Genomic DNA, 455544 nt, shown 5'->3' on the forward strand with positions numbered 1-455544 from the left:
CGCAGGAGGCGCCCGGTGTGGTGGAGCCGGAGGCCGTGCGGGACGAGGCGCGTGCGCCGGAGCAGTCGGGTGCGCGTGACGAAGGCTCCGAGCAGGCGCAGCATGCGGCGCCAGGCGCCCTGGTCGGGCCGCCGGGGCAGCATGCCGTTCCCGGGCAGGTGCCGTATGCCGCGCAGAGTGACGAGGTCTCCCCGCAGGGGGACGCGGGTGAGTGGGAGGAGTTGCAGGCCCAGCATCGGGGGTTGCAGCGTGAAGGGGCGCGTCCGGCGTTCCAGCCCGCCAACGAGGTCGAGCGGGAGTTGCTGCGGGCCGCCGCGAACAACGACCATGACCTGTTCCTCCAGACGATGGCCGGGGCGGAGGTGCTGCTGCCCACGCCCGAGGACATGGACTACACGCTGCGGCCCGGACGCGCCGGGTTCCCGTGGCAGACGCGGGAGGTGGACGGGGCGACCGTGGTCCCGGTGTTCACCTCGCCCGAGCGGCTGATCGAGGCGGCGCGGGCGGCCGGGACGGGGAACGAGTACATCAAGGTGCCGTTCACGGTCGTGCTGCGCTACTGGCCCGACCAGGGGTGGCCGCTGGCGATCAACTCCGGGTCCCCGGCGGGCGGAACGATCCTGGCGCAGCAGTTGCCGGGGCTCGCGCGGTGGGCCGACCAGCGGGCCGTCCAGCGGATGGCGGACGGGTTCGAGCCGCAGAACGACGTCGAGCAGCGGCTGTTCGAGGCGGCGGCGCGGCGGGACACCGACGCGTTCTTCAAGGTGCTGCTGGGCGCGCAGGTGCTGGTCCCGGCGGAGCCGGAGACGCCGTGGGGCATCGCGCCGGACGACCCGGACTTCCCGTGGCGGCCGGTGCCCGTGCACGGCGAGGTGTGCGTCCAGCTGTTCACGTCGCTGAAGTGGATGAACGAGGCGATCGGGTCGTCGCGGTTCGTCATGCCGACGCTGCTGGAGATGGTGTCGGCGTGGCCGGACGTGGCGTGGACGCTGGTCCTCAACCCGGGCACGCCGATCGACGCGACCATGCCGGGCGAGCAGGTGCGGGCGCTGAGCGGGCAGCCCAGGGAGGACGTCCCCGCGCCCGAGGCCGTGACGCCGGAGGTCGCCGAGGCGCCCCCGGAGCCGCGGCCGGCCGAGCCCGAGTTCGAGCCGGGCAACCGCATCGACCAGGAGTTGTACGAGGCGACGCTCGGCGGCGACTCCGACGCGTTCCTGCGGGTGCTGCTCAACGCTAACGTGCTGGTGCCCATCCCGGCGGACGCGCCGCTGGAGGTCACTCCGGTGCAGAACGAGTTCCGGTGGGACGCGGCGCTCCAGGACGCGACGTCCGTGCAGGTGTTCACCTCGCTGGTGCGGCTGCGCGAGGTCCTGCCGGAGGCGCGGTTCGTGTACGCGGACTTCCGGGAGCTGATCGCGGCGTGGCCCCGCGAGGACTGGGCGATGCTGCTCAACCCGGGCACGCGGATCGGCGCGTCGCTGCGCGGCGACCAGGTGCGGGCGCTGAGCGAGTGGGCGGTGCGGGTCGGGCTGGTCCCGGCGCGGCCCGAGGCGCCGCTGCCGCCGCCCGAGCCGTCTCCGCTGGTCACAGCGCACGACGTGGTGCGCGAGTTGCCACCGCCGGTCGCCGTCGAGGACGTCCCGCAGGAGGTGGCGCGGCAGCCGGAGCCCTACTTCGAGGGCGACCGGGTCATGCAGCCGACCATCATGCAGAAGGTCGTCCCGCACGGTCACGTCGGCTGGTACCTGGACCAGGGGTACGACCGCGTCGGCGGGTTCGTCCACCCGACCGGGGACGTGACGGAGCTACAGACACCCGTCCAGCTGTACGAGGCGCTGGGCCTGCTGTACGAGGACACGTCGTTCTCCCCCACCGACGAGGGCGTGTACGTCATCCGGTGGCCCGCGTACTGCCCGGACCTGTACCGGACCCCGTTCGGAGGTCAGGACGAGGCGGAACTCGCGGCGTGGGGCGAGGCCGGATGGGTGATCGAGCGGGCACCGTTCCTCGGCACCGGGTTCGCGCCGGGCAGCGCGGGGTCGATCCGCGAGTACAAGGTCGACAGCGTCCGGCTGCCCTACGGCGCGGAGATGTACTATCTCGGCCACGACCGGTCCGAGCGCTTCGTCGCCATGTACGACCCCGACAGGCTCGCCTGGCTGCGGCCGGACGCGGCGACCGGCCCCGACGGCTGGGACGGGCGATCGGAGGCGGCGCAGTGATCCGGGACGGGTACGTCGCGCGCTGGCTCGGCCGCGACTTCGAGGCCGCGCCGGGTGCGGACGGCGAGGTCCGCCTGTACGCGCCCGAGCCCACCGACGGGTTCGAGGAGCTGCGTCCGGGACGGTTCCGGCGGATCGTCCCGGCGTCGGAGATCGAGGACCTGCGCTATGTCCGGACGACGTGCGCGTGGCGCGGTGAACGCTTCGTGATCGTCGGGGAGCATGAAACCTGGCTGCGGGTCGAGTACGCCGGTGGCCGCGCCACGACGGCCGAGAGGCTCGGGCTCGACCGCGTCGACCAGGGCATCTGGCAGGCTTGGGCGCCGAGTTCGGAGATCGAGGACGTGCGCGAGGAGTTCATCTGATCGACGGCAACGCTCAACCGGGGTTGATTTGAACGGTAGTTCCGTGTTCGCATGATTCCGGTGTGGACTCCCCGGGTAGAGTTCCGGGGCTCAGGCGCTCAATGGCGACGCGGCGGAGGTGCGGCGGCGGTGGTCTCCCGATCGGCGGTAAAACCGATCTTCGTAGGGCTCGGGACGGCGGCGGTGCTCGCCGCGGGCTCCGGCTCCGCGGTCGCTTTCGCGTACGAGGATCCCTCTCCGCCCCCCTCGTCGACGCCGGGTGGAACCCCGGGCGAGACACCGGCCAAGCCCGGGACGCTCACGGTGAACGTCAGCCCGATCAAAGATGAGCTGAAAGCCGGCGTGAAGGGGTACCTGAACGTCTACTTCCTGGCGGAAGGCGGATCCGTCGAGAACGTGAAGGTCACCAAGATCGAGGTGACCTCGAAGCTCGGGGCGAAGCTGAAGACGAAGGTGGGGGGCGACTGCCCGAGCCCGTTCACATCGGCGGGATGCAAGGTGGGGACGGTCGACAACCATCGCCTACCCATGAGCTCCTGGGTGAGCCTGGCCTCCGAGATCAAGAAGGACGTCAAGGTGACGCTCACCGTGACGGCAAGCGGCAAGGACATCAAGGACGTCAAGTCCGAACCGGCCACGGTGACGTTCAAGGCGCCCAAGCCGAAGCCGCCGGCTAAGGGCGGCAAGGACAAGGACGACAAGGGCAAGGGCGGTAAGGGGTCGTCCGGCAAGGACCACGGCACGGGCAGCGGCAGCAGCGGCGGCTCCGGGACGGGCGGCACGGGCAGCGGCAGCACCGGGACCGGCACAGGCACGGGCACGGGCACGGGCACGGGCACGGGCACCGGGTCGAGTTCCGGGAACGGGACCTACGTCCCGCCCACGCCGAACTTCGACTCCAAGAGCCCGCAGGTGGCGCTGCCGCCGATCGCGGCGCCGAGCCCGCAGATCGCGCCGAACCCCGCCGACGCGACGCCGGTCAGCCGGTTGCGCAACAACAAGACGCCGGTCGCGCAGGACCTCACGTTCGAGCGGATGGCCAGCACGCAGATCGCGTGGCTGGCGGCGCTGCTGGTGGTGTTCTCGCTGCTGCTGACGCAGCTCCGCCTCGGGCGCAAGAGCACGCCGAGCGCGGCGGCCGCCGAGGCGGCGCGGCGCGCGCGGGGCCTGCACCGCCGCACCCGGCGCGGCACCTTCGCCAAGTAGGGAGCGCTACGGGGCGTCCGCCGCGCCGACGAGGGTGTGGCAGGCGATGGCCGCCGCGGCGACGACGTTGAGCGAGTCGACCCCGGCGGACATGGCGTCCGGGCTCATCGGGATGCGGACGGCCTCGTCCGCCTCGTGGATCCAGTGCGAGGACAGCCCGTCGCCCTCGGAACCGAGCATCAGCGCGACGCGTCCGGTCATCGGCGCCTTGCCGAGCGGGACGGCCGCGGCGTCGGGCGTGAGGGCGAGCAGCGTGAAGCCCGCGCCGCGAAGCCGGGCGAGGCCGTCGTGCCGGCCGGTCATGCGCGCGTAGGGGATCGCGAACACCGCGCCCATGGACACCTTCACGGAGCGGCGGTAGAGCGGGTCGGCGCAGCGCGGCGACAGGACGACGGCGTCCACGCCGAGCGCGGCGGCGCAGCGGAAGATGGCGCCGACGTTGCCGTGGTCGACCAGGTCCTCCAGGACGAGGACGCGGCGCGCGTCGCCCAGCACGGCCTCGACCGGGGGCAGCGGCAGCCGCTCCAGCGACGCGAGCGCGCCCCGGTGGACCTGGAAGCCCACGAGCCCCTCCATCGTGGCGTCGTCGGCGATGTAGACGGGGGCGTCCAGGCCGTCCAGGACGTCGGAGAGGGGCTCGGCCCAGCGGCGCGCCATGAGCAGCGAGCGGACGGGGTGCCCGGCGCCGACCGCGCGGCGGATCACCTTCTCCCCCTCGGCGACGAACAGCCCGTGCTCGGCCTCCAGGCTCTTGCGCAGGTTCACGTCCCGCAGCCGGACGTAGTCGGCGAGGCGCGGGTCGGCGGGGTCGGAGACGGGTACCAGGCTGGCCATCCCCCAATTGTGCCGGGGGCCTCGGCGTGCCCCGTACGCGCGGGAAACGGCAATGCCCGGCGCCTCGGAAACCCGGCTTAATTTGATCTTGATTGGCGGGAGTGATCGTATTCCGCGCCGTGGAGTGCCGTTCCGATCGCGGGCGGTCACGAGGCCGCGAAGGCGCCGAGGTGACCGGGCCGCACGCTCATGACCTGCGTCATCATCGGTTTTGAGTTCTTTGTAACCTTCAGTTCGTACTACTACAGTGCCGCATGACATCGGCGGGTATCTGGCGAATCGAGGGCAGCCATGAGCGGACGTCATCGCGATGACTTCCCCGAAGGGAACGGCGAGGACGGGAACGACCCCGGCTCCCCCGTTTTCGGTCCCGCCAACGACGGGTCATCGGACTGGTTCGGAACCCGGGACAGCCGGCGGACGCCGCTCCCGCCGGAGCCTCAGAGCCCGCCGGAGCCTCACGGCCCGCTCCCCCCGCAAGGCTCGCAATCCCCGCAAGGCCCTCAGATGCCCCAGGGGCCTCCCCCCGGGTCCGGGGAGACCCCGTCGTGGTTCACGCCGCGGCGATCGTCCGAGGAACCCGTCTACGGCCCGGGAGGGTACGGCGTCTACGGCGCCGGGCCCGGCGGCGCGCCCGCCGCCGAGGAGCCGAGGGACCCCGCGGCGGGACGCCCGGGGCCGTATCCGCCCGAACCCGCGGCGTCGCCGCGCGGCGGCCCCGGCAGCGCCCCGCCGCCCGGCGGGTACGACGTGCTCCGCAGCTCCGCCGAGAGGCCGACCGGCTTCTTCGGCGGCGGCGGCAGCGGACCCGGCGGACCCGGCGGACCCGGCGGACCTGGTCGCCCGGACGGCCCGCGCGGATCCGGCGGCTACGGCAGCGGCGAGTACGGGCGGCGCGGACACAAGCGGAGCATCGCGGCGCTGATCGGCCCGATGGCCGGAGCGATCGGGCTCGCGCTGCTGCTCGGCGTCGGCGTGTACGCGTTCGCCGAGAGCGGCACGGACTGCGGCGGTGACGCGCTGAGCCTGTCGGTCGCGGCGGCGCCCGACATCGCGCCGGTGGTGACCAAGGCGGCGGAGCGCTTCAACGACGGCAAGGAGAAGGTCGGCGACCGGTGCGTCCGCGCGAACGTGCGGAGCGCCGAGCCCGCCTCGGTGGCGACGCTGCTGTCCGGGCAGGGCGTCGCGAGCGGCTCCAACCAGCGTCCGGACGTGTGGATCCCCGACTCCTCCCTGTGGCCCTCCCTCGCCCAGGGGCAGGGCGGCGCGGCCGGGCAGAAGGGCGCGGTCACGCTGACGAGGACGTCGGTGGCGACCAGCCCGATCGTGGTCGGGCTGCCGCGGACGCTCGCGGCGCAGCTGAAGCGGTCGGGTGTGACGGCCGCCCCGTCCTGGGACAACCTGCTGAAGGCCGCGGGCGGTGTCGCTGGCGGCGCGGTGACGAAGAACCAGATGATCCCGGCCGGGTCGGTGCGGCTGCTCGTCCCCGACCCGACGCGCAACGCGGCCGGGATGGGCTCCCTGATGATCACCAGCGCGCTGCTGGCGAACGACCCGAACAAGGAGTCGATCTTCACCGGGATCGTCCGGACCGTGCGGGAGAGCATCGTCCCGGACGTCGAGGAGCAGTTCACGCACTTCCGCAAGGACCGGACGGGCAAGCAGCCCATCTCGCTGTCGTCGGAGCAGGCGCTGTGGAAGTACGACAGGGGCGGTCCGGCCGAGCCCGCCGTCGCGCTGTACCCGCTTGAGGGCACGCTGTCGATGGACTACCCGTTCACGATCACCACCGGCGACGGCGACCGGGCGAAGGCGGCCCGCGCGCTGGAGGAGGCGATGAGCACCGAGGCGACCAAGAGCGACGTCCGCGACGCCGGGTTCCGCTCGCCGGACGGGAAGGCGCCGGCGACGTTCGGTGAGAGGACCGGCGTCAGCCCGGCCCGCCCGCGGCAGCTGCCGATGCCGCAGGCCGCCGAGGTCACGCAGGTGATGCAGGCGTGGTCGAAGCTGTCGCTGGGGCTGCGCATCCTCACGCTGGTCGACGTGTCGGGGTCGATGGCCGAGGAGGTCGCCCCGCACACGAACCGGCTCCAGGCGATCGCGCAGGTGTCGCAGGGCGGGCTCAGCATGATGTCGAACGACACCGAGCTCGGGCAGTGGCTGTTCTCGACGAACATGCGGGGCGGCCTGCCCTACCGGGAGACGGTGCCGGTCGGGCCGCTCGGCGAGCGCGTCGGGTCCAACACGCGGCGCGGCCTCGTCCTGTCGTGGCTGAACCAGATGAAGCCGAAGCCGGACGGCGACACCGGCCTCTACCGCACGATGCTCGCCGCCTACAAGGCGATGAACAGGTCCTACAAGCCGGAGTTCGGGAACTCGATCCTGCTGATGACCGACGGCAGGAACGACGACCCGGGCGGTCCGTCGCTGAAGGAGGCGCTGGCCGAGCTGCGCGGCATGCAGGACCCGAACAAGCCGATCCAGGTCAACATGATCGGCTTCGGGAAGGGCGTGGACCGCGCCGAGCTGGAGCAGATCGCGGCGGCCACGGGCGGTAACGTCCAGATCGCGATGACGCCGCAGGAGATCTCCAAGATCTTCCTCAAGATGCTGTCCCGGCGCATCACTTCGTGATCTTCCGGACACGGTTCGAAGTTCTCGATTTTTCCCCACGATCGGTGTCAACCGGACGCCGGAACAACCCGTCATTCTAGGTGGAGGCCCGACGGGGAGCGGGGCCGTCGGGCCTCCGACCTCTTCCCTCCCTGCCGGTGACGGGGAGTGGTTCCGGCCCACCGGTCCCGACCGGTCGGCTCCGGCCCGGGGCGGTGCCCCGGCCCTGGAAAAGGATCCCCTTCACAGGGAAGCGGATCCTCTTTCCGCAGGCCCCCCGCTCTCGCGGAAGGCCCCCTTTCGCAGGACGTCCCGCCGTCGCGGGACGCCCCGCCCGCCACGGGTGTGCAGGCCGACCCCGGCCCCGGGCGAGTATCCCCCATCGAACGGCTGGAATCCCCGGTGGACCGTCCGCCGGGGATCGCTTCACCCAAGCTCGGGAGGCCCTCGTGTCCGGTTGGCCCAGCCTCGACCGCGCCGACGACGAAAGGCTCGCGCGGGCGCTCGCCGCCGGCGATCCCGGCGCGCTCATCCAGGTGATGGACCGCTACGCGGCGCGGCTCTACGACTACTGCCACGCGCTGCTGCGCGACCAGGAGCTCGCCGCCGGGGCCCTGCACGACGCGCTCATCGCCGCGTACGCGCACGTGCCCGCCCTGCGCGAGCCGGAGTGGTTCCGCGCCTGGCTGTATACGCTCGTCCGAGGCGAGTGCCTGCGCCGGCTGCGGGATCCAGACCGGCCGGCCGGGCGGCATGAGGCCCCGGAGGTCGAGGACGGCTTCGTGGACGAGGCGGAGCGCGCCCGGCGGCAGGAGGCGCGGCAGCTCGTCCACGGCGCGCTGGCGGGCCTGCGCGGGCGCGAGCGCGAGTCCCTCGACCTCGTGCTGCGGCACGGCCTCGACCCGCTGGAGGTCTCCGGCGTCCTCGGCATGGACGGCCAGGAGGCGACGGCGCTGGTGGCCGAGGCCCGCGCCCGCCTCGACGACGCGCTCGCCGTCGCGTTCGTCGCCCGCACCGGGCGCGGCGACTGCCCGGACCTCGCCGCGCTCGTCGGCGACGCCCCGTGGCCGCTGCCGCCGCCGCTCGCGGCACGGGTCGCCGAGCACATAGGCCGCTGCCCTGTCTGCCACGTCCGGCGCGAGCGGCTGTCGGCGCCGCGGCTGCTCCAGGTGCTGCCGGTCGCGATGATGCCGACGGACCTGCGCGGCCTCGTCCTCGCGACCGCCACCGACCCGGCGCTGGCCGCCGACCTCGGCGCGATCGCGCACCGCGCCGGGCCGTTCGACGACCGGGGCTGGCCGATGGCGGCGGGCGAGACGGCGCCGCCGGAGGAGCCGTCCCGGCGGACGCCGCGTGCGCTCTGGCCGGCCCTCGCGGCCGCCGCGGCGGTCGTCCTCATCGTCGCCGGGGCGTTCTTCCTGATGCCCGACTCGTCCAAGAAGCCGACGAGCGCGACCGGCCCCGGCGGGAGCCTGTCGGCATCGGTGGACGACCCGTCGGAGTCGCCCAGCGAGAGCGAGGAGCCCTCGGACTCGCCCACGCCGACGAAGAGCGGCACGCCGACGCCCACGCCGACGACACCGTCGCCGACCACCCCGACGCCCACCCGGACGCCGACGCGGCACCCCTCGTCCCGTCCGCCGCGGTCGACCCCCACCCAGTCGCGGCCGGGGATGCTCTCGGCGAGCGGGTGCACCATCGCCGGGCCCGGTGGCAGTTGCACGGTGACGTTGACGGCGTCCGGCGGGCCTGTGAACTGGCATGTCGCGAGCCACTCGCCCTTCCTCAGCGTCAGCCCGGGCGGCGGACGGGTCCCCGCCGGAGGCTCGCGGCCCGTCACCGTGACGCTCAACGGCGGGTGCCCGCCGGGCGGCGGAACGGGATCGGTGAGCTTCTCGCCCGGCGGCGCCGCGTCGATCACTCTGACGTGCCCCGAACAAGGCTGACGGCACCCCGAAAGTCAAGAGTGATCCACATCACATTCAGGGGCGAAACCCCGGCTCTACAAGGCCAGACGGCCACGGGGCGTACCGTGCTGGTCACATAAATCCGCACATAGGGGAGAAAATCCAGGAACTTGGTGGCAAGATCGGGCAACCAGTGCGGGCGGTCAGGCGTCGGCGCTCGCTCGGGGACCCCCTCCCCGGGCGCACGATCAACGACACCGACTCATCTGGAGGGATCCCGTGGCCGGTGAGCCAGGGCCCGGTCAGTCCGACGACATCAGGCTCGCGGAGGCACTCCGCGACGGCGACGTCATCGCGCTGACCGAGGTCTACGACACCTACGCGCCGTTCCTCTACGACTACTGCCACGGCCTGCTGCGCGACCGCGTCGAGGCCGCCGGGGCGCTGCGCAACTGCGTCATCGCGGCCCGCGAGCACGTCGGACGGCTCAACGAGCCCGACCGGCTGCGCGGCTGGCTGTACGCGATCGCGCGCAAGGAGTGCATGCGGCGGCGCGACAGCCCGAACCGGCACACCGGCCAGGAGGCGCCGGAGGCCGACGACGACCTCACCGACGACCAGCTCGCCCGCCGCGAGGAGCGGCGCCTGCTCGCCCACAGCGCGCTCGCCGCGCTGTCCGGGCGCCAGCGCGAGGCCATCGACCTGTCGGTGCGGCACGAGCTGGACGAGGTCGACCTGTCCGGCGTGTTCGGGATGCCGCTGGAGGAGACCCTGGAGCTGGTGGAGAAGTCCCGCGAGGACCTCGCCGCCGCCCTGCACGCGGCCCTCATCGCGCAGAACCACTGGAAGGACTGCCCCAGCGTCTCGGCGCTGACCGAGTCGTGGCCGCTGTCGCCGCAGACCTCGGCGTCCCTCGTCCGGCACGTCGCGAGCTGCCCGGTGTGCGGGGCGCGCGACACCCCGCCGCTGCCGCCCGACCGGCTCCTGTCGGTGCTGCCGATCGCGGCGATCCCCGCCGACCTGCGGCTGGACGTGCTGACCGCCGCGACCGCCGCCGACCGCGCCGACAACCGGCGCGCCATCGCCGCCTGGACCGAGCCGTTCGACGAGTACGGCTGGCCGCTCCCCTACGAGCCCGCCCCCTCGCGCGCCCGCGACCGCGAGTCGCGCCGCCGCCGCGGCCCGCTGATCGGCGTCGCCGCCGCCGCGGTCGCCGCGGTCGTGGTGCTGGTCGGCGCGATGTCGGCGTTCGGCGGCGAGGAGGACGGCGGCGGCTCCACCCCCCAGGCCGGCGCGTCCGGCCCGGCGCCGGGCGACAGCGGCAGCGGCTCCCCGACCGGGACGAGCGCGGACCCCTCGCCGACCAGCCCGTCCCCCTCGCGGTCGTCGGCGTCGCCGTCGAAGTCCCCGTCCGCGTCGCCGTCGAAGTCGCCGTCCAAGACGCCGTCCAAGACCCCCTCGAAGACGCCGCCGCCGAAGGACCACGACGACCCGCCTCCGCCCTCGCAGCCCGGCACGCTGTCGGCGCAGGGGTGCAGCATGGGCTACGACGACTCGTGCACCGTCCGGATCACCGCCGTCGGAGGCCCCGTGTCCTGGCGCGTCACCGGCACCGACGGCCCCGTGGAGGCGGGCGGCTCCGGGCAGCTGTCGGCGGGCCAGTCGACGAGCGTGCGGGTGTGGCGCGAGGGCGGCCTCTGCCTCGGCAACCGCAGCGGATCGGTGTCGTTCTCCCCCGGCGGCTCCGCGGGCGTCTCCTACCACTGCTGAGGATCGTCGCGGACAGGACGCGCGCTCGTGGCGGGCCACGGGCGCGCGTCCCCGTCTGCCGCGCCGCCCGTGAACGGCGTCGCTTTTCTCCGTGCGAACCCCGTGTGATCTGCGGCGATGACCGCTGGACGCGCGGCGCGACCGGTACGGATACCGCGGCGGCAGGCCACTTCCGGCCGCCATGCAGGCAACCTTCAGCATCCCCCCGGTTTTAGGGCTGACCTGGGGCTACGTACCCTGTACCCCACCGCAGGACATGAAACTTCCCCAGGAATCCCCGACCACAAGGTGGATTCGGAGGACGGCCGGGGTACGCATCTGCGACGACACCCGAGCAGAGTGGACCTCTTCCGGCATGGAGGTCGTAAGCCGCCATATCCGGCCCATGGCGGCAAGCTGGACTTTTGTGTCCCGCTGGGCTACTACAGGGACTAGACCACTCGGGGCTAGACCGCCCGATTGGGGGGACACACCGTGGCAGACGCATGGCTGCCGGGAGCCGGCCGTATGCCGGCGCGACAGGACGGGGGAAGACTGGGAGGAGGCGCTCCCCGGGTCGTCTGGTTCGCCAGCGAGTCCGACCCCCGTACCGTCTCGGCACGCTCGGTCGCCGCCGACATGGTCAAGGAGGACCGGCCCGCGCACCTGGTGTGGCACCCCGGCACCGGCGAGATCATCCAGACGCTGCCCGCCACCCGCGCCGCCCGGCTGCTCGGCGACCCCGTCAGCCGCGAGGGCCGCGCCTGCCTCCAGGTCGTCGTGATCGGCCAGGCCCGCGTCCCCTTCACCGCCGCCCTCATGATCGGCGTCGAGGCGATCGTCGGCTGGCTGGACACCTGGGGCGTCGAGCGCCGCTGGCCCGCGGGCCCGCCGCTGCCCTCCCCGCAGTCCTACCACTCCCTGCGCGCCCGCAAGGACTGGGCACGCGGCGGCCACTTCGGCGCCTCGCAGGTCCCGGTCGCCGACCGTCCCGACCCGGGCGGCATCGACATCCGCCGCATCACCGGCCCGAACACCCCGGTCGCGCCGCTGCCCACGACGCGCGCGCCGATCCCCGAACCGGCCGGTGCCCGGCTGGTGCCGCGCCCGTCCCGCCTCGGCGACGCCCCCCGGCAGGGCCCCGACCACACGCCGCCGGGGCCCTCCCCCGTCCCGGCCCGTCCGAGCCCCCTCCCGGTCGCCGCGCCGCCCGACCACCTGGCCGCCCCCGGCGCGCGCCCCCGCGCGATGTCGAACTAACCGCTCTCCAAGACGAGGTCGCGGACGACTCCGCACCCCCACCGCAGCTCGGCGAGCCCCGGGGCGGACCCGTAACCGATCACCAGACCGGTGAACGGGTCGCCCGGGCCGCGGTGGCAGCGGCCGAGCGTCTCCACCAGGATGCGGTGACCGGCCGCCTCCTCGACGACCCGGTCCGCGACCGGGCCCGGCACGTCCACGACCAGGTGCAGGCCCGCGGTGTCGCCGCGCAGGCGCAGCCCGTCCAGCGCCCCGACGACCGCCTCCCGCCGCCGCGCGTACTCCGCCCGCATCCGCCGGACGTAGCGGTCCAGGTCGCCGCGTTCGAGGAGCAGCGTCAGCGCGTGCTGCGGCACCACCGCCGTCCGGTCGTTCAGCTCCTCCCGCCGGCCGGCGATCGCCGCGACCAGCTCCGGGCGCCCCACCAGCCAGCCGACCCCCATGTCCGCGGTGAGGATCTTCGCGGTGGTGCCCAGGTAGACGACGACGTCCGGGTCCAGGCCGTACAGCGCGGGCAGCGGCGCGACGTCGTAGCGGAACTCGCCGTCGTAGTCGTCCTCCACCACCAGCGCCCCGGTGCGCCGCGCCCACGCCAGCAGCGCCTGCCTCCGCCGGACGGGCAGCACCCCGCCCAGCGGGAACTGGTGCGAGGGCGTCGTGTAGATCAGCCGCAGGTCGTCCGGGAGCCCGTCGACGACCAGCCCGTGCTCGTCCACCGGGCACGGCACCGGCACGGCGCCGCGTCCCGCCAGCACCGTCCACGCCCGCGGCCACCCCGGCTCCTCGATCCCGACCCGGTCGCCCGGCCGCAGCACGGTCGCCGCCAGCAGATCGAGCCCGCTGGTCGCCCCCCGCGTGACCAGCAGCCCCTCGGCCGGGCAGCTCACCCCCCGGCTGCGCCGCGTGTAGTCGGCCAGCGCCACCCGCAACTCCGCCATCCCGTGCGGCTCCTGCCGCTCCTGCGGCGGCATCCCCGCCGCGATCCGCCACGCCCGCCGCCACGCGGGCGTGTCCAGCGCCCCGACCCACGCGACCCCCGCGCGCAGGTCGAGCATCCCCGGCACCGACGTCCGGTAGACGGCCTGGTCCACGATCGGCTTGGGCAGCGGCACGGGGGCGACGCCGTCGGTCACATACGTCCCGGAGCCGTGCCGCCCCTCCAGCCAGCCCTCCGCGTGCAGTTGCTCGTACGCCTCCGTCACCACCGTCCGGCTCACGCCGAGCAGCCCCGCCAGCGCGCGGCTGCCGGGCAACCGCTCCCCCGCGGCGAGCCGTCCGTCCCGCATCGCCGCCCGCAACTGCGCCACGAGCTGGGCGTTCATCGGCTCCTCGGCGTGCCGGTCGACGACGAGCGGCAGGTCTATCGACAAACTGGTCTCCCGCTATCGGCCCCAAGTGGCCCTACCGACCAGGCCACTCTCCTCCTAGCGTAAACGGACATGACCCCACTGTCCGCAACCGACCGCACCCGCCTCGGCCGCCTCCCGGAGCGCTCCAGCGGCGACCGCTCCGTCCTGTACTCGATCCTCGACGACGGCATGATCTGCCACCTCGGCGTCGTCGTGGACGGCGCGCCCCGCGTCCTGCCCACCGGCTACGGCCGCTCCGGCGACACCCTCTACCTCCACGGCTCCACCGGCGCGCGCAGCCTCATGACCGCCCCGTCCCAGGAGATCTGCGTCACCGTCACCCACCTGGACGGCCTCGTCATCGCCCGCTCCCTGTTCCACCACTCGATCAACTACCGCAGCGCGGTGATCTACGGCACCCCGCACCTCACCACCGGCGACGAGAAGCTCGCCGGCCTCCGCGCGATCGTGGACCGCCTCGCCCCCGGCCAGTGGGACGTCGCCCGCCAGCCCACCCGCAAAGAGCTGGCCGCCACCACCGTCCTCGCCCTCTCCCTGGACGAGGCTTCCGTCAAGACCCGCCAGGGCCCGCCCGGAGACGACGAGGAGGACTACGCGCTCGACGTCTGGGCCGGAGTGGTCCCCGTAAGCCAGACCTTCGGCACCCCGTCCCCCGACCCATTGCTCCACACCGGTGTCCCCGTCCCCCCGCACATCGCCGCCCGCGGTACCGAAACGGCTCCGACCTCGTAAATCGGCCCGGCTCGATGCCCCGCGCAGTCGTTCATGGTCGTAGGGTGAACCCATGAACGAGCGGCTGGTCTGGATTGATTGCGAAATGACAGGACTCGACCTGCGTCACGACGCGCTCATCGAGATAGCCGCGCTGGTGACCGACAGCGAACTCAACATCCTCGACGAGGGCGTGGACGTCATCATCAAACCCCCGCCGGAGTCGATCACCCAGATGACCAAGGTCGTCCGGGACATGCACACCACGTCCGGCCTGCTGGAGGCCCTCCCCGGCGGCGTCACCCTGACCGAGGCCGAGGACACCGTCCTCACCTACATCCGCACCCACGTCAAGGACGCCAAGAAGGCCCCCCTCTGCGGCAACTCCATCGCCACCGACCGCTCGTTCCTGGCCCGCGACATGCCCGCCCTCGACGGCCACCTCCACTACCGCATGGTGGACGTCTCCTCCATCAAGGAACTGGCCCGCCGCTGGTACCCCCGCGTCTACTTCGCCAGCCCGGAGAAGAAGGGCGGCCACCGCGCCCTCGCCGACATCACCGAGAGCATCCAGGAACTCCGCTACTACCGCGCCGCCGTCTTCGTCCCCCAGCCCGGCCCCGACTCCGAGACCGCCCGCACCCTGGCGTCCGGCGTCACCGGCTGACCCACCCGGCAGAACCCGCTACACTACTGAAAGCCGGGACGCGCTCCCGGCCACGGTGGGTGTAGCTCAGCTGGCAGAGCACTTGGTTGTGGTCCAAGATGTCGGGGGTTCAAGTCCCCTCACTCACCCCAAGCAAAGAGCCTGGTCACCAAGGGTGGCCGGGCCTTTTCTCTTCTCAGGATCCGTGATCGACGATCTTCGGTGTCCGATTTTGGGAGCACGTTGGGAGTGATCTCGTTGTGACGCCCCCTGGAGAACCGTTCTTCGCCTCCCTGCTCGCCGCCCCGGATCGGCTCTGGACGGCCGCCGAGGTCCTCACCAAGCCCAGCCCCGTCCCAGCCGCTCCGGGCGTCTACGGCTGGCACTTCAACGTCTCGCCGTTCGCGTCCTTGCGGCCGAGCAGTTGCTGTACGTGGGAATCGCACCGCGCAAGATGACGTCACGGCGTAGCCGGCAGAACCTGCGCACGCGGGTCCGCTACCACTACCGCGGCAACGCGGAGGGATCCACGCTCCGGCGCACGCTCGGCTGCCTACTCGGCCTCGAACTCCGACGCGTGGGCAGCGGCAAGCGCATGACGTTCGGCAAGCTCGGCGAACAACAGCTCACGGCCTGGATGGCCGAACACGCCTTCGTGTGCTGGACGCCCCACCCGGAGCCCTGGCTCCTGGAAACCCAGCTCATCAGCCAGCTCGACCTCCCCCTCAACCTGGACCAGAACAAGCACAACGCGTTCCACGCCCAGCTCACCGAGATCAGGTCAACGGCGAGGCAACTCGCCCGCGAGCTACCCATCCTGGCCTGATCCAGCTCATCCGCCCGTCCACACCTTCGCCATGCGCTCACGGGCCGCCAGAGGTGCAGGGAGCCGCTGGAAGTCTCCCGGCCCCTGGCGGTACAGGCAGTCCACCCCGTACCGGTGAAGGAGAGCGATGGAGATCTCAGCCGGCTTCTCGGGGAACAGACCAGAGAGACTGTCGACCGGTTCAGGGCTATGGGCGACGTAGTCGAGAAGCTGCCCCAAGGCAGCGCGCACGTACTGGTGGCCAGCGCCGCTCTTGGCTTCGATGATCTCTGTACCGTCGGGCCCCGTGACGTGGATGTCCGTGATGCCGACTGGCACCCGCAACCTTCCGGTCTCACAGCCTTCCAGGCTGTTGATGTACTCGCGGACAAGCAAGGCTTCCGCGCGCTGAACGAGCACTCGCCGCCCAGCAGTCTGATAACTGGTCCGTGTCGTGTGGACGTTCTCCAGGTCCACCACCTGTGTGCCCTGCGCGAGCGCTTGAGCAACCTCGTTTTCCCGCACGAGGTCTTGCTGGAGACTAACGGACGGGATGATCCCGAGTCCCTGGAGCACGGCTTCCGCCTTGTCGCCATCCAGAATCCGAAGCCCCATGAAGTTGTCGCCCGCATTGAAGCCCGGTAGCGCCCAGATCTCCTCATAGGGGATCTCCGTGGACTGGAAGCTCAGAAGACTGTAGACGTTGTTCCAGCTCCCCTTCTCGCCTGGCGCCCAGAGAGTGTCAGCGAAAGCCGCATTATCGAAGAGGACGCCGACCTCCCCGATGCCACAGACCTTCTTCTGGCCTGTGAACAGCACGACATCACCGAAGTGCACGTCCTTCATCTTGCCGTTCTGGAACGAGCTGGCCCCCCAGAACCGGGCCCGCCCTGACGGATGAAGCTCCAACAGCGCCTGACGCTGCTCCTGAGAGAGGAGGCCCTCCCGCTCCGGGACGGTGAACGGGACCTCCTGCCCCAAGGTGTCAGCCCACCGGCGTCGGGATGCAGCATTGCCGGCTGACGGCTGGATGACTACGACTGCCACACTCGGTCCCTTTGGTCGGATTTGCCGCATGCGCTCTGATCCGACCATTTTTGCACCTAGAGCCAGTGATTTCGACCGGCCAGAGCGGCCCACTGCACTCTCGCCCTATAAACGCGATAAGCCCTGCTCATCCGGAGATGAGCAGGGCTTATCTAGTCTAGAGTCGCGTTCCGCTGTACGGGGTCACCGTTCAGGCCGTGCGCCCTCCGGTGCCGTGCCGCCCGGCTTCGACCTTGAGCAAAGCGTCCAGGGTGTCCACTTCAGAGCACGTCGCCATCTGTGCGCGCTCGGCTAGTGCGTCCTCCCAGAGGAGTCGCAGCGCCGTCAGGAGGGCGGCCCGCATCTCGGGTGTGGGTGAGCGTAGGTGCCTCGTATGCCGATGACCTCGTGCCCCATCCGCTCAGATTGCAGGACGCACGGGATGCTGGCGTTGTCCATCCAGGGCTGGTGACCGTGCCGGAGCCCGTAAGGCGTCAGGCCGGGACGGAGTGGCAGCCAGCATGCGAGCGGGACATCTTCTGCTTGCGGCTTCCTCGATCCGGGGCATTCGACCCCGCGCGTTCTGTGGCTGATCAGGGTGCCGTCGATGCGAAGGAGTTGCGTCCGGCGGCACTCCGAGCACCGTCCACGGCCCTCTCCGCTGACCAGCCGAGTGATCCGCGACCGGTCGGCGGGGAGAACGGTTCCCCAGGCACAGCCGGCGGCCAGGGCGGAACGGGCTGCCCTACCCCACGTCCGCCAGCACCGGCATAGCGGGCTTGGGAGCGCGTTTCGAATACCAGGCGTCCGCAGCGGGCCTCAATACCCGGTCGCTGTAGTTGGAACGGCGGAAATGCGCGCGTTCCGTACTCAGGAAGACGCACCGACCGCCCCGGCAGCATGGATCTTCGGTGCCGCGGCATGTGCAGGTCCGGGGCGACGCGAGCTGGCGGGCCAGCAAGTCGTCCAGGAGCGGCGGGAGGTCGAGGGTTCGCATGGAGCCGTCTTTGGGGCGCCTGCCGTTCAGCTCGTACAGCTTCAATGGATGTCGAGTTGGCCCAGACGAACGCTTTCGGGTGGCAGCCCGAGCAGCTCGCCCCATCGAGCGCCGGTGAACGCCGCGGTGACGACCATCACGAAGTCGGTCTCCGATCCGGTGAGCAGCGCACACCGCTCGGCGAGCAACAGCGCTTGCAGCGGCGCCTCCGCGAGATCGACGGCGGCGGGCTCGGGAACCCTCCGCACGTCGCCTCTTGGCCGAGGTCGGGCCGGGGTGCACTAGGCAGGGAGCGCCGGACAGCAACTCCTCCTCGTGAAGCAGAAGTCGCACGCGTCCATTGCGCGCGAGCCGTCAGCACCTCTGACGGATGCCGCCGGTCAAAAAGATCCACGCGCAAGAACCGGTGCCCGCCGGGATGAGTGGCAGCGCGACCCCGGCTACCCCTGACCGGTCCCCGTTCCAACGGAAGAACGATGTTGAGGGTCTCAGAAGCCGCGCGTCCACTCCCCCGCAACCGCCTCAAGCTCAGAGAACCAGTTCGGCGACGCGCGTCGTGTTCATGGAGCCGGTCCCGGCCGCCGAGGCGGCCGGGACCGGTGGAAGAGGCGGGTCGCTCAGTCAGCGCAGATGGCGTAGACGCTGATGCCGACGTCGTTGTAGCCGATCTGGCGGCCGAGAGCGATCCAGCCGCGGCCGTCCCCGGTGGGGAAGGAGCCGACCAGGATGGCGCCGTTGCCCTGGGCTTCGGCTCCGCCTCCCAGGACGTGCTTGGTGCCGGGGCAGAGCAGCGTGCGGCGCTGGAAGTTGGGGACGGTGGCGTTGGGCAGGGTGACGATCTGGTAGCCGGGGGGCAGGGCGACTGCCTGCGTGGTGGTGGCGGGGGCGGCGGTGGAGTAGGCGTGGGCGACTCCGGCGGTGACCAGGCAGGTCGCGGCGGTGGTCGCGGCCAGGGCCAGGGCGGTGGTCTTCATCGATGCCATGTGCTCTCCTTCGGCGATGGTTCCACGCCGCCGGTTCCCAGGACACAGTCGGGACGCGCGGATCCCGGGGGGAGCGGGCGGTGGGGAACCCAGCAAGGGTCGACACGAGAAGTGTCCGTGATGTCACAGCCCGTTTCCATGATTACTTGTGTTCATATGATTACCGAGAGTGCATAATGGGTGATTACGGAAGGTGTTCACAGAGGCGCACTTCCGTAACCTGCGGTGATCGCACACCGATGGCAGGATGGCCGTCCAGATCCGGCCGCGCGTGCTGCGAGTCGGTAGATCCCCTGGTAAAAGGGCCGCTGCTCGGCGCTCTGCCCCAGGCGGTCGAGATGCCTCAGGCGATCCAAGCTCGGACCTGTTCACCTCACAAAGGCGGCCTCGATGATCGATGCGCTACCTCTGATCAGGATTTCGGCAGAGACCGCTGCCGGCGACCGGTAGCCCGAAGCATCCAAGCCTTCCCTTGGCCGAACACCCGCAGAGCGAGAGACCCCGCTCCGACGCCGGGCCGTCGAGCGGGGCCTGCTTCGCCTCGGAAGCCGTGGGACGATCCTGGACGCCAGGCCGCTTCATCCTGGGCGTGCCCAGGTGTCCGACATGCCGAAACCTTGGTAGGCAGGCGCGTCCGATGGTCCAAGATGTCGGCGATTCAAGTCCCCTCACTCACCCCGACGAACAGCCCTGGTCATCGCGGATGATGACCAGGGCTTTCCGGTGTCCCGGGTAAGCTCCACCACCCATGAGGTGAAGCTGCGCCGACCCATGTCCCGGATCCTTATGACCGAGGCCGGCGCCTGGCAGTCGCGCCGGTACCGCCCAGGATGATGTTCGAACCGATGCCGCCCAGCAGTCGTCGGCAACCGGACGACCTGGATGAGGCCGATGGGCTCAACGGCCCGTTCGGAGCCGAGCGGCGAGAAGAACGAAGGCAGCGAGACCGGCCGGGCGCCGAAACTGCGCGACAAATGCGGTACAGGTCCTTCGAGGGAATACGCGTCCCAGAAAGGGAGGCCATCTTTCCATGTGGGTGAGCGACAGCGGACGTTCGTGATGCTTGTGCGGCATCTCGGATGCGACGGCCTTGGCCGAAATGTCGCGGTGGCGGCTTGCCTGCTCGGCTTCGACGCAGAGCAGGGCCGGTTCGGGGTCGGCCGTCCTGGAGAATCGCCGACCGATCTCGTGAGTCTCCGAACCTTGTTCGGTTCTTCTTTGGATTGCCAGCGGGCGAGCGTGCTCGTAGCCGGTTCCCGCCGGGCTCAGCGGCTCTGCAAGTGGTTGCTTACGCCATCGGCTGACGGCTGCGCCAAGGCGGGCGTGAGGTCGTGTCCCTGGTTCGGCTGGTGAACCGATCGGCTACGGCGGTGCCCTCGGCCTTTCATACGTGCGGCGCCTCCCCCGCGTATGGAGCCGTATCCGACGCTTTGGGATCTTGGTCCGTACGGCCTGAGGTCAAGGACGTATCACCCGAAACCAGCCCTGGTCGCCCGGCCACGGGCTTCTTCGTGGCGCGGTTCATCGACTCAGGATGATCGGCCGGTTATGCTCCGTCCTTATAAACGCCCAACGACACCCCAAGGGCAACGGATGAGTGTCGACGAAACGGCCCCACTGCGCGTCCTCGTGGTGGACGGCGACCCCCGCGTTCGCGCGGACGTCGTCGCTCTGCTCGACGACAGCGACGAGCTTGAGGTCATCGCACAGACCGCCACGGCCGGTGACGCCGTCGAGCTGGCTGAACGCCTGCGTCCTGACATCGTGCTGCTGGACGCGGACTCCGCCCGCACCGGCCACGCCACGCCCCTGAGCCGAGCCTCCAGGGTCTTCGTCCTGGCCTCCCCGGGGGACCAGTGCGTCGAGGTCGCCATCCGCGGCGGCGCCTGCGGCCACCTCGTACCCGGCGTGTTCACCGTCCGCGACCTGATCCGGGGTGTCCGGGACGCGTCGCGCGTCTCCCTCGGCCTGTCGGCCCGCGAGTCCGAGGTGATGGACCTCATCGCCACCGGCCGGTCCAACGGCGAGATCGCCCGCCAGCTCTTCCTCAGCGAGAAGACCGTCAAGAACCACGTCAACCGGATCTACGCCAAGCTGGGCGTCAGCTCCCGCGCCACCGCCATCGCCCTCTGGCGCGGCATGATGAGCGTCCTCCCGGCCAAGGACTAACCGATTCGCACAGGTCCACGGCCCCTGGTACTGTTCTTCCTGTCGCGAGGGACACCGGCCAAGGCCGGAGCCCCCCATCTGACAGGCGCCGTTAGCTCAATTGGCAGAGCAGCGGACTCTTAATCCGCGGGTTCGGGGTTCAAGTCCCTGACGGCGCACCGCAACCACTAGGGCGTACATCGGCTATCGGTGTGCGCCCTGTTGTGCTTCAGGGCTTTGCGGTTGAGAGGCGGCGTGATTCCGCCAGACGTCAGCGCGGGGGCGCGGTCCATCCAGGCGGGTGCATCAGGGGCGGTAATGCCGTCCGGCTTGTGCGCCTCCAAGCTCCGGTGATATCTCGAACGCCGACGTTCCCGGACGGTTGGTGTCGAACGGTGAGTTCACCGTCGGCGGCTTCCGCAGCCGGCCGCCATGCCTGATGAGTGGGGGGCGGATGGACGATGCAGTGCGGGCACGGGCTGCTGCCGAGGCGCGGCTCGGGTCGGAGGCGCGGTCCGAAGAGCTCGGCGAGCGCTGAAGCGGACCACCGCTGATCCCGCCGACTGGGTCCTGCTCGCGGAGCGGGTGTTCGCCGGGGACGGCGCCGAGGTGGGGCGTCCGGCCGCGCTGGTCGTGGCCGGGTTCATAGAGTTCGCCTTGGATGCGACTGCCGCGCAGAATCCGCTCCGCGATCAATTTTTTCAGTACTACTCCTTCGCATTCAGCGTCCTTGTGGAGCGGTTGGGCGATGTCGGACGCGGTTAAGGTGATATCAGCGGAGGCGGAGCGGCACCCGGAGGGCTACTTTTACCTGGCCGAGCGTATCGCCACGGTCAGGGCGGATCTGGCGCCCAGCGCCGCGGCCGTGGACGCGCTCATCAGTGCCCGGTTGCTGCTCGTCCCACTCATGGCGCCGGACGATCCCGAGACGGCTGAGCTCATGGCCCGGTTAGGGTCGGTCTTCCTCGACCGGTGCGACGCCGCGAATTCGGTGCTGGCGGCCGAGGCGGTGCGCTGGACGCGGAGGGCCATTGAGGCCATGGGTGCTGAACATCCCCGGTCTTGGGGACCGCCGCGCAGTACGCCGGTGACGAGGCGGAATTGGCGGAAGCCGCCCGAACTGGCCCGGGTATTGGTGTGTCTGTTCGAGGTGAACGGCGATCTCGCGGTGGTGGACGAGGCGGCCGAACAGTACGCCCTCTGTCTCACGTAGTGCCCGGACGAAGCAGTTGCGCGGGCGCATGTGCTGGCGGGGCTGGGCAACGTACGGCGTCTCCGCTACCAGCGGACCGGTGATCTCAGCGATTTGCAGCAGGCAATACTGGCGGTGCAGGAGGCCCGCGACGGTATGCCGGTGGACGACCAGCATTACGCCACTGTGCTCAGCAACCTTTCGGCGCTCCCGTACTACCTGTACGAGCGCACGGGGAGCGAGAGCACGCACAACGAAGCGGTCGCGGCCGGTCGCGCGGCTCTTGGGGCGGGCCATTCCCTGTCCACACTCAGCAACCTCGGTTCCTCACTGCTGCAGCGTTTCGTCCGCACCAGGGACAGCCGCGTCCTGGAGGAGGCGGCCGACCTGCTGGCGCGCGCCGTAGCGGGGACTCCGGAGGAGGACCCCGACCTGCCGGTCAGGCTGAACAACCTGGCTGAGGCGCAGGGCTGTCGGTTCTTCCAGCTCGACGAGTCGATCAGGCTCGGTCGCAGGGCGTAGGCCGCGCTGTCCGCACGTCCGCCCCACGACCAACTGCGGTGCGGGGTCCCGGTACGTCTCGGCCACCGGCTGCGGAGCGCTACGTGAGCACGGGCGATCCGTCCGCGCCGGAGTTGCTCCGGCAGGTCGTCGCCGCACTGCCGGAGACCGCCCCCGACCGGCCGCACCTCCTGTTCATCGCCGCCACGGCACTGGAAGCCCCTACCAGGAGACCAAGCGGCCCGAAGTGCTGGACGAGGCCATCGCGGTGGCCCGTGCCGGGATGGTTCTCGGCCTGCTGCTGGGCCACAGGTATGACGAGGTGGGCGACCGGGCGTTCCTGCGGGAGGCCGGGACGCGTCCCTTCTCGACGGTCCCGAGCGGTTAGCCGTTCGTTTCGCACGGGGGGTCTACGAGGCGGTCGCCGCGGAGGGGACGGGCATGGCCGCCCGCGCGCTGCACGCGACCATGCACCGGCTGCGCGTCCGCTGGCCGGGGCATCCTGAGCTATGGGCGTTCATTCATGTGGGCGCGTAGCACGCGAAGGCCGCCTGTAGCCCTCCCGCTCCCGCATGGTTGCGAGAGCGGGAGGGCCGCACGGAGGAACTGGTTCGTCGCGTTAGGGGTCGGTGCGGGCCGACGGCATCATGAGTTCTCGTTGATGAGGTTCTGGGCGTTCTCTACCCATTGTTTGAACACTTCGAGGCCCTTGGTGAGTTGCGAGTTGTTCTGCTCGATCAGTTGGGTCTCGTAGGCGGATTTCGCGGCTTTGTACACGCCCACCACGTTGACTGATGCTTGGCATTCGGCGTCGCTGACCGCTGTTTTCTGTTCGGCCTCGGAAGGCGGGGCGCCCGGGTCGCGTTGTCCCCAGCGGGGGTCGATGGGGGCGCTCAGCGGGATGTCGTAGGTCAGCCCGCGGGCCGCCATGCACCGGCTCCATGCGCCGAAGGCGTCGACCACGCGGCTGTCGCGGAGGGCCAGGACTCTGGCGTCGGCCGAGAGGGCGCGGGGGTCGGACGGCATCTCGCCCGTGAGGATCGTCGTGTCGCCGGCGCGCTGGCAGCCGCCCTTGGGGACGTCCTCGCCCGATCGGGTACGCGGCGCGTATCCGTAGAAGGCGTTTCTCTCGTCGATCGTCATGCCGGGCCGGGAGATCATCGAGGACGGCTTGGGTTGCGCGGTGGGAGGATATCCCGTTGACGCGGCCTTTTCGGGGTCGAGGTACTCCAGGACGTCACCGTCTGCGGCCGGGTTGCTGGACGGGGTGGCCAGGGTTCGCGCGTTCCAGCCGGTGAAGCCGAGGCGCTTCATGCACAGGCCCGCGGCGACGTTGCCGGCCTGCTCGATGAGTTGCACATCGCCCGCCGAGGTCATGTAGGCGTCCAGCGGCATTCGGATTCTTTCCGCGCTGACGACCTTGGGGATGTCGCCGAGCGGCGGTTCGGGCTGGGTGGTCGGGGGCGGGCCGGGGTCGTGCGGGCCCGGGGAGACGGTCACCGGCACTTCGGGGCTCGGCGTGCCGGCGCTCTCCGCCGCCGAATGCACGGGCTCCGGGAGCAGGCCCACGGCGGCGACGCCCGCCAGGGTCGTGCCGGTCACGGCGAGACCGGCGAGGGGCAGCCGCCATTTCTTGGAGAACCGGGGTTTCATGGTAGCCATCACGTCCGTCCTATTTCCAGAAGCACTTCGTGTCCAGGAACTGGCGCCCGCCGCCGCAGACGGAGTCCGGCCACAGGTAGGCCTGGTAGATGTTCCGGTTCTGGTTCGCCGCGAGGTGGTCGTGGTAGGCGTCCCCGCGGCACCCCTTCTTGTTGATCAGTTCGTAGAGCGTTCCGTACTCCTTGGTCCAGTTGTTGTTCTGGAGGACCTTCCAGCGCTGCTGGGAGCCGCCCCACCAGGACCATTGGGTGGCGTCGCAGCTCCCGCTGTCCCAGCGGTCCAGCGCCTTCCAGCTGTTGTAGTTGTCCATCCGGAAGTAACCGTCGCTCTGCTTGCTCGCGTACCAGTACTGCGTGGCTGTCCCGTTCCACGGCCACGTTCCGACATAAGCCCCGTTCGCCTTGCTCGACGAGTAGACCTCCAGGTGCCGGTTGACGTAGATGTTCTTCCAGGTGAACTTGCCGTCGGCGTAGGCGCCGGTCTGGCCGGCGGCGCCGAGCAGGACGAAGGACACCGGGCTCAGGAATCCCAGCAGCAGGGCCTTTTTCAGCATTCGACGACGGATCCTTTTCATGGGCTACTCCTGGATTGATGCGCGGACGACGAGGTTGCGAAGTGAACCTCTTATTGAATGTTGATCACGATGAATGGTCTTCGTCAATTGATCTTTGGCGTCCGTATCCGGTCATCGGCTCGTGCTCGTCAGGGCGTGCGTCACCAAGGCCGCCGCGTAATATCGCTGCGACCGGAATGCTGTTTTTCAGGAGCCCAGGCGGACTACTTTGTCGATCGTTCCCAATTGCGGGTCGGTCTTGGCGAGGTCGCCGGGGCAGTTGAGATCGATCATGCTGGACGCGGGGCGCTGACCGGCGGGGAATCTGACGGTGATGTGGGCGCAGAGCCGCACGGTGCGGGTCTCGTGGCTGAATCCGCCGGAGGCGGTCGCGGTCTTGACCACGGTGATGTCGAACCATGCCCGGTCTGCTGCGAGGTCGCTTCTCAGGAGCAACCCGCCCCGCTGGGGGGTGTAGCGGGGAAGCCCTGTCAGCAGCCCGTCGTAGGCGCTCCGGTGGTCCGGTGAACGGCTGAGGCGAAGTCCGATCGTCTGCTTCAGCTCGGTCGCCGCGTCGCGGGCCCGGTCGGCGGCGTCCTCTACGGCTTTGTCCTGGGCGCCGGCGCAGCCGGTGCCCAGGGCGCTGGTGAGCAGGATCGACAGGATGCCCGCCAACGCCCTGGGCCGCGTCATCGGCTACAGGCCCATCTGGCGCAGGGTCGCGTTCAGCGCCTCGGCGTAGTGGGCCGTTCCTTCGATCTTCGGGTGGAACGACTGGTTGGAGTTGGGCGGAAGCGGGGACGGATCGTCACCGGGTGTCTTGTCCAGGACGATTCCGTGGATGGTCTCGGGGTCGCCGCAGATCGCCCGGCCGGCGAACCTGGCGCGGGGGTCGGAGAACCAGGTGGGCGCGCCGGCCCTGGTGGCGTTCTCGGAGGCGGTCTTCATCGCTCCCGCCAGGACGTCGGCCATCTCGTTCATCCACGGCGCCTCGGAGGTCCCGATTCCGGGGATGCACTGGCCGTTGCCGTCCAGCAGACGCGGGTACCCCATAAGGACGATTTTAGCATTGGGCGCGTATCTGTGGACGGTGCTCAGCACCACCTCGATCGAATTCCGGACGCTGCCGTTAATGCGTTCCGGTTCGGCGTCTTTGAGCGGCTTGTCGTCCCCGTCGAGCGTCGAGTCCTGGCAGAGGCCCAACGAGCCGTAGATGCATTTCTGGACGATATTGGAGAACTCCGCGTCGTTGCCGCCGATGGAAAGGGTGACGAGGGTGGTGTTGTTGTCGAGGTAGCCCTGGTCGAGCTGCGGGAGTTCACCGAATTCCGACTGCCCTGATCCGCGCGGGCCGTCGACCGACACGGGCAGGATGTTCTTGGTTCTGGCGCCGGAGCAGGCGATGAACTGGTAGTCGAGGGAGGGGTCCCAGTCGTCGGCGCGTTGTCCGATCGAGGTTCCCGAGTCGTTGAGGTTGGCGCGGCGGGACCAGGCGTGGCGGGAGCGGTGGCAGGCGTCGCGCCAGTAGCCTCGTCCGCCGTCGATGTCGGTCTCCCGGTAGTAGTCGCCCCCGCCGCTGACCGAGGCGCCCTCACCAGATGAGTAGGAGTCGCCCATGGCGACAACGGAGTGGCGCGGTTTGCCGGACAGTTTGTGGAAGGCGACGGCGTCCCAGGCGATGTCCTCGTCGCCGTTTCCGTCGGGTGTGTCGGTGGACAGGGAGACCTTCGGGGCCCCGGTGAAGCGGAATACCCCGAGGCTGACCCAGCGGTTGGCCATGATGCGCTGGGGACGCACCCGGACCGGGCTGCTGGAATCGGTTCCGTGGACGGTGTAGGCGGCCTGGCGGGTGTGGGCGCCGTGGTCGGGCAGGTGGACCATGACGCGGGCCCATCCGCCGATGTTCTGACCCAGGTTCCAGGTGCCGGTGGTCTTCATCCGGTTCCCGTCCGGATGGGTCGTGGTACTCCGGGTGTGCGAGAACCAGAAATGGCCGCCCAGCCCAGCGCCGAGTTGGTGGAGGTCGATTCTGGACGACGCGGTGGCGAAGTCCAGGGTGAAACTGCCCGTGGAGGCCGGGCCGCCGCAGCCGGGGCGGTGCACCGGGGTTCCGGAGGGGAGGTCGTCGACGATGAGCGACCCGGCCGGCAGTCCGGCGGTGGTGCAGTTGGGCGGATAGGCGGTCCCGTCGGCCTCCTCGGCATAGGTGCTGTCGAAGCGCAGGATCTCGTGCCCGCAGCGGCCGAGGTTGCAGATCTGCCAGGACGCCGGCTGGGTCCACCAGCAGTGCAGGTCGGCGCGGCCGCAGGGGCCCATTCCCGGGTCGTTGCTGTTGCTGTTGCTGATCTTGCCGGGGTCGCACTGGTTCGCCGAGGTGCAGAACAGCCCTTCGGGCGGCTTGATGTTGTGCCGCAGGTCGTTGTTGGTCCACCAGGCCGCGCGATATCCCGCGACCGTCTTGCCGGGTGATTCCAAACCCTCCAGCGGACGCGCGGCCCAGCCCAGGACCTTCTCCTGATAGGGCCAGTCCTGGGGGTTCTTGGCGTGGGTGTAGTCGTCCCCGCCGTTCTCACCTTCCAGGAAAGGCGGCCGGTTGGCCTTCCACAGCGGATCGGCGGGGTTGTTGGTCCAGCCCAGCCCCCAGGTGCCGCCGTTGCCGGGGGCCTCGCCCTTGGTGTGGTAGCCGGAGTTGTACGCCCACAGGGCGAAGAACCAGTTCTCCAGATGTTCGGGCTTGCCGTTGTCGATGATCAGCCCGTCGGCGCGGGTCTGGTTCCATTTCTCCACCAGGATGTTGACCCCGGCGGCGATGTTGGCGGTGTAGTCGAGCGCGACGGCCTGCTGCTGGAGGTCGGTCTTGGGTTCTTCGTGGTCCTTCTCCTTGCCGTGCATCCGCATGCCGTCGGTGACCTGCGCGATGCCGTAGCCGCAGTCGGCCTTGGACCAGTCGATGGCCCAGGGGTCGGTCTGCTGGCCGTCAGGAGTGTAGTGGATCCCGTAGTAGTTGCCGATCAGCGGGTTTCCGGTGACGCCGGGGACCACGGTGCGCGACGCCTGCCACATGTTGGATTCCTGGGCGGTGACCCCGAGCATGATCTGCGCCGGAATCCGGCCGCCGCCGCTCAGCCCCTGCAAGGGGAACAGGGTCTGCGGTTGATAGGCGCCCATTCCCAGGTTCTTCCAGTTCGCGGGCCGGGAGATGTGCTTGTTGAGGTTCCCGGTGATCGCCTGGTCCACGGCCCATTCGACCTGCCGCGGCTTGGGCTGCATTGCTTGCTTTCCGGGGTCGTTGCGCGGCACCGAGCAGGTCCGGTCCGGCTCCACCGTCCCGGTGGCCTGGCGCCTCTGTTTCCGGGCGGTGGACGGCGCCGGGAGCGCCGGGGAGCGCCGGGTGCCCTGCACCCCCCTGGCGATGGCCTGGTCGCCCGGCTTGACCTGGAATTCGGTGTCCTTGCCGGTGCTCAGAATTCGCAGGCCGATCTTCACCGGCCGGACGTCGGTGGCCTCGCGCGGGCCGATCCGTGAATCCTTGCCGTCCGCCCACATGGTCCTGGTGACCATGGCCTCGCCTCGGGTGGTGGCGACGGCGTCCATGGGAATGCGCGGGCGCATCTGGACGATACGGGGCAGCGCGGCGACGGGCTTGGCCTGGCCGGTGACGAACACCTGTCCCGTAGCGCTGGCGGACAGGTCCAGTTTCGTCAGCGGCCCCTGGGCCAGCACTTGCGGTGCGGGCGCTTTTGCATTTCCCTTTCCTAATGCAAGCCGCTTGACCTGCCCTTGCGGCTCGCCGGACGAGCCGACCGCGGGACGGTCCAGGAATACGACACCGCCGTCGGCGTCCGGCTTGAGTTGGAAGGGGACCTGGTCGGTGCGGGCCAGCACCGTCCGCCGGCCCGAACGGTCGATCCGCACCAGGCGTGCGGAATCGGCGGCGACGACGGCGTCCTCCACCGGTACCGCCGAGGTCACCTGTCCCTTGAGCGTGATCGGCTTGGCGGGCCTGCCGGAGACGGCGTCCACCGTGATCAGCCGGGTGGCGTTCCTGCTCTCGCCTCCCGCCTGGGTGAACACCCCTGTCTCACCGGTGCCGCACCCCGGGCTGAAATAGGCCAGGGAAACCTGCCGGTTCAGCTTGGTCACCTTGCCGGTCCCGAGGTCAACCACGGCGGCGAACGCGCCGCGCGCCATTAGTTCGGCCTTGTTGGTGAAGGTGCGCGGCGCGTACGCCACCAGGGCCCGCCTGCCCGATCCGGTCACGCATGCGTTCCCGATCCAGGCGTCGGCGTCGAAACCCGGCTCCGACAGTGACGCGGCGGTGCGCCAGGCGTATCCCGACCTTCCGTCGGCGACAAGGAGATGAAAGCCCTGGGCGTCGCCGGAGGTGGTCCACGCGCGATCCCGGGACCTTTCCCATCCTTTTCCCATTAAGGAGTTCCGTTGGGCGGGGGCGATCGAGCGCTGCCCATCGTCCGCGCCGGCGGATCGAACCGGTTCCCTTTGCTGGACGGGCCGCGGGGCGGCGTTGGCGGCGCCCGGCAGCAGCCCGGCGACCACCACCAAAGCGGTGCCTATGGCGACCGCGCCATAGGCCGTTCTTCGAGATCTCAATGGAGCTCCTTGCAATCGGGGGATGTGAGCGGCGGTGCCACCGGGAGGCAGGCGCCATTGGGCATGGGTCGACCAGCGGCGCCGCACCGCCGAAGAACAGAAGATCTCGCACTGTCCATCGGAGGATTGCAAACAACTACATGTCACGGACCGAACACCGAAGGGCCGGCTCCGCGGGCGAAGAATGCTCCCTCAACCCGGCCAGGATCCGGCCCTCATGATCCTTTGGATAAGCCGCCTGAAGTGTGGCACGCCGAAACAAGCCCTGACCATCGTCGGTTTTGGCCGCACATGGCCATCCGGGAGTTGCCTGGCCAAGCGCAAGGCAAAGCCGGGGGTCGACGATTTCGACGCCTTCGCTTTTCGTCCGGAGGCGAATGATATCGCTTCGAATTCGCCCGGTCACCCGGCCGGAAGAGCCCGCGCGCGTATCCCGAATGGCGGGGCGTCGCCATCGGTCAGCGCGTCATCACCGCGGCGCGGCCGAGGCCGCGGCGCCCTCCCAGCGCTCGGAGTTTCGCCCGGCCTTCGGCGATGGGGGGCGGCGGCTCACTCCTCGGCGCCGCGGCGGCGCGGGCGGGTGCGGCGGCGGTGGCTGGTGTCGCAGAAGGGGTAGGCGGCGCTGCGGCGGCAGGTGCACAGCGCCACCTGGAAGCGGTCGGAGGCGACCGTCGAGCCGTCCTCCAGGACGATCTCGACCGGGCCCTCCACCAGCATCGGGCCGCCCGGGACGATCCGCACCCGCCGCGGCTCCCGGGCGGGGCGTGGCTCCCGGGCGGGGCGTGGCTCCCGGGCGGGGCGGGGCTCAGGCCGCTCGGCTGCCGCGCTCATGTCCCCGCCCCTCCGCGACATGGCCGGCGCGTATGACGACCAGGTCCTCGTGCGCCTGCCCGGGGTACAGGAGGCCCCGGGCCGCCAGCGACTCGGCGCGCCCACGCATCACCGGGCCGAACGGCTCGCGGTGCCGCGCCACCACCGAGGCGTCCATGCCCTCCCGGCGCAGCGCCACCAGCGTGGCCGCCACCCCGTTCAGCGCCGAATGCACCATGAGCAGGGTCCCCGAGGGCGTCAGATGGCGCGGGGCCGCCCGGCAGATCCGGTCCAGCAGTATCCGGCCCTCCGGGCCCGCCTCCCAGGCGCGCGCCCGGCCCCGCGCCGCCGCCGGGTCGACGTCGCCGGGGACGTACGGCGGGTTCGCGAGGATCACGTCGAACCTCTCACCGGCCACCGGCGCGAACAGGTCGCCGCGCAGCACCCGCATCGGCAGGCGCCGCACCCGCGCGTTCATCCGCGCCGTGAGGACCGCCCAGGGCGACACGTCCACCGCGACGACCTCGCAGCCCTTCCGGGCGGCCGATATGGCGACCGCGCCCGCTCCGGTACCCAGTTCCAGCACCCGGGCGCCCGGCGGGACGGCGGCGGCGCGCAGCGCCGACGTCAGCAGGTGCGTGTCGGACTGCGGGCGGTAGACGCCCGGCGGGCGCAGCAGCATCATCGTCCCTCCGTCACCGGTCGGCGCAGCGCGGAGCGGCCTGATCGCCAGGACTCCAGCAGGTGGTCGCCGAGGCGGTCCTCCAGCAGGACCGTGGCCCGCACGCCGAACACCACGTCGGCGGCCAGCTCGGGCTCGTCGGCGAGCAGCCCGCCGATCACGTCGTGGCGCAGCACCTGCTCGTGGACGGCGTCGGCCTCGACGTGCTCGGTGTAGAACTGGCGGGCCCGCGGGCCGCCGCCGAGCCGCTCCAGCGCCGCCACCATCCGCCGCGCGGACGGCGCCGTGGTGATCTCCGCCGCCGCGAAGTGGCCCACCATCGCGCCGCGCAGCGACCGCCGCAGCCCGAACAGCGACATCATGTTCACGGTCGCCAGCATCGCGGCGGGCGCCGCGTCCACGTAGGCGCCGTAGAACGGGTCCAGCCCCAGGTCGTCCAGCAGGCCGGCGTAGAGGTCCTGGTGGATCATCTCGGGGCGGCCGCCGCCGAACTCGTCGTTCTCCACCGCGACCAGCGCCGTCTTGGCCCGGCCCCGCAGCCGCGGCACCACGAACGCGTGCGGGTCGGCCTCCTTGAGGTGGTAGACCGCCCGCAGGGCGGCGTGCTCCAGCAGCTGCCAGCGCTCACCGGCGTCGCGCAGATGGTGGCTGACGCCCTCCCCGTCGACCGGCTCGACCAGCAGGTCCTCCAGCGCAGCCTCGACGTCGGTGCCGGGGACGGTCTCCCGGCGCAGCGCGTCCAGGAAGACCGACTCCATCTCGCCGCGCAGCCGCAGCAGCCCCGCGTCCCACTCCCAGTCCGCGTCGACCCCGGCGAACCCGCGGTAGTGCAGCTCGTGGCACATGTGCAGGGCCAGTTGGAGGTCGTCGCCGAACGGATCGGCGGACACCACGGCGGCGAAGAGGTCGGGCGAGCGGACGAACGTGCCCGGTGGGCCCCCCGCCAGCGCGTCGGCGACCGTGCGTGAGAGCAGGCCGCGGGAAGGGGGCGGCGCCGGGGTCCTCGCCCGCTCCGAGGGCCGCTCGGCGGTGCGGCCCGGGACGTGTCCTACGGTCATATCTCCTCCGTGACCTTGCGAGCGTCCGGTTTCGGTACCCGCCAAAACGCGTCCTATACGCCAGCCTTTTTCCATGTTTGTCCAACTTTCCCGCCGGTGGGGGCACCGGGGCCGGGGCTCCCGCTGCCGCGAGGTGCCAAGCCGCAGGGACGGACGTCATCACCGCGACGTGCGGCGCGCCGCCTTCGGGTCCCCGGGTCCGCATGAGCGCCGGAACGTCGGGTAGCAGGGCGACGAAACCGATCCGACCAGCAGGGAGGTCGTCATGGTGGCGGCGCATCCGGAGACCGGCGAGGTCACCGGGACCAAGGACAAGGACTACAACCTCATCTGGTTCGCCGAGCAGTGCCTGAGCAACGCGCTGCGCCTGGAGGTCTACATCGCCGACGCGGAGCGCGCGGGCGACTCGCAGCTCGCCGACTTCTTCCGCCGCGCGCAGACCGAGAGCCGCAAGGGCGCGGAGCAGAGCAAGGAAATGCTCGCCAGGCGCCTCCAGGGCTGACCCGCGAGGGTTCCGGCGCTCGGCCGGGAGCCTATCCGGCGTTCAACCGGTCGAGTGCCGACTGGCTTTCGCCGTCCGCGGCACGGAAGATCACCAGTTGCAGGTCGGGGTCGTCCAGTGGGGTGAGCGTTTCGAAGTCCACGGCGACCAGGCCGGCCTCGGGGTGGCGCATCTGCTTGCGGCCCCGGCCGTGCACCTTCACGTCGCGTTCGTCCCAGAGCCGCGCGAAGTCCGGGTCGGTGGCGAATTCGGCGATGAGGGCGGAGAGCGCCTCGTCCTCCGGGTGCGCCGCCCACACGGTGCGGAGGTGGGCGATCCCCTCCCGCACGATGCGTTCGCGGTCGACGTAGAAGTCGCGCATCTCCGGGCGCATCAGGCACAGCCACATCGAATTGCGTTGGTGGGGCGGGAGCGTGTCGAAGTCCAGGAGCAGCCTCGACATTTCGGTGTTCCACGCCAAAATGTCGTAGCGGTGGTTCGTCAGCATGGCGGGCAGCGGCGACAGGTCGGCGACCAGGCGGGCCAGGGGCGGGGCCGCCGCGGCGGCGGGCCTGCCGGGGGTGGTCGGACGCTGCCGGGCCAGGTCGAACAGGTAGGCGTGTTCGGCGGAGGTCAGGCGCAGGGCCTGGGCGAGTGACCCCAGCACCTCCGCCGAGGGGCGCAGGCCGCGGGCCTGTTCCAGCCGGACGATGTAGTCGATGCTGATCCCGGCGAGCTCGGCGACCTCCTCGCGGCGCAGGCCCGGGGTCCGCCGGGTCCGGCGGCGCGTCGGCAGGTCGAAATCGTGCGGGTCCAAGCGCTCGCGGCGGCTCCGCAGGAACGCGGCCAGCTCCTGTGTCGTGTCCAGGGCCCGGATCATCGCGTCCGATTCTATAGCAGGGTGGGACTGGCGTTCCCAGGCACTTCCTTCCCTTTTCCGCGGCCCGCGCTGGTCGCAGGCTTCTCGTGACAACGCATCATGAGCGCGGGAGGAAACGATGTCCCTCACCCTTGACACCTACCGGCTGCTGGGGCGGTCCGGCCTCCGGATCTCGCCGCTGGCCCTGGGCGCGGCCACTTTCGGCACCGAGTGGGGCTGGGGCGCCGAGCGGGACGAGGCGCGCAAGCTGTTCGACCTCTACGTCGAGCGCGGCGGCAATTTCATCGACACCGCCGTCACCTATACCGATGGGAGTTCCGAGCGTCTGCTGGGGGAGTTCGCCCGTGCCGAGCGCGAGAGGCTGGTGCTGGCGACGAAGTACACGACGCTGCGCCGCGAAGGGGATCCGAATTCCGGGGGCGGCCACCGCAAGAACCTTTTCGCTTCGGTGGAGACCAGCCTGCGCCGGTTGGGCACGGATTATCTCGACCTGCTCTACCTCCACGTCTGGGATTTCGCGACGCCGGTCGAGGAGATCCTGCGCGGTATGGACGACCTCGTGCGGCAGGGCAAGGTCCTCTACGTGGCGATCTCCAACACCCCGGCGTGGCAGGTGTCGCGGATGCAGGCGATCGCCGACCTGCGCGGCTGGTCACCGCTGGTCGCCCTGCAGATCGAGTACAACCTGGCCGAGCGCACCGGGGAGCGCGACCTGATCCCCATGGCGCGCGAGATGGGCCTCGGGGTGGTCCCGTATTCGCCGCTCGCCGGCGGGGTGCTCACCGGCAAGTACAGCCGCGACGACCTGGACGGCGCGAATGAGCCGTCCGGCGACGGTGCCCGCCGCGACTTCAACCTGTCCCTGGGCTGGCTCACCGAACGCAGCCTCGCCATCGCGGACGTGGTGAAGGAGACCGCCGCGGAACTGGGCCGCACACCCGCGCAGGTGGGGCTCGCGTGGACGCTCCGGCAGCCGGGCGTCGCGGCGCCGATCATCGGCGCCCGCACCCCCGCGCAACTGGAGGACAACCTGGGCGCGTTGGAGGTCGAGTTCACCGCCGCCCAACTGGCCCGCCTGGACGAGGTCAGCGCGACCGGTCTCGGCGTCCCGCACGAATTCCTGGCCGGCGACTTCGGCCGCGCCCAGACACGTGGCGGCATGAGGGTCGAGACCCGCCGCTGAGGAAGGGGCCCGAGGGCGGCGTCGCCGCCGCCCTCGGGAGCGGCTCACCAGAGCCATTGAGGCTTGCGGGTGTCCGGTTCGAGCTTCGTTTCGGTGAGCGGTGCCGGCTCGGCCGGGCAGTGCGTGTCGGGCGGCGGGGTGCGCAGCGTCAGCAGGTAGCGGTCGATGGCCGCGGTGGTGCAGGGGTTGCGGGTGTAGGACGTGTGGCCGATCCCGTCATAGGTGAGCAGTACGGACCCGGGGATCTGGCGGGCCACGCTCTCGGCGTCCGAGTACGGCGTGGAGACGTCGTAGCGGCTGTTGACCAGCAGGACCGGCGGGACGCCTTTGATCCGGTAGGGGCGCTGGGGGTTGCGGGCCCGGGGCAGGTAGCCCTGGCAGCCGGCGACGGCGATCCAGCGCAGATTGTCGACCCGGGTGTGCGGCGCCGCGTGCCGGGAGGCGGCCATGAGGCTTCGCAGATGAGCGAAGTCGCGTACCGGAAAGCTGAAATCGGTGCAGAAGATCGGCTGGAAGGTGTCCCCGAAATCCTCCGTCAGCCGTACCGGCTTTTGCGCCTGTAGGCGGGTGAGATAGACGGACAGGGCCGGCCAGCCGCTCCTGGAGTTCGGCCCGTACATCGCCTCGCGTACCGTTTCCACCAGGTCGATGGACGTGATCACGGTCCCCGCGGGATCCTTCAGCTCTCCCCGGTCCGCCCTGGCCAGCAGGCCGTCCAGGACCTTGAACGCGTCCTGCCCGCGCAGCGCGCAGCGCGGGCTCTCCTCGCACCAGGCGGCGAACCGCCGGTAGAGCCGCTCCAGGCCGGTCGATCCGGTGAGCAGATAGCGGCGGACGTCGGTGGCGCTGTGGTTCATGTTGCCGTCGAGCGCCAGCGCGCGGACGCGGCCGGGGTGCTCCTCGGCGTACTGCTGGCCCAGCAGCGTCCCGTAGGACTCCCCGTACAGGGAGATCCGGCGTTCGCCCAGTGCCGCGCGGACGGCGTCGACGTCGCGGGCGTTGCTGCGGGTGTCGACGTGGTCGAACACCGGCCCGGTCAGCCGCCGGCATTCATCGGCGCGCTTCTTATGCCATTGCAGCAATTGCGCATACGCCTTGGCGTCCCGCGGGTACTCCGATGGGGAGTCGGAACTGGGAGGGCACCTCAACGGCCGGCTACTGCCGATTCCCCGCGCGTCGACTCCGATGACGTCGAACCGCTGCAGGATCTGGGGGTCGAGATCGTCGGCGCCGAAGAGCACGAAACCGACACCGGAGCCGCCTGGGCCGCCGGGCAGCAGGAACAGCGATCCGATCCGCTTTCGCGGGTCGAGGGCCGGGCGCCGGGCCACCGCGAGATCGATCTTGGCGCCCGCGGGCCGGGCCCAGTCGACCGGGACCGGCACCTTGCCGCACTGCGCCCACGGATCCTCGGGGCACGGCTTCCAGGCGATCCCCTTCGCGGCGGGCGATGCGGGCGACTCGGCCGTGGAGACCGGGCCCGGTAAGAGGAGTAAGGACACGAGCGGCGCCAACGAGGCCATGCGGGTCCACGACATCGGAACCTCCCTGAGATCGCGGCCCTCGTCCGTGCCCGGGGGTCCGGCACGGTCCGGGGCGGTCGACCGGGCAGATGGTCCTCTCCGGAGGACGGGAGGGGTCCCGGGCCCTGCCCCGTTGACGCCGCCGCGTGGTCTCCCGGCCGTCGGAGAACACACCTTTGCCGCCGGACATGGCCCGATCCGGCGGCAAAGGGGGCTGCTGTCGCGCGGGCGTCAGGTGCGGCCGTCCACCCCCTGGAGTTCCGGCTTCCGGCTGGCTGCCGGCTTGGACGGCCCCTCCACCGAGACGTGCGGCAGCACCTTGTCGATCGCCTTCGGCAGGTACCAGTTCCACCTGCCGCAGAGCTGCATGACGGCGGGGACGAGGATGGTCCGCACCACCAGGGCGTCCAGCAGGATGGCGACGGCCACGCCGAGCCCGAACTCGGCGATGGTGCGCATCCCCGCGAACACGAACGCCATGAACACGCAGATCATGATGATCGCGGCGGCGGTGATGATCCGGCCGGTCGCGGCCTGCCCGCGCCGGACGGCGAGGTCGTTGTCGCCGGTGTGCAGCCATTCCTCGTGGATGCGGCTGACCAGGAACACCTCGTAGTCCATCGACAGGCCGAACAGCACCGCCAGCATCATCGCGGGCAGGAACGACTCCACCGGACCGGCCGAGCCCGCGCCGAGGGCGGAGGCGCCCCACCCCCACTGGAACACCGCGACCACGACGCCGAACCCGGCGCCGGTCGAGAGCAGGTTCATCACCGCCGCCGTGAGCGGGATGACGAGGCTGCGGAACGCGAGCATCAGCAGCACGCACCCGAAGGCGACGACGATCGCGACGAACAGCGGCATCTTCCCGCCGACCACGGACGCGAAGTCCTTGAAGACGGCGGTCTGGCCGCCCACGTGGACGACGAGACCGTCCTTCTCATAGCTCGGGATCACCCGGTCGCGCAGTGTGTCGATGAGGTCGGCGGTCTCCTTGGTGTCGGGCGCCGTCGTGGGCGTGACCTGGAGCGTCCGCACCGTCGCGCCCGGCGCGACCGGCCCCGGCTGCACCGAGGCGACGCCCGGGACGCTCCGGAGGTTCTGCTCCAGCCGTCCGAGGTCGGCCTCGGCCGCTCCCCCGGCCGGGACCTTCGCCACCAGCAGCAGCGGGCCGTTGTAGCCGGGCCCGAACCCCTCGGCGAGCAGGTCGTAGGCCTTGCGGGTCGTGGTGTCGGGCGCGTTGTTGCCCGCGTCGGCGGCGCCGAGCCGCATCGAGAAGAACGGGACGGTCAGCACCACCATGACCAGCGTCGCGGCCAGCGTCAGCGTGACCGGCCGCTTCTGCACGAACCCGGCCCAGCGGGCCCAGGCGTCGGACGCGCTGGCGCCGCGCGGCCCCTCGTTCTTCAGGCGGGCGCGCTGGCGGCGGCTGAGCACCCGGGTGCCGAAGATCCCGAACAGCGCCGGCAGCAGGGTCGCGGCGACCGCGACGGCGAACGCCACCATGATCGCGGCGGCCAGCCCGATGCCGGACAGCACGCTGATGCCGAGGACGAGCAGCCCGAGCATCGCGACCGCGACCGTCCCGCCCGCGAACACGATCGCGCGGCCGGAGGTGTTCATGGCCTCGACGGCCGCCTCCTCCGCCGTGAGCCCGGAGATGATCCCGTTGCGGTACCGGGCGACCACGAACAGCGCGTAGTCGATGCCGACGCCGAGGCCGACGAACGCGGCGATGATCGGCGCGGTGGTGCCGATGTCCATCACGTGGGTGAGCAGGTCGATGCAGAAGAGCGCGTTGCCGAGCGCGAGGATGGCGGCGATGAGCGGGATGGCCGTCGCCAGCACGGACGCGAACGCGAACAGCATGACGATGGCGGCGGCCACGATGCCGACCAGTTCCGCGGTGGACGTCGAGGGCTTCTCCAGCTGGGCCATCGCCGCGCCGCCGAACTCGACCTCCAGCGCGTCGCCGCGCAGGTCCGAGCCGAGGTCCACGACCTTCTGGATGTTCCCGGTGTCGAGGCTCTGGCTCTGCTTGGTGAACGTGATCGTCGCGTAGGCGGTCTGCCGGTCGGGGCTGATCTGCGCCGCGCCCCGCGAGCTGAACGGGCTGACGACCGCGCCGACCTCGGGCACCTTCGCGACCTCGGCGAGCATCGCGTTGACCTTGCCCTGCACGGCCGGGTCGGTGACCTTGCCGTTCGTCGTGTGCAGCACGATCGTGGTCCGGTCGCCCGAGCTGCGCTGGAACTGGGTCTCCAGCAGGTCGGCGGCCCGGGTGGACTCGGTGCCCGGCAGCGAGTACCGGTCGGAGAACATCGCGCCGGCCGAGACGGCGGTCCCCCCGAGGACCGCCAGGGTCAACAGCCAGGCACCGATGACGATGAAGTGGTGCCGGAAGCACCATCGAGCGATCACGCTCATCGGGTCCCCCCATGGACTGGAACGGATTGTGGTCGAGGAACGGGGCGGGATTTCGAAACGCCCGCGTTGCGGAACGCCCGCGCGCGGGGCCGCGCGCACAGCGGCGTTCAGCGGTTCGCCCAGGTACGAGTGGCCGCGCTTCGCGCTGACGCGGCCACTCGTACAACGGGCGGGACTCCGCTCCACCAAGACTGGCGGTCATCGGACGCCTCGGTCGTCAGGCTCGGGGATGGAATCGGCGTCCGCCCACAGCGGTACCTACCCGCCGCGTACAGCCCTGGATGTACGCGGCCGACCCGACCGTGACGTGACGACTGGGGATCCCCACCGTGGGTAGCCTGATGGCGTGTCCGGCACCGCGCTCACGCGACCGATACGGCGATTCGTCACCAGGCACCCGCACCCTCTGGTCCTGCTCGACATCGCCGTCGCCGCCCTGCTGTGCGTCGGCCTCCTCATGGCCGACGCCCGCAGCGGCCTGCACGACGCGCCCGCCGCCGAGTCCGCGCTGCGGGCCGGGGGGATCGTCCTCGCCTCGGTCACCGTCGCGGTCCGCCGGCTGCGCCCGCGCCTGGCCTTCGCCGTCGCGACACTTTGCGCTTTCGTGGTGTCCGCGGTGGGCGGCGCGCCGCAGGTGTCGATCTGCGTCGCCGTCACCGCCTACACGGTCGCCGAGACGGGCGGGTTCGTGTTCTGGTGGGCGCGTCCGGGCGCCGCCAGCCTGATCACCGCCGCCGGGATCGGCATCGGACGCGTCGCGACGAGCTGGGAGGCCGTGCTGATGGCCAACGTCGCGATCATCTGCGTCGGCTGGTTCGCCGGCCTCGCCGCCCGCGAGCACCGCAAGCGGCTCGCCGCGATCGACGAGCAGCGCACCGAGCGCGAGCGCCAGCACGAGGCCGGCCTCCGGCAGGCCGCGATCGACGAGCGGCTGGTGATCGCCCGCGAGCTGCACGACATCGTCGCGCACTCGATGAGCGTCATCGCGGTGCGCGCCGGGGTCGCGCGGATGGTGATGAACACCGATCCCGGCCAGGCGCGCGAGACGCTCGGCATCGTCGAGACCACCACCCGCCAGGCGCTGCACGAGATGCGGCTGCTCGTCCAGGTGCTGCGGCACGAGGACGCCGTGGACCCCACGCTCGCCCCCACCCCCGGGCTCGGCGACATCGCCACGCTCGCCGACCAGGTCCGCACCGCGGGCGTCGAGTTGAGCCTCGACATCCGCGGGACGGCGCGTCCGCTGCCCCCCGGGGTCGACCTGTCCGCCTACCGCATCGCCCAGGAGGCGCTCACCAACGTCGTCCGCCACGCGGGCCCGGTCCCCGCCACGCTCCGCATCGAGTACCGCGACGACGACGTGCTCATCGAGGTCACCAACGCCGCCCCCGCCGAACCCCGCCGGAGATCCACCATCCACGCCGTCATCCATCCCGACACCCACACCGCCGTCAACGTCCACCCCACCCTCGACCCCGACCCCGCCGAGGCGCCCCGCGCCCCCGCCGGGCACGGGCTCATCGGCATGCGGGAACGCGCGGCCCTTTACGGCGGTTACCTGCGCGCCGACCATCACGGCGACGGCTTCCGCGTCCGGGCGATGCTCCGGACGGACGAATCCAGCCACCTGACCAACGGCACCGCGCCGCCCGCCGACGGGGCGTCCGCGGCCCCGGTCTCCAGGCCGGAGCAAAGATCATTCCCGGCGCCAATCCCGACCGGATCCGATTCAGATTCCGAGATCGAACCGGATTCAGATTCCGGATCGGCGCGCGGGGGGCGCACATGACCATCCGCGTGGTCATCGCCGACGACCAGGTTCTCGTGCGCGCCGGATTCAGCGTCCTCGTCAACGCGGCGACGGATATGGAGGTCGTCGCCGAAGCCGGAACCGGCCCGGACGCCGTCGCCGCCGGGCGCCGCCATTTGCCGGATGTCATCCTGATGGACATCCGAATGCCCACCATGGACGGAATCGAGGCCACCAGGCAGCTCCTTGACGACCCGGCGACCAAGTCCATCCGCAGCCTGATCCTGACCACTTTCGATCTGGACAGTTACGTCTTCGGTGCACTCAAGGCCGGCGCCAGCGGGTTCCTGCTCAAGGACACCCCGCCCGAGCTGCTGCTGGCCGGGATCCGCACCGTCGCCGCCGGGGACGCGCTCCTCGCCCCGAGCGTGACACGCCGTCTCATCCGCGACTTCGTCAACCGCCCCGCCGCCGTCCCCCGCGCGCTGCCCTCCCTGCTCGACCCGCTGACCGAGCGCGAGAGGGAGATCCTCGTCCATGTCGCCTCGGGCCGCTCCAACGGCGACATCGCCGGACGGCTGCACATCAGCGTCGCCACTGTCAAGACACACGTCAGCCGACTGCTCACCAAACTCGACGCGCACGACCGCGCCCAACTCGTGGTCATCGCCTACGAAACGGGACTGATCCAGCCGAGTTCGCAGGCGCGCCCGGTGTTCGACTCGCCCGCCGGCGACGGCGCTTGCGACCGCCTCGACCTGTGACCTGCGCCGACGTCATCTAAGATCAAATTCCAACCTGCTCGGTCTAGTATCGTTCAAGGTGCTCTCAAGTCCGCTGTTGAAGTATTGCCATCGGAAAGAGCGGTGGCTGGCGGACTCCAGAGGAGTGCTTGTGAACCGGGCAGTAGTGATCACTGGTATCGACGTGATCGCGCCAGGGGGGGTAGGCAAGAAAGAGTTTTGGAATCTGCTCACCTCGGGCCGCACCGCGACCAGGGATATTTCCTTTTTCGATCCCAGTGCATTTCGTTCGCGAATTGCGGGCGAATGTGATTTCAACCCCGCTTCGGTGGGCTTGCAGCCGCGCGAGATCCGGAGAATGGATCGCGCCACACAGTTCGCTGTGACGTGCGCCAGCGAGTCCCTAGCCGACAGCGGCCTCGACATGGGCACGGTCGACCCCACCCGCGTCGGGGTGAGCCTCGGCAGCGCGGTCGGGGCGACGACCAGCATCGAGCGCGAGTACCTCGTGCTCTCCGACAGCGGGCGCGAGTGGCTGATGGACGAGGGCCACCTCTCCCCGCACATGTACGACTACATGGTGCCGAGCGCGGCGGCCGCCGAGGTCGCGTGGCGGACCGGTGCGGAGGGGCCGGTCGCGATGGTCGCGACCGGGTGCACCGCCGGCCTGGACGCGGTCGGACGCGCCTACGAGAAGATCATGGACGGCAGCGCCGACGTGATGTTCGCGGGCGCCACCGACACCCCGGTCTCGCCGATCGTGGTCGCGTGCTTCGACGCGATCAAGGCGACGACGCCGCGCAACGACGACGCCGAGCACGCCTCCCGCCCGTTCGACGCGACACGGAACGGGTTCGTCCTCGCCGAGGGCGCGGCGGTCATGGTGCTGGAGGAGCGCGAGCACGCCATGGCGCGCGGCGCGCGGATCTACGCCGAGGTCGCGAGCCACGCGACCCGCTGCAACGCCTACCACATGACGGGGCTGCGGCCGGACGGCCGGGAGATGGCCGAGGCGATCAGGCACGCGCTGGCCGACGCCCGGTGCGCGCCCGAGTCCATCGACTACGTCAACGCGCACGGCTCCGGCACCAGGCAGAACGACCGCCACGAGACGGCCGCGTTCAAGGACGCGCTCGGTGCGCACGCCTACCGGACGCCGGTCAGCTCGATCAAGTCGATGATCGGTCACTCGCTGGGCGCGATCGGCTCGATCGAGGTGGCCGCGTGCGCGCTGGCCATCGACAATGACGTGATCCCGCCGACCGCGAACCTGCACGAGCCGGACCCCGAGTGCGACCTGGACTACGTCCCGCTGGAGGCCCGCGAGGTCCCGGTGAACACGGTCCTGTCGGTGGGCAGCGGTTTCGGCGGCTTCCAGAGCGCCGTCGTGTTGCGATCTCCAGAGCTCGCGGCATGAGCGCCCCCGCCAACGCACCCAGCGAGGCCGAGGCGGTCGGCGAGGCGGGCGGCACCGCGTCCGCCGTCGTGACCGGGATCGGGACGATGGTCGGGGACGGCACCGGCATCGAGGAGCACTGGAAGGGCGTCCTTGAGGGCCGGTCCTGGATCCGGCCGATCCAGCGCTACGACGCCTCGCGCTACAGCGCGCGGCTGGCCGGCCAGATCGTCGGCTTCGACGTGACCGAGCACCTGCCGAGCCGCCTCATCCCGCAGACCGACCGGGTGACGCAGCTCGCGCTCGTCGCCAGCGACCAGGCGCTGGCCGACGCGGCGTTCTCCGGCCGCGACTACGACGACTTCGAGATGGGGGTCGTCACGTCCAACGCCTCGGCGGGCTGGGAGTTCACCCACCACGAGTTCAAGAAGCTGTGGACGGAGGGGCCGGAGAAGGTCAGCGTGTACGAGTCGTTCGCCTGGTTCTACGCGGCGAACACCGGCCAGATCTCCATCCGCAACGGGCTGCGCGCCGCCAGCGGCGTGCTGGTGGCCGACCAGGCCGGGGGGCTGGACGCGATCGGCCAGGCCCGCCGCAACCTGCGCCGGGGCGCCAAGCTCATGGTGACCGGCGGCATGGACTCCGCGTTCGACCCGTGGGGGTGGCTCTCGCACATCTCCGGCGGCGAGGTCAGCATCGCCGAGGACGCCGCGCACGCCTACCTGCCCTTCGACGCCGACGCCCACGGCTACATCCCGGGCGAGGGCGGCGCGATGCTGGTGGTCGAGCGCGGTGACGCGGTCGCCCCGTCCGCCAAGCGGTACGGGCGGGTCGCGGGGTACGCCTCGACGTTCGACCCGCCGCCCGGCAGCGGCCGCCCGTCCAACCTGGGGCGGGCCCTGCGGCTCGCGCTGGCGGACGCGGGCGTCGAGCCCGGCCGGGTGGACGTCGTCTTCGCCGACGGCGCCGGCGTCCCGGAACGCGACCGAAGTGAGGCGCGGGCCATCACCGAGGTCTTCGGGCCGAGGGGGGTTCCGGTCACCGTCCCCAAGGCGGGGGTGGGGCGCCTTCTCGCAGGCGGGGGGCCGCTGGACGTGGTCACCGCGCTGCTGAGCATCCGGGACGGCGTGATCCCGCCGACCCCGCACACCCGCGCGGTTCCGCACGGGTACGGCCTGGACGTGGTCGTCGCGCCGCGGGAGGCCGAGGTCGAGGTCGCCGTGGTGCTGGCGCGCGGCCGGGGCGGTTTCAACTCCGCGGTAGTGATCACCGCCTGACCGGCGGACCAGCGGACCGGCGGCCCGCCCGGTCGGCGGATCGGGGGGCCGGCGGACCGGTACCGAGAACACCCATACGACAGAAGCGGAGAGTCATCATGACCGAACAGGCAACGCGTGCGGCCGCCAACGGCGCCGGAACGGCGCCGGCGACGAGCAACGCGGCGGAACTGCACAGCGACTCGCTGTTCAGCGAGATGATCTGGCTGCTCAGCGGAATGCCGCTCGCGTGCATGCTCCAGGCGATCGCGGAACTCGGCATCGCCGACGAACTGGTGGACGGCCCGCTCTCGGTGGAGGAGCTGGCGCGCCGCACCGAGAGCGACGCCGACGCCCTCTACCGGATCCTGCGGGGCGTGTCGACCAGGGGCGTGTTCACCGAGGTCGCGCACCGCGTCTTCGGCCTGACCCAGCTCGGGCAGATCCTCCGGTCCGACCAGCCGAACTCGCTGCGGGACGCGTTCCGGATGCACGCGCAGCAGGAGATGCGGGACACCTTCACCTCCGTCCGGCACACGCTGCGCACCGGGCAGCCGGCGTTCGACCACGTTAACGGCGCGCCGATGTTCCAGTACTTCGCGCGCAACGCCGAGAAGAAGCCGCTGTTCGACTCCTTCACCGGCGCCGCCGCCCGGCGCATCCAGAACGCCGCCCTGGAGACCTACGACCTGACCGGGGTGCGGACGATCGTCGACATCGGCGAGATGAACGGGAGCCTGCTCGCGGGTGTTCTGAAGCGGTACCCGGAACTGCACGGCGTCTACGTCGACCTGCCCTTCATGGCGCCGGTCGCGGAGAAGATCCTCGGTGGCGCGGGCGTCGCCGACCGGGCCGAGATCATCGGCGCGAACTACCTGGAGTCCGTGCCGCCGGAGGCCGACGCCTATCTGCTGCCGCAGGTCCTGCACCGGATCAGCGACGCCGAGGGGCTCGCCCTTCTGAAGAACATCCGCCAGGCGATGTCGCCGACCAGCAAGGTCGTGGTCATCGACCCCGTGCTGCCCGAGGGCGACGTCCCGCACCTGGCGAAGGTCCTGGACGCCACCATGCTCCTGATGGGGCCGATCAAGGACCGCACCGAGGCCGAGTTCGCCGAGCTCTTCGAGAAGGCGGGCCTGCGGCTGGACGTCATCTCCGGCCGCGCTCTCCCGTCGAGCGTGATCATCGCACTGCCCGCCTGATTCGTGGCGCCACCCGATTCGAGGAAGGACCGGAGATGTCCGAGAAAACTGTGAGCACCACGAGCGAAGAGACCGAGGCGCTGCGCCGCGCGATGTGGGACTTCCACAGCGGCCTGCGGATGGGATTCATGCTGTCGGCCATCGCGGAGATCGGCGTCGCCGACCACCTCGCGGACGGCCCGCTGTCGGCGGACGAGCTGGCCGCGCGCACCGGGAGCCACGCGGACTCCCTGTACCGGGTGCTCAGGGCCATGGCCAGCAAGGGCGTCTTCACCGAGGTGTCGCGCCGCACCTTCGGCCTCACCCCGCTGGCGGACATCCTGCGGTCGGACTCGCCGGGCTCGATGCGCGACGTCTTCCGCCTCCAGGGCAAGGACTTCATGCGGAACTCCTACGCGGAGATCGGCTACTGCATTCGCACCGGGAAGCCCGCTTTCGACTATGTGAACGGCGAGGAGATGTTCGCCTATCTCGCCAAGCACCCGGAGATGAACAAGCTCTTCAGCGGCGCGATGGGAAACGCCGCCGGGGACACCCAGCAGGCCGCCATCGCGGCCTATGACCTCACCGGAGTGCGCAAGCTGGTCGACATCGGCGGGGCGCACGGGCATCTGATGTCCGCGATTCTGAGCAAGTATCCGGAAATGCGGGGTGTGGTCTTCGACCAGCCGCACGTCGTCCCGGGCGCGGAGAAGGTGCTGACCGAGGCGGGCGTCTTCGACCGGGCCGAACTGGTCGGCGGCAGCTATCTGCGGGAGGTGCCGGCGGGCGGCGACGTCTACACCATCTCCCACGTCCTGCACCAGCTCAGCGACAACGACGCGATCACCATTCTCACGAACATCCGCAAGGTGATGGCACCGGGCGCGCGGGTGCTGATCATCGACCCGCTCATTCCCGAGGGCGACGCTCCGCACCCCGGGAAGTTCATGGACATCACGATGATGGCGCTGAGCGAGGGCCGGGACCGCACGGAGTTCGAATTCGTCGAGGTCTTCGAGAAGGCCGGGCTGCGCCTGTCGGAGACCGTCGGGCTGGCCTCGCCGTCCAGCGTCGTCGTCGCCGTCGCCGCCTGAGCGCCCGCTCGACCAGGGCCGAAGCGAAGGGAAAGCACGGGGAGAACATGGCTGACCAGATGAACTACGACGATCTGCGCTCGATTCTCATCGAGGCCGCCGGCGCGGTCGAGGGAATGGACCGGGAGCAGGAGATCATCGACACCGACCTCTACGACCTCGGCTACGACTCGCTCGCGCTGATGGAGGTGGCCGCCCGAATCCAGCAGCGTTTCGCGGTGGACATCCCCGACGAGGAGGTGACCGATCTACGCACCTTCCGGCTCATCCTCGGCAGGGTGAACTCCTCGATCGAGGCGACCACCTGACGGAAAATCCGACCGCGACCACATGAGGGCGAGTGCGAAATGACCGCTGCGGAGATCAACGCGCACCATGAGACCGAGATAGAGGCGCCGCCGTCGACGGTGTACGAACTGATCACGAATGTCGCGCTGTGGCCCGTGATCTTCCGTCCCACCGTCCACACGCGGGTGCTGGAGCGCTCGGCGGAGGGCGACCGGTTCGAGATCTGGGCGACCGTGTCGAACGGCGAGGTGAACACCTGGCGCTCCCGCCGCGCGTTCGACGCGGCCGCGCGGCGGGTGTCGTTCAGGCAGGACCACGACAATCCGCTGTTCGGCCTCATGGGCGGCGGCTGGACCTGCGCCCCGCTCGACGGCGACCGGACGCGGGTGGTCCTCGAACACCGCTTCAACCCGCCGCCGGACCAGGCCGACGCCCGGGACCGGATCGCCCGGGAGCTGGACCACAACGGCGCCCAGGAGCTGGAGGCGCTGCGGACCGTCGCGGCGCTGCCCGGCGGCGTCGAGCCCTGGCTGCTCACCTTCGACGAGACGATCGAGCTGGCCGGCTCGGCGAAGGCGGCGCGGGAGTTCGTCTGGGACGCGGGCCGCTGGCCCGAGCGGCTCCCCCACGTCAACGACCTGGAGCTGATCGAGAAGCCGGGCGGCGTCCAGGACATGACGATGGGGACCCGCGCGCCCGACGGCGCCGTCCACACCACCCGCTCGATCCGGGTGATGCTGTCGGACGGCTCGATCGTCTACAAGCAGACCCAGCCGCCGAAGGTGCTGCTCGGGCACAGCGGCCGGTGGGAGTTCCGCTCCGACCGGTCGGGCGCCTCGATCAGCTCCACGCACACCTTCCTGCTCGACCCCGCCGGGGTCGCCGAGGTGTACGGGCCGGACGTCACGGCGCACGAGGCGGCGAGCCGCGTCCGCGCCGCGCTGTCGGCCAACAGCCGGGTCACGATGGAGCACGCGTCGCTGTACTCCGCGTCGATCGGCGCGGCGCGATGAGCACGGCGGTCCGCGCCCCGCTCGGGCGGCTGCACGAGGTGGCGGACGGCGTCCACGCCTTCTTGCAGCCCCCGGGCACCTGGTGCCTCAACAACGCCGGGGTGATCGCCGGGCCCGACGGGCTGCTGCTGATCGACACGGCCGCGACCCGCGCGCGGGCCGAGGCGCTGCGGGAGCAGGCCGAGGGGCTCGGGCACGGGCCGGTGCGGTCGGTCGTCAACACCCACAGCCACGGCGACCACGTCTTCGGCAACTGCGTGTTCGCGCCGTCCGCCACGATCATCGCCCACGAGCTGCTCGGGGCGGAGGTCGAGGCGATCGGGATGGGGCTGACGAAGATCTGGCCGGACGTCGAGTGGGGCGAGCTGTCCCTCGCCAAGCCGACGGTCACGTTCGCGCGGAGCATGTCGCTGCGGGTCGGGAGCCGGACGGTCGAGCTGCACCACCTCGGCCCCGCGCACAGCACCAACGACACCGTCGTCTGGGTGCCGGACGCGCGGGTGCTGTTCGTCGGCGACGTGGCGCTGCCGGGCTGCACCCCGTTCTGCATGATGGGCTCGATCCGCGGCACCCTCCTCACGCTCGACCGGCTCCGCGGCTTCGGGGCCGAGACGGTGGTCGGCGGGCACGGCCGGGTCAGCGGCCCCGAGGTCTTCGACCAGACCGAGCGCTACATGCGGCGGATCCTCGCCATCGCGGAGGAGGGCGTGGCGGCGGGGATCACCCCGCTCCAGGCCGCCCGCGAGCACGGGCCCGGCGAATTCGCCGAATGGCTCGACTCCGAACGGCTCGCCGCGAACCTGCACCGCGCCTTTCTGGAGGTGCGGCGGCCGGACCTTCCGCTCGGCGCCGAGGTGGACGTCAACGCCGTCTTCAACGAGGTGATCGAGTACAACGGCGGCCTGCCGACGTGCCTGGCGTGAGCGGCGCGGTGATTGGAACGGGAAATTCGAGGAGGAGCGAACAATGACACCGGTCGGCTCCCACCGGGGAGGCACCGTCTCCCTGGACACCTACTACGAACTGAGGAGGTTCTACCTCGACCAGCTGGACGCCCGCGACCGCGGCGACACCCAGGTCTGGCTGGACGTCTTCGACGACGACGCGACGATCACCACCAAGGTGATCGGCGACGGCAGCACGCCGGTGAAGAAGAGCGACTTCGTCCCCCAGGTCTGGAAGCTCGACGCGTCCTTCCACGAGAAGGGGATCCAGCGCCGCCACTGCGTGCAGTCCTTCACCTTCACCAAACGCGACGACCTCGTGGTGTCGCGGTTCTACGGCCTGTTCCTGGTCATCGACGCCGAGCGGGGCTCCTGCCTCCAGTCGGCGGCGATGATCTCCGACGTCCTGCGCCGGCACGGCACCACCTGGCGGGTGATGTCCCGCGAGATCGAGCGGGACGACCTCGGCCGCAACGCCGCGCCGCAGAACGTGCCCCTAGGTTGAGAGAAGGAGCCATGAGCCAGAGAGTCCAAACCGCCAACACGACCGTTTCCGCCGAGATCTACTCCCGGATCGACCAGTTCTACGCGGTGCAGATGCAGGCCCTGGACGACGGCGACATCGCCGCGTGGGTCGACACCTTCACCGAGGACGGCGTCTTCGTCTCCAACGGCCTGCCCGATCCGGTCGAGGGCCGGGAAGGGCTGACCGCGCTCGGCAGCGGGGCCGTGGCCCGGCTCGACGAGCAGGGCGCCATTCGGCGCCATTTCGTTTTCAACGTCATCGTCGAGCCCGCTCCGGGCGGAAGTCTGTGGACGACGTGTTACGTCCCGGTGTTCGACACCATCGACGGCGTCACGACCCTCACCACGAGCACGGTGATGCGCGACGAACTGCTCGACCTGGACGGGAGACTGCTCGTCCGGTACCGCACCGTCACGCGCGACGACCTGCTCGCGAAATCGAAGGCCGGGAGCGCCTGATGACGCTGCGGGGGCTGATGAAACTGATGAACGGGCTGGACGGCGTCGCGCTGGGTCCGGGGGACACCGGCTACGACGAGGCCCGCAGCGGCGTCCAGCGCACCTACCTGCACCGCCCCTCGGTGATCGTGCGGGCCGAGGGCGTCGCCGACGTCGTGCGCGCCGTCCGGCACGCGGTCGAGCACGGCCTGGCCGTCGCGGTCCAGGCGACCGGGCACGGGCTGAACGTCCCGACCGAGGGCGGCGTGCTGATCGACACCTCGCGGATGTCCGGTGTCCGGGTCGACCCGGCGGCCCGGACCGCGTGGGCGGGGGCGGGGACCCGCTGGGAGAAGGTGATCGACGCCGCGGGCGAGCACGGGCTGGCGCCGCTCAGCGGGTCCTCCCCCGACGTCGGCGTGGTCGGCTACATCCTCAGCGGCGGGCTCGGCCTGCTCAGCCGCACCTTCGGCTACGCGGCCGACCACGTCCGGCGGATCGAGGTGGTCACCGCCGACGGCGAGTGCACGACGGTGGCGCCCGGCGACGACCTGTTCTGGGCGCTGCGGGGCGGTGGGGGGAACTTCGGCGTCGTCACCGGAATCGAGTTCGACCTGTTCCCGGTCGACCGTTTGTTCGGCGGCGGCCTGTACTTCGACACGGATCTGCTCCCGGCGGTGTTCAGGACCTACCGGGAATGGACCGCGACGGTGCCGGACTCGATGGGGTCGAGCATCGGCCTCATTCCGATGCCGGACGTCCCGGCCGTGCCCGCGCCGCTGCGCGGACGGCATCTCGCGCACGTCCGGATCGCCTATGTCGGAACCGTCCAGAACGGGGAGCGGCTGGTCGAACCGCTGCGCGCGCTCGGCCCGCGCATCGTGGACACCCTCGGGGAAATGCCCTTCACGGCCTCGGGGACCATTCACAACGAGCCGAAGCAGCCGCGGAACTTCCTCTGCACCAACGCGATGCTGAGCGAATTCGACGCCGCGGCGCCGGACGCCATTCTCGACCTGGTCGGCCCCGGCTCCGGGGTCTTCGGGGTCGTGCAGGTCAACCACCTCGGCGGCGTGCTGCCCCGGCCGCCGGAGGTCGCGAACGCGGTGGGCCACCGGGACGCCTCACACGTGCTGCGCCTGGTCACCCTGCCGCAGGGGCCCGGACGCGACGCGGCGCACGAGACGGCCGACCGCGTGATCGGCGCGGTGAAGCCGTGGACGGTCGGCCGCGCGCCGGGGTTCGTCCAGGGCGACCAGGGCGCGGCCGAGCTGGCCCGGGAATGCTACGAGCCCGCCGCCTTCGAGAGGCTGGCGGCACTCAAAGCCGTTCATGACGCTGGGAACACGTTCAGTTGCAACGTCAACATCCCTCCCAGCGATACCACAGTTCGCAGGGATGCTCATGTAACATGAATTATCGGCATTAGTTTGCCGAGGCCAGGACGCACTTAGGGGGGAGTTCAGTGAGGAGACGACGTTGTTGACGGCCATCGCCGGCGCGCTCAACGTGCCACACTGACATCGTTTGGCAGAAATGGCCGTACCTGGCCACCGGCCGCGGGTTGAGGGCACCCCTGCCTGTACTCAATTGCGCGGCGTATATCACCACGAACACGGTGTGATGGTCGTGGCCGGGAATGAGTCTTTCGCAATGTGGTGGCACCCCCGTTCTTCGTTCCATGGGTCGAGGAGGGCCGCGCCTTCGATACGCGCCTCCTGCCGGAAGGGTTCGATTCGCGCACGAGATCTGGAGCCACGGATGGACGTTCGAATTCTGGGACCACTTACGGTATCGCATAACAATCGCGATGCCACACCGTCGGCGCGCAAGCCGCGCCAACTGCTTTCGCTCCTGCTGCTGAACGAGGGTGACGTCGTGTCGACGAACTCGTTGATCAGCGAGATCTGGGACACGCAACCACCCAAGAGCGTGCAGACCACATTGCAGACCTATGTGGTCCAGGTACGCAAACACCTCGCGAAGGCACTTCAGATTCCCGCCGCCGAGGTCGCCAGCAGTGTGCTGCTGACCCGGAACGGCGGATACATGCTCCTGCTGCGGGACGCCGATGTCGACCTGTACGAGTACAAGTCGCTGGAACAGGCCGGGATGGCGGCCTTCGAGGCACGGGACCACGAAAGCGCGGTCCACATCTTCGACAAGGCGTTGGCGTTGTGGCGCGGAAGGGCCCTCGCCGACGTCGAACTCGGGCGCGTTCTTGAGCCCGAGGTCGCCAGGCTCGAACAGTCGCGCCTGACGGTCGTGGAGTGTCGCCTTGAGACCGAGCTGCGGCGCGGCCGGCACCGCCAGTCGCTCAGCGAGCTCGCCTCGCTGACCGCACGCTACGACGACAACGAGAACCTGCACGCCCTGTACATGCTGGCGCTCTACCGGGCGGGCCGGCGGAGCAAGGCACTGGAGCGTTACCGAAGCCTGCGCAAGTGGATGAGGGACGAACTCGGTCTGGAGCCGTCACCCCGTCTGCAAAGGCTGCACCACGCCCTGCTCGACGGCGCTCCCGCCCTGGACGGGGCACCGGCTCTCGACGAACTGAGCGCCGGATGATCCGGCGCCCCAACCGTCCTTGGACGGGGACTGGCGCGTGGATCGAAGGCGGACGCACGAGACCGCCGCCGGCAGGTTCGGAATGCAGTTCGAAATGTCATGAACCACCAGAGGGAATGACCACCCGAACGCTTTTCCATAAGCGTGTCGCCGTCGCCCGGCCGGCCCTGTTAGTGGGCGGGCGAGTCGCTCCCGACCGGCGAGTTCTGACAGGCGGGCCTGCTTCCTGAACGGCGGCCGCGCTCCCGGCGGCCTGGTTCGGCGGGGCCGCGGATCCGACGAGCGAATCGTGACCAGCGGGCCTGGTCCTCACCGGAGGGTGTCGCTCCCACCGGCGAGGTCCAGGCACCACGGTCGGCGGCCCGGCGCCCGGCGGCCCACGGCCCGGGGGCCGGGGCCTGGTGGTCGCGGGGCCTAGTAGTTGCCGAGCCCTCCGCACACGTTCATCGCCTGCGCCGTCACCACGGCCGCGTCGTCGCCGGCCAGATAGTCGACCATCGCGGCGACCTCCTCCGGGTCGCCGTACCGGCCCATGGGGATCTTCGTGTTGAACTTGTCGAGCACCGCGTCCTCGGAGATGTCCCAGATATTGGCGTAGACCTCGCGCACCCGCTGGGCCATCGGGGTCTCGACATAGCCGGGGCAGACGGCGTTGACGGTGACGCCCGTCCGCGCGAGCTCCAGGCCGAGGGCCTTGGTGAAGCCGACGACGCCGTGCTTGGACGCCGAATAGGGCGCGCCGAAGACAACGCCCTGCTTTCCTCCGGTGGAGGCGATGTTGATGATCCGGCCGCGCCCTAGTTCGAGCATTCCGCCGTCCGACAGGACGCGCTTGGTCGTCAGGAAGACGCTGTTGAGATTGACGTTGATCACGTCGAACCACAGCTCGTCCGGGACCTTCGCCGTCGGGCCGCCGCCGCTGCGGCCGGCGTTGTTCACCAGCACGGAGATGGGCCCGAAGGTGTCCGTGGTGGCCTTGACCAGCTGCTCGATCTGTGCGACGTCGGTGACGTCGCACGCGATGCCGTCGGCCTCGTGGCCATTGGCGCGCAGCTCCTCCACCGTTTCCTTGACGGCGGCGGCGTCCCGGCTGCAGATGAACACCCGGTGCCCGGCGCGGGCCAGCCGATTGGCGATGGCCAGCCCGATCCCGCTCGTGGCGCCGGTGACCAGAGCGACACGTCCGAGTTCCTTTGCCATGTGTTCTCCTGGGTGGTCGTGTTGGTTTCTGTCCTCCATCGTCCGGTGCTCGCCTTGAATTGCTGCTGAGGACGCCTTGAGCGGTCAAGTCAAATGATCACCGGCGGCCCATTCAAAGATTTCTCCAGCGCTCCTTGAGGGGTGCCCCTCTACCGTGAAACCTGCGGAGGCCAGAAAACGAAGATTGTCGAATGGAGAGAGCGATGACGATCCAGGAGAAGGACATCGCCGATCACGGCGCGGTCATCGGCGTGCGGGAGCTCGCGCTCAGCGCCGCGGGCGCCGCGGCGCTCCGGGCCGCCGTACGCATCGGCGTCGCCGAGGTGCTGGAGGACGACCCGAAGTCGCCGGCGGACCTGGCCAAGGCGCTCAACGTCAACGCCGAGATGCTGGCGAGGCTCCTGCGCGCGCTGACGCAGCACGGCGTCTTCAACGAGACGCCGCGGGGGTACGCGCACACCTCCACGTCCCGCCTGCTCAGGGAGGGCGACCCCAACAGCCTCAAGTACTACGTCCTGTGGGTCACCGAGCCCTGGACCTGGGAGCTGTGGCCGCACCTTGAGGAGGCCGTCCGCAACGGCCGCGGCGGGTTCGAGGAGAAGTACGGCACGGACTTCTTCTCCTACCTGCACGCCATGTGGCCGGAGTCGGCGGAGGTGTTCAACAAGGCGCAGACCGAGCTGAGCAGGCTCGCCAACAACGCCGTCGCCGCCGCGCTCGACCTGCGCGGTGTCGGCTCGCTGGTCGACATCGCCGGCGGCCACGGCTACACGCTGACGTCCCTGCTGGCGAAGAACCGGGACCTGAACGGCATCCTGTTCGACCTCCCGCCCGTCGTCGCCGACGCCGACCCGCGGCTGCGCGAGGGCGGCGAGTTCGCCTCCCGCGCCCGCATCGTCGGCGGCGACTGCCTTCAGGAGATCCCCGTCCAGGCCGACGTCTACCTGTTCAAGAACATCCTCGAATGGGCGGACGAGAAGTCGGTGAGGGCCCTGCGGAACGCCGCCAAGGCGGGCCACAAGGACAGCCGCATCTTCATCATCACCAACATGATCGACGGCAGCCCGGAGATCAAGTTCACCACCGGCACCGACCTTCTGTTCCTGCTGAACTCCGACGGCCGCAAGCACACGGCGGAGACCATCACCGCGGTGGTGAAGAACGCGGACCTGCGCATCGTCAACAGGCAGCCCGTGAACTCCTACCTGCACCTGGTGGAAGCGGCGATCTAGTTGCCGGGGAGGGCAGCGGCCCCGCCGACGCCCTCCCCTCCGCAGGCTCGCCAATACGGGCGGGAACGACCATTCCCCCGCCGTCACTGGCGGTTCGGCCGGTTGTCAAGATGACGACTTCATTGCCGGATCGCCCCTTTATGGGCCCTATGAGGCTCTTGGCGCGGTTTGCTGGGTTCGGTTGTATCTAGGGGGTGATCTTCGACGGGCGCCGCCGGGGGCACGTTCCAAGATTCTCCGTTCTCCCGGCCGAGGAGTGGTGACCGTGACCATGCTGACCTACGCCCTGCTCAGCGACCCGGCGCCGTTGGCGGCCTCGGCGGCCGGGCAGGCCCGGAGCACGGGCACGGTGTACCTGATGGTCACCAACACCGGGCCGACCGCGGCGCACTGGTCGAGGAACGAGGTGGCGGTGCCCGTCGGCGACGGCGCCGACGACCTCACCCCCGACCTTTCCAAGGTCACCGCGACGGCCACGTTCCACGATCTGAAAACGGGCGCCGCCCGGAAGCTGAAGGTCCAGCCCCCTGCCGCCACCGGCCCCTTCGTGGTCACCGATCCGTCCGGCAAGAAGATCGCCTTTGCCGCCGGTGACCATCTCGTGCTGAAACTGGAGGGCGTACCGGTCGCCGCGGCCGCCGGGCTGGCGGTGCTGAAGGTGAAGGAGATCGCCGCCAGGACGGCGAACGCCAATCCGACGACCGGCGTCGCGGTGGTGCCGCTGGTCAAGACCGCCGCCAAGCCTTCTTCGGCACCCGGCAACTTCCGCCCCGTCCCGGCCATGGTGGAGAACGGGGACGCCGTCGTCCTGTGCTGGGACGGGCCCGCCGACTGGGCCTACACGATCAGCCTGCCGGACGGCACGAGCGCGCCCGTCACCATTCCGGGGCCGCTCGAATGGAAGCCCGCACCCGGCACCGGCCCGAAACGCGACAGCACCTACACCCTCGTCGCCACCGACCCCGGCACAGGGCGGAAGCATTTCCTGACCACCACCGTCCAGGTGCGCACGCCCACCTTCGAGAACGGTGTCCACGCCCTCCGGGTCCAGGGGATCGGGAACACCGGGGCCCTCACCTTCACCTCCGTCGGGATAGACGTCTTCAGCAACACCGGCACCCGCGGGGTGGCCCAGTCCTTCTCGGTCGTCGCCGAGCGGGTGTACGCCGACCGGGTCCAGGGAACGGCCACCCGCGCGGGATGGATCACCTTCCCCGAAGGCGGCCTCCAGGTATGCAATGGGAACTTCGACGTCCCCCGGATCGGCGCCGTGTTCGCGGAGTCCGGTATCTACCAGCGGCAGTTCGTCCCGGGCGAGGAGAACCGGTGGATCAGTATGTCCGACGGCGGGGAGATCTCCCTGGAACAGCGGCACAAGGACGGATCGACGAGCTATGCGAGCCTGAGGGTGTCGAGCCTGGACACCCGCGCGTCCCAATGGTGAGCGGCCGCCCGTCCAGGGACGGACGGCCCTACTCCGGGTGCTATTCGAAGAAGCCGACCACCCTTCGGATGCGGTCACCGGCGATCTCCACGAAGTCGTAGCCGGTGGCCACGGGGTTCCCACCGTCCGGCGCGCCCAGCCTCCAGGTGAAGAGCGCCACGTCGTGGTGGACGTTGATCACGGTGCCGAGGGTGAACACCAGGTCGCCGAACCTCTCCCGGGCCTGGGCGACCACGGAGGACAGTTCCGCGTGGCCCCGGAGCGCGGCGTGGTCGGGGTCGCTGTAGACCGAGTCCTCGGTGAGGGCGGCCGCGATCAGGGCGGTGCGGGCGGCGGAGTCCCGCTCGTTCCAGACGGCGATGTACCGCTGGATCAGGTCGTTGACCGTGCTCATGGGGTGACTTCCTCCAGAATTGCGGAATCGGATTCTTCTCGCGGCGCGGTGTCCGCCGCGGGGATTTTCAGTGCGAGGGCGATGAACCCGCCGGCGGCGGTGACGGCGGCGGCGACCCATCCCGCGGTGTGCAGGCCGTCCAGGACGTCGGACGCGGCGGGCGCGGCCCGGAGGCCCGTGGTGGCGAGGGCGACGAAGACGGCCAGGCCCATGGCGCCGCCGACCTCCTTGGCCGTGGTGGCCAGGCCCGAGGCGACGCCCTGCTCGTGGGGCGCGGTCCCGGCACCGGCCGAGACGAACAGCGAGACGAAGGCGACGCCGCCGAAGGTGCCCCACAGGACACTGCCGGGCACGAGCGTCCAGAAGCCGCCGCCGGACGGCATCCCGGCGACCAGGACGGCGATCCCGGCCGAGGCGCCGAACATCCCGATGCTGAGCGTCGTGCGGACGCCCCACCGGCCGAGCATCGCCGGGGCGAGCCTCACGGCCGCGGCCATGCACACGACGGTGAGGGGCAGGAAGGACAGGCCCGCCTCCAGGACGCTGTAGCCGAGGACGGGTTGCAGGTAGGAGGTGAGCACGTAGTAGCCGCCGCCCAGCGTGCCCTGGAACATGGCGATCACCACCATCGTCGTGACCAGGCTGCGGTTGCGCAGGAGCCGGAGCGGGATCAGCGGGTCGCGGGTGCGCGACTCGACGGCGAGCAGCACGCCCATCAGGGCGACCCCGGCGGCCAGCGCACCGGCGGCGCGGAGCGACGTCCAACCGTGCTCCGGCGCGCTCGCCAGGCCGAACACCAGCAGGACCGAACCGGCCGTCGCCAGCACGGCGCCCGGCAGGTCGAACCCGCCCAGGCCGGAGGTGCGGGGCGGATCGGCGGCGAGCAGCCGCGGCGCGGCCACGGCGGCGCCTACCGCCAGCGGGAGGTTGACGAAGAAGACCCACTCCCAGCCCCAGTAGTTGGTCAGGACGCCGCCGAGCAGCGACCCGGCCGCCAGCCCCGCGCTGCCCGCCATGCCCCACGCGCCCAGCGCCCGGTTGCGTTCGGGGCCTTCGGCGAACCCCCGGTAGATCAGCGCGAGCGTCGCCGGGGTGAGCAGCGCGCCGCCCGCTCCCTGGACGGCGCGCGCGGCGACCAGCGCACCGGCGTTCGGCGCGAGGCCGCCGACGAGGGAGGCGGCCCCGTACAGCACCAGCCCGAGCATGAACATGCGGCGCGCGCCGAGCCGGTCCACGGCGCGTCCGCCGAACAGCAGCAGCCCGCCGAGGCCGACGGCGTACGCGCTGACCACCCACTGCGCCGAGGCGGCGGTGAAGCCCAGAGTGCGGGTGATGTCGGGCAGCGCCACGTAAACGATGTTGTAGTCGAGAGCGATGATGAGCTGGGTGAACGCCAGCAGCACCAGCCGGGGGCCGGTACGGGACGGCGGTCCGGAGGCGGTCCGTTCCACAAGATCTCCTATACAGCGTTGATTTACTACACGCCGTTCAAACTAGCCACGGCGAACAGTACTGCAACGCTGTAGAGTGTCAAGGGTGAAGGACCAGACGACGAGCCGACGCGACCGGCTGCGCGCGCAGGCCAGCTCGGAGATCAAGGCGATCGCGCTCAAGCTGATGGCCGAGGGCGGCCCCGACGCCATCTCGCTGCGGGCCATCGCACGCGAGATGGGCATGACGGCGGGCGCGATCTACAGCTACTTCGCCACCCGCGACGACCTGGTCACGACGCTGATCAGCGACGTGTACACCTCGCTGGTGGAGACCGCGGAGGCCGCCCGCGACGCCGTGCCCGCGGGCGACCCCGGCGGACGCATCCTGGCGTGGGCCCAGGCCGTCCGCGAGTGGGCCCTGGCCAATCCGGAGGGCTTTCGGCTGATCTACGGCGATCCCGTGTCGGGCTACCAGGCGCCCGCCGAGGGGCCCGCGCACGAGGCAGAGCAGCGCGCCTGCACCGGCCTGACCGGCCTCGTCGCCGCGGCCTGGCCGCAGGCCGAGCCCCTGCACCGGGACCTGCGCCGCTACTCGTGGGACGACTTCGATTCCGGCCTGGTGGCCAACGTGAAGGTGAAGTTCCCCGGCCTTCCCCCGGCCGCCGTCGCGCTCTCGCTCCGCGTGTGGGGCCGCATGCACGGCCTGATGGCCCTGGAGATCTACGGCCACCTGCGCGGTCTCACCCACGAGTCCGCCGCCATCTACCGCGACGAGATCATCGACCTCATCAGGTCCCTCGGCCTCCCCGCCCCCGCCTGAGCGGACCGCCGTCGACCGCGGCACTCGCCGAGGACGGCCTCCGGTGAGGGGCTATGCGGCGACCGGCTGCGTGCAGGCGTTCCACGGCTGGCCTCGCAGGAGGACGCCGCCGCAGGTCGCGTAGGTCCTCCCGGCCACCGCCGGGACGTTGATCTCACCGCCCGAACCCTGGATGACGGTGCAGTTCTGGTTCGCGCACTCGTTCACGTAGAAACTCGACCCCGTCACATCCGCGGGATTGATGAAGTAGAAGGTCCCCCGCGCGTTGCCGTTCGCGACGCTCATGCAAATCAGGGCGACGGAGCGGCCGGGGACCACCTGCGCGCACTGCGTGCCGCTCATCGACGAGGCGTACGCGGGCGCGGCGCTGAGCGCACCGACCAGGGTGACGGCTGAACCGACAAGGGCTAACACCGATGAGAAACGACGCATGACCTTCTCCTATCACGGAGGACGCCGGAGCCAGGAGGCCGGAGCCGGTCAGAGGTACGCCACCTGGGAAGGGTAGCGGATCGGGTGTATTGCGGGCGTATCGAAAACCGCCCGCTTCGGCCTTCTGGTCACTGAACGGAGCATCCCGCCTTGGGCCCGGACGCTCCGCCCAGTGAAGGCCGGCGGTCAGGGGATTATGCGGTCACCGGCTGCGTGCAGGCGTCAAAACGCTGGCCGCTGAGAAGGACGCCGCCGCAGGTCGCGTAGGTCCTCCCGGGCACGGCGGGGACGATGATCCCGCTGCCCGGACCGTCGATCCGGGTGCAATTCCCGTTCGCGCATTCGGTCACGTAGTACTTCGCCCCCCTCACATTCGCGGGGTTGATGAAGATGAGCGTCCCCTGCGCCTGGCCGTCCCTGACGACCATGCAGACCAGGGCGATCCAAGCGTTGGGGACCACCTGCACGCACTCCGTGCCGGGCGGGGACTGCGCGGTCCGCGAGGCGTGCGCGGGCGCGGCGGTCAGCGCACTGATCAGAATGGCCGCCGAACTGGCAAGGGCTAACACCGATGAGAAACGACGCATGACCTTCTCCTATCACGGAGACGCCAAGGCCGGGGAGACCGGAGCCGGTCAGAGGTACGCCACCTGGGGAGGGTAGCGGATCGGGTGTATTGCGGGCGTATCGAAAACCGCATACGCCACCGCGACGCCCGTCCGGCTTCAATTGCGGTAGGGGGCCAGATCGGTGCGTGGCCGTGAGGGAAATGGGACCGGTGTGACGGGCAGTGAGTCGGGATCGACGATGACGCGGGTGGACACGGTGGTGGCCGGTCGGGGGCTCCCCGACCGCGCCGACACCTCGCGCACGGGCGTGCGCCGGGTGATCGGCTCGTGGCCGGGGCCGTGGCGGCGCGGGCTCGTGCTCGCGGCCCTGGCGCTGGCGCTGGGCCTATTCATGATGCTGCACTCGTTCGTCCCCAACCAGGTCGGGAACCTCGGCAGCCTGGTGGACACGTTCCTGCCGTGGTTCGGCCTGGGCGTTCCGGTGCTGCTGGTCGGGGCGCTGGCGCGCCGGTCCGCGTCCGCGACGGTGGCGCTGCTGGTGCCGGTCCTGGTGTGGCTGAGCCTCTTCGGCGGGACGCTCGGCGGCAAGTCCCACTCGGGCGGAGACCTCATGCTGGCCAGCCACAACGTCGGCGCCGCCAACCGCGACCCGGCGGGCACCGCCCGCGAGTTGGCCGCGTCGGGGGCGGACGTGCTGGCGTTGCAGGAGCTGAGCCAGGAGGCCAAGGGCATCTACGAGAAGGGGCTCGCGAAGGCGTACCCCTACCACGCGGTGCAGGGGACGGCCGGGCTGTGGAGCAAGCTGCCGGTGTCGGACGTCCGGCCGGTGGACATCAGGATGGACTACGGGCCGCTGGCGAAGACCAAGCAGGCCGAGCCCAGGCTGGATGAGAACCGGACGCTGCGCGCCACCGTGAAAACGGATCATGGACCGCTGGTGGTGTACGTCGCCCACCTGGCGTCCGTGCGGGTGAATCCGAGGGCGGGCTTCGGAACGGCCCAGCGGGACAGGGGCGTGCAGGCGCTCGCGGAGGCCGTCACCGCCGAGCGCAACAAGCGGGTGGTGCTGCTCGGCGACATGAACGGCTCCGTGGCCGACCGCGCGTTCAACGACATCACCTCGCGGATGCGCTCGGCGCAGAACGTGGCCGGGGACGGCTTCGGCTTCACCTGGCCCGCGTCCTTCCCGATGGTGCGGATCGACCAGATCCTGGTTCGCGGGATGCGGCCGAGAAGCTCATGGGTGCTGCCGGCGACCGGCAGCGACCACCGCCCGGTGGCGGCCAAGGTCAGTTGGTGAACCTCGCGCCGATGGCGTGTGCGGCGAACCGACCGCAGCGAGAAGCCCCCCGACGCGCGTCGGGGGGCTTCTCTGTGCGGACTAGAGGTCCAGGTCACCGGCCTTGATCTGGCCGAGGAGCACGGTCAGGCCGGTGCGGCTGAGGGATAGACGGGGGCCATCGGGGTTTTTGGAGTCCCGGATCAGGGTGTCCACGGCGTTGGTCGAGACCTCGACACAGTCGCCTTGGCCTTCGCCCTGACTGTGGCTGCTCTTACGCCACTGGATCATCCGGCATCCTCTCCATCGTTGAACGATCGGAGCCGAAGGAGCTAGCTCAGGTCCAGGTCACCGGCCTTGATCTGACCGAGGAGCACGGTCAGGCCGGTGCGGCTGAGGGATAGACGGGGGCCATCGGGGTTCTTGGAGTCCCGGATCAGGGTGTCCACGGCGTTGGTCGAGACCTCGACACACTCACCCTGGCCACCGCCCTGACTGTGGCTGCTCTTACGCCACTGGATCATGCTGCATCGCCTCCATCGTCTTCTGGATCAGGGCCCGAGTGTCCTCTTCCGACAGCGCGTGGCCCCTGATCTCATCGAACAGAAGGCCCAGCCGAGTGACCTCGGCTGGATCCTGGACAAGTCTCCCACCGAACTGGGCTTCGACATACCCCACCCGGATTCGGTCGGGCTTGGTGAGGACGACCAGCGCTCCATCGAGCCCAGGGTGCCAGCCCTCGGTGATCCGCACCGCCTGTACATGTATCTGAGGCAGTTCGCCTGCGTCGAGCAGATACTGAAGCTGCTCGTACATCACTTTCCCGTCGCGGCTGCGGCGGAGGATGGCTGCCTCGTCCAGTACTACGAAGAGGTGCGGCTGGTTCTCGGCGCGGGTGAGAATGTCTCGTCGCGCCAACCGCTTGAGGATCAGATCCTCGTCCAACTGGCCCTTGGGAGCCGTCGCCCTCATGTAGCCCTCGGTCTGGAGCAGGCCAGGGATGTAGAGCGGCTGGAAACTACGGATCTCCGACGACTCGTTCTCATGCGCGACATACGCCTCGAACCACTCGTGGAGATGTTCGCGCTGGGCGTGGTGCCAGAGCCCCTGGAACAGCTCGCCGGTTCCGAAGTAGTCGTCGAGCTTCTTGCAGAAATCCTTGTTGGGACGGTTGCGCTGGGACTCGTAGGCCGCGACCGACTCGCGGGTCGAGTACAGCTCCTTGGCCAGGGCGTCCTGGCTCAGCCCCTTCGCCTCTCTCATCAGGCGAAGCGTGTAGGCGAGCTGGGCCCTCATGCTCTGGCACGGATCTATGGGGGCAGAAGGGGGCATATGCCATCCTCCATGGCTGGTATTTCGCGAGGTACCGGGGGCACGTCTAGCCCAGAATACGACCGCGGGGCCAATCTGGGGTTCAAACAGAAGGACAAAGCGAAAGCGATCCGGTCCCATGAGCGTTGACAGGTCTCCCAAAAGCCCGCGAATCAGTCACACCGATCCCCTACCGGCGTACCGCCCGCCCGAGGGCCGGACATGACCGCGATCCCGAAGGCATTGCGAGCCCAGACAGCGGTGGCGGTGCGGCACAAACTGGCCGCTACGCCGAGTGTGGTCCCGGACGTCCGGCGCCTGGTGAGGGCGGCGGCGGTCAATTACAACATCGGCGCCGAGACCACCGAGGACGCCGTGCTCGTCGCCGTCGAACTGGTCACCAACGCGATCCGGGCCACGGGGAAACCGATCATGTTGCGGATGTTCGTCTCCAAGGACGGCTTCCACATCGAGGTCCGCGACCTTTCCAGGAAAAGGCCCAGGAAGGGCGTGCCCGATCTGGCCATGCCCACCGAGCCGGTGCCCGATGACGCGCCCGATCCGCATGGGTGGGGCATGGGCATCGTGGAGGCCCTTTCCAAGGATCACGGCGTGCGGACGGAGCACAGCGGGAAGACGGTCTGGGCCGTTCTGCGCATCTCGTCGGTCCGGCGGCCCGACCTCCCATGAGTTCCTCCGGGCACACCGCGTCCGTTACAGGCGGCTGGGGAGTTCGCGTAACGGGGCCCCGCCGGTGTGCCCGGAGGTCACCCCCCAAGACAGCACAGGAGATCCCCCAATGCCACGACAGGCACCCGAATACGAAGTTCTCCTTACCCCGGCGGAGGTCGCCACAATGTTCCGCGTGGACGCCAAAACCGTCACGCGGTGGGCGAAACTGGAGAAGATCCCCTACGTCTGGACGCTCGGCGGGCACCGGCGCTATCCGGAGAAGGCCGTCCGCGAGCTGCTCGCGCAGGGCGCCACGCGCCGGGAGGAATGAGCCGTCACCAGGGAACCGGGCCGTCGTCGTTGAACAGTCCGCCGGTCGGACCGTCCGGGCCGAGCGACGCCAGCTCGACCACGATGGCGGCCCCGTCCGCCGCGGTGCGGAGAACGGGGCGCCCGAGGGGGCGGGTCAGGTCGGTGTCGCAGGCGCCGGGGTCGGCGGCGTTGACCAGAATGCCTTCGTGACGCAGGTCTTTGGCGTACTGCACCGTCAATGAGTTGAGCGCCGTCTTCGAGGTCGGATAGGCCGCGTAGCCCGGCATCCCGGCCAGGTAGTGAGCGGGATCCGACATTCTGCTCAGTGAGCCCACGCTGCTCGACACATTGACGATCCTCGGAGTGGGCGAGCGCCGCAGCAGCGGGAGCATGGCGTTGGTGACCGCGATGACGCCGAAGACATTGGTCTCGAACACCTGGCGGACGACGTCCAGGTCGGCCTCGGCCGGGGCCTGGCGCGTGAGGTCGCCGGTCATCCCGGCGTTGTTCACCAGGACGTCGAGCCCGCCGACGTCGGTCCCGATGGAGCGGGCGGCCTCGCGCACGGACTCCCCGTCGGTGACGTCGAGGACGACCAGGCGCACGTCACGGCCCGGCATCCGCAGTTCGTCGACGGTCCGGCTCCCCCGCTCGGGATCCCGCGAGCCGACCAGCACGGTGTGGCCCCGGGCCGCGAACTCCTCGGCGACCGCACGGCCGATCCCCTTGTTCGCGCCGGTCACAAGAACGATCATTGACGACACCTTCCGATCACCCGGTCTCGCGCATATTCGAGCGCAGCGGGCAGGGGTCGGCAATGACGTTCGCGACATCGGCCGATACCTCGCCGGTATGGATACCGCCGAGCCGTATACCCTCGGAATGTGGATCGCTTGGAAACGCGGGAACTCGTCTATTTCGTCGCCGTGGCCGAGGAACTGCATTTCGGCCGGGCGGCGGATCGCCTCGGGATCGCGCAGCCGCCGCTGTCCAGGGCGATCGGGCGGCTCGAACGACGGCTCGGCGTGGTCCTGTTCGAGCGCAGCAGCCGGAGGGTCGCGCTCACGGAGCCGGGTGAGGTCCTGCTCTCCGAGGGCAGGAAGGCGCTGGAGGCGGTAACGGCGGCGGAGCGCCGCACCCGGCGGGCCGGACGGCGCGTCCCCCGCCTGGCCCTCGCGCTGAAGCCCGGTAGCGACGGCGGCCTCCTACCCGAGATCCTCGCCGCGTACGAGGCGCGGGCGGACGCGGTCCCGGTCGACGTCGTCATGTGCGGGATGCACGAGCGCACCGCCGTCCTGCGCGACGGCCGCGCGGACGTCGGCCTGCTGCACGGTTCGCTCGCCGACCTGCACGGTCTCGACACCGCCGAGCTCCTCGTCGAATCCCAGATCGCGGTCCTGCCCCGGCGGCACCGGCTCGCCGGCCGGACGAGCCTCACCCTGGCCGACCTCAAGGACGAGACGCTGCCCCGCTGGCAGGCGGACCGGGACGAGCGCCCGGCGGCGCGGGACGTCGGCGAGTTGATGCAGCTCATCGCCCTCGGACGGCTCGTCGCCGTGGTCCCCTCCTCCGTGCGCGGGCAGATCCGGGCCGACCTGGCCCACGTCCCGGTCGAGGACGCCCCGCACACCCCGATGGTCCTGGCGTGGCCCCGGCACCGCCGCTCGCAGGCCCTGGCCGGGTTCGTCCACACGGCGAGCACGGTCGCCGCGCGGGTCCTCCGGGATTAGGGACAGGGCCTTTCATATTCGGTCCGGGACCGGTCCCGCTGGGCTGTGTCTAGGTTCGGCCCCATGCCTCCCGAACCCTCGTCCAGCGCCCGCGCCGACCGAACCGTCCGGTCGTGAGGGGACGACGGGCCGGGGAGGCCGGGGCGGCGCTGCGCCAGTGGCGGTGGCCCCGGGAGTTCCGGATCCACCGGGCGCAGTGGCCGGACGACATCCTGGCCGCCTTCGCCGACCTGACCGCCTCCGCCGAGCCGCCGCCCGCGGCGGCCGACGCCGAGCCGCCTCCGCCCGTGCCCGACCAGGTCCCCGGGCTGGCGGGACGGTCGCTCGCGGACGTGGCGACGTCGGTGTGGCGGCTCCACGTCCGGACCGCGAGCCTGCCCGAGGCGATGCGCTCCACCACCCGGCAGGTCGAGAAGGCGTGGGACACGCTCGTCCAGGCCGGGGTCGAGATCAAGGATCACCTCGGCGAGCCCTTCGACTCGGGGCTGAGCATCAGCGTCGTCGCGTTCCAGCCCACGCCGGGGCTGGAGCGCGAACGGGTGATCGAGACCATCCGGCCGAGTGTCTACTTCGGTGACCGGCGGATCCAGATGGCCGAGGTCATCGTGGGCACCCCGGACTCCGCCGACCAGATGCCGCCGCGCGAGGGAGCGAGGGAGCAGCGTCCATGACCAGGACCACGATCGACTTCGGGATCGACCTCGGCACGACCAACAGCGCGATCGCCGTGCTCGGCGGCGTGGACGCCAAGGTGTTCAAGAACGTCGACGGCAGCGAGACGACGCCGTCGGCGGTGCGGGTCGACCAGCGGAACCGGCTCTATGTCGGGCGCGAGGCGAAGGAGCGCAGCGAGCAGGACCCGGAGAACACCTGCGTCGAGTTCAAGCTCCGGATGGGGACGACCGGCCGGCCCAAGGTCTTCCGGGACGCGGGGCGGTCCATGGAGCCCGAGGAGCTCTCCGCCGAGGTCCTCAAATCCCTCAAGCGCGACGTGGAGAGCGTCGGGGACGAGGTGGCCGCCGCCGTCATCACCGTCCCGGCCGCGTTCGAGCTGAGCGCGTGCGAGGCGACGAAGCGGGCCGCCGAGCTGGCGGGGCTGGCGCAGGCCCCGCTGCTCCAGGAGCCGACGGCGGCGGCGCTCGCCTACGGGTTCCAGGCGGAGGTGGAGAACGCCTTCTGGCTGGTCTACGACTTCGGCGGCGGGACCTTCGACGCGGCCGTGGTCAACATGCGCGACGGCGAGTTCAACGTCGTCAACCACCGGGGCGACAACCTGCTCGGCGGCAAGCTCATCGACTGGAAGATCGTCGAGACGCTGCTGATCCCGGCGGTGGTGCAGCGGTACGGCTTCGCCGACTTCACCCGGGGGAACCCGCGCTGGCCCGCCGCCGTCAACACGCTCAAGCTCGCCGCCGAGGCCGCCAAGATCCAGCTGTCGCGGCGGGAGTCGGTCGACATCGACGTCGTGCTGGTGGACGCGCGGGAGCAGCGCTTCGAGTTCGACTTCGACCTGCGGCGCGGGGACATCGAGCGGATCGCCGAACCCTACATCGCGCGGTCGGTGGACCTGTGCCGCCGGGCCCTGAAGGAGAGCGGGCTCGGGCCCGGCGACGTCGAGAAGGTGCTGCTGGTCGGCGGGACCACGCTGTCGCCGTACCTGCGCGAACGCATCGCCGACCCGCGGGAGGGGCTCGGGATCGCGATCGACCAGAGCCAGGACCCGCTCACCGTGGTCGCCAAGGGCGCGGCGATCTTCGCCGGGTCCAAGCGGCTGGAGGTCCGGCCGTCCCTGGCGAAGCCGGACCCGGGCGCCTACTCGGTCGAGCTGGAGTACAGCCCGACCGGGCCGGAGACCGAGCCGTTCGTCGGCGGGAGGGTGACCGGGCCGGAGGCGGCGGGGCTCGCGGTCGAGTTCGTGAACGCCGAGGCGAGGCCCGCCTGGCGCAGCGGCCGGATCCCGCTGTCGGACGAGGGCACCTTCACCGCCACGCTCTGGGCGGAGCGGGGGCGCCGGAACACCTTCGGCATCGAGCTGACCGACGCGTCCGGCACCGCCCTGGGGGTGAGCCCGGACCGGCTCGACTACACGGTCGGCGCGGTCGAGACGCAGCCGCTGCTCCAGCAGACGCTCGGGGTCGGGCTGGACGGCAACGAGTTCCTTCCGCTGCTCCCGCGCAACACCCCGCTTCCGGCGCGGCGGAACGTCGAGATGCGCACGACGGTCGCCGTGAACCGGGGCACCGGGGAGGGGATGATCCGCATCCCCGTCATGGAGGGCGAGCACGACCGCGCCGACCGCAACCTGCGCATCGGCCGCCTGGTGGTCGAGCCGAACCAGGTGCGGCGGGACGTGCCGGAGGGCAGCGCGGTCGACTTCACCATCGTGGTGGACGAGTCGCGCCTGGTCGTCGCGCGCGCCTACGTCCCGCTGCTGGACGAGGAGTTCGAGCACGTCATCAACATGCGGACCGAGACCGTCCCGAAGCACGAGGACCTGGTCCGCGACTCCAAGGCCGAGAAGCACCGGCTGGAGACCGTGCGGCGGCGGCTGACGGAGATCGGCGACGCGCGGGCGACGGAGCTGCTGCTGCGGATCGACCGGGACCGGCTCGTCCGGGACGTGGAGTCGAAGGTGGAGGCGGCGCGGGGCGACACCACCGAGGCGATCGAGGGCGGCAAGCTGATCCTCGTCCTGCGGGCGGCGGTCGACGACATCGAGGACGCGCTCGAATGGCCCGAGCTGGTCAGGGAGTCGCAGGAGCTGCTGGCCGTCGTGCAGGACGTCGTCCGGGAGAAGGGCAACGGCGACCACCGGCGGTCGCTGTCGATCGCCGAGTCGTCGGTGCAGGCCGCGCGCGCCGCGCGGGACGCGCCGCTGCTGCGGCAGCGGATCGAGGACCTGCGCACGCTGGCGATGCGGGTGCTGGACGAGTCGGGCGACCTGCCGTTCATCATCTTCGAGAACCTGTGCGCCCACCGGTCGGACATGCGCGACCCGGACGAGGCCCGCGACCTCATCGCGGCGGGGCGCCGCGCGGCGGCCAAGGGCGACGCCGGGACGCTGCGCGACATCAACCGCGTCCTCGCCGACCTGCTGCCCGACGACCGCGCGGGCCTCGACCTGCTGAGCACGGTGAGGAGGGTCTGATGGCCGACGGGGCCGACAGGGCTGACGGGGCCGATCGGGCGGCGCTGCCGCTCGCGGCCCGCGAGCTGGCGCTGGCGCAGGCCCGCACGCTGGCCCGGCACGGCCGCTACGCCGAGGCCGAGGCGATCTTGACGGACGCGGGGCGCGACGCCGACCCGAGCGTCCCGCTGCTGGACCTGCTCGCCCGCGTCCACGCCCAGCAGGGGCGGCTGGACGAGGCGGACGCGGCCTGGGACGAGGCCGAGCACCTCGCCCCGGGCAGCCCGGAGATCGCCGAGTGCCGCCGCCGCGTCGCCAAGGCCCGCGCCCGCCGGTCGACCCGTCCGGCCTGGCCTTACGCGGCGGCCGTGGCGGTGGTGGCGCCTGCGGTCGCCGTCCTCGTCGTCGCGGGTGCCGGGGAGGAGGGCGACAGGCCCGCGCCGGTGGTGGTGCGGACGGTTCCGGCCGCTCCGGCGCCCGCGCCGGACGTGCCGGCCGGGATGGACCTCGGGGTGCCGGGCGCGGTCGCGCGGCGCCGCCAGGGGGAGATCTCCGTCAGCTTCAGGCAGGGCCTGTTCCAGGACGGGGTGCGCCTGTCGCGGGACGGGCGCGCGGTCCTGTCCGCGCTCGGTGCGCGGCTGCGTCCCTACGCGACGCGGATCTCGGTGGCCGTGATCGGGCACACGGACGACCGTCCGGTGCCGCCCGGCCGCGGGTACGCTACCAACACCGAGCTCGGCACGCTGCGGGCGATGGTCGTCCGCGAACTCCTCCATGACCGCGCGGGGATACCGACCGGCAGGTTCACGGTGTCGAGCCTCGGCGCCGCGTCCGCCCTCGGCGGCGACCGCTCCCCCGCCCGGAACCGGACCGTCGGCCTGCGGATCTCCCCGGCCGGTCAGGAGTGAGCACCATGACCGAGGACGTGATCGGCCCCCTCCTGGACGAGTTGGGCCCCGACCTGTACCGCGAGAACGCGTTCCGCGTCACCGGGTTAGGGGTGCACGCGAGCGCCCGCGACATCCGGCGGCACGCGGAGAAGCTGCGGGTCGCGAGCCGCTTCGGGGCCGAGTCCGCATCCGGGAGCGCATCCGAGAGCGCAGCCGGGAGCGCCCTGTTCGGCGCGGCTCCCGACGCCGCCGAGGCCCGGCAGGCGGCGCAGCGGCTGCGCGACCCGGCCCGGCGCCTGCTCGACGAGCTGTTCTGGTTCTGGCCGCTCCAGCCGGGGCGTCCCGACCAGGCGGTCGCGGCGGTGCGGCGCGGCGACCTGGGCGAGGCCGAGCGCGTCTGGACGGACGCCGCGTCCCCCGCGGGCAGGCACAACCTGGCCGTCCTCGCCCACGCCCGCGCGCTCGACGACTCCGGCGCCGCGCCCTGGCCGGAGGCGTTCGCGGCGTGGCTGCGGGTCGTCCACGACGAGGAGTTCTGGCCGCTGCTGGAGGCCCGCGCCCGCGACCTCGCGGACCCGCGCCTGGGCCCCGGCACCGCCGCCCGGATCCGCGACGACCTCCCCGAGGCCCTGCTGACCATCAACGCGCGCCTCGCGGTGACCGCGCTCCGGGACGGCCGCCGCGCCGAGGCCGAGGCCCAGGTCGCCGCCATGACGGGCTCGGGGTTCGACCGGCTCGACGTCACCGAGGCGCTGCGCCGCGCGGTGGAGCCCGGCGCGGCCCGGCTCCGGACGATCGGGGAGCACGCGGAGCACACCGCCGACGCCGACCCGGCCCGGGGCGCCGAGGCCGCCGAACGCCTCCTCGACCAGGCGGCGCCGCTGCTGGACGTCCTGGCGCTCGCCCATCCGCAGGACGGCCCGGTCCTGCGCGGCGCCCGCGACGACGTCGCGAACCGCGTGCTCGGCTGCGTCATCCCCTACGCCAACGCGACCGACGACTGGCCGCCCGCCGTCCGGGTGCTCGAACGCGCCCTCCCCGTCGCCGCCACGACCGCCGTGCGCGAGCACCTCTCCGGCAACCTCGACATCGCCAAGGGCAACCTCGCCCGCGGAACCTGCCTGTTCTGCGAGGAGCAGCCGTCGGACGAGGGGAGCTTCCTCGAACTGAAGCTCAGCGGCGACATCCAGCACCAGGTGGGCCGCGTCGCGTGGCAGGTGTTCACGGTGAACGTGCCGCGCTGCGCGTCCTGCCGGTCGGGGCACGGGAGGCGGCGGGTGAGGATCCACGGCTCCGCCTTCGGGACGGCGGCCGGGGGCGCCGCCCTCGGCATCGGCGCCCTCGCGGCCGGCCTGACCGGCCCGGGAATCGCGGTCCTCATCGCCGTCGCCATCGGCTACGTCGTCTTCCTCGGCGCCTTCAACAACTCGCTGTCGAAAGACGACAGGGCCAAGGTCCTCGAATTCGCGCCCATTCGCGATCGCATGAAAGAGGGCGGATGGTTCTTCGGCTCCCGCCCGCCGGGAGTCAATTGACGCTCTTGTCGACGCCTTTCTGAGGAGGTGGCACATGGCCGCGGAGAACATCGACGACGTCATCGCCGGACTCGCCGAGATCGTCGCGAGGGCCGTCCAGACCGGCGACCGGGTCGGGTACTTCGCCGCGCTGTACCGGCAGGTGACCGTCGAGGTCCGCCGGGCGATCCACGAGGGGCGGTTCGACGACGGCCCGCGCATGGACCGCTTCGACACCCATTTCGGCAACCGCTACTTCGAGGCCCACGCCGCCTGGCGGCGCGACCGGAGCGGGCCCCGCTGCTGGCGCGAGACGTTCGGCCTGCTGCCCGACGGCGACACGGTCATCGTCGCGCACCTGATCCTCGGCGTGAACGCGCACATCGGCCTCGACCTGGCCGTCGCCGCCGCGCGCACGAGCCCGGGGGCGGAGATCCAGGCGCTGCGCCGCGACTTCCTGCTGATCAACGACATCCTGGCGCGCGTCGTGCTGGCGGTGCAGGCGGCGGTCGGCGACGTCTCACCGCTGCTGTGGCTCCTGGACCAGGTCGGCGGGCGCGGTGACGAGCAGATCCTGGACTTCAGCATCCGGCGGTCGCGCGAGGAGGCGTGGCACAACGCCGTCCTGCTCGCGGGCCAGGACGACGCCGGGCGCGAGGCGACGATCGAGCGCATGGACGTGCGCGCGGCCGTGCTGGCCCGGCTGATCGCGCGGCCCGGCGGCCTCGTCCGTCCGGCGCTGGAGCTGATCCGCGCCACCGAGAGCCACGACGTGCCCGCGGTCATCACCCACCTGGACCACGCGATGGAGCAGCCCGCCGCCTGAGCGCGGACGGGCCGCACCGCGGGCACGGCTTGGCTCGTGCCCGCGGTGCGGGGTCCGGCGGACTAGAAGGTGTAGCAGTCCGCGTAGGCGTGCTGCCTGGTGAGGGTGGTGACCCAGCCGCCGCCCGCGTTGCGGCGGACCGTGGCGGCCTCGGTCGCGTGCGGGGCGGTGACCTTGCACGAGGTCGGCGAGCTGTGGCCGGACATCAGGTAGTCACAGCGGCCGTTGCGGTTGTCGGGCAGGCCGAGCGCGTGGCCGAGCTCGTGCGCGGCGATCCGCGGCGGGTAGAAGCCGTCCTGGACGGCCTGGCGGCCCATGTAGATCGTGCCCCGGCCGAAGCCGTTGGAGATCGTGCGGGGCCAGCCGTTGTCGGCGTAGATCCGGATGGTCGCCTGGCCGCCGGTGGCGGCGACGAGCTTGATCGTGGGCACGGCCACGTTCCACGCCTCTGCGCCCTCGTCCACGGCGGCCTTGAACTCCTGCGACGCGCTGGCGTCGTAGTAGATCGTGCGGACGGCCGCCGGGGCCGCGGCGGACGCGGTGTCGACGACCAGCGCCGGCAGCAGCATCGCGAGGCCGAGGGTGACGGCGAGCGTCATCATGATCTTGCGGAAGGACATCGGAACTCCTACGGGTGAGGGGAGCCTGGGTCAGCGGCCGATCTGCTGGTTGATCCAGGACAGGTAGGGCGCGATGCCGGTGTAGAGGGTGCTGGTCGCGCACTCGCCGCGGTTGTCGCCCGGGCCGTGGGTCTCGCCGACGAGCGTCCAGTCGCCGCGGGTGCCGGTGACCGCCGGGCCGCCGGAGTCGCCGTGGCAGGCCGAGTGGCCGCGGTCGCCCGAGACGCAGACGTCGTTGGCGGTGCCGCCGCCGGCCGCGCAGCTGCTGCTCGGCAGGATCGTGAGGTCGATCTCCTGGAGCGTCGTGGCGTTGCGGCAGCTCGGCCAGCTCATGCAGCCGAAGCCCAGCAGCCGGACGGGGGTGTTCGCGGCGGGCTGGCTCTGCGCCATCTTCACCGGCGTGCCCGTCGCGGGCGTGGACAGGTGCATCAGCGTGAGGTCGGTGCCCGAGCGGGTGGTCCGCCGGTCGATCGAGCGGACCTCGCCGCCGGAGTTCTTGCTGTTCGAGCCGATCCGGCCCGAGGACGCGGAGCCGCAGTGGTTCGCCGTCACGATCCACTGGGGCGCGACGAGGCTGCCGCCGCAGCCGTTGCTGAGCGCCACCATCCAGGGGTAGGTCTCGGTCGCGTTGTGCCCGCCGATGATGGGCGCGGGACCGCTGGGGGCGGGGGGCTGGGCCGCGTTCGCGGCGGTCGCGCCACCCATCGCAAGGGCGAGGGCGCACGCGCCCAGCGTCGCTTGCATCAGCTTGCGCATGGCAGTTTCTCCAATCGGCGTCATGCCGCCGACGACCCCCAGCCCTGCTCTCGGGACCGGAGCAGGGCGGGTACGCGACCCCGCGATGGCGGGTTCGTCAGGAGACGAAGGCCGCCTCCGGGCCCTGGAGGCGAGCTTTCGTCGCGACCGCCCGGGCTAGGGGTGGGCGGTCGGGCATGGCGTTGCGGGGCCATGTGGTCCTGGACGGTGGGGCCGCGACTCTCGTCGGCGGCCGCGTCCATGGCGGGGAGCGGGGAGCGGGGGGCGGGGCATTGCTTTCGTCCGACAGGAAATCTTCCTATCGGATTTGCTATACGATAGCCGCCGCTCCGAATAGCGGGCAAGTGCCGATCCGGCGCCGCCGATTCGCAGCGTAATAGACCAGCGCAGTTCAGCGACCGGACCAGCCTGCGGCATCCCAAATTCGTTGATACCTGACCAGCGTCCCGGCGGCAATCGGCAACGTTTGCACAAGGGCAAGCTGAGGCGGCATTTCCGATAGCGCGGATGGGCCCTGTTCGACCATTCAAGGGGATAGCTCAGCGGTTATGCCCACCGGCGCGAAAAACTTCCGCCCGCCAGCGTCGGAGTGCGCGCGCCGCCCGGGGTCCCGGCGGCGCGGAACGCGGCGGGCGCACGCCGGGCACGGTCCGCGACGGTTCGTGCGCACAGGGCTCCGGCGGGCGGGCGCCGTGCGCGGCGGCCACCCTTGGCCCACCTTGCCCGAACCTCCGAAACCCCTTGTCAAGCGAGCGTTTCGCCTGGTCAGAGCCGGGGCTTTAGGTGGGGACAAGCCTGCCACTGCCAGGGCCGTGCATGCTCGGGGGGTGCGCAGGTGGGCGGCGGCTTTTGGATGTTTCCCACAAATTGGGGGCGCCCAGCCTGCCCTGTCAGCGGCATGGCGCTGCCGCCCCGGAGGCGGAAGGGTGAGCATGGCCGGGGGCCGACCATGTCCACGGCGCGCACATCGGTGGTCCAGAGGAGGGTTCGGACGGTGTTCAGTCGTGTCGCCATCGTCAACCGTGGTGAGGCCGCGATGCGGCTCATCCACGCCGTGCGGGACCTCGCCGCGGAGACCGGGACCCGGATCGAGACCGTCGCCCTGCACACCGACGTCGACCGCGCGGCGGCGTTCGTGCGGGAGGCCGACCGGTCCTACGATCTCGGCCCCGCGTCCGCGCGCCCGTATCTCGACCTGAAGGTGCTGGAGCGCGCGCTGGTGGAGACCGGCGCGGACGCGGCGTGGGTCGGCTGGGGCTTCGTCGCGGAGGACCCGGCGTTCGCGGAGCTGTGCGAGCGCGTCGGGGTGACCTTCGTCGGCCCGAGCCCGGAGGCCATGCGCAAGCTCGGCGACAAGATCGGCGCGAAGCTGATCGCCGAGGAGGTCGGGGTCCCGGTCGCGCCGTGGAGCCGGGGGGCCGTCGAGACGCTGGAGGACGCCCTGGCGTCGGCGGCGGAGATCGGCTACCCGCTGATGCTGAAGGCGACGGCGGGCGGCGGCGGGCGCGGCATCCGCGTCGTCACGAACCCGGCCGAGCTGGAGGACGCCTACGAGCGCACCGGCCAGGAGGCCGCGCGGGCCTTCGGCAGCGGCATCGTGTTCCTGGAGCGCCTGGTCACCGGCGCGCGGCACGTCGAGGTGCAGGTGATCGCCGACGGGCAGGGCACGGCGTGGGCGCTCGGCGTCCGCGACTGCTCCGTGCAGCGGCGCAACCAGAAGGTCATCGAGGAGTCGGCCTCGCCGGTGCTGAGCGCCGAGCAGGCGGCCGAGCTGAAGTCCTCCGCCGAGCGGCTGGCCCTCAAGGTCGGCTACCGGGGCGCGGCGACCGTGGAGTTCCTCTACCACCCGGGCGAGCGGCTGTTCGCGTTCCTGGAGGTCAACACCCGGCTCCAGGTCGAGCACCCGATCACCGAGTCCACCACCGGGTTCGACCTGGTCAAGGCCCAACTGCACGTGGCCTCCGGCGGACGGCTCGACGGCGCGCCGCCGGTCGAGCGCGGGCACGCCGTCGAGGCGCGGCTGAACGCCGAGGACCCCGACCGCGACTTCGCCCCCTCCCCCGGCCGGATCGCGCGGCTCGACCTGCCCGCCGGGCCCGGCGTCCGGGTCGACACCGGGGTCCGCGAGGGCGACACGATCCCCGCCGACTTCGACTCGATGATCGCCAAGATCATCGCCTACGGCCGCGACCGGGACGAGGCGCTCGGCCGGCTGCGCCGCGCGATGACCGAGACCACCGTGATCATCGAGGGCGGCGCGACGAACAAGAGCTTCGTGCTGGACCTGCTCGACCGGCCCGAGGTGATCGACGGCAGCGCCGACACCGGCTGGATCGACCGGGTGCGCGGCGAGGGCGGGCTGGTCTCGCACCGCCACTCGGCGGTCGCGCTGGCCGCCGCCGCCATCGAGGCCTACGAGGAGGAGGAGCGCGCCGAGCGGCAGCGGCTGCTGTCCACGGCGTTCGGCGGGCGCCCGCAGGCGCGGCACGAGAGCGGCCGCCCGCTGGACCTCAAGCTGCGCGGCGTCGGCTACCGGCTGCGGGTCGCGCGGGTCGGCGCGCACCGGTTCCGGGTCGGCTTCGAGGTGGGCGAGGACGTCCGCACCGCCGACGTCGAGCTCGACCGCTTCAGCAGGCACACCGGGCAGATCGCCGTCAACGGCGTCCGGTACCGGCTGCTCACCGGCACGCACGGGCCGATCCACCTCGTCGAGGTGGACGGCGTGGCGCACCGCGTCAGCCGGGACGAGGGCGGCGTCGTCCGCTCCCCCGCGCCCGCGCTGGTCGTCGCGACCCCGCTGAAGGCGGGCGACGAGGTCGAGGCGGGCGCGCCGGTGCTGGTGCTGGAGAGCATGAAGATGGAGACGGTGCTGCGGGCGCCGTTCCGGGCGCGGCTGAAGGAATGCGTCGTGTCCGTCGGGAGCCAGGTGGAGACCGGCGCGCCGCTGCTGCGGCTGGAGCCGCTCGCCGACGGCGCGCGGGAGGAGGGCCCCGCGGACGGCGACGCCGTCGAGCTGGACCTGCCCGCCGCGCCCGGCGCGGTCCCGGCGCGGACCCGCGCCGTCCGCGGCCAGGAGGACCTGCGCAGCCTGCTGCTGGGCTTCGACGTCGACCCGCATGACGAGCGCCGCGTCCTGGACGACTACCTGGGCGCGCGGCAGGCGGCCGAGCGGGAGGGCCACCAGCCGCTCGCCGGTGAGCTGCGCCTGGTCGAGGTGTTCGCCGACCTCGCCGAGCTGAGCCGCGACCGCCCCGAGCAGGGCGACGGCACCGACGGCGGCCACGTCCACAGCGCCCGCGAGTACTTCCACACCTACCTCCAGAGCCTGGACGTCGAGCGGGCCGGGCTGCCCGAGGCGTTCCAGGCCAAGCTCGCCAAGGCCCTCGGCCACTACGGCGTCACCGAGCTGGAGCGCTCGCCCGAGCTGGACGCGGCGGTCTTCCGGATCTTCCTGTCCCAGCAGCGCGCGGCCGCCGACACCGCGGTGATCCTGGCGCTGCTGCGGACGTGGCTGCGGGAGCCGCCGCCCGACCTGACGCTGCGCGAGGACGTGGGCCTCGCGCTGGAGCGGCTGGTCGCGGCGACGCAGGTGCGCTTCCCCGCCGTGTGCGACCTCGCGCGCGGCGTGGTGTTCGCCTGGTTCGCGCAGCCGCTGCTGCGCCGCAACCGCGCCCGCGTCTACGCGGAGGTCCGCAAGCACCTGCGGCACCTGGACGCCAACCCGGACGCGCCGGAGCGCGGCGAGCGCATCGCCGAGATGGTCCGCAGCACCGAGCCGCTCGTGCGGCTGCTCGGCCAGCGGCTCGGCCGCGACGGGCGGGACAACTCGATCCTGCTGGAGGTGCTGACCCGCCGCTACTACGGCAACAAGGGGATCACCGGCGTCCGCACCCGCGAGGCCGCGGGCTGCACGTTCGTCGTCGCCGAGCGCGCGGGCTCGTCGGTGGTGTCGGCGGCGGTGGGCTTCGAGGCGCTGGGCGGCGCGCTGGACGGCCTCGCCGAGCTGGCGCGCGGCGAGGACGACCTCGACGCCGACATCTACCTCGCCTGGGAGCGGCAGCCGGAGGACTTCGGCGCGATGGCCGAGGCGCTCCAGGAGGTCATCGACGCCCACCCGCTGCCCGAGCGGGTCCGGCGGGTGACCGCGACCGTCGCGGGCTCCGGCGGCGCGGTCATGCACCACCACTTCACGTTCCGGCCGTCCGGGGGCGGGATGGCCGAGGAGCGGCTGATCCGCGGCCTGCACCCCTACATCGCGCACCGGATGCAACTGGAGCGGCTGAGCGAGTTCGACCTGACCCGGCTGCCGTCCTCCGACGAGGAGGTCTACCTCTTCCGGGCGGTGGCGCGGGGCAACCCCTCCGATGACAGGCTGGTGGCGTTCGCGCAGGTCCGCGACCTGACCGAGCTGCGCGACCTGGACGGCAGGCTGGTCGCGCTGCCGACCGCGGAGGACACGATCGCCGCGTGCCTGGACTCGATCCGCCGGGCGCGGTCGCGGCGGCCGTCCAAGAAGCTGTTCCCCACCAACCGGATCGTGATCTACGTCTGGCCGCCGAGCCCCATGACCCGCGCCGAGCTGGAGATGATCGCCGGCCGCGTACTGCCGACGGCGGCGGGCGCGGGCCTGGAGGAGATGCTGTTCATCGCCCGGCGCCGCGACGAGGCGACCGGCGCGCTGCGCAAGATCGCCGTCCGGGCCACCTTCGACGCGGCCGGGCGCAGCGAACTGCACATCGGCGAGCCGTCCGACGCGCCGGTCGAGCCGATCGACGGCTACCGGCAGAAGGTGCTGCGCGCGAGCAGCCGGGGCACCGTCTACCCCTACGAGCTGACGGGCCTGCTCGGCGACTTCGTCGAGCACGACCTCGACGACGCGCACGCGCTGGTGCCGGTCGACCGCCCGAAGGGGCGCAACACCGCCGCGATGGTCGCGGGCGTCGTCACCACGCGGACCGCGCTGCACCCGCAGGGCGTCAGCCGGGTCGTGCTGCTCGGCGACCCGACCAAGTCGCTCGGCGCGCTGTCGGAGCCGGAGTGCCGCCGCGTGATCGCCGCGCTGGACCTCGCGGAGCGGATGCGGGTGCCGCTGGAGTGGTACGCGCTGTCGTCGGGCGCCCGGGTCTCGATGGAGTCGGGCACCGAGAACATGGACTGGGTCGCCGCCGCGCTCAAGCGGATCGTCGAGTTCACCCAGGACGGCGGCGAGATCAACATCGTCGTCGCGGGCATCAACGTCGGCGCCCAGCCGTACTGGAACGCCGAGGCGACGATGCTCATGCACACCAAGGGCATCCTCGTGATGACGCCGGACTCGGCGATGGTGCTGACCGGCAAGCAGGCGCTCGACTTCTCCGGCGGCGTGTCGGCCGAGGACAACTTCGGCATCGGCGGCTACGACCGGGTGATGGGCCCGAACGGGCAGGCGCAGTACTGGGCGCCGAACCTGGCCGCCGCGCGCGACGTGCTGATGGCGCACTACGACCACACCTACGTCGCGCCGGGCGAGGACGGGCCGCGCCGGGCGAGCACGACCGACCCGGTCGACCGGGACGTGTCGTCCTTCCCGCACACGGTGGCGGGCAGCGACTTCGCCACGGTCGGGGAGATCTTCTCCGCCGAGGCCAACCCGGACCGCAAGAAGCCGTTCGACATCCGGACCGTCATGCGGGCGCTGTCGGACCAGGACCACCCGGTGCTGGAGCGCTGGGCGGGCATGGCCGACGCCGAGACGGCGGTCGTCCAGGACGTCCACCTCGGCGGGCGGCCCGCGTGCCTGCTCGGCATCGAGTCGCAGGCGGTGCCCCGGCGCGGGTTCCCGCCCACCAACGGCCCCGACAGCTACACGGCGGGCACGCTGTTCCCGCAGTCGTCGAAGAAGGCCGCCCGCGCGATCAACGCGGCCAGCGGGAACCGTCCGCTGGTGGTGCTGGCGAACCTGTCGGGCTTCGACGGGTCGCCGGAGTCGATGCGCAAGCTCCAGCTGGAGTACGGCGCCGAGATCGGCCGCGCGATCGTGAACTTCCGCGGGCCCATCGTGTTCTGCGTGATCTCGCGGTACCACGGCGGCGCGTTCGTGGTGTTCTCCAAGGCGCTGAACCCGAACATGACGGTGCTCGCGCTGGAGGGCTCGTTCGCGTCCGTGCTCGGCGGCGCGCCCGCCGCCGCGGCGGTGTTCGCCGGTGAGGTCAACGCCCGCACGGCCGCCGACCCCCGCGTCCGCGACCTGGAGGCCCGCGTGACGGCCGCCTCGGGCGCCGACCGGGCGTCGCTGACCGCCGAGCTGGACGAGCTGCGCTCGTCGGTGCGGACGGAGAAGCTCAACGAGGTGGCCGCCGAGTTCGACCGCATCCACGACATCCGGCGCGCGGTCGAGGTCGGCTCGGTCGACGCCGTGATCGGCGCCGCCGAGCTGCGGCCCCGGATCATCGAGGCCATCACGCGCTGACGGCGAGGACGCGCGCCACCGCGGCGGTCAGCACGCGCACGCCGTGCGCGGTGGCGGGCGCGATGCCGGTCAGCTCGCGGGCCCGGTGCAGCCGGTAGTCGACGGTGCGGGGGTGGATGTGCAGGTGGGACGCGGTGGCCAGCCGGTTCATGTCGTGCCGGTAGTAGGCGTCCAGGGTGGCGACCAGGTCGGGTCCGCGGGCGAGCTGCTGGGCCACCTGGCGCAGCCAGCGCTCGACCTCGGGCAACCGGCCCGCGCCCAGCTCGACGAAGACGTCCTGCAGCGTGCTGACCTCGCGCGGGACGGCGCGCAGCGGCGCGGCCGCGCTGATCCGCCGGGCCATGGCCAGCGCGTCGGGCAGCGCGTGCCGGTTCGCGCTCGACGCCCCGACGGCGCAGGGCCGGCCGACCGCGGACGCCACCGCGCGGGCGAGGTCGAGGGCGCGCCGCCGGACGCGCGCCTGGGCGCTGTCGCCGGGCACGAGCGCGACGAGTTCCAGCGGCTCGCGCCACCGCAGCGGCACCGGGCGCTCGGCGGTGAGGGCGCCGACGATCCGCTCGCGCTCCCCGGCGGGCGGCGGGGCGCCGCGTTCGGCGATCCGGACGACCGTCACCGTGTAGCGGGGGGCGAGCGTCATGCCGAGGACCTCGGCCAGCCCGGCGGCGACGGGGTCGCCGCCCAGCAGGGCCGTGGCGAGCTGCTGGACGCGGTGGGTGAACGTCAGGACGTTGCCCTGCCCGTCCAGGAACCCGTGGGTGTAGGCGTCCTTGGCCGCCGTGCCCTGGGGGCCGAGCCAGCCGAGGAGCCGCATGAGCGCGTCCGCCTCCCCCGGCCCGGCCGCCTCGTGCAGCTCCTGCACCGCCAGGGCGGAGTGCAGGCCGAGGACGTGGTCATGGGACGCCAGCGACATGCCCGCCAGGGCGCGCTCGCGTCCGGCGGCGACGATGCGCGCCAGGTCGTCGCCGCCGAGGGGCCGCTCGTCGGCGGCCAGCTCGACGGTCCGGCGCCGCAGCAGCACCGCGAACTCGACCAGCGCGTCCCGCTGCGGCCCCGCGGCGGCCACGGCGCAGAACTCGGGCACCTCGCGCGCGTAGACCTCCACCGAGCGCCGGGCGTTGGCGCCGATCCGGCTTTCCAGCAGCTTGAACAGGTCCCCCATGGCGCTTCCCCCCTGCGGCGCGAACGCGCCGTCACCCCCCTTGTTCGCGTGCCGTGGCCGCGCGGATGACCCGCGCCCCTGGCCTCATGCGGACGCGTCCCGACGCCCTGTGAGGTCTCACAGGGACCGCCCGCGCGTTCTTCGCGGGGTGACGAAGAAACGGCGACGACGCTTCCGGCAGTGTGTACTCCGGAAACACCCGGGTCCCTCGGACGGGGGACCGGGAACAACGGAACCGGCCGGAGCGGCGGGCGGCCCGTCCCTCTTCGGGCACCAGGACGGCGCCCGCACCGGCGGTGGGGTCCGCCCGGCCGGCTTCAGCCGATAAGCGCGAGGGCACCGTTCCTCGGGGTCATTCGCGGAGGGTGATGTCCAGGTGGATGTCGTTGGCCGCCCACAGGACGAAGCGTTCTGTGGGGGTCACCGGCCGGCCTGGGGTGAGGCGGAACTCGAAACGCTTCAGCAGGACGGCGAGGACGAGTTCCGCCTCGACCATCGCGAGCGCGGCGCCCTCGCAGCTACGGGGGCCGATCCCGAACGGGATGTAGGCGAGCCGGGGGCGGCCCGCCGACGCCTCCGGGGTGAACCGGTCGGGGTCGAAGACGTGCGGGTCGGGCCAGTAGCGGGGGTTCATGTGAACGGCCCAGAAGGGGTAGAAGATGGTCGTCCCGGCCGGGATCTCGTAGTCGCCGACCGTGATGTCCTCGGTGGCCTCGCGGGCGCCGTAGGGGCCCGGCGGGTAGAGGCGCATCGTCTCCCTGAGGACCCTGTCCAGGTACGTCAGCCTCCTCAGGTCGGCGTAGTCGGGGGCGGCGCGGTCCCCGAGGACCTCGTCGAGTTCGGCGGCGACGCGCGCGGCCGCGTCCGGGTGCTGGGACAGCGTGTACAGCACCCAGGAGATCGCGACGCCGGTGGTGTGGTGGGCGGCGAGCATGGCCATCAGCACCGAGTCGCGGATCCGCGCGGGGGACGCGCCCGACTCGGCCAGCGCGGCGATCATGTCGCTGCGCCCGGTGCTCTCGCGGTGGGCCGCGAGGACCCGGTCGACGGTGGCGCGCAGGTAGGCGAGGCCCTCCTCCGCTTCGTCCGAGGTGTCGGGGGCGTCGGGCTGGTAGAGGCGGCCCAGGTGCTCGGTGAGGACGGCCTCGAACGCGGCGACGACCCGGGCGGACTCCTCGGGGGTCAGGCCGCTGCCCAGCGCGTACCGGCAGATCATGCGCAGGGAGAGTTCGCTCAGGTCCTTCTGGGAGGTCACGGTGCAGTTCCGGGGGGTGTGGGGGGTCGTCCCCCCACCGGAAGCAGGGCCGTTCCGGGGGGTGTGGGGGGTCGTCCCCCCACCGGAAGCAGGCCCGGAGGCGGCGCGGGCCTGCCAGGCGTCGGCCAGGTCGGTCGCGAGCGCGGTGAAGTGCGCGAAGTGGGCCTCGTGGGAGGGGCGTCCGGCCAGCACCGACAGCATCACCCGGCGCCACGGGCCGTGCTCGTCGGCCGGGAGCGTCTGGAGGTTGCCCGACTCCTGGAGCGGGGCGAGGAACTCGAACAGCTTCTCCGGCCGTTTGTTGATCTTGGCGGTGGCCTCCAGCAGCACCGGGTCGGCGATCGAGACCGCCAGGCCCGCGCCGGGCAGGGGGAAGCGCACCACCGGCCCGTACTCGGCGTGCAGGCCGAGCTGGTAGGTGTGCAGCCCGCCCGCGTCGAGGATGGCCTGCGCGCCGTCGCCCTCCGTGGACGGCCCGGGGATCTGCGAGGGGGTGATGCCGTTGCCGCGCATGTCGGAGCTCTCCCGCGTTTCGGCTGTTCCAGTGACCGCGATGCCTTCATGCCCGGAAGCGCCCCGGGCGCACATCGGCTACGGCTTGCGGGCGGCGACGGCGTACATGTTGGTGGCGGTGTCGGGGAGGATCTCCTCGCCCGGGGCGGGGTGCCAGCGCGGCATCGGGACGACACCCGGTTCCAGCGGTTCCAGCCCGGTGATCAGCCGTTCCACCTGCGCGCGGTCGCGCAGGTACATGGGGATGCCCCGGCGGGTGTACTCGCCGGCGAGGTGCGCGGACTCGGGCGCGAGGTCGCCGGTGGGGATGGTGAGCGCGAGGTAGCTGCCGGACGGGAGCGGCTCGACGAGCGCCTCCACCAGCGACTGCGCGTCCTCCACGAACTGGAGGACGGCGATCAGCGTGAGCGCGACCGGGCGGGACAGGTCGAGGGTCGCGGCGAGCGCCGGGTCCTCCAGGAGCGTTCCAGGCGAGCGCATGTCGGCCTGGATGTAGGCGGTCCGGCCCTCGGGTGAGCCGACCAGCAGGGCCCGGGCATGGGCCAGGACGATCGGGTCGTTGTCGACGTAGACGACGCGCGCGTCGGGTGCCGCCTCCTGCACCACCTCGTGCAGGTTCGGCGAGGACGGGATGCCGGTGCCGACGTCGATGAACTGCCGTACCCCCAGGTCGGCGAGGTGGCGGGCCATGCGGTGCATGCACGCGCGGTTGGCGAGCATCGAGGTACGCAGGCCCGGCCAGTCGGCCAGGACGGTCGCGGCGGTCTCCCGGTCGGCGACGAAGTTGTCCTTGCCGCCCATGATGTAGTCGTAGACGCGCGCCGAATGCGGCCGGTCGGTCTGGAGATCGGTCTGGTCGAGCCGTTCTTGCTGGTCGGGGCGTCGTCCCTGCGGGGCGTCCGACATGTCGGGAATCCTGCCTCTCGCTCGCGGGTTACCGGGAACCGCTGTTTCGGCCAACCCCTATCGCCGTGCACTATAGCTCCGTGTTGTCCGCCGTTCGCCCGGGTTCGTGGATCTTGTCGGCGGAACCGAGCCAGAGCAGGTCGCGGGCCCGGGTCATCGCGACGAACAACTGCCGCCGGGCCAGTTCCGCGCGTTCCCCCTCGGCGGCGCCCGCGCCCTTTTCCAGACCGGGCGAAAGGTCGTGGTCGTGGTGCGGCAGGAAGACGTTCTTGAATTCCAGGCCCTTGGCGCGGCGGTAGGTGCCGAGTTTGATCGCCTCGACCGGGCGCCCGTCGTAGCTCTCCAGGCGCAGGACGGGGATCCCCTCGCGGGCGAACAGGCGGTGGTACTGCTCGATCTCGCGGCGCGAGCGGCACAGCACGACCGAGTCCGCGAGCGCGGTGGCGCCGCCCCCGTCGCGCTCGGGAAGCGCCCTGATCGCCTCGACGAGGCGGCGGTCGTGCTCCTCCGCGCCGGCCGCGTCGACCCGGAGCACCTCGCCCTCGTGATAGGTGAGATCGACGGCGCGGCGGCCGTTCGGGTTGGGGCCGTCCAGGTCGTCGAAGGGGTCGTCGGAGACGACCTCCATCGCCGCTTCGAGAATGCGCGCGGCGTTGCGGTAGTTGGTGCGCAGGACGGCGCCCCGGCCCTTCACGGCGATCCCGGCGTCCGCGAGCCGGAATCCGCCCGGATAGACCGCCTGCTGCCCGTCGCCGATGAGCAGCAGGCCGTTCGGGCCGTCGCCGGAAAGGGCGTGCAGCAGCCGGACGCCGATGAGCGTGAGATCCTGCACCTCGTCCACGATCACGGCGGAATAGGGCGGGTCGGCGGGCCTTTCGCGCAGTTCCTCCAGGGCCGCGAGCAGCACGTCGTTGAAGTCGCCGACGCCGCGCGCTTCGCGCAGCATCTCGTATTCCTCGTAGAGCAGCCAGGCGGCCTCGCGGTGCGCGGGCTGGAGCGCGGTGCGCCGCCCGTGCCGGGCGACCGTGCGGTACTCCTCCAGGGAGGTCAGCCCGCGCCCCTTGATGACGTGGTCGATCTCCTCGCGCCAGTAGCCGGGGCTCGGGTCGATCTCGGCGAGCGCGCTGTCGCGACCGACCGTCAACCAGGCGCGCGAGAACGCGTCGTCGGCGCGCGGCGGGTTCAACGTCAGGCCGGCGCCGCGTTCGGCGAGGAACGCCGACGCCCAACCGTGCAGGCTGCGGAATTCGACGCGGTCGAGGAACGTGGAGGCCATCCGGGCGAAGAGGTTCTTCTGTACGCGCGGCAGATTGTTGACGAACGTGACGTAGAGGATGCGGCCTGAAGAGCGTCCGGCGAGATGGGCGGCGCGGTGCAGCCCGACGACGGTCTTCCCCGTTCCGGCCGGGCCGGTGATGCGCGCCGGGCCGCTCCAGTCGCGGCGCGCGAGGCCCACCTGGTCGGGGTCGAGAAAGGTCATCCACTGCTCGATCGGCGCGTGCAGCAGCGATTCCATCGCCGCCTTCTCGACGTCCTCGGTCTGGAAAAGGGCGCCGCCGTCGATTTCCACGGGCGCGGCGGGCGCGGCGGCGGCGTCCTCCTTGAGCGCGGCGGAATCGTAGGCCGGGAACGCCTGGGCCAGATGGTCGCCGACAATGCCCACGAGGGCCGGGGTCAGCCGTTTCGGCTCGGCGACCAGCGCGTGGACGAGATCGGGATGGCCCAGCAAGCGCACCCGGCCGAGGCGCGCGTCGATGCGGTGCCCCGCGAACACCATCAGCGGGCGCAGCGCGACCGGCGACATCCCGAGCGAGGCGACCTGCTCGTCGGCCGTCCGCGTCATCGCCAGCAGCTTGGCGACCTCGCCGTCCCGGTTCTCTCCCCCGGTGGTCAGGTGGTCGTCGGCGACGGCCGGGGGCTCGCGCCAGCGCTTGACGTCGATGACGAACACGCCGCCCGGCCCGATGAGGATCATGTCGATGTTCGCGGCGCGGGTGCCGGGCCAGTGCCGGTCCACCAGTAACCGCCAGCCGACGGCGGTCAGGCTGACGAGCGAGGCCGCGACCACCCGCTCGGCCTCGGCACCGGCCTCCCACCGCGCCGCCACCGCGTACGCCTCGCGCGAGCGCCGCGCCAACTCCAGCGCCTGCTCGCGCGCCCGCCGCCCCCGCTCGCCCGCCGAACCGCCTGCCGCCATCGCCCTCGTCCCCGGAAGCCGCCAGAAAGTGACGCTGATTAACAGATAGCAGCGATTGTTGCCGATCGACACCCCAATTGCCGGATCGGCCGCTAATGCAGGCGATTATCGCGAACTCAGTTTCCCCGGGTCGCCAGGGCGGCGAGGAAAGAAGGCCGCGTTCACCGTGGTGCGGACGATGAGCTGGACGCCGGACGGACGGCCCGTGCCCCCGGTCCGCCGTGCGCGCCGGACCGAACGGGTCAGCCGCCCCAGACCGGACGGCCGCCGACCCACGTGCCCGTCACGGGCACCTCGGCCAAGCGCTCGGGGTCGGCGCGCAGCGGGTCCTCGGCGAGCACGGTGAAGTCGGCCAGATAGCCGGGCGCGATACGGCCCTTGACATGCTCCTCGCCGGACGCGGCGGCCGACCCGGCCGTGTAGACCTCCAGCGCCTCGTAGGGGGTCAGCCGCTCCTCCTCGCCGAGGACGGTGCCGTCCAGGCTGCGGCGGGTCGTCAGCGACTGGAGCGCGTACAGCGGCTCGGGCGGGCCGCACGGGTGGTCGGACGAGCCCGCCACGGTGATCCCCGCCTCCCGGAACGTGCGGTGCGGGCTGATCCGCGCCGCGCGCTCGGGGCCGTAGTGGTCGAGCAGGTTGCGCCCGTGGTAGCGGACGAACGCGCCGAAGGGGACGGGGATCACGCCGAGGTCCCGGATGCGCCGCACGAGCCGCCCGTCCACCACCGAGCAGTGCTCGATGCGGTGCGTCTGGCCGGGACGCGGCGGCGTCGCGGCGGTGGCGCGTTCCATCGCGTCCAGCACCTTGGCGATGGCGAGGTCGCCGTTGGCGTGGACGGCGAGCCTGGCGCCCGCCGCGTGCACCCGGTGGACCACGTCGGTGATCTCCTCGTCCGGCATGACCTGGATGCCGCCGGTCGGCTCGCCCCGGGCGCCCCGGTAGGGGCGCGAGCACAGGCAGGTGCCGCCGGAGACCGCGCCGTCGCTCATCATCTTCACGCCGGTGAACCGCAGCCACTCGTCGCCGAAACCGGTGGCCGGGCCCGGGGCCGGGTCGAAGAACTCGTACCAGAGCAGCATGCCGACGCGGGCGGTGAGCACGCCCTGGTCGCGGGCGGTCTGGTACAGCTTCCAGTCGTGCGGGTGGACCATCGCGTCGCAGATCGAGGTGATGCCCGCCGCGTTCATCTCCCCGATCACCCGCCGCAGCGACCCGACCCGCGCCTCCAGCGTCGGGGCGGGGACGAGCGGCGGCCGCGAGCCGTGCCCGAGGAACCCCTCCATCCAGGCCCGCTCCCAGACGACGCCGGTCAGCCGCCCGCCGTCGCGGACCAGCTCGCCGCCCACGGGGTCGGGGGTGTGCTCGTCGTATCCGGCGGCGGCGAGCGCGGCGGAGTTGGCGACCGCGCCGTGGTAGGAGTAGTGGATGATCAGCACGGGGTGGCGGGCGGAGACCCGGTCCAGGAGGGCGCGGTCGACCGCGCCGCCGTCCTCGGTGCGGGAGACGTCGAAGTTGTGGCCGACGACCCACCCGCCGTCCGGCGTGCGTGCGGCGCGCTCGGCCAGCGCCCGCCGCACGTCCTCGGCGCTGCGCGTCACCGCGGGCGCGAGGTCCACGTAGAGGCCGCCGTCGGCCAGCAGCGACGGGTGGGCGTGCGCGTCGTTGAACCCGGGCACGACCACGCCGCCGCCCAGGTCGACCGTCTCGGCCTCCGGGAACCGGTCGCGCAGGTCGCGGACGTCGCCCACCGCGATGACGCGCTCGCCCAGGGTCACGAACGCGTCGACGCCGCCCCTGGAGTCGGACGCGCCGTCCATGGTGATGACGCGGCTCGCCCGCACGAGGCGCAGCGGGTGGCGGGCGCCCTCCGCCCGGCTCATACGGGACCCGCCGCGTCGAGCGAGGTGAAGGCGGGGATCCCCGGCGCGCTGATGGCGGTCATCGACATGGCACTCCCTAAAAACGGGTGGAAGTCGGCGGGCGGCCGGCGGCGACGGCCCGCGCCGGTGGAGGGCCGGCCGCCGGGGCGGGCGACACGACGGGCACGAAGGTCGGATACCAGCCGTACCGCGCCCACCGCCCGGCGTGCAACCAGACACCCCGCACGGCGGTGAGGATCCGCGCGGTCGGCGGGCTCCGCGGCTCGTCGGTGGCGGGTGGCGGTTCGGCGCCCGCGCGGGGTGTCCCCGGCGGTGACACCGAGTGTGCGCACCGGGGGCCGCCGGGACAACGAACAGACTGCCCACGCTCGGTGTTCTCCGCTGACACTTTGTTCACCGACAATGGACCTGACCAGGTTCTTCGGAGATCGCAGGCAGGCGGAGGGAGCACGGATGGGTGACGAGGGCGACGGCCCGCTCGTCCGGGTGGCGCTGCCGACCGTCGCCGAGGCGCTGGAGCTGCCCGCGCTGCGGGTCGGGCGGCCCGAGGTCCTCGCCGGGGGCGAGCACCTGGACCGGCGGGTCCGGTGGGTGCACGTCGGCGAGATCCCCGACATCGCCGGGCTGCTGCTCGGCGGCGAGCTGATCCTGTCCACCGGCATCGGGCTGCCCGACGGCGACGACGAGCTGCGCCGCTACGCCGCCGGGCTGGTCGAGGCGGGCGCCGCCGGGCTGGTGGTGGAGCTCGGGCGCCGGTTCCGGCGGTTGCCGCCGCCGCTCGTCCAGGCGATGGAACGCGGCAACCTGCCCCTGGTCGCGCTGCACCGCGAGGTGCGCTTCGTCCGGATCACCGAGGCGATCCACACCTGGATCGTCGAGCAGCAGTTCGAGGTGCTGCGCGCGTCCGAGCGGGCGCACGAGCGGTTCACGGCGCTGTGCGTCCGGGGCGCGTCCCCGGCGGAGATCGTCGCCGAGGTCGCGGACCTGGCCGGCTGCCCGGTGATCTTCGAGGACCTCATGCACCGCGTCGTCGCGCACGCGGCGGCCGACATGCCGGTGGACGACCTGCTGCGCAACTGGGAGGCCCGCTCCCGGATGGCCCGCGCCGACGGCCGTACGGCGGTCTGCGGCGACGAGCGCTGGGCGGTCACCGACGTCGAGGCGCGCGGCGAGGCGTGGGGGCGGCTGGTGCTGCTGCCGTCCGGCGAGCCGTCCCAGATCCAACTGCTGGTGCTGGAGCGCGGCGCGACGGCGCTCACCCTGAACCGGCTGCTGGAGCGCAACCGGGAGAGCCTGGAGCGGCAGGCGCACCGCTCGACGCTGTCGGACATCATCGACGGCCGCTACGCCTCACCGCAGGACATCGCGGCGCGCACCGCCGCGCTCGGCGTCCCGATCGACCAGAGCGCGCTGGTCGCGGTCATCGTCGAGCCCGAGCACGGGCCGGACGAGCCGGTCGGCCCGCTCGCGGCCGGGCCGCTGGCCGCCGAGCCCGTCGCGGCGGCGGCCCGCGCCGCCGGGGCGCGGGCGCTGGTCGGGGCGCTCGACGGGCGGCGCGTCGGGGCGCTGCTGGCGCTGCCGGGCCCGGCGGGGCGCCCCGGGGTGCTGGACCGGTTCGCGCGGGGCGTGCACGAGCGGCTCGGCCGCCCCGCGACGGTCGCGGCCGGGACGACGGCCCGCGACCTGGCCGAGGTCCGGCGCTCGTTCGCCGAGGCCCACCAGGTCGCCGACGCGGCCCCGCCGCCGGGGACCGGGCACCACCGCCCCTACTACGAACTCCCCGACATCCAGCTGCGCGGCCTGCTCTACATCCTCGGCGACGACCCCCGGTTGCAGGCGTTCGTCGAGCGCACCCTCGGCCCGCTGCTCGACCACGACAACCGGCACGGCACGAACCTGCTGGAGACGCTGCGCGCCTACGTCGCGCACGGCGGCAACAAGTCCGAGGCGGCCGCCGCCGCGCACCTGTCGCGCCAGAGCCTGTACCAGCGGCTCGCCGCCATCGAGCGCGTCCTCGGCGTCAGCCTCGAATCGGCGGACGTCCGGACGTCCCTGCACGCGGCCGTCATGAGCCTCGACTCGACCGGCCCGTCCACCCGCTGACCACTGCCCCACCGGTGTTCGGCGGCATTGGAGGCGCGCAATGCGCGGCCAAGAGTTGATCTTGATGAAGGGCCACCAAGGCACGGTTGATGACGCTGGTCATCGCGGTCGTTTCTGATTCATTTGAGGGGCCTTGCTGTTAAAGGTGAAAAATCGAACCTTCACAGCGGACAGTGGGACAGGTACGTTACAAGGCGATACGGAGTGATCTGGATCCGATCATTTCGCCACTGCGGAGGCGTAACCGGGGGCAACCGGCAGCACCAAGCGACATGGAGTGGAAAATGCCCCGGAAAACACGCGCGATGGCCTTCCCGATCGCGGTCTTCACCGCCGCGTCCCTGGTCGCGGCGCCGGCGTCGGCGACGCCGCAGGTCTCCCCCCACAAAGCCGCGCGGGCCAATCCCGCGTTCGACTTCTCCAAGCCGCAGACCGCCGCGACGAACCTCACGGTGCCGTGGGGCCTCGCGTTCCTGCCCGACGGCAGCGCGCTGGTCTCGGAGCGGACGACCGCCCGCATCCTCAAGGTGACCTCCGGCTCGACGACGCCGACCGAGGTGGCGAAGCTGTCGGGCGTCGCGTCCACGGGCGAGGGCGGCCTGCTCGGCCTCGCGGTCTCGCCCGACTACGCGAAGGACGGCTACGTCTACGCCTACTACACCTCCTCGACCGACAACCGGATCGTCCGGTTCAAGCTCGCCGCCTCGCCCCAGCAGGAAGTGGTGTTCTCCGGCATCGCGAAGAACTCCTTCCACGACGGCGGCCGGATCCACTTCGGCCCCGACGGGTTCCTGTACGCGAGCACCGGTGACGCCGGGACGAAGCCCAACGCGCAGAACGCGTCCAGCCCGAACGGGAAGATCCTGCGGATGACGCCGGAGGGCAAGCCCGCCCCCGGCAACCCCGCCCCGAACTCGGTCGTCTATTCGCTCGGGCACCGCAACGTGCAGGGGTTCGCGTGGGGCGCCGGCGGGATGTACGCCAGCGAGTTCGGCCAGGACACCTGGGACGAGGTCAACCACATCACGCCCGGCGGCAACTACGGCTGGCCGAACGTCGAGGGCACCGGCGGCGGGTCGAACTACATCGATCCCATCGCCACCTGGCGGACGAGGGAGGCCTCGCCCAGCGGCACCGCCGTCGTGGGCGACACCCTCTACACCGCCGCCCTCGGCGGCCGTCGCCTGTGGACGGTCCCCCTCGACGGCAAGGGCGGCTCGTCCGGCACGCCCACGGCGGTGCTCCAGGGCGCCTACGGGCGGCTGCGCACGGTGGAGCTGGGCCCGGACGGCTGGCTCTGGGTGACGACGAGCAACCGCGACGGCCGGGGCAGCCCCGCCGGGACCGACGACCGCATCCTCCGCTTCCCCAAGGCCGCCGGCTGACCCGGCCCGACATCCGGCCGGTTCTCGGGTCACCCGTCCGCGACCGCGCCCGCCAGCAGCGAGACCAGCAGGCCCTCCTCGACGTTGCCGCCGCTCAGCAGCACCCCGACGTCGGCGCCGAGCGAGGGGGCCAGGTCGAGCGCCGCGGCGAGCGCGGTCGCCGCGGCGGGTTCGACCAGCAGCCGGGCGTGCAGCAGGGCGGCGCGCAGCGCGGCGCCGATCGCGGCCTCCGGCACGGCGACGACCCGAGAGACCGAGGCGCGCGCCGTCCGGAAGGGCAGCGCGCCGATCCGGTCGGGGCGCAGCCCGTCGGCGATCGTCGGGCCCACCGGGACGGTGACGGGCCCGCCCGCCTCCAGCGCGGCGGCGAGCGCGGGCACCGCCGCCGGTTCCGCGCCGACCACCGCGATCCCGGTCCCGGACGTGGCGAGGCAGGCGCCGGCGACCGCGCTGCCGCCGCCGACCGGCACGACGACGGCGTCCAGGCGGCCGCCCTCGCGCTCCACCTGCTCGACCAGCTCGGCGGTCGCGGTGCCCTGCCCGGCCACCACGCGCGGGTCCTCGTAGGGGTCGACCACGTCGTAGCCGTGCCGCTCCCGCAGGTCGTGGACGGCGGCGATCCGCTCCGCGAGCGTGGTCCCGGCCGTCACGACGCGGGCGCCGATCTCGCGGAGCCGCGCGACCTTGCCGGGCGCCGCGTCCTCCGGCAGGACGACCGTCGCCGGCAGGCCCCGGCGGCGCGCGGCGAGCGCCACCGAGATGGCGTGGTTGCCGGTGCTCTGCGCGAGCACGCCCCGGCTGCCCTCCGCCGCCAGCCGCGCGACGGCCAGCGACGCGCCGCGCACCTTGAAGGACCCGCCGCGCTGGAGGTTCTCGGCCTTCAGCCAGAGCCGCGCCCCGGCGGCGGCGTCGAGCGCCTCGCTCCGCACGACCGGAGTCCGCCAGATCTGCCCGGCGAGCAGCCGCGCGGCGCGCTCCACGTCCTCGCGGCCGAGTTCGGGAAACGCCGTTTCGGCGTCCCCCGTTTCGGGACGGTCCGCCGCGATGCCGGGCACGGCCCCGCGAGCGGTGTGGTCGACGGCGGAATCGCGCATGGTCGCGTCCCCTCGAATCGCGTCCCCGCGCCGGGGAACACGGGAGAACGTAGATGATCTAGGCGAAGAGCGTCCATGTTCTCCGCGCCCGCGTCCGATGGCATGGCCGTGAAGTGCGACGACGCCCACCGGAATGTCCGGCGGGCGCCATCGGTCGCGCTCATGTCACTGCGCGGTCTGCCGCCCGAGCAGCCACGGGTCGGATATCTTCGCCCGCATATCGAGTTCCCGTGCGAATTCGAGCCACATCTGCGAGTTCTGCCGGGCTATCTGCATCGCGAGCGTCAGGCAGTGGGAGGGCACCGACGCCACGAAATCGGTCATGTTCGTCGCGCCCGCCGCGTTCTCCTTCAGCATCCGCAGCAGCCGCCGGCCCTGCTCGCTGTGGCGCAGCGAGGGGTCGCGCAGCAGCTTCTCCAGCGCCACCGTCGAGGGCGCCGCGCGCACCTCGCCCACCTTCACCGCCTCGGCGTCGCGGTCGAAGGAGCGCTTCGGCTTCTTCGGCGGCGCCGAGGGCGTCGGCGTGGACGAGGCGGCCGACGACCCGGGGGCGGGCGCCGAGCGCCCGGCGGGCACCGGCTCCTCGCCGCGCTCCAGCCGCCTGCGCACGTCGAGCGCCGTCGCGGGCGAGACCCCGGCGATCCGCGCGACCTGGCGCAACGAGGTCCGCGGGTTCTCCCGCATCAGCTCGGCGGCCCGGCGGCGCCCCTCCCCTCCGTTGAGGGGGCGTACCCGCCCGTCCCGTCCGACGCGGGTGTTCAACTGCGGCACGGCATCGGTCGATCGGCGCATCTCGGCCACGACCCGCGTGCCGAGCCCGGTCGTCTTGGCGATCGCGCGGTCGGACATGTCGGGCTGCGACATCAGGATCCGCAGCGCCGCCGCGTGCCGGTCGGCCTGGGAGAGCGGCAGGCCGTGCCGGACGTTGGCCTCGACGCCGAGGACGAACGCGTCCTCCGGGCTGCCGTCGAAGAACTCGACCTCGATCGTCTCCTGCCCCCGCAGCGACGCGGCCATCAGCCGGTGGACGCCGTCGATCACGCGCATCGTGCGCCGATCGACCAAAATGGGCGGGAGCGGCCCCTCGGTCTCGGCCAGCCGCATGACGTGCGCCTTGTCCTCACCCCTGAGGCGCGGGGAGTCCCCCGGCCGAAGATCGAGAATGGAGACGGAGACGACCATCGACCCGCGGCTTCCGGCGGGCACGACCTCGGTCTGGACTTCCCCCGTAACCGAACTGCCTGATGCCTGATCCACGCTTACACCCCTCTGAGACAACTTGGCTGCGGCTGTCGGCGGCTCGCATGGGCGCGCGCGAGCGGTTCTGGCGGTAGGCGCGCCCACAAATCCATACCTTCCGACGGCGAACTACCGTCATTCAGTTCGTGATCACACGGTCACCCTGTGATATCAATGGCCGTGGGACCAAGATCTTCAGGCGTGCCGTCACGCTAGCCGAACCGGAGTGATCTTGAAAGATTCGGGATAGCGGGCGCGCCGTTCAAGGAGAAGCGGCCAGCCGAAAGCGCGGCGATCCGAGCTCGGGGTTGAAATTTTGACCATCGGGTGCCCCCTATGAAGTGCGGCGTTCCCATTCCGTCGCCGATCGCGACGGAGCGCGGTGCACCGATCACCGCGCAGCGTTAACCGTTTCAGGATTGGCCGCTTCGTCCCCCGAGGTGTTTTGTTTGGCGCGGGCGAGGACGGCCTCCGCCGCGAACCGCGCCCACTCCGGCGCGCCGCCGTCCTCCGACACGGCACGGTAGAGCCGGTCCCACACGCCGGAGTCGCTCCAGCAGGCGAACCACCGGTAGATCGTCTGCCACGACGCCCCGAAGACGGGCGGCACCCGCCGCCAGGCGCAACCGGTCGTGGCCGCGAGGACGATCGCCGCGAGCACGTCCCGCTCGGAGGCGCGCCGCCGCCCGCCCCCCTGCGGACGCGTCGGCGCGGGCGGCGCCACGCGCTGGAACGCCTCCCACAACCCGTCCGGAACCAGGTGCTCCACCACCATCGCGGCCCCCATGGCCCAAGATTACCGGTTGCGCCAAACGAAACACCGTGGACCAACCTCCTCCCCGCCGGGCGCACGCGCGGCGCGGGGGCCGTGCGGGGCGGCGGCGCAAGGGGCGGCGCAAGGGGCGGCGCACCCGCCCCCGAGCCGAACGGCCCGCGCGTCCCGGCGCGGCGCGCGGGTTCGGCCCGGCCGGCCGGCCGGCGGGGCCCGTGCGTTTCGCGTTCTATGTCGGCGGATTATCGGTTGGATCGTCCGTGCCCCCCGGAGGCCCCCGACGTCTGATTTTCCCCGCACGGGAGCACGGGGTTTTTCTATATTCGGGTTGCGCCGCCCGGCCGGGCCCGAGATCCCGGGGCGAGGAATTTAGGTTAGCGAATGGCAAAGAGCATTGACTCCTATGGTCAAGGAGCGTGAGATTTCTCGGGGGCCGGTTCGGCCGGTACGCCGGCGTGCGCTTGTGAAGGAGTGTGCCGTGGTTCTTCGTGGAGGCCGTGAACGTGCCGGGCAGGTGGCGGCGGAAGCGGAGGAGCGGCTGCTGAGAGCGGGCCGGCTGCTGCGTCCCGCGCGGACCGCCGCCGATCTCCGCTTCGTGTACCGCGACGACCAGAAGGTCAACGACGCGCCGTACCGGGAGCGCTGGGCGCACGACAAGGTGGTGCGTTCCACGCACGGGGTCAACTGCACCGGGTCCTGCTCGTGGAAGGTGTACGTCAAGGACGGTCTGATCACCTGGGAGACGCAGCAGACCGACTACCCGAGCGTCGGGCCCGACCGCCCGGAGTACGAGCCGCGCGGCTGCCCGCGCGGGGCGTCCTTCTCCTGGTACACCTACTCGCCCACGCGGGTGCGCTACCCGCACGCGCGAGGAGTACTGGTCGAGATGTACCGGGAGGCCAGGCGGCGTCTCGGCGACCCCGTCGCCGCCTGGGCCGACATCGTCGACGACCCGGAGCGGCGGCGCCGCTACCAGTCGGCGCGGGGCCGGGGCGGGCTGGTGCGCGTCGGCTGGGACGAGGCGCTGGAGATCGCCGCCGCCGCGCACGTGCACACGATCAAGAACCACGGCCCGGACCGGGTGGCGGGCTTCTCCCCCATCCCGGCGATGTCGATGGCCTCGCACGCGGTCGGCGCCCGGTTCATGTCGCTGATCGGCGCGCCGATGCTGTCGTTCTACGACTGGTACGCCGACCTCCCGGTGGCCTCGCCGCAGGTGTTCGGCGACCAGACCGACGTCCCCGAGTCGGCCGACTGGTGGGACGCGGGATACCTGCTGCTGTGGGGTTCCAACGTCCCGGTGACGCGCACCCCCGACGCGCATTGGATGACCGAGGCGCGTTATCGCGGGCAGAAGGTCGTGGTGGTCTCGCCCGACTATTCCGACGCCACGAAGTTCGCCGACGAGTGGATGCATCCGCACCCCGGAACCGACGGCGCGCTCGCCATGGCGATGGGCCATGTCATCCTGCGCGAGCATTTCGTGGACCGCACCACACCCTATTTCGATGGATATGTGAAGCGTTTCACCGACCTCCCTTTCCTCGTGGAGTTGCGGGAGAAGGACGGCGCGTTCGTGCCCGGCAAGTTCGTGACGGCGGCCGACATCGGGCTGGAGACGGCGGCGGCGCCGGGCGACCGGCGGTGGCAGCCGGTGCTGATGGACGCGCGGACCGGCGCCCCCGCCGCCCCGAACGGCACGCTCGCCGACCGCTGGGGGCCGGAGGGCGAGGGCCGCTGGAACCTCGACCTCGGCGACCTCGACCCGCTGCTGACCCTGTACTCCGACGGCGCGCGGAGCGCCGAGGTGCTGCTGCCCCGCTTCGACACCGAGGCCGCCGGGGCGCCCGCCGCGGGCGCGAACGGCGACGGGGCGGCGGACGCCGACCAGACCGCCGGTGGTGGCGCGGTGCGTCGCGGTGTGCCCGTACTCCGGGTGGGCGGGCGCACCGTGACCACCGTGTTCGACCTGCTCCTCGCCCAGCACGGGGTGGACCGCCCCGGGCTGCCCGGGGAGTGGCCCGCCGGCTACGAGGACCCGCGCGTCCCGTGCACGCCCGCCTGGCAGGAGGAGATCACCGGTGTGCCCGCCGCGCGCGTCGCCGCGATCGCGCGGGAGTTCGCGGACAACGCCGAGCGCACCCGGGGGCGCTCGATGATCGTGATGGGCGCGGGCACCAACCACTGGTACCACTCCGACACGATCTACCGCTCGTTCCTGTCGCTGCTGCTACTCACCGGCTGCCAGGGCGTGAACGGCGGCGGCTGGGCGCACTACGTCGGGCAGGAGAAGGTGCGGCCGCTCGCGGGCTGGCAGCAGCTCTCGACGGCGGCCGACTGGGTCCGGCCGTCCCGGCAGATGGCGGGCACCCCGTACTGGTACACGCACACCGGGCAGTGGCGCTACGAGGGCTTCTCGGCGGGGGCGCTGTCGTCGCCCACCGGACCCGGCCTGTTCGCCGGGCGGCACACCGCCGACCTGGTGGCGCAGTCGTCCCGGCTGGGCTGGATGCCGTCCTACCCGACGTTCACCGCGAACCCGCTGGACCTCGGCCGCGCCGCGCGCGAGGCGGGCGGCGACCCGGCCGACTGGGTCGCCGAGCGCGTCCAGGACGGGCGGCTCGGCTTCGCGGTCGAGGACCCCGACGCCCCCGAGAACTGGCCGCGCGTGCTGACGGTGTGGCGCGCGAACCTGATCGGCTCGTCCGCCAAGGGCAACGAGTACTTCCTGCGGCACCTGCTCGGCGCGCAGGACAACGCGACCGCCGAGGAGGCGCCGCCCGGCGCCCGGCCGAACGAGGTGGCCTGGCGGGAGGGGCCGCGCGGCAAGCTCGACCTGCTGATGGCGCTGGACTTCCGGATGACCTCCACCACGCTGTTCGCCGACCTCGTGCTCCCGGCGGCGACGTGGTATGAGAAGCACGACCTGTCCAGCACCGACATGCACCCCTACGTGCACGCGTTCTCCCCGGCGATCAACCCGCCCTGGCAGGCCAGGACGGACTTCGAGATCTTCCACGGGCTCGCGCGGAGGCTGTCGGAGCTGGCGCGGGGGCGGCTGGACGTCGCCCACGACCTGGTCGCGACCGCGCTCCAGCACGACACCCCCGGGGAGACCGCCCAGCCCGGCGGAACGGTCCCCGACTGGCGCGAGGGCCATCCCGCGCGCCCCGGCCGCAACCTCCCGGCGATCACGCTCGTGGAACGCGACTACACCGCGGTCGCCGACCGGCTCGCCGCGCTCGGCCCGCTGCCGCGCGACGCGGGGATGCTGGTCAAGGGCGTCCACGTGCAGGCCGCCCAGGAGGACGCGTGGCTCGCCTCCCGCTGCGGCACCGCGACCGGCGGCGCGGCGCGCGGGCGCCCGCTGCTCGACACCGACGTCCGGCTGTGCGAGGCCGTGCTGGCGCTGTCGGGCACCTGCAACGGGCGGATCGCGGCCGAGGGCTTCACGAACCTGGCCGGACGGTGCGGCGACGGCTCCGGGCTGGCGGAGCTGGGCGCCTCCGTCGCCGAGCGCCGGGTGGTGTTCTCCGACACCCAGGACCGCCCCGTCCAGGTCTCGACGAGCTTCGAGTGGTCGGGCAAGGAGGCGACCGACCGCCGCTACTCGCCGTTCACGATCAACGTCGAGCACCGCAAGCCCTGGCACACGCTGACCGGGCGGCAGCACTTCTTCCTCGACCACGACTGGATGATCGAGTTCGGCGAGCAGCTCCCGATCTACCGCCCGCCGCTGGACATGGCCGCGCTCGGCGAGGGGCGGGCCGCCGCCGCGCTGGGCGACGGCGACGCGAACGGCAACGGCGACGGACGCGCGGTGACGGTCCGCTACCTCACGCCGCACTCCAAGTGGTCGATCCACTCGGAGTACCAGGAGAACCTGCTGATGCAGACGCTCGCCCGGGGCGGGCCCGTGATCTGGATGAGCGTCCAGGACGCGGCGGCCGCGGGCGTGGCCGACAACGACTGGATCGAGGCGGTCAACGTCAACGGCGTGGTCGTCGCCCGCGCGATCGTCTCGCACCGCATGCCGCCGGGCACCGTGTTCATGTACCACGTGCAGGAGCGGCTGGTGAACGTGCCCCGCTCGACCGCCACCGGACGCCGGGGCGGCGTCCACAACGCGCTGACCAAGCTGCTCATCAAGCCGACGCACCTCATCGGCGGCTACGCCCAGCAGTCGTTCGCCCCCAACTACCACGGCCCGACCGGCAACCAGCGCGACGCCGTCACCGTGATCCGGCGCCGTTCCCAGGAGGTCCAGTACTGATGGCCCGACCGAGTCTCCGCAAGAAGGGCGGCGCCGCGAACGGCCGCGGGAAGGCCGCCCCGCGCCGCGTGATGGCGCAGGTCGCCATGGTGATGAACCTCGACAAGTGCATCGGCTGCCACACCTGCTCGGTGACGTGCAAGCAGACCTGGACGAACCGTCCCGGCACCGAGTACGTCTGGTTCAACAACGTCGAGACCCGGCCCGGCCAGGGCTACCCGCGCGGCTACGAGGACCAGGACCGCTGGAACGGCGGGTGGACGCTCAACCGGCGCGGCAGGCTCGTCCCCCGCGCGGGCGGACGGTTCCGGCGGCTCTCGGGCATCTTCGCCAACCCCGACCTGCCCGAGCTGAACGACTACTACGAGCCCTGGACCTACGACTACGCCACGCTGACCGACGCGCCGCTCGGCGACGACGTCCCGACGGCGGCGCCGCGCTCGCTCATCGACGGCAGGCCCACCTCGGTGGAGTGGGGCCCCAACTGGGACGACGACCTCGGCGGCGGCCCCGCGCACGTCGCGAACGACCCGATGCTCCGCAAGATCGGCGACGGCATCAAGCTGGAGTACGAGCAGTCGTTCATGTTCTACCTGCCGCGCATCTGCGAGCACTGCCTGAACCCCTCGTGCGTGGCGGCCTGCCCGTCCGGCGCGCTGTACAAGCGGATCGAGGACGGCATCGTGCTGGTCGACCAGGACCGGTGCCGGGGCTGGCGGATGTGCGTGTCCGGCTGCCCCTACAAGAAGATCTACTTCAACCACCGCACCGGCAAGGCCGAGAAGTGCACGCTGTGCTACCCGCGCATCGAGGCGGGCGAGCCGACGGTCTGCTCGGAGACCTGCGTCGGGCGGCTGCGCTACCTCGGCGTGATCCTCTACGACCCCGACCGGGTCGGCGAGGCCGCCTCGGTCGAGGACGACCGGGACCTCTACGAGGCGCAGCTCGGCTGCTTCCTCGACCCCGACGACCCGCAGGTCGCGGCGGCGGCCGAGGCGTCCGGCGTCCCGCACGACTGGGTCACCGCCGCGCGGCGCTCGCCGGTGCACGCGCTGATCAACAAGTACAGGGTCGCGCTGCCGCTGCACCCGGAGTACCGGACGATGCCGATGGTCTGGTACATCCCGCCGCTGTCGCCGATCGTGGACGCGCTCGCCGGGACCGGCAACGACGGCGAGGACGCGGGCAACCTGTTCGGCGCGATCGAGTCGCTGCGGATCCCGGTGTCCTACCTCGCGGAGCTGTTCACCGCCGGGGACGAGGAGCCGGTGCGGGCGTCGCTGCGCAAGCTCGCGGCGATGCGGGCGCACATGCGCCGCGTCAACCTCGGCGAGCCCGAGGACCCGTCGATCGCCGGGAGCGTCGGCATGGACACCGACCAGATGCGGGCCATGTACCGGCTGCTGGCGCTGGCCAAGTACGACGAGCGCTACGTCATCCCGACGGCCTACAGCGGCGGCTCGTTCACCGGGCACGCCGACCACGGGTGCAGCCTGGAGGGCCCCGGCGGCCCGGGGATGATGGACGGCGACGCCGCGGGCGAGGCGTTCCACGCGCCGCCGCTCGTGCCCGCCCCGTCGAGCGCGGCGGGCGAGGGCGACGGCGACGGGCCGCGCCGCGTCAACCTGCTGAACTGGAACGGTCACGGCAGGCCCGCCGGGCTGTTCCCGCCGCGCGCCGCCGGGGAGGAGTCGTGACGGTCCGGCTCGTCCGGCAGGCGGCCTCGCTGCTGCTGTCCTACCCGGACGCGGACTGGCCCGCGACGCTCGACCTCGTCGCCGGCTCGCTGGCGGGCGCGCGGGGCCCGGCGCCCGCCGCGCTCGCCCGGTTCTGCGCGGACGTCGCGGACGTCCCGCCGCTGGAGCTCGGCGCCCGCTACGTCGCGACCTTCGACCGCGACCGCCGCCGCACCCTGCACCTGACCTACTACACCGACGGCGACACCCGCGCCCGCGGCGCGCGGCTCGCCGGGATGAAGGCCCTCTACCGGCGGCACGGCTGGAACCACGAGGACGCCGAGCTGCCCGACTTCCTGCCGGTCATGCTGGAGTTCGCGGCGCGCGTCCCGGACGCGGGGAGCGAGCTGCTCGCCGCGCACCGGCCCGGCCTGGAGCTGCTGCGCCTCGCGCTGCGCGACGCCGGCAGCGGCTACGAGGCGGTCATCGGGGCCGTGTGCTCCACCCTCCCGGGCGCGAGCCCCCGCGACCGGGAGGCGGCCCGCGCGCTCGCGCGGTCAGGACCCCCCACCGAGACGGTGGGCGTGGAAGGACATCGACGATGAGACACCTGCACATCGCCCTGTGGGGCGTCCTGCCCTACCTCGTGCTCGTCCTGTTCCTCGCGGGCAGCGCCTGGCGCTACCAGTACGACAGGTTCGGGATCACCACGCGGTCCAGCCAGCTCCACGAGAGCAGGCTGCTGCGGGTCGCGAGCCCGATGTTCCACATCGGGCTGCTGCTGGTCATCGGCGGCCACGTGATCGGGCTGATCGTCCCCGAGAGCCTGACCGAGGCGCTGCGCGTCCCCGAGTCGGCCTACCGCGCCAACGCGCTGCTGGTCGGCGGGCTCGCGGGGACGGCCGCCGTCGCGGGCCTGTCGGTCCTGATCTGGCGGCGGCTGAGCACCCGCGCCGTCCGGGAGTCCTCCACGCGCAGCGACCGCGCCCTGTACCCCGTGCTCGTCACCGTGCTCGTCGCGGGGCTGGTCGCGACGCTCGCGGGCAGCGCGTCCGGCGACTACGACTACCGGCTCGGGGTGTCGATCTGGTTCCGCAGCCTGTTCGAGCTGGACCCGAACGTCGACGCGATGCGGGACGCGCCGCTCGTCTTCCAGGTGCATACGCTGACGGGCATGGCACTGTTCGCGCTGTGGCCCTTCAGCCGCCTGGTGCACGCCTTCGCCGCGCCGGTCGGTTACCTCGTCCGCCCCTACGTCGTGTACCGGTCGCGCCGCCCGGCCCCGGCGCGGGCGCTCGACGGACGGCCGGACCGCGCCTGAAGCGTGGCCGGCACCGCCCCCGGCGACACCCGCGACACCACCCCGCAGCGCGGACAGGACGTCGCGCACTCCTGGACAGGGCACCCGATGACACCCCACCGCACCCCGCGCCCGGCCCGCCACCGGAGCGCCCCGCTGCGCCGCCACCTGCTGGGATGGCTGATCGGCTGCACGGCGCTCGCCATCGTCGTCTCGGCCGTCCCGCTGACGCTCACCATCCAGCGGCTCTACCGCGACGAGGCCGTGGCCAACCTGGACCGCGCCGCGCAGGGGCTCCAGTTCGCGCAGGAGGCGCAGACCTTCCACCCGGAGACCGTCCGCCCGCAGAGCATGCCCGACCCCCTGCCCGTCCCCGGGGGGCCCAGCGACGTGCCGGGCCACGGCACCCGGCCAAGGCCCTCGCCCCGCGCCTCGTCCGGCGCCTCGCCGGGAACCGGCGCCCAGGCCGGGGCCGGCACCTCCGGCGAGACCGTCGAGGCGTTCCCGCGGATGCCCGAGCCCGGCGTGAAGTCGCCGGTCGTCGGGCTGTACGGGCCCACCGGATCGCGCTTCGGCGGCGACGGCCCGGCCAGCTCGGCGACCGCCGCGCTGGCGCTGGACGGCCGCATCCACGACGCCGTCGAGGACGGCCAGCTCACCGCCACGGCCCCGCTGCTGCACCAGGACGGGTCGATCACCGTCGTCCGCGTCGGCGTCCCCTACGCCCGGGTCCGGCACCGCACCGAGCGCGCCTGGGCGCTGATCGTGCTCGGCGGGCTGCTGCTGCTCCTGCCCTCGCTCGTCGCCGCGTCCCGGCTCGCCGGCCGGGCCGCGCGGCCGGTCGAGCAGCTCGCCGAGGCCGCGCGGAACCTGGAGGAGACCGTGGCGCGCGAGCGGCTGTTCAGCGCGGACGTCGCGCACCAGCTCCGCACGCCGCTGACCCGGCTGCTGCTCGGCCTGGAGGCCGGGCTGTACCGCGCCGACGACCCGCGCGCGGCGATCCGGACGGCGGTCGGGCGCGGCTGGTCGCTGGTCGACACCGTCGAGGAGATGCTCCAGCTCGCCCGCGAGGACCACACCCGCGAGCAGGTCGACGTCGGCGCGCTGCTGGCCGAGGTCCACGCCCGCCGCGCGCCCGACGCCGACGCGGCCGGGCGGCGGCTCGTGCTGGCCGCCTCGCCGCCGCTGCCGCCGGTGCAGGCCGCGCCCGCCGCGCTGGCGCAGATCCTGGGCGGCCTGATAGACAACGCGCTCGCGCACGGCGCCGGGACGATCACCGTGACCGCCCACCACGCCGACCCCGGGCTCGCCGTCGACGTCATGGACGAGGGGCCGGGGCCCGACCCCGACGACGACGTCTTCCAGCGGCGCCCGCCGTCCGAGGCCACCGAGCAGGGCCCCCGGCACCGGATCGGGCTCGCGCTCGCCCGCTCCCTGGCCCACGCGGAAGGGGGGCGCCTCTACCTCAGCAGCACCGAGCCCGTCGTGTTCACGCTCATGCTGCCGACGGCGGACCGGCCCGCGCCCTCGGCCTGACCGCCCGCCGGGATCAGATGATCTCGTAGCGGTAGCCGTGCCCGCGCACGGTGGAGATGCGGCCGGGATCGTGGCCGTGCGCGGACAGCCGCCGGCGCAGGGCGCAGACGTGCACGTCCAGCGTCTTGGTGGCGCCGAACCAGTTCGCGCCCCACACCTCGCGCATCAACTCCTCCCGCGAGACGTCCCGCCCGGCACGCGCGACCAGCGCGAACAGCAGGTCGAACTCGCGGGGCCGCAGGGCCATCTCGGCCCCGCCGACGAACGCGCGCCGGGCGGCGACGTGCAGCCGCAGGTCGCCGACCGACACCAGGCCGATGCCCGGACGCGGGTGGCCGCGCCGCCGCAGCGCCCGCAGCCGCGCGAGCAGTTCGCCGAGCCGGAACGGCTTGGTGACGTAGTCGTCGGCGCCCGCGTCCAGCGCCATGACGACCTCGGGCTCGCGCGTGCGCGCCGTGAGCACCAGGATCGCGACCTCGGGGACCGAGTCGCGCAGCCACCGGCACAGCGTCACACCGTCCATGTCGGGCAGCCCGAGGTCGACCACGACGATCTGCGGCGGGCTGTGCAGGACCGCCCGCGCGGCGGGGCGGCCCGCCCGGCTCCAGGTGGCCGCATATCCCTGTTCGGTCAGTATCTCGACGAGATCCGAGCCGATCTCGGGGTCGTCTTCGACGATCAGCAGATCACCAGGGGACACGAAACCATCGTAGAACGCTCCGTCCCGATCAATCGGGAGGGGTATTTCACACCCCGTCCGGCGTATTCACATTTCAATATGACCCACGGCGAGTGATCGATCAGGCCGAATGAACGATCCTTCCCCCGGCGACGGTGAGGGTGGTGGACAGCTCCCGCAGTTCGGCGATCTCCGCGGTCAGCGGGTCGCCGTCCAGGACGGCGAGGTCGGCGAGGTGGCCCGGGGCGATCACACCCTTGTGGTGGTCGGCGTGCTCGAAGTGCGCGGCGTCGCTCGTCCACAGCCGCAGCGCCTGCTCGCGGGTGAGCCGCAGGTCCTCCGGGACCTCGGCGAACGGCCCGGGGGCCGCGCCGACGAACGTCGCCATGCCGCGCCGCCAGTCGGGGAAGGTGACCGGCGCGTCGGAGCTGTCGGCGACCTTCACCCCGGCGGCGAGCAGGGCGCCGGCGGGGAACGCCCGCGCCCAGCGGTCCGCGCCGATCGAGCGGGTCATCGACGCGCCGCTGTAGGACTTCATCAGCGAGCTGGTGATCACGCCGACGCCGTGCTCGGCCATGCGCGCGTAGGAGTGCTCGGCGAGCAGCGTGCCGTGGATGAGGGCGTGCCGCGCGTCCGGCCACGGGTCGGCCTTCTGCGCGCGGGCGAACCCGTCGATCGCGGCGTCGGCGGCGCGGTCGCCGGTGACGTGCACCTGCGCCTGGAGCCGGTTGCGGTGCGCCAGCTCGATCAGGCGCATCAGCTCCTCGTAGCGGGCGTCCTCGTCGTCGCCGTGCGTGACGAGGTGGCCCGTCCCGCCCTCGGGGTAGGGGTGGTGCAGCCACGCGCTGCACTGGGTGGGGACGCCGTCGGCGAACAGCTTGCAGCCGCCGACGCGCAGCCAGTCGTCGCCGAGGCCGGTGGACAGGCCCGCGTAGGACAGCGACCGCGCCAGCCCCTCCGACGTCGTGGACGTGGACGGCCAGTCCCAGTGCAGCAGCGTGTTCACCCGGAGCGTCATCCGGCCCTCGCGGCGTAGCGTCGTGTAGTCGCGCAGCAGCTCGGGCCACACGACCGGGTCGGTGGCGCTGGTGAAGCCGAGGGAGTTGAGCACCCGCATCGCCGAGACGATCGCGTCCAGCCTGTCCTGCTCGGTGTGCGCCGGGACGTGCCGGGTGACCAGCTCCTTCGCCGACTCCAGCAGGTGCCCGGTCGGCTCGCCGGAGGGGTCGCGCTCGATGACCCCGCCCGGCGGGTCCTGCGTGTCGCGGGTGATCCCGGCGATCTCCAGCGCGACGGTGTTGACCAGCACCGAGTGCCGCGAGGCGTGGTGCAGCAGCGCCGGCCGGCCGCCGGTCGCCGGGTCGAGGTGCGAGCGGTGCGGGACCGGGTCGAACTCGGGGATGTTCGCCTCCCGGAACCCCTCGCCGATCACCCAGTCGCTGCCGGCGGGCCCGGGGCCCGCCCCGGCCAGCTCGGCGTGCAGCGCGGCGAGCGAGGTGACGCCGTTCAGGTCGGCGCCGAGCGCGGCCAGGCCGAACATCGCCAGGTGCAGGTGCGCGTCGTTGAGGCCCGGGACGACCGTGCTCCCGGCGAGGTCGACGGTGGAGGTGCCCGGGCCGACGAACTCCCGGACGTCCCGGTCGTCGCCGACCGCGACGATCCGGTCGCCCGCTACCGCGACGGCGGTCGCGGTGCGCGACCCCCCGTCCAGCGTGAGGACGTTTCCGCCGAGCAACACCAGATCCGCTGCGGGCATTTACCAGCCTTCCTCTAGAACGGCGTCCAACGCGGCGGCGAACTCGTCCGCGTGGTCACGGGTGAACGACAGCGGCGGCTTCAGCTTGAGGATGTTCCACGCGGGCCCGGTCGGGTAGACGAGGACACCGCGGTCCTTCAGCCGCTCGCAGATGAGCAGGGTCTCCTCCGACGCGGGCTCCTTGGTCTCGCGGTCCAGCACGAACTCGACGCCGCTGTAGAAGCCCTGGCCGCGCACGTCGCCGATCAGCTCGTGCTTGGGCGCGAGCGCGGCGAGCACGTCCCGCAGGTACTGGCCGGTCTCCAGCGCGTTCTGTTGCAGGCCCTCCTCCTCGACGACCTTCAGCAGTTCCAGGCCGACCGCGCAGGCGACCGGGTTGCCGCCGTAGGTGGAGAAGAACCTCCCGGTGGCGTCGAACGCCTGCGAGATCTCGCGGGTGGTGACCATCGCCGCCACCGGGAAGCCGTTGCCCATCGCCTTGCCCATCGTCACGAAGTCCGGGACGACGTCGGGGCCCTGCGTCTGGAAGCCCCAGAACGCCTCGCCGAGCCGTCCGAACCCGACCTGGACCTCGTCGGCGATCGTCATCGCGCCGGCCCGGGACGCGGCGGCGAAGATCGGCGCCAGGTAGCCGGGCGGCAGCACGACCTGCCCGCCGCCCGCCAGCAGCGCCTCGAACAGGTAGGCGGCGGGCGGGCGCCCCTCGGCGGCGAGCCGGTCGAAGGTCTCGATGACGTGCCGGGCGTAGTGCGCCCCCGCCTCCGGGTCGTCGTAGCCGTAGCGGCCCCGGTAGCGGTCGGGGACGGGCGTCGGGTGGGTGGTGTCGGGCTTGCCGTAGTGCTTGTAGCGCGACGGGCTCACGTCGGCGACCGTCGTCGTGTAGCCGTGGTAGGCGTCGTCGATGATCACGACGTCGTCGCGCTTGGTGAGGTAGCGCGACATCCGCAGCGCGAGGTCGTTGGCCTCGCTGCCGGAGTTGACGAAGTAGACGACGTCGAGGCCGTCGGGGAGCGTCGCGGTGAGCCGCTCGGCGTACTCCGACAGCACGTCGTACACGAACCGGGTGTTGGTGTTCAGCCTGCCGAGCTGCCGCGCGGCGACGTCCACGAGCCGGGGGTGGCCGTGCCCGACCAGCGTGACGTTGTTCAGCGCGTCCAGGTAGGAGCGGCCGTGCTCGTCGTAGAACCGGCAGTCGCGGGCGCGGACCATCGCGATCGGGTTGGTGAAGTAGGTGGGGTGGCTGTTCGGCAGGTGGTGGTGCCGCTTCGGCAGCGCGCGTTCGGCGGTGGGCCGCCAGGCGGTGACCGCGTCCCGCGCGCCGAGCAGCGGGGTCGGGTCGGGGAACAGCCCGCGCCAGAGCGCGGCGCCGTCGCCGGGCGCCAGGTGCGGGACGTCCGGCCAGGACGCGACGGGCGCGCCCGTCACCTGGATCCGCACGCGCGGCGGCAGCCCGTCGCCGGTCGCGGCGGCGACCTCGCCGAGCGCGCCGCCCGCCGCGACGTCGTCGCCGGGGGCGAGGCGCGTGGCCACGCCGGAGTGGACGGTGCGGAAGCGCACGCCCTCGGCCGGCTCGTGGACCAGCACCAGCGCCGGCTCGGCGGCCTCCACCCGCCCGGCCAGCGGCGCCCGGACCGGCGTGCCGGACGCGGCGAACACCTCGACGCCGAGCGTGACGTCGGCGCCGCGCCGCCGCGGCGCGAGGAACCGGGGTTCGGCGTAGCGGCCGACCGGCGTCCCCGGCCCGAAGGCGAGGATCGCGGCGCGGGCGGCGGCGCGCAGGGCGTCGGGCTCGCGGGGGTCGGCGCCGTCGTAGCACTCGCCGCTCGCGCCGAGGTCGATCGGCGCGAGCGCGCCGGCGACCGGCGGCGTGATCGCGGCGGCGTTCCCGGCGAGCCAGGCGGCGGCCGTCGCGGTGGCGGGGTGGGCGGGCAGCCCGCACGCCGTGCGGACGGCCGCCGCCCCCACCTCCGCCGGGACCCCGGCCAGCAGCCGGGCCAGGTCGGCGGCGCCGGAGGAGCGGTGCCGGGGGTCGCCGTGCGCGCGTCCGGCCGACAGCCGCGCGGTGGTCGCCGCGACCGCCGCCGAGCGGATCGCGACCAGCGGGAACAGCAGGTCGATCTCGTCCTCCGACAGCGGGCACGCGCCGTGGTAGGCGGCGGTGAGCGTCGCCGCCACCTCCAGCGGGCGGTCCGCGCCGCGCATCGCGCTGGACAGCAGGATCGCGAGGTCGGCGACCCGGGGGGCGGGCGCCGCGTCACCGAAGTCGATCACTCCGGAGACGCGGGCGCGGTTGCCCTCGGCGCGCACCAGCACGTTGAAGACGTTCAGGTCGTGGTGGACGACCGCGACCGGCAGCCCGCCGAGCCGTTCGTCCAGCAGCGGGAGGTAGCGGGCCTGGATCAGCGCGGCGGCGGCCCGCAGCGCCGGGTCCTGGACGTGCGGCAGCGAGTCGGCGAGCGCCGTCCCCGCGTGCGCGAACTCCCAGTAGTGCGCCTCGGGCGGGCTCGGGTGCGTGAACCCGGCGGTCGCGGCGGCGAGCCGTCCGGAGACCGCGCCGACGTCGGCGAGCAGTTCGGCCGAGCGGCGCGGCGCCTCGGCCAGCGGCGCGCCGGGCACGAACGTCAGCAGCCGGACGAGCAGCCCGTCCACGATCCGGTCCCGCGCGCCGTCCCGGTCGGGGACGACGCGCGGTACCTCGAACCCGAGGTCGCGCGCCGCGAGGTGGTCGAGCAGCGCCGTCTGGAACTCCGCCGCCCGCCGCTCCCCCGGCCCGGTGACCTTCAGGACGTAGCGTGCGCCGGTCTCGTCCGTCACCTGCGTGTTGCGGTCGGTCTCGCCCGCCAGCGGCCGGAGCGTGACGGAGTCGAGCCCGTAGCCGTCCCGCAGGACGTCCCGGAGGAAGCCGTCGCTCACCTCGGGCGGGCCGGCGGTGATGCGCCCGTAGCGCGGGTCGGTCGCGGTGCCGTCGGTGTGCGGTGCCACGGAAGGAACTCCATTCGCGAAGGTCATCTCGGATCGGTGCGGGTGGAGGGGCGGCGGATCACGCCCCGGCCGGGACGGCGGCGGGCGCGGCGGGCCCGCCCGCGTGGTCGCGGACGATCGCCTGGTGCCGGGGGTCCCAGCTCACCGTGACGCCCTCGCCCGGCATCGCGGGCAGCGGGGAGCCGACCGGGTGCGAGGCGAGGCCCTTGGTGCCGTCGGCGAACCTCAACCCGACCTGGTGCCGGTCGCCGACATAGACGATCTCGGTGACGGTCGCGCCGATGTGGTTGTGCTCGGCGTGGACCTCGGTGTCGTCGACGTGCAGCTTCAGCCGCTCGGGACGGACGACCGCGACGCCCGCGCACCGGTCCAGCTCCGGGTCCAGGCGCGGCGCCCGCAGCTCGTGCCCGCCGCAGCGCAGGATCCCGGCGGCCTTGTCGACCGTCCCCCGGAACCCGGTGGACTCGCCGAGGAACTCGGCGACGAACAGCGTCTCCGGCCGCTCGTACAGGTCGGCGGGCTTGCCGACCTGCTCGATCCGGCCCTCGTTGAACACCGCGATGCGGTCGGAGAGCGTCAGCGCCTCGTGCTGGTCGTGGGTGACGAAGATGAACGTCATCCCGAGCTCGCGGTGCATCCGCGCGATCTCCCGCTGGAGCTGGTCGCGCAGCCGCTTGTCGAGGGCGCCGAGCGGCTCGTCCATCAGCAGGGCGCGGGGCTCGTAGACGACCGCGCGGGCCAGCGCCACCCGCTGCTGCTGGCCGCCCGAGAGCTGGCCGGGCAGCCGGTCGGCGTAGTCGCCGAGGTGGACGAGGTCGAGCGTCTCGGCCACCCGCCTGGCGATCTCGGCCTTGGGCGTCTTGCGCTGCTGGAGCGGGAACGCGACGTTCTTGGTGACGCTGAGGTGCGGGAACAGCGCGTACTGCTGGAACACCACGCCGAGGTCGCGCTTGTGCGGCTTCAGTCGGGACACGTCGCGGCCGTCGATCTCGATCGACCCCGCCGACACCGACACGAACCCGGCGAGCATCGACAGCATCGTCGTCTTGCCCGACCCGGACGGGCCGAGGAACGTCATGAACTCGCCGTCGGCGATGTCGAGCGACACCTCGTCCACCGCCGGGTGCGACGTCCCGGTGTAGAGCTTGGAGACCCCCTTGATGCGGATTCCGCGGGCGGCTTCCTGGCTGTTGGGGTTCATCGTGTCCTCCGCTCGCGGCGCACGAGCTGCGGGACGAGCAGCACGAGGGTGGTCGCGACCACCATCACGCTCGACGCCGCAGCGATGGTGGGGTCGATTTCCAGGGTGATGGAGTTGTACATCTGCACCGGCAGGGTCTGGATGTCGGGCGTTTGCAGGAACAGCGCGACGACGACCTCGTCGAGCGAGGTGACGAACGCGAAGGCGAAACCGGACAGCACGCCCGGCAGGACCTGCGGCACCGTGATGCGGAAGAACGTCGTCCACGCGGTGGCGCCGAGGGTCGCGGCGGCGATGTCCTGCGTCCGGTCGTACCCGGCGAGGCTGGTGGACACCGCCGTCACCACGAACGGCAGCGCGAGGACGGTGTGGGCGATCACGAAGCCGATCGCGGTGCCGTTGAGCTGCCAGCGGATGAACACGCCGTAGATCGCGATCGCGACCACGATCCCCGGCATGATCATCGGCGCCATCATCAGCTGCCGGACGGCGCCGCGGCCGCGGAAGCGCGACCGGGTCAGCCCCAGCGCGACCGCGACCCCGAGGATCGTCGCGGCCACCGCGACCAGCAGCCCGATCTGGACCGAGGTGAGAAGCGCGTACATCCACTTCTCGGAGCCGAAGAACGACTTGTACCAGCGCAGCGACCAGGACTTCGGCGGGAACTCGAACGTCGTGGCCCCGGAGAAGCTCATCGGGATCACCACCACGGTCGGGGCGATCAGCAGCAGCGCGGTCAGCCCGACGGCCGTCCGCAGGCCCCAGCCGATCCCGCCGTCCCGCTGCGCCTTGACCGGTTCCCTCTCGCGGGTCTCCGTCGCCTCAGTCATGGGTCACCGCCCCTCCGAGGGCCCTCGCCGGTCCGCCGAACCGCGACACGATGAACAGCACCAGCAGCGTCACGCCGAGCAGGACGGTGCCGAGCGCGCCCGCGCCGCCGAAGTCCAGCAGCTTGCTGACGCGCTCGCTGATCACCTGCGAGATCAGCGAGTTCTGCGGCGACCCCAGCAGCGCCGGGGTGATGTAGAAGCCGAGCGTCATGATGAACACCAGCGAGAAGCCCGACAGCATGCCCGGCACCGACAGCGGGACGTACACCCGCCCGAACGCCCGCCAGCGCGGGGCGCCGAGGCTGCCCGCCGCGTCCAGCAGCCGGGGGTCGATCTGCTCCATGGCGCTGTACAGCGGCAGCACCATGAACGGCAGCATCACCTGCACCATCGCCACCGTGACGCCCGCGACCGTGCCGAGCAGCACGACGCCGTCGAAGCCGATCAGGCCGAGGAACCGCTCGATCGGGCCGCCGCGCTGCTCCAGCATGTACCAGGCGAAGTTGCGGGCCATCAGCGACGTCCAGAACGGCAGCAGGACGATCACCGTCAGCACCGCGCGGGTCCGGGGGCGGACCTTGGTCATCGCGTACGCGTAGGGGTAGGCGATGACCAGGGTCGTCGCGGCCACGATGAGCGCGGTGACCAGCGTCCTGACGAGCACCTTCACCGACAGGCCGTCGTGCAGCAGCGCCGTGTAGTTCCCGAACCCGGCGTCGGGCTCGGTGAGGCTGCGCCACACGATCGTCGCGATCGGATAGAAGAAGAACACCAGCAACAGCGCCGTCGCCGGCAGGACGAACCAGGCCGCGCGCCCCCGAGGGCGCGTCGCCTCGCGTCCCTGCGACCGAGCCTTGATCGTCGTGGTCGTCATGGATGCCTCACCCCGCGAGCCAGGTGGTGTAGCGCTTGGTGACCTCGTCGAAGTTCTTGCCCCACCACTGCGAGTTCGAGCGGACGATCGACTGCTTGCGGTCGGGCGTGAACGGGTTGACCCGCTGCTGGATCGGGTCGTACTTCGGCACGATGCTCTCGTTGATCGGCTGGACGGAGGCCAGCTCGGCCAGCTTCGCCGACGGGTCGTTCCGGGAGGCGAAGGCGATGAACTTCATCGCCTGTTCCTTGTTCGGAGCCCCCTTGGGCACCACCAGGTCATCCCAGTTCACTACCGTCTTGTCGAAGACGGGCTCGAACGGGGCGCCCGCCTTGAGCGACTGGTAGGCGCGGGCCGACAGGACCAGCGACATGTCGACCTGGCGGTCGACCATCATCTGCTGCTGCTGGCCGTAGGTCTTCGCGAACGTGGTCGACTTCTTGATCGGGTCGAGCTTGCGGAACGCGCGGTTCAGGTCCAGCGGGTAGAGCTGCTTCTCCTGGACGCCGTCGCCGAGCAGGGCCGCCTCCAGCAGGCCGACCGCGATCTCCGGCGGGACGATCCGCCGCCCGGGGTACTTCTGGACGTCGAAGAAGTCACCGATCTTGGTGGGCGGGTTGTCCTTGTACTTCTGCTTGTCGTACATGAAGATCAGGCTGTAGTTGTAGGCCGGGACGCCGCAGTCCCCCACGGTGTCCGGCGGGAAGACGTTCTTGTCGATCACGGAGAAGTCGAGCTTCTCCAGGTACTTGCCGCAGTACTGCTCGGCGGCGGCGGCGCTGGTGTCGACGACGTCCCAGCTCACCTTGCGCGCCTCGACCATCGTCTTGATGCGCGCCTCGTCGGTCGGCCCGTCGTTGCGGACCTTCACCCCGGTCTGGGCGGTGAACGGCTCGGCCCACGCCTTGTTCTGGTAGTCCTGGAAGGGGCTGCCGGTCGACACGAACGTGAGCGCGTCGCTCTTCTTCGACGGGTTGCCGATGCCGCATGCCGCGACCATGGTCACGGCCAGACCGGCGGCCGCGGCCCTGGTCTTGATGCCTATGTTCCGACGCACGGTCTCCTCCAGTGCTCGGTGGTGTGGTCCCCGACGGATTTTTAACTAGTGCGCCGCCCTGACCTGCTCTTTCAGGACCCGCGCGAGGGTATCCACCTGCTCCTCGGTGATGACCAGAGGCGGAGAGAGGACGATGCTGGTGCCGGAGGCCCGGACGATCACGCCTTCGGCGCGCGCCCCGGCCTGCACCCCGGAGGTGTCGCCCCCGGTGAACTCGATGCCGAGCATGAGCCCGACGCCGCGGACCTCAAGGACGTGGTCGAGCTCCTCAAGGGGTCGCAGCGCGTCCAGCAGCCGCGTACCGAGCGTGGTGGCTCGTTCTAGAAGATTTTCCCGCCGCAGGATCTCGATGTTGGCGAGGGCGACGGCGGCGCCGACAGGATGGCCGTTGTAGGTGAAGCCGTGCAGGAAGGCCGCGCCTTCGGCAAGGTCGAGCACGCGCTGGCCGATGAGAACGGCCCCCATTGGAATGTATCCGCTGGACAGGCCCTTCGCAGTGACGATCATGTCGGGCTCGATGCCGTAGCGCTCGCTGGCGAACCAGTGGCCGGTGCGCCCGAACGCGGTGACGATCTCGTCGACGATCAGCAGGATGCCGTGCCTGCGCAGGACCTCCTGCACCCTCGGCCAGTAGCCGTCCGGGGGCGGGACCATGCCGCCGACGCCGAGGACGGGCTCGCCGATGAACGCGGCGATCCGCTCCGGGCCGATCGACTCGATCCGCTCCTCCAACTCGGCGATCAGCCGGTCGGCCGTGCCGGGGTCCCCGGCGACGGCGTGCGGCTTGCCGAGGAACTCGATGCCCGGGACGAGCGGCCCGTAGCCCTCCCGCAGCCGGTCGATGCCGGTCGCGGCGAGCGAGCCGCCGCCCATCCCGTGGTACCCGGCCGAGCGGGCGAGCACGATGGTGCGCTCGGGGTGCCCGGCGTGGTGCTGCGCGAGCCGCGCCAGCTTGATCGCCGTCTCGTTGCCCTCGGAGCCGCCGTTGGTGAAGAACACCCGCCGCAGGCCCGCGGGGGCCAGCTCCAGCAGCTTCTCGGCCAGCTTGATCGACGGCTCGTTGGAGTAGTCGCCGAAGGAGGAGTAGAACTCCAGCTTCGCGATCTGCTCGGCGGCGGCGTCGGCCAGCTCGCGGCGGCCGTGGCCGACCGGGCACTGCCACAGCCCGCAGGTGCCGTCGATGTAGGAGCGGCCCTGCACATCCCACACCAGCGCACCCTCGCCCCGGTCGAGGACGAGCGGCTCGGCCGGCTCCCCGATCACGCTGTGCGGGTGGACGATCGTGCGGACGTCCCGCTCGGCGAGGTCCCTCGCCTGTGCCGCACCCGCCCGCTCGCGGGTGGCCTGCTGCTCCATCGTCATGCCACCGTCCTCACAGCTTCACCGAAACGGACTTGGTCTCCAGGTAGGCGTCGATGCCCTCGCTGCCGCCCTCGCGCTCCTGGCCGCTGTTCTTCATGCCGCCGAAGGGCAGCTCGGGCCGCACCGGCGCCGGGTCGTTGACCGCGACGATGCCGAAGTCCAGGGCCTCCACCGCCCGCCAGACCCGGCCGAGGGCCGAGCCGAAGACGTAGGCGGCGAGCCCGTACTCGCTCGCGTTGGCGCGGTTCAGGGCGTCCTCGTCGTCGTCGAAGGCGTAGATCGGCAGTACCGGCCCGAACGTCTCCTCCGAGCTGATCAGCATCGAGTCGTCCACCCCGGTCAGGACGGTCGGCTCGTAGAACGCGCCGGCCAGCCCGGGGCGCGCGGCGCCCTCGGCGCTCCAGCGGCGGCCTCCGGCGGCGACCGCGGCGCCGCGCTTGACGGCGTCGGTGACGTGCCGCTCGACCTTGTCGAGGCCGGCGAAGTCGATCAGCGGGCCGAGCGTCGTGCCCTCGTCGGCGCCGTGCCCGGGGCGCAGCGCCGCGACCCGCTCCAGCAGCAGCGGCAGGAACGCCTCCAGCGCGCCGCGCTGGACGTACAGGCGGTTGATCGCGATGCAGCTCTGCCCCGCGTTGGCGAACTTGGCGGCGCTGACGGCCGCGGCGGCGGCGGGCAGGTCGGCGTCGTCGAACACGACCGCCGGGGAGTGCCCGCCCATCTCCAGCGAGGTCCGGCGCAGCCGCGACCCGGTGGAGCGGATCAGGCTCAGCCCGACCTCGGTCGAGCCGGTGAAGCTGACCTTGCGCAGGCGCGGGTCGTCCAGCAGCGCGCCGACGACCTCGGCCGGGCGGGTCGTGGTGATCGACTGGAGCACGCCGGCGGGCAGCGCGGCGGCCTCGTTGATGATCCGCACCAGCTCGGTGCCGATCATCGGGGTCTGCTCGGCGGGCTTGACGATCACCGGGCAGCCGGCGGCGAGCGCGAGGCCGACCTTGCGGACCAGCATGCTCGCGGGGAAGTTCCAGGGGGTGATCGCGAGGGCGGGGCCGACCGGGGTGCGCAGCACCAGCCCGGGGCCGTTCGGGTTGCCCGGGGTGACCCGCCCGTCGGCCCGGCGGCCCTCCTCGGCCGCCCAGTCCAGCATCCGGGCGCTGCCCATGACCTCGCCGCGCGCCTCGTGCAGCGGCTTGCCGTTCTCACTGGTCATCAGCTCGGCGAGCGGCCCGGCGGCGGCGCGGATCGCGGCGGCGGCGGCGCGCAGGGCCGTGGCGCGGTCCTCCGAGCCCGTCGCGCGCCAGCCGGGGAACGCCGCGCAGGCGGCCTCCAGCGCCGCGAGCGCCTCGTCCGGGCCGGCGTCGGCGGCGTGCGCGACGACCTCCAGCGTCGCCGGATCCACCACCTCGAACGCGGCGGGCCCCGTGCGCCACTCCCCGTCGATCAGCAGGGTGGCGGTGGACGGCTCTGCGGGCATTGCGCCCTCCCTCGTACTGTGGGCAGGTATGCGGGTCAACCGACGGTGATCGGTACAGGTCAGCAGTCTGAGAACCAAGTGTTGTATTTGTCAACACCTATCGCGGTATCGATTCGCGGCTTTACAGTGGGCGCATGAACGCAGATCCCGCCCGCTCCGCGGATCCCGCCGCCGAAACGACAGCACTCCTGCCGATCCGGGAGCTGTTGTCCTACCGGCTGCACCGCGTCGCGAACGCGCTGTCGCGCAGCGCCGCCCTCCGCTACCGCCGCGAATACGGCGTCAGCCTGCACGAATGGCGGACGGTCGCGCTGCTCGGCGCCGACGAGCCGCAGACCGTCAACCAGCTCGCCCGCCTCGCCGGGCTGGACAAGGCGCAGATGAGCCGGGTGGTCGGCAAGCTGACCGAGCGCGGCCTGCTGGAGCGCCAGCCCGGCCCCGGCCGCACCACGCAGCTCTCGCTGACCCGCAGCGGGAAGTCGCTCTACCGCGGGCTGATCTCGGCCGCCAACGACCGCAACGCGGCCTTTCTCGCCTGCCTCAGCCCTGACGAGCAGGAAGTCCTCGACTCGGCGCTGCGCAAGCTGGCCGCCGTGGGCCGCGCGCTGGAGCGTGCCGAACACTGACGGTCACCGCTCGCGCACGTCGCGTCGTGCGGTGTTGACATCATCAACACCAGCCGTGTATCCCTCAAGGTGATGACCCGTGTGGCGACACTTCAGGAGGGGCGGCCGTACATGACCGACGGAGTCACGATCTGCGAATGCTTCGCCCGTGACGGCCTGCAGCACGAGGAGACGCACGTCCCGGCGGACGTCAAGATCGCCCTGATCGGCGCGTTCGCCGACGCGGGGTTCCGCCGCGCCGAGGCGACCTCCTACAGCCACCCCGGGCGGGTCCCGGCGTTCGCCGACGCGAGCGAGGTCCTGGCCGGGCTCCCCCGGCCGGCGGGCGTGTCGTACAAGGCGACCTGCCCGAACCCGCGCGCCGTCGAGCGCGCCCTCGCCGACCTCGACGCCGGGCACGGCGCGCACGAGCTGAGCCTGCTGGTCTCGGCGAGCGAGTCGCACACCGAGCGCAACATGCGCACCACCAGGGAACGGCAGTGGGCGAGGATCACCGAGATGGTGCGGCTCGCCGCCGGGCGGTTCAGGCTGGTCGGGGTGGTCTCGGTCGCGTTCGGCTGCCCGTTCGAGGGATATGTCGACCCCGGCGTCGTCGCCGAGGACGCGGCGCGTTTCGCCGACCTCGGCGTGGACATGGTCACGCTCGGCGACACCACCGGCCTCGCCACGCCGAGCGCGGTGAGGTCCCTGTTCCAGCGGGTGTCGTCGGCCCGGCCCGACATCCCGGTCGTGGCGCACTTCCACAACACCCGGGGCTCGGGCATCGCCAACTGCGTGGCGGCGCTGGAGGCCGGGTGCCGCGACTTCGACAGCTCCCTGGGCGGGGTGGGCGGCCACCCCGCCCGCATCCAGTACGGGGAGGGCATGACGGGGAACGTCTGCACCGAGGACCTGGTGAACCTGCTGGAGTCCGAGGGGGTGGACACCGGGCTCGACCTCGACAAGGTCATGGCCGCGTCCCGGATGTGCGAGGAGGCGCTCGGCCGGACCCTCTACAGCATGGTCGCCCGCGCCGGGTTCGGCCCGGCCGGCCGGAAGGAGTTCCAGGATGCTCACGCGTGAAACGTCGACCGACGTGCTGGTCACCGAGGACCACGGCGCCGTCCGTGTGCTTCGGCTGAACCGTCCCGCCAAGCTGAACGCGCTGAACACCGAACTGACCGCCGCGCTGCTCGCGGCGCTCCAGGCGGCCGACGCCGACGGCGCCGTCCGCGCGGTCGTGCTGACCGGGACGGGGCGCGCGTTCTGCGCGGGCGCCGACCTGACCGAGTTCAAGGACCTGACGCCCGCCGACCAGGGCGCGGTCGTCCAGCGCGCGGAGCTGACGATGCGCAGCCAGATGCTCCCGCAGCAGCTCACCAAGCCGGTGGTCTCCGCCGTGCGCGGGCACGCGATGGGCGGCGGCGCGGGCCTGGCGATCGGCTGCGACATGATGGTCGCCGCGTCCGACACCAGGCTCGGCTACCCCGAGCTGCGGCACTCGCTGGTCCCGGCGGTCGTGATGACCGGGTTGCAGCGGCACTTCGGCCGCAAGCTCGCCTTCGAGCTGGTCAGCACCGGCCGGATCCTGAGCGCGGCGGAGCTGGCCGAGTACGGCATCGCCAACCGGGTCGTCGAGCCGGGCGAGGAGGTCGAGGCGGCGCTGGAGATCGCGACCGGCTGGGCCGAGGTGAACGCCGACGCGATGATCGCGGCCAAGGCGCTGTTCTACCGGGTCGCCGACCTGCCGTTCGAGGAGGCCATGCGCACCGGCGCGGACGTGAACGCGATCATGCGCGGGTTCCGCCCGTGAGGCCACTGGACGGGATTCGCGTACTGGACTTCTCCCGGGTGCTCGCCGGGCCCATGGCCACCCAGATCCTCGCCGACCTCGGCGCCGAGGTGATCAAGGTGGAGCGGCCCGGCGGCGGGGACGAGTCGCGGCTGTTCGAGCCGAAGCTCCCCGGCGGGGAGAGCGCCTACTTCTTCGCCTTCAACCGGGGCAAGCGCTCCATCACGCTCGACCTGTCCTCCCCCCGGGGGCAGGAGATCGCGCGGGGGCTCGCCCGGCAGGCCGACGTCCTGGTCGAGAACTTCCTGCCCGGCGCGATGGAGCGGCGCGGGCTCGGCTACGAGGCGCTGGCGAAGGAGAACCCGCGCCTGGTGTATGTGTCGGGGACGGGCTTCGGCCAGACCGGGCCCTACTCCGACCGCAAGGGCTACGACACGATCTTCCAGGCGCTGTCGGGCGTCATGGCGCTGACCGGCCACCCGGACACGCCGCCCGCCAAGGCGGGCGTCCCGGTCGCCGACCTGACCTCGGGGCTGTGGATCGTGATCGCCGCGCTCGCCGGGCTGGCCGGGCGCGACGCCTCGGGGCGCGGCGGGCACGCCGATCTCGCGATGATGGACGTGCAGGTCAGCCTGCTCGCGGTGGCCGCGGCGCGGCTGTTCGCGCTGGACGAGGACCCGGTGCGCACCGGCACCGGGCACCCGGGGCGCGTGCCGTCGGCCGCGTTCGAGTGCGCGGACGGCCGGTGGCTGCACATCAGCGGCAGCGACCACCACTGGCGCCCGCTGTGCAAGGTCCTCGGCCTGGACGAGCTGGCGGGCGACCCCGGCCTCGCCACCAACGCCGGACGCGTCGCCCGGCGCGCCCACGTGACCGCGGCCCTCACCGAGGCGTTCGCGGGGTGGCGGCGCGACGAGCTGGCCACGGCGCTGCGCGCGGCGGGCGTGCCCGCCGGCGAGGTGAACTCGGTGCGGGAGACGCTCGCCGACCCCCACACCGTGGAACGCGGCATGGTCCGGCACTTCGACCACCCCGTCGAGGGCCGCTTTCCGGCGCTGCGCACCCCGCTGCGCATCGACGGCTACGACGATCCGAAGCCCGCCGCGCCGCCGCTGCTCGGCTCCGACACCGCCGCCGTGCTCGGCGAGCTGCTCGGGCTCGGCGAGGCGGAGATCTCCCGGCTTCGCGACGAAGGGACGATTTGAGCATGTCCGCTGGCAGTGCCGACGAGAGGGACGACGATCCCGTGCTGGTGCGCCGGGAGGACGGCGTGGCGCACGTCGTGCTGAACCGGCCGGCCGCGCGCAACGCGCTGAACCTCCCGATGTGCCACCGGCTGCGCGAGACGTTCGCCGAGCTGGACGCCGACCCGGACGTCCGCGCCGTCCTGCTGCGCGCGAACGGGCCCGCGTTCTGCGCGGGCGCCGACCTGCGCGAGCGCAAGGGGCGGGACGAGGCGTGGGTGCGCTCGCGGCGGCTCGCCTCCTTCGCCGCCTACGAGGCGATCGAGCGCTGCTCCAAGCCGGTGGTCGCGCTGGTGCAGGGCCCGGTCGTCGGGTCGGGCGGGGAGATCGCCATGTCCTGCGACTTCGTGGTGGCCTCCGACGACGCCACGTTCCGGTTCCCCGAGCCGCACTGGGGCACGGTCGGCGCGACGCAGCGGCTCCAGCGGGTGATCGGCAAGCGCCGCGCGAAGGAGCTGCTGTTCACCTCCCGGACGATGGGCGCCGAGGAGGCCGCGGCGGTGGGGCTGGTCGCGCGGATCGTCCCGGCGGCGGAGCTGGCCGAGGCCGGGGAGCGGCTCGCGCGGACGATCGCGGACGCGCCGCCGCTCGCGATGGCCCTCACCAAGCAGGCGATCGACCTCGGCGCGGAGACCGACCTCGCCAACGGCATCAGGATCGAGATGGCCGCGATCGAGCGCTGCCTGGCCGACGGCGCCTGGCGCGCCGGGGTCAGCGCGTTCGACGGGTCGATCCGTCCGGCCTCGGGAGAACAGGCTTTTCCGGGGGGTGTGGGGGGTCGTCCCCCCTCGGAGAAACAGGCTCTTCCGGGGGGTGTGGGGGGTCGTCCCCCCTCGGGAGAACAGGCCCTTCCGGGGGGTGCGGAGGGTCGTCCCTCCTCGGAAGACCAGACTGGGAAGAGGGAGGGCCGGTGAACCTGGAGGCGATCTGCCCGCTGACCGCCGACGCGGCGCTGCGGCGCGCGGCGGCCGTGGGCGCGGACGTCCAGGCGGTCGTCTCCGCGCAGGGGAACATCACCTACGCGGAGCTGGACGCGGAGGTCGCGGCCGTCCGCGCGGCGCTGGCCGCCGCCGGCGTCGGCCGGGGCGACCATGTCGCGGTCTGCCTCGGGAACGGTCCACGCTGGGTGTCGCTGTTCGTCGCGATCGGCTCGCTCGGCGCGGTGACCGTGCCGGTCAACACCCGGCTGCGGGCCGACGAGATCGCCTACGTGCTGCGGCAGTCCCGCGCGACGCTGCTGTTCACCGCCGACCGGTTCCTCAGCAGCGAGTTCACCGCGATGCTGCGGCGGATCTGCCCCGGCGTCGACAAGGCCCTGCCTGACCCGGCGCTGCCCGACCTGAGGGACGTGGTCGTGCTCGGCGCGGACGTGCCGTCCGCCGCGCGGTCGTGGGAGGACTTCCTCGCCGCGGACGCGCCGCCCGTCGAGCCGTGCTCGGCGCCCGGCGACGTGCTGCTGATCCAGTACACCTCCGGCACGACGTCCTATCCGAAAGGCGTCCTGCTGACGCACCGCAACATGTGCGCGGACGCGTTCTTCTCCGGCGCGCGGCTCGGGCTGCGCGCGGGCGACCGGTTCCACAGCGCGCGGCCGTTCTTCCACGCGGCGGGCAGCACGCTGTCGGTGCTGGCGTGCCTCCAGCACGTCACGACGCTCGTGACCATGGACCGGTTCGAGGCCGGCGAGGCGCTGCGGCTGATGGAGGCCGAGCGCTGCACGCACTTCTCCGGCAACGACACGATCGCGCTGATGCTGCTCGACCATCCGGACCGTCCGGGACGGAGGCTGAACCTGCGCGGCGCGTGGGCGGCGGCGTCGCCCGGGATCGTCCGGCGGATCATCGACGAGCTGGGCGCCACCGAGTGCGTCGTCGGGTACGGGTTGTCGGAGGCGTCCCCGAACGTGGCGCAGTCGGCCTGGTGGGAGCCCGAGGACGTGCGGGCGTCCGGGCGGATGCTGCCCGAGCCCGGCGTCGAGGTGCGGCTGCGCGACCCCGAGACCGGTCGCGAGGTGCCGGCCGGCGGGGTCGGGGAGATCCTCGTGCGCGGCTGGAACGTCATGAAGGGCTACTTCGAGATGCCCGACGAGACGGCCGCCGCCCTCTCCCCCGGCGGCTGGCTGTCCACCGGCGACCTCGGACGGCTCGGCCCGGACGGGCGGCTGGAGTTCGTCGGCCGCGCCAAGGACCTGATCCGGGTCGGCGGCGAGAACGTCTCCCCGACCGAGGTGGAGGACTGCCTGCACCGCCATCCGAAGATCAAGCAGGCGGCGGTGGTCGGCGTGCCCGACGCGCGGCTGATCGAGGTGCCGTTCGCGTTCGTCGTCCTCACCGAGGGCCGCGAGGCCGAGCCGGAGGAGATCCTCGGCTGGGCGCGCGAGCGGCTCGCCGGGTTCAAGGCGCCCCGCCACCTGCGGGTCGTCGCGGGCTTCGAGGAGTTCGGCATGACGGCCAGCTCGAAGGTGCAGAAGCGGCACCTCGCCGAGCACGCGCGCAAGCTGCTGGAGGACGGGTGAGGATCGACACGCCGCTCACCCGGCTCCTCGGGACCGACCTGCCGATCGTCCAGGCCGGGATGTCGTGGGCCTCGTCGGGCTCGGCGCTGCCGCTCGCGGTCTCGCGCGCGGGCGGGCTCGGCGTGATCGCCGCCGGGCCGATGCGGCTGCCCGACCTGGAGCGCGCCATCGACGAGGTCGAGGCGGGCACCGACCGCCCGTACGCGGTGAACCTGCCGCTGTACCGCAAGGGCGTGGACGAGGTCATCGACCTGCTGTGCGAGCGGCGGGTGCCGATCCTGATCGCCTCGCAGGGCGGCCCGAAGCGCTACCTGCCGCGGTTCAAGGACCTCGGGACGACCTGCCTGCACGTCGTCGCGGGCGAGGAGCACGCCGCCAAGGCCGTCGCCGCCGGGGTGGACGGGCTCGTCGTCGTGGGCGCGGAGGCGGGCGGCCATCCGCCCGCCGCGCTGGTCTCCACGCTGGTCATGGTGCGGTCGGTGGTGCGGTCGGCGCCCGGCGTCCCGATCGTCGCCTCGGGCGGCTTCGCCGACGGCGCGGGCCTCGCGGCGGCGCTGTCGCTCGGCGCGGACGGCGCGCAGTTCGGCACCCGGTTCCTCGCGAGCGTGGAGTCGAACCTGCATCCCGCCTACAAGGAGGCCGTCCTCGCGGCCGGGGTCGGCGACACCCGGACGGTCGGCCACCAGCTCGGCATGATCCGGCTGCTGGCCAACGAGTTCGCCGACCGGATGGGCGAGCTGGAGCGCACCGGCGCGGAGCTGGACCTGCGGCGCGCCGTGTTCGCCGCGTCCACGCTGCGGATGGCGGCGTTCGAGGGAGACGTCGTGCGGGGCAAGGTCGAGGCCGGGCAGTCGGCGGGCCTGGTGAAGGAGATCCTTCCGGCGGCGGAGATCGTCGGGGAGCTGGTGGCGGAGTACGCGGCCACCCTCGGCCGTCTTCCCCGGGTCGATCAGGGACCTTCCTGAAGCCGGGGCCTTTCTGAAAGGGAATACCGCGCTTGCGCGCGAGGTCATCTGTCGCTGTCCCCTCACGGCGGGTCGCCTTTTTCGGACCGGCCATTACGATGGCCCGCCGTGAGGGTGGCTCAGCGCTGAATATCAGCGCGGGGAGTCGGCCTCAGCGCAGGAACGGGTAGCGGCGGACGAGGGCCGTCCGGGACCAGGGGCCCCCGAGGCCGAGGACGTCGCCGGCGTTGGCGTACGCGGCCGCGACGAGCAGCGCCGCGTAGATCCAGTGCTCGTCCATGAACGGGTTGGCCTCGGGCCACAGCGAGGCGGCCCACAGGTTGAGGAGCAGGAGCGTTCCACCCGCCGCGGCGATGCGCAGGCCGATGCCGAGGGTCAGCGCGATCCCGAGGCCGCCGAGACCGAACACGAAGGCCGCGTCGACCCAGGTCTGACCTGCCATGGCGTGGAACATGCCCTTGAAGGGGCCTTCGGTGTGGCTGAGGAAGCCCTTGGACGGGGAGGTCCCGTCCAGCCAGCCGGACTTGGTCGGCTTGCCGAAGCCGAAGAGCTTGTCGAGGAAGGCCCAGAGGAAGATCCAGGCCAGGAACAACCGTCCTACGGCGAGGACGTAGGGGGCGGGATGGGAGGCTGTGCGGGGGGCGTGGGACGTGGGGTGGGTCCTGACGGACATCGTGGCTCCCGTTTGGCGGGGACAGGGGTGGGGCCGATCCGATAGGTAAGTTTCCTATTAATTCTTGGATAAGACCAGACCCCTTCACCTGCGTTCTGACCGTCGCTGCCAATCCTTGTTCCTTGCCTGCCCGGTTCGCCGGAACCCTTGCGCCGCAGGGCCTGCCGCGCTACCAAGGGCCCCGGCGGGTGCCTTGCCCCCGTTGCCCGCCCATCCGGAAAGGGACGGAATGAAGAAGATCCTTTCGGTCGCCCATCTCACGGTGCTGGCCACGGTCGGCGGGCTCGCGGGGACGGTGGCGGTATCGGCCGCCGTCAACGCCGCCACCGACGGCGGCCACCGCGCCCTCACCGCCCAGATCCGCGACGCCAAGGGCAACGTGGTCGGCGCGCTCACCGTCGCCGACCAGGGCCCCACCCACGAGAGGCTGACGGTCCGGGCGTGGAACCTGCCGCCCGGCTTCCACGGCTTCCACGTCCACACGACCGGCAAGTGCGACCCCGAGGCCGTCGACCCGAACACCGGCAAGGTCAGCCCGTTCTTCACCGCGGGCGGCCACCTGAACCTCGACTCCACCCACACCCACCCCTCGCACTCGGGCGACCTGCCGACGCTGCTGGTCGACGAGAACGGGCGCGGGTCCGGTGAGACCGTCACCGACCGCTTCCAGGCCAAGCACCTGCTGGACGCCGACGGCAGCGCGATCATCATCCACGCGCTGCCCGACAACCAGGCCAACATCCCCGACCGCTACACCACCGCCGACGGCAAGAAGGGGCCGGACGCCGCGTCCCTCGCCACGGGCGACGCGGGCGGACGCTTCGCCTGCGGCGTGATCGGCCAGGCCAAGCGGAACTGACCCCGGAACTGCCCCCCGCGCCCGGCAGCGCCCTTGGTCCTCACGGGCGGAACGAGGACCAAGGGCGCCGGCTGCTCACGAGGGAGCGCGCCGAGGAGCGGGCGGGTCAGTACCCGGGCGACACCGTCGCCCGGTGGAAGTCGGGATCGTCGATGATCCCGATCAGGCAGTCGGCGAGGTCCGCGCGGGAGATGCGGTAGGCGCCCCGCAGTCCCCCGTCCACGCCCATCCGGTAGTCGCGGGTGAGCCCGCCGCCCGTGAGCCGGGGCGACCGGACGATCGTCCAGTCGAGGTCGGACTCGCGGACGACCCGCTCCATCCCGCGCGCGTCGGCGAAGGGGTGCTTGAGGATTCGGCGCACGAGGGGCTTGACGACGAGCCGCGCGAACGGGTCGTCCTTCACCTCGGTGAACGCGGCGCTCGTGCTCACGATCACGAGGCGTCGCACGTCGGCCTTCCCCATCGCCGCCGTCACGCTCCGGGCGCCCTCCACGCGGACCGTGGACGGCCCCCGGCCGGGCGAGCCGAGGACGGAGACGACGGCGTCGCGGCCGGCGATGTGGGGCTCGACCCCGACCGGGTCCATGACGTCGGCCCGGACCGCGATGAACCGGCCCGCGCGCTCCCGCATCCCGTCGATGAGGGCCGCCGGGTCGCCGCGCACCACCGCCGTGACCTCGTGGCCCGCGTCGAGCGCCTGGCGGACGAACGGCCCGCCGATGCCGCCCGTCGCGCCGAACACCGTCAACCGCATCACGAGCCTCCCTTTCCGTCCGGGTGGTGCGGGGCGTCGAAGGGACGCAGGTAGGGGCCGGGAGCGGCGGGGGTGAACGCGGGCGCGGCCGGGTCGATGTCCCGCGCGGCCCGGTTGAGCGCGGCGGGGTCGAGCGACCAGGTCCGCCCGTCCAGCCGCGCCTCCAGGGCCCCGAGCGCCGCCAGCACCTCGCCGGCGGTGAAGGCGCAGTGGCCCGCCCGCCGGACGTACGCCTGGCCGAGCAGCGCGCCGTCGCCGACGAGGCGCCGGTACCTGTTCTGCACCTGGATCGGCACCACGCCGTCGCCCGTCGTGTGGACGGTCAGCATCGGCGCCCGCAGGCTCCCCCTGAAGAGGCCGGTGCGCGCCAGGTTCGCCACCGCCGACGGCTCGGGCGCCACCCGGGCCCCCGCGTTCAGCGCCCGCAGGTCGGCGCGCAGGGACAGGCCCGTCTTGCCGTAGAGCGCCTCGACCTCCTTCCGGTCGGACGACGCGGCGAGGAGCGAGCGGTAGTCGACGCCGCGGTTCCAGGAGACGTTGCCCCCGGCGCGCGCCTCGGCCTCCGCCCGCCACGTGTAGGCGACGTTGAAGAACGGGCCCACCATGTGCCGGTGCTGGTTGACCTCCCAGGTGTCGTAGTCGTCCGGCGCGGGCTCGGGCACCATCGGCCCCGGCCAGGACGGCAGGTTGTACAGGGCCGCCGCCAGGGACACGCGGGCGCGCCCCTCCGGGGTCTCCTGCGCCCGGCGCAGCGCCTCGGTCACCCGGCCCGCCCAGCGCGTCGCGGTCGCCTGGTCGGGCACGCCGGTCAGCGGCACGTCGTCGAGCCCGCCGATGAGCGTCTTCACCGCGTGGGTGGTGTCGAGCAGGGCGTTGAAGTGGGCGACGCCGCCCTGTTGCAGGCCGCACAGCGCGAGGGTCCCGTCGAAGCGGTCGCCGTGCCGCTCCGCCAGCGCCGTGGTGACGAGGCCGCCGTAGGACGTGCCCCACGCGATCTCACGGCGCGCCGCGCCGAAGCGGCGGGTGAACTCCTCCAGGGTGGCGAGCTGGTCGGGGACGGCCTCGCCGACCGCCCAGCCCGTCCGGGAGTAGGACGAGCCGATCAGCGCGTAGCCGCGGGCGAGCGCGGCGTCGCGGACGGCGTCGGTGGAGGCGTTGCGCGCCGGGTTCGGCTGCCCCTCGGCGACGTAGCCGTGGCTGTAGAGCAGGACGGTGCCGTTCCAGCCGGACGGGACGTCCATGACCCACGTCGCGCCGCTCGGGAGCGCCCCCTCTGCATGGGCCGGAGGCGTCTCGGCCTCGGCGTCGCCGCCCCCCGCGAGCGGGAGCGCGAGCAGCAGCGCCGAGCCGACGGCCATCCACCGGTGACGGGCCTGCGTGTCACGCATCGAACCTCCTCAGGACGGCCGCCGAGTTGAAGCCTCCGGCACCGCGCGCCACCACGAGTGCGGCGGTGAGGCCCGGCGCCTCCCTCGGCCCGGTGACCAGGTCGAGGTCGTCCCGCCCGGCCAGGTTCACCGACGGCGGGATGATCCCGGTGCTCAGCGCCTGCGCGGCCCAGGCCAGGTCGAGGGCCGCGCCGCCGGAGCACAGCCGTCCGGTCATGGTCTTCGGCACCGCCACCGGCACCCCCCGGGCCCCGAACACCTCGCGGAGCGCGGCGGCCTCCAGCCGGTCGAGGGCCGGGACCCCGGCGCCGTCGGCGAAGACGGCGCCGATGTCGCCCGGCCCGGCGCCCGCGCGTTCGAGCGCCAGCCGGATCGCCCGCGCGAGCTGCGTGTGGTCGGGCGCGGTGTCGGTGACGTGGAAGGCGTCGTGGGTGGAAGCGGTGCCCGCGACCTCCGCGTAGACCTGCGGGGCGCCGCGCCGGCGCGCGTGCGCCAGCTCCTCGACGACGAGGATCGCGCCGCCCTCCCCCGGCACGTGGCCGGTCGCGTCGCCGGCGAACGGACGGTACGCGCGGGCCGGGTCGGTCTCGCCGCTCAGCGTCCCCTGGCTCGTCTGGCAGGCCAGCGCGTACGGCGACAGCGGCGCCTCGGTGCCGCCGGTCACGACCGCCGCGAGCCCCCGGCCGATCTGGCGGCGGGCCGACGCGAGCGCCTCCACCGCCCCCGCCGCGTCGGCGACCAGCACCCCGCAGGCGCCCTTCAGCTTGTGCCTGATCGAGATCTGGCCGCTGCTCGCCGCGTAGAACCAGCCGATCGACTGGTAGGCGCTGACCTGGCGCGGGCCCTCCTGCCACAGCGCCTGGATCTCCCGCTGCCCGAAGGCGTTGCCGCCGGACGCGCTCGCCGTCACGACCGAGAGCTGGAACGGGTCCTCCTTCGCCGGGTCGAGCGCGGCGTCCACGAACCCGAGCTGGGTGGCGGCGAGGGCCAGCCAGGTCCACCGGTCGGTCTGGACGGCGAGCCGGTTCTCGACGAACTCCGCGGGCTCGAACCCGTCCACCTGCCCGGCGAGGCGCACCGGCAGCGCGGAGGCGTCGAAGTCGCGGACGGGCGAGATCCGGCACTCGCCCGCCAGCGTCGCCTCCCAGTGCCCGGTGACGCCGATGCCGGTCGGCGCGACGACCCCGAGCCCGGTGATGACGGCGCGGCGCGGGCTCATGACGCCCCCGCCCGGCTGAACACCAGCGCGGACTGGAACCCGCCGAACCCGCTGCCCGCCGACAGGACGTGGTCGACGCGGGCCTCCCGCGCCACGAGCGGCGTGTAGTCGAGGTCGCATTCGGGGTCGGGGGTGTGCAGGTTCGCGGTCGGCGGGATCACGCCCCGGTCGATGACCAGCGCGCACGCCGCCATCTCGATGGAGCCGATCGCGCCGAGCGAGTGCCCGACCACCGACTTGATCGAGCTGATCGGCACGTCCCGGGCGGCGTCGCCGAGCGCGCGCTTGTAGGCGGCGGTCTCGTGCCGGTCGTTCTGCTTGGTGCCCGAGCCGTGCGCGCTGATGTAGCCGATGTCGTCGGGGTTCAGCGTCGCCTGGTCGAGCGCGTCGGCGATCGCCACGCCGAGCTCGAACCCGTCCGGGCGCAGACCCGTCATATGGAACCCGTTGGCGCGGGCCGCGTACCCGCTGACCTCGCAGTAGATGTCCGCGCCGCGCGCCCGCGCGTGCTCCAGCTCCTCCAGCACGAGGACGGCGGCGCCCTCGCCGAGCACGAAGCCCCGGCGGTCGTTGTCGAACGGGCGGGACGCCTGCTCCGGGTCGTCGTTGGACGGGGTCGTCGCCCGGATCGCGTCGAAGCACGCGACCGTGATCGGGGAGATCGGCGCGTCGGCCGCCCCGGCGATCATCACGTCGGCCTCGTCGTCCTGGATGAGCTGGAGGGCGTGCCCGAGCGCGTCGATCCCGGACGTGCAGCCGGTCGACACGACCGCCGCCGGGCCGCGCGCCCCGTAGCGGACCGACAGCTCCGCCGCCGCGCTGGACGGCACGAGCGCCTGGTACAGGAACGGCATCGCGTGCCGGTGGTCGACGACCCAGTCGCGGCCGTGGTCGCTCGCGACCACGTACTCGTCCTCCAGTGTGATCGTCGCGCCGACGGCGGAGCCGAGCGACACCCCGACCCGGTCCCGGTCCGCCGGCTCGATCCCGGAGTCGGCGAGCGCCTCGTCCGCACAGGCCACCGCGAACTGGACGAACCGGTCCATCCGCCGCGTCTCACGCGGCGTCAGCCCGTACCGGGCCGGGTCGAAGTCGATCTCGGCGGCGATCTGCGACCGGTAGCCGGACGGCTCGAACGCGCTGATCCGCCGGATCGCGGGCTTGCCGTCCACGATCCGCTGCCAGAACTCCTCGCGGGACGGGCCGCCGGGCGCGACGACCCCGATCCCGGTGACCGCGACGCGCCTCACGACGCCTCCCCGGGGTACTCCTCGGTGTCGACGTGGCCGAGCTCCGGCCGCGGCGCGAGCGGGCTGAGCTGGAACACCGCGAGGACCTCCGCGTCCCCCTCGTTCACGAGCCGGTGCCGGACGTCGCGCGGGATCAGCAGCGCCTGCTCGGCGCCGACCGCCATCGGCTCGCCGTCCAGTTCGACCCGCAACTCGCCGGTCGCGACGAACAGGTACTCCTCGGAGTAGGGGTGGTAGTGCTCGGTGACCTTCTCGCCCGGCGCGAGCCGCACCGCCCCGCAGAACCCGGACGTCGAGCCCGACGTCGCGGGCGACACCATCGCGCGCAGGTCGCCGCCGCGCCGCCGGTTGGCGGGCACGTCGTGGAAGCCGACGACCGTCCGGCGCCGCCGCTCCAGCCTGTCCTTGATCAGATCCATCTGGACGGCGGTGTTGGCGTTGATCCGCTCGGTCATCCCGGCGGTGTCCAGCGGCGCGCCCTCCTTCATCTCGAAGTCCTGCACCCAGCGCATGCGGGTGCGGTCGGGCGCCAGCTCCTCGAACGTCCAGGTGATGTTCATGAACTCGAACGGGCCCTTCTCGACCCGCCGGGACCGGACGGTCCAGGTGCTCGTGTCCCAGGCCCGGGTCGACACCCAGGCCCACTCGCGGCCCTGCTCGTCCGGGTGCATGGTGAGGCGGAAGGTGACCGAGTCCGTCCCCTCCTCCAGGATCTCGGCCTTGGCGTACTCGCTGAACAGCTCCGGCCAGCTCCGCACGTCGTTGGTCCGCGCGAAGACGAAGGGGACGGGCGCGTCGATCTCGATGGCGTTGTCGGTGTGTCCGATCACGGTGGGCTCCCTCGGGCGTGCGGTTTCCGGCGGGTCAGGCGGCGGGACGGCGTTCGACGACCATGCGCCGCAGCCCCTCGGGGGTCAGCTCGGCGGTCAGGTCCTCCTCGACGTCGATGTCGTAGCGGTCCTGGATCCGGGTGGCGATCTCCATCCGGGCCAGCGAGTCGAGGTTGAGGTCCTCGAACGAGCGGGCGAGCGACTCGGCGCCGGCGGCGCGGTCCAACCCGACGGCGACGAGCAGTTCCAGGACGTCCGCGTCGGTGATGTGCTGCGTGGGCATCGCTTATCTCTCCTGTTCCTCGGCCGGTCTGGGCCCGGCCATGAGTGCGTCGACGAATCGGGTCGTGTGCTCGCCCCGGACGAACACCGGGTGCGTCAGCAGGCGCTGGAGCAGCGGGATGGTCGTGGCGACGCCGGGGCCCCGCACGGCGAACTCGGCGAGCCCGCGCAGCGCCCGCTCGATCGCCTCGTCCCGGGTCGGCGCCCAGGTGACGAGCTTGGCGATGAGCGAGTCGTAGTTCGGCGGGACGGAGTCGCCCTGCGCGAACCCCGAGTCGACCCGCACCCCCGGGCCGCCCGGCGGGCGGAACACCTCAAGGCGTCCCGGGGTGGGCCGGAACCCGGCGGCCGGGTCCTCGGCGTTGACGCGGCACTCCAGCGCCGCGCCGTGCGGGCGGACGTCGTCCTGCCCGTACCCGAGGGGCTCCCCGGCGGCGACGCGGATCTGCTCCTTGACGAGGTCGATCCCGGTCATCATCTCGGTGACGGGGTGCTCGACCTGGATGCGCCCGTTGATCTCCATGAACGTGAGCGCGCCGGAGGTGTCGACGAGGAACTCCATCGTCCCCGCGCCGGTGTAGCCGACGGCGCGCGCCCCCGTGAGGGCGTACTCGCCCAGCGCGTCGCGCAGGTCCCCGGCCAGCCCCGGCGACGGCGACTCCTCCACGAGCTTCTGGTTGCGGCGTTGCAGCGAGCAGTCCCGCTCCCCCAGGTGGACGGCCGCGCCGTGCTCGTCGCAGAGGAGCTGGACCTCCACGTGCCGCGCCGCCGGGACGAACTTCTCCAGGTAGACGTCCCCGATCCCGAACACCTGGCGCGCGAGCGCGGTCGTCCGGCGGAACACCTCCTGGAGGTCGGCGCGGTCGCGGGCGACCTCGATGCCGCGCCCGCCGCCCCCGGCCGCCGCCTTCACGATCACCGGGTAGCCGATCTCGGCGGCGACCTCCTCGGCGGCCGCGAGCGTCGGCACGCTGCCGTCGCTGCCCGGCAGCAGCGGCAGGCCGGCCGCGCCCATGAGCGCGCGGACCCGGGCCTTGTCGCCGACGCACTCCATCACGTCCGGGCGCGGGCCGATGAAGGCGAGCCCGTTCTCCGCGCACACCTGCGCGAAGTCGGGGTCCTCGGACAGGAACCCGTAGCCCGGGTGGACGGCGTCGGCGCCGGTGCGCAACGCGGCCTCGACGATGTTCGGCACGTACAGGTAGCTGCGGCGGGCCGGCGCGGGCCCGATGTGCACCGCCTCGTCCGCGTACCGGACGACGGCGGAGTCGCGGTCGGCGGTCGAGTAGACCGCCACGCTGCGCACTCCCATCTCGCGGCAGGAGCGCGCCACCCGCAACGCGATCTCGCCCCGGTTGGCGATCAGCACCGTGCCGATCGGGCGGCTCATGTCCGCTCCGTCCTGACCCTGACGAGGACCTGCCCGAACTCCACCGGCTCGGCGTCGGCCGCCATCACCTGGAGCACCTCGCCGGCCCAGTCGGACACGACCGGGTTCATCAGCTTCATCGCCTCGACGATCCCGATCGTCTGGCCGGCCTCGATCCGGTCGCCCGGCTGGACGAACGGGGGCGCGCCGGGCTCGGGCGCCACGTAGAACGTCCCGACGAGCGGGGCGGTGACGCGCTTGAGCGTGTCGTCGGCGGGCGGCGCGGGGGCCTCCGCGGAAGCCTCCGCGGGGGCCGGGGCGGCGATGACGGTGCGCTCGACGTCCGGGGCGGCCTGCGACGCCCAGGTGACCTCGAGAACGCATTCGCCGAGGCGCGCGGAGACGCTGGTGACCGGCCCGGGGACGGTCTTGACGAGGTGGCTGACCTCCTCGCGGAGCAGCCGCAGCGACTCGTGCCCCGGCTGCTCGGCGGGTCGTGCGGGCCGGCCGGCCCGGCCGGTCTGCTCGGTCTGCTCGGTCTGCTCGGCGGACGCGGTGGGCTCAGCCATCGACGACCACCCCCTGGCGGCGGAACCGGGCGTGGCGCCGGTCGCGCAGTTCGCCGCCGTCCAGCCCGCCGAGGTCCGCGAGCGCGGACAGCACGGCGGCCTTCAGGGACGCGGCGGCCGCGGCGGGGTCGGCCTGCGCGCCGCCCTCCGGCTCGTCCACCACCCCGTCGACGACGCCGAGCGCGAGCAGTTCCGGCGCGGTGACGCGCAGGGCCTCGGCCATCTCGGCGCCCTTCGACGGGTCGCCGTGCAGGATCGTCGAGCAGCTCTCCGGACTGATCACCGAGTAGCAGGCGTTCTCCATCATCAGCACGGTGTTGGCGACGGCCAGCGCGAGCGCGCCGCCGCTGCCGCCCTCCCCGGTGACGGTGGAGACGACCGGCACCCGCAGCCGCGACATCCCGGCGACGCACTCGGAGATCGCCCACGCCTGGCCGCGCTCCTCGGCGCCGATGCCGGGCGCCGCGCCCTGCGTGTCGACGAGCGTGACGACGGGCAGGCCGAGCGTGTCGGCCCGGCGCATCAGGCGCAGCGCCTTGCGGTAGCCCTCGGGGCCCGGCATCCCGAACCCGCGGGCGACGAGCTCCTTGGTGTCGTGGCCCTTCTGGTGGCCGATGATCATCACGCTGACGCCGTCGATGTCGCCGATGCCGCCGACGATCGCCGGGTCGTCGCGGAAGTGCCGGTCGCCGTGCAGCGCCACGAAGTCGCCGCAGATCCGCCAGATGTAGTCGAGCGTCGTCGGCCGGGCGATGTCGCGGGCCAGCCGGACGGTCTCCCACGCGCTGCGTCCGGAGGCGCGGGCCGCCGTCCTCGCCGCGGTCCCGGCGGAGGCGCCGGACGGCGGCTTGCGGTCGCCCGCGAGCAGGGTCAGCAGCCGGGCGAGGAGCGGGCGCAGGCCGTCGCGCGGCTCCACCCGGTCGAGCATGCCCTGTTCCTTGAGGTACTCCGCCGTCTGGAACCCGGCGGGCAGCGTCTCCCGGGTCGCGGCCTCGATCACGCGCGGCCCGGCGAACCCGATCAGGCCGCCGCGCTCGGCGACCAGCAGGTCGGTCAGCGTCGCGAACGACGCGGTGACGCCGCCGAACGTCGGGTCGGTCAGCACGCAGACCGACGGCACGCCCGCGTCCCGGAGCCGTTCGAGGGCCTGCGCCGTCTTCGCCATCTGCATCAGCGAGAGCGCGCCCTCCTGCATCCGGGCGCCGCCGGACCCGGCGACCAGGACCAGCGGCCACCGCCGCGCCTCGGCCTCCTCGGCCGCCCGCGCCACCGTCTCGCCGACCGCCGAGCCCATGCTGCCGCCCATGAACCCGAAGTCCATGACCGCGACCATGACCGGGTGCCCGCCGATCGCGGCGCCGCCGTAGAGCATCGCGTCCGCGAGGCCGGTCCGCCGCCGCGCCGCCGCGAGCCGGTCGGTGTAGGGGCGGGAGTCGCTGAACCCGAGCGGGTCCGCGCCGCGCACCTGCTCCGCCGGGCTGAAGGACCCCTCGTCCACCAGGACGTCGAGGCGCTCGCGGGCGCCGAGGCGGCGGTGGTGCCCGCACTCGGGGCACACGTGCCGGTTGCGGACGAGGCGCGGGATGTAGACCGACACGCCGCACCGCCCGCACCGGAGCCACTTCTCCTCCGCCGGGTCCGCGGCGAGCGCGGCGCCGCGCGCGTCGAGGGCGGTCATCGGGCGTCCCCCGTCCACTCGTAGAAGCCGCGCGCCATCGCGTCGGCGGGGCCGCGCCAGGTCGCCGGGTCGAACGGCGCGATGTGCGGGCTCAGCTCGTCGCTCAGCCGCCGGAAGTCGCCGCGCTCCCGCGCCACGGCCATCGCCTCGGACGCGGGGCCGGCGAACTCGGCGTAGTGGAAGTACAGATCCTGGTACCGGAAGAGATTCCGGCGGGTCACCCCGAGGACCCGGGGCAGTTCCGTCTCGTCGGACGCGCCGAACAACCCGGCCACCGCGTCGGCTGAATCAGGTCGCATTCGTGCGACTATGAGAATCCGGTCGGTCACAGGTGCTCCTTAGGTTTCCCTTGGAATCGCCTTCACGTTAAATGTCAGGACGGGCCGGGTCTTCCCCCGCCGACGTGAATTGCGGCCTCCTCACCGAAGCCGGACCATCCTCCGCAAGGTGGAGAAGCCCCACGTGTCCGGGCATGCCGACGGCCGCGCACCCCGGGGGCCAGGTGCGCGGCCGTCGATTGGAAAATGGTCAGGGCAGGTTCAGGAGAAGTTCATGGCAGGTCAGGCCAGATCGAAGAGCTCCGCCGCGTTCCGCCAGGCGACCCGCTCGCGTTCGGCCGGGTCGCGCAGTTCGCTCGCGATGATGTCGGTAATGGGCTTCAGCTGGTCCATCAATGGCGGCGCATCCGTTCCGAGAAGGATCTGGGAGGCGGAGAACGTCGTCAGGTTGGCGCGCAGCTGCGCCGCGTTCGGAAAGGAGGTGTCGACGTGGATCCGGGCGAGCGACTCGCTCGGCACCACCGTCCCCGGCGAACCGTGCGGGCCCGACGGCGGCTGGCCCGGCCACGGGCGCATCGCCGCGTCCAGCTTCTCCGGGAGGTGCGCGAGCCCGCCACCGCCGCCCGCGGCGATCAGCCGGACGGCGGGGTAGCGCTCCAGCCAGCCCGCGCACACGATCGCGGCGATGCCCGCCGTGATGTCGCACGGCCTGACCGCGTGCTCGACGAGGCCGAGGTGCCCGCCCATCGCGGCCGTCCCGACCGGCGCGGCGGGCGGATGCACCAGCACCGGCACGCCCGTCTCGGCGGCCATCGCGAAGAAGCCGTCCGCGCGCGGCGCGCTCAGGTACTCCCCGTCGACGCTGCTGTTGACGATCAGCCCGACGAAGCGCGGGTCCCTCGTCAGCTCGGCTGCCTGCTCCAGCATCGCGTCCCCGCCGAACGGGTCGAGGTAGGCGTAGGCGCGCAGCGCGTCCGGGAAGCGGTCGACGAGGTCGCCGATCGCCTCGTTGTACGCGCGGACCTTGGCGACGGGCTGCTTGTAGTTGTCCGCCGCCGCGCCGGGCAGCATCGAGCCCGCGCCGCACGGGCTGCCGATCACCGTGAGCCCGATGCCCTGCTCGCGCTTGGCCTCGATCGAGCCCTCGGGGTCGAACAGGCTCGGCGGCCCGAGCCCGCCCGCGCCCGCGGCGGCCAGGTGCCCGTGGACGTCGATCATCATCCCGGCGGGCGGCGTCCCGAGGGGGCTCACGCGGGGGCCTGCGCGGGTTCGGAGCGGCGCGTCGTGACGTGCCGCATGAGCGAGTTGATGAAGAAGTCGCGGGTCCCCTCGGGGGTGCTGGTGTCGCGCTCCTCGGCGAGGTACTGGGAGATCTCCCGCTCGACCCGCCGGATCTCGGGCTGCGACGACAGGTGCGCCATCAGGCCGGGCAGGTTCCCCTCGATCTCGATCATCCGGACGACGAGGTCGTCCTTGAGGAACACCGAGGTGCTGACCAGCCGGGTGCCGTCGGGCGCCGTCCACTCGGGCGGCGCGTACCCGGCGAGCAGCTCCTTGACCGCCTCCTCGGTGCCGGGCTTGATCCTGAACATGATCGCGTGACGTTCCACGGTGAACTCCCTTTCGGTGAGCTTCTGCGAGCCGGTCAGTCGATGGACAGTGCGGCGAGCGCGTACAGGCCGAACCCGGCCAGCGCGAACGCCGTTCGAACGGAGTTGGCGCGGCACCAGCGGGCGCGCAGGTCGTCCCAGCCGGCCGGGGCCGCCTCGGGGTCCCACCCGGAGATCGTGCGGTTGATCGGCACGTTGCGGGTGTCGGAGACCACCGCGACCAGGACGGACATGGCGAGCCCCGCGCCGCACAGCAGCCGCGCGGTGAGCCCGACCGGCAGCAGCGCGAACACCACGGCGGTCGCCATCGTCACGCGGGTCACCCACGGCAGCAGCGGATCGAACCGCCGGTCGAGCAGCTGATGCACCTGCACGTAGCGGTCCCCCGGCAGCGCGACGAGGGTGGGCACGATCGCGCGCCACACGGCGAACAGGGTGCCCGCCACCGTGCCGCTGCCGAACAGCACGACCATGGACAGCGTCCTCGCGAGCATCGCGGTCGCCTCCTCTAGTAGTCGGTTGCGGTGATCAGGTCGGCGGTCTTGCGGTAGACGAGGCGCCGGAACGCGATCCGCATGAAGCCCTCGCGGACCCGGCACAGCGCGGGGTTCTGCCAGCGCGACAGCGAGCCGATGGCCCGCGACCGCCGGACGATCGTGGTCGTGCGCGGCAGCCGGCGCCGCTCGTACAGCTCCAGCGCCGCGCCGGTCGGGCCGGCCTCGTCCACGCACTGGCGGAGCACGAGCGCGTCCTCGATCGACTGGCAGCCGCCCTGGCCGAGGTTGAAGGCCATCGGGTGGGCGGCGTCGCCGAGCAGCGTGACCCGGCCGGTGCTCCAGCGGCGGACGGGGTCGCGGTCGTAGATGTCGATGGGGGTGATCTCTTCGGGCGGGGTGGCGGCGACGAGCGCGGCGACCGGGTCGGGCCAGCCCGCGAACTGCTCGGTCACGATCTCCCCGCCGGTGGCGCCGAGCGCGTCCAGCCCGTGGCCGATCCGGTCGCTGGTGATGGCGTCCCAGTAGACGAGGCCGTCCGCGAGCGGGTAGTAGACGAACCGGCGGCCCCGTCCCCAGATGTTGACGAACACCCCCGGCCGGACGCCCGGGTCCGGGACGACGCCCTGCCACGCGGTGTACCCGGCGTAGCGGGGCGGCGGCTCGTAGGGCATCAGCGCGGCCCGGACGGTCGAGCGCAGCCCGTCCGCGCCGACGAGCAGGTCGCGGTGGACCTCCTCGCTCCGCCCGCCGGACCGGGACAGCCGCAGCGTGGCGCCGTCCCGCCCGGTGGCGAACCCGGTGCACCGGGAGCCGAGCCGCAGGTCGGCGCCGACCTGGCCGGTCAGCATGCGGTGCAGCTCCGGGCGGCTCACCGCGTAGACGGGCACGCCGGTCCGCTCGCTGATCTCGGCCACCGGCCACCGCGCCAGCCGCCGGCCCCGCCAGGAGTGGAACTCCTGCGCCCGGATCTCGTGCCCGATCTTGGCCAGCTCGTCCCGGAGGCCGAGGAGGTGGAGCGCGCGGACCGCGTTGTGCCACAGCATCAGGCCGCCGCCGGTCTGGATCCGGCCCAGGTCGGGCGCGCGCTCGTGCACCGTGGTCCGGACGCCGATCCCGCGCAGCGCGACCGCGGCGGTCAGCCCGCCGATGCCGCCGCCGACGATCGCGACGCCGCCGTCGTCCGGGACCCTCATGCCCCCTCGCCCGGCCTGACACCGTCCGCGGTCGCCCGCACCGGGTAGATCTTCCGTTCGATCCGCCCCGCCCAGTACGGCCGCATCGGCGTCGTCGCCCGCCGGTGGACGGGCGCGTCCTCCCAGGCGCGGAACTGCTCCTCGCTCTCCCACTCGCTCAGCAGGATGTAGCCGCCCGGTCGGGCGTCGTCGCGCAGCAGCTCGTCGCGGACGTGTCCCGGCGTGCCCGCCACCGTGGACGCGACCTCGGTATAGGCGGCCTCGAACGGGCCGCGCTGGTCCTCCTTGACGGACGCGAACACCATCACCCGTACGGTCATCTCGACTCCTTCTCCTGATCGGCCCGGCGGGTCTCGGGCTCGGCGGCGTCGACGTGCCGGACGATCTCATCGACGCGCATGTCGGCCGACAGCCGCAGCTCGCGCAGCGGCGCCGTCAGCCGGTCCTGCTCGGGGCTGCTCTCGAACGCGCGGAACGCGTCGAGGCTCGCCCAGTCACTCGTGATCACGTAACTGTCGGGTTCGTCGCCGCGCAGCAGCGACTGGCGGAGGTTCGCGGGCTCGCGGCTGGTCGCGTCGGCGACCGCGGCGAAGGCCCGCTCGAACGCCGCGCCCCCGCCGGGGCGGACGCGCATCCGCAGGGTGGCCCTGATCATCAGATCCCGCCGTCCACGTGCAGGGTCGCGCCGGTGACGTAGCGGGCGGCGTCGCTGAGCAGGAACAGCACCGGCCCGGCGACCTCGGCGGGATCGGCGATCCGGCCGAGCGCGATCATGCCGGAGTAGCGGTCGCGCGCCGCCTGCGGAACACCGCTCATCTGGTCGGTCTCCACCAGCCCGGGGGCGATGCCGTTCACCCGGAATCCGCGCGGCCCGAGTTCCTTGCACAGGGAGCGGGTGAGCCCGGTGACCCCTGATTTCGCGGCGGTGTAATGCACCCGTCCCGCCATTCCGCGGAACGCGACGGCCGAGGTGACATTGACGATGGATGCGCCCGGCTCCAGCCGTTTCAGCGCGGCCTGGACGGTCAGGTACATTCCGGTGAGGTTCACGTCGAGGACGCGGTGCCATTCCTCGGGCTCCAGGTCGTCGATCGTGCGGTGGCTGACGACCCCGGCGTTGTTGACGACCCCGGCCAGCCCGCCGAAACGCTCGTGCGCGCGCTCCACGAGCGCGGAGACGTCGGCCGCCTTCGCCGCGTCCGCGCGTACGAGCTGGTAGTCGGCGCCCAGGCCCGCGAGGGTCTTGTCGAGGGCCTCGACCGCCTCGCCGCCGCTGACATAGGACGCGGTGACCCGCGCGCCACCCCGGGCGAGCGCCAGCACGACCGCCCGGCCGATTCCCCGCGACCCGCCGGTCACCAGGATATGCTCACCGGACAGGTCGAATTCCGATTTCATGGACCGCCCCTTTCCGTCGACGACTACGCCGGAACCGCGTCGGCACCGCCTTGGACTCCGTCGGATGGGACGCTACGGAACGGGCCGCCTTTCGTCTTCCACCTACCGCGGGAGGCCATTCGTCCCCCGGCAGGCCGATCGGCGGACCCTCCGGAGGAGGCGGCCCCCGGTGATCGCCCGGGCACGTGTAGATCCCTCACACGGCTTTCTCTGTGTTCTCCAAGGTCGGCGGTTCACACTGGGAGTCATGAATCAGCCCGCACAGCGCGTTCTCGTCGTAGACGACGAGCCCTACCTCGCCGACCTGGTCGCCACGGCTCTGCGGTATGAGGGGTACACCGCCGAGGTCGCCGGGACGTGCGCCGAGACGGCAGCGAAAGTGACCGAGTTCCGACCCGACCTGATCGTGCTCGACGTGATGCTCCCGGACGGGTCGGGGCTGGACGCGTGCCACCGGCTCCGCCGCGAGGGATGCGCGGCGCCGGTCGTCTTCCTCACCGCGCGGGACGCCACCGAAGACAAGATCGCCGGATTGACCGTGGGCGGCGACGACTACGTCACCAAGCCGTTCAGCCTGGAGGAGCTGATCGCCCGGATCCGGGCCGTGCTGCGGCGCACGAGCAGCGCCGAACCCGCCGAGGCGCGGCTGTCGTTCGCCGACCTCGTGATCGACGAGGAGGCGTACGAGGTGCGCCGCAAGGGCGAGTCGCTCGACCTGACGCCCACGGAGTTCAAGCTGCTGCGCTACCTCGTCATCAACGCGGGGCGCGTCCTGACCAAGCGGCAGATCCTCGACCACGTCTGGAACTACGACCACGGCGGCAACGACGGCGTCGTGCAGACCTATGTCAGCTACCTGCGCCGGAAGGTCGACGCCATCGACCCGCCGCTGATCCACACCATCCCGCGCGTCGGATACGTCCTACGGCTCCCCAAAGACCACTGACGGCGGCGCCGGGCGCGCGCCGAAACGCACGCCGGGCGCACGCCGAGCGCACGAAGGCCCGGGACGCACGGGGCGCGTCCCGGGCCTTCCGGTGACCGGGGCCGATCAGGTGCCGGCGGGGCCGGGCACGGAAACGAGCTCCGGCGCCTCCGGGCGGGCGACCGCCCTGGACGGCGGGACCCGCAGGATCCGCGCGGCCCAGGCGGGCAGCCACCAGTTCCAGTCGCCGAACATCGAGATCAGCGCGGGCACGAGGATGCCGCGGATGATCGTGGCGTCCAGCAGGATGCCGAGGCCGAGGCCGGTGGCGAAGACCTTGACCTCGGTCATCGGCGCGGCGGCCATCGAGGCGAACGCCAGGCAGAGGATCAGCGCGGCGCTGGTGACGAGGCGTCCCGTCCGGCCGAGGCCCTCCACGATCGCCTCCCTGGTGGAGCCGGTGCGCTCGTACTCCTCACGGATGCGGGCGAGGATGAAGACCTCGTAGTCCATCGACAGCCCGTACAGGAACGCGAAGATCAGGCAGGGGATGAACGCGCCGACCGCGCCGGTGGCGGGGATCCCCCAGACCGCGTCGCTGCCGTGCCCCTCCTGCCAGATCAGCGTGACCGAGCCGATCACCGCGGCGAGCGACAGCAGGTTCAGCGCGACGGCCTTGAGCGGCAGCACCAGCGACCGGAACGCCCGCGCCAGCAGCACGAAGGTGAGCAGCGCGATCAGGCCGAGCATCCAGGGGAACACCCCGTACACCTGGTTGATGAAGTCGATGTCACTGGCCGCCTCACCGCCCACGTGGGTCTTCGCCGGCACCGCGTCGCGGATCCGCCGGACGGTGTCGTGGCCGGCGTTGGTGCCGCCCTCGTCCACCGGGACCACCGAGAGCAGGGCAGACCCGCCCTGCCGCCACGCCTCGCCGGACGGCGCGACGGCCGTCCGCACGCCCTCCACGTCCGCGAGCCGCGAGGCCACCTGCGCGGGCGTGCTCCCCGCCGGGACGAGCACGTCGACCGGGGTGAGGGCGCCCGAGCCGATTCCCGCCGACCGCAGCGCGACGAGGCCGTCGTGGGCGGGGCCGGTCTTGGCCCCCGCGATGCTGCCCGCTTCCCCGAGGTGGATGTTCAGGCCGCCGAAAGCCAGCGCGACCAGCACCGCGATCGCGCCCAGCGCCGCCGGGAAGCGGAACCGGATGACGCCGCGGGTCCACGCCGCCCAGGCGCGGCTGGCGTGCGAGTCCTTGCGCAGCCGGGGCCAGTCGAGGCGCGGCCCGGCGGTGGCGAGGATGATCGGCAGCAGCGTCAGCGTCGCCAGCACGCTGACGGACGGGATGATCACACCGCCGTAGGCGATGCTGCGCAGGAACGGGACGGGCAGCACCACCATGACGATCAGTCCGATGCTCACCGCGACGCCGCTGAACACCACCGAGCGCCCGGCGGTGGCCATGGCGCGGTGGACGGCCTCCTCGCCGTCGTGGCCGTGGGCGCGCTCCTCCCGCCAGCGGGTCACCAGCAGCAAGGAGTAGTCGACGGCGACGCCGAGGCCGATGAGCGCGACCACGAACTGCACGAGGAAGTTGACCTCGCCGAGCTCCGTCAACCCGTACACGGCGAGGAACGAACCGAGGATGGACACGACGGCGATCAGCAGCGGGACGAACGCGAGGAACGAGCCGAAGACGAACGCGAGCACCAGCAGCGCGCCGACGCCGCCGACGAGCGTCTCGGTGAGGACGCTGACGCCCTCCTCGCCCGCCCCCTCCGACAGCAGGTCCATCCCCGTCACCCGCAGGGTGGCGCCCGTCGGCAGGGAGGGCTGAATGATCTGTGCCAGGGGTTTGCTGATGTCGGGCGCCTCGTCCACCGGCTTTCCGGCGGGATGGCGCGGGTAGACGAAACCGAAGGTCGTCCGGCCGTCGGCGCCGACGAAGCGCCGGTCGCCGGTGTCGGCGTAGGAGACGACACGGGCGTCCAGCCGCTTCGCCGCGTTCTCGAACGCGGTGGCCAGCGACGCCCGCACGGCCGGGTCGTCCACGGTCCTGCCCTCGGGCAGGACGATGACCGGCACCGTGGGCGCGCTGTCGCCCCCGCTGCGGTAGGTCGCGTCGATGGCCTGGTTGGCGTCCCGCGCGGCCGATCCCGCGGGCGCGAAGTCCTCGACAAGGCGGTCGCTGACCTGCGTGACCGCGAAGGCTCCGGCGGCCGTGACGGCGAGCCAGACCATGGCCACGAACAACTTGTGCCGTAGCACGAACCTGGAGAATGTTTCCATGAGGCAAGTGCAGCGGACGGCTCTTCAGCCACCGTCCGCGCGTTCATAGAAAACGCAGGGAATCCTGACTCACAAGGTTCTCTAAGAGTCCGCACAGCGCCAGGCCAGAACGCGACGGGAGACTCACGGACGTGTCACTGCGCAGACGGCTCATCCTGTCATCGGTGGCCTTGGCGGCGCTCGGCCTGCTCCTCGCCGGGCTGGCGACGTTCGCGGCGGTGCGCGACTGGACGTCCGGGCGGGACGAGCGGATGCTCACCTCGCCCGGCAGGCGCGCCGAGGCCGTGATCGGGTCGCGCGAGGCGCTCAGGACCGCGTCCGCACCGGACGACGTGACGGCCCTGTGGCGCGTCCTCGCGGCCGACGGCGCCATCCCGTCGCTGTTCCAGATCCGGGCGGCGGACGGCAGGGTCCTCCAGACCGTGAACTACGGCCCGGTCCCCGAGCTGCCCGGCGACCTGGCGCCGGGGCGCGTGACGGACCGCAACCCCGACGGCGAGCGGTTCCTCACGATCGGCGGCGGCGACTCGGGCTTCCGCGTCCGGACCGCCTGGCTGCCGGGACCCGCCGGGGCGGGCCCCCGCACGCGCTTCCTGGTGCTCGGCGTCCAGAACACCGAGTCGGAGGAGCTGGAGGGCCGCACCGCGGGCTCGATGACCGTGTTCGGGCTGCTGGCCCTGCTCGGGGTGGCGCTCGTGGCCGGGCTGGTGGTCAAGCGCGGGCTGCGCCCCCTGGAGCAGTTCGGCGCGACGGCCGCCGCCATCGGCGCGGGCGACCTCACCCGGCGGGTGCGGCGTGCCGACCGGCGAACCGAGGTGGGACGGCTCGGCCAGGCGCTCAACGGCATGCTCGGCCAGATCGAGGCGGCGTTCCGGGAGCGGCGCGCGGCCGAGGAGCGGCTGCGCCGCTTCGTCGCCGACGCCTCGCACGAGCTGCGCACCCCGGTCGCGACGATCCGAGGTTACGCGGAGCTGTTCCGGCGCGGCGCGGCGGGACGCCCCGAGGATCTCGCCAAGGCGATGGCGCGCATCGAGTCCGAGGCCGAGCGGATGAGCGTGCTGGTGGACGAGCTGCTCCTGCTCGCCCGGCTCGACCAGGGTCGGGCGCTGGAGCGGGAACCCGTCGACCTCGCCGCGCTCGCCGGCGACGCTGTGTCGGACGCGCGCGCCGTCGCGCCGGGGCGTCCGGTCGCGCTGGAGGGCGAGGGGCCGCTCATCGTGGCCGGCGACGCCCACCGGCTCCGGCAGGTGCTGGCGAACCTGCTGGCCAACATCCGCCAGCACACGCCGGACGGAACGGCGGCGGTCGTGCGGTACGCCGCGCGGTCGGACGGCGCGGTGGTCGAGGTCGAGGACGAGGGTCCCGGCCTCACCGCCGAGCAGCGTTCGCACGCCTTCGAGCGGTTCTACCGCGCCGACGCGTCCCGTTCGCGCGACCGCGGCGGCTCCGGGCTCGGCCTCTCGATCGTGGCGGCCGTGGTCTCGGCGCACGGCGGCGAGGTCGGTCTGGACGCGGCGCCGGGCGGCGGCATGCTCGTCCGTATTCGGCTTCCGCTGGCGGTTCCCGACAATGGCGACGGCTTTCTTGACTAGATAACAACCACGAGCCGATTCCCCTTCCCCGCATTTCTCACGGCCAGTAAGGCTAGTTGATCACAGGGTGATAATGACACTTCAGACGCGGTGCCCGGCCACTTAGGATTTACTTACAAATCTCTTGCAGACCAATGAGTATCGGGATAGAGTCGGCGAAGGACAGGGTGACTTCCGCGCACGGCCGCAGCGTTATGTGCCAGCGATCACTTTGTTCCCCCGCCACACCTGCACCAATTGTCAGATGTCTTCGGGGCCATGGGGGAAAAGATGCCCTATACAGTGACACCGCTTTTGACGTGGGAGTTCGTGGTAGATCTCGAGTTTCTCACCGGGTTCATGCTGGGCGCCTTCACACTCGGCGGACTGACCTGGCCGCGGCGCCGGCAGCTGTCCCGCCGGGTGGGCGCCGCGATTCATCTGGAACGGCAGCGGATAGCGCGGGAACTGCACGACACCGTGGGGCACGGGATGCTCCTCGTCTCGATGTGCGCCCGGCGGCTGCCGCTCGTCGCCCCGCGAGCCAAGCCTGTCGCCGAAGCGATCGACGACGCGGTCCACGCGACGATGAACGACGTCCGCCGCCTGGTCGGCGAGCTGCGCACCCATCCCCGTACCGGCTCCGACGGCCCCGCCCGGGGCGCCCTCGGCGCCCGGCTCGCCCGCACCAGGACACGCGAACGCGTTTCCTCGACGGTCGCGGAATCCTTTTCCGAGCACACGCTCGCCGGCGGTATCACCGAACTCGGCGTCCGGACGCCGGGCGCGGGCTTCACCGTCATGCTGGAGAATGCCGGTGTGCAGGACCGGCTCCAGGCGGAGCTGCGGCACACCGCGTACCGCATCGTGCAGGAAGGGCTCACCAACGCCGTCAAACACGGCGGCGGACCCGTCCGCGCCTCGCTGCGCTTTGGCGACGAACTGGAGCTGTGCGTCGCCAGTGGCGCGGCCAGCACCGTCGGCGATGATATCCACACCCTGCCGATCGTCCCCTTCATCGAGCATCGCCAGAATGTCTGCCACGGGCTTGCCGGGCTCCGGGAAAGGGTCCAGGAGGTCAACGGCTCCTTCGAATGCGGAACACTGCCCTCCGGCGGTTTCCTGGTCCGCGCGCGCATTCCGACCAACGAGTCCACGGCCCGCTGGTACGACAGGGGAAGCCGATGCATGAAATCCGCGTCCTGATCGTCGACGACCAGCCGCTGGTGCGCGGCGGGCTGCGCGCCACCTTCGGCGGCGCGCCCGACATCGCGATCGTCGGCGAGTCGGCGGACGGCGTCGAGGCCGTCCGCGACGTCCGGCTGCTGAACCCCGACATCGTCCTGATGGACATCCACATGCCGCGCAAGGACGGGCTGGAGGCGACGCGCGAGATCTGCGCGCCCGGCTCCGGCATCGACACCAAGGTCATCATCCTCACGATGTTCGACCAGGACGAGCACCTGTTCGAGGCGCTGCGCATCGGCGCGACCGGGTTCATCCTCAAGGACGCGCCCGCACGCACGCTCGTGGAGGCCGTGCACGAGGTCGCGGCGGGCGAGGCGCTGCTGTCGGCGTCGGTGACGCGGCGGCTCGTCCGGGAGTTCGCGCGCCGGCCCACGCTGTCCACCGGGCGGACGATCGAGATGCCCGACCTCACCGACCGGGAGTTGGACGTCTTCCGGCTGCTCGTCCGCGGCCACAGCAACGAGGAGATGGCCGAACTGCTCGTGCTCGGGGCGAGCACCGTGAAGTCGCACGTCAAGCACCTCTACCAGAAGCTCGGGGTGCGCGACCGGGTCCAGGTCGTGATCTACGCCTACGAGAACGGGCTGGTGTAGGCCGTGCCCGACCACGAGCGGGGCAGACCGCCCGCCGTCCCCGCGTGGGCGGGCGGCCGGACGGGCGGGCACCTGATCGCCGTCACCGACGGCCGCCGCGAGATGGCGGCGCACCAGGCCGCACGGCTCGCGGCGGCCACCGGCGGCCCGGTGACGGTGGCGCTGCTGTCCCGGCCGCCCTGGACGGCGGCGTTCGACCCCTCGGCCCTGGAGTGCTGGCGCAACGGCGACCTGGAGATCGCCGCGCTGACCCGGCTGTCGGAGATCCTCGACCCGGCCGGGGCCCGCTGGCGGATGGTCACGGTCGACGGCGACCCCGTCCGGGGCATCCTCGCGCTCGCGCGGCGGCACCCGCCGAGCTGGGTGCTGGTGCCGCGTTCGCGCCGCCCGTTCTCGGGGCGGCGGCTGGCGAGCGTCCTTCGTTCCCGGCATGGGCTCCCGCTCCTGCTCGTGTGAAGGCGACGGCCCCCGGCGAGCCGGGCGACCGGGCGTGAACAGGGGCGTCAGAGGAGTTCGGTGGCGGGGCCGGGGTCGTCGCGGGTGTGGCCGACGGCGTCGAAGATCAGGCGCGCGTGGCGGGCGAGCATCGCGCCGTCGTAGTCCCGGTGGCCGGTGAGCACGACCGTCAGGTCGGCGGCCTCCAGCGCGGCGGGCAGGTCACCGGCGCGCGGGACGTCGGTGCCGTCCACCCGCCAGGACGCGACGTACGGGTCGTGGTAGGTCAGGTCGGCGCCGAGGCGGGCCAGGCGGCGGGCGACGGGCCGGGCCGGGGACTCGCGCTGGTCGGCGATGTCGGCCTTGTAGGTGACGCCCAGGAGCAGCACCTTCGCGCCTTTCAGGGCCCGCCCCTCGCGGTTGAGGAGCTGCTGCGCGCGTTCGACGACGTACCGGGGCATCCGGTCGTTGATCTCCTGGGCCAGCTCCACGAACCGGAACGGGTAGCCCAGCGACCTGACCTTGTACGACAGGTAGTTCGGGTCGATCGGGATGCAGTGCCCGCCGACCCCGGGCCCCGGGCGGAACGCCTGGAAGCCGAACGGCTTGGTCGCGGCGCAGTCGATCGCGTCCCACAGGTCCACGCCCAGCTCGTCGCAGAACACCGCCATCTCGTTCACGAGCGCGATGTTCACATGGCGGTAGGTGTTCTCCAGCAGCTTGGCCATCTCGGCCTCGCGGGTGCCCTTGGCCTCCACGACCCGGTCGACGAACTTGCCGTAGAACGCGGCGGCGGCCGACGCGCACGCCGGGCTGAAACCACCGACGATCTTCGGTGTGTTCCGGATGCCGTAGACGGGGTTGCCCGGGTCGATCCGCTCGGGCGAGAAGGCCAGGTGGAACTCCTCCCCCGCGACCAGGCCGGACTTCTCCAGGATCGGCCGGACGACCTCGTCGGTCGTGCCCGGGTAGGTGGTCGACTCCAGCACCACCAGCATCCCGGGCTCCAGGTGCCGGGCGATCGTCTCGGCGGCGCCGCGGACGGCGGTCAGGTCGGGCCCGCCCTCCTCGGAGAGGGGGGTCGGGACGCAGATGACCACCGTCCGCGCGCCGTTCAGGATGTCCTCGTCCACACTGGGCTCGAACCCCTGGCCGAGCATCTCGGCGACCTCGGCGGGCGAGACGTCGTCGATGTGCGAGCGTCCGGCGCGCAGGCCGTCCACCACGCGGGCGTCGAGGTCGAGGCCGCCGGTGCGCAGCCCGGCCCGGCACGCCGCCCGCACGAGCGGGAGGCCCACGTAGCCGAGTCCGATCACGACGAGGTCCATCACGCGACCCCCCTCCAGCTCCGGATGACGTCGGCGATGCGTTCGCCTGCGTGGCCGTCCCACAGGGGTGGCGTCCGGTGGGGTGTCTCCGGTGCGCCCAGCGCCTTGCGCGCGGCCGGGACCAGTTCCTCGAACGTGACGAGGCGGTTGGTGCCGTGGGTGATGGTGATGGGCCGTTCGGTGTTGGGCCGGACGGTCAGGCACGGCACCCGCAGCATCGTCGTCTCCTCCTGGAGCCCGCCCGAGTCGGTCACGACGACCGCCGCGCCGCGGACGGCCGCGATGAAGTCGATGTAGCCGAGTGGTTCGAGGACGTGGACGCGGGGGTGCGCGTCCAGTCCGGCGGCGATCAGGTTGGCCCGTCCGCGCGGGTGGACGGGGATCACGACGTCGGCCAGGTCGGCGACGCCGTGCAGGTGCTTCACGAGAGCGGCGGCGGTGCCGGGCGCGTCCACGTTGGCGGGCCGGTGCATGGTCGCCAGCACGTACCGGTCCGGCAGCCCGTACCGCGACCGCACCCTGCCGGTGTCGAACTTGCCGAGGTTGGCGAGCAGCGTGTCGATCATCGGGTTGCCGACCAGGTGCGCGCGGCCGACCGGGATCCCCTCGGCCGCCAGATGGCCGATCGCCTCCGGGCTCGTGACTAAGCACAGGTCGGAGAGCTGGTCGGTGAGGCGCCGGTTGACCTCCTCCGGCATCGTCATGTCGAAGCTGCGCAGCCCGGCCTCCACATGGGCGACCGGGATGTGCAGCTTGGCCGCGACCAGCGCGGCGGCGATCGTCGAGTTCACGTCGCCGTACACGACGACGAGGTCCGGGGCGCGCCGGACGAACTCGCGCTCCAGACCCACCATGACCGCCGCCGTCTGCTCGGCGTGCCCGCCCGATCCGACGCCGAGGTTCACGTCGGGTTCGGGCAGGCCCAGCTCGTCGAAGAACACCTTCGACAGGCGTTCGTCGTAGTGCTGGCCCGTATGCAGGACGCTCTGGTCCAGGTCGCCGAGCGCGGCGACCACCGGCGCGGCCTTGACCAGGTTCGGCCGGGTGCCGAGCACGTGCGCGATCGAGGTGATCATTTCTTCCCTTCGCCGCCCGCCGGGCCGCCGGTCGGGCGGCCCGGCGGGCCGCCCGTCAGTAGGCTCCCGAGCCGCGTGTCACGGCCGCGAGCGTCTTCCAGAGGATCTGCACGTCCAGGAACAGCGACCAGTTCTCGATGTACCGGACGTCGAGCCGCACCGACTCCTCCCACGACAGGTCGGACCGGCCGCTCACCTGCCACAGCCCGGTCATGCCCGGCTTGACCGCGAGGCGCCGGAACACGTCCTCGCCGTAGCGGTCGACCTCGTCGGGCAGCGGCGGGCGCGGCCCGACCAGCGACATCTCGCCGCGCACCACGTTGACGAGCTGCGGCAGCTCGTCGATGGACCAGCGCCGCAGCCGGGACCCGAGCCGGGTGACCCGCGGGTCGTCGCGGAGCTTGAACAGCACCCCGCGCGCGGGGTCGGGGTCGGTGAGCTCGCGGCGGCGGCGCTCGGCGTCCACGACCATCGTGCGGAACTTCAGCATCCGGAACGCCCGGCCGCCGAGGCCGACGCGCACCTGCGAGAAGAACGCGGGACCCGGGTCGTCCAGCCGGATGAGCAGCGCCGTCAGCGCCCACAGCGGACTCAGCAGCACGAGCGCGACCGCCGCCGCCGCCCGGTCGAACAGCGCCTTCAGCACCCGCCGCGTCCCGGTCAGCTCCGGGTGCTCGACGTGCAGCAGCGGCAGCCCGGCGACGGGGCGGATCGACGTGCGCGGCCCCGCGATGTCCAGCAGCGCGGACGCGACGAGCAGCTCGGTGTCGGTCTTCTCCAGCCGCCAAGCGAGCCGCCGCAGCTCGACCCCGGCCAGCTCGGGGCAGGCGAGGACGGCGACCGTGTCGGCGTGGCAGCGCCGGACGACCTCGGCGACCTCGTCCATCCCTCCCTCGACCGGGACACCGCCGACCCGCGCGGGCCCGCCGTCCTCGGGCAGGCACACGGCGACGATCTGCATGCCGTGGTGGCGGGCGCGGCCGAACTCGCGGACGAGTTCGGCCACCGCCTGGCGGTGGCCGACGGCCACGGCCCGGCGCAGGCACTCGCCCTTGGCGCGGCGGCCGTGCAGGTGTTTGCGGAGCCGGTAGCGGCCGAGCAGGCTCAGTAACGTCACCACCGGCAGCGTGAACACCACGAACCCGCGTGCGACCTCGGCCTTCGTGGCGTAGGACAGGACCGCCACGGCGGCGGTCAGGCTGATCCCGGCGTCGAAGATGCGCCGGTACTCCTCGGTGCCGGCGCCGAAGAACCGGGCCTCGTAGGCGCGGGTCGCGGCGACCCAGCACACCCAGATGAACGGCAGCGTGGCGGCGAGCGCCGCGTCCGGACGCGGTGCGACGGCGTCGTCACCGAACCGGAACACGAACCCGCTGACGCCTGCCGCCAGCGCACAGCAGAAATCCAGAGTAATAGCGAGACGAACATGATCGGAAACCCAACCGCGAGCACCTCCCGATCGTCGTGCGGGCCGTAGTGTCACGGTCGTTTCAGGACGATCGACCAAACTCATGCGGGCATCCCCCGCTCCTCCCCGAGACCGCTTCCGTTCCCCCTCCAAGGAACGAATGCGGGTCTGACCCGACAGTTAAGCTGCCAGTTCTCGCGGTTAAAGGGAAGGTAATGCACGGCAGTGGCGTGTGGCCATAACAGGACGCGGTGAACCGCCCTTGTCAGGATGGCCGGATTCGGTCGGGTGAGCTAGGGGAGGGTGACCGGAACCTACCCTGACGCCGTGAGGACCCCCGGCAAGGCGATCTCCGGCACGGCGGTGGCGGCGGCGCTCGCCGCGCTCATGTCCGGCTGCGGCACCGACGAATCCGGGCACACCACCGCCCCCGCCCGCCCGGTCGGCGCGGTGGCGCCGGACCTCGGCAGGCCGGGCCAGCTCGTGTTCCGGCAGGGCGGCACCGGGCCGACGGCGGGCCGGCTCGCGGTGGTGCGGCTGGCCGGGACGCCCGGCGCGCCGGTCGTGACCAGCCCGAACAGCCGCACGATCACCGAGACGCCGTGCGTGCGCGTGCACACCGCCGGCGGCACCGGCGTGTGCCTGACGGTCGAGCGCAAGGCCGTCGCCCAGACGTACGCGATCGTCCTGGACGAGCGGGGGCGGCGCTCCCACCTGTTCCCCGTCGAGGGCACGCCGAGCCGCGCGCAGGTGTCGGCGAGCGGGCGGATGATCTCCTGGACCACGTTCGTGGAGGGGCACGACTACCAGAGCAAGAACCTCTCGACGCGGACCGGGATCTTCGACCGCAGGACCGGGCGGCTGTGGCTTGACCTGGAGAAGTTCCGGCTGCTCCAGGACGGGCGGCGGAACTGGTCGGCCGACCTGAACTACTGGGGCGTCACCTTCACCCGAGACGACGACCGCTTCTACGCGACCGCGCGGACCAAGGAGCGGACCTACCTGGTCGAGGGCCGGGTGAGCACTCGCACGATGCGGACCCTGCGGACGAACCTGGAGTGCCCCTCGCTGTCGCCGGACGGCACCCGGCTCGCGTTCAAGAAGGCGACCGGCGACCCGGCGCGGCCGTGGCGGCTGCACGTCCTGGACCTGCGCACGATGCGGGAGACGGCGCTGGCCGAGCGCGCCTCGGTGGACGACCAGGCCGTCTGGATCGACGACCGGACCGTCGGCTACGGGCTGCTGCGCGGCGGCGGCACCGACGTGTGGACGGTGCCGGCCGACGGGACCGGCGCGCCACGCCTGCTGCTCGCCGACGCCTTCTCCCCGGCCGCAACCCGCTGAATACCCGTCCGAATTTCGGGGGCGATGGCCCCGGCAGCACCCCGCCCCCTGTCCGCTGGACCGGACCAGCGCAGCGCGGGCACCGACCCACCGCGTTATCAAGACCCGCGTCTCCGTGACCCCCCGGGAAGTTTACCGGCCCCCCTTGTCCAAAGTCGGCCACCGTGAACCCTGGCTTTCCAAGCGCTACTCCGACCAATAATGAGCGCGACATTGGACGGGGTGAACTGTTGAGTCGGCTGCACGCTTTCCGCAACCAATTCGTGGACGCGCCCGGTTCTGCCGGCGCGCGGTTTCGGGCGCGCCGGTGGGACTGGCTGCGCGCGACTTTTCCCGGGCTAGAGGCGATGGCGGTCATCGACCTCGGCGGCACGGCGGAGGCGTGGCGACGCGCGCCCGTGCGGCCCGCGTCGGTGCACATCGTCAACCTGGAGAAGCCGCCGGAGGACCTGCCCTCCTGGCTGCGCTCCGACCACGCCGACGCCTGCGAGCTGCCCGCCGAGATCCTCGCGGGCGACTACGACCTGGTCATCTCGAACTCGGTGGTCGAGCACGTCGGCGGGCACGCCCGGCGCCGCATGTTCGCCGACGCGGTGCACCGGCTCGCCGACCGGCACTGGATCCAGACGCCCTACCGGTACTTCCCGGTCGAGCCGCACTGGGTGTGCCCGGGCATGCAGTTCCTGCCCGCCGCCGCGCGGGCGACCGTGGCCCGGCACTGGCCGCTGGTGCACACGCCGCCCGCCGACCGGGCGGCGGCGCTGCGCGCCGTCCTGGACGTGGAGCTGCTCAGCCGCACCGAGATGCGCGCCTACTTCCCGCACTCGGTGGTGCTGTCCGAGCGGGTCGCCGGGCTGACCAAGTCGCTCGTCGCGGTGAAGCGCTCGTGAGCGTGACCGGGGGCGGCTCCCTGGCCCGCACCGACGGGCCCCGGCTGCGGCGCCTCGCCGAGACCGATCCGGCCGCCCGCGACGTGGTCGCCGAGCTGCTGCGGCGCGCCCTCCGGGGCCTGCCGAGGATGCGCACCAGCGAGGACGGCGGGTTCGTCTTCACGATGCGCGGCGACCCGGCGCGCCCGGCGGGGACGAGCGTCCGGTACGCGGCCATCGTCGCGCTCGGCGCGGCGTTCCTGCCCGAGGACGACCAGCGCGCGGCACTCGGCGGCGACTCGGTCGCCGAGGTGGTCGGCGCGCTCGTCGCCCGGCTGGGCGACACCGGGCCCGGGGAGATCACCTCGCTCGGCGACATCGCGCTGATCTGCTGGGCGGCGGCCGAGACCGGCCATGGCGCGCTGGAGCCCGCGCTCGCCCGGCTCGCCGCCGCCGACCCGCCGGGAGAGCGGCCGGTCTTCACCGTGGACGCGGCGTGGGTCGCCTCGGCGCTGGCGGCCGCGCGCGACGCGGGCGCCGCGTCCGGCGCCGCGTCCGGTACCGAGGGCCACCTCGAACGCGCCCGCGACCGGCTGCTCGCCGGGCTGGACGGGCGCCCCCTGTTCGCGCACGAGGTGGGCGGCACGGGCCTCGTCCCCCGCTACCGCGCCCACGTCGGCTGCTTCGCCGACCAGGTCTACCCCGTCCAGGCGCTGGCCCGGATCGGCGACGACCGGTCGGTGGCCGCCGCCGACCGGGTGGCGGGCCGCATCTGCGCGGCGCAGGGCGCGGCGGGCCAGTGGTGGTGGCACTACGACGCCCGCACCGGCGGGGTCGTCGAGGGCTACCCCGTCTACAGCGTCCACCAGCACGCGATGGCGCCGATGGCGCTGCTCGACCTCGCCGACGCGGGCGGGGACGGGCGGCTCGCGGCGATCGCCAGGGGCGTGCGGTGGCTGACCGCGCCGGCCGAGACCGGCGCGTCGCTGCTGCCGGGCGGCGAGCCCGGCGAACCCGTCATGACCTGGCGCAAGGTCGCCAGGGACGACCCCCGCAAGGTCGTCCGGGGTGTGCGCGCGGCGTCCACGAGGCTGCGCCCCGGCCTGCGGTTCCGCTCCCTTGACCGAAGGTTCCCCCCGGTCGCGATCGACCGGGAGTGCCGTCCCTACGAGCTCGGGTGGCTTCTGCACACCTGGCTCTCCCCCACCGCACGGGAGTGACGATGAAGGCGCAGCGTTCCGAGCCGGACCGGCGGCGTTTCCTCGGCGTCCACCTGGACCCGCTGACCATCGACGAGACCGTCGCGCGCTGCGTCAAGGCGGTCGAGGAACGGTCGCCGATCACGATCGGCGTGCTGAACGCGGCGAAGATCGTACGGCTGCGCAAGGACCCCCGGCTGAGCCGCGCCGTGCTCGGCTGCGACCTCGTCCTCGCCGACGGGCAGTCGGTCGTGTGGGCCTCCGCGCTGCTGCGCAGGCCCCTGCCGGAGCGGGTCGCGGGCATCGACCTGATGCTGACGCTGCTGCCCGAGGCGGAGCGGCGCGGCCACCGCGTGTTCTTCCTCGGCGCCCGGCAGGAGGTCCTGGACCGGACGGTCGCCGAGGTCCGCCGCCGCTTCCCCGGCCTCGTCGTGGCCGGGACGCGGCACGGCTACTTCTCCACCGCCGAGGCCCCCGGCGTCGCCGACGAGATCCGCGCGGCGGAGGCCGACCTGCTGTTCATCGGCGTCTCCTCGCCGATGAAGGAGCTGTTCGTCCAGGACTGGTCGGCGCGGACCGGCGCGCAGGTCGTGCACGGCGTCGGCGGGACGTTCGACGTCCTCGCCGGGGAGGTGCGCCGCGCGCCGGAGTGGTGGCAGCGGCGCGGGCTGGAGTGGCTCTACCGCTGCATCCAGGAGCCGATGCGGCTCGGGCCCCGCTACTTCACCACGAACTTCGCGTTCGTCGTCCTGGTGGCGCGGGAGGTGGCCCTGGAGGTCACGCGGAAGCGGATGCCCGGGCGGGGCCGGTCGTCGCGCTCGGCGCGCTCGTCCTCCGCCTCCGGCGGCGGTCGGCCGTGACCGCGGCGCACGTCCCGCCGATCCCCCCGATCAGCGCGATCGCGAGGAACGCGCGGGAGGGCCGGCCGGTCGCGGGCACGGCCCGGTCGCTGCCCGCCGCGACCCGCCAGGTGATGAACGAGCCGGGCCGCGCGCCCTGGGACGCCTGCACCGAGCGGACCCGGTCGTTCAGCACGCCGAGCAGCTTCAGCAGCGTCCCCCGCGCGCCCTCCGCGCTGCCCGCGCTCACGGTCAGGACGAGGTAGGGCTGGTCGTGGATGGGCTGCTCCTGGTTGCCCCGGTTGGCGAGCGCGACCTCGAACCCGCCGCGGCCGCCCGCCGCGCGGACGGCGCGCCGCCCGTCCGCCGAGTCGAGCCAGCGGGACGAGACCTCCGCCATCGTGACGAGCGCGGGCGTGAAGCTCGCGTAGACGTTGCGGGGGAACGACGAGGGCGGCGTCAGGAACGTGACGACCGTGCGCGCCTCGTAGCGCGGCGCGGCCAGTTCCACGCGCACGACGGCCAGCGCCGTCAAGACCACGGCGAGGATCGTCACCAGCGGGTTGCGCCGCAGCGCGACCACGAAATCTCGTATCGCCACAAACCGCTCCAGTCCCACGATTGCGTGACATCGTGGCATGGGAGAGGCGCTGGACGGGCGTGCTCGCCGGGTGTGGCCACGAGGTACCGGCCGGATGACCATGACGGCGGCGGAGGGGCACGGCCGGGCACGGCCGTCACAGGGACGACGGGCGCGTGAGGGGAGACCGGTGGATCTGCTCGACTGGGTGGGGACCCTGCTGCGGAGATGGTGGCTGACGGTGCCGCTGCTCCTCGCGGCGCTGGCGGGCTCGGGCGCGATCGCCCTGGTCACGCCGTGGAAGTACGAGGCGAAGGCCACCGCGGTACTGCTCTCCTCGCCCGTCCAGGCCAAGCAGGCGGGCGGCAACCCGTGGCTGGTCTTCGACAGCTCGCTGACGGTCACCGCGGAGGTCGTCGGCCGGGAGATGATGGACCCGCGGACGGCCGCCGCGATCCGGGCGAAGGGCGGGACCGCCGGCTACGTGGTCGGGGTCGCGCCCGACTCGACCGGACCGGTTCTGGCCATCGAGGCGAGCGGCTCCGACGCCGCCGGCACCAAGGCGACGCTCGACGCGCTGCTCGCCGTCGTGCCCGAGCGGCTGGCCAGGCTCCAGGCGCAGGAGAGCGTGGCGCCGCACGCGCAGATCAGGATGAACGTCATCAGCGCGACCCCGCAGGCGACGCGGGTGTCCACCGACAAGATCCGCCTGGTCGTGATGACGCTGTTCCTCGGGCTGGCGGTCACCGTGGCGGTGCCGCTGTTCGCCGAGGTGCTGTCCGAGCGCCGCCGCCGGGGCCGCGAGGGCGGACGGGCCGGAGCGCCTCCCCCCGACCGCACCGAACCGCCGAACACGGCGGCCTCGGCCGGGCCGCACCGGCTGGAGACGCCCAAGCCCAGCACCCGCGAGGCCGCGCCGCCTCCGGCGCGGCGCGGCGCCCTGCCCCGGCGGATGGGGACGGTGAGCCGGGCGGACACCTCGGACGCCCCGGACACCTCGGACACGGCAGGCCCGGAGGAGCCCGCGCCGGACGCGCCGGAGGCCGTGGAGGCCAGGGGCAAGCCCAGGTCCAGGGCGTCCGACACGCCCGACACCTACGGCCTGCTCGACTCGCAGGCCCCGCGCACCAACGGGACCCGGCCGCAGTGGGGGTCCGAGCCCGCCGAGATGTCCGAGCCGGACGCCTAGCCCGCCGATGGCCCTGCTCACGGCACCCGGCGACCGGCCGGTCGCGACACGTCCCCCGCTCGGCCGGGTGGACGTCGTCACCGTGCTCAGCGTGTTCGTGTTCGTGCTCACGGTCGTGCCCGCGCGGTTCGTCGTGGGGCCGCTCGGCGCGGCGGGCACCCCCGCCGGGATCATGGCCGTGCTGTGCCTGTTCTGGTACCTCAGCTCGATGATCGCCGGGCGGACGTCGCCGGTCCAGGGCCGCCAGCCCGTCCGCACGGTCATGGTCCTGTTCGTCTGCGCGATGCTCGGCTCGTACGCGGCGGCGATGCAGCGGACGCTGCCGGGCCTGGAGGGCAACGCCGCCGACCGGGGGCTGATCCTCACCGCCGGATGGGCGGGGATCGCGCTGCTGGCCGCCGACGGCGTCGAGCGCCTGGACCGGCTGGAGGCCGTGCGGCGGCGGCTCGTGACGGGCGGCGGCGCCATCGCGGTCGTCGGCTGCCTCCAGTTCTTCACCGGCTTCGACCTCGCCGGGCACCTGGCGTTCCCGGGCCTGACGACGAGCACGAACTACACCTCGCTGCTGAGCCGCGACGAGTTCAACCGGCCGATGGCGACCGCGACCCACCCGATCGAGTTCGGCGTGGTGATGGCGATGCTGCTGCCGCTCGCGCTGCACGGCGCCGTCTACGCCGGGGAGGGGCGGCGCGGGCGGCGCTGGTTCCTGGTCGCGATCATCCTGCTGGTGCTGCCGATGACGGTGTCGCGGTCGGCCGTCCTCGGGTTGGCGGTGGTGTGCCTGGTCGTGCTGCCGATCTGGCCCGTGGTGTGGCGGGTCACGGCGGTGCTCGTGCTGGGCGTGTTCATGGTCGCGCTGCGCGCGCTGGTGCCGGGGCTGATCGGCACGCTGACCGGGCTGGTCTCCGACATCGGCTCCGACTCCAGCACGGTCACCCGCACCAACGACTACGTCGTGATCGGGGAGTCGGTCGCGCACCGGCCGTGGTTCGGGCAGGGCTTCGGCACCTACCTGCCGCAGACGTACCGGATCCTGGACAACCAGTACCTGCTGTCGCTGGTGGAGACCGGCCTGGTCGGGGTCCTGGTGCTGCTCACCGTCATCCTGTCGGGCTGGTTCCTCGCCCGGTCGGCGCGCCGCGCCCTCCTCGCGCGCGCGGACCGCGAGACCGCCCACCTGGCGCAGTGCTACGCCGCGTCGATGGCGGTGGCCCTGCTGTCGTTCGGGACGTTCGACGCGTTCAGCTTCCCGATGGTGGCGACGCTGATGTTCCTGACGCTCGGCTGCTGCGGCGCGCTGTGGCGCCTGTCCCGCGAGGACTGAACCTCACGGCGGGGACTCACGGCAGGGTTCACGGCGGGGGTTCACGGCAGGACGGCCTTGCCCGTCTCCGCCCACACGTTGCCCTTCCAGACGTTGCCGGGGCCGCGCGGCTCGAACGAGGTGACCGGGCCGAAGAAGCCGCCCTTGCGGAACATCTTCCGGCTGAACACGTTCCGGACGACCCTGATGTTGGACGTGCGGCCGAACCGCCCCTTCCCGCCGTAGAGCGCGTAGCCGCCGCCGGAGAGCAGGTTCCCGTCGATCGTGACGTCGTGCGCGCGGCCGAAGTCCTGGTAGATCGAGATCGCGGAGGTCTGCGAGACGGGGTTGAGCACCACGTTGTGCCGGACGACGAGCGACAGCCCGGGAGCCGGCCCGGAGTTGGACTGCACGCCGGTGACGTGGTCGCCGGGGAACTCCTTGAGCTTCTGGATCAGGCAGTCCTCGATGAGCCCGTGGTCGGTGTTGATGCCGTTGGCGACCGTGTGGACGTAGCTCCTGCGGACGGTCACCATCCCGCCCTGGTTGAGGATGCCGTACTGCACCTTCGTGCGGCCGTCGCCGTTGATCTCGGAGTTCTCCACCCGCAGCCCGCTCGCGCCCTTGCGCTGGATGATGCCCCACTGCCCGGCGCCGACCAGGTGGGTGTTGCGGATCGTGACGTCGCTGGCGGCGACGTTGATCTCCGTCCGGACGAGCAGCCCGTCGATGACCGCGCCGCGCTTGCGGATCGTGATGGGCCCGCTCGGTCTGAGCCGCCGCCCGCGCGGCACCCCGACCGTCTTCAGGTCGGGCCAGGTGATGCGGGAGCCCTCGCCCCCGGCGGGCGCGGGCGACTTCAACTCCAGCGGCGGCACCGACACGGTCGGGCCGGTGGGCGCGGCGGGCCGGGACACCGGCGGGGGGACGGGGGCGGTGGCGCTCGCCTTCGCGCCCTCCTCCCCGTCCGAGCAGCCGGCCAGGCACAGCGCCGCGACCGTGATCGCGGGCACGAGCTTGCGCATGCGGTTCCTCCCTAGCGAAGAACTATCCGAGGGCCTTTCGCAGGGCGTCGGCCACCCGCTGCTGCTGCTCCTCGGTGATCTGCGGGAACATCGGCAGCGACAGGATCCGCCCGGCGGCGGCCTCGGCGACCGGGAAGTCGCCGGGCCCATGGCCGAGGTAGGCGAACCCTGGCTGGAGATGGACGGGGACCGGGTAGTGGATCCCCACCCGGATCCCGAGGTCGCCCATCCGGGCGGCGACCTCGTCGCGCCGGGGGACGCGGACGACGTACAGGTGCCAGACGTGCTCCTCGCCCGCCGGGCGCGGCAGGACGACCCCGGGGATCCCGGCGAGCAGTTCGGCGTAGCGGGCGGCGGCGGCGCGGCGCTGCTCGTTCCAGCCCTCCAGGCGGCGGAGCTTGGCGCGCAGCACGACGGCCTGGAGGGTGTCCAGCCGCGAGTTGAACCCGACGATCTCGTGCTCGTACTTGCGTTCGCTGCCGTGGTCGCGCAGCAGCCGCACGGTCCGCGCCAGCTCCGCCGACCCGGTGACGACCGCGCCCGCGTCGCCGTAGGCGCCGAGGTTCTTGCCGGGGTAGAAGCTGGTCGCGGCGATCGCGCCGGTGAGGTGCCGCCCGTCCCTGGCCGCGCCCTGCGACTGCGCGGCGTCCTCCAGCACCGGCGGGCCGAGGTGCAGCAGCCGCTCCAGCGGGGCGAGCCGCCCGTACAGGTGGACGGGGACGATCGCGCCCGTCGCCGGGGTGACGGCGGCGGCGGCGAGGTCGGCGTCCATGAGCAGGTCGGCGGGCTCGGCGTCCACCAGGACGGGCCGGGCGCCCGCGCGCACGACGGCCTCGGCGGTCGCGACGAAGGTGTTGGCGGGCAGCACGACCTCCGCGCCGGGGCCGGTGCCGCGCAGGTGGAACAGCGCGCGCAGCGCCAGCTCCAGCGCGTCGGTGCCGTTGGCCAGGCCGACGGCGTGCGGGGCGCCGTTGAAGTGGGCGTACTCGCGTTCGAACGCGGCCACGTCGGGGCCCTGGACGAACGCGCACTTGGCGAGGACGCGGTCGAACCCCGCGCGGACCTGCCGGTCGACCTCGGCGTGCGCGGCGGCGAGATCGACGAAGGGGACCTCGGTCATGGGGCTTCCTTCCGGTGCGGTGCGGGACGCAGGTAGCGCGCGGGCGAGCCGACCCAGACCTCGCCGGGGGGCACGTCGCGCAGCACGACCGCGCCCATGCCGACGAGGGCCCCGGGCCCGATCTCGACGCCCTGCCGGATCAGGGCCCCGGCGCCGAGGTAGGCGCCCGCGCCCACGCGCACGCCGCCGCCGAGCCGTACGCCCGAGGCGATCGTGGCGTAATCCTCCACGACGTCGTCGTGGGTGACCGTGACGTGCGGCATGATCGCGACGTGCGCCCCGACGCGGGCGGACGCGGTCAGGACGGTCTGGGCGAGTACGACCGACCCCGGGCCGATCCGTGAGGACGGCGACACCCACGCGGACGGGTGGAGCAGCGTGGCGTACCGGGCCGGGGGCAGGCCGAGCCGCTCGACGATGCGGCGGCGGCCGTCGTAGCCGGCGGGGCTGCCGACGCAGACGACGACCTGGGCGTCCGGCGCCGCCTCGACCGCCTTGGCGCCGCCGAGGATCGCGACGCCGTCCACGAGGACGCCGGCGCGGCCCGGGTCGTCGTCGACGAAGCCGAGCAGCCGCCGGCCGGGCAGCGCGGTGACGGCCTGCGCGGTCTCGCGTCCGAAGCCGCCCGCGCCGTAGATGAGGAGCCCGCGCGGTTCGGGCGGGGAGTCAGGCATCGGCGCCTTCCAGGGTCCGCAGGCCGCTGAGGGCGCCGCGCGTGCGGTGGAACAGCAGCCCCATCGCCGCGAGCGCGACGAGCCCGGCGACGGCCAGCGCGGCGATGTCGGGGGCGAGGGTGAGGTGCGCCGCCGCGGCGGCGAGCCCGACGGTCGCGGCGACGAGGGCGGGCGGCGCGACCCGCGCGAGGACGGCGCGCGCCCCGACCCCGGCCCGCCGCAGCTCCCACAGGTAGAACGGGAGCACGACGCCCGCCGCGACCGCGACGTGCGCCGCGCCGACACCCGGGATGCCGTGCCAGTGCGCGCCCGCGACCAGCGCGGGGACCAGCACGACCAGCCACACGAGCTGGACGGTGAACACCGCGCGGGAGCGGGCGAGCACCACGAAGTAGTCGTACATCAGCTCGAACATGATCCGCAGGCCGCCGAGGATCGCGAGCCACAGCAGCGCGTCGGCCGCCGGGCCCCAGTCGGCCCCGTACACGAGCCGGATCAGCGGCTGGGCGGCGCCCGCGAGCAGCAGGCAGACGGGCAGCGTGAGCCCGGCGAGCAGCCCGGTGGTGGACAGGAACGCGCCGCGCAGCGCGGGCGGGTCGTGCTGGAGCCGCGCGAACGCGGCGGGCGCGACGCTGCGGACGGGCTGGGAGAACATCGTCACGGGCCAGTTGGACAGGTTGAAGGCGAGCACGTAGAAGCCGAGCGCGGTCGCGCCGAGCAGGTGCCCGACGACGACCTGGTCGACGGTGGCGACCGCGAACACGACGACGCTCGACCCCGCGAGCGGCAGCCCGAACCGCAGCAGCGCCCGCGCGCGGGCCCGGTCGAACCCGAACCGCAGCGGCTCGGGCGCCGCCCACACCAGCAGGGCGGCGGACGCTGCGGACCCGGCGAGCCGCCCGACGGCGAGGCTCATCGCGCCGGTGCCGGTCGCGGCGAGCGCGATCGACACGATGGCGCCGCCCCAGTTGTTGGCCTGGTCGGCGAGCATCTTGCGGTCCTGCCGGAAGCCGCGTTGCAGCAGCGCGGCGGGCACCGCGACGATGCCGCTGACGACGACGCTGAGCGTGAGCAGCCGGATCACGCCGGACGCGGCGGGCGCGCCCATCGCGGTCGCGAACGCGGGCGCCCCGGCGAAGCACACCGCGTAGATCAGGGCGCTGGACGCGACGGAGATCGTCGCGACCGTCGGGGCGATCTCGCGCGGGTCGCCAGGCCAGCGGACGATCGCGAGGCTGACCCCCAGCTCGTGGAAGCTGAGCACGGCCAGCAGCGCGACCATCGCGACCGCGAACACGCCGAACTCCGACGGGCCGAGCAGCCGGGCGAGCGCGATGCCGATCGCGAGCGTGCCGAGCCGCCCGACGGCGGTGTTGACCAGGCTCCAGCCGAGCGCGCGGGACGCCTTGCCGAACAGGGAGTCCTCGTCGCCGACGGTCAGCCTGCTCACCGCCGCCCCTCCTTCGGGACGGGCTTGCCGGCGACGGCGTTGAAGTCGTCGCGGGCGACCGGGCCGCGCAGCTTGCGGGCCTTGCGGGCGAGCTTGTAGCCGGCGACGCGGACTGCGGTGACCGCCGCGTCCCGGGCGGTGCCGGACGCGGCCGACAGCGCCTCCCGGTAGATCTCCTCCTGCACCTGCGCGGCGCGTTCGAGGCTGAACCGCTCGGTGACGAGGCTCCGGCCGTAGGCGCCCAGTTCCTCGCGGCGGGCCTCGTCGCGGGCGAGGTCGCGCAGGATCTCCTCCAGCCGCGCGGCGCCGCGTCCGCCGACGCCGTACCAGCCCTGCTCCAGGAAGGTGGGCTCGGTCTCGGGGGTGAGCGGCTCGAAGAACCCGCGCTCGCCCTGGACGACGAGGGGCCGCGCGAACGCCAGCGACCGCAGCGCCGACCCGCCCATCCCGAGCGCGATCGACGCGGCGGCGTAGGCGGGGCGCGGGTCGTCGAGCTGCCCGGTGAGCACGACCGCGCGGCGGCCCGCCCGCGCGTTGGCCTGCGCGGCGCGGGCCTCGACCTGGTCGCGGCACGCCCCGTCGCCGACCACGACGAGCCGCAGCGGCGGGTCGGTCGCGAGCCCGCCGACGACGTCGATCGCGGTGAGCAGCCCCTCCAGCTTCAGCTCGGCGGCCAGCCGGGAGACGACCACGATGTCCAGCGGCCCCTCGTGCAGGCCGAAGCGCGCGCGGAACGCGCGGGTCGGGTGGCCGGGCGAGTTGGCGCGGACGTCGACGGGCGGCTCGATCAGGTGCACGGCGCCCGGCCGTCGGCCCCGCCGCTCCAGCACGTCCCGCCGGATCTGGTGCGTCCCGACGACGAGCGGCAGCGAGGCGGGCAGGAACGGCGCGACCGCCATCGACATCACCGTGCACACCGCCGCGACGCCCGGCCGGCGGCGCGCGGTGTAGAACGCCTCCAGGCCCGGCGGCCACTCGTAGCCGTGCACGACGTCGATCCCGCGCTCCTCCACGAGCCGTCCGAGCATCCGGACGGTCGACGGCCACGGGCGGCGGCGCCCCGGGTCCAGCGGCACGTGCTCGATCCCGGCGGCCAGCACCCGCTCGACCAGCGGGCCGGGGTCGCTCACGACCATGACCCGGTGGCCGAGGTCGCGCACGGCCCCGGCCAGCTCGATCGCGTTGATCTGGCTGCCGCCGATCGCCATGTCGTGCGGGTAGACCAGGATCCTCATGCGCGCGCCGCCACCGCCTCGACCACCCGGTCCTGCTGGGCCTCGGTCATGTCGTGGAACAGCGGCAGGATCAGCGAGCGGGTCGTGAACCGGTCGGTGGCGGGCAGGTCCGCCGGGACGTCGGCGTAGGCGGGCTCGCGGTGCGCCGCCATGATCCCGCGCCGGGCGGAGATCCCCTCGTCCAGCAGGTGCTGGAGCAGCGCGTCGCGGCCGGTGCCGTAGCCGTCGGGCAGCAGGATCCAGAACGACTGGAAGTTGGTCGTGCCGTGCCCGGGGTCGCCCGCGCAGGCCAGGCCGGGGATCTCGGCGAGCAGCCGCCGGTACCGCGCGGCCAGCTCCCGGCGCCGCTCGATGATCGCGTCGAGCCGGCCGAGCTGGACCAGGCCCATCGCGGCCTGCATGTCGGTCATGCGGTAGTTGAAGCCGGTCTCGTCGTACTCCTCGACGACCGCCTTCGCGCTGCCGTGCCGGTCGGCGGCGCTGACGCTCATCCCGTGCTCGCGGAGCCGCCGCCCGCGCCGGGCGAGGCCCTCGGCGTCGGTGGTGGGGCCTGTGGTGGGGCCGGTGGTGGGACCCGTCGTGAGCATGCCGCCCTCGCCGGTCGTCATCAGCTTGCGCGGGTGGAACGACCAGGCCGCGAGGTCGGCGCCCGCCGCGACGGGGCGGTCCTTGTAGGTCGAGCCGACCGCGCACGCCGCGTCCTCGATGACGGCGATGCCGAGCGGGTCGCACAGCCCCCGCACCGCGTCGAGGTCGGCGGGGATCCCGGCCTGGTCGACCAGGATCACCGCGCGGGTCCGGGGCGTGCGGACGGCCTCGACGTGCTTGGCGTCCATGTTCCCGGTCGCGGGGTCGACGTCGGCGAACACGACGCGGGCGCCCGCGTGCCGGACGACGTTGGCGGTCGCGATGAACGACAGCGACGGGACCACGACGTCGTCCCCGGGGCCGACGCCCGCGAGCAGCAGCGCCAGGTGCAGCGCGGTCGTGCAGGAGGAGACGGCGACGCCGTGCGCGGCGCCGACCCGCCGCGCGAACGCGGTCTCGAACTCGGCGACGCGCGGCCCCTGGGCCACCCATCCGGAGCGGACGACCGCGGCGACGGCCGCGGCCTCCTCCTCGCCCAGCACGGGCCTGATGACGGGGATCACGGTGCGGGTTCCTCCAGTGCGGGTGAGACGGGATCACAGTGGACGAGCCGGGCGAGCTGCCGCGCGCGGCAGCCCCAGTCGTGCCCGGCGGCGTAGGCGCGGCGCCGCGCGACCAGCTCCGGCGTCGGCTCGGCGGCCAGCTCCTCCTCGACCGCGCGCAGGAACCCGCGCGGCGTCGACTCGGACCTGATCAGCTCGCGGCCGTCGGGGAAGTCGCGCAGCCAGCGCGTCGCGGGCAGGTCGGTGGACACGACCGCGCGGCCGGCGGCGAGGTAGTCCAGCGTCTTGATGGGGAAGCTCGCCCGGTTGAAGTCGTCCAGCAGGTAGGGCGTCAGCCCGACCCGGATCGTGCGCAGGTAGGCGGGCAGCTCGGCGAAGCTCCTGCGGCCCGCCCAGTACACGTTCGGGCGCCCGATGAGCGCCCGGAACCGGACCGGGTGGTGGCCGGGGTCGTGCGGCCCGATCAGGACCAGCGGGTGCCCGGCGTCGGCGATCGCCTCCAGCAGCCCGAGGTCGATGCGCGCGTTGATGTGCCCGGCGAACCCCACCGCCGGGCGGTCGAACCTCGGGACGTCGCGCGGCCACGGCTCGTCCTCGATCGCCGCGTACGCCTCGGGCGCGCAGCCGTTCGGGACGAGCGTCGTCGCGAACCCCCGCTCCCGGAACTGGTCGCGCAGCAGCGGCGAGCAGACGGCGATGGCGCCCGCGCGCGCGGCCATCGAGTCCCGCGCGGCGGCGACCCGCTGCCGGGGCAGCCCGATCAGCTCCGAGCCCGCGACCAGGTCGTCGGTGACGTACAGCACCGTGCGGGTGTCCTTCACCGCGTCCAGCAGGTCGCTGTGGGTCGCGACCACGACCCCCGCGACCCCGCCGCCGGCCGCGCCGCCGACCCGGCGCGCGAGGCGCCGCGCCGTCCTGCGGGCGGCGCGGCGCACGAGCATGGCCGTCACGTGGTGCATGCCCGGCCGGTACATCGCGGGGAGCACGCGCGGCCGGATCCGCCACACCCCGTCCGCCTCCCGGCGCAGCGACGACCCGCGGAACGCGCTCGCGAGGTGCGGGCGCAGCAGCGGCGTCAGCAGCGACACGGGCGGGTCGACGTACAGGACGGGGTGCATGTCGCCCAGCCGTTCCGCGAGCTGCCGGTCGGTCCCGGCCACGCCGTCGTACGGCGTCCCCGCGAAATAGATGATCACATGGGCTCCCGGCGGGCGTCCCGCCACCAGGCGACCAGCCGGCCGAGCCCCTCCTCCAGCCCGACCTGCGCCTTCCAGCCGAGGTCGCGCTGGGCGGCCGAGACGTCCGCGAGGCGGCGCGCCACCCCGTTGACGGCGCGGGCGGGCCCGAACTCCAGGCCGAGGTGCTCGGCGTCCATGATCCGCAGCAGCGCCTCGGCCAGCTCGCGCAGGCTCGTCTCGACACCGCAGCCGATGTTGTAGGCCGCGTCGCTCACCGGCGCCTCGGCGGCCAGCAGGTTCGCGCGGGCGATGTCCTCGGTGAACACGAAGTCCATCGTCTGCTCGCCGTCGCCGAGGATCAGCGGCGGCCGCCCGTCGGTGATCCGCTCCATCCACCGGATCAGCACCTCGGTGTACAGGCCGTGGACGTCCATCCTCGGCCCGTACACGTTGAAGTACCGCAGCGCGACGTAGTCGAGCCCGCGCATCGCGCGGAAGCTGCGCAGCATGCCCTCGTTGAACGTCTTCGCGGCGCCGTAGAAGGTGTCGTTGTCGTAGGGGTGGTGGTCCTCGGCCGTCGGGAAGACCTGCGCCATCCCGTACACCGACGCCGACGAGGACGCGACGACCTTGCGGACCCCCGCGTCGGCCGCCGCCTCGACCACCTCGTAGGTTCCGTCGACCAGCACCTCCAGCGCGAGCCTCGGCTCCTCGGCGCACTGGGTGATGCGGATGGCGGCGAGGTGGAACAGCAGGTCGGTGCCCTCCATCAGCGTCCGGACGAGGTCGCGGTCGCGGATGTCGCCGTCCACGACCTGGACCACGCCGCCGTCCAGGCACCCCGCGAGGTTGGCGCGGCGGCCCCGGACGAAGTTGTCCAGCACCACCACCTCGGCGGCGCCCGCCGCGACGAGCTGGTCGACGACGGTGGACCCGATCGTCCCCGCGCCGCCGGTGACCAGGCAGCGGGATCCTTCGATCATGCGTGCTCCTTCATGACGTCGCTCTCTGCCACGTGCCGGACGGGGACCAGCGCGCCGCCCTCGGCGACACTGCGGTCGGCGGCCTCCAGCAGCGCGACGACCCGCAGCCCCGCGTCCCCGCCGGTCAGCGCGGGCCGCTCCTGTGTGATCGCGTCCGCCAGCTCGGCCATGACCTCGCGCAACGCCTCCCGCTCGGGCAGCGCCGGGACGAGGACGTCGCCGACCCGGTAGGAGACCAGCGCCTCGTGCCGCTCGTCCTGGCCGAGCGTGCCCGCCGGGGCGCGGTCCACGCCCCGGTCGTACACCGCGAGCCGCTGGACGGGGTTCAGGTCGTCCCACACGATCGTGCGCCGCGACCCGCCGATCACCGTCGTGCGGATCTTGGTGGGGCTGAGCCAGTTGACGTGGACGTGCGCCATGACCCCCGTGGACAGCAGCACCGACAGGTGCGCCACGCACAGCCGACCGGCGTTGATCGGGTCGCTGCCGCGCGCGGCGACGGCCTCGACGGTCACGTCGGCGGGCAGCACGTGGTCGAGGATCGACAGGTCGTGCGGGGCGAGGTCCCACAGCACGTCCACGTCGGGCTGGACGAGCCCCAGGTTGATGCGCACCGAGTCCACGAACTGGACGTCGCCGATCTCGCCGCCGTGGATCAGCTCCCGGATCTTCCGGACGGCCGGGGTGTAGCAGTAGGTGTGGTCGCACATCAGCACCAGCCCGTACCGGGCGGCGAGGTCGACCAGCTCGGCGCTCTGCGCGGCGCTCGGCGTCAGCGGCTTCTCGACGAGGACGTGCTTGCCCGCCTCCAGCGCCGCCCGGACGAGCTCGAAGTGCGTCGCGGCGGGCGTGGCGATCGCGACCGCCGCGACGTCGGGATCGTCCAGCACCTGCCGGTAGGACGGCGTCGCCCGGACGGTCGTGTACGGCCCGAGCACCGTCCGGGCGCGTTCCTCGTCCAGGTCGCACAGCCACCTGAGCCGCAGCGCCGGGGTCGCCTGCGCCGTCCGGACCAGGTTCGGGCCCCAGTATCCGGCGCCGACCACCGCGAGGCCGATGGGTTCCATCAGGGCGTACTCCTCAGGTCGTGGTTCCTCAGGGGTGGGTGCTTGTGAAGACGACGTCGACCCAGTAGTTCGAGCTGGACCCGCTGCCGGGGAACCCCCCGGGCCCGTAGGCGTACACGCCGTTGGGCCCGTCGTCGCCGTCGCGGAGCGCGTGCAGGGGCGGCGCGTCCACGCCCGCGTTCTCGAACCCGCCGACGTTCGCCGAGTAGTGGCCGTTCGGCGCGAGGTAGGACACGACGTAGGTCGTCCCGGCCGTGACCTGCACGGGGGTGGAGAACGCGACCTCCTGCCAGCCCGCCGCCGACTCGCCGCCGAACGTGGCGGTGGCCAGGCGCGTGCCGTCGGGCTTCCACAGCGAGCCGGTGTGCGTCCCGGTGTTGTTCGCGCCCTTGTAGAACCGGACGCCGGTCACCCAGCCGTCGGAGTCGGCGCGGAACTTCATGCCGAGCTCCACCGACGCCGGGTCGTCGTCGTCGACGAGCTGCGGTGCCGCCTCGTCCGTCCAGACCGAGCAGGGGCAGGTGCCGGGCGTGGTCTGCTTCGCCGTCGTGAACGACCAGGTCTTCGCGGTGGTCTGCGTGTTGCCCGCGAGGTCCTTGGCGTCCTGCACCCGCGCGGTGTACCTGGTCCGCCAGTCCAGCGGCGCGGCGGGGGTGAAGACCGAGGTGCGGGTCGCCGGGTCGTAGCCCACCGAGCCGGGCACCGCGACGCCGCCGGGGCCGGTGAGCGTGAACCGCACCGTCGCGCCCTGCACCGCCTCGTCGAAGGTGGCCGAGGGGTGCGCCGCGCGCGGGACGCTGGTCGCGCCGTCCACCGGGTCGACCGCCTCGGCCGTCGGCGGCGCGGTGTCGCCGGGCGCGACCGTCGAGAACATCGGGTCGACCCAGTAGTTCGCGGCGCCGTAGGTCTGGTTCGGGAAGCGCGAGGTCGCGCTGTAGGCGTAGACGCCGTTCCCGCTCGCGGTGTCGTCGGACGGCGCGCGCAGCGGCACGTTCTCGTAGGCGGCCCCGAAGTAGCCGCCGTCCGCCGAGTAGTTGCCCTTGGGCGCGAAGTAGGACGCGATGTAGGTGACCCCGGCGGTGACCGGGACCGGCGCGGAGAACGTCATCGTCTGCCAGCCGGACGTGGTCTCGTTCGCGAACGTCCCGGTGGCGAGGCGCGTGCCGTCGGTCTTCCACAGGCTGCCGGTGTGCGTCCCGGTGTTCCCGGCGCCCTTGTAGAACCGGACGCCGGAGATCCAGCCGTTCTGGTCGGGCGCGAACTTCACGCCCGCCTCCAGCGCGTTCCCGTCGCCCGACGACGGCGTCGCCGGGGCCGCGTCGCTGGCGAACAGCGTGCACGGGCACGCGCCCGACGTGGTGAACGACCACTGCGTCGTGCCGGACATCGTGTTGCCCGCGATGTCCTTCGCGCCGCCGACGGTCGCGGTGTAGGTGGTGGCCGCCGCGAGTCCGGCGGACGGCGTGAACGTCAGCACCCGTCCCGAGGCGTCGAGCGCGGCGCCGCCCGCGACCGGCTGGCCGCCCGGACCCGCGACCGTGAACGTCGCCGTCCCGGGCCTGACCGCCTCGTTGAACGTCGCGCTGACCTTCGCGCTGGACGGGACGCTCGTCGCCCCGCCCCCCGGCGACCTGGACGCGACGGTCGGCGGCGTCGTGTCGGGCGGCGGCGAGAACACCACGTCCACCCAGTAGTTCGTGGAGCCCGACGACAGGTTCGGGAAGCCGCGCGCGCCGTACTTGTACACGCCGTCCCCGCCCCCGCCGCCGTCGGCGAGCGCCGTGAGCGGCGGGTTCGCGACCGCGCGGCTCAGCCCGCCGTAGTCGGCCGAGTACCAGCCCTTGGTCGTGTGGTAGGACGCGACGTAGGTGATCCCGGCGGTCACGCGCACGGGCGTGGAGAACGTCACCTCCTGCCAGCCCAGCGTGGACTCGCCGCTGAAGGTGGCGTTCGCGAGCTGCTGCCCGGTCCCCGTCCACAGCGTGCCGATGTGGGTGCCGTCGTTGTTGCGCCCCTTGTAGAACCGGACGCCCTTGACGAAGCCGTCGGTGTCGGCGGTGAAGCGCACGCCGACCTCCAGCTCGTTCGGGTCGTTGACGCCCTCGATCGCCGGGGCCGTCTCGTCGGCCCAGATGCTGCACGGGCACACGCCGGGCTGCGGCGTCGGTCTCGCCGTCGTGAACGAGTAGCCGTAGGTCTGCATCGCGTTGCCCGCGTCGTCCCTGCCGCCGCCGGCCGTCACGGTCAGCTTCGTGCCGGCGGGCAGCGCCGCGGACGGCGTGAACGTCAGCACCGTCCGGGACGCGTCCAGGCTCGTCGTGCCCGCGATCGACGCGGTGCCGTTCTTCACCGTGAGCGTCGGGCTGCCCGCCTGGATCGGCTCGCTGAACGTCACCGACGGCTTGACCGACGTCTTCACGCTGGACGAGCCCGCGTAGGGGGTGTTGTCCACGACGGTCGGCGGCATCGTGTCCGGCGGCTTGACCGTGACGAACACCGGGTCGACGTAGTAGTTGCCGCCCTTGTAGGTCGAGTTCGGGAAGCCGCTCGCGCCGGACCGGTAGACGCCGTTCCCGTCGTCCGGCTGGGCCTTCGGCGCGGTCAGCGGCGGGCGCACATACGGGTTGAGCGAGAAGAACTCGGGGTCGGCCGAGTAGTGGCCGTTGGGCGCGAAGTAGGACACCACGTACGTCGCGCCCGCGTCGACCTGCACCGGCGTCGGGAACTCGGCGGTCTGCCAGCCCGAGGCGGTCTCGTTGGTGAACGTCGTGGCCGCCAGCCGGGTGCCGTCGCTCTTCCACAGGCTGCCGGTGTGCGTCCCGGTGTTCCCGGTGCCCTTGTAGAAGCGGACGCCCGTCACCCAGCCCGACACCGCCGACTTGAACTTCACGCCCGCCTCCAGCGACGCCGTGTCGCTGTCGGACGGGACGGCGGGCACGGCCGAGTCGCCGAACAGGCGGCACGGGCACGCCACCGCCACCGACGTCCCCGCGCCCGGGACCTCCAGGTTGCCGCTGTCGTCCACCGCGCGCGTCCGGATCGCCACCGGCCCGTTGCCGGTCGCGTCCCACTTGTAGGTCCAGGTGCCGCGCCCGGTCGCCGGATGCCAGGTCGCGCCGCCGTCGGTGGACACCTCCACGCCGCCGACCTGGCCGCCGCCCGCGTCCGAGGCCGTGCCGGTCACGGTGACCGTCCGGCCGTTGACGATCTGCGTGCCCGGCGCCGGGGACGTCACGGTCGAGACGGGCGCGGAGTGGTCGGCCGACGCCGTCGCGCGGGTCAGCCCGGCCTGGAGCTGGTAGGGCTGCGCGCCCATGTCGGCGAACAGGTTGACGGTCGCCTGCCGCATGTTCGGGTCGGGCGAGGACGGCGCCTCCGACGGGCCGTCGTGGACGGCGTCCAGCCCCCACGACCACTGCACGGTCCCCGCGCCGAACACCAGCGCGCCGCTCGGCGCCCGGTACAGCGTCAGGCTGTGCGTCGCCCGGCCCGGCGCGACGTTCGTGCCGTAGTCGATGAGCTTCTCCGGCACGTCCGCCGTGGTCGTGGACATGCGGACCACCCCGGCCGGGCGGGCGCCGTTGTCGAGGTCCTCGTCCCACTCGTAGCCGACGGTCTGGTCGGCGAGCGTCATCGTCGCCCCGGCCGCCTGCCCCGCCACGGCCGTGCCGCGCCACAGCCGCATCTTCCCGTCGGCGGCGGGCACCTTCAGCGCGACGCCGCAGCAGTTCACCGTCCAGATCGTGCCGGTCAGCCCGTTCTCGGGGCGGCCGCCGTCGGCGGGCGGGCTGAACCGGGGATCGCGCCAGCTGCCCGTCCACGTCGGGGTCGGGTCGGTCTTGGCGTTCGCGCGGGTCTCCTTGTAGGTGACGAGCGTCCGGAACGCGGAGCCGGCCCTGTCGTTCTCCCAGCGCGTCTTCCAGAACACCTCGTTGCCGCTGAGGAACGCCAGGTGGACGCCCGCGTCCCGCGCGGCCTCCACGTTCGCCCGCTCGGCGCCCGACCAGTACTCGTCGTGCCCGACCGACATGAACGCCTTGTGGTTGCGCAGCAGCGACCCGCGCTGGTCGACGTCGGCGCCGGCCATGTAGCTGACGTCGTACCCGTTCGCCTCCAGGAAGCGGATCATCGGGTACTCGTTGGCGAACACGAAGTCGCGCCCCCACGGCGTGCTCTCGCGGGTGTCGAACGGGCGGTTGTAGCTGACCTTCACCGCGCGCCCCGGGGCGGCGGTGCTGTCGCCGAAGTACAGGCTGTTGCCGCCCCACCGGTTGTAGGCCTGCCAGGTGGTGTCGGACGTCTTGAACAGCAGCTCGGAGTGGCTCGCGTCGTCGCGGACGACGAACACGATGTGGTTGTCGTCGTCGGTGCCGTCGGTGCGGACGATGTGCGCGAAGTACACGCCCGACACCGCGTCCGCCGGGACCTGCCAGCTCGCCGACACGCCCCAGCCACCGCAGTCGATCAACCCGGTCGCGTCGTCGGTGAGGCAGCCGGGCTGGCGCTGCGGCAGCGCCGCCGACGGGTTCACGGTCGCGACCTTGCGGGCCCCCGCTCCGCCGTAATAGCCCATCCGATAAATGCCGATCGAGTACGACCGCGCGGGCGTGTTCACTTTGAACTGGACCTGCTGCCCGACATTGACGCTGAAGTTCGCCGAGAAACCCTCGATCGTCTGCCCGCCGCCGGAGATCTTCTCCCACTCCGAAGAGGGCGAGCCGGGCTTGCTATTCTCGCACGCGACCGGATTTCCGCCGGTCTCGCAGGGCCCCGCCGCGGCCCGCACCGGGGGCTGCGCCAGCGCGGCCAGACCCGTCGCGACCAGTGCCGCCACCAGCGCGAACAGGACCATCGACCTGCGCGTGCGCCGCTTGGCGCGTGGTTTGTCCGAGCGCCGTTTCCAAGACACCTTCGACCAGGCCATCAGTCCCCCTCGGGGCCAACCCCGCCAGCAGAACCGTGGACGTCTGAACGAGACCCCCGGCCCACCCCGATTAACGGGCACGAATTGGCCCGCGCTCGAAAGCACTCCGACTATAAGGTCGGAATGCGCGGCCGATGCCCGGATTGGCCGGTGGTGGCCTCGGCCGCCGGTGGCGTCACCTGTTCGGCAAGATCAGGCGTCGCTCGCCCTCGGCTCCGGCCTCCCGGTACTCCTCGCCCGTGCGCGGGCAGCGCCACCGGCCGCCGCCCGCCTCCTCCAGCGGCTCGCCCGCGCGCCCGACCCAGCCGATCCGCCGCGCGGGGCTGCCGACGACGAGCGCGAAGTCCGGCACGTCCCGGGTCACCACCGCGCCCGCGCCGACGAGCGCGTACCGGCCGACCGTCCGTCCGGCGACGACGACGGCGCGCGCGCCGATCGAGGCGCCCTCCCGCACCGTCACGCCGAGCGCGGCCCAGTCCCCCGGGCGCTTGAGGACACCCGCGACGTCCGCCGAGCGCGGGTAGGGGTCGTTGGTGAGGACGGCGGCGGGGCCGACGAACACCCCGTCCTCCAGCACCGCGGGCTCGTAGACGAGCGCGTGGTTCTGGAGCTTGACGCGGTCGCCGATGCGGACGCCAGGCCCGACGTAGGCGCCGCGCCCGACGACGCAGTCCTCGCCGAGGATGGCGTCCTCGCGCACCTGCGCCAGGTGCCAGACCGTCGTCCCGGCGCCGATCTTCGCGCGCTCGTCGACGTCCGCGCTCGCGAGGATGCGCGCTTCGTCCATTGGGCTGCCTCCGGAGGATGTCTGGTTCATACTCTGCCGTTGTGGTGAGCATCGTGATCCCCGCGCACAACGAGGCCCGCGTCATCGGGCGCCTGCTGGACGGGCTGCTCGGCGCCGCCGAGCCGGGCGAGCTGGACATCGTGGTCGTGCCGAACGGCTGCACCGACGCGACCGCGCAGGTCGCGGCATCCTACGGGCCCTCCGTCCGGGTCGTTGAGTCCTCCGAGGCGTCCAAGGCGGCGGCGCTGCGGATCGGCGACGAGGCCGCGCGCGGCTTCCCCCGCCTCTATGTCGACGCCGACGTGGAACTCGGCACGGCGGACGTGCGGGCCCTCGCCGCCGCGCTGGAGCGTCCGGAAGTGGCCGCGGCGGCGCCGTCCCGGCGGCTCGACATGACCGGCAGGCCCTGGCCCGTCCGGTCCTACTACCGGGTGTGGACGCGGCTCCCGGAGGTCCGGCGCGGCCTGTTCGGGCGCGGCGTCGTCGCCGTCACCGAACGCGGCCACGCGCGGCTCGCCGCGCTGCCCCGCGTGATCGCCGACGACCTCGCGTCCTCGCTGGCGTTCGGGCCCGCCGAGCGGACGGTGGTCGCCTCGGCGGCCGTCACCGTCCACCCCCCGCGCACGCTCGCCGACCTCCTCCGCCGCCGCGAACGCGCGGCCGCCGGGGTCGAGCAGCTGGAGCGCGCGGACCTCGACCAGGCGGGCGGCTCGGCCCGGACCACGCCGTCCGACCTGCTCGCCATGCTGCGCCGGGAGCCCTCGCTCGCCCCGCACCTGGCGGTCTTCCTGTCGATCACGGTGCTCGCCCGCGCCCGCCAGGCCCGCCGCCGCGGGAACTACACGGCCTGGCAACGGGACGAGAGCAGCCGCACCTAGGCCGTCTCCCCCGGCGGCCTCAGCGCCCAGGTCAGTGCGTGGGGCGACGCCGGAGGCGAGGCCCGCCGGGAAGATCGCGAAGTGGTGCCGCACTCGCCAGGGCACGGTCACGTGCCGAGCCGCCCGGTGAAGAGGATCGGCCGGAACTTCATCGACTCCGCCAGCCCGGGAGCCAGTCGCGGCGTGCGGCCCAGAGGCGGCGCCAGTCCTCGCCCCGGGCGGTCGGGCGGCCCTGCCGCTCCGGGCGGGCGGAGAGCAGGCGGCTCAGCGTCGCGCGGGCGAGCACGCCGAACGCCAGCAGGCCGACGGCCAGATGCCGCGGGCCCGGCGGCAGGTGCCGGCGCAGCAGCGTGACCTTGCCGGTGAACAGCAGCACCAGCTTGCCCGCGCTGGTCGAGGAGCCCCCGGTCTCGTGCTGGTAGACGCCGCGTCCGGTGACGGTGGGCCGGTAGCCGAGGGACGCGGCGCGCAGGCACAGGTCGGCGTCCTCGCCGTACATGAAGAAGGCCCGGTCGAATCCGCCGGTCGCGTCCCAGGCGCGCCGCGAGACGAGCATGAACCCGCCCGTGACCACCGGGACGCGGCGGACCTGCGCCTCGTCCTCCCAGGGGCGCGGCGACTCCGGGTCGAACACGCGGCTGCCCGGGAACACCGAGGTCAGCAGGAACGCGAAGCAGAACGCGGGCCACAGGCCCGGCCGCCCCCACCAGGAGCGCGGGTCGACCGAGCCGTCGGGCGCGACGCAGCGCCCGCCCGCGATGCCGATGGACGGGTCGGCGCGCGCGCAGTCCACGAGGGCGTCGATGCTGCCGGGCGCGGGCAGGGTGTCGGGGTTGACGAACATCAGCCACGGGAAGCGGGCGTGGTCCGCGCCCACGTGGCAGCCGTAGGCGAAGCCGCCGTTGCGGCCGGTCTCGACGACCCGCGCGTCGGGCGCGACCGCCCGCGCGACCCGCGGCGTCTCATCGCCCGAGTCGTTGTCCACGATGATCAGCTCGGCCGGGCGGCGGCCGGTCGCGCGGCGCAGCGCGGCCACGCAGTCCTCGATGTACCGGGCGCTGCGGTAGGTGAGGACGATGATCGAGACGCCGTCCCCCTCGGGCACGGGGGCGTCCGCGCCGAGGAACCCGCCCTCGCTGGTTTCGGGCCGCACCGCGTCCTCCCGGGGACCGTGTCGCTGGGTCGCAGATCGTCCGAATCAGGGTGCCCCATCGCGCGCGTCATGACCGTGGGTCTGACCGGTCGTGGTCAGGGTGTCCCATGATGTCGATACATATGCCGTCATTTCTGGGCGGGAGGGCCGAGATTCTCGTCCGGGATCCACGGAGTGCCTGCTCAGCGGCCGCTTCTGTGTCCAGGATGGGCCCATGGCATTCCCCTTGATGCCCGGTTACGACCACATCAACGTGGTCGCCGACCTCGATCCCGGCACGGCGCTGCGGGACACCGAGCTCGGCGAGCGGATCCGGGACTATCCGAAGCTCCTCCCGGCGGGGTCCCCCGATTTCGGGCACGCGGTGCAGACCGGTCGGCAGTGGCGGATCGGGTCCACCGGGGCCATGGACCCCTCAAGCGCCCGGTACGGCCTCGCCTCGCACCTCCGCATGGACGCGCGCGACCAGGACGACGCGGAATTGGCACGCGCCATGCGCGCCGCCGCCGACCGGCTCGACCCCGAGGAGGGCGAGCAGCTCCCCAAGGACGAGTGGGAGGTCGGCGACCGCCGCTACCGGGTGATCCGGATGGAGCGGTTCGCGCTGATCGGGAACCGGACGATGGAGCCCCCGCGCGGCTGCGACGCGGCGCTGGACGGCACCGACGGCCTGCTGCGCGGGTACCTGATCGACCCGCGCGCGCCCGCCGGGCAGTGGGAGGCGCAGCTCAGGCTGAACCTGGTCGGGTTCGTCGCGCTGCCGGGCCCGGCGCCGGAGGCCGTCCGCACCGAGGCCCGGCACGCGATCCTCACCCACCCGGGCGTGGTGCTGCTCCCGCCCACGTTCACGGTGGTGGAGGTCAAGGGCGACACCTGGGAGCCGCTGACCGGCGGCCACCACCCCGAGGAGGCGCGGGAGCGGCTGGCGCGGCACTTCACCGACCTGCTGCCCCGGTTCCGCGAGTTCCAGGGCGACCCCGTGCCGCCGGGCGAGCTGGCCGAGTGGGCCGAGGCGTCCAAGCTGATCGAGGCCAGCACCGGCCACACGTTCACCGTGATGGGCCGCGAGTTCCGCATCCTGCGCATCTCCAGGATGCTGCGGCTCGGCCGGGACGGGCCCGAGGCGCCCCGCCCGTCCGACCAGGAGCGCTACGGCCTCCACGGCACGGCGGCCGGCGGGTAGCGGACGGGCGGGGCGCGGGGTCAGGGGGCGGAGGGCTCGCCGGCCGGCGCCGGATCGGCCGCCGGCGCCCCCTCCTCCTCGCGCGGGACGGGCCGCAGCACCACGAAGGCCAGCACCGCCGCCGCGATGCCGCCCGCGATCCCGGCGACGGCGGTGAGCGACATCGCGTCGACGAACGCGCTCCTGGCCGCGTCCGCCAGCGCGGTGTCGCCCTTGGCGCCCGCGATCGCCAGCGCGTTGCCGATGGAGTCGCGGGCCGGGCCCGCGGCGTCCTTCGGCATGGCGTCGGTGTAGGCGGCGGTCAGCACGCTGCCGAGGACGGCGATACTCAGCGCCTGCCCCACCTGCTGGACGGTGTCGTTGACGGCCGAGCCGACCCCGGCCCGCTCCTTGGGGAGCGCGCCGAGCAGCGTCCCGTAGGCGGCGGGGCCCGCCAGGCCGCTGCCGACGCCCATCACGACGAGCGCGGTGACCAGCAGCGGGTAGCCGTCCTCGGCCGACATCGAGGCGAGCACGGCGAAGCCCCCGGCGAAGAACAGGAAGCCGACCGCCAGCGCGACCCGCGCGCCGAACCTCTTGTCGATCATCACGCCGACGCCGTTGAACGCCATCACCGTGACCAGCAGCGGGATGAACGCGACACCCGTCTTGATCGGGCTGTACCCGAGGACGAACTGCAGGTACTGCGTGAGCGCGAGCATCAGGCCGCCGGAGGAGAACGACAGCAGCACGATCGACAGGCTCGCGCCGCTGAAGTTGCGGTCCTTGAACAGCCCGATCGGCAGCATCGGCTCGGCGACGCGGCGCTCCCACAGCGCGAACCCGACCAGCGCGAGCACCGCCAGCACGAGCCCGACCTCCACCTTCGCCGACGACCAGCCGTCGCGCGGGATGAAAATGACGCTCCACACGAGCGCCGTCATGCCGACCGTCGACAGCAGCGCGCCGACGAGGTCGGGGCGCGCCGCCGGGCCGCGCGACTCCGGGATGATCAGGACGGTGGCGAGGACGGCGAGCGCCGCGATCGGGATGTTGATGAGGAACACCGACCCCCACCAGAAGTGCTCCAGCAGCAGGCCGCCGGCGACGGGGCCGCCGAGCGCGCCCAGCATGAGCACCGAGCTCCAGATCGCGATCGCCTTCTTGCGCTCCTTGTCGTCGAAGACGGTGGTGAGGATCGACAGCGTGCCCGGCATGAGGAAGGCGCCGCCCACCCCCATCAGCGCGCGGGCGGCGATGAGCTGGCCGGAGGTCTCGGCGAGCGTGGCGGGCACCGAGGCGCCGCCGAACATCACCAGCCCGATGATCAGGCCGCGGCGGCGGCCGAACCGGTCCGACAGCGCGCCCGCGGTCAGCAGCAGGCCCGCGAACACCACGATGTAGGCGTCCAGGATCCACTGGATGTCGGAGTTGCTCGCGTCGAGGTCTTCGATCAGCGAAGGGATCGCGACGTTGAGGACGGTGTTGTCGATGACGACGACGAGGAGGCTCAGGCAGAGGACGCCGAGAATCCACCACCGGCGGGGATGTGGGGCCGACATGGCTCTCCGTTAGAACGGTGAACGAATTTTCGCACACTGTACTAATCTTAGAACAGCGTTCGCAAGGCGGTACCCTGGAGGCGTCTCCGGCGGCGTCACCACGCGGCCCACGCCTGTAACCAAGGACCCGCATGTCCCGCGAAACCGACCCCATCGCCCACTCGGTCTGGATGCGTCCGCCCAGGTCGCGGCGGGGCAGGCCGCAGCTCAGCCGGGAGGAGATCGTGTCGGCGGCGGTCGGGCTGCTCGACGCCGAGGGCCTGGACGGGCTGAGCATGCGCCGGCTGGCCGCGACGATCGGCGCGGGCGCGACGTCCCTGTACTTCTACGTCGCGGGCAAGGACGAGCTGCTGGAGCTCGCCGTCGACCAGATCATGGGCGAGGTCGACATCCCCGACGCGGCGCGGGTCGGCTGGCGGGAGGCGGCGGCCGGATACGCCCGCGAGTTCCGGGCGCTGATGCTCCGCCACCCCTGGGCGGTCTCCATCCTCGGCGTCACGCCCGCCATCGGGCCCAACGCGATGCGGGTGAGCGACCGGGCCATCGCGGTGCTCGACACCGCCGGGCTCACCGGGCAGGAGATCGCCTGGACCAGCTCGCTGCTGATGGCGCACGCGATCGGCGCGGTCATGTCCGAGACCGCCATGCACACGATCACCGCGCGGGCGGGCAAGTCCGTGACGGAGATCGTCCAGCAGATGGACGACTACGTGGAGAGCTACCGCGAGGAGCTTCCCTCGTTCACGGGCTGGTGGCGCGACAACAACGCGATGAACATGGAGAAGAGCGTCGAGACCGGCTTCGAGTTCGGGCTCGCCCGCATCCTGGACGGCCTGGAGGCGTGGCTCGCCCGCGAGCGCGCCTGATCCGCACCCGCCCCGTGCCCGGACGCCCTGGCCAGGAGGGGAGGCACCGTCCGGTGGCCGTCGCGGCGCGGCGCGGGCAAGATGGGTCAGCCGACGACACTGGAGGGCCCATGGCCGACCACCCCGAGATCGACTCGACCGTCCCGCACTCCGCCAGGATCTGGAACTACTGGCTGGACGGCAAGGAGAACTACCCGATCGACCGGGAGGTGGGCGACGCCTTCGTCGAGATCTTCCCGGGCCAGGTCGACATCGCCCGGCACTCGCGCGCCTTCCTCGGCCGCGCCGTCCGGTACCTGGCGGGCGAGGCGGGGGTCCGCCAGTTCCTCGACATCGGCACCGGGCTGCCGACCGTCGACAACACCCACGAGGTGGCGCAGCGCGTCGCCCCGGAGTCCCGGATCGTGTACGTCGACAACGACCCGCTGGTGCTCGTGCACGCCCGCGCGCTGCTGACCTCCACCCCCGAGGGCGTCACCGCCTACGTCGACGCCGACATCCACGAGCCGGAGTCGATCATCGCCATGGCGGCCGAGACGCTCGACTTCTCGCGTCCGGTGGCGCTGCTGCTGCTCGGCATCCTCGGCCACCTGCCCGACGAGGACGACCCCGAGGGCGTCCTCGCACGCCTGGTGAAGGCGCTCCCGTCGGGCAGCTTCGTCGTGATCAACGACGGGAGCGACGTGTTCGGGACGCCGGTCGGCGACGTCGACGAGTCGGCCCGCGCCCGCGCGATCGCCCGCTACGTGGAGGCGGGCGGCACCGCCTACCACCTGCGCCCGCCGGAGCGGATCGCCGCCTACTTCGAGGGGCTGGAGCTGGTCGACCCGGGCGTCGTGCCGGTGTCGCGGTGGCGCTCGGAGCCCTCGCCGTTCGGCGAGCCGCCCGCCGTGGACGCGTTCTGCGGCGTGGCCCGCGTGCCGTGATCCGCTGACCCCGTTCTCCGACCCTCGGCGTGCCGGGCTCGATCCCGGCCGCACGACGTGCCTATTCTAAAGTTCTGTAGAACTAGGGAGGATAGGGCATGTCGTATCCGGAACCGCGCTACCTCGGCGAGCACGGCGAGAGCAGCGGCGTACTGAGGCCCGCCGGCACCGCGCCCGACCTGTTCATCGGGGCGAGCGACGCCGACCGGGTGCACGGCGGCACCCGCGTCGGCTACCTGGCCACGGGCGGGTCGACGGACGGGGCGTTCGGGCTGTACCGCTGGGAGATGGGACCGGACCCGTCCGGGCCGATGCCGCACTTCCACCGGACGATCACCGAGTCCTTCTACGTCCTGTCCGGGACGGTCCGGCTCCACGACGGGACCGGCTGGAAGGACGCCTCGGCCGGCGACTTCCTGTTCGTCCCGGAGGGCGGCGTGCACGGGTTCCGCAACGAGTCCGGCGCGCCCGCCTCGATGCTGCTGCTGTTCACGCCCGGCGCGCCGCGCGAGGGCTACTTCGAGGAGCTCGCCGGGATCGCCGCGTCGGGGCGGCGGCCGAGCGAGGAGGAGTGGGCCGACATCTACGGGCGCCACGACCAGTACATGGTCTGATGGGCGGTTTCGCCGAGGAGCCGATCTACGAGCAGCTCGCCCGGATCGGCAAGGCGCTCGCGAGCCCCGTCAGGCTGCGCCTGCTCGACGTCCTGGACCAGGGGGAGCGCACCGTCGAGGAACTCGCCTCGGCGGCGGGCGTCCCGCTGAAGAACACCTCGGCGCAGTTGCAGCGGCTCCGCGCCGCCCACCTCGTGGCCGCCCGCAGGTCGGGGACGCGCGTCCACTACCGGGTCGCGGACCCGGCGGTCTCGCGGTTCCTGGAGGAGCTGCGGGGCCTCGCCCACGACCGGCTCGCCGACCTGCGCGCGTCGGTCGCCCTCCACCTCGGAGCCGGGGTGGAGGCGGTGGCGGCGGACGATCTCGCGGCGCGCCTGTCCGACCCCGCGACGCTGGTCGTCGACGTCCGGTCCGCCGAGGAGTACGCGCGCGGGCACGTGCCGGGCGCGGTGTCGATGCCGTTCGAGGGCCTCCGGGACCGGCTCGGCGGCCTCCCGCCGGACGGCGAGATCGTCGCCTACTGCGGCGGCCCGTACTGCGTGGTGTCCCCCGACGCGGTCCGCCTGCTGCGCGAGCACGGTTTCGAGGCCCGCCCGCTGGACGGCGGGTTCGCGCGCTGGCACCGCTCCGGCCACCCGGTCGCCAGGTAGCACCGGGAAACGGCGGGCTGGGGAACGGCGGGCTGGGGAACAGCGGGCTGGGGAACAGCGGGCTGGGGAACAGCGGGCTGGGAACGGCGGAGGGCGGCCCGCCTGCTGGGAGAGCGTCTTCGACGGGCCGCCCGGTCCGCAGCCGGTTACTCGCGGCCGAAGGCCAGCAGCACCGAGCCCTTGTCGTTCGGGTAGGGCGTGAACATGTCACCGGTCAGGGCGTAGACCATGCCCTGGGAGACGACCGCGCCGCCCCCGCCGGCGAGGGAGCCGCCGCGCCCGACGCCGCCGTTGACGGTCGGGAAGTCGGCGATCGTGTCGAAGGCCCACAGGACCTTGCCGTCCTCGGCGGAGTAGGCGCGCAGCTTGCCGTCCATGCTGCCCTCCCACACCAGGCCGGGCGTGGTGGTCACCGCCGGCGGGTGGCCGAGGCGGCACACCTTCGGGTACTGCGCCGCGCCGCCGGTCGTGCAGCCGTCCGCCGGGTTCGGGGTGTTCCAGATGACGTGCCCGGTGGCCGGGTCCAGCGCGAACAGCGTGCCGGGGTTGCCCATGTAGGTCGCGACGTAGAGGCGCTGCCCGTCATAGCTGCTGCCCCACTGGATCCCGCTCAGCCCGCCGCCCGGCATCGGCTGGGACAGCTGCCGCTGCCAGACGATCTTGCCGGTGGTCGCGTCCAGCACGTGGTAGACGCCGAGCTTCTGGCCGATGCCGATCAGGCGCTTGCCGCCCGCGGTGAACAGGTTCGGCGCGGCGCCGAGGTCGAAGTCCAGCGCCGTGCCGTCGGGCAGGTTCGGGCAGTACTTCTGGTCCTCGGGCGACTGGCTGCTGCACTCGCGACGCCAGGTGTCGACGTCGGTCATCTTGCGCGTCCAGCGCTCCTTGCCGGTGTCGGTGTCGAGCGCCAGCACCGAGTCGAAGTGCCCGCCGCTGCCGCTGTAGTTCTGCCCGGTCCCGACGTACAGCGTCCGGGTCTCGGGGTCGATGGCCGGCGTGCTCCACACCCCGGCGCCGGACGGCCCGTAGCGCGGCACGCCGTTCGGCCACGTCCCGTCCTGCTTCGGCTCGGGGACGGTGTAGAACTTCCAGTCGATCTTGCCGGTGCGCGCGTTCAGCGCGTTGACCTGCCCGCGGAAGGTGCAGCAGGCGTGCTCCTTGCCCATGAGGTTCTCGCCGCTGGACACGCCGACGTAGACCCGGCCGCGGAAGACGATCGGGGAGCTGGTAACGGTGGCGCTGACGTGGTTCTCGACCCGTTGCGCCCAGTCGAGCTTGCCGGTCCGCTGGTCGAGCGAGTAGATGTAGCCGCGCGTGTCACCGAAGTAGACGTGGCCCTCCGCCACGGACGCGCCGTCCCGGACCTGGGTGAACCCGGTCCCGACGGTGGACAGGTCGAAGCTCCACTTCGGCGCGCCGGTCCTGGCGTTCAGCGCGCGGAACTGGCCGTCCGGGCCGCCGAAGTAGATCGTGTCGCCGACGACCGCGGGCTGGCTGTGCGGCGCCCCGGCCTGGCGGGGGAAGCCGAAGGCCCACTTCAGCTTCAGGCCGCCGACGTTCTTGGCGTTGATCTGGCGTTCCTGGGCGTTGAAGCGGGAGCCGTAGGTGTCCTTCTGCCAGGTGGGCCAGTCGCCCGACATCGGCCGGCCCGAGGCGCTCGTCACGCTGGACGCCACGGCCAGACAGCCCGCGGCGATTACGGCGGCCGCCTTCAGCAGGCGGCCGCGTCCGATCGGATGCATCGTCGTTCCCTTCACTTGGCGGGGTTCCGGCCGGACGCTCTGGGAAATCCGGCCGGACGGATCTGGGGAAAGCGGTCCCTCGAACGCGCTGGTCGGGGCGGGCCACCGGTGGGGTCGATCGGGAGGCTGGGGCTCGCCCGGGGCACGGGGCGTTCGGGGGGCCGGACGTCAGGGGGAGCCCGGACGGATGTCGCGGACCAGGCGGTCGCGGAGCGCGCCGGTGTTGCGGCGGCTGACGGTCAGCCGGGCGCCGCCGACCCGCAGCGTGCACCGGCCGCCGTCCAGGACCATCTCGTCCACGTGCGCGAGCGCGACCAGGTGCGACCGGTGGATGCGGACGAAGCCGGCATCGCCCCACGCCTCCTCCAGCGCCGCCAGCGACACCCGCACGAGATGGCTGCCCGCCTGCGTGTAGAGCCGCGCGTAGTCGCCGTGCGCCTCGGCATAGCGCACGTCCGCGCGGCGGACGAACCGGATCACGCTGCCCACCCCGGCGGGGATGACCTCCGCGACGGCGGGCCGCCGCTCGGAGGCACGTTCCGGCGAGAGCGCCGCGGCCGCCGTGCGGGTGGACGACCCCGCACACCCGCCGGGACAGTCGAGTGCTTGGTGGTGGGACGACCCGGCGCAGCCGAGTGCCTTGTGGGAGGACGACCCCCCACACTCCCCGGCACAACCGGTGGGTTCGAGCAGGAGCGCGACATCGTCGAGCACGTCCCTGGTCACCGCCGTCCCGCGGTCCGGCCCGTAGGCGGCGAGCGTCCCGCCGTCGAACGGGACGGCCACGACGTGGCGGACCGGGCAGTGCGGGTCGGCGCACCGGACCTCGCCGGTGCGGGCGTGCTCGGGGGCGTCGGGAGCGTGCCGCGTGCCCGAGCCGTCCCAGGCGAGCAGGTGCTCGCCGTCGGTCACCGCGACGGCGGCGCAGCCGAGCGCCGCCCGCAGGTGCCGCGCGGCGGCCTGCGCCCCGCCGGCGGAAGGGCCGCCGTGGAGCGCCTGGGCCGCGCGCGCGACACCGCGGATCGCCCGCGCCGCACCCCCCGCCGGGCCCCTGCCGTGGCGGGAGCGGTCGGCGGGGATGCGGCCGCCCGCGGGCGGTCGGTGCCGGGCGACGGTGCGCATGCCGATGATCATCGCGGCGAGGCCGCAGGCGCCGGCGACCACAGTGGCGTGCATGCACTCATGCAATCCAGGTGCTCGCCGGCGTTCAATGGGCCGGTGCGGCTCTGGCACGTAGGGCAAAACATTGGACGTTCCCCGACAATTCAGCGGCGGTAGGGGGTGTAGCGGTCCCAGAAACCACAGTGGTGCTGCTCGCCGATCTCCCGGGTCAGCTCACTGTCACCCGCCGGAACGAGTGACATCACCGCGTTGTCGGAAGTGGTGAACGGGGACCAGAACGGTGTTCCATCGACGGTCGGATTCCCGGTGCGCGCGAAACCCGTCCATTGCGCGGTGAGCTGCGCGCCGAACGACTTCTGGTTCTGGGTCAGCTCGCCGCCGCCCGGGAACGGCGACAGGAACGGGCTCTCACTGATGTGGTAGGAACCGTTCGGCTTCGTCTTGTCCAGGAAGAACATGGGCGGAGCGTCGGCGTTGTCGGTCTGGTAGGCGAACACCTTGATATGGCGGGCCAGCCGCTTGTCGTTGAGCAGCGCGGGGCAGACCGAGTTGGAATCGGCGACGATCGTCCGGTAGGCGATGAACGCCGACGGCTCGGGGAAGCGGTTGATCGGGTACAGCTTCATGACCTCGTCGGCGATGTCGCCGTACTGCTCCTTGACCAGCGTCTGGTACTCCGCGGGCGTGGTGGCCGCCCTGAGCTGGGTCTCGTCGCGGTCGACGCCGTGCATGAGCGAGACGTCGTTGATGTTCCCCTTGGCGAACGCCTCGCCGGGCGACTGGAGCAGGGTCTTGCCGTCCACGACCGGACCCTGCGTCCCGCGGTCGGCGCCGATGCCGCCGCCGGCCTGGTCCAGCACTTTCTGCACGGGCAGTTTCCGCAGGCACGCCGCGTCCGCGCAGCCGAGCGCGGTGGCGAAACGCTTACCCGTCGCCTGCGCCTCCGCCTCGGTGGGCAGCTTGGTCTTGCAGTCCTGCGCCTGCCACTGGGTGTCGCCGCCACGCAGCGAGTTGTACTCGCCACTCTGGGAGATCCCCTTCTGGAAAAGCCCCTTGGCCGTCGGCGACACGCTGTTGGCGCACACGCTCGACCCACCGGCGGACGCGCCGAAAATGGTCACGTTCTTCGGGTTGCCGCCGAACCTCGCGATGTTCTGCTGCACCCAGCGCAACGCGGCCTGCTGGTCCTGGAGCGCGTAGTTTCCCGCGTTCTTCCCGAAACCCTCGTGCGCGAGGAACCCGAAGATTCCGAGCCGGTACCCGACGCCCACATGAAGGACGTTCCCGTCCTTGGCCAGATGCGACCCGTCGGACGGCCCGCCCAGGCGGAACCCGCCGCCGTGCAACTCGACCATCACCGCGAGCGGCTTGTCGGCCTTCTGCGGGCGGACGATGTTCAGGCGCAGGCAGTCCTCGTTGGTCGAACCCGGCCCGAGGCCCTGGGGCTGCGGACAGGAACTGCCCCGTTCGGTCGCCTGGTAGGTGTCGGCCCACTTCGCGTGCGGCACGGGCGGAGCCCACCGCAGGTCGCCCACCGGCGGCGCCGCGTACGGGACCCCGAGCCACGACTGGAGGCCGTCGGCGCTCACCGTCCCGCACACGGGCCCCTGGTCGGTCTGCACCACGGTCCCGTCCGCGCACGCGGGCGCCTTGAGCACCGTCCCGCCCGCCGGACCCGACACCGTGAACGCCACCGACGCCGCGCCCAACGACGCGACAGCGGCCACCATCAGACGCCATCTCTTCGGCTTCATGCTGAACACGCCTTTCACACGCGGCAACAGAGGCCCGAAACGTAAACCGTCACCCCCGCGCCGCCCACCCGTCCCGCATCCCTTGCGGAGAGCGCCGCCAACCGCTCGCCAAGCGGTACCGCCCCATCGCTGAACGGCCCGCCCGCTCGGTCACACAATGTAATAATTTCACTCCATACCGCGACCGCAACGGCCCACGGCGAGCGCGCCCCTCCCCCGGCACAATCCGAACCACTCCGGCGCATGCCCGCGCGAGCGACAGTTCAGCCGTTCGTATAACTTTCCCGTAGGACGGTACTTCACGCTGTCATATTGTGCCTTCATAAGTATTGTCGTCGACGGTTAACCATTCCGCGGAACGCAGGTAGGTTTGGCGGTGGACCGGGCGGACCACCGACTTCCCGGCGCCGCGCGGAGGGGGTGGTTGATCTTGAACTCGCCCGACGAAAGGGATGGTGAACGAGATCCGGACGGCCCCCCGAGCAATGCGCTGACCGGCCGAGTCGTGGGATCCAGCGTTCAGGCGGGGTCGATCTCGGGTGGCCTCCATATCAACGCGCCGCACCACGCGTCGCTTCCGGCACCGGCACAACTTCCGCCTACCGGAATCTTCGCCAATCGCGCCGAAGAACTGCGAGAACTGAGCAGAATAGCCGCCACCGTTGCTGGAACGGGCCAACCGCGACTTCTGGTACTTACCGGGGTGGGAGGTGTCGGAAAGACCAGTCTGGCGTTGCACTGGCTGCACCAGGAAAAGGCGTCCTACGAGGGGCAGCTCTTCGTCGACCTGCGCGGCTTCTCGGGGACCGGGCCGCTGCCGCCCGGGGAGACGCTGGAGCGGTTCCTGCGGGCGCTCGGCACCGGCGCGGAGAGCATCCCCGCCGACCTGGACGAGCAGGCGGCGCTGTTCCGGTCGGCCACCACGGGACGGCGCCTGATCATCATGCTCGACAACGCGGTCTCCGCCGCGCAGGTGCGCCCGCTGCTGCCGAACGAGGGCGGCTCGCTGATCGTCGTGACCACGCGGCTGCGGCTGTCGGGGCTGGTGGTGAACGGCGCGCGGTTCCTGGACGTCGACCCGCTCGGCCTCGACGGGGCACTCGACCTGCTGGAGAACGTCATCGGCGCCGACCGGATCGGCGCCGAGGACGAGTACGCGCGGGAGCTGGCCAGGCTGTGCGGCAGGCTGCCGCTCGCGCTCTGCGCGTCCGCCGCCCGGCTCGCCGCGCGCGGCCGGTGGACGATCGCCCGCGCGGTCGCCGAGCTGGGCGATGAGGCGCGCCGGCTCTCCGCGCTGCGCACCGGGGAAGGGGACATGTCGGTGAACGTGGTGTTCAACGCCTCCTACCAGGCGCTCGACCACGCCCACGCACGCGCCTACCGCCTGCTCGGGATCCATCCGGGGCCCGACTTCACCGTCCCGGCGGCGGCGGCGCTGCTCGACGTGCGGGAGGAGCGGGCGGTGCAGCTCCTGGACGGCCTGGCCGACGTGAGCCTCCTGCTGGAGGAGGCGCAGGGGCCGGACGAGAGGTACCGCTTCCACGACCTCGTCCGGCTGCACGCGCGCGACAAGGCCGTGGAGGCCGAACCGGAGGCCGAGTGGTCGCAGGCCCTGGAGCGGCTCGCGGACCGCTACCTGCGCACGGCGGTCGCGGCCGACCTCACGCTGCTGCCCGGCCGCTGGCACCTCGGCGACCACTACCGCGCCGAAGCGCGACCCGAGGTGTTCGCCGACCGCGCGGAGGCACTGGACTGGCTCGACCGCGAGCAGGACAACCTGGCCGCGATCGCCCAGGAGCGGCACACCGCCGGACACCACGCGGTCACCTGGCAGATCTGCGAGGCGATGTGGCCGCTGTTCCTCCAGCGCAAGCACTACCAGCGGTGGATCCGGCTGTACGGCCTCGGCGTCGAGGCCGCCCGGGCCTGCTCGGACGCGCGGGCGCACGCGCGGATGCTCGAAGGGCTCGGCATGGCCCACCTCAACACCCAGGACCTCGACGCGGCGCGCGGGCACTACCGCGCGGCGCTCGACCTCGAACGCCGGGCCGGCCACCCGCTCGGCGAGGCCGCCGCGCTGGAGGGGCTCGGGATCGCGGAGCTGGCCGCCGGCGCGGCCGCCGAGGCCATCGGGCTGTTCGGCCGCGCCCGGGACGTGCACACCGCGCTCGACCGGCCGCGCGGCATCGCGCTGATGACCCGGCATCTGGGCGAGGCGCTCAGCGCGGCGGGCCGGCACGCGGAGGCGGTCGCGCATCTGACCGAGGCGCTGGAGATCTTCACCGGGCTGGACGAGCCCTACCACCGCGCCCGGACGCTCACCTGCCTCGGGCAGGCCCATCTGCGCGCGGGGCGTCCGGCCGACGCCGAGGCGGCGCTGCGCGCCTCCCTCGGCGCCGCGCGCGAGGCGGGCGCCCGGCACGAGGAGGCGGGCGTCCTGCGCGAGCTGGCCCGGGTGGCGGCGGACCGGGGAGATCCCGAGGCCGAGCGCGACCACCTGGAGAAGGCCCTGGCCATCTACGCCGTCCTGAAGTCGCCCCAGGAGGAGGCGGTCAGGGAGCAGCTCGCGCGGTCGGACCCGCCGCCCTGATCCGTCCCGCCGCGTACCCGGGCCAGGGTCAGCGTCGCCGTCCCGAGCGCGCCGACCGGACGGCCGGAGGCGACCCACGCGTGCACCGCCGAGGCGTAGGAGGCGACGTCGTCCGCCGCGGCCGCCGCGGCCGCCGCCCGCCCGAGCGGGACGAGCGCGAACCGCCACCCCGCCACGGCCAGCTCCCACCCTCCCGACCGCGACGCCACGGCGGCGACGAGGCAACCGGGGTAGTCCGACCGGAGCGCCGCGAGAGCGCGGGACGGCGCGTCCCGGACGATCACGTCCGCGCACGGCAGCCAGGCGGGCGGCGCCTCGCCGGGTCCGACCGCGACGTGCTCGTCCAGAGGCGGTGCGGGCGGTGCCGCCGCGTCGAGGCCGGAACGGCGGAGGGTCAGCGAGGTGCGCGCCGTCCGTCCCGTCTCGATCCGTACGCGTTCCGTCCCCGGCCCGGAGAAGGCGAGCAGGTCGCCTCGACCGTCCCAGACGCGTACCAGCGAAACGGCCATCACGCGGCCCGGAGACCGGTGTCGGGAATGGGTTGCGGCAGGGGGACGGGAGCCACCTCCGGTGGGGACGACCGGTCCGGCAGCCGCATGAGCCGGTACATCTCCCGGCGGATCAGGAGCGCGGCCTCCCCGGGACGGGAGGTCAGGTCGCGGTGGAACGCCTCGTGGACCGACGGCCCGAACGCGTGCGCGGCGTCGTCGAGCTGGGGTGCCAGGGGCGCGTCCCAGTCGAGGCGCGGGGCGACCGCGCCGAGGCGGGCGGCGTGGGAGCCGGGGGCCACGCTGTCCTCGGGGAACGCGCCGAGCAGCACCGGGACGCCGAGGGCGGCGGCGTAGCTGGTCACCGAGCCGTGGTCGCCGATGACCCGGTCGGCGGCGACGAGCGCGGCGCGCCAGCCGTCCTCGGGAGGGAGCAGCCGGACCCCGAGGCGCAGGCAGTCGGTGTGCCAGGCGGTCACCTGGCGCCTGCCGTACCACGACCAGATGTGGGGATGGAGGGCCGCGACGACCTGGTGGTCTTCGCGCGGGAGTTCGGCGGCGACCCGGTACAGCAGGTCGGGACGGGAGCCGAACAGGGAGTCGTCGTTCCAGGTGGAGCTGAGGAAGACCAGCCGGGTGTCCGGGCCCGCGCCGAGGGCGCGGCGGTAGAGGTCGCGGTGGGGCAGGCTCGCGAACAGGCGGTCCAGGCACGGGTCGCCGCCGACGAAGGCGACCGGCAGCGCCTCCGGGCAGTCGCGCCCCAGGACGGCGAGGTGCCGCTCGTGCGCGAGGACGAGCGAGGACGGCACCACCCGGCCGCCGACGACGAGCCGCTCCCTGGCGAGGCCCGCGACCGGGCGCGCGGCCGGAGGGCCGGAGCCGTGGAAGCGGCCGAGCAGCTTGCCCGGACCCGAGCCGTGCGGCAGCGTCATGACGGGGGCGTGTAAGCCGTCCAGCATGCCCTGGCTCGCGGCGACCGCGAGGTCGAAGCGGGACGCGGCGGCCTCCCGCCAGGGCAGCACCACGCCGCCGAGGCCGCGCAGGTAGTCCTCCAGCCCGCGGGTGAAGATCGAGGCGGGCGCGGCGGTGTAGGCGACCACGACCCTGCGGTCGCTCTCCAGCAGCGGCAGGACGTCGGCGAGCCGCGTCGCCGCCGTCACGTGGTGCGCCACCGCCAGAACCCTGCGGTGCGCGGACACGGTCGCTCCCTTGCGCGCGTCCGGGCCGAAGGGCCCGGGCGACCACGCGTCCCCGGAGCAGTGCATATCGTCATCCTCCTTGGCGGGCGTCTCTCAGGTCTTCGGCCGTGCACCCGACGTGGAAGGGCGGGGACACGGGGTCGGCGACCGGGATGGTCGCGGGCTGCGGCAGCCGCAGCAGCCCGTACATCAGGCGCCGGGTGTTGCGGTGGAACCGTCCGGGCTCGGAGGTGATCCGCTCGATCACCGGACGGGCGCGGGCGGGCCGCCAGTACGCGGCGGCGTCCCCCAACTGGTCCTCGATCCGGCCCCGCGCGTCGAGGCGCGGCGCCAGCCGGGCCAGCTCCGCCATGCCGGGCCCGCGGACGTCCCCGGACCCGACGAGGACCACCGGCGCCCCGGTCACCGCGCCGTAGCGGGTGAGGGGCCCGGCCTCGCCGACGATCCAGTCGGCGGCGGCGAGGGCCGCGCGCCAGTCGGCGCCGGGCGGCAGCAGCGCGAGGCCGTCCCGGAGCGGCCCGGCCAGGGCGCGCCCGCCCGGGCATGGATCGCCTTCCCGTTCGGGGACGCCGAGGACGTGGTAGCGCTCGGACGGCAGTTCCGCGAGCAGCCGCCGCACCACGTCGAGCGGACGGCACGGACCCGCCCGGCACGCGGCGTCCCCGGCCGGGATCGCGACCACGACGAGGCGGCGGTCCCCGCCGGCGCCGAGCACGCGGCGGTAGAAGTCGCGCAGCGGCAGGCTCGCGACCAGCCGGTCGTGGATCGGGTCGCCGACGACGACCTCCGCCGGTCCCTCCCGGGACGGCGGCGTGCGCTCGTCGCGGTGCGCGAGGGCGAGCACCGGTCTCCGGCGGCCGTCCGCGCGCAGGTCCCCCGGCGCGCACGCGCGCCTCGCGTCCGGCAGGACGACCAGGGGGACGCGCGGGGCCAGGTCCGGGGCGGCGGTGGCCGCCACGGCCAGCCCGAACTCGCGGTCCCTCGCCTCCCGCCAAGGAAGGACCACGGCCCCCGCGTCCCTGAGCCGGCTCTCCGTCCCGGACCCGGCCGCCTCGGGGGCGGCGGTGAACACGACCCGCAGGCGCGGATCCGCGTCCGCGAGGCGCGCGACGTCGAGCAGGGGCCGCGCCGGAATGGGCGAGCCCGTGACGATCAGAACGGTGCGGCGTTCACCCGGCGTCCCCCACCAGCCCGGATCCGGCCCGATCAAGGTCCGACGCCATTCGAAGCCGGACATCCCCGTCAACACATCCCCCTTACCTCCGCGGACATGAGCATCCGCCCTCCGTAACAGATCAAAAGATCTGCCTCCAGAAACGAGGGTGTTCGGCACTCCTTGACGAAAACTTGCAGTTGGCCTGACTACATCAGTTGTGAGGTCCCAGGTCGGCCAAGTGAATCGCGGCCTGATTCTGGCCAAGCGGCGCCTCCGGTGCGAAAATCGACTCAGGAGCAGATTTCCACAAAGGGGCACTGGTGGAGTTCCGTGTCTTAGGCCCCGTTGAGCTGTGGGTCGACGGGCGGCGGCGCGATCTCGGAACGACAAAGGAACGGTGCGTCCTCGCGGCGCTGCTCCTGACCCCGCGGCGGCCGGTGCACGCCGCCGCGCTGATCGCCCGCGTGTGGGACCACCGCCCGCCCGCCAAGGCGCGGCAGAGCCTCTACAGCTACATCGCGCGGCTGCGCCAGCGGCTGGACGGCGTGGAGGGCGCCGCCCTCGCCTCCCGCCAGGGCAGCTACCTCATCGACGTCGCGGACGAGGCCGTCGACCTGTGGCGCTTCCGGCTGCTGCGCGACCAGGCCCGCGCCATCGCCGAGAGCGGCGACGACGAGTACGCGCTGGACCACTACCGCCGCGCCGCCGAGCTGTGCGCCGCGACCCCGCTCGCCGACCTGTCGGGCGACTGGGTCGACCGGACGCGGCGCGGCCTGGAGGAGGAGATCCTCGGGGCCGCCTTCGACCGCATCGACATCGAGCTGCACCGCGGCCACCACGCCGACATGGTGCGCGAGCTGGCCGCGCTCGCCGAGCGCGACCCCTTCGACGAGCGGCCGGTCGGCCGGCTGATGGTCGCGCTGTTCCGGTCCGGGCGGCAGGCCGAGGCGCTGGAGGCCTACCGGCGCACCCGGCGGGCGCTGCGCGAGGAGATGGGCACCGAGCCGGGCCAGGGGCTGCGGGAGCTGCACCAGCGGATCCTGCGCGCCGACCCGGGGCTGCTGCGCGTCCCCGGCACGCAGCTGGCCGTCGACCGCCGCCCGCACAACCTGCCCTCGGACGTGGCCGCCTTCACCGGGCGCGACGAGCAGCTCCAGGCGCTGCTGCGGATCGCCCGCGCGGCCCCGGCGACGGGGTCGGCGGCCACGGTCATCGCGGTGGACGGGATGCCCGGCGTCGGCAAGTCGGCGCTGGCGGTCCATGTCGCGCACCGGCTCGCCGAGCACTTCCCCGACGGGCACATCTTCCTGAAGCTGCACGCCCACGACCCGCGCCAGGAGCCGCTCGACCCGGCGGTCGCGCTCGACACGCTGCTGCGCGCGATCGGCGTCCCGACCACGCGGATCCCCCGGGCGCTGGAGGAGCGCGCCGCGCTGTGGCGGTCCCAGATGGCGGGCGGCCGCGCGATCATCGTGCTGGACGACGCCGCCGGGCACGACCAGGTCAGCCCGCTGCTCCCGGCCTCCCCCGGCTGCCTGGTCATCGTGACGAGCAGGCGCTGCCTCACCGGGCTGCACGACGCGCATCCGCTCTCGCTCGACGTCCTGCCCGTCGAGGACGCCGTCGCGCTGTTCAGGAGCGTCGCGGGCGGCGGCCGCGACCTCGACGACGCGACGGTCGCGGCGGTCGTCGAACGCTGCGGGTACCTGCCGCTCGCCGTCCGGATCGCGGCCAGCAGGCTCCGGCACCGGCAGACCTGGGGCGCCGCCGACCTGCTCGAACGGCTGACGCCCGGCGGGCGGCTGGAGGAGCTGCGCGTCGAGGGCAGCGAGATCACGGTGGTGTTCGAGGTCTCCTACCGGGGGCTGCCGCCGCCGCTGCGGGCCGCGTTCCGGGCGTTCGGGCTCCACCCGGGGCCCGACCTGACCGCGCACGCCGCCGCCGCGATCCTCCGGCGGCCCGTCCACGAGGCCGAGCGCGTGCTGGAGGAGCTCCTCGACCGGCACCTGCTCGGCGAGCCGGCCCGGGGCCGCTACCGGTTCCACGACCTCGTCCACGAGTACGCGCGGCGGCTGGCCCGCGAGGAGGACCCGGGCCACGAGCGGCGCCGGACCGTCCACCGCGTCCTGGACTACTACCTGGCGGCGGCCGACCGCGCCGACCGGGCGCTGTCCCCCGGGCCGCGCCCGGTCGAGATCCGCTTCACCCACCCGCCCAGGCAGCTGCCGCCGCTGGACACCGACGCGCGCGCCCACGCCTGGTTCGCCGCCGAGCACGCCTGCCTGCTGCGCGCCGCGTCCCACGCCGCCGCGCGCGGCTGGCCCTACCACCTCGCGTGGTTCGCCCGCGTCCTCGCCAAGCACCTGGAGACCAGCGGGCACTGGGAGACGGCCGCGCGCCTGCACGAGAGCGCCGTCGCCGCGCTGCGCGACCTCGACGACCACCGCGGCACGGCCTACGCGCTGGCCGACCTCAGCCTCGTCCGGTTCCGCGCGGGCGACTACGACCTCGCGCTGGACGCGGCGGAGCAGGCGCTGGCGATCTACCGGTCCCTCTCCGAGCGCCGGGGAGAGGCCGACATCCTCTCGCACATGAGCCTCATCCACTGGCACCGCTCGCGGTTCGCCGACGCGCTCGCGCGGTGCCAGGAGGCCCTGGAGATCCGGCGGCTGCTGGGCGACCGGAGCGGCGAGGCCCGCAGCCTCGACCACACCGCGATCTTCCTCGAATACACCGGCGACTACCGCGAGGCGCTCCGCTCCCGCGAGCGCGCGCTCGCCATCTTCGCCGAGACCGGCGACCAGCTCGGCCGGACGATGGCCCTGAACAACATGGGCGACCTCGCCCTTCGCATCGGGGACGTGGACGCGGCCGTCCGGCACTACGGCGACACCGCCAAGGCCGTCGCGAGGCTCGGCCGCCAGCACCACGCGATCTGGCTCATCAACATGGCCAACGTCCACCGCTACACCGGCGACCAGGACACGGCGCTCAGCAATTACCGCCAGGCGCTCGCCACGGCGGCGGAGATAGGCGACCGGCGCAGCGAGATCGAGACGCTCATCGGCATCGGCGCGACATTCCAGAACGCCGGGCGATTCGCCGAGGCGCTCATTCACCACAAGAAGGCGCTCGTGCTCGCCCGCGCCATCAGCGAGCGCTACGAGGAGACGCTCGCCCTGCGGCACCTGGGCGAGGCGCTCGCCGGTGCCGGACGTCATTCGGACGCGCTCGACCATTTCCGGGAAGCGCACGATATCGCCGACCTCATCGGCGTCCCCTACGAGCGGGCCAAGGCGCTGGAGGGCATGGGCGGCGCGCTCCTGCACACGTCGGAGCCGGGCCCGGCCCGCGACTGCTGGCGCCGCGCCCTGACGATCTTCGATGCCATCGGCGCGTCCGAGAGCCGGACGATCCGCTCAAGGCTCAACGAGCAGGGCGATCCGTTCAATAGCTAGCACCACCGCCGAAAGATACCACGAACGCTCGTGAATGGGATTCTCACCTGAGATCAACTACTTTAAGGTTTAATCACTAAACCTGACATAACAAGATCCTCAGTCCATGTGCCCATCTCGACCGGCTTTCTAGTAAGCTTCCGGAGATGCCCGACTTAGGGGCATGCAATAGGAAGATGAGAGGGTAACTAGTGCTAAGGTCTATAGTCCCGCTCGCCCTCGCGACCGCCCTTACGCTGGGGTCGGCCGCCCTTGCGCTCGCCGTACTCTCGGCCGAGCCGAGCTCCCGAACCGCGGCGACGGGAACCGTGCACATGACAAGAGCGGTGCACATGACCTGAGAGGTCTCAGGCACGGACCGGGGCGCGACCCGACAGGGGTCGCGTCCCGGTTTCGGTTTCTCAGGTGTCGCAGAGGCCGGACTCGTAGGCCAGGAGGCCCGCCTGGGTGCGGTTCGCGCAGTCGAGCTTCATCAGCAGCCGGGAGACATAGCCCTTCACGGTGGCCTCGGTGAGGTGGAGGCGGCGCGCGATCTGGGCGTTGGACAGGCCCTCGCCCAGGCAGGTCAGCACCTGCGTCTCGCGCTCGGTCAGCGCGTCGACCAGCGACGCGCGGCGCCGGTCGGCCCGGCGGCGGTCGTCGGCGGAGGCCAGCAGGCGGCGGGTCGCGGCCGGGGACATCACGGTGTGGCCGTCGGCGGCGACCCGGACGAGCCCGACGAGGTCCTCGGGCGGCGTCGACTTCAGCAGGAAGCCCGCCGCGCCGGCCCGCATCGCGCGCAGCACGTAGGAGTCGGCGTCGAAGGTGGTGAGCGCCACGACCACCGGCGGGCGGCGCAGCGCCGCGATCCGCTCGATGGCGGTCAGGCCGTCCACGCCCGGCATGCGCAGGTCCATCAGCACGACGTCGGGCGCGAGCCGCAGCACGGACTCGACGGCCTCGGCGCCGTCGTGGGCCTCGCCGACGACGACCAGGCCGTCCTCGGCGGTGAGGATCGTCCGCAGGTGCGCGCACACCATCGGCTCGTCGTCGACGACCAGCAGCTTGACAGGTCTGTTCCGGGGGGCGTGGGGGGTCGTCCCCCCACAAGAATCAGGTCTGTTCCGGGGGGCGTGGGGGGTCGTCCCCCCACTAGAATCCGGCCCGGCGCCCATCGGATGCGATCCGTCCCCTTCGGCAGCGTTCGGGGCGAGACTACCCCGGCGGATCACCGGCGGTGATCGTCCCGGCCGCACGCCCTACGAAAGTCGGGCGCGCGGCCCCGCGCCACCGACGTAAGTCGCCCGCCCCCTCGACGTTGCGCGCTGACGCCCGTCCCGCGCCGTGGGCTGGACTGGTCCCAGCCTTCACACAGGGGAGATCGGTATGAGCATCACCGCGGACGTCACCACCGGCACGGCCGCCGCGCGGGCCGAGCGGGTCACCAGGGTCTACGGCACGGACGCGACGGGGGTGACGGCGCTGGACGAGGTCACGATCGCGATGCCGCGCGGGCGGTTCACCGCCGTGATGGGCCCGTCGGGGTCGGGGAAGTCGACGCTCATGCACTGCATGGCCGGGCTCGACCGCGTGGACGGCGGCGAGGTCTACATCGGGGACACCGCGCTGTCGCCGCTGGGCGACCGGCGGCTGACGGCGCTGCGCCGCGACCGGATCGGGTTCGTGTTCCAGGCGTTCAACCTGGTGCCGACGCTGTCGGCGCTGGAGAACATCACGCTGCCGATGGACGTCGCCGGGCGCCGCCCCGACCCGGCCTGGGTCGACCGGGTCATCGACACGGTGGGGCTGCGGCGCAGGCTCTCGCACCGTCCGAGCGAGCTGTCGGGAGGGCAGCAGCAGCGGGTGGCGTGCGCGCGGGCGCTGGCGTCCCGTCCGGAGATCGTGTTCGCCGACGAGCCGACCGGCAACCTCGACTCGCGCTCCAGCGGGGAGGTGCTGGCGTTCCTGCGCGGCTCCGTGCGCGAGTTCGGGCAGACGGTCGTCATGGTCACCCACGACCCCGCCGCCGCCGGTCACGCCGACCAGGTCGTGTTCCTCTCGGACGGCCGGATCGTGGACCGCATGGAAGCGCCGACCGCCGACCGCGTGCTCGAACGGATGAAAGGCTTCGACACGGCGCCGGAGCGGGGGCCCGGGGAGAATTCCTGACGCGGTGTTACCGATTCACTGCGCACAGCGTCCGTCCGTGGCGCACGATAGGGACATGCCGGTTGACTATCGCGCACCGAACATCAACGCCCGCAGGCTGGGTCTGCACTTCCGGCAGATCCGCGAGGCGCTGGAACTGTCCTACGACTCCGCGTCGGCGAGGCTCGGCCACGACGCGGACTGGCTCATCCGGTTGGAGACCGGATTCGAGCAGGTCACCCCCGAACAGGCCCGCGAGATCCTGGACGGCTACGGCGTCCCCCCGCACGACATGCGGACGGTGGTGATCGACCTCGCCTCCCGCCCGTCCGGCCCGCCCTGGCTCGCCCCGCACGCGGACCGGCTGAAGGCCCTCGTCCGCGACCTGTACACGCTGGAGTCGGAGGCGACGACCGTGCACACCTACGGCATCCCGGTGATACCGGAGCTGGTGCGCGCCGAGCCCTACGCCCGCCTCGGCTTCGAGTACCACATCCCCGAGGTGGACGTCGAGGAGGAGTGGGACCTGCTCCGCCAGCGGCAGCGGCACCGGCCGGGCGGCCTGCCCCGCACGCTCGACGTGATCTTCTGCGAGAGCGCGCTGCGCAACGGCCCGCCCGAGGTCATGCTCGCGCAGTGCGCCCACCTGCTGGAGCTGTCGGAGGACGAGCACACCAGCGTCCGCGTCATCCCGTTCAACGCGGGCGCGCACGCGGGGCTGCACGGCTCGTTCGACGTGCTGGAGTTCCCCGTCATCAAGGACAGGATCTCGTTCGTGCACGGCGCGCTCGGCATCGACCTCGCGGGCAGCGACCTGTCCGACACCTGGAAGCTGATCGAGGACGTGGCGCTGCCGCCCGCGGGCAGCCGCGACATGATCAGCACGGTCATGCACGAGTACGGATGACCTCCGGGACCGGTGGCCCCGGGGGCCCGGCGACGGCCGGGCCCCCGGGGCGTGCGCTCACACCGCCTTGATGATCTCCTCGGCGCGGGCCCGGGGGACCTCCGCGTAGGAGTCGAACCGCATCGAGAACACGGCGCGTCCCGACGTCGCGCTCCGCAGGTCCCCGACGTAGCCGAACATCTCCGACAGCGGCACCCGCGCCCGGACGCCGTCGCCGCCGATCGACTCGACCCGGCCGCGCCGGGCGTTGAGGTCGCCGATCACCTCGCCCAGGTACTCCTCGGGCGTGCCGACCTCGACGGCCATCACCGGTTCGAGCAGCACGGGCGCGGCCCGCCGCACCGCGTCCTGGAAGACCAGCGAGCCCGCGATCCGGAACGCCGTCTCGGACGAGTCGACCGGGTGGAAGTCGCCGTCGAGCAGCGTGACGCGCACGCCGGTCATCTCGAACCCGGCGAGGACGCCGGAGCGCATCGCGTCCTGGCAGCCCGCGTCCACCGACGGGATGAACTCGCGCGGGATCCGCCCGCCGGTGACCCTGTTCACGAACTCGTAGGGGACGTCGCAGGGCTCGACCGAGACGAGCACCTTCGCGTACTGCCCCCTTCCTCCCGACTGCTTGCGGTGCTTGTACCCGACCTTCTCGGCGCGGCCCCGGATCGTCTCGCGGTAGGCCACGCGGGGCCTGCCGACGTTCGCCTCGACGCCGAACTCCTCCTTCATCCGGTCGACGAGGACCTCCAGGTGCAGCTCGCCCATCCCGCCGAGGACGGTCTGGCCGGTCTGCGCGTCGCCGTGCACGCTGAAGGACGGGTCCTCCTCGGCGAGCCGCGCGATCGCGGCGGCCAGCCGCTCCTGGTCGCCCGTCGAGCGGGGCTCGACGGCGACCTCGATGACCGGGGCGGGGAAGTCCATCGACTCCAGGACCACCGGGTGCGACTCCTCGCACAGCGTCTCGCCGGTGGTGGTCCGCTTCAGGCCCATGACCGCGACGATGTCGCCCGCGCCCGCCGAGGCGATCTCATCGCGCGCGTTCGCGTGCATGCGGTAGAGCTTGCCGATGCGTTCCCTCCGTCCCTTGACGCTGTTCAGCACGGTCGCCCCGGACTCCAGCCGGCCCGAGTAGATCCGGACGAACGTGAGCCGCCCGAGGTGCCGGTCACTCATGATCTTGAACGCCAGCGCGGCCAGCGGCTCGTCCTCGGGTGGACGTTCCCGCTGACCCGCGCCCACGTCCAGGGGCGAGGGCAGGTACCGGACGACGCCGTCCAGCAGCGGCTGCACGCCCTTGTTCTTGAACGCGCTGCCGCAGAACACCGGGGTCGCCGCCGAGGCGAGCGTCACCCGCCGGATCGCGGCGTGCAGCTGCTCGGCGGACGGCTCGGCGCCCTCCAGGTACAGGGCCATCAGCGGCTCGTCGAGTTCCGCGACGGTCTCGACGAGCCGCCCGCGTCGTCGTCGCGCCTCCTCGACCAGCGCGGACGGGACGTCCCGTACCGAGAGCCCGTCCCCGGACCACACCCGCGCCCGCATCGCCACGAGGTCGACCACGCCGGTGAAGCCGCCCTCGGCGCCGATCGGCAGCTGCACGAGCAGCGGCACCGCGCCGAGCCGGTCGGCGATCATCGCGACGCAGCGGTGCAGGTCGGCGCCCGCGCGGTCCATCTTGTTGACGAAGCAGACGCGCGGCACCCCGTACCGGTCGGCCTGCCGCCACACGGTCTCCGACTGCGGCTCGACCCCGGCGACGGCGTCGAACACCGCGACCGCGCCGTCGAGCACCCGCAGGCAGCGCTCGACCTCGACGGTGAAGTCGACGTGGCCGGGGGTGTCGATGAGGTTGAGCGTGTGCCCGTCCCAGTGGCAGGTCGTCGCGGCGGAGGTGATCGTGATGCCGCGGTCGCGCTCCTGTTTCATGAAGTCCAGCGCGGCGGTGCCGTCGTGCACCTCGCCGATCCGGTGCGAGACACCGGTGTAGAACAGGATGCGCTCGGCGGTCGTCGTCTTGCCGGCGTCGATGTGCGCCATGATTCCGATGTTGCGGACCTTGACGAGGTCAAGGAATGTGGCAGTCATCGGGAATCCTCCTTCACTCTCGGTTGAGGGGACGACCGCCGTGGGACGTGATCGTCCCCATACGGCACGCGCGACGCTATTGCATGCGTCCGAAAAGCACCAAAGGTTTTCCGCCCCCGGGTCCGCCGGCGCCGGCAATTATTGAAAAACGAGTCTGTGGCATAAGCACTTGACGTATGCGGACGCGCTCAGTTACAAGCGGACTGGGGATCGCCGCGAACGGAGGTGGGAGTTTGACGTTCGTCGTGCCCGCAGCGGACGGGCGGGAGCTCGCGGTCGAGGAGTGGGGGGAACCGGCGGGGCATCCGGTCTTTCTGCTCCACGGCACCCCGGGCAGCAGGCTCGGGCCCATTCCGCGACCCATGGTCCTCTACCAGCTCGGCATCCGGCTGATCTCCTTCGATCGGCCGGGCTACGGGCGCTCGGACCGTCGGATCGGACGCGCCGTCGGCGACATCGCGGCGGACGTGCGGCGAATAGCCGACTTCCTGGAATTGCCGGAGTTCGGCGTCCTCGGCCGCTCGGGCGGCGGCCCGCACGCGCTGGCGTGCGCGGCGCTGCTGCCCGGCCGCGCCCGCCGCGTCGCCGCGCTGGTCGCGCTCGCCCCGGCGCAGGCGGAGGGGCTCGACTGGTTCGAGGGGATGGCGCCGTCCAACACCCGCGAGTACCTGGCGGTCCGGCGGCAGGGCGAGCTGGTGTCGGCGCGGCTGCGCTCGGTCGCCGACCGGATCCGCGCGAACCCGGCGCAGCACGTCGCCAACCTGTACGCGGAGCTGACCGGGTCGGACCGGCGGGTCGTCGGCGACGGGGGCATGCGCCGGATGCTGCTGGAGACCTTCCAGGAGGCGTTCCGCACGTCCGCCGACGGCTGGATCGACGACCTGCTCGCGTTCTGCGCGCCGTGGGGGTTCGACCTGGGCGACATCGTCGTCCCGACGATGCTGTGGCACGGCGCGAACGACACCTTCTCCCCCGCCGGGCACTCGCGGTGGCTCGCCGACCGGATCCCCAACTCCACGGTGGTGGTGCAGCCGGGGTCGGCGCACTTCGGGGCGTTCAACGTGCTCCCGGACATGCTGACCTGGCTGGCACACCCGGTCGAGGCGCCCTGGCCGTGACGGGCCCTGACGGGCCCTGAGGGGCCCGGCCGCTACACGGGCTGGAGTTCCAGGTCGCGGTTGATGCGGACTCCCGCGCGGGCGTCCGCGAGCGTGGGGTGCGGGCCGTGCTCGGCCAGGACGAGCAGCCCGCTGGCGGCGCGGCTGCGCAGCTCGCTCGCCTCCGACGTCCGTCCCATGCCCTCCAGCGTGACCGACAGGTTGGCGCGGCACACGTTGGTGTCGGGGTGGTCCTCGCCGAGGACCCCCACCAGCCTGGGCAGCGTGCCCCGCTCCAGCGCCTCGGCCTCGGCGAAGCGCCGCAGGTCGCCGAGGCAGTTCCCGAGGTTGACGGTGGCCGACAGCACGAACGGGTGCTCGGGGCCGAGCTGCGCCTCCAGCCCGGTGACCACCCGCGTCGCGCGCTCGCGCGCCTCGTCCAGGTCCCCGGCGCCGCGCAGGTAGCAGCCGAGGTTGTTCTCGATCATCAGCGTGTAGGGGTGGTCCTCGCCCATCTGGGCGATGTGCTTGGCGAGCGCGGCGCGGACCCGGTCGCGGGCGCCGACCTTGTCGCCGAGCGCCGACATGCCCGCCGCCACCTCCAGGTCGGCGGGCAGCGTGTCGGGCGACTCGGGGAAGTGCCGCTGGTAGCGGGCGTAGGTCTCCTCGGCCAGCGCGAGCGCCTCCTCGGCGCGCCCGGCCTTGCGCAGCGACACCGCGAGGCTCTTGCCGGTGCGCAGTGTGTCGAGGATCTGGTCGCCGAGGACGTCCAGGTACCGCTGGTAGACATCGCGCAGGATCGTGACCGACTCCTCGTAGCGGCCCGCCTCCCGCAGGTCGCGCGCGACGTTCGCCTCGGAGAACAGCGTGTAGGGGTGGTCGTCGCCGAGCACGGCCCGGCGCTGGTTCAAGTTGTCGGTGTCGAACCGGAACGCGCTGGCGGGGTCGCCGTTCAGCCGGTAGTCAATGGCGAGGTTGTGCGCGACCATCAGCGTGCGCGGATGCTCCTCCCCCCACGGCCCCGGCGCCTGCTCGTAGGTGCGGATGTCCAGGTCGAGCGCCTCCCGGAAGCGCCCCATCGCGCGCAGGTCGGCCGCGAGGTTCCCGGCGGTGATCAGCGTGTGCGGGTGCGCCGGGCCGAGCGTCGGCGAGCTGAGCTGCCGGTTCATCACATCCTGGTCGAGCGCGTAGGCGCGGGCGTAGTCGCCCTGGGAGCGCAGCACGTTCGCGATCTGCGACTGGAGGAACAGCCACTGCCAGTGGTCCTTGCCGAGCTTGCCCTGCCAGGCGGCGGTCAGCTCCTCGCCCGCCTCCATCGCGCTCTCGAAGTTCCCGCGCTTCCACTGGTAGCGGATGAGGTCGGTCAGCATCTGCCGGACGTTCTCCTCGTCGCATTCGGCCGCCCGCGAGGTCTGGACGTGCGGGAGGATCTCGTCCAGCGCGGGCCAGTTGGCCGGGTCGTCGGTGTCGCCGTGCTTGGGCCGCGCGCCGAGCAGGATGCGGTGGACGTCGTGGCAGGTCTCCTCGGTCAGGTCCGGGTCGTCCTGCATGCCGTGCCGGATCACCGTCTGGACGAGCGGGTGCACCTGGATCGCGTTGTTGCCCTGGTCGACCCGCGCCAGCGCGAACCTGCTGATCTCCCGGACGTGCTTGCCGAGCACGAGCTTGTCGCGCAGCGTCTCGTCGTAGGGCGCCAGCACCTCGGCGGTCTCCTCGCTGTAGATCAGGTCGAGGGAGATCGGCACGGAGGAGAAGAAGGCCAGCAGCTCCAGCAGCCGCGCCGCCGCCGGGGACGCCTCCCGGAGCTGCCGGAACGTGACGTTCCACGTCATCGCGACCGGCTGGGAGAACGCCTCGGTGCTGAGCGCCAGCGTGGAGGCCGTCTCGTTCTCCAGCGCCTCCAGGTACTCGCCCGCGGGCATGAACGTGGAGGCGAGCCACGCCGCCGCCTGCTCGATCGCGAGCGGCAGGTAGCCGAGCGCCGTCCCGATCGCGCGGGCGTTGTCGTCGGAGATCTCCTGGACGCGGCGGAACAGGTGCGCGGCCGACTCCTCCTCGGTGAACACGTCCACGGCGAGCGGCTGCGCGAACTGCGTCCACGCCGGGTCCCGGGAGGTGATGATCACGTGCCCGTCGCCGCCGGGCAGGTGGTTCTTCAGCTCCTCGGGGTTGTCGGCGTTGTCGAAGACCAGCAGCCAGCGGGAGGTGGGCTCGCCGCGGCGCAGCGCCTCCAGCGCGGCGTTCGCGGCGTCGGCGATGCTGTCGCCGACGCGCAGCCCGATCTGCTCGGCCAGGCTCGCGAGCCCGCCGCGGATCGAGTCCGGCGACTGGGCGCTGACCCACCAGATCAGGTCGTAGTCGGCCTTGAACCGGTGCGCGTACTCCAGCGCGACCTGCGTCTTGCCGACGCCGCCGAGGCCGTGCAGCGCCTGCGGCAGGACGATCCGCTGGGTGGTGCCGAGCAGGTGGTCGCGCAGCTCCTCCAGCAGGCCGCCGCGTCCGGTGAACACCGCGTTGCGCCGGTTGACGTTCCAGATCGGCGGCGCGGTGCGGGCGGCGCCGGGGTAGCGGGGCCCGACCCGCGACTGCTCCGCCGGGTACTCGACGTTCTGCCCCGGCCGTCCGAGCGCGCGCACGAGCGCCTCGGCGCCCTCGCGTTCGCCGAGGCCGGTGAGGTCGAGCGGGACGGGACCGTTGAAGCCCAGGCTGAGCGGCGCGTCCAGCACCCGGACCGTCGTCAGCCGCCGGTAGGGCGCGCTGGCGCGGCCCGAGAGCGCGTCCCACGCCCGCTGCGCCCGCTGCGAGACGACGTAGGCGGGCGAGATCAGCACGATCGTGTGCCCGGCGGCGGTCCGGTCGTCGGGCGGCTCCTGCGGCCCGGTGTCGACGCTGCGGGTGACGACCCGGAACCCGGCGCGGCCGAGGACGAGCGCCATCCAGTCCACCCACGGGCGGTCCTCGGAGACGTAGCTGATGAGGACGTCCGAGACCTCCGACGGCCCGCGCCGGGTGAACCGTTCGAGCGTGCTGGTCCGCAGCTCCTCCGGGATCGGCGGGTAGCCCGCGACGCGGCCCTCGGTGATCTCGTTGGCGAGCCGCTCGAACGCCGCCAGCATCGAGTTCGGCGAGCCGGGCGCGTCGCCGAACGTCGCGAGCGTCTCCTCGAACGCGTAGTAGGGCCGGTAGGGGATCTCCACCGACAGCCAGTACCGGTTCGCCCGCTGCTGCGTCATCCCGCTCGGGAAGCGGTCGAAGCGCGCGCGGGCGTAGGCGCGTCCCGCCTCCACCTTCGCGTTCTCGCCGAACTCGATCCGCATCGGGACGGGCAGGATCCGGATGCCGCGCTCGCGGTAGCGCTCGTCGATGTGCGCGGCGATCGCGGCGGCGCCGTCGATGCTCTGGTCGCTGAGCGTGAAGCAGTCGACGAGGACGTCCGGGAAGTGGACGGTGCAGATGTCGGCGATGTCGCTCAGCCCGGTGCGGCTGTCGATCAGCGTGTAGTCGTAGTTGCGGCGCATGTCGGCGCGCAGCGCGTCGAAGAACTGCCCGCCGCCGAGCCGGTCGTAGAAGTTGTCCCAGTCCATGCTGGTGATCAGCGAGGAGTAGTCGCGGTTCTGGCGTCCGGCGGAGACGAAGTCGAGCGTCCCCTCCCCCGGGAAGTCCCATTCCAGCGTCACCGCGTGCCGCAGGATGCGCGCGTACTCCAGGTGCCAGTCCTGCTCGGCGGTCTCGTGCTTGGTCGTCGCCGCCCACGCGTAGTCGGTGAGCATCTCGATGACCCCGGGCGTCGCCGACACGAAGTTCTGGTCCAGGAAGGGGTGGAAGAACTTGTGCAGGCCGGGCGACTCCAGGTCCCAGTCGACCACGAGCACCTTGTGCCCCGCCGCCGCCATGATCCAGGCGACGTTGGCGAGCGCGGTGGTGCGGCCCGTCCCGCCCTTGTAGGAGTAGAAGGTGACGATCGTGCCATCGTTCGTCATGGTTCTCCTCGCCTCAGAACTCGGGCCCTTGCAGCGTCGGACGGCCCATGCTCGGCGGGGTCCGGGGCGGATGGACGTTGGTCGTCTTCAGGTAGCGGGTGATGGCCTCGTTGACGGCCTTCGGGAGCGCGCTGCGGAACGCGCCCGCGGACGAGACGTGCTTGGCCGAGCCCTGCAGCGCGCCGCTCCTCGGCAGCGCCTCGTCCAGCTCCTCGGTGAGCTCGGCCGACGCCGCCGCCGTCTCGGCGTCCCCGGAGTTGAACGGCGCGATCATGGTGACGGGGTCGCGGTCGATCTGCCGGAGCCGCTTGCCGATCCCCTCGTCCCGGGCCGCCCACGGGTCGACGAGCAGCACGTTCGGCGCCTCCCCCGGCTCGTGCGGCCCCTCGTCCACGCCCTTGACCTCGGCGCGGTGGCCGAGCTCACCGAGGATCTCCTCGGCGAACCTGCCGATCGGGGTGGTGTGGTCCGGGCCCCGGTAGGGCGTCCACTCGCGGGTCGTCTGGCCGTAGTAGTAGGGGCCCCGGCCCTCGGGGAGCTGGCCGATCGTCTGCGCGGCGAGCGTGAGCCGCACCGCGGGGCGGCGGGCGTCCGGCGGGTCCCCGGCGAACGCGCTGCGCAGCGTCTCCAGCGTCGGGACCGGGCTGGAGGGCAGCGCGCACTCGGCCGCGCGCTCCTTGATCAGGTTCGCGAGCCGCAGCACGGTCTCCTTGTACTGCTCGCGGAACCGGCCCAGCTTCATGATCCCGTAGAGGCCCTCCGCCTCGTAGGCGGGCGGGAAGGCGGGCGGGACGTTCTGCATCGTCCGCACGCTGTCGGGCAGTTCCTTGAGGCCCATCGGCGTCCACATCGCGGGAATGATCGCCGACGGGCGGGCGAGGCCGGCGGACTGCCCCTGGTAGCGCTTCATGAAGGCGGCCCACTCCTTCCCGCAGTAATCGCTGACGAAGTAGGCGGGCGAGAACAGCGCGACGAAGATCCGGCAGTTCGCCAGCGCGTCCGCGAGAAGATCCGGCCACTCGCTGCCGGCCGGAATCTGCCTGTCCATAAATCCCGGATTCTGCGTGCCCGTGGCGTGCCCGAGATCGGTGCAGAGATCGTTGTAGAACTTCACGACCCAGCGGTCGGATTCCTCCGGCCGGTAGCGCGACCTGGCATAACTCAAGAAGAAGTGGGGCCGCCGTTCATCCGGCTGAATCCTGCCCGGCATGCCGCTCCCTTCCAGGTCACACCACTGTATAGCGGCATTCATCGACCCGAAACAACGTCACGGATGTGTACTTTTACCGGGAGCTCGGCGGGCGTCTCGGCGACGCCTCAGGTGCCGGTCGTGCGTACCGCCTGGTATTCCTCTGGTGCGGGCCATGATTCGAGGGTTCTGCGCATGCTCGCGACGAACTGCTCTCCGAGCCCCGTCAGCGCGCCGGAGGTCTGGAGGGTGCGGGTCGCCGCCAGCGTCTTCGGATACCAATCATGGAAATGGCGCAGCGCCTCGTCCGCCGGCTCCGGAGACCGCGTCCGCCTGAGCCAGAAGTCCGCGACGGCGATGTGCGCGTAGGTGCCCTGGAGGAGACCCTCCAGCGGACGCGGGTCGGCGCGCCAGGGCGCGTGGTAGGTGCGGTCGTCGTGGCGGTCGTACAGGTCGGCGAAGTCCAGCACCGCGCCCAGCTTGACGTGCTGGAACTCGTGTAGCAGCAGCAGGCAGAGCAGCGCGGGGCTCTCCGGCAGCGCGATGCCGACCGAGCCGAACGCGTCCCGCGCGGCCGAGCTGACGCTGCGCCCCCCGCCCGGCGCCTCCAGTGGGACGATCGTGGTCAGCGCCTGGGTGATCGAGGGCGCGTACTCGGCGTACTGCTTCTCCAGCAGCGCCCACGCGTCCTGGAACGCCGCCTGCCACTCCTCGAAGCGCCGCTGGTCGAGCCGTCCGGCGGCGGGCCAGTCGTGGCAGTCGCGGAACGGGTCGAGGTCGTCCAGCGCGACGCTGAACGTCCCGGCCGTCAGGTAGCGGACGTACTCCACCCGCTCGGCGTTCGCCACGTGCAGCTCGCCGTCACCGACCTCGACGGTCGTGCTCGTGCGGCCCGGCACCTCGTAGCGCCCGACGGCGGGGAAGTAGATCGCCCCCTCCTGCACGGGCACGGTCAGCGTGGCCGCGACCCCCGCTCGCGCGGCCGCGACGCACGCGACCGTGGCGAGCAGCCCGTCATCGGGCGGACCCGGCGGGAGGGCGTGCCCGCCCGGCCCGGACGCGAGGTCGCCGGACTTGCGGAGGCGGTGGACGGCCCAGGCGCGGATGTAAGGGTGCGCGAGGGCGGAGTCGAGCGCCTCCGGGTGGGCCGATCCGATGCGGTTGAGCAGCGTCCACGCCTCCGAGGGGGCGGTCCGGCCGCCGACGCGCGCGATGAGCGTCCGGTTTCCGGTCGTCTGGGCGGACTTGAGCTGTGCGATCGCGGGCGGGTCGCCGTAGCCGGTCGCCAGCGACATCAGCGTGTCCAGCGAGAGCTCCTGCGAGGCCCGGGTGGTCCGCCGCTGGACGTGCCGGATCACCGCGAGCAGGTCGTCGCAGTAGACGCTGGGGTTGGCGAAGCCGGTGGCCTCGCTGTGGCGGTGGGCGAACAGGCCGCCCCCGCAGGTGGAGACGACCGGGCATTCCCGGCACTTCTCGCACAGCGCGGCCGTGCCGCCCTGCCGCGCGCGGATGCCCGGGTGGTCCGCGACGTCGTCGACCGCGTGGCCGAACACGTCCATCCCGGTGTCGGGGGCGCCCTGGTAGGCGGTCTTGAGCGAGTCGGCCAGCTCGTACTCGCCGTCGGTCTCCACCACGAGCAGGTCGGTGGCCTCCAGGCCGAGCGACTCGGTGAAGCTCGCGCCGCCACGCCCGGTGCTGATGATCGAGTCGAACATCCGCACCGCCACCGGACGGCCGTCCGCGAGCCACCGGTCGGCGATCACGGCGAGCCAGTCGGCGTAGGCGGTGGCGGACGCCCGGGGCGGCGGGCGGTCCCACGTGTGGTGGGGCCACAGGAAGTCGATCGCCGGCGGCCCGTGGGAGACGAGCGCCTCGTAGACCGCCGTGGGGTCGTTGGCCACGTCGATGGTGCACAGGATGCCCGAGTACAGCTCCGGGTACTCGGCCCGGAGCAGCTCGATGGCCCGCACGGCCTTGTCGTAGCTGCTGCGCCCGTCGCGGTAGCGGCGGTGCCGGTCGTTGGCCTCCCGGTCGCCGTCCAGCGAGATCCCGACCCGGACGCCCTCCGCGCGCAGCAGGTCGCAGAACCGCCGGTCGAGCAGCACGCCGTTGGTGTGCAGGCGCAGGTCGACGCGGCAGACCCGCTCCAGCGGGACGCGAAGGGCGGCGATCAGGTCGGCGAGGTGCGCCGGCCCGGCGAGCAGCGGTTCGCCCCCGTGCAGGATGACGCCGACCTCGGCCAGGCCGTGCCGCTCCGCGTGGTCGGCGATCCGCCGGGCCGCCTGCGCCATGGTCGCGACGGCCATTTCGTTCGAACGGCCGCGCCAACTCTGGTCCGCGTGCTCGAACACATAACAGTGGTCACATGCCAGATCGCATCTGCTGTGCACCTTGAGCACGAATTGGCGGAACACGCTGCCTGTTGGCACGTTCGTTCTCTGTTAATCTAGATAAAGGAGTTGAAGGCCGCCACTCGGACCGGGTCCGATCCCTCGCGCTCCGGCCCGTCGGCGCGGGTCAGGCGGGCGACGATGCGGGCCGCCTCGCCGTCGGAGGCGAGTTCGTCCAGGGTGAGGTCGTGCAGATCTTTGAGCCCCGGCGCGTCAACTTCCAGGAGATTGTTCATGTTCGTCCATCCAGTCGTCTTTGACGGTATGCAACGACCGTACGCGACCTGCGTACGGGCAATCCAGGCCAGACTTGCGCAGTGCCAATAACTCAATGTGATCGAAATCCAGGCGCATGCGCTGCCACGCCGGGCGCCAGGAATTCTACCGGTGGAACGGCGAAAGTTACAGAGTACTCGACCATTCACTTCCCCCGATGGCGGTCGTGTGCGGTTTGACGGCGATTGTCGGACTCGGGTTGCCGAAGCCGCTGGCCACAGCCGGACACGGCTGAGAAGTGCGGATTTCTTCACACGGCCACCGGCTTTCCTGGGAATCTTGCATAATCCGACTATTCCCTACTTTTCGGGCATCGCCCGGGACTCGGCGGATCATGAACGCGCCCGCACGCTCTCCCTGACGGCCTCGCTCGGGGTGAACAGGCCGAGGCGGGCGCCGGTGGGGTCGGCCACGACGCTGAACCGCCCGTGCACGGCGTCGTTGGGCGGGATCTCGGTGACGGCGCCGAGGTCGACCGCCTCACCGGTGGCCGAGTCGCAGTCGGTGACCCAGAAATAGGGGATCCAGTGCGCCTGGGACGACCCGTCCATCGGCAGCATGCCCGCGAGCGGACGGTCGCCCAGCAGCCAGTCGGTGTAGACCGAGGGGCGGTAGACCCGGTCGGCGACGTTCCAGCGGTCGAAGCCGCGGTCGGCGCCCGTCCAGCCGAAGACCGCGCCGTAGAAGCGCTTGGCGGCCTCGGTGTCGCGGCACCACAGCTCGATCCAGCACAGCGCGTCGGTCTCGTCCATCACGTCCGCGCCCCGGTGGTCGTAGGACTGGTAGATGCCGAAGTCGGCGCCCTGCGAGTCGACGCACACGGCCATGCGTCCGAGGTTGGCGACGGTGACGGGCTCGACCAGCGCCGTACCGCCCGCGTCCAGCACCGCGCGGAACGTGCGGTCGAGGTCATCGGTGTGGACGTAGCACGTCCACGAGGGCGGCTCGGTGTCGTCGGCGAGGGGCTGCATCCCCGAGACCGTGGGCCCCTCCGGGCCGCCGTGGGTGAACACCTCGTAATCGCCCGTCGCGGCGATGGTCAGCGTGTAGGAGCCCCAGCCGAACAGTGCGCGGTAGAAGCCCATGGACACGCCGAGGTCCGGCGTGGCCAGATCCGCCCAGCACGGAGCGCCGTGGGCGTACTCGGTCACCTCCGGCATCGGCGGCCCTTCCCAACGCACATGGGCACCACGCTATGAAGGCGGACGCAATACCAGCGGCGGTGCCCGTGTGGGAATTCGCCAAGATCACCAAAACGTTCGCCAAATCAGACGGCGACCACGCTCTGGAGGAGTCCACATACGAAATGGGCGACATAAGTGGAACCGTCGGGCGTGGAGATCGTGGCCTGCCAGCGGCTGGGCGCGTCCCCGTCCCGGTGGACGACCGTGCCGAGCCGGTCGTCCAGGTCGCCGACGACGCACGACCAGGGCACCAGGTCCTCGACGGTCTCCGGCGGCGCCCCCTCCGCGCGGACGAGCCACTCCTGCATGACCGAACCGTCCGGCGCCAGCATGACCTCGAAGCGCAGGCCCGGCCACAGCGGCAGCGGCGGCCACGAGGCGACCTCGCACGCCACGTCCCCGACCCGCCGCGTCCCGCTCTCCCCCGGGCCGAGGACGGCCTCGTACCCGCGCCGCCCGCGCGGGAACGTCCGCGACCGCACGATCCGCTGCCAGCGCGCGTTGACCTCCCGCATCTCCGTACGGGACGCGCCGAGCGCCCGCATCGCCTCCTCCACCATGCCGGGCTGGTAGTCGGCCATGCGCCGCAGCAGGACGAGCTGGAACTCCCGCCGCGCGAACCCCTTCACCGGGCGCCGACGGCGGCGGTGAGGGCGGGCCAGCTCAGGGCCAGCTCGCGCCTCCAGTACTTCCAGTTGTGCATGCCCGGACCGTACAGGTGCGCGGTGACGGGAACGCCCGCCTCCCCCGCCGCCCGGACGAAACCGCCGTTCATCCCCCCGGAGATCTGCTCACCGATACGGCCCCCGTCCCAGGGCGGGGTGTCGGGGGCGTCATAAGGCCCGGGACGCCCGTCCCCTGAGGAGACATAAACCCCCACGCCCCTCAACCGCGCCACCATGACGGCCGCGTCATGCGCCCGCCAGTTCTCACGATCGAGGAACGGATCGCCCCAGACATCGGTGCCGTTCACCAAGGTCAGAACAAGGGGCATTCCAGGCGCGGTGATGTTGAGCGCCCCGCTGTAGGACGCGACATACCTGAACACCCCCGGATGCCGCTCGGCATAGGTGACCGCGCCCAGCCCGCCGGAGGAGACCCCGATCGCGGCCCGGCTCGTCCCCGCCCGAAAATTCCGCTCCATCAACGGGATGACCTCCTTGATGTGGAAGTCCTCCCATTTCGGAACACCGCCCCGACCACCGTTCCACCAGTTGGCGTACAACCCGTTCCAACCGCCCTCGGGCATGACGACCATGGCCCCGGAGGATGCCGCGACCCGCGCGATGTCGGAGTCCTTGGTCCACGACGTGTAGTCGTTGTTGCCCCCGTGGTAGGCGTACACGACCGGCCACGCCCGCCGGGCCTCCCACCCCCGGGGCACGATCACCCGCGTCCACACGACCGCGCCCAAAGCCGGAGAAGCGACCGAGAAATCAAACTGCAACGCCCCCACCCGCACCACCCGGGTGATCACCGCACCGTCATCAGCCCCGACAAATCCCCCACCCGGCAAAGAAGGCCGCTTCCCCTGCTGCTTCACATCATGGCCGAGATCAGAAGACCGGGGCACCCGCACCTGAAAGGGCTTGGACCCAAGCACCCGAGAAGGCCGCCCCGGCACCGGAGAGGGCCGAGGCGCACCCCCCGACGACCTGGGCCGAGGCGCGGCCCCCTTCGCCTCGACCAACGGCCCGAACGAAGGAACCGCCTCGTTCCGCGCCGCCCCCTCCGTCCCGGATGTGAACCCCACCCCGGCCAGGACGAGCGCCAGTATCACCGCCGGCAGAAACACGGCCAACGAGACAACACCGGCGACAACGACCAGGCGATCCGCGCGCGTCCTCATGGCCACCCGAAACTAGTGCCCCGGCCCCCCACGAGCGAGGACACCCAGAAACCAGGACAACCCACCAATCCCCCAAGCTCAACGCCCCCCACTCACCACCCAAAGCGCCCCCGATGGCCACCTACGGCCACCCTCCGCACCCACCCCGTCACAATCCGACCTCGGGAGCGCCCCACCTCCATAACCGAACGGATCCGCCAGAGCGCCGAGAACCTGGACCAGGCGACCCAGTAGAAGGTCGTCTACCCAGTGCGGCGGGGCCACCGCTTCCATGCCCGGACGTCGTCCCTGAGCCAGTGAAACCGGCCGGACGCGGGTCCGGCGCGCCCACGACAGACAACCGCATCAGCCGATCTCCGAAAACCTATGTTGATCGAGGTAGATTTTTGGGACGGGGTGGGGTAGTGTTCCTGTCATCGAAGAGGAACAAGTCCATGGGACGCGGCAGAGGACGAACTGCCCGGAGAGATGGATGGCGCGCGCCCGGCGTGCCGGGGTCGACGCAGTGGAAGGGACTCCGACAGCGGGCCGCGCGCCCGGCGGCCAACGGGCCGCCGACAGCGTGAAGGCAAGTCGCAACATCGCAGGAAACACGGTTAGTGCAGGTAGGGAACATTCGAAGGGAGGGATTCGACGCCATCGGGATCGCCCGTCGCAGGCTCCAGTCACGCCGCGCGGGTACCGCAGCCCCACAGATTGGACGGTGGTCTACGGTCACGCATTCGCGATCCCCGCACCCCCGCCTCGGGCGGCTGGTGCGGATAGGAACCGGCCACAGGGCCGGGTAGATGGTGTTGTACCTCATGGCCCCGGTGCCGCCTCGCGGCGCCGGGGCCCGTCGGCGTTCCCCGGCGGATCCGGGCATGTCCGCCCGGCGACAGCACGGAAGGATCTATGAGACCACCTCAGCCGCTTCGATCCGGCTCCCACCCGGCCCCGGACACCGAGGCCGATCCGGCGCCGGACGGCGGCCTGGACGACAAGCTCGACGATGAGGACTACCCCGCCTACAGCATGGGCCGGGCCGCCGAGATCCTCGGTGTCACGCCGGGGTTCCTGCGCGGCCTGGACGCCGCCAAGCTGTTCGTCCCGCAGCGCTCGTCCGGCGGCCACCGCCGCTACTCCCGCTACCAACTGCGCCTGGCACAACGCGCCCGCGACCTCGTCGACGAGGGCACCGCGCTGGACGCGGCCTGCCGCATCATCATCCTTCAGGACCAGCTCGCCGAGGCCCAGCGCATCAACGCGCGGCTCCAGGAGCGCCTCGACCGGCCCCCCGAGCGGGACTGAGCCGCCCCTGGCCGTTCCCGGTCTTCGGCCGGGCTCGCCGCGGGGTCACGGAGCGGAGAGGGAGTGCTCCATCCGGGTGCGCAGGGCCTGTGCCTTCGGGTCGGTGAAGGAGGCGAGGTGGCGGAGGGCTTCCGCCCAGGTGGCGTGGGCCTCGGGGGTGCGGCGCTGGGAGGTCAGGGTCGTCGCGAGGTTGTCCAGGGCCAGCGACAGGGGCCAGCGGCTGTCGGCGTACCTGCGCAGGGACGCGGCGGCCGCGCGGTGGTAGGTCTCGGAGGTCTCCAGGCGGGACAGGTCGCGGCACGCCTCGCCCGCGACGTCCCGGGCCAGGGCCTCGCGGACGCGGTCCCCCAGCCCGTGTTGCAGCTCCATCGCCCGCTCGCAGTTCGACAGCGAGCCCGGCGCGTCCCCGGCCAGGCGTTGCGCTCTGGCGAGTTCCAGCAGCCAGTAGCCCTCCCACGCGGGGTTGCGGGACGTCCGGGCGATCGCCACGGCGCGGTTCGCCGCGTCCAGTGCGCCCGGGGCGTCCGAGCGGGCTCGGCGGATCATGCTGAGCAGCCGGAGGGCGTTGCCCTCGCCGCCCTGTTCGGCGCGGTCGCGGAACAGGGCGAGGGCGTGCTCCACCATGGCCTCGGCCGCGTCCAGCTCGCCGAGTTCGGCGCGGGCCTCGCCGAGGTTGGCGGCCAGGACGGCCTCCCAGTGCGGGTCGTTCAGCTCCCGGCAGATCTCCGTCCCCCGCTCGAACAGGGCGCGCGCCTCGTCCAGGCGCCGGCTCCGCAGGTGGACGAGCCCCAGGTCGTTGAGTGAGAGCGCCTCGCCTTCGCTGTCGCCGGTCTCGCGGCGGATCGAGAGCGCGGCGCCGTGCGACTCGGCGCCCTTCGCCAGCTCGTGGGACTGGGTGTAGGCCATGCCGAGGCTCTCCAGCAGGTCGGCCTCGCCCCGGCGGTCCCCCGCCGTGCGGGCCGCCTCCAGGCCGATCCGGCTGGTCGTCACCCAGTCCTCGAACGGGTTGAAGCGCATGTAGATGTTGCGCAGGACGACCGACAGCTTCCACGCGTGCTCGGGCAGGCCGCTGTCGGCGGCGGCGCGGGTGGCCGCGACCAGGTTGGCGCGTTCGCGCTCGTACCAGCGCACCGCGCTGTCGTAGGAGTCGAAGGCCAGCGGCTCGACCTCCCGTTCGGCCCGGGGCAGCGGGACGCTCCGCTCCTGCGGGTTGATCCATGTCTGTGCCGCGTCGGCCGTGTAGAGGTACCAGGTCAGCATCCGCCGTACCGCCCGGGTCCGCTCGCCCTGCTCGTCCTGCCGCCTGGATCTGTCCATGGCATAGCTCCGCAGTAACTCGTGGAAGTGGAAGCGGCCCGCCGGACCCGGTTCGAGCAGATGGGCACCGGTGAGCACGTCGAGGGGGTCGCGCACGGCCCCGGGGCCGGCCCCGGCGAGGGCCGCCGCCGCGGGGAGGCCGAAGTCCGGGCCGGGGTGCAGCGACAGCGCCCTGAACAGGCGCGCCGCGTCAGGCGGCAGGCTCCGGTAGGACCAGGTGAACACCGCCTGGATAGCGTCGGTGTCGCCGTCGCTGAGGAGCCCCGAGGTGCCCCTGAGTTCGGCGATCATCTCGCGCAGCGGCGTCCAGGGACGGGCGATGGCGCGCTCGGCGGCGACGCGGAGGGCCAGCGGGAGGCAGGCGCACGACCTGGCGAGTTCGGCCAGGTTCTCCGGCGGGTCGTCGCGGGAGGCGAGCCCGGCCTCCCGCAGCAGCGTGACGGCGTCGGGCTCGGAGAGCAGCCGGAGCGTGATCCGGTCGGCGCCGTCCCTGGAGACGAGGCCCGCGAGCATGCCGCGCCCCGTCACGAGGACGGGGCAGCCCGCCGCGCCGGGGAGCAGCGGCCGCACCTGCGCCGCCGTGGCGGCGTTGTCGAGCACGACCAGCGTCCGCCGGTCGGCGAGGAGGGACCGGTAGAGCGCGGCGCATTCGTCCACGTCCCAGGGGATCGCCTCGCGGGGGACGCCGAGCGCCGAGACGAAGCCCTCCAGGACGCGCAGCGGCGTGACCGGGTCGGCCGCGTCGTGCCCGCGGAGGTTCGCGTAGAGCTGGCCGTCGGGGAAGTGCTCGCGCCTGGTGTGCCCCCAATGGACGATCAGGGACGTCTTGCCCACCCCGGCGGTGCCGACGACCAGGGTGACCGGGTTCCGGCGCCGCTCGGCGAGCGTCCGGTCGAGCTGGTCGAGGTAGGCGGACCGGTCGACGAAGCCGTTCACGTCGCCCGGCAGCTGGCGGGGCAGGGGCGCGCCGCTGTGCGGCCGGTGGAAGTGGACGCCTCCGCCGATGTCGCGCGCCTGCACGACACCGCCGACGTCACCGGCCGACAGCTCGGAGCGGGCGGACGGGTCGTCCACCGCTCACCCGGTGAGCGCGCCCCGGCGGGGCGGCGGCAGGTCGGCGACCCTTCTGCGGAAGAACGGTTCGAGGTCCTCGCCGCGGTCGAAGAGGTCGCGTGTCAGGCGCGTGGCGCTCTCGACGAGATGGGCGATGTGGAACCGGATCGCGCCGTCGAGCGCGCCCTCCTCGTCGTAGCGGATCCGGTAGAGGGTGGACGAGCCGAGCGTCAGGAGCTCCGGCAGGGGGCCGGTGCGTTCGAGCGCGGCGACCGAGCCCGCGTCCACGACCCGGATCCGCTCACCGCACCGCGCGCGCTCCCTGAGCAGGTGCAGCTCCCACTGGAGGTAGGGGGTGATCGGTTCCTCGACCACGCGGACCCGGTAGAGCCCGATGCCCATGCTCCCGGCCCGCGCGGAGAACTCGGCGAGCCATTCGCGCTCCTGCCTGATCAGCCGCAGCGCCGTGCCCCACCGGCCTTGGGCGAAGGCGTCCCAGCTGGGGAAACCGGGCTCGACGAAATGCTGGGCCCGTTCCAGTTTCCAGGAGTCCTCGCCGCCGATGGTCCATTGCCGGACACGGAAATCGGCGCGGTAGTCCTCAAGTGACAGCCGGGTGCCGAGCGAATCATCGAGGCTCGTGATCCTATTCATCGGGAATATCATGCTTCGCCGCGATCAGGGTGCCGCGCGGAAGGATCACGATCCGCTCGTCCGGGGCGACCGAGGCGTCGCCGGGCAGTCTGGAACGGTACGAATCGGTGAGGTCGCGGCCGATCACGGCCACGTCGCCGTTGTCGAGCTCCCAGATGTCGGGGCATCCGTCGCGCCCGCCGGTGATGTCCAGTTCTTTCGCCGATTTCCCTAACCGCCGGACGAACGAGGCGGAAGGATCGGCCTCCCATGATCGGACCATCGGAGCCTCCCCGGAGAATAAGATCAACTGTAAAGTTACCTTACTGTTGAACCATTCGTCAACAGCCCAAACAGGGGACTCGGCGCTATAAATGCAATATACAGCGCAAGTCCGACCGAACTGCCGGGGAATACTGGATCTAGAAGTGATCCAATTCCCGTGGATCAGGGGAAGCGTTCGCGGAGGGCGGGGAGTAGATCGTATTCCGCCCAGGTTCGGAAGTCCTTTTGGTGGTCCGCGCCGGTCTGGCAGAACGAGACGTGGGTGAAACCCGCGTCCGACCACTGCTGGACGGCCTCGATGTAGTCCTCGACGTCGTCGCCGCACGGGACCGCCTTCAGGACGTCCTCCGGACGGACGGTCTCGGAGGCGGCCTCGAAGTTCACCGGCCCCGGGAGTTCGGCCATCACCTTCCAGCCCGGGACGGAGAAGCGCCACATGTGGGCGCGCCGCCTGGCCTCCTCGGGATCGTCGCCGAAGGCGATCGGGATCTGGCCGTAGACCGGCTTGCCCACGCCGGCCTCGTTGTTGAACAGGCGGACGACGTCGCCGAGCGGCTGGTCGGAGATCAGGGCGTCGGCGTGCCGGGCGGCGAGGTGGGCGGAGCGGTGGCCCGAGGCGGCCATGCCGATGCGGACCGGCTCGTCGGGCAGGTCGTAGAGCTTGGCGGAGTCGACGTCGAAGTGCCGGCCGCGGTAGTTGACGTAGTCGCCGCCGAACAGGGCCCGGATGATCTCGACGGCCTCGGCGAACATCTCGTGCCGGACGTCCGCCGAGGGCCAGCCCCGCCCGACGACGTGCTCGTTCAGGTTCTCGCCCGCGCCGAGGCCGAGCGTGAAGCGGCCGTCGGACAGGACGCCCACGGTCGCGGCCTTCTGCGCCACCACGGCCGGGTGGTAGCGCATGATCGGGCAGGTCACGAACGTCATCAGCGGGATGCGGTCGGTCGCCTGGGCCAGGGCGCCGAGCACCGACCAGGTGTAGGCGGAGTGGCCCATCTCCTCCAGCCACGGGAAGTAGTGGTCGGAGATCACCGAGTAGGAGAAGCCCGCGTCCTCGGCCTCGACGAGGTCGGTGACGAGCTGTTTCGGCGGGGTCTGTTCGCAGAGCAGCGTGTATCCGAATTCCATGCTGTCCGCGTACCCGCTGATACGAGGTGAATCGTCAAGACTCGCTCAACGTCACCTGCCGAGGAGGTCCATGATGTCGTCGGCGTGCTCCTCCTCCTCGGCGAGGATCTCCTCCATGATGCGGCGCGTGGTGACGTCGCCGGCCCCGAGCCAGCGGATGATCTCCTGGTAGGACTCGATGACGATGCGCTCGGCGACGAGGTTCTCCTCCAGCATCCCCTTCAGGTCGTCGTCGGAGAAGGTCTCGTAGGTCGTGTGGGAGCGTTCCGCGAGGGTCTTCGGGTCGAAGTCGGGGTCGCCGCCGAGCTGGCTGATGCGCTCGGCGGCGCGCATCGCGTGGCGGCGCTCCTCCTCCGCGTGCTCGTGGAACTCGGCGGCCACCTGCGCGCGGTCGATCCCGGTCGCGCTGATGGCGTGCCGCGAGTAGCGCATCCAGCAGACGATCTCGGTGGCGAGGACGTCGTTGAGGACGCCGACGACCTCGCTCGGGCTCCTGCGGTACCCCTCGGTCAGCGGCCCGTCGTCCATCTTCTGGCGGGCCCGCTGCCGGATCGCCGCCACGTCGATGCTGAAGCTGTCGTCTGCCATGCGCTCCTCCTGTGATCGGTGGCCCTGCGCATCGGTGCCTACCCAATCTGTGAGCGACATGCGTCCGCCGATGAAAACGCCGCAGGCCCCTGGGCGCAAGGGATCGGCACGCGCAGGGCGGCCGACACGACCGGTCGGCGCCGCATTCCAAGCTTGGCCACCATCAGTGACATCTGCTATACGTAGAGCTACTTCGCCTCGACCCGTGGCGAGGTATGGGACATCCGGTATCCACCTTGAGATCCGGGCGTGACAAGGAAGAAAAGGAACCTCATGAAGTCCTTCAGCTACACCGAGCTGGACCTGCTGGCCGGCGAGGTCCTGCCCGAGCGCGCCGTGCTGTCGACCCTCATCGTCGGCGGCGGCAGCGACAACGACAACACCAACACCAACCTCAACGCCGGCGGCCACGGCCACGGCGGCGGCACGACCGCCGTCGTCCCGAACTGCCAGGGCAACATCACCCACTCGCAGGGCGGCCTCGTCGGGGCCCTGGGCCTCAGCTCGGAGAACCCCAACAGCTCGTTCACCTGCGCGGGCAGCTCGGTGGTCTCGGGTCACTGACCCGGCCAGGCATGATCGCGGGCTCGTGCCCGCTTGGGAAGGGCCGGCGTTCTCCCGCCGGCCCTTCCCCCTCTTTCCGGACGACCCGAAAGCGATCACGATGCGTTCCGCACACCCTCTCACCCTCAGTTACGACGACCTCGACCGGCTCGCCCCCGAGGTCCTGCCGGGACGGCTGGCGCTGTCCACCGGCGGGGTCCGCGGCGACGGCGGCTCCGGCGACACGACGGTCGTCTACGCCTGCCAGGCGACCTCCTCCCCGGGCACCAGCGGCCTGCTCGGGACGGGCCTGTTCGCGCAGGCGCCCTACTCCACCCTGACCTGCGTCCCGGCCACCGTCGTCGACCATCACAAATGAGCCGGCCCGCCGCACCGGACGTGGCGGGGGACGAGCCCCCGGCGGCCCTCACCCTGCCGACGCTCGCCGAGGGCACCGAACTCGTCGGCGAGTTCAAGAACTCGGGCTACCGGGAGCAGCCCCACCTGGTCAGCCTGCCCAACCGGCAGCTCGTGCGGCTGCCGCCGGTGCTGTTCCTGGTCGCCAAGGCCCTGCACGAGCACGAGCCCCGGGCGGGCGAGGACGTCCAGGCCGCGCTCGACCGGGTGGCGGTCGCCGTCAGCGCGGCGGCCGGGGCGCGGCTGACCGGCGAGCAGGTCGTCTACCTCGTCGACCGCAAGCTCGCCCCGCTCGGCGTCACCACCTACAGCGACGGCACGCCGCCGCCCGTGGTCAAGGCCGACCCGTTCCTGGCGCTGCGATTCAAGATCGCCGTGTTCCCCGAGTCGGTGACCTGGTTCGTCGGCGGCCTGTTCTGCTGGCTGTTCCGGCCGGTGGCACTGCTGCTCATGATCGCGGCCGTGGTGGCGGGCGAGGCATGGGTGCTGACGACCCGCTCGCTGGCGCTGGCGATGCAGCACACGATCATGAACCCGGTCAGCATTCTGCTGATCATGGGGCTGGGGATCGCGTCGGCGGCCTTCCACGAGATCGGGCACGCCACCGCCTGCCGCTACGGAGGCGTGCGGCCCGGCGTCATGGGCTGCGGCATCTACCTGGTCTGGCCCGCCTTCTACACCGACATCACCGAGTCCTACCGGCTCGGACGCGGCGGACGGCTGCGCGCCGACCTCGCGGGCGTCTACTTCAACGGCATCTTCATCGTCGGGCTGACGCTGCTCTACCTCCAGACGGGGTTCGAGCCGCTGCTGGTCGCCGTCCTGTACGTCAACCTGGAGATCTTCCAGCAGTTGCTGCCGACGCTCCGGTTCGACGGGTACTACATCATGTCGGACCTGATCGGCGTCCCCGACCTGTTCCGCTACATCGGGCCGATCCTGCGCCGCACGCTCCTGCGCCGCCCGGCCGACGCCCGGCTGGACGACCTCAAGCGCTGGCCGCAGTTCTTCGTCGCGCTCTGGGTGCTGACGATCGTGCCGCTGCTGGCGTTCCAGCTCGTGCTCATCGCGACGCAGGTCCCGAACCTGGTCGCCAAGGACTGGTGGATGATGCGGCGGCTCGCGGCCGAGGCGGCGGGGGGCGCCGGGCCGCTCCAGCTGATCACCTCCAGCCTGCAGATCGTGCTGCTCGTGCTGCCGCTGCTCGGCCTGGCGATGATCCTGTTCCAGCTCGCGCGGGGACTGGTGCGGCTCCTCATCCGCTACGTGAACGGGCCCGCGCCCGAACCCGTCCCCGACGCCTGACCTCCCGCCGGAACGCGCCGGGCACCCGCCGAGGTGGGACCCGGCGCGTTCGCGTCCCCCGGGCGGCGCGGGCTCCGGCGGCCCGCGCCTCAGGTCCGGGCCACCCCCTCGACGGCGCTCGCCGGGGGCGCGGGGCCGCGCCACTCCAGGACGAGGACGGTGGCGTCGTCGTCCAGCCGCCCGGCGTGGTGGTCGAGGATGCTGTTGATGAGGCGGCGCAGCGTCTCGGGGACGGGCAGCCCGTCGGCGTTGCGCCGGATGATGAAGTCCACGAAGCGGGCGAGGCCGAACTCGCGCTTGTCGGGGTCGCGCGCCTCGACGATGCCGTCGGTGTAGAGCAGCAGGCGGTCGCCGGGTTCGAGCTGTTCGCGGCACAGCTCCGGTTCCACGCCGAGGCCGGTGCCGAGCGGCGTGGCCGGCGAGCAGTCCAGCGTGGTCACCCAGCGCCCGCCGCGGATCACCACCGGCGGCGGATGCCCGTAGGACACCCAGGTCAGCGTGCCCGTGCCGAGGTCGAGGTCGGCCAGCACGGCGGTGACGAACCGGCCCGACCGGTCCTGTTCGAGCAGGACCTCCTCGATCGCCCGGCCGGCCGCCACGAGGTCGCCGCCCCCGACCCGGCTGTTGCGGCAGGCCGCGACGGCCAGGTTGGACGACAGGCCGGCGGCGGTGTCGTGGCCCATGGCGTCGAAGACGCCGAGGAAGACCCGGTCGCCGGCGAGCGCGTAGTCGAAGGTGTCGCCGCCGAGCCGGTAGGCGGGCTCCAGCGCCGCCCCGATCACGACCCGGTCGGTGGCGAAGGTCAGCGGCGGCATCAGCCGCCACTGCATCTCCGCCGACACCGTCATGTCCTGCCGGCGCACCAGGCGGGAGAGGGAGTCGCTGGCCGGCCCCTTGCTGACGACGATCAGAGCGATCAGCCCGGCCAGGTCCTCGGCGTCCCGCAGCACCGCCTCGTCGTCGCGGGCGGCGGTCACCCGCAGGACGCCGAGCCGCTCGGTGCCGTCGAGGATCGGCACCCAGTGGTGGCGGGCGCGGTCGTCGACGGGCTGCCCGGCCATCGTCTGGACGCTCTGGAACGCGCGCCCGGCGAGCGTCCCGTCGACGCGGATCTCGGCGTCCTCCCCGCCGCGCCCGCCCCCGAGCCCCGCACCGTCCTCGCCCGGCCCGGCCAGCAGCTTCAGGACGTTCTGCTGGAGATCCACCAGGTAGATCAGGACGTCGTCGAGCCCCGCGCGGGCCGCGTGCTCGGCGACCACGACCGGCAACTGCTCCAGAGCGATCAGGTGGCTCGCCGCCACCAGCCTGCTCAGCATTCGCTCCCCGCGCCCCGTGTCCATCGCCGCTCCTCCGTCCCACCGCGCCCTTCCCGGCCTTCTACCCGTGGGGACGGAGGCGTTACCGGCGCTATTTCGGCAGGAGGGCCGCGAAGTCCGGCTTGAGCAGGGCGCGGACGCTCGCATAGGACGCGCCGAAGTCCAGGTTGCCGCAGCCGTCGCTGCCGCCGTGCAGCCACGACAGCCGGAACTCGGCCGGGGTGAGGAACGCGCTCAGGCGGGGCGGGCCGGTCTCCATTCCCTTGATCGTCGTGCCCTCGGAACGTTCCGGGAAGAAGTCGGCCCGCTTGAACCCCCCGTCGGAGTTGCAGTCGGTCCACTTGCGGTCGTGGCCGTTGTCGCGCTGCGTGAAGATCGTCTGGAGCCGCGCGATGCCCGCCGCCGTCAGCGTCTCGGGACGGAAGACGTCGGTGGCGGTGAGCCGCTTGCCGGTGCGCAGGTCGACGGTGACGACCTCGCCGCCGACCGCGCCGTCCGCCTGCTTGCACCAGTCCGACTGCATGAAGTACCGGACGGACACGAACCGCGGCCCTTGCAGCCCCGCCCGCGCGCTCGTGAAGACCGTGACGGGTACGCCCCGGCATCTGCCCTGGTCGTAGTTGCCCCTGCCGATCGTGATGAGCCGGTCGAGGGGCGCGCGGAGCTCCTGGTTGACGCGCTTCTCCAGCGCGGGGTCGCCGAGCCCGGTGACCGTGGCGTACCGCGCGTCCCGGATCTGGAGCCCGCCGACCGTCTGGGTCTGGGACGCGAGCCGGACGGAGGCGAGGGGTTCGGGCTCCTGCTTGTCGGAGCCCTTCGTCGCGTAGACCGCGACGGTCGCGGACGTGGCGACGACGGCGACGCCCGCCACCGCGATCGCGCCCTTCCCGGCGGCGGTGGCGAGAAAGCCCTTGCTCACGCTCGCCCCGGCGGTCCCGGCCGAGCCGAGACCGCTGCCCCCCGCGGCCGACCCGGCGGCCGTTCCCGCGCCCGCGGTACCGGCGGCGGCGCCCGCCGCGCCCGGGGCGACGGCCAGCGCGCCGAGCGGGAACAGCGCGGCGAGGCCGACCGCCGCGGCGGCCAGGGCGCGGACGCCCCGCCGCTCCCAGTCCGGCCCGTACGCGGCGGCGGCCGCCGCCTCCAGCCGGGAGACGAACGCCGCCGCGCCGGGCGGGCGCTCCTGCGGGGCCTTCGCCATCCCCTCGGCGACGAGCGGGCGCAGCGCCTCGGGCATGTCCTCGACATCGGGCGCGGCGGTCAGGTGCTGGTTCATCAGCGCGGCCCGCCCGTCCGCCCGGAACGGCCGCCGACCCGTCACGCACTCGACGAAAACGCAGGTCGCGGCGTAGACGTCGGTGGCCGGGGTGGCGGGCTCGCCGCGCCACTGCTCGGGCGACATGTAGGCGGGCGTCCCGGCGAACGAGCCCTGCCCGGACAGGACGGCGACGCCGAAGTCGACGAGCTTGCTCAGCCCGTCCGCCTGGACGACGACGTTCGCGGGCTTGTAGTCGCGATGGACGACGCCGACCGAGTGCGCCGCCGCGAGCCCGAGCAGCGAGCCCTTCAGCACCAGCAGCGCCGCCTCGGGCTCCAGCCTCCCGTTCTCGGCCAGCACGTCCTTCAGCGACGCGCCGTTGACGGCCTCCATCACGATGGCCGCGCCGTGCTCGCTCTCGGTGAAGCGGTACAGGCGCGCGACATAGGGGCTGGTCAGCCGACCGAGCATCTGCGCCTCGGCCCGCAGGCTCGTGAGCGCGGACTCGTCCCCGCGCGCCAGGTACTTGATCGCCACGGGGGTGCGGGACCCGGCGTGGTGGGCGAGGACGACCCGTCCCTGCGCACCACGCCCGAGTTCCCGCGCCTCGATGAACTCCGCCAGCCGCCAGTCCGCCACGCGTTCCCCTTGCTCGTCCCTGTGGTCAGGCATTCCACCAGAGGGTGACGCCGCCGCGTAAGGGAAGGTTCACGGTGAATCATCCGTGGTCACGCGGCGGGGTGGGGAGCCGGGCCGGCGGCGGGGGCCCGGCGGTGGCCGCCCGCGCGGCGCCCGGAAGGTGATGTGGGACACATAACGGGGCTCGGCGCGGCACACGGGAAGTCGGCCGGAACGTGCTAACTCACAGGTCACGGGCGCGGGTTATCGTTTTTCGCTGAGAGTAGCCCGAAACGCGGTCGTGAATTGCAGCGAGACCTGTGCTAAAACCCGAATGGGGTCGGCTCACTCGGAAGGAACCTCATGGCCGCGGCGGACACTCACACGGTCGATCAGGTGGTCAACACGGAGGGTTATCCACTGGAGGACCCGGGCGGCGAGGGATGGCGCGGCGTCGTTTCCCGCGTCCGGGACGACCTGGCGAAATCCGGATGCAGCGTGCTCACCGATTTCATCCACCCATCTTTGCGCGAGGCGCTCCGGGAGGAGTGCGCGGCGATCGCGCCGCAATCCCATGACGGCGTCGAGACCGTCAACGCCTACAACATCGACACAAGCTCCCCGCTGCCGGATGACCATCCGGCGCGCATCACCGTCCAGCGCGGTAATTCATTTGTCGCGCGGGACCGGATTCCCACCGCCCACCTCATTCACCGGCTGTATTCGAACGGCCTGTTCCAGCATTTCGTCGCGAGCTGCTTCGGGCTGCCCCGGGTGCACGAACTCGGCGACCCGCTGTCGGGGCTGTGCCTCAACGTCGTCCGGCCCGGGATGGAGCACCCGTGGCATTTCGACACCAACGAGTTCACGGTGTCGCTGCTGACGCAGGAGCCGGAGGGCGGCGGCGTGTTCGAGTACTGCCCGAACATCAGGTCCGCGCGGGAGGAGAACTTCGACGCCGTCCGGAGCGTGCTGACCGGCGACGGCGCGGGGCTCGTCCGGCGGCTCACGCTGAACCCCGGGGACCTCCAGTTGTTCAAGGGCCGCTATTCGCTGCACCGCGTGACCCCGGTCCTCGGGGAGCGGGAGCGGCACACGGCGATCCTCGCCTACAGCGAGCGCCCGGGGGTCGTCGGCAGCGTGGCGCGGACGCGGCAACTCTTCGGGCGCGTGCTGCCCGAGCACCTGGCGGCGGAGGGACGCGCCGTACGGGTCGACCGGCTACTGGATTAGGAGGACCGCCATCGTGCGCGTCGACACGTCCGGGAAGATCTCGCTCGACCACATCTACACGCGGCCGGATCCGCGTGCCTTCTTCGGTACTCTCCGCGAACTCGACTATTACATACCGGAGTTGGCCAAACCACACTTCAAGGGACTTATCGCCGAATACCGCCGAACGCGGGGCATCGCGGCCCCGACCGTTCTCGACATCGGCTGCTCCTACGGAATCAATGCCGCACTGCTGAAGTATGGCGCCACGATGGGCGAGCTGTACGATCGGTATAGCGGCGGCGATGTCCACGGGCACTCGCGCGCCTCCCTGCTGGCCCGAGATCGGGAGTCGATCCGTTCCGGTGAACCCGCTGAACCCGTCCGCTTCCTCGGTCTGGACGCCTCCGACAACGCGCTTTCCTACGCGCTCGACGCCGGTTATCTCGACGGCGCCCTGCACGCCGACCTGGAGAACGCCGACCCCACCGAGGAGCAGCGCGAGCGGCTCGCCGAGACCGATATCGCCATCTCCACCGGCTGCCTCGGATATGTCACCGAGAAAACGATCATGCGGATCGTGGCGGCGGGCGGCGGACGGCCGCCGTGGATGGCGCATTTCGTGCTGCGGATGTTCCCGTTCGACACGGTCGCGGACCGGCTCGCCGAGGCCGGGTACCGCACCGTCCGGCACGCCGGGCTGTTCCGGCAGCGCCGGTTCGCGACCCCGCAGGAGCGCGACCTCATCCTGGACCGGCTGTCGGACGTCGGCGTCGACCCGACCGGACTGGAGACCTCGGGCTGGCTCTACGCCCAGCTCTACGTCTCCCGCCCCCTGTGAAGCGCCCCCGCGTGAAGAACCCCCGTGTGAAGAGCCCCCGCATCGAACGCCCCGCACGACACGCCCCCACTGATCTCAGATCGAGGACGGAACGTGAACGCGAGCCCATCTGGTACCGGTACCGACCCCTCCCCTCGCACGTTCGACTACGAGGACGACCTCCCCCGCGTGCCGCTGCCCACGCTGGAGGAGACCGGCGAGCGCTTCCTGGAGTGGTGCGCGCCGCTGCTGACCGAGGCGGAGCTGGCGCGCACGCGGGAGGCGCTGGAGGACTTCACCCGTCCCGGCGGCCCCGGCCGGGAACTGCACGCGGCGCTGGAACGCTACGACGCGACCGAGGGCGTGCACAGCTGGCTCGACACCTTCTGGCCCTACCGCTACCTCGGCCGCCGCGACCGGATCGCGCTCAACGCCAACTTCTTCTTCCTGTTCCATGACACCGGCGAGGGGCAGGCCGAGCGCGCCGCCGGGCTCATCGCGGGCGCGCTCCACCACAAACTGGCCCTGGACGCCGAGCGGCTCCCGCCCGTCCTCCAGCGCGGGCGGCCGCAGACGATGGCGCAGAACCGGTTCCTGTACTCCGCGACCCGCATCCCCGGGGCCGTGCAGGACACGGTCCGCGCGCCGTACTCGGCGGAGCACCCCGGGCCGTCCGACGCCAAGCACATCCTGGTGTTCTTCCGCGAGAACATGGTGAGGATGGACGTGCTCGGGCCCGACGGGCACCCGCACACCCTCGGCGAGCTGACCGGCGCGCTCCAGCAGATCATGAAGGCGTCCCCGGCGCTGGAGCCCTCGCCCGGGTCGCTGACGACGAAGGCGCGGGCCGAGTGGGCGGCGAGCCGGGAGGCGCTGCTGGCCGTCCACCCCGGCAACAGGGACGCGCTCGACGCCGTGGAGACCGCGCTGTTCTGCGTCTGCCTGGAGGACTTCGCCCCGGCGGACGCGCAGGAGGCGTCCGACCACCTCCTGCACGGCGGCAGCGGCAACCGGTGGTTCGACAAGGCGGTGTCGCTGGTCGTGTTCGGCGACGGCCGCGCCGGGATCAACGTCGAGCACTGCGAGCTGGACGGCACGACGATCCTCGGCTTCGTCGACTCGGTGCTCGGCACCCCGGCGAAGGAGCACTCGCGCGCGTCCGGCGCCCGGTCGCAGGGCGCGCCCCAACTGGAGCCGATCACGTTCGTGCTGGACGACGCGCTCCGCACCGACGTCCGCGAGGCCGACGCGGCGTTCGCCGCCTACGCCGCCGCGACCGCGACGAGGCTCGTGACCTTCGACGACTTCGGCTCCACCGACGCCAAGGCGCTCGGCATGTCGCCGGACGCGTTCGTGCAGATGGCCTACCAGCTCGCGCACCGGCGGGCGAAGGGCCTGACCGGCGCGACCTACGAGTCGATCGCGACCCGGCAGTTCCGGGCCGGGCGCACCGAGGCGATGCGGGTCGTCACCCCGCAGGTGCTGCGGTTCGTGGCGGCCATGGACGACCCGGACGCGCCCCCGGCGGCCCGCGCGGCGGCGTTCCGCGAGGCCGCCGAGGCGCACGTCCGGCGGGCCAAGGAGTGCCAGGCGGGCCGGGCGCCCGAGCAGCACCTCTGGGAGCTCCAGCTCATCCAGCGGCGGCGGGGCGCGGAGCTGGGCGTGACCGAGCACCTCGCGCTGTTCGACTCGCCGGGCTGGACGGTCATGCGCGACGACTACCTGAGCACGAGTTCGGCGCCGTCCGCGCACATCCAGGCGTTCGGTTTCGGGTCGACCAGCGAGCAGTGCATCGGCGTCGCCTACGTGCTGCTGCCGGACCGGCTCGCCGTCTACCTGAGCACGCCCGAGCACGTCGCGGACGCGATGCGCGTGTTCGCGGACGAGCTGCGCCGCGCCGTCCAGGAGCTGCGGGAGCTCCTCGCCGCCGAGTCCTGACGGCACCGGAGTCCTGACGGCACCGCGGTCCTGACGGCACCGGGCCGGGGCGTCGCCGCCCCGGCCCGGTGCCGGCCCCCGCGTCTCAGGCCGCCGACAGCGCCTCGGTCGGCGACAGCCGCGACGCGCGGACCGCCGGATACAGTCCCGCGACCGCGCCGATGACCAGCGTCGCGGCCATCCCGCCGGCGACCGCCCACGCCGGGATCACGACCGGCCAGCCCTGGTAGAGGGCGTAGACGGCGGTCACGAGCGTCCCGAGCAGGGCGCCGCCCGCGCCGCCGAGCAGCGACAGCAGCAGCGACTCGGCGAGGAACTGCGTGCGGATCTGGCTCCGGGTCGCGCCGAGCGAGCGGCGCAGCCCGATCTCCGCGCGGCGCTCCAGCACCGAGATGACCATGGTGTTGGCCACCCCGACGCCGCCGACCAGCAGCGCGACCGCGCCGAGGCCGAGCAGCAGCCCGGTGAAGGCCTCTCCCGCCGCCTTGCGCGCGGCGAGCGCGTCGGAGGGGCGCGACACCGCGACCTCGTTCGGCGCCTCGGGGTTCGCGGTGGCGCCGAGCACCTCGCGGACCTGCTCGACGCTCGCGTCCCGCGACCGGGTGTAGATCGTCGTCGGGTGCCCGTCGAAGCCGAGCCGCGCCTGCGCGACCGGCCAGCCGACGAGCGCGGCGCTGTCCAGCTCGGGGGCGAGCGGCGCCGGGTCCAGGACGCCGACGACGGTGAACAGCGTCCGGCCGATGAGCACCTGGACGTCCGGGCCCGCGTGCCCGATCCCGAGCCGCCGCGCGGCGGTCGAGCCGAGCACGGTCGCCGGGAAGGACGCCGTCGCGCCGTTCAGCCACGTGCCGCTGCGCAGCGCGGCGCCGGTCGCGGCGCGCAGGTCGGTGCGGGTGGCGTAGGCGGCGATCCCGTTGGTGTCGGTCTCGGGGATCCGGCTCGTCCGGTAGACCTTCGCGTCCTCCAGCAGCCCGACCGCCGACACCTCGCGCACCGGCGCGATCCGCGCGACCATCGCCTCCGACTCGACGGGCAGCCGGGCCCTCTCGCCGGTCAGCGTGCTGCCGGGCGCGACCGTCAGCAGGTTGGTGCCGAGCGCGGCGAGCGCCCGGTCCAGGTCGGCGCGCGAGGACGCGGAGACGCCGACGACCGCGACCATCGCGGCGATCCCGATCGCGATGCCGAGCGCCGACAGGAACGCCCGCATCGGGCGGGTGCGCAGCCCGACCGCGCCGACCCGCACGACGTCGCGGGGCCCGAGCCGCGCCGGGCGCAGCGCCGCCGCCGTCATGACGGCACCGCCGCGGCGGAGTCGTCGGTGATCAGCCCGTCGCGCATCCGCACCTGGCGGGGCAGGCTCGCGGCGATCTCCCGGTCGTGCGTGATGATCACGACGGTCGTGCCGGCCTCGTGCAGCCCGCGCAGCAGCGCCATCACGCCGTCGCCGGACGCCGAGTCCAGCGCGCCGGTCGGCTCGTCGGCGAGCAGCAGCGCGGGGTCGCCCGCGACGGCGCGGGCGATCGCGACGCGCTGCCGCTCGCCGCCCGACAGCTCGTGCGCCTCGTGCCCCATCCGGTGCCCGAGCCCGACCCGCTCCAGCGCCTGCGCCGCGCGCCGCCGCCGCGCGCCGGGGCCGAGCCCGGTGTACAGGAGCCCGTCGGCGACGTTGTCGATCGCCTTCGTCCCCTGGGCGAGGTGGAACTGCTGGAACACGAAGCCGATCTGGTGCGCGCGCAGCGCCGACAGCTTGGCGTCGGGCAGCCGCCCGACGTCGTGCCCGGCGATGTGGACGGTGCCCGACGTCGGCCGGTCCAGCGTGCCGAGGACGTTCAGCATCGTCGACTTGCCCGACCCCGACGGGCCGACGATCGCGACCAGCTCGCCCGGCTCGACGTGCAGCGACACGCCGGCGAGCGCGCGGACGCCGCCGGCGTACTCCTTGGTCACGTCCCGCAGCGCGATCATGTGGGGGTCCCGACGACGGTGCCCTCGGCGATCCCCGCGCCGGAGACCTCGACCCGGCCGTCCGCGAACAGCCCGGTCTCGACCGGCGCGTAGGACGACGCGCCGCCCCGGACGACCTCGACCCCGAAGCCGCCCTCCTTCAGCGCGACCAGCGCCGACACCGGCACGGTCAGGACGTTGTCGCGCCGTCCCGCCGTGAACGTGACATCGACCGAGGCCAGCGCGTAGGGGGCGGCGGCCTTGCGTGCCTTGCCGGCCCGCAGCCACACCGTCACCTCGACCTTCGTCGTCGGATCCTCGCCCTGCCCCGACCCCGGTTCGATGACGGTGGAGACCTCGTCGATCCGGCCGGGGACGGTCTCGTCCTCGGGGAGCGTGACCTCGACCGCCGCGCCCTTCTTCGCCATCCGCTGGTCGGCGGTCTCCAGCTCCACGGTCACCGCCTTGTCGGTCCCGGTGTAGGTGAGGACCTTCTGGCCGGGGCCGGTCGGGTCGCCCGCGCCCGCCTGCACGCTGTCCACCCGGACGGCGCCGGGCGCGAACACCACCCGTCCGAGTTCGACCTCGCCGGTCTCGGGGAGGCCGAGGTCGTCCTGCCATTCGCGGACGGCGTCGGCGGTGTCGGCGGTGTACTCCTTGTCGACGGTGAACCCGTCGTAGCCGAGCTTGGCCAGGTTCTCCTCGAAGCGGCGGACGTCGGAGCCCTCCGTCCCGACCGTCAGCGGGCGGTAGGACGGCCGCGACCCGTACATCAGCGTGACCGGGTCGCCGTCGACCTCGTAGAGGGGCCTGCCCCGGGTGATCTCGTCGCCGCTCTTGGGGACCCGGGTGACCGTGCCCCGCAGGCGGCTCGTCGCGGTGGAGGTCGGGCCGTAGCCGAGCCGCCCGTCCTCGGTCCGGGTGTCGCGGAGCGACTGCCGCGTGACCTTGGCGGTGCCCGGCGGGAGCGCGGCGGCCCGGGCGCCGCCCGACCCGCCCGAACCGCCCTGGCCGAGCAGCGCGACGGTGACGCCGCCGCCCGCCGTGGCGAGGACGGCGGCGGCGAGGACCGCCCGCGTGCGCCTCCTCACTTCCCGCCGCCCGCCATGATCTCCTGGCACTTCTCCTGGGCGGCGTTGAACTGGGGGTCGTCGGCCAGCTTCTTGTCGATCATGATGCCCTGCTGGCCGGGCTTCGGATCCGCGAAGGCCTCCACGCCGTTGCGGCGCATGCATTCGGCGAACTTCCGGAGCCGTTCCTGCTGCTTCGGGTCGGCCTTGCCCGTCCCGTCCCCCTGCGGGTTGAACTGGCGGCACGCCTCCATCGCCTTGTCGACGGTCTCCTTCTTCGTCCGGCCGTCGAGCTTGAGGCGGATGCCCTCGCCGGGCTTCGGGTCGTCCATCGGGACGCCGTTCCGGCGCATGCACTCGGCGTACTTCACGCCCTTCTCATCGGAGCTGAGGGTCTTTCCGGGCGCCGCCGCGCCGCTCTGGTTCGGCTTCGCGGCGCCCGCCGCGGAGGCGACTCCGCCCTCGTCGCCGTCGTCGGAACCGCAACCGGTGAGCGCCAGGGCCAGCACGAGCGGCAGGGCCGCCGTTCTCCACATTCGCATTCGTCTTCTCCTGTGTTCCGCGTCGCCGGGCCTGACCCGGCCGGTCGGAGAGCGATGCAACGCGACCGCGCGTTTCCCCCGCGTTTCCCGCTGGGGCGAAGGGAGTTCCTAACGCGGAGGAAACAGGGTGTGCGGCAGCATTCGGCCCGTGGGCACGGCGAAGGGAGCCGGAATGCGGGTACTGGTGGCCGAGGACGAGCGGCTCCTCGCCGGCGCGATAGCGGAGTGGCTGCGGGGCGACGCGCACGCCGTCGACCTCGCCTACGACGGGGCGTCCGCGCTGGAGCGCGCCGCCGTCAACGACTACGACGTCGTCGTCCTGGACCGGGACCTGCCGCTCGTGCACGGCGACGACGTCTGCCGCGAGCTGGTCGGGGCCGAGCCAGCCGGGGGCGGGGCGGCGGCGCGGGTGCTGATGCTGACCGCCGCCGCCGAGATCACCGACCGCGTCGAGGGGCTCGGGCTCGGCGCCGACGACTACCTCACCAAGCCGTTCGCGTTCCCCGAGCTGGCCGCCCGGGTGCACGCGCTCGGGCGGCGCTCGCGCCCGGCCGCGCCGCCGACGCTGCGCCGCGCGGGCATCACCCTCGACCCGGCGCGCCGCCAGGTGGTCCGGGACGGGCGCTACGTCCCGCTGGCGCGCAAGGAGTTCGCCGTGCTGGCCGAGCTGCTGCGCGCGGACGGCGCGGTCGTGTCGGCGGAGGTGCTGCTGGAGAAGGTGTGGGACGAGCACGCCGACCCGTTCACCGGCGCCGTCCGGCTGACGATCCTCAAGCTGCGGCGCAAGCTCGCCGATCCCCCCGTCGTCGAGACCGTCAAGGGAGCGGGGTACCGGATCCCGTGATGAGGCCCGGCATCGCGCTGATCAGGCCGCGCCACCTGTCGCTGCGGGCCCGGCTGACGCTGACCTACGGCGGGCTGTTCCTCGTCGCGGGCCTGGTGCTGCTCGGCGTCACCTACGCGCTGTTCGACCAGCAGCTCGCGCGCGGCGGCCCGCAGGTGCTCACCAAGACGGGCGTCATCCGCGACGGGTCGCCGGAGGAGGTCACCGAACAGTCCGCCCGCGAGCAGGCGAAGGCCATGGGCGACCTGGACGCGTGGGCGCGGCGCCAGCGCGCCGACATGCACGAGGCCGCGACGGCGTCGCTGGTCACGCAGGGCTCGATCGCGCTGCTGGTCGCCGGCGGGGTCGCGGCGGGCCTCGGCTGGCTGATCGGCGGGCGCGTGCTCGCGCCGCTGGACCGGGTCACCGAGACCGCGCGGCGGATCGCGGGCGCGCCCGCCGCCGACCGCGGCCTGCACGAGCGGATCGCGCTGCACGGCCCCGACGACGAGGTCAAACGGCTCGCCGACACCTTCGACACCATGCTGGAGCGGCTCGACCGGTCCTTCGACGGCCAGCGCCGCTTCGTCGCCAACGCCTCGCACGAGCTGCGGACCCCGCTCACGCTCGGCCGCGCGCTGGTCGAGGTCGCGATGCACCGCGCGGACGCCTCCCCGGACGTGCTGCGGCTCGGCGAGACGCTGCTGGAGATCAACCTGCGGCACGAGCGGCTGATCACCGGCCTGCTGCTGCTCGCCCGGTCGGAGAGCGAGATCACCGACCGGGCGCCGGTCGACCTCGCCGACGTCGTCGGGCACGTGGCGGCGCAGACCGTCGCGGAGGCGGACGCGGCGGGCGTGACCGTGCGGACCGAGGCCGCCGAGGCCGTGACGGCGGGCGACGCGCTGCTCCTCGAACGGGTCGTGCAGAACCTCGTGGAGAACGGGATCCGGCACAACTCCGGACCCGGCGGCTGGGTGCGGGTCGCCTGCCGCGCGGACGGCGCGAACGCCGTCCTGGAGGTGGGCAACTCCGGGCCCGCCGTCCCGCCGCACCAGGTGCCGGCGCTGTTCGAGCCGTTCCGCCGGCTCGGCTCCGACCGCGTGATCACCTCCGGCGGGGCGGGCCTCGGACTGTCGATCGTGCGGTCCATCGCCCGCGCCCACGGCGGGACCGTGACCGCCCTCCCGCGCACCGGCGGCGGCCTCCAGGTGACCGTCACGCTGCCGTCCTCGCAGGTCACGGCTCTGGTCTGACCGGCCAGGCCACTTAGCGTAACGGCGCGGAACAGCCCCATTCACCCCGGTTATGACCTGCTGGCATTACCTGGCTTTTGTCGCGAATGAGACTGTTATTGCGTTCCTTCGATCCCGCGTGCGGGCCTCCCCCGCTCGGAATTCCCCCGGCACCGGTGGGGAATTGCTCCTGACCCCGCGCGGGGTTCCACGCCGTAAGGCCGGGAGAAAAGGCGGAAGCGAATGGCAACGCGTACCCGACCCGCCCGGGGACGTTGGCGCATCGCGTGCGGAGTCGTCGGGGTGGCCGCGGCCACCGTCACGGCCTCGCCCTCGGTCGCCTCGGCCGGTGAACTACAGATCAGCCAGGAAGTGCAGCAGCAGAACCAGTGGTGCTGGGCCGCCAGCGGCCTCACGATCGCCAAGTTCCACGGCAAGGGCACCACCCAGAACGAATTCTGCAACATGGCGCGCAACCGCTCCGGCGGTCAGTGCCCGAACCAGGCCGGATACCTGGAATGGGCCCAGACGGCCTTCCAGAAGCTCGGCATCTCCCGCGGCACCGTCAGCGGCCCCCTCGGGTTCAGCGCCATCAAGACCGAGATCGACGGGCGCCGTCCGATCGAGACCGGCATCTACTGGACGGCCGGCGGCGGCCACGCCCAGGTCATCTACGGCTACACCGACGGCTCCCAGGTCATCGCCTACGGCGACCCGTGGCCCTCCAGCCCCCGTTACTCCGAGATGACGGTCGGCCAGTACACCAACAACGGCCAGTTCCGCTGGGGACAGGCCCTCTACCGGGTCGGAGCGTGATGATGCGAAGCACTGCGAAGCTCTCCGCAGCTGCCGTGTCCGCCGGACTCGGCGTCACGGTGTTCATGACGGGCGGCTCGGCCATGGCGACGGGCCCCTCCGCCGACGCGGCGGCGGCCTCCGAGGCCGCGGCGCAGCCGGCGGCCCAGCAGCGGCTGGGGTCCTTCTTCGTCCACCTGGGCCAGCACAACCAGGGCCAGTTGACGAACCAGACCGTCACCAAGGCCCAGGCGGACGCCCAGGCCCCCCGGATCGAGGGCGCCGCCCAGACGATCTACTCCCTCAACCCCGCCTTCGTGAAGGGCGACGCGGGCGCGACCGTCGCGCGCTTCTCCCACATGGCCGTCAGCGCGCGGTCCGCGTCCGGCCAGCAGGCCACGATGTGGCTGAACAAGAACAACAAGAGCTGGCTGGTCTGGAACATCACCTCCGGCTCCGACGAGACCGCCTACGCGGCGAAGGCCGCGGGCGGCACGGTGTTCACCGAGCCGCAGATCAATGCCTGGTACCGCCTCGCCGACGGCAGGGTCACCGGGCTCAACGACACCGCCGTCGCGTCTGTCGGCAAGGCGGGCGTCACGGTGGCGGCGTACCAGCGGCTGGTCCACACGCGGTACGCCGACAAACTCCCGGGCTCGCAGTACGCGAGGTCCGGGCGGCTGGGCGGGTTCTCGCCCTCGACCGGCGTCAGCAGGCCGGCGCCGGATCGGGGCCCGGCACCGGCCCTGCTCGCTCTGGGCGCCGGCGGCGCCGTCGCGGCGGCGGCCGGCATCGCCGTCGCGCGGCGCCGCCGGGTGCAGGAGTAGGGGCGACCAGCCGATGAGCGTGCGGGTTCCGGGGACCGCTGCCCCGGGACCCGCCGACCCTCACGGGCCAGGCGGCCCGGGGTGGGGGCCTTGAGATGGATCCTTCAGGGCGTGACGACCGGCAACGCCGGATGTGCCTCGGGATGCTCGTCCCACCAATCGCCGTACACGCGTTGCGCGCGGACGAGTTGCATGTACACGTCGTTGAAGATCCCCCTCAGGCGCCCCGCGGCCTGCTCCACCTCGGGCCGCCATACCAGGACGACCCGTTGTCCCAGCGGGTCTCCGGTGATGCGGCGGAACGCCATCCCGTCGCGCGGGGCCGCGGTCGGCTGGTAGATGCCGATCGCGCGCCCCGACCGGATCAGCGAGGCCGCGATCTGCCAGTCGGTCGACCAGAACCGGACCCTCGGCTGGAACCCCGCGCTCGCGCACACCCCCCGGAAGTAGGCCGGGTAGGGGCCGTCGTCGAGCGGGTCGTCGAGCCAGTCCTGGTCGGCCAGGTCGGCGAGGTCGATGGTCTCGCGCGCGGCCAGCGGGCTGCTGGAGGACATCCCGACCAGCGCCGGTTCGCACTCCACCAGGACGAGCCGCTCCAGACCCTCCAGCGGGGGCGCGGTGTAGTCCACCGGCTCCTGGAACAGGCCGATGTCGAGCGCGCCGGAGGCCAGCAGTGCCGGGATCCGCCCGCCGCCCTGGTCGACGCGCAGTTGCAGCCGGGCGCCCGGGGACACCACGTCCAGATGCTCGCTGAGCCGGGTGAGCGGCGGGCACGCCTGCACCCCGATCCGCAGCATCGGCAGCGGCGAGGGATCGCTGCGGCGGTGCGCGAGGGCCGCGTTCAGGTCGTCGATACAGGCGAGCGCGGCTCGGGCCCGCGTCGCCACCTCCTCCCCCACCGGGGTCGGCACGACGCCCTCCGGTGAGCGCACGAACAACTGCACGCCGAGATGGCCCTCGACCCGGCGGAGCATCGTGCTCACGGCGGGCTGGGTGAGGTTGAGGCGGGCCGCGGCCTTGCTGATGCTGCCGGTCGCGGCGACGGCCTCGATCATCCTGAGGTGATGGGGACCGAGATCCACGCGCTGCTCCTGACCGTGACTCTGCCCCGTCGACTGGAATCAAGCGAATATTAACCCCGGACACGCCGCCACAGAATAGAAATGCGTGCCATTCCGGTTACATCGGGTGTGTCGGTGACGTCCTGTGGTTCTTCCGGCCGCCGCGACTACCAGCCGTGTGCGTGACACGGGACGGGCGGCGGTCAGCGGGTGGCGTCGCGCAGCGCGGTCAGGACGGCCGCGAGCTGGGTGATCAGCCCCGCGACGCTCGTCTGGTCGGCGCCGTTGACCTGCACGGTGCGCAGCTCGTTCGGCTTCGGGAGCTTCGCCAGGATCTCCGGGAGCGAGTGCACCAGCTCGGCCTGCACCGACGCCGGGGTGCGCTCGTTCTGCACCGCCGCGCGGGAACGTTCCCGCTCCAGCTCCAGCAGGTCGTGCTCGTGGCGCGCGCGGGCGCGGACGCCGGACCGCGCGATCTCGGCGTCCAGTTCCAGCCGCTTCAGCTCGGCCTCGCGCTCGGCGCGCAGCCGCCCGGTCTCGGCCTCCTCGGCGTGCCGCTCCCGCTCCATCCGCAGGGCGTGCCGGGTCGTCTCGGTGTGCAGCTCGGCGACCTCGCGGGCGTCGTCGTGCTCGCGCCGCGTCCGGCGGGCCTTCTCGGCGGCCTCGGTGTCGAACCGCTCGGCCTCGTTGCGGGCGCGCAGCTCGGCCAGCTCCCGCTCGTGCTCCAGCCGCTGCGTCTCCTTCAGCCGCGCCGCCGCCATCTCGCGCTGCGCCACGACCTCCTCCGCCTCCAGCTCGGCGAGCCGCGCGATCTGCCCCTGCTCGGCGCGGTAGGGCTTCTGGAGGTTCTCCCAGAGGCGGGACGAGCTGACCACCGCCTCCTTGATCTGCACGGTGACGATGCGCAGGCCGAGGCCCTGGTCGCCGCCGTCCTCGCCCTCGGCGACGCCGCGCAGCCGGGCCGTCAGCTCCTCGATGATGGGCTGCTTGTCGCTGAGGACGTCGCGCACCCCCATCATCGAGACCTTGTCCTTGATCGCCGCCTCCGCCTGCTCCCTGAGCTGGATGTTCACCAGCCGCATCGGGTCGTCCTCGGCGCCGAAGTCGAGCTTGCGGTAGGCGGTCGCGAAGTCCTGGATGATCCACTGCACGTAGCCCTGGACGAGCACGCCCTGCAACTCGCGGCAGATGCAGTACGCGTTGATCAGGATGGTCTGCGTCGCGCCCGGCACCACGAGGAACGAGTCGGTGGACGGGTTGAACCGGAACGACACGCCGAGCCCGATGTGCAGCGGCTCCTCCCGTCCGCGCCGGGTGTGCACGACGAACGCGTTCGGCGGGACCAGGACGTTCTTCCACCGCCAGAAGCCGCTGATCCGCACGTCCACCTGGCCGGAGGCGGCCGGTTCGGCGGGCGGCGCGCCGAGCGCGCGGTTCCGCTTGGCCACCGGCCCCGGCGGCGGGGGCGCGGCGCCGGGCGCGGCCGGGGACGGCACGCGCCGGGCGCGCAGGTCGTCCTCCAGAACCGCCTGCTGCGCGACGACCTTCTCCAGGTAGGTGTTGCCCTGGTCGGGGCTGCTCATGGGGACCTCACTGCGCGATGGGGTGGCCGCCCGGGTCGGCGGGCGGGTTCGGGCCGAACTCGGCGGAGCAGGCGGCGGCGAGCCGGGTGAGGGCGGAGCCGACCTCCAGGCCGTCGCGCCAGCGCCGGGGGAAGGCGTCCGCGCCGTAGCGGGCGCCGAGGAGGTTGCCGCAGATCGCGCCCGTGGAGTCGCTGTCGCCCGTGTGGGTGACGGCGAGCCTGAGGCGGCTCTCGACGTCCCCCGGGGCGAGCGCCGCGTACACGGCGATCGCGATGGCCTGGTCGCCCGTCCAGCCGCCGCCGAGGGTCTGGAGCCGCTCCGGCGTCGCGGGCCCCTCGTGCCGGAGGCTCGCGGCGTGCCCGAGCGCCTCCAGCGTCTCGCGGTTGCCCGGATGGCGTTTGAGCTGCTCGCGCGCGAGGTGCAGGGACTCCTCAAGCTCGGCGCCGCGCAGCAGGGCCGAGACCATGGCCGCGTGGACCCCGGCGGGCAGGTATCCGCTCGGGTGCCCGTGGGTGAGGGCGGCGGCGCGGCAGCCCAGCTCGAACGCGTCCGCCGGATCGGCGTGCCCGAACCCGCACGGCGCGGCGCGCATCGTCCCGCCGCAGCCCTTGGAGTCGCCGTTGGGCTCCCGCGGCGTCCCGAGCGGGACGGTCGGCCGGCGGCGCTCGGCCGCCCGGTGCAGCGCGGCGAGCGTGGAGCGGCCGGGGCCGCGCCGGGTCATCAGCGCCGGTTCGCCGGCGAGCCAGCCGCCGCCCTCGACGCCCTGGTCGGGGAACTCCTCGCCCTGCCCGCGGAACCAGGTGAGGTAGGCGGCCTGGAGCAGGCCGGGCGCGGCGGTGCCGACGCCCCGCGCGCCGCCCCCGGCCCGCTCCCGCGCGGACGCCTGGACGAGCGCGTACGCGGTGAACATCGTGAGCTGCGTGTCGTCGGTGATCGCGCCGCGCCCGAAGCGCTCGGCGACGAAGTCGTCCGGGCCGTCCGGGCCGTGCTTCTCGCGGATGACGTCGAGCGTGAAGCCTTCGAGCGGCGCGCCCAGTGCGTCCCCGATGCCCCCGCCGAGCAGGCAGCCGAGCACACGGTCGGGAGCGGGATACACGGAAAGATCCGGCATGCCCGACACCCTAGTGAACCAGCCCGGTCAGATGACGGATTCCCACGCGGTCAGCGCTCCCTAGCGTGGACCGCAAGGAGGAGATCATGACTGAGATCGCGGAACTGGTGGACAAGCTGGAGATCGGGGAGCTGGTCGCGCGGTTCTTCGCGTCGCTGGACGAGCGGCAGGCCGACCCGCGGGCGCATCCGTTCGACGAGGCGTGGGCGCGGCGGTTCTTCACCGAGGACGTGCGGTTCCGCTTCCCCGTGGGCACCTTCGCGGGACGCGACATCGCCCCGCGGATGCAGACCCTCGCCATGGACATGTGGGGCCGCACCCAGCACCTCGCCGGGATCCCCCTCGTCGAGCTGGACGGGGACCAGGCGAGCGTGCGGTGGGACGCCGTCCACACCCATGTGCAGCTGGAGTCGACGCAGGCGGCGCGGGCCGACCGTCCCGGCGAGCTGATGGTGTCCGGCGGGCACTACGACGCCGAGGTCGCGCGGACCGGGGACGGGTGGCGGTTCCGGGTCGTCGTGCTCACGGTCGCGTGGACGACCGGGAAGCCGCCGGTCTTCAACGAGGAGCTGGCACGCCTCAGCGCCTCCTGATCCCCACCGGGCTAGGACGCCGGCCGGGACTTGCAGTGGACGTGGAGCCCCGGCGCCCGGTCCCAGCCGATGAGGCGGACGAGCTTGTCGATGTGCGGGGACACCCCGTGCAGCAGGAGCATGCGCCTGCCCTCGTCGAGGGCGTGGCCGGTCTTCGTGAAGACGCGAAGACCGGCCACGTCCACGAAGTCGACATGGCAGAGGTCCAGGTGCAGGTCGCCCGGCACCCGCGCCACGGCGGCGCGCAGCAGGCCGTCCAGGTCGGCGCAGTTGGAGACGTCGATGTCGCCGGTGAGGCGCAGCCACGGCGAGCCGGACGCCGAGACGACGCGCAGCAGCGCCGTGTCGTACTCGACGACGTCGTACCGGGGGGCGTCCTGGGTCGGCCCAGTGCCCTCCGGTGAGGCGAACCTGCGCACCGGGCCGTCCTCGCCGGTGATCCGCCAGACCGTCATCCCGCTTCCCGCCCTCCGGCCGGGGCGCCCTGCCGTGGGCGGCCCGCTCATGCCAGGCTCTCACCTGAACCCGTGTTCTGAACCGCCAGCGAACGGAAAATCAGAAACGTCACAGTCGCGGCAGCAGGCGGGGCGGCGTGATCGGCAGATCGCGGACGCGGACGCCCGTCGCGTGGTGGACGGCGTTGGCGATGGCCGCCGCCGCGCCGACGATGCCGATCTCCCCGATGCCCTTGGTGCCCATCGGGTTGAGGTGCGGGTCGGACTCCTCCACCCAGTCCGCCTCGATGTCGCGGACGTCCGCGCAGGCCGGGACGTGGTACTGCGCGAGGTCGCGGTTGAGGAAGTCGCCGAACTCGGCGTCCATCACGCTCTCCTCGTGCAGCGCCATGCCGATCCCCATCGTCATGCCGCCGATGAGCTGCGACCGCGCGGTCTTGGGGTTGACGATCCGCCCGGCCGCGAAGATCCCGAGCATCCGGCGGACGCGGACCTCGCCGGTGTCGGCGTCGACCTCCACGTCGGCGAACTGCGCGCCGAACGCGTGCCGCGCGTAGCGGTCGCGGCCCTTGAGCTCGTCGGTGGTGTCGGCGGACGCCTCCAGGCCCTCCGGCGGGACCGACCCGTTCAGCTTGCCGCGCAGGCCCTCGCAGGCGCGGACGACGGCCGCGCCCCAACTGGAGGTCCCCATGGAGCCGCCCGCGACGGGCGCCTTCGGGAACCGGCTGTCGCCGACCTCGACGCGCACCCGGCCGAGCTCGACCTTCAGCGCCTCGGCGGCGATCAGCGTCAGCGCCGTGCGGGCGCCGGTGCCGATGTCGGCGGCGGCGACGCGGACCGTGAACGTCCCGTCGGGCTCGGCGCGGGCCGTCGCCTCGGAGGGCCGCATGTAGGCGGGGTAGGTGGAGGAGGCGACGCCCGTCCCGAGCAGCTTGCGGCCCATCCGCCGCACGCCCGGCCGGGGGTCGCGCGCCGCCCACCCGAAGCGGGCCGCGCCCTCGCGCAGGCACGCGACGAGGTTGCGGGAGCTGAACGGCAGGCCGCTCTCGGGCTCGTGGCCGGTGTCGTTGCGGACGCGCAGCTCGATCGGGTCGATCCCGGCGGCGACGGCCAGCTCGTCCATCGCCGATTCGAGCGCGAACATGCCGGGCGTCTCGCCGGGCGCACGCATCCACGACGGCGTGGGGACGTTCAGCCTGACCAGGCGGTGCGACGTCCGCCGGTGCGGCGCCTTGTACATCATCCGGGTCGGCACGGCGGTCTGCTCACCGAACTCCTGGAGGACCGACGTCTGCTCGACCACCTCGTGGGTGATCGCGTCGAGGTGCCCGTCCTCGTCGGCGCCGAGCCTGATCCGCTGGATGGTCGGCGTCCGGTAGCCGGTGGTGGCGAACATCTGCTGCCGGGGCACGGCGAACTTGACCGGGCGCCCGGTCGCGCGCGCGCCGAGCGCCGCGACGAGCACGTTCGGCCGGGGCGCGCCCTTGGACCCGAACCCCCCGCCGACGTGCGGCGACACGACCCGCACCTGCGAGGGCTCCAGGCCGAGGACGCCCGCGATCGTCTTCTGGACGCCCGACGCGCCCTGGTTGGAGTCGTAGAGCGTCAGCGTCCCGTCGTCGTGCCACTGGGCGAGGGTGGCATGCGGCTCCATCGGGTTGTTGTGCTCCGCCGGGGTCGTGTACGTGGCCTCCACCCGGACGGCCGACTTCGCGAACGCCTCGTCCGCGTCGCCCTGGGCGGTGTCGCTGGGGAAGACCGGGTTGACCTTCTCGGGCTTGTAGAGGCCGGGGTGGTCGGCGCGCAGCTCCACGTCCGGGGGTTCGGAGGCGTACTCGACGCGGACGAGCCGCGCCGCCTCCCGCGCGGTGTCGAGCGTCTCGGCGACGACGGCGGCGACGAACTGGCCGCGGTAGGAGACCGTGCGGGACTGGAACAGCGCCAGCTCGGCGTCACCGCTCTCGCGGAGCTCCGGCGCGTTCTCGCACGACAGGACGGCCAGGACGCCGGGCAGCCGCAGCGCCTCCTCGGTGCCCACGGAGGTGATCTCGCCCCGGCCGACCGTCGCCTGCACGGCCGCCGCGTAGGCGACACCCTCGACCGGGTACTCGACCGCGTAGCGCGCCTCCCCGGTGACCTTCTCGCGGCTCTCCAGCCGGTCGGTCATGTCCCCTCCCCCAGCTCGGCCAGCGTCCGGACGATCAGGTTCCGCGCCAGCGTCACCTTGTAGGCGTTGTCGCGCAGCGGCTCGGCCGCCTCCAGCTCCGCCTCGGCCGCGCGCAGGAAGAACTCCTCGGTGACCGGGTTCCCGCGCAGCGCCTCCTCGGCGCGCCTGGCCCGCCACGGCTTGTGCGCCACGCCGCCCAGGGCGAGCCGGACGTCGCGGACGACGCCGCCGTCGACGCGCAGGGCCACCGCGATCGACACGAGCGCGAACGCGAACGAGGCGCGTTCGCGGACCTTGCGGTAGCGGGAGGGCATGCCGAGCGGGGGCACCTCCACCGCCGTCACCAGGTCGCCCGGCTCCAGGGTGGTGTCGCGCTCCGGCGCGTCACCGGGGAGCCGGTAGAAGTCCTCGATCGGGACGACCCTCTCGCCCGCGTGCCCCCGGACGTGGACCGACGCGTCCAGCGCCGCCAGGGCCACCGCCATGTCGGACGGGTGCGTCGCCACGCACGCCCCGGAGTGCCCGAGGATCGCGAGGTTGTGGTGCTCGCCCTCGATGGCGGGACATCCGCTGCCCGGGTTCCGCTTGTTGCAGGGCTTGGCGGCGTCCTGGAAATAGGAGCAGCGCGTGCGCTGGAGGAGGTTGCCGCCCACCGTCGCGACGTTGCGGATCTGCCCCGACGCGCCCGCCAGGACGGCCTGCGCGAGAACGGGATGCCCCTCGCGGACCGTCCGGTCGGCGGCGAGGTCGCTGTTGCTCACGGCGGCGCCGATGAGGAGGCCGCCGTTCGGGTCGAGCTGGATCTGGTCGTAGGGGAGGTGGGTGACGTCCACCAGCCGGGAGGGCAGCTCGACCCCGAGCCGCATCAGGTCCACGAGGTTGGTTCCGCCGCCGAGGTAGGCGGCCCCTTCCGCGTGCCGCCGGAGGGCGTCTTCCGCGCTCGTGGCGCGCTCGTACGCGAACGGCCTCATGCCTCCGCCGCCTCCCTGCGCGCCGCCGCCTCCCGCACCGCCGCGACGATGCCCATGTAGGCGCCGCACCGGCACAGGTTGCCGCTCATCCGCTCGCGGATCTCGTCGTCGTCCAGGACGGGGTCGACGCGCAGGTCCTCGCTCGCCGCGCTGGGCCAGCCGCGCTCCGCCTCGTCCAGCATGCCGGTCGCGGAACAGAGCTGGCCGGGCGTGCAGTAGCCGCACTGGAACCCGTCGTGCTCGATGAACGCCTCCTGGACGGGGCTGAGCCGCCCGTCCTCCGCGAGTCCCTCGACCGTGACGATCTCGGCGCCGTCGTGCGCGACCGCCAGCGCGAGGCAGGCGTTCACGCGCCGCCCGCCCACCAGGATCGTGCACGCGCCGCACTGGCCGTGGTCGCAGCCCTTCTTCGAGCCGGTCAGCCCGAGATCCTCGCGCAGCACGTCCAGCAGCGACGCGCGCGTATCCACGCCGAGGCGGTGCTCGGCGCCGTTCACACGGAGGGTGATCTCGGCTTTCACCGGGGTGGCTTCACTGTCCATGACGGGCCCCCTACCCCGGATCGCCAGGCTGAAGTCAGCGACGTCCAGGAAGGATCGGCTTTCTCCGAAGCGACCGCCGGATCAGTCCTCGTCGGTGGGGTCGTCCCTGTCGGTGAGGATCTCGGCGACCTGCCGCACCGTCTCCGACGGCAGCGGCGCCGGGAGCCCCCGCCACTTGCGGCCCGCCGCCACGGCCGCCGCGCCCGCCCCGCCGCCGTAGGCCAGCGCCGTGACGAACGACGCCAGCTCCGGCGGCAGCTTCCGCTCCAGCAACTGCACGTTCATCCGGTACGTCGCGGCGGTGGCCATCATCCCGAGCGCTCCCGCGAGCGCGCCGAGGCGCAGCGCCGGCAGCCGCTTGCGCGCCTTCTCCAGCATCTCCGCCTGCGCGGCCTCGACCACGCGCCCCACGAGCGCGAGGTTCTGCGCCACCGGATCGTCCTCGGCCCTCGCAACCTCGCCTGACTTCCCCATGACCGGGGCTTACCCGTCTAAAGGCGAAGGAATCAAGGCACAAAGCTGTCACCATCCGCAACCCCGCCGGTGCTGTAAGTTGCGGAACCGGGCTCCCGCGACGCGGAGCCGCCCTCCCCCGTGAGAGAGAGGCCGGCCGGTCCATGCAACCGTTCGAGCTGCCCGACTTCTACGTCCCCCACCCCGCGCGGCTGAACGCCCACCTCGACGGCGCGCGGGCGCACAGCCGGGCGTGGGCCCGCGGCATGGGCATGCTGGACGAGACCCGCGACCCCGGCACCCCCGACATCTGGGACGAGGCCGCGCTCGACGCGATGGACTACGCGCTCCTGTGCGCCTACACCCACCCCGACTGCGACGCCCCGATGCTCGACCTCATCACCGACTGGTACGTGTGGGTCTTCTACTTCGACGACCACTTCCTTGAGGTGTTCAAGCGCCCGCGCGACCAGGCGGGTGCCCGGGAGTACCTCGACCGGCTGCCGCTCTTCATGGCGGACGCCCCGCCCCCCGAGCCGGTCAACGCCGTCGAGCGCGGGCTCGCCGACCTGTGGGCGCGGACCGTCCCGTCGCGGTCGGACGCCTGGCGCCGCCGCTTCGCCGAGAGCACCGGCAACCTGCTCCGCGAGTCGCTGTGGGAACTGGCGAACATCAGCGGCGACCGCGTCCCGAACCCGGTCGAGTACGTGCAGATGCGCCGCAAGGTCGGCGGCGCGCCCTGGTCGGCCGACCTGGTGGAGGTCGCGATCGGCGCGGAGATCCCCGAGCGGCTGGTCGGCACCCGCGCGCTGCGCGTCCTGAAGGACACCTTCGCCGACGGCGTCCACCTGCGCAACGACATCTTCTCCTACCAGCGCGAGACCGAGACCGAGGGCGAGATCAACAACAGCGTCCTGGTCGTCGAGCACTTCCTGGACGTCGCGCCGCAGGCCGCCGCCGACACCGTCAACGACCTGCTGACCTCCCGCCTCCGCCAGTTCGAGAACACCGTGTTCACCGAACTGCCGCCGCTCCAGGAGGAGCACGGCCTGGACGCGGCCGAGCGCGCGAGCCTCGCCGCCTACGTCAAGGGCCTCCAGGACTGGCAGTCCGGCGGCCAGGAATGGCACATGCGCTCCAGCCGCTACATGAACAGGGCGGCGCCGATCGGCATGTCGGCGACGCGCCTGCCGGGGCTGCTGAAGTCGGCGCGGTTCAGCGTGCCGCACGTCCCCTACCAGAAGGTCGGCCCGACGCCGCTGCCCGCGTTCGACATGCCCTACGTCGCGCGCGTGAACCCGCACCGCGAACGCGCCCGCCGGAACGTCATCACCTGGTGCGGCGAGGTGGGCATGTACGACCCGCTGCCCCGCCACCCCGAGCCGCTGTGGACGGCCGAGTCCCTCTCCGGCTTCGAGTTCGCCATCTGCGCCGCGTCCCTGGACCCCGACGCCACCCCCGAGGCCCTCGACCTCGCCACCCAGTGGCTCGCCTGGGGCACCTGGGGCGACGACTACTTCCCCGCCGTGTTCAACCGCGACCGCGACATGGCCGGCGCGAAGCGCTTCAACGCCCGCATCCCGGCCTTCATGCCGCTGGACTGCGGGCCGACGCCCGTCCCGGAGAACCCCTTCGAGACCGGCCTCGCCGACCTGTGGCACCGCACCGCCGTCCCCATGAACGACCGCGGCCGCCGCGAGTTCCGCGCCACCGTCGAGCACATGGTGGAGAGCTGGCTCTGGGAGCTGAACAACCACCTCCAGGCCCGCGTCCCCGACCCGGTCGACTACCTGGAGATGCGCCGCCACACCTTCGGCTCCGAGCTGACCATGGCCCTCTCCCGCATCGAGCACGCGGGCGAGATCCCCGAGCACGTCTTCCGCACCCGCACGCTCAACGAGATCGACGCGGCCGCCATGGACTACGCCTGCCTGACCAACGACGTCTTCTCCTACCAGAAGGAGATGGAGTACGAGGGCGAGCTGAACAACGGCGTTCTCGCCGTCCAGCACTTCCTCGGCTGCGGCCGCGACGAGGCCCTAGGCGTCGTCAACGACCTGATGACCTCCCGCCGCCACCAGTTCGAGCACCTGGCGACCAACGAGCTGCCCGTCCTCGCCGACGAACTCGGCCTGGACGAGGTCGCCCGCACCGGCCTGGACGCCTACGTCGACGAACTCCGCGACTGGATGGCCGGCATCAACAAGTGGCACCACGAGACCCACCGCTACGACGAACGCCCGGCGCGCACCGCCCCGGCGCGGCCCCGCCTCCTCAAGCCCACGGGCCTCGGCACCTCGGCGTTCCGCCTGACCACCTAGGCCAGCGCATCACGCACGTTCATCAGCGCCTCCCCGAGCAGGTTCAGCCCCCGCCACTCCTCGACCCGCTCGGCGCGCTCGTCGTCGGCGGCCAGCCCGATCCCCCAGATCCGGTCGAGCGGGCTCGCCTCCACCAGCACGCGCTTCCCCGTCCCGACCAGGTACGCGCGGTGTTCGGCGTGCTGCGCGAACTTCGCCAGGTTCCCCTCGACGACGATCCCGAGGCGGCGCGCCACCCACGCCTCCTCGTCGAACCCCTGGACCCGCCGCCCGAGCTCCTTCGCCCGCGCCGGGTGCCCGGCCTCCACGATCGCCGCGGCGGTCCGCTCGTCCCCGAACAGGCGCGCCTTCGCGGCCATCATGTAGTGCTCGGCGGTGGCGTAGGCCGTCCCGTCCACGGTGAAGGGGATCCGCGCCCACTGGCTGAGGCACCCGGCGGGCCCCGTCTCGCGCCAGAAGAACACGAACTTCAACCGCTCCTCCCGGACGCGCAACGCGTCCACCGACCACCGGCTCTCCACCGTGCCCCCCTCCGGAACCCTGACCGCAGGACGATATGCCGCCCCCGCCCCGCGAGGCGATCGAATAAGCCCCGGTGTCATCTCCGTCACTCCCGACCCCTCAGGCGGTAGTAAGCGGAATGGCAGGGGAGAGTGGTGTTGTTACTGATGGCAGCGCCCAGGTCTAGACCATGTTGCTAAACCTGGTGGGTCATCGGGGAAGATTTCCTTTTCGGTCGGTCCGGATGCCTGGAGTCCGTGGCCGCCTGTAGTCATGGGAGGACAGCAGCAGCGATGGACAACCCTCTGGCGAACCCTCGTCGCACGAAGCTCGACGCCTGGCCGTCGCGGCGGCCGGTGGACACCGACGGCGAACAGGCGGCCCGCACCGCCGACGCCGAGTCCACGGTGTCCGAGGACGAACTCGCCGCGCGCTGATCAGTTCATTCCGGGGCCCGTCCGCACTCCCGCGGACGGGCCCTGTCGCGTTTTCAGCGGGGCCATCGGGTGGACCAGTGCCAGAGGTGGTCGACGTGGCGGCGGGTGAGGCCCTGGGCGGGGTTCACGGGGACGAGGCGGAGCGCGCGGCGGTGGGGCAGGGCCTGGCGTCTGATCGTCCAGGGGATGATGTCGTCCGCCCAGGCGAAGGGGCGTCCGTCCGCGTGGCGGAGGATCGGGGCCCACTTGCGCGCGTGCGGGAGTTGGAGCAGCGGGACGCGGGGGTCTCCCGGGCGCGCGGCGTAGGCCGAGAACGGGACGTGCGGCAGTTCGGGGAGGCCGAGCAGGGGGCCGATGTGCTCGTTGGCGTGCTCCTCCCAGGTCGTCGCCCAGACGAGGTCGAAGCGGGCCGCGAGCTCGCGGAGCCAGCCGCCGTGGGCCGGGACGATGCGCACGGTCAGGCGCCCCACCGTGTGCTCCTCGTGGTGGCCGCGGGGGGCGTCCGGGTTGAGGACGCCGTCGATGTCCAGGTACAGGACGGGGCGGGTCCTGCGCGATCCCGGACGCGGGACGTCGCCTAGGGGCATAGGTGGATCGTGTAGAGGCCCGCGTCGGTGGCGGCGGCCAGGGTGCCGTCGGCGGCGAGGGCCAGGTCGTTGGCGGGGGCGGGCAGTGGGACGCGGCGGACGGCGCGCGCCGCGTCCCACACCAGCAGGGTGCCGTCGGGGGTGTCGGCGACCGCAAGGAGTCGGCCGGAGACCGAGGCGGCGGCGAGCTGGTCGCACGGGTGCGGCGCGGGGAGCGTCGTGGCCGGGCCGCCGCCGACGGGGCGGACGACCAGGCCCGAGGCGGTCGGTTGGACGAGGACCGGGCCGCCGCGGTCGAAGGTGAACACCGCGCGGGGGCCGAGGGAGGGCAGGGTCGCGACCTGTTCGCCGCGTTCCACGTCCAGCACCGTGACGCGGCAGGGGTCGTCGCAGGTCAGGCCGAGGAGCGGGCCCGTCGCGGGGAGCAGGCGGCGGTCCAGGGCCGAGCCGTGGCCGAGCCACAGGCCGAACTCGGCGAGGCGGTCGCCGGTGGCGGCGTCCCAGATGAGGACCTCCGCGTCGTGCGCGGGGCCGAAGACGGCGACGACGGCGCCGCGTCCCTGGTGGGTGGACAGGCCCACGAGTTCGGGCTGGGCGGCGCAGCCCGGTTCGAGGGTGAGGTAGGTGCCGGCGCGGACGTCGTGGACGTGGATCCGGTCGCGGCGCGTCCAGGCGACGAGGGGCGAGCCGTCCGGGAGGCCGAACGCCCATTCGGCGCGGTCGTCGGGGAAGTCGGGGACGGGCGGGCCGAGCGGTGAGCCGGACGTGAGGTCCCACGCCTGGCCGAGGTTCGCCCCCGTCCCGCTCTGGGAGGTGAAGGCGAGGGGGGCGCCGGCGGACGTCGCCGCGACACCGTCGAACATTCCGGGCGCCGGCGGGCCGGCCGGCACGCTTGCGGGCATGCGACGGAGATTAGGGCAACAAGTTCCGGCGTTCCACCGGCTGCGGGGGAAAAGCACTGGCGTGTCGAGGCGAGGCCACATCACCATGACCGGATGGACATCGCCGTACAGCGGATCCGCGCCGCCTGGACGAAGCGGTCCCGCGGCGGCCCCGCCGCCACCCGCCGCAACGCGGTGCCGGACGAGCGGCACCGCGTGCTCTAGCGCAGGCGGGCGGCGATGTCCTCCGGGGGGACGTCGTTGATCCAGGCGGCCATGCCCGACTCCGAGCCCGCGAGGTACTTGAGCTTGTCGGCGGCGCGGCGGACGGAGAACAGCTCCAGGTGGAGGCGGACGAGGTCGCGGCCCTCGCCGACCGGGGCCTGGTGCCAGCCCGCGACGTAGGGCAGCGGCGCGCCGTGGAGGGCGTCGCAGCGGCGCAGCAGGTCGCGGTAGAGGACGGCCAGCTCGTCGCGTTCGGGGGCGGTGAGGGCGACCAGGTCGGGGACGTGGCGGTGCGGCATCAGGTGCAGCTCGACGGGCCAGCGGGCGGCGGCGGGGACGAACGCCGTCCAGTGCTCGCCGGAGGTGACGACGCGGGCGCCCGCCCGTTCGGCCGCGAGCACGTCGGCGAACAGCTCGCCGCCGGACGCGCGGTGCCGCGCGGCCATGGCCAGCATGCGGCCGGTGCGGGGCGTGACGAACGGGTAGCCGTAGATCTGGCCGTGCGGGTGGTGCAGGGTGACGCCGATCTCGACGCCCCGGTTCTCGAAGACGTACACCTGCTCGACGCCGGGCAGCGCCGACAGCTCGGCGGTGCGGTCGGCCCAGGTCTCGATGACCGTCCGGACGCGGGAGACCGGCAGCAGCGCCATCGAGGCGGCGTGGTCGTCGGTGAAGGAGACGACCTCGCAGCGTCCCGCGCCTCTGGCGCGCCGGAGGACCGGCGCGCCGTCGACCACCGGCGGGACGCCCGGCGTGCGCGCGTCGAAGGACGGGAAGCGGTTCTCGAACACGGCGACGTCGTAGGCGGCGTCCGGGATCTCCGAGGCGGGGCCGCCGGGGCAGAGCGGGCACTGGTCGGAGGGCGGCAGGAACGTCCGGGCGTTGCGGTGCGCGGTGACCGTCACGGGGTCGCCGGTGAGGGGGTCGCGGCGGACCTCGCACAGCGGCTGGACGGGCGGCAGGCCGCGCGGGTCGGGCACCGGCGTCCGGCCCGGCGCCTCGTCGAAGTAGAGGATCTCGCGGCCGTCCGACAACCGCGCGCGCGTACGCGTGACCTTCACGTCACCTCATCCGTCGGGGAACCCGGCCCAGCCTAGAGGGCGGGAACGCCCTGGTCCTCCGTCCGGTGGACGGCGAGGACGTGCCGCACGAGCGTCGTCAGGACCTCCTTGCCGGACGTCCGCTCCCGCACGTCGCACAGCAGCACGGGGATGGCCTCGCCGAGGTCGAGCGCCTCGCGGATCTCCTCGGGCGTGTAGTCGTAGCCGTCGTCGAAGCGGTTCACGGCGACGACGAACGGCAGGCCGCGGCTCTCGAAGTAGTCGACGGCCGGGAAGCAGTCGGGGAGGCGGCGGGTGTCGGCGAGCACGACGGCGCCGAGCGCGCCGTAGGACAGCTCGTCCCACATGAACCAGAAGCGGTCCTGGCCGGGGGTGCCGAACAGGTAGAGGACGAGCCCGTCGCGGATCGTGATGCGGCCGAAGTCCATCGCGACCGTGGTGGTGGTCTTCTGCTCGACGCCCGCGGTGTCGTCGACGTCGACGCCCTGGTCGGTGAGCAGCTCCTCGGTCTGGAGCGGGCGGATCTCGCTGACGGCGCCGACGAGCGTCGTCTTGCCGACCCCGAACCCGCCGGCGATGAGGATCTTCACCGCGACCGGCGCGGCGGCCGGTGCGGGGGCGGCCGCGGGGTCAGAGGGCTTGGAGGCCATGGAGCACTTCCCTGAGCAGGCGTTCCTTGGAGAGCGTGCTCTCCGGCTGGGGACGGGTGACGGCGATGAGCCGGTGGTGCAGGAGGTCGCCCAGCAGGACGCGGACGACGACCAGGGGCAGCCGCATGCGGCCGGCGATCTCGGCGACCGGCTGCGGCTGGAGGCACATCTCCAGGATGTCCAGGTGCTCGGGGCCGAGGCCCGGCGAGCCCGACCGGGGTCTGGCCTCGGTCGACACGATCGTGATCATGTCGAACGTCTCGCCGGTGGCCGGCCGCGCGCGCCCGCGCGTGAGCGCGTACGACCGGACGATCGGCCCGGCCTCCTCATCGATCCACTCGCTGCCAGCACCGCTCATCGCCCGTCACGATTCCTCGTTGTCGAGGGTCTCGGCGCGGCCGCGCCGGGTGCCCTGCTGGATCGACGACATCATCGCCCGAAGCTGCTCGGGCGAGCGGCCGGGACGCGGCTCCGGGGCGGGCGGGGCCGCGGCGGCCTCCTCGCGCAGTTGTGAGGCGAGGTTCTCCTGCTTGACGCGCTTGGGCAGCGGCGGACGCTCCGCCGAGCCCGCACCGGGAGGGCGCCGCCGCACCTCGCGCGGGGAGCGCGGCAGCCGCTGCGGCGTGGACCGGGACCGCTCCAGCTCCGCCTCGTAGGACGGGTCGCGCCGCTCGCCCCACGCGGTGCCCGCCTGCCGCTGCTGCGGGAGCGGGCCCTGCGCGGGCTCCTCGAACACCGGGCGCGGGCCCGTCGCCTCGGACTCGGACGGCGGCTCCGGCACGGGCGCGGGCATGGGCGCGGGGGCCGGCGTCGGCGTCGGCGTCGGGGGCGGCGCGGCGGCGTGCCGTCCCGCCGGGAGTTGCAGCACCGACCCGCTCGGCGTCGGCGGCCGCGCGACGACGCCCGCCGGGACCAGCGCGTCCTGCGCGCGGCGCGTGGTGAGGGCCGGGGCTTCGGTGTCCTCCAGGGCCTCGCCGTCGCCGCGCACGACGAGTTCCTCGGGCAGCAGGACGATCGCGGTCATCCCGCCGTAGGGGGACGTGCGCAGCGTGACCTTGATGCCGTGCCGGCGGGCGAGGCGCCCGACGACGAACAGGCCGAGCTGCGCGCTGTCGGACAGGTCGAACTCGGCGGCGGTCGCGAGCCGCTCGTTGGCGGCGGCGAGGCTCGGCTCGTCCATGCTGAGGCCGCGGTCCTCGACCTCCAGCGTGAAGCCGTGCGAGACGGCCTGCCCCTGCACCTGGACGGTGGTGTGCGGCGGCGAGAACGCGGTGGCGTTCTCGACCAGCTCGGCGAGCAGGTGGATGACGTCGGCGACGGCCGGTCCGACGATCGCGGCGCGGGTCATCGGCGCGACGTTGACGCGGGTGTAGTCCTCGACCTCGGACGCGGCGGCGCGCGCCACGTCCACGATCGCGACCGGGTTGCGCCAGCCGCGCCCCGGCGGCTGCCCGGACAGGATGATCAGGCCCTCGGCGTGCCGGCGCATGCGGGTGGCGAGGTGGTCGACGCGGAACAGGTCCTCCAGGTCGTCGGGCGCCTCCATCCGCCGCTCCATCGCGTCCAGCAGCTTGAGCTGGCGGTGCAGCAGCGTCTGGCTGCGCCGGGCGAGGTTGACGAACACCTCGCTGACGTTGCGGCGCAGCGCCGCCTCCTCGACCGCGCTCTGGATCGCGGTGCGGCGGGCGGCGTTGAACGCCTCGCCGACCTGGTGGATCTCGCGGGCGCCGAAGGCCAGCGGCGGCGCCTCGGCGGCGACGTCGACCTCCTCGCCGCGCCGCAGCCTGCGGATCACGCCGGGCAGCCGCGCGTCGGCGAGGTCGATCGCCTCGCGGCGCAGCCGGGCCAGCTCGCGGACCACCGAGCGCGCCACCCACACGGCGATGACCAGGGACGCGACGACCGCGACGAGCCCGAGCGCGCCGGCCAGCACGACCCGCGTGATGATGCCGTCGGAGATCGGCTTGGCGCGCCGCTCCGCGCTCGCGGCGACCGACAGCTCCAGGCCGCGCAGCCGGGTCAGGTTGGAGTCGGCGGTGGTCTTCCACAGCACGCCGGGCGTGCCGTTGGGCCGGACGAGCCGCAGCGACCCGACGAACCGGTCCTCCAGCAGGCGGAGCCGCGTGTACTCGGGCATCCCGACGACGCGCTGGTAGTACGCCTGGTCGGCCGGGCGCAGCTCCGCCGCCGCGAACCCGTACAGGGCGCGCTGCGTCCCGACGAGCTTGACGAACTGGGCGTGCTCGGCGGGCGTCATGCGGCCCGCGGCGAGCGCGCCCGCGAGCAGCGCGTCCTCCTGCGCGAGCGTCTCGCGGGCCCGGGTCAGCGACGCCTGGTTGCGGGCGTCCTTGGCGACCTCGGAGTTGTCGAGGGTGGCGAGCGAGCCCTGGAGCGAGCCGACGTCGGCGAGCAGCGCGCTGTAGTCGGCGAACGCGCGGGCCCGGCCGGTGGCGCCGGAGTCGATCGAGCGGCGCCCGGCGGCCAGCGCGTCCAGCTCGCCGATGATCTTGTCGGCGAGCCGGCCGACCTGCGGCGGCGCGGCGCCCCGCGCGCCCTTGTCGGCGACCAGCGAGCGGAACAGCTCGGCCTGCCGGTCGGTGACGAGCCGTCCCGACTCCATCGCGGCGCGGTCGCCCTCGGCGCGGCCGCCGAGGTAGACCATCGACAGGCGGCGCTCGTTCTGGAGCGCGCTGCCGAGCGCGCCGGAGGGGTAGCCGTAGTGGTCCTGGACGGACTCGACGTGCCGGAGGTTGAGCCCCTCCCCCAGCGCGATGCTGGCGGCGAACGCCCACAGGACGCCCAGCGACACCACCGAGACGGTGACCATCAGGATGACCTTGAAGCGGATGGAGCGGAAACGCGCGGCCTTCGGACCGGCCCGCCGCTGCTCGGCGGAGGAGTCCACGGGGCGGCCTGGTTGTGGCACTTCGGCTGAACTTTCGGTCGGCGGCGGGGACGGTGCGGCGCGGAACGCGGCGGGCGGGTGCGCGGAACGCAGGAGAGCCTAGGACGGTACGCCGCCGTGTGTCGACAGTTTCCAGATCATCACATTATGTATGCGGGAATGCCCGAAATACCCCTACGATCCTTCGACGTGATGGGTCGAACACCGCGCCGCAGGACGCTCCAGCTCGCCGCCGTACTGTCGGCCGCCGCCGCACTGGCCTCCGGATGCGGCGGCGGGGAGGGCAAGGTCGCCGCCGTCCCGGAGGTCCCGATGCAGCAGGACGTGGGCGCCGGGGAGGGCCGGCTCGACCTCGTCGTGTGGGCGGGCTACGCCGAGAACGGGTCGAACGACAGGAAGGTCAACTGGGTCGCGCCGTTCACCCGGGCCACCGGCTGCCACGTCGCGGCGAAGGTCGCCGACACCTCCGACTCGATGGTCGCGCTGATGCGGACGGGACGCTACGACGGCGTCTCGGCGTCCGGCGACGCGAGCCTGCGGCTGATCTACGGCGGCACCGTCGCGCCCGTCAACACGGGCCTGGTCAGCGGGTACGACGACATCGCGCCGTACCTGAAGCAGCAGCCGTACAACTCGGTGAAGGGGCGCATGTACGGCGTCCCGCACGGCTACGGCGCGAACATGCTGATGTACCGCACGGACAAGCTCCAGCAGCGTCCGACGTCGTGGGACGTGGTGTGGAAGCCCGACTCCCCCGCCGCCGGGCACGTCGTCGCCTACGACTCCCCGATCTACATCGCGGACGCGGCGCTCTACCTCAAGGCGCACCGTCCCGACCTGAAGATCCGCGACGTGTACGCCCTCGACGGCGAGCAGTTCGACGCGGCGGTCGAGCTGCTGCGGCGGCAGCGCCCCAACGTGAACCAGTACTGGGCGAACTACCTCGACGAACTCCAGTCGTTCAAGAGCGCCGACAACTACGCGGGGACGGCCTGGCAGGTCACCGCGAACCTCGCCGCGGCCGAGAAGGCGCCGGTGGCGACCACGCTGCCGTCCGAGGGCGCGACGGGGTGGTCCGACACGTGGATGATCTCGTCCAAGGCGCAGCACCCCAACTGCATGTACAAGTGGATGAGCTGGATGGCCACGCCGCGCGTCCAGGCGCAGGTCGCGCAGTGGTTCGGCGAGGCCCCCGCGAACCCGAAGGCGTGCGCGTACACCGCGCGCGGGTTCTGCGCGACCTACCACGTCGGCGACCCGGGCTTCTACCGGCGCCTCGCCTTCTGGCGGACGCCGACGAAGGACTGCGGCGACGACCGCGGGTCCAAGTGCGTGGAGTACTCCCGCTGGGCGGAGGCATGGACGCAGATCAAGGGCTGACCGCCCGGCTCGGCCCGGTTCGGTGAACGCGCGTTCACCTGATCTTGGCAGGTTTCTCCATTGCCTTCGGGGGTCGGATCGCCTGGTCTAGACCGGTAGGCAACCGAACTGGAGGCGGGATGACTATCGGACGGCGGGCCGCGGTGTCCACGATCACGACGGCGGCGCTCGGCATCGCGCTGGCGCCCACGGCTTTCACCCAGGCCGCCTTCGCGGAGGCGGCGCCGAAGCGGCGCCGCGACCCCGAGGCCATCCTGGCGCGGATGACCGACGAGGAGAAGATCGGTCAGATGGTCATGGCGGTCACCCATGACGGCCCTGACGGCCTGCCCAACGACGAGACGCGCCGCTCCCTCCAGGACCTCAAGATCGGCTCTGTGATCACCTCGGAGCCGCGCACGCCGGGCCTCGCCGCCCGCTACTCCAACCGCGTGCAGCGGTGGGCGCAGGACACGCGGCTCGGCCTGCCGCTGCTGATGTCGGGCGACTTCGAGTTCGGGACGACGCACAACGTCCGCGAGGGCACGACGCCCCTGCCCAACGCGATGGGCCTCGGCGCGGCCCGCGACGCCCGGTACGCGCGGGAGGCGGCGGCCATCACCGCCGCCGAGGCGCGCGCGATGGGCTTCCACTGGAACTACGCGCCGGACGCCGACGTCAACACCAACCCCGCGAACCCGATCATCGGCGTCCGCTCGTTCGGGGAGCGGACCGAACTCGTCCAGGAGCTGGTCGAGGCCCAGGTGCGCGCCTACCGCCGGGCCGGGCTGATCTCCACGCCCAAGCACTTCCCCGGGCACGGCGACACCAAGACCGACAGCCACCTCGGCCTGCCCGCCGTGGAGTACGACCGCGCGACGCTCGACCGCGTCCACCTCCCCCCGTTCCGCACCGCGATCACCGCCGGCGTCGAGTCGATCATGACGGCGCACGTCGTCGTGAAGGCCATCGACCCGGACCTGCCCGCGACGCTCTCCGCGAAGGTGCTGACCGGCCTGCTGCGCGGCGACCTGGGCTTCAAGGGCCTGATCGTCACCGACGCGATGGACATGGACGCGATCGCGAAGAACTGGGGCGTCCGCGAGGCCACGGTCATGGCGGTCAACGCGGGCGCCGACATCATCATGTCGACCGGCGAGTTCTCCACCCACGTGGACGCGGTCGGCGCGCTGCTGGACGCGCTGCGCGCGGGCAGGCTCTCCCGCGCCCGGGTGGACGAGTCGGTCCGCCGCATCCTGGCCCTGAAGTGCGACTACGACGTCTTCGACCACCGCTACGTAAGCCCCCGCGCGGCCGAGCGCGTCTGCGGGAACACGGGCTTCCATAGCCGCGCCCTCGCGATGGGCGTCGCGGGCACGACCCTCGTCCGCAACGAGGACGGCGTGCTGCCGTTCGACCCGGTCGCCCGCGACCACACGTTCGTCGCGGGCGCCGCGCAGGTCGAGCCGTTCGCGAAGGAGGTGGCCGCCGCGTCCAAGGGCGCGGTGACCAGTTGGCAGTCGGCGACGACCAACCCGTCCGACGCCGAGATCACCGAGGCCGTCCGCCGCGCCGAGGGGGCCGACCGCGTCCTCGTCGCGACGTACTCCTCGGGCGAACTCCCCGAGGGGCAGGCCAAACTCGTCCGCGCGCTCCAGGCGACCGGCAGGCCCGTGGCCGCGATCGCCATCGGCCTGCCGTACGACATCAGGTCCTACCCGCACGTCAAGGCGTACGTGGCGACCTACGGCACGACGGCCCGCATCCTGCGCGTCGACCAGACCATGCACGAGGCCGCGGCCAAGGTCGTCTTCGGCACCCAGCCCGGCGGCCGCCTCCCCGTCACCATCGCGGGCCTCTACTCCTACGGCCACGGCCTCCGCTACGAAGGCTGAGTGCCAGCGCTCGTCCCGGTGGGGCCCGCCTCCGGCGCCCCGCCGGGCGGCCGCGGCCGCACTAGAGTCGAGCCACGATGCCCGATCTCCACGGAATCAACCACGTGACGCTGTCCACGACCGACCTCGACCGGCTCGTGGCGTACTACACCGATCTGCTCGGAGCACGGCTCGCGTTCGAGCGCGCCGCGACTCCTCCCGACCCCCGGGTCGCGGTCCTCGACGTCGGCGAGAACGACCACCTGATGATCGTCGAAACCGCCACCGCCCCCGCCACGGGCCTCGACCCCCTGAGCAGAGCAGGCTGGGGACTGCGGGTCGGAACCTACGAAGAACTCCATGAGGTCCGCGAGCGGATCCTGGGCTCCGGCAACCCGGTCGCGGAGATCGAGGCACTGCCCACGCAGTGGACGATGACGGCCCGCGACCCCGACGGCCGCCCCGTGGACATCCGAGCCCACCGCCCCCGCCGCTAGGGCCAGCGGAAGTCCGCGCCGAGGGACGGCACATGGTGCGGCAGGTAGCACTTGGTCGTCACATGCTCGTCCCGGCAGGCGAGGCACAGGTACGTGCGGTGCCCGCGCAGCCCCCGGCCCCGTCCGGAGCAGGGCGGGCACACGCACGGCGACCACCCGACGATGACCCGTCCGGCCTCCAGCCGGTGCCCCCGCGGGCACAGGAACGGAACGTGTTCGCGGGTGCCGCCCGCCCCTTTGACCAGCACGACAGCACACCCTACTCGAACACACGATCGACCGCGTCGGCCGCACGGATCACCGATACCAGGGACCGTGGATCGTGCACGGCAGCTCAGCGAGTTCCTCAAGACCCGGCGCGCCCGCCTGCGTCCCGACAGATTCGGGGGCCGGCGGCGGGTGCCCGGCCTGCGCCGGGAGGAATCGGCGCTGCCCGCCGGGGTCAGCGTCGACCACTACACGCGACCGGCGGCCTTGGTCGGCGAGTTGTCCCAGCACAGCGCCGACTTCCGCCGCCTGCGAGCCGACCACGGCGTGCACGGCAAGACCCGCGGCCGCAAGCGCTTCGCCCACCGGCGACTCGGTGAACTCGCGCTCGACCACGTCGCCATGCGCGCCCCCGACGGCCCCGACCCGACCATGATGATCTACAGCGCCCCCACCGGCTCCGACACCGCGGCCTCCCTCCGCCTACCGGCCGACCTCTCCGCCACCTCCCCTTCGCCCTGACCTGCGCACGTGTCGGCGGAGGGCGTAGATCGTCGGAGGGTCCCCGTCGACGCCCAGGCCGGACACCACCAGCAGTTCCTCCCGGAGGTAGCGGCGGTGGGCGCCGGGCCTCCGCTGCTGGTACGACAGCAGGCCGACGGCGGCCCACCGGTTGAGCCGGGTGGGATTCACCCCGACCAGCATCGCCGCGAAACGGGGCGTCATCCATGCGTCCGCGTCGATGCCGCTGGCCTGAGCGACCAACCCGTATTTCTTGACGGGATACTCCTCGGCTTCCTGCCCGATCACGCCGCCACCACCGTTTCCATTTGTGTTCCGATCTCCCGCGCCGTCGCGGCCAACTCGTTCGCGGGACGGATGATCTGATCCGCCCGAACGTCGTAGAACCACCACTGGCCCTGCTTATAAACACACCCGACCGTCCTTGCCCCCCGGGGCTGTCGCACCGGAATGACGCGGAGGACCACGAACCCGTCAATGACGGCGAAGACGGCCATCAACCCGTGCAACCGCTCGAACAGCTGCGCCAGATGGAACAGATAGCTGAGCCGTTCGCGCTGCGGAATGAAGGTCACCGGGCCGCGCTCCCTCTCCACGTCACGCGGAGGCGACGCGGCCTGACGGGTTCCCGGCACCTTCGCGTGCGTCCCCACGGCGCGGTCACATCCTCGGGCGGACGACCTTGCCGATCGCCTTGGCCGCGACCTGCGGGTCCCCGTCCCCCTCGATGTCCTCGCCCCACGACCAGACGCCCCGAAGCCCCGCCCCTTCCCGCCGGACGCGGATGACCTCGGCGAGCCGAGGGCCTTCGTCACCCACGACGTCGAGAAACGGCCCCGCTTCGCCGTACGGCCGGTGCAGCGACAGCTTGAACCCGCCGACCACCTCCAGCGCCCTGACCACGTCCCGAAGCCACGCGACCGCCCTCCCGTCCGGCGGCGGAGCGCTTCTTGGGGTGTCGTTGCCCATGCGTGTGTCCTTTGCGTGTTGGGACAAGGTCCACATTTAACGGCGAAACGGACTCGCGAGCCCGGTCTGCCGACTTTCCATTCGATCGTGGAAAGTTCGAAATCGCCTCCGTGCCGAATCCGAGTAGAGCACCATGAAAGCGAGACGAGCAAGGGGTCACGCGGAATCTCACCTACGAATTTCCGCAGGTCAGAGGCCCATTGCAAATCGCGCGGGCAGATGCTTTCATTTCGAGTGAAAGGCTGCCCCCGAGATGGAGGTGGTGCAGGTGCAGGAAGCCTCTACGGGTTCGACCGTGCCCCGGAGACAGCTCGGTCGGTATCTCCGCGAGCTTCGGACAAAAGCGCGCCTAACGGTGCAGGCCGCCGCGATGGCCCTGGAGTGGTCCGAGGCGAAGATGTGGCGGATCGAGACCGGGCAGACGTCGCTGAGGTCTCACGACGTCGAGACCATGTGCCGCGTGTACGGGGCACCCGACGGCCTGAAAGAGGCTCTGATGGGTCTCGCCAAGGAGACCAAGGGGAAGGGCTGGTGGCACGCCTACGGCGACGTCATTCCGGGCGGCTTCGATCTGTACATCGGTCTGGAGGAAGCGGCGGCGACGCAGGAGCAGTACTCGCCCGAGCTGATCCCCGGCCTGCTCCAGACGAAGGACTACCACCGCGCCCTGCTCAGGAAGAGCAGGCCCGACCTCCAGGCGGAAGAGATCGAGCGCCGCGTGCAGCTGCGCGTCCAGCGACAGATCCTGGTCACCCGCAGCCTGGATCCGCCCACCCTCCGACTCGTCCTGAACGAAGCCGTCGTCCGCCGCCCTGTCGGCGGCCCCTCGGTCATGGCGGCCCAGGTCGACCGGCTGGTCGAGGTGAGCGCGCTCCCCAACGTGTCCCTCCGCGTCCTCCCCTACACGACGGGCGAGCACCAGGGGCTCAACACCGGACCGTTCATCCTCATGCGGTTCCCGGTCAGGGGCGACGGACGCAGCCACGAACCACCCGTCGTTTACGTGCAGGGCTTCACCGGGGCGCTCTACCTGGACAAACCCCACGAGATTCACCGCTACGCGGAAGCGTTCGCGGAGATCTGGGACGACGCCCTGCACGAGGAGCAGAGCACAACGATGTTCCGGCAGATCGCAAGGGAGATGAACGGACCATGAGAGCCGACTTCACCGCCGCCACCTGGCGCAAGAGCAGCCGCAGCAACGCCGAACAGGAGTGCGTGGAGGTCGCCCAGGCACCGGCCATCATCGGAACCGAAGACACTGCCGCCACCTGGCGCAAGAGCAGGCACAGCAACGCCGAACAGGATTGTGTGGAGGTGACGCAGACATCGGCCGCCATCGGCGTCCGAGACAGCAAGAACCCCGAGGGTGGCCACCTCACCCTCGCCCCCACCGTGTTCGCCGGGCTGCTCGCCCGCGTGAAGTCAGGCGACCTGGACCTCTGAGCGAGCGGCGCGGTGGCCCCGGCGGCTGATCCCGCCGGGGCCGCCGCCCTGCCCTCAGGTCCCTTTTCCCGCGCCGAAGCGAAGCGCAAGGTCATCCATGTCGCGCCCCTTGAGAGCGTTGATCCCGTCGGCATCGCCTACCCGCGAGCGACTCCGAGCACCACCTCTTCGGGTGCGCCCTCGCGCATGGACGATCGATCACTGCATCACTCGGCGGGTCGCGCACGGGCGGCCGGGGCGGGGATGATCGTCCGCAGCCGACCCCGCCCCGCATGCGGCCTCCTCGGCGGCACGACCAGCGCGGGTTGCGATCGGCTCGTCGCTCCGGCCCGGCCGCCGCCGTGCTCCAGGCGCCGTCAGCCCGTTTGGGTCACGGGGATGCATACGGCATAGACCGTGTAGGAGCCGCTGGTGCTCGCCGGGTTGTTGAAGGACACCGTCCACGTGTCCCTGGCGGACGGGAAGGACTCATACTGCTGGACGGTGAGGTTGTTGCCTCCCAAAGGCGTCACCAGTCCGCCGCCCGTGATGACGGTTCCCGACGGGCAGGTCGCCGTTCCCGTGTTGAGCCCGGCCACCAGTGTGTGGGTCTCCTGGACGATCTGGGTCGGCCGGGTCGGCCCCGCTGGCCCCGCTGGCCCCGCCGGTCCCGCCGGTCCCGCCGGTCCCGCCGGTCCCTCAGGACCTGCCGCCCCTGCCGGTCCCGCAGGTCCCTCAGCCCCCGCCGGTCCTGCCGCCCCTGCCGGTCCCGCCGGCCCCTCAGGACCTGTGGCCCCCGCCGGCCCAGCCGCCCCCTGGGGCCCCGCCGGGCCCGCCGCCCCCGCCGGGCCCGCCGGTCCTGCCGGCCCTGCCACCCCCTGGGGCCCCGCCGGGCCCGGAGGTCCTGCCGGTCCGGGAGGCCCCGGCTTCCCCTGTGGGCATTTTTCCTGGCAGTGGCCCGTTTTGTCGCCGTTACCGCCGCCGGTCGCCGCCTCCCCCGGCGATGCGGCCCCCATCACCAGCGCCGAGGCCAGCGCCGGTAGGGCAGCACTCCGTAGCAGGGTTGCATATTTTCGTCTCATTCCACTCTCCTGAGCCGCTCGCCTTTCGTTCCTTGCTCGCAAACGAATCGATCCCCAGGCCGCCCCGGCCCTGACGCCTTCGCTTCAACGATCCTGCGGCGGACGGGGAGACCGACCTGTCACGTCGAGTATGAGAGAGCACGAGCAAATCGATCGAAAAGGCTCAGGCACGACAACTTCCCCTATCCCCAAGACCGAGCATTTTTCCTTCCAGCCCCCAATCCGCCTCTGACCGCTGTCTTTAGCGACAATTCACCCGATACACCTTCAGGGGTATAAATAGGAGGATTCGGGCTGATATCGCCCAAGTTGCGGATTTGACCGCCCGGCGGCGCGCACGTGCGGTCCGGGCCGGAGCGCCGAGCGGGTTGAGATCATCTGGCTCGACCTCGTGGACCACTTCGTCGCGGGGGGCGGCTCCCGCCGTCGTTGCGCCCGTGGGCGACAAGATCGGCGCCTTGGGGCGCGCCGCGTCCTGGCTCCACCGGCGCTGGGATCTTCCTCGCCGATCTCGACGTTCGCTCGATCCGCCGCGCGGTCGGCGCACCCGCTGGACGCCGGTTGACCGCCCGGTTGCGCACGCCGGGCCGAACTACACAGGCCGGCCTGCCGTCGACTGGTTCTACACGCCGTTCCAGGCCGCCGACTCGGGAGCGAGTGACGGTTGGTCAGGGGCGGTCGTGGAGGGTGATCCGGTAGCCGTCGGGGTCGGCGAAGGTGAACGTCCGGCCGAAGGGGCCGTCGATCGGTGCGGAGACGATCGTGTGGCCGTCGGCGACCAGGGCGTCGTGAATGGCTTGGACGTCTGTGGCGTGCAGCCAGATCGCGGCGCCGACGCCGGGCCAGGCGGCGGACCCGAGATCGGTGCCGGGGACGACGGCGCGGAGCGCGAACGCGATCGGCTTCGTCTCGAAGACGACGGCGTGCGGAGGCCCGGCCTGCGAGCGGACGAGGCCGAGGTAGCGCTCGTAGAACGCCTGCGACGCGTCGAGGTCGCGCGCCTGGAGCGAGATGAAGTCGGGGCCGGTGGCGGGCATGGCGATACTCCTTCGGTTCGTGTCAGTTTCCTGACACGAACGACGCTATGTCAGAATACTGACATGAGTCAAACCGACGGCGGCGTCGACCTGCGGACGTCACTGGGCTACCTGCTGAAAGAGGCGTCGAGCGCCCTCCGCGCGGCCATGGAGGAGGTGCTGCGGCCGCTCGGGATGAGCGTGACGCACTACTCCTGCCTCGAACTGCTGGCCCAACGGCCGGGCCTGTCGAACTCCGAGCTGGCGCGGGGCGCGTTCGTGACCCGGCAGACCATGAACGTGCTGCTCCAGACCCTGGAACAGGACGGCTACGTGACCAGACCCGCGGAGGCGCCCGTCGGAAAGGCGCTTCCCGCGAGGCTCACCCCCCGCGGCCGGCGGAGCCTGGAGAAGGCGACCGCGGCGGTCCGGTCCGTCGAGGTCAGGATGCTGGCGGGCATGACCGAGGCCGAGCAGGCGGACGCGTTCCGTCTCCTGAAGGGCATGATCCACTCCCTGCGCGACGGCACGACGTAGGTCCGGACGGGCTAGCCGAGGGCGCAGTTGGTCTGTTTCAGGCAGGCTTGGTGGACCAAAGTGACCAGTTCCTTCTTGGGGCGTCCCCATCCGCCGTCCCACTCGTCGCGGAGTGTGTAGAGGGAGCCGAGGGGCGGCTCTAGGTAGTCGTCCCGTTCGGAGCCGACCACGAGTGCTTCGACCTCGGTGAGCAGGCGGCCGGTGTCGATCTTGGCTGCGAGTTAGAGGACGGCGAGGTCGTCGTAGATCCGCATGGCGGCGTTGGGGTCGTCCGGCATGGGGGCCTGGGCGTCGTCGAGGGCGGCGGGGAGGATGTCGTAGACCTCGCGGCTGTCGGTTCCGTCCAGTCCGGCCAGCATTCGGAGCGTTTCGCCGTCCATGCCGTCGGCGATCCAGTGCGCCGCCCAGAGCGGTACCTGTTCCGCATTCAGGACGTGGGCCTTGAACCAGGCCGCGACCAGGCGTGGCGGAGGGATGGTTCCGCCGGGGCCGTAGTGGGGGATCCTCATTGGGTGGGTTTTGTTGTGTAGCAGTAGTTGGACTTGCCCTTGAAGTAGTGCCGGGCGCGGGAGTCGGTGAAGCGCCAGCGGCAGCCTGCGTCCAGTTGGGGTCCTGTCAGGCGCATGGTGGCGCCCTTGCGCTTTATGCAGTACGCGCCGGGGGTTGGCGTCTCGCGATATTCAACCCATTCCCAGCCTAGTTTCACGCAGTACGCACTGAAGTGGCCGGGGCCCAACTCCGCACGTGTGAGTTTGGGTCTGCGAGCCGGTGATTCCGACGGAGAAGGTGAGGAGGACGGGCGCGGCGTTCGCGGTGTCGCGCTCGGTGCAGGTCTCGCGGTTCGCTTCGTCGGTGTGGCGGACGGGCGGGCCGCCGCCGCTGCGCCGCTCGGGCTTTGTGGAACCACCCTGGCGGTGTCGTCCGGGGAGTCGCCTCCTGCCAGGCGAGCCACCACGAGGACGATCGCGGCCGTCGCTATCGCCGCCGCGATTCCGGCGGCGACCAGGGGCTTCTTGCGTTTGCTCGGGGCGGGGCCGTGGGGGGTCGTCGTCGCGTCCGGCGACACGGGGGCGGAGGACGGCGCCATGGGGACGGGTGGCGGTGACGTGCTGCCCGCGGGGCGGACCAGGCGGTCCAGGAGTTCGTGTGCGGAGGGGCGGTCCGCGGGGTTCTTCGCGAAGCAGGAGGTGAGGAGGCTTCGGAGAGGCTCCTCGATGGTGCCCAGGTGTGGGGGCTCGTGGGCTATCCGGTTGAAGACGATCGGGATCGACTCGTTGCCGAACGGGGGACGGCCGGTCGCGGCGAACACCATTGTCGACGCCCACGCGAAAACGTCCGCCGCCGGGCCCAGTTCGCCCGGCTGGAGTTGTTCCGGCGCCATGTACGCCGGGGTGCCCACCGCGCGGCTCACCATCGTCTGGGCGCCGGTGAGGGCGCGGGAGATGCCGAAGTCGATGACGCGTGGGCCGTCCGCGCCGATCAGGACGTTCTGCGGCTTGAAGTCGCGGTGGACGACGCCCGCGTCGTGCAGGGCGACCAGCGCGGTGGCGGTCGCGATGGCCAGGCGGTCGAGGGCGCTGCCCGTGCGCGGGCCCTGTTCGGCGACGATCCGGCTGAGCGGGGGCCCGTCGATGTACTCGCTGACGATGTAGCGGCGGCTCCCGATGGTGCCGGAGTCCAGCACCTGGGCGGTGCAGAAGCGCGCGACCTGTTTGGCGGCCTCCATCTCGCGGCCGAACATGTCGTCCGGGTCGTCCGGCGGCTGCGTGTGGAACAGCTTGACGGCCACCTGCGGGCCGCCGTCGGTGTGCCCGAGGTAGACGACGCCCTGGCCGCCCTCGCCGAGCCGCGCGGTGAGCTTGTAGACGCCCAGCCGCCGGGGGTCGGTGGGTTCCAGGGGCGGCACGCCCAGCAGTGTAGGGGCGCGTCAGTGGTCGCGGTGGGTGATGAGGTGGGCGAGCGTCCGCAGTTCGGCGTCGGCGGCGGGTGCGGCCTCGGCGGCGTCGAGTTCGGCCAGGGCTTCGGCCAGCAGCTCCCCGGCGCGGGTGGTCGCCCAGGCGCGGCCGCCCGCGTCCTCGACCAGGGACGCGGCGCGGGCGGCGGCGGTGTCGGTCAGCGGGTCGTCGCGCAGGTAGAGGGCGGCCAGTTCGGCGCCCGCGGGGGTGCCGGAGGTGAGGGCGGCGACGACCGGCAGGGACTTCTTGCGGCTGTGCAGGTCGGAATGGACGGACTTGCCGGTGACGGCGGGGTCGCCCCAGATGCCGAGCAGGTCGTCCACGAGTTGGAAGGCCAGGCCGAGGCGCTCCCCGAACGCGCGGAGCCGGGCCGTGACGGCCGGGGACGCGGCGGCGTGCACGGCGCCGAGCGCGCAGGCGCCGCCGAGCAGCGCGCCGGTCTTGTGGGCCGCCATCGCCAGGCACTCCTCCAGCGTGACGTCCGCGCGGTCCTCGAACGCCAGGTCGGCGCTCTGCCCTTCGACCAGGTCGAGGACGGCGCGGCTCAGCACCCGCACGCCCGCGGCCGGGGCGGGCCCGGCGGCGAGCGCCTCGAAGGCGGCGGCGAGCAGCGCGTCCCCGGCGAGGATCGCGGCGTTCACGCCGAACACGCTCCACGCGGTGGGACGGTGCCGGCGGGTGCGGTCGCCGTCCATCACGTCGTCGTGCAGGAGCGAGAAGTTGTGCGCGAGTTCGACCGCGACGGCGGCGGGCAGCGCGGACTCGGCCGCGGCGCCCGCCGCCTCGGCCGACAGCAGCGTCAGCGCCGGGCGGATCGCCTTGCCGCCCGCCCCGGCGTCCGGACGGCCGCGCTCGTCCCGCCAGCCGAAGTGGAAGGCGACGATGCCGCGCATCGAGTCGGGCATGGTGTCGACGGCGAGCCGCAGCGCGGGATCGAGCAGCCCGCGGCTCCACGCGAGGATCTCCGCGGCGGACGGCTGGGCCTCGTCCCGGATGGAGTGGCTTGATCGTGCGACGGCCATGTCCGTCCCTCCTCTCGTCAGCGGGCGATCTCGACGTTCTCCAGCACACCGAGCGCGTCGGGCACCAGCACGGCGGCCGAGTAGTAGGCGCTGACCAGGTAGGTCGCGATCGCCCGCTCGTCGATGCCGGTGAAGCGCACCGACAGGCCCGGCCGCACCTCGTCGGGGATGCCGGTGCGGTGCAGCCCGATCACGCCCTGGTCGTCCTCCCCGGTGCGCACCACGAGGATCGAGCTGGTCCCCGCCGCGGTGACCGGGATCTTGTCGGACGGGTAGATCGGCACGCCGCGCCACGCCGGGACGCGGCGCCCGTCCCGCTCGACGCCGGAGAAGTACACGCCGCGCCGGGTGCACTCGCGGCCGAACGCCGCGATCGTCTTCGGGTGCGCGAGGAAGAACCGGGACTTGCGGCGCCGGGAGAGCAGCTCGTCCAGGTCGTCGGGGGTGGGCGGGCCGCCGCGGGTCTGGACGCGCTGGCGCGGATGGCAGTTGTGCAGCAGGCCGAAGTCGCGGTTGTTGAGCAGCTCGTGCTCCTGCCGCTCCCTGATCTCCTCGATGATCAGGCGGAGCTGCTGTTCGAGCTGGTCCATCGGCTGGTTGTAGAGGTCGGTGACGCGGGTGTGGACGTTCAGCAGCGTCTGCGTCACGGCCAGCTCGTACTCGCGGGGCGATGCCTCGTAGTCGACGAACGTGCCGGGGATGAGCGGCTCGCCCTCGTGCCCGGACGCCAGCTCGATCTCCGCCTCGCCGTGCCGGGTGCGCGGCGGGACGGGCGCGTCGCGGTAGGCCGCCAGGTGGGCGCGCAGCGCGTCGTCGCGGCCGGTCAGCTCGCCGATCGCCGCCCGCGACAGCGCCAGGACGGTGACGGGCGTGACGGCGCGGAAGGTGTGCTCCCATACGGCCGCGTCGTCGACCAGCGCCCGCTCGCCGAAGAAGTCGCCGCCGTCGAGGATGTCGAGTTGGGCGTCGGTGTCGTAGCGTCCGGGGGCGGTCTGGGTGACCTTGCCGTAGGCGATCAGGACGACCCGGTCGAGCGGGGCGCCCGCCTCGGCGATCGCGTCGCCGGGCTCGTAGCGGCGCTGGACGAACCGTCCGGCGATGCCCTCCAGCAGCTCGGGCTCCCCGAGGTGGCGCAGCGGCGGCAGCTCGGCCAGCTCGGGCGGGACGACCCGCACGTCGTCGCCCTCGTTGAGGAACGACACGACGCCGTCGCCGAGCTGGTAGGTGAACCGGCGGTTGACGCGGTAGACGGCCGCGTCGGCGCGGACCCAGGGCAGCAGCGACAGCAGCCACCGGGGGGTGATGCCCCGCATCTGCGGGACGGACTTGGTCGTGGTCGCGAGGTTGCGCGCGGCCGAGGTGCTCAGGCTCAGCGGCTGTTCGGTCATGTGCGGCTACCTCCTGTGGTCGCTCGGGGCGGCCTCGGCCGGGCGGCGGAGGTGCCGAGCCCGGTCGGGCCGATCGTGAGCCGGGGTGTGGGGATGCGGGAGGGATCGACCGGTGCGGCGTTCGGCGCGGCGGCGGGCTCGACGGCGGGCTCGGCGCGCCGGTAGCGGCCCGTCGTGGTGGACCAGCGCAGGTCGCCGGCCAGCCAGCGGCGCAGCCCCTCGACATGGCGGGTGAGTGCGGCGCGCCCGGCCGCGTCGAGCCCGTGCCCGTCGGCGAGGGCGGGCAGCTCGATCTCGGCGACGCGGTCGAACTGGCGGGTGCGCGCCCTGACCAGGTCGGCGACGATCTCGGCGGCCCGCGCGGAATCGGTGTCGAGGAACCGCTGGACGGCCACGACGGCGTTGTTCAGCTCCCCCTCGTCCTCGATCTCCTTGCGGTAGGACAGCAGGTCGTTGCGGAGGCCGACTATGTCGCCGAACGCCTCGTGCAGGGCCCGCGCCTGCTTGGACGCCAGCACCTCCGCCGGGACGCCCGCGCCGAGCGCGTACCGCACGAGGCTCGTGGTCAGCGCGGTTCCGCTGGTGTCGCGGCGCATCTCGATGTAGTCGACCGGGTCGGGGACGCGGTTCTGGGCGAGCCCGGCCAGTTCCCAGAGCGCGCCCTCCAGGAACTGCCCGACCCCGGCGGCGAAGTCGCCCCGGACGCCGTCGGGCATGGCCGTCGCGGTGCGCTCCCACAGGTCGGCCAGGGCGCGCTCCACGGGATCGGACGGCGTCGCGCCGCGTCCGGCCAGGAACTCTCGGAGGCGGCCCACGTACGCCTTGGCGCCGAGGAGGTCGCGGGGCCGCTTGAACCGCTCGACGAAGAGGTCGTCGAAGGCGAAGACCCACAGGTTCCAGTCGTTGACCAGCTCCAGTTCGGGGCCGGACGCGGCGGGATGGGTCAGCGCGGCGAACAGCGGGTAGTCGGCGGCGGCGAACGCCTCGGGCGTCCACACGCCGGGCGGGCCTCCGCCCACCAGGCCCGTCCGCGACGCCCACGCGGAGGCGTGCGTGCGCAGCGCCGGCAGGCGCGGGTTGAGCAGCGGCTCATGGGACGCCGCCAGCTCGGGCACCTCGAACGCGGTGTCCGGGGCGGGCCCCGGCGGGCGGGTCAGCGACCGCAGGCGCACCGCCGACGTGCCGACCCCGAGCAGCCGGGCCAGGTCGGGAAGCCCGGACGGGGTGAGCGGCGACCCCGTCACCGCGCCCTCGTTCATGTAGCGGCTGGAGCGCAGGTGCCACTCGTGGCCGCCCGACTGCCAGTCCTGGAGGCCGCGCGCGTACCGCAGCACGTCGAGCCGCTCGGACGGGTCGAGCCCGAACTCCTCGAACAGCGGCGGCAGCTCGGTGAACACGGTGTTCTCGAACTGCTGCATGCGCGAGGTCAGCAGGTCTCCGGTGATGTCGGCGGCGCGCTGCGGATCGGTGCCGAAGAACCGCTCCATCACCAGGACGCCGTTGTTGACCTCGCCCTCGCTCTCGGTCTCGCGCTGGTAGGAGAAGATGTCGTTGCGCAGGTGGACGGCGTCGGCGAAGGTGTCCTTCAGCACCCGCAGCGGGCGGGTGCCCGCGACCGCCGGCGGCACCTCCGAGCCGATCGCGACCTCCACCAGGTCGGCCGACCAGGGCGCGCCGCCGACCTTGCGGCGCATATGGATGTAGTCGATCGGGTTGGGGACGCGGTCGTCGGTGATGTTCTCCAGTTCCCAGAGCGACTCCTGGAGCAGGTTGTGCGTGCTCACGGCGAACCGCTCGCGCCACTCCCGCGACATGAGCGGAACGGTCCGCTCCCAGAGGTCGGCGAGGCCCCGCTCGACCGGGTTCGTGGGCTCGGGACCCGGCCCGGCTCCGAGGTCCACGGGCATGAAGGCGGGGAGCCGCGCGAGGTACTCCCGGGCGCCCTCGATGTCGCGCGGCCGCTTGTACCTCTCCAGGAAGTGGTCGTCGAAGTAGAACACCCAGACGTACCAGTCGTTCACCAGGTCCAGGACGGGACCGGGCGCCTCCGGGTGCGTGTAGGCGGTGAGCAGCGCGTAGTCGTGCGCGTCGTAGTCGGCCTCGTCCCAGACCTCGGGGCCGGTCGGGTCGGGGCCGAGGATGCCCGTCTCGTAGGACCACGCGAGCGAGTGCTCACGGGTCTGGTCGACGTGCGGGTTCAGCCGGGCCGGATGCGCGATGTAGAACTCGGGGAGCCGGAACGGCTGCACTACGCCGCACCACCGTGCGCGATCTCGACGGACTCCAGCATGCCGAGCGCGTCCGGCACGAGCACGGCGGCCGAGTAGTAGGCGCTGACCAGGTAGGAGATCAGGGCCTTCTCGTCGATGTTCATGAAGCGGACCGACAGGCCGGGCTGGTACTCGTCGGGCAGCCCGGTCTGGTGCAGCCCGATCACGCCCTGGGACGCCTCGCCGGTGCGCATCAGCAGGATCGAGCTGGTCCGGGTCTTGCTGACCGGGATCTTGCTGGACGGGAAGATCGGCACGCCGCGCCAGGCCGGCACCTTGTTGCCGCCGACGTCGACGCTCTCGGGATACAGCCCGCGGGCGCTGCACTCGCGGCCGAACGCGGCGATCGCCTTCGGGTGCGCGAGGAAGAACGCCGGGTCCTTCCAGACGAGGGAGAGCAGCTCGTCCATGTCGTCGGGGGTGGGCGGGCCGCTGCGGGTGTGGATGCGCTGCGACAGGTCGGCGTTGTGCAGCAGCCCGAAGTCGCGGTTGTTGAGCAGCTCGCTCTCCTGCCGCTCGCGCAGCGCCTCGATCGTCAGCCGGAGCTGCTGCTCGATCTGGTCCATCGGCTCGTTGTAGAGGTCGGCGACGCGGGTGTGCACGCGCAGCACGGTCTGCGCGACGCTCAGCTCGTACTCGCGCGGGGAGCCCTCGTAGTCGACGAACGTGCCGGGCAGGACGGGCTCGCCGTCGTGTCCGGAGGCCAGCTCGATGGCGGCCTCGCCGTGCGGGTTGGTGGCGCGGTCGGGGCCGGAGCGGAACTCGGCCAGGTGCGCCTGGAGCGTGTCGGTCCGGTCGAGCGCCTCCTGGAAGTCGGCCTGGCTCAGTATCAGCACCGTGACCGACGTGACGGCCCTGACGGTGTAGTCCCACTCGTCCGGCTCGTCGCCGGGGACGAGGATCTGCTCGCCGAAGAAGTCGCCGTCGGCGAGCGTGCCGTGCACGGCCTCGGTGCCGTACTCGCCCGCGCCGATCCGGCTGAGCTTGCCGTGCACGACCAGGACGACCTGGTCGACGGGGCTCCCCTGCTCGACGATGACGTCGCCCGGCTCGTACTCGCGCTGGGTGAAGCGGCCCGCGAGGGCGTCCAGCGCGGGCTCGTCGTCGTAGCCGCGCAGCGGCGGCAGCTCGCCCAGCTCGCGCGGGATCACCCGGACGTCGGCGCCGGTGGTCACGAAGGTCACCCGGCCGTCACCGAGCGTGTAGGTGAGGCGCCGGTTGACCCGGTAGGCGCCGCCCGACGCCTGGACCCAGGGCAGCAGTTTCAGCAGCCACCGGGAGGTGATGCCCTGCATCTGCGGGACGGACTTGGTCGTGGTCGCCAGGTTCCGTGCCGCCGAGGTACCGAGGCTCAACCGCTGGTCCGAGGCCTGGGGCTGTTCCGTCACGTCCACACCACCGATTCGTCGCTGTACGCCAGTTGTGCGCTGCGGCAAAGACAAAAGGAAAGGCGGAGAAGAAAACGCCGATGATTCGGGGGATTCACCCCCACATGCCCCGTCGTCTTGCCATCGGTGACGCTACCTACGGTAATCGGCGGAGTGCAATGTGCGATCACCCGCACCTCTTCTTTGCCTGCGGGCCACACAATTCCAACCCGCGCGAGATACCGCTCGGAATCGTCCCTGTACAGAGAGCCGCCAAGGGGCGGTGGTCTACATTTCCGGCCCGCCGTCAGGCGCCGGAACCGGCCGCTTCCGGCGCCTGCGGGGTGCCGATCCGGTCGATCGGCACCTTCGCCGTCTCGGGGATCAGCCTGATCGGCACGAGCGCGACCAGCGCCACCAGGACCAGGTAATAGGCCGGGACGTAGTTGGTGCCCGTCACCGTGATCAGCGAGCCGACCAGCACGGCGGCGGTGCCGCCGAACAGCGACGTCGAGACGTTGTAGCCGATCGCGAACGCCCCGTACCGCACCTTGGTCGGGAACATCGCCGGGAACGTCGCACCGATCACCGCCAGGATCAGCACCAGCAGCCCGCCGATGATGGCGTAACCGAGCGCGACGCCCGCCGGGTGCCCGGTCTGCATGAGCGCGAACGCGGGGAAGGACAGCAGGGCGAAGCCGATCGCGGCCGTGGTCAGCAGCGGCTTGCGGCCGATCCGGTCCGACAGCGCGCCGAGCGGCACGATCACCGCGATCATCACGGCCTCGACCCCGATCGTGATGAGCTGCGCGGTCACGTCGTCCATGTCGAGGAAGTCGACGAGGTAGGAGGGCATGAACGTCAGCAGCGTGTAGTCGGCGACGTTCAGCAGCAGGACGATCCCGATGAGCGTGACGATCGTCCGCCAGTGGTGCTCCAGCGTCTCCTTGAGGGGCGAGCGGGCCTTCTCGCCCTCCTCCTCCATGCGCTGGAAGGCCGGGGTGTCCTCGATCCGCGTCCGGACGTAGAGCCCGACGAGCCCGAGCGGCAGCGCGACCAGGAACGGCAGCCGCCAGCCCCAGTCGTGCATGCGGTCCTCCCCCAGGCCGAGGTCGACCAGCAGCACCAGGCCGGCGCCCATGATGTACCCGGCGAGCGTGCCGAGTTCGAGGAAGCTGCCGAAGAACCCGCGCCGGTCCGTCGGCGCGTACTCGGCGATCATCGTGGCGGCGCCGCCGTACTCCCCGCCGGTCGAGAACCCCTGCGTCAGCCGGACCAGGAGCAGCAGCAGCGGTGCCGCCACGCCGATCGTGCCGTATCCGGGCAGGATCCCGATCACGAACGTCGAGCCCGACATCAGGAGGATCGTGGCGGCCAGCACCTTCTTGCGGCCGATGCGGTCGCCCAGCGGCCCGAAGAACATCCCGCCGAACGGGCGGGCGATGAACGCCGCCGCGATCAGGGCGAACGAGCGCAGCGTGGCGCCTCCCGACTCCCCGGACGGGAAGAAGACCGTGCCGATGATCGAGGTCATCACCCCGGCGCTGAACACGCCGAAGTCGAACCACTCGATGCAGTTGCCCATCGCGGACGCGAAGACGGCCTTGCGGACGGTCGGCAGGTCGACCTCGTCCTTGGCGAGTGCCGCTCCCGCCCGCTCGTGCCCCGGCGCCGCTCCCGAGTGCGCGCTCATCGACCACCACCTCCGGGGTCCGATCTCCCCCAAGATCGGCGAGGCTAACGCCCGGTGATCACATGACCGCCCCCGGCTAGGCGCGGCGGTGGTTCTTCGCGGTGTCCTCGTCCTCGTCGGCGGCCTTGCCCGCGTCCTCCTCCAGGAGGTCGTCGATCAGCTCGGGGAGCGCGGCGGTGCCCTGCGGGTCGCCGTCGAGGATGTCCTCCTCCTCGGGGATGGCGACGAACGCCTGCGTCTCCTGCGCCTCCCGCGTGATCACCCCGCTGGCGAGGACGGTGTTGCGGTGCCGGAGCGCGCCGTTCTCGCGGAGCAGGTCGTCGACATCGGCGCGGACGCGGGCGACCCGCTTGCTCATCCGGACGTGCACGAGGAACCCGCCGACGGCCAGCCCGACGATGAACCCGGCGACCGGGAGCCCGACGAGCGGCGGCGCGAGCATGGCCAGCAGGGCCACGGCGACGAGCGCGACGACCACCGCGAGCGCGACGAAGTGCTTCTCCATCCAGTCCAGGACGGTGTTGACGCGCCTCGGGATCCTCACTCGCCTTCTCCTCCGCTTTCGCTTGTGACGGGACGGGCCGATCTGCCCTCAACGATCGCGCCGGGGCGCCGTGTTCCGGGACGGAGGCCGCCGGTTCCTCGGGCCGCCGCCGGCGCGGGCACCGCGCGGGCACCGCCGCCGCGTCGCGCGCCCGCCCGGCCGGGCGACGCGCCGGGCGGCCCGCCGCTCGCGCGCCGCCGCGCCCCCCGGGAAAGGATCACCGGCGGGAGGCCGCTCGAAACCCTAACAGGATGTGACGGGTGACCCGAAGCACGCCGGGGCGGTCCGGGATGCGAGCACGGGGCGGCGACGAATATCGTCCATGGATATGAGCGAAAACTTTGACGTCGTGGTCCTGGGCTCGGGCCCGGGTGGATATGTCGCCGCGATCCGGGCGGCGCAGCTCGGGCTGAAGACCGCGATCATCGAGGAGAGGTACTGGGGCGGGGTCTGCCTCAACGTCGGCTGCATCCCCTCGAAGGCGCTGCTGCGCAACGCTGAGCTGGCCCACATCTTCACCAAGGAGCAGAAGAAGTACGGGATCAAGGTCGAGGGGGAGGTGACCTTCGACTACGGCGAGGCGTACCAGCGCAGCCGGCAGGTCTCGGACAAGCTCGTCAAGGGCGTCCAGTTCCTGATGAAGAAGAACAAGATCACCACCTTTGACGGGCGGGGGACCTTCACCGACCCGAACACCCTCCAGGTCGCGGGCTCCGACGGGTCCAGCACGACGGTCACGTTCGGTAGCTGCATCATCGCCGCCGGGGCGCACACCAAGCTGCTGCCCGGCACGTCCCTGTCCGAGCGGGTCGTCACCTACGAGGAGCAGATCCTCAGCTCGGAGCTGCCGGAGAGCATCGTCATCGCGGGCGCGGGCGCCATCGGCGTGGAGTTCGCCTACGTCCTGCACAACTACGGCGTGAAGGTCACGATCGTCGAGTTCCTCGACCGGATGGTCCCGAACGAGGACACGGACGTGTCCAAGGAGCTGGCCAAGCGGTACCGCAAGCTCGGCGTGGACGTCCTGACCTCGACCCGCGTGGACGCGATCGACGACTCGGGCGAGAAGGTCAAGGTCACCGTCACCGGCAAGGACGGCGCGCAGCAGGTCATCGAGGCCGACAAGGTGCTCCAGGCGATCGGGTTCCAGCCGAACGTCGAGGGCTACGGGCTCGACAAGACCGGCGTCGCGCTGACCGAGCGGGGCGCGATCGACGTGGACGGCCGGTGCCGCACGTCCGTCCCGCACATCTACGCCATCGGCGACGTCACCGCCAAGCTGATGCTCGCGCACGCCGCCGAGGCGATGGGCATCGTCGCCGCCGAGACCATCGCGGACGCCGAGACGATGGAGCTCGACTACGTGATGATCCCGCGCGCCACCTACTGCCAGCCGCAGATCGCGAGCTTCGGCTGGACGGAGGCGCAGGCCAAGGAGCAGGGCTTCGACGTCAAGACCGCCAAGTTCCCCTACAGCGCCAACGGCAAGGCGCTCGGCATGGGCGAGGGCGACGGCTTCGTCAAGGTGATCAGCGACGCCAGGTACGGCGAGATCCTCGGCGCGCACCTGATCGGCCCGGAGGTCACCGAGCTGCTGCCGGAGCTGACCCTGGCCCAGCAGTGGGACCTGACCGTCCACGAGGTCGCCCGCAACGTCCACGCCCACCCGACGCTGGGCGAGGCCGTCAAGGAGGCCGTGCACGGCCTGGCCGGTCACATGATCAACCTCTGACCCGTGGCGGCGTGTTCGCCCCCGGAGGGCGAACACGCCACGGCGGCGCAATGGTTCACGGGCCGCGCAATGATTCGCGGGCGCGCCGCCGGAACGCGCAACGAAACACCACGGCGGCGCAAGGTCGGCGGATTGGATTGCGGGCCCGGCGTTCCTAGGCTTTCGATCAGCACGCTTTCCCCCTCCGGAAGCCCTGTGGAGACGCGCATGACCGTCATGCCGGCAATGGAGCCGAGCGCCGTCCCTGAGCCGAGCCCCCTCCCCGAGCGGGTCGCGCTGCGGCGGCACTTCCTGATGTGCCGTCCCGAGCATTTCGCCGTGACCTACGCGATCAACCCGTGGATGGACCCGGCGGCGGGCGCCGACGCGGGACGGGCCGTCGCGCAGTGGGAGGCGCTGCGCGCCGCCTACCTCGCCCTCGGGCACGAGGTCAGCCTGATCGACCCGGTCGAGGGGCTGCCCGACATGGTGTTCGCCGCGAACGGCGCGCTGGTCGTCGGCGGGCGCGTCTACGGCGCGCGCTTCGCCTTCCCCGAGCGGTACGCGGAAGGGCCCGCGTATGCGAGGTGGCTCAGGGACAACGGTTTCACCGACGTCCTTGAGCCGCAGTACATTAATGAGGGGGAAGGCGACTTCCTCACCCTGGACGACGTCATCCTCGCGGGCACCGGGTTCCGTACCGACATCGCCGCCCACCAGGAAGCGCAGGAATTCCTGGGGCGCCCGATCGTGACGCTCCGGCTCGTCGACCCGCGCTTCTACCACCTGGACACCGCGCTGTTCCCGCTCGGCGGGCGCGACGTCGCCTACTACCCCGGCGCGTTCTCGCCGGGCAGCCGCGCGGTGCTGGAGCGCCTGTTCCCCGACGCGGTCATCGCCGGGGAGCGGGACGCGGCGGTCCTCGGCCTCAACGCCGTGTGCGACGGCCGCAACGTCGTCGTGAACGCCGAGGCGACGGGCCTGATCGGCGCGCTGGGCGAGCGCGGGTACACGCCCGTCCCGGTCGACCTGTCGGAGCTGCGCAAGGCGGGCGGCGGCCCCAAGTGCTGCACGCTGGAGCTGCGCCCGGCGCCCTAGGGTGGGCGGCGTGAACGCCGAAGAGCAGCGGTGGCGGGACGAGCGGCGCGCGCTGAACGCCGACCGCGCCCGGCTCGGTGAGGTCGCCGACGGGCTGTACCCCGGCGTGCCGCGCGTCGCGGGCACGCCGCTGCTGTGCCGGGACGGCTGGATCCCGGAGGCGCCGATCCCGCTGGAGGACGTCCGGCTGGAGTGGGAGGCCGACCCCGCCCCGCCGGCCGTCCGCGACCCGTCCGACGGGCTGCCCGCCGGATACCGCACCTACGCCGCGGCGATGGCGGCGCTCGCCAGGCCCGCGATCTTCGAGGACCGGCCGAGCCACCGGCTGCTCGCCGCCGCCCCGCCGCTCCTGCGCCTCGGCCCGGCGCGCTACTTCGACGCCGTCAACGTCGGCGAGGCCGCCGCGCACGAGCTGGCGGCGGGCGCGGAGGGGCTGCCGGTGCGCGGCCAGGTCGGGGATCCGCTCGACCTCGCGCGGCGGGCGGCGCTGCCCGCGATCACGACGGTGACCCTCACGGCGTCCGGCTCCTACGTCCTGCACTGGCGCGACCCGGCGAAGGTCGCGCACGCGGGCGGGCTCCACCAGGTGATGCCGGTCGGGGTGTTCCAGCCCCTCGACGGCGAGCGCGGCCTGAGCCTGTGGAACTGCATGGTCCGCGAGTACGCCGAGGAGTTCCTCGGACGCGGCGAGGACTACGGCCCCGGCTTCGTCCAGGACGAGTGGCCCTTCCACCGGGAGCTGACCGGGGCCCGCGAGAACGGGGACGTCCGCGCGCACTTCCTCGGGCTCGGCGTCGACCCGCTCACGTTCGCGCTCGACCTGCTCACCGCCGTGGTGTTCGAGGACGCGGCGTTCCGCGCCCTGTTCGGCGGGCTCGTCGCCGTGAACGCCGAGGGCGAGGTGTCGATGGCGCCGTTCGACGGAACGGTCCCCGAGCCGATGCAACCCGCCGGCGCCGCCGCGCTCCGGCTCGCGTGGCGGCACCGGGCGGCGCTCGGCGTCACCCCCGCACATTTCGGCCGACCTTGACAGCCGCATCCATGGATCGTCCTGATGTGGTCAGGGAAGTCCGCTACCGTGATCAAGGAACGGGCGCAAGATCATGCCGTTAGTGTGGTGCGCCATGACCGCACGACCGCTCCCGGAGATCGTCGAGGCGGGCTGGGCGTCCGCGCTGCAGCCCGTCGCGGGCACGATCGCCGCCGCGGGCGACTGGCTGCGCGCCGAGGTCGCCGCCGGACGCCGCTACCTGCCCGCCGGAAACCTCATCCTGCGGGCCTTCACCCAGCCCTTCGCCGACGTCCGCGTCCTGATCGTCGGCCAGGACCCCTACCCGACGCCCGGCCATCCCGTCGGGCTCAGCTTCTCGGTCGCGCCGGACGTCCGCCCGATCCCGGCCAGCCTCGTCAACATCTTCCGCGAGTACTGCGACGACCTCGGCCACCCGCAGCCCTCCAACGGCGACCTCACGCCGTGGGCCGAGCAGGGCGTCCTGCTGCTGAACCGGGCGCTGACCGTCATGCCCGGCAAGCCGAACTCGCACCGCGACAAGGGCTGGGAGGAGGTCACCGAGCAGGCCATCCGCGCGCTCGCCGCGCGCGGCGGGCCCCTGGTCGCGATCCTGTGGGGGCGCAACGCCCGCAACCTGCGGCCGATGCTCGGCGACGTCCCGTGCATCGAGTCGCCGCACCCGAGCCCCTACTCCGCCGACAGCGGCTTCTTCGGGTCCCGGCCGTTCTCCCGCGCCAACCAGCTGCTGGAGCAGCAGGGCGGGCAGCCCATCGACTGGAAGCTCCCCTGATCCCCGGCCCCACCACCTAGGGCCCCTCTCGCGGTGGCCTCAACCACCGCGCGGGCGCGTTGGCTGAGCGGTGGGGCGAAGCCGGAGGCGAGCCCCACCGGGAAGATCGCGAAGCGATGCCGCGCCCGCCAAGGCACGGTCAAGGCACGAGCCGCCAGGCGAGTGCCTTGGGCCGGGACTTCATGAACACAGCCCTAGGAGTCGGCCGGGAGGCGGCGCAGGAGGGCGGAGAACTCGTCCGAGCCGCCCGAGCCCTCGGGCAGGGACGTCGCGCTCAGCGGGGTCAGGCGGCGCTCACCGTGGCTCCAGTAGACGCCGGGGGCGCAGGGGTCCTCGGCGGCCTCGTGCATCTCCTGGACGACGTCGGCGAAGACCGGGAGCACCTCGCGGACCGCCACCGAGGTGATCGGGTAGAGCAGCAGCGTGCTGTGGCAGGGGACGCCGACGAGGGCGCCGTGCCGGTTCGGCCCCGGCAGGAACTGGTCGACCTCGCTGAGCAGCGCCGACACGTACCGGCTGCCCGGCTTGGTGACGACGCGGACGTCGCGTCCCGGCAGCAGCGGCTGGTCGCGGACGGCGACGTCGGCCAGCTCCCGGTCGTGGGTGTTGGTCATCACGTAGCCGAGCTTGCGCAGGCCGAGCAGGCCCGCGCGGGCCTTGGTCAGGGGGCCGCCGTAGCGGGGGTGCTCGATCATCACCATCGCGTCGAAGTGGTCGCCCGCGGGCACCACCACGAGGCCCTCGCGGTCGCGGGGGGCGAGCTTCGGCACGATCCGCAGCCGCAGCAGCTCGCGGACGTCGCCGAACAGCTCCATCTCACCGACCGCGAGGAACGCGCGGTCGGTGACCTCGCGGACCCACTCGTCGACGACCTTGGGCCACGCCGAGCGGGGCTCGCGGGCGCAGCGCTCCAGAACCGTCCAGCTGGACGCGCGGGCCTCCGAGCGTCCGACGGGCAGCACCACCTCGGAGGTGCCCGAGTCGAACCAGGCGCTGGGCGCGAGGTCGGGCAGCACGTCACGGATGAGCGCGTGTACGTCCGCCGCCGCGTCCAACGGTTCCATGCTCATCCCCTTTCACCGATCACGTCTTCCACCGATCACGTCACCACCCAACCTTCTCAGAGTTCCGGCCGGTTGTGTGATCCATCGCGATCCTGCGCCGTACTCGCTGATCACGGGCGGCTCAAGTACGGTGCTTGCATGTCCGAAATCGTGTACCCGCCGGTGATCAAGACGGCTCTCGGTGTGTTCAAGGCCCTGAACCTCAAGGTCCGGCTGGAGGGGGCCGACCAGATCCCCCGTACCGGCGGCGCGGTGCTGGTCAGCAACCACGTCAGCTACCTCGACTTCATCTTCGCGGGGGCGGCGGCGCACCCGGCGGGGCGGCTGGTGCGGTTCATGGCCAAGAAGGAGATCTTCGACAACCGGATCGGCGGGCCGCTGATGCGGGGCATGCATCACATCCCGGTCGACCGCGACGCGGGCGCCTCGTCCTACGCGGCGGCGCTGAAGGCGCTCAAGGGCGGCGAGATCGTCGGGGTGTTCGCCGAGGCGACGATCAGCCGCTCGTTCACGGTGAAGGAGATCAAGAGCGGCGCGGTGCGGATGGCGGTGGCGGGCAAGGTGCCGCTGATCCCGCTCACGATCTGGGGCCCGCAGCGGCTGTGGACCAAGGGGCACAAGCGGCGGCTGCTCCAGCGCAACGTCCCGGTGACGATCCTGGTGGGCGAGCCGATGCACCCCAAGCGCGGCGACGACTACGACCAGGTCACGCGCGACCTGCACGCCACACTCTCGGACATGCTGGAGCGGGCGCAGCGCGAGTACCCCGACGTCCCGCGCGCGGACGAGACCTGGTGGCAGCCCGCCTACCTCGGCGGGTCGGCGCCGACGCCGGGGCAGGCCGAGAAGATGGACCTGGAGGAGAGCGAGGCGCGCAGGGCCGACCGGGGCGGCGCCGCGTCCTGACGAGCGGTGACGAGCGATGACGAGCGGGGCGCGACGGGCTAATTGGGTGGACGGGGCGCCGCGGCGGCCCTGATCATCGAAGTCATGACCATGCCCAAGGACGTCCTGCGCCTCGTCGAGCCACGGGAGAACGTGACCGATCTGGAGGCGGGCTCACCGGTGCCGGTGGTCTTCAACCTGAACGACAACAACTCTCCGGCGGACGTGCTGGACGTGTTGAAGCTGCGTCCGTTCGCCACCGGCGAGCAGCCGTGGTCGCGCTCGACGCGGCTCGACCACGTCCGCCCCGAGGCGCCGCTGCGCCCGGACGCGTGCCGGCTCGTGCGCGTCGCGCGCGAGAAGGGCAAGGAGTCGGTGCTCGCCGAGGGCGAGGGCTGGACGCTGCTGACGAACCGGTGGAGCAACGGCAGCGCCTACGTGGAGGTGTCGGCGGTCAGCGAGGAGTTGGCCGACAGCGTCCTGGAGGAGTCGGTCAAGGACGCGACCGACCCGCCGAAGACCGACGAGACCAACGTCGAGATGGGCTTCTGGCACATGGGCTCGCACGGGCCCGTCCGCACCGAGCGGGCGATCTCCGCCGACGCGTGGGCGGAGATCCGGCGCAACTACACCGCCCCGGTCGCGGAAGCGCTGGAGGAGGTCATGGCCCTCACCCGCGAGGAGGTGTCGGGGCGGCTCCTGCTCCTGCACGGCCCGCCCGGCACCGGCAAGACGACCGCGCTGCGGGCGCTCGCCCGCGCGTGGAACGGCTGGTGCCAGGCCGACTGCGTCCTCGACCCGGAGGCGCTGTTCGGCACGCCCAGCTACCTGATGGAGGTCGCGGTCGGCGACGAGGAGGAGAAGGACCGCCGCTGGCGGCTGCTCATCCTGGAGGACTGCGACGAGCTGATCCGCGGCGAGGCCAAGCAGTCGACGGGCCAGGGCCTGTCGCGGCTGCTCAACCTCACCGACGGGATGCTCGGCCAGGGCCGGGACGTCCTCGTCGCGATCACCACCAACGAGGACCTCGCGCGGCTGCACCCGGCGGTCGTGCGCCCGGGGCGCTGCCTGGCGCAGATCGAGGTCGGCTCGCTGACCCGGGACGAGGCGACCGCGTGGCTCGCCGACTCCGAGGCCCCGGCGGCCGAGATCGGCCCGGACGGCGCGACGCTCGCCGAGCTGGCCGCGATCCGCAAGGGCGAGAAGCGTCCGGAGGGGCAGGGCGCGCCCTCGTCCGCGACCGGCTTCTACCTGTAGGGGTCCGCCCGTAGGTGCGCGCCACCACGTGGGTCCCGGATTCACGGCCAGTGGCCCGGACCGCGCCCCCCGTCAGTGCGCACACCGCGGCCGGGCCACCGGCCCGACCGGGGACCCCGCCGCCCCGCCGCCTGGTCCGTCTCCCGTCCACCGGCTCATCCACCCCGCGAGGATGAGCCGGCGGCCGGGTCGTCTCCGGGCGGTGCGCGGTCGGCGTCCCACGGCCGGAGACCCGAGCATCGCCCGTGAGGGGCGGCGGGCACCATCCGTGAGATCACTGGCATCTTCCGGACGACCCGGAGCACGACCCCTAGGGGCTAGGGAGTCGCGGCGGCGAACAGGCGCCGGTAGACGCAGCGGAGCCCGTGCAGATCACTGACAGGCTGGGCGAACGTGAGCCGGACGTCGACCGGGTCGGGCGCGGCCGGCGGCGGAGCGCAGCGGCGCAGCCACAGCCCGTACCGGTCCAGGGCCAGCGGGTGCACGACCGGCTCCGGTGTGTTCTCGGCCACAGCCGCCGGGGGCAGCAGGCGCGCCAGCTCGTCGCGGTGGCAGGAGTCCAGGTGCGTGAGCATGCCCGCCTCGACCGCGACGAACGGGTCGGGGGCGCCGGCGGCGTACTCCTCGGGTTCGAGGATCGCGCCGCCCCACGCGTCCTCGATCTCGGCCTCGGCGACCTCCAGCGCGAGCACCGTCCACTCGCGGCGGCCGTTCCCGTCGGCGAGGTCGAGCAGCTCGGGGCGCGGATGCGGGCGCGACAGCCGGATCGCGGCGGCGCGCAGCTCGCCCAGCGGGAGCTCGGTGAGCCAGCCGTGGATCCAGGCGCGCCCGCGCATGCGGTCGGCCATCGCGACCGGCGCGACGTCGCTGATCCGCAGCGTCCCGACCAGGTCCGCCTTGCCCGCCAGCGCCGCCACGATCGGCGAGGCCCGCTCGACGAGCAGCAGCGGGCGGCCGTCGCGGTCCGTCGTGTACGCCGGGACGGGCTGGTAGGGGACGCCCGGCACCGCCAGCGCACCGTCCGCCATGCCGTAGGCGAGGGTGCGCGCCCGCTCCGCCGGTCCGGGGCCGCACACCCGCCCGCACACTCGCCCCTCGTCACCGCCGTGCCCGATCTCCGCACCCACCCTGACCTCCTTGACGTTCCAAGTTAGGCTTACCTAACTTAGGTTCACCTAACCACTGAGGAGCGCAATGAACAACCCCCGGCCGAAGGTCCGCCTGTCCCGGGCGCTCGGCATCCCGCTCACGCCGAAGAGCGTGAAGTACTTCGAGGCCCGCCCATACCCGCCCGGCGTCCACGGGCGCGCGCGCAAGCAGGAGTCCGACTACAAGGTGCGGCTGCGCGAGAAGCAGCGGCTGCGCGCGCAGTACAACATCCGCGAGGCGCAGCTCCGCAACGCCTTCGCGAAGGCGGCCAAGGTCGAGGGCAAGACCGGCGAGGCGCTGATCGTCGACCTCGAACGCCGGCTGGACGCGCTCGTCCTGCGCTCCGGGTTCGCCCGCACGATCTACCAGGCCCGCCAGTTCGTCGTGCACCGCCACGTGCTGGTGAACGGGCGCCGCGTGGACCGCCCCTCGTTCCGGCTCCGCCCGGGGGACGTCATCACGGTCGCCGAGCGCAGCCGCGCGATGGTCCCGTTCCAGGTGGCGGCGGCCGGAGGGCACACCGAGAACGTCCCGCCCTACCTGGAGGTCCGGCACGACGCGCTCGCCGCGCGGCTGGCCCGGCTCCCCGAGCGCCGCGAGATCCCGGTGGTCTGCGACGAGCAGCTCGTGGTCGAGCACTACTCGCGCTGACGCCCCCCGCGCGTCAGTGCAGGGCGCCGAGCTCCTCGCGGGCGGTGGTGCGCAGGGTGGCCAGCGCGTCCACCAGCAGGTGCCGCTGCTCCTCGGTGAGCGGCCCGGCGAAGTGCCGGCGCAGGGTCTCGGCGTGCACGCGCAGCGCCTCCTCCAGCTTCGCGCGCCCGGCGCCGGTCAGCTCGACGAGCTGGCGGCGCCGGTCGCCTGGGGCGGGCTCGCGGCGGACGAGGCCCGCGTCCACCATCCGGTCGACCAGCCGGGTCATGCCGCCGCTGGTGAGGATCAGCTCGTCGGCGAGGCCGCCCATCGAGCGCGGGCAGCCCGCGTCGGCGAGCCGCAGCAGCACCTCGAACACCGCGTGCCGGATGCCGCAGCGGCGCTCCAGCTCGCGGCCCGCGATCCGCTCCAGCAGCTCGGCGGCGCCGAGCAGCGTCCCGAACTCGTGGACGAGCGCGTCCGGCAGCCCGTCCGGCACGGCGACGCCGTCGCGCGCGCCGTGCTCCCCCAGGTGCTCCCCCGGTTCCGTCACCGTGCTCATCTCGATCCCCGGTCCGCCGTGCTCGTGCGAGCCCCGCTCCGCTCCGTGATCTCCAAGACTAGTTCGTGGGGCGCCGTCCTCGGGTCCGGGTGGCGGCCGGTGAACCGAGCGTCACCGCGCGCCCGTACGACTGGCGTGGACGATACAAACCCCGGGCGATGAGGCAGTCTTCTCCTATGCCACAGAGTCACGGCACGCACGGACGTCCCAGCGGCTCCTCGCGACGCGCGGGTTCCCGCCGGTCGCGCGGCGACCGGAGACGCGGCGACGACCGCCGCGTCCCGCCGCCGCGCCCGGCGCCCGACGACGCCCCGGCCGCCGCCGGGCCGCTCGGCGGCGACCCCCGCGACACGGGGTTCGCGCCCGACCGGCCGAGCAAGAGGCGGCGGGTGTGGCGGTTCCTGACGCACAACGTCACCATCACGGTCACGGCGATCTGCGGGCTCGTCGCCGCGCTCGTCCTGGTGGACACCGACGTCTTCGGCGGCGAGGCCAAGCCGCCGAAGATGGCCGCCCCCGGCATGTCGACCGGCGACATGGTCGCGCGGCTGACCGGCTCCGACATGGACCCGATCGCCGCCGACACGATCGCCGCCGCCAAGAAGCGCGCCTACGAGGAGCACAGGCGCGAGATGGCGGAGCTGAAGGAGAAGGCCAAGCGGGACGCGGCGGCACGCGCGAAGCTGAAGGAGGAGCAGGAGCGCGAGCGGCTCGCCAAGTCCAACCCCAGCGCCGGGCAGAACCGCAGATACGGCCGCAAGATGAGCGCGCTGAAGGGCTGGGACCGGTGCTGGCCCTCGCTGCTGACGCTCTGGAACCACGAGAGCGGCTGGAACGAGCGGGCCGTCAACCCCTCCAGCGGGGCGTACGGGATCCCGCAGGCGCTCCCCGGCTCCAAGCTCGCCAGCTCCGGGGCGGACTGGCGCACCAGCTCCCCCACCCAGATCGCCTGGGGGCTCGGCTACATCAAGGCGCGCTACAAGGACCCGTGCGGCGCGTGGTCCTGGTGGCAGGCGCACAACTGGTACTGAGGGGGCCGCGTCCGCGACCTGAGACGATGGGGTGATGCGGACGAGCAGGCCACACGAGGAGGGCGGCGCCGGAGAGGGGCACGCGGGCGGACGGCAGTGGGCGCGGGCCGACGCGACCCGGCACGCGCTGCTGGCCGCCGCGCAGCGCGTGTTCGCCGACCGGGGCTACGCCGACGCGGGCATCGCCGAGATCGTCGAGCGCTCCGGCATCAGCGTCGGCAGCCTCTACCACCACTACGGCGGCAAGGCCGGGCTGTACGTGGCGCTGTGGGAGGAGCTGACCGCCGAGCAGGAGGAGAGCGCGGCGCGCGCCGTCTCCACCGCGCGCAAGGCCGGCGAGGACGACCCGATCGCGCTGTTCATCGCGGGCGCCCGCGCCTACCTCCAGGTGTGCTGGGAGCGGCGGGAGGCGGCGCGGCTGTTCCACGGCGGGGAGGGGCCGTCCGGCTCCTCGCTGATGCGCCGCAGCCGCGCGCAGCGGTGGATGGCGCAGAACACCAAGCTGCTGCACGGCACGTCCGGCGCGGCCCCCGCTGGGCGCGCCGGCCAGGTGCTGAGCCTCGTGCTGACCACCGTGATCGGCGAGGCGGGACGGGAGATCGCCACCGCCGAGAGCGAGACCGAGGCCGCCGAGATCATCGACGAGGTGTGCCGGATCCTGATCCGGCTGGCCCGCTGACGCCGCCCCTCAGCGGCGGTGCGCGCCGCGCGGCGGGCGCGCCCGGCCGGCCCGCAGCCTGAGCAGCAGCAACGCCACCGACGAGGCGAGCGCCGCCAGCGCGCCCGCCTGGAGCGCGCCGACGTCCTCGATCGCGGCGGCGCCGTCCCCGGGGACCGCGCGCAGCCCCGCCACCGGGGCGGGCTCCCGCTGGGCGGGCGCGACCTCCGGCGCGGCGACGGGCGGCGCGACCTGCGGGGCGCGCAGGTCGGTGACCGCGCCGCTGTTGACCAGCGGCGGCAGGACGCTCGTCGCGGGTTCCCCGTCGCCCGCCGAGGGCACGTCGGTCGGGGTGCGCGCGCCGCTGCCCGCGCGGCTCAGCGCCGTGGACGGCTTGGCCGACCCCGTCGGCCGCGAGGACCGCGACGTCTGCGCGGACCCGCGCGGCTTCGGCCCGCTCGACTGGCCCGGCTTCGGTTTGCCCGGCGTCGCGGACGGCTTCTGCGTCGGCTTCGGATCGGGGCTCGTCTTGGTCGGTACCGGCGTCGGCGTGGAGGTCTCCGTGTCCGAGGGCGTCGGGGTCGGTGTCGGCGACGGGCTCGGCTCGGACGTCTTGGTCGGCGTCGGGTCCGGGCTCGTCTTGGTCGGCGTGGGGGTCGGGCTCGTCGAGGACCCGCCGGAGGAGGACGGCGTGGGCGAGGGCTTGGCGGCGACCGGGGACGCCCCGGACACGGCGATGACCGCCGCCACGCCCGCACCCGTGAGCACCCTGCCGCCGATCGACCGTGACCGCACCGCCTTCACCTCCGTCATCCCGGTACGTCTCGTCCTAGAAGGGGATGAAACACGTGATGAATAGCGATTTCAAGCCCGGCGGACGATATTTCTGCTGAATGCTCGACCCGCATCACGTTGACCAGGCTGATCAGCAACCGGACCGGATTACGGCCCCGTCCTCGATCACGATTGAGCCTCTGACCTGCGGCGCGGCCGCCGAATCGCGCCATATCACGACCACATAACACGCATACGGTAGATCCCCGGCGCCAGGCGGCACGCTCCCCGCCCGCCGCGGTGCCGGCGACGGTGCCCGCAATACCCTATTCGCCGGACTTCATTCGCCCCCCGGACGCTCCCGGCGGAGCCCCTCCCGGCACACCGCGAGACCCGGGTGATGTTTTGGGTCACACGGGACGCCACGGACCGTTATCCTGACCTCTGGGTTACCGGTTCCTGACGGAAAGTCGAAGGGGTCCATGCCAACGTCCACCTGGTTCCGGCTCAACGTCGCCAAGCGCGAGCGGGTGCTCGAAGTGGCGATGCGCGAGTTCGGTGAGCACGGGTACTCGACCGGCAGCCTGAACACCATCGCCCGCGAGGCCGGCATCGCCAAGGGCTCCCTCTTCCAGTACTTCAGCGACAAGCTGGAGTTCTTCGCGTTCGTCTGCGACGAGGCGTCCCGCAGCATCCGCGAGGAGATGGAGCGCCGCATCGCCCGCCTCGACCTCGACCAGCCCTTCGACGAGTGGCTGTTCGACGTCCTGTGCGACTGGACCGAGTACATGGCCGACCACCCGCTCCAGCGCGCGGTCACCGCCGCCACGAACTTCGAGCTCGACAACAGCGTCCGCTCGGTCATCCGCGAGACCGCGAACCAGCACTACCTCCAGGTCATCCACCCGACGCTGAAGCTGTGGCAGGAGCACGGCGACATCCGCGAGGACGCCGACCTCGACGTCCTCGCCACGCTGATCCTGACCATCCTGCCCTTCCTGGCCCTCGCGCCCTACTACGACGGCCTCGACCCCATCCACGACCTGCGCGGCCGCACCCCCGCCGAGCAGCGCCCGGTGATCCGCCAGATCATCTCCGGCATCAAACCGATGTTCGCCCCCGCGAAATAACGCGGCCCCGCCGCGCGGCCGTGCGGGGTGCGCGATCAGTCGAAGGTGAACTCGGTGGGGTTCGCCTTGCGGGTGGTGTGCCAGAACTCGAAGGTGTGGCCCGGCCAGAGGGTCCGGTTGACGCCCTGGGCGTCCAGGTACCAGCTGCGGCAGCCGCCCTCGTTCCACACCAGGCGGCGCAGGCGGCGCTGGAGGCGGTCGTTGAAGCGGCGGGACGCCTGCGGCTTCGGCTCGATGGTGTCGGCGCCGCGTTCCTGGAGGAGGCGCAGGCAGCTCAGGACGTGCTGGATCTGCACCTCGATCATGAACACGACCGAGTTGTGGCCGAGGCCGGTGTTGGGGCCGAGGAGCATGAAGAAGTTGGGCAGGCCCGGGATCGTGGTGCCGCGGTGCGCCTCGATGCCGTCCGCCCAGATCTCCTGGAGCTTGACGCCGCCGCGGCCGGTCACGCGCAGGTCGGTGAGGGCGTCGGTCACCTTGAAGCCGGTGCCGTAGATGACGCAGTCGACCTCGTACTCGCGGCCGTCCCGGGTGAGGACGGAGTGCTCGCGGACCTCGGCGATGCCGGAGGTCTCCACCCGCACGTTCGGGCGTGCGAGCGCCGGATAGTAGTCGTTGGACAGCAGGATCCGCTTGCAGCCGATCCGGTAGTCGGGGGTCAGCCTGGCGCGCAGTTCCGGGTCGGGGACCTGGTGGCGGAGGTGCCAGCGGGCGATCCGCTCCTGCGGAGCCGACAGGCGCGGGTCGAGGGTGAAGCCGACCGCGCGCGCCTCCAGCGTCCAGTAGATGCCGTCGCGGAACGCGCGGGCGGCGCCCGGAACCTTCTCCAGCAGGGCGCGCGTCCTGGGAGAGAACGCGCGGTCGGGCTTGGGCTGGATCCAGGGGGCGGTCCGCTGGAAGACGACGAGGTCGTCCGCCTTCCGGGCGACCTCCGGGACGAACTGGATCGCGGACGCGCCCGTGCCGACGACGGCGACGCGCTTGCCGGTGAGGTCGTAGGAGTGGTCCCACTCGGCGGAGTGGAACGCGGTGCCCCGGAAGCGCTCGATGCCGGGCAGGTCGGGCACCGAGGGGATGTGCAGGGCGCCGACGCCGGTCACGACGGCCCTCGGGGTGAGCACGCTCCCGTCGGCGAGCGCGAGGTTCCAGCGGCGGGCGGCGTCGTCGTACTCCATGCTCTCGACGGCGCTTCCGAAGCGGATGTGGTCGCGCACCCGGTAGGCGTCGGCGGTGCGCTCCATGTAGGCGCGGATCTCGGGCTGCGGCGCGAACATCCGCGTCCAGCCGGGGTTCAGCGCGAAGGAGAAGGAGTACATGTGCGAGGGGACGTCGCACGCGCAGCCGGGATAGGTGTTGTCGTGCCAGGTCCCGCCGAGGGCGTCGCTCTTCTCCAGCACCACGAAGTCGTGGAAGCCGGACCGCTTGAGCCCGATCGCCATGCCGAGCCCGGCGAAGCCGGAGCCGATGATCACGATCGCGGGGGTGCGCTCAGCCATGTCCATCCTTCCGGGGTAACCTACTAGCAGTAAGTTACCGGCAGTAGGTTACTGACGGTAGGTCCAACAGTGAGGATTCTGCTGTGAGCGGCGCCACACCCCCGTCCCCGCCACGCCGTCGCCGCATGTCACGGGCCGACCGCGAGCGCCAGATGCTGGACGTGGCGGAGCGCGTCTTCGGGGAGCAGGGCTACCAGGCCACCTCGATGGACGAGATCGCCGAGCGCTGCGGGGTGTCCAAGCCGATGCTGTACGAGTACTTCGGCTCCAAGGACGGCCTGCTGCTGGCCTGCATCAGCCGCTCGAAGGCCGAACTGCTCGACGTCACCCAGAAGGCCATGGCGGGCGCCTCCGACCCCGAGGACGTCATGTGGCGCGGGATGGTCGCCTACTTCGGGTTCATCGACGCGCACAGCAGGTCGTTCGCGATGCTGCTGCGCGAGCCGTTCGCCGCGTCCCCGGAGGCGGTCGAGGCCGTCGAGGCGACGCGGCGGCAGCAGAGCACGCTGATCGCGGGGGTGCTCGCGACGTTCGCCCCGGCCGCGCCGCCGGAGGCGGTGGAGGCGTTCACCGAGATCATCATCGGTGCGAGCGAGCGGCTCGCGCAGTGGCGGACGCGGCGTCCCGAGGTGTCGGTCGAGGACGCGGCCCGCTACATGACCGACTTCTGCCGCCAGGGCCTCGGGCCCTATCTCGCCTGAGGCGCGAGACGCCCGCGTCCGTATGCCGGTAAGCACGCGAGACGCGGCGCGGGGCTGAGTACGGTTGGATCATCCCACCACGGAGGTCTCCATGCCCCTCGCGTACTTCGACGGCGCGCTCGCCGTCGTCACCGGAGCCGGCGGCGGACTCGGCCGGGCGACCGCGCTGGCCCTGGCCGGACGCGGCGCGACGGTGATCGCGGCCGACATCGACCTGGCCGCCGCCGAACGCACGATCGCGCAGGCCAAGGCGCTCGGCCCCGGCGGCGCCGCCCACCGGGTCGACGTGGCGGACCGGGCGGCCATGGAGGCGTTCGCCGCGCGGGTGCGGGAGGAGCACCGCGTCCCGGACATCGTGGTCAACAACGCGGGCATCGTCGTGGCGGGCCCCTTCCTCGACACCGCCGCCGAGGACTGGGACCGCATCCTCGGCGTGAACCTGTGGGGCGTCATCCACGGCTCCCGGCTGTTCGGCAGGCAGATGGTGGACCGCGTCAACGCGCTGCCCAACAAGCCCGACAAGCCCAACTTCGGCGGGCACATCGTCAACATCGCGTCCGCCGCCGCCTACGCCCCCTGGCGGGGCATGCCCGCCTACTGCACGACCAAGGCCGCCGTGCTGATGCTGAGCGAGTGCCTGCGCGCCGACCTCGCCGGGTCCCGGATCGGCGTCACCGCCGTGTGCCCCGGCTTCGCCGGCACCGACATCGCGGCGCACGGCACCTACGTGGGCGGCGACGCGGCCTCGCGCGAGCGGCTACGCGGCCAGGCCCAGCGAATGCTGCGGCTCCGCGACTACCCGCCCGAGCGGGTCGCCGAGCAGATCGTCAACGCGATCATCAAGAACAGGCCGGTGATCCCGGTGAACTTCGAGGGCCGCCTGCTGCGCACGCTGTCGCGGGTCTCGCCGGCGTCGCTGCGGCTGCTCGCGCGGATCCCCCTCGCGCAGAGCTGACTGGCCGCGCCGGGGCGGGTCTCGCGGCCGCGAAGATGGGTCGGCCCGCATTTATCACGATGTCAAACTTCACATATACGATCCCGCATACAGCACTTTAGAGGAAAAGTTTCAAATACTGGAGGGTGTCGCAAATTGGACTGCCACCGGGAAAGGGACGGGCCGCGAAGCGAGGTCCACTCCGCGGCCCCTGTTATCGAGAACCTGTGGCCTGACCTGGGCTTTTCTACACCCAGGACACACCGACCAATCGAACGGTCACGGCGACGACCTCCTCCTCCCCAGGCACTCAGCACGCCGAACACCGATCGCTCGCGGGAGCGTGTTCGACATACTCCTCCCCTTTTTCTGTCATCACCCTAGAAGGTGTTGACAGAAAATATGCCATGATCGGCCGATTCAGGTCAGGAATGATTTAGCGCAGTGCGCCCAGCGCTTCCCTGGCGACCTGAGCGGCCTTCGACAGGCACGAGCGCTCCGCCCCGTCCAGACCGCCCTTCGCGGGCGCCTTCTCGCTGTAGCTGACCGTGACCACGGCGTTGCGGACCCGCGCGGTCACCTGGCCGACCACCGTCGGTTGGCCCTTGTCGGCCTTGAACCAGCGGTATGCCTCGTCGCCGAGACCCGGCTCCCGCTCCAGGGTGATCGTCCGCGTGAGCGGCGCGTCGTGTGCCTGGTTCCACTGCGTGCGGTAGGAGCTCGTGGCGTCCTTCACCGGATCGGCGCTGTTCCCCGGAGCGTACAGGTGAGTCTCCACCCGCAGCCAGCGAAACGCCTGACTCGCCGAAGAGTAGGTGCAGGTCGTCAGCGTAGTGTTGGCGCTCTGCCGCCGCCGCGCGCCCGGCACGGCCGCGCCGACGGTGCCGGCGGACACCATCCCGCAGGGCTGGGGCAGCGCGGTGATGGGCTCCTGCCCGGGAGGCGCGGAGGGTGCCGACGACGGCTGCGGCGACGGCTCCGACGACGGCTCCGAGGGCGTGGCCGTCGCGGACGGCGACACGGCGGCGGACGGCGTGCGGCCCGGCCGGTCCTTCCCGCCCAGGGGCAGCACCAGGAGCACCACGACCGCGGCGGCGGCGACCGAGGCGATCGCCACCAGCAGGATCAGGCGTCGCGGACGGCGGGCCGGGGCGGGCGGCTCCGGCGCCGAGTACACGCGATCGAACGGTTCCGACGGCCGCGGAAGCCTCACTCCCCGCTCCTCACTCCCCCGGTCGGCGCCACCTCCAGATCACGGTAGCCAGGCTCACCCGCCCTCACCAACCCCCCGGCGGGTCCCAATGTCGGACCGGGCGGACACAATGGAACCGTGCGTGTCACCGAGCTGACCGAGACGTCTCGGGTGGTGGCGGGCACCTCGGGCCGCAAGGCCAAGGTGACCGCCCTCGCCGAGTGCCTGCGCGCCGCGGAGCCGGAGGAGGCCGCGACCGTGGTGGCCTACCTGTCCGGTGAGCTGCCGCAACGGCAGATCGGCGTGGGGTACGCGGCGCTGCGCGACCTGCCGCCGCCCGCCGCCGAGCCGTCGCTGACCGTCCCGGAGGTCGACGCCGCGTTCACCGAGATCGGCGCGGTGTCGGGGGCGGGCTCGGTCGCGCGGCGCCGCGAGCTGGTCGCGGCCGTGCTCGGCCGCGCGACCCGTCCCGAGCAGGACTTCCTCGTCCGGCTGCTGGCGGGCGAGCTGCGGCAGGGCGCGCTGGACGGCGTGATGGCCGAGGCGATCGCCGCCGCGGCCGGCGTCCCCGCGGCGGCGGTGCGGCGCGCGGTGATGCTGCGCGGCTCGCTCGGCCCGGTCGCCACCGCCGCGCTCGCCGAGGGCGCCCGGGGGCTGGACGCCTTCACGCTGGAGGTCGGGCGCCCGATCAAGCCGATGCTCGCGGCGGCGGCCCCGTCCATGGACGAGGCGTTCGCCAAGCTCGCCCCCGCCGGCTCCGGCAAGGAGGTCGCGGTGGAGTGGAAGCTCGACGGCATCCGCGCGCAGGTGCACGTCTCCGGCGGCGAGGTGCGGGTGTTCACCCGGACGCTCGACGACATCACCGTCCGGCTGCCCGAGGTGGTGGAGGCGGTGCGCGGGCTGCCGGTCCGCGACGCGGTGTTCGACGGCGAGCTGATCGCGCTGCGCCCGGACGGCCGCCCCCACCCGTTCCAGGTCACCTCCGCCCGCACCGCCACGCGCACGACCAGGTCCGCGGAGCCGGTGCCGCTCTCGGTGTTCCTGTTCGACGTCCTGCACCTGGACGGCGCCGACCTCCTCGACGCGCCGGGCGCCGAGCGGGGCGCCGCGCTGGCCGGGGTCGTCCCGGCCGAGCTGCGCATGCCGCGCCTCGTGACCGGCGACGCGGCGCGGGCCGAGGAGCAGTTCGACGAGGCCGTGGCGCGCGGCCACGAGGGCGTCGTCGTGAAGTCCCTCGACACGCCCTACACGGCCGGGCGGCGCGGCGCCGGGTGGGTCAAGGTCAAGCCCCGGCACACCCTCGACCTGGTCGTCCTCGCGGTCGAGTGGGGGCACGGCCGCCGCCGGGGCCTGCTGTCGAACCTGCACCTCGGCGCCCGCGACCCCGAGACCGGCGGCTTCGTCATGCTCGGCAAGACCTTCAAGGGGCTCACCGACGAGCTGCTGGCCTGGCAGACGCGCAGGCTCCGCGAGCTGGCCGTCCGCGAGGACTCCTGGACCGTCCACGTCCGGCCCGAGCTGGTGGTCGAGATCGCGTTCGACGGCGTCCAGCACAGCCCGCGCTACCCCGGCGGCATCGCGCTGCGGTTCGCCCGCGTCCTGCGCTACCGGCCCGACAAGTCGGCGGCGGAGGCCGACACGATCGACACGGTCCGCGCGGTCGCGCCCGTCCTGGACTGACCGGCGGGCGCCGAGGGGTCAGTGGTCGCTCTTGGAGTGCCGCGCCCGGAGCTCGACGCCCCGGCGGCGGGTGCGGGAGACGGCGTGCCGCCGCGCGCGGGCGACCGCCTTGCGCTGGGCGCGGGCGACCTTGCGGCGGCGGGCGCGCTCGGCGGCGGTGCGGCGCTGGAGCAGCTCGGGCGTGATGTGGTCGTGCCGTCCGGCGATGAACTCCTGCACCCAGATCTTGGCGCGGATCAGCGGGCGCCGGAACCGCTTCTCGTTGCGGACGGCCCGGCTGTGCTTGCGCGACCCCGGCGCGTACCGCCAGCGCGCCCAGGGCGAGCCGGGACGCGCCAGCCGGAGCACGCCGACGATCAGCAGCGCGGGCACGAACAGGCCGATCAGACCCGTCCAGATCTTGCCCTTCAGCAGCGTCAGCACGGCGAGCACCAGGTTGATCACCAGCGACGTCACATACAGCCCGCTCAGCGTCGAGGCGCCCGGGTCGGGGGTGACGCCCCCGAAGCCGAACGGGTGGATCCCGAGCAGCAGCAGCCCCGTGACGGCGATCGCGACGAACACCGCGTCCAGGGACGCGCGGCCCTTCTCCGTCCAGTACACGTCGCTGAGGTGCAGGATCAGCGCGAACTCGTCCAGCACGAGCGCGGAGCCCATGCCGAAGACGACCGCCGCCGTCAGGTCGAGCCCGACGTAGGCGTCCGGCGCGGCGAGGCTCGCCACCCCGCCCATGAGCATCAGCACCACGCCGAACACGACGTGGTGGATGTGCAGGTCCCCGGCGGTAACGTTGCGGAACCACCAGCGGACGTCGGCGCGGATGAGCCGTACGTTCACCCGCGTGAGCACGAACGTCACGATGAACGCGACGAAGAAACCGAACAGCGGCAGCCGTCCGGTGTCCATGATGCGCTGCCTGAACAGGTCGATCATCTTCCCCCCGTGGGCTCCATCATGCCCTGTGACGTGCGGGGATATCGTGGGGTTTGCCGGGGATCGATGCCAATCGAGGCGAAAAGCGAGGGAAATGCCACAATGAGCCGTGTCGTGGACCGCTGCGATCCCGCGTGCCGGGCGTGGATCGCCGAGGCCATCCGCAAGGTCGAGGCCGACGCCAACCGCAGCGCCGACACGCACCTGCACGTCTTCCCGCTGCCGCCCGAGTGGGGCGTCGACCTGTACCTGAAGGACGAGTCGGTGCACCCGACGGGGTCGCTGAAGCACCGGCTCGCGCGGTCGCTGTTCCTGTACGCGCTCGCCAACGGCTGGATCCGGGACGACACCACGATCATCGAGGCGTCCAGCGGGTCCACGGCGGTGTCGGAGGCCTATTTCGCGCGGCTGCTCGGGCTGCCGTTCGTCGCGGTGATGCCCGCCACGACGAGCCCGGAGAAGATCGGGCTGATCGAGTTCCACGGCGGGCGCTGCCACCTGGTGGACGACCCGTCCTCGATCTACGACGAGTCGCGGCGGCTGGCGGCCGCGTGCGGCGGCCACTTCATGGACCAGTTCACCTACGCCGAGCGCGCGACCGACTGGCGCGGCAACAACAACATCGCCGAGTCGATCTTCGAGCAGCTCCGGCTGGAGCGCTTCCCCGAGCCGGCGTGGGTCGTGGTCGGCGCGGGCACGGGCGGCACGTCCGCGACGATCGGCCGCTACGCGCGGTACCGGCGGTTCCAGACGCGGCTCGCCGTGGTCGACCCGGAGGGCTCGGCGTTCTTCGGCTCGTTCGCCGACGGGGACCCCGAGCGGACGGCGGCGGGCTCGCGGATCGAGGGCATCGGGCGGCCCCGGGTCGAGCCGTCGTTCCTGCCGTCGGTGATCGACCGGATGATCCAGGTGCCGGACGCGGCGTCCGTCGCGGCGATGCGCTGGACGAGCGAGGTCACCGGCCGCAGCGTCGGCGGCTCCACCGGGACCGCGATGTGGGGCGCGGCCGGGCTGATCGCGCGGATGCGGGCGGCGGGCGAGCGCGGCAGCGTCGTCACGCTGATCTGCGACGGCGGCGAGCGGTACGCGGGCACCTACGGGTCGGACGCGTGGCTCGACGCGCAGGGCCTGGACATCCGCCCCTACCTCGCGGCGCTGGACGCCTTCCTCAAGACCGGCGAACTCCCGGAGCCGAGCCTCCCCTAGGGCCCGTCAGCCGTTGAAGCGGACCGGGTTCACGAGGTCGGCGTAGATCAGCAGCCCGCCCATGACGATCAGCACGGCCGCCATCACGTAGGTGACGGGGAGCGCCTTGGCGACGTCCACGTAGCCGGGGTCGGGACGCCGGAACACGCGGGCGAACCCCTTCTTGAGCGCCTCCAGCAGGGCCCCGGCCATGTGCCCGCCGTCCAGCGGCAGCAGCGGGACGAGGTTGAACAGCCCGACCGCGAGGTTCAGCGAGCCGAGCAGCATCACGAAGTAGGAGACCTTCTCGCCGCCGGTGAGCTGGTCGGAGGCGGCGACGTCGCCGCCGATGCGGCTGACGCCGACGACGCCGATCGGGCCGTTCGGGTCGCGCTTGTCGCCGCTGAAGGCGGCGTTCCAGATGCCGACCATCTTCTGCGGCATCCGCACCAGCGCGCCCACCGTGTGCCCGGTGAGGTCGCCGATCGTCGAGGCGACCGCGCCGGGGCCCTCCCGCTCGACCTTGGTGGTCGGCGTGATGCCGAGGAACCCGACCTCGACGATCTTGTTCTGGTCGTCCAGGTCGCGCATCTGGTTGCGGGTGATCGGCACGTTCAGCGTGAGCCGCCGCCCCCCGCGGTCGACCACCATCGGGACGGTCCTGCCGGCCGAGTCGCGGATCTGCTTCTGGAGCTGCTTGTAGTCCTCGACGGCCCGGCCCTCATAGGAGACGATGCGGTCGCCCTCCTGGAGCCCGGCCTGCTTCGCCGGGGTCGGCGTCGCGCCCGCCGGGCAGTGGTCCACGCTCGCCTGGCTCTTGGGGACCATGCAGGGCGAGACCTCCGCGATCACCGGCTGGGCCTGCTGCATGCCGATGCCCATCAGCAGGATCGCGAAGAAGACCACGGCCAGGATGAGGTTCATCGCGGGCCCGCCGAACATGATCAGCAGCTTCTGCCACCACTTCTTGTTGTAGAACACGCGGTTCTCGTCGCCGGGCCTGACCTCCTCCAGCGCCGCGCCGCGCGCCGACTCGATGAGGCCCTGCCAGGGGCCGGTGCTGATCCGCCGGACCTGGCCGGGGGCGTCGCCCCGGCGCGGCGGCAGCATCCCGATCATCCGGATGTAGCCGCCGAGCGGGATCCACTTCACGCCGTACTCGGTCTCGCCCTTGCGGCGCGACCACATCGTCGGCCCGAACCCGACCATGAACTGCGTCGTGCGGACCCCGAACAGCTTGGCGAACGAGAAGTGCCCGAGCTCGTGCAGCGCGATCGACGCCAGCAGGCCGAAGAACAGGATCAGCACTCCCGCCAGCCAGCCCATGCGTGCCCCTCCGGTCGTGCACCCCGCACCGGGGGGTGGTCTCCAGCAATCCCCTCAGACTACGTCACACACCCCCCGCCGCGCCCCGCCATGGCCCCGTCCGGCAGGGCCGGGCGGACGGTCGAGGCACAGCGGGACGGACGGTCGAGGCGCGGCCGGGCGGACGGTCGAGGCGCGGTCAAGAACGGGTCGCGGCGCCTGGTCGCGAGGGTGACGGCGCTGCTAGCCTGGGCAAAGCCGATGATCCCGTGCGGGAGAGTCCCCGGCCGCCAGCGGGGGACGCCGAAGGAGCAAACCCTCCCCGGAACCTCTCAGGCCCACGGACCGCACGGACCAGGCGACCTCTGGAAAGCGGGGACTCCGCGTCCCCCGCCGAAGGTGAAAGCCCGCAGCGAACGGAGCGGGTGAAGCTCTCAGGCGCCGATGACAGAGGGGGAGGCACCGAGACGCACGGTGCGCGAGTGGGACGATGTGACCACGCGCGCCCGCGACGAAGGAGCCGAACCGATGTCCGCCGAACCGACCGCGAGTAGCGCGAAGAAGACGCCTCTGCACGACGTCCACCAGGACCTCGGCGCGAACCTCGTCGACTTCGCGGGCTACCTGATGCCGCTGCGCTACGCGAGCGAGACCGCCGAGCACCAGGCCGTCCGCACCGGCGCCGGGCTGTTCGACCTGTCCCACATGGGGGAGATCTTCCTGGACGGGCCGGGCGCGGGCGCCGCGCTCGACCACGCTCTGGTCGGCAACCTGTCGCCGATGGCGGTGGGCAAGGCCCGCTACACGATGATCTGCGACCCCGACGGCGGCGTGCTGGACGACCTGATCGTCTACCGGCTGGCGGAGGCGACCTGGATGGTCGTCGCGAACGCCGCCAACGCCGCGACCGTCCGGGAGGCGCTGGTCGAGCGCGCGGCGGGCTTCGACGCCGCCGTCTCGGACCGCTCCGACGACTACGCGCTGATCGCCCTCCAGGGCCCGCGCTCCCAGGCGATCCTCGAAGGGTTCACGGCCGCGCCGCTGGCCGGGCTGAAGTACTACGCGATCCTGGCGGCCAAGGTCGCGGGCGTGGACGCGCTGGTCGCCCGCACCGGCTACACCGGCGAGGACGGCTTCGAGCTGTTCGTCGACTCCGCCGACGCCGTCGCGCTCTGGCGGGAGCTGGCGGAGGTCGAGGGCGTCGTCCCGGCGGGCCTGTCGGCGCGCGACACGCTCCGGCTGGAGGCGGGCATGCCGCTGTACGGCAACGAGCTGACCGCCGAGACCAGCCCGTTCGAGGCGGGCCTCGGCCGCGTCGTCAAGCTCGACAAGCCCGCCGACTTCGTCGGGAAGGCCGCGCTGGCGGCGCAGGCACAGACGCCCGTGGGCCGTAGGCTCGTCGGGTTGGTGGCCCGGGGGCGTCGCGCGCCCCGCAAGGGGTACCAGGTCGTCACGTCCGACGGCACGCCGTGCGGAGTCGTGACGAGCGGCGCCCCGTCGCCCACACTGGGCAGGCCGATCGCCATGGCCTACCTGGACGGCGGCGCCGGGGAGAGCGGCCTCGCCGTGGACGTCCGCGGCAGGCCCGAGCCGGTCGACGTCGTCGACCTGCCGTTCTACAAGCGTTCCTGAGACCTGGAGAGAGAATAACCGTGAGCGTTCCGGAGCAGCTCCGCTACAGCGAAGAACACGAGTGGGTCGCCGGGCTCGACCCCGCGGGCCAGGTGCCCGAGGACGGCATCGTCACCGTCGGGATCACCGCGCACGCCGCGGAGGCGCTCGGCGAGATCGTCTACCTGGAGCTCCACTCGAACGAGGGCGACGCCGTCGAGGCCGGCGAGCCCTGCGGCGAGGTCGAGTCGACCAAGTCGGTCAGCGACCTGTACGCCCCGGTCAGCGGCGAGATCACCGCGATCAACAGCGCCGTGGTGGACGAGCCGAAGGTCATCAACGACGACCCCTACGGCGAGGGCTGGATCTTCAAGGTCCGCATCTCCGGTGAGCCGGGCGACCTGCTCGACGCCACCGACTACAACAAGCTCGTCGAGGAGGGCTGACCGTGGCTTCCGACACCCTCGGCCTCAACGACTCGCTGGCCGCGGCCGACCCCGAGGTCGCCGAGGCCGTCGCCGCCGAGCTGCGGCGCCAGCAGGGCACGCTGGAGATGATCGCCTCGGAGAACTTCGCGCCGGTCTCCGTGCTGGAGGCGCAGGGCTCCGTCCTGACCAACAAGTACGCCGAGGGCTACCCGGGCCGCCGCTACTACGGCGGCTGCGAGTACGTCGACGTCACCGAGCAGCTCGCGATCGACCGGGCCAAGGCCCTGTTCGGCGCCGAGCACGCCAACGTCCAGCCGCACAGCGGCGCCCAGGCCAACACGGCGGTCTACTTCGCGCTGCTCCAGCAGGGCGACACGATCCTCGGCCTCGACCTCGCGCACGGCGGGCACCTCACCCACGGGATGCGGCTGAACTACTCCGGCAAGGTGCTGAACGTGGTGCCCTACCACGTCCGCGCCGAGGACGGCCTGGTCGACATGGACGAGGTCGCCGCGCTCGCCGCCGAGCACCGTCCGAAGATGATCGTCGCGGGCTGGTCGGCGTACCCGCGCCAACTGGACTTCGCCAGGTTCCGGGAGATCGCCGACTCGGTCGGGGCGCTGCTCATGGTCGACATGGCGCACTTCGCGGGCCTGGTCGCGGCGGGGCTGCACCCCTCGCCCGTCCCGCACGCCGACATCGTCACGACCACCACGCACAAGACGCTCGGCGGCCCGCGCGGTGGCCTGATCCTCGCCCGCGAGGAGTACGGCAAGAAGATCAACTCGGCGGTGTTCCCGGGCATGCAGGGCGGCCCGCTGGAGCACGTGATCGCGGCCAAGGCGGTCGCGCTCAGGTTCGCCGCCTCCGACGGGTTCCGCGCCCGCCAGCAGGCGACGCTGGAGGGCGCCCGGATCCTCGCCGAGCGGCTGCTGGCCGACGACTCGGCCAAGGCCGGGGTCAAGGTGCTGACCGGCGGCACCGACGTCCACCTCGTGCTGGTCGACCTGGTCGACTCCGAGCTGACCGGACGCGACGCCGAGGACCGGCTGCACGAGATCGGCATCACCGTCAACCGCAACGCCGTCCCGAACGACCCGCGCCCGCCGATGGTCACCTCCGGCCTGCGGATCGGCACGCCGGCCCTCGCCACCCGCGGCTTCACCGCCCCGGACTTCACCGAGGTCGCCGACGTCATCGCGCTGGCCCTGCAGCCCTCCCCCGACCTCGCCGCGCTCGCGGCGCGGGTGAAGGCCCTCGCGGACAAGCACCCCCTGTACCCCGAGCTCTAGAAACGCCAGCCGCCCCCTCCGCCCGCGGCGGAGGGGGCGCTACGAAGAGGTAGCAATGGCCATCAGCGTTTTCGACCTGTTCAAAATAGGAATCGGCCCCTCCTCGTCCCACACCGGCGGCCCGATGGCGGCGGCGCACCGCTTCGCCCGCGGCCTGCACCGCGACGGGCTGCTGGAGAAGACCGCGTCCGTCCAGGTGACCCTCTACGGGTCGCTCGGCCTCACCGGCAAGGGACACGGCAGCGACAAGGCCGTCATCCTCGGCCTGGAGGGCGACAAACCCGAGGCGGTCGACGTGGACACCGTCGACGACCGCCTCGCCGCCATCCGCGAGCGCGGCACGATCACGCTCTTCCACGACCACGAGATCCCGTTCGCGGTCGGCGAGCACCTGGTCTTCGAGCGCAAGGAGTCGCTCCCCGGCCACCCCAACGGGATGCGCTTCACCGCGTTCGACGAGCGGGGCGGCGAACTGCGCGCCAAGGTCTACTACTCCGTCGGCGGCGGCTTCATCGTGGACGAGAACGCCACCGGCGCCGACCGCATCAAGCCCGACGACACCGTCCTGCCCTACCGCTTCGACACCGCCGCCGAACTCCTCGAACGCTGCCGCGAGACGGGCCTGTCGATCTCGGCGCTGATGATGGAGAACGAGAAGGCGTTCGGCCGCTCCCCGCAGGAGGTCCGCGAGGGCCTGCTGGAGCTCTGGCACGTGATGCGCGCCTGCGTCACCCGGGGCTGCACCCGCGAGGGCCTGCTCCCCGGCGGGCTCAAGGTCCGCCGCCGCGCGCCCCAACTGCACCGCCAGCTCTCTGCGGAGAAGCCGTCCGACCCCCTGCACGCCATGGACTGGGTCACCCTCTTCGCCCTCGCCGTGAACGAGGAGAACGCCGCCGGCGGACGGATCGTCACCGCCCCCACCAACGGCGCGGCGGGCATCATCCCGGCCGTCCTGCACTACTACGACCGCTTCGTCCCCGGACGCGACGACGAGGGCGTCGTCCGCTTCCTGCTGACCGCCGGCGCGATCGGCGTCCTGTTCAAGCAGAACGCCTCCATCTCCGGCGCCGAGGTCGGCTGCCAGGGCGAGGTCGGCTCCGCCTGCTCGATGGCCGCCGCCGGCCTCACCGAGGTCCTCGGCGGCACCCCCGAGCAGGTCGAGAACGCCGCCGAGATCGGCATCGAGCACAACCTCGGCCTCACCTGCGACCCGGTCGGCGGCCTCGTCCAGGTCCCCTGCATCGAACGCAACGCCGTCGGCGCCATCAAGGCCATCAGCGCCGCCCGCATCTCCCTGCGCGGCGACGGCCGCCACTTCGTCTCCCTCGACAAGGCCATCCGCACCATGCGCGACACCGGCCGCGACATGTTGGACAAGTACAAGGAGACCTCGCGCGGCGGCCTCGCCGTCAACGTCATCGAATGCTGACCCTCTGACCAGGGCCTTCAGGCCCGAACCGACCAACACGCACAACCCACCCAACCCGCATCACGTCTCCTCGTTTCCCCGTGGCTTCCCGGGAAGTAGGTGACCAGGGCCCCGCACGGCAATGACCGTGCGGGGTTTTCTCATGCCCTCTCAGAGGACCATGACCACACAACGGACAAACGACTCATCACACGTGTACTCCCTGGGGTAATGAATGATCGCTCAACTGTCAGGCCCCGCCCGGGGCAGGGCGCTTTGACCTGGTACGAGTCTGGGACTCCGCCAAGGAAGGAACCCCACCACAACTCATGAGAAACGGCGCCCCTCCTGCTCGGCCAAGTTAAGCAACACCGAGCAACGCCCTTGACGAACCTCGCAGCAGGCTTGGACGCTTGGACCGAGCAACCTCAAGCAACCACCACAGGGAGAGCCGTCATGCCTCTTACCTTCGTATGCAAAGATCCCGCTTCCCGTACTGATGATGATTGTCCGGCGTTCTACCGGACGGACCAAGGGACGTGGGTTGTTCAAGGGTGGAGCATGGCCGATCCCAAAGTCCGCGATCAACTGAGGAACCTTGCGGATAACGAAACGTATCTTGAAATTCCCGATGGACTGGTGCGGCTACTGGCCAAGAAGTACATGGAGGGTGAGCTGTGAAGCTGATTACCGCACAAGACCGTAAGAAGCTCTTCGAGTCCTTCGAGCAGGAAGCCCTGCACTTGGAGTTGAGAGACTTCTACGATACAGGAGATCTTGAAAAGGTCGAGCGCTGGAAGGCCGGTGAGCCGGACAGCCTTGAATGGCTCAGGCCATGGTGTGATCGAGTGCGAAGCGGTATCGCACAGGGGAAGCGCTACCGGCGTGCGTGCGTGGTCTCGGAGCCCCTTACGGACTATCAGAAGTGGGCATACAGCATCACTCAGCCGAACCTTGATGCCGGTGAAGATATACGTTGGGTTCCTCGCCGTCTCGTGTCAACCATCCCGCTACCGGGCAATGACTTCTGGCTCTTCGATAACGACGCTGTCGTTTTCGGAGTCTTTGGCGGTGATGGTAACGTCATCGAGCGACAGCTATACACGGATACGGAAGTTGTTAAGTTCTGCCGCAACGCCTTTGAATCCGTTTGGGCTGTGTCAGTTCAGCACGCCGAGTACAAGCCCGTTTAACAGTGACAGAGCAGGCTCACGCCGCGAGAGCGTCATTCGGTGGCAGGCTCAGAAATATCCGCAAGGACGCCAGGCTCACGGGCAGGCAACTTGCTGCGCTCAACAATTGGCACTTTGCCAAAGTCAGCAAGATTGAGCACGGCCGACAGAACCCCTCTGAGGATGACATCAGAGCTTGGTGTATTGCCTGCCATGCTGAGGAGCAGATACCGGAGCTGATAGCGACAGTCCGCGACATTGCCCAGATGTGGGAGTTGCATCGTAACTCGCTTAAAGGCGGACAGAAACGGCTACAGGCAAAAGGTACGCCGCTCTACAAGGCTACGAGACTACTTAGAGCCTATGAGTCGATATGCCCCCCCGGCATCTTGCAGAGTCCATCGTATGTCCGGGCGGTGATGGAGGTAAACGCCTCAATGTTCGGTCTGGCTGACGACATCAATGCCGCCGTTGAAGCGAGACTTGAACGTCAATCCTTGCTCTACTCTTCCGAACACCGGTACTCTTTCGTCATCGAGCATGGCGCGCTGACTGCGATAATGGGCAGTGTCGAAACGATGCTTGAGCAGCTAGATTTCCTCGACACGGTGACTCGCCTCCCAAGTGTGTCCTTTGGGATCATCCCGCCGCATGCGATTCGAAGAATCTTCCCCGGTGAGGGGTTCTACATCTTCGATGATTCGATGGCCCGCACTTCAACCTATGCAGGGCGCATTCGCACCGTAGAACCTCAGGACGTTGCATTCATGGTTCGGACCTTTCAGACCTTGCAGTCGCAAGCCGTCTATGGCGACAAAGCAAGGGAGCTGATTGATCAGCGCCGAGAAGAGATAGAGCAACTTCGAGCAACTTCGTAGCAGTTGACATCTGTCCAGGCTCAATCTGGGAAGCATGACCGACACTGCTCTGGATAGGCTCGAAGCGCTAAGGGAAGACGTTACTAGCCGTGGACTCACGGCGAAGATAATTCAGCCGCGAGATCGGCCCATGTTCCTTCGAGTGGTCAACATGGATGCTGGCCAGCTCGCGGAGAACGTCACGGTCGGCCCCTACGGCGGCGAACCCTGCTTCTTGTACTCCTGGGGAGCTGTCATCTGCCCTGTGAGGCTCGTTGCCTCTGCTGGCGAACGGCTTTCGTTCCTGCTTTCTCCTAAGCCCGCTGGGCGCAAATGAGCGCCTTCCCTGGCACGGCCGACCATTGGCACGTGAGCACATCTCGCCTCGGGAAGTATCAGTTCTTCCCTGAACGGCATGAACGGGATACGGCTCTGAGAGCTGTTAGAGATCTCCTTGTGTTCGACGGGCGCACTACTGGCGACCGTCGTTATGCAGATGCAGTCAGAGCTATAGATCGCGGTTACTGCTCTTACCGCATAGACACGACTTTCTACGTGGCCTATGCCTGCTCATGCCCGTTACTCCCGAGTGAGAGGAGGGAACAAGATGCTCAAGTTCAAGAAGGCCAAGCGTTGTGAGGCACTGAATCAAGATGGATGCGTTGAAGTGGCCAGCGGCTCGGGCCGCGTGGCCGTGCGTGATTCGACAGTCCCGGACGGGCCGGTCCTATGGATCAGCCAGAAGCACTGGCGACGGCTGGTAGGTGAGTGGAGAGCCGGAAGGCTCTAGTAGCTCCGTGAGGCTCTCAGCAGGCACCAGAGAGCCGGAGAGAGGCCCGGCCTGAGGAAGCCACTCGGGCCGGGCAGTCCCGTTCGGTCTAGGAGATCTCAGGACGGTTCTGTATCTCCGCCCATGCCTCTCTCTGGCGTTTGACTTGCTCCCCTTTGAGCCATCGTTCCTCATGAAGGTTCAGCTCATCGGCCAAGAGGTCGAGTTCCTCCGTGCTCGCATCCAGACATCGGTACCGGTCGCCTCCCTTAGGCCCTGTCCCCTTCTCAACCTCGGCAAGGCCGAACGCTTCAAGGCGCTTCATGGCTCTGCGCGCCTGCTGCGCTGGCAGACCCGTCAACCGCGTGACCTCGCTCATTGACAGGTAGACCGACGGCACCTTCGCCCACACCTCAGCCGCTCTGCCAGCTAGGCCCTTGGTGGACGTGAACAGAGGATGTGTGACATTTCTAGTACATACTCTCTCTGTCCCCCCTTGAATTGAGTATGTATTAGTTTTGTCAACCATTTCAAGATTGAAGATGTAGGTGTAAGTCTTCACTACTGGCTCACCTCTTGTGAGCCAGCCTTGAGTAACCAGTCTGTCTAGAGCGGCACTCACAGTGCCGATAGCTCTACCTGATTCGATAGACAGGTCTCTCACACTCGCCATAGGCGAGTACGAGGAGTGCTTCTCACCGTGTCTGATGAGAGCCAGCAGTACATCTCGGTCTGTCGCCCGTTGGAAGTTAGCTTGTTCAGCAACTCTCCGATAGTTGCCGAGCTTCTCACGGAAGACCTCGTGATCGAAACCGAGTGTGACGTTGTTAGCAGTAACCCATTCGACTGCATTGTCATATGTCCTGCCGGAATATTCGATTCCCGCTGCCTGTCCCTGCTTTGCTACAATCTCCTGCGTCTTCGCCGCCCCTTGGTTTTGAGAGTTCATCATTTCGCCGATGAACCACTCTTTGGAGAGTCCAGCGAGATAGGCTGCGGACGCTATAGCCGCCTCAACATTATGGCGGCCATCGTATTCATTGGCCGTGTCTCCGTCCCGAAGCAGTCTTGCCCACTTGCCTTTGAGCTGCTTCGGCAGGTGTGCCTTTCCGGGGCCGTCGGTCGGCCCTAGTCTGTTTAGAGCTTCGGCGACACTGGTCGGATCTTCTAGTGATACAGAAAGCCCTTCCCTGTGCGGAGAAAGGGGCGGCCTTGTGGCCTGCGAGTGACGAAAGTTATGCTTCGGAAATTCGTAGTTTTGATGGAGAAGGTCTTTAAATTCTTCTTCCGTGATCCCTGCCGGAAGGCGAACCCATAGATGCCTGTGCCCAATTCTTCCCGAGGCCACGAGAACCGTTTGAGCTTCGAGATACTTCTCCGCCCACTCCTTGATCATCACCCCCTTAGCGACAAGCTCGGGGGAGTCCAAATCAAAGGCAATCAGCCCCGGCTTAGGCTCGACCGCGAAGGCTTTGCCGCTCCTGACAGCCTCCTCGATGGAGACCCACCCTCCAGGCGAGTTGTCCTCATTAACGAGTAGAGCCTTGCCTCCGTGCTTGACGACTGCCCGAGCAAGGGCCAAGACGTCTTCGTGATTCTGCATGTGTCACCTCTAGTGGGGGTGGATGAGGCCCGATCTAGACAGGGTGGTCAAGCTAGGGCTTCAGGGGGCATGAGGGCTGCTGCCTGCGCAGGAGGCTACCTGACTACCCCGGGTGCCTGAAACGGTCTCTACGGGGCGCTGAGCGCCTCAGGAGGGCAGGGAGCGCCTCATAGATCAGGGCTTGGTTGAGGAGGATCATGCCGCTACGATGAAGCTCCCCCAACCGGGGCGCTGCTTCTTGACAAGTCGATAGGGAAACGGGGAGACGTTCTTCTGGAAGGAACGTCTCTTGCCGAAGAAGAACTACAACACCTTCGGTCCGTATAAGCGCAACGGCAAGTGGTTCTTCAAATACGAGGAACCAGGCTCCGAGACCGCCACCAAGAGCGGCAAGCCTCGTCTTCTCTCAGGTGGAACTTTCACTACGAAGACGATATGCGAAAGTAACATGAAGGCGAAGGATCGGGAGATCAATGACCCTGACTATCTTCGCAATCAAGAGGCGGTAGCAGCTCAGGCAGTCAAGGACGCCAAGCGGGCCAAGGCAGAAGACTACGGCGAACGGTGGCTCGGCCTTCAGGCCAAGCGCAAGGTCAACACAGCCCGGAACTACACGAACTCCGTACGCAAGTACTTCATCCCGTACTTCCGTGGGAAGTGGGTGCATGAAATCACTCCTTCGGACGTTCAGGAGTTCATTATCTGGCTAGAGAGCCAGCGCGCACCGGGGACCGTTCGTACAATTATGCTCGCTATCTCAGCACTGTTTCACCAGGCAGAGCGTGACGGTGCACTCGACAAAGTCCCCGTAGGCAAGGCCAACGGAATCAAGCTGCCGCGCCGACGCAAGAGCAAGAACCGCCCATTCAAGGACGCCGAGACTGATCTAATCGTCAAGACAATTGACGAATGGTTCAAGCCCCTGACTCTCGTCCTGGCCACGACAGGTATGCGTTGCGGCGAAGCCTTCGCTCTCACCTGGGACCGGATTGATCTGGAAGCCGGAACAGCGTACGTCGATCGTCAGGTACAAGACGGTAGGTTCTGCTCCCTGAAGGGAGAGAGGGGCGAATCACTTCGTCCTTTCACGGCCCTACTGCCACCCGTGACCGTCAAGGCACTTTGCGCGCATCGGAAGCACGCGAAGCGGATGGTTGTGGAGTGGGAGCACGACGAGCACGAACCCGAAGAGGTGGAGATGGTCACGGTCTCCAAGACCGGTCTCGTCCTCTACGAGCAGCTCTTTCAAGATCCCTGGTACCGGACGCTGGATGCTCTGGCATGGCCTCGTAAGGGCAACGGGCCTCACCGCCTACGGCATGCCTTCGCTGTCGGTCTCATCGAGGATGGGGCCTCCCCCGCTGAGGTCAAGGCCGCCCTCAACCACTCAGCGATCACGGTCACCCTCAACGAGTACGGGGATCACTGGGACAACGATGATCCTCGTCTCAGGAACCGGGTCAACGCCCGGTTCGCACGGCTGGATGGCTGAAGGTTTCCCGTGGGCTTCCCCACGGGACTGTCTCTAGGCAGGGAACCCCTGTCTACCTGGGGTTCCCTTGATCACCATGTCCTTGCTGGACAAGTACAAGGAGACCTCGCGCGGCGGCCTCGCCGTCAACGTCATCGAGTGCTGACCCCGAGCCCCGGCGTCAAGGCGTGCGGATGCCTCGGCCGGTCGGGGAGTGGGTGCCGGTGCGGGCGTCGTCGCCGCAGTGGGCGCAGATCACGCGGGGGGCCACCGGGTGGCCGCAGGAGTGCTGCCAGCGGACGGGCGGGTCGTCGGCGTTCAGGTGGCGGTCGCCCCAGCGCATCAGGACGAGCAGGACGTCGCACAGCTCGGCGCCCGCCGGGGTCAGGTGGTACTCGTGGCGGACCGGGTGGTCGCTGTAGCGCTCGCGGCGGATGACGCCGCCCGACTCCAGCTTGCGCAGCCGGGCCGTCAGGATGTCGCGGGACGCGCCCGTGTTGTGGACGATCTGGTCGAACCGGCGCACCCCGTAGCTGAGCTCGCGGATGGCGAGCAGGCTCCAGCGTTCGCCGACCAGGTCCAGGGTGTCGGCGATGGAGCAGTCGCGCGGTTCGGCGTCCCTCGGCATACCGGGAAGCCTAACCGCCGCCGCTGACGGCCTCGTCCGGCGCGCGAGCGGAGCCCGGCCGGGGGTGGCCTCCATACGGCGACGGCCCGCGAGGGACCAGCACGTCGGACGGGGGCGCCGCCGCTCGGGCGTCCTCGTTCTCCGTCATGCCGATCGACCTCGCGGGCCGGGTCACGCGTCCCTGACTACTCGATGCCCTGGGAGATGCACTGCCCGACGTTCTGGTTGCCGCCGTTGAGGACGGGGACCGGAATCGAGAGGACGGGGATGTTCGAGCCGCACAGGCCGACCGGGATGTTCACGGCGCTGTTGCCGTTGGACTCGATGTTGCCCGAGTCGTGGGGGCCGTCGGCCGAGGCCGCGGTGGCGGGGGCGAGGGAGAGCAGGGCGGCGCTGGCCAGTCCGCCTACGACGATCGAGACACGGCGCTTCATGTCAATCACTCCTTGTAATTGGTGGGACACCTGACGCTACTGCCCCATGAAGTATCACTGAAAGTGACTTGGGAGTGACCGCCTGCTGTCTCTCGGTTAGGTGGCCGTGGCCCGATTTCGGACCTGAATCGGCCACGGCGGCGGCGGCATTGCACTAGGTTTCGCGCCCCTCGTTCCGCCCGGGGGCCCGCCGCTTCGGTATCGAGCAGTTCGCCGGGGGGCGAGAGGTGCCGGATTTCGCCGGTGAACACATTTCTTGATGCGTTGCCGATTCTTTTCCGGCTCGGCATCACGGCGCCGCCATCCTGGCGTCTACCAGTGGATACACAGAAAAACCCGGGGCCGCGGCTTCGTGTCGCGGCCCCGGGCCATCGGGCCACTCTACGGAAGGGGCCCATGCCGTGGTCCGTCAGTTCCCTCCATGCGTCGACGGGCCCCACAGCGGAGCCGCCCGGTGCTGATGCTCGGCCAACTCTGCCTCCCTTGCCCTCGACAACACGGACACTTCACATATTAGTCATGCACCCCGAAATATGCCTTCAATCGCCACCAAAACCGTCGTCAAACGTCAGAGACGGTCGCCCGGGACGAGGCGGAGCCGCACGGTCGCCCGGACCCGGTCGCGTTCGAGCGCCGTGCACAGCCGGCGGAGCGCCTCGTCGGCGATGCGGCGGCGGAGGTCCGGCAGGTCGGCGCGCCCGCTGTAGGCCACCTTCAGCCGCAGCTCCGGGTGGCGCGAGGTGCCGAGCAGCCGTGCGCGGGCGCTCCGGACGCCCGGATAGTCCTCGATCTCCGATTCCAGCGCCTCGGTCACGGCCTTGGCCGGGAGCCGGGTCGTGCCGCCCGCGCCGTCCGGTTCCAGGGAGAGGGCCGCCAGCTTCGCGGAGCGGCCCTGCGCCAGCAGCCACGCCAGGCCCAGCAGCGCCAGGACGATCGCCGCCGCCGTCACCGCGGGCCAGAACCAGGAGTGGTCGTCGACGTAGCGGTGGACCTGGCCGGACAGGAGCGGCGCGGACGCGCGGTCGTCCCCGAACAGGCCGAGCCCGCGGGCGAGCGCCGCGGCGCCCAGCAGCGTGAGGACCAGCCCGAGCAGGACGAGGCCGGTACGGTTGAGGTGGGCCGGGCGGCGGTCCATCACACCTCCCGGTGCTTGAGCCGCACCGACACCGACCGGTCCGGCAGCGGACGGAGGCGGCCGAGCCGGTCGCCGACGGCCGCGCCGACCCGCTCGTCCAGGTCCGCCGAGTCGCGGACGGGCGTCACCGCGACCACCTTGACGCGCCGCGGCCGCAGCCGGACCCGCCGCACGCCGGACACGCCCGGCGCGTCCCCCGCCGCCGCCGCGACGGCGTCCTTCAGCCCGCGCCTGGTCACGCCCACCAGCAGGTCCGGGTCGTCCCCGTGCAGCGGGACGAGGCGAGACCTGCCCGGCAGCAGCCCGGCTCCCAGGAAGAGCAGTCCGAGCAGCGTCAGGCCGCTCGCGGCGGCGAGGGCCTGCCAGTCCTTCCAGGCCGTGTCCTCGGCCCAGTCCCGGACGCGCCCGTAGGCGACGATGTGCGCGGGGTGCCCCGCCCAGGCGGAGATGACCTCCACGGCGGTGATCGCCGCGGCGGCGGTGAGCAGCAGCGCCGCGATCAGGCCGGGCCAGACGCGGCGCGAGCGGAACGCGTGCCGGGCGGCCCGGTCGGCGGGCGTCCTCATGCCAGTGCCCTGCCCGTGGGCCGCTCCAGTTCGGCGACCTCGATGTCCACCTGCCGGACGCTGAGGCCCGTCAGCTCCTCCACCCGTCCGCGCACGCTCTCCCGGACGCGCCGGGCGACCTCCCGCACCGGGCGCGGGTAGGCCACCGAGATCGCCGTCCGGATGGTGACGATCTCGGCGTCCACCCGGACGTCGGTGCGCGAGCCGCGCCGCCCGCGCAGCGGCACGCCGAGCATCGTCCTGGTCATCGCGTCGGAGTCGCCCGCCTCGTCCAGCACCCGCGCGACGATCCGCTCGACGGCGCGGTCGCTGATCCGGGTCGTGCCCCGCGACCGGACGGCCTGATGCGGCGGCGCGGTCACCGTCATCGCGGACGCCGGCCCTCGTTGAAGGACGAGAACAGCCGGCCGAGGTCCAGGTCGCCCTCGATCGCGCGTCCGGCGAGGAAGCCGAGGGCGCCGAGGAACAGCACGATGAAGAACGCGCCGAAGCCGCCGAAGGCCCCCGCGAAGCCGAGGGCGGTGCCGAAGGTGAGCCCCACCAGGGGCCAGACAGGTCGCATGGCGATCACTCCACGTCGCCGATCATGATGTCGATCGGAAGGTCTCGGGCGAGGGGGCGCAGCCGCCGGCGGACGTCCTCGGCCGTCTCGGCGAAGGGGCGGGCGCGGCGGGCGACGATCCCGACCTCGATCCGGTCGGGGTGGACGGCCACGCCGGGAAGGGGGAGGCCGACGCGGTAGGTCACGATGCGGGCGTGCGGGCCCGCCGTGAGGGCGGGGACGTCCGGGCACGCCAGCGCGGCCTCGGCGATGCGTTCGGCCTCCTCGGCATGCGCGGGTCCGGTCATCGGACCCGGGGCTCCCCCTGGTCGTCGTCGTGCACGTCGTCGCCGGGGACGTGGACGTCCTCGACGGCGATGTTGACCTCGACGACCTCCAGCCCGCACATGTGCTCGACCTCGCCGATGACGTTGGAGCGGACGGTGCCCGCCAGTTCGGGGATCGAGACCCCGTAGTCCACGACGAGTTCGAGGTCGACGGCGGCCTGCCGCTCGCCGACCTGCACCGACACGCCCCGGTTGGGCGAGCCGCCGGGAAGGCGGTCGCGGACGTTGTCCAGGGCCCCGGTCGAACCCATCGCGTGGACGCCGCCGACCTCGCCCGCCGCCATGCCCGCGATCTTCGCGACGACGTCGTCGGCGATCCGGGTGCGGCCGCCCGAGGTCACCAGCTCCCCCGACCCGCCGTGCTGCTGTCCGACCGCTGTGTCCTGACTCACGACATCCCCCCGATGCGTCCCTATTGCGCCGTTCATGCTCACAGGGGGTGAAAGCGAAACTCTCGCGCAGGTCAACGCGGCTTTGCCCGGCGCGGTCGGCAGGGTGCCGGACAGGGCGGTCGGCGCTGCTTCGCCAGGGCCCGGCCGCCGCGTCCCGCCTGCGGCCGGGCCCCCGAGCGCCCTACTTCTCGAACATCGCCCGCATCTTCCTGGCGGCGTCGCTCAGCTTCCTCTTGTCGTCGCGGGCGCCCTTACCGGTGGGACCCTCACGCCGGTCCCCGCGCGGCTCCTCGCGCTCCGGTCTCTCCTGAGCCCGTTCCGTCTCGCGGTCCGCCTTGTCGTTCACGACAACTCCCCCGTGTCACTGACGAATCGTTCGCTCCGTAACTACCCCGTGACGTGCCGCTCTACCCGGGGTAGAAGCGGACCTCGGGCCGTCCGACCTGCCCGTAGTGGGGACGGCGGCGTGCCAGTCCGCTCTCCGCGAGGTATTCGAGGTAGCGCCGGGCGGTGACACGGGAGACGCCGGTGAGGCTCGCGGCGGCGGCCGCCGACAGCCCCTCCGGCGCGCCGGCGAGCGCCTCGGTGACCGACTGGAGCGTCTCGGCGCTCATCCCCTTCGGCAGCGAGCGGTGGCCGGGGGCGCGCAGCGTGGCGAGCATCCCGTCCACGTCGGCCTGCCCGCTGACCTCCCCGGCCCGCGCGGCCTGCTCCCGGAACCGCGCGTACCGGTCGAGCTTGTCGCGCAGCGAGGCGAACGTGAACGGCTTGAGCAGGTACTGGACGACGCCGACCGCGACGGCGGAGCGGATCACCGCGAGGTCCCGGGCGGAGGTCACGGCGATCACGTCCACGTCCCGGCCCGCCGCGCGCAGCGCCCGGCAGACCGTCAGCCCGTGGGTGTCGGGCAGGTAGAAGTCGAGCAGGACGACGTCGACCCCGGCCCGCTCGCAGAACCGCAGCGCGTCCGCGCCGGAGTGCACGACCCCGGCGACCGTGAACCCGGCGACCCGCTCGACGTAGTCGCGGTGCGCCTCGGCGGCGACCGGGTCGTCCTCGACGACCAGGACCCTGATCATCGCGCGTCCAGCGGCAGCCGGACGGTGAACACCGCGCCCGGCCCCCCGCCGACCGTGATCTCGCCGCCGCCGCGCCGGACGGCCTGCCCGACCAGCGCGAGCCCGAGGCCGTGCCCGGCCGGCCCGCCGGAGGACTTGGTCGTCCAGCCGCGCCGGAACATGTCCGGGACCGTGCGCGGGTCCACGCCGGGCCCGCTGTCGGCGACCACGAGCACGAGGTCGCCGTCCTGCGCGCGGGCGCTGACCGTGACGCGGGGCGGGCGCCGCGCCGCGCCCTCGATCGCGGCGTCCACCGCGTTGTCGATGAGGTTGCCGAGGATCGTGACCAGGTCGCGGGCCGGGACGCCGCCCTCGACCGCCGTGTCCTCGGAGACGACGAGGTCGACGCCCCGCTCGGCCGCCTCGGCGGACTTGCCGAGCAGCAGCGCGGCCAGCACCGGCTCGCTCACCGAGCCGACGACCCGGTCGGTGAGCCGCTGCGCGCTCTCCAGCTCGGCGGTGGCGAACGCGACGGCCTGGTCGGGGCGGCCGAGCTCCACCAGCGACACCACGGCGTGCAGCCGGTTGGCGGCCTCGTGCGCCTGCGAGCGCAGCGACTCGGCGAACCCGCGGACCGAGTCCAGCTCGCCGGTGAGCGCCTGCAGCTCGGTGTGGTCGCGCAACGTGACCACGTTGCCCATCGCGCGGTCCCGCGAGCGGACGGGCGCGGTGTTGACCACCAGCACGCGGGTGTCGCCGATGTGGATCTCGTCCGCCCTCGGGTCGGCGGAGGCGAGCGCGGCGGCCAGCTCGTCCGGCAGGCCGAGCTCGGCGGCGGGGCGCCCGCGCGGGTCGGCGGCGAGGCCGAGCAGCTCCCGGGCCGCGTCGTTGCACAGCACGACCCGTCCGGCGCGGTCGAGCAGCAGCAGCCCCTCGCGGACCGCGTGCAGGATCGCCTCGTGGTACTCGAACATCTCGCGCAGCTCGCCGGGCGCCACGCCCCGGGTCTGGCGGCGCAGCCGCGCGGCCACCAGCGAGCTGCCCGCCACGCCCGCCGCCAGCACCGCCGCGGCGACCGCGACCAGCGAGGCCAGCCGCCCGCGCAGCTCGGCGGAGATCGCCCGGACCGTGATGCCCGCCGCGACCAGCGCCACGACGCGGTGCCCGTCCCCGAAGACCGGCACGACCGTGCGGACGGACGGCCCGAGCGTGCCGGTGTAGGTCTCGGTGAAGGGCCGTCCGGCCAGCGCGGGCGCGGTGTTGCCGATGAAGCGCTGCCCGATCCGCGCCGGGTCGGGGTGGGTGTAGCGGATCCCGGCCGGGCTCATGATCGTGATGAAGTCCACCCCGGTGTCGTGCCGGACGCGCTCGGCGTAGGGCTGGAGCACGCGGCTCGGGTCGGGGGCGGCGAGGGCGGCGCGCACGTCCGGCGCGGCCGCGATGCTCGCCGCGACCGCCGTCACCGTCCCGGTGGCGCCGTCGTCGACGGCTCGGCGCGCGTCCAGGAAGGCGAGCGTCGCGCCCACCACCACCAGCAGCCCGACGAGCGCCGCCTGGAGGACGAGGAGCTGCCGCGCCATGCTCCACCGGCTCGGGGCGCGCCACCACGGCCGGGCGGGGCTCTCACTGGTTCGGGGGGTCACGGGTCCTCGTCGTCCTCGGGGTCGCGGGCCGGCGAGCCCGGCCGTGAACGCAATGTACACAAACGTGACCGGCGTCACAGATGCCGCCATAGTCGCTGATGTGCGGCGGCCCGCGCCGCGCCGCCGCCCGATCCGCGAGGGAGCCCGCCCGTGCCCGCACCGAGAGCAGCCGGTGCCGCGCACGATCGCGTCCACTACCTGTACCTGGCGGTCGTCGCGGCCGTGCTCCTCGGCATCGCGGTCGGGATCGCCGCTCCGGACGCCGCGGTCGAGCTCAAGCCGCTCGGCACCGGCTTCGTCAACCTGATCAAAATGATGATCTCACCGATCATCTTCTGCACGATCGTGCTCGGCGTCGGCTCGGTGGCGCGGGCCGCCAAGGTCGGCAGGGTCGGCCTCGTCACGATCGGCTACTTCCTCGTGATGTCGACGTTCGCGCTCGCCATCGGCCTGACGGTGGGCAACGTCCTGCATCCGGGGGACGGCGTGCACCTGGACCCGGCCTCGGTCGCGACGGCGCACGAGCAGGCAGCGGACGCAGAGGGGACGACCGACTTCCTGCTGGGGATCATCCCGTCCACGATGGTGTCGGCGCTGACCGAGGGCCAGGTCCTTCAGACGCTGCTGGTCGCGCTGCTCGCCGGGTTCGCGCTGCAGAGCCTCGGACCGGCGGGGGCGCCGGTGCTGCGCGGTGTCGAGCACGCGCAGCGGCTGGTGTTCCGGGTGCTCGCGATGATCATGTGGGCGGCGCCGGTCGGGGCGTTCGGCGCGATCGCGGCCGTGGTCGGCGCGAGCGGCTGGTCGGCGCTGCGCAGCCTCGCGGTGATCATGCTGGGCTTCTACGTGACCTGCGTGCTGTTCGTGTTCGGCGTGCTCGGCGCGGTGCTGTGGCTGGTCGCGCGGATCGGCATCTGGTCGCTGCTGCGCTACCTGGCCCGCGAGTTCCTGCTGATCCTGTCGACCTCGTCCTCGGAGTCGGCGCTGCCCCGGCTGATCGCCAAGATGGAGCATCTCGGGGTGAGCCGCCCGGTCGTCGGGATCACGGTCCCGACCGGGTACTCCTTCAACCTGGACGGCACCGCGATCTACCTGACGATGGCGACGCTGTTCATCGCCTCCGCGCAGGACCAGCCGCTGTCGGTCGGCGCGCAGATCCCGCTGCTGCTGTTCATGGTCGTCGCCTCCAAGGGCGCGGCGGGCGTCAGCGGCGCCGGCCTCGCGACGCTGGCGGGCGGCCTCCAGTCGCACAAGCCCGAACTGGTGGACGGCGTCGGCTTCATCGTCGGGATCGACCGGTTCATGTCCGAGGCCCGCGCCCTGACGAACTTCGCGGGCAACGCCGTCGCGACCGTGGTGATCGGCCACTGGACCGGCGAGTTCGACCCGGAGCGGGCGAGGCACGTCCTGTCCGGCGAAGACCCCTTCGACGAGGCCGCCCCGCAACACGAACCGACCACCGCCCCCGCCGAACGACCGGCCGCCCCGGCGCTCACCGAGCGCCCGCGACCGGCCACCTGACCACCTGACCAGCCGCCCGGCGCCAGCTCCCCCGCTCCCAAGCTCCCGGCGCCGGGCGGCACTACTTTTTGAACCCCGGCCCAAGGCGCTCGCCTGGCGGCTCGTTGACCGTGCTTTGGGCGAACGCGGCATCGCTTCGCGATCTTCCCGGTGGGGGCCCGCCTTCGGCGTCGCCCCCACCGGCCGGCTACGCGCTCGCGTGACGGCTGAGGTCGTTGTGCGCTACCGCCTAGGCGGCCTCTGCGGCCGGGGTGCGGCGGTGGCGTTTGGGGAAGGCCGGGCGCAGGCGGATCACCGCGTCCAGGTCGGGCATGCCCATCGTCCGGCGGTAGCGTTCGACGGGGCCCGCGCCCAGTTCGCCGAAGACCTCGCCCAGGACGGCGTCGCCCTCGCAGGTCACCGTGACCACCAGCCTGGGGTGGGTGAGGGTGCCGGTGAGGCGGACGCGCAGGTCGCGGACGCCGGGCAGCGCCTCGCCGTCCCGCGCCAGGTTCGCGGCGGCGGAGCGGGACAGCACGCGGGTGCCCGCGTCCATGTCGGGCCACCAGCGCCGGAGCAGGGCGCGGCCCTGGAGGACCAGCCACAGCTGGCCCGCGAGCGACACCAGTTCGGCGACGGCCGCCAGCACGCCCGGGAACCAGGAGGCGGAGCCGGCGAACCGGACCAGCGCCGGGTCGAGCGGCGGGCGCCCGGACAGGGCGCCCAGGCCGTCGAAGCCGCCGAGCCCGGCGGCCAGGGCGGCGGCGCCGCAGCCGAACAGCAGGGCGCCGGTCACCGCCAGAGCGACCCTCATATCAGTCCTTCCGCCAGGTCAGCCGTACATCGACGGGCGGCCGGAACATCGGCTCGATGCTGTCGAGCCGGTCGTCGACCGCGCAGTGGACCAGTTCCTCCAGGTTGGCGGGGTTGCGGTAGCCGGTCGCGGCGCGCACGATGACGCGCCTGCGGACCAGGCCCGCGCCCCGCACGCGGGCGCGCTCGATACCGGGCACGCCGAGCGCCGCGTCGGCGAGGGAGCGGCGGAGCGCCGAGCGGCGCAGGACGCCCGCGAGCCGCGGGTCGGAGCCGTCGAGCGGCACCCCGCGCATGCGGCCCGGTACGGCCGCCAGCACCAGCGCGAGCCCGAGGACGGCGACGCCCGCCGCGCCCGCGCGCACCCCCGGATGGCTCCAGGGCAGCCGCCCGAGCGCGTCGGCCGCCCGGTCCGCGCCCGGGACCGGGTGGACGCCGGAGCCGAGCGCCTGCGCCGCCAGCTCGATCGCGACCGCGCCGCCGGCGACGGTCAGCAGCAGCGCGGCGGCCAGCCCCGCGAGCGTCCGGCGCGGCCGGAACTCCCGTGCGGCGAGCCGCCGCGCCCGCTGCCTGCTCTGTGTCTCCTGGATCACGTCCCTGACCAGAGACTCGGCCATAGCCACCCCCGTGAAGCCTCGGCACGTCGGACATCGTTACCCATGGTGAGGCATTGTCACGAGGAGTGAAACACGCCATGCCGACATCTCACGCGACCATCGCGCATCCGCCCGGGGGTTTCGGGGTGAGTCGCTGTGATTCGTCCTGGAATCAGCGAGGGGCGTCAGCGGGCGGAGGGCGCGTAGCGATTCCTGCCGACCTTGATCGGGTCCGGACGGCACGCGCCCGGCTTGCCGCGCTTGTCCCAGTCCACCGGCTGCCCCTTGAAGCTCTTGCGGCGGCCGGGGCGCGGATACGGCTTGCCGTAGGTGTTGCCCGCGAAGTAGTTGCCCGTCCCGCATACGGGATCGCGCGGGAACCTGAAGTAGGAGAACAGCCCGTACCAGCCGGTGTCCTGGAACCGGTTGCCGAGCACCCGGTTGCGGCTGGCCCCGTCGCTGGCGCGGACAGGGTCGCCGCTGACCCTGGAGAAGGAGTTGCCCGACACGGTGTTCTCACTCGCGCCGTCGGAGAAGTAGACACCGTGGATGCGGCTGTAGGTCTTGGCCGTCCTGTTCTCCAGCTGCTGGAAGTGGTTGTCCTCGATCCGCATCTTCCAGGAGTTGTACATGTGGACGGCGCCGTATCCCTCGCGGCCGTGGGCGTACCTGGTGCCGAGCCTGCGGAACACCATGTCGCGGACGGACCCGCCGGTGATCCTCTCCCCGGCGTCCTTGTCGCCCCGGAACAGGATGCCCCCGGCGGTGTAGTTCTGCACCGTGATGCCGCTGAAGTGCGTTCGCGCGCCCCCGGCGCGCACGGTCACCCAGTACCCGTCGCGGCCACGGCCGTCGTAGACGACGCGTCCCGTGCCGGGCTCGGCGCGGATGGTGATGGACCCTCCCTCGGGCGAGTACCGCCACGCGACCGACTCGTTCTTGTACGTCCCGCCCCTGACGAGGACGACGCCGTCGACCGCGTTCCGCTCCTCCAGCACCTTCTCGGCCTCCTCCAGGGACGCGACCTCCCCGCCGGGGGCCACATGGACGACGACGGAGCCGCCCTCGGTGGCACTGGCGGGGGCGGTCCGTAGCGAACCGGGGCCCAGCGCCGCCGCGCCCGCTCCCCCGGCGCCCGCGACGACGGTGGCGGCGAGGCCGATCAGCATTCCGCGCCTGCGCATTCGACTGCTCCTCGCTGACGATCCTTGCGACTGGTCGGCAAGGACGCTACGGAGCGGGAGCGCGCCGTCCCAGGGCCCTAGGGCCCCAGCGGAGCCGTGCGGCGGCCCTAGCGGAAGACGACCGTGCGGTCGCCGTTGAGCAGCACGCGGTGCTCGGCGTGCCAGCGGACGGCGCGGGCCAGCGCCAGGCACTCGACGTCGCGGCCGACCGCCACCATCTCCTCGGGGCTGTGGGTGTGGTCGACGCGCGCGACCTCCTGCTCGATGATCGGCCCCTCGTCCAGGTCGGCGGTGACGTAGTGCGCGGTCGCCCCGATGACCTTGACGCCGCGGGCGTGCGCCTGGTGGTAGGGGCGGGCGCCCTTGAAGCTCGGCAGGAACGAGTGGTGGATGTTGATGATCATGCCGGGCAGCTTGGCGCAGAAGTCGTCCGAGAGGATCTGCATGTAGCGGGCGAGGACGACGAGGTCGGCGCCGTAGTGCTCGACCAGCGTCAGGATCTCGGCCTCCTGCGCCTGCCTGCCGCCGGGGCCGACCGGCAGGTGGTGGTAGTCGATCCCGTAGGACTGGGTCAGGGGCCGCAGGTCGGGGTGGTTGGAGGCGACGGCGACGACGTCGATGTCGAGCAGCCCGGACCGCTGGCGGTAGAGCAGGTCGTTCAGGCAGTGCCCGCCCTTCGACACCATGATCAGCACACGCGGCCGGGACGCCAGGTCGTGCAGCCGCCAGCGCAGGCCGAGGTCGGCGGCCAGGGACGCGAACGCGCCGCGCAGCCCGTCGGGGTCGGAGGCGTCCGGGGCGGCGAACTGCACCCGCATGAAGAACGTGGCGGACTCGCGCTCGCCGAACTGCTGGCTCTCCACGATGTTGCAGCCGCGCTCGGCGAGCAGCCCCGACACCGCGGCGACGATGCCCGGCCGGTCGGGGCACGACAGGGTCAGCACATACTCGTTCACGATCTCATCCCTCGCCGCCTCGGTCATCGCCCCCAACCCTATGTCGGCCGGACCGGTCCCTCGGGGAGGAGGGCGCGGGCGAGCGTGGTGAGCGCGGCGGTGATCTCGGCCGGGGTGCGGCCCTGGCCGCGCTGGTGGGAGTAGACCTCGGAGGCCAGCGGCGCGAGGAGCGCGTCGGCGAGCACGTCCGGGCCCGGGACCCCGCCCTCGGCCAGCAGCATCCGGACGTGCGCGCGCCAGAACCCGTACGCGCCGGTGGTCAGCCGCGCCCCGCCCGCCTCGGCGCCGAGGACGAGCGGGATGTGCGCGTCGAGCAGGTCGACCATGGCGGCGTAGAAGGCGGCGAGCCGGTCGCCCGGCGGGGCGCCGGGGCCGAGCGGCGGGGCGCCGCGCAGCAGCTCGCCCTGGAGGCGGCGCTCGTGCTCGTCCAGCAGCGCGAGGGCGATCGAGGTCGTGTCGGGGTAGCGGCGGTAGAGCGTGCCGCGCCCCACGCCCGCGGCCTTGGCGATGTCGTCCATCGTGACGGCGCGCGGGTCGCCGGCGGCGAACAGCGCGGCGGCGGCGTCGAGGACCTTGGTGCGGTTGCGGGCGGCGTCGGCGCGCTCGCGCGGGCGTCCCTCCGCCCCGGCGGGATGCCCGCTGAGCAGGTCGGTGCGGCGTTCCATCCCGCCGACTGTAATCGACACGGCGATAAGTGGACAAGCTGTCCGGATGCGGGGTACAGTCGGCGCCGAAGCAAGCGGACAATTTGTCCACTTAATGAGGGAGACCCTGATGACCACGTTGCTCCACCTGGACTCCAGCGCCCGCCGCGCCTCGGTCAGCCGCGAGGTCGGGGACGCGTTCGCGGACGCGTGGAGGCGGGCGAACCCGTCCGGCCGCCACGTCCACCGCGACCTGGCGGCCGAGCCCGTGCCGTTCATCGGCGAGGCGTGGACGGAGCTGTGCGACTACGTGCTGGCCAACCAGATCACCGACATCGGCCGGTACAAGGAGGCGGTGCGCACGCCCGCGCAGGCGGAGGCGTGGGCGGTCCTCGAACCGCTGCTGGACGAGCTGGTCGCCGCCGACGTCGTGCTGATCGCCACGCCGATGTACAACTTCTCCGTCCCCGCGTCGCTCAAGGCGTGGATCGACCAGGTGACCTTCCCCAAGATGTCGCTGGCCGGACGGCGGTTCGTGATCGCCTCGGCGCGCGGCGGCTCGTACGTGCCGGGCGCGCCGCGCGAGCCCTACGACCACCAGGAGCGCTTCCTGCGCGACTTCATCGCGGGGCACTTCGGGGTCGAGGACGTCGCGGCCGTGGCCGCCGAGCTGGTCAACAGCCGCCTCGACCCGGCGCTGGCGGGGCGGCGGGCCGCCCATGAGAAGTCGTACGCGGACGCGCTGGCGGCGGCGCGCGAACTGGGAGGGCGGTACTGATGGCCTGGCTCGTGCTCGGGCTGGCGGGGCTCGTCGAGATCGCGTTCTCGCAGAGCATCCGTCCGACGGAGAACTTCACCCGCCCGCTGCCGACGCTCGCCTGCTTCGCGCTCGGCGCGCTGTCGATCTACCTGCTCTCCTACGCGATGCGGACGCTGCCGGTCGGCACCTCCTACGCGGTGTTCACCGGGATCGGCGCGGTCGGCGCGATCGCGGTGGGCATCCTCGTCCAGAAGGACCCGGTCACGGTCGGACGGGCGGCGGCGCTCAGCCTGATCATCGGCGGGCTCGTGCTGGCCCGCGTCACCAATCCGGAGTGAGGCCATGGCCAAGACATGAGATCTTTTCATATTCGGCGTACTCTTGCGGGGTGACCGCCATGAACCTCCGCGACCGCTACGACGCCGCGACCGGCGGGCTTGAGGCTCCGTTCGCCGTCGTGGACCTCGCCGCCCTGCGCGCGAACGCCGCCGCCCTCGTCCGCCGCGCGGCGGGCAAGCCGATCCGGGTGGCGAGCAAGTCGGTGCGCGTCCGGGCCGTGCTGGAGGAGGTCCTCGCGATGGACGGCTTCGCCGGGATCATGGCGTTCACCCTCCCCGAGGCGCTGTGGCTCGCGCGGGAGGGGCTCAGCGACGACATCCTCGTCGCCTACCCCACCGCCGACCGCGCCGCGATCGCCGAGCTGGCCGCCGACCCCCGCGCGGCCCGCGCGATCACGCTGATGGTCGACTCGGCCGAGCACCTCGACATGATCGAGCGCGCCGGCGGGGGCCGCCCGGTCCGCGTCTGCATCGACATCGACGCCTCCTACCGGACGCTCGGCGGGCGGGTCAGGTTCGGCGCGCTGCGCTCCCCGCTGCACACGGCCGCGCAGGTCGGCGCGTTCGCGGAGGAGATCCTCAAGCGCCCGTCGCTGGCCCTCGTGGGGCTGACGGCCTACGAGTCGCAGATCGCCGGGGTCGGCGACGCGCCGCCCGGACGCCCCGCCCGCGCCCGCGCCATCCGCGCCATGCAGCGGCGGTCGCGGCTGGAGCTGGCCCGGCGGCGCGCCGCGATCGTCCGCGCCGTCCGCGACCTGGCCGACCTGGAGTTCGTCAACGGCGGCGGCACCGGCAGCGTCGAGTCGACCGCCGCCGAGCGGGCCGTCACCGAGATCGCCGCCGGGTCCGGGCTCTACCACCCGCACCTGTTCGACCAGTACTCCGGGTTCACCGGACGGCCCGCCGCCCTGTTCGCGCTGCCCGTCGTCCGCCGCCCCGGGCCGGACGTCGTGACCTGCCTCGGCGGCGGCTACCTCGCCTCGGGGCCCGGCGACCGCGTCCGGCTGCCCCAGCCCTACCTGCCGACGGGGCTGTCCTACCACCGCGACGAGGGCGCGGGCGAGGTGCAGACGCCGCTGCTCGGACGCGCCGCCGCCACGCTGCGGATCGGCGACCGCGTCTGGTTCCGGCACACCAAGGCCGGTGAGCTGTGCGAGCGGTTCGCCGACGTGCACCTCATCGAGGGCGACCGGTTCGTCCGGACCGTCCCGACCTACCGTGGCGAGGGCCGCACCTTCCTCTGACGGGCCTGCCAGGGGACTGTGACGGTCTAGGTTGGGCGGTATGAGCGACGCTCCCCTGATCAGTGTCCGCGGCGAGGCCGTCCTGGAGGTCGACCCGGAGATCGCGCGGCTGTCGGTGTACGTCCAGTCGCAGGAGAACGACCGGCGGACCGCGCTCGACCGCCTCGTCGAGCGCAACCAGCGCTGCCTCGACCTCGTCCGGTCCTACGGCGAGGCGGTCGAGAAGGTGGAGACCGGCGGGCTGTCGATCACCCCGCTGCTGAGGTACCGGCGGCGCGAGGGCGACATCCGCGCCTACCAGGGCACCGCCTGGATCAAGATCACCGTCGCGGACTTCGCGGTGCTCGGCGAGCTGGTGACCCGGCTCGGCGACCTGGAGCGCACCGCGGTCAACGGCCCCGACTGGGCGCTGCGCCGCGACAGCGAGGTGCACGGGCGCGCCGCCCGGCAGGCCGTGCACGAGGCCGTCGCCCGCGCCCGCAGCTACGCCGAGGCGCTCGGCGCCCGCCTCACCGGCCTGGTCGAACTCGCCGACGAGGGACTGACCAGCGGCGACTCGGCCGCGCCGCAGGTCGCGCTCGCCTCGGCGTACGGGCTCGCGCCCGGCGGCGCGCCGGGCGAGCCGGAGTCGATCGACCTGGAACCGGCCACGCAGACCGTCCGCGCCGCCGTCGAGGCCCGCTTCACCGCGACCGCCCCCGCCCTGGACTGACCGGAGGCGGCCAGGGCGCCGGCCGCGGGCCCGGCGCCCCGTCCTCCTGGATCAGCGGCGTTTGCGCTTGCGGCGCCACAGCACGAGGACGGTCACGGTGACCGCCACTCCGGCGCCCGCGAGCAGCAGCCGCCGGTCGGGGCCGCCCGGCTCCTCGCCGTCGCCCTCGCCGTCCGGCCGCACGATCGCGCCGACGGCCTGCGCGACGTGCGCGGCCTCCTCCTTCAACCGGTCGGCGCCCCGCCGCGCGACGTTCTTCGGGTTCACCCGGTCGGCGAGCTCGTCTATCGTGCGGGCGAGCTCCAGACGGGTGCGCTCGATCTGCCGCTCCAGCGCCTCCGGGTCGCGGGCCCTGTCAGCCATGCCGTGTCCTTATCGTGTCGGGCCATGCGTGATCCGAACAGTTGTGCACGAACAGCCATGCACGAACGGTGTCGTGCATGATCCGAACAGTGTCGCAGGTCTTCCCCCCGGACGCCCGCCCGCACCCCGGGCGGTACCGTTGGATCCACCAACCGAGTGGATCCTCACCGAGCGAAAGGCGGGACAGGGTGTCCCAGCGGCTAGAGCCGGGCGACGTCGCCCCCGATTTCGAGCTTCCCGACGCCGACGACACCCCGGTGTCGCTGGCCTCCCTGCGCGGGAAGCGGGTGGTCCTCTACTTCTACCCGGCGGCCATGACGCCCGGCTGCACCAAGGAGTCGGTCGACTTCCAGGGCAGCCTCGCCGACCTGGAGTCCGCCGGCGTCACCGTCGTCGGCGTCTCCCCCGACGCCCCGGCCAAGCTCGCCAAGTTCCGCGAGAAGGAGGGCCTGACCTTCGCCCTCCTGTCCGACCCCGACGCCGAGGTGCTGCGCGCCTACGGCGCCTACGGCGAGAAGAAGCTCTACGGGAAGGCCGTCGTCGGCGTGATCCGCTCGACCTTCATCCTGGACGCCGAGGGCAAGGTCGAGAAGGCGTACTACAACGTGAAGGCCACCGGCCACGTCGAGCGCCTCCGCCGCGACCTCGGCGTCTGAGGCGGCGGCCCCGGAGGCGCGGCGCCCGGGGCGGCACCTGAGAGGGTGCGGGCGGGGGGATTCGAACCCCCACGGTGTCTCCACCAACAGGACCTAAACCTGCCGCGTATACCTGCTTCGCCACGCCCGCGGGCGCTCCGCGAGGGAGCGCGTTCAGCTTAGCGTTCCGCGCCGCCGGTCAGGCAAGGAGATTGGTGCGCGCCCGGGACGGGTCTGTGTCCGTCCCGGGCACCTCGCCGTCCCGGGACGCGGGACGGCGCAGCAGCACCGCGACGACCGCCGCCGTGACCGTGAGCGCGACCGCCGCCGACAGGAACGCGACGTGCATCCCGTCCGCGAACGCCGCCCGCGCCTGCGCCGCGACGTCCGGGCCGAGGCGGGCGGCCGTCGCGAGGGACGTCCTGGCCTGCTCGGCGGCGGGCGCGGGAAGGCCCTCGGGGTCCAGGTTCGCCCGATAGGCGGACTGGACGAGGCTGCCGAGCACCGCGATGCCGAGCGCCCCGCCCAGCTCGCGCGCCAGGTCGTTCATCGCCGAGCCCACGCCCTGCTTCTCCGGCGGCAGCGCGTCGGTGACCGCCGCCGTGGCCGGGGGCATCGCGAGGCCCATCCCGGCGCCGAGCGGGATCAGCCCGGCGAGCAGCGTCCAGTAGCCGCTCCCCTCGTCCAGCCGTGACAGCACGAGCATGCCCGCGGCGACCAGCGCCAGCCCCGCGACGACCACCGGCCGCGCCCCCGCCCGCGCCGCCAGCCGGGGCGCGGCGCCGCGCGCGAACGGCATCATCGTGACCGCCATCGGCAGCAGCCCCACCGCCGCGAGCAGCGCGCTGTCGCCCCGCACCAGCTGCATGTACTGGAGGACGACGAACACGAACCCGAAGAACGCGAAGAACTGGACGGTGAGCGAGAGGGCGCCCGCCGAGAAGGCGCGGACGCGGAACAGCCTCGGGTCGAGCAGCGGGTTCGGCCGGCGCAGCTCCCAGGCCACGAAACCGGCGAGCACGAGGACCGCGACCGCGAGGCCGAGCAGCGTCCGGGCGCTCGTCCAGCCCTCGGCGGGCGCCTCGATGACCGAGTAGACGCCCGCGCCGAGGCCGGCGACGGTGATCAGCGCGCCGGTGACGTCCAGCCTCGGCGCCGCCGCGTCGGCCGACTCGGGGACGACCGCGAGCGTCGCCGCCAGCGCGACCACCGACAGCGCGATGTTCAGCGCGAACACCGAGCGCCACGACCACGCCTCCAGCAGGCCGCCCGAGACGAGCAGCCCGAAGATCGCGCTCGCGCCCGCGACGCCCGCCCAGGCGCCGACCGCGCGGGTCCGCCACTCGGCCGGGAACGTGGCGGTGATCGTGGACAGCGTCGCGGGCATCACCAGCGCGGCGCCCACGCCGAGGACGCCGCGCATCGCGATCAGCCAGCCGGGGTCGCTCGCGAGCATCGCGGCGGCCGATCCGGCGCCGAACACCGCGAGCCCGGCGGCGAGCGCGCGGCGGCGGCCGTAGCGGTCGCCGACGGCGCCGCCGAGGAGCAGCAGCGCGGCGAACACGAGCGCGTAGGCGTCGATGATCCAGGCGAGCTGCGTCTGGGTGGCGCCGGTGTCGCGGGCGATGGAGGGCACCGCCGTGTTGAGGGACGCCACGGCCGAGACGACGGTGGCGAGGGCGAGCATCACGGCGGGCAGCACGCCCCGCCGCGTCCCGCCCGGTGCCGGTGGGGTGATGGCCATCGGAAGCCTCCTTGAGCTGGGCCTGGACTGGGCCTGCCGCCCTGCGCGGCACCTCGAATCTCGTCCTCGGGAGGGCTATATTTCAACCGTGATGAATAAATCGCGGGGGCGGCGGGCGGGCGGCTCGCACACCCGGGAGGAGATCCTCGCGGTGGCGCGCCGCCGGTTCCTGGCCGAGGGGTACGGGCCCGTCACGATGCGCTCGATCGCCGCCGAGGCCGGCGTGGACGCGGCGCTGATCAGCTACTTCTTCGGCTCGAAGAAGGGCCTGTTCGGCGCCGTCCTCGGGCTCCTGGCCAACCCGCCCGACGTGCTGGCCGCCGCGCTGCCCGGCGACCCCGCCACGCTGCCCGAACGCGTCCTGCGGGCACTGCTCGGCGCCTGGGACGACCCCGCCAGCGGACGCCCGCTGCGCCTGATGGTGACGGCCGCGACGCAGGATCCCGAGCTGATCCGGCTGCTGCGCGACGTCATCGGCCACGAGATGATCGACCGCATCGCCGAGCACATCGGCGGCGTCGACGCCCGGGGCCGCGCCGCCGCGTTCGGCACCCAGCTCGCCGGGGTGATCTTCGTCCGCTACGTGCTGGCCGTGGAGCCGGTCGCCTCCATGCCGGCGGATGAATTAATCGCGCGGTTCGCTCCGGGCCTGCGGGCGGCGCTGGCACGGCGAACCCGTCCGGAGGGACATTTCGGTCCTGTCCCGAATCGCGGTATGTGAAATTCCCGGCCTGCGCGGCGGGGCCGCGCGGCCTACGCTGGGTGCGTCCGCCCGCGCCGGGTGGACGGCATCGCCATGATCATCGTGATCAGAACCGGGTGGGCCACCGTGAGCGCTTCCTTCACCCACCGCGTACTGCCCTATGACGGGGTCGACGAGTTCCTCGGCGGCGCGCTGCCCTTCCTGCGCGACGGCGTGGACGCGGGCGACCGGGTCGTCGCGGTCACCGGCGTCGGACGCGAGGAGCTGCTGCGCGACGCCCTCGGCCCGGCCGCCGCCGGGGTCGAGTTCGCCGACGCCGCGACCTGGTACGCCCACCCGACCCGCACGCTCGCCGACTGCCTCGGCGACGCCGACAACACCGCCTGGCAGGGGCGGCGGCTGCGCGTGCTCGGCGACCCGGTGTGGGCGTCGCGCCCGCCGCTGGAGGTCATCGAGTGGCAGCGGGTCGAGGCGATCGTGAACGTGGCGTTCCAGGGCACCGGCGCGTCGCTGCTGTGCCCGTACGCGGCCTCGCTCCCGGCGGGCGTCGTCGCCGCCGCGCGCCGCACCCACCCCGAGTCGCTGCGCGGCGACCGGGCCGTGGCGAACCCCGGCTACATGGACCCCTGGGCCTACAGCGCGCTCTGCGACGGCGAGCCGCTGCCTCCCCCGCCCGGCGACGCCGACGCGCTGAAGATCGACCGTCCCGACCTGTACTGGCTGCGCGCCTACGTGAGCGACTACGCGCGGCAGACGCGGCTGCCCGAGGAGGGCGTCCAGCGGCTGCTGGTCGCGGTCACCGAGGTCGTCACCAACGCGCTGCGGCACGGCGAGCCGCCGATCGTCCTGCGGCTGTGGACCGACGCGTCCGGCGGGCCCGCGCTCGTGTGCGAGGTCACCGACGAGGGGCGGTGGCCCTCCGGCGCGGCCTACGGGCTCGTCCCACCACGGCCCGCCGTGGACGGGACGGGCGGCGAGACCGGCGCGGAGGGCGGCGGACGGTTCGGGCTGTGGGCGGTCCGCCTGCTGTGCTCGATCGTCCAGATCCGCGCCGGCGACGGCGGCACGACCGTCCGGCTGAGGCTCGCGCTACCGGCCGTGCCGGCGGAGAGCGTCAACGGAGTGTGATCGAACATATGCGTTGGGCTTCCAAAACCGCGGGACCGGCGTACCCTGGACGAATCCGTGACAACCTCGATGGGCAGGCCATGGAGACACCCTGGTTCGCCAAGCGACCCGTCAGCGCCGTACGACCGGGCGATCACGCCTGGCTGGCCTACTCCGGCGCCGCCGAGCGCGACGCCGTCATCGGCCCCTTCGTCCGCGAGGGTTTGCAGACGAACGAGAAGGTCGTCTACGTCACCGACCTGCCGCCCGAGTCGCTGCCGGGGCTCACTCCCGCTCCCCGCCCCGGCGTCCGCGCGGGCGACCCGGCCGACGCCGACCCCCAGGCCGACCTCCGCGCCGGCCTCGCCGCCTACACCAGGACGGGCCAGCTGCGCGTCATCGCCCGCCGCGACGCCTGCCTCGACCGCGACGGCGGCTTCGAGCCCGCGAAGATGCTCGACACCCTGTCCCGCGAGGTCGAGGCGGCGTTCGGGCAGGGCTTCCGCGCCGTCCGGCTGACGACCGACCACAGCTGGGTGCTGAACGGTCCGGAGGCCGCCGGCCTGCGGCGCATGCTCGGCTGCGAGCACCGCGTCGGCGACGCCGTGTCGCCCAGCACGATGGCGATGGCCATCTGCCAGGTCGACCGGCGCGCCTGCCCGCGCGACCAGCTGGTCGCCCTACGGGATACCCACGAGGTCCTGGTGGAAGTGAACCCCGAATTCGACGACGGGATCCTGAAGATCGTGCGCACCTTCGAGCCCAACGGGCTGCGCGTCGAGGGCGAACTCGACGCCGCCAGACACGCCGTGTTCGCCGAGAAGCTCGCCCAGGTGAGCACCGCCCGGCGGCGGGTCCACCTCGACTTCTCCCGGCTCGGCTTCATCGACCTCGGCGGGCTGGGCCTGCTGGCGCAGCACGCCACCCGGCTGCACGCCGACGAGGCGCTCGTCCTCGACCACCTCCCGCCCGACGTCGAGAACGTCATCGAGATGGTCGGCTGGCACCGGCTGCCCGGCCTGACCCGCGGCGGCGACGGGCTCCCGGAGACGGAGGACGTCCTCTGATGACACTGGAGCACCGGGCGTTCCTCTACGACGACCACGCGGACTTCCTGTCGGTCACCGTCCCCTACCTGCGGTCGGGGCTGGAGCGGGGGCAGGCCGTGGTCGCGGTGGTGCGCGAGCCCAACCTGTCCGCGCTGCGCGAGGTCTTCGAGCCGAAGGGCGCCGCCATCGCCTACTTCGACTCGGCGGATTTCTACCGGCATCCCGTCCGCACCCTGCGCGACTACCAGACGATCGTGGCGCAGAGCGCGCCGCGCAGCGTCTGCGCGCTGGCCGAGCCCGTCTGGGACGGCTGGGACGACCGGCAGACGCTGGAGTGGATCCGCTACGAGTCGCTGATCAACGTGGTGTTCGCGGGCTCGGGCGCGCGGGCGCTGTGCCCCTATGACACCGGGTCGCTGCCCCCGCGCGTGCTCGACGAGGCCCGGCGGACGCATCCGCTGCTGCTGTGCGACGGCCGCACCGGCGGCAACGACTCCTATGTCGACCCGGCGACGTTCGGCGCGAAATGCGACCGGGGCCGCCGCCCGGCGCGGCCGTGCGACGCCGAGTACCTGGCGATCGACGGCCACGACCTGCACGCGCTGCGCTCGTTCGTCGCCGAGCGGGCGCTGACGCACGGCCTGGCCCGCCAGCCCGCGCAGAACCTCGTCACCGCCGCCAACGAGGTCGCGGCGAACGCGCTCCAGCACGGCATCCCGCCGATGGGGCTGTGGGTGTGGCGCGAGTGCGCCGACCTCGTCTGCGAGATCGGCGACAACGGCTTCTGGCGGCCGAGCCCGCTCACCGGCTTCATCCCGCCCGGGTCGGCGCTGCAACGCGGTTTCGGGCTGTGGACGGTCCGGCTCCTGGTCGATCTGATGGAGCTGCGCGCCGGGTGGGACGGCACGTTCGTGCGGCTGCGCGTCCGCCGGTGACCGGTTTCGTTCTGGGTCTCAGATAGCGGCAAACCCCGGTGGGCGAGCGCCCCCTGCGGAGGGTCGCCGCACCGTAACCTGGAGGCGTCATGGAGACCCTCTGGTCCATCCACCGGCCGGTCCGCGACCTGCGGCCCGGCGATCACGCGTGCCTCTTCTACGGCGGCGAGGACGAGCAGCGGCACATCACCGGCGCGTTCGTCCGCGACGGGCTGCTCGCGCAGGAGAAGGTCGTCTACCTCGCCGGGTCGGCCTGCGACGCCGTCCCCGGCGTCCCCGCCGACGCGCCCGCCGGAACGCTGACCTTCCTGCCCGCCGGGCCGCGCGAGGGCGGCACGTTCGACCCGGCGGCGGCCGTCGCGGCCGCGGCCGCCGAGATCGACCGCGCCGCGCGGGACGGCTACCGCGCGATCCGCGTCGCCGCCGACCTGACCCGCGCGCTGCGCTCGCCCGCCGGGCTGGAGCGGGTGCTGTACTTCGAGCGCCACCTGGAGCGGACCGTGCCGCCGAGCACCCAGGTCATGGCGCTCTGCCAGTTCGACCGGCGCCGCTGCAACCCCGGCGAGCCGGACGCGCTCGGCGAGGGGCACACCGTGTTCGCCGCGCCCGACCCCGAGTTCGAGGACGCGGTGCTCCGGATCGTGCGGACGTTCCGTCCCGCCGGGCTCGCGCTGTCGGGCGAGCTGGACGCGTCCCGGCACACGGTGCTCGACCGCGAGCTCACCGCCTCGGCCTCCCGCGCCGGGGGCGGCGACCTCCACCTCGACCTCGCCCGGCTCGACTTCATCGACCTCGGCGCCATCAACATCCTCGCCGCGATCGCGGCGAGCCGCGAAGGGCCCGGCGGGATCGTCCTCGACCGCGTGTCGCCGCAGCTCCGCGCCGTGCTGGAGACCGTCGGCTGGGACATGCTCCCCGGCCTGCGCCTCGGCCGAACCTGACCCTCAACGCCCGTACGGCGTGGGCGTCGACCGTCCGGGCCGCTGCGTCGGCTCCGGGTCGGGTGAGGACGTCGGCGGCGGTGGCGACGAACCCGTCGCCGTCGGCGTCGGCCTTCCCGTCGCTCCTCTCCTGGTCGGGCCCTGCGAGCGCGGCGTACCCGAGATGTCCGACGGGCCCGGTGTCCCCGCCGTGCGCGACGGGGTGGGCGAACTCGGCACCGCCGACGGGACCGGCGGGACGGACGCCGCCGGAGACTCCGGCGGCGCCAGCGGGCGCGGCGGCTCGGGACTCCGCGTCCCGCCCTGGCCCGGCCACAGCAGGAGCGCCACGGCCACCACGACCGCCGCCGTGACGGCGGCGGCGAGCAGCGGGGGCGCCCAGCGGCGCGCGAGGCTCCGCAGTGGCACCGCGCCCCCGTCCCCGCCCGCCTCCCGGCCCGCGTCCTGGAACCGGCGGACGCTCCGCGGGCCGACCTCGATCCGGTCGGCGGCCGCGCGGTAGTGCTCGCGCAGCAGGGCGTCGAGGTCATCGTCCATGGACCCGGCCCCCCTTCACACGCTCCCGCAGCGCCGACATGGCCCGCGAGGTGTGGCTCTTCACCGTCCCCCGGGAGATCCCGAGCGTGTCGGCGATCTCCTGTTCGCTGAGGTCGCACCAGTAGCGCAGCACGAGCACCGCCCGCTGCTTGGCGGGCAGCGCGCCGAGCACCTCGTCCAACTCTCCCCCGCCGGCCCCCGGCGGCGCGGCCTGGACGAGGCGCTCCACGTCCGCGACCGACCCGACCGGCCGCTCCCGCCGCCGGGCCCGCCGCTTGTTCTCGTCGATCGCGAGGTTGACCAGCACCTTGCGCGTGTACGCCTCGGGATTGCCCGCCGCGACGCGCCGCCACCGCCGCGCGACCCGCTCGTAGGCGGTCTGGAGCAGGTCCTCGGCGAGATGGCGGTCGTAGACGAGGAACACGGCGGTGCGCAGCAGGCGACCCGCGGTGGCGTTCACGAACTCCTCGAACGTGCTCTCCGCCCCGCGGGTCTCCTGGGTGCTCACGGTGGACAGACCGCACCTACCCCCGCTGGCCGGGCGCCGAGCCGCAGTGCGCCCCGTCGGAGGGAGCCGCGGTGGGCCGCGGCTTGGCCGTCGAGGTGGGGCGCGGCTTGGCCGTCGAGGTGGGGCGCGGCTTGGCCGTCGAGGTGGGGCGCGGCTTGGCCGTCGACGTCGGGTGCGGCGGCCTGGCGGTCGGCGTCGGACGCGGCGGCTTCGACGCGGTCGGCGTCGGGTGCGGCGTGCCGGTGGGCGTCGGACGCGGCGGCTTCGAGGCCGTCGGCGTCGGGTAGGGCTGGTCCGACGGCCGGGGGCGCGGCGGCTTCGACGCGGTCGGCACGGGGTGCGGCGCCTTGGTCGAGGGCCGTGGACGCGGCACCTTCGACGTCGGGGGCACCGGACGCGGCACCTTCGCCGTCGGCGTCGGGCACACGGGCGTGGGCACGGGCCTGGGCGCCAGCGTCCGTGTCGCCAGCGCGCCCCGGGCGGCCACCGGCGCGGCCTCGGGCGAACCGCTCGCGCCCGTGGCGAGCCAGAGCCCTGCGGCGAGGACGCCCGTCCCGCCGAGCCCGGCCAGGACGAGCATCGGCCCGCGGCGGACGCGACCCTTGTCGATCATGTTGCTCCTAGGGGGAGGACATCGTTACACCCCCAATAACCCCCACCCGTCCCACGCGGGTTGTCACGCCCCCGATTTTCCTAGTAGACGAGCGCGTCGGGGAGGAGCCGGGCCAGGGCGCGGAACGCGCGGCCGCGGTGGCTGATCGCGTCCTTCTCCTCCGGGGACATCTCGGCGGTCGTGCGGGACCCGCCCTCCGGAACGAAGACCGGGTCGTAGCCGAAGCCGCCGGTGCCGCGCGGCGCGTCGATGATGGCGCCGCGCATGCGCCCCTCGACGCAGTGCTCGACGCCGCCCGGCAGGACGAGCGCGGCGGCGCACACGAACGACGCGCCGCGCCGCCCGTCGGGGGCGTCGGCGAGCTGGTCGAGGACGAGCTGGAGGTTCGCGGCGTCCCGGTCGCCGGACGCGGCGCCGAACCGGCCCGACCAGCGGGCCGACAGCACGCCCGGCATGCCGTTCAGCTCGTCCACGCACAGGCCGGAGTCGTCGGCGACGGCGGGCAGCCCGGTGTGCGCGGCGATCGCGCGGGCCTTGAGCAGCGCGTTGCCCTCGAACGTCGGCTCGGTCTCGGGCACCTCGGGCGCGTCCGGGAAGGAGTCGAGGCCCGCGACGTCGATGCCGGACAGGATGCGGCGCAGCTCGGCGACCTTGCCCGCGTTGCGGGTGGCGAGGACGATCCGGGTCACCGTGCGAGTGCCTCGGCCTGGATGCGGGTGAGCTCCGCGCAGCCGCCCGCCGCGAGGTCGAGCAGCGCGTCCAGCTCGGCGCGGTCGAACGGGGTGCCCTCGGCGGTGCCCTGCACCTCGACGAACCGCCCGTCGCCGGTGCAGACGACGTTCATGTCGGTCTCGGCGGCCGAGTCCTCCTCGTAGCACAGGTCGAGGCGGGCCTCGCCGTCCACCAGCCCGACGCTGATCGCCGACACCGAGGTGATCAGCGGTTCGCCGCGCAGCAGCCGGCGGCCGCGCATCCACGACACCGCGTCCGCGAGCGCGATGTAGGCGCCGGTGATCGCGGCGGTGCGGGTGCCGCCGTCGGCCTGCAGGACGTCGCAGTCGAGCTGGACGGTGTTCTCCCCGAGCGCCTTGAAGTCGACGCACGCGCGGATCGAGCGGCCGATCAGCCGGGAGATCTCGTGGGTGCGGCCCCCGACCCGGCCGCGGATCGACTCGCGGTCGTTGCGGGTGTTGGTGGCGCGCGGCAGCATCGCGTACTCGGCGGTGACCCAGCCGAGGCCGCTCTCGCGCCGCCAGCGGGGCAGCGAGTCCTGCACGGAGGCGGCGCACAGCACCCGGGTGCCGCCGAACTCGATCAGCGCCGACCCCTCCGCGTGGTCGAGCCACCCGCGCTGCACGCGGACGGGACGGAGCTGGTCGGATGCGCGATCATCGGGGCGAGGCATGCGCCCACCTTAGTGGCACGCCCGGCGGCGGCACGCGCGGCGGCAGCATGCGCGGCGGCAGCGGCGTCGCCGCTCGCCCGGCCTCACAGGTCGTAGACGGTGCCGACCTCGGCCAGCTCGATCGGGCCCCGGTAGCCGCTCGCCTTGGCCTCGGCGAGCGTCTGCGCCGGGTCGTTCCACGGCAGCAGGTGGGTGAGCACGAGCCGTCCGGCCTCGGCGCGCTCGGCGTGCTCGCCCGCCTCCCGCCCGTTCAGGTGCATGTCGGGCGGGAGCCCGGGACGCTGCGCGAACGCCGCCTCGCACAGGAACAGGTCGGAGCCGCCCGCCAGCCGGACGAGGGTCTCGCTCGGCCCGGTGTCGCCGGAGTAGGTGAAGACGCGCCCGCCGTGCTCGACGCGCAGCCCGTACGCCTCGATGGGGTGGTTCATCCGCGCGGCGGTCACGGTGAAGGGGCCGATGCCCGTCGGCCGGGTCACGAGGTCGCGGAAGTCGAAGGTGTCGGTCATCCCCGGGTTCGGGTCCAGTTCGTACGCCTTGATCATGTGCTCGGCGGTGCCGCGCGGGCCGTAGACCGGGATGCGGGGGGCGGGGCCGCCCGGACAGTACGTCCGCGCGATCCAGTAGACCGTGAGGTCGAGGCAGTGGTCGGGATGCAGGTGCGTGATGCAGATGGCGTCGATGTCGAGCACGCCGTGGAAGCGTTGCAGCGCGCCGATCGAGCCGTTGCCGATGTCGAGGAGCATGGAGAACCCCTCCGCCTCGACGAGGTAGCTGGACGCGGCGCTGTCCGGCCCAGGGAAACTGCCGGAGCAGCCGATCACAGTGACCCGCACGCTCGCTCCTCCCTTGTGTCCCCGAGGAATCAGGTGGTCAGTGCCTTGCTCAGGGCGGTACCGGCCGAGGGGGGACGATGGACGGGGACGGCGCCGGTCTCCACCGCGCCGATCTCCGGCCCGAGGAACCGGCGGCCGAGCGCGGCGAAGACGCCGGGGTCGCCGGTGGCGCGGAAGCGGTGCGCCGGCTCCGGCGTCGGCTCCGCGCGGGCGAGCCCACGGTCATGCAGCACCCGGTACACGTCCTTGGCGGTCTCGTCGGCACTCGATACCAGTGTCACCCCATCGCCGACCACATAGGAGATCGCGCCCGTGAGGAGGGGGTAGTGGGTGCAGCCGAGGATGAGCGTGTCGCAGCCCGCGTCGATGATCGGCCGGAGGTAGCCGCGCGCCGCGTCCAGCAGCTCGGGGCTCATCGTCACGCCCTCCTCGACGAACTCGACGAAGCGCGGGCAGGCGGCGCTGACGAGGTCGATGTGCGGGGCGGCGGCGAAGGCGTCCTCGTAGGCGCGGCTGTTGACGGTGGCCTCGGTCGCGATGAGCCCGACCCGCCCGTTGCGGGTGGCGCGGGCGGCACGCCGGGTGGCGGGGTTGATGACCTCGATGACCGGGACGTCGTAGCGCTCGCGCGCGTCGCGCAGCATCGCCGAGCTGGCGCTGTTGCAGGCGATCACGAGGATCTTCACGCCCTCCTCGACCAGCCGGTCGAGCATCTCCAGCGCGAACGCGCGGACCTCGGCGATCGGGCGCGGCCCGTAGGGCTGGCGCGCGGAGTCACCGAGGTAGAGGATCGGCTCGTCGGGGAGCTGGTCGAGAATGGCCCGCGCGACGGTGAGACCGCCGAAGCCGCTGTCGAAGATGCCGATCGGGGCATCCGCGCCCGGTGACGTTGACATGGTGTCCAAGGCTAGGCGAGTTCGCGACGCGGAAGCACGCCATGCGGTGTACATCACATGGTCATCCCCAGGAAATAGGCGCAGTTCACGCGGGTCGCGCCTGGTCGTTCGGCCGGACGTGGCGAAACGCCGGTGAAACGCCTCACGCCGGATCCGGGAGGGGGCGCGTCCGCAATTCCCGGTCCGGGTGGGGAAGCGGTCAGCGCCCTTCGCGGGCGATCTGCCGGCTCTGCGCGACGAGGCGTCCGGCGGAGTCCCAGACCTCGACCTCCTCGTCGAACCAGCCGCCCGACAGCAGCCGCCCCGAGCCGTGCAGGGCGAGCCAGCCCGGCGCGGGGACGGCGCGCAGGTGCCAGGTCAGCTCGACGGTGGGCGACCAGCCCTTGACGCCGAGGTTGAAGACGACGGGCGGGAGGGCGTCCACGGCGAGCGCGAGCGCGAGCGCGTCGGGCTCGTGCGGGTCGCGGAAGCGGAACCAGGCGCGGATCTCCGGCCTGCCGCTGGGCCGCCCGTCCAGCCAGCCCATGGTGGCGCGGTCGAAGCGCATGTCGAGCTGGGTGGCGATGCCCTCGTCGCCCGGGTCCGGCTGGTAGTCGGCGCACTCCTCCAGCGGCGGCAGCGGCGGGAGTGGCGGCGTGTCGCTCCACGAGGGCTCGGCGGCGCCGTCGAGCGTGCCGGTGGTGATCAGCGCGTCCACCGCGCGGCGCCCGTCCTGGACGAGCGTGACCAGCGACGTCGCGGCGGTGCGGCCGACCTTGCGCGGCTCGACGATCACCTCGGCGGGGCCGGGGCGCGCGACGCGCTGGAAGGTCGCGGCGGTGGAGACGGGGTGGGCGTGCGGGGAGACCTCCACGGCGGCGCGGCCGAGGATCGCCATCAGGTAGCCGCCGTTGATCGCGTCGGCGAACCCGAACGCCCCGTCCAGGACGGTCTCGTACCGCCCCTCGGCCACCCGCCGGACGGCGGTGGAGTCCCCGAACCTGCTCATCCGTACCCTCCCCGGTCCCGCGCGGCGGCGTGCGGCCGGCACGGTTCTAGAATCACGTTCCAGGACGAGACTCTACCGCGCCGACCGAACCGCGTTCGCTGGGGAAGGCCGGCGCCGGATCCGGGATCAGGCCCAGAGCTGGCCCTCCAGGCGCGCCTCGGCCTCCTCCAGGGTGCCGCCGTACGCGCCGGTGGACAGGTACTTCCATCCGCCGTCCGCGACGACGAACACGATGTCGGCGCGCTCACCCGCCTTGACGGCCTTGGCCGCCATGCCGAGCGCGGCGTGCAGCGCGCCGCCGGTGGAGATCCCCGCGAAGACGCCCTCCTGTTCGAGCAGCTCACGGGTGCGGCGCAGCGCGTCCCGGGAGCCGACCGAGTACCGGGTGGTCAGGACGGAGTCGTCGTAGAGCTCGGGGATGAAGCCCTCGTCGATGTTGCGCAGCCCGTACACCAGCTCCCCGTACCGGGGCTCGGCCGCGACGATCTTCACGCCGGGGACGTGGTCGCGCAGGAAGCGCCCGACGCCCATCAGCGTGCCGGTCGTGCCGAGCCCGGCGACGAAGTGGGTGACCGACGGCAGGTCGGCGAGGATCTCCGGGCCCGTCGTCTCGTAGTGCGCGAGCGCGTTGGCCTCGTTCCCGTACTGGTAGAGCATCACCCAGTCGGGGTTCTCGGCGGCCAGGCCCTTCGCGACGCGGACGGCCTCGTTCGAGCCGCCCGCCGCCGGGGAGGAGATGATCCGCGCCCCCCACATCTCCAGCAGCTGGCGGCGCTCGGCGGAGGTGTTCTCGGGCATCACGCAGATCATGTTGTAGCCGCGCAGCTTGGCGACCATGGCCAGCGAGATGCCGGTGTTGCCCGAGGTCGGCTCCAGGATCGTGCAGCCGGGCGTGAGCAGCCCGTCCTTCTCCGCCTTCTCGATCATGTGGAAGGCGGGCCGGTCCTTCACCGAGCCGGTGGGGTTGCGGTCCTCCAGCTTGGCCCAGAGCCGGACGTCGGCGGACGGCGAGAGCCGCGGCAGCCCGATCAGCGGGGTGCCGCCGAGGGAGTCCAGCAGCGAGTCGAAGCGCATGAGATCTGCCCGCGGCCGGCTCAGCCGCCGGCGACGGCGGGGAGGATCGTGACGTTGTCGCCGTCGCCGACCGGGGTCTCCAGGCCGCCGAGGAACCGCACGTCCTCGTCGTTGAGGTAGACGTTGACGAACTTGCGCAGCTTGCCGTCGTCCACCAGCCGGGCGCGCAGGCCGGGGTGGCGCGCGTCCAGGTCGGCGAACAGCTCGTCGAGCGTGCCGCCCTTGCCGTCGACGGCCTTGGCGCCGTCGGTGAGGTTGCGCAGGATCGTCGGGATCCGGACCTCGATCGCCATCGCGATGATCTCCTTAGGTCGTACGGGGCTCCCCGCCCCAGCGTGACAACCGGGCGGGGCGCGCGGGAATTCCGGGCGCTGGATTCGGGCGCGTCAGCGGCACGGCGCTGCGCGGCGGAGACACGCGTCAGCGACAGTCGTAGACGACCTCGGCGCGCGAGTGCCCGAACAGGAAGCTCTGCACGGGCGGCACGGCGGCGTTGAGCGCGGCGCGGACCCGGCGCCGCGCGCCCGCCCTGTGCCCGCTCGTCCCCATGACGACCAGTTTACCGGCCCCTCTCCCGCACGTCAGCGCCCGGCGCCCTCAGCCGTAGGACTCGACGATCTCGACCTCCTCCTCGACGATCTCCCCGTCCACCAGCAGGTAGGAGCGGACCTCCGCCTCGTCCGGGTCGCGGGTGGAGACCAGCAGCCGGTGGACGCGCGGGTCGGCCAGCGGCGAGCGCAGGTAGGCGAGGTCGGTGCGGGACGGGTAGGCCTCGGTGGCGGTGTGGGAGTGGTAGTGGACGATCATCTCCTCGTCGTTGTCGTCCATCTCCCGGTCGACCTGGAGCCACTCCCGGCTGTCGAAGTTGTGGTAGGTCGGCGAACGCTCGGCGTTGGTCATCGCGATGAACCGGGTGGGCCGGTCCGACCCGGCGGGCCCCGCCACGATCCCGCAGGCCTCGTCGGGGTGGTCGGCGCGCGCATGCGCGATGATCTTGTCGACGAGGGCGCGTTCGATCCTCAGCATGCCCCGAAGATTACCGGGCGCCGCCGGGGCGCCCGGGTGCCGGGGGACACGGGGTCGGTCACAGCTTGACGTGCATGCGTAGGCGCGTCCCGTCCACGCCGGTGCGGATCTCGACGATGTGGCACAGCCGCCGGACGGCCCACATCGCGGCCTCGTGCCGGCGCCGTCCGTGCGGCGGCGCGTAGCCGAGGAACCGGTCGGTGAGGACGCGGCCGGGGTCGCTGACGTCGCAGAGGAGTTCGCCGTCCTCGGCCCACACCCACAGCGCGCCGCGCCCGCCGCCCTCGCGGATGATGTTCGTGGCGACCTCGTTCACCGCCAGCACGAACGGGAGCGAGCGGTCGCCGGGCAGCCCGAGGCGTCCCGCCTCGGCGGCGAGGAAGTCGCGCAGGGCGGGCAGCTCGCCGGTGGAGAACGCCTTGCACGCGGCGGCCGCGGGCGGTTGCGAGAGCGGGACCGTGTTGCACTCGTCGTAGAAGTCGGCGGGGTCGGTGAAGTGCGCGCTCGGCACGCTCCCGTCCGGCCCGGCGAGTTCGGGATGGGTGCGGGACGCGTCGGCCACGACGTGCCCGGGCAGCGCGGACGCGTCGTACAGGCACATGATCGCGGTCGGCGTCCCGGCGAAGGCGACGTTGAGGATCGCCTCGTGCCGCTTCCACTCGCGGACCTCCAGCGCCGTGCGGCCCGTCCAGACCGGCTCGGTGAGCAGCCGCACCCGCCCGCGCGGCCACCAGTCGGCGCGCGTGCGGTCGAAGCAGGTGGCCAGCGCGTGCATCGGGCCCCCGAACCAGCCCCCGGCGTCGAGGAACTCGACATGGGAGGCGGTCTCGGCGCCGAGCCGCCCGCCCAGGAACGCGGTCACCTCCGGCGCCGCGACGACCACCACCGCCTCGCCGCCGCGGCATCCCGCGCGCAGGTAGGGGACGGCGGTCAGCTCAAGCTCGCGCCGCGTCCGGTAGACGAGCGCCTGGTGGACGAGCACGTCGGCGCCCTCTCCCGGGGCGGGCGCGGCCGTGTGGTCGGCCACGGGCCGGGCGGGCGGCTCGGCGGAGAACCCGATCATCCGGTGGCCTCCAGGACGATCCCGGGCGAGTCCCGCCAGCCGGACACGCGCAGCATCAACTCCACGCAGCCGGGCGTCGCACGCAGGATGATCTGCCGGTCGAGCACCGCGGTCGACCGGTTGGCCTCCACCAAGGCCCGCACCCCTTCCAGGTCGCAGAAGTCGAGCCGGGACAGGTCGAGGCACAGGTGCGCGGCGCCCTCGTCCAGGTCGCGCAGCGCCGCGACGAGCGCGGGGAGCGTCGAGGCGTCCAGCACGCCCGACAGCCGCAGGCCGGGCGGCGCGAACAGCGGCGCGATCGTCAGGACGCCGTCGTCGAACACGTCGTCGGCGCGGACGCGCGCGCCGTGCCGCTCCTCCAGCGCGGGCAGCCGTCCGGCGTCGAACCAGCGCAGGTCGTACTGGCACAGCGCCGTCACCCGGGGGCGGTGGGCGCCGACCAGCCGGTCGACCGCGTCCTCGAACGCGGCGAACCGCGCGGTGCCGGGCCGGCCGCGCGGCGCGGCCGACGCCTCGACGGTGAGCCGGGCGCCCGCGTACCCGCGCCGCAACGCCGACCGGACCGCCGCGCGCGGGTCGCCGCACGCGGGCAGGACCTCGATGCGGTCGTCGGCGCCGAACACGGCGCGCAGCCGCCGCTTCGCGGTGTCGGGCCCGGCTTCGGCGAGGTAGAGGACGGCGTCCCCGGCGCGCAGCCCGTCCCAGACGAACGCCGTCATGATCGCGTCACGTTCCGCCGGATGGTCGTAGGCGAGGCAGGCGTGGTCGCCGGGGAGCATCGCGCCGACCGCCGTGCGGGACTGCTCGGGGTGCGCCATGCGACCTCCTCAGGGAGCGCCGGTCAGCCGCCAAGGTACCAACGGGGAGCGGGGTCAGCCGGGCGCGTCCTCGACCGACACGCCCGGCAGCGCCACCAGCCCGGACGAGCGGAGCCGCTCGGCGATCACCGGCGGCACGGCGCGCAGTAGCAGCCCCCGGTCGGGGCCGAGGTCGGGGCGGTCGGCGCGGGTCAGCAGCCGCAGCCCGCCTTCGTCGCAGTCGGTGAGACCGCCCAGGTCCAGGCAGAGCAGCCCGGTGCGGGTCGAGATCGACTCCAGCACCCGCTCGGCCGCCGGACGCGTCGCCGCGTCGATGACCCCGGCCAGCTCCGCCCCTGGCGGCCCGAAGATCGGCGTGATGCGCAGCGTCCCGTCGTCGTGGTAGTCGTTCACCCGCACCCGGCCCATGTGGCAGGACTCCAGGTCGGCCAGCCGCGCGGCGCCGAACCAGCGCCGGTCGAACTGGCAGATCGCCATCGCCTTCAGGTCGTCGGTCATGAAGACCTCGTCGAGCATCCGCTCGAAGTCGCCGTGCTGGTCGGTGCCGGGCCAGCGGCGCAGCGAGAACCGCGCCTCCCCGGCGATCCGCACCCCGCGGTACCCCTGGACGAGCGCGAGGTCGATCTCGGTCGCCATCAGCTCCAGGCTCTCGCGCGGGTCGAAGCGCCCGCTGGCGAGGAAGGTCTCCTCGGCCGTGCGGACGACGAAGTGGCCCGCCTCCATCGCCTCGGTGAGCTCGGCCCCGGGCACGGCCCGCTCCTCCCCGAGCAGCCAGCCGAGCACGTCGGGGGCGCCGACCGCGTCGGAGATGTAGACGACCTTGTGGCCCGCGCGCACGCCGTCCCGGACGTAGTCGGCCATGATCGACCGCCGTTCCTCGTCGTTGTCGAAGAACAGGCACAGGTGGTCGCCGAGCCGCATGTCGCCGACGGCCTTGTGCTGTGCGGACATCGGGGCCTCCGGGGTGCGGTGTCGGCTCGTCCGGGCGGGGCCTCGGCGCCCCGCGGGGGTGAGGACCCGCGTCCCACGCTAGCCACGCCCCGCACCGGCGTCCCGACAATCGGTGATGTCGTCCGTGGCCGGGTACGGCCGAGATCACCAGAGGGCGCGGACGAGCCCCTCCTGCAGCATCGTGAGCCAGTCGTAGGCGGCGAACATCGGCGTGCGCGGGTCGCGCGGGTCGAGCCGCGCGGCCTCCTCGTACCACTCCTCGCCGATGTCGAGCCGGGTGCCGAGCGCGAGCCGCACGTCGTTCAGCGCGCGCAGCCACGCCTGCGCCTGCTTGTCGTCCAGCACGGTGTCGGAGCCGGTCTCGCCGAGCGAGCCCAGCACCGTGGCCGCGGCCTCCCGCTTGCCGTCGCGCAGCCCCATCTCGGTGTAGCGGCGGAACTCCCCGGCCGCCTCGCCGTCGTCGCGGTAGGCGTCGGGGAACAGCCGGGCGAGGACGGGGTCGTCGGACTTGGTGGCGTTCTCGGAGATGCCGATCGAGGCGAGCCCCTCCCCGGAGTCGCCGGGCGTGTCGCCGATGAGCGCGATCAGCTGCTCCATCAGCGCCCGGACCAGCGCGGTCTCCTCGGCCTCCAGCCGGACCCTGATCCCGTGCCGGGTCTTCTTCACATCGCTCATTGACGCGCCCAGGCTTCTCAGTCGTCCCGCTTCACGGTGGCCCAGAGCCCGTAGGAGTGCAGGATCTCCACGTCTCGTTCCATCTCCTCGCGGGTGCCGTTGGCCACGACCGCGCGGCCCTTGTGGTGGACGTCCAGCATCAGCTTCTCCGCCTTGGACTTCCCATATCCGAAGACGGTCTGGAACACATACGTGACATAGGACATCAGGTTGATCGGGTCGTTCCACACGATCGCCAGCCAGGGCCGGTCGGAGCTCACGTCCTCCGCCACGTCCGGCCGTTCCAGCTCGACCGGCGCGGGCGCCGTGCTCATGGCGCTCATTTGGCCGTGTCTCCCCTTTCCCCGTCGGTCGGTCCGCCCAGTCCCCGATGCTATGCGTCCGGCCGGGTGTGATGGCCTGCACGTCCATGGTGCACACAGTGAGCCGTAAGGTTCCACTTGTGGACCTTGGTGACGGCACCGCCCTGCTGACCGACCGCTACGAGCTGACGATGCTCCAGGCGGCGCTGCGCAGCGGCACCGCCGACCGCCGCGCGGTGTTCGAGGTGTTCGCGCGCAGCCTGCCCGCGGGCCGCCGCTACGGCGTCGTAGCCGGTACGGGACGGCTGCTGGACGCCATCGAGGCGTTCCGGTTCGGCCGCGCCGAGCTGGAGTACCTGACCGCGGACGGCATCGTGGACGAGCCCACCGCGCAATGGCTGGAGAACTACCGCTTCTCCGGACACGTCTGGGGTTACTCGGAAGGCGACTGCTACTTCCCGGAATCGCCGATCCTGGTGGTCGAAGGGACGTTCGCGGAGGCGGTCCTGCTGGAGACGATCGCGCTGTCGATCCTGAACCACGACTGCGCGGTCGCGTCCGCCGCGTCCCGGATGGCCCAGGCGGCACAGGACCGCCCCCTCATCGAGATGGGCTCCCGCCGCACCCACGAACACGCCGCCGTGGCCTCGGCCCGCGCCGCCTACATCGCCGGTTTCGCGACGACCTCCAACCTGGAGGCGGGACGTCGCTACGGCGTCCCCACGGCGGGGACCAGCGCGCATTCGTTCACCCTCCTGCACGACAGCGAGCGGCACGCGTTCGAGGCACAACTCGCCTCCCTGGGCGAGAGCACGACTCTCCTGGTCGATACCTACGACGTGGAACGGGCCGTCCGCACGGCCGTGGAACTCGCCGGGCCCTCCCTCGGCGCGGTCCGGATAGACAGCGGCGACCTGGGCGTGATGGCGCGCAGCGTCCGCGACCAACTCGACTCCCTGGGAGCCCACGACACCCGGATCGTCGTCACCGGCGACCTGGACGAGTACGGCATAGCGGCCCTCGCGGCAGCCCCGGTCAACGGCTACGGCGTGGGAACATCCCTGGTCACAGGCTCAGGCGCGCCCACGGCCTCCCTGGTCTACAAACTCGTGGCCCGCTCCGACACCCCGTCCGCGCCCATGCGTCCCGTGGCGAAACGCTCCCCGGGCAAGCCGAGCCGGGGCGGGCGCAAGGCAGCCGTCCGCCGCATAGACGGCCGAGGCACCGCCTACGCCGAGATGGTGACCACGGGAGAGCCGGCCCCGGGCCCCAACGACCGCGTCCTCCTCGCACCCCTCGTCCGGGACGGCGAGATAGTAGGCCGCGAACCACTCCAGGCCGCCCGCGAGCGCCACGCCGCGTCCATCGCCGAGCTCCCGCCCACCGCGCTGCAACTCTCCAAGGGCGAACCGGCCGTCCCCACCGAGTTCATCGACGGCGGCCCGCGCCACTGAGAGGCGCCTGGGGTAGCGTCCACCGTAGGGAAGGGAGAGGCCATGAAGGCTCTGATCATCGTGGACGTCCAGAACGACTTCTGCGAGGGCGGCTCACTCGCCGTCACGGGCGGCGCCGACGTGGCCACGGCGATCTCGGGCCACGTCGCGGCGCACCGTCCGGACTACGCGCACATCGTGGCGACGCGCGACTTCCATCTGGACCCCGGCGGCCACTTCTCCGAGACCCCCGACTACGTCGACACCTGGCCGCCGCACTGCGTCATCGGCACCCCGGGCGCCGACTTCCACCCGAACCTGGCGCTCGCCCCCATCGAGGCGGTCTTCAGCAAGGGCCGCGAATCCGCCGCCTACAGCGGCTTCGAGGGCACCACCGACGACGACGTCCCCCTGGCCGACTGGCTGGCAACCAGGCACGTAGACACAGTGGAAATCGTCGGCATAGCCACGGACCACTGCGTCCGAGCAACAGCGCTCGACGCCGTCCGCGCGGGCCTGAACACCACGGTGCTCCTAACCCTGACCGCCGCCGTGGCCAAGCCCACCGCCGACAGAGCCCTGGACGAACTAACCGACGCGGGCGTCACCCTCACCGGCACCCCCGTAGTGAGCCCCTGACAGTGCCACCCCAGATCATCCTGATCGCCGGAGTATCCGGCAGCGGCAAAACAACGGTAGGCACCCTCCTGGCCGAGCGCCTCAACTGGGACTACGCGGAAGCCGACACGTTCCACTCCCCCGCCAACATCGCCAAGATGAGCGAGGGCCACCCCCTCACCGACGAAGACCGCCTCCCCTGGCTGAACGCGATAGCCGCCTGGATGGACGACCGCCTAAAAACGGGCCGCCCAGGCGTAGTAACCTGCTCCGCCCTGAAACGCTCCTACCGAAAACTCCTGACCAACGGCCGCCCCGAAGTTCAGATAATCCTCCTAACCGGCGACCGAGAAACCCTGGAATCCCGCCTGAAATCCCGCACAGGCCACTTCTTCAACCCAACGCTCCTAGACACCCAACTAGCAGCCCTAGAACCCCCCACCCCCACCGAGAACATCCCAACCCTCCCCATAACCAAAACCCCCGAAGAACTAGCAACCCAAATCATCAAACGAACCGCCGCCAAGCCCCGCCCGACCTAACCAAGCCTCCGATCGACGGCCCGCCGAATCGAGTATTCCCGCGCCGATAGCCGCAGTTCTCCCCACGGCACGAAGTCGATGAAACGCCTCGACCCCGGCCACAGGTTCGGTTATCTCCATATCCACACCGAACGGGCTTCGATGCTCCTTCACCACGCACACGACTCTCTGTGACGGCCAAGTCCCACCGCACGCCAGAACCCGTCCCGCTCCGTCACCTCAGGCAATGATCTACAACTAGCGGGACTCGAAGATAACTGCGATGGAACTAGCGAGGCCCAACTCGTCTGCATAAATTCGAATCCGGGCAGAGCCGGATGGGCATGGAACCAGGAACGAAAAGCTCTCATCCACATCGAATACGACACAAGATTTCGAGTCGAGAATCAATTCACCTTCATAGTAGAGCTGCATCCCTGAAATCACTTCATCGCCATCGAGCACGGCAATAGTCACAGGACCGTCGACCGAAGGCTGCACCGACACGTAAATCGACGATGGACCGGCATCCACAAAGGAGTCCATCGGCTCCCAGTCTTCATGCGAATCAGAACTCTGGGGGTCCTCGACAAGAATTAGCCCGGCCCGGATTCCTGCCACGGTCGAAAACAATTGCTCCAGGGCCATCTGGGCCTCCAACACGATGCGAGTGCCGCAGCCGTTGCGGCACTCGCATCGTACCGGGAATGTTACGGAAGTACTCTCAGGCCCAGCTTGCCCGCGTCGACCAGACCACCCCGATCCGGGAGGGAATCCCCAGTTCCCGCGATTCGCCAGGTCGTGCTGGGCGGTTCAAAAACACCTACCACGCATGTCGTGGTATTCGTCCTTACATTACGCTATTGCTGGCGGGGCCCGGGTCCGGAATGTCGGGTTGATTTGCCAGGCCGCCGCACACCGGCAGCCACACCTATGACGCCGAATCTTTGCACCATGGCGACGACGCCTTGCTGGAGGTCAACGACAACGTCCTGCATGATCAGTACCTGCTGGACTTCCAGCGCGTATGGATCTCTCTGCCCGAGGCCGGCCGATGAAGCGCGTCGTCACCACCCTTCTCGTTGCGGTCATCGTCCTGGCGGGTGGAACCGTTGGTGCACGCGCTGCGGAAATCCAGCAGGGCACCTACGCTTACGGTACGCACCAGCGGCAGGTCATGGACGCCTACTGGCACGCGGCGTCCACGCCGCAGGCGGGTCTGATCCTCGTGCACGGCGGGGCCTGGAACGGCGGCGGCAGGGGTGGAGGCTGGGCCGAGACCGCCCGCTGGTACGCCGACCAGAAGCTGGCCGTGTTCTCCATCGACCACCGGTTCAACACCGATGTCGTCTGGCCAGGTCCCCGTGACGACGTGCTCGCCGCCATCCGCTGGATCAAGGCGGAGGCGGCCCGGTTCGACCTCGACCCCGACAAGCTCGTCATCATGGGTTCGCAGGCCGGGGGGCAGTTGGCCACCGCCGCCGGGACCTACGGGGCCGGTGGCTCCACCGTGCGCGGGGTGATCGGTCTGTCGGCGATCGCTTCGCCCTACCGCTCCTGGGGCGGCGCGCCGCATGACACCTCGCCCGCGCTCCGGCGCAAGATCAGGGACAACGCGGTGATCCTGGCCCGGTGTCACCCGGTCGAGTCCGACCAGCCCTGCTGGAGCCGCTGGGCCGACACCGTCACCAAGTCCCGCGCGTCCGCCGACGACGCCCCGATGTACCTGCTGACCGCCGAGCACGACCCGTATGTCTCCGCAGGTCACGCTGATGACCTTGCCGCAGCCCTCCAGGCCGCGGGTGTGTCCGTCACCACCGAGACCGTCGCGGGATCGCAGAGCGGCGGCCACCTCCTCACCGACGTCACCAAGCCGAAGACGCTGGCCTGGATAAGGGCGCGCACCTCGTCGCCACCGCCCGCCGAGAAACCGGTCGGCGACCCGCCCTCACCCGTCCGGAAGCACCCCGCGACGATTCCGGACGTGGACGCTCCGGTGCGACGGCTGTTCCCCCGGCCTGTCGCCGGGACGACCGTCGAGACGACCCACGCCTACGGCGAGCATCCGCGCCAGCAGTTGGACGCGTATTACCAGTCCGGCCCAGAACCGCGGCCCGCGCTCATCGTCGTTCATGGAGGGCACTGGTACGAGGGGGACAAGCAGGATTGGGCGGGCACGTCCCGCTGGTTCGCCGGCCAGGGATACGCCGTGTTCTCCGTCGACTATCGCCTCAACACCGACGCGCCGTGGCCCGCCCAACGCGACGACCTGGACTCCGCCATCGCCTGGATCCGCCAGAACGCCGCCGCGTTCAACATCGACCCGGGACGGATCGTGATGCTCGGCTCATCTGCCGGGGGCCACCTCGCCACCATGGCGGGAACACATGGGAAAGGGAGCGACCTTGTTCGTGGGGTCGTCGCGCTCTCGCCCGTCGCCGATCCGGGTCTCGGCTACGCCGCTGGGCAGGCCGCGGGCGCGACCGCCGCGCAGGTGAAGCTTCGCGACAATGCCACCCTTCTCGCGCGCTGCTCGCCCGATCCCGACAGCGCCTCCTGCTCCGAGCAGTGGAGCGACGCGGCCGCCCGGTCCCACGCCGGCGAAGGCGATTCACCGATGTATCTCGTCCATTCCCAACAGGACTTCGTTCCCGCGGCGCACTCCACGCAGCTCTGCTCCGCGCTCACACAGGTCCGTGTTTCCTGTACCGCTGAGACGACCGCGGGCAGTTATCACGGCAGCGCGCTTTTTCAGGTGCCAGGGCTTCGGGACAGGGTTCTGGGGTGGCTCAGGGCCCATGATTGAGCCGGGGGGTCAGGGGCGGCGTTTGGTCGCCCATTCTCGGATCTTGGTTATGCGTTTGCGGATGTCCTCGGCGCTCGCCTGGGCTATGGCGGGGCCGCCGCAGGAGCGGCGCAGTTCGCTGTGGATGACGCCGTGGGGCTGGCCCGTGCGGTGGTTCCAGGCGCCGACCAGGCCGTTCAGCTCGCGGCGGAGGGTGGCGAGGTCTTCGGCGGTGGTGCGGTCGGCGCGGGGGTCGCCGGTCTTCTTCTTGCGCTCGCCCGCCATCTGCTCGGCCTGGCGTTTGCGGAGGAGGGCGGTCACCTGTTCGGGTTCCAGGAGGCCGGGGATGCCCAGGTACTCCTCTTCTTCCGCCGAGCCCGGCTGGGCGTGCATGCCGAACTCGCCGCCGTCGTAGAGGACGCGGTCGAAGGTCGCGGACGCCTCGACGGTCTCGAAGGCCAGCTCCTCGCCGACGTCGGGGGTGTCCTGCCGGCGGTTGGCCTCGGCGATCAGGTCGTCGTCCAGGCCGTCCTCGCGGACGGGGCGGTCGAGGACGTGGTCGCGCTCGGTCTCCATCTCGGCGGCGTGGCCCATCAGGGTCGGCACCGAGGGCAGGAAGACCGAGGCCGTCTCGCCGCGTTTGCGGGCGCGGACGAAACGGCCGATGGCCTGGGCGAAGAACAGCGGTGTGCTGGTGGACGTGGCGTACACGCCGACCGCGAGGCGCGGGATGTCGACGCCCTCGGAGACCATCCGGACCGCGACCATCCAGCGGTCCTCGGTCTCGCCGAACTGCTTGATCTTCTTGGACGCGGTCGGGTCGTCGGACAGGACGATCGTCGCGCCCTGGCCGGTGACCGACCGCAGCATCTTGGCGTAGGCGCGGGCCGCCTCGTGGTCGGAGGCGATGACCAGGCCGCCCGCGTCGGGGATGGCGCGGCGCAGTTCGGTCAGCCGGCGGTCGGCGGCGGCGAGCACCTGCCCGATCCAGTCGCCCTTCGGGTCGAGCGCGGCGCGCCATGCCTGGGAGGTCTGGTCCTGGGTGAGCGGTTCGCCGAGGGTCGCGGTGATCTCGTCCCCGGCGCGGGTGCGCCAGCGCATCTCCCCCGCGTACGCGAGGAAGATCACCGGACGGACGACGCCGTCGGCCAGGGCGGGGCCGTAGCCGTAGGTGTAGTCGGCCCGGCTGCGGCGGACGCCGTCGGGCCCCTCCTCGTACTGGACGAACGGGATCGGGTTGATGTCGGTACGGAACGGCGTGCCCGAGAGGGCCAGGCGGCGGGTCGCGGGCTCGAACGCCTCGCGGACGGCGTCGCCCCAGGACAGGCCGTCGCCCGCGTGGTGCACCTCGTCGAAGATGACCAGCGACTTGCGCGACTCGGTGCGGTTGCGGTGCAGCGCCGGACGCGCCGCGACGGTCGCGTAGGTGACGGCCACGCCGTCGAAGTCCTTGCCGACCGGGCCGTCGCCGTTCTGGTACTCCGGGTTGATCTTGATGCCGACGCGGGCGGCGGACTCGGCCCACTGCCGCTTGAGGTGCTCGGTCGGGCAGACGATCGTGATCGCGGCGATCGCGCGGCGCTCCATCAGCTCGCGCGCGAGGCGCAGCGCGAACGTCGTCTTCCCGGCGCCGGGCGTCGCGACGGTGAGGAAGTCGCGCGGGCCCGGCTCCTGGCCGCTCTCCCCGAAGTACGCCTCAAGCGCCTGCTGCTGCCAGGCACGCAGGGACGACGCGGTCCCCCAGGCGGCCCGCTCGGGGAAGGCGGGGGGCATGCTCGATGCGGCGAAGGTGCTCACGGTCATTGAAGGCTACCGAGCCCCACCGACAGATCGCGCCCTCGTCGTCGGTTCTGTGCGGAGATCCACAGCTTTGGCGCGGCGGTTCGGGGCGCGGTAGGCGGCCCACACGGCGCGGACGCGGCGCCCCTGACCTGCGGTGAACTCCCGCATACAGGCGTCCTGCGCGTAGTCCATGAAGTTGTGGACGGGGTCGCCGCCGCGTTGCGGACACGAGTTCCGGCCGCTCGGACAGCCCGTCGCGGGCTCCGCCTCGTACGGGGTGTCGGCCACGCCGTCGCCCGGCGGCTCGCAGCCGTTCTCGAAGGTGTGCATCAGCCCGAGCCAGTGCCCGATCTCGTGGACGGCCGTGTAGCCGCGGTCGAACCCGCGGTTGGAGCCGCCCGGCAGGCTGCGGTAGTCGACGACGACGCCGTCCATGCGGGGTTCGCCCCGGTACCACTGGGGGAACGTGGAGAAGCCGAGCATGTCCGTCCCGACGGCGGCGGAGAAGATGTTCAGCGTGCCGGGGCCGCCCCTGCGCAGGCGCCGCTTCATCTCGCCCTCGTGACGCTGCGGGTGCCAGAACCACTCTTGCCTGTCGGTGACGTCGTATCCGGCCAGGCGGAACCTGACCCCCGTGTCGACGCCGCCCTTCCTGCCCCCGTACGCGGCGTTCAGGGTGGAGATCTGCCGCCGGACGGTGGACGGCCCCACCCGTCCCCGCCGTCCGCTGGAGATCGCGTGGAAGCGGACGGGGACGACGACGCGGCGGCGGCTCATCCGGAGCGCCGCGTCGACCCGGTTCTCGTCGTCGGTGCCGAACCTCTCCCGGAGCGTGCGGCGGAGGTCGGCGAGCAGGGCGTCCACCTGGCGCGGATCCAGGTCTTCCCCGTCGCGCCTGGCGTGTCTGGCCGCGCTCTGGCCCGCCCCGGAGCGGGTGGACGCCGCGCAAGGCTCACCGCCCCGGCGGATCTCGTCACTTTTCGAACTCGAAGCCGCACACAGCGTGACCAACAGTGCGCATAGCGAACCCACGGCAAACCGCCGCATCCATTCCCCCCGTACGGTCGTCCGGCGATCCCTCGATGAAACGCGATGATCCCGCGGTCGGCCCGCCACCCCGCCGACCGCGGGATCACCCTGGCATGTCGCCGCCCGTCAGCGGCCGTCCACGCCGGTCGTGCTCAGTGCCCGCTCAGTCGTCGCCCTGCTTGCCCGGCTGCATGGACTCGTAGATCTCCTTGCACTCCGGGCAGACCGGGTACTTCTTCGGGTCCCGGTTGGGCACCCAGACCTTGCCGCACAGCGCGATCACCGGCGTGCCGGCCACCGCGCTCTCGGTGATCTTGGCCTTCTTCACATAGTGGGCGAACCGCTCATGATCGCCGTCACCGTGCGAGAGATCAGGCTTGACATCACTCTGGGTGTCACTGTCGGGAAGGATCTTCGTACTCACGGAAATCACCTTAGTTCAGCGTCGGGTCCTCGGGAAAAGTGGAGACGAAGGCCAGGTCGCCGTCCTGGCGCCGCAGCACCTCCTGCCACAGCCGGTCGGGGTCGGCGGCGAACACGTCGCCGGCCTCGGCCTGCACCAGGTACCACGCCCCGTCCTCGATCTCCGCGTGCAGCTGGCCGGACGACCAGCCCGCGTAACCGGCGAACACCCGGAACTGGAGCAGCTCGGGCGCCAGCAGCGCGGGCGGCGCGTCCAGGTCGACGAGCCCGACCCTGGCCACCTCCGTGCCGCCGTCCAGCGCCCGCCAGCCGAGCGGCTCGTCCTCGCCGGGAAGGCGGGCCAGGGCGAGCGCGTTGTCGAGCGCCACCGGACCCCCCTGGAACACCACCGAGGGACCCGTGACGAGTTCGGCCCAGGGAGGCAGGACCCGGTCGACCGGAACCTCCGTCGGCCGGTTGAGGACAACCCCCAGTGTGCCCCCCTCCAGGTCGTGCTCGACCACCAGGACGACACTGCGCCTGAAGTTGGGATCCTCAAGTTGGGGGGTGGCCACCAGCAGGAGGCCCACCCTGATGCCGTCTTCCATGGACCCCATCATGCGTTGCCCGGACCCCCGGCGGCACGTCCCCGTGCTCGTTAGCCTGTTACGCATTCCTATCGATGGGGATATCGGCACGGCAAGGACCTAGGTCCCAGAATGATCTAGCATCATCGGCCACCCGTGCGGTCCTCCGGCCCGCGGGCCGGAGAGGCCCGACCGGGCCGGGGAGGAACGCGATGCAGTTGCCCAGGGTCGTCATCGCCGGCGTGTTCTTGGTCATCGCGGCGCTGATCGCCGTCCCCGCGGTGTGGAAGGCCACGTCGTCGGACTCGCGCGCGGCCACCTCGGAGACGCCGTCCCCCAGCCCCTCCGGCGACGGCGCCTCGCCCTCGGCGTCGCCGAGCGGGCCGTCCGGCCCGGTGGGGCAGCCGCTCTCGGCGAGCGTCGGGGCCGTGTCCTGCCCGTCCCGCGAGGTGCGGGTCACCATCCGCAACACCGGCGGCCAGCGCGAGGACTACGGCGTCGAGCGCAACGACGACGGCGGCCCGGTGGCCGGGAAGATCGCCGCCCGCACGACCAAGACGGTCACCATCCGGCTGCGGGAGGACCGCCGCACCCGCGTCCAGGTGAGCTGGGCGAACAAGCCGATCGAGACGCGGACGCTCAAGGCGAACTGCAAGAACGCGGGCGGTGGCGGCGCGCCGCCCGAGACCCCGCCGAGCAGGCTGCCGCACACCGGTCCCGACAACGGCGTCCTGTGGGCGCGCGCCGCGACCGGCGGCGCCATCGTGCTCACCGGCCTGATCATCTTCTGGTACGGCGGGATCTGGCCGCGCCGCCGCGAGCGGATCTTCGCGAAGAAGGCCGACTGACCGGCCACGTCGGCCGACCGCCCACCGAGCCGGGAGCCGGAACAGCCGCCGGGGTTCGCGCCGAACCCCGGCGGACCGTTGCGGGGCCTCAGACCTCGGTGCGCGGACGGCCGCCCGCCGCCTCGCGGACGGCGCCCGCGACGCGGCCCGCCACGTCCGGGTGGAAGACGCTCGGCACGATGTAGTTCGGGCCCAGCTCGCCCGGCGTGACGACCTCGGCGAGCGCCTGGGCCGCCGCGGCGAGCATGCCCTGGGTGACGCCGTCGGCCTGCGCGTCCAGCAGCCCGCGGAAGACGCCGGGGAAGGCCAGCACGTTGTTGATCTGGTTCGGGTAGTCGCTGCGGCCGGTGGCGACGACGGCGGCGTGCTCGCGCGCCTCGTCCGGCGAGACCTCGGGCTCGGGGTTGGCGAGCGCGAACACGATCGCGTCGTCGTTCATCGTCGCGATGTCGTCGCCGGTGAGGATGCCGGGCGCGGACACGCCCACGAACACGTCGGCGTCCTTCACCGCGCCGCGCAGGTCGCCCGCGTAGCCGGCCTCGTTGGTGTGCTCGGCGATCCAGCGGAGCGAGTCGTCGAGGTCGTCGCGGCCCAGGTGGACGGCGCCCCGGTAGTCGCAGACGACGAGGTTGCGCGCGCCCGCGTGGATCAGCAGCTTCAGGATCGCGCTGCCCGCCGCGCCCGCGCCCGCCATCGTGATCCGCACGTCGGCGATGTCCTTGCCGACGACGCGCAGCGCGTTGGTCAGCGCGGCCAGCACGCAGATCGCGGTGCCGTGCTGGTCGTCGTGGAAGACGGGGATGTCGAGCAGCTCGCGCAGCCGCGCCTCCACCTCGAAGCAGCGGGGGGCGGAGATGTCCTCCAGGTTGATGCCGCCGAACGCGGGCGCGAGGATCTGGACGGTCCGGACGATCTCGTCGGTGTCCTGGGTGTCGAGGCAGATCGGCCACGCGTCGATCCCGGCGAACCGCTTGAACAGCGCCGCCTTGCCCTCCATCACCGGCAGCGCGGCCTCCGGGCCGATGTTGCCGAGGCCGAGCACCGCCGACCCGTCGGTCACCACCGCGACGCTGTTGCGCTTGATCGTCAGCCGCCGGACGTCCTCGGGGTTGCGGGCGATCGCCAGCGACACCCGCGCCACCCCGGGCGTGTAGGCCATCGACAGCTCGTCACGGGTGCGCAGCGGCACCTTGGACTGCATCTCGATCTTGCCGCCGAGGTGCATCAGGAAGGTCCGGTCGCTGACCTTGTGGATCTTGATGTCGTGCATCTGCTCCAGCGCGGCGGCGATCGCCTCGGCGTGCTGGGTGTCGCGGGTGGCGATCGTGACGTCGATCCGCAATGTCTCGTGGCCCGCCGTGTTGACGTCGAGGGCCGTCACGATCCCGCCCGCGTTCTCGACCACGTGGGTGATCTGGCTGACGGCACGCCCGCCGGCCGGAACCTCCAGGCGGACGGTGATGGAGTACGACACGCTCGGCACGCTCGCCACGACAACTCGCTCCCTTGCTACCGGGTACGTCCCTGTCCCGGCCGTATCGTCCCACGAGGGGGCGACGCTCCGGGGGCCGCGGCCCGGCCTCCCCTGCCGCTCAGCACGCCCGTGCCGCACCGACGATGAGGTCGGCCGCGGCGGGGACGGGCAGCCTCGTCGTGTCGATCACGAGGTGGTAGAGCCGCGGGTCGGCGGGGTCGGCCCCGTAGAAGTGCTTCACGTAGGCCGTGCGGGCGCGGTCGTTGTCGTCGAGCATACGCTCCACATCGCGCTCCGGTGCCCCGCTCCCGCCACCCGGCATCTCGGACGCGGCGAGCAGCAGCCGCCGCTCCCGCGGCCCGTCCAGCCGGACGTGCAGCGCGTCCGGGCGGTCCGCGAGCACCACCGCCGCCCCGCGGCCGAGCAGCACGCCGCCGCCGGAGTCGGCGGTCCTGGTGATGATCTGCTCGGTGTGCTCGACGAACTCCTCGGGCGGGACGATCGTCCGGTCCGGGAGGTAGACCTCCATCGCGCCCATCGCGACCGTCGGCAGCCGCGCCGCCCCGGCGAGGATCCGCCCGAGGCCGCGCTCGGCCCGGCCGTCGTGGGCGAGCGCCTCCTCCAGCGTGCACCCGATCTCGCCCGCGACGATCTCGGGGATCGCCCGGTCGAGGAAGGGCAGGCCGAGGGCCCGCGCCACCATCGGGCCGACGGCGGCGCCGCCCGCGCCGAAGGTGGCCGAGATCGTCACCACGCGTACGTTCACGTTCGTCTCATGCCCGTTTCCGCGCCCGGCACGTCCTGGCCCGGCTCAGAACAGGGCGGCCTGGAGCGAGCGGCGCGCCTTGGCGATGCGCGGGTCATCGGCGGGCAGGAGGTCGAACAGCGACAGCAGGTGCTTGCGCGCCGCGTCGCGGTCGTCGCCCGCGCTGACGCGGACGGCGTTCAGCAGCCGCGCGAAGGCGTCCTCGACCCGGCCGGACATGATCTCCACGTCCGAGGCGTTGATCTGGGCCTGGACGTCGCCCGGGTTGTCGACCGCCTCCTGGACGGCGCGCTCGGGGTCGAGCGCGCGGACCCGCAGGCTCAGCTCCGCCAGCCCGAGGCCCTGCTTGGCCTGGACGTCGCGCGGGTTGGCGGCGAGGAGCCGCTGGAACTCGGCCTTGGCCGCGTCCAGGTCGCCGCGGGTGAGCGCGTCCTCGGCCGCCGCGTACGGCGAGTCGGCCGGGGCGTCCTGCGCGGCGCCCGGGACGGCCTGCTCGCCCTCCGGCGCGTCCGGGAGGATGCCCTCCTTGCGCAGCGCGTCGAAGAGCTGGTCGACGGCCTCGCGCACCTGCGCCTCAGGGGCCGCGCCGTTCAGGAACGGCAGCAGCTGCCCGCCGACGACGGCGGCCACGAACGGGATGCCCCGCACGCCCATCTGCTGCATGTACGCGCCGAGCTGCGGGTTGGCGTCGATGTCGACCTTGGCCAGGACCCACTTGCCGGCCGCCTCGGCGGCGAGCTTTTCCAGGATCGGGCTGAGCTGCTTGCACGGCCCGCACCAGTCCGCCCAGAAGTCGACGAGGACGGGGACGGACTGCGACCGCTCCACGACCTCGGTGTTGAAGGTCTCGTCGGTGACGTCCACGACGTACTGGCCGGCCGCGCCCTCCGCGGCGCCCGCGGCCGCGCCGCCGCCCTGAGCCTGGCGTTCCTGCTGCTTCCTGGTGGCGGCCTGGCGGGCCCCCAGGTCGATGGCCCCGTGCAACGAAAAGTCCCGAGAAGGCATGGGACCATCCTGCCCCATGACCGCCCCCGCCTGTACGTCCGTCCGCTCCCAGCGGAGCGCGTCGCGCCCCGCGCGGCGTCCGGGGCGCTTGATCGGGTGCCCGACTCGCCTGATCCCTCCGCCGCCGTAGCCATTGTCCGGCTTTTACGAATTCTCACGTCCGCCGCCCAAGGCAAAGAATTCAGGCGCTCCGCCGTAAGGGCAAAAAGATTGCTGACAGCCATCACCAAGCCCGGTTATAGTCACGACGTCGATGCATCGCGGCACGGCAAAACAGGGCCCCGGCGCCCGGGACGGTCACCAGCGTCCCGTCCGCCGCGGCGGGCACCGGGTGGCGAGGGGAAGCGCCGGTGCGCCCCGTCCGCCGCGACCGCACGACGATCAACGGGGGGAAACAAGTGATCGCGGAGCATTCCGCGATCGTGGCCCGAGGAATGGGTGTCCGCCGCGGGGGGCGGTGGCTCCTGCGCCCGGTGACCTTCGGGGTGCCCGAAGGCGTGGTCGGCGTTGCCGGTCCACCTGGTGTCGGTAAATCCACTCTGCTGGCCACGTTCGCGACCTTGCGCCGGCCGCACACCGGCGCGCTGCACATTCTGGGGCACGACACCGCGCACGCCGCCGGCGTGCGCGCCGCGCGGGCCCGGATCGGCTACCTGCCCGGAAGGCTGTCGCGCAAGCAGAACATGACCGCGGGAGAGTTCGTCTCCTATGCCGCCTACTACCAGCGCGCCGGCGCCTCGGCCGCGCGCGACGTGATCGCCCGGCTGGACCTCGCCGAGGCGGCGGGCACGGAGCTGTCCCTGCTGCCGCCCGACGTCCGGCTGCGCGCGGGCGTGGCGGCGGCGTGCGTCCACTCGCCCGACCTCGTCCTGCTGGACGACCCGTTCGCCGAGCTGTGCGCGCCCGGCGCGGGGGCCGAGGCCGGGGGCGGGGCGGCCGCCATGGCGGAGCTGATCCCGGTGCTGCGCTCGCTCGCGCCGACCGTGGTCGTCACCGCCGACGCCGCCGGGACGCTCACCGGCTGGTGCGACCTCCTGCTGGGGCTCAGCCGGGGCAGGCTCACCGAGCTTCCCGCCCGCTCGGCCGCGCGGGTCCCCGCCGACCGGGCGGCCGGGCGCCGCGTCCCGCACCCGCGGGACGCCCGCGCTCCGGCGGCGGTCCGGGAGCCCGGCCGGCGGCGCGCGGCCCGGCCCGTGCTGGCGCAGCTGACGAGGTTCCGGATGCCGCGCGCGCCCGCCGGGAGCGGCGCCGGTGTCTGAGCTGGGGCGCGTGCTCCGGCTCGACGCCCGCCGCGCGGCGCCGCTGGTCGCGGTGCCGCTGCTCACCGCGGTCGGGATCGCCGCGTCGGTGCCGTCGTTCGTCGCCTCCGTCGCCTACTGGGACGAGTCGCTCGTCACACTGCTCAACGCCGTGCGGCTGCTCGGCCCGGTCGCCGCCGGGCTCGCGGCGTGGACGGCGGTGCGCGAGCGCCCCCTGGACTACCTCCGCGAGCTGACCGCGCGCTCCCCGGCCACCGGCGTGCTGTTCGACCTGCTGCTGCTGTCGGTCGCCGCGCTCGTGTCCTTCCTCGCGGTGACGGCCTCGGTGGTCGTCGTGGCGCTGCTGCGGCAGGAGGCGGGGCGGCCGCATCCGCTGGGGCTGGCCGTGGGCGCCGGGGCGCTCGTGCTGCACATCGTCGCCGGGTACCTGTCCGGACGGGTCGCCCCGCACCGGACCACCGCGACGGTCGTCCTCGCGGCCACGTCCCTGTGGGCCGCCCTGCGCGCGCCCGGGGTGTCGTGGCTGAGCCTGCTGCCCCCGGCGGCGTTCCCGCACCTCCCCCTGTTCACCGCGCTGCGTCCGGCGGTGCTCGCCGACCAGGCCGTCTGGACGATCGGCATGACGGGAGCGCTCGTCCTCGGCTACGTCGTGTGCGCGACCCGGCGCGTGATGCTCGTCCTGCCGCTCGTGCTGGTGATGGCCGCGATCGTCGTCGCGACGCTGCGCCTGCACGGGACCGGCGGCGGGGCGACGTCACCCGCGCCGGCGAAACCGGTGTGCCGCGCATGGCCGCTGACCGTCTGCGTGCACCCGGCGCTGCGCGGCGCCCTGCCCGCGCTGATGAGCGCCGCGACCCCGCTCGCCTCCCGGCTGGACGGGACGCCCGGCGCGTTCACACGGGTGGAGCAGCGCCCGTCCTGGGCCCCGGCCACCGTGACGGACGGCGTGGCCGCGATCCACCTCGACGAGCGCCTCGCGCCGGGGTTCGAGGGGCGCGCCGTCCGGCAGATCCGGGACGGGCTGATGGACGCGAGCGCGTGCGCGGCTCCGCGGCGTCCGGTCTCGGAGGGCTACCGGAGGCTCGTCGACGCGTGGCTGGCCGGCGAGGAGCCGCCGAGCATCCCGGACGTGCGCGCGGCACGCCGCTTCACGTCCTGGGGCGAGCAGCGCCGCCGCACCTGGCTGCGCCTGCACTTCGCGTACTACCGGGCGTGCGCGCTGGGCCCGCAGGACTTCGACGGCTGGGACGTCCCGCCCCGGCTGTTCCCCAAGTACGCGACACCGGCGGCCACGCCCCCGGCCCGGCCCCGGATCGACCTCGGCGCCCGGTAGACCTCAGAACCCGGCAGTCCTCACGCCCGCGCGGGCGCTTCGGCGGGCCTGGCCCAGAAGTGCTCCACGAGGAAGGGCGCCACCGGCAGCACGCCCGCCCCCAGCGCGAGGACGGTCCGCCCGGCGCTCCAGTGGAGGTTCTCGCGGACGAAGAACACCATGCCCACGTAGGCGAGGAACAGGACGCCGTGCAGGGGGCCCATGACCTGCACCGCCGCCGGAGCGTCCGCCATGTACTTGAGCGGCATGGCGATCAGCAGCAGCACGAGGAACGAGACCGCCTCGGCGATGGAGACGACACGGAAGGCACGAACGATGTCCACGGCCTGTCAACGCGCGGACGCCGGCTCCGGTTTCGGACGAGGCGTATGGCGCTTCTCACACCCGAATCGGCGGACCGAAACTCGGCTCGGGTGGATGGCGCATTCATCCGGGAATGTCACCTCACATGGCCGGTTCGGAATCGCGCAACGACGCCCCCCGCAAGCCCGCGCCCGCGACGAGGGCCGCCGCGAAGGCGGCGCCCTGGCACGCCCTCCGCGCGCCCCTCCTCCTGGTCGTGGCGACCATCGCGCTCGTCCTGGTGGCCCAGCAGACGCTCCGGATGCTGCCCCACTGGCTGAATCCGTTCGCCGAGGAGACCAAGGACCGCAGCGGCCCCGCCCTGCTCCAGTCGATCCGCGACCTGCACCGCTACGAGGCGGCCAGCGGCAATTTCCAGGTCGTCGTGGACCTGGAGAAGGACGCGAAGTTCCTGCCCGGCGCGCTGCGCGGCAAGCGGACCCTGTTCGTGGGCAACGGCTCCGTCGACGCCTACGTGGACTTCTCCAGGCTGGCCTCGGGCGCGGTCAAGGTGGACCAGGACCGGACGTCCGCGACCATCAGCCTTCCCCCGGCGCAGCTGGAACCGACGAACCTCGACACCAAGCGCAGCTACGTCTTCGCCACCGAACGCGGCCTGTTCAACCGCTTCGGCGACTTCTTCAGCGGCAACCCCAACGACCAGCGGCAGCTCTACGTCCTGGCGAGCCAGAAGATCCAGGCGGCGGCGACCGAGAGCAGCCTGCGCCACCGCGCCGACGCCAACACCAAACTCATGCTGGAGAGCATGCTGCGCGCCGTCGGCTTCAAGACCGTGACGGTCCGGCAGACCGCCGCCCAGTGACCCCCGGCCGCTACTCGGCGGGGACGCGGAGCACCAGCGCGTCGCCCTGGCCGCCGCCCCCGCACAGGCCGGCCGCGCCGATCCCGCCGCCGCGCCGCCGCAACTCGTAGGCCAGGTGCAGGGCGATCCGGGCGCCGGACATGCCGACCGGGTGGCCGAGCGCGATGGCGCCGCCGTTGACGTTGACCTTCTCCGGCCCGACGCCGAGGTCGCGCATCGACTGCACGCCGACCGCCGCGAACGCCTCGTTGATCTCGATGAGGTCGAGGTCGTCCACGCCGAGGCCCTCCTTGCCGAGGGCGTGCCTGATCGCGTTGGACGGCTGCGACTGGAGCGAGTTGTCGGGGCCGGCGACGTTGCCGTGCGCGCCGATCTCGGCGAGCCAGCCCAGCCCGAGCTCCTCCGCCTTGGCCTTGGACATCACCACGACGGCGGCGGCGCCGTCGGAGATCTGCGAGGACGAGCCCGCGGTGATCGTCCCCTCCTTGCTGAACGCGGGGCGCAGCCGCGCCAGCGACTCGGCGGTGGTGTCGCCGCGCACGCCCTCGTCGGTCGCGAACAGGATCGGCTCGCCGCGCCGCTGCGGGACCTCGATCGGGGCGATCTCCTCGTCGAAGACGCCGTTCTTGATGGCCGCGGCGGCGCGCTGGTGGGAGCGGGCGGCGAACTCGTCCTGCTCCTCGCGGGTGATGCCGAGCCTGCCGTTGTGGCGCTCGGTCGACTCGCCCATCGCGATGCCGTCGAAGGAGTCGGTGAGCGCGTCGTGGGCCATGTGGTCGAGCATCTCGACCGAGCCGTACTTGTAGCCGCCGCGCGACTTCGGCAGCAGGTGCGGCGCCTGCGTCATCGACTCCATGCCGCCCGCGACGACGATGTCGAACTCGCCCGCCCTGATCAGCTGGTCGGCGAGCGCGATCGCGTCCAGCCCGGACAGGCACACCTTGTTGATCGTGATCGACGGGACGGTCATCGGGATGCCCGCCTTGACCGCCGCCTGCCGCGAGGGGATCTGCCCGGCGCCCGCCTGGAGCACCTGGCCGAGGATCACGTACTGCACCTGGTCGCCGGACACCCCGGCGCGCTCCAGCGCGGCCCTGATCGCATGCGCGCCGAGGTCGGCGGCGGAGAAGTCCTTCAGCGAGCCCAGCAGGCGTCCGACGGGGGTGCGCGCTCCGGCGACGATCACGGACGTGGCGGTCATGTGGGGGCCTCCAGAATGGTGCGCTGCGGCGACGTTTGCCACCATACCCAGCGGGAGGGAACGCCCTCCCTGTCGGCCTGTCCCCGCAGTCATTCGGGAGAACACTGTCATGAGGGAGAACCGCCAATGCTGACCCGCATCGACCACATCGGGATCGCGTGCTACGACCTCGACGTCACCGTCGAGTTCTACCGGCGGACCTACGGCTTCGAGGACGTGCACGTCGAGGTGAACGAGGAGCAGGGCGTCCGCGAGGCGATGCTCAAGATCAACGACACCGGGGACGGCGCGGCGAGCTACCTCCAGCTCATCCAGCCGATCCGGGAGGACTCCCCCGTCGCCAAGTGGATGGCGAAGAACGGCGAGGGCGTCCACCACATCGCGTTCGGCACCGACAGGAGCGTCCAGGAGGAGGCCGACCACATCGCGGACGAGGGCGTGCGCGTCCTCTACGACACGCCGCGGAAGGGCTCGATGGGCTCCTTGATCAACTTTTTGCACCCCAAGGACTGCCACGGCGTCCTGACCGAGCTGGTCCAGAAGGGCTGACCCCCGCCGCGCCCGCGCCGCTATCACAAGATCTCCCGGGCACGGCGGCGCGGCGCGCGGCGCCGGGCGTCCGCGCGGAACCCTTGGATCGTGACGTGTTCGATATCACCCCTGCGAGCACACGGGTACGGACAGTCACTCTGTGACCGTTCAGCCACATCTGGTGCATTTTGGGGGCGTGTACCTGGGCCGCCGGGCCAGGAAAGGGCAACCCCCCAAAAGCGACAAAACACGCAGCGCGTCAAGATGAGCCCCCAACACGGCAGTGTCCGGAGTACGCTTCATTCGCCGGAAGAGGTCTGGGGCACAGCGCCCGTCATGCCAGGCGTTCAACCGGTCCCCGGAACTACCCGTAGCCCCGTCACATCAGGATTGAGCCACATGCAGTCCGACATCGACGCCCAGCTCAGCAACTTCTTTGAAGACACGCCCCCGCGCGAGTTCGACGTGGTGCTTCGCGGCTACGACCGGCACCAGGTCGACGAGCACATCAAACAGCTCGACAACGAGGTCCGGCAGACCCGTGAGCAGACGCAGGCCCTGCAACGGGAGCTGTCGGACGCCCACCGCCAGCTCCAGGAACAGGAGCGTCCCACCTACTCCGGCCTCGGCGCCCGCATCGAACAGCTGCTGCGGCTCGCCGAGGAGCAGGCCACCGAGCTCGTCCAGGCCGCCCGGTCGGAGGCCAACGAGATCAAGGCCGCGGCCAAGGTCGACGCCGCCGAGCAGCGCGCCACCGCCGAGAACGACGCCGCCGAACTGCGCGCCAACGCCCAGCGCGAGGGCGACGACATGCGCGGCGCCGCCGAGCGCGAGGCCGAGGAGGTGCGCACCTCCGCCCGCCGCGAGGCCGACGAGCTGACCTCCACGACCGAGCGCGAGGTCGCCAAGCTGCGCGCCACCGCCGACCACGAGGTCGCCGAGAAGCGCGCCGGCGCCGAGCGCGAGATCGCCAAGCTGCGCACCACGACCGAGCGCGAGGTCGCGCAGCTGCGCGCCTCCACCAAGCGCGAGCGCGACGAGATCCTCACGACCGCCAAGCGGCAGGCCGACGAGATGCGGGCCCAGGCCCAGCGCATCCTGGAGGAGAGCGAGGCGCAGCGGGCCCAGGCCGAGGCCGAGTTCGAGATCCAGCTCGCCGCGCGCCGCGAGGAGGCCGACCGGCAGGACGCCGAGCGCCACGCCAACGCCCAGGCCGCCACGCAGAAGCTCGTCGCCGAGGCCGAGCAGCGCGCCGCGTCCGCCGAGCAGCGCGCCGCGAAGGCCACCCAGCAGGCCGAGCAGACCCGGCGCGAGGCCGACTCGCACGCCAAGCAGCTCATGGCCAACGCCCGCAAGAACTCCGACAACGTCATCGCCGAGGCCAAGTCGCAGGCCGAGCAGCTGCTCGCCGAGACCAAGGCCGAGGCCGACCGCGTCCGCACCGCCGCGCAGCGCCAGGTCGACGAGCTGACCCGGCAGCGCGACAGCATCACCAGCCACCTCAACCAGCTCCGCCAGCTCATCGGCGGGGTGGCGCCCGCGATGGGCGGCGACCCCGAGCTGGCGGCGCCCCCGGAGAAGGCGGCGATTCCGGCCGCCGAGCCCAAGCCCGCCCCGGCCCAGCCCAAGCAGCCCGCCGCCGCCAAGGCCGGGCCCCCCAAGCAGGCCCAGGGCAAGAAGTCCGACGAGGACGACGAGGACTGGTGGCAGGAGTGACGGTCGGCGTGCCCACCGGCACCTGACCGGCGCGACCGGGTAAGCCGCGACCGGGTGACAGGCGTGATCGGAAAGCCTAGAGGCGTGAACTGCCTCTAGGCTTTCCGTCATCTATCCCGTGCGCGGTGGCCTCCGGCCCAGGCCGCACGCCCGGCGGATGGCAGGACGGAAGAGGAAGAGAGATCGGCGTGCCCGACGAGACCCCCCACGAGGACCGCCCGGCGGCGGCCCCCGGCGAAGGCCGCCGCGCGGTCCCCGCACCGTCCCCGCCCGCCGACAGCACCTCCACCGACGACGCGCCCAAGGACGACCCGCTCAAGGACGACCCGCTCAAGGACGACCCGGCCAAGGACGACGTTCCCGAGGGCGAGCCCGCCAAGGGCGGCCCCGGCGGGGGCGAGAGCGCCGAGGACGGCCCGGAGCGTCTCGCCGAGGAGGCGAAGATGCCGAGCGGCGCCCTCGACCCGGAGAAGACCGACAAGCCGTTCGGCGAGCGGGATCCGGCGACCGGCGGGCCGGTGGAGCGGTCCCGCGACGAGGACGCCGTCAAGCCCGTCCCGCCCGAGCCGGGCGCGCCCGACCCGGCGCACGACATCGAGCAGCGGCGCCGCGAGGCGGGCGTCGACCACCGCTTCCCGTTCGGACGGCCCGGCGAGCCGCTCGGCCGCGCGCACCCGTTCGTGTTCGGCTTCACCGCCGCGCTCGGCGTGATCACCGCCTGGATGCTGGTGAAGGCCGCCACGAACGCCAAGTCCGTGATCGTGATGATCGTGGTCGCGATGTTCCTCGCGGTCGGGCTCAACCCGGCGGTGGAGCGGCTGCGGCGGATCGGGCTGCCGCGCGGCGTCGCGGTCGGCACGGTGTTCCTCGGCGTGCTGGCGTTCTTCGCGGGCTTCGTCGCCTCGCTCGTCCAGCCGGTGTCCGAGCAGGTCACCGAGCTGCGCAAGAACATCCCCGACTACGTCACGCAGCTCCAGAACAACGAGCGCCTCGCCGAGTGGGACAAGCGCTACGGGCTGCTCGACCGCGCGCAGAAGGCCGTCAACAGCAAGGGCTTCCAGGACGGGCTCACCGACACCGCCACCGGGATCGGCAAGGTCGCGATCAACGGCGTCTTCCAGACCGTGACGATCCTGATCCTCACGCTGTACTTCCTCAGCTCCCTGCCGCAGATCAAGACGTTCTTCTACCAGCTCGCGCCGCGCTCGCGGCGGGCGCGGGTCGCGCTGCTCGGGGACGAGATCCTCGACCGCATCGGCGGGTACGTCGCGGGCCAGTTCACGATCGCGTTCATCGCGGGCCTCACGTCCTACATCTTCCTTGAGATCATGAGCGTGAAGTACGCGCTCGCGCTCGCGCTGATCGTCGCGGTCACCGACCTGATCCCGCTGGTCGGCGCCACGGTCGGCGCGGTCGTGGTGTGCCTGGTCGCCTTCCTCACCGGGACGGTCACCGACGGCTCGATCTGCATCGCCTTCTACGTGATCTACCAGCAGGTGGAGAACTACGTCGTCTACCCGCGCGTGATGAAGCGCACGGTCGACGTGCAGCCCGCGGTGACGATCGTGGCGGCGCTCATCGGCGCCGCGCTGCTCGGCGTGGTCGGCGCGCTGCTGGCGATCCCGACCGCCGCCGCGATCTCACTGCTCATCCGCGAGGTGCTGATGCCCCGCCAGGAGACGCTGTAGGGCGTCAGGGACCGTCCCAGGTGGTGGGCAGGGGATGGGCGGCCGGGGCGACCCGCCGGACGATCTCGTTCAGCACCGTCCGGACGTAGGGCTCCCCGACCCACAGGTGCTTGGCGTTGTCGACCGCGACGACCTCCGCCTGCGGGACGCGCTTGAACCGCTCGCGGGCCTCGTCCGGGCGCAGGTAGTCGTCGAACTCGGGCACGAGCGCGACCACCGGGCGCCCGTCGGCGCCCCACGCGTCCAGGTCGGCGTCGGTGGCGCGGTGCAGCGGTGGCGACAGCAGGATCGCGCCCTCGACCAGCGGGTCGCGTCCCCACTTCAAGGCCAGCTCGGTGCCGAACGACCAGCCGAGCAGCCAGGGGCGGGGCAGGTCGTGGTACTCGGTGTACTCCAGCGCCGCCGCGACGTCGTGCCGCTCGGTCTCGCCCTCGCCGAACTCGCCCTGGCTGGTGCCGCGCGCCGACGTCGTGCCCCGCGTGTTGAACCGCAGGACGGCGAGGTCGGCGAGCGCGGGCAGCCGGTAGGACGCCTTGCGCAGGACGTGGCTGTCCATCATGCCCTCGGCGGTCGGCAGCGGATGCAGGCAGACCAGCGTCGCGACCGGCGGCCGCTCGGGCGGCAGCGCCAGCTCGCCGACGAGCTCCAGCCCGTCGGCGGTGTGCAGGGTGATGTCCTCGCGCCGCGCCGGAAGCACGCTCGACGCCCTGATGTCCCCCATCGTTCTCCTCTTCCCGGACGCCCCGCTCGGGGACGGCCCAGTGCGGTCTGCGGTCAGTAACGTGGCGCGCCCCGCGACCGCCGGACGCGCGGCGAGCGGCGCCCCCGCGCCTCCCAGCAGGGCCGGTGCCAGTGCCGCCGGTCGTCGGCGCCGCCGCGCCCGTCGGCGGGCCACGCCACGACGTGCGCGACGCCCGGCGGGATCTCCTGGTCGCAGCCGGGGCACCGGTACGGCTTGGTCGCGTTCGCCCCCGCGATCATCCGGACGACCCAGGAGCCGTCCGGCCCGTCCTCGGTCTCCTCGGCCCAGCCGCCGGCCCGCGGGCGGGGGCCCGAGACGGCGCGGCGGTTCTTGCGGGGGCTCATGATTGTCAGGATAGGGGCCGCGTCGGCGAACGGAACGGGCGCGGTCAGCGGAGCGGGCGGCGGGCGACGCGGTGCTCCTCCAGCAGCGGCACCGGGGCGAACGCGGGGTCGCGGGTCTCCTCATGCAGCGCGCGCAGGACGGTGACCGCCCGGTCGAGCCCGAGCCGGTCGAGGTCGGCGACCGGCCCGGACGGGTAGCCGCAGCCGAGCGTCATCGCGGCGTCGATCGCGTCGGCGTCCGCGTATCCGGCGCCGAGCATCGTGGCGGCGTCGTTCAGGTAGGGGAAGCGGAGGGCGTCCACGATGAACCCGGCGCGGTCGCGGCAGCGGACGGTGGCCAGCCCGAGGCCCCGCGCGAGGCCCTCGGCCCGGTCGGCGACGCCGGGCCCGGTCGCGACCGTGACGGCGATCTCCGCGAGCGCGCCGTCCGCCTCGGGCAGGTGCAGGCCGACGACGTCGCCCGGACGTCCCGTCGCCATGGCGCGCTCGATCACCGGTCCCGAGGCGGTGGCCAGCACGGCGCCGTCCCCCGCGGCCTCGGCGGCGGCGGCGAGCAGGGCCCGCCCGGTCTCGGCGTCCTGCGCGCACTCGACGATCAGGTCGCAGTCGCCGAGGCCGGCCTCGGCGGTCCTGACCTGGGCTCCCGCGCCGTCGCAGCGGGCGGCGAAGGCGTCCGCGAGCGGGCCGGTGCCGAGCACCCCGACCGTGGGCGGCGCGGCGGCGGCCTCCTCCTCGGCGGCCCGCTCCTGCCCGTCGTGGACATAGAAGCCGCGGCCGGTCTTGCGGCCGAGCAGCCCGGCGGCCACCAGCTCGCGCAGCACCGGCGCGGGCGCGTGGCGGCGGTCGCGGGACTCGGCGTAGACGGCCTCCAGCACCTGGAGGCAGGTGTCGAGGCCGATCAGGTCCATGAGCGTGAACGGGCCCATCGGCAGGCCCGCGCCGTCCTTCATCGCGGCGTCGATGTCGTCGCGGGTCGCGTGCCCGGACTCCAGCATGTGCGCGGCCTGGTTCAGGTAGCCGAACAGCAGCCGGTTCGCGACGAACCCGGCGCGGTCGCCGATCGTCACCGGCGTCTTGCCGAGGTCCCGGGCGAGCGCCGCGACGCGCTCCACCGCCTCGGGCTCGGTGAGCACGGTGCCGATGACCTCGACCAGCCTCATGACCGGCGCCGGGTTGAAGAAGTGCACCCCGACGACCTTCGCGGGCCGCCCGGTCGCGACCGCGATCTCGGTGACCGACAGCGAGGAGGTGTTGGAGGCGAGGACGGCGTCGGCGCGGCACACCCGGTCCAGCTCGGCGAACACGCGGTGCTTCAGGTCGAGCCGCTCCGGGACGGCCTCGACGACCAGGTCGCAGTCGCCGAGGTCGGCGAAGTCGACCGAGAGCGCGACGCGGTCGAGGATCTCGCGCCGCGCGTCCTCCGACAGCCTGCCGCGCTTGACCGCGCGCCCGGTCGAGCGCTCCAGGTGGCCGCGCCCGCGCTCCAGCGCGTCCGGGTCCGCCTCGACGCCGACGACCGGCAGCCCGCCGCGCGCCAGCACCTCGGCGATACCCGCGCCCATCGTGCCCAGCCCGACGACCCCGACCCTGCTGAACGTCCCAGTCATGAACGGCAGTCTCGCAGAGCGCGCGCGCCCCGCCCATGCCGGGTACGAGAGGAGATGTGCGCTTCGGAATCTTCCTCCTCGCCGCCCGGTTCCCCCACCAGGACGACGCCGCCGCCCTCGCCCGCACCGTCGAGGCGGCCGTCGCCGCCGAGCACGCCGGGTTCGACGACGTGTGGCTCGCCGAGCACCACTTCATGTCCTACGGCGTCGTGCCGTCGGCGACCGTCCTCGCCGGGCACCTGCTGGCGCTGACCCGCCGCGTCCACGTCGGGACGGCCGTCAGCGTCCTGTCCAACCAGCACCCGGTGGCGCTCGCCGAGCAGGCGGCGATGCTCGCGCTGCTGTCGGGCGGCCGGTTCCGGCTCGGCGTCGGACGCGGCGGCCCCTGGCGCGACCTGGAGGTCTTCGGCACCGGTCTGCCCCGGTACGAGACCGGTTTCGCCGAATCCCTCGATCTGCTCCTGGCCTGGTCGCGCTCGGACCGCGTCGCCTGGCGCGGCGAGCACTTCCGGTTCCGCGAGGTGCCGGTCGTGCCGCGCGCCGCGGTTCCGCCGCCGGTCGTCGTGGCGTGCACGTCCGCCGCGTCCGAGCGGATCGCGGCCGAGCGCGGCCTGCCGATGCTGCTCGGCATGCACGTCGGCGACGAGGAGAAGGCCGCCGCCGTCGCCCGCCACGGCCTGCCGGACGCCCCGCACGTCTCGACCCACCTGGCGCAGGTCGCCGACACCCGCGAGGAGGCCGTCGCGACCCTGCTCGCCGAGATGCCCCGCTGGCTCGGCCCTGGGCTGGACGGCTACGTCCCCGTCGACGACCGCCCCCGCCCGTCCCGCGACCCCGTCGCCTACACCCGCCGCATGTGCGACCTGCATCCGGTCGGCTCACCGGACGACTGCGTCGAATCCCTCGTCACGACCGCCGAACGCACCGGCGTCCGGCACCTGCTGCTGCTCGTCGAGGCGGCCGGCTCCCACCGCGCCACGCTGGACAACATCGCCCGCCTGGGCGCCGAAGTGCTCCCCAAGGTCCGGACCTCCCTCTCCTGATCGATGCCCTGCCGTCAGCGCGCCTGGACGGTTCCCCGGCTCTCGACGCACCGTCCCTGGGCGGCGCTGCGGGGTCCCCGCGCGGCCACCCGCCGCCGGGCCGGACGCGTCGCGAGGACCAGCGCGCGCTCCTCCCAGAACGCGCGGGCCCGGCGGACGATCCCGGCCCTGCGCGCCACGGCCGCCTCCGCCTGAAGGTCGCGCACCCGCTCCCGCGCGACCGAACTCATGATGTCGTGGTGGAACACGGCCTTACCCCTCCGTCTTCGGGCCGCTGGTTCCGGCCCGGTACCTAGAGACTCGCCCTAAGGGGGGTGTCCGCACATGAGGACGACGCCCTAGATTGGCCGCCTCATCCGTACTTACGCAGGTCACAGCGGGAGCATGGGTACCTAGGACGTGTTTCGCGGCGACCTCGATCAGCACCCGAAGGCACGGTCAAGGGGGCGGGCCGCCAGGCGATCGCCCTCGGGCCGGGACTTGGGCAACAGGGCGCGGGCGGTCGGCGGCGTCACTAAGGTGGGGCAGCGTGCGTCTCGTAATCGCCCGGTGCAGCGTCGACTACGCCGGCAAGCTCACCGCCCACCTCCCGATGGCCCCCAGGCTCATCCTGATCAAGGCGGACGGAAGCGTGAGCATCCACGCCGACGACCGCGCCTACAAGCCCCTCAACTGGATGAACCCGCCGTGCTCGCTGCGCGAGGAGCCGTTCGAGGAGAACGGCGCCGTCGCCCGCTGGACGGTCACGCACGGCAAGTCGGGCGAACGACTCATCCTCACCATCGAGGAGGTCCTGCACGACACCAGCCACGAACTCGGCCTGGACCCGGGGCTCCAGAAGGACGGCGTGGAGGCGCACCTCCAGGAACTGCTCGCCGAGCACATCACCACGCTCGGGGACGGCTGGTCCCTGATCCGCCGCGAGTTCCCGACCGCCATCGGCCCCGTCGACATCCTGTGCCGGGACGCGGGCAACGCCACCGTCGCCGTCGAGATCAAACGGCGCGGCGAGATAGACGGCGTGGAGCAGCTCACCCGCTACCTCGAACTGCTGAACCGCGACCCGCATCTCGCGCCTGTCCGCGGGATCTTCGCCGCGCAGGAGATCAGACCGCAGGCCCGCGTCCTCGCGGTCGACCGCGGCATCCACTGCGTGACCCTCGACTACGACGCCCTCCGCGGCATCGAGCACGAGGGGACGCTCTTTTAGAACCTCGGCCCACGGGGGCTCGCCTCCGCCGCTCAGGTAACGCGCTCACGTGCGGGCTGAGGTGGCCTTACGCGGTGGCGCGGGCTGTCGTAGGCGTCCGGCATCATTGCGGCATGACTCTTCATCACGCCGGCGGCACTTTCGAGATCTCCTCGTGGGACGGCGAGAAGCCCTACGACGAGCAGGGCGGTAACAAGCTGGCCCGCGCGCACATCGGCAAGACCTTCCACGGCGACCTGGTCGGCACGAGCACGACGGAGATGATCGGCGTGGAGTCGGCCGCCGGGCCCGTCGCCTACGTCGCGATCGAGCACGTCCAGGGGATCCTGCACGGGCGGGAGGGGACGTTCGTCCTCCAGCACAGCGCGGGCAGCGAGGACGGGACGTCCGACACCCAGTGGCTGCGCTGGCAGATCGTCCCGACGACCGGCACCGGCGAGCTGGCCGGCCTGCGCGGATCCGGAACGATCACGATCGGCGAGGACGGCGGGCACTCCTGGTCCCTGGAGTACACGGTCGGCTGACCGGCCCCGGAGGACTGACGCGGGCCCTACGGGACAGGCGGTAGCGTCAAGGGGCCGATCGGACGGGGCGAGAGGGGCCGGGAGAATGAGGATGACGAAGGGGGCGACGTCCGGGAGGTCGGCGATCCAGCCGAGCCCGGTGTTCCTCGCGATCGCGGGGGCGACCGTCCTGTTCGGGCTGATCGCCTGGCGGTACGGGGAGAACCCCGACAAGCCCGCCCGGATCGCCCTGTTCGGGTTCGTGCTGTCGGCGTGGGTCCTGTCGCTGTCGGTGCACGAGTTCGGGCACGCCTACATGGCCTACCGGTCGGGCGACCGCAGCGTCGCCGCCAAGGGCTACCTCACGCTGAACCCGCTCAAGTACTCCGACGTGCTCCTCAGCTTCGTGATCCCGGTGGTGTTCATCCTGCTCGGCGGGATCGGCCTGCCGGGCGGCGCCGTCTGGATCGAGCGGCACTCGATCCGGGGCAGGCTGCGGCACAGCCTGATCTCCGCGGCGGGCCCGCTGTCCAACGCGATCTTCGCGGTGATGCTGGCGGTGCTCTACAAGAACTTCGCCCACCAGGACCACGGGGTCTTCTGGCTGGGCATCGCGTTCCTGACCTTCCTCCAGGTCACCGCCGCGATCTTGAACCTGCTGCCGATCCCGGGGCTGGACGGCTTCGGGATCATCGAGCCCTACCTGCCGCGCCGCTGGGCCGACCAGGCCGCGGCCTACGGCGGCTACGCCTTCCTGATCCTGATCGCGATCCTGTGGATCAGGCCGATCAACAACGCGTTCTTCGACGGCGTCTACAACATCACCGACGCGCTCGGCGTGGGCGAGTTCGCGGTCGCCCTCGGGCACTCCCTGTTCACCTTCTGGAACAGCTAGGGCGTGTTCCAAAGCCACGGCCCACGGCGGTGTTCACCACGCCACGGCCCGCGGCAGTGTTCACCACGCCACCGCCCGCGGCAGTGTTCACCACGCCACCGCCCACGGCAGTGTTCACCACGCCACCGCCCACGGCACTCGCCTGGCGGCTCGTGCCTTGACCGTGCCTTGGCGGGCGCGGCATCGCTTCGCGATCTTCCCGGTGAGGGCTCGCCCCACCGGTCAGCCAACGCGCCCGCGTGACCGCTGAGGCCACTCGAAAAACGCTTTAGCACGCCCCTCGGAAGCGCGGTCAGGAAGCGGGCGGGGCCTGTGTCTCCTGGGGTGGTGCCGCCAGGTGGCGGATGATGCGGCGGAGTTGTTCGGCGTAGTGGTCCTGGAACTCCGGTGAGGTGGCGCTCACGCCGAAGACGCGGCGGACGGCCAGGGGCATCACCACGGGGGCCGCGACCGCGCTCATCATCAGCAGCATGACGGCGGCCGGGTCGAGGTCGTCGGCGATCTGGCCCTCGGCCTTGCGGCGCTCCATGTCGGAGAGGTCCTCGGCGAACTCCTCCGGGGCCTCGTCGGCGACCTGGTCGGCGTCCTCGGTGAGTCCGCGCCAGACGTTCAGCCGCGAGCCGCGCGGGTCGTCGAGGGCGTGCCGCAGGTAGCGGACCATCAGGTCCTCCAGCGGGACGGACGGGTCGTTGAACTCGGCCTCGCGCTCCAGCCAGCGGCGGCCGATCGCGAGGTACAGGCCCTCCTTGCCGCCGAAGTAGTAGTTGATCAGCTGTTTGTTCACGCCGGCGCGGTCGGCGATGTCCTGGACGCGGGCGCCCGCGAAGCCCTTGGCGGAGAACTCGTCCAGCGCCGCGTCGAGCAGCAGCCGCCGCGAGCGCTCGGCGTCGAGCTTGCGTTCGGTCGGCTCGGGCGCGCGGCGGCGCCGTCTCGTCGTTTCGGACACGGCCTCATCGTAACCGGCTGCCCGACCGATTCAACCATCCGGGTGGTTGACAACGTCATCTGTTTGGTTGAATCTGGACACGCCCCTGCACGGGGTACACCCCGTACCGAAAATGATCGAGAGAACCGGAAAACGATGATCCTTGTAACCGGAGCCACCGGAAACGTCGGCCGCCACCTGGTGGGCGAGCTGCTGTGCGCGGGCGCCCGGGTCCGGGCGCTGACCCGCGATCCCGCGACCGCGCACCTGCCCGCCGACGCCGAGGTGGCCCGTACCGACGAGATGCCCCTGGACGGCGTCACGTCCTTCTTCCTCAACCCGACCGTGTTCTGGAACGGGCTCGGCGACGTGCTCGCCCGCGTCAAGGACGCCGGGGTCCGGCGGATCGTGATGCTGTCCTCGTCCGCCGCCGCCGACGCCGACTCCGACAACGAGCTGGCCGCCAAGCACCTGCGGATGGAGGAGGCGGTCGAGGAGACCGGCCTGGAGTGGACGTTCCTGCGCCCCGGCGTGTTCGCGTCGAACTCGCTGGGCTGGCGCAAGGAGATCCTCGCCGGCGAGCCGGTGCGGGAGCCGTTCGCGGCGGGACTCAGCACGCCGATCCACGAGCGCGACATCGCCGCCGTCGCCGCGCGGGCCCTGCTGACCGACGACCTGGTCGGCGCCAAGCCCGTGCTGACCGGGCCGGAGGGCATCACCGCGCCCGAGATGGTCCGGCTCATCGGCGAGGCCGCCGGGCGTCCCGCGCGCTTCGAGGAGATCAGCCCCGAGGAGGCGCGGGAGAAGATGCTCAAGATGCCCTACATGCGCGAGGGCATCGTGGACGTGCTGCTCCAGCTCCGCAAGGACGCCGAGCACCGCCCGGTCGAGATCTCACCCGAGGTCGAGCGGATCACCGGCCGCCCCGGGCGGACGTTCGCCGAGTGGGCCGCCGACCACGCCGACGACTTCCGCTGATCCCTCGGGCGTCATCGCGCCGACGTGGGTGGGTCCTCCAGCTCCCGGAGGGCCCACTCCATCCATTCCCGGCGCATCGCCATGAAGCGCTTGCCGTACTCCATGACCAGGCGGCCGTATCTCGACAGGTCGTCCTCGCCCCAGCTCACCGCCTCCTCGACCGCCTCGATGCCCGCCTGCCGCTCCGCCAGCTCCGCCGCGCGGCCCCGCAGGTACTCCTCGCGCTGCTCGGGCGTCACGAGCCCGAGGAAGAACACCCGCAGCAGCACCTCGTCGCGCCGGACGGCCTTGGGCGCGGTCTCGGTCAGCCAGCGCCGCAGCTCCTCCCGGCCGGCCGCGGTGACCCCGTGGGCCTTGCGGCCGCGCGGGCCCTCCTCGACGACCTCGATGAAGCCGTCGGCGGTGAGTTTGGCCAGCTCACCGTAGAGCTGGCTCTGCGTCGCGCCCCAGACGTTGGCCAGCGAGACCTCGAACATCCGCATCAGGTCGTAGCCGCTGGAGCCGTCCATCTCGGCCAGCAGGCCCAGCACCGCGTGTCTCAGGCTCATGGGCCGACCCTACACTCCAATCTTGACATGTCGATAGTGGAATGTCTAAGTTCGACATGTCGAAGTTGGAATGCCCGAGAGGCCACCGTCATGGCGAAGTACTACGTCCGCACCTTCCTCCCCTGGATCCTGCTCGCCGTCGTGAGCGGGGTGGACGACCTGGCCGGCGCGCTGACCGGGCTCGTCGCGGCGGCCGTCCTGCTCGGCGACGACCTGCGGCGGGGGCACCGCGCCGACGCGCTGTTCCTGGAGATCTCCACCTGCGCGTTCATGGCGCTGCTGACCGCGCTCGCGTTCACCGTCCCGGGGTCTCCGGCGCTGGACTACGGCGCGTCGCTCGCGATCGGCTGGCTGGCGCTCACCGCGTGGGCCACGCTCGCCGCCGGGCGCCCCTTCACCGAGGGCGTCGCCCGCCGCCAGGTGAGCGAGGCGGTCGCGCGAACCGGCCTCTTCCGGTCGATCAACCGCGTGCTGACCGCAGTGTGGGCGGCGAGCTTCACCGTGCTGGCCGTGGCCCTCGGCTGCGTCCAGCACTGGGCGCCGCACGACACCGCCCTGCTCGTCGCCTGCAAGATCGCCGGTTTCGCGGTGCCCGCCGTCGTCACCGCCCGCTACCCCGACAGCGCCAGGAGGCGCGCCTCCAGGGCCGTGCCCGGGAGCGTCCCGCGCTGACGCCCCCGGCTCCGCGGCGCCCGGGGCGTCGCAGCGCCCGTAGAGTGCTTGTCAAGCAGTCCCTATGAGGCCCCTCACGGGAGGTTCCCATGTCCGTGGCCACGGAGAACGCCAGGACGTTCGCGTCCCTGAACCCGGCCACCGGCGAGGTCGTCGCCGAGCACCCCGTCCACGATGAGGCGGCCGTGGCCGGGGCGGTCGGGCGGGCCCGCGAGGCGGCCGCCTGGTGGAGCGCCCTCGGCTGGAAGGAGCGCCGGCTCCGGCTGCTGAACGCCAAGGGCGCGCTCACCCGGCACCTCAGCCGGATGGCCGAGCTGATCCACCAGGAGACCGGCAAGCCGCTGCAGGACGCCCAGCTTGAGACGATCATGGCGATCACCCATCTGGACTGGGCCGCCCGCAACGCCGAGAAGGTGCTCGGACCCCGCAACGTCTTCCCGGGCCTGCTGTCGATCAACCAGCGCTGCGTCGTGGAGTACCAGCCGCTCGGCGTCGTCGGCGTCATCGGCCCCTGGAACTACCCGGTCTTCACGCCGATGGGGGCGATCGGCTACGCGCTCGCGGCCGGGAACACCGTGGTGTTCAAGCCGTCGGAGTTCACCCCGGGCGTCGGCGAACTGCTCGCGTCCCTCTTCGCGGGGGTCGTGCCCGAGCAGCCCGTCCTCCAGGTGGTCACCGGCCACGGCGCGACGGGCGCGGCGCTCGCCTCCTCCCCCGGCGTCGACAAGATCGCCTTCACCGGCTCCGCGCGGACCGCCAGGCGCGTCATGGCCGCCTGCGCCGCGAACCTCACCCCGATCGTCGCCGAGTGCGGCGGCAAGGACGCCTGCCTCGTGGACGCCGACGCCGACCTCGACGCCGCCGCCGACGCCGCGCTGTGGGGCGCGATGGCGAACGCGGGCCAGACCTGCATCGGGGTCGAGCGGATCTACGTCGTGGACGAGGTGTACGACAAATTCCTCGGCCTGCTCACCGACAAGGCGCGCGACCTGCGCCCCGGGTTCGACCGGGAGGCCGCCTACGGGCCGATCACGATGCCGGGGCAGCTCGACGTCATCGAGCGGCACATCAGGGACGCGCTCGACAAGGGCGGCAAGGCCGTCGTCGGGGGCGTCGAGTCCGTCCGCAAGCCGTATGTGGAGCCGGTCGTGCTCACGGGGGTGCCGGACGACTCGTCCGCCGTGACCGAGGAGACGTTCGGGCCGACGATCACCGTCCACCGCGTCAAGGACCTGGACGAGGGGATCGAGCGCGCCAACCGCGGCGCCTACGGCCTCGCCGGGACGGTCTTCTCCGGCGACCGGACACGCGCGCTGGAGGCTGCCAGGCGGCTGCGCTCGGGCATGACCTCGATCAACTCCTTCGCCGCGTTCGCGAACATCGCGGCGCTGCCGTTCGGCGGGGTCGGCGAGTCGGGTTTCGGCCGCGTGCACGGCGCCGACGGGCTGCGCGAGTTCAGCCGTGCCAAGGCGATCACCCGGCAGCGGTTCGGCTCGACGACGCTGACCTCCTTCGCCAGGACGGAGAAGGAGATGGCCCGCGTCCTCGGCCTGATCACCATGCTCCACGGCCGCCGCTACAAGCGCTGACCGCCCCCTCCTAAGGCGCCGGGCCGCCGTCTAGGACGTCCGGCCCGCGGCCCCCGCGCCTAAGGCGTCTCTGAGGCCGGGAGATAAGGCTTAGTCCCGATGTAGGGAGGGGCGCCTTAGGGCGAACCTTGTACTTGTCGGGCCGAGGGGGCCCGGCGGGAACAAGGAGAAGAACATGATCCGCCCGGAGATCTCCAGGGACCTGGTCAACGACCGAGTGGCCGCGCTGCGCGCCGAGGCCAAGCACGCCCGCCGCGTCCGGCTGGCGAAGGCCCTCAAGCGGTGACGCCGCCGCACTGTCCGATCCACTTCACGCCCCCGTCGAGAGACGGGGGCGTTCCTCATTTCACGGCCTCTTCTCACGCCCCCATCTCACGGCCTCATTGCGCGGCCGGGGCGCCGACCGGCGCGGCGGCGTTCGCGGGCACCAGCGGCGCGTTCCCGCGGATCAGGTCGGCGGCGCGCTCGGCGATGGCGATCGTCGGCGCGTTGGTGTTCCCGCGCGGGACCGACGGCATGACCGAGGCGTCCACCACCCTCAGCCCCTCGACGCCCCGCACGCGCAGCTCGGCGTCGCAGACGGCGTCGCCGGAGCCCATCGCGCAGGTGCTGGTCGGGTGGAACAGCGTCACGCAGCCGCGGCGGACGAACTCGGCGAGCGCGGCGTCGTCGTCCGCCTGCTCACCGGGCGCCCACTCGCCGCCGACCAGCGACGCGAGCGGGCCGGTGGCGGCGATCTCCCGGGTCTGCCGGATCCCGGCGATCAGAATCTCCAGGTCGGCCGGGTCGGAGAGGTAGGCGGGGTCGATCAGCGGCTTGGCGTGCGGGCTCGCGGAGCGCAGGGTCAGCGCCCCACGGCTGGCGACCGCGACCGCCCCCACGAGGATCGACAGCAGCCGCTGCGACGACTCGACCAGGCCCTGGTCGATGAACGGCGTCGGCAGCACGTGGTACTGGAGGTCGGGCGCGGGCAGGCCCTCGCTCGTCCGGGCGAACCCGCCCGACTCCGCGACGTTGGACGCGTACGGGCCGCGCGCGAGCGACTGGTACAGCGCGAGCGCGCGGGCGTTGGCCAGCTCCCAGAGCGGCTTGGTGCGGGGCGTGGCGAACATGACGTTCACACAGGGGTGGTCCTGGAGCCCCTGGCCGACCGGGGAGTCCACGACCACGTCGATGCCGTGCGAGCGCAGGTGGTCGGCGGGCCCGACGCCCGAGAGCATGAGCAGCTGCGGGCTGTTCACCGCGCCGCCCGACAGGATGACCTCGGCGTTCGCGCGGGCCTCGGCGGTCTCGCCGCGGACCTCGTAGCGGACGCCGGTCGCCCGGCCGCCCTCGATCAGGACGCGGGTCGCGAGCGCGTCGGTCACCACGGTCAGGTTCGGGCGGTTCTCGACCGGGTGGAGGTACCCGGCGGCGGCCGACCACCGCCTGCCGCGCTTGTGGGTGACCTGGTAGAAGCCGACGCCGTCCTGCTCGGCGCCGTTGAAGTCGGCGTTGGCGGGCAGGCCGGCCTCGTTCGCCGAGCGCACCCACGCCTGCGTGAGCGGGTGCTTGTAGCGCAGGTCCTCGACGCGCAGGGGGCCGCCAACGCCGTGGTAGGGGATCGCGCCGCGCTGCTGGTCCTCGGAGCGGACGAAGTAGGGCAGCAGGTCCTCATAGCCCCAGCCGTCGCAGCCGTAGGAGTCGCGCCAGGTGTCGTAGTCGTGCCGGGCCCCGCGAATGTAGATCATCGCGTTGGTGGACGAGCTGCCGCCGAGCGTCCGCCCCCGGGGCCAGTAGACGCTGCGTCCGGAGGCGTGCGCCTGCGGGACGGTGGCGAAGTCCCAGTCGTAGGGACCCTTGATCATCGTGGCCACGGCCAGCGGGATCTGGATCTCGGGTGCGCCGTCGGGAGGCCCCGCCTCCAGCAGCAGGACCCGCAGCGACGGATCCTCGGTCAGCCGGGCGGCGAGGACGCAGCCCGCGCTGCCGGCTCCCACGATGACGTAGTCGTACACGGCGACCTCCGGGGGGTTCGCCCTGAACACTACCGAACGACCTTTCGGGCGAGGCCGGGTTAGGGTGCGGCCATGGCGAAGAACAGGGAGACCCCCGTCGTCCTCTCACAGATCTACACCCGGACCGGCGACGACGGCACCACCGCGCTGGGCGACGCGTCCCGGACCCCGAAGACCGACCCGCGCCTGTCGGCCTACGCCGACGTCGAGGAGGCCAACGCCGCGATCGGCGTCGCCCTCGCCCTGGGCTCGCTGCCCGAACCGCTGGTGGCGCTGCTGACCCGCGTCCAGAACGACCTCTTCGACGTGGGCGCCGACCTGTGCGCGCCGGTCGTGCCCGACCCGCGGTACCCGCCGCTGCGGGTGGACCCGTCCTACATCGAGCGGCTCGAAGCCGACTGCGACGAGCACAACGCCGACCTCGACCCGCTGCGCAGCTTCATCCTCCCCGGCGGGACGCCGGGAGCCGCGCTCCTGCACGTCGCCCGCACCGTGACGCGGCGCGCCGAGCGGTCGGCCTGGGCGGCGATCGAGGCGCACGGCGCCGCCGCCGACGGCGACCCCGACGCGGCCGAGGGCGGCGTCAACCCGCTGACCGCCCGCTACCTCAACCGGCTCTCCGACCTGCTGTTCATCCTGTGCCGGGTCGCGAACGCCGGGCGGGGCGACATCCTGTGGAAGCCCGGCGGGGAACGCTGACCCGGGGCGTCCCTCAGGACGGGGGTGGGGCTAGCCCCACCCCCGACAAGCCGGTCTTCCTCCTGGTGGGGCGCCTACGACCGGAGGATCCTTGTCGTCGTACGGGGGAGCAGACGACAGGAGAGGCGACGTGAGGACCCTGAGCGGTGTGGCTGTGCTGGCCGTCCTGGCGGCCACGGTGACCGGATGCGGGCTGGACTTCGGTCAGCACGGTGAGACCCGCGCCTACGACGGGCCCGCCGGCGTCGACCGGCTCAAGGTGCGGTCCGGCGACGGGAAGGTGGAGATCGTCGCCTCCGACGCGCCCGGGATCAAGGTGCGGGAGAAGCTGCACTGGTCCAACAAGAACAACAAGCCGCAGGCGCGGCACGTCACCGAGGGCGGCACGTTCTCGCTGTCGTCCCGATGCGCCCGGCAGGTGATCGGCATGAACGCCTGCCGGATCTCCTACCGGATCGAGGTCCCGCGCTCGATCGCCGTCGACGTCGAGAACAGCGACGGCAAGATCGTCGCCTCCGGCCTGGCGGGCGCGGTGCGGCTGAGGTCCGGCACCGGCGGCATCACCGCGAGCGACCTGCGCGCCACCTCGCTGTCCCTGGACGCCCGCGACTCCGCCGTCCGGGTCTCGGGCCGGGCCACGACCGCCGACCTGCGCACCGGCACCGGGGCGATCATCGCGACCGGCCTCACCGCCGACCGGCTCAGCGCCCGCTCGAACGACGGCCGCATCCAGCTCTCCGGACGCGCCACGCTCGCGGAACTGCGCACCGGCACCGGACGCATCGACGCCGCCTCGCTGACCGCCGACCGCGTGGTCGCCCGCACCAACGACGGCTCGATCACGCTCGGCCTGCTGACTCCCCCGAGCGCCCTCCAGGCCACCACGAACACCGGCGACGTCCACGTCCGGGTGCCCCGGGGCCCCGCCTACGCGATCGACGTCAAGACCGGCACCGGCTCCAAGAAGATCGACCCGAACCTGCACCACGACTCCACGGCCAAGCGCCACATCAAGGTCTCGACCGGCGACGGCGACGCCGTCGTCTCCCCGGCCTGATCCTCCCGGGGCTCACGGCGTTCTCGCTTGTTCTTCCGGGCCGGCGCGAGGGTAACGGCGGGTGTCGTCGCCTCGGGCGCGGGCTGTGCGCGGTGCGGAACGTGACAATTCCCGGGCGCCGATTGATAAGCGTCACCGATCGGCAATTTAGGCGAATACCACTGAACCCGATTGATCGGGGGCCCCGTACTCCTGGGCATAGAAGGTCGCACTGCGATCTCCACCTTTCCCAGAGATCGGGAGAAGAAATGTCCGCACGCACTTTCCCCGCCCGCCGTACCGTCACCGCCGCCGCGCTCGTCGGCGCCGCCGGACTCATCGGGCTCGGCATGGCCTCGACGGCCGACGCCGCCGCGCCCGCCAAGGTCACCGTCAAGGTCACGCAGAAGGGCAACTACACCGCCGCGATCTGCGTCGGCGACATCCTTGAGGCCCGGTGCACCGACAACGTCGGCAAGGGCCAGACCAAGACGTTCACGGTGGCCCCGCCGAAGGGCACCGCGGTCAGCGTCAGCGTGATCGTCAAGGGTGGCGGCTCGGCGGACAAGTCGGTGGTGAGCAACAACAAGCAGCTCAAGTTCGAGACCGCCGGCAGCAAGGCCAAGCCGGTCGTGAAGCAGGTCTGATCCGTTCTCCGGGCCCCGCGACCGGGTGGCGGTTGCGGGGCCCGGCGGTCGGTTCGCGTTTTCATTTGGATTCGCTGTGAAATGCGCTCTGGCCCAAGAGGGATTTCACGTCTCCATAGAATGCGGGGCCGAGGGCGATCCTGAATCGCGGCAGATCGAACAGGACGTCTCCGGCTCCGCGTGGGCGGCGCATGCGCAGGTGCACAGGGGTGTCGCCGGGGTGCGCCGTGAGTAGCCGGCCCAGGTCGCGGACGAGCGCCGGCGTCACCTTGGCCTCGGCCACCGAGATCACCACGGGCGGGGCGTCCCCGGCGCCGTGCGCGTCCAGGTCCAGGACCGTCACGTCGTCGACGTGGACGCTCAGCGTCTCGTCGCGGACGTTGACGCGTCCTCGGATGGACACGACCCGGTCCTCGGCCAGCAGGCCGCCGAACAGCTGGTGGCTCTTGGGGAAGACCAGGCATTCCACGGACGCGTCGTGGTCTTCGAGGGTGGCGATCGCCCAGGTGTCGCCGCGCTTGGTGACCTTGCGCTGGAGCGCCGCGATGATGCCGCTCACCCTCACCGGGCCGTCGGTGCGGCCGGAGGCGAGCAGGTCGGCCAGCGCGGTGTCGCGGTGGGCCTTCAGGATCCGTTCGGCGCCGTCGAGCGGGTGGCCCGAGACGTACAGGCCGAGCATCTCCCGTTCGTGGGTGAGCAGGGTGGCGCGGTCCCATTCGCCGTCCGGGACGGTGATCCCGATCCCCTCGGTGGCCTCGGCCGATCCGCCGAACAGCGCGTCCTGGCCGTGCGCCTCGTGCCGCTTGACGTCGATGGCCGCGTCCACCGCCTGTTCGTGGACGGCGACGATCCCCCGCCGGTGGTGGCCCAGGCCGTCGAACGCGCCCGCCTTCGCCAGTGACTCGATCACGCGCTTGTTGCACACGGCCGCCGGGACCCGGTCGAGGAAGTCGGCGAAGCCGGTGAACGCGCCGCCCCGCTTCCGGACGCCGACGACCGCCTCGACGACCCCGGCGCCGACGTTGCGGACGGCGCCCAGCCCGAACCGGATGTCGTCGCCGACGGCGGTGAAGTCCAGGGCGCTCTGGTTGACGTCCGGCGGCAGCACCCGGATGCCGAGGCGGCGGCAGTCCGACAGGTAGACCGCCATCTTGTCCTTGTCGTCGCCGACCGACGTCAGCAGCGCGGCCAGGTACTCGGCGGGATGGTTGGCCTTCAGGTAGGCCGTCCAGTAGGAGACCAGGCCGTACCCGGCGGTGTGCGACTTGTTGAACCCGTAGCCGCTGAACGGCACGAGGACGTCCCACACCGCGCGGATCGCCTCGTCGGAGTGGCCCCGCTCGCTCATCCCCGCGCGGAACCGGTCCCATTCGGCGTCCAGTACTTCCTTCTTCTTCTTGCCCATCGCGCGGCGCAGCAGGTCGGCGGCGCCCAGCGAGTATCCGGCGAGCCGCTGCGCGATCGCCATGACCTGCTCCTGGAAGACGACGAGGTGGTAGGTGTCGCCGAGGATCGGTTCGAGCGCCTCGCCCAGCTCGGGGTGGATGGGCTCGACCTTCTGCCGCCCGGTCTTGCGCAGCGCGTAGTTGGTGTGGGCGTTCATCTCCATCGGGCCCGGCCGGTACAGCGCGGACACGGCGGCGATGTCGGTGAACTCGGTCGGCCGCATCAGCTTCAGCAGCGTCCGCATGCCGCCGCCGTCGAGCTGGAACACCCCGAGCGTGTCGCCGCGCGCGAGCAGCGCGTAGGTCGTGGGGTCGTCCAGCGGGACGTCGAGGATGTCGATCTCCACGCCCTTGTTGGCCTTCACACCCGCGACGGCGTCGTTGATGACCGTGAGGTTGCGCAGGCCGAGGAAGTCCATCTTCAGCAGGCCCATGTCCTCGGCCTGGGTGAAGGGGAAGCCGGTGACCACCGGGCCGTCGGCCTTCGGGCGGGCCAGCGGCAGCACGTCGATCAGCGGGTCGGAGGAGAGGATCACGCCCGCCGCGTGCACGCCGGTGCCGCGGGTCAGCCCCTCGACGCCGAGCGCGGTATCGATCACACGCTTGACGTCGGGTTCCTCCGCGTACATCCGGCGCAGCTCGGTCGCCTCGGCGTAGCGCGGGTGCGCCGGGTCGTGGACGGCGGCGAGCGGGATCTCCTGGCCGCCCGCCGCCGCCGGGAACGCCTTGGTGATCCGGTCGCCGAGCGCGTAGGGGTAGCCGAGCACGCGGCCCGCGTCCTTGACGGCGGCCTTCGCCTTGATCGTGCTGAACGTGACGATCTGGCAGACGCGGTCGCCGCCGTAGCGGCGGGTCACGTACTCGATCATCTCGTCCCGGCGGCGGTCGTCGAAGTCCAGGTCGATGTCGGGCATCGTGACGCGCTCGGGGTTGAGGAAGCGTTCGAAGATCAGCTTGTGCTCGATCGGGTCCAGCTCGGTGATGCCGGTGCAGTAGGCGACCATGGAGCCGGTCGCGGAGCCGCGTCCCGGGCCGAGCCCGATCCCCTCCGCGCGGGCGTGCCGGCAGATGTCGGCGACGACCAGGAAGTAGCCGGGGAAGCCCATCCCCTCGATGACCGACAGCTCGTGGTCGATGCGCTCCAGCACCTCCCGCGGCGGATCGCCCCGGTAGCGGCGGCGCGCGCCGCGCAGCGTCTCGGCGCGCAGCCAGGACGCCTCGGTCTCCCCGTCCGGGACGGGGAACTTCGGCATGAGGTCGCGGTGGGCGAACACCGGCGCGTAGTCCCCGGCACGCTCGGCGATCAGCAGTGTGTTGTCGCAGGCGCCGGGGACCTGCGCGTCCCACATCCCGCGCATCTCCCGCGCCGTCTTCAGGTGGTAGCCGCTGCCGCCGAAGCGGAACCTGTCGGTGTCGGCGAGCTGCTTCCCCGTGCCGATGCACAGCAGCGCGTCGTGCGCCTCGGCGCGGTCCTGCGTGACGTAGTGGGAGTCGTTGGTCGCGAGCGGCGGCAGGTCTAGGTCGCGGCCGACGCGCAGCAGGTCGTCGCGGACGCGGCGCTCGATCGGCAGCCCGTGGTCCATCAGCTCCAGGAAGTAGTTCCCGGCGCCGAACAGGTCGCGGTAGCGGGACGCGGCGGCGACGGCCGCGTCGTACTGGCCGAGCCGCAGCCGGGTCTGGACCTCCCCCGACGGGCAGCCCGTCGTCGCGATGATCCCCCGCGCGTGCTCGGCGAGCAGCTCGTCGTCCATGCGCGGGTACTTCTGCGCGCGGCCCTCCAGCCACGCCCGCGACTGGAGCCGGAACAGGTTCCGCAGCCCCTCGGCGGACTCGGCCCACATCGTCATGTGCGTGTAGAGGCCGCGCCCGGAGACGTCGCCGCCCGCGCCGGTCGTCTCGTCGGACCGGCGCAGCGCCGGGTCCTCGCTCCAGAACACCGGCTCGCGGTGCCGCCGGGACGCGGGCGCCACATACGCCTCGATGCCGATCACGGGCTTGACGCCCCGGGCCACGGCCGTGCGATGGAACTCGTGCGCGCCGTACACGTTGCCGTGGTCGCTCATCGCGACGGCGGGCATACCGAGCCGCGCGACCTCGTCCATGAGCGGGCCCACCTTGGCGGCGCCGTCCAGCATCGAGTACTCGGTATGGACGTGCAGGTGCACGAAGGATTCCATCCGTCACCTCCAGCGGTTGTAGCCTTCGTCGGCGACCGCATCCCATCGCCGTTCAAGGCAGGGTGTCCAACAACCGACACGTCAGCCAGAACAACCCGAGGTTGTAGGAGGAGCTGGATGGACCTGGATCTCGGCGCGGTGCGCGCCTTCGTCGCGGTGGCCGCCGACCGCTCGTTCAGCGCCGCCGCCGACCGGCTCGGCCTCAGCCAGCAGGCGGTGTCCAAGCGCGTCGCCAGGCTGGAGGCCCACCTCGGCACGCCACTGCTGGCCAGGACGCGCGGCGGCGCCGAGCCGACGGCGGAGGGGCGCGCGTTCCTCGTCCCGGCCCGCGCGCTGCTCGTGCTCGCCGACCAGGCGGTGGAGCGGGCGCGGGGCGGCCCGCGCCCGCTGCGGGTGGACGTGCTCGGCACCCGCCTCGCCTCGACCGCGCTGATCCGCGGGTTCCACGAGGCGCGGCCGGACGTGGAGATCGAGATCCTCACCTCCGACGGGCTCGCCACCGCGGGCCCCGCGCTGCTCGCGGGCGCGCTCGACGCCTTCCTCGGCCGCGCCACCGCCGCCCTGGACGAGGGCATCGCGCGCGTCCCCGCCCACCTGGAACCCCTGCACGTCCTCGTCGGACGCGGGCACCGGCTCGCGGGCCGCGCGCACGTCCGGGCGGCCGAACTCGCGGGCACGACGGCGTGGATGCCCGGCAATGCCCGGGAGAGCGAGTGGGTCGAGTTCTACCGCTACCTCAGCGCCGATTTCGGCATCGGCACCGACCCGTCCGGCCCCAACTTCGGGCTGGAGCACTACGTGGAGCGGATCGCCGCGTCCGCGACGCTCTACGGCATCGTCGGCAAGGACATCCGCCTGCCGCCGCACCCGGACATCCGGGTGCTCCCGGTCGTCGAGCCGGCACCGGTGTTCCCGTGGTCGCTGATGTGGCACGCGCCGAACGGGCATCCGGCGCTGCCGCCGCTCATCGCCCATGTCACGGCGGGGCACCGGCCGTTCGACCCGTCCGGCGAGTGGCTCCCGCCGCCCGACCGCGCCGCGTTCAGCGGGTGAGCCGGTCGCCCTGGTAGGACGGCGCCGGCGCGGGCGCGTCCAGGCGCCGCGCGTGCCCGTTGACGGCCACGGTGCTCTCGGCCAGGTGCTGGGTGACGGCGGCGATCGCGTCGGCGTTGGTGTCCAGCAGCCTCATGTCGACGTTCTTCAGCCGGTCGCACCTGGCGTGGTAGCAGGGGTCGTACACCTTCCCCGACCGGCCGCCGAACACCTTCGCCTCGCCGGCCGACTTCACCCCGTTCGCCCCGGTGTCGATGCCGCCGGACGGGATGCCGTGCTCGATGAACGGGCCGTAGTCCGAGCGTCCGGTGAACGGGCTCTGCGTGGTCGGCAGCCCGCGCCCGGCGAAGTGCCACCGGAACATCTTCTCGATCGCGCCCGACCCGGCGGGCGCCTTCACCCCGGCCCGCGCGGAGTGGTCGCCGTCGTACACGCCGCGGACGCCGTTCACCGAGCCGAGCATGTCGAAGTTGAGGTTCAGCGCGATCGCCGAACGGGCGGCCGGGCTCAGCGCGTCCACGTAGTGCGTGGACCCGCGCAGGCCCTCCTCCTCGGCCCCCCACCAGGCGAAGCGCACCCGGTTGCGCAGTCCCTTCGCGCCGAGCGCGGAGATCTTCTCGGCGATCGCCAGCAGCGCCGACGACCCGGTCGCGTTGTCGTTGATCCCCGGGCCCTCGCGGACGCTGTCCAGATGCGCGCCGAGCAGCACGACGTTGCCGGGCCGCCCCCGCCGCGTCTCGGCGATGACGTTGGAGGTGGTCCTCCTGCCCTGCGCGACGTCGGTCCTCACCCGGAGCCGCAGCCCGCCCCCGGACGTCCGGGACGCCTTGGCCAGGCTCGTCCCCAGCCTGTGCGTGACGCCGAGCACCGGGAGGGCCTGCGCCCGCTCCGCGGTGCCGTTGATCGGCCCCTTCTCCGCCGCCGTGTTGAAGATCAGCACGGCGGCCGCCCCGGCCTCCCGCGCCCGCTCCGCCTTCGCCTCGAACGTGCACCCGCCGCGCTGGACGAGCGCGACCGCGCCCTGCGTGAAGCCCTTGTAGTCCGCGCCCTCGCATCCGCTCGTGCCCGCGCCCGAGGACGGGAGGTCCACCGCCGTCACGGCCCCGGTGGTGTCGCCCGAACCCGAGTACCGCATGATGAGGAAGTCGTGCCCGCGCTTGTAGGACGCCTTGTGCGGCGCGGTCTGCGAGAGCACCGCCCCCGACTTCTCGTTCCAGTAGGGGAACGTGAACCTCTGGACGACCGGCGTCAGCCCCGCCGCCCTCAGCCGCCCCGTCACGTACTTCACCGAGACGTCGTACCCCGGGCGCCCCGCCGCGCGGTTCCCGCCGTTGTAGTCGGCGATCTCCTGGAACGCCGCCAGATGCCGCCGGACGTCCTTGAGCGTGACCAGCTTCGCCAGATCCGGCTTCGCGGGCGCGGCGCCCGCCGGAGGGCCGGACATCATGGCGGCCGACAGGGCCAGCGCGGCGGACGACCCGGCGACGCCGATGAGGAGCTTGCGCACGTGCACTCCTGCGAAACGGGAAAGGGAGCGGACCGTCGCGATCCTGCTCCCACGCCCCCGTTCGCCCGGCCGGACACGAGCACGGCAGGCGAAACCATGACCCGCCCGTTGCCGAATCCTGAATCAGGGCTGGTCGGGAGGATGGAGATCGACCGGAAAGCCGGGCGGCGCCGCCTCCAGCCACGCCAGGAAACCCGTCAGCGCCGAGGCGCCCATCGCCAACTCGACGGTCAGGTCGCCGTCGCGCACCTCGATGACGCTCACGTCCGGCAGCAGGCCGTCGGCCTCGCCCGGCTCGGGGCGGCGGCGGTTGGACACGACGAGGCCCCGGCGGTGGATCACCTGCCGGGGCCTGCGGCGGAAGCCGAACACCCGATGCCAGTGCAGGACGTCGCCCTTGTAGCGGCCGATGCCGAGCCGCCACGGGCCGGGCTCGGCCCCGGCGGGCAGCACCCGCAGGCTGCACTCGACCGCGCCGCCGCCGCGGACGAACAACCACCGGCGGACGGTCATCGCGACGAACACGAGCGCCGCCGCCACGATGACGGCGGCGAGCACCCCGCCCGCATCAAGTGCCAGGTGCCCGCCCAAGTCCCCCTACCGTCCGCTCGGAAACTACGCCTCGATGCCCGCGGCGCGCAGCCGCGCGCGGGCCCGCCGCTCCGCCGTCGCGTCGTCGCCGCCGAGCGCCTCCTCCAGCTCCCGGCGCGCCTCCGACACGTCGACCTCGTCGCTCAGCTCGGCCTGCTCGGCCAGCACCGACACCTCGTCCGCCGCGACGGAGAAGAAGCCGCTGCCGACCATCGCGGTGATCGGCTCGCCGCCGTCGGCGGGCTCGATCTTCACCACGCTGCCGTCGAGGAGGACGCCCAGCACCGGGGCGTGGCCCGGCAGGATGCCGAGCGAGCCCTCGACGGTCTGCGCGACCACCATCTTGGCCTCGCCGGACCAGATCTCGCGCTCCGGCGACACCAGCCCGACCTTCAGGGTTGCCACTGTCTCTCCTCCGAATACTGGAGCGGTTCCGGCGCGCCCGGACCCCGTGCCGCCGATGCGACGGGAGCCCGGACGCGCCGGAGCGGACTACTTCTCCAGCTCCTTGGCCTTCTTCTCGACGTCCTCGATGCCGCCGCACATGAAGAACGCCTGCTCGGGCAGGTGGTCGTACTTGCCCTCGGCGAGCGCCTTGAAGGAGGCGACCGTCTCGTCCTTGGAGACCGTCACACCGGGCTGGCCGGTGAACTGCTCGGCCACGTACATCGGGTGCGACAGGAAGCGCTCGATGCGCCGCGCCCGCTGGACGGTGACCTTGTCCTCCTCCGACAGCTCGTCGATACCGAGGATCGCGATGATGTCCTGCAGCTCCTTGTACTTCTGCAGGATCCGCTTGACCTCCTGCGCGACCTCGTAGTGCTCGGTCCCGAGGATCTGCGGGTCCATGATCCGCGAGGTCGAGTCGAGCGGGTCGACCGCCGGGAAGATGCCCTTCTCGGAGATGCTCCGCGCGAGCGTCGTCGTCGCGTCCAGGTGGGCGAACGTGGTGTGCGGCGCCGGGTCGGTGATGTCGTCGGCGGGCACGTAGATCGCCTGCATCGAGGTGATCGAGTGACCGCGCGTCGAGGTGATCCGCTCCTGGAGCACGCCCATCTCGTCCGCCAGCGTCGGCTGGTAGCCCACCGCCGACGGCATGCGGCCGAGCAGCGTCGACACCTCCGAACCCGCCTGGGTGAACCGGAAGATGTTGTCGATGAACAGCAGCACGTCCTGGTTCTGGACGTCGCGGAAGTACTCCGCCATCGTCAGCCCGGCGAGCGCGACCCGCAGGCGGGTGCCCGGCGGCTCGTCCATCTGGCCGAACACGAGCGCGGTGTCCTTGAGGACGTCCGCCTCGTCCATCTCCACCCAGAGGTCGTTGCCCTCACGGGTGCGCTCGCCCACACCGGCGAACACCGAGGTGCCGCCGAAGTTGCGGGCGACACGGCGGATCATCTCCTGGATGAGGACGGTCTTGCCCACACCCGCGCCGCCGAACAGGCCGATCTTGCCGCCCTTGACGTAGGGGGCCAGCAGGTCGATGACCTTGATGCCGGTCTCCAGCATCTCGGTCTTGGACTCCAGCTGGTCGAACGGCGGGGCGCCGCGGTGGATGCCCCAGCGCTCGTTGACCTCCAGCGACGCGGTCGGGACGTCCAGCGCCTCACCGAGGGCGTTCCACACGTGCCCCTTGGTGATGTCGCCGACCGGCACCGAGATGGACCGGCCGGTGTCGGTGACCGCCGCGCCGCGGATCAGGCCGTCGGTCGGCTGCATCGAGATCGCGCGGACCATGTTGTCGCCCAGGTGCTGGGCGACCTCGAAGGTCAGGGTCTTCTCGTCGCCGCCGAGCGTCACCTGGACGTGCAGCGCGTTGTAGATGTCCGGGATGGCGTCGGCGGGGAACTCCACGTCGACGACCGGGCCGATGACACGGGCGACGCGCCCGGTCGCGGTCGCCTCCTCGATCTGAGCAGTCATTTCACTCCCCGCCAGACTCGGCGAGCGCGTCAGCGCCACCGACGATCTCGCTGATTTCCTGGGTGATCGCGGCCTGCCGCGCCTGGTTCATCTGGCGCGTGTAGACCCCGAGCAGTTCGTTGGCATTGTCGGTCGCCGACTTCATCGCCCGCCGGACCGACGCCTGGAACGACGCGGCCGACTGGAGCAGCATGTGGTAGATGCGGCTCTCGACGTAGTTGGGCAGCAGCAGGTCGAGCGCCGCCTGCGCGGACGGCTCGAACTCATACGCCGGCGCGACCTTCCCGGTCTCGCCCTCGGTGATCTCCAGCGGCATGAGCCGCCGGACCTGGACGGACTGCGTCAGCATCGAGACGAACTCGGTGTAGACCACGTGGATCTCACCGACCCCGCCCTCGGCGTCGGTCTTCAGGAAGTCCTCGGTGAGGCGCTGCCCGATCCGCTCGGCGCTGGCGAACGTCGGCCGGTCGCTGAACCCGTGCCAGGTCTCGGCCACCTCCCGGCCCCGGAACCGGTACCAGGTGATGCCCTTGTTCCCGACGACGTAGGGGACGGGCTCGCGGCCCGCCTCCCGCAGCGACCTGATCAGCGCCTCCGCCTCACGGATCACGTTGGCGTTGTAGGCGCCGCAGAAGCCGCGGTCGCTCGTGACGATCAGCACCGCGCTGCGGTTGTCGGTCGGCTGCTCGTGCAGCAGCGGATGGTCGACGCCGACATGATGGCTCACCAGCGCCGACAGGGCCTGCGTGATCTGGTCGGCGTACGGCTTGGAGGCCGCCACCGCCTGCTGGGCCTTGACGATCCGCGAGGTGGCGATCATCTCCTGGGCGCGCGTGATCTTGGCGGTCGACTTGACCGTCTTGATCTGCTGCCGGAGTTGGCGTAGCTGAGCGGGCATCGTCGATCAGCTCTTCTTGGCGCGGGTGATCGTCTCCTGCTGGACGGCCTCGTCGTCGATCGCCTCGGCGGCCTCCTCCGCGCCCAGCAGGTCGCCCTCGCTGGTCTGGAAGCCCTTCTTGAACTCCGTGATGGCGTTCTTGAGGCTGGTGAGGCCGTCGTCGGAGAGCTGCCCCGTCTCGCGGATGGAGGTCAGCAGGCCGCCCTCCTCGCGCTCGACGTGGTCGAGGAACTCGCGCTCGAAGCGGCGGATGTCGGCGACGGGCACGTCGTCCAGCGCGCCGGAGGTGCCGGCCCACACCGACACGACCTCCTGCTCGACCGGGAACGGGCTGCCCTGCGGCTGCTTGAGCAGCTCGACGAGGCGGGCGCCGCGGTCGAGCTGGGCGCGGGACGCCGCGTCCAGGTCGGAGGCGAAGGCGGCGAACGCCTCCAGGTCGCGGAACTGCGACAGCGCCAGGCGCAGCGTGCCGGCGACCTTGCGCATCGCCTTGATCTGCGCCGAGCCGCCGACCCGGGACACCGAGATACCGACGTTGATCGCCGGCCGGACGCCCTGGTTGAACAGGTCGGTCTCCAGGAAGCACTGCCCGTCGGTGATCGAGATGACGTTCGTCGGGATGTAGGCCGACACGTCGTTGCCCTTGGTCTCGATGATGGGCAGACCCGTCATCGAGCCGGCGCCGAGGTCGTCCGACAGCTTCGCGCAGCGCTCCAGCAGCCGCGAGTGCAGGTAGAAGACGTCGCCCGGGTAGGCCTCGCGGCCCGGCGGGCGGCGCAGCAGCAGCGACACCGCGCGGTAGGCCTCGGCCTGCTTCGACAGGTCGTCGAAGACGATCAGGACGTGCTTGCCCTGGTACATCCAGTGCTGGCCGATCGCCGACCCGGTGTAGGGGGCGATGTACTTGTAGCCCGCCGGCTCGGACGCGGGGGCCGCCACGATCGTGGTGTACTCCAGCGCGCCGGCCTCCTCCAGGGAGCGGCGGACGTTGGCGATCGTCGAGCCCTTCTGGCCCACCGCGACGTAGATGCAGCGGACCTGCTTGCTCTCGTCGCCCGACTCCCACGCCTCGCGCTGGTTGATGATGGTGTCCACGGCGACGGTCGTCTTGCCCGTCTGCCGGTCACCGATGATCAGCTGGCGCTGGCCGCGGCCGATCGGGGTCATCGCGTCGATCGCCTTGATGCCGGTCTGCAGCGGCTCGCTGACCGACTGGCGCTGCACGACGGTGGGCGCCTGCAGTTCGAGCGCGCGGCGCTCGGTGCTCTCGATCGGGCCCTTGCCGTCCAGTGGGTTGCCCAGCGAGTCCACGACTCGGCCGAGGAAGCCGTCGCCGACCGGGACCGAGAGGACCTCGCCGGTCCGGCGGACCTTCTGGCCCTCCTCGATCTTGCTGAAGTCACCCAGGACAACGGCGCCGATCTCACGTACGTCCAGGTTCAGAGCCAGGCCACGCGTACCGTCCTCGAACTCGAGGATCTCGTTCGCCATCGCGGAGGGCAGCCCCTCGACGTGGGCGATACCGTCGCCGGAATCGACAACGGTGCCGACCTCTTCGCGCGCGGCGGCCTCAGGCTCGTACGACTGGACGAAGCGCTCCAGCGCGTTCCGGATCTCGTCCGGACGGATCGTCAGCTCCGCCATGATTCCTCTCTTGCTCCCTTGGGGTCAGCCCGGCCGGCGTCAGCCGGTGCCGAGCCGCCGGCGGACATCGTCCAGCCGTCCGGCGATCGTGCCGTCGATGATCTCGTCCCCGATCTCGATCGACAGGCCGCCGATCGCCGTGGGGTCGAGCTCGATGTTCAGGTGTACGTCGTGGCCGTAGGCGGCGGCGAGCACCGCGGCCAGCCGGGCGCGCTGCTCCTCCGACAGCTCGGCCGGGGTGCGGACGAGCGCCACCAGCCGCTGCCGGCGCTGGGCGACGATCTTGCCGTACTCGGCCAGCCCGCCTTCCAGGCTACGTCCTCGCGGGCGCAGCACCAGCTCGGTGATCAGCGTCAGCGCGGACGGCGTGACCTTGCCCTCCAGCAGCGCCTGCACCAGGCCCAGCTTGCGCTCGTCCGGCAGACCGGGCGCGGCGAGCGCGCCGCGCAGCGCGATCTCGCTCTCGATGACCCGGGAGAACCGGAACAGCTCGTCCTCCAGGTCGTCGATGCGCCCCTCCGCCTCGGCGCGGGCGGCCTCGGCGGTGACCGCGAGGGTCTCCACCGCGTCCGACAGCTCCGACGGGCTCGACCAGCGCAGCCCCACGATGTCGGCGACCAGCCCGAGAGCGGCCGGCGACACCTTGCCCTCCAGCAGGATCCGCACGAGCTGCGCCTTGTCGGCGCCGTCGCGCGCCGGGTCGGAGACCGCCCGCCGCAGACCGTGCTCGCGGTCGATCAGGTGCAGCACCGCGAACAGGTCGCCGCCGAGCCCGGCGAGGTCGGAGCCGCCCGAGTCGGTCTGGGGGGACGAGCCCCCAGCCCCCCCGGCGACCGCCGAGGCGACGACCGACTCGAACCGCTCCCTGGCCTCGGCCAGCGACGCCCTGCTCACCGCTCCCGTGATGGTCATGATGTGATCTGCTCCTGCGTGCGCGCGCGCTCCTCAAGCTCTTCGAGGAACCGGTCGACCACCCGGCTCTGGCGGGCGCTGTCCTCCAGGGACTCGCCCACCACGCGGCCGGCCAGGTCGACCGACATCGCGCCGATCTCGGCCCGCAGCGACTGGAGCGCCTGCTGGCGCTCCGCCTCGATCTGGGCCTTGGCGGCGTCGATGATCCGGCGCGCCTCGGCCTGGGCCTGCTCCTTCATCTCCGCGATGATCTGAGCGCCCTGCTCCTCGGCCTTCTTGCGCAGCCGGGAGGCTTCGAGCTGACCGTCACGCTGCTGGGCCTGGTAGCTCTCCAGCGTCTGGCGAGCCTCTTCCTGGGCCTTCTCGGCCCGCAGCAGCCCGCCCTCGATCGCCTCGGTGCGCTCCTGGAGGGTCTTCTGGATGCGCGGGGTGAGGATCTTGCCGACGACGACCAGGACGACGAGGAACGCGAAGATCCCGACGACGAGCTCGTACGTGTGCGGGATGAGGGGGTTGCTTTCCTCCGCCGCGAGAACGGAAGCCGCTGTGATCATGTCTTCAGCCCTTCCTCGGGTAGGTGGCCCGCGATCAGACGCTCTGGAAGAGGAACGGCGCGACCAGGCCGATCAGGGCGAGCGCCTCGGTGAGGACGAAGCCCAGCATCATGTTGGTGCGGATCACGCCGATGAGCTCGGGCTGGCGGGCCATGGCGTTCACGCCCTGGCCGAAGATGATGCCGACGCCGATACCGGGGCCGATGGCGGCGAGGCCATACCCGATCGCGGTGACGTTGCCTTCGACGGCGGCGAGGACTCCCGTCATGGGTTCTTTCCTTTTCTGTCGGCCGGCGGAGTGTCCGCCGGTCTGGCTTGTCGAGCTGGTCGTCCGGGTCGCGCTGCCCTGGAGCGCCGCGTCCCGTGGGTCCTAGTGGTCCGCGTGCAGGCCGCTCTGGATGTACATGGCGGCGAGCATCGTGAACAGGAACGCCTGCAGGAACTGGATGAACATCTCGAACGCGGTCATCACGCAGGTCATGATCACGCCGATGATGCCGACACCGAACCCGAGGGCCGTTGGCTTCTCGAAGATGAACCAGAAGCCGACGAGGCTGAAGAACGCCAGGATCATGTGCCCGGCGAACATGTTGGCGAAGAGCCGCACCGCGTGCGTGAACGGCGCCAGGATGAAGGTCGAGAGGTACTCGATCGGCACCAGCAGGATGTAGATCGGCTTGGGCAGGCCCTTGGGGATCAGGTTCGTGAAGTACTTCACGGGGCCCTGGTTCTTGATGCCGAGGTACACCTTGAGGAAGTACACGCTGACCGCGAGCACGATCGGGAACGCGATGTGCGAGGCGATCGGGAACTGGATGACCGGGACGACCGAGAAGATGTTCCAGGTCCAGATCAGGAAGAACAGCGACATCAGCAGCGGCATCCACCGCTCGGTGTCCTTGCCCAGGAAGGGGCGCCCGATCTGGTCGCGGACGAAGACGTAGCCGTACTCGCCGACGTTCTGGATACCCCGGGGGACCAGCTTCGGCTTCGCGAACGCGCTCCAGCAGAAGACGCAGACGACGAGCGCGCCGACGACCGAGAAGACAAGGGGCTTGGTGAGCCACTCCGGGCCGCCGTCGAACAGCGGCGGGAAGTCGAAGAGCTCGGGGCCCGGGGCTTTGAACTCCTCCCCTCCGGAGGCGAGGACCGTCAGCGCGTTCACGCGGCGTTCCCTTCATCAATGTGGTGATGGATCACGTAGGCTTCCTCGGCGGCGAGGCCGCTCAGAGGGGATGGCGGCCGTACTTCACGTAGATCAGGTAGATGGCGAGCACGACGCCGATGATCAGGCCGATCGGGAAGAACCAGATCAGACCCGTCCACTTGGACAGCAACCAGCCGAGACCGCCCCAAATAGCCATCCCGGAGAGAAGGTAGCTGGGCGCGGACCAGGCGGCGTCGGCGAATTCCCGTTGGCCGTCCTCCGGCCGACGTTTCTGCTCGCTCATCGCGCTCCGGACGATAGCAGGCCATCCCGGCGGTGGTCATATTGGAGTAGTCCGACGGGGCCGGTGCCGGGGCCGGTACTGGAACCGGCGCGATCCGCGCTCGGTTCATCACGGGCTCCGGTCGAGCACGTTCTCGGGCTCGTCAATGTAGGGCCTCCCCCGCTGCATGGCGACGCGGAACTCGGCGGCGATCCAGGTCAGGGCGAGCCCGACGACCGTCCAGCCGAAGACGGCGGTGTCCCACGCCGAGACCCCGTCCATGGTCGTGACCAGCACCATCACCGCGAGGATCTTGACCACGTAGCTCGCCAGCGCGGCCAGCATCATGGTCTGCGAGGAGATCTTGGAGGCCCAGGCCACCGCCAGGGCGCTGATCGAGAAGAAGGCGATCACGACGACCGCCGCGAGGGCCGCCGCGAAGGCGCCCTTGGCGCCGGCGGCCAGCAGGCCGATCAGTACGGCGCCCACCCCGACACCCGCAGTCGGGATCGCGGCGCCGCGGAGGATCCGGGCGTCGGAAGGTTGCATGAGGGCTCCGGCTGGTCACGGTCAGTGTCCGTCTCTTGTTCGTGAAAGGTATCACAAGCGTCCGGAATGTCCACAATTACCCTAGAGGTAACGCGTTGAACCACCACCGGACCCGCCAGGCGGCCTCGCTCGCACCACGGACCTTAACCCAGGTCAGGAGGGAGATTCCGGCGGACGCCCCGAAGACGTCCCCCGGTGCGGGGATCGGGAGCGAACACACCGCGTGACGAACCGGGGGTGGTCTGCGTCACTACGAGGGGATTTCCGACCATTTACCCCAAGCGGCCGGTCTCACACACGGTTCGATGATGTTCGGCGAACAGTCACCCTCCGGACATTTCCCACGGGATCCGGGCCGTCCGCGGAACCGCCCCCGGCCCGACCGGCGCGATCGGACTAGATGGAACGGACTAGACCGGCCAGACCGGGATAAAAGGACGGGACTAAACCGGCATCGAGGGACGATCCGCCGGACGGTCGCTGCCCCCGGCCGGTGCGCCCCGCTCCGCGGCGCCGTTCCGGCGCCGGCGACGCCACGGGGTGGCGAGCATCAGCAGCATCCCGCCGAGCGCGACCACCAGCGTGGCCAGCAGCGTGATCAGCGCCTCCTTGAACACCGCGAGCGCGATCAGGCCGGAGCCGAGCAGGCCGACCCAGAAGTACATGATCAGGACGGCGCGGCGGGTGGAGTGCCCGAGTTCCAGCAGGCGGTGGTGCAGGTGCCGCTTGTCCGGCGCGAACGGCGACCTGCCCTGGTTGGTGCGCCGCCACACCGCGAGCAGCATGTCGGTGAACGGAACGGCGGCGACCGCCGGGACCAGCAGCAGCGGCACGTAGAAGGGGAACAGCCCGCCCGCGAGCACGGCCGGGTCGAACCGTCCGGTCAGCATGATCGTGGACGCGCTGAGCAGCAGCCCGATCAGCATCGAGCCGGTGTCGCCCATGAAGATCTTGGCGGGGCTGAAGTTGTGCGGCAGGAAGCCCGCGCACATCCCGAACAGGATCGCGGCGGTGAGCGTCGCGCCGCTCAGCGTCGTCATCCCGTGGCTCTTGGACAGCAGGTAGGCGTAGATGAACAGGGCCAGCGCGGCGATCCCGACGACGCCCGCGGCCAGGCCGTCCAGGCCGTCGATGAAGTTCACCGCGTTGATCGTCGCGACCACGATGAAGACCGTGAGCGGCACCCCGTAGGCGGGGGCCAGCGTCAGCGGCTCGCCGGTGGGCAGCGGCAGCGCGTAGATCTGGATGCCCTGCATGATGAAGATCCCGCCGGCGGCGACCTGGCCCGCGAACTTGGTGAGGGCGTCGACCTCCCAGCGGTCGTCGGCCATCCCGATCAGCACGATGAGGCCGCCCGACATCAGCAGCGCCCGGCCGACGTCCACCTCGCCGTCGCCGAGGTACTTGCGCATCTCCGGCAGGCCCGAGGCGACGATCAGCGCGGCCACCATCCCGCCGAACATCGCGAGGCCGCCGAGCCGGGGGGTGGGGATGACGTGCACGTCGCGGTCGCGGGGCACGGCCTGCGCGCCGAACCACACCGCGAACCGCCGGACCGTGGGGGTCAGCAGGTAGGCGACGAGGGCGGCGACGAGGATGGTGAGCAGGTACTCCCGCACTCCCCTGCGCCCCCCTCCGCCGTGTTGGCCCGGTCCACACGTCCGTTCGCCACTGGTAGACGATCGCGCGGGGCGTTCGGTTCGCCCCGGCGACCGATCAACTGTAGTCCTCCCCGAGCGTGCCCGCCGCATGTTGGTTCATCCCGTACCGGCGGGCCCGTGCCACCGCGGCCCCGACGATCATGAGGGCGAGCCCGGCGAGGCAGCGGTCGCCCAGCGAGAACGCCCACGGGCCGTGCTCGGCCACGTCGTCGCCGAGGTCCGCCACGACCAGCAGCACGCCGGTCGCGACGAGCGCGCGCCCCGCCCGCCGGGAGGGCACCGGGCGCCGCGCCGCCAGCGCCATCGCCCCCACGGCCAGCGCGAGCACGCCCGTCCCGGCCCACGTGCCCGTCCAGTGCGGGGGCGCGTACCGGGGCGGCGGCACCGCGATCGCCCGCTTGGGCAGCCGGACCCGGACGGTCATCCCCTCGTGCGGGCGGAGCCCGCTCTGGGTGAAGTCCACCGCGTAGGGGCCGTCGCGGTGGCGCAGGCACCGGGTGGTCAGGCCGGGGGTGCCCGCGTTGCAGGTCGCGTGCCGCAGCGGCACCGGCGCCTCCACCCGCACCGCCGCGTTCCCGATCGGAACGCCCCAGTCGTCGCCGATCGCGTCCCACACCAGCTCGTCGTGGTCGGGACGGGGGGTGAACACCCACGCCATGTCGTACTCGATCACGTACGCCTGCCGTCCGCGGACCTCGCGGTCCCGGTCGCCGACGCTGATCTGCACGTCGTGCAGCAGCTTGAGCGTCCGCGCGCGGGCGGGGGCGCCGGTCGAGGAGCTGGTCCGGACGTCGCGGACGTCGTAGAGCCGGTCCGCGTGCCGGAACGGGACGCGCCGCACGATCCCGTGCTCGCCGCCGCGCGCGAAGTCGTAGGTGATCGTCTCCCTGACCTGGAGGATCCCGTCGGTGCGGAGGGTCAGGCGGACGTCGTAGGCGGGGATGCTCTCCGGCGCGGCGGGCTCCGGCGCGGCGGGCTCCGGCGCGGCGGGCGCGGCGGCCGGCGGGTGCGCGGACGAGGCGGGCCGCGGGTGTGCGGGCGCGGCGGCTCGGAGGCGGTCGGGCGCGGGCGAGGCGCGGGCGGGCGAGGACGAGGCCGGGGCGGGAGCGGGCACGGGCGGGGGCTGGGCGCGCGCGGGCAGGCCGAGCAGGGCGAGCACCAGCGGGACCCCCGCCGCGACCACCGTCCCACGGAGACGACCACGCACGTCAGGCATCGTTTCACCGAATGGGCCGAGGGGTTGGCGTAACGGAACGACTACCCGGCCGTTCCGGCTTCACGCCCCCTCCTTGCGTGGCACGTCAACGCGGAGCAAATCACCCGTAAGGTCGTTCGCGTGGGGAAACGGGGGAAGCGGAAGGCGGAGGTCACACGGCCGCCGGGCGTGCCGAGGGGGGCGACGCCGTGGCCGGGCGTGGCCGACTTCGCCGTGCCCGCGGGGCTGGCGGTCCTCCAGCTCGGCGGGACCTGGGGGCTCGCGGAGCTGAACGACCTGCGGGTGGCCCAGGGGCGCTGGATGCTCACGATCGCCTGCGTGCTCGCCGGCTGCGTCGCGCTGATCTGGCGGCGGGCGGCGCCCGAGCCGGTGCTCGCGGCGGCGATCGCCTGCTCGGCCGGCGCCGTCCTCGCGATGGGCACCACCGACAGCCTGGTCAGCGGGCTCGCGGACAGCGTCGCCCTCTACACGCTCGCGGTCCACCGCGGCCGCGTCCGGGCGATGGCCGGCGGGGCGGTCACCGGCGCGGTGTCGGTCGCCTCGGTCGTGCCGCTCCAGCACAGCCCGGCGGAGGTCGCGCTCAACGCCATGCTGAGCGTCCTGTCCGCCGTGGTGATCACCGCGCTGGGGCAGCTCAGGGCGGAGTACAAGCGGCGGCGGCGGGCGCTCGCCGAGCAGCTCGCCGAGGCGGAGCGGGCCCGACGGGCCGCCGCGGGTTCCGAGCGCGAGCGCCTCGCCCGCGACCTGCACGACGTCGCGGGCCACCACCTCAGCGCCGTCGTCGTGCACAGCGGCGCCGTCGCGCGGGGCGGCGATCCCGCGATGGCGCGGGAGGCGCTGTCGGCCGCCGCCGACACCGGGCGCGACGTCCTGCGGGCGCTGACCCGGCTGGTGGACGTGATGGGCCCGGACGTCCCTGACGGCGGCCTCGGCACCAGCCTCCCCCAGCTCTGCCAGGGCCTCACCCGGCTCGGCGTGCCCGTGTCGCTGGTGGTCGGGGGACGCGCGCGGAAGCTGCGTCCCGAGGTGAGCACGGCCGCGTACCGGATCGTCCAGGAGTCGCTCACCAACGCGATGCGGTACGCGCCGGGCGCACCGGTGACGGTCGAGGTCGGCTACGTCCCCGGGGCGGTCGAGTTGACGGTCGCGAACGAGGCGCCGGGCAAGGACACCACCGTCCCCTCCCTCGGCACCGGGCGCGGGATCTCCGGCATGGGCGAGCGGGCGCGGTCGCTGGAGGGCACCCTCACCGCGGGCCCGTCCGGCGGCGGCTGGACGGTGCGCGCCTCGCTGCCGACCTCGTCGGGGAAGGTGCGGCGCCGTCCGGGCTGGCCGGAGGTGCTGGACGCGACGGTCGCCGCCGGCTGCGCGACCGCGCCGCCGCTGCTGGCCTTCACCCCGCCCGAGCCGCTCCTCGGCAGCGCCTCGCCCGGTCTGGCGGCGCTGATCATCGGCCTGCTCCTGCTGCGCGGCGTCCCGCTGTGGTGGCGCCGCCGCGCCCCCTACCTGGTGCTCGGAGCGCTCGCCGCCCTGGACATCGCCGCGGCGCTCACCGTGGGCGCGCACTCCCAGCAGTTCCTCGCGCTGCTGCTGATCGGCGCCCCCGCCGAGATGGTCGCGGTCTACGCGGTCGCGGGCCACGCCCGGCGCGGCCCGACCTGGCCCGCGGCGCTCGTCGGCGCCGTCCCGTGGGCGGTGACGTTCACGACGCTGATCGTCACCGACCCGGAGACGGAGCAGACGTCCGGCGTCATCCCGTTCGGACTCGGGACCGGATGGGGTTTCGGTCTGCTCGTGCTGCTGCCGTTCTGGGCGTGGGGCAGGGCCGTCACGGGACGGGGCCGCCGCTGGGAGGCGACGGCCCGCGAGACGATGGCGGCGCGCGAGGGCGAGGCCGTCCAGGCGGAGCGGAACCGGGTGGCGCTCGGGTTGCGCGCCACCGTCCTGGACCACACCGCGCGGCTGGTGCGCTCGGCCGAGGCCGGCCTGTCGGGCACCGGCGAGGATGTGAAAGCGGCCCTGGAGGCCGTCACCGAGCTGGCCCGCGCCGCGCTGCTGGACATGCGGGCCCTGCTCGACGCCCTCGAACGCGAATGACATCCGTGTGATTCTGATCATAGTGGACCCCCGCGCGGAGGCCCTCCATGACCGTTGGACGGCCCACAGGGCGTAGCGGTTCGCCGGATCGCCGGTTTCGGCCATCCCCTCCCCGACCTAAGCTCCCGATAAAAATGATCTTGCTCGTCCTGCTAGGTTTCCCCGCTAAACCCGAGAAAAGCAGAATACGGAGGGACCAATGCGGCGAATCGCAGCCGTGGCGCTGGCCGCGGGCACCCTGATGACCGGCGTGGCCGCCATCAGCACCCCCGCCAACGCGACCGTCACCACCAAGGCCGCCGCCGCCCCCAAGTGGGTGCCGTACAACTCCTACGGCAACATCCGCGCGTGGGGCACCTACAGCCGCTCCGGTGGCAACACCTACGTGAAGGGCTACCTGGCCGACGACAAGAAGAACGGCTACACCGCCTGCGTCCGCTTCAAGTTCACCGAGGGCAGCAGGGTCTACTGGTCCCGCCACAAGATCGTCGGTGTGAGCAGCAGCGGCTCCCAGTACAACTACGACGGCCGGGCCACCGTCAGCATCTCCACCAGCTCCACCTACGGCAGCCACCTGTGGGTGCAGGAGTGCGGCCGGAGCAAGAAGACCGGCAAGTACTACTACGGCAAGGGCAAGCAGCTCTTCTGATCCCGCGCCACACCCCGCATTGAGTCACAGGGGCCCCGCCGCACCGCGGCGGGGCCCTCTCCATTCCCCCCGAATTCCGGCCGCCCCCGCGCACCCCAAGCCCAAAGAATTGATCCCCTGAAAGGGCGTCCGGAACCGGTCACCGCCCCTTCAACTCGCGCGTCAACGCGGCAAGCGCCCGCGACCGCGCAGACCGAACCGTCCCCGGCCGAATACCCATGGACCGCACGGTCAGCGCCTCACGCTGCCAGCCCAGGGACGCCGCCAACAGGGCGAGTCCGGTGTCGCCCGTACGAGGCGACAAGGCCGCGACCATGGAGCCGACCAGGGGCTACCCAAGGCACGCGTGTTCCGAGGATGAAATCTAACTAGTATCTTGACTAGCGGTCATTGATTGAGTAGTTCACGCTTCCTCTGATCATGGGGCGGAATTTCATGCGCGGCTCCCACCCGGCTTCGCTCCTCCGGATCGGGCCGGCGCGGATACTTCACTGTCCGAAATTCCGCTTCGGAATCCGCATTCCCGTAAGGTCATCCTGTGGGGGCGGACCAGGAACGCGGGCGCCGGCCGCGCGCCGCCGACTGGGGTGTGCCGCTACTGCTCGTGTGCGCCGAACTCACCGCCATCTGGCTGCTCGCCGACAAGAGCGGCGAACCGCTCGGGCGGGCCCGCTGGGCCGGCGCCGGGGCCGCGGTCGCGCTGGCGGCGACGACGCTGGTATGGCGCCGGGTCGCCCCATGGCCGGTCCTGGTGGCGACGGTGCTGCTCAGCGCATTCGGCATCGTGGTGGCAGGCGACACGGACGCGCCGGCGGGCGGGATGGCCGACGGTGTCGCGCTCTACTCGCTGGCCGTGTCCCGGGCCCGGCGGCAGGCGGTCATCGGCTGCCTGCTGGCCTTGGCCGTCGCCTTCGCCGCCGATCTGCCCGAGTCGCGGGAGCCGGGCGAGCTGGTGTCCAACGGTGTGTTGGACTCCGTCTGCTACCTGGGCATCCTCGCGTTCGGCCAGTTGCGGCGGCAGCGCGAGGCCGTGCGCCGGAGCCGACTGGCCAAGATCAGACGGGAGCACCGGCACGCCGCCGAGGCGGAACGCGAGCGCCTCGCCCGGGACCTGCACGACGTCGCGGGCCACCACCTCAGCGCGGTCGTCGTGCACAGCGGCGCCGCCGCCCGCGCCGGCGACCCGAAGCTGATCCGCCAGGCCCTCGCGGGCGCCGCCGAGACGGGACGCGAGGTGCTGACGTCACTGAGCCGCCTGGTGGACGCGGTGAGCCCGCAGGCCGAGGGCGGCGGCGGGCTGAGGGAGCTGCTTCCGCAGCTGTGCCAGGGGCTGAACCGGCTCGGCGTCCCCGTGGCGCTGACCGTGGAGGGGAGGGCGCGCAAGCTGCCCGCCGAGGTCACCACGGCTTCGTACCGGATCGTCCAGGAGTCCCTCACCAACGTCATGCGCTACGGCTCCGGCGGCCCGGTCCGGGTGATCGTCCGCTACCTTCCCGGGGCGGTGGAGTTGGCCGTCGAGAACGAGATGCTCGCGGGCGTCCGGGCCGTCCCGTCCTTCGGCACCGGGCGGGGCATCGACGGCATGCGGGAGCGGGCGTCCCGGCTCGGCGGCGACCTCGGCGCGGGACCGGCCCCCGAAGGCGGTTGGCTGGTGACCGCCCGGCTCCCGGCGACGACCGCGTCCGATCACGGCACGGGATGGCCGGAGATCCTGGACGCGGTGACGATCGCCTTCTGCGCGGCCCCGCGCGCGCTCGGCCTCGTCCCGCCGGAACCGCTCGCGTCGGGATGGCCGGTCGGCTGGGTGGCGCTGATCGCGGCGGCGCTGGCCGTCCGCAGCGCCCTCCTGTGGTGGCGGCGCCGCGCTCCGTATGCCGCGTTGTCGGCGCTCACCGCCGTGGACGCGGTCCTGATGGTCGTGGCCGCGCTGTGGTCCGTTGATGCCCTGGTGCTGTTCGTCCTCGGCTGCCCGGCACAGTTGGTCGCGGTCTACTCGGTCGCGTGCTACGGACGAGCCGTCCCGCGGACCTGGCATGCGCCGCTCCTCGCCACGCTTCCCTGGGGTATCGGCCTGGGAACGGCGCTGGCGGCCGACCCGGAGGTCTCGGCGGACGGCGCGGGGCCCGCCCCCTTCCTCTTCGGGTTCGCCGTCGCCTGCCTGGTCACCGTCCCCTTCACGGCGGCGGTGTGGGCCTGGGGCACGGCGGTCGCGACCAGGAGCCGCCGCTGGGAGACCACCGCGCTGGACGCCGCGTCCGCCCGGACGGGCGAGGTCGTCCACGCCGAACGGACCCGCGTCGCGGCGGGGCTCAGCGGTACCGTGCTGGATCGCACGGCCCGGCTGACCCGGGCCGCCGAGAGGGGCCTCGCCGGCGGCGACCGCGACGCGCGAGCGGCGCTCGACGTGGTCGCCGGACAGGCGCGAGCCGCTCTCACCGACATGCGCGGCCTGCTGGAGTCGCTGGAGGAGAAGGCGTGAGCATCCGGGTCCTGGTGGTGGACGACCAGGCCGTCGTCCGGGTGGGGTTCGCGGCGATCGTCGACGGCGAGCCCGACATGGAGGTCGTCGGCCAGGCGGGGGACGGCGCCGAGGCGCTGCGGTTGGAGCCCGAACTGCTGCCCGACGTGGTGCTGATGGACATCCGGATGGGCGGCATGGGCGGGTTGACGGCCACCGCGGAACTGGCCGCCCGCCGGTCGTCCGCGCGAGTGCTGGTGCTCACCACCTTCCATCGCGACGAGTACGTCTACGGCGCGCTGCGCGCCGGGGCGTCCGGCTTCCTGCTCAAGGACTGCGACCCGCAGGAGCTCGTGGACGCCATCCGGACCGTCGCCGGGGGCGAGGCGCTTCTCGCGCCCACCGTGACGCGACGCCTCATCGACGCGTTCGCCGCCGGCGAGGTCATCGCGCCGCCGGCCGGTGACGCACGGCTGGAACTGCTCACCCGCCGCGAGCGCGACGTCCTGCTCCACGTGGCCCGCGGACTCAGCAACACCGAGGTCGGCGCGGCGCTCGATATCGGCACCGCCACCGTCAAGACCCACGTCAACGCGATCCTCGGCAAGCTCGACCTGCGGGACCGGGTCCAGGCCACGATCTTCGCCTACGACGCCGGGCTCGTCCGTCCCGGAGACCGCCCCTCCTGACCGGCGCCGCCGGCCGCCTCCACCCCAGGGTCGACCCGCGGCCTATCGGAGGGTCGAGGAGGCTCCCTCCCCCGGCAGGACGCGCCGGGGGGCACGGGCGCGGTTCCCTTGACTCATGACGCAGGAGGAAACGAGGCCGGGCCCCGGCGAGCGGGCCGACGAGAAGGCGGTCGCTCAGGAGCGGGAACCGGAGGACGGATTCGACACCTCCTGGATCCCGCCCGCCCTCCTCTTCCTGGCGGCCAAGGGGGCACGAGCCATCGACGACGAGGGCTTCTGGGGTTGGACGGCCATGGGGCTCGGCCTTCTCGCGGCGGCCGTCAGCGTGGCGGTGATCGTGCGGGCCGTCCACCGGAGGGCGTACGAAACGTTGATCACCGGGGTCGTGGGGGTGGCGTTCATGGCGGCCGTCGCCTACGCCAAACACGACCTCCTCTGACCGGGCGGCACGACCTCTCGACGGCCCGCCATCCCGCCGCGCCACCGCCGACCAGGCGGGTCAGAGGAGCAACGCGCGCCGCGTCGACTCGGCGGGTCCCGGTGCCGGGCGGGAGCGGCGGACTATCGCCGTGCGGGCCGCTCCGGCGGCGGCGACCACGGCGGCGAACGGGACCGCGATCTCGGTCAGCACCACGCCGAGGCCGTAGGGGTAGTTCCAGTGCCGGGCCACCAGGGCGGTGGAGGCCGCGGCGCCGAGCGCGATCAGGGGCAGCAGCACGGCGAGGACGCGCACGGTGGCCCCGCGCGCCGCGTCGGCGTGGAACCTGAGGACGGCGGAGGCCGCGGCGAGGGCGCCCGCCCAGGTGGCCACCGCGCTGACCGCGAAGAGCAGGGCGACCAGCCAGTTCGGCGAGTGGATGCCCTCGGGGTCGCGTCCGACGACCTGCGCCAGGTCGGCGCTGGCCAGGCCGAACACCGCGAACATCCCGGCGAAGGGGCCCGGCAGCACGCCGAGCAGGACCGCGAGCATGAGGCGGCCCGTCCGGTACCGCAGGGGTACCGCGCCCCGCTCCGAGGCCCACGCGCGGGCGAAGCCGGTCGGGTCGCCGCCGACGAACGACTGCGGGTCCCGGCCGTCCCGCCGCGCGGCGTCGAGGTCGGCCGCGAGTTCGGCGGCCATCTCGGCGGCGTCCTCGCGGGAGACGCCGATGCGCCGCCAGGTGCGCCTGCACTGCCCCACCACGTCGCGTGGCATCACGATTCCCCTTCCCTGGCCCCGCCGCCATCGCCGGGGCCGAGCGTTCGCGCCGGCTCGGCCACGCGGGCGAGGACGGCCTGGACACCATCGGTGAGCAGCGCCCACTCCCGCGACCACGCGGTGAGCGCCGCGCGTCCCTCCCCGGTCGGGCGGTAGTACTTGCGCGCGGGGCCGCCGTCGCCCTCGACGAGGTAGGACTCCACGAGCCGGCGGGGAGGTCTCGGCCGTGCTCTTCGGGGCGGCGCGCGGCGTCCACGCGATCGGCGAGGACGGCGTGCGGCGGTGGACGGCCCTCGGCCTGGCGGGGCTCGGGGCGGCCGCGAGCCGTGGCGGTGATCGTGGCGGCGGTCCGGCGGCGCGCCTACGGGACGCTCATGGCCATCGCCGCGGCCGCGGTGTCCGTCGGGGCCGTCGCCTACGGCACCGGCGATCTTCGCTGACGGCGCGGGCGGGGACTACTCGGCCGGGGTGTCCTTGGTCAGGGACGGCTTGGCGGCGGGGGCGTCGCCCTCGGGCTCCTCGCCCGCGGGAGTGGTCGGCTCGTCCGCGGGCGCGGGCTTGGTGAGGGAGGGCTTGGCCTCGGACGCGGCGGACGGCGCCTCAGCGGCGTCCTCAGCGGCGTCCTCGGCGCTCTCCTCCTCGGGGGCGTCGTCGTCGGTCAGCAGGACGCCGACCACCGAGCGGATCTTCTCCTCGGAGATCGCGCCGGCGCGCAGCAGGCGCGGGACCGAGCCGGTCAGGTCGACGATCGTGGACGCTTCGGAGTGGCCGGACGGGCCGCCGTCGAGGTAGACCGAGACCGAGTCGCCGAGCATCTTCTCCGCCTCGGCGGCGGTGCGCGCGGCGGGCTGCCCGCTCAGGTTGGCGCTGCTGACCGCGAGGGGGCCGGTCTCCTTGAGGAGTTCGACGGCCAGTTCGTGCATCGGCATGCGCAGCGCGACCGTGCCCTTGGTCTCGCCGAGGTCCCACATGAGGTTCGGGTTCGCGCGGCAGATGAGCGTGAGGGCGCCCGGCCAGAACTCGTCGATCAGGTCCTGCCCGTAGGTGCCGAGATCCTCCACCAGGGCGGTCGCGGCGCGGACGGAGCCGACCAGGACGGGCGGCGGCATCTCGCGGCCCCGGCCCTTGGCGTCGAGCAGGGCCTCCACGGCGGGCGGCATGAACGCGTCGACGCCGACGCCGTACACGGTGTCGGTCGGCAGGACGACCAGCTCCCCGCGCCGCGCGGCCGCGAACGCCTCGGCGATCCCGCGGGTACGCTCCATCGGCTCGGAACAGTCATAACGTCGGCTCACGGTCGCCCGTCTTCCCATCTGCGCGGCGCTCGTCGGTACGGCACGCCCCAGGATATCCGTGCTCGCGCGCCGAGCGCGCCCCCGAGGTCAGTCGGATCGCAGGCGGGCGGTGACGAACCGGTCGCGGTTGGTCAGATCGCGCCGGTTGCGGACGTCCCGCCAGCCGTTCTCCTCCGCGAAGATCCAGTACACGCCGTTGCCCTGGAGGTCGCTGTGCTCGACCGCCGCGTACCCGCCCGGCCGCAGGAGGCGGCGCGCGGTGCGCTCCACGACCCGGATCGCGTCCAGGCCGTCGTCGCCGCCGCCCCACAGCGCGTCGGCGGGATCGTGGTCGCGCACGTCGGGCGGCACGTACTCCCACTCGCTCATGGGGATGTAGGGCGGGTTGCTGACGACGAGGTCGACGGTGCCGTCCAGCTCGGTGAGCGCGGCGCCGAAGTCGTCCAGGTGCAGGCGGACGCGGCCGCGCTCGTCCAGCTCCTCGATGTTGCGGGTCGCGTGCACGAACGCGGTGGGGTCCTTCTCCACCGCGTGGACGCGCGCGCGGGGCGCCTCCAGCGCGATCGACAGCGCGATGGCGCCCGAGCCCGTGCCGAGGTCGACGACGAGGGGGTCGCGGACGTCCATGTCGCGGAGCGTCTCCAGCGCCCACCCGACCATCACCTCCGTCTCCGGACGGGGGACGAACACTCCCGGGCCGACCTTCAGCTCCAGGTAGCGGAAGAACGCACGGCCCGTGATGTGCTGCAACGGCTCGCCGGCCTCGCGCCGCGCGACGAACTCCCAGAACCGCGCGTCGAACGAGCTGTCGGGGACGCCGTGCAGCTCCGAGCGCTTCACGCCGTGCACGGCCGCCGCCAGCTCCTCGGCGTCCGCACGCGGGGAGGCGGCCCCGGCGTCGGCGAGCCGCGCCGTGGCCCTGGCGATCTCGTCGAGCAGCAGTTTCATGATCCTTGGGCTTCGGCCAGCCGGCGTTCCATGTCGGCGTCGACCAGCGCCTGGGTCACGTTGTGCAGGTCGCCGTCCAGCACCTGGTCGAGGTTGTAGGCCTTGTAGCCGACGCGGTGGTCGGAGATCCGGTTCTCGGGATAGTTGTAGGTGCGCACCCGTTCGGACCGGTCGACGGTGCGGACCTGGCTCTTGCGCTCGGCCGAGGCCGCCGCGTCCGCCTCCTCCTGCGCCATCGCCAGCAGCCGGGACCGCAGGATCCGCAGCGCCTGCTCCTTGTTCTGGAGCTGGCTCTTCTCGTTCTGGCACGAGACGACGACGCCGGTGGGCTGGTGGGTGATGCGCACGGCGGAGTCGGTGGTGTTCACGCTCTGGCCGCCGGGGCCGGACGAGCGGTACACGTCGATCCGCAGGTCGTTCGGGTCGATCTGGACGTCCACGTCCTCGGCCTCGGGCGTCACCAGCACCCCGACGGCGCTGGTGTGGATGCGCCCCTGGGACTCGGTGGCGGGCACGCGCTGCACCCGGTGGACGCCGCCCTCGAACTTCAGCCGCGTCCAGGCGCCGTCCTCCTGGCCCTTCGCCTTCACCGCGACCGTGACGTCCTTGTATCCGCCCAGGTCGGACGGATGGGAGTCGAGGACCTCGGTCTTCCAGCCGACGCGCTCGGCGTAGCGCAGGTACATCCGGAGCAGGTCGCCGGCGAACAGCGCGGACTCCTCGCCGCCCTCCCCCGCCTTGACCTCCAGGATGACGTCCTTGTCGTCGTTCGGGTCGCGCGGGACGAGCAGCCGCCGCAGCCGCTCCTCCAGGTCCTCCTGGCGCCGCTCCAGCTCGCCCGCCTCGACGGCGAACGCCTCGTCCTCACCGGCCAGCTCGCGCGCCGCGGCGAGGTCGTCCCCGGTGGAGGACAGCTCGCGGTAGGTCTCGACGATGGGCCGCAGCTCCGCGTAGCGCTTGCCGAGCTTGCGCGCCAGGTTCTGGTCGGCGTGGACGGACGGGTCGGCGAGCCGTCCCTCGATGCCGACGTATTCGCTGATCAGTTCGTCGAGATTCACGGTGTGTCCTGGCCCGTCCCGGCCCCCGAGCCCGGGTGCCGACTCCGAACGGCCCGGGAACCTGGAGAGTCCCCGGGCCGTCCCTGTGGTCGCGGTGCGGCGCTCGTCCTACTTGCCGGCCTTCTTCTTGCCGAAGCGCTGCTCGAAGCGCGCCACCCGGCCGCCGGTGTCGAGGATCTTCTGCTTGCCCGTGTAGAACGGGTGGCAGTTGGAGCACACGTCGGCGTGGATCACGCCGTTCTCGGCGGTGCTCCGGGTCTCGAAGGTGTTGCCGCACGTACACGTCACGGTCGTGACGACGTAGTTCGGGTGAATGTCCGGCTTCATGGACTCTCTCCTCGCTCGGGCGGTCGCCGGGCGCCCCCGACCCACATGGCGGCGCCATGGGAGATGTGGGAAGCGTGAACCGGTACCGCAGCGGTTGCACTCCAAGTGTGCCAGATACCCGAACGTGCCGAGGTCACCGGTCATTCCCGATCTTGCCCGCCGGCCCCGCGGCGGCCCGCCGGATCAGACGTCGGCGCGGCCCAGATACGCCAGAACGGCCATGACGCGGCGGTGCCCGCCCTGCGCGGGCTGGAGGTCCAGCTTCATGAAGATATTGGAGATGTGCTTCTCCACGGCCCCCTCGGTGACGACCAGGTCGCCCGCGATGGCGCCGTTGGAGCGTCCCTGCGCCATCAGCCCGAGGACCTCTTGCTCGCGCGGCGTCAGCGCCTTCAGCGGGTCGCCGGTGCGGCGCCGTCCGAGGAGCTGTCCGATGACCTCCGGGTCGATGACCGTGCCGCCCGCCGCGATCCTGCGGACCGCGTCGATGAACTCGGCGACGTCCGACACCCGCTCCTTCAGCAGGTAGCCGACGCCCTCGGCGCCGCCGCCGATCAGGTCCGTCGCGTACCGCTCCTCCACGTACTGCGACAGGACGAGGATCGGCGTCCCGGGCCTGCGCTCCCGCACCGCCAGCGCCGCCCGCAGCCCCTCGTCGGTGAAGGAGGGCGGCATCCGCACGTCCACGATCGCGAGGTCGGGCCTGTGCTCGTCGACGATGCCGAGCAGGCCGGGCCCGTCCCCGACCGTCGCCGCGGTCTCGATCCCCGCGTCCTCAAGCAGCCGGACGAGCCCTTCCCGCAACAGCACCGAGTCCTCGGCGATCACAACCCGCATGCGCCCCATTATCGGGCCTCACCGCCCCGCCCGGCCCCGCGACGGGAAAGGCCGCCGGACGTTCTCCCCCCGAAGGACGTCCGGCGGCCGGGGGCGGGTCGCGGAAAACCGGGGTCCTACCAGGTGCAGGGAAGGTCGGCGCGGATGATGGTGGGGCCGCCGGGAGGGCTGTCGACGATCAGCATGCCGTCGATGGTCGCGGCGCGGTCGGCCAGGCCGGACAGCCCGCCCTCGGGACGCGCCGTGGCGCCGCCGACGCCGTTGTCGATCACCTCGACGACGACCCAGGCGTCCTCGCGGGCGACGCGGACGGAGGCGCGGGTCGCGCGGGCGTACTTGGCGATGTTGGCCAGGGACTCGGCGACGATGAAGTAGGCGATGCTCTCGACGGCCGCGGGCGGGCGCTCCGGCAGGTCGACGTCGACCTCGACGGGGACGGGGGCGCGGGCCGCGAGGCCCGAAAGGGCCGGGTCGAGGCCGCGGTCGGTGAGGATCGCCGGGTAGATGCCGCGGGCGAGGTCGCGCAGCTCGGAGATCGCCTCCTTGGTGCCCGAGTGCGCCTGCTCGATGAGGGCGCGGGCGCCGTCGGGGTCGTCCTCCAGCTTGGCGCGGGCGCGTCCGATGTCCATCGCGACGGCCAGCAGCCGCTGCTGCGCGCCGTCGTGCAGGTCGCGCTCGATGCGGCGCCGCTCGAACTCGGCCGCGTCCACGCCGCGCGCCCGGCTGGCCTGGAGGTGCGCCGTCCGCTCCCTGAGCTGCCTGTTCTCGGCCTGGGACCTGCTCAGCCCGAGGAGCGCCTTGGCCGCCACGGCGTGGCCGATGGCCAGCACGCGGGTCGCGTAGATCGCCAGGAGGAGGAAGACGAGCCCGCCCGCGCAGATGGGAATGGCCTCAACCGGGTTGCCCGCCCAGTACGAGACGGGCCCGAGGTTGACCTCCACGCCGCCGTCGTCGTCCAGCGCGATGATCAGCGGCATGAACAGCATCGTGATCGTCCCCGCCCAGACCACCGCCGAGACCGCGAACTCGATCAGCGTGATGGGGAACAGCAGGCCCAGGTAGAGCAGGTCCTTCCAGGTGGCGGGGTCGGCCGCCATGGTCCTCAGCTTCTTCAGCGGGTTGAGGCCCGCGGGCAGCCGCCGGTAGGGGCTCGGGATCGAGACCCCGAACGCGGCCCGGACCAGGCCGCGCTCCAGCACCGCGCCGAACCGCCACGCGATCATCATCATCGCCAGCAGCGGCAGCCCCACCCAGATGATCATCAGGGCGAGCGAGAGCGAGAGGCCCACGACCAGGACGACGAACCAGCCGAGCCCGAACACCAGGCTGACGGCGAGATAGAGGGCCGACCGCCATGTCAGCGACGAGGTGACCATGGCGAGCGGGCTCCAGCCGCCGTCCATGACGCCGCCGGTGAAGCCCTTCGCCACGCCGTCGCCGACGCGCGCGGCGGCCCTGCGCGCCCCGCCCCGCACCGCGCCCGTCGGGGTGCCGGAGTCCCTGCTCAGCTCGCCCACGTCGTCCCTCCGTGCCGTTCAACCGTATGCCTCAAGACTGCCGGTCACGCCGCCTGACCACCATGAAGTCCTCCGCCGCTTTCATGGTGGGGTTAGCCCCACCATGCCCCCTGGGGCGGCACGCGGGCCGAACGCGTCCGGAACGCTCCAACGAGGCGCGCTCCCGCCGGGGCCCCGAAGCGGACGGACGTGCCGTCCGGCCCCGGCGTGCTCCAACGGCGAGCGCCCCCGTCCGGCGAGGCGGACGGGGGCGCTCGGCGAGCCGTGCCGCGCGCCCGCACCGTGCGGGTGCGGGCGCGCGGGCGGATGCTCGGCGGTCGTGCGAAGGGTCAGCGGTCGTCGGAGACCGTGGTCTTCTGGACCTGGAGCAGGAACTCGGCGTTGGACTTGGTCTCCTTCATCTTCTCGATGAGCAGTTCCAAGGCCTGCTGGGTGTCGAGCGCGTGCAGCACCCGGCGGAGCTGCCAGACGACCCGCAGCTCCTCCGGCGCCATGAGGATCTCCTCCTTGCGGGTGCTGGACTGGTCGACGTCCACCGCCGGGAAGATGCGCTTGTCGGCCAGCGACCGGTTGAGCTTGAGCTCCATGTTGCCGGTGCCCTTGAACTCCTCGAAGATGACCTCGTCCATGCGGGACCCGGTCTCCACCAGCGCGGTGGCGAGGATCGTCAGCGAGCCGCCGTTCTCGATGTTGCGCGCCGCGCCGAAGAACCGCTTGGGCGGGTACAGCGCGGTCGAGTCGACACCACCGGACAGGATGCGTCCGGACGCGGGCGCCGCCAGGTTGTACGCGCGGCCGAGACGGGTGATCGAGTCGAGCAGCACGACGACGTCGTGGCCCAGCTCCACCAGCCGCTTGGCACGCTCGATGGCCAGCTCGGCGACCGTGGTGTGGTCCTCGGCGGGACGGTCGAAGGTCGAGTGGATGACCTCGCCCTTCACCGTCCGCTGCATGTCGGTGACCTCTTCCGGACGCTCGTCCACCAGGACGACCATCAGGTGGCACTCCGGGTTGTTCTTGGTGATCGCGTTGGCGATCGCCTGGAGCACCATGGTCTTGCCCGCCTTGGGCGGCGACACGATCAGCCCGCGCTGGCCCTTGCCGATCGGCGACACCAGGTCGATGATCCGCGTGGTCAGGATGCCGGGGTCGGACTCCAGCCGCAGCCGCTCCTGCGGGTACAGCGGGGTCAGCTTGCTGAAGTCGACGCGGCCCTTGGCCTGGTCGGGCTCCATGCCGTTGACGGTGTCGAGCCGGACGAGCGCGTTGAACTTCTCGCGCCGCTCGCCCTCGCGCGCCTGCCGGACGGCGCCGGTGATGACGTCGCCCTTGCGCAGCCCGTTCTTGCGGACCTGCGCGAGCGAGACGTACACGTCGTTGGGCCCGGGCAGGTAGCCGGTGGTGCGCACGAACGCGTAGTTGTCGAGGATGTCGAGGATGCCCGCGACCGGGATCAGGACGTCGTCCTCGGTGATCACCGGCTCCTCGAAGCGGTCGCGCCCGCCGCGGCCCCGGTTGCGCTCGCGGAACCGGCGCCCGCGCCGTCCCCTGCCGCCGCTCTCGTCGTCGTCGCTCTGGCCGCCGCCCTGGCTCTGGCCGCGCTGGCGGCCGCCCTGGTCGCCGCGGTCGCCGCGCTCGCTCCGGTCGCCCCGGTCATTGCGGTCGCCGCGCTCCCCCCGCTCGCGGGCCTCGCCGCGCTCACGGCCGCGGCCGCGCTGGCGTCCGCCGCCCTCGCGGCCCTCACGGCCGCCGTCGCGTCCGCCGCCTTGGGACTCGCCGTCCTCGGCGCCCCCCTGCGCGGCGGCGGGCTCGCGGTGCCGGTCGCCGCGCTCGCCCCGGTCGGAGGTCCCCCGGTCCTGCCGGTCGTTGCCCGACCGCGCGCCCTGGCGGCCGCCCTGCCGCTCCTCGCGCCCGGCCCGCTCGGGCTTGTCGGACGCCTTCTCCGCGGCCTTGTCGGAGGCCGGGGCGGTCTGCGTCTGGTTCTGAACCTGGGCCGCCGGTGCCTGCGTCTGCGCCTGGACGGGCTGCTCGGCCGGTGCCGCCTGCGCGGCCGGCGTGCTCTGCTCGGCCGCCGGGGCGGCCTCGGCGATCGTGACCTGGTCGTCGGAGACCTGCTTGGCGGCCGTGGAACGGGTCCGCCGGGTGCGCTCGGTCTTCACCGTGGCAGCGGCTCCCTGCTCCCCCGCCGAGCCCTGCGCCTGGCCGCCCTGCTTCTCCTGGATGGCGGCGATGAGCTGGCTCTTGCGCATCCCGGTGGTACCGGTGATGCCGAGGCTGGACGCGAGCGCCTTGAGCTCGGGCAGCACCATGGCCGAGAGGCCGGTGCCCTGCCGGCGGCGCCGGGGGGTGGCGGCGGGCTCCGCGGTGGGCGCCGCGGTGGGCGCCGCTCCGGCCGGGGCGGCGTCGGCCGCGGGTGGCGTGCTGGATGCGTCCGTAAGGAGTTCGCTGGATTCGCTCACTAAGGGTCCTTCCCAGGGAGCGGGCGTTGGCCGGCGTTCGGCCAGTCAACCCGGTGGTGCGGCCCGGCGGGGGCGCCGAGTCGGGCTCCGCTGATCACGATGGCACCGCGATCGGCGGGTTCTGGGTACAGCCAGATGGTGGTCGGGACGGTTCGCTCGTGCGCGACCCCCGTCACCGCCACGTCCGAAGTTTCGCTGGAATGCCTGACAACGGGATGTCACGGTGTCGGGGAGCCTGGTACGCGGGACCGACACGACCGGAGGGCCGAACAGGCGACGCGCGGCTGACGAGCACGCTGCCCCGAACGGGGCATCTGGTGCGGCATTCAGCCTAACATCACCAGGGCACACTGCTATTCCCCAGAGGTCGATGTCTTCGCATTTTACCTAGCTGGATCTTGCCGGATCCCACACCGGCCGGAGCGGCGCGGCGGCTCCGCCCCCGGAGCCGGCGTCAGTGCCGGACCTGTGCCTCACCGGCCATGACACGGGCGCCACGGGTCGCGACGTCCAACGGGTGTTCGTGCCACCCATTACCCACTTCCGGGCCCATCGAATCAACTTGTGATGCGGTTGTGAAGGCCAGGACAGTAGGCCCCGCCCCGGAAATCACTGCCGGCACACCAGCCGCACGCAGACGCGCGACGAGTGCGGCCGAGTCCGGCATGGCGGGGGCGCGGTAGTCCTGGTGGAGACGGTCCTCGGTCGCGTCCAGGAGCACCGTGGGATCGAGCCCGGCGGTGAGCGCGGCGATGAGCAGCGCGGCGCGTCCGGCGTTCGCGGCGGCGTCGCCGTGCGGGACGGTTTCCGGCAGCAGTCCCCGCGCGCGCTCGGTGGCGAGGCGCTGCTCGGGGACGAACGCGATGACGTGTTCGACGCGCGACTTCAACCGGACGAGCCTCGGGCCCGCCGCACCCGTCCACGCGATTGTGAGACCGCCCGCGAGGCAAGGCGCGACATTGTCGGGATGCCCCTCGTGCTCCGTCGCGAGACGGAACGCGCCCTCGTCGCCGAGGAGTTTCCCACCGGGATGCAGCGCGCGCGCCGCGACGATACCGGCGACTATCGCGGCCGAGGACGATCCGAGGCCGCGGCTGTGCGGGATCCGGTTGCGGCACCGCAGCCGGATGCCTTTCGGCTGCCCCATGATGGGCGCGCCTTCCGCCGCGGAGAGTTCGTCCAGTACGTCGAAGGTATGGCGCAGCACTTTCACGATGAGGTGCCGCTCGCCCCGGTCGGCGACCTCGGCGCCCTCGCCGTCCACCTCGATGGACAACTCCTCGCCGGTGACCGCGACCTCGACGTCGTCGTAGAGCGACAGCGCGAGCCCGAGCGAGTCGAAACCCGGGCCCAGGTTGGCGCTGGTGGCCGGTGTGCGCACCAGGACCGGATCGTTCGGCCAGCTCATCGCCGCCCCTTCGCAGTGAAGCCTCGCGGTAGAACGGCGCGACCGCCGCCACCGAAAATGGAGACCGCCTTGACGACGTTCGAACAACGCCTTCAGGCCGCCCTGGCGCGGACCCTCAGGTGAGCCCCAGGGCGGACGCCGCGGCGTGCGCGTCGACCTTGACGACGGTCGGGGCGGGCGCGCCGGAGATGGCCCAGTCGGGGTCCTTGAGGCCGTTGCCCGTCACCGTGCACACGACCCGCGCGCCGGGCTCGACCACGCCGCGCTCGCTCGCCTGGAGCAGCCCCGCCACGCTCGCGGCGGACGCGGGCTCCACGAACACGCCCTCCTCCCTGGCCAGCAGCCGGTAGGCGGCCAGGATCTGCCGGTCGGTGACGGAGTCGATCGCGCCGCCCGACTCGTCGCGCGCGGCGATCGCCAGGTTCCAGGACGCGGGGTTGCCGATCCGGATGGCGGTCGCGATGGTCTGCGGCTTCAGGACGGGTTCGCCCTTCACGAAGGGGGCCGCGCCGCTCGCCTGGAAGCCGAGCATCCGGGGCGTCCGGGTGGAGGCGCTGTCGGCCGCGTACTCCTTGTAGCCCATCCAGTAGGCGGAGATGTTGCCCGCGTTCCCCACGGGGAGGCAGTGGACGTCCGGCGCGTCGCCCAGCGCGTCCACGATTTCGAACGCGGCGGTCTTCTGCCCCTGGAGGCGGTACTTGTTGACGGAGTTGACCAGCGCCACCGGGTAGTCGATCGCCAGTTTCTGGGCGAGTTCCAGGCAGTCGTCGAAGTTGCCGTCCACCTGGAGGAGCCGGGCGCCGTGCACCAGGGCCTGCGCGAGCTTGCCCATGGCGATCTTGCCGTTCGGGACGAGGACCGCACAGGTCATCCCGGCCCGCACCGCGTACGCGGCGGCCGAGGCCGAGGTGTTCCCCGTGGACGCGCAGATGACCGCCTTGGCGCCGTCCTCGGCGGCCTTGCTGATCGCCACCGTCATCCCGCGGTCCTTGAAGGAACCGGTGGGATTGGCGCCCTCCACCTTGAGGTACACCTCGCAGCCGGTCAGCTGCGAGATCCGGTTCGCCTGGAGAAGCGGCGTGCCACCCTCCAGCAGGGTGACGACGGGCGTCGCCTCCGTCACCGGCAGGCGGTCGCGGTACTCCTGGATCAGGCCACGCCACACCCGAGCGTTCGCGTTCACGTCGTTCTCCTTGATGACCTGCGATGTCGTGCGGAATTCTACCGGGGTGACCCCGCAGTCACTCCTCGCCCTCGACCCGCATGACGCTCGCGACCTCGCGGACCATCTCCAGCCCGCGCAGCACCTCCACCGTCGCCGACAGCGCCGCGTCCGGCGCGCGGTGGGTCACCACGACCAGCTGCGCCTCCTCGCCCAGCCCCACCTGGCGGACGGCCTGGATCGACACGCCGTGCCGGGCGAACTCCTCCGCGACCGTCGCGAGGACGCCGGCCTCGTCCGCGACGTCCAGCTGGATGTAGTAGCGGGTGACCGTCTCCCCCATGGGCAGGACGGGGAGCTTCGCGTAGGTGACCTCGACCGGTCCGGGCGTGCCGCCGACGACGTTGCGCGCGACCGCGACCAGGTCGCCCAGGATCGCGGACGCCGTGGGCGCTCCCCCGGCGCCCGCCCCATAGAACATGAGCGATCCGGCCGATTCCGCCTCTACGAACACCGCGTTGTACGCCTCGCGGACACTCGCCAGGGGATGCGACCGGGGAATCATCGCCGGGTAGACGCGCACGGATACGCCGCGTCCGTTCCGTCCGCCCTCGGAGGGGACGCGCTCGCAGATGGCCAGGAGCTTGACGACGCAGTCCATGCCCTTGGCGCCGGCCACGTCGGCGGCGCTCACCTCGGTGATGCCCTCGCGGTGGACGTCCGCGGCGCCCACCGGGGTGTGGAAGGCGAGCTGCGCGAGGATCGCCGCCTTGGCCGCCGCGTCGAAACCCTCCACGTCGGCCGTCGGGTCCGCTTCCGCGTACCCGAGCGCCTGGGCCTCCTCCAGGGCGTCGTTGAACCCGGCGCCGTGGGTGTCCATCTGGTCGAGGATGTAGTTGGTCGTGCCGTTCACGATGCCCAGCACCCGGTGGACGTGGTCCCCGACCAACGACTCCCTCAGCGGACGCAGCAGAGGGATGGCCCCCGCCACGGACGCCTCGTAGTAGAGGTCGGCCCCGTACTCCCGGGCCGCCGCGAACAGCGTGGCGCCGTCCTCGGCGAGCAGCGCCTTGTTGGCGGTGATGACCGACTTGCCGGTCTTCATCGCCTCCAGCATCAGCGTCCTGGCCGGCTCGATCCCGCCGATGACCTCGATCACGATGTCGACGTCGTCCCTGGTCACCAGCCCCTGGGCGTCGGTCGTCAGCAGCTCCTCCGGGACGCCGGCGCGGACCTTGTCGGGACGGCGCACCGCGATCCCCGCCAGCTCCAGCGGAGCCCCGACGCGCGCGGCCAGATCGACGGCCTGCTCGCGCAGCAGCCGGACGACCTCCGTGCCGACGACGCCACATCCGAGCAGCGCCACCCGCAGCGGGCCACGTTCGGGTTTCACGCTTCGACCTCCGCATCGAGCCGCAGCAGGTCCTCCACGCCCTCCCGGCGGACGATCACGCGCGACCTGCCGTCCCGGACCGCCACGACGGCGGGCTTCGGGACGTGGTTGTAGTTACTGGCCATCGATCGACAGTACGCACCGGTCGCCGCCACCGCCACCAGGTCGCCCGCCGCAAGATCTGCGGGCAGCCACAGGTCGCGCACCACAATGTCCCCGCTTTCGCAGTGCTTGCCGACAAGCCTGCTGAGCATCGGCGGCGCGTCCGAGGTCCGGCTCGCCAGGACGGCGGTGTACTCGGCGCCGTACAGGGCGGTGCGGAGGTTGTCGCTCATCCCGCCGTCCACGGACACGTACGTCCGCAGGCCCTCGACGTCCTTGACCGTCCCGACCTCGTACAGCGTCACTCCCCCCGGCCCCACGATCGCCCGTCCCGGCTCGACGGTCAGCCGGGGCATCGCGAGCCCGTACGCCCGGCACTCGCGCGCCACGATGCCTCTCAGGCCGTCCGCGATGGCCTTGGGGTCGTGCGGCTCCTCGCCCGGGACGTAGGCGATCCCGTACCCGCCCCCGAGGTCCAGCTCCGGCAGCTCGACGCCGTGCTCGTCCCTGATCGCGACGAGCAGCTCCGCGAGCCGGTGCGCCGCGACCTCGAAACCGTCCACGTCGAAGATCTGCGACCCGATGTGGCTGTGCAGCCCCACCAGTTCCAACTGCGGAAGGCGCAGAACCCTCCGCACGGCCTCCAGCGCCGCCCCGGAACTCCTGGAGAACCCGAACTTCTGGTCGTCGTGAGCGGTCGCGATGAACTCATGGGTGTGCGCCTCCACCCCGGTGGTGACGCGCACCATCACCTTGGGCCGCGCCCCATGCTGCTGGGCCAGATATCCCAGTCGCGCTATCTCCTCGAACGAATCCAGGACGATCCGTCCGACACCGACCTCCAGCGCCCGCTCCAGCTCCCAGGACGCCTTGTTGCTGCCGTGCAACGTGATGCGCTCCGTGGGGAAGCCCGCCGCCAACGCGACCGCGAGCTCACCGCCGCTGCACACGTCCAGCCCGAGCCCTTCCGCGTCCAGCCACCTGGCCACGGCCGTGCAGAGGAACGCCTTGCCCGCGTAGTGGACGTCGCCGTCATGGAACGCGGTCGCGTAGTCCCGCGCCCGGCTCCGCACGTCGTCCTCGTCATAGACGAACAGGGGCGTCCCGTACTCCCGGGCCAGGTCCCTCACGTCGATGCCGCCCAGGGTGACGGCGCCGTCCCGTCCGGCGTTGCGCGGCCAGATGTGCGGGTCCAGGACGTTCAGGTCGTCCGCGGGACCAGCGGGGTGGTCCTCGGGCAGGACGTCGGCATGCCGGGGCCCGGCAGGGTGAACTCGACTCATATCCGCTCTCTTGGGGTCTCACCGATCATGTTCAGGCCGTTGCCGAGGGCGATGCGCGCGGCCTCCGCCAAACTGACGCGTCCCGCATGCACCGCCCCGGGTTTCTCGTCGCCCCTGGGAAGAGCCGGACACCGCTCGTGCACATCGTGGTACGCCCCGGCCACTCTCTCCAGGCACAACACCAGCGGCCCCGCGTCCCGTTCCCGCTCGGCCTGCGCCGCCCGCCCGGGAACGTCCCCCAGGACCGTAACCAACCCCAACTCCTCAGGAGCCCCGCCCCTGAACACACCCCGCGACACTCCAACGTCCCGCGCCCAACGCCCCACCCAGCAAGCCCGCGCGTACGCGTAGCGCACCGAGAACCCAGGGTTCTCGAACGTCCTGGGCCACTCACTCCACCCACCACCCGGAACCCGCGCGACCCCAAAGCCCGGCTCGCGCAGAACCCCGTCCACCAACGCCTCGACCGCGACCTCGACCCGCACGAACCCGCGCCCGCTGACAGACCCCCCGACCCGCCGCGCGATCACCTGGGGATCCACACCCAGCCGCAGGGCCACAGGACTCTCGAAAACCCCGGCGCCCACAGAGAAAACGGTGACGTCCTCAGGCACGGCGACATCAAGCTCCCCCTGCGCCACGGCATCCCGAACCGCGGCCACAAGGGCATCGCTCACACCGGCTGGAGTCACTCTCGCGAGACTATCCGACCACTATCTGGACACTGCCGCCAGCTTGCGCACCGTCTGGATCAGCTGGTTCGGATCGAAAGGCTTGGTCACATAGGCGTCCACGCCGATCTCGTGCCCCCGCCGCACATCGTGCTCCTGGGCCCGCGCCGTGATCATCACCACCCTGATGTGCGCCGTCTCCGGCCCCTCCCGCAGCCGCGTCGCGGTCACCCACCCGTCCAGCCGCGGCATCATCACGTCCAGCGTGATCACATCGGGCGCGACCCCCGCCACCTTGTCCAGGCAGTCCTGCCCGTCCACCGCGGTCGCCACCTCGAACCCCTCCAACTGCAGGTTCACGGCGATGAGCTGGCGGATCACCTCGTCATCATCGACGACCAGCACGCGTCCCAGTGGCTCGGTCACGGCCTAGAAGCTAGCCGACCAACCTCCCGAACGCACGGCGAACACCCACGTGCGCGTCACCCGGCCAACCCTGGTAACCTTCTTCACGCGCAGCCCAAGGCAGCGCAAGCCCCCTTAGCTCAGGGGATAGAGCAACGGCCTCCGGAGCCGTGTGCGCAGGTTCGAATCCTGCAGGGGGCACAATTTCGGAACAGTCAAAACCCCGGCGTTGATAGGCGTGGGGCGCGGACCATCGGCTACTCGCTTCGCTCGCCCGTCGGGTGCCTTCGGCATCGGACGACAGCCCGCTCACGTAGGCGACGGGTGCTGTCTCCACATTGAGCGTGCGCGGCTGAGGAACTCCGTGGTTCCCCAGCCCCCTCCTTGAGCCGGAGGGCACTCCCGCGAGAATCGGTCTGTCATTGGTTGCGCGCCGTTCGCGCGGGAGCACCCATCCGGACAGGTTCGTTCGTCTGTTACGGCCCACGTCGGGCGAGGCGAGAGATGAAGCAGAATTGCCGGAACCGGTGCCGACCGGTGACCGGTGCCAGACTCGCCGCATGACCGACCGGTGGCCCGAGATCGACGAGCACATCGTGAGTAATCGCATCATCCAAGCTCTGGTGATCTTGCGGGAAGTGTTCGAGTACAGCATCCCCCAGGCGATCGATGCCCTCTCCGCCCGGCACAGGCTTCTTCGCGAGACCCGACCGGATGACTTCACCGCAAGCAACGAGGAGTACGGCAGAAACTTCTACAGCTGACGACCAAGATCCGTAACGTACGCGGAACGGTCGGATGCCGCAGTGACGGACCGGAGGGTGCGTGAGCAGCTCAACAGCCCTACGGCTGAAGATCTGGGAAGCGCCCTCCGAAGCCGTGTGCGCAGGTTCGAATCCTGCACGGGCACCTTTCAAAAACCAGCGCGATCAAGCCGCTGAACAGCACAAATACCAAGAGATCGGGCGAGACCTCAGTCTCACTGAGTGCCGTCTGATCTCACTGTCCAGCACCGCCCACGAGAGCCCTACGAGATAGCTCTCGCGGACCGACCGGGCGGCTCCCGCAGTCGGTGCTTTCCCGCCACAGGCGCTCCATGGTCGCCTGCCGGCTGACAGGGCGGGTCACGGACTCGATAAATCCACCCCTCTCCCGCCTAATTGTCTTATAGCCTGATCCCCCGCAAGGTCGCCGTCTCCCGCATTCGGGAGCTGACACGTGTCGCCGTCACCCCCACTGGGGTGCTGACACAGAAAGAGATGCCGATGTCCGGCAAGGACTACAGCTATGCCATCCCGGATCACCCGATCGACTACGCCAAGGTGGATCCGAAGACCATCAAGTTCGACTCCCGCGCCCAGCGCAACCTCAACAAGGCGCGTGCGAAGACGATCGCCGAGAAGCTGGTTCCTACTGCGCTCGGGACGCCGATCCTCTCGCTGCGCGAGGATGGCCAGTACGCGGTTGACGGCATGCACCGCGTCTACGCCTGTCAACTCATTCTGGCGGGGGAGGTCACGGTCTCGGAGCAGGTTCGGGAGGCTGTCCAGCTCATCACCTGCGAGGTCCACTCCGATCTGTCGATGGCCAACGAGGCCTCCCTGTTCATCATCAAGAACAAGGAGTCCTCGAAGGTCGGCCCGAACGATGAGTTCAGGATCGGTGTGCTGGCCGGGCACCCGCTCTTCGTCGACACCAACGCCGTCCTGGAGAAGCATCAACTCAAGGTTGGTGGCCGTACCGCCAACGGCGTGCGGGGCATCAAGGGAATCCTCGGCATCGTCGAGGAGCACGGCCCCGAGGTCCTGGATCAGTCGCTCGCCATCGCCGAAGCCGCTTGGGGCCGCACTCCTGACACCTGGCACTCCGTCACCATCGGAGGTATCGCCATCGTGATCTCCAGGCACCCCGATGTGGTTAAGCCTCACGAACTGGCGCAGAAGCTCAAGCGCCAGGGTGACCCCGTCTCGTTCAAAGCCAAGATTCAGACCATCGCCACCAACAACAACACTCGGCTGGACGGCACCAAGGGCCGCCTCAAGGCCGCTCACCTGGCGGTCGCTTCCGCCTGGAACTCTCGCCGTAGCGTCAATAAGATCTCCGTCCCGAACATCTTCGAGTAGCACCGCTCCCCAGGGGCGCCCGACTCGCTGCCGTGAGGCGGGCGCCCCTTGGTGCCCTGGCACACGCTGGTCTGTCAGTCGTCTCCGAGCGCTCGTTCGATGCGGCGGTTGATGGCGTCCCCCTGACCGTCCATGCAGCCGGCGTAGCGCTTGATTGGCACCTCTTCCGGGTTGCCCGCGCGCTTGGCCACGTCCGCCGGTGAGACGCCGGGGTTAAGCCACGTGCTTAGCGCGGCGTGACGGAGGTCGTACCAGCGCCTTGCAAGGGGCGATGCGACCTGAGCGGGCGTGAATGCGAGCTGGGGGGCGGCTCATTCTCATGCGCGCGAGTAGGTTCGAGGCCTCCAGAATGCCGCCGCGCTCGGTGCGGAAACAGGCGTCCATCCTCGGCCTTCCTGACCTCCTCGATGTGCTCCTTGAGGATGGCCGCGAGGGGCGGCGGTATCGACACGATGTGGGCTGCCTTGGCGGACCGCTGTCCGAGCCCTCGCCGCTCGTGGCGCTCGCCGTCGTCCGTCCACCTCTTCGAGATGACTGGAAGCCTGGTAGACCGGCGTAGTAGAGCGTCGCGAAGACACCACGAGCCGGCGGCCTCGGCCACGCCCCCACGAGCCGGCGTAGTTCAGCGCCGTAGGGAGTTCTCGGTCTTGAGCGTGCGTGATGACGCGAGGATCTACCTCGCCCTGCTGGGCCTCATACGTTCGCCCTGCGGCCTTGAGTGGGTTGTCGGAGAGAAGACCATCGCCACCTTGCCGGGCTGAGACTCCGCCGGCAGTGGAAGCGTCGCGCGGAGGCAGGCGGTCGCCGTTCCGGTTTCTCCGAAGCACCGAATGGCCTGCACAGGACGTTCGTGCGAAAAGAATGCTCTGGACTTGGCTCTCCGAAAAGGTCGGCACGTCACCGGCGAGCTCAGGCCGGAAGGGCATCAAGCCTTCACACCGGTGCGGTTGGACGGGTTTGAAGGGGATGGCGGCGGGGCGTCTGGACGGCCTGGGCGAGGTCATCGTTGGGGGTCGTCCTGCTCTGCGAGGCGCCTGGTGACAGGGCGGTTCACGCGGGTGGTCGTGCCGAGGATGCGGGCCATGCGATGTCGTCGATCGCGAGCCATGGCGCGGCGGCCACGGCGCTGGGCGTGAGACCCGTGAACGTCCTGGCCTCACGGTTGAGGTGGGACTGGTCGGCGTAGCCGCTCTCGGTCGCGGCGCTCGCGGGCGTGTGGCCCGCCGCGAGGAGGTGGGCGGCGTGGTCGAACCGCACCAGCCGGGCGGCGCGTTTGGGGGTGATGCCGAGCTGGGACCGGAAGCGGGACCAGAGGCGCTTGCGGCTCCAGCCGACCTCGCCTGCCAGGTCGTCGACGCGCACGCGTCCCCGGCTGGTGGACGTCCGCCGCCAGGTGTGGGCGACTTCCGGATCGACCGGTGAGCGGGCGTCCAGCCGTTGTCCGAGGAGCTCCGCCGCGATCGCGAACCGTTCGTCCCAGGACGTCGCGGCGCGCAGCCCGTCCTCGGCTCGGCGGGCGTCGCGGCCCCAGAGGTCTTCGAGGGGCGCCATCGTCCCACCGAGCTCGGTCGACGCGCCGAAGACCGCGGCCGCGGCGACGGGCTCCAGCCTGAGCTGGAGGTATTCGCCCTCCCCGCGCCCGGCCACCCGGAACTCGCCGGGGAGGAGCCCGACGACGATGCTGCCGCGCTCGCTCCGGCCGCGGGCGTGGTAGGCGAGGCCGCCCCCCTCGCCCAGGTCGACGAGCACGGTGACGCAGGGGTGCGGGACCATGGCGATGTCCACGGGCTCCGGGGCGCGGGCACCGAACCCGGCCATGGTCACCCCGGGCAGCCGGCCCGCCGGGCGCGGGACCGCGATGTCCACCCGCGCCCAGTCGGGGGTCGCCCCGTTCGGTGTCACGGGACCAGCTTATGCCGCCAGGATCACAGGGACGGGGTGTCCCGGCCCGCCGCCGCGAAGGCCAGGAGCAGTTCGCCGGTCTCCTCCGGCACTTCGATGATGGGCAGGTGCCCGACGTCGGGCAGCGACTCGACCCGAACGTTCGGGACCGCCTCGTACCGCCGCGCCGACTCCGGATCCCAGCGGGGGTCGGCCGCGCCGACGATCGCCAGCACCGGGACCTCCAGGTCGGCGAGGCGCTCGGGGACGCTCCGCTCGTTGATGTAGGCGGTGTTCTCGCGCATCACCATCCGGAACGCGCGGTAGGTGGTCCCCTGGACCTCGGCGACCAGGTCGTCGGGGACGTCCACGGGACGAGCGGCCGTCGCCATGATCCCTTTGCGGATCCAGGCTTCCGGACGCCTCGACCAGATGAGCCGGCCGAGCGGCGGGCCCAGCATGGCTCGCAGGATCAACGGCTGCGGCAGGAGCGCGTCGAGGCTCGGGCCGGTACTGATCAGCGCGAGCGACCTCACCAGGTCGGGACGCCGCTCGGCGAGCGCCGTGGCGACGTATCCGCCGCTGGAGTGCCCGGCCGCGAGGACGGGGCCAAGGCCGAGGTCGTCCAGCAGCGCCGCCACCCGGCCCGCCTGCCCGGGGACGTCGTACGACCGCGCGGGCGGCGATTTGCCGCAGCCTGGAAGGTCGACGCGGATGAGATGGTGGCGGGCGAGCACCGGAACCATCGGCCCCCACGAAGCGCCCGAGGCCCCCGAGCCGTGGATGAGCAGCAGCGGCGGCGCCTCCCGCGGGCCGTCGCGGACCACATGCATCCCATGCGCGTGCCCGACGTCATCTTCACTCATACCGGGACTATGCAAGGGCCACCGGTCATCGGTCTTGGACAAATGTTCCCGGAGGACGACCCGGGGCACGCCGCCCTGATCGGCGTGCGACGCCCGGGTTGCACTGCGGCGAGGCCCCGCAGACCGTGGGGCTTGCTCGCCGGCGGGCTCTGCAACTGCGCCGCCGTGGACGTCCACCTGCGGAAGAGCCGACCGGCAGGGCCCGCCTCCAGATGCGCCCGGAGCAGCTTCACCGGCTCGGGCGGGACGGGGCGCGTCGTTATCCAGGTTCAGGGAGGGCCGAGATACTAGTTTCCCACTAAATTGGTAGTTATAGTTCTATTGATGTCGAGGTGGCACTAGGAGGACGTGATGCCGCTGCCGGACTTCCTGGTGATCGGTGCTCCCAAGACCGGGACCACCGCGCTGCACGCGGCGCTGGCGGGTCACCCCGGGCTGCACCTGTCGGCGGTGAAGGAGCCCAAGTTCTTCCTGACCGGTGGCGCGCCCCCTCCGGACCGGGGCGGGCCGGGTGACGCGCAGACCTACCGGGAGCACGTCTGGCGCAGGGCGGAGTACGAGGCGCTGTTCGCGGACGCCCCGCCCGGCGCGCTGTGCGGAGAGTCGACCCCGTTCTACCTGTACGACCGCGCCGCCCAACGCCGCATCCACGATCTGATCCCCGAGGCCCGGCTGATCGCCGTCCTGCGCGACCCGGTGGAGCGGGCCCACTCCAACTGGACGCATCTGTGGTCGGCGGGGCTGGAGCCCATCGACGACGTGGTCCTCGCCTGCCGGGAGGAGGACCGGCGGATCGACGCGGGCTGGGCCGCCTTCTGGCACTACGTCCGGCTGGGCCGGTACGGCGAGCAGTTGGAGCACCTCTACGGGCTGTTCCCCCGGGAGCAGGTCCTGGTCTTCCGGTACCGCGAACTGCTGGAGCGGCCGGCGCCGACGCTGGACCGCATCTGCTCGTTCCTGGGCGTCGACCCGGGCGTCCTCACCGAGGTGCCGCGGGAGAACGTCACCGTGCATCCCGGCCGCACGACGCGCCATCGCGTCCTGTCGTGGATGCTGCGGACCGGTGTGGCGGCGGGCACGGTCCTGCCCGGCGACCTGGCCACCCGGGTCACCACGCCGCTGGAACGCGCGCTGCAGCGCAACGGCCCGGCCCGGCGGCCGCTGACCTGGGAGCAGCGCGAGGCTCTCATCCCCCTCTTCGAAGCCGACGTCAAGCTGCTGGAGAAGGTCACCGGCGAGGACTTCGGCGACTGGCTGGAGCCGAAGGCGGCCTCCGGCGGACGGGTGGGCGCGCGGCCGGACGGGCAGCGACAAGCCCGCAACGGCCGTCCGCATTCGCGCTGAAGACTCGGGACCGCTCAGCGCAACTCGGTACGCAGTTCGTGTGCTCCGTCCGCGCGGGTCACCTCGTAGAACAGACGGAGGCGGCCGTCCTGGGTGGGGAGGGCCTCCAGGTAGCGCAACCCGCCGCCGTGGTGGGGCGAGGACGCCCACGGGGCGGATCCGATGGCCGAGAGCGCGGCGGGGTCGTCGCCGACGGCGAAGCCGGTGCGCTCCTCGAAGTTCTCGGCCGCGCTGGCCCGGCCGTCATAGGCCGCCACGATCCCGTCGGGGGTGAAGCGCACCGCGCTGACCCGCACGCCCCGGGCGTCCCACCCGCCGGGCCGGGGGCTGAGAGCCGTTCCGTGCCAGGTCCATTCCAGGCCGTCGGCGCTTGTGGCGTACTCGGTGGTCATCTGGTCGGCCTCGGCGGCGTCGGCCAGCGGGTGGCACGAGGCCCACAGATGCCACCGGCCGTCGTGCTGGACGATCACCGGATCCTTCACGCCCGTCTTCTCGTCCCCGGGCAGGACGACCCGCCGGTCGCTTGGGCTGAACCCGTCCGGGGCGTTGGACTGGAGCACCTCGACGCGCCAGTGCTTGGTTCCCGGCGTCGCACAGCTCAGGTAGAGCCGCCATGTCCCCTCGGCGGTCCGGACGAGGGCGGGGCGCTCAAGGGACTCAGCCTCCATGGCGTCCTTGCCGATCATGACGAGCGGTTCGAAGCGCTCGCCATCGGCGGAGCGGGCGACGACCACCGCGTAGCCGCGTCCCTTCCCGATGGGCCGGCGCAGCCGGTACGCCAGGTAGATCCACCCCTCGCTCTCGACCGCGCTGGGCGCTCCGACCCAGTACCCGTCGCCGTCACCCGGCGGTTCGACAGCGACGACCGAGTGGTCCGGGCGCGGCAGCAGAGCGGCGATCCGCCGATCAGATTCCTCCAAATCCATATCAAAATAATAGGGCATTGTGCCGATCGGAGCCCGTCGGCGACGAGGGCACCGTCGAAGTAGGCGACCGCCTCCGGTTCACGGCAACGCACTCGCACGGCGACCTTCGCCTTGGCGGTTGAGTCCTCTGGCGGCCGACCCGACCCGTCCGTCACCGTGCTGAGGGCCGACCCCCGCTGGTGGGCGTGATCGGAGATCGCTCGGGACGGGCATCGCGCTCGGCGCGGTTGGCGGTCTGCCGGTCGCCCTCCTCAGGGTCGCGCGGCTGCGCGAACGGGCTCCGCACCCATCTCACCAGGGCGCGGACCGCCCCAGCCGCGGAGAGTCCGCTTTGCCAGGCCGCATCATCGCGTAATAGATGCACGCGAAGAACGCAACCGTTCGAGGCGATCGCCACCGGCGCCGTGCGCACCTGCGGAAGTGTCGGTCGTCGCGCGTTTCGAACCCCGTGACGACGCAGCGGGTGGGCGTGTGCAGACGTCGGAGAGCGTAGAAGAGGGCATCGCGCGTCTCCGCCAGGGCGCGTCGCAGTCACGCCAGAGGCCCTCTCAGCGGCGTGCTGTTCCATAGGCGTCCGGAGCGCGACAGGCGATGAAAGTCGCCCATGTCGAGGGCCTTTTCCGTACTGATCTCTGGAGCCGTGTGCGCGGGTTCGAATCCCGCAAGGGGCTCCACTGGGTGGCAGTTGTTCGCTGGTGGCCGTTCTCGGCCGCATCTTCTGGAGTGCGCTTCCCCTGGCGGCGGGGGAGATCGCATTCTGGGAGAAAGGTCAGGGTGGGCGGGGGTGTCAGCCTGACGGCGGTAAAGATCGTTCGAGGTCAGGAGTCATGGCATGACCCAACTCGCGAACAACCCGCCCGTGACACGGGCAGCGGCTCCGCAGCGGCGGATCCTGCTCATCGCGGTCGGCGCGTTGATCGGGTTCGCGCTGACCGTCATCTGGTCGGCGGAGTTCGTGGACCAGACCATCGGCGACAACGTCGCCAACACCCTGCTCGGCCACGACGCCAAGGCCACACCCATCACCGGGATGGCCGCCGGAGTCCTGTTCGCCCTGGTCTCCGGGGTGGCGGGCACCTTCACCGCCTGCAACATCGCCGCCTTCAGCGCCCTCACCCCGACCATGGCCGGAGGCGGGGCGACGAAAGGCGACCGGGTCCGTGGAACGATCCGACCACTCGGCCTGCTCGCGGCCGGAATGATCCCGGTCTCCGCGCTCTACGGCGCCCTCGTCGGAGTCGTCGGCACCGGCATGCCCCAGTTCAAGACGGCCACCGGCGACGGGATCCCGCCGCGCCTGGTCCAGGCGATGATCGTCTACGGCGTGATCGGGCTGATCATGATCGTGCTCGGCCTCGCCTCGGCCGGGGTGATCAAAGATCCGCTGGCGCCGCTGGAGGCACGCCGCCCCGGTGCGCGGCTGGTCGTCATGGGCGTCCTCATCGGAGGGTTCCTGATCGGGCGGCCCTTCCCCCTGTTCCGGCAGCTTTTCCAGGACGCCGCCGACAGCCACAACCCGCTGTACGGCGCGGCCGCGTTCACCCTGCAATCACTCGGCAACATCGCCATCATGGCGATCCTCCTCATCGCGATCGCCCTGCTCACCGGCGGCCGCGTCGGCCTGTGGCTGGCAGCCTCACCCCACCGGGCCGCCGCCATCACCACCGTCGGCTTCATCGCCGCGGGCGTCTTCCTCCTCCTCTACTGGGACGTCCGCCTCCCGTCCATCTTCGAGGACTACTGGTACCCCCTCGCCCCCTGGGTCTGACCCGTCCACGACCGTCGCGGGAGCCGCGGACACGGCTCCCGCTCCGGCGGCGAACCTGGCGCCTGGGAGTGTTCTCGTCCCGGGGCCTCACTCGACGGTAGGGGCGCATAACCAAATCAAACTCAGCCCGAGAACCCGCCGCGGCGGGCACATTCTCTGGCGGTAGAACCCTGGCTGACCTGGCCCAGCGCCGGTCGCCGGGGTTTGTTGTATGTACATGGTTCCTGGGTCGGGCGCCTGGGCGCTCCGCTGTCGACGCCGGGCACCAGGGCAGGGCCGCGGTGGCTGCCCTGTCGGGGCGGCGTCCCGCCATGGTCGGTCAGGGTGCCGGCCAGGCAGGGGCGCAAAGGGCCCCGTATTGGGGGGGTATGCCTCTCTGGCTAGGGCGATAGGCGTTTCGGGCTCCCGACCCCGTGGCGCTCGGGCCACCCTCTAATGCCGCTTCCGGCGAGCATCAAGCCTGTTCAAATGCCATTCTGCACTTCGCTTGGGCGGGCTCATCGCACTTTAAGGCGGCCCTGATCAGCGGGCGCCCACAAACGCTTTTTCTTCCATATTGCTCGATCATCTAACGACTCATTACATACTTGCGAGCCGTGATCTAGCATGACCCGCAGTGATGCTCCGAACACCAGCCGAGAAGCGCTGATTATTCTCGTTGACCCGCCATAAACCACCTGCCGAGCACTTCCGTACCGATATTGAAGCAGGGGCATGATGATGTATCACATCGAGGAGATCAAGCCGCCATTCGCGGCCCGAATCCAACTTGATGTCAGGCAGCCGATCGACCAGAGGGTCGCAGCTCAACTCAAGGCGGATCTCGTCCGCCACCGCGTGCTCGTACTCCCAGGGCAGAATCTCGACCACGCCGCCCATGTCCGTTTCAGCAGGCTGTTCGGGCCGCTCGACGTCTACCCGGTAAAGCGGTATGTCGTGCCCGAGTATCCGGAGGTCCTCAAGATAAGCAACATCTTCGAGGACGGGGAGCCCATCGGGCTCTACGACGGAGACGACCAGGAGGAATGGCATACCGACTATTCCTGGAAGGAGGTCATGAGTCGGGCGTCACTGCTGTACTCGGCCATCGCCCCCGCGGAGGGCGGCGACACGATCTTCGCGGACGTGACGACCGCCTATGACGACCTGCCGGAGGAAACGAAGGACCGCATCAAGAATCTGCGTGCGGTGCATTCCATGAACCACCTCGTCGAGCAGGAGTTGCAGACCAATCCGCACAAGAAGCCGCTCACCCAGGAGGAGAAGGACCGGGCTCCGGACATGGAGCAGCCACTGGTCCGCGTCCACCCGGTCACCGGCAGGCGCTCGCTGCTGCTGGGCAGCATGATCATCAGCGGCGTCGTGGGGCTCGGCCGGAAGGAGGGTTCGGCGCTGCTGGATGAGCTGCACGCGCACGCCACCAAGGAGAAATACCTCTACCGGCACCGCTGGAGTGTCGGCGACCTCGTCATCTGGGACAACGACGCGACCATGCACACGCGCACTCCCTGCGACAGCGAACGGCACCATCGGCTGCTCTACCGCACGACGGTGATGTAGCGGCGCCGCGGTCGAATCAAGGAGGACCCAGTGATGAATTCTGCTGTGTTGAGGCCCGTCGCCACGGTAGCGGCCGCCCTTCTTCTCACCGCCTGCACCACGGATTCAGTCCCCGAGGCGGAGTCGCGGATAGGCGATTCGGGCGAGGTCACACTCACCGTGTGGGACCAGGAGCTCGTCGGCGGCCAGGACGTGCAGATGGAGAAGCTCAACGAGGCTTTTCACCGGAAGTACCCGAACGTGCGAATCCGGCGGGTGAAGCGATCCCTTGAGGATCTCCGGAAGGCGCTGCACACGGCGCGTGTGAGTGACAGCCCGCCTGACGTCGTCCAGGTGAACCAGGGATATGCCGATATGGCCCGGCTGGTGGCGGCCAAACGGCTTCGGCCCCTGGACTCCTACGACCATATCTACGGCTGGAGCAAGCGCTATCCCAAGGGGCTCCTGGACATCAACAGCGTCACCCCGGACGGCAGGACGGTCGGCAGCGGCAGCCTCTACGGCGTTTCCCTCAACGGCGAGATCGTCGGCATCTTCTACAACAGAAAGAAGCTCGCCAGGCTAGGACTGCGGCCGCCTTCCTCCTGGGCCGGGTTCGAGAGGGCGCTCGCCATCGCCAAAGACCGCGGCGAAGTTCCCATCTCGCTGGGGAACCGGCAGCCGATCCCGGTGACGCACAGCTTCGGTGTCATCCAGGACCAGGTCGCGGGCAAGCGCGCGGTGCGCGACCTCTTCTTCGGCCGCGGCGGTTCGTGGACCGACGCGGCGAACCTCCGCGCGGCGCGGACCTTGCAGGAATGGGTCAGGCGGGGCTACCTGGTCGCACATCCCGGAAAGCTCGCCTACGACGACGACGCCTTCGCCGCGGGCGAGGGCGTTTTCCTTATCGGCGGCACATGGTTCGCCTCCGGCTTGGGCGAGCACATGGGCGGCGATGTGGGCTTCGTGCTGCCGCCGCCGGCGCGGGCGGGCGGGGCGCCGACCACCATGGGCGGGGAGAGCCTGCCGTTCGCGGTGACCGCCGAGTCCGAGCATCCCGACGTGGCGGCGACCTACCTCGACTTCATCAGCTCGCCGCAGGCGATGGACGTGGTCACCGAGGCCGGGCTCCTGCCCGCGCTGAGGCCGCGGAGCAGGCAACCCCGAACGGCGGTTCTCAAGGACGTGTTCGCCGCGTGGGACACGCTCAGCCGGACCGACGGGCTGACGCCCTACATCGACAACGCGACACCGACCTTCCCCGACGTGCTCGGCAACGCCCTCCTCGGGCTTGTGGCGGGCCGCACCGGCCCTCGGGACGGAATGGCCGAGGTGCAGAAGAACTATGCCGCCTTTCTCACCGCGAGGAGATGAGACGCCGCTCGCGGTTCGGACATGGCGCCGCCCCGTCTGGAGGTCATGGACATGACGCAGGAACACGAGCCTCGGAACCCCGGTGGAATCCGCCGGTCCATCGGCGGCGTGAAGGTGATGAGCACGGCGATCCGCCTCGTCCGCGAAAGGTGGCACATCACCCGGTTGGCGCGCCGGGCGGGCGGTCCGCTGATCACCGTCACCGTCCTGGTGAACCTCCTGCTGGGCGTGCTGCCGGTGGTGTTCGTGGTCGCGTCCGCGGTCACCGTCGGCAGGGTTCCGGCGGCCGTCGGCGAAGGCGTGGGCTCCGCCGCCTGGGACAGGCTGCTCGATGCCTTCACCGTGGCGGCCCTGTCCTTCACGGGCCAGCAGGTGCTCCTGCCCGTGCGGGAATCGGTCGGCGAACTGGTCGCACGGCGCGTCGACGGCCGGTTGATCGACGACGTCATGGCCGCGGCGATGGGGACGGTGGGCATCGGAGCGCTGCACGATCCCGAGGTGGTCGCCGAGTTGCGGACCGCCGCCCGGGAGCTTGAGACGTGGGTGCAGAGCCCGGGGCAGGCCTGCGCGGGCCAGCTCGCCCTGATCGCCCGGTACACCCAGCTGGCCGGCCATCTCGCGGTCGTCGGCGCGGTCTTCTCCTTTCCGGCCGCGCTGGGGCTCCTGGTCGCCGTTCTTCTGTTCCGGTACGGGGTGCGCGGCGGTCTGCGCAAATACGCGGAAGCCCGTTTCGCGCTCGATGACGCGGAGCTGAAGAACGACTACCTGAGGGCCCTCGCCATCGATCCCGCCGCGGCCAAGGAGATCCGGGTGTTCGGGTTGATCGGCTGGCTGCGCGGCTACTGGAGCAGGTCCTACCGCGACTGGCTGGCGCCCCTGTGGAATGCGCGCCGCCGCATCTTCCTCTGGCCGTTCGTGGTGTTCACCGGGTGCGGGCTGGCCGCGAGCCTGCTGGCCTTCGCCGTGCTGGGCTCGGAGGCGGCGGGCGACCGTTCCGCGCTGACGCTGACCGGTTTCGTCATGGTGATCACTGCCGCGCTCGGCGCCCTGTCCTTGGGCCAGGGATATCCGGAGTCCGACTTCCCGACCGCGGTCGGGATGCACGCCTACTACTCCGTCCAGCGATTCCTGCGGCATATCGACGCGGCCAGGGAAGCGGACATGGCGCCCCCCGCGCGGCTCGGCGGCGCGGCACGACGAGAGTCCGCGCCGATCCGTTTCGAGAACGTGGACTTCACCTATCCCGGTGAGCGGCACAAGGTGCTGGACGGCCTCGACCTCACCATTCCGGCAGGCCGCTGCACCGCGCTGGTCGGCGTGAACGGGGCGGGAAAGAGCACGCTCGTGAAACTGCTGGCCAGATTGTACGAACCGACGTCCGGCACCATCCGGTCCGGGGGCGCCGACATCCGCGGCCGCCCCGTGCGCGCCTGGCGGGCCGGACTCGCCGTGATCTTCCAGGACTTCGCGCGCCACGAGATGTCCGCCGCCGAGAACGTCGCGTTCGGCGCCGTCGCCTACGAAGGCGATCGCGCCGGGGTCCGCGCCGCCCTCGCGGACGTCGGCCTCCTCGACACCCTTGAGGCGCTGCCGCGCGGGATCGACACCCCGCTGAGCCGTCACCTCGCGGGCGGGGTGGACCTTTCCGGTGGTCAATGGCAGCGCGTCGCACTGGCGCGGGCACTGTTCGCCCATCGGCACGGGGCGTCGCTGCTCGTCCTGGACGAGCCGACCGCCAGCCTCGACGTCCGCGCGGAAGCGGGCTTCTTCGCGGAGTTCGCGCGGCTGGCGCGCGGCGCGACGACGCTGCTGATCTCGCACCGCTTCTCCACCGTCCGGCAGGCCGACCTGATCGTGGTGCTGGAGGACGGCCGGGTCGGCGAGCAGGGCACCCACGACCAGCTCATGGCCGCCGGCGGACGGTACGCGACGATGTTCGACCTCCAGGCCGCACGCTTCGCCGACACCGGCGGACGGGCGGAAGGCGACGAGCCGCTGGGGGTGCGGCCGTGAAGGCCACCGTGTCGGGCATCGGGAGGCTCACCGCGACCGCCTGGCGGGTCAGCCGCCGCAAGACGCTGACGGCCGTCATCCTCATGGTGGCGGGCACCGCGGCCGAGCCGCTGCTCGCGGCGTCCCTCGGGCTGATGACGGACGCGGTCGTCTCGGCGGACCCGGCCGCCGCCACCGCGTACGGCCTGTGGGCCGCCGGTTTCGCCGTCGCGACCCTGTCGCTCGGCAACTTCGCCCACGTGGCCTATTTCGAACTGGCCGAGCTAGCCGAGCAGTCCTTCGTCGAACGGCTCATGACGCTGTCCAACGGCTCAAGCGGGATCGAGCACCACGAGCGGTCCGACTTCGCGGACGAGCTGACCATTCTGGAACCGGAGAGCAGACGGTTCCCCGATGCCATGGAGGCGCTTTTCACCGGCTTCGGCCTCGTCCTGGCGATCGGTTTCACCGGCGTTCTGCTGGCCCGCGTGGATCCGGTCCTCCTGCTCCTGCCGATCGTGGCGGTGCCGCCCCTGCTCGCCGGCCGGCGCGCCGAGACGATCATGGAAAGGGCGCGGGAGGCGACCGCGGAGCGCAGGCGCACCGCGCGCAACCTGTTCCGGTTCTCGACCTCCGCTCGGGCGGCCGGCGAGATACGGGTGTTCGGGCTCGACGAGCAACTGCGCCGCCGCCACACCGCGCTCTGGGAGTCGGCCAGCCGCGACCTGTGGCGCGCGGGCACACGCGCCGCACTGGTGCGGGCGGCGGGGCAACTGGTCTTCGGCACCGCCTATATCGGCGCGGTGATCCTGGTCATCCGGGAGGCGATCTCCGGTCGGCACAGCGTGGGTGACGTCGTCCTCGTCATCGCCCTCGCGACCCAGGTCAACCAGCAGGTCGCCTCGACGGTGGTGCTCCTGGGCGAACTGCTGCGGACGTCCAACACACTGCGCCGCCTGGAGTCGGCGCACGCCCTCGTCGCCGGCGACGGTGACGTGCCGGCGGAAGCGCATGCTCCGGAACGGCTCCGGAGCGGAATCGAATTGCAGGGTGTCGGCTTCGCCTATCCCGGTGGCGAAGCCGAGGCCCTGCACGATATCTCCCTGACCCTGCCCGCGGGTGCCGTCGTGGCCGTCGTCGGTGAGAACGGCGCGGGAAAGTCCACACTGGTCAAACTGCTGTGCGGGCTGTACCGGCCGACCGCGGGCCGGATCCTCATCGACGGCGCCGACCTGCGCCGGATTCCCATCGAGCGGTGGCGGGAGCGGATATCCGCCGCCTTTCAGGACTTCGTCCGCTACGAGCTGTCGGCCCGCGAGGCGGTCGGAGTCGGCGACATCTCCCGGATGGACGACGACGGCTCCGTTCTCAAGGCATTGCGGCGCGCCGAGGCGGCCGACGTCGTCGACCAACTGGAGGCGGGGCTCGACACCCGGCTCGGAACCAGCTACACCGAAGGCGCCGAACTGTCCGGGGGCCAGTGGCAGAAGCTCGCCCTCGGCCGGTCCTTCATGCGCGAAGCGCCGCTGCTCCTGATCCTCGACGAACCGACGGCGGCCCTGGACCCGGAAGCAGAGCACCGCCTCTTCGAGCGCTACGACGCCAGGGCCAGGACGGCCTCCGCGTCCACGGGAGCCATCACCCTGCTCGTATCGCACCGGTTCTCCACCATCAGGATGGCGGACCTCATCGTGGTGCTGCGCGACGGCCGGATCGTCGAAAGCGGTGACCACGCCACCCTGCTGGAAAAGTCCGGGCTCTATGCGGAGCTGTTCCATATCCAGGCCAACGCCTACACGAACTGAGCACCCATCGCATCACGCCCACCATTAAGGGGTCTGCTCTGATGGACCGAGAGGTCGTTCAAGCCATTGACCGGGTCATCCATGAGATCCATCGGAACCTCGGCGAACGCATCACCATAGACGACATGGCACGGATCGCGATGTTCAGCAAATTCCACTTCACCCGGCTGTTCCAACGGGTCACCGGGATCCCTCCCGCCCGCTTCCTGTACGCGGTACGGCTCCAGGAGGCCAAGCGGCTGCTGCTGTCGACCTCGCTGACCGTGACGGAGATCAGCACCATGATCGGCTATTCCAGCCTCGGCACGTTCAGCACGCGGTTCAAGAGCTGTGTCGGCCTCTCCCCCACCGCCTACCGCGAGTTGCGCGGCTTCACCCCGCAGATCCCCACCGACGACGGGCGGCGGACCCGCGGCCACACGGTCACCATCCGCGGCCGTGTGCGGTTGCAGTCGCCCGCGGTGCACGACCCGGTGTTCCTCGGCGTCTTCCCCGAACCGATCGCCCAAGGGTCGCCGATCCGATGCGCGTTCCTGCGGCGCCCCGGCCCTTTCGTCCTGGACCGCGTCCCACAGGGCACCTGGTACCTGCTGGCCCAGGCGGTGCGGGCGGAATCAGAGACCGGCCTCGACGACGGTCCGCCGAATATCGGCGTCCACGGTCCGCTGTCGGTTCGTCCCGGGAGCGTTCACACGGCGATCGACCTCCGGCTGAGACCGAGCCGGCCGCTCGATCCCCCGGTGCTCCTGGCCCTGCTGGACGTCCGGCAGAAGGCTCTCAGCGCGAGCGCCATCTGACGCGCCGGAAGCGGCCGGCCCGTTCGCGGCCTCAACGCTCGGTCGGCCGGTCGTCGCGTCCCCCGGGACGGGCGTCCTCGAAGAGTCGGGGCGAGGCCGTCGCGACGGCCGCGGTGAGTTCGGCCGCGCGGTCGAGCAGGGCCCGGCGCTCGGGTTCACCGTCCGCGCTGGCCGCGGCCTGGCGGAACAGGTCCGCGGCGCGGTCGCGGTCGCCGACCCGCTCGGTGAGATCGGCCTGCGCCGCGACCGCCAGCGGGTGATCGTCCAGTTTGCCGCCGGCCCTGGCCTCGGCCAGCAGGCCCAGCCCGACGCGCGGACCGTGCGCGTAGCCGTGCGCGACGGCCCGGTTGAGCGCGACGATCGGGGACGGCTGGATCCGGGCCAGGACGTCGTACCACCCCGCGATCGCGGCCCAGTCGACGGACTCCGGACTGGCCGCGGTGGCGTGGCAGGCCGCGATCCGCGCCTGGAGGCCGTAGGGCTCGTCCGCCCGCGACCGCGCGAGCGCCTGGAGACCCTCGTCGATCAGGGCGCGGTCCCACCGGGACCGATCCTGCCGGTCCAGCCGGACCAGCCTGCCGTCCCGGTCGCGGCGCGCGGCGCGCCGCGAGTGCTGGAGCAGCAGCAGCGCGAGCAGGCCGGACACCGCGGCCTGCTGCGGGAGAAGGGTCCGCAGGAGCCGGGTGAGCCGGATCGCCTCCTCGGCGAAGGCGGGCTCGCCGTCGGCGTCGTACCCCCGCGTGAACAGCAGGTACAGCACGCCGAGGACGCCGGGGAGCCGTTCGGCGAGCGCCTCGCCTCCGGGCACCTGGAACGGGATGCCCGCGTCGGCGATCTTCCGCCGGGCGCGGGTCAGCCGCCGGGTCATCGCCGACTCGCTGACCAGGAAGGCCCGCGCGATGTCCGCGGTCGGAACCCCGCAGACCGTGCGCAGCGTCAGCGCGACCCGCGCCTCCAGGGCCAGGGCCGGATGGCAGCAGGTGAAGATGAGCCTCAGCCGGTCGTCCTCGACGTTCTCCGCGGCGTTCTCCCGGGCGGCCGGGACGTCCGGCCCGGTGAGGCTGAGGGCGGCCAGCTCGCGGAGCTTGCGGCGCTCGACGGACGCGCGCCGCAGCACGTCGGTCGCCCGGTTGCGCGCCACCGTCATCAGCCAGCCCTCGGGGTTGGCGGGCACGCCGTCGCGGGGCCAGCGCTCCAGCGCCTGGGCGAGCGCCTCCTGCGTGCAGTCCTCGGCCAGCGTCCAGTCGCCCGTGACCCGGATGAGGACGGCGACGATCCGCTCGTGCGCGCCGGCCGCGGCGGCCTCGACGGACGCCGCGGCCGACCGCGGGTCAGTCATCCGAGGCGTGGTCCAGGTCGAGGAAGGGCCGCAGCTCCAGCTGCCCGAGGCGGGCCATCGGGTGGGCCCGCGCGATCTCGATCGCCTCGTCGAGGTGCTCGCACTCCAGGATGTCGAAGCCCACGATCACCTCTTTCGTCTCGGTGAACGGTCCGTCGGAGAGCAGCAGCTCGCCCTTGCGGACGCGGACGGTGGTCGCCGACTCCGGCGCCGCGAGAGCGCTGCCCAGCACCCGCCGGCCGTTGCCGTCGACGTCGGCCACCCAGCGTTCGATGTCGTCGCTCTTGTCCTCGTCCGGCTCGCTGTCGCTGCACACGAACATCATGAACTTCATGATCACTCCTCTGTGCCTGATTCTTCTTCGCCTAGATGACGAACGAGGACCGCCGATCCGGACAGCTTCACGCAGAGATATCGCCCCGTTCCTCAAGCACCGGGCCGAGGACCACCCGCCCGAGACCCCAGTGTCGCATTCAGCGTGCGTCACCGTCCGCCGTCACGGGGCAGAGCACGGGCGAACGACCGTACATCGCGGACGAACAGCTCCGGGTCCTCCAATGCCGGGAAGTGACCCGCGTGATCCCATTCACTCCACTGCACGATGTTCGGGAAGCGGGTCCGGGCGATGCTCCGGACGGGGAGCGCCGCGTCGTACGGGCATGCCAGCACGCCGAGCGGAACCGCCAGCGGAGGCTCGTCCGCCGGGGGGCGGCCGGAGTCGGGCAACCGGTCGGCCAGTTCGAAATAGAGCTGCGCGGACGAACCGGCGGTGCGGGTCAGCCAGTAGACGGAGACGTTGGTGAGCAGCCGGTCCCAGCTCACCGACCTCTCCCCCGGGCCGGTCCATTCGTGGAATTTCTCGGCTATCCACGCGAGCTGCCCCACCGGGGAGTCGGTCAGCCCGTAGGCGAGCGTCTGGGGCCGGGTGCTCTGCACCTTCATGTATCCGGCCTGCCGGTTGTACTCGGCCATCAGTTCCAGGCGCCGGGCGTCCTCGCCGGTGAGGTCCCCGGTTCCTCCCGGCTCGTTCGGCGGAGGGGTCAGCAGGAAATTGACATGCGCGCCGAGGACTTCGCGGGGGGCCAGGGCGGCGAGGGTGAGGGAGATCCAGACGCCGAGGTCGCCGCCGTGCGCGGCGTACCGGGGATAACCGAGGCCCCGCATGAGTTCGGACCAGGCCCGCGCGATGCGTTCGACGTCCCAGCCCTTCTGCCGGGTGGGTCCGGAGAATCCGAAACCCGGCAGGCTGGGAACCACGACGTGGAAGGCGTCGGCGGGGTCGCCGCCGTGCGCCCGGGGATCGGTGAGCCGGTCGATCACGTCGAGGTACTCCACCACCGAGCTCGGCCAGCCGTGGGTCATGAGCAGCGGCAACGCGTCCGGCTCGGGTGAGCGGACGTGCACGAGGTGCACGTCCGCGCCGTCGATCTCGGTCATGAACTGGGGGAACCGGTTGAGCCGCCGCTCGGCCGCCCGCCAGTCGAACCGGTCGCGCCAATGGTCCGCGAGCCCCCGCAGGTAGCCGACCGGAACGCCGCTCTCCCATTCGCCGGCCGGCGCCTCGCCGGGCCAGCGGGTGAGTTCCAGCCGTTCCCTCAGATCGTCCAAGTCCGACCGGGGAACGGCTATTTCGAAAGGCTCGATCTTCACAATCTTTCTCCCTGGTCCACGAGATAGCCGATCCAGCACCGAAGCTAACACGGGCACCGGCCGGCGGCGGGACGGCGAATCATCTACGCAAAATGCGAGAAAATCAAGGCCGATTTCGAATCGAGCTGATAGCGCCCGCAACGCGCATATTCAGAGAAGAGTTCGAACTTCGGCGCGGCTACTTTTACATCGGCAGGCGAAAGACAATGGACAGCTGAATCTGCGGCCGGGTGGAACCGGCAGGAGGAGACATGGCGCAGCGAACGAATCCGATCGTCCTCGACCCGACCGGTCGGGATGTCCATGCCGAGGGTGCCCGGCTCCGCGAGCAGGGGCCGGTCGCCCAGGTGGAACTGCCCGGCGGCGTGCGGGCCTGGTCGGTGGTCGGCTACGACGCCGTCCAGCAGGTCCTGGTGGACCCCCGGTTCGCCAAGGACGCGCACAAGCACTGGCCCGCGTTCGTCAACGGCGAGATCAGCGAGGAGTTCCCGCTGATCGGCTGGGTGCTGATGGACAACATGACGACCTCCGACGGCGCCGACCACACCCGGCTGCGCCGGCTCACGGCCAGCGCGTTCACGGCGCGGCGCTCGCAGGCCATGCGGCCGCAGGTCGAGAAGATCACCGCCGAGCTGCTGGACGACCTGGCCGCCGCGGACCCCGACGAGGTGGTGGACCTGAAGGCGGGCTTCGCGTACCCGCTGCCCACCCGCGTCATCTGCGACCTGTTCGGCGTCCCCGAGCACATGCGCCGCGACGTCATGCGCGGCGGCGAGGTGAACACCGAGACGACGCTCACCCACGAGGAGGCGGTCGCCAACGTCGAGCAGTGGCACGGGGCGATGCGCGAGCTGATCGGGATGAAGCGCCGCGAGCCCGCGGACGACCTGCTCAGCATGCTCATCGCCGTGCAGGACGAGGACGGGTCGCGGCTCAACGAGTCCGAGCTGGCCGGCACCCTGCACCTCATGCTGGGCGCCGGATCCGAGACGACGACGAACCTGATCTCCAAGACCGTGCTGGCGCTGTTCGCCCACCCGGAGCAGCGTGAACTGGTCCGGTCGGGCCGGGTCCCGTGGGCGGACGTCGTCGAGGAGGCGCTGCGGGTCGAGTCGCCGATCGCCCAGCTGCCGTTCCGGTTCACCACCGAGGACGTCGAGATCGCCGGGGTCACGATCCCGCGCGGCGACCCGGTGCTCATCGGCTTCGCGGCGTCCGGCCGGGACCCCGAGCGGCACGGCGCCGACGCGGACCGCTTCGACATCACCCGCGCCGACAAGCAGCACCTGTCGTTCGGCCACGGCGTCCACCACTGCCTGGGCGCCCCGCTGGCGCGGATCGAGGCGAGCGTCGCGCTGCCCGGCCTGTTCGAGCGCTTCCCCGACCTCGCCCTCGCCGAGCCGCCGGAGGGCGTCGAACCGCAGGGCACCTTCCTGCTGAACGGCGTCGCGGCACTCCCGGTCCGCCTCAACCACCGCTGAGCACCCCGGCGGACACCGCCGCCGAACGGAAGGATCCCGACCCCGAAGTCCCGGGGTCGGGATCCTCTTCGCGGCGGCCGCTCTCACAGCCTGAGCACGACCTTGCCCGTGTGGACGCCCCGCAGCTGGTCGGCGGCGGCGGTGATCCCGTTCTCCAGGCCGTCCACGACCGTCTGGGCGATCACCACCTCGCCCTCGCGCACCCAGCGGGGGAACTCGGCCTCGAACCGGGGCACCAGCTCCGGGTGGTCGAAGGTGTAGAAGCCCAGCAGGCTCAGCCGCTTGCCGATCACCGCCAGCATGTTGCGCGGGCCGTGCGGCCGCCCGGACCGGACCTCCTGGGTCGCACCGCACATGACGATCCGCCCGCGGGGCCGCATCGCGTCGATGGCCGCTTCGAGGTGCGCGCCGCCCACGCTGTCGAAGCAGACGTCCAGCTCGTCGAGGTGCGGCCGGATGCCCGCGTGGTAGTCGAACGCCGCGTCGTACCGGAGGGTCTCGGTGACGTAGGCGGCCTTCTCGGGAGAGCCGACCGCGCCGATCACCCTCGACGCCCCGCGCAGCCGGGCGATCTGCCCGGCGATGCTGCCCACCCCGCCGGCGGCGCTCGACACGAACACCGTGTCGCCGGGGCCGACCCGGGCGAGTTCGATGCCGATGTAGGCGACGATGCCGAAGCAGAGGTGGTGGGTCAGCGACGGGTAGGCCGCCGGATCGACGCGGCGGAACTCGGCCGCGTCCGCGAGCGCGTAGTCGCGCCAGCCGAACCGGTGCCACACGACGTCGCCGGGGCGCAGCGCCGCGTCCTCCGAGACGACGACCTCGCCGACCGCGTCCGCCCAGAGGGGGGCGCCCAGCTCGAAGTGGGGGATGTCCAGCCGGGAGAGGTCGTCCATCCGCAGCAGTGAGCCGGGGTCGATCGACATGAACATGTTGCGCACCAGCACCTGGCCCGGTGCCGGGTCGGGCACGGTCACCTCCACCAGCCGCACGTCCCCGGGATCGGGTATCCGCTGGGCGGGACGGGACACGAGGCGCATCTCGCGACCGCGTCTCATGACGGCCTCACCTTCGCGGGGGCCCGCGGATCCGGCTCGTCGCCCCGCCCTCCGAACAGCACCTTCCGCAGCACGCCCGGACGCATGATCGACTGAGGCGGGGCGACCAGCCCGGCGACGCGCAGGAACGCCTCGGTGAGGGAGGGGTCGTGGACGGCGCCCGCCCGGAGCCTCGGGACGTAGGCGTTGGCCAGCCGGACGCCGAGGGCCCGCCGTCCCGTGGCCTGCGGGAAGCCGAGGTCACCGCCCGCGGCCAGCGCCCACGGCGCGTCGTTCGCGGCGGCCAGGCTCCGGAAGAACCGCCGCGGGTCCGGCGTCCCGCCGCCGCGCAGGTGCCCGGCCAGGACCTCCGCACCGATCGCCGCGACCGTCATGCCCTGCGCGTAGACGGGATTGAACGAGCAGGCGGCGTCGCCCACGGCCAGCAGACCGCGGGGCGGTTCGGCCGACTTCTCGTAGCGCCGGCGGACGCTGGCGGGGAAGCGGTAGGACACCGGCCGGTCGAGCGGGACGGCGTCGCGCACCGCCGCGTGGATCGTCGGCACCGGAAGCCGCGCGGCGAACCGCAGGAACCCCTCGTGGTCGGTGGGAGGCCGGTCGCCGAAGAGCCCGTAGAGCGACAGCGAGTAGCGATCGGCGAGCCGGGCCAGCGTGCCGCCGCGAGGGCTCGCCGGTGTCGCCACGCACACCTCGGCCACGCCGTCGCCGATCGGGTCGGGATCGAGCGGGCCCAGGAAGTCGCAGGTGGTGTAGGTGAGGTCGATGCCGACCCGCTCCTCCGGAGGCTCGGGCAGGCCGAGGCTCCGCAGCCAGGCCGGCAGGCGGGAGGCCCGGCCCGTCGCGTCCACGACGAGATCGGCGCTGACCTCCCTCTCCCCCTCGGCGTCCCGGACGCGGACGCCCGTGACGTGGTGGCGGTCGGCGGCGAGCAGGCCGAGGACCTGGGTCTCCTCACGGAACGAGACGTTCTCCAGCGCCCGCACCCGCCGCCGGACCCGCTGCTCCAGCATCGGCCGCGACGCCGAGACGCAGGTGAGCCCGGTCGGGGTGCGGTGCATCATCCGGCCGTCGAAGTACCAGGTCAGGCTCGTCCCGAAGTCGCCGACCGGGACGCCGTCGGCCGCCATCTCGGCCGTGATCCCGGGGAACAGGCCCTCGATGATCTCGTGTCCGCGGGCGAGCAGGCCGTGCACATGGCGCCCCTGCGGGACGGTCCGCCGGGGGTCCGCGGAGTCGGCCAGCACGTCGCGGTCCACGACGAGGACCTCGGCGTACTCGTCCGCGAGGACGCGTCCGGCGAGCAGGCCCGCCATCCCCGCTCCGAGCACCAGCGCTCGTCCGGTTCTCGTGTGCGCGCCCACCTCACGCCCGCCTTCCGGCGCGGGCGGCGGAGGGGCGCGCCGCGAGGGCGGCGGCGAAGTCCCGCAGGTCCGCGACGAAGGCCCCGGGCTCCTCCAGGGAGGCGAAGTGACCGCCGCGCGGATGCTCGCGCCACTGGACGATCCGCGGATACCTGCGTTCGGCCAGCGCGCGCACCGGGGGCGCCGGGTCGTCGGGGTACACCGAGACGGCGAGCGGCACGTCCGGCGGCGGCGGGGCGGCGGGACCGCCCGGCATCTGCTCGGCCGTCTCGTAGTAGAAGTGCGCGGACGAGCCGCCGGTGGCGGTCAGCCACGTGAGCGTGACATTGGCCAGGATGTCGTCGCGGTCGATGACCTCCTCGGGCCGGTCGGTGCAGCCCGACCACTCCTTGTACTTCTCGACGGCCCAGGCGAGCAGCCCCACGGGCGAGTCGGTGAGCGCGTAGCCGATCGTCTGCGGCCGGGTCGACTGGACCTTCATGTAGCCCGAGCCGTTCGTGAAGAAGGCCGCGAGCCGGTCGAGCCGGGCGATGTCCCGCCCGTCCAGGGCGGAGAGGTCGTCCTCCTCGGAGGGAGGCGTCACCAGGAAGTTCACGTGCGCCCCGGCCACGGCGGGATCCGCCCCGGCCAGCGTGAGGGCGACCCACGCCCCGAGATCCCCGCCCTGGACGAGGTAGCGCCGGTATCCGAGGCCGCGCATGATCCGCGCCCACGCCTCGGCGGTCCGGGTGAGGTTCCAACCGGGTCGCCTGGTCGGCCCCGACAGGCCGAAGCCCGGCAGCGTCGGCAGGACGAGGTGGAAGGCGGGCCCGGTCGCACCGTGGGCGGCCGGGTCGGTGAGCGGCCCGATGACGTCGAGGAACTCCAGCACCGATCCCGGCCAGCCGTGGGTGATCAGCAGGGGCACCGCCCCGGGGTCGGGCGACGGGACGTGCAGCAGGTGGAGGGCGGTGCCGTCCACCTCCGTGAGCAGCTGCGGATGGGCGTTGAGGCGCGCCTCCACCCGGCGCCAGTCGAAACCGTCCGACCAGTACGCGGCCAGTTCTCGCAGGTACGCCGGCGGGACGCCCCGGGTCCAGCCGGCGCCGGGGATCTCGTCGGGCCAGCGCGCCGCCGTGATCCGGCGGCGCAGGTCGTCCAGGGCGGCTTGGGGGAACGCCACCGAGAACGGTCGGAAGATCTGCTGCACTGTTCCTCCCCGATCACTGGTTGAGGCCGAGCACGGCGCGGGCCGCGGGCGCGCGGGTCACAGGTACGCGGGTCACAGGTACGCGGGTCACAGGTACGCGGGTCACAGGTACGCGGGTCACAGGTACGCGGGTCACAGGTACGCGGTGTTGGGTTCGAGCCCGCAGAGCACACGGCCGTACAGTTCGGCGTTCGTGTGCGGGTGCATCAGCGCGTGCTGGTTGAGGGCCTGCACGTCGCGCCGCATCCGCTGGACGGGCGCCGTCCTGTAGAGCGAGGTCGCGCCGCTCGCGGTCGCCACCGTGTCGACCGCCCGCTCGGCCAGCTGGAACACCCTGCCGAGCGCCGCCCGCGCCGACACGCGCTCGGTGACGTCCCAGGGCTCGTTCGCACGGCCCTTCCGGTCGAGCCGGTCGGCCAGGCGCCCGGCGTGGAAGTCGGCCTCGTCGGCCAGGTAGGTGGCCTCCGCCACCTGGAAGTGCGTGAGCGCGGCGTCGCGGCGGCTCTCGTACGCGGTGTAGGTGATCTTCCGTCCGGGCAGTTCCCGGAGGAAGCCCGCGACGGCCGCGCGGGCCGTCCCCGTCGCGACGCCCATGAAGCACGCCGAGCCCGTCGCCATCATCGGCGCCCGCCACACGGGCGAGTCCAGGTTGAGCCGCGTCGCGTACCGCTCCTGGAGGACGGCCGGCATCGGCAGCACCCGTTCCGCCGGGACCCGCACCCCGGAGGCGACCGTGGTCACGCTCGCCGTGCCGCGCAGCCCCGCCGTGTACCAGTCGTCGACGATCTCCAGCTCGGCCATGGGCACGAGCGCCATCACCGGCCACATCTGCTCCCCGCCCGGGGCGGGGGCCATCGCGAGGACGATCTGCCACCCGCTCTGCGGTGCCCCGCTGACGAAGCTCCACCGCCCGTCGATCACGAGGTCGGTCCCGTCGGGACGGCCCGTGCCGCTGGGGCTGAGGACGCCGCAGACACGCACGCCCGCCTCGCCGAACACCTCGGCCTGGACCGGGTCGGGGAACAGGCCCGCGAGCCAGGAGCACATCGACCACACGGCGGTGTTCCACGCCGCGGATCCATCGGCGTGCGCGATCTCGGCGATGACCTGCTGGAGGGCGGCGTAGTCGGTCTCCAGCCCGCCGTGCCGGGCCGGCACCCGCATGCGCAGCGCCCCGCTCTCCGCGAGGGCGTCGAGCGCGTCCTCGTGCAGCCGGCGATTCTCGTCGGCCCATTCCGCGTGGGCGCGCAGGGCCGGCAGCGCCTGTGCCACCCGGTGGCTGAGTTCGGTGTCGGGGAGGTCGGTGAGAGTCATGGCATCCTCGGTGAGTTCGTGGTCCTCGGGGACCGGGGTGCGAAAGGCGGGTCGTCATCCGCGAGCCTCGGCGCAGCGATGGCGGATATTGCGGGCGGCCGAAATCCCGCACCTGCAACAGGTCATGCAAGCCGTTTTTCGTGCCCATTGGACCCGACCTCCTACATCGGCCGGGAGCATCCGTTCTGAGCGGCCGCGGCGATGGCGGTCAAGGCACTTCGCCATCATCGTCCCGCGTTTTCCCCGACCGCTTCTCCCATCATGCCGATCGGACGGGTGAAGCGGTTTACGGCGCACTACCAGGAGTAATCACAGGCCGTGCACGCTGGCCCGATACGCAATTCGAGAGAAGCGGTCATTGTGCGCACACGGCAGGATTGCCAGTGTCGAACGAAGGCACTCATCGGGGCCGACTCAACCGACACCACCAGAGGCGTGAATGCCAGAGAAGATGAGCACGATGCACATCCGCCCGCTCACCTCGCTCCTGTTCGAGCGGTACCAACGGGACGGCTTCCTGCTGCTGCCGCCGGACTTCCTTTCCAGCGGCGTCCTCCAGGACGCCATCGCCTTGATGCCGGAAATTCTGAGAAGCGACGACCCGAGCCGGGTCCTCGAACGGGACAACGCCACCGTACGGTCCGTCTACGGGCTGCACCGCACCTACCCGCAGGTGCACGCGATCACCCGGCACCCCCTGCTCCTCGGGGCGGTCGAGCAGCTGGTCGGCGGCGGGGTGTACGTCCACCAATCGAAGATCAATTTCAAGGCGCCGTTCTCGGGCGACCAATGGGAGTGGCACCAGGACTTCGTCTACTGGTTGCAGAACGACGGCATTCCAAAACCTGACCTGGTCAACGCCTCGATCTTCCTCGACGAGGTCACCGAGTTCAACGGGCCACTCACGTTCATTCCCGGCTCGCATCGGCGCGGCGTATTGTCGGGGAACCTCGCGGACGGGATGCCGGCGGGTTATGAGGACGCGCCCGCCTGGGTCTCCACGCTCACCGCCGAGGAGAAATTCAACGTCGACACGTCCGTGATCGATGATCTCGCGCGGACCAACGGGCTCGTCAGTCCCAAGGGGCCGGCGGGCTCGGTGCTGCTCTTCCACCCCAACCTGCTGCACGCGTCGGCTCCCAACCTGTCGCCGTTCAGGCGGACCGTGCTGATTCTCGTCTACAACAGCGTCGCGAACACCTCCGGCGGGGTGGCGAACCCCCGCCCGCCATTTCTCGCCGACCCGGATGTACGCGCGCTCCGACCGCTGGTTCCCACCGCGACCGAAGGGATGCCGAGGTGACCGGGGCCATCCAATTGATCATTCCGAACAGCGCCGAGTACTTCCTGCGCGACCCCGATCTCAACCTCATCGGGGACGAGCGGGCCGGCGTGGTCCGGTTCAGCGGGACCTATGAGTGCGAGCACGCGGTCTTCTGGACCGACGAGCCGAGGGTGGTCCTGCTGCCGCGGGGCGTCGACGACCGCTGGTTCCGTGACGTCCACGCCGCGCTGGGCATCGCCGCTCCGCCGTACGTGGCGCCCGCGATGCGGAGCGGGCTGCTGGTCGAGGACCTCCTCCGCGACGGCGCCGCCCAGGCCGAGCTGCGCGGCCGGCTGGCGACACACGACGTGGTGCGGATGCAGCTCGTCGGCCCGACCGAGGAGATCTACCAACTCGCCGCTCTCGTGCGCGGCTGGGGACACGAGGTCGAGCTGGACTGCGTCCCGGAAAAGGACTACTGGGTCAGCCTCTACCTCGACTCCAAGGTCAGCGTGCTGGACATCGCCCGGCAGACACCGTCCGTCCAGGTGGCGCCCGGGATGCTCGTCAGCAACTGGACGGAGCTGCGCGGCGCCCTCACCGCGATGCTCGCCCGGCACGGCCGGGTGATCGCGCGCACCGCGTACGGGGTGGCGGGCGACGGCTCGGGCGTCGTCGGAGGCGAGCCCGGCGGCGTCGACGCGTTCCTCCACAACGCGACCCGCGACTCCTTCTTCGCGTTCCCCATCCTCGTGCAGCGGTTCGTCGAGCACGCCCCGGATGTCGGCTGCCCCGCGGCCGACATCCTGATCGGCGAGTCCGGAGTGGAGGACGTGGTGCTGTGCGCGCTCACCGTCGAGCACGGCTACCTGTTCCGGAGCGTGGACGTCGGTGACGGGGCCCTGCCGCCCGCCTGGGGCGAGCGGCTGACCCGCGCCGCGCACACCGTCGGCGCGACCGCGCACGGCCTCGGGTACCGGGGCTGGATGTGCATCGACTGCGTGGCGGGCACCGACGACCGGCTGTACGTCACCGAGATCAACGCCCGGCGCAGCGGCTCCCTGCACGCCGGCGGGCTCCTGCGGATGTGGAAGGCCGAGCGGCAACTCACCCTCTCCGCGCATTTCACGATGGGCATCCCGGCCGGGACCACTTACGAACAGCACATCCGGCCGGTGTTCCAACGGCTCTGGGCGGACGGCGTGCGCGCCTATCCGACGAGCGTCCGGGGGCTCCACTGGGACGAGCCGATGATCGCGGTGATCGCCGCCGCGCCGACCCGGGCCGAGGCGCGTTCGATCGTCGCGCGGATCGAGGCCGAGATCCACACGCTGTCCCGCGGCGGCTCCCCGGAGCTCGCCGACTCCGCCTAGGCCGGTGCGGAACACCGGAGGACTCCGACGCCAGAGGAGGTCGAAATGATCAGAACGGATACCGGGCCCGCGCTGTCGGACGCCATGTTCGCGAAGGCGTTCCCGGGCGACGGCTCCGCACCCGACATGGAGACGCGCCTTGCCTTGATGACCAGGCTGCACGGCCACTATGCCGCGTACCTGAGCGGCCCCGAATCCTTCGAGCGCATTCCCCGGCTCGACGCCGGCCCCGGCATCGGACGCATCGAGAGCGACTGGCTCCGCTGGGAAGACGCGCAGGTCGCCGAGGACCGGCTGCCGTCCGACCCGGAGGCGTTCCGGCAATGGTTCCGCGCTCTCAGCTCCGACCATGTGCAGACCGCGTTCTGCCGCTATATAAGGGAGGAGGCGTCCCTCCGGGAGATAGCGCTCTTCTTCCTCGCCGAGGAACTGGTGGACGGCAGGTTCGACGATCTCGTCGCGCTGGTGCAGCTGGGATCGTCGGGTGCCTCCAAGCTCGTCATGGCCGAGAACTACTGGGACGAGATGGGTGAAGGAGACCTTGAGCGGATGCACACCCGGCTGTTCGACCAGTCCGCGCGTTACATGCGGGAGCAACTGGCGAACGGCGACGTCGACACCCGCGAACTGGAATGCGCGGAAGTATATGAGAACGCCTCGCTGACCCTCATGTACGCGGTGCACAGGCATCTGGTTCCCCGGGCCTTGGGCGCGATGGGTCTGATGGAGCACAGCGCCCCGCCCCGGTTCCAGGCGATGGTCGACGCCTGCACGCGTTTGGAGGTCCCGCCGGGCGTCATCGAGTACCAGCGCATCCACGTGCACGTGGACGAGGACCATGGCGCGGAGTGGCTGGACCACGTGCTCGTGCCGCTCGTCCGCCGCTCTCCCGCCGCGCTGCGCGAGGTGAGCATGGGCGTGCTGACGCGCGAGCGGGTGGCGAACGCGTACTACGCCCGCGTCTGGAGCCGGATGAAGGCCGTGGCCTGACGCCCCGCCGCGAAAACCCGCGACCCGCTGGGGAGATATATGGATCCCGACGACTTCTATTCCGAGGACAGCCGCCGGCTCCAGCGGCGGTTCGGAACCGAGAACCTTGCAGCCCATCTGTCGAGGCGCTATGTGCTGGAGCGCCTGGAACCCGTCCACATGGACTGGATCAGGGGGGCCGACGCCGTTTACCTGGCAACGGTCTCCCCCGACGGGCAGCCGGAATGCTCGTACAAAGGCGGCGTACCCGGTTTCGTGAATGTACTCGACAATCGGACTCTGGAGATTCCCAGCTACGACGGGAACGGGATGTTCAGGACGCTCGGCAATGCCGTCACCGGACGTGTCAGCCTGCTGTTCCTGCTTCCCCGGGTACCGGCGAAACTGCGGGTCAACGGCGAGAGCGAGGTCTCGACGGACCATCACGTCACCGGACGCCATGTCGGCGCGGAAGCCGTCGTCCGGGTGTCCGTCCGGCAGGTCTTCGAGAACTGCCCGCGCTATCTCCACGACCCCGCGACCGGCGAACCGTCGGCGCACTGCCCGCGACCCGGATACCGGCCCCCGGACGCGGCCTGGAAGCAGAAGCCCGAGTACGACGGGATCCTGCCTCATCCGGACTCCGAACGCGTCCTCGAATAGAAGGATCCCAGTCATGCCCCGCGAAGCGAAGCGCCGCGTCATCGACCTCAGCCATCCGATCGAAGACGGAATGGCCACCTATCCCGGCCTCCCGGGGCCGTCGATCAGCGACCATATGTCCAGGCGGGAGTCCCGGGAGCGCTACCCGCCCGGTACCGAGTTCCAGATCGGAACGATCACGATGGTGGCCAACACCGGCACCTACGTGGACACGCCGTTCCACCGGTATCCGGGAGGAAGCGATCTGGCGCGTTTCGATCTCGCCCGCCTGGCCGACGTGGACGGCGTGGTGGTGGACACGACCGGCGCCGGCGGCCCGGGTATCGGCGCCGACGCGTTCGCCGGTCTGGAGGTGGCGGATCGCGCGGTGCTGGTCCGGACGGGGTGGGACCGGCACTGGAGGACCGACGGATACGGCGCGGCCGAGCATCCGTTCCTCGCGGCGGACGCCGTGGCGTGGCTGGTGGAGCGGAACCCGGCGGTGGTGGGCATCGACTCCGTGAACATCGACGACATGGGCGACATGACGCGGCCCGCGCACACCCGGCTCCTCGCCGCCGGCATTCCGATCCTGGAGCACCTGTGCGGGCTGCACGAACTGCCGCCGCGCGGTTTCCGGCTGCATGCCGCGCCCGCGCCGGTGGCCGGCATGGGGAGCTTTCCGGTACGCGCCTACGCCGTCCTCACCTGAGCAACTCGTTCTCACTTCGAACAGGGGAAGAACCTTGGACATCGCCTTCGCCTATGACGGGGCCTACGCGCCCTACGTCCCCGCCGTCATCGAATCCGTCCTGGAGCACCATGCCGCCGGTGAGATCGACTTCTGGCTGCTGGTGACCCCGGATGTGACCGCCGAACTGAGGCGCCGTCTCGCGTCGCAGGTCGGCGCCCGGGGCCGCCTCCACTTCATCGAGCCGGAACAGAAGGTCGACGACCTGCCGATCTCCACCGTGCAGGAATTCTCATACGTCAGCACCGCCGCGCACATGCGCATCCTGCTGCCGCGCCTGCTTCCCGAGCGGATCGAGCGGGCGCTCTACCTGGACGTGGACATTCTCTGCCTCGGCTCGCTGCGCGAGGTGTTCGAAGTGGACCTCCGGGGCGACATCGCCGCCGCCGGACAGGACGCCTACGTGTCATGCCTCAGCGACATGGGCGGGCTTCCCGGACTCGCCGAATACGGGAACCTGCGGCCGGACGCCCCGTACTTCGATTCGGGCGTACTCCTGATCGACCTGCCGGGCTGGCGGAACCACGACATCGAGTCGCACTCCTTCGAGTACGCCCGGCGGCACGCCGCGCGGACGCGCTTCCCCGATCAGGACGCGCTCAACTACGCCCTGTACGGGAAGTGGCTGGTCCTGCCCAAGAAATGGAACCACATACTCGGGCCGAGGCTCGATTCGCCCATGGGAGCCGACATCACCGACGCGCGCCTCATCCAGCAGATCGGCCCGGACAAGCTGTGGGACGAGCACTTCCCGGCCAGCCCGAGGAAGAACCTGTACGAGCTCTATGCGCGCAGGGCGGCCGCGGCGGCCGATTCCGCGAGCGCGCCGAACCCGGACGTCCCGGCATGAGAATCGTCTCGCGCGAGGAGTGGCTCGCGGCCCGCGGTGAACTCATGGCGGAGGAGATCCGGCTGGCCAAGGCGCGCGAAGCGGTCAGCGCCCGGCGCCGGAGGCTTCCGGCGGTCCGGATCGGCAAGGAGTATCGCCTTGAAGGCCCTTCCGGGCCCGCCACCCTCGGGGATCTGTTCGACGGTCGCCGCCAGCTCGTCGTGTACCACTTCATGTTCGCCCCGGACTGGGACGAGGGCTGCCCGCACTGCTCGTTCCAGATCGACGGCATCGGCCATCTCGCCCACCTGCGTGCCGCGGGCACCTCGCTGGCCGTGGTCTCCCGGGCGCCGTTTCCGAAGATTCAGCGGTTCAAGGAGCGCATGGGCTGGTCGCTGCCGTGGTTCTCCTCTCACAGCAGCGATTTCAACCACGACTTCCGTTTCACGATCGACCGGGAACCGGCGCCCACGGAGTACGGCGCGCCCGCCCAGAATGGAGCCGAGGCGGGCGCGGAACTCCAGACCCGGGAGATGCCCGGGGTGAGCGTCTTCCTCCGGAACGGCACCGACATCCTTCACACCTACTCGGCCTATGCGGGGGAAGGCGACGTCCCCTTCCCGCCGAGCACCTACAACTACCTGGACCTCACCCCGCTCGGACGGCAGGAAGGCGAGGGCTCCCTCAACTGGGTGCGCCACCACGACAGGTACTGACGTCCTGAGGGGGTGATGTTGATGAGGTCACACGCGCGCGGCGGGGCGCCGCTGCGCCTCCTGGTCGTCGGAGCCCACCCGGACGACATCGAGATAGGCGCCGGCGCCCTGGTGGCCAAGGCGGTGCGGGCTGGGCACGAGGTCGGCTTCCTGATCCTCACCGACGATCCGCCGACCGCGGAGACCAGGCGCCGCGAGGCGGTGCGGGCGGCCGCCGTCCTCGGCGTCCCGCAGGGGCTGGTCCACTTCGCCGGGCTCCCCGATGGACGCCTCCGGACCGACGCCGCCACGGTGCAGCGGGTTCGCGACACGATGTCCGGAAGGAGGCCGGACATCGTCGTCGTCCACACCGCCGCCGACAGCCACAACGACCACGTCGAGGCGCACAGGATCGCGCACGCCGCCTTCAGGGGGTGCGTGTTCATGCACTACTCGGTGCATGTGTCGGGCGAACCGAGCAGGTTCAGGCCGCGGATCTTCGTGGCGGTGGCGCAGGACAGGGGCGACGCCAAGAGGCGCGCGCTCGCGGCCCACGAGTCCCAGCAGCGCACGATAACCAGGGGCGACCTGGCCGACTGGGAGCGCTCGCTGGGCTCACCCGCCCGGCTCCCCCGGGCCGAGGCCTTCGAGCTCGACCTCCAGGCGGGGGCGGCGCGCAATCTCCGCGCCGCGATGACGCTGTCGGAGTCGCCGTTCCACCGGCTCTGGCTGCCGGTCGCCAGGGACGCGCAGGTGTCCCTGCTGTACCCGTCGGTCAGCGGTGGCGGCGCGCTGTCCGAGGTGCTGCTCAACGCCGGCCGGGACGCCCTCCGGCAGTCCTTCCTCGAACGCTGGCCGGGGCCCGGCACCCCGCTGCGAGAGGTCTTCGCCCACGACCCGGACGCCTCCCGCCTCTTCCACGCCGGCAACGCGATACTGGTCGGCACGCCGCACACCAACCCCCTTGTGAAGGATCTGCACCGCAAGCAGACGAAGACCCGATGGACCGTGGCGAAAGACGAGCGAACAAGAAGGGCCTACATTCGCGACCGCCGGCGTCCCCTGCGCTACGCGCCGGTCTTCTCGGGCGACGCCCCGGTGCTCGACTTCGGGGTGATCTCCCGCCACCGGGACCGGGACGACCCCGGCAGGATCGTCCTGTACACCAGCGGGGCGACCCCCCTCGGCACCCGCGCCGGCCTGGAGGTCCTCGCCGACCCCGGCGGCTTCGCGAACACCGAGGCGCTGTGGGAACAGGACGGCTCCCTGCAACTGCTGTTCTCCGTCGAGAAGTCGATCGAGTCCTTCGAGGTGATAGCCCACCACCACTTCCCCGAACCCCTCTAGTGCGGGGAATCGGAGGATTCATCGTTGAGGGCGTTGGCGATGCGGGTGTGCAGGGAGCGTAGGGCCTGTCTGAGTTCCGCCGGTTCTATGGCGGTGAGGTCGGCGTCGAAGGTCAGGAGCAGGCCCGCCAGCCCCGCCCATGACCAGGCGCCGAGGGTGAGGCGGCAGGTGGTGTCGGTGTCGTGTTCGACCGTCGAGCCGCCGGGGGCGAACCGGGCGACGACCGCGGCGGGCAGGGCGATGAGCGCCGAGCCTCGGCAGGGCCAGTCCGCCGGGGTGTCGCCCCGGTCGTGCGTGCTCATGACGAAGGCGACCGGGTCGCCGTGGGGGACGTCGCGGCGGGCGAAGGGCCTTCCGGTGGGCATGCGCGGTCGGAGGCGGTCGACGCGCGTCGCGCGCCATCGGTCGGTGGCCGGTTCGAACGCGACGAGGTACCAGCGTGCCGCCCACACGACGAGGTCGTGCGGTTCCAGCAGCAGCGTCGCCCCCTCGCCGATGTGGTCGACGCGCACGAGGTGACGCTGGTTGATCGCGCCGCCGAGGATGCCGATGATCTCGCCGTCGATGGGCTCGGCGGGGAACTCCCAGTAGTTGCGCGCGGCGGAGACGGTGAACGCCTCGGCGTGGGTCCGGCTGCGGGCGGGCATCGCCTGGCGCAGGGTGGCGAGGGCGCGGGCCGAGTTCTCGCGGATGCCGGACAGGAGCGCGGGGACGGTCTGGAGCGCGACCGCCGCCGCGACCGCCTGGTCCTCGTCGAAGACGACCGGCGGCAGCCGGGTGCCGCGGCCGAGCCGGTAGCCGCCGCCCGCTCCGCGCACGGCCTCGATCTCGTAGCCGAGCTCCCTGAGCGTGTCGATGTCGCGGCGCACCGTCCGCACGGACGTGCCGAGCCTGGACGCGAGCCGTCCGGCGGTCAGGGTCGCGCCGGTCCCGAAGATCGACAGCAGCTTGATCGCCCGCGCGGAGGTGGCGGCCATCGGTCCCCCCAAAGCGGTCATCCGGTGGCAACCATATCGGCGATGGTGACCGGCATGACCGCTTCAACGAGCCCTGAACAGGGCACACGCGCGCCCGCCGCCACCGGCGCGGCGCTCCTGGTGGTGCTCTTCGGTTCCTTCATGGACCTTCTCGACGCGACGATCGTCACGGTCGCGGCCCCGGCGATGGCCCGGGACCTCGGGGCGGGCGACGCCCAGGTCCAGTGGACGATCGCCGCCTACGTCCTCGCCCTGGGCGCGGGCCTGATCACCTGCGGACGGCTCGGTGACCGGTACGGCCGCAGGCGCCTGTTCATGATCGGGCTGGCCGGCTTCATGCTCACCTCCGCGCTCTGCGCGCTGGCCACCGGGCCGGAGATGCTCATCGGCACGCGCGCCGCCCAGGGGCTGACCGCGGGGATCATGGTGCCGCAGGTGTTCGGGATCATCCGGGCGTCGTTCGCTCCGGGCGAGCGCGCCAAGGCGTTCGGCGCGTACGGGGCCGTCCAGGGGCTCGCGTCGGTCGCCGGCCCGCTGCTGGGCGGGCTGCTCGTCGACGCCGACGTGTTCGGCCTGGGGTGGCGCGCGATCTTCTGGATCAACGTGCCCGTCTCGGTCCTGGCGCTCGTCGTCGGCGCGAGGGCCCTGCCGGAGTCGCGCTCCCCCTCGACCGCGCGGCTGGACGTGCCGGGCGCGCTGCTCGCGGCCTCGGGCATCCTGCTCCTGCTGCTGCCGATCATCCAGACGCAGACCTGGGGATGGACGTGGGGCAGCTACGCCCTCCTCGCCGCCGGAGCCGTCCTGATGGCGGTCTTCCTCGGCCACGAGCGCCGCCTCACCGGCGAGCCCGTCTTCGATCCGGCCCTGCTGCGCGTCCGCGCCTTCACGGTCGGCCTGGGCGCGTCCGTGCTCTTCTTCGGCGGGATCGGGTCCTTCTTCCTCACCCTGTCGGTCTACCTCCAGAACGGCACGCACCGGACCGCGTGGGAGACCGGCCTGGTGATCCTGCCCTACGCGCTCGGCTCGATCGTCACCTCGGGGCTCGGTGTCGCGCTCGCGGCCAGGGCCGGCCGGGCGCTGCTGATCAGCGGCTCGCTCACCATCGCGGCCTCCCAGCTCGTCCTGTGGACGGTCGTCCGGGACGGCGAGGACCCCGGCTACCCGCCCCTCGCCCTCGCCCTTCTCCTCGGCGGCCTCGGCCTCGGGCTCGCCGCCCCCATCCTCGTGAACGTCGTCCTCGCCGGGGTCCCGGGACGCGACGCCGGAGCCGCGGGCGGCGTGCTGTCCACCGTCAACCAGATCGGGGGCGCCATCGGCGTCGCGGTCCTCGGCACGGTCTTCTTCAGCGCCGTCACGGAACCGGCGGCCGGTGCGCCGGGGCCGGACGACTACGCCGACGCGCTCGGCACCGTCCTCGTCATCTCCGCGGTGCTCTACGTCGTGGCGGCGCTCGTGATGCTCGCGCTTCCAAGGAGGCGCAGGGACAGCTCGGACGGGGTTCCGGGAAGCGCGGTGTAGGTCAGGATCCGGTGCCCCGAGTCGTCGGGCAGGTGCAGGACCTCGAATTCCAGCTCGAACTCGCCGACCTCGGGGTGCCGGAAGTGCTTGCGCCCGGATTGGCATTTGTAGACCGGATGCTTGGCCCACAGGGCGGCGAACGTGTCGCTTTTGAGGGTCAGTTCCCCGACCAGGTCGGCCAGTTCCCGGTCGTCGCGGTAGCGGCCCGCGAACAGGCGGAGGGACGCGACGTCGCGGGCGGCCTCCTCGTCCCAGCGGGCGTACAGGTCGCGGGTGTGGGGGTCCAGGAACAGCATCCGGGTCAGGTTGGGGCGGTCGGCCGGGCGCTCCGGGGACGCCGGGTCGTAGTGCCCGGCCAGCAGCGCGTGCGCGAGGGGGTTCCAGGCCAGGACCTCGGTGCGGCGGCCCAGGACGACCGCCGGGACGTCGGCCATCGCGTTGATCAGGCGCACCGTGCTCGGGCGGGCTGCGTCCGGCCGCGCGGGGCGCCGCCCGCTGTGCCGCGCCGGTTTCGCCAGGTCGTGCAGGTGGGTGCGCTCGGCATCGTCGAGGTCCAGGGCGCGGGCGATCGCGTCGATGACCGTTTCGGAGGCGTTGGTGCTCTGCCCCTGCTCAAGACGGGTGTAGTAGGTGGGGCTGATACCGGCGAGCTGGGCGAGTTCCTCCCGGCGCAGCCCGGGGACGCGGCGGGCGCCGTAGGACACGATTCCCGCGTCCTCGGGGCTGAGCCGGGCCCGGCGGCCGCGGAGGAAGTCGCCGAGGGCACCGACGGCCGACGCGTCCGTTCCGTTCATGCCCTCCATTGTGCCCACGCGGTGGAAGCGTCTGCCTGACCCTGCCGGTGGTAGGGAGCGCGGTGGTCGGATCAGCCGGGTGTGGCGGCGGACCTGGAGGCCCTTCCAGAGTTGGAGGCCGGGACGGTGCGTCCCGCTTCGCTCGTGAAGGGAACACAGGGCATGACCATCTTCGGCAAGTCGGCCACCGGGGGCCTCGGATGTGAGCGGGTGACGGCATGAGCGCCGTTCTGCTCGTCGGCCCCCACGGAGTCGTCGGGTCGGCCATCGCCGACCGGCTGGGCGGCGATGGCGAATGGCAGGTGACGACGGCGTCCCGGCGCCGCGCCGAGGAAGGGGGGCGGCACATCAGCGTCGACCTGCTCGACGCGGCCGCCGCCCAGGCGGCGTTCGGCGACCTCGCGCACGTCACCCACCTGGTCTTCGCCGCCTATGTCGAGCGTCCGACCATGGCGGAGACGGTCGGCCCGAACGTGGCCATGCTGGCCAACACCCTGGACGCCCTGCGGGCGGCCCGCGCGCCGCTCCAGCGCGTCGTGCTGATCGGCGGCGGGAAGTCCTACGGGGAGCACCTCGGGCCCTACAAGACGCCGGCGAAGGAGTCCGATCCCCGGTTCCTCGGCCCGATCTTCTACAACGACCAGGAAGACCTGCTCGCCGACCGGGCCCGCGCCGACGGCTTCGCCTGGACGGTGCTGCGCCCCGACGCCGTCATCGGGTTCAACACCGGCTCGCCGATGAACCTGCTGAACGGCATCGCGGTGTTCGCGGCGCTGTCCAAGGACGCGGGGGTGCCGCTGCGGTTCCCCGGCTCCGCGGGCGCGTGGACGGCGCTGCACCAGGCCACCGACGCCGATCTGCTCGCGGCGGCCGCCGAGTGGGCGCTGACCGGCGAGGGCGCCGCGGGCGAGATCTTCAACGTCACCAACGGCGACCTGTTCCGCTGGCAGCATCTGTGGACGGACATCGCGGACGTCTTCGAGATGCCCACCGCTCCGCCCCAGCCGATGAGCCTGAGCGACCAGATGGCCGACAAGCGGGCCGCCTGGGACGGGCTCGTCGAACGCCATCACCTGCGGCCCGTCCCGTACGACCAGATCGTCTCCTGGCCCTTCGCGGACGGGGTGTGGAACGCCGGGTACGACATGGTCCAGAGCACGATCAAGATCCGCCGGGCGGGCTTCGCCGGCTGCGTCGACTCCCACGAGAGCATCGTCGACCACCTCGCGCGCCTGCGCCGGCTCAGGTACGTGCCGTGATCCCCGCCCGCGTTTTCTGACGGGCGCGAAACTCAACCCCGACGAAAGTCGGGGGTGCGAATCCGCCATTCGGCTCGGGTGTTCACACCGCCCTTCTTTCCACTGTCACCGACATGAAATGGGAATATCAGTACCGAATGGTCGGAGCGGCGGCGAGCCGGTGAAGGTGACCGGCGGGCCTCGGCGGCCGGCGCGCCCTCGTTCGCGGGCTCGGCGGTGGACCCGGCGGGAGACGGGCTCCTGCTCGTCCTGGGGTCGCTGCTGGTGGTGACGGGCTTTCTGGCGCTGCGCCGCCGGAGCGCTCGGGACGTGGCCGCCACGATCCTCGTCGGCGCCGCCGGCGCCGCCGCGACCCTGCTGCGCGCCCCCCGTCCGCCGCACCGGCTCCCCGGCCGGTGAGCCCGGCCTTGTGGGCGAGGACGGCGGCGGCCGCGCGGGTCTCCACGGCCGACCGCGACGGGACCGAGCTGACGTCGGCCTTGACCGTCCCGTCCACCACCGCAGGCGCCGGGCGGCCGAAAGTCATATGTCCCGCCGTCCCCGATTCCCGAGGACGGCGCCCCTCCGGCGTGTCTCCGGGGTCGCATATGCCAGCGATATGTGGTGGTCATTAGGCTCCCCGGTATGTGTCTGCTGATCGTGGAGGACGCGCCCTGCCGGGCCGGGGCCGCCCCTGGCGGCCTGTGGTCGCCGTGATGCCGTCCACACCGCCGGCATTCGCGAGCAGGCGTGCGGGGCTCAGCGTCCGGCTGAAGCTCACCCTCAGCTACGCCGGGTTCCTCATGGTCGCCGGCGCCCTGCTGCTGGCCGTCGTCTGGGTGTTCCTGCTGCGCTACGTGCCCGACGGCAACCTCAGCCCCGGGCCGGGGCAGGGGCACTGGGGACCGCAGCCGCCGTGGGTCCCCAACCGCTCCGACCTCCAGCGCGCCTTCCTCCCCCGCGCGTCCCAGGCGATGGCCTTCCTCCTGCTGTTCGGCCTTCTCGGCGGATGGCTCCTCGCGGGGAGGATGCTCTCGCCGCTCACCCAGATCACGGACGCGGCGCGGCTGGCCGCGGAGGGATCGCTCTCGCACCGGATCCGCATGCGCGGCCCCAGGGACGAGTTCCGCGAACTCGCCGACGTGTTCGACACCATGCTCCGGCAGCTCGAATCCCACCTCGACGAGCAGCAGCGGTTCGCCGCGAACGCCTCCCACGAACTGCGGACCCCGCTGGCGATCTCGCAGACGCTGCTGGACGTGGCGCGCAGCGACCCCACCCGGGACCAGGGCGAACTCCTCGAACGCCTCCATACCGTCAACACCCGGGCGATCGACCTCATCGAGGCGCTGCTGC

Annotated in this window: 422 protein-coding genes, 4 tRNA genes and 1 riboswitch (2 of these 427 running past the window's edge); of the genes, 187 read left to right on the forward strand and 239 right to left on the reverse strand. The window is 72.2% G+C overall.

Translation table 11 applies throughout. The features are described 5' to 3' along the window. The 3 genes from KLI87_RS12235 to KLI87_RS12245 form a co-directional block, all read left to right on the forward strand. Positions 1-2222, forward strand: the 3' portion of a protein-coding gene (locus tag KLI87_RS12235; protein ID WP_214617030.1) for an SseB family protein. It extends 1798 nt beyond the left edge of the window; 2222 of the gene's 4020 nt are visible here — the last part of the coding sequence; its start codon lies beyond the left edge, outside the window; it ends in the stop codon at positions 2220-2222. Beyond that, positions 2219-2587, forward strand: a complete 369-nt coding sequence (locus KLI87_RS12240) for a hypothetical protein (RefSeq protein WP_214617031.1) — start codon at positions 2219-2221, stop codon at positions 2585-2587. The genes KLI87_RS12235 and KLI87_RS12240 overlap by 4 nt, the downstream gene beginning before the upstream one ends. A 342-nt stretch (positions 2588-2929) precedes the next feature. Continuing rightward, entirely contained in the window at positions 2930-3793 is an 864-nt protein-coding gene (locus KLI87_RS12245; protein ID WP_214617032.1) for a hypothetical protein, read from the forward strand. Positions 3794-3799: 6 nt separating this feature from the next. Here the strand turns inward: KLI87_RS12245 and KLI87_RS12250 are convergent, their stop codons facing one another. Beyond that, a complete protein-coding gene (locus KLI87_RS12250) occupies positions 3800-4627 on the reverse strand; it encodes an RNA methyltransferase (protein ID WP_214617033.1) in 828 nt (275 codons plus the stop codon). A gap of 507 nt (positions 4628-5134) precedes the next feature. Between KLI87_RS12250 and KLI87_RS12255 the strand changes: the two genes are divergently transcribed. From KLI87_RS12255 to KLI87_RS12270, 4 genes are all read left to right on the forward strand, one after another. Continuing rightward, entirely contained in the window at positions 5135-7261 is a 2127-nt protein-coding gene (locus KLI87_RS12255) for a substrate-binding domain-containing protein (protein WP_250903749.1), read from the forward strand. A gap of 428 nt (positions 7262-7689) precedes the next feature. Then, the gene (locus KLI87_RS12260; protein WP_214617035.1) at positions 7690-9186 is read left to right on the forward strand and encodes a sigma-70 family RNA polymerase sigma factor; all 1497 of its coding nucleotides are present in this window, start codon (positions 7690-7692) and stop codon (positions 9184-9186) included. 240 nt (positions 9187-9426) lie between these two features. Next, entirely contained in the window at positions 9427-10917 is a 1491-nt protein-coding gene (locus KLI87_RS12265) for an RNA polymerase sigma factor (RefSeq protein WP_156217736.1), read from the forward strand. A gap of 507 nt (positions 10918-11424) precedes the next feature. Beyond that, positions 11425-12156 carry a hypothetical protein gene (locus KLI87_RS12270; RefSeq protein ID WP_214617036.1) on the forward strand — a complete coding sequence of 244 codons (732 nt, stop codon included), beginning with the start codon at positions 11425-11427 and terminating at the stop codon, positions 12154-12156. On the opposite strand, the gene KLI87_RS12275 is transcribed toward KLI87_RS12270, so the two are convergent. Beyond that, entirely contained in the window at positions 12153-13526 is a 1374-nt protein-coding gene (locus tag KLI87_RS12275; protein ID WP_246249966.1) for a PLP-dependent aminotransferase family protein, read from the reverse strand. The two genes, KLI87_RS12270 and KLI87_RS12275, sit on opposite strands and share 4 nt — an antisense overlap. A 69-nt stretch (positions 13527-13595) precedes the next feature. Here KLI87_RS12275 and KLI87_RS12280 point away from each other — a divergent pair, with 69 nt between their 5' ends. The 4 genes from KLI87_RS12280 (at position 13596) to KLI87_RS12295 (ending at position 15709) form a co-directional block, all read left to right on the forward strand. Next, positions 13596-14258 carry a pyridoxamine 5'-phosphate oxidase family protein gene (locus KLI87_RS12280; RefSeq protein ID WP_214617037.1) on the forward strand — a complete coding sequence of 221 codons (663 nt, stop codon included), beginning with the start codon at positions 13596-13598 and terminating at the stop codon, positions 14256-14258. A 52-nt stretch (positions 14259-14310) separates the two neighbouring features. Continuing rightward, positions 14311-14904 (forward strand): oligoribonuclease, encoded by a 594-nt coding sequence (gene orn, locus KLI87_RS12285; protein WP_156217734.1) that lies wholly within the window; start codon positions 14311-14313, stop codon positions 14902-14904. Positions 14905-14959: 55 nt separating this feature from the next. Then, a tRNA-His gene (locus KLI87_RS12290) sits at positions 14960-15035 on the forward strand. 272 nt (positions 15036-15307) lie between these two features. Beyond that, positions 15308-15709, forward strand: coding sequence for a GIY-YIG nuclease family protein (locus tag KLI87_RS12295; RefSeq protein WP_374225440.1), 402 nt, complete (start codon positions 15308-15310; stop codon positions 15707-15709). A 6-nt stretch (positions 15710-15715) separates the two neighbouring features. Here KLI87_RS12295 and KLI87_RS12300 read toward each other — a convergent pair whose 3' ends face one another. The 3 genes from KLI87_RS12300 to KLI87_RS12310 all read right to left on the reverse strand — a co-directional run bounded on the left by KLI87_RS12300 (position 15716) and on the right by KLI87_RS12310 (position 18694). Then, positions 15716-16735: a hypothetical protein gene (locus tag KLI87_RS12300; protein ID WP_308165981.1), complete on the reverse strand. Its 1020-nt coding sequence runs from the start codon at positions 16733-16735 to the stop codon at positions 15716-15718. 1017 nt (positions 16736-17752) lie between these two features. Further along, positions 17753-17959 (reverse strand): hypothetical protein, encoded by a 207-nt coding sequence (locus KLI87_RS12305; RefSeq protein ID WP_214617039.1) that lies wholly within the window; start codon positions 17957-17959, stop codon positions 17753-17755. Positions 17960-18328: 369 nt separating this feature from the next. Beyond that, positions 18329-18694, reverse strand: a complete 366-nt coding sequence (locus tag KLI87_RS12310) for a hypothetical protein (protein ID WP_214617040.1) — start codon at positions 18692-18694, stop codon at positions 18329-18331. A gap of 1593 nt (positions 18695-20287) precedes the next feature. On the opposite strand from KLI87_RS12310, the gene KLI87_RS12315 reads away from it, so the two are divergent. The 5 genes from KLI87_RS12315 (at position 20288) to KLI87_RS12335 (ending at position 22923) form a co-directional block, all read left to right on the forward strand. Then, positions 20288-20863 carry a response regulator transcription factor gene (locus KLI87_RS12315; protein WP_156217733.1) on the forward strand — a complete coding sequence of 192 codons (576 nt, stop codon included), beginning with the start codon at positions 20288-20290 and terminating at the stop codon, positions 20861-20863. A gap of 85 nt (positions 20864-20948) precedes the next feature. Further along, positions 20949-21021 (forward strand) — tRNA-Lys (locus tag KLI87_RS12320). A gap of 569 nt (positions 21022-21590) precedes the next feature. Further along, on the forward strand, positions 21591-22055 hold the full coding sequence (locus KLI87_RS12325; protein WP_214617041.1) for a hypothetical protein: 465 nt from the start codon (positions 21591-21593) through the stop codon (positions 22053-22055). A 30-nt stretch (positions 22056-22085) separates the two neighbouring features. Then, positions 22086-22556: a hypothetical protein gene (locus KLI87_RS12330; RefSeq protein ID WP_214617042.1), complete on the forward strand. Its 471-nt coding sequence runs from the start codon at positions 22086-22088 to the stop codon at positions 22554-22556. A 226-nt stretch (positions 22557-22782) separates the two neighbouring features. Next, positions 22783-22923, forward strand: a complete 141-nt coding sequence (locus KLI87_RS12335; protein ID WP_214617043.1) for a hypothetical protein — start codon at positions 22783-22785, stop codon at positions 22921-22923. Between the two features lie 257 nt (positions 22924-23180). Here the strand turns inward: KLI87_RS12335 and KLI87_RS12340 are convergent, their stop codons facing one another. The 7 genes from KLI87_RS12340 to KLI87_RS12370 form a co-directional block, all read right to left on the reverse strand. Then, positions 23181-24197 carry a hypothetical protein gene (locus KLI87_RS12340; protein ID WP_214617044.1) on the reverse strand — a complete coding sequence of 339 codons (1017 nt, stop codon included), beginning with the start codon at positions 24195-24197 and terminating at the stop codon, positions 23181-23183. A 10-nt stretch (positions 24198-24207) separates the two neighbouring features. Further along, positions 24208-24750, reverse strand: coding sequence for an RICIN domain-containing protein (locus KLI87_RS12345; RefSeq protein WP_214617045.1), 543 nt, complete (start codon positions 24748-24750; stop codon positions 24208-24210). Between the two features lie 207 nt (positions 24751-24957). Next, the gene (locus tag KLI87_RS12350) at positions 24958-25443 is read right to left on the reverse strand and encodes a hypothetical protein (RefSeq protein ID WP_214617046.1); all 486 of its coding nucleotides are present in this window, start codon (positions 25441-25443) and stop codon (positions 24958-24960) included. Between the two features lie 3 nt (positions 25444-25446). Continuing rightward, the gene (locus tag KLI87_RS41495; RefSeq protein ID WP_214617047.1) at positions 25447-29010 is read right to left on the reverse strand and encodes a GDSL-type esterase/lipase family protein; all 3564 of its coding nucleotides are present in this window, start codon (positions 29008-29010) and stop codon (positions 25447-25449) included. Positions 29011-29910: 900 nt separating this feature from the next. Beyond that, the gene (locus KLI87_RS39990; protein WP_374225441.1) at positions 29911-30102 is read right to left on the reverse strand and encodes a CDGSH iron-sulfur domain-containing protein; all 192 of its coding nucleotides are present in this window, start codon (positions 30100-30102) and stop codon (positions 29911-29913) included. Positions 30103-30166: 64 nt separating this feature from the next. Continuing rightward, complete coding sequence (locus KLI87_RS12365) at positions 30167-30856, reverse strand: HemK2/MTQ2 family protein methyltransferase (protein ID WP_214617049.1); 690 nt, start codon at positions 30854-30856, stop codon at positions 30167-30169. Then, complete coding sequence (locus KLI87_RS12370) at positions 30853-31911, reverse strand: iron-containing redox enzyme family protein (RefSeq protein ID WP_214617050.1); 1059 nt, start codon at positions 31909-31911, stop codon at positions 30853-30855. Before KLI87_RS12370 ends, KLI87_RS12365 begins: the two co-directional genes overlap by 4 nt. 265 nt (positions 31912-32176) lie before the next feature. Here KLI87_RS12370 and KLI87_RS12375 point away from each other — a divergent pair, with 265 nt between their 5' ends. Further along, on the forward strand, positions 32177-32413 hold the full coding sequence (locus KLI87_RS12375) for a hypothetical protein (RefSeq protein WP_156217715.1): 237 nt from the start codon (positions 32177-32179) through the stop codon (positions 32411-32413). 31 nt (positions 32414-32444) lie between these two features. Here KLI87_RS12375 and KLI87_RS12380 read toward each other — a convergent pair whose 3' ends face one another. Further along, a complete protein-coding gene (locus KLI87_RS12380) occupies positions 32445-33272 on the reverse strand; it encodes a helix-turn-helix transcriptional regulator (RefSeq protein WP_214617051.1) in 828 nt (275 codons plus the stop codon). Positions 33273-33390: 118 nt separating this feature from the next. On the opposite strand from KLI87_RS12380, the gene KLI87_RS12385 reads away from it, so the two are divergent. Continuing rightward, complete coding sequence (locus tag KLI87_RS12385) at positions 33391-34455, forward strand: aldo/keto reductase (RefSeq protein ID WP_214617052.1); 1065 nt, start codon at positions 33391-33393, stop codon at positions 34453-34455. Between the two features lie 44 nt (positions 34456-34499). On the opposite strand, the gene KLI87_RS12390 is transcribed toward KLI87_RS12385, so the two are convergent. Together KLI87_RS12390 and KLI87_RS12395 are read right to left on the reverse strand one after the other, a co-directional pair. Then, positions 34500-35993: an alpha/beta hydrolase gene (locus tag KLI87_RS12390; protein WP_214617053.1), complete on the reverse strand. Its 1494-nt coding sequence runs from the start codon at positions 35991-35993 to the stop codon at positions 34500-34502. Between the two features lie 216 nt (positions 35994-36209). Beyond that, positions 36210-38405, reverse strand: coding sequence for an MMPL family transporter (locus tag KLI87_RS12395; protein ID WP_156217711.1), 2196 nt, complete (start codon positions 38403-38405; stop codon positions 36210-36212). 346 nt (positions 38406-38751) lie between these two features. On the opposite strand from KLI87_RS12395, the gene KLI87_RS39995 reads away from it, so the two are divergent. The 13 genes from KLI87_RS39995 to KLI87_RS12460 all read left to right on the forward strand — a co-directional run bounded on the left by KLI87_RS39995 (position 38752) and on the right by KLI87_RS12460 (position 51604). Further along, positions 38752-40194 carry a histidine kinase gene (locus tag KLI87_RS39995; protein ID WP_214617054.1) on the forward strand — a complete coding sequence of 481 codons (1443 nt, stop codon included), beginning with the start codon at positions 38752-38754 and terminating at the stop codon, positions 40192-40194. Next, complete coding sequence (locus KLI87_RS12405; protein ID WP_156217709.1) at positions 40191-40919, forward strand: response regulator transcription factor; 729 nt, start codon at positions 40191-40193, stop codon at positions 40917-40919. Before KLI87_RS39995 ends, KLI87_RS12405 begins: the two co-directional genes overlap by 4 nt. A 130-nt stretch (positions 40920-41049) precedes the next feature. Further along, entirely contained in the window at positions 41050-42315 is a 1266-nt protein-coding gene (locus KLI87_RS12410) for a beta-ketoacyl-[acyl-carrier-protein] synthase family protein (protein WP_308165982.1), read from the forward strand. Then, entirely contained in the window at positions 42312-43571 is a 1260-nt protein-coding gene (locus KLI87_RS12415) for a ketosynthase chain-length factor (RefSeq protein ID WP_214617055.1), read from the forward strand. Before KLI87_RS12410 ends, KLI87_RS12415 begins: the two co-directional genes overlap by 4 nt. Before the next feature lie 98 nt (positions 43572-43669). Next, entirely contained in the window at positions 43670-44752 is a 1083-nt protein-coding gene (locus KLI87_RS12420; protein ID WP_156217707.1) for a methyltransferase, read from the forward strand. A gap of 35 nt (positions 44753-44787) precedes the next feature. Next, positions 44788-45828, forward strand: a complete 1041-nt coding sequence (locus KLI87_RS12425) for a methyltransferase (RefSeq protein WP_156217706.1) — start codon at positions 44788-44790, stop codon at positions 45826-45828. Positions 45829-45875: 47 nt separating this feature from the next. Beyond that, the gene (locus tag KLI87_RS12430; RefSeq protein WP_214617056.1) at positions 45876-46136 is read left to right on the forward strand and encodes an acyl carrier protein; all 261 of its coding nucleotides are present in this window, start codon (positions 45876-45878) and stop codon (positions 46134-46136) included. 39 nt (positions 46137-46175) lie between these two features. Beyond that, positions 46176-47129 carry an aromatase/cyclase gene (locus tag KLI87_RS12435; protein ID WP_156217705.1) on the forward strand — a complete coding sequence of 318 codons (954 nt, stop codon included), beginning with the start codon at positions 46176-46178 and terminating at the stop codon, positions 47127-47129. Further along, on the forward strand, positions 47126-48052 hold the full coding sequence (locus KLI87_RS12440) for an MBL fold metallo-hydrolase (protein WP_156217704.1): 927 nt from the start codon (positions 47126-47128) through the stop codon (positions 48050-48052). Before KLI87_RS12435 ends, KLI87_RS12440 begins: the two co-directional genes overlap by 4 nt. 43 nt (positions 48053-48095) lie before the next feature. Next, on the forward strand, positions 48096-48578 hold the full coding sequence (locus KLI87_RS12445) for a hypothetical protein (protein ID WP_214617057.1): 483 nt from the start codon (positions 48096-48098) through the stop codon (positions 48576-48578). A gap of 11 nt (positions 48579-48589) precedes the next feature. Next, a complete protein-coding gene (locus KLI87_RS12450; protein ID WP_156217702.1) occupies positions 48590-49057 on the forward strand; it encodes a nuclear transport factor 2 family protein in 468 nt (155 codons plus the stop codon). Continuing rightward, on the forward strand, positions 49057-50451 hold the full coding sequence (locus tag KLI87_RS12455; protein ID WP_214617058.1) for an FAD-binding oxidoreductase: 1395 nt from the start codon (positions 49057-49059) through the stop codon (positions 50449-50451). The genes KLI87_RS12450 and KLI87_RS12455 overlap by 1 nt, the downstream gene beginning before the upstream one ends. 346 nt (positions 50452-50797) lie before the next feature. Beyond that, positions 50798-51604, forward strand: a complete 807-nt coding sequence (locus KLI87_RS12460) for a BTAD domain-containing putative transcriptional regulator (protein ID WP_173390811.1) — start codon at positions 50798-50800, stop codon at positions 51602-51604. Positions 51605-52018: 414 nt separating this feature from the next. On the opposite strand, the gene fabG is transcribed toward KLI87_RS12460, so the two are convergent. Further along, complete coding sequence (gene fabG / locus KLI87_RS12465) at positions 52019-52804, reverse strand: 3-oxoacyl-ACP reductase FabG (protein WP_156217700.1); 786 nt, start codon at positions 52802-52804, stop codon at positions 52019-52021. A 203-nt stretch (positions 52805-53007) separates the two neighbouring features. Here fabG and KLI87_RS12470 point away from each other — a divergent pair, with 203 nt between their 5' ends. Beyond that, the gene (locus KLI87_RS12470; protein WP_156217699.1) at positions 53008-54036 is read left to right on the forward strand and encodes a methyltransferase; all 1029 of its coding nucleotides are present in this window, start codon (positions 53008-53010) and stop codon (positions 54034-54036) included. Between the two features lie 265 nt (positions 54037-54301). Further along, entirely contained in the window at positions 54302-55480 is a 1179-nt protein-coding gene (locus tag KLI87_RS12475; RefSeq protein WP_214617059.1) for a hypothetical protein, read from the forward strand. A gap of 40 nt (positions 55481-55520) precedes the next feature. On the opposite strand, the gene KLI87_RS12480 is transcribed toward KLI87_RS12475, so the two are convergent. Together KLI87_RS12480 and KLI87_RS12485 are read right to left on the reverse strand one after the other, a co-directional pair. Continuing rightward, positions 55521-55874, reverse strand: a complete 354-nt coding sequence (locus KLI87_RS12480) for a nuclear transport factor 2 family protein (RefSeq protein ID WP_173390810.1) — start codon at positions 55872-55874, stop codon at positions 55521-55523. Then, positions 55871-57325 carry an MFS transporter gene (locus tag KLI87_RS12485; protein ID WP_214617060.1) on the reverse strand — a complete coding sequence of 485 codons (1455 nt, stop codon included), beginning with the start codon at positions 57323-57325 and terminating at the stop codon, positions 55871-55873. The genes KLI87_RS12480 and KLI87_RS12485 overlap by 4 nt, the downstream gene beginning before the upstream one ends. Before the next feature lie 85 nt (positions 57326-57410). Here KLI87_RS12485 and KLI87_RS12490 point away from each other — a divergent pair, with 85 nt between their 5' ends. After that, positions 57411-58127 (forward strand): TetR/AcrR family transcriptional regulator, encoded by a 717-nt coding sequence (locus tag KLI87_RS12490; RefSeq protein ID WP_308165983.1) that lies wholly within the window; start codon positions 57411-57413, stop codon positions 58125-58127. A gap of 51 nt (positions 58128-58178) precedes the next feature. Here the strand turns inward: KLI87_RS12490 and KLI87_RS12495 are convergent, their stop codons facing one another. Next, the gene (locus KLI87_RS12495; protein ID WP_156217696.1) at positions 58179-58469 is read right to left on the reverse strand and encodes a hypothetical protein; all 291 of its coding nucleotides are present in this window, start codon (positions 58467-58469) and stop codon (positions 58179-58181) included. Between the two features lie 284 nt (positions 58470-58753). Then, complete coding sequence (locus KLI87_RS12500; RefSeq protein ID WP_156217695.1) at positions 58754-59146, reverse strand: hypothetical protein; 393 nt, start codon at positions 59144-59146, stop codon at positions 58754-58756. A 220-nt stretch (positions 59147-59366) separates the two neighbouring features. On the opposite strand from KLI87_RS12500, the gene KLI87_RS12505 reads away from it, so the two are divergent. After that, positions 59367-60428 (forward strand): endonuclease/exonuclease/phosphatase family protein, encoded by a 1062-nt coding sequence (locus tag KLI87_RS12505; protein ID WP_214617061.1) that lies wholly within the window; start codon positions 59367-59369, stop codon positions 60426-60428. Positions 60429-60509: 81 nt separating this feature from the next. Here KLI87_RS12505 and KLI87_RS12510 read toward each other — a convergent pair whose 3' ends face one another. The 3 genes from KLI87_RS12510 to KLI87_RS12520 are packed head-to-tail and all read right to left on the reverse strand — an operon-like array spanning position 60510 to position 61859. After that, positions 60510-60698 (reverse strand): DUF397 domain-containing protein, encoded by a 189-nt coding sequence (locus KLI87_RS12510; protein WP_214617062.1) that lies wholly within the window; start codon positions 60696-60698, stop codon positions 60510-60512. A gap of 41 nt (positions 60699-60739) precedes the next feature. Beyond that, positions 60740-60931 carry a DUF397 domain-containing protein gene (locus tag KLI87_RS12515; RefSeq protein ID WP_214617063.1) on the reverse strand — a complete coding sequence of 64 codons (192 nt, stop codon included), beginning with the start codon at positions 60929-60931 and terminating at the stop codon, positions 60740-60742. After that, positions 60915-61859 (reverse strand): helix-turn-helix transcriptional regulator, encoded by a 945-nt coding sequence (locus KLI87_RS12520; RefSeq protein WP_308165984.1) that lies wholly within the window; start codon positions 61857-61859, stop codon positions 60915-60917. The genes KLI87_RS12515 and KLI87_RS12520 overlap by 17 nt, the downstream gene beginning before the upstream one ends. Positions 61860-61940: 81 nt before the next feature. On the opposite strand from KLI87_RS12520, the gene KLI87_RS12525 reads away from it, so the two are divergent. Together KLI87_RS12525 and KLI87_RS12530 are read left to right on the forward strand one after the other, a co-directional pair. Next, positions 61941-62408: an ATP-binding protein gene (locus KLI87_RS12525; protein WP_214617065.1), complete on the forward strand. Its 468-nt coding sequence runs from the start codon at positions 61941-61943 to the stop codon at positions 62406-62408. Positions 62409-62517: 109 nt separating this feature from the next. Beyond that, the gene (locus KLI87_RS12530) at positions 62518-62721 is read left to right on the forward strand and encodes a BldC family transcriptional regulator (protein WP_214617066.1); all 204 of its coding nucleotides are present in this window, start codon (positions 62518-62520) and stop codon (positions 62719-62721) included. 4 nt (positions 62722-62725) lie between these two features. Here KLI87_RS12530 and KLI87_RS12535 read toward each other — a convergent pair whose 3' ends face one another. Beyond that, complete coding sequence (locus KLI87_RS12535; protein WP_214617067.1) at positions 62726-63457, reverse strand: SDR family NAD(P)-dependent oxidoreductase; 732 nt, start codon at positions 63455-63457, stop codon at positions 62726-62728. Positions 63458-63586: 129 nt separating this feature from the next. Between KLI87_RS12535 and KLI87_RS12540 the strand changes: the two genes are divergently transcribed. From KLI87_RS12540 to KLI87_RS12565, 6 genes are all read left to right on the forward strand, one after another. Continuing rightward, on the forward strand, positions 63587-64432 hold the full coding sequence (locus tag KLI87_RS12540) for a LysR family transcriptional regulator (RefSeq protein ID WP_214617068.1): 846 nt from the start codon (positions 63587-63589) through the stop codon (positions 64430-64432). Between the two features lie 113 nt (positions 64433-64545). Beyond that, the gene (locus KLI87_RS12545) at positions 64546-65103 is read left to right on the forward strand and encodes a hypothetical protein (RefSeq protein WP_214617069.1); all 558 of its coding nucleotides are present in this window, start codon (positions 64546-64548) and stop codon (positions 65101-65103) included. Next, on the forward strand, positions 65100-67580 hold the full coding sequence (locus tag KLI87_RS12550; protein ID WP_214617070.1) for an Hsp70 family protein: 2481 nt from the start codon (positions 65100-65102) through the stop codon (positions 67578-67580). Before KLI87_RS12545 ends, KLI87_RS12550 begins: the two co-directional genes overlap by 4 nt. Next, the gene (locus KLI87_RS12555; protein ID WP_214617071.1) at positions 67580-68467 is read left to right on the forward strand and encodes an OmpA family protein; all 888 of its coding nucleotides are present in this window, start codon (positions 67580-67582) and stop codon (positions 68465-68467) included. The genes KLI87_RS12550 and KLI87_RS12555 overlap by 1 nt, the downstream gene beginning before the upstream one ends. Before the next feature lie 5 nt (positions 68468-68472). Beyond that, a complete protein-coding gene (locus KLI87_RS12560; RefSeq protein WP_214617072.1) occupies positions 68473-69984 on the forward strand; it encodes a hypothetical protein in 1512 nt (503 codons plus the stop codon). Positions 69985-70018: 34 nt separating this feature from the next. Continuing rightward, positions 70019-70789, forward strand: coding sequence for a DUF5995 family protein (locus KLI87_RS12565; protein ID WP_156217684.1), 771 nt, complete (start codon positions 70019-70021; stop codon positions 70787-70789). 62 nt (positions 70790-70851) lie between these two features. Here KLI87_RS12565 and KLI87_RS12570 read toward each other — a convergent pair whose 3' ends face one another. Continuing rightward, positions 70852-71409: a snapalysin family zinc-dependent metalloprotease gene (locus KLI87_RS12570; protein ID WP_156217683.1), complete on the reverse strand. Its 558-nt coding sequence runs from the start codon at positions 71407-71409 to the stop codon at positions 70852-70854. 30 nt (positions 71410-71439) lie between these two features. Continuing rightward, complete coding sequence (locus tag KLI87_RS12575) at positions 71440-72165, reverse strand: trypsin-like serine protease (RefSeq protein WP_156217682.1); 726 nt, start codon at positions 72163-72165, stop codon at positions 71440-71442. 994 nt (positions 72166-73159) lie between these two features. Between KLI87_RS12575 and KLI87_RS12580 the strand changes: the two genes are divergently transcribed. Next, positions 73160-78613 carry a carboxyl transferase domain-containing protein gene (locus KLI87_RS12580; RefSeq protein ID WP_214617073.1) on the forward strand — a complete coding sequence of 1818 codons (5454 nt, stop codon included), beginning with the start codon at positions 73160-73162 and terminating at the stop codon, positions 78611-78613. Here KLI87_RS12580 and KLI87_RS12585 read toward each other — a convergent pair. From KLI87_RS12585 to KLI87_RS12605, 5 genes are all read right to left on the reverse strand, one after another. Further along, a complete protein-coding gene (locus tag KLI87_RS12585) occupies positions 78603-79772 on the reverse strand; it encodes a CdaR family transcriptional regulator (RefSeq protein ID WP_214617074.1) in 1170 nt (389 codons plus the stop codon). The genes KLI87_RS12580 and KLI87_RS12585 overlap by 11 nt on opposite strands. 352 nt (positions 79773-80124) lie before the next feature. Then, complete coding sequence (locus tag KLI87_RS12590) at positions 80125-81540, reverse strand: cytochrome P450 (RefSeq protein WP_214617075.1); 1416 nt, start codon at positions 81538-81540, stop codon at positions 80125-80127. 78 nt (positions 81541-81618) lie between these two features. Beyond that, positions 81619-82446: an SAM-dependent methyltransferase gene (locus KLI87_RS12595; protein ID WP_214617076.1), complete on the reverse strand. Its 828-nt coding sequence runs from the start codon at positions 82444-82446 to the stop codon at positions 81619-81621. 70 nt (positions 82447-82516) lie between these two features. Continuing rightward, positions 82517-84643, reverse strand: coding sequence for a nuclease-related domain-containing DEAD/DEAH box helicase (locus tag KLI87_RS12600; RefSeq protein WP_214617077.1), 2127 nt, complete (start codon positions 84641-84643; stop codon positions 82517-82519). A gap of 242 nt (positions 84644-84885) precedes the next feature. Continuing rightward, positions 84886-86523: an amidohydrolase gene (locus tag KLI87_RS12605; RefSeq protein ID WP_214617078.1), complete on the reverse strand. Its 1638-nt coding sequence runs from the start codon at positions 86521-86523 to the stop codon at positions 84886-84888. A gap of 453 nt (positions 86524-86976) precedes the next feature. Between KLI87_RS12605 and KLI87_RS12610 the strand changes: the two genes are divergently transcribed. Together KLI87_RS12610 and KLI87_RS12615 are read left to right on the forward strand one after the other, a co-directional pair. Beyond that, positions 86977-88626 (forward strand): PucR family transcriptional regulator ligand-binding domain-containing protein, encoded by a 1650-nt coding sequence (locus KLI87_RS12610; RefSeq protein WP_214617079.1) that lies wholly within the window; start codon positions 86977-86979, stop codon positions 88624-88626. Between the two features lie 284 nt (positions 88627-88910). Beyond that, positions 88911-90011, forward strand: a complete 1101-nt coding sequence (locus tag KLI87_RS12615; RefSeq protein ID WP_214617080.1) for a sorbosone dehydrogenase family protein — start codon at positions 88911-88913, stop codon at positions 90009-90011. Positions 90012-90040: 29 nt separating this feature from the next. Here the strand turns inward: KLI87_RS12615 and KLI87_RS12620 are convergent, their stop codons facing one another. From KLI87_RS12620 to KLI87_RS12630, 3 genes are all read right to left on the reverse strand, one after another. After that, positions 90041-91105 (reverse strand): threonine/serine dehydratase, encoded by a 1065-nt coding sequence (locus KLI87_RS12620; protein ID WP_214617081.1) that lies wholly within the window; start codon positions 91103-91105, stop codon positions 90041-90043. A 165-nt stretch (positions 91106-91270) separates the two neighbouring features. Then, a complete protein-coding gene (locus KLI87_RS12625) occupies positions 91271-92311 on the reverse strand; it encodes a ParB N-terminal domain-containing protein (protein WP_214617082.1) in 1041 nt (346 codons plus the stop codon). Positions 92312-92735: 424 nt separating this feature from the next. Continuing rightward, positions 92736-93131 (reverse strand): transposase, encoded by a 396-nt coding sequence (locus KLI87_RS12630; RefSeq protein ID WP_214617083.1) that lies wholly within the window; start codon positions 93129-93131, stop codon positions 92736-92738. A 499-nt stretch (positions 93132-93630) separates the two neighbouring features. On the opposite strand from KLI87_RS12630, the gene KLI87_RS12635 reads away from it, so the two are divergent. Genes KLI87_RS12635 through KLI87_RS12655 form a run of 5 tightly spaced genes read left to right on the forward strand, consistent with a single transcriptional unit; the run spans position 93631 to position 101901 of the window. Then, the gene (locus KLI87_RS12635; RefSeq protein ID WP_374225444.1) at positions 93631-97389 is read left to right on the forward strand and encodes a nitrate reductase subunit alpha; all 3759 of its coding nucleotides are present in this window, start codon (positions 93631-93633) and stop codon (positions 97387-97389) included. Next, positions 97389-99086 (forward strand): nitrate reductase subunit beta, encoded by a 1698-nt coding sequence (narH, locus tag KLI87_RS12640; protein WP_214617085.1) that lies wholly within the window; start codon positions 97389-97391, stop codon positions 99084-99086. Before KLI87_RS12635 ends, narH begins: the two co-directional genes overlap by 1 nt. Further along, entirely contained in the window at positions 99083-99670 is a 588-nt protein-coding gene (narJ, locus tag KLI87_RS12645) for a nitrate reductase molybdenum cofactor assembly chaperone (protein ID WP_214617086.1), read from the forward strand. The genes narH and narJ overlap by 4 nt, the downstream gene beginning before the upstream one ends. Next, entirely contained in the window at positions 99667-100386 is a 720-nt protein-coding gene (gene narI / locus KLI87_RS12650) for a respiratory nitrate reductase subunit gamma (protein ID WP_156217670.1), read from the forward strand. The genes narJ and narI overlap by 4 nt, the downstream gene beginning before the upstream one ends. 3 nt (positions 100387-100389) lie before the next feature. Then, positions 100390-101901, forward strand: a complete 1512-nt coding sequence (locus tag KLI87_RS12655) for a sensor histidine kinase KdpD (protein WP_214617087.1) — start codon at positions 100390-100392, stop codon at positions 101899-101901. Positions 101902-101914: 13 nt separating this feature from the next. Here KLI87_RS12655 and KLI87_RS12660 read toward each other — a convergent pair whose 3' ends face one another. The 9 genes from KLI87_RS12660 to KLI87_RS12700 all read right to left on the reverse strand — a co-directional run bounded on the left by KLI87_RS12660 (position 101915) and on the right by KLI87_RS12700 (position 114113). Beyond that, a complete protein-coding gene (locus KLI87_RS12660) occupies positions 101915-102601 on the reverse strand; it encodes a response regulator transcription factor (protein WP_214617088.1) in 687 nt (228 codons plus the stop codon). Between the two features lie 100 nt (positions 102602-102701). Continuing rightward, positions 102702-104336, reverse strand: coding sequence for an amidohydrolase (locus KLI87_RS12665; protein WP_214617089.1), 1635 nt, complete (start codon positions 104334-104336; stop codon positions 102702-102704). Next, a complete protein-coding gene (locus KLI87_RS12670) occupies positions 104337-107318 on the reverse strand; it encodes an aminotransferase class III-fold pyridoxal phosphate-dependent enzyme (RefSeq protein WP_173390807.1) in 2982 nt (993 codons plus the stop codon). It lies immediately after the preceding gene. Between the two features lie 58 nt (positions 107319-107376). Continuing rightward, positions 107377-108519 (reverse strand): ABC transporter ATP-binding protein, encoded by a 1143-nt coding sequence (locus tag KLI87_RS12675; protein WP_156217666.1) that lies wholly within the window; start codon positions 108517-108519, stop codon positions 107377-107379. Next, positions 108516-109349 (reverse strand): ABC transporter permease, encoded by an 834-nt coding sequence (locus tag KLI87_RS12680; RefSeq protein WP_156217665.1) that lies wholly within the window; start codon positions 109347-109349, stop codon positions 108516-108518. The genes KLI87_RS12675 and KLI87_RS12680 overlap by 4 nt, the downstream gene beginning before the upstream one ends. Next, positions 109342-110223 (reverse strand): ABC transporter permease, encoded by an 882-nt coding sequence (locus KLI87_RS12685; protein WP_156217664.1) that lies wholly within the window; start codon positions 110221-110223, stop codon positions 109342-109344. Before KLI87_RS12685 ends, KLI87_RS12680 begins: the two co-directional genes overlap by 8 nt. A gap of 7 nt (positions 110224-110230) precedes the next feature. Beyond that, complete coding sequence (locus KLI87_RS12690; RefSeq protein ID WP_156217663.1) at positions 110231-111280, reverse strand: ABC transporter substrate-binding protein; 1050 nt, start codon at positions 111278-111280, stop codon at positions 110231-110233. Between the two features lie 45 nt (positions 111281-111325). Beyond that, the gene (locus tag KLI87_RS12695) at positions 111326-112642 is read right to left on the reverse strand and encodes an aspartate aminotransferase family protein (protein WP_214617090.1); all 1317 of its coding nucleotides are present in this window, start codon (positions 112640-112642) and stop codon (positions 111326-111328) included. A gap of 10 nt (positions 112643-112652) precedes the next feature. Further along, positions 112653-114113, reverse strand: coding sequence for an aldehyde dehydrogenase family protein (locus KLI87_RS12700; protein ID WP_156217662.1), 1461 nt, complete (start codon positions 114111-114113; stop codon positions 112653-112655). Positions 114114-114247: 134 nt separating this feature from the next. On the opposite strand from KLI87_RS12700, the gene KLI87_RS12705 reads away from it, so the two are divergent. The 7 genes from KLI87_RS12705 to KLI87_RS12735 all read left to right on the forward strand — a co-directional run bounded on the left by KLI87_RS12705 (position 114248) and on the right by KLI87_RS12735 (position 121234). Next, on the forward strand, positions 114248-114739 hold the full coding sequence (locus tag KLI87_RS12705; protein WP_156217661.1) for a MarR family winged helix-turn-helix transcriptional regulator: 492 nt from the start codon (positions 114248-114250) through the stop codon (positions 114737-114739). A 111-nt stretch (positions 114740-114850) separates the two neighbouring features. After that, positions 114851-115801, forward strand: a complete 951-nt coding sequence (locus KLI87_RS12710) for a hydroxymethylglutaryl-CoA lyase (RefSeq protein WP_156217660.1) — start codon at positions 114851-114853, stop codon at positions 115799-115801. Further along, the gene (locus tag KLI87_RS12715) at positions 115788-116531 is read left to right on the forward strand and encodes an enoyl-CoA hydratase/isomerase family protein (protein ID WP_156217659.1); all 744 of its coding nucleotides are present in this window, start codon (positions 115788-115790) and stop codon (positions 116529-116531) included. Before KLI87_RS12710 ends, KLI87_RS12715 begins: the two co-directional genes overlap by 14 nt. After that, entirely contained in the window at positions 116528-117715 is a 1188-nt protein-coding gene (locus KLI87_RS12720) for a CaiB/BaiF CoA-transferase family protein (protein ID WP_214617091.1), read from the forward strand. Before KLI87_RS12715 ends, KLI87_RS12720 begins: the two co-directional genes overlap by 4 nt. Before the next feature lie 2 nt (positions 117716-117717). Continuing rightward, positions 117718-118668 (forward strand): enoyl-CoA hydratase/isomerase family protein, encoded by a 951-nt coding sequence (locus KLI87_RS12725; RefSeq protein ID WP_214617092.1) that lies wholly within the window; start codon positions 117718-117720, stop codon positions 118666-118668. Further along, on the forward strand, positions 118665-120269 hold the full coding sequence (locus KLI87_RS12730; RefSeq protein ID WP_214617093.1) for an AMP-binding protein: 1605 nt from the start codon (positions 118665-118667) through the stop codon (positions 120267-120269). The genes KLI87_RS12725 and KLI87_RS12730 overlap by 4 nt, the downstream gene beginning before the upstream one ends. After that, positions 120266-121234 (forward strand): nitronate monooxygenase family protein, encoded by a 969-nt coding sequence (locus tag KLI87_RS12735; RefSeq protein WP_214617094.1) that lies wholly within the window; start codon positions 120266-120268, stop codon positions 121232-121234. Before KLI87_RS12730 ends, KLI87_RS12735 begins: the two co-directional genes overlap by 4 nt. A 151-nt stretch (positions 121235-121385) precedes the next feature. On the opposite strand, the gene KLI87_RS12740 is transcribed toward KLI87_RS12735, so the two are convergent. Next, positions 121386-121907, reverse strand: coding sequence for a DoxX family membrane protein (locus KLI87_RS12740; protein ID WP_214617095.1), 522 nt, complete (start codon positions 121905-121907; stop codon positions 121386-121388). 229 nt (positions 121908-122136) lie between these two features. Here KLI87_RS12740 and KLI87_RS12745 point away from each other — a divergent pair, with 229 nt between their 5' ends. Further along, positions 122137-122766, forward strand: coding sequence for a superoxide dismutase family protein (locus tag KLI87_RS12745; RefSeq protein WP_156217656.1), 630 nt, complete (start codon positions 122137-122139; stop codon positions 122764-122766). Positions 122767-122872: 106 nt separating this feature from the next. Here KLI87_RS12745 and KLI87_RS12750 read toward each other — a convergent pair whose 3' ends face one another. The 17 genes from KLI87_RS12750 to KLI87_RS12835 form a co-directional block, all read right to left on the reverse strand. Next, positions 122873-123520 carry an NAD(P)-dependent oxidoreductase gene (locus tag KLI87_RS12750; RefSeq protein ID WP_214617096.1) on the reverse strand — a complete coding sequence of 216 codons (648 nt, stop codon included), beginning with the start codon at positions 123518-123520 and terminating at the stop codon, positions 122873-122875. Further along, positions 123520-124908, reverse strand: coding sequence for a prolyl oligopeptidase family serine peptidase (locus KLI87_RS12755; RefSeq protein WP_214617097.1), 1389 nt, complete (start codon positions 124906-124908; stop codon positions 123520-123522). The genes KLI87_RS12750 and KLI87_RS12755 overlap by 1 nt, the downstream gene beginning before the upstream one ends. Further along, entirely contained in the window at positions 124901-126127 is a 1227-nt protein-coding gene (locus KLI87_RS12760) for a beta-ketoacyl synthase N-terminal-like domain-containing protein (RefSeq protein ID WP_214617098.1), read from the reverse strand. The genes KLI87_RS12755 and KLI87_RS12760 overlap by 8 nt, the downstream gene beginning before the upstream one ends. Further along, complete coding sequence (locus tag KLI87_RS12765; RefSeq protein ID WP_214617099.1) at positions 126124-127377, reverse strand: beta-ketoacyl synthase; 1254 nt, start codon at positions 127375-127377, stop codon at positions 126124-126126. The genes KLI87_RS12760 and KLI87_RS12765 overlap by 4 nt, the downstream gene beginning before the upstream one ends. Continuing rightward, a complete protein-coding gene (locus tag KLI87_RS41500; RefSeq protein WP_308165986.1) occupies positions 127374-128207 on the reverse strand; it encodes a cupin domain-containing protein in 834 nt (277 codons plus the stop codon). The genes KLI87_RS12765 and KLI87_RS41500 overlap by 4 nt, the downstream gene beginning before the upstream one ends. Before the next feature lie 34 nt (positions 128208-128241). After that, complete coding sequence (locus KLI87_RS12780) at positions 128242-128490, reverse strand: acyl carrier protein (RefSeq protein ID WP_156217653.1); 249 nt, start codon at positions 128488-128490, stop codon at positions 128242-128244. Positions 128491-128493: 3 nt separating this feature from the next. After that, entirely contained in the window at positions 128494-129879 is a 1386-nt protein-coding gene (locus KLI87_RS12785; RefSeq protein WP_156217652.1) for an acetyl/propionyl/methylcrotonyl-CoA carboxylase subunit alpha, read from the reverse strand. After that, entirely contained in the window at positions 129876-130427 is a 552-nt protein-coding gene (locus KLI87_RS12790) for a biotin/lipoyl-containing protein (RefSeq protein WP_214617100.1), read from the reverse strand. The genes KLI87_RS12785 and KLI87_RS12790 overlap by 4 nt, the downstream gene beginning before the upstream one ends. Further along, on the reverse strand, positions 130420-132105 hold the full coding sequence (locus KLI87_RS12795) for an acetyl-CoA carboxylase carboxyltransferase subunit alpha (RefSeq protein ID WP_214617101.1): 1686 nt from the start codon (positions 132103-132105) through the stop codon (positions 130420-130422). The genes KLI87_RS12790 and KLI87_RS12795 overlap by 8 nt, the downstream gene beginning before the upstream one ends. Then, positions 132102-132404, reverse strand: a complete 303-nt coding sequence (locus KLI87_RS12800) for a TcmI family type II polyketide cyclase (RefSeq protein WP_156217649.1) — start codon at positions 132402-132404, stop codon at positions 132102-132104. Before KLI87_RS12800 ends, KLI87_RS12795 begins: the two co-directional genes overlap by 4 nt. A gap of 261 nt (positions 132405-132665) precedes the next feature. Then, positions 132666-133634, reverse strand: a complete 969-nt coding sequence (locus KLI87_RS12805; protein WP_156217648.1) for an amidohydrolase family protein — start codon at positions 133632-133634, stop codon at positions 132666-132668. Next, on the reverse strand, positions 133631-133993 hold the full coding sequence (locus KLI87_RS12810; RefSeq protein WP_214617102.1) for a SchA/CurD-like domain-containing protein: 363 nt from the start codon (positions 133991-133993) through the stop codon (positions 133631-133633). Before KLI87_RS12810 ends, KLI87_RS12805 begins: the two co-directional genes overlap by 4 nt. 35 nt (positions 133994-134028) lie before the next feature. Then, positions 134029-134487: a DUF1772 domain-containing protein gene (locus KLI87_RS12815; protein WP_156217647.1), complete on the reverse strand. Its 459-nt coding sequence runs from the start codon at positions 134485-134487 to the stop codon at positions 134029-134031. A gap of 14 nt (positions 134488-134501) precedes the next feature. Then, on the reverse strand, positions 134502-135683 hold the full coding sequence (locus KLI87_RS12820) for an FAD-dependent monooxygenase (RefSeq protein ID WP_156217646.1): 1182 nt from the start codon (positions 135681-135683) through the stop codon (positions 134502-134504). After that, positions 135680-136003, reverse strand: coding sequence for an antibiotic biosynthesis monooxygenase (locus tag KLI87_RS12825; RefSeq protein ID WP_156217645.1), 324 nt, complete (start codon positions 136001-136003; stop codon positions 135680-135682). Before KLI87_RS12825 ends, KLI87_RS12820 begins: the two co-directional genes overlap by 4 nt. Further along, positions 136000-136338: an antibiotic biosynthesis monooxygenase gene (locus tag KLI87_RS12830; RefSeq protein WP_156217644.1), complete on the reverse strand. Its 339-nt coding sequence runs from the start codon at positions 136336-136338 to the stop codon at positions 136000-136002. The genes KLI87_RS12825 and KLI87_RS12830 overlap by 4 nt, the downstream gene beginning before the upstream one ends. Continuing rightward, entirely contained in the window at positions 136338-137081 is a 744-nt protein-coding gene (locus KLI87_RS12835) for an SDR family NAD(P)-dependent oxidoreductase (RefSeq protein WP_156217643.1), read from the reverse strand. Before KLI87_RS12835 ends, KLI87_RS12830 begins: the two co-directional genes overlap by 1 nt. A gap of 247 nt (positions 137082-137328) precedes the next feature. On the opposite strand from KLI87_RS12835, the gene KLI87_RS12840 reads away from it, so the two are divergent. Beyond that, positions 137329-138027, forward strand: a complete 699-nt coding sequence (locus KLI87_RS12840) for a response regulator transcription factor (RefSeq protein ID WP_156217642.1) — start codon at positions 137329-137331, stop codon at positions 138025-138027. A gap of 105 nt (positions 138028-138132) precedes the next feature. Here KLI87_RS12840 and KLI87_RS12845 read toward each other — a convergent pair whose 3' ends face one another. Further along, positions 138133-140274, reverse strand: a complete 2142-nt coding sequence (locus KLI87_RS12845) for an MMPL family transporter (RefSeq protein ID WP_214617103.1) — start codon at positions 140272-140274, stop codon at positions 138133-138135. Positions 140275-140426: 152 nt separating this feature from the next. On the opposite strand from KLI87_RS12845, the gene KLI87_RS12850 reads away from it, so the two are divergent. The 4 genes from KLI87_RS12850 to KLI87_RS12865 all read left to right on the forward strand — a co-directional run bounded on the left by KLI87_RS12850 (position 140427) and on the right by KLI87_RS12865 (position 144163). Beyond that, positions 140427-141887 (forward strand): cell wall metabolism sensor histidine kinase WalK, encoded by a 1461-nt coding sequence (locus tag KLI87_RS12850; RefSeq protein WP_214617104.1) that lies wholly within the window; start codon positions 140427-140429, stop codon positions 141885-141887. A gap of 258 nt (positions 141888-142145) precedes the next feature. Further along, positions 142146-143072 carry a sensor histidine kinase gene (locus tag KLI87_RS12855; protein ID WP_214617105.1) on the forward strand — a complete coding sequence of 309 codons (927 nt, stop codon included), beginning with the start codon at positions 142146-142148 and terminating at the stop codon, positions 143070-143072. Beyond that, positions 143051-143707 carry a response regulator transcription factor gene (locus tag KLI87_RS12860; protein ID WP_156217639.1) on the forward strand — a complete coding sequence of 219 codons (657 nt, stop codon included), beginning with the start codon at positions 143051-143053 and terminating at the stop codon, positions 143705-143707. The genes KLI87_RS12855 and KLI87_RS12860 overlap by 22 nt, the downstream gene beginning before the upstream one ends. 3 nt (positions 143708-143710) lie before the next feature. Beyond that, positions 143711-144163, forward strand: a complete 453-nt coding sequence (locus KLI87_RS12865; protein WP_156217638.1) for a universal stress protein — start codon at positions 143711-143713, stop codon at positions 144161-144163. Positions 144164-144210: 47 nt separating this feature from the next. Here KLI87_RS12865 and KLI87_RS12870 read toward each other — a convergent pair whose 3' ends face one another. The 3 genes from KLI87_RS12870 to KLI87_RS12880 are packed head-to-tail and all read right to left on the reverse strand — an operon-like array spanning position 144211 to position 148059. Next, a complete protein-coding gene (locus tag KLI87_RS12870) occupies positions 144211-145470 on the reverse strand; it encodes a nucleotide sugar dehydrogenase (RefSeq protein WP_214617106.1) in 1260 nt (419 codons plus the stop codon). Then, complete coding sequence (gene wecB, locus KLI87_RS12875; RefSeq protein WP_214617107.1) at positions 145470-146546, reverse strand: non-hydrolyzing UDP-N-acetylglucosamine 2-epimerase; 1077 nt, start codon at positions 146544-146546, stop codon at positions 145470-145472. The genes KLI87_RS12870 and wecB overlap by 1 nt, the downstream gene beginning before the upstream one ends. 55 nt (positions 146547-146601) lie before the next feature. Continuing rightward, positions 146602-148059, reverse strand: coding sequence for a sugar transferase (locus KLI87_RS12880; RefSeq protein ID WP_214617108.1), 1458 nt, complete (start codon positions 148057-148059; stop codon positions 146602-146604). Positions 148060-148281: 222 nt separating this feature from the next. Here KLI87_RS12880 and KLI87_RS12885 point away from each other — a divergent pair, with 222 nt between their 5' ends. The 4 genes from KLI87_RS12885 (at position 148282) to KLI87_RS12900 (ending at position 152226) form a co-directional block, all read left to right on the forward strand. Next, positions 148282-149298, forward strand: coding sequence for a hypothetical protein (locus tag KLI87_RS12885; RefSeq protein WP_214617109.1), 1017 nt, complete (start codon positions 148282-148284; stop codon positions 149296-149298). A gap of 347 nt (positions 149299-149645) precedes the next feature. Next, positions 149646-150188, forward strand: coding sequence for a class I SAM-dependent methyltransferase (locus KLI87_RS12890; RefSeq protein ID WP_214617110.1), 543 nt, complete (start codon positions 149646-149648; stop codon positions 150186-150188). Then, entirely contained in the window at positions 150185-151387 is a 1203-nt protein-coding gene (locus KLI87_RS12895; protein WP_214617111.1) for a hypothetical protein, read from the forward strand. Before KLI87_RS12890 ends, KLI87_RS12895 begins: the two co-directional genes overlap by 4 nt. A 2-nt stretch (positions 151388-151389) precedes the next feature. Then, on the forward strand, positions 151390-152226 hold the full coding sequence (locus tag KLI87_RS12900) for a WecB/TagA/CpsF family glycosyltransferase (protein WP_214617112.1): 837 nt from the start codon (positions 151390-151392) through the stop codon (positions 152224-152226). Here the strand turns inward: KLI87_RS12900 and KLI87_RS12905 are convergent. Then, complete coding sequence (locus tag KLI87_RS12905; RefSeq protein WP_156216166.1) at positions 152144-152806, reverse strand: hypothetical protein; 663 nt, start codon at positions 152804-152806, stop codon at positions 152144-152146. The two genes, KLI87_RS12900 and KLI87_RS12905, sit on opposite strands and share 83 nt — an antisense overlap. 169 nt (positions 152807-152975) lie before the next feature. Here KLI87_RS12905 and KLI87_RS12910 point away from each other — a divergent pair, with 169 nt between their 5' ends. Together KLI87_RS12910 and KLI87_RS12915 are read left to right on the forward strand one after the other, a co-directional pair. Then, complete coding sequence (locus tag KLI87_RS12910; protein ID WP_214617113.1) at positions 152976-153974, forward strand: hypothetical protein; 999 nt, start codon at positions 152976-152978, stop codon at positions 153972-153974. Positions 153975-153981: 7 nt separating this feature from the next. After that, a complete protein-coding gene (locus tag KLI87_RS12915; protein WP_214617114.1) occupies positions 153982-155298 on the forward strand; it encodes an O-antigen ligase in 1317 nt (438 codons plus the stop codon). A 41-nt stretch (positions 155299-155339) separates the two neighbouring features. On the opposite strand, the gene KLI87_RS12920 is transcribed toward KLI87_RS12915, so the two are convergent. From KLI87_RS12920 to KLI87_RS12970, 11 genes are all read right to left on the reverse strand, one after another. Beyond that, positions 155340-156302: a right-handed parallel beta-helix repeat-containing protein gene (locus KLI87_RS12920; protein WP_214617115.1), complete on the reverse strand. Its 963-nt coding sequence runs from the start codon at positions 156300-156302 to the stop codon at positions 155340-155342. Positions 156303-156324: 22 nt separating this feature from the next. Then, positions 156325-157422, reverse strand: coding sequence for a DegT/DnrJ/EryC1/StrS aminotransferase family protein (locus KLI87_RS12925; protein WP_214617116.1), 1098 nt, complete (start codon positions 157420-157422; stop codon positions 156325-156327). Next, entirely contained in the window at positions 157419-158096 is a 678-nt protein-coding gene (locus KLI87_RS12930) for a NeuD/PglB/VioB family sugar acetyltransferase (protein ID WP_214617117.1), read from the reverse strand. Before KLI87_RS12930 ends, KLI87_RS12925 begins: the two co-directional genes overlap by 4 nt. Further along, positions 158089-159546: a lipopolysaccharide biosynthesis protein gene (locus KLI87_RS12935; RefSeq protein WP_214617118.1), complete on the reverse strand. Its 1458-nt coding sequence runs from the start codon at positions 159544-159546 to the stop codon at positions 158089-158091. Before KLI87_RS12935 ends, KLI87_RS12930 begins: the two co-directional genes overlap by 8 nt. Next, a complete protein-coding gene (locus KLI87_RS12940; protein ID WP_214617119.1) occupies positions 159543-160781 on the reverse strand; it encodes a glycosyltransferase in 1239 nt (412 codons plus the stop codon). The genes KLI87_RS12935 and KLI87_RS12940 overlap by 4 nt, the downstream gene beginning before the upstream one ends. Further along, the gene (locus KLI87_RS12945) at positions 160778-161932 is read right to left on the reverse strand and encodes a DegT/DnrJ/EryC1/StrS aminotransferase family protein (protein ID WP_214617120.1); all 1155 of its coding nucleotides are present in this window, start codon (positions 161930-161932) and stop codon (positions 160778-160780) included. Before KLI87_RS12945 ends, KLI87_RS12940 begins: the two co-directional genes overlap by 4 nt. Then, on the reverse strand, positions 161929-163128 hold the full coding sequence (locus KLI87_RS41505) for a glycosyltransferase (protein WP_156216158.1): 1200 nt from the start codon (positions 163126-163128) through the stop codon (positions 161929-161931). Before KLI87_RS41505 ends, KLI87_RS12945 begins: the two co-directional genes overlap by 4 nt. Then, positions 163125-164093, reverse strand: a complete 969-nt coding sequence (locus KLI87_RS12955; protein ID WP_156216157.1) for an NAD-dependent epimerase/dehydratase family protein — start codon at positions 164091-164093, stop codon at positions 163125-163127. The genes KLI87_RS41505 and KLI87_RS12955 overlap by 4 nt, the downstream gene beginning before the upstream one ends. Continuing rightward, entirely contained in the window at positions 164090-165160 is a 1071-nt protein-coding gene (locus KLI87_RS12960) for a Gfo/Idh/MocA family protein (RefSeq protein ID WP_214617121.1), read from the reverse strand. Before KLI87_RS12960 ends, KLI87_RS12955 begins: the two co-directional genes overlap by 4 nt. Positions 165161-165188: 28 nt before the next feature. Further along, positions 165189-170084, reverse strand: coding sequence for a DUF4082 domain-containing protein (locus KLI87_RS12965; RefSeq protein WP_214617122.1), 4896 nt, complete (start codon positions 170082-170084; stop codon positions 165189-165191). Positions 170085-170259: 175 nt separating this feature from the next. Continuing rightward, positions 170260-170871, reverse strand: coding sequence for an acyltransferase (locus KLI87_RS12970; protein WP_156216154.1), 612 nt, complete (start codon positions 170869-170871; stop codon positions 170260-170262). A 44-nt stretch (positions 170872-170915) separates the two neighbouring features. Between KLI87_RS12970 and KLI87_RS12975 the strand changes: the two genes are divergently transcribed. Next, positions 170916-171749 carry a glycosyltransferase gene (locus tag KLI87_RS12975; RefSeq protein WP_214617123.1) on the forward strand — a complete coding sequence of 278 codons (834 nt, stop codon included), beginning with the start codon at positions 170916-170918 and terminating at the stop codon, positions 171747-171749. A gap of 148 nt (positions 171750-171897) precedes the next feature. Here KLI87_RS12975 and KLI87_RS12980 read toward each other — a convergent pair whose 3' ends face one another. Then, positions 171898-172902 (reverse strand): glycosyltransferase family 2 protein, encoded by a 1005-nt coding sequence (locus KLI87_RS12980; protein ID WP_156216152.1) that lies wholly within the window; start codon positions 172900-172902, stop codon positions 171898-171900. Between the two features lie 214 nt (positions 172903-173116). On the opposite strand from KLI87_RS12980, the gene KLI87_RS12985 reads away from it, so the two are divergent. Then, positions 173117-174085 (forward strand): DUF5954 family protein, encoded by a 969-nt coding sequence (locus tag KLI87_RS12985; protein ID WP_156216151.1) that lies wholly within the window; start codon positions 173117-173119, stop codon positions 174083-174085. A gap of 20 nt (positions 174086-174105) precedes the next feature. On the opposite strand, the gene KLI87_RS12990 is transcribed toward KLI87_RS12985, so the two are convergent. Beyond that, positions 174106-175626, reverse strand: coding sequence for an MFS transporter (locus KLI87_RS12990; RefSeq protein WP_214617124.1), 1521 nt, complete (start codon positions 175624-175626; stop codon positions 174106-174108). 131 nt (positions 175627-175757) lie between these two features. On the opposite strand from KLI87_RS12990, the gene KLI87_RS12995 reads away from it, so the two are divergent. From KLI87_RS12995 to KLI87_RS13010, 4 genes are all read left to right on the forward strand, one after another. Then, complete coding sequence (locus KLI87_RS12995; protein WP_156216149.1) at positions 175758-176492, forward strand: TetR/AcrR family transcriptional regulator; 735 nt, start codon at positions 175758-175760, stop codon at positions 176490-176492. A 110-nt stretch (positions 176493-176602) separates the two neighbouring features. Continuing rightward, entirely contained in the window at positions 176603-177418 is an 816-nt protein-coding gene (locus KLI87_RS13000; protein ID WP_214617125.1) for an SAM-dependent methyltransferase, read from the forward strand. A gap of 98 nt (positions 177419-177516) precedes the next feature. Next, on the forward strand, positions 177517-178032 hold the full coding sequence (locus KLI87_RS13005; RefSeq protein ID WP_214617126.1) for a cupin domain-containing protein: 516 nt from the start codon (positions 177517-177519) through the stop codon (positions 178030-178032). Further along, positions 178032-178682 carry a metalloregulator ArsR/SmtB family transcription factor gene (locus KLI87_RS13010; RefSeq protein ID WP_214617127.1) on the forward strand — a complete coding sequence of 217 codons (651 nt, stop codon included), beginning with the start codon at positions 178032-178034 and terminating at the stop codon, positions 178680-178682. Before KLI87_RS13005 ends, KLI87_RS13010 begins: the two co-directional genes overlap by 1 nt. A gap of 146 nt (positions 178683-178828) precedes the next feature. On the opposite strand, the gene KLI87_RS13015 is transcribed toward KLI87_RS13010, so the two are convergent. The 3 genes from KLI87_RS13015 to KLI87_RS13025 form a co-directional block, all read right to left on the reverse strand. Further along, a complete protein-coding gene (locus tag KLI87_RS13015; protein ID WP_156216145.1) occupies positions 178829-180421 on the reverse strand; it encodes a PQQ-binding-like beta-propeller repeat protein in 1593 nt (530 codons plus the stop codon). A gap of 168 nt (positions 180422-180589) precedes the next feature. Further along, positions 180590-181597, reverse strand: a complete 1008-nt coding sequence (locus KLI87_RS13020) for a LytTR family DNA-binding domain-containing protein (RefSeq protein ID WP_250903751.1) — start codon at positions 181595-181597, stop codon at positions 180590-180592. Positions 181598-181686: 89 nt separating this feature from the next. Beyond that, positions 181687-183273, reverse strand: a complete 1587-nt coding sequence (locus tag KLI87_RS13025; protein WP_214617128.1) for a carboxylesterase/lipase family protein — start codon at positions 183271-183273, stop codon at positions 181687-181689. A 529-nt stretch (positions 183274-183802) separates the two neighbouring features. Between KLI87_RS13025 and KLI87_RS13030 the strand changes: the two genes are divergently transcribed. Further along, positions 183803-185887: a tetratricopeptide repeat protein gene (locus KLI87_RS13030; protein WP_308166009.1), complete on the forward strand. Its 2085-nt coding sequence runs from the start codon at positions 183803-183805 to the stop codon at positions 185885-185887. On the opposite strand, the gene KLI87_RS13035 is transcribed toward KLI87_RS13030, so the two are convergent. From KLI87_RS13035 to KLI87_RS13045, 3 genes are read right to left on the reverse strand one after another with little or no spacing between them, the layout of a single operon-like run. Then, positions 185815-186396 carry a hypothetical protein gene (locus KLI87_RS13035; RefSeq protein WP_214617130.1) on the reverse strand — a complete coding sequence of 194 codons (582 nt, stop codon included), beginning with the start codon at positions 186394-186396 and terminating at the stop codon, positions 185815-185817. The two genes, KLI87_RS13030 and KLI87_RS13035, sit on opposite strands and share 73 nt — an antisense overlap. Then, on the reverse strand, positions 186396-187640 hold the full coding sequence (locus KLI87_RS13040; protein WP_214617131.1) for a hypothetical protein: 1245 nt from the start codon (positions 187638-187640) through the stop codon (positions 186396-186398). The genes KLI87_RS13035 and KLI87_RS13040 overlap by 1 nt, the downstream gene beginning before the upstream one ends. 4 nt (positions 187641-187644) lie before the next feature. Next, complete coding sequence (locus KLI87_RS13045; RefSeq protein ID WP_214617132.1) at positions 187645-188784, reverse strand: hypothetical protein; 1140 nt, start codon at positions 188782-188784, stop codon at positions 187645-187647. 266 nt (positions 188785-189050) lie between these two features. Here KLI87_RS13045 and KLI87_RS13050 point away from each other — a divergent pair, with 266 nt between their 5' ends. Next, positions 189051-192188, forward strand: a complete 3138-nt coding sequence (locus tag KLI87_RS13050) for a tetratricopeptide repeat protein (RefSeq protein WP_214617133.1) — start codon at positions 189051-189053, stop codon at positions 192186-192188. Between the two features lie 401 nt (positions 192189-192589). Here KLI87_RS13050 and KLI87_RS13055 read toward each other — a convergent pair whose 3' ends face one another. Then, complete coding sequence (locus KLI87_RS13055) at positions 192590-193231, reverse strand: response regulator transcription factor (protein WP_281377935.1); 642 nt, start codon at positions 193229-193231, stop codon at positions 192590-192592. Positions 193232-193553: 322 nt separating this feature from the next. Between KLI87_RS13055 and KLI87_RS13060 the strand changes: the two genes are divergently transcribed. Together KLI87_RS13060 and KLI87_RS13065 are read left to right on the forward strand one after the other, a co-directional pair. Beyond that, a complete protein-coding gene (locus tag KLI87_RS13060; RefSeq protein WP_214617135.1) occupies positions 193554-194336 on the forward strand; it encodes an ABC transporter ATP-binding protein in 783 nt (260 codons plus the stop codon). Between the two features lie 55 nt (positions 194337-194391). Next, on the forward strand, positions 194392-195222 hold the full coding sequence (locus KLI87_RS13065) for a helix-turn-helix transcriptional regulator (protein ID WP_214617136.1): 831 nt from the start codon (positions 194392-194394) through the stop codon (positions 195220-195222). 57 nt (positions 195223-195279) lie between these two features. On the opposite strand, the gene fusA is transcribed toward KLI87_RS13065, so the two are convergent. Beyond that, positions 195280-197298 (reverse strand): elongation factor G, encoded by a 2019-nt coding sequence (gene fusA, locus KLI87_RS13070; protein WP_214617137.1) that lies wholly within the window; start codon positions 197296-197298, stop codon positions 195280-195282. Between the two features lie 233 nt (positions 197299-197531). On the opposite strand from fusA, the gene KLI87_RS13075 reads away from it, so the two are divergent. After that, positions 197532-198416, forward strand: coding sequence for an alpha/beta fold hydrolase (locus tag KLI87_RS13075; protein ID WP_214617138.1), 885 nt, complete (start codon positions 197532-197534; stop codon positions 198414-198416). 32 nt (positions 198417-198448) lie between these two features. Here the strand turns inward: KLI87_RS13075 and fxsT are convergent, their stop codons facing one another. From fxsT to KLI87_RS13110, 7 genes are all read right to left on the reverse strand, one after another. After that, entirely contained in the window at positions 198449-202375 is a 3927-nt protein-coding gene (gene fxsT / locus KLI87_RS13080) for an FxSxx-COOH system tetratricopeptide repeat protein (RefSeq protein WP_156216133.1), read from the reverse strand. A 13-nt stretch (positions 202376-202388) separates the two neighbouring features. Then, positions 202389-203627, reverse strand: coding sequence for a TIR-like protein FxsC (locus KLI87_RS13085; RefSeq protein WP_156216132.1), 1239 nt, complete (start codon positions 203625-203627; stop codon positions 202389-202391). A gap of 65 nt (positions 203628-203692) precedes the next feature. Continuing rightward, positions 203693-205993, reverse strand: a complete 2301-nt coding sequence (locus KLI87_RS41510; RefSeq protein WP_214617139.1) for an FxsB family cyclophane-forming radical SAM/SPASM peptide maturase — start codon at positions 205991-205993, stop codon at positions 203693-203695. Between the two features lie 17 nt (positions 205994-206010). Further along, positions 206011-206190 (reverse strand): hypothetical protein, encoded by a 180-nt coding sequence (locus KLI87_RS13095; RefSeq protein ID WP_214617140.1) that lies wholly within the window; start codon positions 206188-206190, stop codon positions 206011-206013. A gap of 372 nt (positions 206191-206562) precedes the next feature. Next, positions 206563-207390: a VOC family protein gene (locus KLI87_RS13100; protein WP_214617141.1), complete on the reverse strand. Its 828-nt coding sequence runs from the start codon at positions 207388-207390 to the stop codon at positions 206563-206565. Between the two features lie 107 nt (positions 207391-207497). Continuing rightward, a complete protein-coding gene (locus tag KLI87_RS13105) occupies positions 207498-208043 on the reverse strand; it encodes a hypothetical protein (protein ID WP_308165988.1) in 546 nt (181 codons plus the stop codon). After that, a complete protein-coding gene (locus KLI87_RS13110; protein WP_214617142.1) occupies positions 208040-208891 on the reverse strand; it encodes an alpha/beta hydrolase family protein in 852 nt (283 codons plus the stop codon). Before KLI87_RS13110 ends, KLI87_RS13105 begins: the two co-directional genes overlap by 4 nt. Positions 208892-210277: 1386 nt before the next feature. On the opposite strand from KLI87_RS13110, the gene KLI87_RS13115 reads away from it, so the two are divergent. Beyond that, complete coding sequence (locus KLI87_RS13115) at positions 210278-210553, forward strand: MerR family transcriptional regulator (RefSeq protein WP_246249696.1); 276 nt, start codon at positions 210278-210280, stop codon at positions 210551-210553. A 45-nt stretch (positions 210554-210598) separates the two neighbouring features. Here the strand turns inward: KLI87_RS13115 and KLI87_RS13120 are convergent, their stop codons facing one another. From KLI87_RS13120 to KLI87_RS13140, 5 genes are all read right to left on the reverse strand, one after another. After that, a complete protein-coding gene (locus KLI87_RS13120) occupies positions 210599-212944 on the reverse strand; it encodes a tetratricopeptide repeat protein (protein WP_214617143.1) in 2346 nt (781 codons plus the stop codon). Positions 212945-212947: 3 nt separating this feature from the next. Beyond that, positions 212948-213577 (reverse strand): DUF6879 family protein, encoded by a 630-nt coding sequence (locus KLI87_RS13125; RefSeq protein WP_156216127.1) that lies wholly within the window; start codon positions 213575-213577, stop codon positions 212948-212950. Continuing rightward, positions 213570-213839: a hypothetical protein gene (locus KLI87_RS13130; protein ID WP_214617144.1), complete on the reverse strand. Its 270-nt coding sequence runs from the start codon at positions 213837-213839 to the stop codon at positions 213570-213572. The genes KLI87_RS13125 and KLI87_RS13130 overlap by 8 nt, the downstream gene beginning before the upstream one ends. 164 nt (positions 213840-214003) lie before the next feature. Next, positions 214004-214969: a TIGR03557 family F420-dependent LLM class oxidoreductase gene (locus tag KLI87_RS13135; protein WP_214617145.1), complete on the reverse strand. Its 966-nt coding sequence runs from the start codon at positions 214967-214969 to the stop codon at positions 214004-214006. Between the two features lie 51 nt (positions 214970-215020). After that, positions 215021-215557 carry a ferritin-like domain-containing protein gene (locus KLI87_RS13140; protein ID WP_156216124.1) on the reverse strand — a complete coding sequence of 179 codons (537 nt, stop codon included), beginning with the start codon at positions 215555-215557 and terminating at the stop codon, positions 215021-215023. Between the two features lie 273 nt (positions 215558-215830). Here KLI87_RS13140 and KLI87_RS13145 point away from each other — a divergent pair, with 273 nt between their 5' ends. The 3 genes from KLI87_RS13145 to KLI87_RS13155 all read left to right on the forward strand — a co-directional run bounded on the left by KLI87_RS13145 (position 215831) and on the right by KLI87_RS13155 (position 217822). Beyond that, the gene (locus KLI87_RS13145) at positions 215831-216121 is read left to right on the forward strand and encodes a hypothetical protein (RefSeq protein WP_156216123.1); all 291 of its coding nucleotides are present in this window, start codon (positions 215831-215833) and stop codon (positions 216119-216121) included. A gap of 100 nt (positions 216122-216221) precedes the next feature. Then, positions 216222-216479, forward strand: coding sequence for a hypothetical protein (locus KLI87_RS13150; protein WP_156216122.1), 258 nt, complete (start codon positions 216222-216224; stop codon positions 216477-216479). Then, a complete protein-coding gene (locus KLI87_RS13155; protein WP_156216121.1) occupies positions 216476-217822 on the forward strand; it encodes a hypothetical protein in 1347 nt (448 codons plus the stop codon). The genes KLI87_RS13150 and KLI87_RS13155 overlap by 4 nt, the downstream gene beginning before the upstream one ends. Positions 217823-217911: 89 nt before the next feature. Here KLI87_RS13155 and KLI87_RS13160 read toward each other — a convergent pair whose 3' ends face one another. Together KLI87_RS13160 and KLI87_RS13165 are read right to left on the reverse strand one after the other, a co-directional pair. Continuing rightward, a complete protein-coding gene (locus tag KLI87_RS13160) occupies positions 217912-219162 on the reverse strand; it encodes a PP2C family protein-serine/threonine phosphatase (protein WP_214617146.1) in 1251 nt (416 codons plus the stop codon). 67 nt (positions 219163-219229) lie between these two features. Beyond that, a complete protein-coding gene (locus KLI87_RS13165; RefSeq protein WP_214617147.1) occupies positions 219230-221065 on the reverse strand; it encodes a serine/threonine-protein kinase in 1836 nt (611 codons plus the stop codon). A gap of 342 nt (positions 221066-221407) precedes the next feature. Between KLI87_RS13165 and KLI87_RS13170 the strand changes: the two genes are divergently transcribed. From KLI87_RS13170 to KLI87_RS13180, 3 genes are all read left to right on the forward strand, one after another. Then, entirely contained in the window at positions 221408-222244 is an 837-nt protein-coding gene (locus KLI87_RS13170) for an arpA protein (protein WP_308165989.1), read from the forward strand. A 13-nt stretch (positions 222245-222257) separates the two neighbouring features. Continuing rightward, entirely contained in the window at positions 222258-223064 is an 807-nt protein-coding gene (locus tag KLI87_RS13175) for a class I SAM-dependent methyltransferase (RefSeq protein WP_214617149.1), read from the forward strand. Positions 223065-223157: 93 nt separating this feature from the next. Continuing rightward, the gene (locus tag KLI87_RS13180; protein ID WP_214617150.1) at positions 223158-224981 is read left to right on the forward strand and encodes a choline/carnitine O-acyltransferase; all 1824 of its coding nucleotides are present in this window, start codon (positions 223158-223160) and stop codon (positions 224979-224981) included. Positions 224982-225066: 85 nt separating this feature from the next. Here KLI87_RS13180 and KLI87_RS13185 read toward each other — a convergent pair whose 3' ends face one another. From KLI87_RS13185 to KLI87_RS40010, 4 genes are read right to left on the reverse strand one after another with little or no spacing between them, the layout of a single operon-like run. Beyond that, complete coding sequence (locus KLI87_RS13185; protein WP_156216117.1) at positions 225067-226272, reverse strand: ABC transporter permease; 1206 nt, start codon at positions 226270-226272, stop codon at positions 225067-225069. After that, a complete protein-coding gene (locus KLI87_RS13190) occupies positions 226269-226946 on the reverse strand; it encodes an ABC transporter ATP-binding protein (RefSeq protein WP_156216116.1) in 678 nt (225 codons plus the stop codon). Before KLI87_RS13190 ends, KLI87_RS13185 begins: the two co-directional genes overlap by 4 nt. Next, positions 226943-228016, reverse strand: a complete 1074-nt coding sequence (locus tag KLI87_RS40005) for a peptidoglycan-binding protein (protein WP_308165990.1) — start codon at positions 228014-228016, stop codon at positions 226943-226945. Before KLI87_RS40005 ends, KLI87_RS13190 begins: the two co-directional genes overlap by 4 nt. Further along, a complete protein-coding gene (locus tag KLI87_RS40010) occupies positions 228013-228537 on the reverse strand; it encodes a hypothetical protein (RefSeq protein WP_246249565.1) in 525 nt (174 codons plus the stop codon). The genes KLI87_RS40005 and KLI87_RS40010 overlap by 4 nt, the downstream gene beginning before the upstream one ends. A gap of 172 nt (positions 228538-228709) precedes the next feature. On the opposite strand from KLI87_RS40010, the gene KLI87_RS13200 reads away from it, so the two are divergent. From KLI87_RS13200 to KLI87_RS13215, 4 genes are all read left to right on the forward strand, one after another. Further along, the gene (locus KLI87_RS13200; protein WP_156216114.1) at positions 228710-229381 is read left to right on the forward strand and encodes a response regulator transcription factor; all 672 of its coding nucleotides are present in this window, start codon (positions 228710-228712) and stop codon (positions 229379-229381) included. Next, positions 229381-230616 (forward strand): cell wall metabolism sensor histidine kinase WalK, encoded by a 1236-nt coding sequence (locus KLI87_RS13205; protein WP_156216113.1) that lies wholly within the window; start codon positions 229381-229383, stop codon positions 230614-230616. Before KLI87_RS13200 ends, KLI87_RS13205 begins: the two co-directional genes overlap by 1 nt. A 282-nt stretch (positions 230617-230898) precedes the next feature. Continuing rightward, the gene (locus KLI87_RS13210) at positions 230899-231411 is read left to right on the forward strand and encodes a papain-like cysteine protease family protein (RefSeq protein ID WP_214617152.1); all 513 of its coding nucleotides are present in this window, start codon (positions 230899-230901) and stop codon (positions 231409-231411) included. Between the two features lie 35 nt (positions 231412-231446). Then, entirely contained in the window at positions 231447-232217 is a 771-nt protein-coding gene (locus tag KLI87_RS13215) for a hypothetical protein (protein ID WP_214617153.1), read from the forward strand. Between the two features lie 104 nt (positions 232218-232321). Here KLI87_RS13215 and KLI87_RS13220 read toward each other — a convergent pair whose 3' ends face one another. From KLI87_RS13220 to KLI87_RS13230, 3 genes are all read right to left on the reverse strand, one after another. After that, positions 232322-233299 carry a LysR family transcriptional regulator gene (locus KLI87_RS13220; protein ID WP_156216110.1) on the reverse strand — a complete coding sequence of 326 codons (978 nt, stop codon included), beginning with the start codon at positions 233297-233299 and terminating at the stop codon, positions 232322-232324. A 182-nt stretch (positions 233300-233481) separates the two neighbouring features. After that, positions 233482-234861: an SPFH domain-containing protein gene (locus KLI87_RS13225; RefSeq protein ID WP_156216109.1), complete on the reverse strand. Its 1380-nt coding sequence runs from the start codon at positions 234859-234861 to the stop codon at positions 233482-233484. 7 nt (positions 234862-234868) lie between these two features. Next, positions 234869-235972, reverse strand: coding sequence for an ADP-ribosylglycohydrolase family protein (locus KLI87_RS13230; RefSeq protein ID WP_156216108.1), 1104 nt, complete (start codon positions 235970-235972; stop codon positions 234869-234871). 86 nt (positions 235973-236058) lie between these two features. On the opposite strand from KLI87_RS13230, the gene KLI87_RS13235 reads away from it, so the two are divergent. Continuing rightward, positions 236059-236565 carry a nuclear transport factor 2 family protein gene (locus KLI87_RS13235; protein WP_214617154.1) on the forward strand — a complete coding sequence of 169 codons (507 nt, stop codon included), beginning with the start codon at positions 236059-236061 and terminating at the stop codon, positions 236563-236565. A gap of 11 nt (positions 236566-236576) precedes the next feature. Here the strand turns inward: KLI87_RS13235 and KLI87_RS13240 are convergent, their stop codons facing one another. From KLI87_RS13240 to KLI87_RS13260, 5 genes are all read right to left on the reverse strand, one after another. Continuing rightward, a complete protein-coding gene (locus tag KLI87_RS13240) occupies positions 236577-237020 on the reverse strand; it encodes an STAS domain-containing protein (protein WP_214617155.1) in 444 nt (147 codons plus the stop codon). Between the two features lie 109 nt (positions 237021-237129). After that, positions 237130-239187, reverse strand: a complete 2058-nt coding sequence (locus KLI87_RS13245) for a xanthine dehydrogenase family protein molybdopterin-binding subunit (protein ID WP_156216105.1) — start codon at positions 239185-239187, stop codon at positions 237130-237132. After that, on the reverse strand, positions 239184-240158 hold the full coding sequence (locus tag KLI87_RS13250) for a xanthine dehydrogenase family protein subunit M (RefSeq protein WP_214617156.1): 975 nt from the start codon (positions 240156-240158) through the stop codon (positions 239184-239186). Before KLI87_RS13250 ends, KLI87_RS13245 begins: the two co-directional genes overlap by 4 nt. Continuing rightward, entirely contained in the window at positions 240155-240700 is a 546-nt protein-coding gene (locus KLI87_RS13255) for a 2Fe-2S iron-sulfur cluster-binding protein (protein ID WP_250903754.1), read from the reverse strand. Before KLI87_RS13255 ends, KLI87_RS13250 begins: the two co-directional genes overlap by 4 nt. 81 nt (positions 240701-240781) lie before the next feature. Then, a complete protein-coding gene (locus KLI87_RS13260; RefSeq protein ID WP_173390724.1) occupies positions 240782-241132 on the reverse strand; it encodes a phage holin family protein in 351 nt (116 codons plus the stop codon). A gap of 185 nt (positions 241133-241317) precedes the next feature. On the opposite strand from KLI87_RS13260, the gene KLI87_RS13265 reads away from it, so the two are divergent. Next, on the forward strand, positions 241318-243474 hold the full coding sequence (locus KLI87_RS13265; RefSeq protein WP_214617157.1) for a germacradienol/geosmin synthase: 2157 nt from the start codon (positions 241318-241320) through the stop codon (positions 243472-243474). Here the strand turns inward: KLI87_RS13265 and KLI87_RS13270 are convergent. Then, the gene (locus KLI87_RS13270; protein ID WP_308165991.1) at positions 243471-243995 is read right to left on the reverse strand and encodes an NADAR family protein; all 525 of its coding nucleotides are present in this window, start codon (positions 243993-243995) and stop codon (positions 243471-243473) included. The genes KLI87_RS13265 and KLI87_RS13270 overlap by 4 nt on opposite strands. A 273-nt stretch (positions 243996-244268) precedes the next feature. Here KLI87_RS13270 and KLI87_RS13275 point away from each other — a divergent pair, with 273 nt between their 5' ends. Beyond that, positions 244269-244412: a hypothetical protein gene (locus KLI87_RS13275; RefSeq protein WP_173390723.1), complete on the forward strand. Its 144-nt coding sequence runs from the start codon at positions 244269-244271 to the stop codon at positions 244410-244412. A gap of 53 nt (positions 244413-244465) precedes the next feature. Here the strand turns inward: KLI87_RS13275 and KLI87_RS13280 are convergent, their stop codons facing one another. The 6 genes from KLI87_RS13280 to KLI87_RS13305 all read right to left on the reverse strand — a co-directional run bounded on the left by KLI87_RS13280 (position 244466) and on the right by KLI87_RS13305 (position 250721). Next, the gene (locus KLI87_RS13280; RefSeq protein WP_214617159.1) at positions 244466-244999 is read right to left on the reverse strand and encodes an HAD domain-containing protein; all 534 of its coding nucleotides are present in this window, start codon (positions 244997-244999) and stop codon (positions 244466-244468) included. Continuing rightward, positions 244990-245901 carry a hypothetical protein gene (locus tag KLI87_RS13285; protein WP_214617160.1) on the reverse strand — a complete coding sequence of 304 codons (912 nt, stop codon included), beginning with the start codon at positions 245899-245901 and terminating at the stop codon, positions 244990-244992. Before KLI87_RS13285 ends, KLI87_RS13280 begins: the two co-directional genes overlap by 10 nt. A 200-nt stretch (positions 245902-246101) precedes the next feature. Further along, positions 246102-247166, reverse strand: a complete 1065-nt coding sequence (gene galT, locus KLI87_RS13290; RefSeq protein WP_214617161.1) for a galactose-1-phosphate uridylyltransferase — start codon at positions 247164-247166, stop codon at positions 246102-246104. Between the two features lie 32 nt (positions 247167-247198). Then, positions 247199-247816: an ATP/GTP-binding protein gene (locus tag KLI87_RS13295; RefSeq protein ID WP_156216097.1), complete on the reverse strand. Its 618-nt coding sequence runs from the start codon at positions 247814-247816 to the stop codon at positions 247199-247201. After that, positions 247797-248174 (reverse strand): DUF742 domain-containing protein, encoded by a 378-nt coding sequence (locus tag KLI87_RS13300; RefSeq protein WP_156216096.1) that lies wholly within the window; start codon positions 248172-248174, stop codon positions 247797-247799. Before KLI87_RS13300 ends, KLI87_RS13295 begins: the two co-directional genes overlap by 20 nt. Positions 248175-248180: 6 nt before the next feature. Next, positions 248181-250721: a nitrate- and nitrite sensing domain-containing protein gene (locus KLI87_RS13305; protein ID WP_214617162.1), complete on the reverse strand. Its 2541-nt coding sequence runs from the start codon at positions 250719-250721 to the stop codon at positions 248181-248183. A gap of 192 nt (positions 250722-250913) precedes the next feature. Between KLI87_RS13305 and KLI87_RS13310 the strand changes: the two genes are divergently transcribed. The 3 genes from KLI87_RS13310 to KLI87_RS13320 all read left to right on the forward strand — a co-directional run bounded on the left by KLI87_RS13310 (position 250914) and on the right by KLI87_RS13320 (position 254451). Next, positions 250914-252101 (forward strand): ABC transporter substrate-binding protein, encoded by a 1188-nt coding sequence (locus KLI87_RS13310; RefSeq protein ID WP_250903871.1) that lies wholly within the window; start codon positions 250914-250916, stop codon positions 252099-252101. A 119-nt stretch (positions 252102-252220) separates the two neighbouring features. After that, positions 252221-253975, forward strand: a complete 1755-nt coding sequence (locus tag KLI87_RS13315) for a glycoside hydrolase family 3 protein (protein ID WP_214617164.1) — start codon at positions 252221-252223, stop codon at positions 253973-253975. A 77-nt stretch (positions 253976-254052) separates the two neighbouring features. Next, positions 254053-254451 carry a VOC family protein gene (locus KLI87_RS13320; RefSeq protein ID WP_214617165.1) on the forward strand — a complete coding sequence of 133 codons (399 nt, stop codon included), beginning with the start codon at positions 254053-254055 and terminating at the stop codon, positions 254449-254451. Here the strand turns inward: KLI87_RS13320 and KLI87_RS13325 are convergent. Next, on the reverse strand, positions 254448-254699 hold the full coding sequence (locus KLI87_RS13325) for a hypothetical protein (protein WP_156216092.1): 252 nt from the start codon (positions 254697-254699) through the stop codon (positions 254448-254450). The genes KLI87_RS13320 and KLI87_RS13325 overlap by 4 nt on opposite strands. 67 nt (positions 254700-254766) lie before the next feature. On the opposite strand from KLI87_RS13325, the gene KLI87_RS13330 reads away from it, so the two are divergent. Next, a complete protein-coding gene (locus tag KLI87_RS13330) occupies positions 254767-255180 on the forward strand; it encodes a hypothetical protein (RefSeq protein WP_308165992.1) in 414 nt (137 codons plus the stop codon). Here KLI87_RS13330 and KLI87_RS13335 read toward each other — a convergent pair. From KLI87_RS13335 to KLI87_RS13345, 3 genes are read right to left on the reverse strand one after another with little or no spacing between them, the layout of a single operon-like run. Continuing rightward, positions 255142-255468, reverse strand: coding sequence for a hypothetical protein (locus tag KLI87_RS13335; protein ID WP_156216091.1), 327 nt, complete (start codon positions 255466-255468; stop codon positions 255142-255144). The genes KLI87_RS13330 and KLI87_RS13335 overlap by 39 nt on opposite strands. Next, positions 255465-255833: a hypothetical protein gene (locus KLI87_RS13340; RefSeq protein WP_214617166.1), complete on the reverse strand. Its 369-nt coding sequence runs from the start codon at positions 255831-255833 to the stop codon at positions 255465-255467. Before KLI87_RS13340 ends, KLI87_RS13335 begins: the two co-directional genes overlap by 4 nt. A 7-nt stretch (positions 255834-255840) precedes the next feature. Continuing rightward, positions 255841-256149 carry a hypothetical protein gene (locus KLI87_RS13345; RefSeq protein ID WP_156216089.1) on the reverse strand — a complete coding sequence of 103 codons (309 nt, stop codon included), beginning with the start codon at positions 256147-256149 and terminating at the stop codon, positions 255841-255843. A gap of 253 nt (positions 256150-256402) precedes the next feature. Between KLI87_RS13345 and KLI87_RS13350 the strand changes: the two genes are divergently transcribed. Together KLI87_RS13350 and KLI87_RS13355 are read left to right on the forward strand one after the other, a co-directional pair. Continuing rightward, positions 256403-257305 carry a helix-turn-helix transcriptional regulator gene (locus KLI87_RS13350; protein WP_214617167.1) on the forward strand — a complete coding sequence of 301 codons (903 nt, stop codon included), beginning with the start codon at positions 256403-256405 and terminating at the stop codon, positions 257303-257305. After that, positions 257302-257595, forward strand: a complete 294-nt coding sequence (locus KLI87_RS13355; protein ID WP_214617168.1) for a DUF397 domain-containing protein — start codon at positions 257302-257304, stop codon at positions 257593-257595. The genes KLI87_RS13350 and KLI87_RS13355 overlap by 4 nt, the downstream gene beginning before the upstream one ends. A 356-nt stretch (positions 257596-257951) precedes the next feature. On the opposite strand, the gene KLI87_RS13360 is transcribed toward KLI87_RS13355, so the two are convergent. Further along, positions 257952-258173, reverse strand: coding sequence for a hypothetical protein (locus KLI87_RS13360; RefSeq protein WP_214617169.1), 222 nt, complete (start codon positions 258171-258173; stop codon positions 257952-257954). 1151 nt (positions 258174-259324) lie between these two features. After that, a complete protein-coding gene (locus tag KLI87_RS13365) occupies positions 259325-259693 on the reverse strand; it encodes a VOC family protein (RefSeq protein WP_214617170.1) in 369 nt (122 codons plus the stop codon). Between the two features lie 63 nt (positions 259694-259756). On the opposite strand from KLI87_RS13365, the gene KLI87_RS13370 reads away from it, so the two are divergent. Next, on the forward strand, positions 259757-260209 hold the full coding sequence (locus KLI87_RS13370) for a MarR family winged helix-turn-helix transcriptional regulator (RefSeq protein WP_156216084.1): 453 nt from the start codon (positions 259757-259759) through the stop codon (positions 260207-260209). Between the two features lie 11 nt (positions 260210-260220). On the opposite strand, the gene KLI87_RS13375 is transcribed toward KLI87_RS13370, so the two are convergent. From KLI87_RS13375 to KLI87_RS13415, 9 genes are all read right to left on the reverse strand, one after another. Continuing rightward, the gene (locus KLI87_RS13375) at positions 260221-260379 is read right to left on the reverse strand and encodes a hypothetical protein (RefSeq protein ID WP_214617171.1); all 159 of its coding nucleotides are present in this window, start codon (positions 260377-260379) and stop codon (positions 260221-260223) included. A gap of 51 nt (positions 260380-260430) precedes the next feature. Next, positions 260431-260718 carry a hypothetical protein gene (locus tag KLI87_RS13380; protein ID WP_214617172.1) on the reverse strand — a complete coding sequence of 96 codons (288 nt, stop codon included), beginning with the start codon at positions 260716-260718 and terminating at the stop codon, positions 260431-260433. Next, positions 260715-262115, reverse strand: a complete 1401-nt coding sequence (locus tag KLI87_RS13385; protein ID WP_214617173.1) for a serine/threonine-protein kinase — start codon at positions 262113-262115, stop codon at positions 260715-260717. The genes KLI87_RS13380 and KLI87_RS13385 overlap by 4 nt, the downstream gene beginning before the upstream one ends. A gap of 21 nt (positions 262116-262136) precedes the next feature. Beyond that, entirely contained in the window at positions 262137-263186 is a 1050-nt protein-coding gene (locus KLI87_RS13390; RefSeq protein ID WP_214617174.1) for a family 2 encapsulin nanocompartment cargo protein polyprenyl transferase, read from the reverse strand. Positions 263187-263203: 17 nt separating this feature from the next. After that, positions 263204-264574, reverse strand: a complete 1371-nt coding sequence (locus KLI87_RS13395; protein WP_214617175.1) for a family 2B encapsulin nanocompartment shell protein — start codon at positions 264572-264574, stop codon at positions 263204-263206. Further along, positions 264571-266823 carry a hypothetical protein gene (locus KLI87_RS13400; protein WP_214617176.1) on the reverse strand — a complete coding sequence of 751 codons (2253 nt, stop codon included), beginning with the start codon at positions 266821-266823 and terminating at the stop codon, positions 264571-264573. The genes KLI87_RS13395 and KLI87_RS13400 overlap by 4 nt, the downstream gene beginning before the upstream one ends. Then, positions 266823-268232: a family 2B encapsulin nanocompartment shell protein gene (locus tag KLI87_RS13405; RefSeq protein WP_308165993.1), complete on the reverse strand. Its 1410-nt coding sequence runs from the start codon at positions 268230-268232 to the stop codon at positions 266823-266825. The genes KLI87_RS13400 and KLI87_RS13405 overlap by 1 nt, the downstream gene beginning before the upstream one ends. A 286-nt stretch (positions 268233-268518) precedes the next feature. Beyond that, positions 268519-269904, reverse strand: coding sequence for an MFS transporter (locus KLI87_RS13410; RefSeq protein ID WP_214617177.1), 1386 nt, complete (start codon positions 269902-269904; stop codon positions 268519-268521). Positions 269905-269980: 76 nt separating this feature from the next. Next, positions 269981-270448 carry a hypothetical protein gene (locus KLI87_RS13415; protein ID WP_156216078.1) on the reverse strand — a complete coding sequence of 156 codons (468 nt, stop codon included), beginning with the start codon at positions 270446-270448 and terminating at the stop codon, positions 269981-269983. Positions 270449-270776: 328 nt separating this feature from the next. On the opposite strand from KLI87_RS13415, the gene lpdA reads away from it, so the two are divergent. The 4 genes from lpdA (at position 270777) to KLI87_RS13435 (ending at position 275059) form a co-directional block, all read left to right on the forward strand. Then, a complete protein-coding gene (lpdA, locus tag KLI87_RS13420) occupies positions 270777-272180 on the forward strand; it encodes a dihydrolipoyl dehydrogenase (protein WP_214617178.1) in 1404 nt (467 codons plus the stop codon). A gap of 216 nt (positions 272181-272396) precedes the next feature. Next, positions 272397-273257 (forward strand): dimethylargininase, encoded by an 861-nt coding sequence (ddaH, locus tag KLI87_RS13425; protein WP_374225445.1) that lies wholly within the window; start codon positions 272397-272399, stop codon positions 273255-273257. Positions 273258-273267: 10 nt separating this feature from the next. Beyond that, complete coding sequence (locus KLI87_RS13430) at positions 273268-274287, forward strand: hypothetical protein (protein ID WP_214617180.1); 1020 nt, start codon at positions 273268-273270, stop codon at positions 274285-274287. 94 nt (positions 274288-274381) lie between these two features. Beyond that, positions 274382-275059: a uracil-DNA glycosylase gene (locus KLI87_RS13435; protein WP_156216075.1), complete on the forward strand. Its 678-nt coding sequence runs from the start codon at positions 274382-274384 to the stop codon at positions 275057-275059. Positions 275060-275253: 194 nt separating this feature from the next. On the opposite strand, the gene KLI87_RS13440 is transcribed toward KLI87_RS13435, so the two are convergent. Next, a complete protein-coding gene (locus KLI87_RS13440; RefSeq protein ID WP_246249563.1) occupies positions 275254-276123 on the reverse strand; it encodes a hypothetical protein in 870 nt (289 codons plus the stop codon). Positions 276124-276261: 138 nt separating this feature from the next. Between KLI87_RS13440 and KLI87_RS13445 the strand changes: the two genes are divergently transcribed. Together KLI87_RS13445 and KLI87_RS13450 are read left to right on the forward strand one after the other, a co-directional pair. Further along, complete coding sequence (locus KLI87_RS13445) at positions 276262-277029, forward strand: 1-acyl-sn-glycerol-3-phosphate acyltransferase (protein WP_156216073.1); 768 nt, start codon at positions 276262-276264, stop codon at positions 277027-277029. Positions 277030-277113: 84 nt separating this feature from the next. Continuing rightward, the gene (locus tag KLI87_RS13450) at positions 277114-278265 is read left to right on the forward strand and encodes a DUF5925 domain-containing protein (protein WP_214617181.1); all 1152 of its coding nucleotides are present in this window, start codon (positions 277114-277116) and stop codon (positions 278263-278265) included. 317 nt (positions 278266-278582) lie between these two features. On the opposite strand, the gene KLI87_RS13455 is transcribed toward KLI87_RS13450, so the two are convergent. Beyond that, a complete protein-coding gene (locus KLI87_RS13455; protein WP_250903756.1) occupies positions 278583-279392 on the reverse strand; it encodes a DUF2470 domain-containing protein in 810 nt (269 codons plus the stop codon). A gap of 67 nt (positions 279393-279459) precedes the next feature. On the opposite strand from KLI87_RS13455, the gene rpsD reads away from it, so the two are divergent. Then, positions 279460-280065, forward strand: coding sequence for a 30S ribosomal protein S4 (gene rpsD / locus KLI87_RS13460; RefSeq protein WP_214617182.1), 606 nt, complete (start codon positions 279460-279462; stop codon positions 280063-280065). Positions 280066-280078: 13 nt separating this feature from the next. Here rpsD and KLI87_RS13465 read toward each other — a convergent pair whose 3' ends face one another. Then, entirely contained in the window at positions 280079-280606 is a 528-nt protein-coding gene (locus tag KLI87_RS13465; RefSeq protein WP_156216071.1) for a MarR family winged helix-turn-helix transcriptional regulator, read from the reverse strand. A gap of 176 nt (positions 280607-280782) precedes the next feature. Between KLI87_RS13465 and KLI87_RS13470 the strand changes: the two genes are divergently transcribed. Both KLI87_RS13470 and KLI87_RS13475 read left to right on the forward strand, forming a co-directional pair. Continuing rightward, positions 280783-281637, forward strand: a complete 855-nt coding sequence (locus KLI87_RS13470; protein WP_156216070.1) for a lytic transglycosylase domain-containing protein — start codon at positions 280783-280785, stop codon at positions 281635-281637. A gap of 34 nt (positions 281638-281671) precedes the next feature. Beyond that, on the forward strand, positions 281672-282316 hold the full coding sequence (locus tag KLI87_RS13475; RefSeq protein WP_156216069.1) for a TetR/AcrR family transcriptional regulator: 645 nt from the start codon (positions 281672-281674) through the stop codon (positions 282314-282316). A 9-nt stretch (positions 282317-282325) separates the two neighbouring features. On the opposite strand, the gene KLI87_RS13480 is transcribed toward KLI87_RS13475, so the two are convergent. After that, positions 282326-282637 carry a hypothetical protein gene (locus KLI87_RS13480; RefSeq protein ID WP_156216068.1) on the reverse strand — a complete coding sequence of 104 codons (312 nt, stop codon included), beginning with the start codon at positions 282635-282637 and terminating at the stop codon, positions 282326-282328. A 10-nt stretch (positions 282638-282647) separates the two neighbouring features. Between KLI87_RS13480 and KLI87_RS13485 the strand changes: the two genes are divergently transcribed. After that, complete coding sequence (locus KLI87_RS13485) at positions 282648-283154, forward strand: hypothetical protein (protein WP_156216067.1); 507 nt, start codon at positions 282648-282650, stop codon at positions 283152-283154. A gap of 397 nt (positions 283155-283551) precedes the next feature. After that, positions 283552-284199, forward strand: coding sequence for a TetR/AcrR family transcriptional regulator (locus KLI87_RS13490; RefSeq protein ID WP_214617183.1), 648 nt, complete (start codon positions 283552-283554; stop codon positions 284197-284199). A gap of 35 nt (positions 284200-284234) precedes the next feature. Here the strand turns inward: KLI87_RS13490 and KLI87_RS13495 are convergent, their stop codons facing one another. Continuing rightward, the gene (locus KLI87_RS13495; RefSeq protein ID WP_214617184.1) at positions 284235-285695 is read right to left on the reverse strand and encodes an NAD(P)/FAD-dependent oxidoreductase; all 1461 of its coding nucleotides are present in this window, start codon (positions 285693-285695) and stop codon (positions 284235-284237) included. Between the two features lie 125 nt (positions 285696-285820). Here KLI87_RS13495 and KLI87_RS13500 point away from each other — a divergent pair, with 125 nt between their 5' ends. Further along, complete coding sequence (locus tag KLI87_RS13500) at positions 285821-286396, forward strand: TetR/AcrR family transcriptional regulator (protein ID WP_156216063.1); 576 nt, start codon at positions 285821-285823, stop codon at positions 286394-286396. Positions 286397-286487: 91 nt separating this feature from the next. Further along, positions 286488-287351, forward strand: coding sequence for an SDR family NAD(P)-dependent oxidoreductase (locus KLI87_RS13505; RefSeq protein WP_214617185.1), 864 nt, complete (start codon positions 286488-286490; stop codon positions 287349-287351). 415 nt (positions 287352-287766) lie between these two features. On the opposite strand, the gene KLI87_RS13510 is transcribed toward KLI87_RS13505, so the two are convergent. Continuing rightward, on the reverse strand, positions 287767-288507 hold the full coding sequence (locus tag KLI87_RS13510) for a hypothetical protein (protein ID WP_214617186.1): 741 nt from the start codon (positions 288505-288507) through the stop codon (positions 287767-287769). Positions 288508-288660: 153 nt separating this feature from the next. Here KLI87_RS13510 and KLI87_RS13515 point away from each other — a divergent pair, with 153 nt between their 5' ends. Then, positions 288661-290202 (forward strand): ATP-dependent DNA ligase, encoded by a 1542-nt coding sequence (locus tag KLI87_RS13515; protein ID WP_214617187.1) that lies wholly within the window; start codon positions 288661-288663, stop codon positions 290200-290202. 18 nt (positions 290203-290220) lie between these two features. Here the strand turns inward: KLI87_RS13515 and KLI87_RS13520 are convergent, their stop codons facing one another. Continuing rightward, the gene (locus KLI87_RS13520; protein ID WP_250903757.1) at positions 290221-291135 is read right to left on the reverse strand and encodes a hypothetical protein; all 915 of its coding nucleotides are present in this window, start codon (positions 291133-291135) and stop codon (positions 290221-290223) included. Between the two features lie 102 nt (positions 291136-291237). Between KLI87_RS13520 and KLI87_RS13525 the strand changes: the two genes are divergently transcribed. Continuing rightward, a complete protein-coding gene (locus KLI87_RS13525; RefSeq protein ID WP_156216060.1) occupies positions 291238-292341 on the forward strand; it encodes a PLP-dependent cysteine synthase family protein in 1104 nt (367 codons plus the stop codon). 6 nt (positions 292342-292347) lie between these two features. On the opposite strand, the gene KLI87_RS13530 is transcribed toward KLI87_RS13525, so the two are convergent. Next, entirely contained in the window at positions 292348-293646 is a 1299-nt protein-coding gene (locus KLI87_RS13530; protein WP_156216059.1) for an RIP metalloprotease, read from the reverse strand. 241 nt (positions 293647-293887) lie between these two features. Beyond that, positions 293888-293983, forward strand: a riboswitch (glycine riboswitch). Between the two features lie 170 nt (positions 293984-294153). Between KLI87_RS13530 and gcvT the strand changes: the two genes are divergently transcribed. The 8 genes from gcvT (at position 294154) to KLI87_RS41870 (ending at position 301183) form a co-directional block, all read left to right on the forward strand. Continuing rightward, positions 294154-295257 carry a glycine cleavage system aminomethyltransferase GcvT gene (gene gcvT, locus KLI87_RS13535; RefSeq protein WP_156216058.1) on the forward strand — a complete coding sequence of 368 codons (1104 nt, stop codon included), beginning with the start codon at positions 294154-294156 and terminating at the stop codon, positions 295255-295257. Between the two features lie 20 nt (positions 295258-295277). Then, entirely contained in the window at positions 295278-295682 is a 405-nt protein-coding gene (gcvH, locus tag KLI87_RS13540) for a glycine cleavage system protein GcvH (protein ID WP_214617188.1), read from the forward strand. A gap of 2 nt (positions 295683-295684) precedes the next feature. After that, positions 295685-296956, forward strand: coding sequence for a serine hydroxymethyltransferase (gene glyA, locus KLI87_RS13545; RefSeq protein WP_214617189.1), 1272 nt, complete (start codon positions 295685-295687; stop codon positions 296954-296956). 55 nt (positions 296957-297011) lie between these two features. Then, the gene (locus KLI87_RS13550; protein WP_156216056.1) at positions 297012-298385 is read left to right on the forward strand and encodes an L-serine ammonia-lyase; all 1374 of its coding nucleotides are present in this window, start codon (positions 297012-297014) and stop codon (positions 298383-298385) included. A 656-nt stretch (positions 298386-299041) separates the two neighbouring features. Continuing rightward, positions 299042-299557: a DUF6879 family protein gene (locus tag KLI87_RS13560; protein WP_242903935.1), complete on the forward strand. Its 516-nt coding sequence runs from the start codon at positions 299042-299044 to the stop codon at positions 299555-299557. 2 nt (positions 299558-299559) lie between these two features. Continuing rightward, positions 299560-300414, forward strand: a complete 855-nt coding sequence (locus tag KLI87_RS13565; RefSeq protein ID WP_214617191.1) for a helix-turn-helix transcriptional regulator — start codon at positions 299560-299562, stop codon at positions 300412-300414. Between the two features lie 34 nt (positions 300415-300448). Beyond that, positions 300449-300730: a hypothetical protein gene (locus KLI87_RS13570; protein ID WP_214617192.1), complete on the forward strand. Its 282-nt coding sequence runs from the start codon at positions 300449-300451 to the stop codon at positions 300728-300730. A gap of 270 nt (positions 300731-301000) precedes the next feature. Then, positions 301001-301183, forward strand: a complete 183-nt coding sequence (locus KLI87_RS41870) for a DUF397 domain-containing protein (protein WP_214617193.1) — start codon at positions 301001-301003, stop codon at positions 301181-301183. Between the two features lie 88 nt (positions 301184-301271). On the opposite strand, the gene KLI87_RS13580 is transcribed toward KLI87_RS41870, so the two are convergent. Beyond that, a complete protein-coding gene (locus KLI87_RS13580; protein ID WP_214617194.1) occupies positions 301272-302765 on the reverse strand; it encodes a hypothetical protein in 1494 nt (497 codons plus the stop codon). A 289-nt stretch (positions 302766-303054) separates the two neighbouring features. Between KLI87_RS13580 and KLI87_RS13585 the strand changes: the two genes are divergently transcribed. Next, on the forward strand, positions 303055-304257 hold the full coding sequence (locus tag KLI87_RS13585) for a tyrosine-type recombinase/integrase (protein WP_214617195.1): 1203 nt from the start codon (positions 303055-303057) through the stop codon (positions 304255-304257). 160 nt (positions 304258-304417) lie between these two features. Here KLI87_RS13585 and KLI87_RS13590 read toward each other — a convergent pair whose 3' ends face one another. The 11 genes from KLI87_RS13590 to KLI87_RS13640 all read right to left on the reverse strand — a co-directional run bounded on the left by KLI87_RS13590 (position 304418) and on the right by KLI87_RS13640 (position 310980). Continuing rightward, positions 304418-304864, reverse strand: coding sequence for a helix-turn-helix domain-containing protein (locus tag KLI87_RS13590; RefSeq protein WP_156216055.1), 447 nt, complete (start codon positions 304862-304864; stop codon positions 304418-304420). A gap of 185 nt (positions 304865-305049) precedes the next feature. Then, complete coding sequence (locus KLI87_RS13595; protein WP_214617196.1) at positions 305050-305298, reverse strand: hypothetical protein; 249 nt, start codon at positions 305296-305298, stop codon at positions 305050-305052. 568 nt (positions 305299-305866) lie between these two features. Beyond that, positions 305867-306433: an alkaline shock response membrane anchor protein AmaP gene (gene amaP, locus KLI87_RS13600; protein ID WP_156216053.1), complete on the reverse strand. Its 567-nt coding sequence runs from the start codon at positions 306431-306433 to the stop codon at positions 305867-305869. Then, positions 306433-306999, reverse strand: coding sequence for a DUF6286 domain-containing protein (locus tag KLI87_RS13605; protein ID WP_214617197.1), 567 nt, complete (start codon positions 306997-306999; stop codon positions 306433-306435). Before KLI87_RS13605 ends, amaP begins: the two co-directional genes overlap by 1 nt. Beyond that, positions 306996-307367: an Asp23/Gls24 family envelope stress response protein gene (locus KLI87_RS13610; RefSeq protein WP_214617198.1), complete on the reverse strand. Its 372-nt coding sequence runs from the start codon at positions 307365-307367 to the stop codon at positions 306996-306998. The genes KLI87_RS13605 and KLI87_RS13610 overlap by 4 nt, the downstream gene beginning before the upstream one ends. Further along, positions 307364-307561 carry a hypothetical protein gene (locus tag KLI87_RS13615; RefSeq protein WP_156216050.1) on the reverse strand — a complete coding sequence of 66 codons (198 nt, stop codon included), beginning with the start codon at positions 307559-307561 and terminating at the stop codon, positions 307364-307366. Before KLI87_RS13615 ends, KLI87_RS13610 begins: the two co-directional genes overlap by 4 nt. Before the next feature lie 5 nt (positions 307562-307566). Further along, complete coding sequence (locus tag KLI87_RS13620) at positions 307567-307848, reverse strand: hypothetical protein (RefSeq protein ID WP_214617199.1); 282 nt, start codon at positions 307846-307848, stop codon at positions 307567-307569. Beyond that, positions 307845-308315 carry an Asp23/Gls24 family envelope stress response protein gene (locus KLI87_RS13625; protein ID WP_156216048.1) on the reverse strand — a complete coding sequence of 157 codons (471 nt, stop codon included), beginning with the start codon at positions 308313-308315 and terminating at the stop codon, positions 307845-307847. The genes KLI87_RS13620 and KLI87_RS13625 overlap by 4 nt, the downstream gene beginning before the upstream one ends. Positions 308316-308460: 145 nt before the next feature. Then, entirely contained in the window at positions 308461-308625 is a 165-nt protein-coding gene (locus KLI87_RS13630) for a hypothetical protein (RefSeq protein WP_156216047.1), read from the reverse strand. A 61-nt stretch (positions 308626-308686) separates the two neighbouring features. Continuing rightward, positions 308687-309358, reverse strand: coding sequence for a response regulator (locus KLI87_RS13635; protein WP_156216046.1), 672 nt, complete (start codon positions 309356-309358; stop codon positions 308687-308689). Next, entirely contained in the window at positions 309355-310980 is a 1626-nt protein-coding gene (locus KLI87_RS13640) for a sensor histidine kinase (protein WP_308165995.1), read from the reverse strand. The genes KLI87_RS13635 and KLI87_RS13640 overlap by 4 nt, the downstream gene beginning before the upstream one ends. Positions 310981-311130: 150 nt before the next feature. Here KLI87_RS13640 and KLI87_RS13645 point away from each other — a divergent pair, with 150 nt between their 5' ends. Beyond that, complete coding sequence (locus KLI87_RS13645) at positions 311131-312498, forward strand: cation:dicarboxylate symporter family transporter (protein ID WP_214617200.1); 1368 nt, start codon at positions 311131-311133, stop codon at positions 312496-312498. A 229-nt stretch (positions 312499-312727) separates the two neighbouring features. Here KLI87_RS13645 and KLI87_RS13650 read toward each other — a convergent pair whose 3' ends face one another. From KLI87_RS13650 to KLI87_RS13670, 5 genes are all read right to left on the reverse strand, one after another. After that, positions 312728-313291 (reverse strand): hypothetical protein, encoded by a 564-nt coding sequence (locus tag KLI87_RS13650; protein WP_156216045.1) that lies wholly within the window; start codon positions 313289-313291, stop codon positions 312728-312730. A 1-nt stretch (position 313292) separates the two neighbouring features. Continuing rightward, positions 313293-313907, reverse strand: coding sequence for a DUF6286 domain-containing protein (locus tag KLI87_RS13655; RefSeq protein ID WP_214617201.1), 615 nt, complete (start codon positions 313905-313907; stop codon positions 313293-313295). Positions 313908-314071: 164 nt separating this feature from the next. Next, the gene (locus KLI87_RS13660; protein ID WP_156216043.1) at positions 314072-315070 is read right to left on the reverse strand and encodes a right-handed parallel beta-helix repeat-containing protein; all 999 of its coding nucleotides are present in this window, start codon (positions 315068-315070) and stop codon (positions 314072-314074) included. A gap of 107 nt (positions 315071-315177) precedes the next feature. Further along, the gene (purU, locus tag KLI87_RS13665) at positions 315178-316053 is read right to left on the reverse strand and encodes a formyltetrahydrofolate deformylase (RefSeq protein ID WP_156216042.1); all 876 of its coding nucleotides are present in this window, start codon (positions 316051-316053) and stop codon (positions 315178-315180) included. An 11-nt stretch (positions 316054-316064) separates the two neighbouring features. Next, a complete protein-coding gene (locus tag KLI87_RS13670) occupies positions 316065-316691 on the reverse strand; it encodes a TetR/AcrR family transcriptional regulator (RefSeq protein WP_156216041.1) in 627 nt (208 codons plus the stop codon). 109 nt (positions 316692-316800) lie between these two features. Between KLI87_RS13670 and KLI87_RS13675 the strand changes: the two genes are divergently transcribed. From KLI87_RS13675 to KLI87_RS13690, 4 genes are read left to right on the forward strand one after another with little or no spacing between them, the layout of a single operon-like run. Then, complete coding sequence (locus KLI87_RS13675; protein ID WP_156216040.1) at positions 316801-317448, forward strand: FMN-dependent NADH-azoreductase; 648 nt, start codon at positions 316801-316803, stop codon at positions 317446-317448. Then, positions 317448-317768: a multidrug efflux SMR transporter gene (locus KLI87_RS13680; RefSeq protein WP_214617202.1), complete on the forward strand. Its 321-nt coding sequence runs from the start codon at positions 317448-317450 to the stop codon at positions 317766-317768. The genes KLI87_RS13675 and KLI87_RS13680 overlap by 1 nt, the downstream gene beginning before the upstream one ends. Positions 317769-317827: 59 nt before the next feature. After that, complete coding sequence (locus tag KLI87_RS13685; protein WP_214617472.1) at positions 317828-319012, forward strand: alanine racemase; 1185 nt, start codon at positions 317828-317830, stop codon at positions 319010-319012. A 40-nt stretch (positions 319013-319052) separates the two neighbouring features. Continuing rightward, positions 319053-319724 (forward strand): SIMPL domain-containing protein, encoded by a 672-nt coding sequence (locus tag KLI87_RS13690; protein WP_214617203.1) that lies wholly within the window; start codon positions 319053-319055, stop codon positions 319722-319724. Positions 319725-319775: 51 nt separating this feature from the next. On the opposite strand, the gene KLI87_RS13695 is transcribed toward KLI87_RS13690, so the two are convergent. Further along, positions 319776-320087 carry a DUF3618 domain-containing protein gene (locus tag KLI87_RS13695; RefSeq protein ID WP_156216037.1) on the reverse strand — a complete coding sequence of 104 codons (312 nt, stop codon included), beginning with the start codon at positions 320085-320087 and terminating at the stop codon, positions 319776-319778. Positions 320088-320275: 188 nt separating this feature from the next. Between KLI87_RS13695 and bcp the strand changes: the two genes are divergently transcribed. Then, positions 320276-320743, forward strand: a complete 468-nt coding sequence (gene bcp, locus KLI87_RS13700) for a thioredoxin-dependent thiol peroxidase (RefSeq protein ID WP_308165996.1) — start codon at positions 320276-320278, stop codon at positions 320741-320743. Positions 320744-320789: 46 nt separating this feature from the next. Here bcp and KLI87_RS13705 read toward each other — a convergent pair. Both KLI87_RS13705 and KLI87_RS13710 read right to left on the reverse strand, forming a co-directional pair. Further along, a tRNA-Leu gene (locus tag KLI87_RS13705) sits at positions 320790-320873 on the reverse strand. Positions 320874-320921: 48 nt separating this feature from the next. Beyond that, a complete protein-coding gene (locus KLI87_RS13710) occupies positions 320922-322466 on the reverse strand; it encodes an MFS transporter (RefSeq protein ID WP_214617204.1) in 1545 nt (514 codons plus the stop codon). 91 nt (positions 322467-322557) lie between these two features. Between KLI87_RS13710 and KLI87_RS13715 the strand changes: the two genes are divergently transcribed. The 5 genes from KLI87_RS13715 to KLI87_RS13735 all read left to right on the forward strand — a co-directional run bounded on the left by KLI87_RS13715 (position 322558) and on the right by KLI87_RS13735 (position 327201). Further along, complete coding sequence (locus KLI87_RS13715; RefSeq protein WP_214617474.1) at positions 322558-323187, forward strand: TetR family transcriptional regulator; 630 nt, start codon at positions 322558-322560, stop codon at positions 323185-323187. Positions 323188-323295: 108 nt separating this feature from the next. After that, positions 323296-324297, forward strand: coding sequence for a sensor histidine kinase (locus KLI87_RS13720; RefSeq protein ID WP_308165997.1), 1002 nt, complete (start codon positions 323296-323298; stop codon positions 324295-324297). Positions 324298-324377: 80 nt separating this feature from the next. Beyond that, positions 324378-325343, forward strand: coding sequence for an MEDS domain-containing protein (locus KLI87_RS13725; protein WP_214617206.1), 966 nt, complete (start codon positions 324378-324380; stop codon positions 325341-325343). Continuing rightward, entirely contained in the window at positions 325343-326260 is a 918-nt protein-coding gene (locus KLI87_RS13730; protein ID WP_156216032.1) for an anti-sigma factor RsbA family regulatory protein, read from the forward strand. Before KLI87_RS13725 ends, KLI87_RS13730 begins: the two co-directional genes overlap by 1 nt. A gap of 89 nt (positions 326261-326349) precedes the next feature. Further along, the gene (locus KLI87_RS13735) at positions 326350-327201 is read left to right on the forward strand and encodes an MEDS domain-containing protein (protein ID WP_156216031.1); all 852 of its coding nucleotides are present in this window, start codon (positions 326350-326352) and stop codon (positions 327199-327201) included. A 3-nt stretch (positions 327202-327204) separates the two neighbouring features. On the opposite strand, the gene KLI87_RS13740 is transcribed toward KLI87_RS13735, so the two are convergent. The 17 genes from KLI87_RS13740 to clpS all read right to left on the reverse strand — a co-directional run bounded on the left by KLI87_RS13740 (position 327205) and on the right by clpS (position 338902). Next, a complete protein-coding gene (locus KLI87_RS13740; protein WP_214617207.1) occupies positions 327205-327738 on the reverse strand; it encodes a hypothetical protein in 534 nt (177 codons plus the stop codon). Then, positions 327728-328246 carry a SigE family RNA polymerase sigma factor gene (locus KLI87_RS13745; RefSeq protein WP_214617208.1) on the reverse strand — a complete coding sequence of 173 codons (519 nt, stop codon included), beginning with the start codon at positions 328244-328246 and terminating at the stop codon, positions 327728-327730. The genes KLI87_RS13740 and KLI87_RS13745 overlap by 11 nt, the downstream gene beginning before the upstream one ends. Positions 328247-328262: 16 nt before the next feature. Continuing rightward, a complete protein-coding gene (locus tag KLI87_RS13750; RefSeq protein ID WP_214617209.1) occupies positions 328263-328859 on the reverse strand; it encodes a hypothetical protein in 597 nt (198 codons plus the stop codon). Between the two features lie 80 nt (positions 328860-328939). Continuing rightward, positions 328940-329548: an RdgB/HAM1 family non-canonical purine NTP pyrophosphatase gene (gene rdgB, locus KLI87_RS13755; RefSeq protein WP_214617210.1), complete on the reverse strand. Its 609-nt coding sequence runs from the start codon at positions 329546-329548 to the stop codon at positions 328940-328942. Further along, positions 329545-330264 (reverse strand): ribonuclease PH, encoded by a 720-nt coding sequence (rph, locus tag KLI87_RS13760; protein ID WP_156216027.1) that lies wholly within the window; start codon positions 330262-330264, stop codon positions 329545-329547. The genes rdgB and rph overlap by 4 nt, the downstream gene beginning before the upstream one ends. An 83-nt stretch (positions 330265-330347) precedes the next feature. Next, positions 330348-331097, reverse strand: coding sequence for an MBL fold metallo-hydrolase (locus tag KLI87_RS13765; protein ID WP_214617211.1), 750 nt, complete (start codon positions 331095-331097; stop codon positions 330348-330350). 29 nt (positions 331098-331126) lie between these two features. After that, positions 331127-331993, reverse strand: a complete 867-nt coding sequence (gene murI / locus KLI87_RS13770) for a glutamate racemase (RefSeq protein ID WP_156216025.1) — start codon at positions 331991-331993, stop codon at positions 331127-331129. Between the two features lie 199 nt (positions 331994-332192). Then, positions 332193-332981, reverse strand: a complete 789-nt coding sequence (locus tag KLI87_RS13775) for a thioesterase family protein (RefSeq protein ID WP_156216024.1) — start codon at positions 332979-332981, stop codon at positions 332193-332195. A gap of 126 nt (positions 332982-333107) precedes the next feature. Continuing rightward, positions 333108-334055 (reverse strand): PLP-dependent cysteine synthase family protein, encoded by a 948-nt coding sequence (locus KLI87_RS13780; protein ID WP_156216023.1) that lies wholly within the window; start codon positions 334053-334055, stop codon positions 333108-333110. A gap of 20 nt (positions 334056-334075) precedes the next feature. Next, positions 334076-334348: a MoaD/ThiS family protein gene (locus KLI87_RS13785; protein WP_156216022.1), complete on the reverse strand. Its 273-nt coding sequence runs from the start codon at positions 334346-334348 to the stop codon at positions 334076-334078. A 127-nt stretch (positions 334349-334475) separates the two neighbouring features. Beyond that, positions 334476-334604 carry a hypothetical protein gene (locus KLI87_RS40985; RefSeq protein ID WP_281377911.1) on the reverse strand — a complete coding sequence of 43 codons (129 nt, stop codon included), beginning with the start codon at positions 334602-334604 and terminating at the stop codon, positions 334476-334478. Positions 334605-334652: 48 nt separating this feature from the next. Further along, on the reverse strand, positions 334653-335081 hold the full coding sequence (locus tag KLI87_RS13790) for a Mov34/MPN/PAD-1 family protein (RefSeq protein ID WP_214617212.1): 429 nt from the start codon (positions 335079-335081) through the stop codon (positions 334653-334655). Between the two features lie 58 nt (positions 335082-335139). Next, positions 335140-336144 carry a sensor histidine kinase gene (locus KLI87_RS13795; protein ID WP_156216020.1) on the reverse strand — a complete coding sequence of 335 codons (1005 nt, stop codon included), beginning with the start codon at positions 336142-336144 and terminating at the stop codon, positions 335140-335142. Beyond that, complete coding sequence (locus KLI87_RS13800) at positions 336141-336962, reverse strand: MEDS domain-containing protein (RefSeq protein WP_214617213.1); 822 nt, start codon at positions 336960-336962, stop codon at positions 336141-336143. Before KLI87_RS13800 ends, KLI87_RS13795 begins: the two co-directional genes overlap by 4 nt. A 54-nt stretch (positions 336963-337016) precedes the next feature. Then, a complete protein-coding gene (locus KLI87_RS13805) occupies positions 337017-337913 on the reverse strand; it encodes an MEDS domain-containing protein (protein ID WP_214617214.1) in 897 nt (298 codons plus the stop codon). A 144-nt stretch (positions 337914-338057) separates the two neighbouring features. Beyond that, positions 338058-338588: a DUF2017 domain-containing protein gene (locus KLI87_RS13810; RefSeq protein ID WP_156216017.1), complete on the reverse strand. Its 531-nt coding sequence runs from the start codon at positions 338586-338588 to the stop codon at positions 338058-338060. A 17-nt stretch (positions 338589-338605) separates the two neighbouring features. After that, the gene (clpS, locus tag KLI87_RS13815) at positions 338606-338902 is read right to left on the reverse strand and encodes an ATP-dependent Clp protease adapter ClpS (RefSeq protein ID WP_156216016.1); all 297 of its coding nucleotides are present in this window, start codon (positions 338900-338902) and stop codon (positions 338606-338608) included. A 95-nt stretch (positions 338903-338997) separates the two neighbouring features. On the opposite strand from clpS, the gene KLI87_RS13820 reads away from it, so the two are divergent. Genes KLI87_RS13820 through KLI87_RS13830 form a run of 3 tightly spaced genes read left to right on the forward strand, consistent with a single transcriptional unit; the run spans position 338998 to position 341483 of the window. Then, positions 338998-340344 carry a nicotinate phosphoribosyltransferase gene (locus KLI87_RS13820; protein WP_214617215.1) on the forward strand — a complete coding sequence of 449 codons (1347 nt, stop codon included), beginning with the start codon at positions 338998-339000 and terminating at the stop codon, positions 340342-340344. A gap of 42 nt (positions 340345-340386) precedes the next feature. Further along, positions 340387-340962 carry an isochorismatase family protein gene (locus KLI87_RS13825; protein ID WP_214617216.1) on the forward strand — a complete coding sequence of 192 codons (576 nt, stop codon included), beginning with the start codon at positions 340387-340389 and terminating at the stop codon, positions 340960-340962. A 2-nt stretch (positions 340963-340964) separates the two neighbouring features. Next, a complete protein-coding gene (locus KLI87_RS13830) occupies positions 340965-341483 on the forward strand; it encodes a gluconokinase (RefSeq protein ID WP_308165998.1) in 519 nt (172 codons plus the stop codon). Positions 341484-341720: 237 nt separating this feature from the next. Here the strand turns inward: KLI87_RS13830 and KLI87_RS13835 are convergent, their stop codons facing one another. Further along, positions 341721-342110: a hypothetical protein gene (locus tag KLI87_RS13835; RefSeq protein ID WP_214617217.1), complete on the reverse strand. Its 390-nt coding sequence runs from the start codon at positions 342108-342110 to the stop codon at positions 341721-341723. 406 nt (positions 342111-342516) lie between these two features. On the opposite strand from KLI87_RS13835, the gene KLI87_RS13840 reads away from it, so the two are divergent. Then, on the forward strand, positions 342517-344268 hold the full coding sequence (locus KLI87_RS13840) for an alpha/beta hydrolase (RefSeq protein WP_214617218.1): 1752 nt from the start codon (positions 342517-342519) through the stop codon (positions 344266-344268). Between the two features lie 9 nt (positions 344269-344277). Here the strand turns inward: KLI87_RS13840 and KLI87_RS13845 are convergent, their stop codons facing one another. The 4 genes from KLI87_RS13845 to KLI87_RS13860 all read right to left on the reverse strand — a co-directional run bounded on the left by KLI87_RS13845 (position 344278) and on the right by KLI87_RS13860 (position 348068). After that, the gene (locus KLI87_RS13845; protein WP_173390742.1) at positions 344278-346020 is read right to left on the reverse strand and encodes a DEAD/DEAH box helicase; all 1743 of its coding nucleotides are present in this window, start codon (positions 346018-346020) and stop codon (positions 344278-344280) included. Positions 346021-346056: 36 nt separating this feature from the next. Continuing rightward, on the reverse strand, positions 346057-346893 hold the full coding sequence (locus tag KLI87_RS13850; RefSeq protein WP_308165999.1) for a zinc metalloprotease: 837 nt from the start codon (positions 346891-346893) through the stop codon (positions 346057-346059). Positions 346894-347221: 328 nt separating this feature from the next. Next, positions 347222-347482 (reverse strand): DUF3039 domain-containing protein, encoded by a 261-nt coding sequence (locus KLI87_RS13855; RefSeq protein ID WP_214617220.1) that lies wholly within the window; start codon positions 347480-347482, stop codon positions 347222-347224. Positions 347483-347492: 10 nt separating this feature from the next. Further along, positions 347493-348068: a YqgE/AlgH family protein gene (locus KLI87_RS13860; RefSeq protein ID WP_156216008.1), complete on the reverse strand. Its 576-nt coding sequence runs from the start codon at positions 348066-348068 to the stop codon at positions 347493-347495. 191 nt (positions 348069-348259) lie between these two features. Between KLI87_RS13860 and KLI87_RS13865 the strand changes: the two genes are divergently transcribed. Next, entirely contained in the window at positions 348260-348895 is a 636-nt protein-coding gene (locus tag KLI87_RS13865; RefSeq protein ID WP_156216007.1) for a hypothetical protein, read from the forward strand. Positions 348896-348983: 88 nt separating this feature from the next. Here KLI87_RS13865 and KLI87_RS13870 read toward each other — a convergent pair whose 3' ends face one another. The 3 genes from KLI87_RS13870 to KLI87_RS13880 all read right to left on the reverse strand — a co-directional run bounded on the left by KLI87_RS13870 (position 348984) and on the right by KLI87_RS13880 (position 352119). After that, entirely contained in the window at positions 348984-350387 is a 1404-nt protein-coding gene (locus tag KLI87_RS13870) for an NAD-dependent malic enzyme (RefSeq protein ID WP_214617221.1), read from the reverse strand. A 100-nt stretch (positions 350388-350487) separates the two neighbouring features. Further along, the gene (locus KLI87_RS13875; RefSeq protein ID WP_214617222.1) at positions 350488-351135 is read right to left on the reverse strand and encodes an AAA family ATPase; all 648 of its coding nucleotides are present in this window, start codon (positions 351133-351135) and stop codon (positions 350488-350490) included. A 45-nt stretch (positions 351136-351180) separates the two neighbouring features. Then, the gene (locus KLI87_RS13880; protein WP_214617223.1) at positions 351181-352119 is read right to left on the reverse strand and encodes a tetratricopeptide repeat protein; all 939 of its coding nucleotides are present in this window, start codon (positions 352117-352119) and stop codon (positions 351181-351183) included. A gap of 455 nt (positions 352120-352574) precedes the next feature. Between KLI87_RS13880 and KLI87_RS13885 the strand changes: the two genes are divergently transcribed. Next, a complete protein-coding gene (locus KLI87_RS13885) occupies positions 352575-353399 on the forward strand; it encodes an ATP-binding cassette domain-containing protein (RefSeq protein ID WP_250903881.1) in 825 nt (274 codons plus the stop codon). Continuing rightward, positions 353392-354732 (forward strand): hypothetical protein, encoded by a 1341-nt coding sequence (locus KLI87_RS13890; RefSeq protein WP_214617225.1) that lies wholly within the window; start codon positions 353392-353394, stop codon positions 354730-354732. Before KLI87_RS13885 ends, KLI87_RS13890 begins: the two co-directional genes overlap by 8 nt. A 20-nt stretch (positions 354733-354752) precedes the next feature. On the opposite strand, the gene KLI87_RS13895 is transcribed toward KLI87_RS13890, so the two are convergent. Next, positions 354753-355055: a DUF3817 domain-containing protein gene (locus KLI87_RS13895; RefSeq protein ID WP_214617226.1), complete on the reverse strand. Its 303-nt coding sequence runs from the start codon at positions 355053-355055 to the stop codon at positions 354753-354755. Positions 355056-355180: 125 nt separating this feature from the next. On the opposite strand from KLI87_RS13895, the gene KLI87_RS13900 reads away from it, so the two are divergent. After that, on the forward strand, positions 355181-355897 hold the full coding sequence (locus tag KLI87_RS13900) for a DUF4230 domain-containing protein (protein ID WP_246249561.1): 717 nt from the start codon (positions 355181-355183) through the stop codon (positions 355895-355897). 10 nt (positions 355898-355907) lie between these two features. On the opposite strand, the gene KLI87_RS13905 is transcribed toward KLI87_RS13900, so the two are convergent. Continuing rightward, the gene (locus KLI87_RS13905; RefSeq protein ID WP_156216005.1) at positions 355908-357098 is read right to left on the reverse strand and encodes an acetyl-CoA C-acetyltransferase; all 1191 of its coding nucleotides are present in this window, start codon (positions 357096-357098) and stop codon (positions 355908-355910) included. A gap of 126 nt (positions 357099-357224) precedes the next feature. Between KLI87_RS13905 and mce the strand changes: the two genes are divergently transcribed. The 3 genes from mce to KLI87_RS40015 all read left to right on the forward strand — a co-directional run bounded on the left by mce (position 357225) and on the right by KLI87_RS40015 (position 361033). Beyond that, positions 357225-357647 (forward strand): methylmalonyl-CoA epimerase, encoded by a 423-nt coding sequence (mce, locus tag KLI87_RS13910; protein ID WP_214617227.1) that lies wholly within the window; start codon positions 357225-357227, stop codon positions 357645-357647. Positions 357648-358028: 381 nt separating this feature from the next. Continuing rightward, positions 358029-359345, forward strand: a complete 1317-nt coding sequence (locus KLI87_RS13915; RefSeq protein ID WP_156216003.1) for a DivIVA domain-containing protein — start codon at positions 358029-358031, stop codon at positions 359343-359345. Between the two features lie 188 nt (positions 359346-359533). After that, complete coding sequence (locus KLI87_RS40015; protein WP_214617228.1) at positions 359534-361033, forward strand: AI-2E family transporter; 1500 nt, start codon at positions 359534-359536, stop codon at positions 361031-361033. 4 nt (positions 361034-361037) lie between these two features. Here KLI87_RS40015 and KLI87_RS13925 read toward each other — a convergent pair whose 3' ends face one another. The 3 genes from KLI87_RS13925 to KLI87_RS13935 are packed head-to-tail and all read right to left on the reverse strand — an operon-like array spanning position 361038 to position 363726. Beyond that, on the reverse strand, positions 361038-361754 hold the full coding sequence (locus tag KLI87_RS13925; RefSeq protein ID WP_156216001.1) for an alpha/beta hydrolase: 717 nt from the start codon (positions 361752-361754) through the stop codon (positions 361038-361040). Positions 361755-361807: 53 nt separating this feature from the next. Beyond that, entirely contained in the window at positions 361808-362119 is a 312-nt protein-coding gene (locus tag KLI87_RS13930) for an ATP/GTP-binding protein (protein ID WP_214617229.1), read from the reverse strand. Between the two features lie 44 nt (positions 362120-362163). Continuing rightward, positions 362164-363726, reverse strand: coding sequence for a 3-hydroxyacyl-CoA dehydrogenase (locus KLI87_RS13935; RefSeq protein ID WP_214617230.1), 1563 nt, complete (start codon positions 363724-363726; stop codon positions 362164-362166). A gap of 56 nt (positions 363727-363782) precedes the next feature. Between KLI87_RS13935 and KLI87_RS13940 the strand changes: the two genes are divergently transcribed. Continuing rightward, positions 363783-364769 carry an LLM class flavin-dependent oxidoreductase gene (locus tag KLI87_RS13940; RefSeq protein ID WP_214617231.1) on the forward strand — a complete coding sequence of 329 codons (987 nt, stop codon included), beginning with the start codon at positions 363783-363785 and terminating at the stop codon, positions 364767-364769. A 14-nt stretch (positions 364770-364783) separates the two neighbouring features. On the opposite strand, the gene KLI87_RS13945 is transcribed toward KLI87_RS13940, so the two are convergent. Beyond that, positions 364784-364999 carry a hypothetical protein gene (locus KLI87_RS13945; RefSeq protein ID WP_156215997.1) on the reverse strand — a complete coding sequence of 72 codons (216 nt, stop codon included), beginning with the start codon at positions 364997-364999 and terminating at the stop codon, positions 364784-364786. Between the two features lie 299 nt (positions 365000-365298). Between KLI87_RS13945 and nucS the strand changes: the two genes are divergently transcribed. From nucS to KLI87_RS13960, 3 genes are all read left to right on the forward strand, one after another. Continuing rightward, positions 365299-365979, forward strand: coding sequence for an endonuclease NucS (gene nucS, locus KLI87_RS13950; RefSeq protein WP_214617232.1), 681 nt, complete (start codon positions 365299-365301; stop codon positions 365977-365979). Between the two features lie 113 nt (positions 365980-366092). Then, positions 366093-366503 (forward strand): DUF3224 domain-containing protein, encoded by a 411-nt coding sequence (locus KLI87_RS13955; RefSeq protein ID WP_156215995.1) that lies wholly within the window; start codon positions 366093-366095, stop codon positions 366501-366503. Positions 366504-366594: 91 nt separating this feature from the next. Continuing rightward, entirely contained in the window at positions 366595-367377 is a 783-nt protein-coding gene (locus KLI87_RS13960) for a site-2 protease family protein (RefSeq protein WP_214617233.1), read from the forward strand. 292 nt (positions 367378-367669) lie between these two features. Here KLI87_RS13960 and KLI87_RS13965 read toward each other — a convergent pair whose 3' ends face one another. Beyond that, positions 367670-368323 carry a TetR family transcriptional regulator gene (locus KLI87_RS13965; RefSeq protein WP_214617234.1) on the reverse strand — a complete coding sequence of 218 codons (654 nt, stop codon included), beginning with the start codon at positions 368321-368323 and terminating at the stop codon, positions 367670-367672. Between the two features lie 135 nt (positions 368324-368458). On the opposite strand from KLI87_RS13965, the gene KLI87_RS13970 reads away from it, so the two are divergent. Continuing rightward, positions 368459-369280 (forward strand): NAD(P)H-binding protein, encoded by an 822-nt coding sequence (locus KLI87_RS13970; RefSeq protein WP_156215993.1) that lies wholly within the window; start codon positions 368459-368461, stop codon positions 369278-369280. Between the two features lie 11 nt (positions 369281-369291). Here the strand turns inward: KLI87_RS13970 and KLI87_RS13975 are convergent, their stop codons facing one another. Beyond that, the gene (locus tag KLI87_RS13975; RefSeq protein WP_214617235.1) at positions 369292-369828 is read right to left on the reverse strand and encodes a PadR family transcriptional regulator; all 537 of its coding nucleotides are present in this window, start codon (positions 369826-369828) and stop codon (positions 369292-369294) included. A gap of 90 nt (positions 369829-369918) precedes the next feature. Between KLI87_RS13975 and KLI87_RS13980 the strand changes: the two genes are divergently transcribed. Continuing rightward, positions 369919-370500 (forward strand): hypothetical protein, encoded by a 582-nt coding sequence (locus KLI87_RS13980; protein ID WP_156215991.1) that lies wholly within the window; start codon positions 369919-369921, stop codon positions 370498-370500. Between the two features lie 89 nt (positions 370501-370589). After that, positions 370590-372089 (forward strand): aldehyde dehydrogenase family protein, encoded by a 1500-nt coding sequence (locus tag KLI87_RS13985; RefSeq protein ID WP_214617236.1) that lies wholly within the window; start codon positions 370590-370592, stop codon positions 372087-372089. Between the two features lie 380 nt (positions 372090-372469). On the opposite strand, the gene KLI87_RS41515 is transcribed toward KLI87_RS13985, so the two are convergent. Then, a complete protein-coding gene (locus tag KLI87_RS41515) occupies positions 372470-374116 on the reverse strand; it encodes a GMC family oxidoreductase N-terminal domain-containing protein (protein ID WP_308166000.1) in 1647 nt (548 codons plus the stop codon). Positions 374117-374158: 42 nt separating this feature from the next. Here KLI87_RS41515 and KLI87_RS13995 point away from each other — a divergent pair, with 42 nt between their 5' ends. The 3 genes from KLI87_RS13995 (at position 374159) to KLI87_RS14005 (ending at position 376468) form a co-directional block, all read left to right on the forward strand. Further along, the gene (locus tag KLI87_RS13995; protein WP_156215989.1) at positions 374159-374785 is read left to right on the forward strand and encodes a cob(I)yrinic acid a,c-diamide adenosyltransferase; all 627 of its coding nucleotides are present in this window, start codon (positions 374159-374161) and stop codon (positions 374783-374785) included. A gap of 130 nt (positions 374786-374915) precedes the next feature. Continuing rightward, entirely contained in the window at positions 374916-375842 is a 927-nt protein-coding gene (locus tag KLI87_RS14000; protein ID WP_214617237.1) for a DUF4097 family beta strand repeat-containing protein, read from the forward strand. 248 nt (positions 375843-376090) lie between these two features. Beyond that, positions 376091-376468 (forward strand): hypothetical protein, encoded by a 378-nt coding sequence (locus KLI87_RS14005; protein WP_156215987.1) that lies wholly within the window; start codon positions 376091-376093, stop codon positions 376466-376468. A gap of 61 nt (positions 376469-376529) precedes the next feature. Here KLI87_RS14005 and dnaE read toward each other — a convergent pair whose 3' ends face one another. Further along, the gene (dnaE, locus tag KLI87_RS14010) at positions 376530-380090 is read right to left on the reverse strand and encodes a DNA polymerase III subunit alpha (protein ID WP_214617238.1); all 3561 of its coding nucleotides are present in this window, start codon (positions 380088-380090) and stop codon (positions 376530-376532) included. Between the two features lie 117 nt (positions 380091-380207). Between dnaE and KLI87_RS14015 the strand changes: the two genes are divergently transcribed. After that, the gene (locus KLI87_RS14015; protein WP_214617239.1) at positions 380208-381143 is read left to right on the forward strand and encodes a LysR family transcriptional regulator; all 936 of its coding nucleotides are present in this window, start codon (positions 380208-380210) and stop codon (positions 381141-381143) included. Here KLI87_RS14015 and KLI87_RS14020 read toward each other — a convergent pair. The 14 genes from KLI87_RS14020 to KLI87_RS14085 all read right to left on the reverse strand — a co-directional run bounded on the left by KLI87_RS14020 (position 381133) and on the right by KLI87_RS14085 (position 394019). Further along, a complete protein-coding gene (locus tag KLI87_RS14020; RefSeq protein ID WP_214617240.1) occupies positions 381133-382650 on the reverse strand; it encodes a M28 family peptidase in 1518 nt (505 codons plus the stop codon). The genes KLI87_RS14015 and KLI87_RS14020 overlap by 11 nt on opposite strands. A gap of 123 nt (positions 382651-382773) precedes the next feature. Next, positions 382774-383241: a DUF2550 domain-containing protein gene (locus KLI87_RS14025; RefSeq protein WP_156215984.1), complete on the reverse strand. Its 468-nt coding sequence runs from the start codon at positions 383239-383241 to the stop codon at positions 382774-382776. A 24-nt stretch (positions 383242-383265) separates the two neighbouring features. Beyond that, entirely contained in the window at positions 383266-383646 is a 381-nt protein-coding gene (locus tag KLI87_RS14030; protein ID WP_214617241.1) for a F0F1 ATP synthase subunit epsilon, read from the reverse strand. Positions 383647-383733: 87 nt separating this feature from the next. Continuing rightward, positions 383734-385164 carry a F0F1 ATP synthase subunit beta gene (atpD, locus tag KLI87_RS14035; protein ID WP_156215983.1) on the reverse strand — a complete coding sequence of 477 codons (1431 nt, stop codon included), beginning with the start codon at positions 385162-385164 and terminating at the stop codon, positions 383734-383736. A 1-nt stretch (position 385165) separates the two neighbouring features. Beyond that, on the reverse strand, positions 385166-386062 hold the full coding sequence (locus KLI87_RS14040; protein WP_156215982.1) for a F0F1 ATP synthase subunit gamma: 897 nt from the start codon (positions 386060-386062) through the stop codon (positions 385166-385168). Between the two features lie 6 nt (positions 386063-386068). Then, complete coding sequence (atpA, locus tag KLI87_RS14045; protein WP_156215981.1) at positions 386069-387706, reverse strand: F0F1 ATP synthase subunit alpha; 1638 nt, start codon at positions 387704-387706, stop codon at positions 386069-386071. Positions 387707-387745: 39 nt separating this feature from the next. Then, a complete protein-coding gene (locus KLI87_RS14050) occupies positions 387746-388618 on the reverse strand; it encodes a F0F1 ATP synthase subunit delta (protein ID WP_156215980.1) in 873 nt (290 codons plus the stop codon). Next, positions 388615-389172, reverse strand: coding sequence for a F0F1 ATP synthase subunit B (locus tag KLI87_RS14055; RefSeq protein WP_156215979.1), 558 nt, complete (start codon positions 389170-389172; stop codon positions 388615-388617). Before KLI87_RS14055 ends, KLI87_RS14050 begins: the two co-directional genes overlap by 4 nt. A gap of 34 nt (positions 389173-389206) precedes the next feature. Then, positions 389207-389440 (reverse strand): ATP synthase F0 subunit C, encoded by a 234-nt coding sequence (gene atpE / locus KLI87_RS14060; RefSeq protein WP_156215978.1) that lies wholly within the window; start codon positions 389438-389440, stop codon positions 389207-389209. A gap of 102 nt (positions 389441-389542) precedes the next feature. After that, positions 389543-390337 (reverse strand): F0F1 ATP synthase subunit A, encoded by a 795-nt coding sequence (gene atpB, locus KLI87_RS14065; protein ID WP_214617242.1) that lies wholly within the window; start codon positions 390335-390337, stop codon positions 389543-389545. Positions 390338-390398: 61 nt separating this feature from the next. Further along, positions 390399-390623: a hypothetical protein gene (locus KLI87_RS14070; RefSeq protein ID WP_156215977.1), complete on the reverse strand. Its 225-nt coding sequence runs from the start codon at positions 390621-390623 to the stop codon at positions 390399-390401. A gap of 108 nt (positions 390624-390731) precedes the next feature. Beyond that, entirely contained in the window at positions 390732-391151 is a 420-nt protein-coding gene (locus KLI87_RS14075) for a hypothetical protein (protein WP_214617243.1), read from the reverse strand. Positions 391152-391594: 443 nt separating this feature from the next. Continuing rightward, on the reverse strand, positions 391595-392770 hold the full coding sequence (locus KLI87_RS14080; RefSeq protein WP_214617244.1) for a glycosyltransferase family 4 protein: 1176 nt from the start codon (positions 392768-392770) through the stop codon (positions 391595-391597). A 97-nt stretch (positions 392771-392867) separates the two neighbouring features. After that, the gene (locus KLI87_RS14085) at positions 392868-394019 is read right to left on the reverse strand and encodes a DUF2207 domain-containing protein (protein WP_214617245.1); all 1152 of its coding nucleotides are present in this window, start codon (positions 394017-394019) and stop codon (positions 392868-392870) included. A 129-nt stretch (positions 394020-394148) separates the two neighbouring features. On the opposite strand from KLI87_RS14085, the gene KLI87_RS14090 reads away from it, so the two are divergent. The 5 genes from KLI87_RS14090 (at position 394149) to KLI87_RS14110 (ending at position 400360) form a co-directional block, all read left to right on the forward strand. Further along, a complete protein-coding gene (locus KLI87_RS14090) occupies positions 394149-396125 on the forward strand; it encodes a histidine kinase (RefSeq protein ID WP_214617246.1) in 1977 nt (658 codons plus the stop codon). Between the two features lie 199 nt (positions 396126-396324). Next, complete coding sequence (locus tag KLI87_RS14095; protein ID WP_156215972.1) at positions 396325-396774, forward strand: hypothetical protein; 450 nt, start codon at positions 396325-396327, stop codon at positions 396772-396774. Between the two features lie 538 nt (positions 396775-397312). Beyond that, on the forward strand, positions 397313-399253 hold the full coding sequence (locus KLI87_RS14100) for a histidine kinase (RefSeq protein ID WP_214617247.1): 1941 nt from the start codon (positions 397313-397315) through the stop codon (positions 399251-399253). Beyond that, positions 399250-399921: a response regulator transcription factor gene (locus KLI87_RS14105; protein ID WP_214617248.1), complete on the forward strand. Its 672-nt coding sequence runs from the start codon at positions 399250-399252 to the stop codon at positions 399919-399921. Before KLI87_RS14100 ends, KLI87_RS14105 begins: the two co-directional genes overlap by 4 nt. Before the next feature lie 115 nt (positions 399922-400036). Next, the gene (locus tag KLI87_RS14110; RefSeq protein WP_214617249.1) at positions 400037-400360 is read left to right on the forward strand and encodes a hypothetical protein; all 324 of its coding nucleotides are present in this window, start codon (positions 400037-400039) and stop codon (positions 400358-400360) included. Positions 400361-400420: 60 nt separating this feature from the next. On the opposite strand, the gene KLI87_RS14115 is transcribed toward KLI87_RS14110, so the two are convergent. The 15 genes from KLI87_RS14115 to KLI87_RS14185 form a co-directional block, all read right to left on the reverse strand. Then, positions 400421-401116 (reverse strand): hypothetical protein, encoded by a 696-nt coding sequence (locus KLI87_RS14115; RefSeq protein WP_156215969.1) that lies wholly within the window; start codon positions 401114-401116, stop codon positions 400421-400423. Beyond that, entirely contained in the window at positions 401116-401322 is a 207-nt protein-coding gene (locus tag KLI87_RS14120) for a PadR family transcriptional regulator (protein ID WP_214617250.1), read from the reverse strand. The genes KLI87_RS14115 and KLI87_RS14120 overlap by 1 nt, the downstream gene beginning before the upstream one ends. Before the next feature lie 252 nt (positions 401323-401574). Continuing rightward, the gene (locus tag KLI87_RS14125) at positions 401575-402414 is read right to left on the reverse strand and encodes an L-threonylcarbamoyladenylate synthase (protein WP_214617251.1); all 840 of its coding nucleotides are present in this window, start codon (positions 402412-402414) and stop codon (positions 401575-401577) included. Between the two features lie 87 nt (positions 402415-402501). Further along, positions 402502-403362, reverse strand: a complete 861-nt coding sequence (gene prmC, locus KLI87_RS14130; RefSeq protein ID WP_156215965.1) for a peptide chain release factor N(5)-glutamine methyltransferase — start codon at positions 403360-403362, stop codon at positions 402502-402504. Continuing rightward, positions 403359-404420 (reverse strand): peptide chain release factor 1, encoded by a 1062-nt coding sequence (gene prfA / locus KLI87_RS14135; RefSeq protein WP_214617252.1) that lies wholly within the window; start codon positions 404418-404420, stop codon positions 403359-403361. Before prfA ends, prmC begins: the two co-directional genes overlap by 4 nt. Positions 404421-404528: 108 nt before the next feature. Continuing rightward, positions 404529-404747, reverse strand: a complete 219-nt coding sequence (gene rpmE, locus KLI87_RS14140) for a 50S ribosomal protein L31 (RefSeq protein ID WP_021598595.1) — start codon at positions 404745-404747, stop codon at positions 404529-404531. Between the two features lie 183 nt (positions 404748-404930). Next, positions 404931-405584, reverse strand: coding sequence for a response regulator transcription factor (locus tag KLI87_RS14145; protein WP_156215964.1), 654 nt, complete (start codon positions 405582-405584; stop codon positions 404931-404933). A gap of 116 nt (positions 405585-405700) precedes the next feature. Next, positions 405701-407101, reverse strand: coding sequence for a sensor domain-containing protein (locus KLI87_RS14150; RefSeq protein ID WP_308166001.1), 1401 nt, complete (start codon positions 407099-407101; stop codon positions 405701-405703). Positions 407102-407430: 329 nt separating this feature from the next. Then, positions 407431-409560, reverse strand: coding sequence for a transcription termination factor Rho (gene rho / locus KLI87_RS14155; protein ID WP_214617253.1), 2130 nt, complete (start codon positions 409558-409560; stop codon positions 407431-407433). Between the two features lie 454 nt (positions 409561-410014). Continuing rightward, positions 410015-410968 carry a homoserine kinase gene (thrB, locus tag KLI87_RS14160; protein WP_214617254.1) on the reverse strand — a complete coding sequence of 318 codons (954 nt, stop codon included), beginning with the start codon at positions 410966-410968 and terminating at the stop codon, positions 410015-410017. A gap of 115 nt (positions 410969-411083) precedes the next feature. Continuing rightward, positions 411084-412151: a threonine synthase gene (gene thrC / locus KLI87_RS14165; RefSeq protein WP_214617255.1), complete on the reverse strand. Its 1068-nt coding sequence runs from the start codon at positions 412149-412151 to the stop codon at positions 411084-411086. A 58-nt stretch (positions 412152-412209) separates the two neighbouring features. After that, the gene (locus KLI87_RS14170) at positions 412210-413496 is read right to left on the reverse strand and encodes a homoserine dehydrogenase (protein WP_214617487.1); all 1287 of its coding nucleotides are present in this window, start codon (positions 413494-413496) and stop codon (positions 412210-412212) included. 23 nt (positions 413497-413519) lie between these two features. Beyond that, the gene (gene lysA, locus KLI87_RS14175) at positions 413520-414908 is read right to left on the reverse strand and encodes a diaminopimelate decarboxylase (RefSeq protein ID WP_214617256.1); all 1389 of its coding nucleotides are present in this window, start codon (positions 414906-414908) and stop codon (positions 413520-413522) included. Then, on the reverse strand, positions 414905-415585 hold the full coding sequence (locus KLI87_RS14180; RefSeq protein ID WP_214617257.1) for a DALR anticodon-binding domain-containing protein: 681 nt from the start codon (positions 415583-415585) through the stop codon (positions 414905-414907). The genes lysA and KLI87_RS14180 overlap by 4 nt, the downstream gene beginning before the upstream one ends. A 36-nt stretch (positions 415586-415621) precedes the next feature. Next, positions 415622-415984, reverse strand: a complete 363-nt coding sequence (locus KLI87_RS14185; RefSeq protein ID WP_214617489.1) for a response regulator transcription factor — start codon at positions 415982-415984, stop codon at positions 415622-415624. Positions 415985-416113: 129 nt separating this feature from the next. Here KLI87_RS14185 and KLI87_RS14190 point away from each other — a divergent pair. From KLI87_RS14190 to KLI87_RS14200, 3 genes are all read left to right on the forward strand, one after another. After that, positions 416114-416185 (forward strand) — tRNA-Arg (locus KLI87_RS14190). A 359-nt stretch (positions 416186-416544) separates the two neighbouring features. Next, positions 416545-416748 (forward strand): hypothetical protein, encoded by a 204-nt coding sequence (locus KLI87_RS14195; protein WP_214617258.1) that lies wholly within the window; start codon positions 416545-416547, stop codon positions 416746-416748. 501 nt (positions 416749-417249) lie between these two features. Next, positions 417250-418107, forward strand: a complete 858-nt coding sequence (locus KLI87_RS14200; RefSeq protein ID WP_214617259.1) for a DUF6551 family protein — start codon at positions 417250-417252, stop codon at positions 418105-418107. 1050 nt (positions 418108-419157) lie between these two features. On the opposite strand, the gene KLI87_RS14205 is transcribed toward KLI87_RS14200, so the two are convergent. Beyond that, entirely contained in the window at positions 419158-420009 is an 852-nt protein-coding gene (locus tag KLI87_RS14205; protein ID WP_308166002.1) for a helix-turn-helix domain-containing protein, read from the reverse strand. 23 nt (positions 420010-420032) lie between these two features. Continuing rightward, positions 420033-420854 (reverse strand): alpha/beta fold hydrolase, encoded by an 822-nt coding sequence (locus KLI87_RS14210; RefSeq protein ID WP_250903762.1) that lies wholly within the window; start codon positions 420852-420854, stop codon positions 420033-420035. A gap of 351 nt (positions 420855-421205) precedes the next feature. Here KLI87_RS14210 and KLI87_RS14215 point away from each other — a divergent pair, with 351 nt between their 5' ends. Continuing rightward, the gene (locus KLI87_RS14215; RefSeq protein WP_156215954.1) at positions 421206-422198 is read left to right on the forward strand and encodes a sulfotransferase; all 993 of its coding nucleotides are present in this window, start codon (positions 421206-421208) and stop codon (positions 422196-422198) included. A 14-nt stretch (positions 422199-422212) separates the two neighbouring features. On the opposite strand, the gene KLI87_RS14220 is transcribed toward KLI87_RS14215, so the two are convergent. Further along, positions 422213-423124 (reverse strand): hypothetical protein, encoded by a 912-nt coding sequence (locus KLI87_RS14220; RefSeq protein ID WP_214617260.1) that lies wholly within the window; start codon positions 423122-423124, stop codon positions 422213-422215. 832 nt (positions 423125-423956) lie between these two features. Between KLI87_RS14220 and KLI87_RS14225 the strand changes: the two genes are divergently transcribed. The 6 genes from KLI87_RS14225 to KLI87_RS14250 all read left to right on the forward strand — a co-directional run bounded on the left by KLI87_RS14225 (position 423957) and on the right by KLI87_RS14250 (position 432399). Beyond that, positions 423957-424892 carry a hypothetical protein gene (locus KLI87_RS14225; RefSeq protein WP_156215952.1) on the forward strand — a complete coding sequence of 312 codons (936 nt, stop codon included), beginning with the start codon at positions 423957-423959 and terminating at the stop codon, positions 424890-424892. A 714-nt stretch (positions 424893-425606) separates the two neighbouring features. Beyond that, positions 425607-426452, forward strand: coding sequence for a TauD/TfdA family dioxygenase (locus tag KLI87_RS14230; RefSeq protein WP_214617261.1), 846 nt, complete (start codon positions 425607-425609; stop codon positions 426450-426452). 33 nt (positions 426453-426485) lie between these two features. Then, positions 426486-427805, forward strand: a complete 1320-nt coding sequence (locus KLI87_RS14235) for an ABC transporter substrate-binding protein (RefSeq protein WP_214617262.1) — start codon at positions 426486-426488, stop codon at positions 427803-427805. 117 nt (positions 427806-427922) lie between these two features. Continuing rightward, a complete protein-coding gene (locus KLI87_RS14240) occupies positions 427923-429818 on the forward strand; it encodes an ABC transporter ATP-binding protein (RefSeq protein WP_214617263.1) in 1896 nt (631 codons plus the stop codon). Then, positions 429815-431602: an ABC transporter ATP-binding protein gene (locus KLI87_RS14245; protein ID WP_214617264.1), complete on the forward strand. Its 1788-nt coding sequence runs from the start codon at positions 429815-429817 to the stop codon at positions 431600-431602. The genes KLI87_RS14240 and KLI87_RS14245 overlap by 4 nt, the downstream gene beginning before the upstream one ends. 41 nt (positions 431603-431643) lie before the next feature. After that, positions 431644-432399 carry a helix-turn-helix domain-containing protein gene (locus KLI87_RS14250; protein ID WP_156215949.1) on the forward strand — a complete coding sequence of 252 codons (756 nt, stop codon included), beginning with the start codon at positions 431644-431646 and terminating at the stop codon, positions 432397-432399. Between the two features lie 31 nt (positions 432400-432430). Here KLI87_RS14250 and KLI87_RS14255 read toward each other — a convergent pair whose 3' ends face one another. The 3 genes from KLI87_RS14255 to KLI87_RS14265 all read right to left on the reverse strand — a co-directional run bounded on the left by KLI87_RS14255 (position 432431) and on the right by KLI87_RS14265 (position 435388). Beyond that, a complete protein-coding gene (locus tag KLI87_RS14255) occupies positions 432431-433738 on the reverse strand; it encodes an RNA polymerase sigma factor (RefSeq protein ID WP_214617265.1) in 1308 nt (435 codons plus the stop codon). Then, positions 433731-434072 (reverse strand): YciI family protein, encoded by a 342-nt coding sequence (locus tag KLI87_RS14260; RefSeq protein ID WP_156215947.1) that lies wholly within the window; start codon positions 434070-434072, stop codon positions 433731-433733. The genes KLI87_RS14255 and KLI87_RS14260 overlap by 8 nt, the downstream gene beginning before the upstream one ends. Before the next feature lie 149 nt (positions 434073-434221). Beyond that, entirely contained in the window at positions 434222-435388 is a 1167-nt protein-coding gene (locus KLI87_RS14265) for an epoxide hydrolase (RefSeq protein WP_308166003.1), read from the reverse strand. Between the two features lie 251 nt (positions 435389-435639). Between KLI87_RS14265 and KLI87_RS14270 the strand changes: the two genes are divergently transcribed. Beyond that, on the forward strand, positions 435640-436869 hold the full coding sequence (locus KLI87_RS14270; protein ID WP_156215946.1) for a cytochrome P450: 1230 nt from the start codon (positions 435640-435642) through the stop codon (positions 436867-436869). An 83-nt stretch (positions 436870-436952) separates the two neighbouring features. On the opposite strand, the gene KLI87_RS14275 is transcribed toward KLI87_RS14270, so the two are convergent. The 4 genes from KLI87_RS14275 to KLI87_RS14290 form a co-directional block, all read right to left on the reverse strand. Next, positions 436953-437927 carry an NADP-dependent oxidoreductase gene (locus KLI87_RS14275; protein ID WP_214617266.1) on the reverse strand — a complete coding sequence of 325 codons (975 nt, stop codon included), beginning with the start codon at positions 437925-437927 and terminating at the stop codon, positions 436953-436955. Further along, positions 437924-439255, reverse strand: a complete 1332-nt coding sequence (locus KLI87_RS14280; RefSeq protein ID WP_308166004.1) for an FAD-dependent monooxygenase — start codon at positions 439253-439255, stop codon at positions 437924-437926. The genes KLI87_RS14275 and KLI87_RS14280 overlap by 4 nt, the downstream gene beginning before the upstream one ends. A gap of 34 nt (positions 439256-439289) precedes the next feature. Continuing rightward, the gene (locus KLI87_RS14285; protein WP_214617267.1) at positions 439290-440477 is read right to left on the reverse strand and encodes an epoxide hydrolase family protein; all 1188 of its coding nucleotides are present in this window, start codon (positions 440475-440477) and stop codon (positions 439290-439292) included. Between the two features lie 132 nt (positions 440478-440609). Beyond that, a complete protein-coding gene (locus tag KLI87_RS14290; protein WP_214617269.1) occupies positions 440610-441791 on the reverse strand; it encodes an acyl-CoA dehydrogenase family protein in 1182 nt (393 codons plus the stop codon). A gap of 451 nt (positions 441792-442242) precedes the next feature. Here KLI87_RS14290 and KLI87_RS14295 point away from each other — a divergent pair, with 451 nt between their 5' ends. From KLI87_RS14295 to KLI87_RS14330, 8 genes are read left to right on the forward strand one after another with little or no spacing between them, the layout of a single operon-like run. After that, on the forward strand, positions 442243-443094 hold the full coding sequence (locus tag KLI87_RS14295; RefSeq protein ID WP_214617271.1) for a phytanoyl-CoA dioxygenase family protein: 852 nt from the start codon (positions 442243-442245) through the stop codon (positions 443092-443094). Continuing rightward, positions 443091-444428: a hypothetical protein gene (locus KLI87_RS14300; RefSeq protein WP_214617273.1), complete on the forward strand. Its 1338-nt coding sequence runs from the start codon at positions 443091-443093 to the stop codon at positions 444426-444428. Before KLI87_RS14295 ends, KLI87_RS14300 begins: the two co-directional genes overlap by 4 nt. Positions 444429-444473: 45 nt before the next feature. Continuing rightward, positions 444474-445418: an iron-containing redox enzyme family protein gene (locus tag KLI87_RS14305; protein ID WP_214617275.1), complete on the forward strand. Its 945-nt coding sequence runs from the start codon at positions 444474-444476 to the stop codon at positions 445416-445418. Positions 445419-445457: 39 nt separating this feature from the next. Further along, the gene (locus KLI87_RS14310) at positions 445458-446060 is read left to right on the forward strand and encodes a pyridoxamine 5'-phosphate oxidase family protein (RefSeq protein WP_214617276.1); all 603 of its coding nucleotides are present in this window, start codon (positions 445458-445460) and stop codon (positions 446058-446060) included. A gap of 13 nt (positions 446061-446073) precedes the next feature. Continuing rightward, on the forward strand, positions 446074-446751 hold the full coding sequence (locus KLI87_RS14315; protein WP_214617278.1) for a cyclase family protein: 678 nt from the start codon (positions 446074-446076) through the stop codon (positions 446749-446751). A gap of 34 nt (positions 446752-446785) precedes the next feature. Further along, on the forward strand, positions 446786-447640 hold the full coding sequence (locus KLI87_RS14320; protein WP_214617279.1) for a glycosyltransferase family 8 protein: 855 nt from the start codon (positions 446786-446788) through the stop codon (positions 447638-447640). After that, positions 447637-448335: a DUF899 domain-containing protein gene (locus KLI87_RS14325; protein ID WP_214617281.1), complete on the forward strand. Its 699-nt coding sequence runs from the start codon at positions 447637-447639 to the stop codon at positions 448333-448335. The genes KLI87_RS14320 and KLI87_RS14325 overlap by 4 nt, the downstream gene beginning before the upstream one ends. Before the next feature lie 21 nt (positions 448336-448356). Beyond that, positions 448357-449661, forward strand: a complete 1305-nt coding sequence (locus KLI87_RS14330; RefSeq protein ID WP_214617283.1) for a PIG-L deacetylase family protein — start codon at positions 448357-448359, stop codon at positions 449659-449661. On the opposite strand, the gene KLI87_RS14335 is transcribed toward KLI87_RS14330, so the two are convergent. Then, positions 449658-450659, reverse strand: coding sequence for a YafY family protein (locus KLI87_RS14335; RefSeq protein WP_214617285.1), 1002 nt, complete (start codon positions 450657-450659; stop codon positions 449658-449660). The genes KLI87_RS14330 and KLI87_RS14335 overlap by 4 nt on opposite strands. A gap of 33 nt (positions 450660-450692) precedes the next feature. Between KLI87_RS14335 and KLI87_RS14340 the strand changes: the two genes are divergently transcribed. Continuing rightward, positions 450693-452156 carry an MFS transporter gene (locus KLI87_RS14340; RefSeq protein ID WP_250903764.1) on the forward strand — a complete coding sequence of 488 codons (1464 nt, stop codon included), beginning with the start codon at positions 450693-450695 and terminating at the stop codon, positions 452154-452156. Here the strand turns inward: KLI87_RS14340 and KLI87_RS14345 are convergent. Continuing rightward, positions 452072-452950 (reverse strand): helix-turn-helix transcriptional regulator, encoded by an 879-nt coding sequence (locus KLI87_RS14345; RefSeq protein WP_156215934.1) that lies wholly within the window; start codon positions 452948-452950, stop codon positions 452072-452074. The genes KLI87_RS14340 and KLI87_RS14345 overlap by 85 nt on opposite strands. 218 nt (positions 452951-453168) lie before the next feature. On the opposite strand from KLI87_RS14345, the gene KLI87_RS14350 reads away from it, so the two are divergent. The 3 genes from KLI87_RS14350 to KLI87_RS14360 all read left to right on the forward strand — a co-directional run. Continuing rightward, on the forward strand, positions 453169-454209 hold the full coding sequence (locus KLI87_RS14350) for an SDR family oxidoreductase (protein ID WP_214617288.1): 1041 nt from the start codon (positions 453169-453171) through the stop codon (positions 454207-454209). 216 nt (positions 454210-454425) lie between these two features. Next, positions 454426-454608, forward strand: a complete 183-nt coding sequence (locus tag KLI87_RS14355) for a hypothetical protein (RefSeq protein ID WP_214617290.1) — start codon at positions 454426-454428, stop codon at positions 454606-454608. 296 nt (positions 454609-454904) lie between these two features. After that, on the forward strand, positions 454905-455544 hold the 5' portion of the coding sequence (locus KLI87_RS14360; RefSeq protein WP_156215932.1) for a HAMP domain-containing sensor histidine kinase. The gene runs 521 nt beyond the window's last position; only the first 640 of its 1161 coding nucleotides appear in the window; it begins with the start codon at positions 454905-454907; the stop codon falls past the right edge of the window.

This window comes from Actinomadura sp. NEAU-AAG7 (assembly GCF_018603865.1).
GTDB classification, from domain to species: domain Bacteria; phylum Actinomycetota; class Actinomycetes; order Streptosporangiales; family Streptosporangiaceae; genus Spirillospora; species Spirillospora litoris.

Bases quoted from the DNA above. Each gene is read 5' to 3' on its own strand.
- KLI87_RS12535 (WP_214617067.1), bottom strand. From the start codon at position 63,457: ATGATCGTTCTTGTGACCGGCGCGAACAAGGGGATCGGCCGTGCGGTC.
- KLI87_RS13380 (WP_214617172.1), bottom strand. From the start codon at position 260,718: ATGAGGATCCCCCACTACGGCCCCGGCGGAACCATCCCTCCGCCACGC.
- KLI87_RS12480 (WP_173390810.1), bottom strand. From the start codon at position 55,874: ATGAGCACGGTCAACGACCTGATCCAGCGGTACATCGCCGTCTGGAAC.
- KLI87_RS12550 (WP_214617070.1), top strand. From the start codon at position 65,100: ATGACCAGGACCACGATCGACTTCGGGATCGACCTCGGCACGACCAAC.
- fabG (WP_156217700.1), bottom strand. From the start codon at position 52,804: ATGGCAAAGGAACTCGGACGTGTCGCTCTGGTCACCGGCGCCACGAGC.
- KLI87_RS12675 (WP_156217666.1), bottom strand. From the start codon at position 108,519: ATGAACCCCAACAGCCAGGAAGCCGCCCGCGGAATCCGCATCAAGGGG.
- atpA (WP_156215981.1), bottom strand. From the start codon at position 387,706: ATGGCGGAGCTGACGATCCGTCCGGACGAGATCCGGAACGCGCTGGAG.
- KLI87_RS14230 (WP_214617261.1), top strand. From the start codon at position 425,607: ATGATGATGTATCACATCGAGGAGATCAAGCCGCCATTCGCGGCCCGA.
- KLI87_RS13710 (WP_214617204.1), bottom strand. From the start codon at position 322,466: ATGGCCATCACCCCACCGGCACCGGGCGGGACGCGGCGGGGCGTGCTG.
- KLI87_RS13835 (WP_214617217.1), bottom strand. From the start codon at position 342,110: ATGGCCCTGGAGCAATTGTTTTCGACCGTGGCAGGAATCCGGGCCGGG.
- KLI87_RS13860 (WP_156216008.1), bottom strand. From the start codon at position 348,068: ATGGAAGACGGCATCAGGGTGGGCCTCCTGCTGGTGGCCACCCCCCAA.
- KLI87_RS12390 (WP_214617053.1), bottom strand. From the start codon at position 35,993: ATGTCGTGGACCCGCATGGCCTCGTTGGCGCCGCTCGTGTCCTTACTC.
- KLI87_RS12350 (WP_214617046.1), bottom strand. From the start codon at position 25,443: ATGACGCGGCCCAGGGCGTTGGCGGGCATCCTGTCGATCCTGCTCACC.
- KLI87_RS12575 (WP_156217682.1), bottom strand. From the start codon at position 72,165: ATGCGCAAGCTGATGCAAGCGACGCTGGGCGCGTGCGCCCTCGCCCTT.
- thrB (WP_214617254.1), bottom strand. From the start codon at position 410,968: ATGAGCTGGCCGAACGATCCGGTCCTGGTGCGCACACCGGCCACCAGC.
- KLI87_RS12315 (WP_156217733.1), top strand. From the start codon at position 20,288: ATGAGTGTCGACGAAACGGCCCCACTGCGCGTCCTCGTGGTGGACGGC.
- KLI87_RS14055 (WP_156215979.1), bottom strand. From the start codon at position 389,172: ATGATCACAGCGGCTTCCGTTCTCGCGGCGGAGGAAAGCAACCCCCTC.
- KLI87_RS12570 (WP_156217683.1), bottom strand. From the start codon at position 71,409: ATGTCCTTCCGCAAGATCATGATGACGCTCGCCGTCACCCTCGGCCTC.
- KLI87_RS12745 (WP_156217656.1), top strand. From the start codon at position 122,137: ATGAAGAAGATCCTTTCGGTCGCCCATCTCACGGTGCTGGCCACGGTC.
- KLI87_RS14315 (WP_214617278.1), top strand. From the start codon at position 446,074: ATGCCCCGCGAAGCGAAGCGCCGCGTCATCGACCTCAGCCATCCGATC.
- KLI87_RS13885 (WP_250903881.1), top strand. From the start codon at position 352,575: ATGGGTGTCCGCCGCGGGGGGCGGTGGCTCCTGCGCCCGGTGACCTTC.
- KLI87_RS13130 (WP_214617144.1), bottom strand. From the start codon at position 213,839: ATGGTCCGATCATGGGAGGCCGATCCTTCCGCCTCGTTCGTCCGGCGG.
- KLI87_RS14215 (WP_156215954.1), top strand. From the start codon at position 421,206: ATGCCGCTGCCGGACTTCCTGGTGATCGGTGCTCCCAAGACCGGGACC.
- narI (WP_156217670.1), top strand. From the start codon at position 99,667: ATGAGACACCTGCACATCGCCCTGTGGGGCGTCCTGCCCTACCTCGTG.
- KLI87_RS14305 (WP_214617275.1), top strand. From the start codon at position 444,474: ATGATCAGAACGGATACCGGGCCCGCGCTGTCGGACGCCATGTTCGCG.
- KLI87_RS12610 (WP_214617079.1), top strand. From the start codon at position 86,977: ATGGGTGACGAGGGCGACGGCCCGCTCGTCCGGGTGGCGCTGCCGACC.
- KLI87_RS13500 (WP_156216063.1), top strand. From the start codon at position 285,821: ATGTCACGGGCCGACCGCGAGCGCCAGATGCTGGACGTGGCGGAGCGC.
- KLI87_RS13155 (WP_156216121.1), top strand. From the start codon at position 216,476: ATGAGCCGGCCCGCCGCACCGGACGTGGCGGGGGACGAGCCCCCGGCG.
- KLI87_RS12255 (WP_250903749.1), top strand. From the start codon at position 5,135: ATGCCCCAGGGGCCTCCCCCCGGGTCCGGGGAGACCCCGTCGTGGTTC.
- KLI87_RS12985 (WP_156216151.1), top strand. From the start codon at position 173,117: ATGGCATTCCCCTTGATGCCCGGTTACGACCACATCAACGTGGTCGCC.
- KLI87_RS13820 (WP_214617215.1), top strand. From the start codon at position 338,998: ATGGTGCACACAGTGAGCCGTAAGGTTCCACTTGTGGACCTTGGTGAC.
- KLI87_RS13350 (WP_214617167.1), top strand. From the start codon at position 256,403: ATGGAGGTGGTGCAGGTGCAGGAAGCCTCTACGGGTTCGACCGTGCCC.
- KLI87_RS13580 (WP_214617194.1), bottom strand. From the start codon at position 302,765: ATGCAGAATCACGAAGACGTCTTGGCCCTTGCTCGGGCAGTCGTCAAG.
- KLI87_RS13825 (WP_214617216.1), top strand. From the start codon at position 340,387: ATGAAGGCTCTGATCATCGTGGACGTCCAGAACGACTTCTGCGAGGGC.
- KLI87_RS14235 (WP_214617262.1), top strand. From the start codon at position 426,486: ATGAATTCTGCTGTGTTGAGGCCCGTCGCCACGGTAGCGGCCGCCCTT.
- KLI87_RS12470 (WP_156217699.1), top strand. From the start codon at position 53,008: ATGACGATCCAGGAGAAGGACATCGCCGATCACGGCGCGGTCATCGGC.
- KLI87_RS13780 (WP_156216023.1), bottom strand. From the start codon at position 334,055: ATGCGCTTCGACTCGCTGCTGGACTCCCTCGGCGGCACCCCGCTGATC.
- KLI87_RS14290 (WP_214617269.1), bottom strand. From the start codon at position 441,791: ATGACTCTCACCGACCTCCCCGACACCGAACTCAGCCACCGGGTGGCA.
- KLI87_RS13960 (WP_214617233.1), top strand. From the start codon at position 366,595: ATGACGAAGGGGGCGACGTCCGGGAGGTCGGCGATCCAGCCGAGCCCG.
- KLI87_RS14225 (WP_156215952.1), top strand. From the start codon at position 423,957: ATGACCCAACTCGCGAACAACCCGCCCGTGACACGGGCAGCGGCTCCG.
- KLI87_RS13235 (WP_214617154.1), top strand. From the start codon at position 236,059: ATGACTGAGATCGCGGAACTGGTGGACAAGCTGGAGATCGGGGAGCTG.
- KLI87_RS12345 (WP_214617045.1), bottom strand. From the start codon at position 24,750: ATGCTGAAAAAGGCCCTGCTGCTGGGATTCCTGAGCCCGGTGTCCTTC.
- KLI87_RS13395 (WP_214617175.1), bottom strand. From the start codon at position 264,574: ATGACCGAACAGCCGCTGAGCCTGAGCACCTCGGCCGCGCGCAACCTC.
- KLI87_RS13845 (WP_173390742.1), bottom strand. From the start codon at position 346,020: ATGCCCCCCGCCTTCCCCGAGCGGGCCGCCTGGGGGACCGCGTCGTCC.
- KLI87_RS13790 (WP_214617212.1), bottom strand. From the start codon at position 335,081: ATGCTGAGGATCGAACGCGCCCTCGTCGACAAGATCATCGCGCATGCG.
- KLI87_RS12965 (WP_214617122.1), bottom strand. From the start codon at position 170,084: ATGGCCTGGTCGAAGGTGTCTTGGAAACGGCGCTCGGACAAACCACGC.
- KLI87_RS12590 (WP_214617075.1), bottom strand. From the start codon at position 81,540: ATGCGCGGCAACGGCATCACCCCCTCGCAGATCCCCGGGCCGTCCACG.
- KLI87_RS14330 (WP_214617283.1), top strand. From the start codon at position 448,357: ATGAGGTCACACGCGCGCGGCGGGGCGCCGCTGCGCCTCCTGGTCGTC.
- KLI87_RS13925 (WP_156216001.1), bottom strand. From the start codon at position 361,754: ATGGGGGACATCAGGGCGTCGAGCGTGCTTCCGGCGCGGCGCGAGGAC.
- KLI87_RS13205 (WP_156216113.1), top strand. From the start codon at position 229,381: ATGAGGCCCGGCATCGCGCTGATCAGGCCGCGCCACCTGTCGCTGCGG.
- KLI87_RS12925 (WP_214617116.1), bottom strand. From the start codon at position 157,422: ATGACCGAGGTCCCCTTCGTCGATCTCGCCGCCGCGCACGCCGAGGTC.
- KLI87_RS13000 (WP_214617125.1), top strand. From the start codon at position 176,603: ATGGCCGACCACCCCGAGATCGACTCGACCGTCCCGCACTCCGCCAGG.
- KLI87_RS13020 (WP_250903751.1), bottom strand. From the start codon at position 181,597: ATGCACGCCACTGTGGTCGCCGGCGCCTGCGGCCTCGCCGCGATGATC.
- KLI87_RS13595 (WP_214617196.1), bottom strand. From the start codon at position 305,298: ATGAAGCGCCGTGTCTCGATCGTCGTAGGCGGACTGGCCAGCGCCGCC.
- KLI87_RS12915 (WP_214617114.1), top strand. From the start codon at position 153,982: ATGGCCCTGCTCACGGCACCCGGCGACCGGCCGGTCGCGACACGTCCC.
- purU (WP_156216042.1), bottom strand. From the start codon at position 316,053: ATGACCGAGGCGGCGAGGGATGAGATCGTGAACGAGTATGTGCTGACC.
- KLI87_RS13010 (WP_214617127.1), top strand. From the start codon at position 178,032: ATGGGCGGTTTCGCCGAGGAGCCGATCTACGAGCAGCTCGCCCGGATC.
- KLI87_RS13520 (WP_250903757.1), bottom strand. From the start codon at position 291,135: ATGATCGACCTGTTCAGGCAGCGCATCATGGACACCGGACGGCTGCCG.
- KLI87_RS13685 (WP_214617472.1), top strand. From the start codon at position 317,828: ATGAACCTCCGCGACCGCTACGACGCCGCGACCGGCGGGCTTGAGGCT.
- KLI87_RS14115 (WP_156215969.1), bottom strand. From the start codon at position 401,116: ATGCCACGCGACGTGGTGGGGCAGTGCAGGCGCACCTGGCGGCGCATC.
- KLI87_RS13150 (WP_156216122.1), top strand. From the start codon at position 216,222: ATGCGTTCCGCACACCCTCTCACCCTCAGTTACGACGACCTCGACCGG.
- KLI87_RS12830 (WP_156217644.1), bottom strand. From the start codon at position 136,338: ATGATCAGGGCCACCCTGCGGATGCGCGTCCGCCCCGGCGGGGGCGCG.
- KLI87_RS14270 (WP_156215946.1), top strand. From the start codon at position 435,640: ATGGCGCAGCGAACGAATCCGATCGTCCTCGACCCGACCGGTCGGGAT.
- KLI87_RS13670 (WP_156216041.1), bottom strand. From the start codon at position 316,691: ATGGAACGCCGCACCGACCTGCTCAGCGGGCATCCCGCCGGGGCGGAG.
- KLI87_RS13750 (WP_214617209.1), bottom strand. From the start codon at position 328,859: ATGATCGACAAGGGTCGCGTCCGCCGCGGGCCGATGCTCGTCCTGGCC.
- KLI87_RS13715 (WP_214617474.1), top strand. From the start codon at position 322,558: ATGAATAAATCGCGGGGGCGGCGGGCGGGCGGCTCGCACACCCGGGAG.
- KLI87_RS12620 (WP_214617081.1), bottom strand. From the start codon at position 91,105: ATGCGCGATTCCGCCGTCGACCACACCGCTCGCGGGGCCGTGCCCGGC.
- KLI87_RS13255 (WP_250903754.1), bottom strand. From the start codon at position 240,700: ATGGACAGTGAAGCCACCCCGGTGAAAGCCGAGATCACCCTCCGTGTG.
- KLI87_RS14070 (WP_156215977.1), bottom strand. From the start codon at position 390,623: ATGAGCGAGCAGAAACGTCGGCCGGAGGACGGCCAACGGGAATTCGCC.
- KLI87_RS13740 (WP_214617207.1), bottom strand. From the start codon at position 327,738: ATGGACGATGACCTCGACGCCCTGCTGCGCGAGCACTACCGCGCGGCC.
- KLI87_RS12880 (WP_214617108.1), bottom strand. From the start codon at position 148,059: ATGAGTTTGGTCGATCGTCCTGAAACGACCGTGACACTACGGCCCGCA.
- KLI87_RS12835 (WP_156217643.1), bottom strand. From the start codon at position 137,081: ATGAAATCGGAATTCGACCTGTCCGGTGAGCATATCCTGGTGACCGGC.
- KLI87_RS13165 (WP_214617147.1), bottom strand. From the start codon at position 221,065: ATGCCTGACCACAGGGACGAGCAAGGGGAACGCGTGGCGGACTGGCGG.
- KLI87_RS12450 (WP_156217702.1), top strand. From the start codon at position 48,590: ATGAGCCAGAGAGTCCAAACCGCCAACACGACCGTTTCCGCCGAGATC.
- KLI87_RS13610 (WP_214617198.1), bottom strand. From the start codon at position 307,367: ATGACGGTGACCGCGCCGCCGCATCAGGCCGTCCGGTCGCGGGGCACG.
- KLI87_RS13410 (WP_214617177.1), bottom strand. From the start codon at position 269,904: ATGAGCGCGCACTCGGGAGCGGCGCCGGGGCACGAGCGGGCGGGAGCG.
- KLI87_RS13550 (WP_156216056.1), top strand. From the start codon at position 297,012: ATGGCCATCAGCGTTTTCGACCTGTTCAAAATAGGAATCGGCCCCTCC.
- KLI87_RS12560 (WP_214617072.1), top strand. From the start codon at position 68,473: ATGACCGAGGACGTGATCGGCCCCCTCCTGGACGAGTTGGGCCCCGAC.
- KLI87_RS12605 (WP_214617078.1), bottom strand. From the start codon at position 86,523: ATGAGCCGGGCGGAGGGCGCCCGCCACCCGCTGCGCCTCGTGCGGGCG.
- KLI87_RS40010 (WP_246249565.1), bottom strand. From the start codon at position 228,537: ATGCGAATGTGGAGAACGGCGGCCCTGCCGCTCGTGCTGGCCCTGGCG.
- KLI87_RS12795 (WP_214617101.1), bottom strand. From the start codon at position 132,105: ATGACCGCCCTCGACGCGCGCGGCGCCGCGCTCGCCGCGGACCCGGCG.
- KLI87_RS13625 (WP_156216048.1), bottom strand. From the start codon at position 308,315: ATGAACGGCGCAATAGGGACGCATCGGGGGGATGTCGTGAGTCAGGAC.
- KLI87_RS12600 (WP_214617077.1), bottom strand. From the start codon at position 84,643: ATGGCGGCAGGCGGTTCGGCGGGCGAGCGGGGGCGGCGGGCGCGCGAG.
- KLI87_RS13530 (WP_156216059.1), bottom strand. From the start codon at position 293,646: ATGGGCTGGCTGGCGGGAGTGCTGATCCTGTTCTTCGGCCTGCTGGCG.
- KLI87_RS13040 (WP_214617131.1), bottom strand. From the start codon at position 187,640: ATGCACTGCTCCGGGGACGCGTGGTCGCCCGGGCCCTTCGGCCCGGAC.
- KLI87_RS13490 (WP_214617183.1), top strand. From the start codon at position 283,552: ATGCCAACGTCCACCTGGTTCCGGCTCAACGTCGCCAAGCGCGAGCGG.
- KLI87_RS13945 (WP_156215997.1), bottom strand. From the start codon at position 364,999: ATGAGTTCGGTCGCGCGGGAGCGGGTGCGCGACCTTCAGGCGGAGGCG.
- KLI87_RS13365 (WP_214617170.1), bottom strand. From the start codon at position 259,693: ATGCCCGCCACCGGCCCCGACTTCATCTCGCTCCAGGCGCGCGACCTC.
- KLI87_RS12385 (WP_214617052.1), top strand. From the start codon at position 33,391: ATGTCCCTCACCCTTGACACCTACCGGCTGCTGGGGCGGTCCGGCCTC.
- KLI87_RS12530 (WP_214617066.1), top strand. From the start codon at position 62,518: ATGCCACGACAGGCACCCGAATACGAAGTTCTCCTTACCCCGGCGGAG.
- KLI87_RS12680 (WP_156217665.1), bottom strand. From the start codon at position 109,349: ATGACTGAGGCGACGGAGACCCGCGAGAGGGAACCGGTCAAGGCGCAG.
- KLI87_RS14335 (WP_214617285.1), bottom strand. From the start codon at position 450,659: ATGACCGCTTTGGGGGGACCGATGGCCGCCACCTCCGCGCGGGCGATC.
- KLI87_RS13795 (WP_156216020.1), bottom strand. From the start codon at position 336,144: ATGATCGGGTTCTCCGCCGAGCCGCCCGCCCGGCCCGTGGCCGACCAC.
- KLI87_RS12940 (WP_214617119.1), bottom strand. From the start codon at position 160,781: ATGAGGATCCTGGTCTACCCGCACGACATGGCGATCGGCGGCAGCCAG.
- KLI87_RS13980 (WP_156215991.1), top strand. From the start codon at position 369,919: ATGGCGAAGTACTACGTCCGCACCTTCCTCCCCTGGATCCTGCTCGCC.
- narH (WP_214617085.1), top strand. From the start codon at position 97,389: ATGGCCCGACCGAGTCTCCGCAAGAAGGGCGGCGCCGCGAACGGCCGC.
- KLI87_RS13160 (WP_214617146.1), bottom strand. From the start codon at position 219,162: ATGGACACGGGGCGCGGGGAGCGAATGCTGAGCAGGCTGGTGGCGGCG.
- KLI87_RS14040 (WP_156215982.1), bottom strand. From the start codon at position 386,062: ATGCCCGCTCAGCTACGCCAACTCCGGCAGCAGATCAAGACGGTCAAG.
- KLI87_RS14260 (WP_156215947.1), bottom strand. From the start codon at position 434,072: ATGAAGTTCATGATGTTCGTGTGCAGCGACAGCGAGCCGGACGAGGAC.
- KLI87_RS12270 (WP_214617036.1), top strand. From the start codon at position 11,425: ATGCCGGCGCGACAGGACGGGGGAAGACTGGGAGGAGGCGCTCCCCGG.
- gcvT (WP_156216058.1), top strand. From the start codon at position 294,154: ATGTCCGCCGAACCGACCGCGAGTAGCGCGAAGAAGACGCCTCTGCAC.
- KLI87_RS13240 (WP_214617155.1), bottom strand. From the start codon at position 237,020: ATGACGGTCTGGCGGATCACCGGCGAGGACGGCCCGGTGCGCAGGTTC.
- lpdA (WP_214617178.1), top strand. From the start codon at position 270,777: ATGAGCGAAAACTTTGACGTCGTGGTCCTGGGCTCGGGCCCGGGTGGA.
- KLI87_RS13985 (WP_214617236.1), top strand. From the start codon at position 370,590: ATGTCCGTGGCCACGGAGAACGCCAGGACGTTCGCGTCCCTGAACCCG.
- KLI87_RS13785 (WP_156216022.1), bottom strand. From the start codon at position 334,348: ATGGCGATCGAGGTCCGGATCCCGACGATCCTGCGCAACCTCACCGAC.
- KLI87_RS13005 (WP_214617126.1), top strand. From the start codon at position 177,517: ATGTCGTATCCGGAACCGCGCTACCTCGGCGAGCACGGCGAGAGCAGC.
- KLI87_RS14200 (WP_214617259.1), top strand. From the start codon at position 417,250: ATGTCCGGCAAGGACTACAGCTATGCCATCCCGGATCACCCGATCGAC.
- atpE (WP_156215978.1), bottom strand. From the start codon at position 389,440: ATGACGGGAGTCCTCGCCGCCGTCGAAGGCAACGTCACCGCGATCGGG.
- KLI87_RS14255 (WP_214617265.1), bottom strand. From the start codon at position 433,738: ATGACTGACCCGCGGTCGGCCGCGGCGTCCGTCGAGGCCGCCGCGGCC.
- KLI87_RS13085 (WP_156216132.1), bottom strand. From the start codon at position 203,627: ATGAATGCCGCTATACAGTGGTGTGACCTGGAAGGGAGCGGCATGCCG.
- KLI87_RS12415 (WP_214617055.1), top strand. From the start codon at position 42,312: ATGAGCGCCCCCGCCAACGCACCCAGCGAGGCCGAGGCGGTCGGCGAG.
- KLI87_RS14015 (WP_214617239.1), top strand. From the start codon at position 380,208: ATGGACCTGGATCTCGGCGCGGTGCGCGCCTTCGTCGCGGTGGCCGCC.
- KLI87_RS13435 (WP_156216075.1), top strand. From the start codon at position 274,382: ATGACCGCACGACCGCTCCCGGAGATCGTCGAGGCGGGCTGGGCGTCC.
- KLI87_RS13800 (WP_214617213.1), bottom strand. From the start codon at position 336,962: ATGGCGCACCCCGAGCAGTCCCGCACGGCGGTCGGCGCGATGCTCCCC.
- KLI87_RS13445 (WP_156216073.1), top strand. From the start codon at position 276,262: ATGTCCGAAATCGTGTACCCGCCGGTGATCAAGACGGCTCTCGGTGTG.
- KLI87_RS13440 (WP_246249563.1), bottom strand. From the start codon at position 276,123: ATGGAACCGTTGGACGCGGCGGCGGACGTACACGCGCTCATCCGTGAC.
- rpsD (WP_214617182.1), top strand. From the start codon at position 279,460: ATGAACAACCCCCGGCCGAAGGTCCGCCTGTCCCGGGCGCTCGGCATC.
- KLI87_RS13230 (WP_156216108.1), bottom strand. From the start codon at position 235,972: ATGCCGGATCTTTCCGTGTATCCCGCTCCCGACCGTGTGCTCGGCTGC.
- KLI87_RS12995 (WP_156216149.1), top strand. From the start codon at position 175,758: ATGTCCCGCGAAACCGACCCCATCGCCCACTCGGTCTGGATGCGTCCG.
- KLI87_RS14340 (WP_250903764.1), top strand. From the start codon at position 450,693: ATGACCGCTTCAACGAGCCCTGAACAGGGCACACGCGCGCCCGCCGCC.
- KLI87_RS13145 (WP_156216123.1), top strand. From the start codon at position 215,831: ATGAAGTCCTTCAGCTACACCGAGCTGGACCTGCTGGCCGGCGAGGTC.
- KLI87_RS13735 (WP_156216031.1), top strand. From the start codon at position 326,350: ATGGAGACCCTCTGGTCCATCCACCGGCCGGTCCGCGACCTGCGGCCC.
- KLI87_RS12855 (WP_214617105.1), top strand. From the start codon at position 142,146: ATGGGGGAAAAGATGCCCTATACAGTGACACCGCTTTTGACGTGGGAG.
- KLI87_RS13725 (WP_214617206.1), top strand. From the start codon at position 324,378: ATGGAGACACCCTGGTTCGCCAAGCGACCCGTCAGCGCCGTACGACCG.
- KLI87_RS12930 (WP_214617117.1), bottom strand. From the start codon at position 158,096: ATGCCTGACTCCCCGCCCGAACCGCGCGGGCTCCTCATCTACGGCGCG.
- KLI87_RS12800 (WP_156217649.1), bottom strand. From the start codon at position 132,404: ATGCGACCTGATTCAGCCGACGCGGTGGCCGGGTTGTTCGGCGCGTCC.
- KLI87_RS13675 (WP_156216040.1), top strand. From the start codon at position 316,801: ATGACCACGTTGCTCCACCTGGACTCCAGCGCCCGCCGCGCCTCGGTC.
- KLI87_RS14195 (WP_214617258.1), top strand. From the start codon at position 416,545: ATGACCGACCGGTGGCCCGAGATCGACGAGCACATCGTGAGTAATCGC.
- wecB (WP_214617107.1), bottom strand. From the start codon at position 146,546: ATGATCACCTCGATCGCGCACGTGCTCGGCACCCGGCCGAACCTGGTC.
- KLI87_RS13465 (WP_156216071.1), bottom strand. From the start codon at position 280,606: ATGAGCACGGTGACGGAACCGGGGGAGCACCTGGGGGAGCACGGCGCG.
- KLI87_RS13355 (WP_214617168.1), top strand. From the start codon at position 257,302: ATGAGAGCCGACTTCACCGCCGCCACCTGGCGCAAGAGCAGCCGCAGC.
- KLI87_RS12725 (WP_214617092.1), top strand. From the start codon at position 117,718: ATGTCCGCTGGCAGTGCCGACGAGAGGGACGACGATCCCGTGCTGGTG.
- KLI87_RS41870 (WP_214617193.1), top strand. From the start codon at position 301,001: ATGCTCAAGTTCAAGAAGGCCAAGCGTTGTGAGGCACTGAATCAAGAT.
- KLI87_RS12280 (WP_214617037.1), top strand. From the start codon at position 13,596: ATGACCCCACTGTCCGCAACCGACCGCACCCGCCTCGGCCGCCTCCCG.
- KLI87_RS13060 (WP_214617135.1), top strand. From the start codon at position 193,554: ATGAGCATCACCGCGGACGTCACCACCGGCACGGCCGCCGCGCGGGCC.
- KLI87_RS12815 (WP_156217647.1), bottom strand. From the start codon at position 134,487: ATGCTCGCGAGGACGCTGTCCATGGTCGTGCTGTTCGGCAGCGGCACG.
- fxsT (WP_156216133.1), bottom strand. From the start codon at position 202,375: ATGACGAACGATGGCACGATCGTCACCTTCTACTCCTACAAGGGCGGG.
- KLI87_RS13495 (WP_214617184.1), bottom strand. From the start codon at position 285,695: ATGGCTGAGCGCACCCCCGCGATCGTGATCATCGGCTCCGGCTTCGCC.
- amaP (WP_156216053.1), bottom strand. From the start codon at position 306,433: ATGGACCGCCGCCCGGCCCACCTCAACCGTACCGGCCTCGTCCTGCTC.
- KLI87_RS12665 (WP_214617089.1), bottom strand. From the start codon at position 104,336: ATGCCCGCAGCGGATCTGGTGTTGCTCGGCGGAAACGTCCTCACGCTG.
- KLI87_RS12435 (WP_156217705.1), top strand. From the start codon at position 46,176: ATGACCGCTGCGGAGATCAACGCGCACCATGAGACCGAGATAGAGGCG.
- KLI87_RS13345 (WP_156216089.1), bottom strand. From the start codon at position 256,149: ATGGGCAACGACACCCCAAGAAGCGCTCCGCCGCCGGACGGGAGGGCG.
- KLI87_RS12370 (WP_214617050.1), bottom strand. From the start codon at position 31,911: ATGACCGTAGGACACGTCCCGGGCCGCACCGCCGAGCGGCCCTCGGAG.
- KLI87_RS13955 (WP_156215995.1), top strand. From the start codon at position 366,093: ATGACTCTTCATCACGCCGGCGGCACTTTCGAGATCTCCTCGTGGGAC.
- KLI87_RS12505 (WP_214617061.1), top strand. From the start codon at position 59,367: ATGACGCGGGTGGACACGGTGGTGGCCGGTCGGGGGCTCCCCGACCGC.
- KLI87_RS14075 (WP_214617243.1), bottom strand. From the start codon at position 391,151: ATGCAACCTTCCGACGCCCGGATCCTCCGCGGCGCCGCGATCCCGACT.
- KLI87_RS12555 (WP_214617071.1), top strand. From the start codon at position 67,580: ATGGCCGACGGGGCCGACAGGGCTGACGGGGCCGATCGGGCGGCGCTG.
- KLI87_RS12595 (WP_214617076.1), bottom strand. From the start codon at position 82,446: ATGTCGGACGCCCCGCAGGGACGACGCCCCGACCAGCAAGAACGGCTC.
- KLI87_RS12515 (WP_214617063.1), bottom strand. From the start codon at position 60,931: ATGATCCAGTGGCGTAAGAGCAGCCACAGTCAGGGCGGTGGCCAGGGT.
- KLI87_RS12310 (WP_214617040.1), bottom strand. From the start codon at position 18,694: ATGGCATCGATGAAGACCACCGCCCTGGCCCTGGCCGCGACCACCGCC.
- KLI87_RS13250 (WP_214617156.1), bottom strand. From the start codon at position 240,158: ATGAGGCCGTTCGCGTACGAGCGCGCCACGAGCGCGGAAGACGCCCTC.
- KLI87_RS13115 (WP_246249696.1), top strand. From the start codon at position 210,278: ATGGGCCGGGCCGCCGAGATCCTCGGTGTCACGCCGGGGTTCCTGCGC.
- KLI87_RS14050 (WP_156215980.1), bottom strand. From the start codon at position 388,618: ATGACCATCACGGGAGCGGTGAGCAGGGCGTCGCTGGCCGAGGCCAGG.
- KLI87_RS13570 (WP_214617192.1), top strand. From the start codon at position 300,449: ATGACCGACACTGCTCTGGATAGGCTCGAAGCGCTAAGGGAAGACGTT.
- KLI87_RS13615 (WP_156216050.1), bottom strand. From the start codon at position 307,561: ATGCGACCTGTCTGGCCCCTGGTGGGGCTCACCTTCGGCACCGCCCTC.
- KLI87_RS13655 (WP_214617201.1), bottom strand. From the start codon at position 313,907: ATGGCCGAGTCTCTGGTCAGGGACGTGATCCAGGAGACACAGAGCAGG.
- KLI87_RS13370 (WP_156216084.1), top strand. From the start codon at position 259,757: ATGAGTCAAACCGACGGCGGCGTCGACCTGCGGACGTCACTGGGCTAC.
- KLI87_RS14005 (WP_156215987.1), top strand. From the start codon at position 376,091: ATGTCCGCACGCACTTTCCCCGCCCGCCGTACCGTCACCGCCGCCGCG.
- KLI87_RS12460 (WP_173390811.1), top strand. From the start codon at position 50,798: ATGGACGTTCGAATTCTGGGACCACTTACGGTATCGCATAACAATCGC.
- KLI87_RS12705 (WP_156217661.1), top strand. From the start codon at position 114,248: ATGAACGCAGATCCCGCCCGCTCCGCGGATCCCGCCGCCGAAACGACA.
- KLI87_RS13680 (WP_214617202.1), top strand. From the start codon at position 317,448: ATGGCCTGGCTCGTGCTCGGGCTGGCGGGGCTCGTCGAGATCGCGTTC.
- KLI87_RS13935 (WP_214617230.1), bottom strand. From the start codon at position 363,726: ATGACTGGGACGTTCAGCAGGGTCGGGGTCGTCGGGCTGGGCACGATG.
- KLI87_RS13650 (WP_156216045.1), bottom strand. From the start codon at position 313,291: ATGAGGGTCGCTCTGGCGGTGACCGGCGCCCTGCTGTTCGGCTGCGGC.
- KLI87_RS13295 (WP_156216097.1), bottom strand. From the start codon at position 247,816: ATGGCCTCCAAGCCCTCTGACCCCGCGGCCGCCCCCGCACCGGCCGCC.
- KLI87_RS12430 (WP_214617056.1), top strand. From the start codon at position 45,876: ATGGCTGACCAGATGAACTACGACGATCTGCGCTCGATTCTCATCGAG.
- KLI87_RS12365 (WP_214617049.1), bottom strand. From the start codon at position 30,856: ATGATGCTGCTGCGCCCGCCGGGCGTCTACCGCCCGCAGTCCGACACG.
- KLI87_RS12630 (WP_214617083.1), bottom strand. From the start codon at position 93,131: ATGGGGGCCGCGATGGTGGTGGAGCACCTGGTTCCGGACGGGTTGTGG.
- KLI87_RS13590 (WP_156216055.1), bottom strand. From the start codon at position 304,864: ATGCCGAGGGACGCCGAACCGCGCGACTGCTCCATCGCCGACACCCTG.
- KLI87_RS12740 (WP_214617095.1), bottom strand. From the start codon at position 121,907: ATGTCCGTCAGGACCCACCCCACGTCCCACGCCCCCCGCACAGCCTCC.
- KLI87_RS13730 (WP_156216032.1), top strand. From the start codon at position 325,343: ATGACACTGGAGCACCGGGCGTTCCTCTACGACGACCACGCGGACTTC.
- KLI87_RS12750 (WP_214617096.1), bottom strand. From the start codon at position 123,520: ATGCGGTTGACGGTGTTCGGCGCGACGGGCGGCATCGGCGGGCCGTTC.
- KLI87_RS12790 (WP_214617100.1), bottom strand. From the start codon at position 130,427: ATGGCTGAGCCCACCGCGTCCGCCGAGCAGACCGAGCAGACCGAGCAG.
- KLI87_RS12425 (WP_156217706.1), top strand. From the start codon at position 44,788: ATGTCCGAGAAAACTGTGAGCACCACGAGCGAAGAGACCGAGGCGCTG.
- KLI87_RS12405 (WP_156217709.1), top strand. From the start codon at position 40,191: ATGACCATCCGCGTGGTCATCGCCGACGACCAGGTTCTCGTGCGCGCC.
- KLI87_RS13245 (WP_156216105.1), bottom strand. From the start codon at position 239,187: ATGACCGACCGGCTGGAGAGCCGCGAGAAGGTCACCGGGGAGGCGCGC.
- prmC (WP_156215965.1), bottom strand. From the start codon at position 403,362: ATGAAACTGCTGCTCGACGAGATCGCCAGGGCCACGGCGCGGCTCGCC.
- KLI87_RS12685 (WP_156217664.1), bottom strand. From the start codon at position 110,223: ATGACGACCACGACGATCAAGGCTCGGTCGCAGGGACGCGAGGCGACG.
- KLI87_RS13390 (WP_214617174.1), bottom strand. From the start codon at position 263,186: ATGGCCGTCGCACGATCAAGCCACTCCATCCGGGACGAGGCCCAGCCG.
- KLI87_RS13475 (WP_156216069.1), top strand. From the start codon at position 281,672: ATGCGGACGAGCAGGCCACACGAGGAGGGCGGCGCCGGAGAGGGGCAC.
- KLI87_RS12495 (WP_156217696.1), bottom strand. From the start codon at position 58,469: ATGAGCGGCACGCAGTGCGCGCAGGTGGTCCCCGGCCGCTCCGTCGCC.
- KLI87_RS14295 (WP_214617271.1), top strand. From the start codon at position 442,243: ATGAGCACGATGCACATCCGCCCGCTCACCTCGCTCCTGTTCGAGCGG.
- KLI87_RS14240 (WP_214617263.1), top strand. From the start codon at position 427,923: ATGAGCACGGCGATCCGCCTCGTCCGCGAAAGGTGGCACATCACCCGG.
- KLI87_RS13805 (WP_214617214.1), bottom strand. From the start codon at position 337,913: ATGTCCGCACAGCACAAGGCCGTCGGCGACATGCGGCTCGGCGACCAC.
- KLI87_RS13190 (WP_156216116.1), bottom strand. From the start codon at position 226,946: ATGATCGCGCTGCGGGACGTGACCAAGGAGTACGCCGGCGGCGTCCGC.
- KLI87_RS13635 (WP_156216046.1), bottom strand. From the start codon at position 309,358: ATGATCAGGGTCCTGGTCGTCGAGGACGACCCGGTCGCCGCCGAGGCG.
- KLI87_RS12955 (WP_156216157.1), bottom strand. From the start codon at position 164,093: ATGATCGAAGGATCCCGCTGCCTGGTCACCGGCGGCGCGGGGACGATC.
- orn (WP_156217734.1), top strand. From the start codon at position 14,311: ATGAACGAGCGGCTGGTCTGGATTGATTGCGAAATGACAGGACTCGAC.
- KLI87_RS14110 (WP_214617249.1), top strand. From the start codon at position 400,037: ATGACGCAGGAGGAAACGAGGCCGGGCCCCGGCGAGCGGGCCGACGAG.
- KLI87_RS13690 (WP_214617203.1), top strand. From the start codon at position 319,053: ATGAGCGACGCTCCCCTGATCAGTGTCCGCGGCGAGGCCGTCCTGGAG.
- KLI87_RS13035 (WP_214617130.1), bottom strand. From the start codon at position 186,396: ATGGCCGTTTCGCTGGTACGCGTCTGGGACGGTCGAGGCGACCTGCTC.
- KLI87_RS12395 (WP_156217711.1), bottom strand. From the start codon at position 38,405: ATGAGCGTGATCGCTCGATGGTGCTTCCGGCACCACTTCATCGTCATC.
- KLI87_RS13285 (WP_214617160.1), bottom strand. From the start codon at position 245,901: ATGCCCGCAAGCGTGCCGGCCGGCCCGCCGGCGCCCGGAATGTTCGAC.
- KLI87_RS12760 (WP_214617098.1), bottom strand. From the start codon at position 126,127: ATGAGCCCGCGCCGCGCCGTCATCACCGGGCTCGGGGTCGTCGCGCCG.
- KLI87_RS14250 (WP_156215949.1), top strand. From the start codon at position 431,644: ATGGACCGAGAGGTCGTTCAAGCCATTGACCGGGTCATCCATGAGATC.
- KLI87_RS13315 (WP_214617164.1), top strand. From the start codon at position 252,221: ATGACTATCGGACGGCGGGCCGCGGTGTCCACGATCACGACGGCGGCG.
- KLI87_RS13525 (WP_156216060.1), top strand. From the start codon at position 291,238: ATGAGCCGTGTCGTGGACCGCTGCGATCCCGCGTGCCGGGCGTGGATC.
- KLI87_RS13280 (WP_214617159.1), bottom strand. From the start codon at position 244,999: ATGCCCCTAGGCGACGTCCCGCGTCCGGGATCGCGCAGGACCCGCCCC.
- KLI87_RS13775 (WP_156216024.1), bottom strand. From the start codon at position 332,981: ATGAGCAGGTTCGGGGACTCCACCGCCGTCCGGCGGGTGGCCGAGGGG.
- KLI87_RS12780 (WP_156217653.1), bottom strand. From the start codon at position 128,490: ATGCCCACGCAGCACATCACCGACGCGGACGTCCTGGAACTGCTCGTC.
- KLI87_RS12445 (WP_214617057.1), top strand. From the start codon at position 48,096: ATGACACCGGTCGGCTCCCACCGGGGAGGCACCGTCTCCCTGGACACC.
- KLI87_RS12890 (WP_214617110.1), top strand. From the start codon at position 149,646: ATGGCGGTCATCGACCTCGGCGGCACGGCGGAGGCGTGGCGACGCGCG.
- KLI87_RS13095 (WP_214617140.1), bottom strand. From the start codon at position 206,190: ATGAACAATCTCCTGGAAGTTGACGCGCCGGGGCTCAAAGATCTGCAC.
- KLI87_RS14350 (WP_214617288.1), top strand. From the start codon at position 453,169: ATGAGCGCCGTTCTGCTCGTCGGCCCCCACGGAGTCGTCGGGTCGGCC.
- KLI87_RS13275 (WP_173390723.1), top strand. From the start codon at position 244,269: ATGGACAACCCTCTGGCGAACCCTCGTCGCACGAAGCTCGACGCCTGG.
- KLI87_RS12920 (WP_214617115.1), bottom strand. From the start codon at position 156,302: ATGCGCAAGCTCGTGCCCGCGATCACGGTCGCGGCGCTGTGCCTGGCC.
- KLI87_RS13200 (WP_156216114.1), top strand. From the start codon at position 228,710: ATGCGGGTACTGGTGGCCGAGGACGAGCGGCTCCTCGCCGGCGCGATA.
- KLI87_RS13025 (WP_214617128.1), bottom strand. From the start codon at position 183,273: ATGGTGGCCGCTGTCGCGTCGTTGGGCGCGGCGTCGGTGGCGTTCACG.
- rph (WP_156216027.1), bottom strand. From the start codon at position 330,264: ATGCCTCGCCCCGATGATCGCGCATCCGACCAGCTCCGTCCCGTCCGC.
- KLI87_RS13320 (WP_214617165.1), top strand. From the start codon at position 254,053: ATGCCCGATCTCCACGGAATCAACCACGTGACGCTGTCCACGACCGAC.
- KLI87_RS12565 (WP_156217684.1), top strand. From the start codon at position 70,019: ATGGCCGCGGAGAACATCGACGACGTCATCGCCGGACTCGCCGAGATC.
- dnaE (WP_214617238.1), bottom strand. From the start codon at position 380,090: ATGGAATCCTTCGTGCACCTGCACGTCCATACCGAGTACTCGATGCTG.
- rpmE (WP_021598595.1), bottom strand. From the start codon at position 404,747: ATGAAGCCGGACATTCACCCGAACTACGTCGTCACGACCGTGACGTGT.
- KLI87_RS13695 (WP_156216037.1), bottom strand. From the start codon at position 320,087: ATGGCTGACAGGGCCCGCGACCCGGAGGCGCTGGAGCGGCAGATCGAG.
- KLI87_RS13605 (WP_214617197.1), bottom strand. From the start codon at position 306,999: ATGAGGACGCCCGCCGACCGGGCCGCCCGGCACGCGTTCCGCTCGCGC.
- KLI87_RS12820 (WP_156217646.1), bottom strand. From the start codon at position 135,683: ATGAGGGTCCCGGACGACGGCGGCGTCGCGATCGTCGGCGGCGGCATC.
- KLI87_RS12250 (WP_214617033.1), bottom strand. From the start codon at position 4,627: ATGGCCAGCCTGGTACCCGTCTCCGACCCCGCCGACCCGCGCCTCGCC.
- KLI87_RS13265 (WP_214617157.1), top strand. From the start codon at position 241,318: ATGCAACCGTTCGAGCTGCCCGACTTCTACGTCCCCCACCCCGCGCGG.
- KLI87_RS13065 (WP_214617136.1), top strand. From the start codon at position 194,392: ATGCCGGTTGACTATCGCGCACCGAACATCAACGCCCGCAGGCTGGGT.
- KLI87_RS13975 (WP_214617235.1), bottom strand. From the start codon at position 369,828: ATGAGCCTGAGACACGCGGTGCTGGGCCTGCTGGCCGAGATGGACGGC.
- KLI87_RS13810 (WP_156216017.1), bottom strand. From the start codon at position 338,588: ATGAGCGATGTGAAGAAGACCCGGCACGGGATCAGGGTCCGGCTGGAG.
- KLI87_RS13300 (WP_156216096.1), bottom strand. From the start codon at position 248,174: ATGAGCGGTGCTGGCAGCGAGTGGATCGATGAGGAGGCCGGGCCGATC.
- KLI87_RS12840 (WP_156217642.1), top strand. From the start codon at position 137,329: ATGAATCAGCCCGCACAGCGCGTTCTCGTCGTAGACGACGAGCCCTAC.
- KLI87_RS13125 (WP_156216127.1), bottom strand. From the start codon at position 213,577: ATGAATAGGATCACGAGCCTCGATGATTCGCTCGGCACCCGGCTGTCA.
- KLI87_RS14210 (WP_250903762.1), bottom strand. From the start codon at position 420,854: ATGAGTGAAGATGACGTCGGGCACGCGCATGGGATGCATGTGGTCCGC.
- mce (WP_214617227.1), top strand. From the start codon at position 357,225: ATGCTGACCCGCATCGACCACATCGGGATCGCGTGCTACGACCTCGAC.
- KLI87_RS12500 (WP_156217695.1), bottom strand. From the start codon at position 59,146: ATGCGTCGTTTCTCATCGGTGTTAGCCCTTGCCAGTTCGGCGGCCATT.
- KLI87_RS13470 (WP_156216070.1), top strand. From the start codon at position 280,783: ATGCCACAGAGTCACGGCACGCACGGACGTCCCAGCGGCTCCTCGCGA.
- KLI87_RS12785 (WP_156217652.1), bottom strand. From the start codon at position 129,879: ATGAGCCGCCCGATCGGCACGGTGCTGATCGCCAACCGGGGCGAGATC.
- KLI87_RS12520 (WP_308165984.1), bottom strand. From the start codon at position 61,859: ATGGGACCGGATCGCTTTCGCTTTGTCCTTCTGTTTGAACCCCAGATT.
- KLI87_RS13015 (WP_156216145.1), bottom strand. From the start codon at position 180,421: ATGCATCCGATCGGACGCGGCCGCCTGCTGAAGGCGGCCGCCGTAATC.
- KLI87_RS14220 (WP_214617260.1), bottom strand. From the start codon at position 423,124: ATGGATTTGGAGGAATCTGATCGGCGGATCGCCGCTCTGCTGCCGCGC.
- KLI87_RS12990 (WP_214617124.1), bottom strand. From the start codon at position 175,626: ATGTCGGCCCCACATCCCCGCCGGTGGTGGATTCTCGGCGTCCTCTGC.
- KLI87_RS12970 (WP_156216154.1), bottom strand. From the start codon at position 170,871: ATGGACGAAGCGCGCATCCTCGCGAGCGCGGACGTCGACGAGCGCGCG.
- KLI87_RS40985 (WP_281377911.1), bottom strand. From the start codon at position 334,604: ATGGGGACGAGCGGGCACAGGGCGGGCGCGCGGCGCCGGGTCCGCGCC.
- KLI87_RS12825 (WP_156217645.1), bottom strand. From the start codon at position 136,003: ATGACCGTACGGGTGATGGTGTTCGCGTCCGTCAAGGAGGACCAGCGC.
- KLI87_RS14310 (WP_214617276.1), top strand. From the start codon at position 445,458: ATGGATCCCGACGACTTCTATTCCGAGGACAGCCGCCGGCTCCAGCGG.
- KLI87_RS13970 (WP_156215993.1), top strand. From the start codon at position 368,459: ATGATCCTTGTAACCGGAGCCACCGGAAACGTCGGCCGCCACCTGGTG.
- KLI87_RS12960 (WP_214617121.1), bottom strand. From the start codon at position 165,160: ATGGAACCCATCGGCCTCGCGGTGGTCGGCGCCGGATACTGGGGCCCG.
- KLI87_RS14345 (WP_156215934.1), bottom strand. From the start codon at position 452,950: ATGAACGGAACGGACGCGTCGGCCGTCGGTGCCCTCGGCGACTTCCTC.
- atpD (WP_156215983.1), bottom strand. From the start codon at position 385,164: ATGACTGCTCAGATCGAGGAGGCGACCGCGACCGGGCGCGTCGCCCGT.
- ddaH (WP_374225445.1), top strand. From the start codon at position 272,397: ATGCCGGCAATGGAGCCGAGCGCCGTCCCTGAGCCGAGCCCCCTCCCC.
- murI (WP_156216025.1), bottom strand. From the start codon at position 331,993: ATGTCAACGTCACCGGGCGCGGATGCCCCGATCGGCATCTTCGACAGC.
- KLI87_RS12615 (WP_214617080.1), top strand. From the start codon at position 88,911: ATGCCCCGGAAAACACGCGCGATGGCCTTCCCGATCGCGGTCTTCACC.
- KLI87_RS13310 (WP_250903871.1), top strand. From the start codon at position 250,914: ATGGGTCGAACACCGCGCCGCAGGACGCTCCAGCTCGCCGCCGTACTG.
- KLI87_RS12375 (WP_156217715.1), top strand. From the start codon at position 32,177: ATGGTGGCGGCGCATCCGGAGACCGGCGAGGTCACCGGGACCAAGGAC.
- KLI87_RS12455 (WP_214617058.1), top strand. From the start codon at position 49,057: ATGACGCTGCGGGGGCTGATGAAACTGATGAACGGGCTGGACGGCGTC.
- KLI87_RS13135 (WP_214617145.1), bottom strand. From the start codon at position 214,969: ATGGAATTCGGATACACGCTGCTCTGCGAACAGACCCCGCCGAAACAG.
- KLI87_RS13100 (WP_214617141.1), bottom strand. From the start codon at position 207,390: ATGCCGGAGGTGACCGAGTACGCCCACGGCGCTCCGTGCTGGGCGGAT.
- KLI87_RS13900 (WP_246249561.1), top strand. From the start codon at position 355,181: ATGGCCGGTTCGGAATCGCGCAACGACGCCCCCCGCAAGCCCGCGCCC.
- KLI87_RS12710 (WP_156217660.1), top strand. From the start codon at position 114,851: ATGACCGACGGAGTCACGATCTGCGAATGCTTCGCCCGTGACGGCCTG.
- KLI87_RS13660 (WP_156216043.1), bottom strand. From the start codon at position 315,070: ATGCGCAGGCGCGGAATGCTGATCGGCCTCGCCGCCACCGTCGTCGCG.
- KLI87_RS13450 (WP_214617181.1), top strand. From the start codon at position 277,114: ATGACCATGCCCAAGGACGTCCTGCGCCTCGTCGAGCCACGGGAGAAC.
- KLI87_RS14325 (WP_214617281.1), top strand. From the start codon at position 447,637: ATGAGAATCGTCTCGCGCGAGGAGTGGCTCGCGGCCCGCGGTGAACTC.
- KLI87_RS12585 (WP_214617074.1), bottom strand. From the start codon at position 79,772: ATGGGGGACCTGTTCAAGCTGCTGGAAAGCCGGATCGGCGCCAACGCC.
- KLI87_RS13915 (WP_156216003.1), top strand. From the start codon at position 358,029: ATGCAGTCCGACATCGACGCCCAGCTCAGCAACTTCTTTGAAGACACG.
- KLI87_RS13865 (WP_156216007.1), top strand. From the start codon at position 348,260: ATGCAGTTGCCCAGGGTCGTCATCGCCGGCGTGTTCTTGGTCATCGCG.
- KLI87_RS12715 (WP_156217659.1), top strand. From the start codon at position 115,788: ATGCTCACGCGTGAAACGTCGACCGACGTGCTGGTCACCGAGGACCAC.
- clpS (WP_156216016.1), bottom strand. From the start codon at position 338,902: ATGAGCACGGCGCCCGCGCCGGTCGAGCTGGAACGGCCGGACGTGGCG.
- KLI87_RS14095 (WP_156215972.1), top strand. From the start codon at position 396,325: ATGCGGCGAATCGCAGCCGTGGCGCTGGCCGCGGGCACCCTGATGACC.
- KLI87_RS13620 (WP_214617199.1), bottom strand. From the start codon at position 307,848: ATGACCGGACCCGCGCATGCCGAGGAGGCCGAACGCATCGCCGAGGCC.
- KLI87_RS12695 (WP_214617090.1), bottom strand. From the start codon at position 112,642: ATGACGATGGAGCAGCAGGCCACCCGCGAGCGGGCGGGTGCGGCACAG.
- KLI87_RS13140 (WP_156216124.1), bottom strand. From the start codon at position 215,557: ATGGCAGACGACAGCTTCAGCATCGACGTGGCGGCGATCCGGCAGCGG.
- KLI87_RS12510 (WP_214617062.1), bottom strand. From the start codon at position 60,698: ATGATCCAGTGGCGTAAGAGCAGCCACAGTCAGGGCGAAGGCCAAGGC.
- KLI87_RS12420 (WP_156217707.1), top strand. From the start codon at position 43,670: ATGACCGAACAGGCAACGCGTGCGGCCGCCAACGGCGCCGGAACGGCG.
- KLI87_RS13185 (WP_156216117.1), bottom strand. From the start codon at position 226,272: ATGACGGCGGCGGCGCTGCGCCCGGCGCGGCTCGGGCCCCGCGACGTC.
- KLI87_RS12755 (WP_214617097.1), bottom strand. From the start codon at position 124,908: ATGCGTGACACGCAGGCCCGTCACCGGTGGATGGCCGTCGGCTCGGCG.
- KLI87_RS12860 (WP_156217639.1), top strand. From the start codon at position 143,051: ATGCATGAAATCCGCGTCCTGATCGTCGACGACCAGCCGCTGGTGCGC.
- KLI87_RS12700 (WP_156217662.1), bottom strand. From the start codon at position 114,113: ATGCCCGCAGAGCCGTCCACCGCCACCCTGCTGATCGACGGGGAGTGG.
- KLI87_RS13930 (WP_214617229.1), bottom strand. From the start codon at position 362,119: ATGAGCCCCCGCAAGAACCGCCGCGCCGTCTCGGGCCCCCGCCCGCGG.
- KLI87_RS13905 (WP_156216005.1), bottom strand. From the start codon at position 357,098: ATGACCGCCACGTCCGTGATCGTCGCCGGAGCGCGCACCCCCGTCGGA.
- fusA (WP_214617137.1), bottom strand. From the start codon at position 197,298: ATGACTGCCACATTCCTTGACCTCGTCAAGGTCCGCAACATCGGAATC.
- KLI87_RS12440 (WP_156217704.1), top strand. From the start codon at position 47,126: ATGAGCACGGCGGTCCGCGCCCCGCTCGGGCGGCTGCACGAGGTGGCG.
- KLI87_RS12340 (WP_214617044.1), bottom strand. From the start codon at position 24,197: ATGGCTACCATGAAACCCCGGTTCTCCAAGAAATGGCGGCTGCCCCTC.
- KLI87_RS12900 (WP_214617112.1), top strand. From the start codon at position 151,390: ATGAAGGCGCAGCGTTCCGAGCCGGACCGGCGGCGTTTCCTCGGCGTC.
- KLI87_RS13225 (WP_156216109.1), bottom strand. From the start codon at position 234,861: ATGAGCAGCCCCGACCAGGGCAACACCTACCTGGAGAAGGTCGTCGCG.
- KLI87_RS13995 (WP_156215989.1), top strand. From the start codon at position 374,159: ATGGCGAAGAACAGGGAGACCCCCGTCGTCCTCTCACAGATCTACACC.
- KLI87_RS12325 (WP_214617041.1), top strand. From the start codon at position 21,591: ATGTCGGACGCGGTTAAGGTGATATCAGCGGAGGCGGAGCGGCACCCG.
- lysA (WP_214617256.1), bottom strand. From the start codon at position 414,908: ATGAGTCGAGTTCACCCTGCCGGGCCCCGGCATGCCGACGTCCTGCCC.
- KLI87_RS14145 (WP_156215964.1), bottom strand. From the start codon at position 405,584: ATGCGGGTTGTGATCGCCGAGGACTCGGTGCTGTTGCGGGAAGGGCTC.
- KLI87_RS12870 (WP_214617106.1), bottom strand. From the start codon at position 145,470: ATGGACCTCGTCGTGATCGGACTCGGCTACGTGGGCCTCCCGCTCGTG.
- KLI87_RS12380 (WP_214617051.1), bottom strand. From the start codon at position 33,272: ATGATCCGGGCCCTGGACACGACACAGGAGCTGGCCGCGTTCCTGCGG.
- KLI87_RS12525 (WP_214617065.1), top strand. From the start codon at position 61,941: ATGACCGCGATCCCGAAGGCATTGCGAGCCCAGACAGCGGTGGCGGTG.
- KLI87_RS13840 (WP_214617218.1), top strand. From the start codon at position 342,517: ATGAAGCGCGTCGTCACCACCCTTCTCGTTGCGGTCATCGTCCTGGCG.
- KLI87_RS14275 (WP_214617266.1), bottom strand. From the start codon at position 437,927: ATGAGACGCGGTCGCGAGATGCGCCTCGTGTCCCGTCCCGCCCAGCGG.
- KLI87_RS13505 (WP_214617185.1), top strand. From the start codon at position 286,488: ATGCCCCTCGCGTACTTCGACGGCGCGCTCGCCGTCGTCACCGGAGCC.